The organism is Demequina rhizosphaerae (genome assembly GCF_000971255.1).
Lineage (GTDB): Bacteria > Actinomycetota > Actinomycetes > Actinomycetales > Demequinaceae > Demequina > Demequina rhizosphaerae.
In genome coordinates, this window is record NZ_BBMC01000002.1 from 444,598 (window position 1) to 775,576 (window position 330,979).

General features: G+C 71.6%; 298 protein-coding genes, 6 tRNA genes, 2 rRNA genes and 5 pseudogenes (1 of these 311 cut by a window edge). 99 read left to right on the forward strand and 212 right to left on the reverse strand.

All coding sequences use genetic code 11. The features are described from left to right. Positions 1 to 755, reverse strand: the beginning of a protein-coding gene (locus AOM07_RS02210) for a glycoside hydrolase family 65 protein (RefSeq protein ID WP_062310978.1). Its footprint begins 1,765 nt before the window's first position; 755 of the gene's 2,520 nt are visible here — the first part of the coding sequence; it begins with the start codon at positions 753 to 755; the stop codon falls past the left edge of the window. After that, positions 752 to 1,504, reverse strand: a complete 753-nt coding sequence (locus tag AOM07_RS02215; RefSeq protein ID WP_228374350.1) for an HAD family hydrolase — start codon at positions 1,502 to 1,504, stop codon at positions 752 to 754. The genes AOM07_RS02210 and AOM07_RS02215 overlap by 4 nt, the downstream gene beginning before the upstream one ends. Before the next feature lie 192 nt (positions 1,505 to 1,696). Between AOM07_RS02215 and AOM07_RS02220 the strand changes: the two genes are divergently transcribed. Next, positions 1,697 to 2,317, forward strand: coding sequence for a hypothetical protein (locus AOM07_RS02220; RefSeq protein WP_156165626.1), 621 nt, complete (start codon positions 1,697 to 1,699; stop codon positions 2,315 to 2,317). A 5-nt stretch (positions 2,318 to 2,322) separates the two neighbouring features. Here AOM07_RS02220 and pth read toward each other — a convergent pair whose 3' ends face one another. Together pth and AOM07_RS02230 are read right to left on the reverse strand one after the other, a co-directional pair. Next, complete coding sequence (gene pth, locus AOM07_RS02225; RefSeq protein ID WP_062310982.1) at positions 2,323 to 2,895, reverse strand: aminoacyl-tRNA hydrolase; 573 nt, start codon at positions 2,893 to 2,895, stop codon at positions 2,323 to 2,325. Between the two features lie 82 nt (positions 2,896 to 2,977). Next, entirely contained in the window at positions 2,978 to 3,583 is a 606-nt protein-coding gene (locus tag AOM07_RS02230) for a 50S ribosomal protein L25/general stress protein Ctc (protein WP_062310984.1), read from the reverse strand. 177 nt (positions 3,584 to 3,760) lie between these two features. Between AOM07_RS02230 and AOM07_RS02235 the strand changes: the two genes are divergently transcribed. Both AOM07_RS02235 and AOM07_RS02240 read left to right on the forward strand, forming a co-directional pair. Next, a complete protein-coding gene (locus tag AOM07_RS02235) occupies positions 3,761 to 4,555 on the forward strand; it encodes a DUF1206 domain-containing protein (RefSeq protein WP_062310986.1) in 795 nt (264 codons plus the stop codon). 1 nt (position 4,556) lies between these two features. Then, positions 4,557 to 5,303, forward strand: coding sequence for a phosphatase PAP2 family protein (locus AOM07_RS02240; protein WP_084830023.1), 747 nt, complete (start codon positions 4,557 to 4,559; stop codon positions 5,301 to 5,303). Positions 5,304 to 5,322: 19 nt separating this feature from the next. Here AOM07_RS02240 and AOM07_RS02245 read toward each other — a convergent pair whose 3' ends face one another. After that, positions 5,323 to 6,375: a glycosyltransferase family protein gene (locus tag AOM07_RS02245; RefSeq protein ID WP_062310988.1), complete on the reverse strand. Its 1,053-nt coding sequence runs from the start codon at positions 6,373 to 6,375 to the stop codon at positions 5,323 to 5,325. Next, on the reverse strand, positions 6,375 to 8,876 hold the full coding sequence (locus AOM07_RS02250; protein ID WP_084830024.1) for a sodium-translocating pyrophosphatase: 2,502 nt from the start codon (positions 8,874 to 8,876) through the stop codon (positions 6,375 to 6,377). The genes AOM07_RS02245 and AOM07_RS02250 overlap by 1 nt, the downstream gene beginning before the upstream one ends. Positions 8,877 to 9,136: 260 nt before the next feature. On the opposite strand from AOM07_RS02250, the gene AOM07_RS02255 reads away from it, so the two are divergent. Beyond that, on the forward strand, positions 9,137 to 9,676 hold the full coding sequence (locus tag AOM07_RS02255) for an RNA polymerase sigma factor (RefSeq protein WP_062310990.1): 540 nt from the start codon (positions 9,137 to 9,139) through the stop codon (positions 9,674 to 9,676). Next, positions 9,673 to 10,986 carry a hypothetical protein gene (locus tag AOM07_RS02260; RefSeq protein ID WP_062310992.1) on the forward strand — a complete coding sequence of 438 codons (1,314 nt, stop codon included), beginning with the start codon at positions 9,673 to 9,675 and terminating at the stop codon, positions 10,984 to 10,986. The genes AOM07_RS02255 and AOM07_RS02260 overlap by 4 nt, the downstream gene beginning before the upstream one ends. Positions 10,987 to 11,059: 73 nt before the next feature. Here the strand turns inward: AOM07_RS02260 and AOM07_RS02265 are convergent, their stop codons facing one another. From AOM07_RS02265 to AOM07_RS02275, 3 genes are all read right to left on the reverse strand, one after another. Next, positions 11,060 to 12,040 carry a ribose-phosphate diphosphokinase gene (locus AOM07_RS02265; RefSeq protein WP_062310994.1) on the reverse strand — a complete coding sequence of 327 codons (981 nt, stop codon included), beginning with the start codon at positions 12,038 to 12,040 and terminating at the stop codon, positions 11,060 to 11,062. After that, the gene (glmU, locus tag AOM07_RS02270) at positions 12,037 to 13,575 is read right to left on the reverse strand and encodes a bifunctional UDP-N-acetylglucosamine diphosphorylase/glucosamine-1-phosphate N-acetyltransferase GlmU (RefSeq protein WP_156171776.1); all 1,539 of its coding nucleotides are present in this window, start codon (positions 13,573 to 13,575) and stop codon (positions 12,037 to 12,039) included. Before glmU ends, AOM07_RS02265 begins: the two co-directional genes overlap by 4 nt. A gap of 254 nt (positions 13,576 to 13,829) precedes the next feature. After that, positions 13,830 to 13,901, reverse strand: a tRNA-Gln gene (locus AOM07_RS02275). Between the two features lie 108 nt (positions 13,902 to 14,009). Here AOM07_RS02275 and AOM07_RS02280 point away from each other — a divergent pair. Next, on the forward strand, positions 14,010 to 14,606 hold the full coding sequence (locus AOM07_RS02280) for a TetR/AcrR family transcriptional regulator (RefSeq protein WP_062310997.1): 597 nt from the start codon (positions 14,010 to 14,012) through the stop codon (positions 14,604 to 14,606). Positions 14,607 to 14,712: 106 nt separating this feature from the next. After that, a complete protein-coding gene (gene mscL / locus AOM07_RS02285) occupies positions 14,713 to 15,138 on the forward strand; it encodes a large conductance mechanosensitive channel protein MscL (RefSeq protein ID WP_062310999.1) in 426 nt (141 codons plus the stop codon). A gap of 5 nt (positions 15,139 to 15,143) precedes the next feature. On the opposite strand, the gene AOM07_RS02290 is transcribed toward mscL, so the two are convergent. The 7 genes from AOM07_RS02290 to rsmI form a co-directional block, all read right to left on the reverse strand. Beyond that, positions 15,144 to 16,076 carry a 4-(cytidine 5'-diphospho)-2-C-methyl-D-erythritol kinase gene (locus AOM07_RS02290; protein WP_062311002.1) on the reverse strand — a complete coding sequence of 311 codons (933 nt, stop codon included), beginning with the start codon at positions 16,074 to 16,076 and terminating at the stop codon, positions 15,144 to 15,146. Further along, positions 16,073 to 16,930 (reverse strand): 16S rRNA (adenine(1518)-N(6)/adenine(1519)-N(6))-dimethyltransferase RsmA, encoded by an 858-nt coding sequence (rsmA, locus tag AOM07_RS02295; RefSeq protein WP_369401193.1) that lies wholly within the window; start codon positions 16,928 to 16,930, stop codon positions 16,073 to 16,075. The genes AOM07_RS02290 and rsmA overlap by 4 nt, the downstream gene beginning before the upstream one ends. A 5-nt stretch (positions 16,931 to 16,935) precedes the next feature. Next, positions 16,936 to 17,760: an aggregation-promoting factor C-terminal-like domain-containing protein gene (locus AOM07_RS02300; protein ID WP_169748110.1), complete on the reverse strand. Its 825-nt coding sequence runs from the start codon at positions 17,758 to 17,760 to the stop codon at positions 16,936 to 16,938. A gap of 124 nt (positions 17,761 to 17,884) precedes the next feature. Further along, complete coding sequence (locus AOM07_RS02305; RefSeq protein ID WP_062311006.1) at positions 17,885 to 18,733, reverse strand: TatD family hydrolase; 849 nt, start codon at positions 18,731 to 18,733, stop codon at positions 17,885 to 17,887. 3 nt (positions 18,734 to 18,736) lie between these two features. Then, positions 18,737 to 20,524, reverse strand: coding sequence for a methionine--tRNA ligase (metG, locus tag AOM07_RS02310; protein WP_062311450.1), 1,788 nt, complete (start codon positions 20,522 to 20,524; stop codon positions 18,737 to 18,739). A gap of 165 nt (positions 20,525 to 20,689) precedes the next feature. Continuing rightward, on the reverse strand, positions 20,690 to 21,532 hold the full coding sequence (locus AOM07_RS02315; protein WP_062311008.1) for a M15 family metallopeptidase: 843 nt from the start codon (positions 21,530 to 21,532) through the stop codon (positions 20,690 to 20,692). Continuing rightward, entirely contained in the window at positions 21,529 to 22,368 is an 840-nt protein-coding gene (rsmI, locus tag AOM07_RS02320) for a 16S rRNA (cytidine(1402)-2'-O)-methyltransferase (RefSeq protein WP_062311010.1), read from the reverse strand. Before rsmI ends, AOM07_RS02315 begins: the two co-directional genes overlap by 4 nt. Before the next feature lie 64 nt (positions 22,369 to 22,432). On the opposite strand from rsmI, the gene AOM07_RS02325 reads away from it, so the two are divergent. Further along, positions 22,433 to 23,950 (forward strand): dolichyl-phosphate-mannose--protein mannosyltransferase, encoded by a 1,518-nt coding sequence (locus tag AOM07_RS02325; protein ID WP_062311012.1) that lies wholly within the window; start codon positions 22,433 to 22,435, stop codon positions 23,948 to 23,950. 9 nt (positions 23,951 to 23,959) lie between these two features. Here the strand turns inward: AOM07_RS02325 and AOM07_RS02330 are convergent, their stop codons facing one another. Next, complete coding sequence (locus AOM07_RS02330; RefSeq protein WP_062311013.1) at positions 23,960 to 24,403, reverse strand: Lrp/AsnC family transcriptional regulator; 444 nt, start codon at positions 24,401 to 24,403, stop codon at positions 23,960 to 23,962. Between the two features lie 199 nt (positions 24,404 to 24,602). Between AOM07_RS02330 and AOM07_RS02335 the strand changes: the two genes are divergently transcribed. Both AOM07_RS02335 and AOM07_RS02340 read left to right on the forward strand, forming a co-directional pair. Then, complete coding sequence (locus AOM07_RS02335) at positions 24,603 to 25,199, forward strand: HdeD family acid-resistance protein (protein ID WP_062311015.1); 597 nt, start codon at positions 24,603 to 24,605, stop codon at positions 25,197 to 25,199. Continuing rightward, positions 25,196 to 26,407 carry an AI-2E family transporter gene (locus AOM07_RS02340; RefSeq protein WP_062311017.1) on the forward strand — a complete coding sequence of 404 codons (1,212 nt, stop codon included), beginning with the start codon at positions 25,196 to 25,198 and terminating at the stop codon, positions 26,405 to 26,407. The genes AOM07_RS02335 and AOM07_RS02340 overlap by 4 nt, the downstream gene beginning before the upstream one ends. 62 nt (positions 26,408 to 26,469) lie before the next feature. Here AOM07_RS02340 and AOM07_RS02345 read toward each other — a convergent pair whose 3' ends face one another. Together AOM07_RS02345 and AOM07_RS02350 are read right to left on the reverse strand one after the other, a co-directional pair. Continuing rightward, positions 26,470 to 27,420 (reverse strand): FKBP-type peptidyl-prolyl cis-trans isomerase, encoded by a 951-nt coding sequence (locus AOM07_RS02345; RefSeq protein ID WP_062311019.1) that lies wholly within the window; start codon positions 27,418 to 27,420, stop codon positions 26,470 to 26,472. A gap of 188 nt (positions 27,421 to 27,608) precedes the next feature. Then, positions 27,609 to 28,343, reverse strand: coding sequence for an SDR family NAD(P)-dependent oxidoreductase (locus tag AOM07_RS02350; RefSeq protein ID WP_062311021.1), 735 nt, complete (start codon positions 28,341 to 28,343; stop codon positions 27,609 to 27,611). 217 nt (positions 28,344 to 28,560) lie between these two features. Between AOM07_RS02350 and AOM07_RS02355 the strand changes: the two genes are divergently transcribed. Continuing rightward, positions 28,561 to 29,295 (forward strand): TSUP family transporter, encoded by a 735-nt coding sequence (locus tag AOM07_RS02355; RefSeq protein ID WP_062311023.1) that lies wholly within the window; start codon positions 28,561 to 28,563, stop codon positions 29,293 to 29,295. 20 nt (positions 29,296 to 29,315) lie between these two features. Next, entirely contained in the window at positions 29,316 to 30,857 is a 1,542-nt protein-coding gene (gene pdxR / locus AOM07_RS02360) for a MocR-like pyridoxine biosynthesis transcription factor PdxR (RefSeq protein ID WP_062311025.1), read from the forward strand. Positions 30,858 to 31,026: 169 nt separating this feature from the next. Here pdxR and AOM07_RS02365 read toward each other — a convergent pair whose 3' ends face one another. The 9 genes from AOM07_RS02365 to AOM07_RS02405 form a co-directional block, all read right to left on the reverse strand. Beyond that, positions 31,027 to 32,394 (reverse strand): aspartate aminotransferase family protein, encoded by a 1,368-nt coding sequence (locus AOM07_RS02365; protein ID WP_062311027.1) that lies wholly within the window; start codon positions 32,392 to 32,394, stop codon positions 31,027 to 31,029. A gap of 25 nt (positions 32,395 to 32,419) precedes the next feature. Further along, on the reverse strand, positions 32,420 to 34,090 hold the full coding sequence (locus tag AOM07_RS02370; RefSeq protein ID WP_062311029.1) for an amidohydrolase: 1,671 nt from the start codon (positions 34,088 to 34,090) through the stop codon (positions 32,420 to 32,422). A gap of 15 nt (positions 34,091 to 34,105) precedes the next feature. Continuing rightward, on the reverse strand, positions 34,106 to 35,164 hold the full coding sequence (locus tag AOM07_RS02375) for an ABC transporter ATP-binding protein (protein ID WP_062311031.1): 1,059 nt from the start codon (positions 35,162 to 35,164) through the stop codon (positions 34,106 to 34,108). Beyond that, on the reverse strand, positions 35,161 to 36,168 hold the full coding sequence (locus AOM07_RS02380; RefSeq protein ID WP_062311033.1) for an ABC transporter ATP-binding protein: 1,008 nt from the start codon (positions 36,166 to 36,168) through the stop codon (positions 35,161 to 35,163). Before AOM07_RS02380 ends, AOM07_RS02375 begins: the two co-directional genes overlap by 4 nt. A 98-nt stretch (positions 36,169 to 36,266) precedes the next feature. After that, entirely contained in the window at positions 36,267 to 37,844 is a 1,578-nt protein-coding gene (locus AOM07_RS02385) for an ABC transporter substrate-binding protein (RefSeq protein WP_062311035.1), read from the reverse strand. Positions 37,845 to 37,894: 50 nt separating this feature from the next. Next, entirely contained in the window at positions 37,895 to 38,851 is a 957-nt protein-coding gene (locus AOM07_RS02390; RefSeq protein WP_062311037.1) for an ABC transporter permease, read from the reverse strand. Next, positions 38,848 to 39,792, reverse strand: a complete 945-nt coding sequence (locus tag AOM07_RS02395) for an ABC transporter permease (RefSeq protein ID WP_062311039.1) — start codon at positions 39,790 to 39,792, stop codon at positions 38,848 to 38,850. Before AOM07_RS02395 ends, AOM07_RS02390 begins: the two co-directional genes overlap by 4 nt. Positions 39,793 to 40,062: 270 nt before the next feature. Next, positions 40,063 to 41,574 carry an MFS transporter gene (locus AOM07_RS02400; RefSeq protein WP_062311041.1) on the reverse strand — a complete coding sequence of 504 codons (1,512 nt, stop codon included), beginning with the start codon at positions 41,572 to 41,574 and terminating at the stop codon, positions 40,063 to 40,065. Between the two features lie 229 nt (positions 41,575 to 41,803). Beyond that, positions 41,804 to 42,631: an IclR family transcriptional regulator gene (locus tag AOM07_RS02405; RefSeq protein ID WP_082101438.1), complete on the reverse strand. Its 828-nt coding sequence runs from the start codon at positions 42,629 to 42,631 to the stop codon at positions 41,804 to 41,806. Between the two features lie 72 nt (positions 42,632 to 42,703). On the opposite strand from AOM07_RS02405, the gene AOM07_RS02410 reads away from it, so the two are divergent. Genes AOM07_RS02410 through AOM07_RS02420 form a run of 3 tightly spaced genes read left to right on the forward strand, consistent with a single transcriptional unit; the run spans position 42,704 to position 45,193 of the window. Further along, entirely contained in the window at positions 42,704 to 43,399 is a 696-nt protein-coding gene (locus AOM07_RS02410) for a CoA transferase subunit A (protein ID WP_062311043.1), read from the forward strand. A gap of 1 nt (position 43,400) precedes the next feature. Beyond that, a complete protein-coding gene (locus AOM07_RS02415) occupies positions 43,401 to 44,042 on the forward strand; it encodes a CoA transferase subunit B (RefSeq protein ID WP_062311045.1) in 642 nt (213 codons plus the stop codon). Next, positions 44,039 to 45,193 (forward strand): acetyl-CoA C-acyltransferase, encoded by a 1,155-nt coding sequence (locus AOM07_RS02420; protein ID WP_062311047.1) that lies wholly within the window; start codon positions 44,039 to 44,041, stop codon positions 45,191 to 45,193. Before AOM07_RS02415 ends, AOM07_RS02420 begins: the two co-directional genes overlap by 4 nt. 8 nt (positions 45,194 to 45,201) lie before the next feature. On the opposite strand, the gene AOM07_RS02425 is transcribed toward AOM07_RS02420, so the two are convergent. Then, on the reverse strand, positions 45,202 to 45,993 hold the full coding sequence (locus AOM07_RS02425) for a transglutaminase-like domain-containing protein (protein ID WP_062311452.1): 792 nt from the start codon (positions 45,991 to 45,993) through the stop codon (positions 45,202 to 45,204). Between the two features lie 147 nt (positions 45,994 to 46,140). Here AOM07_RS02425 and AOM07_RS02430 point away from each other — a divergent pair, with 147 nt between their 5' ends. Further along, entirely contained in the window at positions 46,141 to 47,436 is a 1,296-nt protein-coding gene (locus AOM07_RS02430; RefSeq protein WP_062311049.1) for a cation:proton antiporter domain-containing protein, read from the forward strand. Between the two features lie 81 nt (positions 47,437 to 47,517). On the opposite strand, the gene AOM07_RS02435 is transcribed toward AOM07_RS02430, so the two are convergent. Further along, a tRNA-Ala gene (locus AOM07_RS02435) sits at positions 47,518 to 47,593 on the reverse strand. A gap of 240 nt (positions 47,594 to 47,833) precedes the next feature. On the opposite strand from AOM07_RS02435, the gene AOM07_RS02440 reads away from it, so the two are divergent. Together AOM07_RS02440 and AOM07_RS02445 are read left to right on the forward strand one after the other, a co-directional pair. Then, positions 47,834 to 50,044 carry a glycoside hydrolase domain-containing protein gene (locus AOM07_RS02440; protein ID WP_062311051.1) on the forward strand — a complete coding sequence of 737 codons (2,211 nt, stop codon included), beginning with the start codon at positions 47,834 to 47,836 and terminating at the stop codon, positions 50,042 to 50,044. 10 nt (positions 50,045 to 50,054) lie between these two features. Next, positions 50,055 to 51,380 (forward strand): glycosyltransferase, encoded by a 1,326-nt coding sequence (locus tag AOM07_RS02445; RefSeq protein ID WP_082101439.1) that lies wholly within the window; start codon positions 50,055 to 50,057, stop codon positions 51,378 to 51,380. A gap of 190 nt (positions 51,381 to 51,570) precedes the next feature. Here AOM07_RS02445 and AOM07_RS02450 read toward each other — a convergent pair whose 3' ends face one another. Genes AOM07_RS02450 through AOM07_RS02460 form a run of 3 tightly spaced genes read right to left on the reverse strand, consistent with a single transcriptional unit; the run spans position 51,571 to position 54,384 of the window. After that, a complete protein-coding gene (locus tag AOM07_RS02450; RefSeq protein ID WP_062311053.1) occupies positions 51,571 to 52,545 on the reverse strand; it encodes a hypothetical protein in 975 nt (324 codons plus the stop codon). Between the two features lie 52 nt (positions 52,546 to 52,597). Beyond that, the gene (locus AOM07_RS02455) at positions 52,598 to 53,176 is read right to left on the reverse strand and encodes a GNAT family N-acetyltransferase (protein WP_062311055.1); all 579 of its coding nucleotides are present in this window, start codon (positions 53,174 to 53,176) and stop codon (positions 52,598 to 52,600) included. Beyond that, positions 53,176 to 54,384 (reverse strand): molybdopterin molybdotransferase MoeA, encoded by a 1,209-nt coding sequence (locus tag AOM07_RS02460; RefSeq protein ID WP_062311057.1) that lies wholly within the window; start codon positions 54,382 to 54,384, stop codon positions 53,176 to 53,178. The genes AOM07_RS02455 and AOM07_RS02460 overlap by 1 nt, the downstream gene beginning before the upstream one ends. A gap of 90 nt (positions 54,385 to 54,474) precedes the next feature. Between AOM07_RS02460 and AOM07_RS02465 the strand changes: the two genes are divergently transcribed. Together AOM07_RS02465 and AOM07_RS02470 are read left to right on the forward strand one after the other, a co-directional pair. Continuing rightward, positions 54,475 to 55,104 carry a 5-formyltetrahydrofolate cyclo-ligase gene (locus tag AOM07_RS02465; protein ID WP_062311059.1) on the forward strand — a complete coding sequence of 210 codons (630 nt, stop codon included), beginning with the start codon at positions 54,475 to 54,477 and terminating at the stop codon, positions 55,102 to 55,104. Between the two features lie 9 nt (positions 55,105 to 55,113). Next, positions 55,114 to 55,320, forward strand: a complete 207-nt coding sequence (locus AOM07_RS02470) for an FmdB family zinc ribbon protein (protein WP_062311061.1) — start codon at positions 55,114 to 55,116, stop codon at positions 55,318 to 55,320. A 15-nt stretch (positions 55,321 to 55,335) separates the two neighbouring features. Here the strand turns inward: AOM07_RS02470 and AOM07_RS02475 are convergent, their stop codons facing one another. From AOM07_RS02475 to AOM07_RS02530, 12 genes are all read right to left on the reverse strand, one after another. Next, positions 55,336 to 59,577 (reverse strand): PDDEXK-like endonuclease domain-containing protein, encoded by a 4,242-nt coding sequence (locus tag AOM07_RS02475; RefSeq protein ID WP_062311063.1) that lies wholly within the window; start codon positions 59,575 to 59,577, stop codon positions 55,336 to 55,338. A 225-nt stretch (positions 59,578 to 59,802) separates the two neighbouring features. Continuing rightward, positions 59,803 to 61,128 carry an MFS transporter gene (locus tag AOM07_RS02480; protein WP_228374351.1) on the reverse strand — a complete coding sequence of 442 codons (1,326 nt, stop codon included), beginning with the start codon at positions 61,126 to 61,128 and terminating at the stop codon, positions 59,803 to 59,805. A gap of 185 nt (positions 61,129 to 61,313) precedes the next feature. Then, complete coding sequence (locus AOM07_RS02485) at positions 61,314 to 63,236, reverse strand: oxidoreductase (RefSeq protein WP_228374352.1); 1,923 nt, start codon at positions 63,234 to 63,236, stop codon at positions 61,314 to 61,316. Positions 63,237 to 63,437: 201 nt separating this feature from the next. Then, positions 63,438 to 64,460, reverse strand: coding sequence for an amidohydrolase family protein (locus AOM07_RS02490; protein ID WP_062311067.1), 1,023 nt, complete (start codon positions 64,458 to 64,460; stop codon positions 63,438 to 63,440). Then, positions 64,457 to 65,344 carry an NAD(P)-dependent oxidoreductase gene (locus tag AOM07_RS02495; protein WP_062311068.1) on the reverse strand — a complete coding sequence of 296 codons (888 nt, stop codon included), beginning with the start codon at positions 65,342 to 65,344 and terminating at the stop codon, positions 64,457 to 64,459. The genes AOM07_RS02490 and AOM07_RS02495 overlap by 4 nt, the downstream gene beginning before the upstream one ends. Next, positions 65,341 to 66,423 (reverse strand): PrpF domain-containing protein, encoded by a 1,083-nt coding sequence (locus tag AOM07_RS02500; protein ID WP_062311070.1) that lies wholly within the window; start codon positions 66,421 to 66,423, stop codon positions 65,341 to 65,343. Before AOM07_RS02500 ends, AOM07_RS02495 begins: the two co-directional genes overlap by 4 nt. Beyond that, the gene (locus AOM07_RS02505; protein WP_062311072.1) at positions 66,420 to 67,115 is read right to left on the reverse strand and encodes a 4-carboxy-4-hydroxy-2-oxoadipate aldolase/oxaloacetate decarboxylase; all 696 of its coding nucleotides are present in this window, start codon (positions 67,113 to 67,115) and stop codon (positions 66,420 to 66,422) included. The genes AOM07_RS02500 and AOM07_RS02505 overlap by 4 nt, the downstream gene beginning before the upstream one ends. A gap of 1 nt (position 67,116) precedes the next feature. Beyond that, positions 67,117 to 68,013 carry an ABC transporter ATP-binding protein gene (locus tag AOM07_RS02510; RefSeq protein WP_084830028.1) on the reverse strand — a complete coding sequence of 299 codons (897 nt, stop codon included), beginning with the start codon at positions 68,011 to 68,013 and terminating at the stop codon, positions 67,117 to 67,119. A gap of 2 nt (positions 68,014 to 68,015) precedes the next feature. Next, the gene (locus tag AOM07_RS02515) at positions 68,016 to 68,801 is read right to left on the reverse strand and encodes an ABC transporter permease (protein WP_062311074.1); all 786 of its coding nucleotides are present in this window, start codon (positions 68,799 to 68,801) and stop codon (positions 68,016 to 68,018) included. Further along, positions 68,798 to 69,634: an ABC transporter permease gene (locus AOM07_RS02520; RefSeq protein WP_082227312.1), complete on the reverse strand. Its 837-nt coding sequence runs from the start codon at positions 69,632 to 69,634 to the stop codon at positions 68,798 to 68,800. Before AOM07_RS02520 ends, AOM07_RS02515 begins: the two co-directional genes overlap by 4 nt. A gap of 82 nt (positions 69,635 to 69,716) precedes the next feature. Next, entirely contained in the window at positions 69,717 to 70,742 is a 1,026-nt protein-coding gene (locus AOM07_RS02525; protein WP_082101442.1) for an ABC transporter substrate-binding protein, read from the reverse strand. 171 nt (positions 70,743 to 70,913) lie between these two features. Then, the gene (locus AOM07_RS02530) at positions 70,914 to 71,540 is read right to left on the reverse strand and encodes a GntR family transcriptional regulator (RefSeq protein ID WP_062311076.1); all 627 of its coding nucleotides are present in this window, start codon (positions 71,538 to 71,540) and stop codon (positions 70,914 to 70,916) included. A 271-nt stretch (positions 71,541 to 71,811) separates the two neighbouring features. Here AOM07_RS02530 and AOM07_RS02535 point away from each other — a divergent pair, with 271 nt between their 5' ends. Next, a complete protein-coding gene (locus AOM07_RS02535) occupies positions 71,812 to 72,348 on the forward strand; it encodes a hypothetical protein (protein WP_062311078.1) in 537 nt (178 codons plus the stop codon). Between the two features lie 123 nt (positions 72,349 to 72,471). On the opposite strand, the gene AOM07_RS02540 is transcribed toward AOM07_RS02535, so the two are convergent. The 9 genes from AOM07_RS02540 to manA form a co-directional block, all read right to left on the reverse strand. Further along, positions 72,472 to 73,773 carry an ROK family protein gene (locus AOM07_RS02540; protein WP_082101443.1) on the reverse strand — a complete coding sequence of 434 codons (1,302 nt, stop codon included), beginning with the start codon at positions 73,771 to 73,773 and terminating at the stop codon, positions 72,472 to 72,474. 37 nt (positions 73,774 to 73,810) lie between these two features. Then, a complete protein-coding gene (locus tag AOM07_RS02545) occupies positions 73,811 to 74,977 on the reverse strand; it encodes a lycopene cyclase family protein (RefSeq protein WP_062311083.1) in 1,167 nt (388 codons plus the stop codon). Positions 74,978 to 74,980: 3 nt separating this feature from the next. Continuing rightward, on the reverse strand, positions 74,981 to 77,284 hold the full coding sequence (locus tag AOM07_RS02550; protein ID WP_062311085.1) for a heavy metal translocating P-type ATPase: 2,304 nt from the start codon (positions 77,282 to 77,284) through the stop codon (positions 74,981 to 74,983). 51 nt (positions 77,285 to 77,335) lie between these two features. Continuing rightward, positions 77,336 to 77,411: transfer RNA gene (locus AOM07_RS02555), tRNA-Arg, on the reverse strand. Between the two features lie 97 nt (positions 77,412 to 77,508). Then, the gene (locus tag AOM07_RS02560) at positions 77,509 to 78,495 is read right to left on the reverse strand and encodes an aldo/keto reductase (protein ID WP_062311087.1); all 987 of its coding nucleotides are present in this window, start codon (positions 78,493 to 78,495) and stop codon (positions 77,509 to 77,511) included. 223 nt (positions 78,496 to 78,718) lie between these two features. Then, positions 78,719 to 79,435, reverse strand: coding sequence for a C40 family peptidase (locus AOM07_RS15175; protein WP_062311089.1), 717 nt, complete (start codon positions 79,433 to 79,435; stop codon positions 78,719 to 78,721). 171 nt (positions 79,436 to 79,606) lie between these two features. Beyond that, complete coding sequence (locus AOM07_RS02570) at positions 79,607 to 80,287, reverse strand: metal-dependent transcriptional regulator (protein WP_062311091.1); 681 nt, start codon at positions 80,285 to 80,287, stop codon at positions 79,607 to 79,609. A 13-nt stretch (positions 80,288 to 80,300) separates the two neighbouring features. Continuing rightward, a complete protein-coding gene (locus AOM07_RS02575; protein ID WP_174441904.1) occupies positions 80,301 to 81,635 on the reverse strand; it encodes a UDP-glucose dehydrogenase family protein in 1,335 nt (444 codons plus the stop codon). Positions 81,636 to 81,657: 22 nt separating this feature from the next. Next, positions 81,658 to 82,863, reverse strand: coding sequence for a mannose-6-phosphate isomerase, class I (gene manA / locus AOM07_RS02580; RefSeq protein WP_156171747.1), 1,206 nt, complete (start codon positions 82,861 to 82,863; stop codon positions 81,658 to 81,660). A gap of 40 nt (positions 82,864 to 82,903) precedes the next feature. Between manA and serC the strand changes: the two genes are divergently transcribed. After that, positions 82,904 to 84,028 (forward strand): phosphoserine transaminase, encoded by a 1,125-nt coding sequence (serC, locus tag AOM07_RS02585; protein ID WP_062311098.1) that lies wholly within the window; start codon positions 82,904 to 82,906, stop codon positions 84,026 to 84,028. Next, complete coding sequence (locus AOM07_RS02590) at positions 84,025 to 84,840, forward strand: CAP domain-containing protein (protein WP_062311100.1); 816 nt, start codon at positions 84,025 to 84,027, stop codon at positions 84,838 to 84,840. The genes serC and AOM07_RS02590 overlap by 4 nt, the downstream gene beginning before the upstream one ends. Here AOM07_RS02590 and AOM07_RS02595 read toward each other — a convergent pair. Genes AOM07_RS02595 through AOM07_RS02605 form a run of 3 tightly spaced genes read right to left on the reverse strand, consistent with a single transcriptional unit; the run spans position 84,837 to position 87,524 of the window. Next, positions 84,837 to 86,045 carry an MFS transporter gene (locus AOM07_RS02595; protein ID WP_369401195.1) on the reverse strand — a complete coding sequence of 403 codons (1,209 nt, stop codon included), beginning with the start codon at positions 86,043 to 86,045 and terminating at the stop codon, positions 84,837 to 84,839. The genes AOM07_RS02590 and AOM07_RS02595 overlap by 4 nt on opposite strands. Continuing rightward, positions 86,038 to 87,144: a DUF3027 domain-containing protein gene (locus AOM07_RS02600; protein WP_084830029.1), complete on the reverse strand. Its 1,107-nt coding sequence runs from the start codon at positions 87,142 to 87,144 to the stop codon at positions 86,038 to 86,040. The genes AOM07_RS02595 and AOM07_RS02600 overlap by 8 nt, the downstream gene beginning before the upstream one ends. Then, entirely contained in the window at positions 87,144 to 87,524 is a 381-nt protein-coding gene (locus AOM07_RS02605) for a cold-shock protein (protein ID WP_062311105.1), read from the reverse strand. The genes AOM07_RS02600 and AOM07_RS02605 overlap by 1 nt, the downstream gene beginning before the upstream one ends. Before the next feature lie 248 nt (positions 87,525 to 87,772). Between AOM07_RS02605 and AOM07_RS02610 the strand changes: the two genes are divergently transcribed. The 4 genes from AOM07_RS02610 to AOM07_RS02625 all read left to right on the forward strand — a co-directional run bounded on the left by AOM07_RS02610 (position 87,773) and on the right by AOM07_RS02625 (position 90,295). After that, complete coding sequence (locus tag AOM07_RS02610; RefSeq protein WP_156171748.1) at positions 87,773 to 88,483, forward strand: HD domain-containing protein; 711 nt, start codon at positions 87,773 to 87,775, stop codon at positions 88,481 to 88,483. 94 nt (positions 88,484 to 88,577) lie between these two features. Continuing rightward, positions 88,578 to 88,865, forward strand: a complete 288-nt coding sequence (locus AOM07_RS02615; protein ID WP_062311109.1) for a WXG100 family type VII secretion target — start codon at positions 88,578 to 88,580, stop codon at positions 88,863 to 88,865. Positions 88,866 to 88,903: 38 nt separating this feature from the next. Next, positions 88,904 to 89,173, forward strand: a complete 270-nt coding sequence (locus AOM07_RS02620) for a DUF4031 domain-containing protein (RefSeq protein ID WP_062311111.1) — start codon at positions 88,904 to 88,906, stop codon at positions 89,171 to 89,173. A 174-nt stretch (positions 89,174 to 89,347) separates the two neighbouring features. Next, positions 89,348 to 90,295, forward strand: coding sequence for a zinc-binding dehydrogenase (locus tag AOM07_RS02625; RefSeq protein ID WP_062311113.1), 948 nt, complete (start codon positions 89,348 to 89,350; stop codon positions 90,293 to 90,295). A 102-nt stretch (positions 90,296 to 90,397) separates the two neighbouring features. On the opposite strand, the gene groL is transcribed toward AOM07_RS02625, so the two are convergent. From groL to AOM07_RS02640, 3 genes are all read right to left on the reverse strand, one after another. Then, on the reverse strand, positions 90,398 to 92,026 hold the full coding sequence (gene groL, locus AOM07_RS02630; protein ID WP_062311115.1) for a chaperonin GroEL: 1,629 nt from the start codon (positions 92,024 to 92,026) through the stop codon (positions 90,398 to 90,400). A gap of 253 nt (positions 92,027 to 92,279) precedes the next feature. Beyond that, positions 92,280 to 92,885, reverse strand: a complete 606-nt coding sequence (locus AOM07_RS02635) for a LytR C-terminal domain-containing protein (protein ID WP_062311118.1) — start codon at positions 92,883 to 92,885, stop codon at positions 92,280 to 92,282. A 23-nt stretch (positions 92,886 to 92,908) separates the two neighbouring features. Continuing rightward, complete coding sequence (locus AOM07_RS02640; RefSeq protein ID WP_062311120.1) at positions 92,909 to 93,187, reverse strand: DUF3263 domain-containing protein; 279 nt, start codon at positions 93,185 to 93,187, stop codon at positions 92,909 to 92,911. 111 nt (positions 93,188 to 93,298) lie between these two features. Between AOM07_RS02640 and AOM07_RS02645 the strand changes: the two genes are divergently transcribed. Next, a complete protein-coding gene (locus AOM07_RS02645; RefSeq protein WP_062311122.1) occupies positions 93,299 to 93,985 on the forward strand; it encodes a uracil-DNA glycosylase in 687 nt (228 codons plus the stop codon). Between the two features lie 53 nt (positions 93,986 to 94,038). Here AOM07_RS02645 and AOM07_RS02650 read toward each other — a convergent pair. The 4 genes from AOM07_RS02650 to AOM07_RS02665 form a co-directional block, all read right to left on the reverse strand. Continuing rightward, positions 94,039 to 94,114: transfer RNA gene (locus AOM07_RS02650), tRNA-Thr, on the reverse strand. Between the two features lie 91 nt (positions 94,115 to 94,205). After that, positions 94,206 to 95,009, reverse strand: a complete 804-nt coding sequence (locus AOM07_RS02655) for a DsbA family protein (RefSeq protein ID WP_062311124.1) — start codon at positions 95,007 to 95,009, stop codon at positions 94,206 to 94,208. A 54-nt stretch (positions 95,010 to 95,063) separates the two neighbouring features. Next, positions 95,064 to 95,573: a DoxX family protein gene (locus tag AOM07_RS02660; protein WP_084830030.1), complete on the reverse strand. Its 510-nt coding sequence runs from the start codon at positions 95,571 to 95,573 to the stop codon at positions 95,064 to 95,066. A 101-nt stretch (positions 95,574 to 95,674) separates the two neighbouring features. Next, positions 95,675 to 97,273 carry a serine/threonine-protein kinase gene (locus AOM07_RS02665; RefSeq protein ID WP_062311126.1) on the reverse strand — a complete coding sequence of 533 codons (1,599 nt, stop codon included), beginning with the start codon at positions 97,271 to 97,273 and terminating at the stop codon, positions 95,675 to 95,677. 210 nt (positions 97,274 to 97,483) lie between these two features. On the opposite strand from AOM07_RS02665, the gene AOM07_RS02670 reads away from it, so the two are divergent. Next, a complete protein-coding gene (locus AOM07_RS02670; protein WP_062311128.1) occupies positions 97,484 to 98,647 on the forward strand; it encodes an ABC transporter ATP-binding protein in 1,164 nt (387 codons plus the stop codon). A gap of 219 nt (positions 98,648 to 98,866) precedes the next feature. Beyond that, a pseudogene (locus AOM07_RS02675) lies at positions 98,867 to 100,087 on the forward strand (DUF4032 domain-containing protein); the annotation flags it as partial. Between the two features lie 415 nt (positions 100,088 to 100,502). On the opposite strand, the gene rlmB reads toward AOM07_RS02675, so the two are convergent. The 5 genes from rlmB to AOM07_RS02700 form a co-directional block, all read right to left on the reverse strand. Further along, positions 100,503 to 101,459, reverse strand: a complete 957-nt coding sequence (gene rlmB / locus AOM07_RS02680) for a 23S rRNA (guanosine(2251)-2'-O)-methyltransferase RlmB (protein ID WP_062311130.1) — start codon at positions 101,457 to 101,459, stop codon at positions 100,503 to 100,505. A gap of 160 nt (positions 101,460 to 101,619) precedes the next feature. Next, complete coding sequence (gene cysS / locus AOM07_RS02685) at positions 101,620 to 103,044, reverse strand: cysteine--tRNA ligase (protein WP_062311132.1); 1,425 nt, start codon at positions 103,042 to 103,044, stop codon at positions 101,620 to 101,622. 84 nt (positions 103,045 to 103,128) lie between these two features. Then, on the reverse strand, positions 103,129 to 103,602 hold the full coding sequence (gene ispF / locus AOM07_RS02690) for a 2-C-methyl-D-erythritol 2,4-cyclodiphosphate synthase (RefSeq protein WP_062311134.1): 474 nt from the start codon (positions 103,600 to 103,602) through the stop codon (positions 103,129 to 103,131). Beyond that, the gene (locus AOM07_RS02695; protein WP_062311136.1) at positions 103,599 to 104,282 is read right to left on the reverse strand and encodes an IspD/TarI family cytidylyltransferase; all 684 of its coding nucleotides are present in this window, start codon (positions 104,280 to 104,282) and stop codon (positions 103,599 to 103,601) included. Before AOM07_RS02695 ends, ispF begins: the two co-directional genes overlap by 4 nt. After that, the gene (locus AOM07_RS02700; protein ID WP_062296348.1) at positions 104,279 to 104,761 is read right to left on the reverse strand and encodes a CarD family transcriptional regulator; all 483 of its coding nucleotides are present in this window, start codon (positions 104,759 to 104,761) and stop codon (positions 104,279 to 104,281) included. The genes AOM07_RS02695 and AOM07_RS02700 overlap by 4 nt, the downstream gene beginning before the upstream one ends. 266 nt (positions 104,762 to 105,027) lie before the next feature. On the opposite strand from AOM07_RS02700, the gene AOM07_RS02705 reads away from it, so the two are divergent. Then, positions 105,028 to 105,489: a hypothetical protein gene (locus AOM07_RS02705; RefSeq protein ID WP_062311138.1), complete on the forward strand. Its 462-nt coding sequence runs from the start codon at positions 105,028 to 105,030 to the stop codon at positions 105,487 to 105,489. Positions 105,490 to 105,640: 151 nt separating this feature from the next. On the opposite strand, the gene pstB is transcribed toward AOM07_RS02705, so the two are convergent. The 6 genes from pstB to AOM07_RS02735 all read right to left on the reverse strand — a co-directional run bounded on the left by pstB (position 105,641) and on the right by AOM07_RS02735 (position 111,753). After that, positions 105,641 to 106,420, reverse strand: coding sequence for a phosphate ABC transporter ATP-binding protein PstB (gene pstB / locus AOM07_RS02710; protein ID WP_062311140.1), 780 nt, complete (start codon positions 106,418 to 106,420; stop codon positions 105,641 to 105,643). Between the two features lie 17 nt (positions 106,421 to 106,437). Then, positions 106,438 to 107,400, reverse strand: a complete 963-nt coding sequence (gene pstA / locus AOM07_RS02715; RefSeq protein WP_062311142.1) for a phosphate ABC transporter permease PstA — start codon at positions 107,398 to 107,400, stop codon at positions 106,438 to 106,440. Beyond that, positions 107,400 to 108,398: a phosphate ABC transporter permease subunit PstC gene (pstC, locus tag AOM07_RS02720; RefSeq protein WP_062311145.1), complete on the reverse strand. Its 999-nt coding sequence runs from the start codon at positions 108,396 to 108,398 to the stop codon at positions 107,400 to 107,402. Before pstC ends, pstA begins: the two co-directional genes overlap by 1 nt. Positions 108,399 to 108,494: 96 nt before the next feature. Beyond that, entirely contained in the window at positions 108,495 to 109,625 is a 1,131-nt protein-coding gene (locus tag AOM07_RS02725) for a phosphate ABC transporter substrate-binding protein PstS (RefSeq protein WP_062311147.1), read from the reverse strand. A 323-nt stretch (positions 109,626 to 109,948) separates the two neighbouring features. Then, positions 109,949 to 110,644, reverse strand: coding sequence for a response regulator (locus AOM07_RS02730; protein WP_062311149.1), 696 nt, complete (start codon positions 110,642 to 110,644; stop codon positions 109,949 to 109,951). After that, positions 110,641 to 111,753, reverse strand: a complete 1,113-nt coding sequence (locus AOM07_RS02735; protein WP_062311151.1) for a sensor histidine kinase — start codon at positions 111,751 to 111,753, stop codon at positions 110,641 to 110,643. Before AOM07_RS02735 ends, AOM07_RS02730 begins: the two co-directional genes overlap by 4 nt. Before the next feature lie 139 nt (positions 111,754 to 111,892). Here AOM07_RS02735 and phoU point away from each other — a divergent pair, with 139 nt between their 5' ends. After that, positions 111,893 to 112,552, forward strand: a complete 660-nt coding sequence (gene phoU / locus AOM07_RS02740) for a phosphate signaling complex protein PhoU (protein WP_062311153.1) — start codon at positions 111,893 to 111,895, stop codon at positions 112,550 to 112,552. Positions 112,553 to 113,089: 537 nt separating this feature from the next. Here the strand turns inward: phoU and AOM07_RS02745 are convergent. The 6 genes from AOM07_RS02745 to nadC all read right to left on the reverse strand — a co-directional run bounded on the left by AOM07_RS02745 (position 113,090) and on the right by nadC (position 118,389). Beyond that, entirely contained in the window at positions 113,090 to 113,836 is a 747-nt protein-coding gene (locus tag AOM07_RS02745; RefSeq protein ID WP_062311155.1) for a phosphoglyceromutase, read from the reverse strand. Between the two features lie 152 nt (positions 113,837 to 113,988). Then, positions 113,989 to 115,062: a lactonase family protein gene (locus tag AOM07_RS02750; RefSeq protein ID WP_062311157.1), complete on the reverse strand. Its 1,074-nt coding sequence runs from the start codon at positions 115,060 to 115,062 to the stop codon at positions 113,989 to 113,991. Beyond that, positions 115,059 to 115,385, reverse strand: coding sequence for a histone-like nucleoid-structuring protein Lsr2 (locus tag AOM07_RS02755; protein WP_062311159.1), 327 nt, complete (start codon positions 115,383 to 115,385; stop codon positions 115,059 to 115,061). Before AOM07_RS02755 ends, AOM07_RS02750 begins: the two co-directional genes overlap by 4 nt. A 148-nt stretch (positions 115,386 to 115,533) precedes the next feature. Then, positions 115,534 to 115,782: a hypothetical protein gene (locus tag AOM07_RS02760; protein WP_062311161.1), complete on the reverse strand. Its 249-nt coding sequence runs from the start codon at positions 115,780 to 115,782 to the stop codon at positions 115,534 to 115,536. Positions 115,783 to 115,792: 10 nt separating this feature from the next. After that, positions 115,793 to 117,256: a lysine--tRNA ligase gene (lysS, locus tag AOM07_RS02765; RefSeq protein WP_082101615.1), complete on the reverse strand. Its 1,464-nt coding sequence runs from the start codon at positions 117,254 to 117,256 to the stop codon at positions 115,793 to 115,795. 209 nt (positions 117,257 to 117,465) lie between these two features. Continuing rightward, a complete protein-coding gene (nadC, locus tag AOM07_RS02770; RefSeq protein ID WP_062311163.1) occupies positions 117,466 to 118,389 on the reverse strand; it encodes a carboxylating nicotinate-nucleotide diphosphorylase in 924 nt (307 codons plus the stop codon). 304 nt (positions 118,390 to 118,693) lie between these two features. On the opposite strand from nadC, the gene AOM07_RS02780 reads away from it, so the two are divergent. Further along, a complete protein-coding gene (locus AOM07_RS02780; RefSeq protein WP_439644881.1) occupies positions 118,694 to 118,963 on the forward strand; it encodes a metal-sensitive transcriptional regulator in 270 nt (89 codons plus the stop codon). Positions 118,964 to 119,126: 163 nt separating this feature from the next. Continuing rightward, on the forward strand, positions 119,127 to 120,806 hold the full coding sequence (locus AOM07_RS02785) for an FAD-dependent oxidoreductase (protein WP_062311165.1): 1,680 nt from the start codon (positions 119,127 to 119,129) through the stop codon (positions 120,804 to 120,806). A 318-nt stretch (positions 120,807 to 121,124) separates the two neighbouring features. On the opposite strand, the gene AOM07_RS02790 is transcribed toward AOM07_RS02785, so the two are convergent. The 16 genes from AOM07_RS02790 to dacB form a co-directional block, all read right to left on the reverse strand. Beyond that, on the reverse strand, positions 121,125 to 122,960 hold the full coding sequence (locus tag AOM07_RS02790; RefSeq protein ID WP_084830031.1) for an acyltransferase family protein: 1,836 nt from the start codon (positions 122,958 to 122,960) through the stop codon (positions 121,125 to 121,127). A 125-nt stretch (positions 122,961 to 123,085) separates the two neighbouring features. Continuing rightward, entirely contained in the window at positions 123,086 to 124,780 is a 1,695-nt protein-coding gene (locus AOM07_RS02795; protein WP_062311167.1) for an L-aspartate oxidase, read from the reverse strand. Between the two features lie 45 nt (positions 124,781 to 124,825). Then, positions 124,826 to 125,296, reverse strand: coding sequence for an aspartate 1-decarboxylase (panD, locus tag AOM07_RS02800; protein ID WP_062311169.1), 471 nt, complete (start codon positions 125,294 to 125,296; stop codon positions 124,826 to 124,828). 34 nt (positions 125,297 to 125,330) lie between these two features. Further along, complete coding sequence (gene panC / locus AOM07_RS02805; RefSeq protein WP_062311171.1) at positions 125,331 to 126,203, reverse strand: pantoate--beta-alanine ligase; 873 nt, start codon at positions 126,201 to 126,203, stop codon at positions 125,331 to 125,333. Then, positions 126,203 to 127,132, reverse strand: a complete 930-nt coding sequence (locus AOM07_RS02810) for a Rossmann-like and DUF2520 domain-containing protein (protein WP_062311173.1) — start codon at positions 127,130 to 127,132, stop codon at positions 126,203 to 126,205. Before AOM07_RS02810 ends, panC begins: the two co-directional genes overlap by 1 nt. Further along, on the reverse strand, positions 127,125 to 128,801 hold the full coding sequence (locus AOM07_RS02815) for a PH domain-containing protein (protein ID WP_062311175.1): 1,677 nt from the start codon (positions 128,799 to 128,801) through the stop codon (positions 127,125 to 127,127). The genes AOM07_RS02810 and AOM07_RS02815 overlap by 8 nt, the downstream gene beginning before the upstream one ends. Before the next feature lie 23 nt (positions 128,802 to 128,824). Beyond that, positions 128,825 to 129,307: a PH domain-containing protein gene (locus AOM07_RS02820; protein WP_062311177.1), complete on the reverse strand. Its 483-nt coding sequence runs from the start codon at positions 129,305 to 129,307 to the stop codon at positions 128,825 to 128,827. Between the two features lie 288 nt (positions 129,308 to 129,595). Further along, positions 129,596 to 130,063 carry a DUF3180 domain-containing protein gene (locus AOM07_RS02825; protein WP_062311179.1) on the reverse strand — a complete coding sequence of 156 codons (468 nt, stop codon included), beginning with the start codon at positions 130,061 to 130,063 and terminating at the stop codon, positions 129,596 to 129,598. A gap of 22 nt (positions 130,064 to 130,085) precedes the next feature. Further along, the gene (gene folK, locus AOM07_RS02830) at positions 130,086 to 131,117 is read right to left on the reverse strand and encodes a 2-amino-4-hydroxy-6-hydroxymethyldihydropteridine diphosphokinase (protein ID WP_062311181.1); all 1,032 of its coding nucleotides are present in this window, start codon (positions 131,115 to 131,117) and stop codon (positions 130,086 to 130,088) included. A 5-nt stretch (positions 131,118 to 131,122) separates the two neighbouring features. Further along, positions 131,123 to 131,941, reverse strand: a complete 819-nt coding sequence (folP, locus tag AOM07_RS02835) for a dihydropteroate synthase (protein WP_228374353.1) — start codon at positions 131,939 to 131,941, stop codon at positions 131,123 to 131,125. A 10-nt stretch (positions 131,942 to 131,951) separates the two neighbouring features. After that, entirely contained in the window at positions 131,952 to 132,518 is a 567-nt protein-coding gene (gene folE / locus AOM07_RS02840) for a GTP cyclohydrolase I FolE (RefSeq protein WP_062311183.1), read from the reverse strand. 2 nt (positions 132,519 to 132,520) lie between these two features. Next, positions 132,521 to 134,542, reverse strand: a complete 2,022-nt coding sequence (gene ftsH, locus AOM07_RS02845) for an ATP-dependent zinc metalloprotease FtsH (RefSeq protein ID WP_062311185.1) — start codon at positions 134,540 to 134,542, stop codon at positions 132,521 to 132,523. Between the two features lie 203 nt (positions 134,543 to 134,745). Then, on the reverse strand, positions 134,746 to 135,573 hold the full coding sequence (locus tag AOM07_RS02850) for an endonuclease domain-containing protein (RefSeq protein WP_084830032.1): 828 nt from the start codon (positions 135,571 to 135,573) through the stop codon (positions 134,746 to 134,748). Positions 135,574 to 135,803: 230 nt separating this feature from the next. Continuing rightward, positions 135,804 to 136,340: a hypoxanthine phosphoribosyltransferase gene (hpt, locus tag AOM07_RS02855; RefSeq protein WP_062311460.1), complete on the reverse strand. Its 537-nt coding sequence runs from the start codon at positions 136,338 to 136,340 to the stop codon at positions 135,804 to 135,806. A 14-nt stretch (positions 136,341 to 136,354) separates the two neighbouring features. Then, a complete protein-coding gene (gene tilS, locus AOM07_RS02860) occupies positions 136,355 to 137,326 on the reverse strand; it encodes a tRNA lysidine(34) synthetase TilS (RefSeq protein WP_228374354.1) in 972 nt (323 codons plus the stop codon). Positions 137,327 to 137,378: 52 nt separating this feature from the next. Next, positions 137,379 to 138,779 (reverse strand): D-alanyl-D-alanine carboxypeptidase/D-alanyl-D-alanine endopeptidase, encoded by a 1,401-nt coding sequence (gene dacB, locus AOM07_RS02865; protein WP_062311191.1) that lies wholly within the window; start codon positions 138,777 to 138,779, stop codon positions 137,379 to 137,381. Between the two features lie 93 nt (positions 138,780 to 138,872). On the opposite strand from dacB, the gene AOM07_RS02870 reads away from it, so the two are divergent. Continuing rightward, positions 138,873 to 139,397: an inorganic diphosphatase gene (locus tag AOM07_RS02870; protein WP_062311193.1), complete on the forward strand. Its 525-nt coding sequence runs from the start codon at positions 138,873 to 138,875 to the stop codon at positions 139,395 to 139,397. Between the two features lie 272 nt (positions 139,398 to 139,669). Here the strand turns inward: AOM07_RS02870 and AOM07_RS02875 are convergent, their stop codons facing one another. Continuing rightward, positions 139,670 to 141,085: a C40 family peptidase gene (locus AOM07_RS02875; protein WP_156171749.1), complete on the reverse strand. Its 1,416-nt coding sequence runs from the start codon at positions 141,083 to 141,085 to the stop codon at positions 139,670 to 139,672. A 235-nt stretch (positions 141,086 to 141,320) separates the two neighbouring features. On the opposite strand from AOM07_RS02875, the gene AOM07_RS02880 reads away from it, so the two are divergent. From AOM07_RS02880 to metX (AOM07_RS02900), 5 genes are all read left to right on the forward strand, one after another. Beyond that, the gene (locus AOM07_RS02880; RefSeq protein ID WP_062311197.1) at positions 141,321 to 142,070 is read left to right on the forward strand and encodes an SGNH/GDSL hydrolase family protein; all 750 of its coding nucleotides are present in this window, start codon (positions 141,321 to 141,323) and stop codon (positions 142,068 to 142,070) included. A 37-nt stretch (positions 142,071 to 142,107) separates the two neighbouring features. Beyond that, positions 142,108 to 143,304, forward strand: coding sequence for a homoserine O-acetyltransferase MetX (metX, locus tag AOM07_RS02885; RefSeq protein ID WP_084830034.1), 1,197 nt, complete (start codon positions 142,108 to 142,110; stop codon positions 143,302 to 143,304). Positions 143,305 to 143,423: 119 nt separating this feature from the next. Beyond that, the gene (locus AOM07_RS02890) at positions 143,424 to 144,440 is read left to right on the forward strand and encodes an acyltransferase family protein (protein ID WP_062311199.1); all 1,017 of its coding nucleotides are present in this window, start codon (positions 143,424 to 143,426) and stop codon (positions 144,438 to 144,440) included. A gap of 366 nt (positions 144,441 to 144,806) precedes the next feature. Next, positions 144,807 to 146,183, forward strand: a complete 1,377-nt coding sequence (locus AOM07_RS02895) for a bifunctional o-acetylhomoserine/o-acetylserine sulfhydrylase (RefSeq protein WP_062311201.1) — start codon at positions 144,807 to 144,809, stop codon at positions 146,181 to 146,183. Next, positions 146,180 to 147,403: a homoserine O-acetyltransferase MetX gene (gene metX, locus AOM07_RS02900; RefSeq protein ID WP_084830036.1), complete on the forward strand. Its 1,224-nt coding sequence runs from the start codon at positions 146,180 to 146,182 to the stop codon at positions 147,401 to 147,403. The genes AOM07_RS02895 and metX (AOM07_RS02900) overlap by 4 nt, the downstream gene beginning before the upstream one ends. Before the next feature lie 4 nt (positions 147,404 to 147,407). Here metX (AOM07_RS02900) and AOM07_RS02905 read toward each other — a convergent pair whose 3' ends face one another. The 12 genes from AOM07_RS02905 to AOM07_RS02955 all read right to left on the reverse strand — a co-directional run bounded on the left by AOM07_RS02905 (position 147,408) and on the right by AOM07_RS02955 (position 158,653). Continuing rightward, on the reverse strand, positions 147,408 to 147,683 hold the full coding sequence (locus AOM07_RS02905) for a PqqD family protein (protein ID WP_169748111.1): 276 nt from the start codon (positions 147,681 to 147,683) through the stop codon (positions 147,408 to 147,410). 28 nt (positions 147,684 to 147,711) lie between these two features. Then, entirely contained in the window at positions 147,712 to 147,849 is a 138-nt protein-coding gene (locus AOM07_RS14605) for a hypothetical protein (RefSeq protein ID WP_156171750.1), read from the reverse strand. A 92-nt stretch (positions 147,850 to 147,941) separates the two neighbouring features. Next, positions 147,942 to 149,210 carry an acyltransferase family protein gene (locus AOM07_RS02910; RefSeq protein ID WP_084830037.1) on the reverse strand — a complete coding sequence of 423 codons (1,269 nt, stop codon included), beginning with the start codon at positions 149,208 to 149,210 and terminating at the stop codon, positions 147,942 to 147,944. An 18-nt stretch (positions 149,211 to 149,228) separates the two neighbouring features. Then, positions 149,229 to 149,765, reverse strand: coding sequence for a hypothetical protein (locus AOM07_RS02915; protein ID WP_062311208.1), 537 nt, complete (start codon positions 149,763 to 149,765; stop codon positions 149,229 to 149,231). A 102-nt stretch (positions 149,766 to 149,867) separates the two neighbouring features. Next, a complete protein-coding gene (locus AOM07_RS02920) occupies positions 149,868 to 150,317 on the reverse strand; it encodes a hypothetical protein (protein ID WP_156171751.1) in 450 nt (149 codons plus the stop codon). 151 nt (positions 150,318 to 150,468) lie between these two features. Next, complete coding sequence (locus AOM07_RS02925) at positions 150,469 to 151,410, reverse strand: hypothetical protein (RefSeq protein ID WP_062311212.1); 942 nt, start codon at positions 151,408 to 151,410, stop codon at positions 150,469 to 150,471. After that, on the reverse strand, positions 151,407 to 151,700 hold the full coding sequence (locus AOM07_RS02930; protein ID WP_062311214.1) for a hypothetical protein: 294 nt from the start codon (positions 151,698 to 151,700) through the stop codon (positions 151,407 to 151,409). Before AOM07_RS02930 ends, AOM07_RS02925 begins: the two co-directional genes overlap by 4 nt. Further along, positions 151,697 to 153,142: an arsenate reductase/protein-tyrosine-phosphatase family protein gene (locus AOM07_RS02935; protein WP_062311216.1), complete on the reverse strand. Its 1,446-nt coding sequence runs from the start codon at positions 153,140 to 153,142 to the stop codon at positions 151,697 to 151,699. Before AOM07_RS02935 ends, AOM07_RS02930 begins: the two co-directional genes overlap by 4 nt. Next, positions 153,096 to 154,658: a tyrosine-protein kinase domain-containing protein gene (locus AOM07_RS02940; protein ID WP_062311218.1), complete on the reverse strand. Its 1,563-nt coding sequence runs from the start codon at positions 154,656 to 154,658 to the stop codon at positions 153,096 to 153,098. Before AOM07_RS02940 ends, AOM07_RS02935 begins: the two co-directional genes overlap by 47 nt. Before the next feature lie 467 nt (positions 154,659 to 155,125). Further along, entirely contained in the window at positions 155,126 to 156,067 is a 942-nt protein-coding gene (locus AOM07_RS02945) for a polysaccharide pyruvyl transferase family protein (protein WP_062311220.1), read from the reverse strand. Between the two features lie 193 nt (positions 156,068 to 156,260). Continuing rightward, on the reverse strand, positions 156,261 to 157,310 hold the full coding sequence (locus tag AOM07_RS14370) for a nitroreductase family protein (protein WP_084830039.1): 1,050 nt from the start codon (positions 157,308 to 157,310) through the stop codon (positions 156,261 to 156,263). Continuing rightward, entirely contained in the window at positions 157,307 to 158,653 is a 1,347-nt protein-coding gene (locus AOM07_RS02955; protein ID WP_169748112.1) for an oligosaccharide flippase family protein, read from the reverse strand. The genes AOM07_RS14370 and AOM07_RS02955 overlap by 4 nt, the downstream gene beginning before the upstream one ends. A gap of 919 nt (positions 158,654 to 159,572) precedes the next feature. On the opposite strand from AOM07_RS02955, the gene AOM07_RS14610 reads away from it, so the two are divergent. From AOM07_RS14610 to AOM07_RS02975, 7 genes and pseudogenes are all read left to right on the forward strand, one after another. Then, positions 159,573 to 160,736, forward strand: coding sequence for an O-antigen ligase family protein (locus tag AOM07_RS14610; RefSeq protein WP_169748113.1), 1,164 nt, complete (start codon positions 159,573 to 159,575; stop codon positions 160,734 to 160,736). A gap of 189 nt (positions 160,737 to 160,925) precedes the next feature. Further along, positions 160,926 to 161,201, forward strand: coding sequence for a hypothetical protein (locus AOM07_RS02960; protein ID WP_156171753.1), 276 nt, complete (start codon positions 160,926 to 160,928; stop codon positions 161,199 to 161,201). A gap of 18 nt (positions 161,202 to 161,219) precedes the next feature. Beyond that, positions 161,220 to 161,483 (forward strand): annotated as a pseudogene (locus AOM07_RS14375) (IS30 family transposase); the annotation flags it as partial. 7 nt (positions 161,484 to 161,490) lie between these two features. After that, a pseudogene (locus tag AOM07_RS15075) lies at positions 161,491 to 161,784 on the forward strand (integrase core domain-containing protein); the annotation flags it as partial. A gap of 243 nt (positions 161,785 to 162,027) precedes the next feature. Next, positions 162,028 to 162,258, forward strand: coding sequence for an integrase core domain-containing protein (locus AOM07_RS02965; RefSeq protein WP_062311226.1), 231 nt, complete (start codon positions 162,028 to 162,030; stop codon positions 162,256 to 162,258). 97 nt (positions 162,259 to 162,355) lie between these two features. After that, on the forward strand, positions 162,356 to 163,474 hold the full coding sequence (locus tag AOM07_RS02970) for an acyltransferase family protein (RefSeq protein ID WP_084830041.1): 1,119 nt from the start codon (positions 162,356 to 162,358) through the stop codon (positions 163,472 to 163,474). A gap of 219 nt (positions 163,475 to 163,693) precedes the next feature. Beyond that, a complete protein-coding gene (locus AOM07_RS02975; protein ID WP_228374355.1) occupies positions 163,694 to 164,764 on the forward strand; it encodes an acyltransferase family protein in 1,071 nt (356 codons plus the stop codon). A 13-nt stretch (positions 164,765 to 164,777) separates the two neighbouring features. Here AOM07_RS02975 and AOM07_RS02980 read toward each other — a convergent pair. The 6 genes and pseudogenes from AOM07_RS02980 to AOM07_RS15080 all read right to left on the reverse strand — a co-directional run bounded on the left by AOM07_RS02980 (position 164,778) and on the right by AOM07_RS15080 (position 171,710). Next, positions 164,778 to 165,958, reverse strand: a pseudogene (locus AOM07_RS02980) (IS3 family transposase). A 133-nt stretch (positions 165,959 to 166,091) separates the two neighbouring features. Then, on the reverse strand, positions 166,092 to 167,342 hold the full coding sequence (locus tag AOM07_RS14385; protein WP_369401194.1) for a glycosyltransferase: 1,251 nt from the start codon (positions 167,340 to 167,342) through the stop codon (positions 166,092 to 166,094). After that, positions 167,326 to 168,417 (reverse strand): glycosyltransferase, encoded by a 1,092-nt coding sequence (locus AOM07_RS14390; RefSeq protein WP_156171754.1) that lies wholly within the window; start codon positions 168,415 to 168,417, stop codon positions 167,326 to 167,328. Before AOM07_RS14390 ends, AOM07_RS14385 begins: the two co-directional genes overlap by 17 nt. Beyond that, positions 168,414 to 169,241: a glycosyltransferase family 2 protein gene (locus AOM07_RS14395; protein ID WP_156171755.1), complete on the reverse strand. Its 828-nt coding sequence runs from the start codon at positions 169,239 to 169,241 to the stop codon at positions 168,414 to 168,416. Before AOM07_RS14395 ends, AOM07_RS14390 begins: the two co-directional genes overlap by 4 nt. 514 nt (positions 169,242 to 169,755) lie before the next feature. Further along, positions 169,756 to 170,787, reverse strand: coding sequence for a glycosyltransferase family 4 protein (locus tag AOM07_RS14405; RefSeq protein WP_267127775.1), 1,032 nt, complete (start codon positions 170,785 to 170,787; stop codon positions 169,756 to 169,758). Between the two features lie 50 nt (positions 170,788 to 170,837). Then, complete coding sequence (locus tag AOM07_RS15080; RefSeq protein WP_156171756.1) at positions 170,838 to 171,710, reverse strand: WecB/TagA/CpsF family glycosyltransferase; 873 nt, start codon at positions 171,708 to 171,710, stop codon at positions 170,838 to 170,840. 610 nt (positions 171,711 to 172,320) lie between these two features. Here AOM07_RS15080 and AOM07_RS02995 point away from each other — a divergent pair. Beyond that, positions 172,321 to 173,284, forward strand: a pseudogene (locus AOM07_RS02995) (GDP-mannose 4,6-dehydratase). Further along, positions 173,281 to 174,213 (forward strand): GDP-L-fucose synthase family protein, encoded by a 933-nt coding sequence (locus AOM07_RS03000; RefSeq protein ID WP_228374356.1) that lies wholly within the window; start codon positions 173,281 to 173,283, stop codon positions 174,211 to 174,213. Before AOM07_RS02995 ends, AOM07_RS03000 begins: the two are co-directional and overlap by 4 nt. Here the strand turns inward: AOM07_RS03000 and AOM07_RS03005 are convergent. The 3 genes from AOM07_RS03005 to AOM07_RS03015 are packed head-to-tail and all read right to left on the reverse strand — an operon-like array spanning position 174,210 to position 178,061. Further along, positions 174,210 to 174,716: a hypothetical protein gene (locus tag AOM07_RS03005; RefSeq protein ID WP_062311238.1), complete on the reverse strand. Its 507-nt coding sequence runs from the start codon at positions 174,714 to 174,716 to the stop codon at positions 174,210 to 174,212. The genes AOM07_RS03000 and AOM07_RS03005 overlap by 4 nt on opposite strands. A 54-nt stretch (positions 174,717 to 174,770) precedes the next feature. Next, a complete protein-coding gene (locus AOM07_RS03010; protein ID WP_156171757.1) occupies positions 174,771 to 176,534 on the reverse strand; it encodes a DUF4012 domain-containing protein in 1,764 nt (587 codons plus the stop codon). A 42-nt stretch (positions 176,535 to 176,576) separates the two neighbouring features. Next, on the reverse strand, positions 176,577 to 178,061 hold the full coding sequence (locus tag AOM07_RS03015) for a sugar transferase (RefSeq protein ID WP_084830050.1): 1,485 nt from the start codon (positions 178,059 to 178,061) through the stop codon (positions 176,577 to 176,579). A gap of 127 nt (positions 178,062 to 178,188) precedes the next feature. On the opposite strand from AOM07_RS03015, the gene AOM07_RS03020 reads away from it, so the two are divergent. From AOM07_RS03020 to AOM07_RS03030, 3 genes are all read left to right on the forward strand, one after another. After that, positions 178,189 to 179,562, forward strand: coding sequence for a tyrosine-protein kinase domain-containing protein (locus AOM07_RS03020; RefSeq protein ID WP_062311245.1), 1,374 nt, complete (start codon positions 178,189 to 178,191; stop codon positions 179,560 to 179,562). Positions 179,563 to 179,707: 145 nt separating this feature from the next. After that, positions 179,708 to 180,757 carry a GDP-mannose 4,6-dehydratase gene (gmd, locus tag AOM07_RS03025; RefSeq protein WP_062311247.1) on the forward strand — a complete coding sequence of 350 codons (1,050 nt, stop codon included), beginning with the start codon at positions 179,708 to 179,710 and terminating at the stop codon, positions 180,755 to 180,757. Then, a complete protein-coding gene (locus tag AOM07_RS03030) occupies positions 180,754 to 181,734 on the forward strand; it encodes a GDP-L-fucose synthase family protein (RefSeq protein WP_062311249.1) in 981 nt (326 codons plus the stop codon). The genes gmd and AOM07_RS03030 overlap by 4 nt, the downstream gene beginning before the upstream one ends. On the opposite strand, the gene AOM07_RS03035 is transcribed toward AOM07_RS03030, so the two are convergent. Together AOM07_RS03035 and AOM07_RS03040 are read right to left on the reverse strand one after the other, a co-directional pair. Next, on the reverse strand, positions 181,735 to 183,495 hold the full coding sequence (locus AOM07_RS03035) for a DUF4012 domain-containing protein (RefSeq protein WP_062311251.1): 1,761 nt from the start codon (positions 183,493 to 183,495) through the stop codon (positions 181,735 to 181,737). Positions 183,496 to 183,548: 53 nt separating this feature from the next. Next, positions 183,549 to 185,261: a tyrosine-protein kinase domain-containing protein gene (locus AOM07_RS03040; RefSeq protein ID WP_228374357.1), complete on the reverse strand. Its 1,713-nt coding sequence runs from the start codon at positions 185,259 to 185,261 to the stop codon at positions 183,549 to 183,551. Between the two features lie 295 nt (positions 185,262 to 185,556). Between AOM07_RS03040 and AOM07_RS15085 the strand changes: the two genes are divergently transcribed. From AOM07_RS15085 to AOM07_RS03060, 4 genes are all read left to right on the forward strand, one after another. Further along, positions 185,557 to 186,969, forward strand: a complete 1,413-nt coding sequence (locus AOM07_RS15085) for an O-antigen ligase family protein (protein ID WP_062311256.1) — start codon at positions 185,557 to 185,559, stop codon at positions 186,967 to 186,969. Then, on the forward strand, positions 186,860 to 187,630 hold the full coding sequence (locus tag AOM07_RS03050; RefSeq protein ID WP_267127776.1) for a glycosyltransferase: 771 nt from the start codon (positions 186,860 to 186,862) through the stop codon (positions 187,628 to 187,630). The genes AOM07_RS15085 and AOM07_RS03050 overlap by 110 nt, the downstream gene beginning before the upstream one ends. 13 nt (positions 187,631 to 187,643) lie before the next feature. Further along, the gene (locus AOM07_RS03055; RefSeq protein ID WP_062311260.1) at positions 187,644 to 188,966 is read left to right on the forward strand and encodes a lipopolysaccharide biosynthesis protein; all 1,323 of its coding nucleotides are present in this window, start codon (positions 187,644 to 187,646) and stop codon (positions 188,964 to 188,966) included. Between the two features lie 61 nt (positions 188,967 to 189,027). Continuing rightward, entirely contained in the window at positions 189,028 to 189,576 is a 549-nt protein-coding gene (locus tag AOM07_RS03060; RefSeq protein ID WP_062311262.1) for an arsenate reductase/protein-tyrosine-phosphatase family protein, read from the forward strand. Positions 189,577 to 189,596: 20 nt separating this feature from the next. On the opposite strand, the gene AOM07_RS03065 is transcribed toward AOM07_RS03060, so the two are convergent. The 11 genes from AOM07_RS03065 to AOM07_RS03115 all read right to left on the reverse strand — a co-directional run bounded on the left by AOM07_RS03065 (position 189,597) and on the right by AOM07_RS03115 (position 200,971). Beyond that, the gene (locus tag AOM07_RS03065) at positions 189,597 to 190,712 is read right to left on the reverse strand and encodes a glycosyltransferase (protein WP_062311264.1); all 1,116 of its coding nucleotides are present in this window, start codon (positions 190,710 to 190,712) and stop codon (positions 189,597 to 189,599) included. Between the two features lie 140 nt (positions 190,713 to 190,852). Then, positions 190,853 to 191,227, reverse strand: a complete 375-nt coding sequence (locus tag AOM07_RS03070) for a hypothetical protein (RefSeq protein WP_156171758.1) — start codon at positions 191,225 to 191,227, stop codon at positions 190,853 to 190,855. Positions 191,228 to 191,365: 138 nt separating this feature from the next. Then, a complete protein-coding gene (locus tag AOM07_RS03075) occupies positions 191,366 to 192,652 on the reverse strand; it encodes a glycosyltransferase family 4 protein (protein WP_084830053.1) in 1,287 nt (428 codons plus the stop codon). Positions 192,653 to 192,683: 31 nt separating this feature from the next. Next, positions 192,684 to 194,153, reverse strand: coding sequence for a sugar transferase (locus tag AOM07_RS03080; protein WP_062311268.1), 1,470 nt, complete (start codon positions 194,151 to 194,153; stop codon positions 192,684 to 192,686). Positions 194,154 to 194,209: 56 nt separating this feature from the next. Next, positions 194,210 to 194,584, reverse strand: coding sequence for a hypothetical protein (locus tag AOM07_RS03085; protein WP_156171759.1), 375 nt, complete (start codon positions 194,582 to 194,584; stop codon positions 194,210 to 194,212). Positions 194,585 to 194,723: 139 nt separating this feature from the next. After that, on the reverse strand, positions 194,724 to 195,155 hold the full coding sequence (locus AOM07_RS03090) for a CAP domain-containing protein (RefSeq protein WP_169748119.1): 432 nt from the start codon (positions 195,153 to 195,155) through the stop codon (positions 194,724 to 194,726). A 41-nt stretch (positions 195,156 to 195,196) separates the two neighbouring features. Continuing rightward, a complete protein-coding gene (locus AOM07_RS03095) occupies positions 195,197 to 195,745 on the reverse strand; it encodes a YdcF family protein (protein ID WP_156171760.1) in 549 nt (182 codons plus the stop codon). Between the two features lie 43 nt (positions 195,746 to 195,788). Further along, a complete protein-coding gene (locus tag AOM07_RS03100; protein WP_156171761.1) occupies positions 195,789 to 196,346 on the reverse strand; it encodes a YdcF family protein in 558 nt (185 codons plus the stop codon). Between the two features lie 55 nt (positions 196,347 to 196,401). Beyond that, positions 196,402 to 196,935, reverse strand: coding sequence for an SGNH/GDSL hydrolase family protein (locus AOM07_RS03105; RefSeq protein ID WP_169748120.1), 534 nt, complete (start codon positions 196,933 to 196,935; stop codon positions 196,402 to 196,404). After that, complete coding sequence (locus tag AOM07_RS03110) at positions 196,932 to 198,104, reverse strand: Gfo/Idh/MocA family oxidoreductase (RefSeq protein ID WP_062311280.1); 1,173 nt, start codon at positions 198,102 to 198,104, stop codon at positions 196,932 to 196,934. Before AOM07_RS03110 ends, AOM07_RS03105 begins: the two co-directional genes overlap by 4 nt. Further along, the gene (locus AOM07_RS03115) at positions 198,101 to 200,971 is read right to left on the reverse strand and encodes an FAD-binding and (Fe-S)-binding domain-containing protein (protein WP_062311283.1); all 2,871 of its coding nucleotides are present in this window, start codon (positions 200,969 to 200,971) and stop codon (positions 198,101 to 198,103) included. The genes AOM07_RS03110 and AOM07_RS03115 overlap by 4 nt, the downstream gene beginning before the upstream one ends. A gap of 150 nt (positions 200,972 to 201,121) precedes the next feature. Here AOM07_RS03115 and AOM07_RS03120 point away from each other — a divergent pair, with 150 nt between their 5' ends. Beyond that, positions 201,122 to 201,781 carry a hypothetical protein gene (locus tag AOM07_RS03120; protein WP_062311285.1) on the forward strand — a complete coding sequence of 220 codons (660 nt, stop codon included), beginning with the start codon at positions 201,122 to 201,124 and terminating at the stop codon, positions 201,779 to 201,781. A gap of 203 nt (positions 201,782 to 201,984) precedes the next feature. Beyond that, positions 201,985 to 202,545, forward strand: a complete 561-nt coding sequence (locus AOM07_RS03125; protein ID WP_062311287.1) for a hypothetical protein — start codon at positions 201,985 to 201,987, stop codon at positions 202,543 to 202,545. 66 nt (positions 202,546 to 202,611) lie between these two features. Here AOM07_RS03125 and AOM07_RS03130 read toward each other — a convergent pair whose 3' ends face one another. Both AOM07_RS03130 and AOM07_RS03135 read right to left on the reverse strand, forming a co-directional pair. Then, positions 202,612 to 203,022 carry an arsenate reductase/protein-tyrosine-phosphatase family protein gene (locus tag AOM07_RS03130; protein WP_062311289.1) on the reverse strand — a complete coding sequence of 137 codons (411 nt, stop codon included), beginning with the start codon at positions 203,020 to 203,022 and terminating at the stop codon, positions 202,612 to 202,614. Positions 203,023 to 203,032: 10 nt separating this feature from the next. Continuing rightward, positions 203,033 to 203,710, reverse strand: coding sequence for an arsenate reductase/protein-tyrosine-phosphatase family protein (locus AOM07_RS03135; protein WP_228374358.1), 678 nt, complete (start codon positions 203,708 to 203,710; stop codon positions 203,033 to 203,035). A 335-nt stretch (positions 203,711 to 204,045) separates the two neighbouring features. Here AOM07_RS03135 and AOM07_RS03140 point away from each other — a divergent pair, with 335 nt between their 5' ends. Continuing rightward, on the forward strand, positions 204,046 to 206,055 hold the full coding sequence (locus tag AOM07_RS03140; RefSeq protein ID WP_062311293.1) for a hypothetical protein: 2,010 nt from the start codon (positions 204,046 to 204,048) through the stop codon (positions 206,053 to 206,055). Positions 206,056 to 206,313: 258 nt separating this feature from the next. Here AOM07_RS03140 and AOM07_RS03145 read toward each other — a convergent pair whose 3' ends face one another. The 4 genes from AOM07_RS03145 to AOM07_RS03160 form a co-directional block, all read right to left on the reverse strand. After that, entirely contained in the window at positions 206,314 to 207,105 is a 792-nt protein-coding gene (locus tag AOM07_RS03145) for a L,D-transpeptidase (protein WP_062311295.1), read from the reverse strand. Between the two features lie 107 nt (positions 207,106 to 207,212). Next, complete coding sequence (locus AOM07_RS03150; RefSeq protein ID WP_084830056.1) at positions 207,213 to 208,532, reverse strand: oligosaccharide MFS transporter; 1,320 nt, start codon at positions 208,530 to 208,532, stop codon at positions 207,213 to 207,215. A gap of 343 nt (positions 208,533 to 208,875) precedes the next feature. Continuing rightward, positions 208,876 to 210,195 carry an oligosaccharide MFS transporter gene (locus AOM07_RS03155; RefSeq protein WP_062311298.1) on the reverse strand — a complete coding sequence of 440 codons (1,320 nt, stop codon included), beginning with the start codon at positions 210,193 to 210,195 and terminating at the stop codon, positions 208,876 to 208,878. Beyond that, positions 210,192 to 211,208: a glycoside hydrolase family 43 protein gene (locus AOM07_RS03160; protein WP_062311300.1), complete on the reverse strand. Its 1,017-nt coding sequence runs from the start codon at positions 211,206 to 211,208 to the stop codon at positions 210,192 to 210,194. Before AOM07_RS03160 ends, AOM07_RS03155 begins: the two co-directional genes overlap by 4 nt. Before the next feature lie 178 nt (positions 211,209 to 211,386). Between AOM07_RS03160 and AOM07_RS03165 the strand changes: the two genes are divergently transcribed. After that, positions 211,387 to 212,037, forward strand: a complete 651-nt coding sequence (locus AOM07_RS03165; protein ID WP_062311302.1) for a GntR family transcriptional regulator — start codon at positions 211,387 to 211,389, stop codon at positions 212,035 to 212,037. Between the two features lie 96 nt (positions 212,038 to 212,133). Here AOM07_RS03165 and AOM07_RS03170 read toward each other — a convergent pair whose 3' ends face one another. Further along, on the reverse strand, positions 212,134 to 213,165 hold the full coding sequence (locus AOM07_RS03170) for a glycoside hydrolase family 43 protein (RefSeq protein WP_156171762.1): 1,032 nt from the start codon (positions 213,163 to 213,165) through the stop codon (positions 212,134 to 212,136). 194 nt (positions 213,166 to 213,359) lie between these two features. On the opposite strand from AOM07_RS03170, the gene AOM07_RS03175 reads away from it, so the two are divergent. Both AOM07_RS03175 and AOM07_RS03180 read left to right on the forward strand, forming a co-directional pair. Continuing rightward, positions 213,360 to 215,030, forward strand: coding sequence for a DUF389 domain-containing protein (locus AOM07_RS03175; RefSeq protein ID WP_062311304.1), 1,671 nt, complete (start codon positions 213,360 to 213,362; stop codon positions 215,028 to 215,030). 29 nt (positions 215,031 to 215,059) lie between these two features. Continuing rightward, positions 215,060 to 215,749 (forward strand): AMIN-like domain-containing (lipo)protein, encoded by a 690-nt coding sequence (locus tag AOM07_RS03180; RefSeq protein WP_062311306.1) that lies wholly within the window; start codon positions 215,060 to 215,062, stop codon positions 215,747 to 215,749. Positions 215,750 to 215,885: 136 nt separating this feature from the next. Here AOM07_RS03180 and AOM07_RS03185 read toward each other — a convergent pair whose 3' ends face one another. The 5 genes from AOM07_RS03185 to AOM07_RS03205 all read right to left on the reverse strand — a co-directional run bounded on the left by AOM07_RS03185 (position 215,886) and on the right by AOM07_RS03205 (position 223,380). Next, positions 215,886 to 217,844, reverse strand: a complete 1,959-nt coding sequence (locus AOM07_RS03185; protein ID WP_062311308.1) for a beta-galactosidase — start codon at positions 217,842 to 217,844, stop codon at positions 215,886 to 215,888. 83 nt (positions 217,845 to 217,927) lie between these two features. Then, on the reverse strand, positions 217,928 to 218,851 hold the full coding sequence (locus AOM07_RS03190) for a carbohydrate ABC transporter permease (RefSeq protein WP_062311310.1): 924 nt from the start codon (positions 218,849 to 218,851) through the stop codon (positions 217,928 to 217,930). Further along, a complete protein-coding gene (locus tag AOM07_RS03195; RefSeq protein ID WP_062311312.1) occupies positions 218,848 to 219,801 on the reverse strand; it encodes a carbohydrate ABC transporter permease in 954 nt (317 codons plus the stop codon). Before AOM07_RS03195 ends, AOM07_RS03190 begins: the two co-directional genes overlap by 4 nt. Positions 219,802 to 219,872: 71 nt before the next feature. After that, positions 219,873 to 221,228, reverse strand: a complete 1,356-nt coding sequence (locus AOM07_RS03200) for an extracellular solute-binding protein (protein WP_228374359.1) — start codon at positions 221,226 to 221,228, stop codon at positions 219,873 to 219,875. 16 nt (positions 221,229 to 221,244) lie between these two features. Continuing rightward, entirely contained in the window at positions 221,245 to 223,380 is a 2,136-nt protein-coding gene (locus AOM07_RS03205; RefSeq protein ID WP_062311316.1) for a beta-galactosidase, read from the reverse strand. Between the two features lie 180 nt (positions 223,381 to 223,560). Between AOM07_RS03205 and AOM07_RS03210 the strand changes: the two genes are divergently transcribed. After that, positions 223,561 to 224,622, forward strand: coding sequence for a LacI family DNA-binding transcriptional regulator (locus tag AOM07_RS03210; RefSeq protein WP_062311318.1), 1,062 nt, complete (start codon positions 223,561 to 223,563; stop codon positions 224,620 to 224,622). A gap of 125 nt (positions 224,623 to 224,747) precedes the next feature. On the opposite strand, the gene AOM07_RS03215 is transcribed toward AOM07_RS03210, so the two are convergent. Continuing rightward, entirely contained in the window at positions 224,748 to 226,427 is a 1,680-nt protein-coding gene (locus AOM07_RS03215; RefSeq protein WP_062311320.1) for an ABC1 kinase family protein, read from the reverse strand. A gap of 38 nt (positions 226,428 to 226,465) precedes the next feature. After that, positions 226,466 to 226,966 (reverse strand): PadR family transcriptional regulator, encoded by a 501-nt coding sequence (locus AOM07_RS03220; RefSeq protein WP_439644883.1) that lies wholly within the window; start codon positions 226,964 to 226,966, stop codon positions 226,466 to 226,468. A 419-nt stretch (positions 226,967 to 227,385) separates the two neighbouring features. Here AOM07_RS03220 and AOM07_RS03225 point away from each other — a divergent pair, with 419 nt between their 5' ends. Continuing rightward, positions 227,386 to 228,093, forward strand: a complete 708-nt coding sequence (locus AOM07_RS03225) for a hypothetical protein (RefSeq protein ID WP_062311326.1) — start codon at positions 227,386 to 227,388, stop codon at positions 228,091 to 228,093. Positions 228,094 to 228,108: 15 nt separating this feature from the next. Here AOM07_RS03225 and AOM07_RS03230 read toward each other — a convergent pair whose 3' ends face one another. From AOM07_RS03230 to AOM07_RS03250, 5 genes are all read right to left on the reverse strand, one after another. Then, positions 228,109 to 229,578, reverse strand: a complete 1,470-nt coding sequence (locus AOM07_RS03230; RefSeq protein ID WP_062311328.1) for a copper resistance CopC/CopD family protein — start codon at positions 229,576 to 229,578, stop codon at positions 228,109 to 228,111. A gap of 105 nt (positions 229,579 to 229,683) precedes the next feature. Continuing rightward, positions 229,684 to 231,735 (reverse strand): CHAT domain-containing protein, encoded by a 2,052-nt coding sequence (locus tag AOM07_RS03235; RefSeq protein ID WP_062311330.1) that lies wholly within the window; start codon positions 231,733 to 231,735, stop codon positions 229,684 to 229,686. Then, on the reverse strand, positions 231,735 to 232,064 hold the full coding sequence (locus tag AOM07_RS03240; protein WP_062311332.1) for a CU044_2847 family protein: 330 nt from the start codon (positions 232,062 to 232,064) through the stop codon (positions 231,735 to 231,737). The genes AOM07_RS03235 and AOM07_RS03240 overlap by 1 nt, the downstream gene beginning before the upstream one ends. A 263-nt stretch (positions 232,065 to 232,327) precedes the next feature. Further along, on the reverse strand, positions 232,328 to 233,104 hold the full coding sequence (locus tag AOM07_RS03245) for a DUF4386 domain-containing protein (RefSeq protein WP_062311334.1): 777 nt from the start codon (positions 233,102 to 233,104) through the stop codon (positions 232,328 to 232,330). Positions 233,105 to 233,140: 36 nt separating this feature from the next. After that, positions 233,141 to 234,124, reverse strand: a complete 984-nt coding sequence (locus AOM07_RS03250) for an NAD(P)-dependent alcohol dehydrogenase (protein ID WP_062311336.1) — start codon at positions 234,122 to 234,124, stop codon at positions 233,141 to 233,143. 131 nt (positions 234,125 to 234,255) lie between these two features. Here AOM07_RS03250 and AOM07_RS03255 point away from each other — a divergent pair, with 131 nt between their 5' ends. Then, positions 234,256 to 235,269, forward strand: coding sequence for an AraC family transcriptional regulator (locus AOM07_RS03255; RefSeq protein WP_169748122.1), 1,014 nt, complete (start codon positions 234,256 to 234,258; stop codon positions 235,267 to 235,269). Between the two features lie 24 nt (positions 235,270 to 235,293). Here the strand turns inward: AOM07_RS03255 and AOM07_RS03260 are convergent, their stop codons facing one another. Genes AOM07_RS03260 through AOM07_RS03275 form a run of 4 tightly spaced genes read right to left on the reverse strand, consistent with a single transcriptional unit; the run spans position 235,294 to position 239,537 of the window. Then, positions 235,294 to 236,268: an aldo/keto reductase gene (locus AOM07_RS03260; RefSeq protein WP_228374360.1), complete on the reverse strand. Its 975-nt coding sequence runs from the start codon at positions 236,266 to 236,268 to the stop codon at positions 235,294 to 235,296. After that, positions 236,265 to 237,221 (reverse strand): Gfo/Idh/MocA family oxidoreductase, encoded by a 957-nt coding sequence (locus tag AOM07_RS03265; RefSeq protein WP_062311340.1) that lies wholly within the window; start codon positions 237,219 to 237,221, stop codon positions 236,265 to 236,267. Before AOM07_RS03265 ends, AOM07_RS03260 begins: the two co-directional genes overlap by 4 nt. Beyond that, positions 237,218 to 238,561, reverse strand: coding sequence for a protocatechuate 4,5-dioxygenase subunit alpha/beta (locus AOM07_RS03270; RefSeq protein WP_084830057.1), 1,344 nt, complete (start codon positions 238,559 to 238,561; stop codon positions 237,218 to 237,220). The genes AOM07_RS03265 and AOM07_RS03270 overlap by 4 nt, the downstream gene beginning before the upstream one ends. Position 238,562: 1 nt before the next feature. Then, complete coding sequence (locus AOM07_RS03275) at positions 238,563 to 239,537, reverse strand: amidohydrolase family protein (protein ID WP_228374361.1); 975 nt, start codon at positions 239,535 to 239,537, stop codon at positions 238,563 to 238,565. 104 nt (positions 239,538 to 239,641) lie between these two features. On the opposite strand from AOM07_RS03275, the gene AOM07_RS03280 reads away from it, so the two are divergent. Continuing rightward, positions 239,642 to 240,559, forward strand: coding sequence for a LysR family transcriptional regulator (locus tag AOM07_RS03280; RefSeq protein WP_062311342.1), 918 nt, complete (start codon positions 239,642 to 239,644; stop codon positions 240,557 to 240,559). Here the strand turns inward: AOM07_RS03280 and AOM07_RS03285 are convergent. Next, a complete protein-coding gene (locus AOM07_RS03285; protein WP_062311344.1) occupies positions 240,550 to 241,200 on the reverse strand; it encodes a nucleotidyltransferase domain-containing protein in 651 nt (216 codons plus the stop codon). The two genes, AOM07_RS03280 and AOM07_RS03285, sit on opposite strands and share 10 nt — an antisense overlap. 40 nt (positions 241,201 to 241,240) lie before the next feature. On the opposite strand from AOM07_RS03285, the gene AOM07_RS03290 reads away from it, so the two are divergent. Next, positions 241,241 to 241,993 carry an IclR family transcriptional regulator gene (locus AOM07_RS03290; protein ID WP_062311467.1) on the forward strand — a complete coding sequence of 251 codons (753 nt, stop codon included), beginning with the start codon at positions 241,241 to 241,243 and terminating at the stop codon, positions 241,991 to 241,993. 90 nt (positions 241,994 to 242,083) lie between these two features. After that, positions 242,084 to 243,256 (forward strand): 4-hydroxybenzoate 3-monooxygenase, encoded by a 1,173-nt coding sequence (locus AOM07_RS03295; protein ID WP_062311346.1) that lies wholly within the window; start codon positions 242,084 to 242,086, stop codon positions 243,254 to 243,256. A 147-nt stretch (positions 243,257 to 243,403) separates the two neighbouring features. On the opposite strand, the gene AOM07_RS03300 is transcribed toward AOM07_RS03295, so the two are convergent. From AOM07_RS03300 to tmk, 4 genes are all read right to left on the reverse strand, one after another. Further along, positions 243,404 to 243,476 (reverse strand) — tRNA-Thr (locus AOM07_RS03300). Between the two features lie 60 nt (positions 243,477 to 243,536). After that, entirely contained in the window at positions 243,537 to 245,087 is a 1,551-nt protein-coding gene (locus AOM07_RS03305; RefSeq protein ID WP_062311348.1) for an alpha/beta hydrolase, read from the reverse strand. Positions 245,088 to 245,096: 9 nt separating this feature from the next. Then, entirely contained in the window at positions 245,097 to 246,245 is a 1,149-nt protein-coding gene (locus tag AOM07_RS03310) for a DNA polymerase III subunit delta' (protein ID WP_062311468.1), read from the reverse strand. Further along, complete coding sequence (gene tmk, locus AOM07_RS03315) at positions 246,242 to 246,925, reverse strand: dTMP kinase (RefSeq protein ID WP_062311350.1); 684 nt, start codon at positions 246,923 to 246,925, stop codon at positions 246,242 to 246,244. The genes AOM07_RS03310 and tmk overlap by 4 nt, the downstream gene beginning before the upstream one ends. Before the next feature lie 177 nt (positions 246,926 to 247,102). Between tmk and AOM07_RS03320 the strand changes: the two genes are divergently transcribed. Further along, positions 247,103 to 247,807 carry a hypothetical protein gene (locus AOM07_RS03320; RefSeq protein WP_062311351.1) on the forward strand — a complete coding sequence of 235 codons (705 nt, stop codon included), beginning with the start codon at positions 247,103 to 247,105 and terminating at the stop codon, positions 247,805 to 247,807. Between the two features lie 52 nt (positions 247,808 to 247,859). On the opposite strand, the gene AOM07_RS03325 is transcribed toward AOM07_RS03320, so the two are convergent. The 8 genes from AOM07_RS03325 to topA all read right to left on the reverse strand — a co-directional run bounded on the left by AOM07_RS03325 (position 247,860) and on the right by topA (position 255,422). After that, a complete protein-coding gene (locus tag AOM07_RS03325; RefSeq protein ID WP_062311352.1) occupies positions 247,860 to 248,855 on the reverse strand; it encodes a Gfo/Idh/MocA family protein in 996 nt (331 codons plus the stop codon). Between the two features lie 40 nt (positions 248,856 to 248,895). Then, positions 248,896 to 249,582, reverse strand: a complete 687-nt coding sequence (locus tag AOM07_RS14895) for an ankyrin repeat domain-containing protein (RefSeq protein ID WP_169748123.1) — start codon at positions 249,580 to 249,582, stop codon at positions 248,896 to 248,898. After that, positions 249,579 to 250,427, reverse strand: a complete 849-nt coding sequence (locus tag AOM07_RS14620) for a hypothetical protein (protein ID WP_062311354.1) — start codon at positions 250,425 to 250,427, stop codon at positions 249,579 to 249,581. Before AOM07_RS14620 ends, AOM07_RS14895 begins: the two co-directional genes overlap by 4 nt. Then, positions 250,420 to 250,974: an RNA polymerase sigma factor gene (locus AOM07_RS03340; RefSeq protein ID WP_062311355.1), complete on the reverse strand. Its 555-nt coding sequence runs from the start codon at positions 250,972 to 250,974 to the stop codon at positions 250,420 to 250,422. The genes AOM07_RS14620 and AOM07_RS03340 overlap by 8 nt, the downstream gene beginning before the upstream one ends. Positions 250,975 to 251,048: 74 nt before the next feature. Continuing rightward, entirely contained in the window at positions 251,049 to 251,861 is an 813-nt protein-coding gene (locus AOM07_RS03345) for an ankyrin repeat domain-containing protein (protein WP_062311356.1), read from the reverse strand. Between the two features lie 53 nt (positions 251,862 to 251,914). Then, the gene (locus AOM07_RS03350) at positions 251,915 to 252,400 is read right to left on the reverse strand and encodes a sigma factor-like helix-turn-helix DNA-binding protein (RefSeq protein ID WP_062311357.1); all 486 of its coding nucleotides are present in this window, start codon (positions 252,398 to 252,400) and stop codon (positions 251,915 to 251,917) included. 142 nt (positions 252,401 to 252,542) lie between these two features. Further along, positions 252,543 to 252,761: a hypothetical protein gene (locus tag AOM07_RS03355; RefSeq protein WP_062311358.1), complete on the reverse strand. Its 219-nt coding sequence runs from the start codon at positions 252,759 to 252,761 to the stop codon at positions 252,543 to 252,545. A gap of 12 nt (positions 252,762 to 252,773) precedes the next feature. Then, on the reverse strand, positions 252,774 to 255,422 hold the full coding sequence (gene topA, locus AOM07_RS03360; RefSeq protein WP_062311359.1) for a type I DNA topoisomerase: 2,649 nt from the start codon (positions 255,420 to 255,422) through the stop codon (positions 252,774 to 252,776). Positions 255,423 to 255,599: 177 nt separating this feature from the next. Between topA and AOM07_RS03365 the strand changes: the two genes are divergently transcribed. Continuing rightward, positions 255,600 to 256,454, forward strand: a complete 855-nt coding sequence (locus tag AOM07_RS03365; protein WP_062311360.1) for an inositol monophosphatase family protein — start codon at positions 255,600 to 255,602, stop codon at positions 256,452 to 256,454. Between the two features lie 18 nt (positions 256,455 to 256,472). Here AOM07_RS03365 and AOM07_RS03370 read toward each other — a convergent pair whose 3' ends face one another. From AOM07_RS03370 to AOM07_RS03410, 9 genes are all read right to left on the reverse strand, one after another. Then, on the reverse strand, positions 256,473 to 256,997 hold the full coding sequence (locus tag AOM07_RS03370) for a GNAT family N-acetyltransferase (protein ID WP_062311361.1): 525 nt from the start codon (positions 256,995 to 256,997) through the stop codon (positions 256,473 to 256,475). Positions 256,998 to 257,075: 78 nt separating this feature from the next. Further along, a complete protein-coding gene (locus AOM07_RS03375; RefSeq protein WP_062311362.1) occupies positions 257,076 to 257,777 on the reverse strand; it encodes a hypothetical protein in 702 nt (233 codons plus the stop codon). Positions 257,778 to 258,176: 399 nt separating this feature from the next. Continuing rightward, a complete protein-coding gene (locus tag AOM07_RS03380; RefSeq protein WP_062311363.1) occupies positions 258,177 to 258,902 on the reverse strand; it encodes an anaerobic ribonucleoside-triphosphate reductase activating protein in 726 nt (241 codons plus the stop codon). Between the two features lie 540 nt (positions 258,903 to 259,442). Further along, entirely contained in the window at positions 259,443 to 261,026 is a 1,584-nt protein-coding gene (locus AOM07_RS03385; protein WP_084830059.1) for a DUF7059 domain-containing protein, read from the reverse strand. A gap of 73 nt (positions 261,027 to 261,099) precedes the next feature. Then, on the reverse strand, positions 261,100 to 262,458 hold the full coding sequence (locus tag AOM07_RS03390) for a M20/M25/M40 family metallo-hydrolase (RefSeq protein WP_062311365.1): 1,359 nt from the start codon (positions 262,456 to 262,458) through the stop codon (positions 261,100 to 261,102). Next, entirely contained in the window at positions 262,455 to 263,972 is a 1,518-nt protein-coding gene (locus AOM07_RS03395) for an MFS transporter (RefSeq protein WP_084830060.1), read from the reverse strand. Before AOM07_RS03395 ends, AOM07_RS03390 begins: the two co-directional genes overlap by 4 nt. Positions 263,973 to 264,222: 250 nt before the next feature. After that, a complete protein-coding gene (locus AOM07_RS03400; RefSeq protein WP_062311366.1) occupies positions 264,223 to 264,888 on the reverse strand; it encodes a 2-hydroxyacid dehydrogenase in 666 nt (221 codons plus the stop codon). A gap of 90 nt (positions 264,889 to 264,978) precedes the next feature. Beyond that, positions 264,979 to 265,149, reverse strand: a complete 171-nt coding sequence (locus AOM07_RS03405) for a hypothetical protein (protein WP_156171765.1) — start codon at positions 265,147 to 265,149, stop codon at positions 264,979 to 264,981. Between the two features lie 147 nt (positions 265,150 to 265,296). After that, the gene (locus tag AOM07_RS03410) at positions 265,297 to 267,672 is read right to left on the reverse strand and encodes a sodium-translocating pyrophosphatase (RefSeq protein ID WP_062311368.1); all 2,376 of its coding nucleotides are present in this window, start codon (positions 267,670 to 267,672) and stop codon (positions 265,297 to 265,299) included. Positions 267,673 to 267,833: 161 nt separating this feature from the next. On the opposite strand from AOM07_RS03410, the gene AOM07_RS03415 reads away from it, so the two are divergent. Both AOM07_RS03415 and AOM07_RS03420 read left to right on the forward strand, forming a co-directional pair. Beyond that, complete coding sequence (locus tag AOM07_RS03415; RefSeq protein WP_062311369.1) at positions 267,834 to 268,391, forward strand: sigma-70 family RNA polymerase sigma factor; 558 nt, start codon at positions 267,834 to 267,836, stop codon at positions 268,389 to 268,391. A 1-nt stretch (position 268,392) separates the two neighbouring features. After that, entirely contained in the window at positions 268,393 to 270,288 is a 1,896-nt protein-coding gene (locus AOM07_RS03420; RefSeq protein WP_062311370.1) for a hypothetical protein, read from the forward strand. Between the two features lie 585 nt (positions 270,289 to 270,873). Here the strand turns inward: AOM07_RS03420 and AOM07_RS03430 are convergent. Together AOM07_RS03430 and AOM07_RS14425 are read right to left on the reverse strand one after the other, a co-directional pair. Continuing rightward, positions 270,874 to 271,200 (reverse strand): hypothetical protein, encoded by a 327-nt coding sequence (locus tag AOM07_RS03430; protein ID WP_062311372.1) that lies wholly within the window; start codon positions 271,198 to 271,200, stop codon positions 270,874 to 270,876. After that, a complete protein-coding gene (locus AOM07_RS14425) occupies positions 271,197 to 271,358 on the reverse strand; it encodes a DUF4244 domain-containing protein (protein WP_082101692.1) in 162 nt (53 codons plus the stop codon). The genes AOM07_RS03430 and AOM07_RS14425 overlap by 4 nt, the downstream gene beginning before the upstream one ends. 168 nt (positions 271,359 to 271,526) lie before the next feature. Between AOM07_RS14425 and AOM07_RS03435 the strand changes: the two genes are divergently transcribed. Further along, positions 271,527 to 272,807: an ion channel protein gene (locus AOM07_RS03435; protein ID WP_062311373.1), complete on the forward strand. Its 1,281-nt coding sequence runs from the start codon at positions 271,527 to 271,529 to the stop codon at positions 272,805 to 272,807. Positions 272,808 to 272,898: 91 nt separating this feature from the next. Here AOM07_RS03435 and AOM07_RS03440 read toward each other — a convergent pair whose 3' ends face one another. Continuing rightward, positions 272,899 to 273,858 (reverse strand): type II secretion system F family protein, encoded by a 960-nt coding sequence (locus tag AOM07_RS03440; RefSeq protein WP_156171766.1) that lies wholly within the window; start codon positions 273,856 to 273,858, stop codon positions 272,899 to 272,901. Beyond that, on the reverse strand, positions 273,855 to 274,853 hold the full coding sequence (locus AOM07_RS03445; protein ID WP_062311375.1) for a TadA family conjugal transfer-associated ATPase: 999 nt from the start codon (positions 274,851 to 274,853) through the stop codon (positions 273,855 to 273,857). Before AOM07_RS03445 ends, AOM07_RS03440 begins: the two co-directional genes overlap by 4 nt. 144 nt (positions 274,854 to 274,997) lie before the next feature. Here AOM07_RS03445 and AOM07_RS03450 point away from each other — a divergent pair, with 144 nt between their 5' ends. The 3 genes from AOM07_RS03450 (at position 274,998) to AOM07_RS03455 (ending at position 277,131) form a co-directional block, all read left to right on the forward strand. Continuing rightward, positions 274,998 to 275,798 carry an HAD family hydrolase gene (locus AOM07_RS03450; RefSeq protein ID WP_062311376.1) on the forward strand — a complete coding sequence of 267 codons (801 nt, stop codon included), beginning with the start codon at positions 274,998 to 275,000 and terminating at the stop codon, positions 275,796 to 275,798. A 77-nt stretch (positions 275,799 to 275,875) separates the two neighbouring features. Then, positions 275,876 to 276,031 (forward strand): hypothetical protein, encoded by a 156-nt coding sequence (locus AOM07_RS14625; protein WP_156165590.1) that lies wholly within the window; start codon positions 275,876 to 275,878, stop codon positions 276,029 to 276,031. Positions 276,032 to 276,171: 140 nt separating this feature from the next. Continuing rightward, entirely contained in the window at positions 276,172 to 277,131 is a 960-nt protein-coding gene (locus tag AOM07_RS03455; protein WP_062311377.1) for a hypothetical protein, read from the forward strand. A 51-nt stretch (positions 277,132 to 277,182) separates the two neighbouring features. Here the strand turns inward: AOM07_RS03455 and AOM07_RS03460 are convergent, their stop codons facing one another. Then, on the reverse strand, positions 277,183 to 277,461 hold the full coding sequence (locus AOM07_RS03460) for a hypothetical protein (protein ID WP_156171767.1): 279 nt from the start codon (positions 277,459 to 277,461) through the stop codon (positions 277,183 to 277,185). Positions 277,462 to 277,600: 139 nt separating this feature from the next. Here AOM07_RS03460 and acs point away from each other — a divergent pair, with 139 nt between their 5' ends. Together acs and AOM07_RS03470 are read left to right on the forward strand one after the other, a co-directional pair. Further along, positions 277,601 to 279,598, forward strand: a complete 1,998-nt coding sequence (acs, locus tag AOM07_RS03465; RefSeq protein ID WP_062311379.1) for an acetate--CoA ligase — start codon at positions 277,601 to 277,603, stop codon at positions 279,596 to 279,598. A gap of 122 nt (positions 279,599 to 279,720) precedes the next feature. Further along, positions 279,721 to 280,116 (forward strand): cupredoxin domain-containing protein, encoded by a 396-nt coding sequence (locus tag AOM07_RS03470; protein WP_084830063.1) that lies wholly within the window; start codon positions 279,721 to 279,723, stop codon positions 280,114 to 280,116. A gap of 448 nt (positions 280,117 to 280,564) precedes the next feature. Here AOM07_RS03470 and AOM07_RS03475 read toward each other — a convergent pair whose 3' ends face one another. From AOM07_RS03475 to AOM07_RS03510, 8 genes are all read right to left on the reverse strand, one after another. Continuing rightward, the gene (locus AOM07_RS03475; protein ID WP_062311381.1) at positions 280,565 to 282,244 is read right to left on the reverse strand and encodes a dipeptide ABC transporter ATP-binding protein; all 1,680 of its coding nucleotides are present in this window, start codon (positions 282,242 to 282,244) and stop codon (positions 280,565 to 280,567) included. Next, the gene (locus tag AOM07_RS03480) at positions 282,241 to 283,263 is read right to left on the reverse strand and encodes an ABC transporter permease (RefSeq protein ID WP_062311382.1); all 1,023 of its coding nucleotides are present in this window, start codon (positions 283,261 to 283,263) and stop codon (positions 282,241 to 282,243) included. The genes AOM07_RS03475 and AOM07_RS03480 overlap by 4 nt, the downstream gene beginning before the upstream one ends. Position 283,264: 1 nt before the next feature. After that, the gene (locus tag AOM07_RS03485) at positions 283,265 to 284,353 is read right to left on the reverse strand and encodes an ABC transporter permease (protein WP_062311383.1); all 1,089 of its coding nucleotides are present in this window, start codon (positions 284,351 to 284,353) and stop codon (positions 283,265 to 283,267) included. An 87-nt stretch (positions 284,354 to 284,440) separates the two neighbouring features. Then, positions 284,441 to 286,108, reverse strand: a complete 1,668-nt coding sequence (locus AOM07_RS03490) for an ABC transporter substrate-binding protein (RefSeq protein WP_062311384.1) — start codon at positions 286,106 to 286,108, stop codon at positions 284,441 to 284,443. A gap of 543 nt (positions 286,109 to 286,651) precedes the next feature. After that, a complete protein-coding gene (locus tag AOM07_RS03495; protein ID WP_169748124.1) occupies positions 286,652 to 287,482 on the reverse strand; it encodes a phosphatase PAP2 family protein in 831 nt (276 codons plus the stop codon). Between the two features lie 86 nt (positions 287,483 to 287,568). After that, a complete protein-coding gene (locus AOM07_RS03500) occupies positions 287,569 to 288,426 on the reverse strand; it encodes an ABC transporter ATP-binding protein (protein ID WP_062311386.1) in 858 nt (285 codons plus the stop codon). 1 nt (position 288,427) lies between these two features. Then, the gene (locus AOM07_RS03505) at positions 288,428 to 289,234 is read right to left on the reverse strand and encodes an ABC transporter ATP-binding protein (protein WP_062311387.1); all 807 of its coding nucleotides are present in this window, start codon (positions 289,232 to 289,234) and stop codon (positions 288,428 to 288,430) included. Next, on the reverse strand, positions 289,234 to 290,271 hold the full coding sequence (locus AOM07_RS03510) for an ABC transporter permease (RefSeq protein ID WP_062311388.1): 1,038 nt from the start codon (positions 290,269 to 290,271) through the stop codon (positions 289,234 to 289,236). Before AOM07_RS03510 ends, AOM07_RS03505 begins: the two co-directional genes overlap by 1 nt. Before the next feature lie 160 nt (positions 290,272 to 290,431). Here AOM07_RS03510 and AOM07_RS03515 point away from each other — a divergent pair, with 160 nt between their 5' ends. Further along, complete coding sequence (locus tag AOM07_RS03515) at positions 290,432 to 290,890, forward strand: GNAT family N-acetyltransferase (RefSeq protein ID WP_062311389.1); 459 nt, start codon at positions 290,432 to 290,434, stop codon at positions 290,888 to 290,890. A gap of 163 nt (positions 290,891 to 291,053) precedes the next feature. Here the strand turns inward: AOM07_RS03515 and AOM07_RS03520 are convergent, their stop codons facing one another. From AOM07_RS03520 to AOM07_RS03530, 3 genes are read right to left on the reverse strand one after another with little or no spacing between them, the layout of a single operon-like run. Next, a complete protein-coding gene (locus AOM07_RS03520; protein ID WP_228374374.1) occupies positions 291,054 to 292,709 on the reverse strand; it encodes a DUF2705 family protein in 1,656 nt (551 codons plus the stop codon). Next, the gene (locus AOM07_RS03525) at positions 292,709 to 293,668 is read right to left on the reverse strand and encodes an ABC transporter ATP-binding protein (RefSeq protein WP_062311391.1); all 960 of its coding nucleotides are present in this window, start codon (positions 293,666 to 293,668) and stop codon (positions 292,709 to 292,711) included. The genes AOM07_RS03520 and AOM07_RS03525 overlap by 1 nt, the downstream gene beginning before the upstream one ends. Continuing rightward, positions 293,665 to 294,129 carry a GbsR/MarR family transcriptional regulator gene (locus AOM07_RS03530; protein WP_062311392.1) on the reverse strand — a complete coding sequence of 155 codons (465 nt, stop codon included), beginning with the start codon at positions 294,127 to 294,129 and terminating at the stop codon, positions 293,665 to 293,667. Before AOM07_RS03530 ends, AOM07_RS03525 begins: the two co-directional genes overlap by 4 nt. Positions 294,130 to 294,222: 93 nt before the next feature. Between AOM07_RS03530 and AOM07_RS03535 the strand changes: the two genes are divergently transcribed. Together AOM07_RS03535 and AOM07_RS03540 are read left to right on the forward strand one after the other, a co-directional pair. Continuing rightward, entirely contained in the window at positions 294,223 to 296,472 is a 2,250-nt protein-coding gene (locus AOM07_RS03535) for an RNA degradosome polyphosphate kinase (protein WP_084830065.1), read from the forward strand. After that, a complete protein-coding gene (locus AOM07_RS03540; RefSeq protein ID WP_062311393.1) occupies positions 296,469 to 297,440 on the forward strand; it encodes an NUDIX hydrolase in 972 nt (323 codons plus the stop codon). The genes AOM07_RS03535 and AOM07_RS03540 overlap by 4 nt, the downstream gene beginning before the upstream one ends. A gap of 405 nt (positions 297,441 to 297,845) precedes the next feature. Here AOM07_RS03540 and AOM07_RS03545 read toward each other — a convergent pair whose 3' ends face one another. Continuing rightward, complete coding sequence (locus tag AOM07_RS03545) at positions 297,846 to 298,475, reverse strand: hypothetical protein (protein ID WP_228374362.1); 630 nt, start codon at positions 298,473 to 298,475, stop codon at positions 297,846 to 297,848. Beyond that, the gene (gene msrB, locus AOM07_RS03550) at positions 298,475 to 298,885 is read right to left on the reverse strand and encodes a peptide-methionine (R)-S-oxide reductase MsrB (RefSeq protein WP_062311394.1); all 411 of its coding nucleotides are present in this window, start codon (positions 298,883 to 298,885) and stop codon (positions 298,475 to 298,477) included. The genes AOM07_RS03545 and msrB overlap by 1 nt, the downstream gene beginning before the upstream one ends. 505 nt (positions 298,886 to 299,390) lie before the next feature. Between msrB and AOM07_RS03555 the strand changes: the two genes are divergently transcribed. The 3 genes from AOM07_RS03555 to AOM07_RS03565 all read left to right on the forward strand — a co-directional run bounded on the left by AOM07_RS03555 (position 299,391) and on the right by AOM07_RS03565 (position 300,871). Beyond that, a complete protein-coding gene (locus tag AOM07_RS03555) occupies positions 299,391 to 299,678 on the forward strand; it encodes a DUF1540 domain-containing protein (RefSeq protein WP_062311395.1) in 288 nt (95 codons plus the stop codon). 117 nt (positions 299,679 to 299,795) lie between these two features. Next, complete coding sequence (locus AOM07_RS03560) at positions 299,796 to 300,560, forward strand: AzlC family ABC transporter permease (protein WP_062311396.1); 765 nt, start codon at positions 299,796 to 299,798, stop codon at positions 300,558 to 300,560. Continuing rightward, complete coding sequence (locus AOM07_RS03565) at positions 300,557 to 300,871, forward strand: AzlD domain-containing protein (protein WP_062311397.1); 315 nt, start codon at positions 300,557 to 300,559, stop codon at positions 300,869 to 300,871. The genes AOM07_RS03560 and AOM07_RS03565 overlap by 4 nt, the downstream gene beginning before the upstream one ends. Before the next feature lie 6 nt (positions 300,872 to 300,877). Here AOM07_RS03565 and AOM07_RS14900 read toward each other — a convergent pair whose 3' ends face one another. Further along, positions 300,878 to 301,093: a hypothetical protein gene (locus AOM07_RS14900; RefSeq protein WP_062311398.1), complete on the reverse strand. Its 216-nt coding sequence runs from the start codon at positions 301,091 to 301,093 to the stop codon at positions 300,878 to 300,880. A 58-nt stretch (positions 301,094 to 301,151) separates the two neighbouring features. Here AOM07_RS14900 and AOM07_RS03575 point away from each other — a divergent pair, with 58 nt between their 5' ends. The 5 genes from AOM07_RS03575 to AOM07_RS14630 all read left to right on the forward strand — a co-directional run bounded on the left by AOM07_RS03575 (position 301,152) and on the right by AOM07_RS14630 (position 304,473). Then, on the forward strand, positions 301,152 to 301,763 hold the full coding sequence (locus AOM07_RS03575) for a Pr6Pr family membrane protein (RefSeq protein WP_062311399.1): 612 nt from the start codon (positions 301,152 to 301,154) through the stop codon (positions 301,761 to 301,763). 101 nt (positions 301,764 to 301,864) lie between these two features. Continuing rightward, positions 301,865 to 302,773, forward strand: coding sequence for a phosphotransferase (locus AOM07_RS03580; RefSeq protein ID WP_062311400.1), 909 nt, complete (start codon positions 301,865 to 301,867; stop codon positions 302,771 to 302,773). 92 nt (positions 302,774 to 302,865) lie between these two features. Further along, a complete protein-coding gene (locus AOM07_RS03585) occupies positions 302,866 to 303,447 on the forward strand; it encodes a VanZ family protein (RefSeq protein ID WP_062311401.1) in 582 nt (193 codons plus the stop codon). Between the two features lie 23 nt (positions 303,448 to 303,470). Further along, a tRNA-Lys gene (locus AOM07_RS03590) sits at positions 303,471 to 303,543 on the forward strand. 57 nt (positions 303,544 to 303,600) lie between these two features. Next, entirely contained in the window at positions 303,601 to 304,473 is an 873-nt protein-coding gene (locus AOM07_RS14630; protein ID WP_156171768.1) for a hypothetical protein, read from the forward strand. Positions 304,474 to 304,876: 403 nt separating this feature from the next. Here AOM07_RS14630 and AOM07_RS03595 read toward each other — a convergent pair whose 3' ends face one another. The 7 genes from AOM07_RS03595 to AOM07_RS03625 all read right to left on the reverse strand — a co-directional run bounded on the left by AOM07_RS03595 (position 304,877) and on the right by AOM07_RS03625 (position 312,724). Then, a complete protein-coding gene (locus tag AOM07_RS03595; RefSeq protein ID WP_062311402.1) occupies positions 304,877 to 305,749 on the reverse strand; it encodes an alpha/beta fold hydrolase in 873 nt (290 codons plus the stop codon). A 129-nt stretch (positions 305,750 to 305,878) separates the two neighbouring features. Next, a complete protein-coding gene (locus tag AOM07_RS03600; RefSeq protein WP_062311403.1) occupies positions 305,879 to 306,235 on the reverse strand; it encodes a nuclear transport factor 2 family protein in 357 nt (118 codons plus the stop codon). Between the two features lie 79 nt (positions 306,236 to 306,314). After that, positions 306,315 to 307,364: a LacI family DNA-binding transcriptional regulator gene (locus AOM07_RS03605; protein ID WP_228374363.1), complete on the reverse strand. Its 1,050-nt coding sequence runs from the start codon at positions 307,362 to 307,364 to the stop codon at positions 306,315 to 306,317. Between the two features lie 43 nt (positions 307,365 to 307,407). After that, positions 307,408 to 308,250 (reverse strand): carbohydrate ABC transporter permease, encoded by an 843-nt coding sequence (locus tag AOM07_RS03610; protein WP_062311405.1) that lies wholly within the window; start codon positions 308,248 to 308,250, stop codon positions 307,408 to 307,410. Next, the gene (locus AOM07_RS03615) at positions 308,247 to 309,179 is read right to left on the reverse strand and encodes a carbohydrate ABC transporter permease (protein WP_084830067.1); all 933 of its coding nucleotides are present in this window, start codon (positions 309,177 to 309,179) and stop codon (positions 308,247 to 308,249) included. Before AOM07_RS03615 ends, AOM07_RS03610 begins: the two co-directional genes overlap by 4 nt. Positions 309,180 to 309,230: 51 nt before the next feature. Then, positions 309,231 to 310,568 carry an ABC transporter substrate-binding protein gene (locus tag AOM07_RS03620; RefSeq protein ID WP_062311406.1) on the reverse strand — a complete coding sequence of 446 codons (1,338 nt, stop codon included), beginning with the start codon at positions 310,566 to 310,568 and terminating at the stop codon, positions 309,231 to 309,233. A gap of 23 nt (positions 310,569 to 310,591) precedes the next feature. Continuing rightward, positions 310,592 to 312,724, reverse strand: coding sequence for a glycoside hydrolase family 36 protein (locus AOM07_RS03625; protein WP_062311407.1), 2,133 nt, complete (start codon positions 312,722 to 312,724; stop codon positions 310,592 to 310,594). Between the two features lie 419 nt (positions 312,725 to 313,143). On the opposite strand from AOM07_RS03625, the gene AOM07_RS03630 reads away from it, so the two are divergent. The 3 genes from AOM07_RS03630 (at position 313,144) to AOM07_RS03640 (ending at position 316,807) form a co-directional block, all read left to right on the forward strand. After that, the gene (locus tag AOM07_RS03630) at positions 313,144 to 313,419 is read left to right on the forward strand and encodes a DUF4242 domain-containing protein (protein ID WP_228374364.1); all 276 of its coding nucleotides are present in this window, start codon (positions 313,144 to 313,146) and stop codon (positions 313,417 to 313,419) included. 15 nt (positions 313,420 to 313,434) lie between these two features. Then, positions 313,435 to 316,008 carry an ATP-binding protein gene (locus tag AOM07_RS03635; protein WP_062311408.1) on the forward strand — a complete coding sequence of 858 codons (2,574 nt, stop codon included), beginning with the start codon at positions 313,435 to 313,437 and terminating at the stop codon, positions 316,006 to 316,008. A 193-nt stretch (positions 316,009 to 316,201) separates the two neighbouring features. Beyond that, positions 316,202 to 316,807 (forward strand): hypothetical protein, encoded by a 606-nt coding sequence (locus AOM07_RS03640; RefSeq protein ID WP_062311409.1) that lies wholly within the window; start codon positions 316,202 to 316,204, stop codon positions 316,805 to 316,807. A 37-nt stretch (positions 316,808 to 316,844) separates the two neighbouring features. Here the strand turns inward: AOM07_RS03640 and AOM07_RS03645 are convergent, their stop codons facing one another. Continuing rightward, a complete protein-coding gene (locus AOM07_RS03645) occupies positions 316,845 to 317,402 on the reverse strand; it encodes a dihydrofolate reductase family protein (RefSeq protein WP_062311410.1) in 558 nt (185 codons plus the stop codon). Between the two features lie 66 nt (positions 317,403 to 317,468). On the opposite strand from AOM07_RS03645, the gene AOM07_RS03650 reads away from it, so the two are divergent. Next, positions 317,469 to 318,317 (forward strand): aldo/keto reductase, encoded by an 849-nt coding sequence (locus AOM07_RS03650; RefSeq protein WP_062311411.1) that lies wholly within the window; start codon positions 317,469 to 317,471, stop codon positions 318,315 to 318,317. A gap of 15 nt (positions 318,318 to 318,332) precedes the next feature. Here AOM07_RS03650 and AOM07_RS03655 read toward each other — a convergent pair whose 3' ends face one another. Next, entirely contained in the window at positions 318,333 to 318,698 is a 366-nt protein-coding gene (locus tag AOM07_RS03655) for a DoxX family protein (protein WP_062311412.1), read from the reverse strand. Positions 318,699 to 318,793: 95 nt separating this feature from the next. Beyond that, the gene (locus tag AOM07_RS03660; protein ID WP_062311413.1) at positions 318,794 to 319,588 is read right to left on the reverse strand and encodes a siderophore-interacting protein; all 795 of its coding nucleotides are present in this window, start codon (positions 319,586 to 319,588) and stop codon (positions 318,794 to 318,796) included. An 87-nt stretch (positions 319,589 to 319,675) separates the two neighbouring features. On the opposite strand from AOM07_RS03660, the gene AOM07_RS03665 reads away from it, so the two are divergent. The 4 genes from AOM07_RS03665 to AOM07_RS03680 all read left to right on the forward strand — a co-directional run bounded on the left by AOM07_RS03665 (position 319,676) and on the right by AOM07_RS03680 (position 326,220). Continuing rightward, on the forward strand, positions 319,676 to 321,211 hold the full coding sequence (locus AOM07_RS03665) for an HNH endonuclease (RefSeq protein WP_084830068.1): 1,536 nt from the start codon (positions 319,676 to 319,678) through the stop codon (positions 321,209 to 321,211). Between the two features lie 201 nt (positions 321,212 to 321,412). After that, positions 321,413 to 323,788 carry a glycoside hydrolase family 3 C-terminal domain-containing protein gene (locus AOM07_RS03670; protein ID WP_062311415.1) on the forward strand — a complete coding sequence of 792 codons (2,376 nt, stop codon included), beginning with the start codon at positions 321,413 to 321,415 and terminating at the stop codon, positions 323,786 to 323,788. 141 nt (positions 323,789 to 323,929) lie between these two features. Next, positions 323,930 to 325,837 (forward strand): BCCT family transporter, encoded by a 1,908-nt coding sequence (locus tag AOM07_RS03675; protein WP_062311416.1) that lies wholly within the window; start codon positions 323,930 to 323,932, stop codon positions 325,835 to 325,837. Positions 325,838 to 325,923: 86 nt separating this feature from the next. Next, positions 325,924 to 326,220 (forward strand): hypothetical protein, encoded by a 297-nt coding sequence (locus AOM07_RS03680; RefSeq protein WP_062311417.1) that lies wholly within the window; start codon positions 325,924 to 325,926, stop codon positions 326,218 to 326,220. 21 nt (positions 326,221 to 326,241) lie between these two features. On the opposite strand, the gene AOM07_RS03685 is transcribed toward AOM07_RS03680, so the two are convergent. The 4 genes from AOM07_RS03685 to AOM07_RS03700 form a co-directional block, all read right to left on the reverse strand. After that, the gene (locus AOM07_RS03685) at positions 326,242 to 326,739 is read right to left on the reverse strand and encodes a GyrI-like domain-containing protein (protein WP_062311418.1); all 498 of its coding nucleotides are present in this window, start codon (positions 326,737 to 326,739) and stop codon (positions 326,242 to 326,244) included. Continuing rightward, positions 326,736 to 327,458 carry a flavodoxin family protein gene (locus tag AOM07_RS03690; protein ID WP_062311419.1) on the reverse strand — a complete coding sequence of 241 codons (723 nt, stop codon included), beginning with the start codon at positions 327,456 to 327,458 and terminating at the stop codon, positions 326,736 to 326,738. The genes AOM07_RS03685 and AOM07_RS03690 overlap by 4 nt, the downstream gene beginning before the upstream one ends. Positions 327,459 to 327,531: 73 nt before the next feature. Continuing rightward, complete coding sequence (locus tag AOM07_RS03695) at positions 327,532 to 327,789, reverse strand: DUF1232 domain-containing protein (RefSeq protein ID WP_062311420.1); 258 nt, start codon at positions 327,787 to 327,789, stop codon at positions 327,532 to 327,534. Positions 327,790 to 327,823: 34 nt separating this feature from the next. Continuing rightward, positions 327,824 to 328,312, reverse strand: a complete 489-nt coding sequence (locus AOM07_RS03700) for a beta-class carbonic anhydrase (protein ID WP_062311421.1) — start codon at positions 328,310 to 328,312, stop codon at positions 327,824 to 327,826. A gap of 81 nt (positions 328,313 to 328,393) precedes the next feature. Between AOM07_RS03700 and AOM07_RS03705 the strand changes: the two genes are divergently transcribed. Together AOM07_RS03705 and AOM07_RS03710 are read left to right on the forward strand one after the other, a co-directional pair. Beyond that, positions 328,394 to 329,158 carry an SDR family NAD(P)-dependent oxidoreductase gene (locus AOM07_RS03705; RefSeq protein WP_062311422.1) on the forward strand — a complete coding sequence of 255 codons (765 nt, stop codon included), beginning with the start codon at positions 328,394 to 328,396 and terminating at the stop codon, positions 329,156 to 329,158. A gap of 18 nt (positions 329,159 to 329,176) precedes the next feature. Then, a complete protein-coding gene (locus tag AOM07_RS03710) occupies positions 329,177 to 330,202 on the forward strand; it encodes a LacI family DNA-binding transcriptional regulator (protein ID WP_062311423.1) in 1,026 nt (341 codons plus the stop codon). Between the two features lie 90 nt (positions 330,203 to 330,292). Here the strand turns inward: AOM07_RS03710 and rrf are convergent. Both rrf and AOM07_RS03720 read right to left on the reverse strand, forming a co-directional pair. Then, positions 330,293 to 330,409, reverse strand: a 5S ribosomal RNA gene (gene rrf / locus AOM07_RS03715). A gap of 81 nt (positions 330,410 to 330,490) precedes the next feature. Then, positions 330,491 to 330,979: ribosomal RNA gene (locus AOM07_RS03720) — 23S ribosomal RNA — on the reverse strand; the annotation flags it as partial.

Here is a 330,979-nt window from a genome sequence, read left to right on the forward strand (position 1 = left end):
GTGTGCTCCATCGCGACCGCGAGGGTCATCCCGGAGTTGACGCACTGGTAGCCGAGCATGAGGTGGTCGTCGTGCGCGCGGTGCAGCCGCGGCTCGAGGACGCGCTCGTTGAAGTTCTCCGACTTGCGGGGGTCGAAGCCCACGCCGCCGCCGGGCGAGGAGCGGTACTCGTCCGCGCCCGCCTGCCGGTTGAGCAGCTGCGACGACACCGCGATGGGCGCCTCCTTGTCGAGCAGCGTCACCTCGAACTGCATGATCGCGAGGTGGCGCTGCTGGAACGAGACCATGCGGCGCGAGCGCACGCGGACGCGGTTGCCGGCCGGAGTGCGCCACAGCAGGTCGCGCGTGAGCACTCCGGTGCGCATGTCGAGCGTGCGCGAGTACTCCGGCAGGTCCGCGACGGACAGCAGCAGCGGCTCGTCGTCGACGTACAGCCGGATGATCTTGGGGTCCGGCACGTTGACGATGGTCTGGCCGGTGCGCGCGAAGCCGTACGCCTCCTCGGCGTGCCGGATCCGCCACGTCTCGTGGAAGCCGTTGATGAAGGCGCCGTGCGCGTACGCGTCGTGGCCCTCCTCGATGTTGCCGCGGAGCCCCAGGTAGCCGTTGCCGAGGGAGAACAGCGTCTCCGTCGTGCCCATGTCCTCGGAGCCGAACTCGGTCTCGACCAGCCGCCACGGGTCCGCGGGGAACCTCAGCCGGTCGACATAGTCGGGCGCGGTCGTGTCGCCGAGCGCGCGCTGCGCCACCTTCATGCCTGCACCAGCTCCTTCAGGTCCTCGACGACGATGTCCGCGCCGCCCGCGAGCAGCTCGTCCGCGCCGGCGCCACGGTCGACGCCGACGACGAGGCCGAACGCGCCGGCCCTGCCCGCCTCGACGCCCGACATGGCGTCCTCGACGACGACGGCCTGCTCCTTGGGCACCCCGAGCAGCTCCGCCGCGTACAGGTACGTGTCGGGCGCGGGCTTGCCCGCGATGCCGTGGTCGGCGGCCACCTGGCCGCTCACGACGATCTCGAAGCGGTCGGCCAGCCCGGCCGCCTCGAGCACCGCGGGCGCGTTGCGCGAGCTCGACACGACCGCCATCGCGCAGCCGACGCTCTCGAGGTGCTCGATCAGCGCGACCGAGCCCGGGTACGGGGTCACGCCCTCGTCGCGCAGGATCGCGGCGAAGGCCTCGTTCTTGGTGTTGCCGACGCCGCAGATGGTCTCGGTGCCCGGCGCATCGTCCGGCGTGCCCTCGGGGAGGGTGACGCCGCGCGACGCGAGGCACGACCGCACGCCGTCGTAGCGCGGCTTGCCGTCGACGTACTGGAAGTAGTCGGCGTCCGTGTAGGCCGGGGTGATGCCGTGCGCCTCGAAGTAGTCCGTGAACATCCGCCGCCACGCGTCCATGTGCACGTCCGCGGTGGGCGTGAGCACGCCGTCCAGGTCGAAGAGTGCGGCGGCGAAGCTCGCGTCGGGCACCTGGGGCAGGTGCCAGGGGGCGGTGTCGGTCGTCACGGGGTCTCCCTCCAGCTCGGGGTTCGGTCGGATGCCTTGCACCCGGTCGAACGCGATCGCCCCGCTGGATGTTTCATGAGGGGCGACGGCCGCGTCCCCTCGATAGTAGCCACCCGCGATGTGCGGCTGTCGAGCGGGTGCCGTCGTGACCGGGGACGATGCGCGTCCGGGACTTTCCGTAGAGTGGAGAACGTGGACACGCAGGCCCTGGAGCCGATGCACGCCGAGGAGCTCGTCTCCGGCGCGGTGCTCGAGCAGCGCCACCTCGACGGCGGCATCCTCGGCGACCTCGAGGCGCACGCGGTCGAGCTGCTCGAGTGCATGTTCAGCGACTGCCAGGGCGGCGAGTGCCGGCTGCCCAACCTGCGCGTGACCGGCACCACGATGCTCGGCTCGTCGTTCGCGACCCTCGCCACGCCGGGGGCGAGCGTGTTCTCCGGCCGCGTCGAGGGCGTGCGCATCGGCGCGCTGCTCATGGACGGCGCCGACGTCTCCGTCCACAAGATCGTCGCGTCGCGGATCGACGTGCTGTCGCTGCGCGACGCGAAGGTGCGCCGGCTCGAGATCGTCGACTCGCAGATCGGGCTGCTCGACCTCACCGGCTCGCGCCTCAAGGAGGTGTCCGTCGTGGGCGGCTCGATCGAGGAGCTGGTGCCGTCGCGCGGCGACGTCGACGGCTTCGACGTGTCGCGCACGACGCTCGGCCGCGTGGTGGAGGCGGCCGGCCTGCGCGGCGTCACGCTCTCCGTGCAGCAGGCGATGGAGCTGGGGCCGGACCTCGCGCGCCACCTGGGCGCGCACCTCGTCGACTGACGGGCTCAGCCCTTCGTGTGGAACCTCATCTGCGCGGCCTCGACGCCGTGCTCGAGGATCGCCTCGACGGCGTCCGCCGCATCGTCCACGAGGAACGGCAGCTCCTTGCGCTCGGTCGCGGAGAACGGCTTGAGCACGAACGTGGCCGCCTCCATGCGACCCGGCGGGCGGCCGATGCCGACGCGCACCCGCACGTAGTCGGGCGTGCCGAGCGCCTTGGTGACGTCCTTGAGGCCGTTGTGGCCCGCGGAGCCGCCGCCGCGCTTGATCTTCACGGTGCCGAAGGGGATGTCGAGCTCGTCGTGGATGACGATCACGTCCGTCGGCGGGACGGAGTGGTACTTCGCGAGCGACGAGGTGGGACCGCCGGACACGTTCATGTACGACATCGGGCAGCCGATGACCACGGGCCCGCCCGCGAGCCGCACGGTCGCGTTGCGGGTGTGGGTCTTCTTGGAGACGGAGAGGGACGATGCGCCGCGGCGCGCCAGCTCGTCGATCACCATCTGACCGATGTTGTGGCGCGTCTCCGCGTACTCGGGACCCGGGTTCCCCAGGCCGATGACCAGGCTCGACACTCGCTCCTCCTCCGACTGCTCGTGAGACGACGACGCCCGGCCCGCCCACAGTCGGGCGAGCCGGGCGAGCATCGGTGTGAGACTACTCCGCGGCGGTCTCGGCGGCCTCGGCGGCGGGGGCCTCCTCGGCCTCCTCCTCGGCGCCGGCGCCACGCGGGACGGAGATGGTGACGACGGTGATGTCACCGTCGGTCACGAGCGAGGCGCCCTTGGGGAGCTCGACGTCCTTGGCGTGGATGACCGCGCCCTCCTCGAGGCCCTCGATCGAGACCTCGACGGACTCGGGGAGGTGGGTGGCCTCGGCCTCGAGCTGCAGCGTGGCGTGCTCGACGACGTGGATGGTGCCCGCGAAGGACTCGCCGGTGACGTGCACGGGGACGTCGACGGTGATCTTCTCGCCCTTCTTCACGAGGAGGAGGTCGACGTGCTCGATGATGCGGCGGACGGGCTCGATCTGGACGTCCTTGGCGATCGCGAGCTCCGACGAGCCGTCGAGCTCGATGGTGAGGAGGGCGTTCGAGTGCTTGAGCGCCATCATGGTCTCGTGGCCCGGGAGCAGCACGTGGACCGGGTCGGTGCCGTGGCCGTAGAGGACCGCGGGGATCTGGTGGGCGGCGCGGGCGCGGCGGGCGGCGCCCTTGCCGAACTCGGTGCGCGTGGTGGCGGCGAGCGTGAGCTGGTCGGACATGCGATTCTCCTCTTGCGTCAGATGGGGCCACGGCAAGGCAGGGCATCTCGCATCTGCCGCGTCGATCACGGAGAGCCCGAGGGCCTCCCTCGCCGAGGAACCGGACAACTATACCTGGCCGGGGGGACGATGCGCCAGCCGAGGAATGCGGCCGCGACGAGGATGGTTGTGCCCGGCATGACGTCGACATCGAGCAGTCCCCGCTCCGGCACGACAGGCGACATCTGGGAGAAGGCGGCCCGCACGGGCTACGCCGTCTCCGGAGTCCTCCACGTGGTCCTCGGCTTCCTGATCGTCAAGATCGGGCTGGGGGCGAACGCCGAGGCCGACCAGAGCCACGCGCTCGCGAGCCTCGGCCACAACCCGCTCGGCACGGTGCTGCTCGCCGCGGCGGCGATCGCGTTCCTCGCGCTCGCGCTGTGGCAGGCCGCCGATGCGCTGAGGTCCGACGAGGACGCGATGGACCGTCTCAAGGCGGCCGGCAAGGCAGTCCTTTACGCGGCGCTCGCCTTCACGTCCGCGTCGATCGCGATGGGGTCCTCCGCGGGCAACGGCGACCAGAAGGCGCAGGGCTTCGCCGGCACGCTCATGCAGGCGCCCGCCGGGCGCCTGCTCGTGGGGGCCGTCGGGCTCGGCATCATCGCCGGCGCCGGCTACCACGTGGTCAAGGGCGTGCGGAGGAAGTTCCTCGAGGACCTCCGCGCGCTGCCCGGGCACGAGCACCTGGGGAAGGGCGTGACCGGGCTCGGCATCGTGGGCTACACGGCCAAGGGCGTCGCCCTGCTCGTCGTGGGCATCCTCTTCGTCTCGGCGGCCCTCACCGCGAACCCGGACAAGGCCAAGGGCGTCGACGGCGCGGTCGAGTGGCTGCTCGGCGCGCCCGGCGGCCCGGTGGTCGTCGTGCTCGTCGGCCTCGGCTTCGCCGCGTACGGCCTGTACTCGTTCGCCCGCGCCCGCTACGCGAGGATGTGACGTGAGCCGCGGACCGGGCGCGACGCCGCCCGCACCTCGAGACCTGCCGCGTGCGCTCGCGCGCCGCGTGCTCCTGCCCACCGCGCTGCTGTGGGTCGCCGTCGTCGGCGTGGGGTTCGCGCTGGCGGAGGTCCCCGAGAACGGCCTCAACGAGCGGCTGGTCGAGCTGCGCGTCCCGGCGCTGGACTCCGTGACCGCCTTCGTGTCCGGCTCGGCCTCGACGATGGTGGTGATCTGCACCGCGATCGTGGTGTCCGCCCTCGTGTGGTGGACCTCCCGGCGATGGTGGCTCGCGATCGTGCCGCTCGTCGCGCTGGCGCTCGAGGCGGCCGTGTTCCTCACGAGCTCCCTCGTCGTCGGGCGCGAGCGCCCCGACGTCGACCAGCTCGACCACGCTCCCCCGACGTCGAGCTTCCCCAGCGGCCACACCGGCGCGGCCACGAGCGTGTACCTGTCGTTCGCGCTGCTCGCCACGCGCATCCGGAACGGCGTGCTGCGCGTCACGGTGATCGTCGCCTGCGCGGCCATGCCGGTCGCGGTCGCGCTCAGCCGCGTCTACCGCGGCATGCACCATCCCACCGACGTGCTCGCCGGCCTCGTGGTCGGCGGGACGTGCGCGCTGATCGCGTGGACGTGGATGCCCGAGCGGACGGGCGAGGCGGCGTCCGACGCGGCGTCCGACGCGCGCTCCGCGGAGGGGTCCGAGGCGACCTCCGCGCCGGCGGACGGCATCTCCGCCACCCGCTGACGCATCGTCCCCGCGCGCGTCACGGCTCAGGGAACCACCGCCGGACCGCGGTGGCGAAGCGGTCCTCGAACTGCGTGTCGTCGTGGCGTCCGCGCAGCCAGGCCACGAAGTCGCCGCCGGCCACCGCGTCGAGCTCGCGCCGGCAGCCCGCGGGGTCGGTGACCGCTCGGAGCAGCTGCTCCTCGGCCTGGGCCGCGTCCGCGTAGAGCAGCGGGTACCCGTCGGGCAGCAGCGCTCGCGCCCACGGGCGGTCGGGGAACACGCCCACCGCGCCCGCCACCATCGCCTCGACGTACTCGAGTCCGTAGGACTCGTCCCGCGCGGTCGCGAGGAAGGCCGTCGTGCGGGCGAGCCGGTAGTAGTAGTCCTCACGGGTCGCGGTGAGCGGACCCACCCAGGCCCAGTCCTTGCGCGACAGGCGGATCGCCTGCTCGGAGATGAGGTGCGACTCCTGCAGGCGCATCTCGACCCGGATGGGCGTCCGGCGCCGCACGCGCTCGACCACGTCGAGGAACAGCCGGGGCTGCTTGCGCTCCGACAGCCGGATCGCCGGGTAGAGCACCACGGGCACGGCCGGCTCCTCGCGCGGCTGCACGTGGTCGAGCCGGATCCCCAGGTTCGACCACTCGATCCTGGCCCGCTCCGCCAGCTGCGGCACGGTGAGCGCGAAGACGATCTCGCGGACCTCCGTCGCGGTGCGCTGCGAGTTCGCGAAGGTGGGGAACAGCGCGCACGACAGCGCGAGCGAGGCGCGCTCGACGGGACGCGTGAACTGCGAGGTGTTCCACCACACGAAGTTCATGATCCGCGGCTCCGCGCCGCTCGCGGCGAGCGTGCGCCACACCATCGGCGAGCTCACCACGTCCATGTTCACCACCACGGTCTCGCGGGGGTCGATCAGCTCGAGCGGGACCACGTCGAAGCCGTCCGCGCGCTGAGCGCGCGGGCCGACGAGCGCCGACCCGGGGAAGAGCCGCTGGAGGCGCCGCACCAGGGTCGCGCCCGCATCGTGCCCCGCGACGCGACCGTCCGCGACGGTGAGGCCGTCGTGGACGATCGCGACCGGGTGCATCAGCCGATCCGCTCCGCCGCGCGCGCGGGCGTCGGGGCCTCGGGCGCGGGCTCGAGGTCCGCCCCCTCGGGCTCGGCCTCGAGCGACGCCTTGATCCGCATGCCGTAGAAGGACCGATGGACGAAGAAGGCGGACACCACGAAGAAGCCGGCCGCGAGCGAGTAGACGAGCGCGTGGCTGCCCTGCTCGGCCATCCCGACGGCCAGCTCGACCGCGAGGAGCCCGAACAGCGTCGTGAACTTGATGACCGGGTTGAGCGCCACCGAGGACGTGTCCTTGTACGGGTCGCCGACCGTGTCGCCCACGATCGTCGCGTCGTGCAGCGCGGTGCCCTTCGCGTGGAGGTCGACCTCGACGATCTTCTTGGCGTTGTCCCACGCGCCGCCCGCGTTCGCCATGAAGATCGCCTGGTAGAGGCCGAACAGCGCGATCGAGATGAGGTAGCCGATGAAGAAGTACGGCTCGACGAAAGCGAAGGCCAGGGTCGCGAAGAACACCGCGAGGAAGATGTTGAGCATGCCCTGCTGCGCGTACTGCGTGCAGATCTCGACCACGCGGCGCGAGTCCTCGGTCGAGGCCTTGGTCTCCCCGTCGAGCCGGATGGTGTCCTTGATGTACTCGACCGCCCGGTAGGAGCCGGTGGTGACCGCCTGGATCGAGGCGCCGGTGAACCAGTAGATGGTCGCGCCGCCGGCGATGAGCCCCAGCAGGAACGGCGGGTGGATGAGCGAGAGGTTCTCGATGCCGGTGGTGAGGCCGTCGGTGAGCGCGATGATGATCGAGAAGATCATGGTCGTCGCCCCCACCACCGCCGTGCCGATGAGCACCGGCTTCGCCGTCGCCTTGAACGTGTTGCCCGCGCCGTCGTTCTCCTCCAGCATGCGCTTCGCGCTCTCCCAGCGCGGCGCGAAGCCGAAGTCCCGCTCCACCTCCTCGGAGATGCCCTCGAGCTCCTCGATGACGGACAGCTCGTAGACGCTCTGCGCGTTGTCGGTGACCGGGCCGTACGAGTCGACCGCGATGGTGACGGGGCCCATGCCCAGGAAGCCGAAGGCGACCAGGCCGAACGCGAAGACCGCGGGCGCGAGCATGACCTCGTCGAGCCCCATCCCGGAGATCAGGTACGCGGCACCCATGAGCGCGACGATCGCGATGCCCAGCCAGTAGCCGGAGAAGTTGCCCGCGACCAGGCCGGACAGGATGTTGAGCGACGGGCCGCCCTCGCGCGAGCTCTTCACCACCTCGCGCACGTGGCGGCTGCTGGTCGAGGTGAACACCTTGACCAGCTCCGGGATGAGCGCGCCCGCGAGCGTGCCGCAGCTGATGATGGTCGCGAGCTTCCACCACAGGCCGTCGCCGAGGTCGCCGATGAGCCACGCCGCGCTGAGGTACGTGGCGGCGATCGACACCGCCGAGGTGAGCCACACGAGCGAGGTGAGCGGGCTCTCGAAGTTCATGCGGTCGGCGTCGCGGTAGCGGCGCCGGGCCCACGCATCGTTCGCCACATAGGACAGCGCCGAGGCGATGAGCATGACCGCGCGGACCGCGAAGATCCACACCAGGAGCGTCGCCTGGAGGCCCGGGTCGTGGACCGCGAGCAGCAGGAACGTCACGAGCGCGACGCCGGTGACGCCGTACGTCTCGAAGCCGTCCGCGGAGGGGCCCACCGAGTCGCCGGCGTTGTCGCCGGTGCAGTCCGCGATGACGCCCGGGTTGCGCGCATCGTCCTCCTTGATCTTGAAGGCGATCTTCATGAGGTCCGAGCCGATGTCGGCGATCTTCGTGAAGATGCCGCCCGCGATGCGCAGCGCGGCGGCGCCGAGCGACTCGCCGATCGCGAAGCCGATGAAGCACGCGCCCGCGATGTCGCGCGGCAGGAACAGCAGGATCACCAGCATCATCAGCAGCTCGAGCGAGATGAGCACCATGCCGATGCTCATGCCCGCCTGGAGCGGGATGCGGTGGACCGGCAGCGGCCTGCCCTCGAGCGCCGCGAACGACGTCCGCGAGTTCGCGTACGTGTTGACGCGGATGCCGAACCAGGCCACCGAGTACGAGCCCGCCATGCCGATGAGGCTGAACGCGATCACCACCGCCACGCGTCCCCACGAGAACCCGACGAGGACGCCGTAGTAGAGGACGATGACCGCGGCGATGACCCCCCACAGCGCCAGCAGGAACTTGCCCTGCTGGATGAGGTACGCCTTCGAGGTCGCGTAGATGAGCTCGGACACCTCGCGCATCGAGCGGTGCACCGGGAGATCGCGGATCCGTCGCAGGACGGCGACGCCGAAGACGAGCCCGAGGACCGTCACCAGCAGGCCGACCATGAGGAGCGCGGTCCCCGAGAGGCCTCCGCCGACCGTGACGCCCGACAGGTCCGGCAGCTCGAGGCTCGCCTCCCCGCCATCGATGTGGCCGCCGCAGCCGGACAGCGCGAGCGCGCCGGCGCCGATGAGGCCAGCGCGCGCGACAGTGGACAGGTTCCGCCTTTGGAACATTCTTACCCCTGGAAGATGCCGGTCTGGGGACCTCCTGGCAGGCTAGGGCGACCCGGCCGTGACCGCGGGTGACCTTGGGCCTAGGCGGGGACGATGCGACGGGCGCCCGGGCTCGCGAGCGCCGGCCCGCCGCGGGGGCGTGTGAGTTCACGCACACCCGGGCGCGCGGAGGCGGGCGATGCGCGGGAGCGCTGGAAGACTCGCCCCCAACCGATCGGGGCGTGGCTCCGTTGTGGGGTCATGACTGGGGGTACAGGACGATGACGGTCACGTGGGAGCCGATGCTCCACGAGCTCGCGAGCCAGCGCATGGGCCGGCTGCTCGCGTTCGCCACCATGCTCGCCGGCCCCACGCTCGCGGACGACCTGGTGCAGGACGCCGTCGTCGCGGTGTTCTCCAAGAACCGCCGCTTCGACAACCTCGCGCAGGCCGAGCAGTACGTGCGCCGCGCGGTCGCGACCAAGTACATCGACTCGCTGCGCAAGGACAAGGCCGACCGCGAACGGATGCGCCGCTACGCCGCCGGAGAGATCCTGCCCGACCCCACCGACCGCATCGTCGCCTCCCACACCGTCGACGACGCCCTCGCGCAGCTCCCGCCCCGCGTCCGCGCGTGCGTCGTGCTGCGCCACCTCGAGGACCTGTCCGTGCGCGAGACCGCCCACACCCTGGGCCTGTCGGAAGGCGCCGTGAAGAGGTACGTCTCCGACGGCCTCAAAACCATGAACGCCTACCTCGGCACCGGCTACCGGGACGTCGAGACCGAGACCGCCACCATGACCGAGAGGAGCGCACGATGAACGAGCTGCGCGACATCCTCCACCAGCGTCACCACGACATGGCCGCGTCCCTGCGCCACGCCCCCGAGTTCGACGAGACCGCCGCCGTGCGCTCCGTCCGCTCTCACCGCCGCGGGCGCGCGATCGTGATGGGCTCCAGCTCCCTCGCCACGGTGACCGTGCTCGCCGCGGGCGCGTGGCTGCTGCTCGCGCCCGGCCAGCCCGACGTCGCGCCGGCGATCACGCCCTCACCGTCGGTGTCGGCGTCGCCGACGCCCGAGGCGTCCGCGTCGGCGACGCCATCGCCCGAGCCCGTCTCGTACGAGGGCCGCAACCCCGGCATGAGCGACGGCGAGGCCTACTACCGGGCCGAGCACCCGGCGACCGGCGAGGTCTGGCTGCCGGAGCCCGTCGAGGTCGAGGCGCCCGACGCGCTCTCCGAGTACGGCGCCGAGCGCTGGTGGCACGTCGGCGACCGCGACGATGCCGCGATCCTCGTGCCCACCGGCTTCTACCTGGAGCTCGCGATCGTCGAGGTCGCCTACGACGGCACCGTGACGGAGGTGGCCGCCCCGCTGCCGAGCGATCCCGCTCCGAGCGGCAGCACCCGGACGGGTCTCCCCGCATCGGAGGTCTACTACGACTCGATGGCGCTGCCGGCGACCTTCACCGGTCCCGACGGCCTCACCATGAACCCCAGGGAGAGCGGCCGGTTCGTCCTCACCTTCGACGGCGGGCTCGAGGGCCCCGGATACGAGCAGGTCGCCTCCGTCGGAGCCTCCGAGGTGGTCCGCAGCAGCTCGAGGTGGGACTGGTCCTACGAGTCGCACTTCGCCCAGTTCGACGACTACGACCCCGAGAGCCCCGACGTCGTCGCTGCGCGGGCGGTCGACTCGGTGGTGCTCGACCGCATCGAGAGCGTCAACTACTTCCTCGAGCACCCGTTCGGCTTCGGCGTCGAGATCTCGCTCGACCCGCTCGCCACCGACGGCCTGAGGAACGACGACCGCCACTACGTGGACCTCATGGATCTCGCATGCGGCGGCGTCTACGAGTACGGCGCCCTCGACACCCAGGCGGATCCGGCCGACTGGACCGAGGTCGGGGGCTCGAACGGCATCCCCTGGTACGCGCCCACGGTCGACAACGACCTCGCGCACGCGTTCTACGACTTCGCCGCCACCCACACGCTGGGATGGCTCGCGGATGCAGGGGTGCGCTCCTTCGAGGACTATCTCGAGCAGCGCATGATGCTCGGCACCCCGGCCGCGGACGGCTACGGATGGTGGGTGACGGTCCGCAGCGAAGGCTCGATCCGCCAGGGCTGCTGACACGCGAGAACGGGGCCCGCGCATCGTCCCGATGCGCGGGCCCCGTCCGCGTGAGGCGTGAAGCCGGGAGGGCTCAGACGCCGCCGTCGAACAGCGAGGTGACCGAGCCGTCGTCGAAGACCTCGCGGATGGCGCGCGCGATGAGCGGCGCGATCGACAGGATGGTGAGCTTGTCGAACTGCTTCTCCTCGGAGATGGGCAGCGTGTCCGTGATGATGACCTCGGAGACGCCCGACTTCGAGAGGCGGTCGACCGCGGGGCCCGAGAGCAGGCCGTGCGTCGACGCGACGATGACGTCCTTGGCGCCGTTCTCGAACAGCGCCTCGGCGGCCTGGACGATGGTGCCGCCGGTGTCGATCATGTCGTCGACGAGCACACAGGTGCGGCCCTGGACCTCACCGACGAGCTCGTGGACCTTGACCTGGTTGGGGACCGAGGGGTCGCGGCGCTTGTGGATGATCGCGAGCGGGCAGCCGAGGTGGTCGGACCACTGGTCGGCGAGGCGCACGCGGCCGGCGTCCGGCGACACGATGGTGAGGTTGCCCGGCGAGGTGCGGCTCTTGACGTAGTCCGCGAGCATCGGCATCGCCCACAGGTGGTCGACGGGGCCGTCGAAGAAGCCCTGGATCTGCGCGGTGTGGAGGTCGACCGACATGACGCGGTCCGCGCCGGCGGTCTTGAAGAGGTCCGCCATGAGGCGCGCCGAGATCGGCTCGCGGCCCTTGTGCTTCTTGTCCTGGCGCGCGTAGCCGTAGCTCGGGATCACGACGGTGATCCGCTTGGCCGAGGCGCGCTTCATCGCGTCGACCATGATGAGCTGCTCCATGATCGCCTCGTTGATGGGCGCCGCGTGCGACTGCAGGACGAACGCGTCCGCACCGCGCACGGACTCGCCGAAGCGCACGTACAGCTCGCCGTTGGCGAAGGTGTACGCGGTGGTCGGCAGGAGGTCGATCCCGAGGTTCTTCGCGACCGCCTCGGCGAGCTCCGGGTGCGCCCGGCCGCCCGCGAGGACGAGACGGCGCTCGCTCGGGTTCGAGATCACGGCATTCATGCTTCTCCCTTGTGGTCGGCGGCCGCGGCCGCTCGCTCCTCCTGTGCCCCCGACGATAGACCGCGGGAGTCGTCTGCGTCCTGTGCAGCACGTGCGGCGGCGGCCGACGGCGTGCCCGGGCGGCGCCGCTCGACCCACCCCTCGACCACCTGCTGCGAGACCGCGTTGAGCGCGAGGGCTCCCGCGGGCACGTCGTGACGGATGATCGCGCCGGCGCCCGTGTAGGCGCCGTCGCCGATCTCGACGGGCGCGATGAGCGTGTTGTCGGAGCCGATGCGCACGTGGTCGCCCACGCGCGAGCTCGACTTCGTCACGCCGTCGTAGTTGACGAAGATGGAACCCGCGCCCACGTTGGAGTGGTCGCCGACGGTGGCGTCCCCCACGTAGCTGAGGTGCGGCACCTTCGAGTGCGCCCCGATGGTGGCGTTCTTGGTCTCGACGAACGCGCCGATCTTGCCCTCGTCGCCCAGCACGGTGCCTGGGCGGAGGTAGGTGAACGGGCCGACGGTCGCGCCGGCGCCGATCGTCGCCAGCGAGCCGTGGACGCGGGTGACGGTCGCGCCCTCGCCCACCTCGACGTCGGTGAGCGTGGTGTCGGGGCCCACGGTCGCGCGGGCGGCGACGTGCGTCGCGCCGTGGAGCTGGGTGCCCGGCAGGAGCGTCGCGTCCGCCTCGAGCACGACGTCCGCGTCGATCCACGTGGTGGCCGGGTCGACGACGGTCACGCCCGCGCGCATCCAGCCGTCGACGATGCGGCGGTTGAGGGCCGCGCCCGCCGCGGCGAGCTGCACGCGGTCGTTGACGCCCTCGACGGCGGAGGCATCCGGCGCGACGAGCGCGCCCACGCGGCCGCCGGCCTCGCGGGCGAGGGCGAGCACGTCGGTGAGGTAGAGCTCGCCCTGCGCGTTGTCGGTGGTGAGGTGCGCGAGCGCGTCGCGCAGGCCGGCCGCGTCGAAGACGTAGATGCCGGCGTTGATCTCGCGGATCGCGCGGACCTCGGCGGGGGCGTCCTTGTGCTCGACGATGCGCAGCACGGCGCCGTCCGTGCCGCGGACGATGCGGCCGTAGCCGGTCGCGTCGGGCACCTCGGCGGTGAGCACGGTGACGGCGTTGCCCTGCTCCTCGTGCGCGGCCACGAGCGAGCCGAGCAGCGCGCCGTCGACGAGCGGCACGTCGCCGCTGGTGACGACGACCGAGCCCTGGACCTGGTTGTCGAGGACCGCCCGGTCCCCGATCGCGCCCGCGGCGACCGCGGCGGCCACCGTGGTGGCGTCGAGGGTCGACAGCCCGCAGCGCACCGCGCTGCCGGTGCCGGGGACCTCGTCCTGGTCGGCGATGAGCGCGTGCGGCGCGACGTCGCCGATGTGCGAGGCGACGGCCTCGCGCTCGTGGCGGACCACCACGACGGTGCGCCCGGGGTCGAGCTCGGCGGCGGCGGCGAGCGCGTGCGCGACGAGCGAGCGGCCCGCGATGCTGTGCAGCACCTTCGGGGTGGCGGACCTCATCCGGGTGCCCGCCCCTGCGGCCAGGATCATCACGGCTGCGGGTGGGGTCGGGGTCACCGGTTCTCCTCACACGTGGCTCACCCCCGTGACGGGGGCATGACGGCTGTACTCGCCAAGTCTAACGTTCGGTGAACGCCCTGATGTGCCCGCATCGTCCCGGGCCCCACGACGACTCGCAATGACACTTGTGACGCATGTGGACGCGCGTGACGGCCGGGACCGCCGCACGGGACGATGCGCGTCCCACCGGCCACATCCGTCATCGGGAATCGCCGGGGATGCGGCTCCGCCCAGAGGATTCGAACCTCTACCGCAGGGCTCCAAAGGCCCGCATGCTGCCGTTACACCAGGGCGGAACGGGGCGGCGGCCGCACGGCTCGCCGCACCCGGGCGTCAAGTCTGCCAGGATTCACGGCACACTTGAGCCTGTGACCATCGAACCCCGCCGCAGCCCGCGCTCCCGCATGACCGCGAGGGAGCGCCGCGAGCAGCTGCTCACGGTGGGCCGCGCGCTGTTCGCCGAGAAGGGCTTCGAGGGCACCTCCGTCGAGGAGATCGCGTCGCGCGCGGACGTCTCGAAGCCGGTCGTCTACGAGCACTTCGGCGGCAAGGAGGGCATGTACGCCGTCATCGTCGACCGCGAGGTCGAGGCGCTCCTGGGCGCCCTCACCGGCGCGCTCGCGCAGAAGGCGCACCCCCGGCAGCTGGTCGAGCGCGCGGCGCTCGCGCTGCTCGGCTACATCGAGGACTCCCCCGACGGCTTCCGCATCCTCGCCCGCGACTCGCCGGTCGCGCAGGCCTCCGGGACCTTCTCGTCGCTGCTCGGCGACGTCTCGGCTCAGGTCGAGGGCCTGCTCGGCGACCAGTTCCGCAAGCGCGGCCTCGATCCCGCGGTCGCGCCCGTGTACTCGCAGATGCTCGTCGGCATGGTCGCCCTCGCGGGCCAGCACTGGGCGGAGGTGCGCGAGCCGTCGAAGCAGGTGGTCGCGGCGCACCTCGTCAACCTCGCCTGGAACGGGCTGTCCTCGCTCGAGCGCCGCCCGGACCTGCCCTCCGCGTAGCCGCCCCGCGCATCGTCCCTGGGAATGCCCGGGCACCCGCGGGTGTCGTAGTGGGCGGACAGGACGCCCGCCGGGGCGTCCTGCGCGTCTCAGGGGAGGGATCGCCATGCTCAAGGGCTTCAAGGACTTCATCACGCGGGGCAACGTCATCGACCTCGCGGTCGGCATCATCATCGGCGCGGCCTTCACCGCGGTGGTCACCTCGCTGGTCGACAACGTCATCAACCCGCTCATCGCCGCGGTCTTCGGCAAGCCGGACCTGTCCGACGTGTGGGTGTGGACGCTCAGCAACGGCGGCACGCCGGCCGACACGGCGGACGATGCGGTGCTGAGCATCGGCGCGTTCCTCACCGCGATCATCAACTTCCTCATCATCGCGGCGGCGATCTACTTCGTCATCGTGATGCCGCTCAACAGGCTCGCCGAGCGCCGCAAGGCCGGCGAGCCCGCGCCCGACGAGCCCGTCTCCCCCACCGAGGTGCAGCTGCTCACCGAGATCCGCGACGCGCTCCGGGACAAGCCGACCGTCTGAGCGGCTCAGTCCTGCACGAGCAGCGTGCCGGACGCCGGCCCCGAGGCCGTGACGACGGCGTCGCAGGTCTTCGACGCCTTGAGGTGCGCCGCGATGGCGAGGGCGTGCTGGCGGGACCGCGCGAGCGCGGCGACCGTGGGGCCCGAGCCGGAGACGATGGCGCCGCAGGCCTCGGCCGCCTCGGCCGCGTCGAGCACGTCCTCGAGGCGCGGCATGAGCGCGAGCGCCGGCCCCTCGAGGTCGTTGAGCAGCGACTGCCCGAGCGCGACCGCGTCGCCCGCCATGAGGGCGCGCATGAGCGGGGGGTCGATGTCGAGGTCGGAGGGCGCCTGCTCGCGCGAGTCGATGCGGCGGTCGTACTCGGCGAAGACCTCGGGCGTGGACAGCCCCGACGCCTGGGTCGCGAGCACCCAGTGGAACTCGCCGTGCGACATCACGGGCGTGAGCTCGTCGCCCCGGCCCATGCCGACGGCGGTGTGGCCGTGGAGGCTGAACGGGACGTCGGCGCCCAGGCGGGCGGCGAGCTGCGCGAGCTCGCCGCGGGTCGCGCCGGTGTCCCACGCCTCGGCGCAGGCGACGAGCGCGGCCGCCGCGTCCGCGGAGCCGCCGGCCATCCCGCCGGCGACGGGGACGCCCTTGACGATGCGCAGGTCGACGCCGTCGGCGATGCCGAACGTGCGCGCGAGCAGCTCCGCGGCCTTCCACGCGAGGTTGGTGCGGTCGAGCGGGACGCCGGACGCGTCGATGGGCGAGCCGGCGGCGACGTCGACGGCGAGCGTGATCTCGCCGTCCGTGCGCGGCGTGGCCTCGACGATCTCCCACAGGTCGAGGGCCTGGAACACCGTGACGAGCGGGTGGTAGCCGTCAGCGCGGGGCGGGCCCACGGTGAGCTGAAGGTTCACCTTCGCGGGCGCCTTCGCGCGGACGGTGCGGGTCATGACCCCAGACTGCCAGAGGCGAGCGCCTCGGCGATGGCTGAGAAGTCCTCGATGGTGAGCTGCTCGCCGCGGGTCAGCGGCTCGATGCCCGCCTGGCGCAGCGCGGCCTCCGCGGCCGCCGCGGAGCCGGCGATGCCGGACAGCGCGCCGCGCAGGGCCTTGCGGCGCTGGGCGAACGCCGCGTCGACCACGGCGAACACCTCCTCGCGGGTCGCGGTGGTCGCGGGCGGCTCGCGCCGCTCCATGAGGACGAGGCGGCTGTCGACGCGCGGCACGGGCCAGAACACGGCGCGGCCGACGTCGCCGGCGCGGCGCACGGCGCAGTACCAGGCGGCCTTCGCGGACGGCACCCCGTAGGTGCGCGAGCCGGGCGGGGCCGCGAGCCGGTCCGCGACCTCGGCCTGGACCATGACGAGCACCCGCTCGAGGGTCGGGAAGATCTCGAGGAAGTGCAGGATCACCGGCACCGAGACGTTGTACGGCAGGTTCGCGACGAGCGCGCGGGGCGGCGACGGCAGGGAGTCGACCTTCAGCGCGTCCTGGTGGATGACGTCGAAGCGCGCGGCGTCGTCCGGCGCGCGCTCCGCGACGGTGCCGGGCAGCGCGGACGCGAGCACCGGGTCGATCTCGACCGCGGTGACGTCCGCGCCCGTCTCGAGCAGCGCGAGCGTGAGCGAGCCGAGGCCGGGCCCCACCTCGACGACGCGGTCGCCGGGTCCCACCCCCGAGAGGCGCGCGATACGGCGCACCGTCCCGGCGTCGACGACGAAGTTCTGGCCCCACTTCTTGTGGGGAGCGGTGTCGAGCGACTGCGCGAGGTGGCGGATGTCGGTGGGACCCAGGAGGTGCGCCACCGGCGTCAGTACCAGCCCACGGACTCGGAGTGGCCCCACGCGGAGCACGGGGTGCCGTAGCGGCCGCTGATGTAGCCGAGGCCCCACGTGATCTGGGTCGCGGGGTTGGTCGCCCAGTCGGCGCCTGCGGTCGCCATCTTCGAGCCGGGCAGGGCCTGCGGGATGCCGTGCGCGCCCGAGTACGGGTTGTGCGCGTTCGGGTTCCAGCCGGACTCGCGCTGCCAGAGCGCGTCGAGGCACGACCACTCGGAGCCGGTCCAGCCGTACATGCTCGCGGCCATCTGCTGGCCGAGGGCGCGGGCGGTACCGGGCGAGACGGACGAGGTCGCCGGGACGGACGTCGACGACGTCGCCTCCTCGACCTCCTCCTTGGTGCCGACCGAGATGACCTCGTCGGTGGGCTGCTCGACGGTGAGCTTGAGCGTCTCGACGCGCGAGACCTCCTCGCCGTCGACGTAGGTGACGTCGTACGTGATGACCTGCGAGCCGGGTTCGCCCTCGGTCACGACCTCCTCGGTGCCCTTCTCGAGGTCCGGGTCGTCCTGCTTGACGGAGCCGGGCTTGATCGCGACCTCCTTGGTCTCCGTCTTGACGACGGCACCGTCGGACTTGTGGGTCGCGATCTCGGGAAGGGCGGCCAGGTCGGCCTGGGTGGCGACGGGCGTGTCGTCGGTGAGGGCGGGCACGGCGGCGGCGGCGATCGAGCCGACGGCGAACGATGCGACGGCGACTCCGAGGCCGACCTGCGTCAGCACGCGGGTCCGCACGCCGCGCTCGACGCGGCGCTCACGGCGCCCGCCAGGCATCGGGTTGGAACGTCGATAGCTCACGTGGTCCTCTCGTCTCGCGACCGGTCGGCCGCGCTTCACTGACGCCTTTTGTCTCATATTGATAACGACGATGTCCAACTCGACTTGAGTCAAGGGGGTTGTGGGATTTACCACACGGCGCCGATTACCAGGGGCCATACAGCGTTTCGGAGGTCTGAGCGACGGTCTCGCACGCGACGGCCAGATCGACGTCGAGGACGCTCGCGACGGTCCGCATCGTCAACGGGACGAGGTACGGGGCGTTGGGCGCGCCGCGGTGCGGGTGCGGCGTGAGGAAGGGCGCGTCGGTCTCGACGAGCACCCGCGACAGCGGCGTCACCGCCAGCGCGGCGCGCAGGCCCTCGGCGTTCTTGAAGGTGACGGTGCCGGCGAACGACAGGTAGTAGCCGCGGTGCGCGCACAGGCGGGCCATCGCGGCGTCGCCCGAGTAGCAGTGGAAGACGGTCACCTCGGGTGCGCCGTCCCGCTCGAGCACGTCGAGCACGTCCGCGTGCGCGTCGCGGTCGTGGATCTGCAGCGGCAGGCCCAGCTCCTTGGCCAGCGCGATGTGGTCGCGGAAGGACCGGATCTGCGCGTCCCGCCCCTCCTCGGAGGTGCGGAAGTAGTCGAGCCCCGTCTCGCCGACGACCCGGATGCGGTCGCGGCGCGCGAGCGCGGCGATCTCCGCGAACGCGTCGTCGTACGACAGCCCGCTGTCGTGGGTGCCGGCCGCGTGCAGCGGCGCCTCGTTGGGATGGAGCGCGACGCCGCCGAGCATCGTCGGGTGGCGGTCCACCGCGTCCGCGGTCCAGCGGGCGGAGTCGACCTCGCACCCGATCTGGACCACGCGGTCGACGCCCACGGCGGCGGCGTCCGCGAGACGCCGCTCGACCGTCAGCTCGGGATCGCCCGCGGGGAACTCGAGGTGGCAGTGGTTGTCGACCACGGCGACCGGCAGCGCCTCCGGCGCGGGCGGCCAGGCTCCGGCGCGCATCGGCTACTCGTCCGCCATCCGCTCGAGCTCCGCCTCGACCATCTCGTCGTCGAGCTTCTGGAAGATCGGCGACGGGGCCGGGACGGCGGTGCCGGCGACCAGGTCCGTGCGCCCCCAGCCGGCCACGGACGCGTAGTCGCCCTGGATGACCGGGTAGTGGCGGTCCGCGAGGTCGAGGTCGGCGACCTCGTTCATCTGCGGCATGGGCGCGAGCACGCCGGTGCCGCCGAGGGCCTCGTGCACCTTCTGCGCGCTGTGCGGCAGGAACGGCGACATCATCGTGTTCGCGTCGGACACCAGCTGGGCCGCGACCGCGAGGACCGTGCGCATGCGCTCCGGGTTCTCGTTCTTGAGCTTCCACGGGGCGGTGTCCGCGAGGTACTTGTTCGCGTCGCCGATCACGCGCATCGTCTCGCTGATCGCGGCGCGCTGGCGCTGCGTGCGGATGTGGTCGCCCACGGTCGTGAACGCCGACTCGGAGGCCGCGAGCGCGGCGCGGTCGACGTCCGCCAGCTCGCCCAGCGCCGGGATCTCGCCCACGTTCTTGTGCAGCAGCGACGCCGTGCGGTTGACGAGGTTGCCCCAGCCGGCGACGAGCTCGTCGTTGTTGCGGCGCTTGAACTCGGCCCACGTGAAGTCCGCGTCCGAGGTCTCCGGGCCCGCGACGGCGATGAAGTAGCGCAGCGCGTCGGGCTGGTAGCGGGACAGCATGTCGCGCACGTAGATGACGTGGCCGCGCGACGAGGAGAACTTGGCGGACTCCATCGTGAGGAACTCGCTCGAGACCACCTCGGTGGGGAGCTGGAGGTCGCCGAACTCGCTGAGCGACCCGCCCCGCGCGCCGCGGCCGTTGGCGGCGATGAGCTCGCCGGGCCAGATCTGCGAGTGGAAGGTGATGTTGTCCTTGCCCATGAAGTAGTAGGACAGGGCCGCCGGGTCGTTCCACCACTGACGCCACGCGTCCGGGTCGCCCGAGCGGCGCGCCCACTCGATCGAGGCGCTCAGGTAGCCGATGACCGCGTCGAACCACACGTACAGGCGCTTGGCCGGGTTGTCCTCCCAGCCCTCGAGCGGCACCGGGATGCCCCAGTCGATGTCGCGCGTCATCGCGCGCGGGCGCACGTCGACGAGCAGGTTCTTGGAGAAGTTCATGACGTTGGGGCGCCAGCCCTGGCGCGAGCCGAGCCAGTCGGTGAGCGGCTGCACGAGCGCCGGCAGGTCGAGGAAGAAGTGCTCGGTCTCGACGAACTTGGGGGTCTCGCCGTTGATGCGGGACACCGGGTTCTTGAGGTCGATCGCGTCGAGCTGGTTGCCGCAGTTGTCGCACTGGTCGCCGCGCGCGCCGTCGTAGCCGCAGATGGGGCACGTGCCCTCGATGTAGCGGTCGGGCAGCGTGCGTCCGGTCGACGGGGAGATCGCGCCGCGGGTGGTCTCCGACAGCATGTAGCCGTTCGCGTGCACGGCCTTGAACATGGCCTGCGCGACGGCATAGTGGTTGCCGGTGGTGGTGCGGGTGAAGAGGTCGTAGGACAGGCCCAGCTGGGTGAGGTCCTCGACGATGACGCGGTTGTAGCGGTCCGCGAGCTCCTGCGGGCTCACGCCCTCGCCCTCGGCCTGGACGAGGATCGGCGTGCCGTGCTCGTCGGTGCCCGAGACCATCAGGACGTCGTTGCCGGCGAGGCGCATGTAGCGGCTGAAGACGTCCGAGGGGACGCCGAACCCGGCGACGTGACCGATGTGGCGGGGGCCGTTGGCGTACGGCCAGGCGACCGCGGACAGGATGCGTGACATGGCGTCCATCCTAGTGTTCGCGGAGGGGTCGTCCTCCTGGCGGGCGACGATGCGCGAACTGCGAGGATTCCGGGTGAGAACCGGGCGCTTCTCGCCTGCGGATCCCCAGGTAATCGATGCACGCGGGCAGGGCGCGGGCCGAGGTGCGGGGCGGGCCCTGCCCCCCTACCGATAGTCGGGCGCGGGATCGAGCGCGAAGTACTCCTCGAGGGTGGCGATGCCGCCCTCGTGCATCGCGGCGGCGACCTCGAGCCCCACGTAGCGCAGGTGCCACGGCTCGTAGATGTAGCCGGTCACCGCGTCCGAGCCCTCGGGATAGCGCACGATGAACCCGTGCTCCCACGCGTGCGCCGCCAGGTACTGGCCCGCCGCGGTGGTCGCGAAGCACGCCTGGAGCGTGCACACGCCGTTGCCCACGTCGGCGGCGAGACCGGTCTGGTGCTCGGAGTACCCGGGCCGCGCGGAGAAGCGGTCCGCGCCGGCCTGCCCCCGCGAGCGCGAGTAGCCCGTGTAGAGGGAGCTCTGGAGGTCGTACGCGCGGTAGCCGGTCGAGATGGAGAAGCCGGCGCCCTCCTCCACCGCCGCGTCGTGCAGCGCCGTCATGGCCGCCGCGGCCTCCGCGCGCATCGTCACCCCGCCGGGGATGCCCTCGACCGTGACGAGGTCCTCCGGCACGTAGTCCGCGGGGTCGAGCGGCCGCTGCTTGTTGACGACCACGGTGAGCGACGCGGGGTCGTCGACGTCGGGCGCCGTCACCTCGACCAGCGGCGTGCGCGCGGCCGCGGGCTCCGGGGAGGCGGTGATCGCCGCGAGGGACGATGCGGTGGGCGAGGGCGTCGGCGAGGAGGCGGCGACGGTCGCGGCGGCGGGCTCGGTGCCCGCCACGAGCGGCCACTCCTCGGGCGGCGGGACGAGCGCGCCCGCGCCGAGCCCGAGCCCGAAGCACGACGAGGCGACGACGGCGGCGGGGACGAGGCGGCGCCGGCGACGCGGCGACGCCGCGCTCACCCGGCGGCCCGCGCCGCCAGCACCGCGGCGTAGAGCTCGCGGCTGGGGACCCCCGCCGTCGCGGCGACGTCCGCCACCGCGGCCTTGGCCCGCTCCCCCGCGGCCACGCGGGCGAGCACCTCGTCGACCAGGGCGGGGACGCCGGGCGCCTCCGCCGCGCGACCCTCGACCGTCACGACGATCTCGCCGCGCGGCTCCTTCTCCCCGGCCCACGCGGCGAGCTCCGCGAGCGTGCCGCGACGGGTCTCCTCGTACGTCTTGGTGAGCTCGCGCGACACGGACGCGCGGCGGTCGCCGCCCCACGCCTCGGCCATGGCCGCGAGCGTCGCGGCGAGCCGGTGCGGCGCCTCGAAGAAGACGAGCGTGCGCTCCTCGGTGGCGAGCGACCCCAGGCGGGTCGCGCGCTCCCCCGGCTTGCGCGGCAGGAAGCCCTCGAACGCGAAGCGGTCGGTCGGCAGCCCCGACAGCGCGAGCGCCGCGAGCGCTGCCGACGGTCCCGGCAGCACGGTGACGTCGACGCCCGCGGCCGCGGCGGCCTCGACCACCCGGAAGCCGGGGTCGGACACCGCGGGCATGCCCGCGTCGGACACGACGACGACGGTGTCCCCGGCGCCGGCGCGCGCGACGAGCGCCGCCGCGGAGTCGCCCTCGTTGTGGTCGTGGTGCGCGACGGTCTCACCCTGGATCCGGATCCCGAGCCGACCCGCCAGGTCGCGCAGCCGGCGCGTGTCCTCGGCGGCGACCACGTCCGCGGTCGCGAGCGCCTCGCGCAGCCGATCGGACGCGTCGCCGACGTTCCCGATGGGCGTCGCGGCGAGCACGATCCGTCCAGTCATGTCCCCAGGGTCGCACACGCCGCGGCGCGGCCGGACCGGCACCGCGCGCGGCTAGGCTTCGCGTGTGAATCTCGCGACGCTGTGGCGCTGGCGCGCCGCCCTCATGGCCGTCGGCGTCGGCGTCCTGGCCGCGATCCTCCGCCTCGCGTCGCTGTCGGATCCCCACGCGCTCGTGTTCGACGAGGTCTTCTACGCGCGCGGCGGGTACTCGCTCACCGAGCTGGGCTACGAGGGCGACTGGACGGGCGACGACCAGGCCTTCGTGTCGGGCGACACGTCGGGGCTCACGACCGAGGGCGACTACGTCGTGCACCCCATGGTCGGGAAGCTGCTCATCGCGCTGGGCATCGAGATCTTCGGCAACGACCCGTTCGGCTGGCGCGTCGTCGGCGCGGTGCTCGGCGCGCTCACCGCGGTGCTCGTGGCGCTCGCCGCGCGACGCCTGTTCCGGTCGACGCTGTGGGGCGGCGTCGCGGGCGTGCTCGTCGCGGTCGACGGCGAGGCCATCGTGCTGTCGCGCACCGCGATCCTCGACGGCTACCTCGCGTTCTTCGTCGCGCTCGGCTTCTGGCTGCTGGTGGTCGACCGGGACCGGACGCGCGCGCGGCTCGAGGAACGGGTCGCGCACGCGCGGAGAGAGCTCGGCCTGGCGCCCGATGCGCCGCTGCCCGGGCTCGGCCCGCGCACCGGCATCCGCTGGTGGCGGCTCGCGGCGATCCTCGCCTTCGCGCTCGCCGGCTCGGTGAAGTGGTCCGGCTTCTACTTCGCGGCCGTGCTGCTCGTGCTGTCCGTGGTGTGGGACGTGCTCGCGCGCCGCGACGTGGGATGCGAGCGGTGGTTCGCCGGGGCCTTCGCGCGGGCGGTCCCCGCGGGGCTCGCGACGCTCGTCATCGTTCCGGTGGTCTACGTCGCGACGTGGGCGAACTGGTTCCTCACCGACGGCTCGTACGACCGGCATTGGGCGGAGGACCACCCCGGCGAGGGCCTCACGTGGCTGCCGGATGCGCTCAACTCGCTGGTCCACTACCACCTGCAGATGTGGGACTTCCACACGGGCCTCACCACCGAGCACAACTACATGTCCAACCCGTGGCTGTGGCTGGTGCAGTGGCGGCCCACGGCCTTCTACTTCGAGGACGTGCCGGACGTCGACTGTGGCGCCGAGCGGTGCGTGAGCGCGGTCCACGCGCTGGGCAACCCGCTGCTGTGGTGGCTCGCGACCGCCGCGCTCGTGTGGGCGCTGTGGCGGGTGATCCGCCGCGGCGACATCCTCGCGCTGTCGGTGTCCGCAGGCGTGCTCGCCGGCTGGGTGCCGTGGCTGCCGTACGCCTACCGCACGATCTTCACGTTCTACTCGGTCGCGTTCATGCCGTTCATGGTGCTCACGCTCGTGTGGGCGCTAAGGCGCATCGCGCAGCCGGACGAGCTCGAGGGCGGCTGGTCGCGCCGCGGCACCATCGCGGTCGGCTGCATCCTCGCCGCGATCCTGCTGGTCTCGGGGCTGTTCATGCCGCTGTGGGTGGGCACACCCATCCCGTTCCGCTACTGGCAGGCGCACATGTGGCTGCCCAGCTGGATCTGACGGGCCCGCTCAGCCGTCGCGGTGCTCGATGAGCCGCGACAGGATGATCGCGCTGCGGGTCTTGTCGACCTGCGGCGCGAGCCGCACGTGCTCGAGCGCCGCCTCGAGGTCCGTCATCGTCGAGGCGCGCAGCCGGACGATCGCGTCCGCCTGCCCCGTGACCGTGAAGGCCTCGACGACGTTGGGGATCGACTTGAGGATGCGCCGGAGCTCGTCGGGCGCGACCGTGCCCGTGCAGAACACCTCGACATAGGCCTCGGTGCCGGCTCCGTCGAGCTCGGGGTCGAGGCGCACATGGAATCCCTGGATGGCGCCGTCGGCCACCATCCGATCGACTCGACGCTTCACCGCCGACGGTGACAGGCCGATGCGCGCGCCCATCTCCGCATAGCTGGCGCGGCCGTCCACGCGCAGCTCCGCGATGATGCGTCGGTCCAGGTCGTCGAGCGACATGACTGCTCCCCCCTCGCAAGCAACCTGCATCCGAGCGACCATTCTCGCACGCAAGGGGCGCATTGTGCACAAAAGCCTCACCATTGCATCGTCAGCACGCGCGTATGGACGCCCCGCGGAGATTCCGTCACGCCGCGCCTCGGCGGCGGTAGCGTGAGATCAGCCGCCACGCGGAGGCGGGTCCGCGAGAGGAGCTCTCATGCAGGAGACCAGGAACATCGGCTTCGAGCTGGACGCGCGGGAGCTGACCGCGCGCGCGATCACGGCGGTGCGCGTGATGTTCGCCGTGCTGGGCATCGTCGCGCTCGGCGTCGGCATCGCGCTCATGGTGTGGCCCGGGCACACGCTCAGCGTGGGCGCGGTGCTGATCGGCATCTACTTCGCGGTCGCGGGCGTGGCCCGCATCGCGATGGGCATCCTCGGCTCGGCGCTGTCGGGCGGCCTGCGCGCCCTCGCGATCATCATGGGAGTGCTCATGCTCCTCGCGGGCGTCATCACGCTCCGGAATCTCGAGGCCTCCGCGGCGGTGCTGCTGCTCGTGGTCGCCATCACCATCGGCATCGGCTGGATCATCGACGGCATCATGGTGCTCGTCGAGTCCGGGAAGGCACGATCGCGCGGCTGGGCGATCACGTACGGCATCATCAGCATCATCGCCGGCGCGGTCGTGCTCGGCTCGCCCGCGATCACCGCCACCGTGCTCGTGTGGATCGCCGCGTTCGTCTTCGTCGTGCTCGGCATCGTCGGCCTCGTGCGCGCCTTCACGTTCGGCCGGCACACGGAGGCCGCGCTGTGAGCGCCGACGCCTCGTCGCCCGACACCGAGGAGCTCCCGGAGGACGTCGCGCGCGCGGCGGCCGTGCAGGCGGCGCAGCGCGCGGAGGAGCCCGCCCCGCTCTGGGTCGACGCGTTCGTCCGGCGCTCCCTCTGGCGCGCCGTGGGCGTGGTCCTCCTCGTCCTCGCGGCGATCTGGGTCGCGTTCCAGATGCGCCACCTCATCGGGATCCTGGTGTTCTCCCTGTTCATCGCCCTCGCGATGCTGCCGGGCGTCACGATGCTGCACCGCCGCTACGGGATGCGTCGCGGTGCGGCCGTGGGGCTGATGTACCTCGCCGCGGTGCTGCTCGGCGTGTTCATGGTCGCGGTGCTCATCCCCGCGATCGCGCGCTTCGCCGACGCCGTCCACGACAACCTCCCCGGCTGGACGTCCGCCCTGAGCGAGTGGAGCCAGGACGTGCTGGGGCTCCCGATCGACACCACCGGGACGGACGACGCCCTCACCAGCTTCTCCGACCTCATGGCGACGTGGTCGGACGAGGTGCTCGGGATCGTGACCTCCGGCATCGGGCTGATCTTCGACCTCTTCACCGTCGCGATGTTCGCGTTCTACATCGCCGCCCAGTGGCCGCAGATCATGCGCGCGTTCATGTCACGCATGCCCCCGGCCCGCCAGCGCACGTTCGCGTGGATCGCGGACACGTCGATCGAGCAGACGGGCGGCTACTTCTACTCGCGCGTGCTCCTCATGGGCGTATGCGGCGGCCTCGCCTTCGTCGTGATGCTGCTCATCGGGCTGCCGCTCGTCTACGCGATCCCGCTCGCGCTGTTCATGGGCTTCGTGTCCGAGTTCATCCCGTTCATCGGCACCTACATCGGGGCGGCGCTGCCGATCATCATCGTGCTCGCGGTGCAGGGCCTCGTGCCGGCGCTCATCCTGCTCGCGTGGGTGCTCGTCTACCAGCAGGCCGAGAACTACTGGCTGAGCCCCCGCTTCTCGTCCCAGACGATGGAGCTCAACGGCGCGGTCGCGTTCGGCGGCGCCCTCGCGGGCGGCGCGATCGCCGGACCTCTGGGCGCCTTCATGGCGCTGCCCGTCGCGGCGCTCATCACCGCGATCGTCAAGAACTCGGGGCGGACCTACGACGTCATCACGATCGACGACGCGAGCCCCGCCGCCGAGCCGGTCCGCGCATCGTCCCCCGCGAAGGACGCGCCGGAGGGCTGACCCGGCCCCGAACGCGACGAAGGCCCCGGCGGATGCCGGGGCCTTCGTGCGTGACGCGAGGGTCAGCTCGCGGCGAGGATGTCCACGACGAACACGAGCGTCGAGTCCGCCGGGATGGTGTCGGACTCCTGGTCGCCGTACGCGAGGTCCGGCGGGATGACGAGGAGCACCTGGCTGCCGACCGTCTGGCCGGCGAGGCCGTCGACCCAGCCGTCGATGAGCGAGCCGGACGCGAGCGTGAACGAGGTCGCGGCGCCGCGGTCCCACGACGAGTCGAACTGGTCGCCCTTCCAGATCCAGCCGGTGTAGTGCACCGTGATCTGGTCGCCCTCCTGGACCTTCTCGCCGTCGCCCTCGATGAGCGGCTGGACGACGAGCTCCTCGGGCTTCTTGCCCGCGTCGGAGAAGTCGATGGACGGCATGCCGTCGTCGTCGAGAGTGACGGTCGGGAGGTCCTTCGCGGGCTCGACGGCCGTGCCCTCGGCGCGCGCGAGCGGGGTCACCGCGCTCGAGGCGGTGACGGCCATGACGACCGCGGCCCCGTCCTCGGAGGAGGTGTCGGGGTACACGTAGAGGAGGTCGGTGCCGACCTGCTGACCGAGGAGCGCGTCGTAGAGGTCCTCGACGACCTGGCCGTCGGCCATGGTGACGACCTCGGGCGTGCCCGCCTCGAAGGTCGAGTAGATCTGCGAGGCGTCCGTGCCGGAGTAGACGACGTAGTCGAGGGTGACGTTCTGGCCCTCCTCGATGACCTCGCCCTCACCGTCCGCGATGTGACGCGTGGCGATGTCGGTGACGGTCAGCGGGGTGTCGAAGGTCAGCTCCGGGACGCCGTCCTTGTCGTTCCACTCGATGGTCTCGAGCGCGGCGGCATCGGCGGCGGGGTCGACGGCGGTCTCGGTCGAGGCCGAGGCGGACGGCGACGCGTCCGACTCCGAGGCGGGGCTGCACGCGGCCAGGCCGAGCACGGCGATGGAGCCGAGCACGACGGCGCTCAGTGCGTTCTTCTTCATGGATCTCCTCACGGGGGTCGTCCGCATCGATCGCGGCGGCGCGCGGGACGCAGGGTCGACCCGGTAACCGATGGGCCCGCGCCACGGTTCCCGGACCGACCGCGTCCTGATGCGGCCGTGACCTCCCGCGCGGGGCACCCGACCAGGGTACTCGCCCATCCTGGGAGCTTGCTGTGACCCTCCCCGGCTCAGATCTCGCGGTGGACCACCTGCGCGGAGGTCTGCGCGGTCGCGAGCATGAGGATCTGGTCGATGTTGACGTGCTTGGGGCGCGAGGCGACCCAGCGGACCGCGTCCGCGATGTCCTCGGCGCTCATCGGGGTGACGCCCTCGTAGACCTTCGCGGCCTTCTCGGCGTCGCCGCCGAAGCGCACGAGCGAGAACTCGGTCTCGACCATGCCCGGGTCGATCTCGGACACGCGGACCGGCTGGCCCAGCAGCTCGATGCGGAGCACGCGCGTCATCGCCGCGACGGCGTGCTTGGCGGCGTTGTAGCCGCCGCCGCCCTTGTAGGGCTCGCGCGCCGCGATCGAGCCGATGTTGATGACCTGGCCGTCGCCCGACGCCACGAGCTTGGGCAGCAGCGCCTTGGTGACCCGCAGCGTGCCGAGCACGTTGACGTCGTACATCCACTGCCACTCGTCGGTGTCGCCCTCGGCGATCGACGAGGTGCCGAGCGCGCCGCCCGCGTTGTTGAGCAGCAGGTCGCACGACTCGATCGCGTCACAGAACGCGTCGACGGACTCCTGGTCCGTGACGTCGAGGCGGAGCGCGGTGCCGCCGATCTCCTCCGCGAGCGCCTCGAGGCGGTCCACGCGGCGCGCGCCGAGGATCACGTGCCAGCCGTCCGCGGCGAGGGCCCGCGCGCTCGCCGCGCCGATCCCGCTGCTCGCTCCGGTGACGACCGCCGTCCGCTGTGCCATTGCTGCTCTCCGTTCTCGTGTGGATGCCGGCCGGATCCCCGGCGGCCTGCGACCACTATGACTGGCCGGTCCCCGGGGAGCCAGGGCCAGTCGATGCCCGGCACCGGGTGCCACAGTGTTTCCCGGGCGTAACGTCTGGCCGCCCGGAAGGGCCCGTCGTGGACCTGGCCCGCGTGCGCGGGGGCCAGCAGGATCGGACCATGATCGCGAGGCACGGATGACGGCGGCGGCGTGGATCGCCGCGGGCATGGTCGTGGCGCTCGCGACGGTGGTGCAGTCCGCGACCGGGATGGGCTTCGGCATCGTCGCGGTGCCGCTGCTCGTGCTCGTCGCGCCCGAGCTGGGCATCGGCGCGGTGCTCGCGATCACCGTGGTCGTCATGCTGGTCGCCACATGGACGGAGCGGCGCTGGCTGCACCGCGGCGACCTCGTGCGCGCGTCCGTCGCCGCCGTGCCCGGCATCCTCGTCGGCACGCTCGTCGCGCACGTCACCCCCACCGCGGCGACCCAGGTGGTCGTGGGCGCGGTGGTCGTCGCCGCATCGGCCCTGTCCCTGCTCGCATGGCGCGCGCGCATGACCCCCGCGAGCGTGGCGCTCGCCGGCGGGCTCGGCGGCGCGCTCACGCCGATCGCCGCGCTCCCCGGGCCGCCGATGGCGGTGGTCTACCGGCCCGACGAGGTGAGGACGATGCGCGCGACCCTGTCCGCGTACTTCGCCGTCACCTCGGTGCTCTCGCTGGTGTCGCTATCCTTGTCGGCGGGCAGGGCCGGAGCGGGCCCGCTCGGACTCGATGCGCTGGCAGGGCTCGCGCTCGCTCCCGCCGTGATCGTCGGCGCGCTCGTGGCCGCTCCCCTGGTGAGCAGGATCCCCGCGAGCGCGGTGCGGACCGCGGCCCTGGTGCTGTCGCTCGTGTCCGGAGCGGTCCTGGCCGCGCGCGGGCTCGCCGCGTGAGGCCGGCCCAGGAGGGACGCATGACCAGCGAACGCGACATCGAGACCGACGAGGCCTTCGGCGACCGCGCGCGCCAGTACCTCGATCCCGACAGCCGCGAGCCCCTGTTCCAGCAGGTGCGCCGCTTCCTCGAGCAGTCGCTGCTCGAGGGGCGCTTCAAGCCGCACCGCCCGCTGCCCTCGTCGCGTCACCTCGCGGGCGTCCTCGGGGTGTCCCGCAACACCGTCTCGGCCGCCTACCAGGAGCTCACCGCGCTCGGCCTCATCGAGTCGCGCCCGCGCTCGGGCCTCTACCCCGCCGCCGAGCGCCTCGCGACGGCCCAGCCCGGCGCATCGTCCACGCCCCAGCCGGCCCGCGCTCCGCACCACCGCTCGGTGCCGACCGGCCAGGTCGACTGGCAGGCGCGCCTGCCGCGCCCGCTCGGCGAGGACCTCCAGCACGCGGCCGCCCACCCGGACTGGAACCGCTACCCCTTTCCGTTCCTGCCCGGACAGCCCGAGCTGTCATCGTTCCCGGCGCGCGCCTGGCTGCGCGCGCTCAACGACGCGCTCGCCGGCCCGCACATGGCGGCGAGCCTGCGCGACTCCGTCGACGCGGACGACGAGCTGCTCGTCAAGGCGATCTGCCGCGAGATCCTGCCGCCGCGCGGCATGTCCGTGAGCCCGTCCGAGGTCATCATCACCAACGGCGCGCAGCAGGCGCTGTCGCTGCTCGCGGACCTGCTCATCGAGCCGGGCAACACGGTGAGCGTGGAGAACCCCGGCTACGTCGACGCGTGGCACATCTTCCGCAACGCGGGCGCGACGCTGCACCCCGTCGAGGTCGACGCGTCGGGCGCGCGGGTGTCGAAGGCCGATGCGGCGCGCTCGGAGTTCGTCTACCTCACCCCGAGCCACCACCACCCGACCTCGGTCACCACGTCCTACTCGCGCCGCGCGGCGATCCTGCGCGCGGCCCAGTCCGAGGACGCGCTCATCATCGAGGACGACTTCGACTCCGAGGTGCGCTTCAAAGGCCGGCCGACGCCGTCGCTCAAGTCGCTCGACCGCACCGGCCGCGTCATCTACGTGGGCACATTCTCGAAGTTCGTGGCGCCGGGCCTGCGGCTGGGCTTCGTCGTGGCCGATGCGGCGCTCATCGCCGCGCTCCGGGAGCGCCGGCGCTACCTCACCAAGCACCCGTCGGGCCACCTGCAGCGCGCGCTCGGGCTCTTCATCGAGTCCGGCGAGTACCACCGCGCGCTGCGCCAGCACCGCCGCCACCTCGTCCGCAAGTGGGAGGTGCTCACCGAGGAGCTCGAGCGCCACCTGCCGTTCCCGCTGGGCCCGGTGCCCGCGGGCGGGCTGAGCGTGTGGGTGACCGGCCCCGAGGGCTTCGACGGCACGCGCGCCGCGGCGCTGGCGCGCGGCAAGGGCGTGCTGGTCGACGCCGGCGAGCGCTTCTACCTCGAGGGCGCCCGCAGGAACCACATCCGCGTGGGCTTCAACACGATCCCGCTGCAGGCGATCCCGCGCGGCGTCGAGCTGCTGGGCGAGGCGATCCGCGAGCAGCTCGCCGAGTAGCGCGGAGACCCCTCCACGCGGGTGGGGCACTCCCCCACCAGAAGACCCGATGTGAACGGGCGACATGCCCGGATCGGGTGCCCCGCGCATCGTCGCGCGTGGAGAGGTCCCCGGGAGACGGAAGGGAGGGGACGGTGCTGGGCCCGTCCCCTCCCGGTCTCGCGTCGGGCTACACCAGCGCCGGCAAGCGCACCCCCTCGTAGGCCGCGTCCGCGACCTCGAGCGCCTCGTCGAGGATCTCGAGGCCCTCGCGGGCCTCCTCGTCGGTGATGGTGCACGGCGGCACGATGTGGATCCGGTGGAACTGGTTGAACAGCAGCAGGCCCGCCTTCCGCGCCGCGGCGAGCACGCCGGTGACCGCCGGGGCCGCGCCGCCGTAGGGCGCGAGCGGCTCCTTCGTCTCCCGGTCCTTGACCAGGTCGAGCGCCCAGAAGACGCCGAGGCCGCGGACCTCGCCGATCGCCGGGTGGCGGTCCTGCATCGCGCGCAGCTCGGGGCCGAAGACCTCGGCCCCCACGCGGGCGGCGTTCTCCACCACCTGCTCCTCGTGCATCGCCTCGATGGTCGCGACGGCGGCCGCCGCGGCCAGCGGGTGGCCCGAGTAGGTGAGCCCGCCCGGGTACGCGCGCTCGTCGAACGTCGCCGCGATCTCGTCACGGATGATGACGCCGCCCATGGGCACGTAGCCGGAGTTCACGCCCTTGGCGAAGGTGATGAGGTCCGGCGTGATGCCGTAGTGGTCGATCGCGAACCAGGCGCCGGTGCGGCCGAAGCCGGCCATGACCTCGTCGCAGATCATGACGATGCCGAAGCGGTCGCACAGCTCTCGGACGCCCGCGAGGTAGCCCGGCGGCGGCGGCATGATGCCCGACGTGCCGGGCACCGTCTCGAGGACGATCGCGGCGATGGTGCCGGGGCCCTCGAACGTGATCATCTGCTCGAGGTGCTCGAGGGCGCGGTCGCACTCCTCCTGCTCGGTGGTCGCGTTGAACGGCGAGCGGTAGAGGAACGGCCCGAAGAAGTGGACCGTGCCGGCGGGCACGAACTCGTTCGGGAAGCGGCGCGGGTCGCCGGTCACCTGGATGGCCGTCGCGGTGGAGCCGTGGTAGCTCCGGTACTGCGACATCACCTTGGTGCGCCCGGTGTGCAGGCGCGCCATGCGGATCGCGTTCTCGATGGACTCCGCGCCGCCGTTGGTGAAGAACACCTTGTTCATGCCCTCGGGCGCGAGGTCGGTGATGAGCTGCGCGGCCTTGGAGCGCTTGTCGTTGGCGTGCGCCGGCGCGATGGTCGCGAGCGTCGCGGCCTGCTCCTGGATCGCCGCCACGACCTTCGGGTGCTGGTGGCCCACGTTCGTGTAGACCAGCTGCGACGAGAAGTCGAGGTACTTGTTGCCGTCGGCGTCCCACAGGTAGGAACCCTCGCCGCCGGTGATCACCATCGGGTCGAGCGCCTTCTGCGCGGACCACGAGTGGAAGACGTGCGCGCGGTCGAGCTCGTAGGCCTCGCGGCCCGCGGGGTCGTTCGGGATGGGCATCTCAGTCTCCTTCGGTGGTGCCGGGTCAGACGGTCGCGTGGACCGGGGACGGGAAGTGGACGCCGCCGACGACGGTGCCGAGGACGTTGATGTCGCGCAGCTCCTTGGCCTCCGCGACCTCGAACGGGTCGCGGTCGAGCACCGCGAAGTCCGCGAACTTGCCCGGCACGATCGAGCCGACGAGGTGGTCGAGCTTGAGCAGGTAGGCCGGGCCGATGGTGATGGCCTCGAGGGCCTCCTTGACCGAGATGCGCTCGGCGTCGCCCCACGAGCGGCCCGTCGGGGTGCGACGCTCGGCCGCGTACGACGCGGTCGCCAGCGGGTCCAGCGGCGTCACCGGGGTGTCGCAGTGGAGGGCGATCGTGACGCCCGAGTCCAGCGCGGTGCGGGCGGCGTTCATGCGCTGCACGCGGTCCGGGCCCACGGTGAGGTCGATGTGCTGGTCGCCCCAGTACCAGATGTGGTTGGAGAAGATGTTGGCGCCCATGCCCAGCTCGGCCATGCGCTTGTACTGCGCGCGGGTGGTGAGCTGCGAGTGGGTGACGGTGTGGCGGTGGTTCCAGCGCGGGGACTCCGCGAGAACCTCCTCGACGGCGTCGCAGAAGACCTCGGTCGCCTCGTCGCCGTTGCAGTGCACGTGGATGTTGAGGCCGGCCTTGTGGAAGGCGCTCACCTGCGCGCGGAAGGTCTCCGCGTCGGTGTTCCAGATGCCGTCGTCGTGGCCGCACACGTAGCCCGGGTCCTGCAGCTTCGCGGTGTGCTGCTGGATCGAGCCGTCGAGCATGAGCTTGACGGTGCCCAGGTGCAGCTTGTCGTTGCCCTTGCCCTGCACCGACTTGACCAGCGCGGCCATGCCCTCGGCCTCCTCGGCGGACTTGGTCATGCCGCCGAAGGTCGCGGGCACGAGGCGCAGCGAGAAGTCCTCGCGGCCGGTGACCTCGGCGAGCAGCTCGAGGCCGCCGGGGCGGACCGCGTCGAAGCTCGCGAGGTCGGTGGCGGTGGTGCAGCCGTGGTTGCGGGCGTCCGCGGCGAAGTCGTACATGCCCTTCTCGGAGGTCATGCCCTTGGAGAAGTCCATGCCGAGCGCGGCCATCACGGGCATCATCGCGCCCATCTCCTGCAGCTCGCCGGTGGGGAGGCCGTCCTCGCCCTTGACGACGCCCTCGATGTCGGTGTCCGCGCCGTAGCCGGCCTTGTCGAGCAGCACCGAGTTGGCGGTGGCGACGTGGCCGCTCGCGTGGATCACGTAGATGCCGCGGGTGCTGCTGACGGAGTCGAGCGCGTGGCGGTCGAGGGTCTCGCCCGGGTGGAAGAGCATGTCGAGCCCGCGCGCGTTGAGGACCTCGCCCTCCGGCAGCGCCGCGTCCCACGCCTTGAGCGCGTCGAGGACACCCTGCCACGACTGCGCGCCGGCGAGCGGCGTGCCGTCCGGGGTCATGCGCGGGAAGTAGCCCAGGTAGAACGGGCTGTCCATGCCCGCACCCATGTGCGAGTGCGCCTCGACGAAGCCCGGCGCGAGCACCTGGTCCGCGTAGCGGTCGTCGACCTCGGCGCCGGGATAGGTCGCGAGCAGCACCTCGGGGGTGCCGACGGCGAGGATCGTGGAGCCGCGCACGGCGACGGCGGTGCCGGTCGGGACGGCGTCGTCCAGGGTCCGGACGAGCTTCGCGGTGAGGATGGTGACGGTCTCGGTCATGATGATGCTCCTTGTTCAGACGGTGGTGGACGATGCGGGACGGAGGCCGAGGCGCAGCGCCTCCTGGCCCTCGCCGGGACGGTGGCAGGCGACGAGGTGGCCGCCGTGGGCGTCGGCCGCGACGTCGCTGTGGACCAGCGGCGGGGCCTCGGTCCGGCACTTCTCGGTGGCGAGCCAGCAGCGGCTCGCGAAGGCGCAGCCCGCGGCCCGCTGGGTGGGGCTGGGCGGGTCGCCCTGGAGGATGATCCGCTCGCGCTTGCCGGCATCGGGGTCGGGGACCGCCGACAGCAGCGCCGCCGTGTAGGGGTGCAGCGGGTCCGCGAGCACCTGAGCCGCGGGACCGACCTCGACGATGCGGCCGAGGTACATGACCGCGACCCGGTGCGAGAGGTGGCGGATCACCGCGAGGTTGTGCGAGATGAACATGTAGGTGAGCTGCTTGCTCTCCTGCAACTCAAGCAGCAGGTTGAGGATCTGCGCCTGGATCGACACGTCGAGCGCGCTGGTCGGCTCGTCGAGCACCACGAGCTCGGGCTCGGTCGCGATGGCGCGGGCGATCGCGATGCGCTGGCGCTGGCCGCCCGAGAACTCGTGCGGGAACCGCCCGGCGGCGCCGTCCGGCGCGCCGACCGCCTCGAGGGCGGCCAGCGCCTTCTCCTTCGCCTCGCGCCGCGGCACACCCGCCGCGAGCAGGGGCTCCATCACCGAGCGCAGCACCTTGTAGCGCGGGTCGAGCGAGTCGTTGGGGTCCTGGAACACCATCTGCGCGCGCTGGCGGTGGGCCCGCAGGCGGCCGCCCCGCATGGCCAGCGCATCGTCCCCGTCGAAGCGGATCTCGCCGGCGGTGGGCTTGCGCAGCAGCAGCGCCGCGCGGGCCAGCGTCGACTTGCCGCAGCCGGACTCGCCGACGATGCCGAGCGTCTCGCCGCGCTGCACCTCGAGCGTGACGCCGTCGAGCGCGTGGACGATGCGGCCGCCCGAGGCGGGGAACTCCTGGCGGATGCCGTTGAGCGTCATGAGCGGCTCCGCCGCCTGCTCGGGGCGGGGGGCGAGGTCGAGCTCCGTGGCGGTCATGCCGTCACCTCCGTGCGGGTCGAGAGTTCCGGCTCGGTGCTGCGCCAGCAGCGGGCCGTGTGGGCGGGCGCCACCTGCACCAGGGGCTGGGGCGCGGCGCACGCGTCCGTCGCGAACGCGCATCGTGCCGAGAAGCGGCACCCGGCGGTCGCGCGATCCGAGTCGCGGACGCCGCCCGCGATCATCGGCAGGTCCTCGCGTGCCGCGGTGGTGGTGGTCGGGATCGAGGCGACCAGCGCCGCGGTGTACGGGTGCGAGGGGTTCGCGAGGACCTCCGCGGGGACGCCCTCCTCGACGATCTCGCCGGCGTACATCACCACCACACGGTCGCACGTCTGCGCGATGACGCCCAGGTCGTGGCTGATGAGCAGCACGCCCGCGCCGGTGGTGCGGCGCATCTGGTCGAGCAGGTCGAGGATCTGCGCCTGGACGGTGACGTCGAGGGCGGTGGTGGGCTCGTCCGCGACGAGCAGCTGGGGGTTGGCGGCGAGGGCCATCGCGATGACGATGCGCTGACGCATGCCGCCGGACATCTGGTGGGGGAACTGCGTGGCGCGCAGCTCGGGCTCGGGCACCTGGACGAGGCGGAGCAGCTCGAGCGCGCGGGCGCGGGCGGCCTTCTTGTCGGCGAGGCCGTGCACCAGCAGCACCTCGGCGATCTGGGCGCCGACCCGCATGCACGGGTTGAGCGCGGACATGGGCTCCTGGAACACCATCGAGGCGACGCGGCCGCGCACCTCGTTCCAGTCCTCCTCGTCGGCGTCGCCCATGGGGCGGGAGCCGACGTCGAGCCGCGCCGCGTCGACGCGGGCGGTGGTGGGCAGCAGACCCAGCACGGCGAAGCCGATGCTCGACTTGCCGCAGCCGGACTCCCCGATGACGCCCAGGATCTCGCCCGGGCCGACGCGGAGGTCGACCCCGGAGACGACGGGGGTGCCGCCGCCGTAGCTGATGCTGAGGTCCTCGACGGCGAGCGCGTCGGTGGTGGCGATCGTCGCGGTCATGGCGTCCTCCTCTGTGTGGTGCGTGGGTGGATCGGGTGGATCGGGTGGGTCCCGGCGGGCGGCGCGGGCGCGGGGCCGCGCGCCGCCCGCCGGAGGCCTCAGGAGGTCTTCGCCGTGGTGGCGAGGCCCTCGCGGTAGGTGTACGGGTCGACCTCGTAGCCGGTCACGGTGTCGCCCCAGACCTCGTAGCGCTGCGGGCCGGTGTAGGCGACGAGCACGTTGACGTTCTCGGCGACCGCGGTCTCGAGCTGCGCGAGCACCTCGGCGCGCTCGGCCTCGTCGAAGGTCGACCGGAGCTGCATGTACAGCGCGACCTCGGGCGAGGTCTCGTCGACCGTGGTGACCATGGGCAGGCCGGGCGTGAGGATCGTGGCGTAGTACGCGGACGGGTCCGGCATGTAGACGCCGGGCACGAGCACCAGGTCGGTCCAGGTGCCGCCGATGTACGACTGCAGCACCTCGGTCCACGGCTTGCCGACGAGCTCGAGGGTGATGCCCGCCTCGGCGAGCTGCTGCTTGAGCACCTCGACCATCGGCACGTCGAGCGCGAAGGCCGCGTCCGAGGCGTAGGTGAGGGTGATCGTCGGGCTGGTCTCGCCCGCCTCGGCGAGCAGCGCCTTGGCGCCCTCGACGTCGTGCGTGTAGTTCGGCGTGGACTCGTCGGGCGCGATGCCCCACGGGTCGCCGACCGGCACCACGAGGCTGGGCTCGGCCATGCCGCCCATCGCGAAGTCGATGAGCGCCTGGCGGTCCATCGCCTTCGACACGGCCTGGCGGACCTTGACGTCCGCGAGCGGGCCGTCGGAGGCGTTCACGTACATGGTGAGCGAGCGGGTCGCGGCGTTCTCGCCGACCGTGTAGCCCTCGGACTCGAGCGACTGGACCTGGATCGGGTCGCGGAACCAGGCCATGTCGGTGCCCGAGCCCTGGCGGAGCTGCGCGGCGCGCGCGTTCTCGTCGCCGATGAAGTCGAACTCGAGCGTGTCGACCTCGGGGCCCTCGCCCCAGTAGGACTCGTTGGCGGTGAAGGTCATGGAGACCTGGTCCTGCCACTCGTCGAGCACGAACGGGCCGGTGCCGAGCGCGGAGGTCTGGCGCTCCTCCTCGGAGGTGGCCTCGTACCAGGCCTGGTTGACGATCGCCATGGCGCGGTACGACAGGATGTTGGGGATCGTGGCGTCCGGCACGAGCGTCGTCAGCTGCACGGTCGCGTCGTCAAGCGCGGTGATCTGATCCACCGTCGGGAAGTAGCTGGCGCCGGCCTGCGAGGCGCGGATCTGCTCGAGCGAGTAGACCACGTCGTCGACGGTCAGCGGGGTGCCGTCCGAGAACGTCACGCCCTCGCGCAGCGTGAAGGTGTAGGTGAGGTCGTCGACCTGCTCCCACGCCTCGGCGAGCCACGGGATGATCGTGCCGTCGGCGTCCTTGGCGAGCAGGGGCTCGTAGATCTGGACGAGCGCGTTCGAGTTCGCGAAGGCCTGGGCGACGTACGGGTCGAGCCCGCCGGCCAGCGGCTGGACGTCGCTCGCGTAGACGAGCGCGCCGCCCTCGACGGCGGGCAGCGGCTCGGCCGACTCGCTCGATCCGGTCTCGGCGCCGCTCGCACAGGCGGCGAGCGAGAGGCCGAGCACGGCCACGGCGGCCGTGGCGGCGATCCCTCGGGTGATGGTCCTCATGATGCGGGTCTCCTCCTTGGATGGGGATGGGACGGGGCGCGGCGGGTGGGTCAGACCCGGGCCGGGGCCGCCTCGTCCTCCGGGGTGTCGGCGGGCACGGGTCGCTGGCCCGCCTCCACCGTCGTGCCGGTCGCGGCCCTGCCGGCCGCTCCGGACGTCTTCTTGCGGCGTCGGCCGCGGGTGGGCACGGCGAGGTTGCCGGCCTTGGGCGACAGCGCCATCTGCACGCCGTCGGCGAGCAGGTTCCACGCGATGGTGAGCAGCGTGATGAGCACCGCGGGCAGCACGATGAGCAGCGGGTCGAGCTGCATGTACCGCATCGACTCGGAGATCATGCGGCCGGCGCTCGGGTCGGGCGCCTGCACGCCCTGGCCCAGGAAGCTCAGGCTCGACTCGATGAGCACCGCGAGCGACGCGGTCGAGGCGAAGTTGACGAGCATCGGCGTGGTGGCGTTCGGCAGCAGGTGGCTGAGCGCGATCCACGGCTTGCGCACGCCGGCGATCTCCGCGGCGACCACGAAGTCGCGGTCGCGCAGCACCAGGATGGGCGAGCGCATGATGCGGGCGAAGCCGGGGGCGCCGATGATCGCCATCGCGATGATGAGCGGCAGGAAGCCGGGGCCGATGATCACGCGGATGACGAGCGCGAAGAGGATCGCGGGGATCGCCATGATGATCTCGGTGCCGCGCATGAGCAGGTTGTCGAGGCGACCGCCCGCGTAGCCGGCGACGAGGCCGATTCCCGTGCCGATGACCATCGAGATCACCGAGCTGACGAACGAGATGACGAGCGCGTAGCGCGTGGCGATCGCGAGGCGGACGAAGTTGTCGCGCCCGATGTTGTCGGTGCCCAGCCAGTGCGTGCCGGACGGGCCCTCGAACGGGCCGCCGGTGGTGAGGTTGGGGTCGTAGCCGCCGACGAGCGGGCCGAGGACGGCGAAGACCGTGAGCCCGGCGAGGATCGCGATGCCGGCGACGAGCGCGCCGTTCTTCTTGAGCTTGATCATGAGGCACGCACCCGAGGGTCGATGACGGGGTAGAGCAGGTCCACCACGAGGTTGATGAGCACGAAGCACGCGCCGAGCACGAGCACGCAGGCCTGGATGGTCGGGTAGTCCGAGCTGTTGATCGCCTCGATGAGCATCGATCCCATGCCCGGGATCTGGAAGATGCTCTCGATCACGACGGTGCCGCCGATGAGCGCGGCGAGCTGGATGCCCACGACGGTGGTGACGGGGATGAGCGCGTTGCGCAGCGCGTGGCCGCGGACGATGCGCCCGGTGGGGACGCCCTTCGAGCGCGCGGTCCGGATGTAGTCCTGCGACAGCGTGTCGAGCACCGTGCCGCGCGAGTAGCGGGAGATCACCGCGGACATCGCGAGCGACAGCACCAGCGCGGGCACCAGGAGCGACAGGATCGACGCGACCGGGTCCTTCTCCCACGGCGTGTACCCGATGAGCGGGAGCTTGAAGGTGAAGGCGTTCACCATGATGAGCACCGCGCCGATCGCGAAGGCCGGCACCGACAGCGCGATGAACGAGCCGCCGCGGATGAGGCCGTCGAGGGGCGTGCCCTGGCGCACCGCCGACACGACTCCGCTCGGGAGGCCGATGACGAGGCCGACGATGACGGCGATGATCGCGAGCTGGAGGGAGACCGGGAAGCGGTCGCCGAGCATCGTCCCGATTTCCGCGGACTTCGTGAGGGACGTGCCGAAGTCGCCGTGGAGCACCCCGCCGAGCCACTCGAGGTACTGCGTGGTCCACGGGCGGTCCAGGCCGAGCTCCGCGCGGATCTCCGCGAGCTGGTTGGGGTCCGGGTTGTCGATGTTCAGGTACTGCAGCGCGGGGTCTCCGGGCATCAGGCGCACCATCCCGAAGGACAGCAGGGACAGCGCGAACAGCACGAGCAGTGCCGATCCGAGCCGCTTGGCCAGGTACTTCGCCACGGTCACCTCCTCGGTTCTCGATCGACGTTGTTGACGTCTTCGATCCTTCAAGGAGACGGCCGATCCGATAAGCACCACGGGGTCGGGGAAGGTCCGGGCCACCGTTAACCGAGCGGACACGTGCGTGTCCCCCGTGTCACGGCGAGGGTGCCAGCGGAAACATGGATGACACACGGTGTCACCTATCCCGCGGGCGGGGCCGGCGGCCCGCCCCGCGCACGGCGAAGGGGCCGGACCTGCGCGCAGGTCCGGCCCCTCGTTCACGTCGCGTCAGGAGGCGACGGGCTCCTTCGGGGCGTCGTCGGCGAGCTCGGCGACGGGCGACTCCGCCGCCGACGCCGCGGACGCGGCGGGCTGCGAGGTGCTGACGTCCTGCGGCAGGCGCAGCACGAGGAACGCGCTGGCGAGCGACAGGACCGCGGCCACGCCCCACACCACCGCGTAGCCGGTGAAGGACGTCACCGGGGTGCCGCCCTCGACGTCGGTGCCCTCGATCACGAACGTGGCCAGCACGGTCGTGAAGACGGCGCCGGCGGCCGCGCCGGCCGCGGTGCGCGCGGTGTTGTAGAGGCCCGAGACCACCGCGACGGCGTCCGGCCGCGCGCGGTTGACGACGATCGCCGGCAGCACGCTGATCATCACGCCCATGCCGAAGCCGCCGATCGCGACCCACACGATGAACAGCGGCGCGGCGCCCGGCACCAGGATCATGAGCGCGTAGGAGGTCGTCGACAGCAGTGCGGCCAGGACCATCGCGCCGCGGGCGGTCATCGCGGTGGCGAGGCGGTTGCCGAGCATCGATCCGGCGAAGCCCGACACCGCCATGAGGCTGAGCGAGATGCCCGCCTGGGCGGCGCTCATGCCGAGCCCGAAGCCGTGCTCCGCGGGGTCGATGCGGACGTAGAGCGCGGCGAGGCTCTGCGCGCCGAGGGACTGCGCGGCGAAGACGACGCCGATGACGATGGGGAGGCCGATCCCGCCGCCGGTAAGGACGTCGAGGTCGACGAACGGGTCCTCGACGCGACGCTCGATCGCGACCCAGGCCGCCAGGACCGCGGCGCCGGCGCCGATGAGCGCCCACGCGCCCAGGCTGGTCCAGCCCGCGACGCCGGCGAGCGAGATGCCGCCGAGCACGCCCGCGGCGCCTAGGCCGAGGAGCAGCACGCCGGCCCAGTCCATGCGGCCGGAGGGGTCGGTCTCCGTCTCCGGGACGAAGATCGCGATGAGCACGAAGCACACCGCGAAGTAGACCGCCGGGACGACCAGCGTGAGCGCGAGGCTGCCGGTGCCGTCGAGCAGCACGCCCGCCCCGACCGCGCCGAGCACGGCGCCGATCGCGAGCGAGCCGATGAGCTGGCCGATGCTCTTGCCGACCTTCTCGGGCGAGCGCTGGCGCACGATCGCGAACTCGAGCGGGAGGAACGCGACGAGGGCGCCCTGGAGCACGCGGCCGAGCAGCAGCACCCCGAAGTTCGGGGCGACCGCGACCACGAGCGAGCCGACCGCCGTGATGGCGACCGCGGCGAGCAGCAGCTTCTTGTGGCCGTGCGCGTCGCCGAGCTTGGTCAGCAGCGGCACGAAGAGCACGGACGAGAGCAGGTAGGCCACGGCGATGAGGTTGAGCAGCGCGGCGCTCGCGCCGTACTGCTCGCCGATGGTGGTGAGGACCGGGCTGTACCAGCCCTGCAGCATGCCGCTGCCGAGCTCGGTGGCGACGAGGAGCCCGACGGCGCCTCCGGCCGCGGTGCGGCCCGGCCTCTGCGCGGGCGAGGGGAGTCTCATGGGGGACCTTTCGAAGGGGTGCGACACCGGTGGATGACATCGCATCCTTCCCGTGGAGCGCCCGCACGGTAAGCGCCACGGACGCGCGGAAGGCTCGGGCCACCGTTAACGGGACGGACACCTGTGTGTCGCCCGCGTCACGGCGGGCGCACCCGCGGAAATGCGGACGACACACGGTGTCGGATATCGCGCGGGCGCGGGCGTGGCCCCGTGCCGCGCGACCCGAGGTTCAGCGGGCGCGGACCCGCTGGGTCACCGCGTGGGCCTGCTCGAGCAGGACGCGACCGATCTCGCCCTGGCGGTCCGGCCCGAAGCGCGACTCGACGCCGGTCGCGGACAGCGCCCACGCGGGACGCCCGGCCGCGTCGAACACCGCGGCCGCCATGCCCCACGAGCCCTCGACGATGAGCCCGGGGTTGACCACGTAGCCGGCCGCGCGCCCGGCGGCGAGGCGCGCCCGCAGCGGAGCGGCGGCGTGCGCGGGCCCCCAGTCGGCGACGAGGTCGGCGCGCGCGAGGTAGGCCTCGCGCTCGGCCTCCGGAAGCATCGCGAGCATCGCCAGGCCCGCGGACGCGACGCCCAGCGGGAAGCGGATGCCCTCGTAGAGGACGTGCGAGCGGATCGGGAACGAGCCCTCCTCGCGCAGCAGGCACACGGACTCGTCGCCGCGGCGCGCGGAAAGGAAGGCGCTCTCCCCCGTCGCGTGCGCGACCGCCCGCACCGCGTCGCGCGCGAGCTCGGTGATGTCGTAGCGATCCGCGGCGACCGCGCCGAGGATGTACGCCTCCGGCCCCAGCACCCAGCCGCCCGAGGCGTCGCGGTCGACCAGCCCCTCGCCCGCGAGCGCGGACAGGAGACGATGCGCGGTGGGCCGGGTGAGGCCCGTCGCCTCCGCGACGCGCGAGGTCGCCACGGGCGTGCCGGCCGCCGCGCTCAGCACGCGCAGCACCGCGCCCACCCTTGCCACCACCTGGGCCCCCTGCTCCGCCACGGCCACCTCCGCATCGTCCACTTTATGGACACCATAGGGGCGGATGACCACATCCTGCGTGCCCATTGACCCGAATCACCCGTCAGGTCTACCGTCCCCGTATCCACGATGTGGTCAGACAACGGAGTCGGAGGCACCATGGGGAAGCTGTACCCCAGCGCCGCGGATGCGGTGCGGGACGTCGTCAGGGACGGGCAGATCATCGCGGTCGGGGGGTTCGGCCTCAGCGGCAACCCCACCGATCTCATCGAGGCGGTGCGCGACACGGGCGTGCGCGACCTCACCATCGTGAGCAACAACATGGGCGTCGACGGCAAGGGCCTCGGCATCCTGCTCGAGTCCGGTCAGGTGAGCAAGGTGGTCGCGTCCTACGTGGGCGAGAACAAGCGCTTCGCCGAGCAGTACCTCGCGGGCGACCTCGAGGTCGAGTTCGCCCCGCAGGGCACGCTCGCCGAGCGCATGCGCGCGGGCGGCGCCGGCATCGCGGGCTTCTACACGCGCACCGGCGTGGGCACCCCGGTCGCCGAGGGCAAGCCCACCGCGAGCTTCGACGGCGTCGACTACGTGCTCGAGCGCGGCATCGTCGCGGACGTCGCCCTCGTGAAGGCGCATCGTGCCGACACGGCCGGCAACCTGCGCTACCGCTTCACCGCGCGCAACTTCAACCCGCTCGCCGCGATGTCCGGCCGCATCACGCTCGTCGAGGCCGAGCACGTCGACCCGCACCCGCTCGACCCCGACACGGTCGAGACGCCCGGCATCTTCGTGCAGCGGCTCGTGCGCTCGACGCCGCGGGTGAAGGACATCGAGCAGCGCACCACGAGGGAGGCCTGACATGGGGTGGACGCGGGACGAGATGGCGGCGATCGCCGCCGAGGAGCTCGAGGACGGCCAGTACGTCAACCTCGGCATCGGCATCCCCACGCTGGTGGCGAACCACCTGCCGCCGGGCGTGACGGTGACGCTGCAGAGCGAGAACGGGATGCTCGGCATGGGCCCGTTCCCGATCGCGGGAGACGAGGACGCGGACCTCATCAACGCGGGCAAGCAGACCGTGACGGTGCTGCCGGGCGGCAGCTTCTTCGACTCGGCGACGAGCTTCGCGATGATCCGCGGCGGCCACGTCGACGCCGCGATCCTGGGGGCGCTGCAGGTCTCGCAGCACGGCGACCTCGCCAACTGGACCATCCCCGGCAAGCTCGTCAAGGGCATGGGCGGCGCGATGGACCTGGTCGCGGGCACCAAGCGGGTCGTGGTGATCACGGACCACGTCGCGAAGGACGGCGCGCCCAAGATCGTCGAGGACTGCACGCTGCCCCTCACGGGCGTGGGCGTGGTGAACCGCATCGTCACCGACCTGTGCGTGCTCGACGTCGACGAGCGTGGGCTGGTCCTCAGCCGCCTCGCTCCCGGGGTGACCTTCGAGCAGGTCGCGGAGGCCACCGGCGCGCCGGTGCGCGTGGAGGTGCCCGCGTGAGCGTCGTCATCGCGGGCTACGCGCGCACCCCCTTCGTGAAGTACTGCGGGCAGTTCGCCCGCATCCCCGCGACCGCCCTCGGGGCGCACGCCGCCGCGGCCGCTCTCGAGCGGGCCGGGATCGCGCCCGACCGCGTCGACCAGGTGGTCGGCGGCCAGGTCCTCCAGGCGGGCGCGGGCCAGAACCCCGCGCGTCAGGCGGCCGTCGCGGCCGGGGTCCCGCTCACCGTGCCCGCCGCCACGCTCAACGTCGTGTGCCTGTCCGGCACCGAGGCCGTGTCGCACGGCGCGCGCCTCATCGCCGCGGGCGAGGCCGACGTGGTGCTCGCGATCGGCCAGGAGTCGATGTCGCTCGCGCCGCACGCGTACGTGGGCTCGCGGCTCGGGGCGCGGTACGGCGCGATCGAGATGCTCGACACGCTCGCGCACGACGGCCTGTCGGACGCCTTCGAGAAGCGCTCGATGGGCGAGTCCACCGAGGAGCACTCCGAGCGGCACGCGCTCACCCGCGAGGAGCAGGACGCGTGGGCGGCGGAGTCGCACCGGCGCCTCGCGGAGTCGGCGGCTATCCAGGCCGAGGAGATCGCGCCGCTGGCTCCCCCGCGGCGGGACGATGCGGTGGTCGCCGACGACGGCCTGCGCGCCGACACCACGGTCGAGTCGCTCGCGCGGCTGCGCCCGGCCTTCGGCGGCCGCGGCACCATCACGGCGGGCAACGCCTCGCAGATCACGGACGGCGCGGCGGCGATCGTGCTCGCGCGCGAGGGCCTCGCGGAGCGCCCGCTCGCGCGGATCCTCGCGACGGCCTTCGTGGCCGGACCGGACGTGTCGCTGCATCACCAGCCGGCGGCGGCCGCCGAGGTCGCGCTGGCCAAGGCCGGACGAGCGGCGGCGGAGCTCGCGACCGCGGAGATCAACGAGGCCTTCGCGGCGGTGGCCGTCGCCTCCGCCTCGCGGCTGGGCCTGGACCCGCGCATCGTCAACCCCCACGGCGGCGCGATCGCGCTCGGCCACCCCATCGGGGCGTCCGGCACGCGCATCGTCGGGCACGCCGCGCGCACGCTCGCGGGCCTCGGCCCGGGCGCGCTCGGCGTCGCCGCGATCTGCGGCGGCGGCGGCCAGGGATCGGCGGTGCTGCTCGAGGCCCTGTAGGCGGGGCGTCAGCCCAGGCGGACCCGCTCCCGCACGTCGTCGCGCGGCAGATCGTCCACGACGGCGCCGACCTCCATCGAGACGAGCTCGACAGGATCGCCGATGGTGGTGAGGAACGCGGTGTCGGCCGCATCGCGACCGGTGGCGATCCGCGCCATCGTCTGTCGCGGCGCGAGGGCGGTCGCATCGACCACCCACCACTCGCCGTCGACGAGCGCCTCCGCGACGGCGTGGAAGTCCATGGGCGCGAGTCCCGGCGCGTACACGGACACCACGCGCGCGGGCACGTCCAGCGTGCGCAGCAGCGCGACGACCACGTGCGCGAAGTCGCGGCACACGCCCTGACGGGCGAGCACGGTCGCCACGGCGCCATCGGTCGGGCGCGACGATCCGGACACGTAGGCGAGCTGCGTCCCCACCCAGCTCGAGACGAACTCGAGCAGGTCATGGCCCGTGCGGTCCCCCGCCTCGGCGACGGCCATCGGGTGCAGGGTGTCGGACTCGCAGTAGCGGCTGGGCCGCAGGTAGCGGAGGTGATCGAGGTCCGTCACGGGCACCGGGTGATGGCGTCCCTCGAGTGTCGCGCGGTAGGAGACGTCGATGCGCCCTCCTTCGACCTCGATCTCGTGGAGGCGCGAGCCGTGGTCGTCCACGAGCTCGCGCACGGCGACGGGCTCGCCGTCGACCTCGACGGTCAGGGTCTCCCCCTCGGGCCGCGCGCCGGAGGCGGCGACCGAGAGCACCACACGGGCCGGGCCGGAGGCCTCGAGCACGAGAGAGGACTGGAGCGTGCGCAGCATGGTCACATGCTCTCATCGAAGCGAGCACCGCCGGCTCCGACGGGAGCCCTCTCGACCAGGCGCGCCGCGCGCTGCTCACGGACCGACCCCGTGGAGGCGAGGCGTTCCCTCTGGTAGGGATGCCCGCAGCGCCGTAGCGTCGGCCGTATGGACGCCACGTCGATCACCGCGCTGGCGCTGCTCATCGCCGCCTGGGCGTTCGTGTCGGGCGCGCTCTCCCGCCACAACCTCACCGGTCCCATGCTCTTCACGCTCGTCGGGTTCCTGCTCGGCAACCCGTGGTGGGGTCCGCTCGCCATCGACGTGGAGACGCGGTCGGCCCACGCGGTGGCGGAGCTCGCCCTCGCGATGCTGCTGTTCGCCGACGCCTCGCGCATCGACCTGCGCGCGCTGCGGCGCCAGGCGGCCGTGCCGCTGCGGCTGCTCGGCATCGGGCTGCCGCTGGCCATCGCGCTCGGCACCGTCGCGGCCTTCCTCCTCGGCCCGGACATGCCGTGGGCGCTGGCGCTGTTCATCGGTGCGGCCCTCGCGCCCACCGATGCCGCGCTCAGCGCGCCCGTGATCGAGGACCGGCGCATCCCGCTGCTCCTGCGCCGGTCGCTCAACGTCGAGAGCGGGCTCAACGACGGGATCGCGACGCCCGTGGTCACGGTGGGCGTGGTCCTGACCGCGAGCGCGGTGGGCCTCACCTCGGCGACCGAGTCCGTCGCGTTCGCGACCGTGGTCCGCGAGCTCGCGGTGGGCGCGGGCGCGGGCGTGGCCGTCGGGGCGCTGGGCGGCTGGGCCGCCACCGTCGCGACGCGGCGCGGCTGGACCACGCCGGGCGCGCGCCGGATCGCCGTGCTGTCGCTCGCGGTCGGCGCGTTCGGCCTGGCGCAGGCCGCGGGCGCCAACGCCTTCATCGCCGCCTTCACCGCCGGCCTCGCCTTCAGCGCGGTCGCCTCCAAGGACCTCGTGGACACCGAGGCGGACGTGGTGCTGCCGGAGCTCGGCGGCGAGCTCCTCGCGCTGGGGGTGTGGTTCCTGTTCGGCGCCGGCCTGATCCCCGTCATCCTCGCCTACGCGAACGGCTGGACCGTGCTCTACGCGGTGCTCGCGCTCACCGTCCTGCGGATGCTGCCCGTGGCCCTCGCGCTCGTCGGCGCGGGGCTGCCGCGCCGACACGTGCTCTTCCTGGGCTGGTTCGGCCCGCGCGGCCTCGCCTCGGTCGTGTTCGCGCTGATCGCCGTCGAGGAGCTCGCGGAGTCCCAGCACCCCCTGGTCGCGCAGGCCATCGCGGTGGTCGCGCTCACGGTGCTGCTCAGCGTCCTCCTCCACGGCGCGACCGCGGGGCCCGCGGCGGCGCGGTCCTCCGCCGCGCCGGAGCCCGGCGACGCGGATGCGCCGCAGGCGAGGCGCGGGCACCTGCCCGCGGCCGATCGCGGCGCCTCGACGCACCCGTAGGCCGGCTCCTGCCGCCGCACGGCGGCGAGGGCGCCCCAGACATGAAGAAAGGGGCCCGCCTGCCGGCGGGCCCCTTCTCACTGGTGGAGCTGAGGGGAATCGAACCCCTGACCTTCTCATTGCGAACGAGACGCGCTACCAACTGCGCCACAGCCCCAAGTGCTCGAATAGATTAGCACCTCTCGGGGGCCGGCAAGTACACCCGCGGGCCGCCCGGCGGCCGCCGACGCCCCGCCCGACCGTCGCATCGTCCCGGCAAAGTCCGGGCAAAAGTTAAAGAGTTCGTCACAATCGCGCAATAACGGTGACATCCCCGCCGCCTACCGTCACTCCAAGGCCTCACGACGACGTGCGGCCCCCGCTCGTCAGGAGCAGGCTTCGGGAAGGAGGTGCCGCCGTGTACGACGACGTCGATCCGTTCATCGGGACCGAGGCCACCTCGCTCCCTGCCCCGACGGGCATCGCCGCGACCTGGTGGTGGCCGAAGCCGCAGGTGGGCAACACCCACCCCGGCGCCTGCTACCCGCTCGGCATGGTGTCCGCGTGCGCCTACTCGGGCGCCTACCCGACCGGCTACGGCCTCTACGACCTCTCCACCGAGGGCGTGCCCACGCGACTGCACGACAAGAACGTCGCGTCGGGCTTCACGCACTTCCAGCAGTCCGGCACCGGCGCGATCCGCAAGTACTACAACTACTTCCGCGTCACCCCCATGCTCGAGAAGCTCGACGAGCTCGACCGCGCGTGGGAGATCGTCGACGAGGAGGCCCACCCGGGCTACTACCACGCGGTCATGGAGAACGGCATCGAGGCGGAGCTCGCCGCCGGCCCCAAGTCCGTGGTGCACCGCTACACGTTCCCCGAGCACCCGTCTGCCCGGCTGGTGGTCGACTTCTCGCTCGGCGGCCTCGAGATCCCCTACGGCGCGACGCTGCCGCTGCGCGCGCGGCTCGAGTCGGTCGAGCCCGGCGTGGTGCAGGGCGAGATCGTCGTCGAGGGCGTGCCGCTCGCCGTGTACATCGAGTGCGACGCCGAGGACTGGCGCCAGATGCTCTGGTACGACAACCGCCTCATGCAGGCCGGCACCCGCCTCGACCTCGACTCGATCCGCCCGTCCACGCTGCGTCCGTTCGGCCTCATGTGGATCGGCGCGGCCACCCCGGACCGCACCGTCGAGCTGCGCATCGGCTTCTCGCTGCGGGGGGTCGACCAGGCCCGCCGCAACCTGCGGGACGACCTCGGCGAGCTCGGCACGTTCTCCAGCCGCCTGGCCGGCACGCGCGAGACCTGGCGCGGCCTGCTCGACGCCGTCAGCGTCGAGACGGAGGACGACGCGCGGCGCGAGGTCTTCGCGACGGCCGTCTACCACTCGCTCATCAAGCCGTGCTTCGCGGCCGACGAGAGCCCGTTCTGGAACGCCAAGGGTCCGTTCGTCTTCGACGTGTCGACGATGTGGGACATCTACCGCACGCAGCTGCCGCTGCTCACCGCGCTCATGCCGGAGCGGGTGGTGGAGTTCGCGAACGCGATGCTCACGATCGCCGAGCAGGAGGGCAACCTCCCCATCGGCTACCGCATGGCGCGCGGCTCGGACCGCTTCAGCCGCCAGGGCAGCGCGCTCGTGCACACCCTGCTCGCGGACCTCGCCCACCTGGGCGTCCACGGCATCGACTGGGACTGGGCGCTCGTGCACATGCAGACGGACCTGCGCCGCGCGTACGGCGAGGAGTTCCTGCTCCAGGGCTTCGCCCAGCCGATGAGCCACACGCTCGATCTCGCGTACGGCTACTGGTGCGCGGGGGTCATCGCGGAGCTGCTGGGCGACCGCGCGCAGCTGGGCGAGGACGTCGAGATGGCGGGCCGCTGGCGCAACGCCTTCGACCCCCGCACGGGCCTGCTCAAGGAGTCCACGTACTACGAGGGCACCCGCTACAACTACTCGTTCCGCCTGCTGCACGACATGGCCGCGCGCATCGAGCTCGCGGGCGGCGACGACGCGTTCGTCGAGATGCTCGACCGCTTCTTCGGCTACGGAGCGGAGCCCGTGACGCAGCCCGGCGAGCGCCCTTCGGCGGAGGAGATGGTGGCCGGCTACGGGCTCGGCCGCTTCGAGGGGCTCAACAACGAGCCCGACATGGAGGCCCCCTGGGCCTACCACTACGCCGGCCGGCCGGACCGGACCGCCGAGGTGGTCCACGGCATCGTCCACCAGATGTTCGGGCCGGGCCGCGGAGGACTCCCTGGAAACGACGACTCCGGCGGGTTATCGTCGTGGTACGTCTGGGCCTCCCTGGGCCTCTTCCCCGTCGCGGGGCAGAGCCTCTTCCTGCTCCACCCGCCCGCCTTCGCCTCAGCGAGGATGCGCATGGCGCGCGGCGAACTCCACATCGTGACCGAGGGCTTCGCCGAGCCCCGGCCGGGCGGACCGGTCCAGTACGTCCGGTCCGTCACCCTCGACGGGTCCTCCGTCGAGTCGTCTTGGATCGCAGGCTCCGAGCTCCACCTGGGCGGAGAGCTGCGATTCGTGCTCGGGGACACCCCGAGCGACTGGGGACGCAAGCAGCGTCCGCCGTCCACCCCCCGCCCCACCGTGGGGCTGCTCCCGTGAAGGAGGTGTCATGAACACCGAGGTCAACCGCAGGCTCGTCATCATCGTCCGGGCCGACCCCGTCATCTGCGGCCACTCGGGCGAGGCCCGCAACCTCGCCGAGGTCGCGCTCACCCGAGGCTTCGACGATGTACGCATCGTCACCTGGCCGCTCGATCGCCTCGAGGAGACCGGGCTGCCGCTCAAGCCCCTCGACACCGTCCTTCCGTACTCCCCCGGCATCACCGTCGAGCGCCCGGGGCCGGTGGGCGGCTACAAGATCCCCGACGGCCGCTACCTGGCCGGGATGGTGGGGCGCCTCGTCGAGCTGTTCACGGACGGCGTGCCCACCGTCGCGATGTCGCTGTACCTCCACCCGCACACCACCGCGGTGGCGGACGCGCTGCGGATCGCGCGGTCGACCGGGCTGCCCGTCAACGTCACCACGATCGCCGAGGCGGTCGGCTCGGACATCACCGACGTGGTCCGCTCGGCGGTCGACACCGGCGAGTTCGGGGCGGCCGCGGCGGTGCTGTCGACGTACCTCAGCCAGGACGTGTGCGTCGCGGTCTCGCAGTACACCAAGGACGTCATCGTGGCCTCGGCGGCCGAGCTGGACGCGATGTACGGCACGGCCTTCGCCGCGCAGTGCGAGGAGCGGGTGCGGATCTCGTACCCGGCGATCGACACCTCCGCGTACCTCGCGCTGGACGATGCGGAGACGGACCGGGTGCTCGCGTCCCGCGGGCTGCGGCGCGGCGAGTACGTGCTCTACCTCTCGCGGCTGCAGAAGGCCAAGGGCGTCGACGACCTCATCCGCGGCTTCGCGGCCTCCGAGGCGTGCCAGAGCCAGACGCTGGTGATCGCGGGCCGCGGCCCCGACCTGCCGTACTTCCAGCGGGTGGCGTCGCGCACCAAGGCCAAGGACCGCATCGTCTTCCTCCAGGACGTGGGCGACGACGAGAAGCCGCACCTCATGGCCGCGTGCACCGCGTACGCGCTGCCGTCCAAGCCGGCGCCGGAGTTCACGGAGACCTTCGGCATCGCGCTCGTGGAGAAGATGCTCGCCGGCGGCGGACCCGTCATCACGTGCGACACGGGCGGCATCCTCGAGGCGGTCGGCGACACCGCGGTCGTGGTGCCGTCGGGCGACCCGTCGGCGCTCACCGTGGCGCTCAACGTCTGTGCCGCGGGCATGGACGAGGCGGACGCCGAGTGGTGGGAGGGCCGCGCGCGCGAGCACGCGATGCAGTTCGACCGCGTCAATGTGTTCGACCGGCTGTTCGCGATGGTGCCCGGGGCCGAGACCCCGGCGCCGCCCGCGCTCATCGCGAACGGGCGCCGCGTGCGCGTCTGAGCAGGGCGAGGGCCGGGACCCGCGAGGGTCCCGGCCCTCGCGCTGCGGCGACCGGCGGGCCGCGCGGGGGCTCAGGCCGAGACGCGCTCGGAGGTGCTCAGTGCTCGATCTTGCCTGTGCTGGGCACCGAGCACCTCGAAGGGTGCGGCGGACGGGGCTCAGGTCAGGGTGAGACGGCCCGGGCCCGGGCTCAGGCGGAGGCGCTGCGGCGGCGGGCGAGGATCGCGTCGAGCGACCCGGTCGCGGGAGCGGCCGGCGCCCCCTCGCCCTCCTCGGCGCGGTACGAGGCCGCGGCGATGTCGCCCGTGTCGAGCGGGCGCGCCTGCGCGGGCCGCACCTCGGCCTTGAGCGTGTAGCTCGGGGCCGGCATCTCGCGCGGGCTCCACGCCGCGGACTCCTCGACGGCCGGCGCGGCCGGCTCCACCGAGGGCTTGACCGGCGCGAACCGCATCGGCGCGGGGGCCGACAGCGGCGCGAGGTCCGCGGACGTGACGATCTGGATGGCCTGCGTCTCGACGTCGGACGGCTGCGACTCGCGGCCGGCCGCGCGATCCGCGGTGACCTTGCGCAGCGCCTGGGTCGCGGTCGCGGCGGCGCCGACCTCGCGCGCGACGAGCGCCAGGCGCGCGTCGACGCGGCGCTGCGCGGCGGCGGCGCGGGCGCCCTGGACCAGCACGCCCGCGAGCATCGCGGTCGCGACCGCGCCGACCACGGCGTGCACCAGGCCGAACGCGACGAGGATCCAGGCCGCGGCGGCGAGCGCGGTGACGCCGAGGGCGACGCGCGCGCGGCGGCGGGCCCGGGCGCGACGCTCGGCGAGCGCGGTGGCCCGGTCGCTGCGCATCGCCAGGAGCTGGCGCTGCGCGGCGGTCGCGGCCTTGTCGATCGGCCCGGCGGGACGCGACATCGCGTCGGCGCCCAGCGAGGCGATGGAGGCACGGGCGGCGCCGGTGGCGAGCAGCGGCACCTCGCCCGAGTCGGAGGAGGCGTGGGTGACTGGGCGCTCGACGCGCGACGCGGTGGTCTTCACCACGCGCATCTCCGCGGAGTACCGGTCCTCGGTCCGGACGAGCGCGTAGTCGGCGCGCTCGCGGATCCGCTGGGGGATGACGTAGGCGAGCACCATGCCGAGGGCGATGATCGCGAGCAGTCCAGCGGGAGGCATGGCACGACGTTACGGCCGCGTCGCCCGCGAGCGTCGCAACGCGCCCGGCGTGTCAGCCGCCGACACCCCAATATCGTCCGGTACGAGGGTCGTCTTGAGTGCGCGCGAAGATCGCGTGATCGCGCCAGCCGCCGTCGATGTAGAGGTACGAGCGGCGCCGGCCCTCCTCGGTGAAGCCGAGCTTCTCGGCGACCCGCAGGCTGGCCGCGTTCTCGGGCCGGATCGCGATCTCGACGCGGTGGAGCCCGACGCGGAAGGCGTGCTCGGTGAGCATGGCCGCGGCGCGCGGGACGATGTCGTGACCGGCGAGGCTTCGCGCCACCCAGTATCCGAGCGAGCCCGAGCGCTGCGCGCCCCACTGGATCCCCGCGATCACCACGCGCCCCGCGAGCGCGCCGTCGACCTCGATCGCGAGCGGCAGCGCCTCGAGACGACGTCGCTGACGGCGCTCCTCGCGCACGAATGCGCGGAACGTCATGTCGGGCGTCTCCCCCTCGGGCGGGACGGTCGCCTCCCACGGCCGCAGCCAGTCGCGGTTGTCGGCGCGCAGGGTCATCCACTCGTCCTCGTCCCGCGGCCTGAGCGGGCGCAGCAGCAGCCCGGGCGCGCCGAGGACGAGGTCGCGGGACATCAGTCGTCCCACACCGTGCAGCGCAGCACGTCGCCCGCACGCACCTCCGAGGCCGCCGCGTCGACCCACGCGATGCCGTCCGCGTCGCCGAGCGCCGCGAGCGTGACGTCCCCGGGCTCGCACGCGGGGGACGCCGTCACGGTCCCGGACGAGTCGAGCCCCAGCCTCACGGGCACCGCCTGCGTGATGCCCTTCGGGGACGGCCAGCCGCGGTCCAGGCGGGCCCGCACGCCCGGACGCACCACCTCGGTGAAGCCGCACATGCGCCGCAGCGCGGGCCGCACGTAGGCCTCGAAGGCGAGCGCCGCGGCGGCCGGGGCGCCCGGCAGGGCGATGGTCGGCACCCGGCGCGCGCCCTCGTCGCCCAGCATCGCGAAGGCGTGGTGCGGGCCGGGCTCCAGGGCGAGCCGCACATCGTCCACCGTGCCGAGGTCCTCGAGGACCTGGATGACGGTGTCGTCGCCGCCGTCGCTGAGGCCGCCGGTGACGATGAGGAGGTCGGCGCGCACGAGCTGGTCCTCGATCGCGGTGCGCAGCGTGGGGCGGTCGTCGGGGACGGGCCCGACCCGGTAGGCGTGGGCGCCGGCGTTGCGGGCCGCGACCGCCACGAGGTGGCCGGTGGCCTCGGGCACGCCGGGCCGGCCGGAGCCGGGGTCGACGAGCTCTCCGCCGGTCGCCAGCACCACCACGCGGGGCACGGGGCGCACGGTGAGGCGCGGGTGGCCGAGCGACGCCGCCAGCGCCAGCTCGCGGCCGCCCAGGCGCCGTCCCGCGGGCACGAGCATGCGCCCGGCCTCCGCGTCGGTGCCCGCGCGGCGCACGCCCGCGCCAGCCCTCACGGGCGCGTGGACCTCGACCCGCGCGACGCCGCGATCGGTGGCGACGAGCGGGACCACCGCATCGGCGCCGGTGGGGACGGGCATGCCCGAGGCGACGCGGGCCGCCGTGCCGGGCAGGTGGGTGCGCGGGCCGCGGTCGGCGAACGACACGTCGTGCGCGACGGGGAGCGCGCCGGCCGTGACGTCGCCCGCGCGCACCGCGTAGCCGTCCCACGCCGCGATGTCGTGCGCGGGCAGCGGCGCGGCCGCCACCAGCGGCTCGACGAGCGTCGCGCCCGCCGCGTCGCCCACGAGGACCGTGAGCGGCGGGATGGGGGCGAGCGCGTTCGTGACCGCGACGCGGTGCTCCTCGAGGGTGCGGCTCAGCACGGGCGATCTCCTGCTCGACACATGTGCAGAGCCTAGGGACATGCCCGGAGGTGGAACAAAGATTTACTCACCTTTGGCACAATGGTGCCCATGACGCCGATGTCCGACAGCTCTCTTCGCGCACTCGAACCGGACGAGGCGAAGGCGCACCTGAGGGCGACCATCCGACGCGAGAGGCTCCAGCGGAGCGAGAGGCGGCGCCACGAGGCGGCCGCCGCCCTTCGCGACCTCGTGCTCGCCCTGCCGAGCATCCAGGAGGCGCGCTGCGTCTCCGTCTACGCGTCCCGGGCGCACGAGCCCGGCACCGACCTCCTCATCGAGGCCCTCCACCGGCGCGGCGTCAAGGTGCTCATCCCGCTGCTCGGCGACGGCCTCCAGCGCGGCTGGGGCGTCTACCACGGCGTCGAGGACCTGGTCGAGCGCGCCCCCGGCCGCCCGCCGGAGCCGAGCGGCGACTTCCTCCCCTCGGCGGCGCTCGCCGAGGCCGACGTCATCGTCGTGCCCGCCCTCGCGGTCGACACCTCCGGCACCCGCCTGGGCCAGGGCGGCGGCTGGTACGACCGCGCGCTCATGGACGCCCGGCCCGCGGCACCCGTGGTGGCGCTCACGTTCGCGAACGAGGTCCACGACGTCCGCGAGACGCCGCTGCCGCGCGAGCGACACGACCTCGGCGTGGACATGGTCATCACACCCGAGGGGGCATACCCGCTCCCCGCGTAGAATGTGCGCATGCCTACGTACTCCTACGCGTGCACCGCGTGCGACCACGCGTTCGATGCGGTCCAGTCCATCCACGATGCGGCGCTGACCGAGTGCCCCGAGTGCACCGCGCCCGTGCGCAAGCGCTTCGGCTCGGTCGGCGTGACCTTCAAGGGCTCGGGCTTCTACCGCACGGACTCGCGCTCGGACGCGAAGACCGCCTCCAGCGCCTCCTGATCGGGGCCCCGCCGCTCACCAGTGCGGCGGGCGCTCCCGCTTGATCTCCTCGTCGCGGCTCGAGCCGCCGTGCGAGCCGCCCCAACCCTCGTCGAGGTCCTCGCTCGCCCGCGTGGGGATGAGCGGGCGGCCGGCGCCGCGCGAGGCGGGCCGGATGGGCGGCGGCGAGGGCAGGGACGATGCGGTGGTCGCCTCCGTGTCCTCGGCCGCGGACTCGTCGGTGGCCTCGGTCTCCGCCTCGACCTCGTCGGTCTCGTCGGGCGCCTCGGCCTCGTCGGCCGGGTCCTGCGTGGGCTCGTCCTCGGCGGCGGCGTGCTCGGCCGGCTCCTCGGCGGTCTGGTCGGCGGGCTCCTCGGTCATGCCCTCATCGTCCGCCTGGGCGGCCCGGCCCTCCAAGTCGAGCTCCGCCTGCACCTGGAGCGCGCGGGTCTCGACCTTGTCCGCGAGGATCTGCTCGGCGAGCATGACCGAGATGCCGAGCGTGACGTCCGGCGCCTCCGGCTCGGCCGGGGTCTCGACGGGGGCGGGCGGCTCCTCGGCCCGCAGCTCGGGGATCGCGCCGGTGACGGCGTCGACGGAGTCGAGGTCGAAGACCTCCTCCGCGGGCACGCGGATCTCGGACGTCTCGACGCCGAGGTCGAGCGTCGGCTGCTCCCACACGAGCGGCGCCTTGTCGCGCTCGACGGCGTCGATGATGGCCGCGACGGCCGCATCGGGATCCATGAAGACGTCGAGCGTCCACAGCGACACGACGGTCCAGCCGAGGGCCTCGAGGCTCGCGTACTGGTGGCGCATGCGGTCGCGCACGCTCGCCGAGGCGCTGCGCGAGGCCTCGTCGGTGACGACAGCGACGCGGTAGCCGCGGTCGTGACGGCCGCCGACGACCAGCGGGATCGCGTCGGCGCCCGTGCCGTAGCGGACGTGGACGGCGTAGCCCTCGGCGCGCACGCGGCCCGCGATGTCCGCGAGCAGCCAGTCGCCGGGGGCCGGCTCGGGACGCTCCGGCGGGACCGGCTCCGAGCCGACCGCGAGCACCAGCTCGCGGAGCCCGTCGATCGCGTCCGCCTCGCCGCCCTCGGCGATCGCGGCGAGGTCGTCGGCGCCGAGCGCCGTCACGACGGTGAGCTGCTCGTGGCTCGCGACCACGGCCTGAGCGAGCGCCTGCGCGCGCCACTCCTCCGACAGCGCGCCGAGCCGCGCGGGCAGCGTGCCCGACGCGTCGCGCGCGTAGCCGAGCGTGAGGATCGCCTCGTCGACGTCGAGGCCCGCCGCGTTGCCGAGCGTCACGACGGTGACGGCCTCGGCGAGGCGAGCGCCGCGCTCGTCGAGCGTGTCGCGGATGCGGGCGGCGTGGAGCTCGTTGCCCGCGACGATCGCGAGCGTGCGGCGCGGCATCGAGTGGACCACGCGGTCGGCGTGCTCGATGACGGCGGCGACCTCGGCGCGGGTGGACTCGACGGCGTGCTCGCCGGCGGCGGCCGAGCCGGTCGCGTCGAGCACGGTCACCTCGAGCGCGTGCGGCGTCCCCGCGGACGGCAGCGAGCTGAGCGAGCGGCCGTACGCGAGCGTGCCCAGGACGCCGGTGACGCGCGGGTCGCGTGGCTGAGGCAGAGCGTGGAGCGGCACGCGCGGCAGCATCTCCGCGAAGACCGCGACGGCGCTGCGGGTCGCGGACTCGGCATCGCCGACCACGACCACCTGGCGGGCGCGGGCGAGGGTCGGCACGGTCTCGGCGAGCGCGAGCGACTCGGCGCCGAACACGACCGCGACGTCGAGGCAGCGGGTGGGCGGCGCGAGCCGGGACACCTGCTCGGCGGTCGCGAGCGTGATGGGGCGCAGCGCGCTCACGAGCGGCTGGTGGTCGCGCCACAGCTCGCGATAGGGCGCGTCGGCGCCCTCGACGAGCGTGGCGAAGAGGTCGCGCGCGAAGTCGGGGTGGCGGGCGATCGCGATGCGGCGACGCTCGGCGACGGCGCGCATGAGCGGACCCACACGGGCCTCGGAGAACTCGCGGTCCCGCAGCAGGAACTGCTCGACCACGCGGCCGACGGCGCCCTCCTCGGTGAGCCGGGGGTCCGCGGACACGATCGCGTCGAAGGCGGAGGCCCACCACGCGAACTCGAGGTCGCGGCGCACCTGCTCGGGCGAGGCGTCGGCCTCGTCGCGCGCGGCGAGCTCCGCGAGCAGCGGGCCGAGGCCGGCGGACTCGAGGTCGCGCTCGACCGGGACCGCCTCGGCGGCCTCGAGCGTGCCGGGCACGCCCTCGGCGAGCCTGTCGAGCACCTCGCGCACGTGCTCCCACGGCTGGTCGAGCAGGTCCTGCTCGCCGGCGACCTGGGCGACCGGGCCGGCGAGTCGCGACCACAGCCGCAGCACGTTCTCGACGCGGTCGGCGTAGAGGTCGAAGTCGTCGGGCACGAGCGGCCAGCCGCCGGCCGAGCAGTGCGCGCGCCAGCGCAGCGCCTGCGCGTGGGCCGCGACGAGGTTCTCGTGGAGGTCGTCCTTGGTGCGGCCGGGGCGCAGCAGCTCGACCGCGCGGCGGCGCAGCGCGCGCCGGTCGCGGCGCGCGAGCGTGCCCGCCTGCGGGGTGCCGGGGGGCGCGGTCGCGGCGACCAGGTCGTGCAGCGAGCGGTGGAACACCGCCGGCGAGAAGATCTCGAGGGTCGCGCGCAGGTCCGTGAACAGGCCCACCTGGTCCGCCCACGCGGCGATCGTGGGCGCCTCGTCCATGCCGGTCTCGTGCGCGGCGATCTGCGCCTCGGCCCGCATCTTGGGCAGGTGGCGCACGACGAGCGTCGCGAGCGCCTCGTCGAGCCGGGCGCCCTCCTCCGCGTCCTCGGCCACCTCGGACCACCATGGCACGAGCACGGTCGTGGCCTGCGAGGCCGTCGGCGCGGGCTCCTCGGGGGCGGCGTCGGGGCGGAGGCGCTCGACCATCGCGTGCGCGACGGAGGCGAACCCGTGCTCCGCCACCAGGGCGGCGGCCTCCGCGCCCAGTCGCAGCTGCGTCCTGGGCGCCGGCGCGGTGGAGATGAGGCGGACGACGGCCTGGACGGCGTCGTACGCGCTCACGTCCCACGGACGATGCGGGCGGTGCAGCGCGTCGAGGCGCGTCTCGAGCTCGTGGCGGGCGGTGAGGAGGCTCTCCCCCGCCACCCGCAGCGTCTCGTCGTCGACGTCGTCGACGCCCATCGTCATCGAGGTGAGGAGGCGGCGGCGCGCGGTCTCGTTCCACGAGCCGACGGCGCCGGACACGTAGGCCTCGGACACGCCCACGCGGTCGAGCCGCTTCGCGACCGCGCGCACCGACTGCTCGGTGCCGCCGACGGCCATGACCGCGCGGCCGGACGCCGCGGCGTCGGCCACGATCGCGGCGACGGCGCCGACCGGGTCGGAGCCGGGCGGGGACTGGAGGAACACGGAGCGGCCGGTGGCGATGAGGTCGAGGGCAGCGAACTCGCCGTCGTCGAGGTCGCCCACGCCGCGCTCCGCGAACGGGTCGCGGTCGCCCACGGGGAAGGCCGGCAGCGGCTGCGCGAGGAGGGCCTGCGCGTCGCGGTCGCCCGCGGTGGCCGCGAGGATGTCGGACGCGCCGATGACGGGGTCCATGTCGTCGAGGTCGTCGAGCAGGCGCTGCTCGGGGTCGTCGAACGCGCCGACGAAGAGGCGGTCCGCGACCTCGATGCCGGGGAAGCTGTCGCCAAGGGTGCGCACGTGCTGCCACAGGGGCCGCGGGTCGAACTCGAGTCCCGGCCCGGCCTGCGGGAGGACGCCCTGGAGGCCGGCGTCGACGCCGCGGTCGCGCGCCTCCGTGAGGAAGACCGGGTTGACGGCGACCTGATCGAGCATCGTGAGGAGCACGTCGCCCTGGCGGGCGGGCTCGAAGTGCACGGGGCGCATGACGAGCGGCATCTCACGACGCCGTCCGTCCTCGTCCCACGCGACGGTGCCGATCACCATCGCGGCGGTCCACACGCCGGTGGCGGCCTTGACCCGCTCGGCGTTCTCGCGGATGAGGCGGATGCGGTGCAGCGCCTGCGCGTAGTGCTCGGGATCGCGGATGAGGACGCCGAGCGACGTGGCCCGGCCGGCGAAGAGCGGGGCCAGCCCGCCGGGGTGCGAGCCGCGCAGATCCACCGTGGTCGTCTCGCTCAGCGCGAGGTCCCGCAGCGGCGAGACGGTCGCCAGCTGCTGGAGCTGCTCCCTCCATTCGCGAAGGGCGTCCGCGACGAGCGCGCGCCCGATGTAGTCGACCACCGTCCTACGGTAACGGTCAGGTCACGGCCCTTCCGCGCACCACGCCGCCGCCCGCCGCGGCCGCGTGCCCGGCGCATCGTCCCTCCGTCCCGGACACCCCCGGGAAAAGAGACAGTGCGCGCCGACTTATGCAGCCGACACGCACTGTTGTGAGGATTGTGGGACCACGGACGGCCCCCCGTCAAACCCGCGATGTGAACGTCACCATCGTCCCTTATGGGGGGCCTATCGGCGCCGCCTCATCACCTCGCGCAGGGGCGGCACCACCACTCCCGCGGCCGCCATGTCGGCGCGCGCGAGGCGCCGGTTGCGGAGCACTCCGGCCATGCCCATGACCCACGGGACGAGCAGCGTCGCGAACGCGATGCGGTACTCGTCGAGCGTGTAGGTCGAGGCGCCGTCGGGCGACACGAGCTGCAGCGTCACGCCCACGAGCACGATCCCGAGGATGGTCGACACGAAGCCGCCGACGTTGACGAAGCCCGTCGCGGTGCCCATCGCCTCCTCGGGGCCGAAGGTGCGGGCGTAGTCGAGCGCGATAAGCGAGACGGGCCCGCCGGCGCCGATGACGGCCATGAGCACGCCGAGCTCCCACACCGACCGAGGGGTGTCCGGGACCAGGATGGCGACCCACGCGAGCGCGGTCGCGACGGCCGAGCCGAGCACGAGCCAGCTGCGCCGCAGCGGGTGGCGCGCGGTGAACGAGCCCGCGAGCGGGCCCGCGGCCATCTTCGTGAGGGTGATCACCATGAGCAGCGCGCTCGCCTGGCCCAGCGACAGCCCCTGGGTCGACACGAAGAACGGCACGCCCCACAGCAGCGCGACCGTGTTGGCCGAGCACAGCGAGAGGAAATGCGTCCAGAAGCCGAGGCGCGTGCCCGCCGGGCGGGCGGCGACGCGGATGGACTCGCGCAGGGACGATGCGCGGGCCGGGGAGGCGCCCGTCGCCGCGGCGGGGACGCGGATGCCGCGGACCGCGAGCGCGGCGACGGCCAGGGTCGCGACGGCGAGCACGGTGAAGGTCGCGGTCCAGCCGAGGTCGTGCAGCAGCCAGGCCACGGGGATCGAGGTCGCGAGCTGGCCCGCCTGGCCCACGAGGCCGGTCACCTGGACGAGCACGGGCACGCGACGCGGCGGGAACCACAGCGGGATGAGGCGGCACGCGGAGATGAAGATCGGGGCGTCGCCGGCCCCGATGAGCACGCGCGCGAGGATCGCGACCGGGAGGCTCGTGGTGACCGCGAGGAGCGCGGTGCCGACCGCCATGAGCAGCGCCCCGCCGATCATCAGCCGGCGCGGGCCCCAGCGGTCGAGCAGCGCGCCCGCGGGCAGCTGCAGGGCCGCGTAGGTCGCGACCTGCGCGATCGCGAGGATGGACAGCCACGCCGCCTCGATCCCGAAGCGGTCGAGCGCAGCGACGCCGGCGACGCCGAGCGCGGTGCGGTTGACGATGGCGACGAAGTACAGCGCCATGCCCGACACGAGCACGAGCCACGCGACGCGGGACGCGCGCACGGGGGCGCGCATCGCGGGCGCGGGCGGCTGGGTCACGGGTCCCTCCGAGGGTCGACTCACGGTACGGCGCGACGAGTCTGCGCGCGTCGGACCTCGGACCTACCCGTGGACCTCTCCACGCACGCGAGGCACTCCTCCACCGCAGACGCGCGATCCGGGGCCCGAACCGCTCGAGTTCGCGTTCACATCCCGGGCCTTGCGTGGAGAGATGCTCACGATCTCTACAGCGCGAAGGCCGCCTCGAAGCCGGCGTTGATCGCGTCGCCCACCTTGGCGGGCTTGACGCAGTCGCCGACCGCGACGGCGCCGCGCGCCTGGAGCGCCTCGACCAGCGCGGTCGCGGGGCGCACGCCGAAGGCGCTCACCACGGTGTCCGCCGCGATCTGCACGGGGCCGTCGGGGCCGTCGACCTTGACGCCGGCCGCGTTGACCTCGACGACCCGGTGGCCGGTGAGGAGCGTCACGCCGGCCTCGGCGAGGTCGCGCAGCAGCGTGATGCGGTTGATCATCAGCAGGTCGGGGGCGATGCCGTCGGCCATCTCGACGACGGTGACGTCGTGGCCCTTCTCCTGCATCTCGAGCGCGAAGTCGGCGCCCGACAGGCCGCCGCCGCACACGACCATGCGGTGGCCCAGGTCCGCCCCCAGGTGGGCGTCGATGACCTCGACGACGTTGTCGCCGTCGAGGCCCGGGATCGGGGGCGCCACGGGCTCGGTGCCCACCGCGACGATGATCGCGTCGGCGCCGTCGAGCTCGGGCGAGTCCGCGGCGATCTCGGTGCCGAGGTGCACGGTCACGGGCAGGTCCTGGAGCTGGCGCTCCCACCAGAAGATCATGGAGCGCAGCTCCTTCTTGAAGTCCGGGGTCGCGGCGGGCCACAGCACGCCGCCGAGCTGCTCGCCCTTCTCGTACACGTCGACCGTGTGGCCGCGCAGGGCCGCGACGCGCGCGGCCTCGAGCCCGGCCGGACCCGCACCCACGATCGCGACGCGCTTGGGCGTCGCGGCGGGCGCGAGGACGCGCTCGCGCTCGAAGCCGACGGTCGGGTTGACCGCGCAGCCGAGCGGCTGGCCGACGAACGCGTTGCCCACGCACAGCTGGTTGCAGCGGATGCAGGGGCGGATGTTCTCGCGGCGGCCCTCGGCGAGCTTCGCGGCCCACTCCGGGTCCGCGATGAGCGCGCGCCCGATGCCGGCGAAGTCCATCTCGCCGCTCGCGATGGCGGACTCGGCGCGCTCGGGGGTGAGGTTGCCGCAACCGAGCACGGGGATCGTGAGCGCGTCCTTGAACATCTTGACGGAGCCCATCATGCAGTTGTCGCCCAGGTAGTACGGCGGGAACACGTAGTCCATGGCCTCGTACGAGCCCTCGTCGATCATGAGCAGGTCGAGGCCGGCGGCCTCGAGCTGCCGCGCGATCTCGACCGACTCGGCGGGGGTGCGGCCGCCCTCGAAGTGGTGGTCGACGGACAGGCGGAAGCTCACCGGCAGGCCGGGCGCACCCTCCTTGACGGCCGCGATGATCTCGGCGGCGAAGCGGCAGCGGTTCTCGACGGAGCCGCCGTACTCGTCGGTGCGGCGGTTCCACACGGGCGACAGGAACTGGTCGATGACGTAGCCGGTGTGGCCGTGGATGTCGATCGCGTCGATGCCGGCCGTGGCGCAGCGCTGCGCGGCCTCCTTGAAGCGCTGGACGATGACCTTGATCTCGTGGGTCTCGAGCGGGCGGCACTTGACGCTCGGGTCCAGCCAGTGCGGGTTGTCGGAGGCCGAGATCGGCAGCCGCTCGGGGTCGATGTTGTTGATGTTGCGGCCCAGGCCCGCGGTGAGCTGGACGGACACGGCGCCGCCGCGCGCGTGGAACGCCTCGGCAAGCTTGGTGAGGCCGGGGATCGCGGCGTCGGTGTCGACGCGGCCGAGGCCCTCGTTGATGACCTCGTAGTCGTCGGTGACGGCGTTGATGCCGGTGCAGACGAGGCCCGCACCCTTGGCGCGCTCGGCGTAGTAAGCGACCTCGCGGTCGGTGAGGTGGCCGTCGTGGTCGCCCATCTCGGTCCCCATCGGGACCATGATGACGCGGTTGCGCAGCTGGAGGTCGCCCAGCTGGGCGGGCTCGAGGACGTGGCTGAAGGCGGTGGCGGGCACGGGTGACTCCTGGGGGATGGGCGGTCGTCGGTGACGCTATTGAACGTATGTCCAATAGGAGCCGCCGGCGAGGGACCAAGGTCACCGCCGCATCGTCCCCGCGCCTCCCCGCCTCCCCGCCGCCCCGACAGGGCGCACGGATCTCGGCGCGACGCGCCGGTCACCGCACGCCGATGCGCCCCCGTCCCCGGGGTGTCGCGCTCAGCTCCGTGCGGACTGTCGGGAGAGGGCCGCGGCGAGCCGGGGGTAGACCCGCATGGCGTTGCCCGACAGGATCGCCTCGCGGTCCTCGGCGGACAGCGCGGCGGCCTCGACGTATCGCAGCGTGTCGTCGAAGTAGTGGCCCGTGGTGGGGTCGATGCCGCGCACCGCGCCCACCATCTCCGAGCCGAAGAGGATGTTCTCCGCGGGGATCACGTCGGTCAGGAGGTCGATCCCGGGCTGGTGGTAGACGCACGTGTCGAAGAAGACGTTGCCCATGACGTGCGAGTCGAGCGCGGGCTTCTTCAGCATGTCCGCGAGGCCCCGGTAGCGGCCCCAGTGGTACGGCACCGCTCCCCCGCCGTGCGGGATGATCAGGCGCAGCGTCGGGAAGTCCGCGAACAGGTCGCCCTGGAGCAGCTGCATGAAGGCCGTCGTGTCGGCGTTCATGTAGTGCGCGCCGGTCGCGTGGAAGGCGGGGTTGGCCGAGGCCGAGACGTGGATCATGGCGGGCACGTCGTGCTCGACCATGCGCTCGTAGATCGGGTACCAGTAGCGGTCGGTGAGGGGCGGCGAGGTCCAGTGGCCGCCGCTGGGGTCGGGGTTGAGGTTGACGCCGACGAATCCCTCAGCGACCCGTCGGTCGAGCTCGCGGATAGCCGCGTCGAGGCCCTCGCCCGCGGCCTGGGGCAGCTGGGCGACACCGATGAACGTGCCCGGGAACAGGTCCACCACGCGCGCGATGAGGTCGTTGCATGCCGCGGTCCACGCCTCGGACGTGCCGAGGTCGCCCAGGTGGTGCCCCATCGCGGAGGCGCGCGGCGAGAAGATGGTGACGTCCGCGCCCCGCTCGCGGATGAGCCGCAGCTGGTTCGCCTCGATGGACTCGCGGATCTCGTCGTCGGAGATGACGGGGTACGGCGGCGGCGCCTCCCCCGCCTCCCACGCGGCGAGCTGCGCCTCGCGCCAGTCGCTGTGCGCGGCGGGGGCGGTCGTGTAGTGGCCGTGGCAGTCGATGATCATCCGTCGCCCTCCTCGAAGAGCCCCGCTGCGACCCTGATGGCGTCGACGAGCGCGGGGGTGGTGTCCTGCGGCAGGACGTCGCCGAACTGCGCCGCCCAGCGTTGCCGTTCGACGGTCGCCGACGCCATCCACGGCGTCACGCCCGCCTCCGCGACCGTCGCGGCGGCCTCCTCCATCTCCTCCGCGCGGCGACCGCCGTGCTGGAGCGAGCGCGACATGAAGTAGCCCGCGATGGCGCCCCAGTCGGCCTCGGGGAGGATGTTCGACAGCGACATGACGACGTCCTTGTCGACCCCGTAATGGCGCGCCGCGAGCAGCGACTCGGAGAGCAGCGCCTCGAGCCCCTTCACCACGACCGACCGGCACAGCTTGGTCGCGGCGGCGACCCCGACCTCGCCGGCGCCCACGCGCACCTCGGCCAGGCCCATGCCGGGCGCGAGGGCGCCGAAGTCGACCGCGTGCGGGCCGCCGAGAATGAACGGGGACGCGAGGCGGCGCGGGCCGATGGGCGACATGAGGGCCGCCTCGACGTAGCGGCCGCCCGCGCCGTCGACCAGCCGCGAGGCCTCCTGCTTGTGCCCCGGCGAGCTCGAGTTGAGGTCGAAGAACCAGGCGCCGGGCGCGATCCCGTCGAGGACGGACGATGCGGCGCCCACGCAGTTCATCGCGGTCACCGCGGACACGACGAGGTCCGCGCCGGCGACCGCCTCGGCGGCGCTCGAGGTAGGGGCGAGGCCGAGCTCGCGGGCGTTGCGGGACGCCTTGCTGTCGGCGTCCGCGAAGGCCGTGTCCCAGGCCGCGAGGTCGGTGACCCCCTGGGCCCGCAGGTCCTCGGCGAAGACCCGTCCCACCTCTCCGAGCCCGATCAGGGCGACGCGCGTCATCCGTGCTCCTTCGTGGTCGGGACGGCCGAGCTCCGCGGGTGGACGCGCCCGTCCATGATCATGCGGGCGGTGCGGATCACGCGGGTCTCCCCTACCGCGCCCGGGTCGCCGGGGACCGGATCCACGTGCAGGTCGAGGAAGCCGGTGGGGTGCTCGATCCGGAGCGGCGCCCCGTCCGGCGGGAGCACCGCGAGGCCGTCGGCGACCGTCCCTGCCACGCGGAGGCCCGCGGCGATGGAGGCCGCGCCGAGCACGCCGATCGCCTCGTGGACGCGGAACGGGATGAAGCTGCGCGTGCGGATCGCGCCGCCCGCCGCGGGGGCGGAGAGCAGCACGATCTTCGGCGTGGTGGTGGACTCGGGGGTGCCGTCGATGCCCATGAGCGGGAAGGCCGCCGCCCGGATCTCGGCCACGCGGCGCACCACGTCGGCGTCGCCCTCGAGCGCCGCGGGGTCCTCGTCCCCGACGACCCCCAGGTCCGCCGCGCGCACCAGCACCGACTTCATGCCGTTGTCGATGAGCGTCGCCTCGACCCCCGCGATCGTGTCGACCGGGTTGCCGGTGGGCAGCAGGGCGCCGGCCGCGGGCTCGACCGCGACCTCGACCGGCGCGGCCGTCCCCGGCACCCCGGAGATCTCCGCGTCGCCGTCGTAGGTGACCTCGCCGCCGGGGGTGCGCACCGTGAGCGCGGCGACCGTGCCGGTGTTGACCATCCGCACCCGCACCACCGTGGCGTCGCCCTGCGCGGGCACGAGGCCGCGCTCGATCGCGAACGGCGCGACCGCGGCGAGGATGTTGCCGCACGTCTGCGAGGTCGACACGACCGGCTTGTCCACCGCGACCTGGAGGAACAGGTAGTCGATGTCCGCCGCATCGTCCCCCGCGAGGCTCACCACGCCGACCTTGCTGGTGAGCGGGTGCGCGCCGCCGAGACCGTCGATCTGACGGTCGTCGGGGCTGCCCATGATCCGCAGCAGCAGGTCGTCGCGCGCGGCGGGCTCCGCGGGCAGATCCTCCGCGAGGAAGATCCCTCCCTTGGAGGTGCCGCCGCGCATGAGCGCGCAGGGGATGCCGGTCATGCGGGATCGGCCTCCGGGTGGCGCCGGTACGTCACGCCCAGATCCACGAGCACCGGCCGCATCCCGTAGCGGTCGAGGCCCAGCTCGCCGCCCACGAACGCCTCGCGCGTGGCCTCCTCCTTGGCGAGCCGCGCGCGCGACTTCACCAGCGCATCGTCCGCCTCGCGGCGGGGCACCACGACGAGGCCGTCGTCGTCGGCGACCACGATGTCGCCCGCGTCGATGACCTGCCCGCCGACCACGATCGGCACGTTGATCGCGCCCGGCGTGGACTTCACCGTGCCCATGACGTTGACGTGCCGCGACCACACGGGGAAGCCCATGTCGCGCAGCTCCTGGGTGTCGCGCACGCCCGCGTCGATGATCGCTCCGACCACGCCGCGCTGCTGCAAGCCTGTGGCGAACAGCTCCCCGAACATGCCGTGCGACGACGGCTCGCGGGTGGTGACGACGAGGATGTCGCCGGGCCCGCACTGCTCGATCGCGGCGTGGATCATGAGGTTGTCGCCCGGCCAGCTCATCACCGTGACCGCGGTGCCCGCGACCCGCACGCCCTGCTGGATGGGCCGCAGCGCGGAGATCGACCGCGTGCGCCCCATGGCCTCGTGGACGGTGGCGACGCCGATGGTCGAGAACGCCTCGACGGTCTCGGCGGCCGCCCGTGGGGGGTCGGTGAGGATCACGGTCTCCATGTCAGGCCTCCTGGGGGGACGATGCGGCGGCCGGCGGGGCGTCCGGGCGGTCGCCGCGCTTGGCGCGCTGGATGAGCTCGTAGACGTGGCCGCGGAGCTCGCCGAAGTGCGCGTCCGAGCGGGTGGTGAGCTGGTCGCGCTCGGACGGCAGGTCGACGCGCACGTCCTCCATCAGCACCGTGGGCCGGTTCGACAGCACGATGACGCGCTCGCCCAGGTAGACGGCCTCGTCGATGTCGTGGGTGACGAACAGGACGGTGACGCCGAGGTCCTTCCACAGCTTCCGCACGAGGTCCTCGAGCTCGGCGCGGGTCTGCGCGTCGACGGCCGCGAACGGCTCGTCCATGAGGAGCACGGAGGGCTCGAACGCGATCGCGCGGGCGATCGCGACGCGCTGCTGCATGCCGCCCGAGAGCTGCCACGGGTGCTGCTCGGCGGCCTCGGTGAGGCCGACCTCCTCGAGGGCCCGGTCGATCTTGGCGTGCCGCTCGGCCTTGGCGATGCCCTTCTCCTTGAGGGGCAGCTCGATGTTCTGGCGGACCGTCATCCACGGGAACAGGCTGCGGCCGTACTCCTGGAAGACGACCGCCATGCCCTGGGGCGGTCCCGCGACGACCTCGCCGTCGAGCACGACCTCGCCGGCGGTGAGGTCGAGCAGGCCCGCGATCGAGCGCAGGAGCGTGGTCTTGCCGGCGCCGGACGGGCCGACGACGCACACGAGCTCGCCGCGGCGGATGCTGAAGTCGAGGTGACGGATCGCCTCGACCTGCGGGCGCCCGGGGGTGTCGTAGGTCTTCTGGACGGAGCGCAGGTCGAGGGCGACGTCGTCGCCGACCCTGCCTGCGGCGGTGGCGTCGGCGGCGGCGGACCTCAGGCGGACGGACTGGATGATCGACATGTCTACTCTCCTCGCTCGATCTGGCGCTGCCCGACGTACCAGGCGAGCATCCGGCTCTCGACGACCTTGAAGATCGCCGCGAGCATGACTCCGATGAGGCCGAGCAGGATGATGCCGGTCCACATCTGGGGGATGGCGAAGCTCCTCTGGAACTGCACGATGGCCGCGCCAAGGCCGCGGTTCGCGCCGAACAGCTCCGAGATGACCATGAGGATCACGCCGATGGACAGCGCCTGGCGGGCGCCGGTGAAGATGCGCGGGCTGGCGCCCGGCAGGACGACGAACACGAGGCGGCGCCACCGGCTGAGGTGGTAGCTGCGGGCCGTGTCGGTGAGGACCGGCTCGAGGCCGCGCACGCCCTCGACGGTGTTGAGCAGGATGGGCCAGAGGCAGCCGAGCGCGATCGTGACGATCTTGCCGAGCCAGCCGGTATAGCCGGCGAACAGCGCGATGATCGGCACAAGGACGGGCGGCGGGACCGCGCGGAAGAACTCGAGCACGGGCTCGGACAGCGCCCGCAGGCGCGGCATCAGGCCGATCGCGGTGCCGGCGACGATGCCGACGATCACCGCGAGCGCGTAGCCGATCCCGAGGCGCGCGAGGCTGGGGAACACGTCGGAGACGATGCGGTCCCACGTCCACGTCTTGGGGAAGGTCTCGAGGATGGTCTGGAGCGGGGGCCAGAACGGGCTGGTGCTGCCCGCGGAGGCCACCCACCAGGCGGCGAGCAGGATCAGCGGCAGGCCCAGCAGCATGAAGGCCCTGCGGGCGAGACGGGCGGCGTTCATGCGACCTCGCTCCTCACGGACGGGTGCCACCAGAGCGCCTTGCGCTCCACGAAGCGGGCGAACAGGTTGACCGCGACGCCGATGAGGCCGACGACGATGACGAGCGCGTAGGTCTCGGGCACGTTGCCGGAGCTCTGCGCGATGCCGATGTCGCGTCCCAGCCCCGGGACGCCGATGACGAGCTCGGCGGTGATCTCGAGGATGAGGGCGACCGCGGCCGCGAGGCGGAAGGCGGTCATGATGTACGGCAGCGCGGTCGGGTAGATCACCGACCGGGCGACGCGCAGCGGCCCGAAGCGGTACGAGCGCGCGGTGTCGCGCGCGACCGGGTCGACGTCGGCGACGCCGTAGAGCACCTGGACGAGCACCTGCCAGAACGCGGCGTAGAGGACGAGCAGGAAGGCCGACGCGGGCTTGGTGCCGAACATCAGCACGACGAGCGGGATGAGCGCGACCGACGGGATGGGGCGCAGGAACTCGACCGTCGAGTTGGTGAACTCGCGCAGGAAGCGCGAGGAGCCGATCACGAAGCCGACGAGGACGCCGAGCGCCATCGCGGCGGCGAGGCCCACGGCCCAGCCGCGGACGGTGAGCCACAGCGACTCCCAGAACGAGCCCTCGCCGAGGAGCTGGAACAGCGAGGCGTACATCTCGGTGACGGGCGGGAGGAAGTCGGGGTTGACGATCCCGGTGCGGGACAGCAGCTCGGCGCCCGCGAGGACGATGAGCACGCCGAGGACGCCGAGCCAGGCGTCGTTGCGCCTGCCGCTCCTCCGGGTGCGGGGGCGGGCCGCGCGCGGTGCCGGCGGGGCCGCCGTGGGGGTGGTGGTCACGGTCTCTCCAAGGTCGAGGGGGTGGGCCGTCCGGGCCGAGGCGGGGGTGGGCCGCCTCGGCCCGGACGCTCGGACTGGACCGCTACGGGAGCAGCGGGGAGAGGTCCGGGACCTCGGTCAGGAAGCCGTCCTCGACCGCGAGGTCGGCGAGCAGCTGGACCGTGTTGGCGTCGATCTCGCTCGGCCAGGACAGCAGCGTGACCGCCTGCTGGGTGGCCTCGTCCATGCTCGTGTAGTCGGCGAGCACGGCGCGCACGGCGTCGGGGTTCTCGCTCGCGTACTCGAAGGACTGGGTGAGCGCGGTCGTGAAGGCCTCGACGACGTCGGGGTTCTCCTCGGCGTAGGTCGCCGAGGTGAAGTACTCCGCGATCATGAGGTTCGGGTCCGTGGCCGCGTAGTTCGAGCCCAGGTTGACCATGTCCTGACCCTTGGCGATCGTCGTGAACGGCTCGACGACCTGGCCGGCGTCGACGTCGCCCGAGGCCACGGCCGGGACGATGTCCGGGAACGCGAGCTCGACGTAGGTGATGGTCGACGGGTCGCCGCCGTCGTCGCGCACCATCTTGTTGATGGTCGACGTGTTGATGTTGTTGAGCGTGTTGACCGCGACCTTCTTGCCCTCGAGGTCCTTGGGGCTCGAGATCCCGGAGTCGGCCAGCGTCATCACCGCGGCCCAGTCGTTCATGAGGTCGCCGGTGGTCGAGCCGCCGGGGCCGACCGCCACGACGCCGAGGTCGTTCGACTCGGCGAGGATGAGCGAGGTGACGTTGCTGAAGCCGAACTGGAACTGGCCGCTCACCACGCCGGGCACGATGGCCGCGCCGCCCTGGGCGAGCTCGGTGGTGATGTTGAGGCCCGCGTCCTCGAAGAAGCCCTCCGAGATACCCAGGTACAGGGGGGCGACGTCGAGGATGGGGATGACGCCGACGGTCACGTCGACCGTCTCCATCATCGCGCCGCCGGTGTCGGACTCCATGGGCTCGGCGGAGGCGCTGCTGCCTCCGTCGTCGCCGCCGTCCGAGCTGCAGGCGGTGAGCGCGAGGACGCTGATCGCGGCCATCGCGCCGAGGGCGGTCCGCAGGCGGACCGACAGTGACTGAACGTGCATGGGGCTCCTCCTTGAGACCCGCGCCCTCGTCTTTGGGGGCGTGGCACCACCCACGCTAACAGGATTGTCGACAATCTTGTAGCCGATATTGGCAACGTTTGTGTCACGGTCGTCGCGGGGGTGCCGCCGGGCCGTGCCGGGGAAGCGGCTTCGGGCCGTGCCGCGCGCGGCCTACGGGATCGCGCGGAGGGCCTCGATCACGGAGGCGATGTGCGCCCGCATCGCAGTCTCGGCGGCGTCGCCGTCGCGCGCGACCACGGCGTCGATGATCGCCTGGTGCTGCCACACGGACACCTTCGAGCGGCCGGGCACGCGCGACAGCGCGAACTGGTGGCGGACCATCTGGCCGTGAAGGTGCGCGATGATGCCGTTCGCCTTCTCGTGGCGCGCGATGTCGCGCAGCGAGGCGTGCAGGCGCGCGTTGAGCTCGCTGTACTCCCCCACCTCGCCGGCCGCCACCGCATCGTGCATCCGCCGGCCGATCGCGGCGAGCTCCTCGGCCTCGGCGTCCGTCGCTCGCTCGGCCGCGCGGCGCGCGATGAGCCCCTCGACCACCTGGCGCACCTCGCTGATCTCGACGGCCTCCTCGAGGCTGATCTCGCGGATGCGCGCGCCGATGTTGCGCTGGCGCTCCACGAGCCCGTCCGCCTCGAGCGCCTGGAGGGCGGCGCGCACGGAGAAGCGGCTCGCGTCGAAGCGCTCGCACAGCTCTGCCTCGACGAGGCGCTGCCGCGGCGCGAACTCGCCGCGCAGGATGGCGGCCTTGAGATCCTCGAGCACGCGCACGTCCGCAGCCATGGGACCCTCCTCCCGTAGGCGCAGTGCCGGCGTCGCTGCCGGTCCGCGCGATCGACAATATTGTCGACAATACCGCGCGCGCCCGCATCCGCGTGACGGCGCGCCCCACGCGCCGCCCCGGGCGACCGGGCCGCCGGAAACCCCTCGTATCGGGTGTACTTGTGTGAATCCGGGAACAACCCTGGCGTCGATCGTGTCCTAATTGTGACAATTATCGGGATCCGCCGACGGTGCTGAGGCGTCGCACCCGCCCCGACGGAAGGCCCTGTCCATGCCCCGAACCCGACTCGCGCTGCTTGCCGCCCTCACCCTCACCGCCGCCGCCGGCATCGCCCCGGCGGCGGTCGCCGACTCCTGGGGCGGCCTCCACGGCGCGATCCCGACCTCGACGAGCGGCGTCGGCCCCATCACCGCCGAGCACGATGCGAGCTTCGACGTCGACACCCCCGACGTCGAGGTCACCACGGCGCCGGAGCCCGAGCCCGAGCCGGGCTCGTCGTACTCCTTCGACGTGCGCCTCACCGGCCACCAGGAGGCCCTCGACCTCTGCGCCGGCTGGGTGTTCGAGGACTTCATGGCTGGCGACGTCGTGTCCTCGCACAACCACTGCGGCGGCGACGTCGTGCTGGGGCTCGGCGTGGGCGACACCGTGCAGCTCACCGGCTACGCCGCGGGCGACTACACCGTGACCCAGCTCATCACCGTGCCCAAGCACTCGCCGGCGTCCGTGCTCGCGGGCGGGCTGTGGATGCAGACGTGCCTGTGGGACGGCGTCAACATGCGCCTCGCGCGGCTCACCCCCGCCTGATCCCACCGTTGACCTCTCCACGCAGGTGAGGCAGCCCTCCACGCGAACCACCCCGTGTGAACGGGAACGCGCCCGAAACGGGCTCGGATGGCCCCTCGTCGCGTGGAGAGGTCCCCGGGCCGCTCAGGCCCCCTCGGCCACCGCATCGTCCCGGCGCGCGGCGGGCACGACGGTCGGGTCGTCGAACATCGGGGTGAGGCCGTGGCGCGCGGCGCCGACGAGGCCCGCGCGGCGGCCCAGCCGGCCCGACTCGATCGTGAGCGGCGCGAGGCGCTCGGTGCGCGGCGCGAGCTGCATCTGGATGCCGGGCTCGAGCCAGCGCCGCATGCCCGCGAGGTAGCCGCCGAGGACCAGCTCGGTGGGGTTGACGACGTCGTAGACCGAGCGGACCGCGGCGCCGAGGATGTCCCCCGCGCGCAGCGCCACGTCGACCGCGCGCTTCTCGCCGCGGTCGAGTCGCGCGCGGAGCTCGTCCATCGCGGCCTGCCTGCCGGCCATCTGGGCCAGGTCCATGAGCCGGGCCGAGGTGAGCAGCGCCTCGGGCCCGAGGTACGCGGACAGGCATCCGTTCGCCCCGCACACGCACGTGCGGCCGCGCCAGTCGACCGTGACGTGGCCGAGCTCGCCGCCGTAGCCGCGTCCGCCCGTGAGGATGCGCCCGTCGGAGATGACCCCGCCGCCGACGCCGAAGGCGACCGAGCCCTCGAGGTAGAGCATGACGTCGGGCCGCGGCATCGGCAGCGCGGCGTGCTCGGCGAGCGCGGCCGCGTTGGCGTCGTTGACCACCTCGACGCGCACGTCGGCGGACACCCCGGCGGCGTGGATGAGGTCGACGAGGCCCAGGTGGCCCCAGCCGAACTCCGCGGTGTCCGCGATGCGGTTGTCGGAGCCCACCGGCCCGGGCATCGTGACGACGCACGCGAGCAGCACCGCGGCGTGCTCGGCCGCGCGCTCCTGGGCGCGCTCGACGAGCTCCGCGATCGCGTGCGCGACGTCGCCGGGCTGGCCCCACGCGAGCGTGACGCCGCGCGAGGACGAGTCGATCAGCAGCCCCGCGCTCGAGTGCAGTTCGGCCGTCACCCGGGTGCGCTCGATGCGGACCGCGAGCGCGAGGCAGCGGTCCGGGACCGCCTCGACCATGACGCGCGGGCGGCCGCGGCGGCGCGCCTCGGTGCCGCCGCCGCGCACGTCGCGCACCAGGCCGCGGTCGTGCAGGTCCGCGACGAGGTTGGTGACGGACGCGGCGACCATGCCGGTCGCGTGCTCGATGTCCTTGCGGGAGAGGGTGCCGTGGTCGCGCAGCATCCGCATGACAATGCCGAGGTTGTGCGAGCGCAGCGACGACGGGTCCGCCGCGGCCTCGCCGGGCAGGCGCGCGACCGAGCGCGCCGCGACATCGCGGCCGGCAGCGGGCACCGTTCCCATGGTGAGCAGGGTACGCGCGTGCCCGGCCCGGACGCGCCTACCGGGAGCGTCGGGACGAACCGGACGCGCACGCACGCCCGAAGCGCGGCAGCGGCAGCGTCGCGTACAGCCGCAGGTGCTCGCGCGGCGGCAGATCCTCGTCGAGGAACGCGAGGATCCGGGGCCCCGGGTTGCGCGTGAGCATGGCCTCGAGGAACGCGCGCGCGGCGTCCGGGTCGCTCCGCATCACCCGCAGGAGGGCCGCGTCCTGGGTGCGCGCCCACCGACGATGCGGCGCCGCCCGGCCCGGGTAGCGGCCGGCCGCGAGCGCGGCGGCGATCGCGGCGCTGTGGCGCTGGATCCGGCCGAAGGCGTAGCCCGTGCCGGCCTTGATCATGCCGGCGCGGGCGCCGATGGGGATCACCGGGCCGGCCGGGTGCGCGGGCGGGCTCGATCGCAGCGGGATGGAGCCCTCCTCGCGGGAGACGATGCGGCGGTCGCCGGCGCCGACCACGTCGCGCAGGTAGTCCTCGAGGTGTCCGTCGTGGGACGGCGGCGGCGCGTCGGGCGCCGCGTAGACCGTGCGCTCGACGAGCGCGGTGCGGGCCGAGGCGGCGACCGCGTAGACGAACGCGACGCCGTCGTCCTGCGCGGTGCGGAAGTCCATGAGGGTGACGACGCCGGGCTCGAAGACGTCGACGCTCGCCTCGACGTGCAGGCCGAGGAAGTCGAGCCGCGCCTCCGGGTCCGGCACCGGGGTCGGCGCGCCCGGCCCGACGGAGTCGAAGACCCAGCGGGCCCGCACCGCCCGCGCCCTGCCGTCGGGGTCCTCGTACGCCACCTGGACCCCCGCATCGTCCACCGCGAGGCTGCGCGCCGTCCCGGGCAGCCGCCGGTAGCCGGGTCGCGGCGCGACAAGGCGTGCCACGGCCGCCGCGAGCTCGGGGCCGGTGACGACGCGGTACGCGTACGGCGCGAGCGGGAGGCGGCGCGACCACCCGTCGCCGGCGACGTCCGCCGCGCCGATCACCGTGGACGCGGCATGGTCGAGCAGCCCGCCGCCCGTGCTCCACCACGCCCACGTGCGGTCCTCGAGCGGCTGGGCGCCGTCGTCGAGGAGCAGCACGTCGTCGCCCCAGCCGGCGGCGGCGAGGTGGGCCGCGAGGGACAGGCCGGCCGCCCCGGCCCCGACGATGACGGCGTCGACCGTCGCGGCGCCCGGCACGCGTCAGCCGCCGTGCGCGGGGATGAGGCTGAAGGCGTCCTCGTCCTCCTGCGCGTTGTGGAGGCGCAGCACGGCGTAAAGCCCGTAGAGCAGCCGCCGCAGCTCCACGACGTCCTCGGGGCCGGCCGCGTCCGCGCCCTCGCCCACCGAGTCGAGCAGCCGGCGCAGCCGCACCACCTGATGCTCGATCTCGGCGTGCGAGCGGCTGAGCGCGGCGACCGCGTCGTGGCTGCCGAGCGCGCGGGCCACGAGCGGGACCAGGCGCTCCTCGTCGGCGCGCTCGTGGGGGACCAGCTCGGTCTCGAGCGCGTCGAGCAGAGCGCGCGCGGGCGCGAGGTCCGGCGCGGCGCTCGACAGGCCGTCCGCGACGGCAGCCACCCGCTCGACCAGGGGCGCGAGCCCGTCGTGCTGGTCGCGCAGGGCGGCGAGGGTCGCGCGGTCGTCGTCGGACAGCGCGGGCGCGCGGTCGCGGCCCGGGAGCACGGCGCGTAGGGCGATGAGGATCGCCAGCAGGTCGATGACCTCCTGCAGCGCCGCGCCGACCGTGGGGGCGAGGTAGCCGAGCGCCGCCGCGACCATCGCGACGAGCGACAGCCCCATGCCGACGGCCACGGCCTGCAGCGCGATCGTGCGCGACCGGCGGGCGACCCGCATGGCGTCCGCGAGCGCCTCGACCCGGTCGACGGTGAGAACCACGTCGGCGGCCTCGGACGATGCGGTGGCGCCGCGCGCGGCGAGGGCCACCCCCACGTCCGCGGCGGCGAGCGCGGGGGCGTCGTTGATGCCGTCGCCGACCATGACCGTCGTGCCGTGCTCGCGCTCGAGGGCGAGCGCGGCGAGCTTGTCCTCGGGCGTGCACTCGGCGAGCACCTCGTCGACGCCGACCACGCGTCCGACCATCTGCGCGACGTCGGCCCGGTCCCCCGTCGCGAGGACGATGCGGCGGACTCCGGCCGTGCGCAGCGCCCGCACCATGCGGGGCGCGTCGGGACGCACGGGGTCGTGCAGCAGCAGGGCGGCGGCGGGCTCGCCGTCCACCTCGACCAGGACGCTCATCGAGCCGTCGAGGTCCGCGCGGCGGCGAACCTGGCGCGCCCACCGGTCGGGCTCGGGTCCGGCGATCCAGCTGGGGCGCCCCACCCGGACCCGGCGGCCGTCGACCGTGCCGGCGACGCCCTGACCGTGGACCTCCTCGGCGCCCTCGGGCATCGTCAGGACGAGCCCGCGCGCGAGGGCGGCCTCGACGATCGGCCCCGCGAGCACGTGCGCGGAGAGCTGGTCGACGGAGGCGGCGAGACGGAGCGCGTCGTCCGCGTCGTGGCCGTCCGCGGCGACGAGGTCGCTCACCGCGGGGCGGCCGCGCGTGAGGGTGCCGGTCTTGTCGACCACCATGGCGCGGCCGACCGCGAGCCGCTCGAGCGCTCCCCCGCCCTTGATGACGACGCCGAGCCGCGCGGCGCGGGACAGCCCGGAGACGATCGCGATGGGCGCCGCGAGCAGCAGCGGGCAGGGCGTCGCGACCACGAGGACCGCGACGGCGCGCACCGGGTCGCCCGACACCCACCACGCCGCGCCCGCGAGGAGGAGGGTGAGCGGCACGAAGGCGATCGCCCACCGGTCGGCCGCGCGGACGAACGGCGCGGAGGTCGCCTGCGCCTCCTCGACGAGCCGGACGAGCGCGGCGTAGGTGGAGGTCTCCGCCGTGGTGGTGGTGACGATCTCGACCGGGGAGCCGGCGTTGACGACGCCCGAGCGGACGTCCTCGCCCGCGGCGCGCTCGACGAGCACGGACTCGCCGGTGAGCGCCGACTCGTCGAAGATCGCGGCGGCGGTGAGGCGCCCGTCCACCGGGACCACCTCGCCGGGGCGCACGAGCAGGTGGTCCCCGATCGCCGCATCGTCCACCGGCACCTCCTCGAGGCCGGACGGCGTGAGGCGGCGCGCGGTGCGGGGCGCCCGCTCGGTGAGGAGGCTGAGCTCGCGGCGGGCGCGCGCGTCGGCACGGGCCTCGAGCACCTGGCCCGTGGCGAGCATGAGGGTGATGATCGCGCCGGCGAGGGGCTCGTCGACCCAGAGGGCGCCCGCGAGCGCGAGCACCGCGATGACGTCGACCGTGGGGCGGCGATGGACCGCGGCCGCGATGGTCGCGGGAAGGATGTAGAGGAGGCCGAGGACGGTGCCGGCGACCCACAGGACGGTCGCAGCGTCGGGGGCGGAGGTCCACCAGGCGACGGCGCCCCCGGCCAGCAGGAGGCCCGAGATGACCAGGACGATCATCTCGAGATGGCGCCGGACCGTCCCGACCATGTCACCACGTTATGCCCGGTGCGCCGCGCGCGGGCGGGACCATGGTCGGGTTGGTGCGCCTGGCCAGATTCGAACTGGCGACACCCGCTTTAGGAGAGCGGTGCTCTATCCACTGAGCTACAGGCGCGTGCGTGGGATACGCGGACAAGGGTACCGGCTGCGCGCGCGGCGACCCGCGCATCGTCCCGCCGGGCCGTCACCGGACCGTCGCCGCACCGTTGCGCTCAGAAGACGTCGTGCACGTGCTCCCGGCAGTACTCGTCGTAGATCGCCGCGAGCCGGTCCATCGTAGCCGCGGGCAGCTCGGGGAAGTCCGCCGCCGCGGCGTTGGACTGCGCCTGCGAGACCTTGGACGCGCCGGGGATCATCGTCGCGACGCCCACCTGCGCGAGCCAGCCGAGCGCCATCTGCGCCGTGGTCCAGCCCTCGGGGGTCAGCGCCGCGACCTCGCGGGCCGCCTGCACACCCACCTCGAACGGGATGCCGGAGAAGGTCTCGCCGATGTTCATCTTGGCGCCGTCGCGGTTCCACGTGCGGTGGTCCTCGGGCGCGAAGGTGGTGTGCTCGTCGTACTTGCCGGACAGCAGCCCGGACGCGAGCGGCAGGCGCGCGATGATCCCCACGCCCTTCTCGGCCGCGAGGGGCAGCACCCGCTCGAGCGGCTTGCGGCGGAAGATGTTGACGATGATCTGGATGGTCGCGAGGTCGGGCTGCTCGAGCGCCGCGAGCGCCTCGTCGACGAGCTCGACGGAGACGCCCCAGCGGGCGATCGCGCCCTCCTGCTGCAGCGTGCGGAGGTCGTCGTAGACGCGCTGCTGCTCGTAGACCGAGGTCGGCGGGCAGTGGAGCTGCACGAGGTCGAGGGTGTCGACCCCGAGGTTCTCGCGCGAGCGATCGGTCCACCGGCGGAAGTTGTCGAGGCTGTACGCGCTCTCCTCGTGCGGCGTCGCACGGCGTCCCATCTTGGTGAAGACCACGAAGTCGTCGCGGTCCTCGCGGCCGGCCAGGAAGCGGCCGATCGCCTTCTCCGAGCGGCCGTCGCCGTAGACGTCCGCCGTGTCGAACAGGCGCGTGCCCGCGTCCGCGGCGGCGTTGAGCACCTCCTGCGCGGCCTCGTCGCCCACGGCGGCCCAATCGCCACCCAGCTGCCAGGTCCCCAGACCCACCAGCGAGATCTCACGTCCCAGGTTCGGCACCATCGTCGTCCTCATGGTTCCACCGTAGCGGCGCCCGGAGGTGCGGAGGGACGATGCGCGGGCCGGGTCGGCGCGCACGTTCCCGCGCGCCGCGAGGTGCTGAGTGCCCGAAATCGATCGGATCGGGCAGCGAGCACCTCGCTGGGCGCCGAGGCGCGGGCGACGCGCGACGCGCACCGCCCGCAGACGCAGCGAGGGCCGCCACCTTGCGGTGACGGCCCTCGCGACGCGGATGCGATCAGGTGACGCGGACGTAGGTCGGGTTCGACTGCCAGATCGCGCGGAACTGGATGGTCGTGCCCGGGGTCGCGGCGTCGATCTGCAGGTTCGGGCCCGCGTAGATCGCGACGTGGCCCGGCGTGACGATGATGTCGCCCGGCTGCGGCGAGGACACGCGCGTGCCCACCGACCAGTACGAGCTCGAGGAACGCGGCAGCGAGATGCCGAGCTGGCCGTACACGTAGGACACGAAGCCCGAGCAGTCGAAGCCGGAGGGCGTCGAGCCGCCGGAGACGTAGGGCACGCCCACGTACTTCGAGGCCTCGGCGATCACGGCGGAGCCGGAGATCGCGGCCTGGACGTCGGCCGAGGGGGTCGTGGACTGGACGCTCGACACGGTGGAGGCGCCGGTGGAGGTGGTGTCCGAAGAGGTGGTCGACTCGTAGGTCGTGGTCTCCTCGACGACGGGCTCCGGCTCGGGCTCCGGCGGCGGCGGCACCTTGACCTTCACGGTCGGGGTGTCGATCGTGTACGCGTCCTTCTTCTTCGAGGCCGTGGTGACCTCGGGGATGTCCGCGATGTCGTTGCTGTAGGTCGTGTACGCGGAGGCGTCGAGGCGGGCACCGGAGTCGGCGGACTCATCGGTGACCAAGGCTGCAGCGGCGGCCCCGGTGAGGGGGACCACCACGAGCGCTGCGCCCGTGGCGGCGGCCACCGCGCGCGTCTTGGCGCGCATGTATCCGTACTTCAATGTGTTTTCGTTCCTTCCGCGCCCCGTGCGCGTCGTTGTTTCTGCACCCTCAGCGCTCGCGTCATCTTCGAGCGTTTCGTCTTGGTCGGGGCGCCGTGGAGGAGGTCTCCATGCCGTCATGGCCGTTCGTTGTTATCGAAAATTTATCAAAGTTCGCTAGGAAGGCAAGCCGAAGATGTGGCGCGCCTGGTCACGGCCCAGGATGCCGCGCCTTCCCTCGAGGGTGATCTCGATGGTCTCCGGGGTCCCCGAGAGGCCCACCGTCGCGCCTGGCAGGACCCCGTTCTCGACCATCTCGCCGAGCAGCTGGAGGTCCGCCTGCGGGTGCTCCCCGATGCGGGTGAGTGTGACGTGCGCCACACCGTCGTCCGCGAGGTCCGTCAGGCGGCGCTCGCCGGACGATGCGCCGACGTCCTCGACGCCCAGCTCCGCGAGCCCCGGGATGGGGTTGCCGTAGGGCGACACGGTGGGCGTGTCGAGCACCTCGAGCAGGCGTCGCTCGACGCGCTCGCTCATCACGTGCTCCCACCGGCAGGCCTCGTCGTGGACGTGAGCGAGGTCGAGCCCGATGACGTCCGTGAGGAGGCGCTCGGCGAGGCGATGCTTGCGCATCACCCGCATCGCGAGCGCCTCGCCCTCGGCCGTCAGCTCGAGGTGGCGGTCCTGCGTCACGACGACGAGGCCGTCGCGCTCCATCCGGGCGATCGTCTGGGACACCGTGGGTCCGGCGTGGCCCAGGTGCTCCGCGAGGCGCGCGCGCATGGGCGTCACGCCGTCCTCTCGCAGCTCGTAGATGGTGCGGAGGTACATCTCCGTCGTGTCGATGAGGTCGCTCATGACAAGCCCCCGTTCAGGATGCGTGGCGTCCTAGTCCGATGTAGCGCCAGCCGGCGTCGATCCACTGCTCCGCAGGCAGGCAGTTGCGGCCATCGATGACGACCTTGCTGGCGACGAGGTCCGCCACCGCGTGCGGGTCGAGCGAGCGGAACTCCTTCCACTCGGTCGCGACGACCACGACCTCGGCATCCTTGACCGCCTCGATCGCGCTCTCCGCGAACGTGAGCGTCGGCCACATCCGTGCCGCGTTCTCCATGGCCTCGGGGTCGAACACGCGCACGTCGGCGCCCTCGAGGTGCAGGCGGCCGGCCACGTCGAGGGCCGGCGAGTCCCGGATGTCATCCGACTCGGGCTTGAAGGCGGCGCCGAGCACCGCGACCTTCCCGCCCCGGAGCCGGCCGTTGAGCTCGCCCTCGACGAGCCCGATGACGTGCTGGCGTCGACGCATGTTGACGTCGTCGACCTCGCGCAGGAACGTGAGCGCCTGGTCGACGCCCAGCTCGCCCGCGCGCGCCATGAACGCGCGGATGTCCTTGGGCAGGCAGCCGCCGCCGAAGCCCATGCCCGCGCCCAGGAACTTGCGGCCGATGCGGGCGTCGTGGCCGATCGCGTCCGCGAGCTCGACGACGTCGGCGCCGGTGGCCTCGCAGACCTCGGCGATGGCGTTGATGAAGGAGATCTTGGTCGCGAGGAACGCGTTGGCGCTCACCTTGACCAGCTCCGCGGTTGCGAGGTCGGTCACGAGGAACGGCGTCGCGCGCGAGATCGCGTCGGCGTAGACCTCGCGCGCGACCTCCTCGATCCGGCCCGGGCGGTCCTTGTCGACGCCGATGACGAGGCGGTCGGGCCGCAACGTGTCCTCGACCGCGAAGCCCTCGCGCAGGAACTCGGGATTCCAGCCCAGCTGCGCGTCCTCACCCACCGGCGACAGCTCGCGGACGCGCTCCGCGAGCCGCGCCGCGGTGCCCACCGGCACCGTCGACTTGCCGAGGATGACCGCCGGGCGAGTGATCAGCGGCGCGAGCGTCTCGATGACCGAGTCGACGAACGTCATGTCCGCCGCGTACGACCCCTTCTTCTGCGGCGTGCCGACGCCGATGAAGTGGACGTCGGCGAACTCGGCCGCCTCGGCCGCGTCCGTGGTGAACCGCAGGCGGCCCGACTCGACGTGCTTCCTCAGGAGCTCGGGCAGCCCGGGCTCGTAGAAGGGGACCTCGCCTCGCTGAAGGCGCTCGATCTTGGCCGGGTCGATATCGACACCGACCACCTCGTGACCGAGCTCCGCCATACCGGCCGCGTGCGTGGCCCCCAGATAACCGGTACCGAAAACGGAGATGCGCAATGACATGCGGCCAGGCTAGCGGCCCGGACTAGGCCTCCGTGACCGGCACCTCCACCACGAATGTCGACCCGACGGCGTCGACGACGAGACGTCCGTCGCCGTACGGGACGAACACGGCCTCGCCGCGCGAGAGCGACACGCTGCCGCGCTCGCCGTGGACCGATGCGGTGCCATCGACCGCGAGCACGATGCGCGGGCCGGGGGCGAAGGCCGCAGACCCGCGCTCGACCATGGAGAGGGCGAACTCGTCGACGGGCGTGGGGAAGCGCGTGACCGCGCCCTCGCGCTCGACGAGCACCCGCGGCGGTGGGGTCGGCGTGCCGTCGGTGAGCTCGACGAGCAGGTCGATGTCGACCGGCTTGGGCGTGAGGCCCGCGCGCACCACGTTGTCGGAGTTCGCCATGATCTCGACGCCCACGCCCGACTGGTACGAGTGGATGACGCCGGCCGTGGTGAAGCAGGCCTGACCGGGCGCGAGGCGCACGACGTTGAGGGCGATCGCGACGAGCGCACCGGGGTCGCCGGGGAACTCGAGGGCGGCCGCGGAGGCGACCGCGAGCGACTCGGGCACGCCGGAGCGGCCGCCGACCTCGACGAGCGCCTCGAGCGCCGCGGGGGCCTCGGGGTCGCGCAGCACCTTCTGGATGTACTCGCCCAGCGCGACGGTCGGCTCGGTGGCGTTCGCGAGCTCCTCCGCCCAGCGGCGCGTGCACGGCTGGCCCAGCCACACGAGGTCCTGCGCCACCGCGTTGGCGGGGCGGAAGCCGGCGAGCAGCGTCATCGGCGTAAGCGCGACGATCATCTCGGGCTTGTGCGAACGGTCCTTGAACGTGCGGGTCGGCGCATCGGCCGGGATGCCGCGGGAGTCCTCGTCCTTGAAGCCCGCCTCGGCCTGGTCGAGCGTCGGGTGCACCTGCAGCGACAGCGGCTTCGCGATCGCGAGCACCTTGAGCAGGTACGGCAGCCGCTCCCAGCGGCCCGCGAGCTCCGAGCCGAGCATCGCCTCGGGGATGCGCGAGATCAGCTCGTCGAGCGGGAGCGAGTCGCCCGCGTGGAGCCCCGCCTCGTCGGCGCCGTCGTGGTGCGCGGCGGTCGCGAGCGCGGGCGCCGAGGAGTGGGCCCCCCACCACGCCTCCGCGACGGGCGCGCCGGAGCGCGGGAGTCCGACCAGGTCCTCGAGGACCTCGGTCATCCCCCACGCGTAGTTCTGAAGGGCAGGCTGAAGGCGGTACACGCCCGTAATGATGCCAGCAGGCCGCCATTACAGTGATGCCATGACGGACATCATCGCCATCCCCGATGCCCTGCTGCCCCGCGACGGGCGCTTCGGATCGGGTCCCTCGAAGGTGAGCGACGCGCAGCTGAAGGCCCTGGTGGACAGCCAGCCGGGCGTCCTCGGCACCTCCCATCGGCAGGCGCCGGTCAAGGGCCTCGTGCGCGACGTCCGGGCCATGCTCGGCGAGCTCTACGCCCTCCCCGAGGGCTACGAGGTGATCCTCGGCAACGGCGGCTCGACGATGTTCTGGGACGCCGCGGCGTTCTCGCTCGTGCGCGAGCGGGCGCAGCACTGCGCGTTCGGCGAGTTCGGCTCGAAGTTCGCGAAGGCGACGGACCTCGCCCCCCACCTCGGCGCATCGTCCATCCGCACCGCCCCCGGCGGCGCGGCCGTGCTGCCCGAGGCCGAGGACGGCATCGACGTCTACGCGTGGCCGCACAACGAGACGTCGACCGGCGTGGCCGTGCCCGTGCTGCGGCCGGCCGGGATCCGCGACGCGCTCACCGTGGTCGACGCGACCTCCGCGGCGGGCGGCATCGAGGTCGACATCGCGCAGGCGGACGTCTACTACTTCGCGCCGCAGAAGAGCTTCGCGTCGGACGGCGGGCTGTGGCTCGCGATCGTGTCGCCCGCCGCGATCGCGCGGATCGAGGAGATCGCCGCGAGCGGGCGGTGGATCCCCGAGTCGCTGTCGCTCAAGGTCGCGCTCGACAACTCGCGCGCCGACCAGACCCTCAACACCCCGGCCGTCGCGACGCTGGTGATGATGCGCGCGCAGCTCGAGTGGATGCTCGCGGGCGGCGGCCTCGGCTTCGCCGCGGGACGCTCCGCGCGGTCGTCGGGGACCCTCTACGACTGGGCCGCGCGCACCGAGTGGGCTGAGGCCTTCGTCACAGACCCTGGCCTGCGCTCCCCCGTGGTTGCGACCATCGATCTGCACCCGCGCGTCGACAGCGCCGAGCTCCGCCGGCACCTCCGCGCTCAAGGGGTTGTCGATATTGATCCGTACAGGAAGCTCGGCCGCAACCAGGTCCGCGTCGGCGTCTACCCCGCCGTGGATCCCGAGGACGTCGAGTCGCTGGTGCAGTGCATGGACTACCTCGTGGAGAGATTGCTGACATGACCGAGATGCAGGATGTGCTGGAGCGCACCCGCCGACGTCGTCGACGCGCTCCGGCCCTCCTGCTCGGTGGGCTGCCGGTGCTCGTGGCGTCCACCGCCCTGGCCGGGGCGTACTCCTTCGTCCCCGCCACCGCGTCCTACGCCCAGGACGTCTCGCCCGTCGTCGAGCCCGTCCGGGCCGAGCCGGTCGCGTCCATCCGCGCGTCCGACTCCGCGGACGACGCCTCCGACCTGCGCCGCGTCAAGGTGACCGTCCCGGAGCCCGAGCCGGAGCCCGTGGTGACCCCCGCATCGTCCCCGGCGACGACGACCGCGCCCGCGGGCGCCTCGTCGGGCACGTCCGCCTCCTCCGGCGCGACCTCGAGCGCCTCGACCACCGCGCCCACGGTGAGCTACACCTCCTACTGCGCGAACCCGAAGGCCCCGTCGTCGGCGTCGAGCGTGAGCGGTCTGCTCGCGGCGACCAACGCGGAGCGGGCCAAGCTCGGCATCGCACCGCTCACCTGGTCCTCGGATCTCGCCTCGGCCGCGACGGGCTGGTCGCAGCAGATGGCCGCGCAGGACTCCGGCACGGCCGCGCTCGCCGACGCGCTCGCCCACAACCCGAACCGTCCCGGCGCCGAGAACGTGGGCGTCGTGTACCGGTCGACGGGCCTCGGGGAGTCGAGCGCGATGGGCAAGCTGCACGCCAACTGGGTCTACTCGCCCGGGCACTGCGCCAACCTCATGAACCCCGCCTACACGCAGATGGGCGCGGGCGCCGCCGTGACCGAGGACGGCACCACCTGGTACGCGACGGAGAACTTCCGCTAGTCGATCTCGTGGTGGTGGGCGGGCCGCGTGCGCGGCACCCACGCGAGGAAGCCTCCCGTGGTGGCGAGCCCGATGCCGCCGACCGCGAAGAAGCCCACCGGCAGCGCGATCACCGCGCCGAGCGACACGAGCGCCGGGCCGGCGAGCCCGCCGATGTCCTGGAGGATCATCCAGATGCCGGTGAAGACCGAGCGGCCGTGCTCGGGAGCGACGTCCGCGCCGAGCGTCATGATGAGGCCCGATCCCCAGCCGTTCCCGATGCCGAGGATGAGCGCGGCCGCGGTGACCTGCGCGACGCCGTCGGTGAACGGCAGCGCGATGAAGCCCGCGGCGAGCAGCAGCGACGACGGGATGGCGGTCCACAGCCGCCCGCGCCGGTCCATCGTGAGGCCCGCCGGGTAGAAGAGGAGCATGTCGATCCCCGCGGAGATCGAGAACACCAGCGTCGCGACCTCCGGGCTGAGCCCCACGTGCGACGCCCACAGCGGGATGACCGCGATGCGGGCCTGGCGCAGCGCGCCCGTCGCGACGACCGTGAGGCCGAGGGTGGTGAGGGTGTGGCGCTGCTCGCGTGCGACCTCCAGGAGGGAGACGCGGTGGTCGGGGCGGACGATGCGGCGGTCGCCTCGCATGCCGACGGCCGCCAGCACCGCCATCGCCATCAGGATGCAGACGAAGCCGAGCCAGTAGATGGCGTCGACGCCCCAGATCGCGATGAGTCCCGCGCCGAGGAGCGGGCCCACGAAGTTGGAGATGCGCCACACGCCCGCGAGCGAGGTGAGCGAGCGCGCGATGAAGGTCGAGGAGATGACGCCCAGGATCTGGTCCTGGCGGGCCACGTGGTACGACGCGTGGCCGAGCCCGACGAGCACCGCGCCGACCATGAACACGGCGAGGCCGGGGGCGAGGGCCGCGATGACCGAGCCGAGGGCGATCACGCCGAGCGTCACCAGCGCCGCGTGCGCGGAGCCGATGCGGTGGGCGAGCCCGCCGCCGAGCGCCGAGCCGGGCATGCGACCCAGCTGGTAGGCGACCACCGCGAGCGAGCCGAACGCGGCGGTGTGGCCCATGTCGATCACGCTGAGCGCGAGCACGGGCAGCATCGCGCCGATGCCGATCTCCGCGATGAAGGTGGGGACGTAGACGCGCGCCGCCAGGGTGCGCGCGACCCGTCTCCGTGACGCCGGGGCGCCGGCCTCAGTCAGCCTGGCGCTCCTCGGCGTCGGTCTCGACGGGAGCCTCGTCCGTCACGGTCTCCTCGACGGTGGCCTCGGCCTCCGGCTCGGCGACGTCCGCGGACTCCACCTCCGCGGCCGGGGTCTCCTCGGCGGGAGCCTCAGCCTCCGCCTCGGCGACGTCCGCGGACTCCGCCTCCGCGGCCGGGGTCTCCTCGATGGGAGCCTCCTGGGTCTCCGGCTCGGCGACGTCCCCCGCGGGAGCCTCCGCCGCATCGTCCTGAGCCTCATCCTGCGGCTCGGCGTCGGCGGGTGCCTCGTCGGCGGCCTCCACCTCAGCCTCAGCCTCGGCCTCTGCTTCCGGCTCCGGCTCCGGCTCCGGCTCGACCGTCATGTCGAGCTCGACGGCCACCTCGTTCTCGAAGACCGGGTCGGTCTCGGGCCACTGGGTGGCGCCGCGCTCGACGTCGGTCTCGGAGTGGGCGCCGCAGCCGTGGTCGACGCTCACGACGCGGCCGTCGTCCGGCGACCACTCGTTCGAGCACGCGCCGAAGCGCATGCGCATCGAGCCCGCGAGCGGGATGAAGAAGGCGCAGGTCGAGCACGGCGAGGCCGAGGCGATCGCCGAGGCCGCGGTGGGGCCGTGCGAGCCGCGGTACCAGCGGTCGGCGACGTCGGCGCGGCCTTCGGGGCCGAGCACGCGCGGGCGGCCCAGGCCGAGCTCCCAGTTGGCGAGACGGTCCTCGTCCTCGTCGCCGGCGGACTCGAAGCCCTGCACGAGGCGCGCGTCGTCGGGGATGTACGGCAGCACCATCGAGGGCTCGAGGTCGCCGGGGCGCACGCGGTCCGCCCACGGCACCCAGACCGGGGCGAGCAGCGCATCGTCCGCGGGCACGAGGTGCGCCTCGCACACGGTGGCCGCCTTCTGGCGCGGCGCGCGCGCGACGGTGACGGACCAGACCCAGCCGCGGTAGCCGGGCATCGTGCACGCGAAGAGGTGCGTGACGAGGCGGTCCTCCTCGACGACGGCGCGGAGGTGGTCGCCGACGAGACCCGCGTCGCCCGCCGTCTCCACGGCGGCGTCGCGGGCGGTCTCGACGGCCTCGACGAGCACGGCGTCCTTGGCCATCAGACGTCCAGCTGGTCCGCGACGGCACGCAGCACGGCGGCCACCTGCTTGCCCTTGGCGGGCTCGGGGTAGCGGCCCTTGCGGAGCGTGTTCGAGACGCCGTCGAGCATCTTGATGAGGTCCTCGACGATCACGGTCATCTGGTCCGCGGGCATGCGCTGGTTCGCCGCGACGGACGGCGCCGGCTCGAGCACGGTGACGTTGAGGGCGGAGGGACCGCGGCGGCCGTCGGCCACCGAGTAGTCGACCTTCGCGCCCGGCTTCACGGTGGTGCCGGCGGGCAGGGCCGAGGCGTGGAGGAAGACCTCCGAGCCGTCCTCGCTCGCGATGAATCCGAACCCCTTGTCGGAGTCGAACCACTTCACCTTTCCAGTGGGCACATCTACCTCGTTCGTCATGCGGGCACCGCGGCTCGGTGCCCCGAACGATTCTAGCCGGACCGTGCGACGGCGGGCCCCGGCGCACGCCCGGAGGGGCGCATCGTGCCGCGGGACGATGCGCCGTTTGAGGCACGTTCACACGGAGACGATGCGCGGCCTCGGGGACTCGCGAGAGCGCTCTTTGCGCGGGGAGGGGTGATGTGGGCAGACTGGAGGGGTTGGGAGTCCCCGAAACAGTCGAGGTGAAGATGTCCACGGCCACGACGCCGGCATGGTTGCTGCCCGCCTTCGTGAGGGAGGCGGTCGCGGTGGGGGCTGCCGTGCCCGAGGACGACATTGCGGAGGCGGGCGCGCGCCTGCTGCGCCGCTGGGAGAACCCGGCCCGCCGCTTCCACGACGTCCGCCACCTCGTCGAGCTGCTCACGCGCGTGGACGAGCTCCAGCAGGAGACGCGCCTGCCCCATTGCGTGAGGCTCGCCGCCTGGTACCACGGTGCGGTGTTCTCGTCCGACTCCGAGGCGGCGTACGCGCAGCGCGGCGGCGAGGACGAGGACGCGAGCGCGGAGTTCGCGCGGCTCGAGCTGCGGGACCTGGGCGTGCCGGACGCGAAGATCGACGCCGTCGCGGAGATGGTGAAGGGGCTGTCGCGCCACTCGGCGACGCCGGACACCCCCGACGCGCAGGTGCTGTCGGACGCGGACCTGGCGATCCTGGCCGCGGACCCGCAGCGCTACAAGACGTACCTCGCGGACGTGCGCGAGGAGTACGCGGAGGTGCCGGACGACCGGTTCCTGCGCAGCCGCCGCGCGATCGTGGGCAAGCTGCTCGCGCGCAACAGGCTCTACACGACGCCGCTGGGCGCCACGTGGGAGTCGCAGGCCCGCCAGAACCTCGCCGCCGAGGCCGCGCGCCTCGACAAGAAGATCGCGGCGATGTCCCCGACCGCGGACGCCAGCTGACCTCTCCCCTCCTCGCGGACGGGTGCCCCTCCGACACGGTTGCGGCTGCCTAGCCTCGGTGCACCGGCAGGACCACCGGCACCGAGGAGGAACGATGCAGTACCACGTCGACGCGGCCGAGGTCTCGGCCGCCTCCGCCCGCGCGGCCCGCTCGGCGGACGCGATCCGCGCCGAGGTCGCGGCGCTCATGGCCCAGCTCGTGGGCCTCGACTCCACCTGGCAGGGCTCCGCCGCCGCGGCCTTCGCGGACGTGCGCGAGCAGTGGCGCGGGGCCCAGACCCACGTCGAGACCGCGCTCGACGCCATCACCACCGCGCTCGCCCACGCGGCGCGGTCCTACGAGGAGGCGGAGGCGACGGCGTCGCGGCTGTTCGCGCGGTGACCGCCCGAGCGGAGGTGGGCGACGCCTAGTCTCGAGGGATGATCCTCCTCGACCCGCCGCTGTGGCCCAACCACGGGCGCGTCTGGGGTCACCTCGTCTCGGACGACTCTTTGGAGGAGCTGCACGCCTTCGCCGCCCGGGCCGGGATCCCGCCGCGGGCGTTCGACCGCGACCACTACGACTACCCCGAGGAGCGGCGCGAGGCGCTGGTGGCGCTCGGCGCGGTCGAGGTGTCGACGCGGGAGCTGATCCGCCGGCTGCGCGCGTCGGGGCTGCGGGTCACGGCGGCGCAGCGGCGCGCGGGCTGACGCACACGCGCCCTCGCGCTCGACCCAGCACCCTCCCCACCCTCACCCGCAGGCCCAGCCCCACTCCCACCCCTAGCGCTAATTGACATGTGTCAATAGTCTGGAGGTTCACGTGACGCGACGAGGCGCACGACGGCCGTGCTCCGCCTCGCGCACCCGAGGAGAGGAGACGCCATGCAGGCATGGCAGTTCACCGGCACGCACCAGCCGCTCGCGCTCAACGAGGTCCCCGACCCCGAGCCCGGACCCGGCGAGGTCGTGCTCGAGGTCAAGGCGGCCGGTCTGTGCCACTCGGACGTGGGCGTCCTCGAGGACGAGGGCTGGCTCGCCCTGCTTCCGGTCCTGCCCGTGACGATGGGGCACGAGATCGCCGGCGTCGTCACCGCCGTCGGGCAGGGCGTCGAGGGCTACGCGGTCGGCGACCGCGTGGGCGTCTGCCCCACCGGCGGCTCCGGCGTGGCGCCGGGCTACGGCCGCGACGGCGGCTTCGCCCCGCTCCACCGCGTCCCCGCCGTCGACCTGGTCCGCATGCCGGAAGGCCTTCCCTTCGAGCTCGCCGCGGCGGGCACCGACGCCGGCATGACCTCCTATCACGCGATCGCCGCGATCGGCGGGGTGAAGGCCGGCGACAAGGTCGCCGTGATCGGGCTCGGCGGGCTCGGTCAGATCGGCGCCCGCATCGCCGTCGTCAAGGGCGCCGACGTCACCGCCGTCGAGATCAACGAGGACGTGTGGCCGCTGGCGGAGGCGATCGGCGCCTCCCGGGTCGTCAAGGACATCGCGGAGCTCGCGGGCGGCGACTTCGACCTCGTGGTCGACTACGCGGGCTTCGGCACCACCACCGCCGGCGCGGTGGACGCGATCCGGCGCGACGGCACCATCGTCGTCGTGGGCATGGGCCGCCTCGAGGCCACGATCAACACGCGCGACGTCATCCTCAAGCAGGCGCGCATCCTGGGCTCGAACGGCGGCACGCTCGAGGACGTGGCCGAGGTCTACGCGTTGTTCGGCTCCGGCGCGGTCCAGCCGCAGGTGACGACCATCGGCTTCGACGAGATCCCCGAGGGCATCGAGCGCCTCAAGCGCGGCGAGGTGCGCGGGCGCCTGGTCGCCCTGCTCTAGGCAACCGCCGCATCGTCCCCGCGCACGACGAAGGCCCCCGCCCCCGGCGAACCGGGGACGGGGGCCTTCGCTCTGGCTTCGTGCGAGAAGCGCGAGACGGGCTTAGAAGCCCATGCCGCCCATGTCGGGCGCGCCACCGGCCGGCATGGCCGGCTCGGGCTCGGGCTTGTCGGCGACGACGGCCTCGGTCGTGAGGAAGAGGCCGGCGATCGACGCGGCGTTCTGCAGCGCCGAGCGGGTCACCTTGACCGGGTCGTTGACGCCCTCGGCGAGGAGGTCGACGTACTCGCCGGTCGCCGCGTTGAGGCCGAAGTGGACCGGGAGGCCCTTGACCTTCTCCACGACGACGCCGCCCTCGAGGCCCGCGTTGACCGCGATCTGGCGCAGCGGGGCGGTGATGGCGACCTCGACGATGCGAGCGCCGGTGGCCTCGTCACCCTCGAGCTCGAGCGAGCCGAAGGCGTTGGTGCCGGCCTGGATGAGGGCCACGCCACCACCGGCGACGATGCCCTCCTCGACGGCGGCCTTCGCGTTGCGGACGGCGTCCTCGATGCGGTGCTTGCGCTCCTTGAGCTCGACCTCGGTGGCCGCGCCCGCCTTGATGACGGCGACGCCGCCGGCGAGCTTGGCGAGGCGCTCCTGGAGCTTCTCGCGGTCGTAGTCCGAGTCCGAGTTGTCGATCTCGGCGCGGATCTGACGGACGCGGCCCTCGAGCTGCTCCGGCGAGCCGACGCCCTCGACGATGGTGGTCTCGTCCTTGGTCACGACGACCTTGCGGGCCTGGCCGAGGAGCTCGAGGCCGGCGTTGTCGAGCGACAGGCCGACCGACTCCGAGATGACCGTACCGCCGGTGAGGATCGCCATGTCCTGCAGCATCGCCTTGCGGCGGTCGCCGAAGCCGGGCGCCTTGACGGCGACGGCCTTGAAGGTGCCGCGAATCTTGTTCACGACGAGGGTCGCGAGGGCCTCGGACTCGACGTCCTCGGCGATGATCATGAGCGGCTTCCCGGTCTGCATGACCTTCTCGAGCACGGGCACGAGGTCCTTGACCGAGTTGATCTTCGACTCGACGAGCAGGATGTACGCGTCCTCGAGGACGGCCTCCTGGCGCTCCGGGTCGGTGACGAAGTAGGCCGAGAGGAAGCCCTTGTCGAAGCGCATGCCCTCGGTCAGCTCGAGCTCGAGGCCCAGAGCCGAGGACTCCTCGACGGTGATGACACCCTCCTTGCCGACCTTGTCCATCGCCTCGGCGATGAGCTCGCCGATCGCGGGGTCGCCGGCCGAGATGCCCGCGGTCGCGGCGATCTCGTCCTTGGTCTCGACCTCCTTGGCCGCCTTGAGCAGCTCGGCGGTCACGGCCTCGACGGCCTTCTCGATGCCCTTCTTGAGGGCGATCGGGTTGGCGCCGGCGGCGACGTTGCGCAGACCCTGGGTGACCAGCGCCTGGGCGAGGACGGTCGCGGTGGTGGTGCCGTCACCCGCGACGTCGTCGGTCTTCTTGGCGACCTCCTTGACGAGCTCGGCGCCGATCTTCTCGAAGGGCTCCTCGAGCTCGATCTCCTTGGCGATGGAGACGCCGTCGTTCGTGATGGTGGGGGCGCCCCACTTCTTCTCGAGCACGACGTTGCGACCCTTGGGTCCAAGAGTGACCTTGACGGCGTCGGCGAGGGCGTTCATGCCCCGCTCCATGCCGCGGCGGGCCTCCTCATCGAAGGCAATGATCTTTGCCATGGGGGTAGTACCTCTTCCGATGGATGACGGTCCCCCACCGCCCGCGACGGACGATGCGGAGCCCGGCGTTCCTGTCACGCCGTGCCCCGCACCTCGGCGGAGAACCCTAGGTCTCTTAGCACTCACACCGGGCGAGTGCTAACGCCGATTCTGGCACTCTCCCCCGTCGAGTGCAAACGCCGTGGAGTCTGTTCGCCGACGGCGTGGCGCCCATCGTCCGCACCGGGCACGATGCGGCGGCCGGGCGATCCCGCTACTGCGAGACGATCTGGACCTCGATGTCGGCGAGGGTCTCGGTGTCGCCGAACTCGACCGTGTCGATGCCGAGCAGGTCCGCGACCTCCTGGGCGGTGTCGGCGCGCTCCTCGCTGTCGTAGATCACGACGTTGGCGGAGGGCGAGCCGGTGAGGTTCGCGGCGGACACGTCGGTGAAGCCGGCGTCGGTGAGGATGCTCGCCTGCTCGCCCGCGAGGCCGGAGACGCCGGTGCCGTTGAGGACCGCGATCGGCGCGTCGTACGAGATGACGGGCTCGGGCTCGGCGGTCTCGCTGGGCTCGGGCTCGGCGGTCTCGCTGGGCTCGGTGGTCGCGGAGGCGGAGGCGCTCGGCTCGGCCGTCGCGGAGGCGGACTCGGTCGGCTCGGCCGTGGCCGTCGCGGACGGCGTGGCGGTCGACTCCGAGCCGCTGCCGGTGTCCCACAGGAACCGCGCGACGCCGAAGGCGAGCAGCCCGGCGACGACGAACACGACGACGGGGACCACGATGATCCACCACCACGGGCGCGGCGAGCGGTGCACGCCCACAGGCCCGCCGCTCTCGGCGATCTCGTCGAACTCGTCTCGCGGATACTCGTCGGTCACGGGCACACCCTATCGGTCGGAGGTCACGCGTCCGGGGTGCGGGTCGCACGGCCGCGGCCCCGCGGCGCACGCATGCGGCGCAGCCGCTGCACGAGCACCGGGTCGTGGGCGAGCGCCGCGGGATCGTCGACGAGCGAGTTGAGCACCTGGTAGTACTGCGTCGCGGTGAGACCGAAGCGGTCGCGGATGGCGTCCTCCTTGGCACCCGCGAAGCGCCACCAGCCCCGCTCGAAGGACAGGATGTCGGCGTCGCGCTCGCTCAGCGCGGCCTGCTCGACCGCCGCTGCGGCACCGGCGTCCATCCGTCCCCCTCTCGTCGTGGGCTCCACCCTAACCGCGCGCACGCGGCCGTCCGCACAGGCACGCGGCGCCCCGGCCGGGCCCGCGCATCGTCCCCTCGCTAGGGTGGCGGCGTGGACGATGCGTGGCGCACCCGGGTGGCCCCCGATTGGGTCGGGATCCTCTCTCCCGCGGAGCCGACGCTGGCCGGCCTCGGCGACTTCCTGCGCGACGAGGTCGAGGCGGGGCACGGCTACCTGCCCGCCCCCGACGCGGTCCTGCGGGCCTTCACGCTGCCGCTCGCGGACGTGCGCGTGCTGCTGGTCGGGCAGGACCCGTACCCGACGCCCGGCGACCCGGTGGGGCTGAGCTTCTCGGTGCCGCCCGGGCACCCGATGCCGCGCTCGCTGGTCAACGTCGCGCGCGAGCTGCGCGACGACACCGGCGAGGAGCTGACGTCCGGCGACCTCACGCACTGGCACGACCAGGGCGTCATGCTGCTCAACCGCGTGCTCACCGTGCGGCCGGGCGAGACGGGCTCGCATCGCCGGCGCGGGTGGGAGGAGATCACGCGGCTCGCGATCGAGGCGCTGGCCGAGCGCGGCGGGCCGCTCGTGGCGATCCTGTGGGGGCGGGACGCGCAGGCGCTGGGGCCGCTGCTCGGGGACGTGCCGCGCGTCGAGTCGGCCCATCCGAGCCCGCTGAGCGCGTCGCGCGGCTTCTTCGGCTCGCGGCCGTTCTCACGGGTCAACCGGATGCTCGAGGAGCAGGGCGCCGAGCCGATCCGCTGGGGCACGCCCGCGGGCGACGCGCTGTTCTGACCCGCCCCGCCTTTGTCCGGCCGGGACGGCGGGTGGGGCTGCCCCGGAGGGAGTGGAGCTGGCAGCGGGACTCGAACCCGCAACCTTCGCTTTACAAGAGCGCTGCGCTACCGATTGCGCCATGCCAGCCTGCGGCGGCCAGGATACCGGGCGGCCACCACGCCCCGGACGCGCGAGCGCCGCACCACCCGGGGGCGATGCGGCGCTCGTGCGGCTCGGGCTAGGAGCCGAGGCTCTGGAGGTACTCCTTGAGGACGCCCTCCTCGAAGTAGTTGACGTCCTCGAGGATCGCGCCGTCCGCGAAGTCGCCGGTCTCGGACACGCGCACCGTCGGGGTGCCCTGCATGCCGTCGACCGAGGCCTGCTGCGTCGCCGCGGTGGCCCACTTCTTGAAGTCGGTGTTGTCGAGGTTCGCGACCACGTCGTCCGGGATGCCCACGAGGCTGGCGAGGTCGGCGATCTCGTCGTCGGACAGGCCGGTCGTGTTCTCCTCGGGCTGGTTGGCGAACATCGTCGCCATGAAGTCGTTGAAGTACTCCGGCGCCTGGTCGGCGACCACGCCCGCGGCGCCCGCGGAGCGGGTCGAGAACTCGGTGCCCGAGCTGAAGCGGTCGAGGATCGAGATCGGGTGGTAGTACAGCGCGATCTCGCCGGACTCGCGCAGCTCGTCGAGGTCCTCGGAGTTGATGGCCTCGAAGGTGCCGCAGATCGGGCACATGAAGTCGAGGTAGACGTCGACGCGGGTGACGTCGGTCGGGACGTCCTCGCCCACGACCCCGCCGGTGCCCACCGGGATGCCGCCGGTCGCGTCAGCCGCCGCGGGGGCGGTCGCACCCTCGGCGCCGAGCTCGGGCACCTTGCTCTGGTTGACGATGAAGAAGATGAGGCCCGCGAAGAGCGCGAGGCCCACCACGGAGCCCGCGATGATCATCATGGTCGTGCGGCGCTCCTGGGCGCGCACCTGCGCCTGCGCCTTGGCCTTGGCGGCCGCGCGCGCGTCGCCCTTGGTGTTCTTGGCGGACATGGATCTCTCCAGGGGTTCGTAAGTCGGGGTCAGCAGAAATCTAGACGATGCGCGTCACGCCGCCCGCATCCACGCGTCGGCCGAGAAGCGCGAACGCGGCCAGATGAGCAGGTACGTGCCCAGCGCGATGAAGCCGGCGCGTTCGAGCATGTGCATCGGATAGTTGGTGGTGCCCTCGGCCACGTCGCCGCCGCCGCCGAAGCAGCCGCAGTCGATGCTCAACCCGTGCGCCCACGCCCAGATCACGCCGGTGACGAAGCCGGCCATCATGACGAGCCACACGATCGCGGACAGCCGCGTGAAGAGGCCTGCCAGAAGGAAGACGGCGAGCAGGAGCTCGACGAACGGGAGCATCGTGCCCACGAGCGGCACGACGGCCTCGGGCAGGATCCGGTAGGCGCGCACGGCGATGATCGACTGCGGGATGTCGAGCATCTTGGGCAGGGCGGCCGCGATGAGGATGACGGCCATCGCGACGCGCACGACGAGGCTCAACCACTGCTGGACCGTCGTCCATCGCCCGGCGGGCGCCTCGCTCTCGGCCTGGATCGCCTCGGTGCTCATCGTCGCTCTCCTCGTCTCGCGCACGCCCACGGTACCCCCGGCACCGCGTGCCGCCTGCCCGCCCAACGTCCCGACACGGCGGACGGTTCCGGCCCGCGCGCTCAGCCGACCGCGAGATCCGGCAGCGGCCACCACCACGGCGCGAGCTGCACGTAGACGCCGATCGCGGCGACCAGGATCGCCGTGAGCGCCACGAGGGTCCACGCGGCCCGCAGCCCGCCCGTCGGCGACACCGCGGCCGCCATCCGGTGGGCGCCCTCGCGCGTGCCCGTCATGAAGGGCCCGTACGCCATCGCGACCACCGCGACGAGCGCGCCAAGTGCGAGCGCCCCGGCGTGGCCGTAGTACTGGGCGTCGGACGATGCGCCGACCACGTTCCCGGACGACACGAGCCACCACGCGCCCGCCCCGGCGCCGATGCCGAGCGCGGCGGAGGTGAGGATCGCGGGCACCGCCTCCGCGGCGGCGCGCAGCGTGTGCCACGGCAGCCCGATGGTCTGCACCACCGTGTCGGAGGTGCGTCGGCGCCCACGCTTGGCCTCGGCGGCGCGGATCGCGACCGAGCGGCGCCACACGCCGCGCGCGAGGATGGCGACCGCGGCCATGACGAGGAAGGACAGGGTGGGTGCGAGCGGCGCGGCGGCCACGACCACGAGCGCCGCGAGCGCGAGCAGCAGCCGGCGGCGCGGGACGACGGGGCAGACCTCGGGCTCGTGCTCGCCCTCGTCGAGGTGCTCGTCGCCCTCCTCCTCCCACGGGAGCTCCTCGACCCAGTGGTGCTCGACGTCGTCCGCGGGCGCCGCCGGGACGCGCTGCTCTCCGCTGGGCAGCACCGCGGTCGCGTCGGGGTCCTGCCAGCCCTCGGCCATGACCGCGGTGGGCGCGACGGCGGTGGGCGGGAGCGCGGGCATCGCGACGGTGGCGCCCCGCAGGGCCGCGACGATGTCGCGCATGCCGGGCCGCGCGGACACGTCGCGCCCGAGCGCGGCACGCAGGGCGGGCGCCCCGGGCACGTCGGGCAGGGTCACGTCGTCTTCGAGCGTGCGGCCGATCGCGCCGGAGCCGGACCCGAACGGCCCGTGCCCGGTCATCGCGAAGGCGACGGTCGCGGCCCAGGACCAGCGGTCGGCCTGCGCGCCGGGCTCGGCGCCGTCGATCACCTCGGGCGCGACGTAGCCGGGGGTGCCGCTCACCAGCCCCTCGCGCGTGAGGCGCGCGTCGTCGGACCGGTGCGCGAGGCCGAAGTCGATGAGGACGGGGCCCTCGGGGCCCATCATCACGTTCGACGGCGTGACATCGCGGTGGACGACGCCGGCCGCGTGGACCGCCTCGAGCGCCGAGGCGGTGCGGTCCGCGAAGGCGGCGAGCGCGTCGCCCGCGAGGGGCCCGTGCCGCTGCACGTGGTCGAAGAGCGTCTCGCCAGCGACGAGCTCGAAGACCACGAACGTCTCGTCCTCGTCGAGCTCCGCGTCGAGGATGTGCGGGACCGCCGGATGGCGCAGCGACTGGAGGGCGCGCACCTCGCGCGCGAGCCGCGCGGCGGCCACCTCGTCCTGGCGCGCGTCGACGAGCTTGAGCGCCGCCTGGTGCCCCGCCCCGTCGGCCACCTTGTACACCGAGCCGGAGCCTCCCGAGCCGAGCCTCCCGAGCACGCGGTAGCCGCCGACGATGTCACCCACCTCGCGCTGAAGCCCGGCCATGTCCTCAACCTACCGGGCGCATCGTCCCCCCAGGGGCCCCGCGGGACGATGCGGCAGGGCCGCCGCGGGAGGGGGTCCCAGGTCCCGGTCGGGGTGTGAGAGTATGGGCGGGCCGGGAGGAACCCGGCAAGTGTCAAAGTGGACACCACAGCGGCACTCTTCACAACGGATCGTCCGGCACGTACCTGCCGGTGAAGGGAAATACTGGCCATGGCCACCGTTACTTATGACAAGGCGTCGAGGATCTACCCCGGCACCGAGCGCCCCGCAGTCGACCAGCTCGACCTGCAGATCGCCGACGGCGAGTTCCTCGTTCTCGTCGGCCCCTCCGGTTGCGGAAAGTCCACCTCGCTCCGCATGCTCGCGGGCCTCGAGGACGTCGACAAGGGTGCGATCTTCGTGGGCGACCGCGACGTCACGCACGTCCAGCCCAAGGACCGCGACATCGCGATGGTGTTCCAGTCCTACGCGCTGTACCCGCACATGACCGTCGCGGACAACATGGGCTTCGCGCTCAAGATCGCCAAGGTCGACAAGGCCACGATCCGCGAGCGCGTCGAGGCCGCCGCCAAGATCCTCGACCTCACCGAGTACCTCGACCGCAAGCCGAAGGCCCTCTCGGGTGGTCAGCGTCAGCGTGTCGCCATGGGTCGTGCGATCGTCCGCCAGCCGCAGGTGTTCCTCATGGACGAGCCGCTGTCGAACCTCGACGCCAAGCTCCGCGTCCAGACGCGTACGCAGATCGCCGCGCTGCAGCGTCGCCTGGGCACCACCACCGTCTACGTGACCCACGACCAGGTCGAGGCCCTCACCATGGGTGACCGCATCGCGGTCCTCAAGGACGGCCTCCTCCAGCAGGTCGGCACGCCGCGCGAGATGTACGACACCCCGCAGAACGTGTTCGTCGCGGGCTTCATCGGCTCGCCGGCCATGAACCTGTCGACCTTCCGCGTCGAGGACGGCTACGCGCTCGTCGGCGACTCGAAGGTGCAGCTCGAGCGCGACACCGTCGCCAACATGACCGCCGACGACAAGGGCGACGTCATCCTGGGCTTCCGCCCGGAGTCGCTCGACCGCGTCGCCCCGAACACGCCCGGCGCGTTCCCGGTCGAGGTCAACGTCGTCGAGGAGCTCGGCTCGGACGCGTTCGTCTACGGCACCCTCCCGACCCCGCTGGCCACGGCCTCCGAGGTCACGGTGGGCGGCTCCGGCGAGGGCATCGTCCGTGTCGACCCGCGTGACGTCCCCTCGAAGGGCGACACCATCTGGGTCTCCATCCGCCCGGGCGAGCAGCACGTCTTCTCGGCCGCCACGCAGCAGCGCATCTCGACGCACGCGGTCCAGACCGACGCGTCGCGCACGCTCGCGAAGTAAGCCTCACCGCTTCCCGAAGGGGGCGGTCCCGGTTCGCGCCGGGGCCGCCCCCTTCGGCGTTCCTCCCCTCCCCCGCCCGGACAGTCCGCACGGAGCCGGTCCCGGTCCGCCGGCGTGTCGCCCGCGATCCCCACGGACACGCCGCATCGTCCCTGCGAACTCCGTGCGCGCTGTCGCGCGGTTCGCGGGGTCCCGGCCGCGCGTCGTTACGCTGGTCCCATGCCGCACATCACCGGAGCCGCCGACCCGGCGCTGATGGAGCTCCCGTGGGACATCCCGCTCTCCGCCTGGCCCGAGGACCGCATCGCCGCCCTGCCGCGCGGCCTGTCCCGCCACGTCGTGAGGTTCGTCCGTCACGGAGGCAACGTCCTCGCCGTCAAGGAGACCAACCGCGAGATCGCGTACCGCGAGTTCCAGATGCTGCGCGAGCTCGAGCGCATGGAGACGCCGTGCGTGCACGCGGTCGCGGTGGTGACGCGCCGCTTCACGCCCACCGGCGAGGAGCTGTCGGCGGCGCTCGTCACCGAGCACCTCGCGTTCTCGCTGCCGTACCGCGCGCTGTTCTCGACGGCGCTGCGCAAGGGCACGCTCAACCGGCTCATCGACGCGCTGTCCGTGCTGCTGGTCCGACTGCACCTCAACGGCTTCTACTGGGGCGACGTGTCGCTGTCGAACGCGCTGTTCCGCCGCGACGCGTCCGAGTTCTCGGCCTACCTCGTGGACGCGGAGACCGGCGACCTCCACGAGACCCTCACCGACGGGCAGCGGTCGTACGACCTCGAGATCGCGACCACCAACATCATCGGCGAGATCCTCGACCTCCAGGCGAACGAGGACCTCGATGAGGGCATCGACCCGTTCGCGATCGGCGAGCGGCTCGAGTCGAAGTACGGGAAGCTGTGGGCCGCGCTCACGGAGACCGAGACCTTCGCCGCCAACGTGCCGTTCAAGGTCGCGGAGCGCGTGCGCGAGCTCAACGAGCTCGGCTTCGACGTGGGCGAGCTCGACATGCTGTCGACGCCCGACGGCCAGGGCCTGCGCATCCGGCCGAAGGTCGTGGACGCGGGCTTCCACTCGCGGCGCCTCATGCGCCTCACCGGCCTCGACGTGCAGGAGAACCAGGCGCGCCGCCTGCTCAACGACCTCGACGAGTTCCGCGCCGTCCGCTCGGGCGGCCACGACGACGAGGCCTTCGCGGCCCACGAGTGGCTCACCTCGATCTTCGAGCCGACGGTCCGGGCCGTCCCGCGCGACCTGCGCGGCAAGCTCGAGCCGGCGCAGGTGTTCCACGAGGTCCTCGACCACCGCTGGTACCTCGCAGAGTCCGCGGGCAAGGACGTCCCCATGCCGGTCGCCACGGCGTCGTACGTCAAGCACGTGCTGCCGCTGCGCCCCGACGAGCGCGCGGTGCTGGGCCGCTCGCTCGCGGAGATGACCGCGGAGCTGCCGGCCCTCACCGACGAGGTGGGCACCGAGTTCGAGACCCGCGACCCGTTCGAGAACGACAACACGTACGCGTGGGGCGAGGTGCCGGCGCCCGAGCCGGGCACCGAGCCGCCGCCGACCGTGCGCCGCGCCACCACCCGCGTCCCTGCGCCCGAGCGCTCGCCGCTGTCGGGCGAGATCGATGAGCGCCACCAGCGCGCGGCCGATGCGGCCGAGGCCGAGGAGGACGAGGCCGCCGCGTCGGAGGAGGCCGGCTTCTAGGACCGGGCGCCGCCGGGGACCTCTCCACGCAGGTGAGGCACTCCTCCACACAGGACGCCCGATGTGAACGGGCACATGCCCGGACCGGGCGCCCGGCGCATCGTCCGGTGTGGAGAGGGCCCCGGGCCTCGTGTCGAGGCGCCCGGGTTCAGACCGCCTTGCTGGCCTCGTAGAGCGCGATCGAGGCCGCGACGGACGCGTTGAGGCTCTCGGTGCTCGCGGCGATCGGGATCGACACCACCTGGTCGCACGTCTCGCGCACGAGGCGCGACAGGCCTTGGCCCTCGGCGCCGACCACGATGACGAGCGGCCCGTCGAGCAGGCTCGACTCGTGCAGGTCGACCTCACCGTCGCCCGCGAGGCCGAGCACGAAGCAGCCGGCCTTCTTGTAGTCCTCGAGCGTGCGGACCATGTTGGTCGCGCGCGCGACGGGCAGGCGCGACGCGGCGCCCGCGGACACCTTCCACGCGGCAACCGTCATGCCCGCGGCACGGCGCTCGGGGATGAGCGCGCCGGACGCGCCGAAGGCGGCCGCCGAGCGCACGATCGCGCCGAGGTTACGCGGGTCCTGGATGCCGTCGAGGGCGACGATGCGCAACGGCGACGGGGCCTCGAGCAGGTCCTGCGGGTGCGCGTACTCGTACGGCGGCACCTCGAGCGCGACGCCCTGGTGGGGCGAGCCGTCGGAGATCGTGTCGAGCGTCGCCTTGGTGACCTCGCGGACCGTGAGGCCCTGCTCGACGGCGAGCGAGACGATCTCGGTGACGCGGTCGTCGGCGTCGATGCGGTTGAAGACGCTCAGCTGCGTGGCCTTCATGCCCTCGCGGAGGGCCTCGAGCACGCTGTTGCGGCCGACCACGAGGTCCGACGCGGCAGACGTGCGGTCGCGCGGGGTCGCCTTGACGGCCTTCTGCGGGCGCTTGGCGGCGTCCTTCTCGGCGCGCACCTTCGCCTTGTAGGCCTTGTGGTTGGGCCGGTCCTCCGCCTTGGGGGTCGGGCCCTTGCCCTCGAGCGCCTTGCGACCGTGGCCGCCCGTGCCGACGGACGCGCCCTTCTTGGATCCCGCGTTGCGGGTCGCGCCACGGCGCTTCGAGTTACCAGCCATGCCTACAAGGGTAAACGGCGCGCGGGGCGCGAGCCTCCCCTGAACCCGTCCTGACAGTGCCAACGGATTTCGAGGGGACGATGCGGCGTGTCGGCCCCGTTCGCCGGTTCGGCTCGGCATGTCGCCGCCGAATCCGTGGGGACTGTCAGGTGGAGGCGGGTCAGGCCTCGCTGGCGAGCGACCAGCGCGCGCCGTCGGCCGCATCCGCGATGACGATCCCCGCGCCGGCGAGGCGGTCGCGGATCGCATCGGCGGTCGCCCAGTCCTTGTCGGCACGCGCGGTGGCACGGGCCTCGATGTCCGCCTTGACGAGGAAGTCGAGCGCGGCCATCGCCGCGGTCGAGGCGCCCGCCTTCTCGGTCGCCCACTCGGGCGCGGCCGGGTCGAGGCCGAGCACGTCGAGCATCGCCCGGGCGGCGAGCAGCGTGGCCGCGGCCGCCTGGTCGTCGCCCGCGGTGAGCGCCGCGTTGCCGGCGCGCACCGTCTCGTGGATGACCGCGAGCGCGCGCGGCACCCCGAGGTCGTCGTCCATCGCCTCGACGAACGCGGCGGGCAGCTCGGCGGCCGAGACCTCCGCCGCGGACGGCGCGCCCACCTTCTCCGACGCGCGCGTGACGAAGCCCTGGAAGCGGCCCCACTGGGCAGTCGCCTCGTCGAGGGTGGAGGTCGAGTACTCGAGCATCGAGCGGTAGTGCACCGCGGCCAGCGCGAGGCGCAGCGCGGCGGGCTCGTGCTGCGCGAGCACCTCGGACACGAGCAGCCCGTTGCCCAGCGACTTCGACATCTTCGCGCCCGACTGGGTCACCCACGCCGAGTGCATCCACAGCTTCGCGAAGCCGTAGCCCGCGGCGTGCGACTGGGCCTGCTCGTTCTCGTGGTGCGGGAAGCGCAGGTCGAGCCCGCCGCCGTGGATGTCGAACGAGTCGCCCAGGTAGCGCTGCGCCATCGCCGAGCACTCGATGTGCCAGCCCGGGCGGCCGCGCCCCCACGGCGAGTCCCACGAGGCCGTCTCCGGCTCGTCGGCCTTGGTCGCCTTCCACAGCGCGAAGTCGTGGACGTCGCGCTTGCTCTCGATCGGGGAGTCCTGCGCGGGAGAGAGGTCGTCGAGCGCCTGGCGCGTGAGCGAGCCGTAGCCGGGGAACGAGCGCACGTCGAAGTAGACGGAGCCGCCCTGCTCGTACGCGTGGCCGTTGTCGATGAGCCGCTCGATCATCGCGAGGATCTCGGGGATGTGGCCGGTCGCGCGGGGCTCGGCGGCGGGCGGCCTGACGCCCACCGCGGCGTACGCGGCCTGGAACTCGCGCTCGTAGCGCAGCGCCCACGCCCACCACTCCCAGCCGGCCTCGGCGGCCTTGACCAGGGTCTTGTCGTCGATGTCGGTGACGTTGCGCACGAGGGTCACCTGGTAGCCGGACCGCTCGAGCCAGCGCTGCAGCACGTCGAACGCGACGGCGCTGCGCAGGTGGCCCACGTGCGGCGCGCTCTGCACCGTGGGTCCGCACAGGTAGATGCTCGCCTTGCCCGGGGTCAGGGGCTGGAACTCGCGCTCGGTGCGCGTGGCGGTGTCGTACAGGCGGAGGGTCACGCGCCCAGGCTACCGGTCCCGCATGCGCAGGCACGATGCGGTGGCCCCGGCGGCCGGCGGGCGGGCCGGTGGCTGGGCGGCGGGTCAGGCCCGGACGATGAGCGCGGTGGCGATCGCCGCCACGCCCTCTCCCCTGCCGGTGAGGCCCAGGCCGTCCGTGGTGGTGCCCGCGACGGTGACGGGGGCGCCGCACGCCTCGGACAGCGCGGCCTCGGCCTCGGCGCGGCGCGGCGCGAGCTTGGGACGGTTGCCGATCACCTGCACCGCCACGTTCCCGATCTCGAACCCTGCGGACCGGACCAGCCGCGCGCTCTCCGCGAGCAGCGCGACGCCCGCGGCGCCGGCCCACTCGGGTCGCGAGGTGCCGAAGTTCGAGCCCAGGTCGCCCAGCCCCGCCGCCGACAGCAGCGCGTCGCAGGCCGCATGCGCGGCCACGTCGGCGTCCGAGTGGCCCTCGAGCCCGGGCTCCCCCGGCCACTCGAGGCCCGCGACCATCAACGGGCGCGAGCCGCCGAACGCGTGGACGTCGACGCCGATCCCGGTGCGGGGCAGGTTCACACCTTCTCCTCTTCCGCGGACAGCGCCGCGATGTGCTCGGCGAGCGCGAGGTCGCCCGCATGCGTGATCTTGACGCCCCGCTCGTGGCCCTCGGTCGCGACCACGCGGTAGCCGAGCGCGCGGGCCAGCGTGGCGTCGTCCGTCGCGGACGAGCCGCCGCGCGCGTGCGCATCCAGCAGCACCGCGGCGCGGAAGGCCTGCGGCGTCTGGACCGCCCGGAACAGCGTGCGGTCGACCGGGTCGCCGAGCGCGCCGTCGGGCGCGGGCGCGGTCACGAGCGTGTCGACCACCGGCACCACCGGGATCGCGCCGTCCGCGCCCTCCTCGATGGCGGCGACCACCGCGCGCATGGCGGCGACGGGCTGGAAGGCGCGGGCCGCGTCGTGCACGAGCACGACGTCCGCCGGCGCGAGGTCGAGCGCGGCGAGGCCCGCGTTGACCGACTCCTGCCGGGTGCCGGCGCCGGGGACGATGCGCGCGTCCAGGCCGTCGAGGGCGCGCGCGAACGCGTCCAGATGGGTGGGGGGCGCGGTCACCACCACCTGGGTGGCGACGCGCGCGATGCGGCGCACGGCGTGCGTGACGAGCGGTTCGCCCGCCACGGCGACGAGCGCCTTGGGAAGGTCGGACCCGAGCCGGGTCCCGTAGCCGGCGGCCGTGACGACGGCCGCGACGGTCACGAGGCGAGGACCTCGTCGAGACGGGCCTCGGCGGCCTCCTCGTCGCACTTCTCGGCGAGCGCGAGCTCCGAGACGAGGATCTGGCGCGCCTTGTGCAGCATGCGCTTCTCGCCGGCCGAGAGGCCCTTGTCGGTGTCGCGGCGCGACAGGTCGCGGACGACCTCGGCCACGCGGATGACGTCGCCCGAGGCGAGCTTCTCGACGTTGGCCTTGTAGCGGCGCGACCAGTTGGTGGGCTCCTCGATGTAGGGCTCGCGCAGGACGCCGAACACCTTCTCGAGACCCGCCTGGTCGACGACGTCGCGGACTCCCACCAGGTCGACGTTCTCGGCCGGCACCTCGATGGTCAGGTCACCCTGCGCTACCTTGAGCTTGAGGTAGGTCTTCTCCTCACCCCGGATGATGCGCTTCTTGATGTCCTGGATCTGGGCCGCCCCATGGTGGGGGTAGACGACGGTCTCGCCAACGACGAAGTTCATGGTGGAGTAATCCCCTTCTCGACGGAGTTCCATTCTACCATTTGGCATTTCCCCAATAACAGGCGCATCCTCCCTGGCAGCGGGCCGTTGGTCCTCTTCTGGGCGTTTTGCCGGCACCAAGTGACACAAAAGGCGGCGAGGGGCCACGGCGCGAGGCGCAGGAGGAGCCGCAGGACGAGCCGCCACGGGACGCTCCGCGCACGGTGGCCGGTCGTCACGGCGAGCCACTATCCTTCCAGTGACGTCACCCCGGAAAGGTCCCCGCCGTGAAGCACCCCGTTCGCCTGCTCCCGCTCGCCGCGCTCGCCCTCGTGGCCGCCGGCTGCTCCGCCGTCAACCCCATCACCACGCAGGACGCGTACGACGCCTCCGACGGCATGAGCATCGAGTTCGGCGACGTGACGGGCCTCAACCTCATCGTCATCACCGAGGCGGTCGACTCCCCCGCGGTGCTCATCGGCTCGTTCTACAACTCGGGCGACGAGGACGTGCAGGTCGCCGCGTCGATCGACGGCGCCGGGATCGTCACGGTCGACGTCCCCGCCGGCACGGTCGTCAAGCTGGGCGGCGAGGAGGGCGAGGCGCACATCACCGGCACCTCGACCGCCGCGCCCGGCTCGCTCCAGGAGATCACCATCCAGACGGACGAGGCCGGCCAGGTCGCCGAGTTCGTCCCGGTGCTCGACGGCACGCTCCCCGAGTACGCGGTCGAGCTCGAGTCGCTCTAGCCAGCCCGCCGCGGTGCGCCCCTCCACGCGAGCGGTGCACCTCTCCACACAACTGAATCGCCGCATCGTCCGCCACCGGGACTGATGCACAGAAGCGGGGCCGATGCACACGCATCGGCCCCGCTTCTGTGTCGGGAGGTACCCCGGAGGATCAACCGAAGCGGCCCGAGATGTAGTCCTCGGTGGCCTTCTCCGACGGCGTCGAGAACATCGTCGGGGTGTCGTTCATCTCGATGAGCTTGCCCGGCTTGCCGGTGCCCGCGATGTTGAAGAACGCGGTGCGGTCGGACACGCGCGCGGCCTGCTGCATGTTGTGGGTCACGATGACGATCGTGTAGTCGTTCTTGAGCTCCTGGATGAGGTCCTCGATCGCGAGCGTCGAGATCGGGTCGAGCGCCGAGCAGGGCTCGTCCATGAGGAGCACGTCGGGCTTGATCGCGATCGCGCGGGCGATGCACAGACGCTGCTGCTGGCCGCCGGAGAGCGAGGAGCCCGGCTTGTCGAGGCGGTCCTTGACCTCCTCCCACAGGTTGGCGCCGCGGAGCGAGGCCTCGACGAGGTCGTCGGCGTCGGCGCGCGAGATGCGCTTGTTGTTGAGCTTCACGCCCGCGAGGACGTTCTCCGCGATGGACATCGTGGGGAACGGGTTGGGGCGCTGGAAGACCATGCCGACGTGGCGGCGGACCGTCACGGGATCGACGCTGTCGGCGTAGAGGTTGACGCCGTCCATGAGGACCTCGCCCTCGACGCGGGCGCCGGGGATGACCTCGTGCATGCGGTTGAGCGTGCGGAGGAAGGTGGACTTGCCGCAGCCCGACGGGCCGATGAACGCCGTGACGGACTTGGGCTCGATCGACAGCGAGACGTCCTCGACCGCGAGGAAGTTGGAGTAGTAGACGTTCAGGTTGTTGACGTCGATGCGCTTGGACACAGGTGCTCCGGTTCTGGCTAGCGGCCGGTCTTGGGGGAGAAGTAGCGAGCGATGAGGCGCGCGATGAGGTTCAGCGCCATGACGATGAGGATGAGGACCAGCGCGGCGCCCCAGGCGCGGTACTGGGTGATCTCGCCGATGCAGGTCTCGGTCGCGCAGGGCAGGGCGCCCTTCTCGTACTCCGAGATGATGAACACCGGCAGCGACATCATGCGGCCGTCGAAGAGGTTGAAGTTCATCGAGTCCGTGACGCCGACCGCGACGAGCAGCGGCGCCGTCTCACCGATGACGCGGGCGATCGCGAGGGTCACGCCCGTGGTGATGCCGGCGATCGCCGTGCGGACGACCACCTTGATGACGGTCAGCCACTTCGGCACGCCGAGCGCGTACGAGGCCTCGCGCAGCTCGTTGGGCACGAGGCGCAGCATCTCCTCGGAGGAGCGCACCACGACGGGGATCATGAGCACGGACAGCGCGACCGCGCCGACGATGCCGAGCTTGGTGCCCGGCCCCATGATGATCGCGAACAGCGAGTAGGCGAACAGACCCGCGACGATCGACGGGATGCCCGTCATGACGTCGACGAAGAAGGTGATCGCGCGCTTGAGCATGCCGGTGCCGTACTCGACCAGGTAGATCGAGGTGAGCAGGCCGATGGGGACCGAGATGATCGTGGCGGCGAGCGTCATGAGGACGGTGCCCCAGATCGCGTGCAGGATGCCGCCGTACGGCGCCTCGGAGCCGAACACGCCGCGCATGCTCTGCTGGAGGAACTCGAGGTTGAAGCCGGCGTCCAGGCCGTCCGCGTTCGAGATGAAGAAGATGTCGATGCCGTTGACGATCACCGTGACGGCGAGCCAGATCAGCGGGACGACGGCGAGCGCGAACGCGACGTAGATGATGCCGGTCATGCCGGCGTTCTTGATCCGGCGCGACCGCGAGATCCCCCCGAGGGGCGAGAGCGTGGTGGAGGTCGACATCAGTTCGCTCCCGAGAATTCGCTGCGGCGGGACACGACCCAGCGCGCGAGCATGTTGACGAGCAGGGTGATCACGAACAGCGCGAGGCCCATCGCGATGAGCGAGTTCACGCCGAGGGCGTTGGCCTCGGGGAACTGCAGCGCGATGTATGCGGCGATGGTGTTGTGCTGGTTCGGCTGCAGGATGTACGGCGAGAACGTGAGTCCGGGGCTGATGATCATCAGCACGGCCATCGTCTCGCCGAGCGCGCGGCCCAGGCCGAGCATCGTCGCGCCGATCATGCCGGAGCGGCCGAACGGGAAGACCGCCATGCGGATCATCTCCCAGCGCGTCGCGCCCATCGCGAGCGCGGCCTCCTCGTGCAGCTTGGGCGTCTGGAGGAAGACCTCGCGCGAGACGGCGGAGATGATCGGGATCACCATGATCGCGAGCACGATGCCCGCGGAGAGCGCCACGCGGCCGGTGAAGACCTCACCCGACTGCGGCGGCGCGAAGATCGGGATCCATCCGAAGTAGTCGGCGAGCCATTGGTAGAAGGGCTGCAGGAAGGGCACGAGGACCGCGACGCCCCAGAGGCCGTAGACGACCGACGGGACCGCGGCGAGCAGGTCGATGAGGTAGCCCAGGCCCTGCGCGAGGCGGCGCGGGGCGAAGTGCGAGATGAAGAGCGCGATGCCGATGGAGACCGGCGTGGCCAGCAGCAGGGCGATCACCGAGATCAGCACCGTGCCGTAGACCAGGAAGCCGACGATCTCGAGGAGGCTCTGGCCGTCCTCCGGCTTGATGAAGGAGACCTTGTCGCCCAGCTCGGCGGCCGAGAGCGAGATCGCGGGCCACGCCTCCTCGAGGAGGAAGGTCGCGACCGCGGCGAGGGTGATGAGGATGAGCAGGCCGGCGCCGGTCGACAGCCACTTGAAGAAGCGGTTCGCGGCGGCGCCCGGATGGGTGCCGTAATCGCTCGCGGGTTCAGTCTCTGGCGACTGCTGGGTGGTGGTCACTCGCGGGTCTCCCTTGGTTGTCGCCCATCGTAATGGGCAAGGTGGTGGGCCCACCCGTCGAGGGCGGGCCCACCACCTCTAGGCACTGCTGCGCGGTCAGCCCGCGGCGATCTCGTCGAGGATCGACTCGACCTGAGCGGAGAGCTCCGAGGTCAGCGGCGCCGAACCGGCGGCCGAGGCGGCAGCGGCCTGGCCCTCGTCCGAGGCGACGTACTTCTCGAAGGCGGTGACGAGCGCACGCTCGGTCTCGTCGTCGTACTGCGAGCAGACGATGTGGTACGAGACGAGGGTGAGCGGGTAGGCCGACGAGTCGGTCGTGGTGCGGTCGATCGCGTACGCGAGGTCGTTCTCACCGTTGGCGGAGTCGGACAGCGGCGACGCGGCGATGATGTTCGCGGCGGCCTCGGCCGAGTAGGGCACGTACTCCTCGCCCACCTTGAGCGCGACGGTGCCGAGCGAGCCCGCACGCGAGGCGTCGGCGTAGCCGATCGCGCCGTTGGTCGAGGTGACGGTGTCGACAACGGCCGAGGTGCCGTCCGCACCGACCGACTGGTCGGCGGCGGTCGAGAACTCCTTGGTGGCCTCGTACGGCCACGCGCCGTTCGACGCCTGCTCGAGGTAGTCGGTGAAGTTGTCCGAGGTGCCGGACGAGTCCGAGCGGTACACGACGGTGATGTTGGTCGACGGGAGCTCGACGCCCTCGTTCTGCGACGCGATGGCGTCGTCGTCCCACGTCGTGATGTTGCCGTCGAAGATGTTCGCGATGGTCTCGGCGTCGAGGTTGATCGAGTCGACACCCTCGAGGTTGAAGATCACGGCGACCGGCGAGATGTACATCGGGAGGTGGTACGCGCCACCGTCGCCGTCGCAGCGCTCGACCGCGGTCGCGTACTCCGACTCGTCGAGCAGACCGTCGGAGCCGGCGAACGGCACGGCGCCCGCGAGGAACTGCTCGATACCGCCGCCCGAGCCGACCGGGTCGTAGCCGACGGTGACGTCGGCGTTGGCAGCCTGGAAGCCGGCGCGCCACGCGTCCATGGCGGACTCCTGCGACGAGGCGCCGGCGCCCTGGAGGTTGCCCGAGAGCTCCATCATCGCGTCGGCGGTGGACTCGGACGCCGACGAGGTGTCACCGGCGGGCTCCTCGTTGGAGGCCGAGCAGGCGGCGAGCGACAGCGAGAGAGCGGCGGCGGTCAGGACGACTCCGCTACGGGTGAAAGCCTTCACTTCGAATTCCTCACGTTTGATCACGGGGCCCGGCTTCTTGCCGGATGACCATCACGGTAGGCAGACGAGGTAACGGACCGCACGAGGGATTCTGAACTGAGGGTGAACATCCGGTGAACCGGGGCCCCTCGTTATCGAAACGTGACGATGCGCGGCGGCGTCTCGGCCGCATCGTCCCGTTTGCGAGGTCCCCGCCCGCCCACCCCGTGGACCTCTCCACGCACGCTCCCCCGCATCGTCCCGCCGCATGGCATGTGGACGTTCACAGACCGGCGCTCGTGTGGAGGGGTGCCCCAGCCGCGTGGAGGGGTGCCCGGGTGGGGTCAGACCTCGAACGAGTAGCCGACCCCGCGCACCGTCTGGATGAGCGACGGCTCGGAGGGGTCCGTCTCGACGCGGCTGCGGATGCGCTTGATGTGGACGTCGAGGGTCTTGGTGTCGCCGAAGTAGTCGGAGCCCCACACCCGGTCGATGATGACCTGGCGCGGCAGCACGCGGCCGGCGTTCTGCGCGAGCAGGTGGAGGAGCGCGAACTCCTTGGGCGGCAGCGACTGGGTCTCGCCGCCCCGCGTCATCTGCAGGCGCTCGGGGTCGAGCGTGAGCCCCGCGATCGTGAGCCGCTCGGGCTCGTCGACGATGTCCCGCTGGCCGCCCGCGTAGCGGCGCAGCACGCTGCGGATGCGGGCGACGAGCTCGCGGCCCGAGTACGGCTTGGTGACGTAGTCGTCCGCGCCGAGCTCGAGGCCGATGATCTTGTCCACCTGGTCGTCCTTGGCGGTCACCATGATGATCGGCACGTCCGAGCGCTCGCGCACCGCCTTGAAGACCTCGGGTCCGGACATGCCGGGCAGCATGAGGTCGAGCAGGATGAGGTCCGCTCCGTCGCGCGTGAACGCGTCGAGCCCCGCGGTGCCCGAGGCGGCGAGCTCGACGACGAAGCCCTCCCTCTCGAGCAGGAACTGCAGGGAGTCGCGATACGACTCCTCGTCCTCGACGACGAGGATCCGCGCCTCGGTCATGATGCCTCCTGGTGAACGGCGAGCTTGAAGGTGAAGGTGGAGCCGACGCCCGGCTCGGACCACACGCCGACGGAGCCGGAGTGCTGCAGGGCGATGTGCTTGACGATGCTGAGGCCGAGGCCGGTGCCGCCGGTGTCCCGGGCGCGCGCGGGGTCCGCGCGGTAGAAGCGCTCGAAGATGCGCTCCTGGTCCTTGTCGCCGATGCCGATGCCGCGGTCGATGACGGAGACGGCCGCGACGCCGTCGCGCGCGTCCAGCGAGATCGTGACGGCGGTGTCCGGATCCGAGTACTGGACCGCGTTGTCGACGAGGTTGCGCAGGGCCATGACGAGCAGGTCGCGGTCGCCGTACACGTAGGGGCGCGCGCGCATGTCCGTGATGAGGCGGATCTGCTTGGCGTCCGCCGTGACCTTGGCGGCCTCGACCGCCTCGTGCACCACGCCGTCGAGATGGAGCAGCTCCTGGTCGACCACCGGGCCGCCGGACTGGAGGCGCGTGATCTCGATGATCTCCTGGATGAGCTTGGTGAGGCGCCGCGCCTCCTTGCGCATCTTCTTCGCGAACTTCCTCACGACCTCGGGGTCGTCGTGCGCCTCCTCGATGGTCTCCGCGAGGAGGCTGAGGGCGCCGATGGGCGTCTTGAGCTCGTGCGAGACGTTGACGGCGAACTCGCGGCGCGACTGCTCGGCGGCGCGCGACTCGGTGTTGTCGTTGACGAGGGCGAGGCACAGCTCCTCGTCGATCGGCGTGACGCGCGCGTGGACGAAGCGGGGGGTCTTGAGCACGCCGCGCTGGACCGCGATCTCGGACTCGATCGGCTCGCCGCGGCGCCATGCCTGCTCCGCGAGGTCCGCGAGCTCGGTGTTGAGCGCGCCGTCCGGACGCGCGACGCCGAGCGCGGCGGCGGCCTGGTTGCTGAACGCGCTGCGCCGGTCGCGGCGGATCACGACGGCGCCCGCCTGGAGAGCGGCCATGAGCTGGCGCGTCCGATGCGGGACCAGGGTGGTCTCCTGCATCACCTCGCGGCGCCGGAAGTACGACACGGCGGCGACGATGGCGGCTCCGATCGCCATCCCCAGCGCAAGCGCGACCCACACCTCCGGACTCATGGCGCCACAGTATCCATGGGCCTCGGCGTTCACCCAATGTTCACGGGCGCCACCTGTTGTTCACCCTGATGGGTGGGGTGATCGCGCGTCTCACCCAGGGACGATGCCACACTAGGAGCGCTAGCAATCAAGGAGAGTCATGCGCACCCTGTTCAACGCCGAGATGGCGGACCTCGCCGAGGACCTCGTCGCGATGGCGCGCCACGTCGAGACCGCGATCACCAAGGCGTCGGAGGCCATCCTCACCGGGAACCTCGAGGCCGCCCAGTCCGTGATCGCCGAGGACGAGCAGCTCGACGACCTCGAGACGCAGGTCGACGAGCGCTGCGTGCTGCTCATCGCGCAGCAGCAGCCGGTCGGCCTCGACCTGCGCACGATCATCTCCGCGCTGCGCATCTCCGCGGCGCTCGAGCGCATGGGCGACCTCGCCTCGCACATCGCCAAGGACGTGCGCCGCTCGTACCCCGAGTCGCCCATCCCCGACTCGCACCGCGAGATCATCGAGAGCATGTGCGCCGCCGCGACCGAGGCCGCCGGCGAGATCATCCGCCTGCTCGAGACGCGCGACCTCAACGTCGCCGCCGCGATCGTCGAGGACGACGACACGCTCGACGCGCTTCACGAGCGGGCCTACAAGAGCCTCACCGACGGCTCCTACACGGGATCGCCGCAGAACACCCTCGACATCGCGCTCCTCGCGCGCTACTTCGAGCGCTTCGGCGACCACGCCGTGGGCATCTCGCGCCGCATCGTCTACCTGGTCACCGGCGACCACTCGGGCGACGACGCCAAGATCTGACGTCCGTCCGGACGCGCGAAGGGCCCCGACCTGCTGGTCGGGGCCCTTCTGCTGTCTCCGGCGACCGGGCGACGCGGCGACCCGGCGACCCGGCGACCCGGTGATCGGCTCGCCCGGCGACCGGGCGACCCGGCGACCGGCTCGCCAGAAGGATCGAACGCGCATCGATCCGTCATGCGTGCCGGATCCGGCACGTACGGCGGACCGTTGGCGCATCGGTCCGTCATGCGTGCCGGGGCGGGACCAGGACGAGCGCCAGGGCCTTCTGCTGTGACGGGCGCCCTCGCGACCCGGCGACCCGGCGACCGGCTCGCCAGGCGGATCGAACGCGGATCGATCCGTCATGCGTGCGGGATCCGACACGTACGGCGGACCGTTGGCGCATCGGTCCGTCATCCGTGCCGGGGCGCGGGCCGCGGGCCGGAGCCGGAGCCGGAGCCGGAGCCGCCGCATCGTCCCGCCGTCGGACCCCGCCCCCCGGACGCACGAGGGGCCCCGACCTCGCGGTCGGGGCCCCTCGGCGTCGCGCGGAACGCGCTACTTCTTCTTGCCCTGGTTGGCGACGGCCTGGATGGCGGCCGCGGCGGCCTCGGGGTCGAGGTAGGTGCCGCGCGGGTTGGTCGGCTTCAGGGTCTCCTCGTCGAGGTGGTAGACGAGCGGGATGCCGGTGGGGATGTTGACGCCCACGATCTCGTCGTCCGCGATGTCGTCGAGGTGCTTGACGATCGCGCGCAGCGAGTTGCCGTGCGCCGCGACCAGCGTGGTCTTGCCGGCCTTGAGGTCGGGGACCACCTGCTCCTCCCAGTAGGGAAGGGCGCGCTCGAGGACGTCCTTGAGGCACTCGGTCTTGGGGATCGGCTCGCCGGCGTAGCGCGGGTCGCCCTCCTGCGTGTACGGGTTGTCGTCCGAGATGGCCGGCGGCGGCACGTCGTACGAGCGGCGCCAGATCATGAACTTCTCCTCGCCGAACTGCTCGAGGGTCTCGGCCTTGTTCTTGCCCTGGAGGTCGCCGTAGTGGCGCTCGTTGAGGCGCCAGTGACGCTTCACGGGGATCCAGTGGCGGTCCGCGGAGTCGAGCGCGAGGTTCGCGGTCATGATCGCCCGGCGCAGCAGCGAGGTGTGGACGACGTCGGGGAGGATGCCCTCCTCCTTGAGGAGCTCGCCGCCGCGCACGGCCTCGCCCCAGCCCTTGTCGTTCAGCGGGACGTCGACCCAGCCCGTGAACAGGTTCTTCTCGTTCCAGTCGCTCTCGCCGTGGCGGAGCAGGATCAGTGTGTAGGTCATGCGGTCAGCCTAATGGGGACCGCGTCCCCGGCGCGTGGCCAACGTCCCACCCCTCCCTGACAGTGCGAACGGATCTCGAGGCGACACGCCGGTGATCCGCTCCTCGTCACTCGCGACGCGCCGCGCAACCGGGACCGACTCCGTTCGGAGTGTCAGGGATGGGAAGCGACCACGCAGGCCGGGCTCGTCACCTCGCCCGCCGCGTACGGAAGCTCCGCGATGTCGCCGATCCCGCCCTCCGGCGGCATCCCGATGACGTCCGCGAGCGCGAAGGACCGCACCCGATGACCGCGCTCCTCCCCCACGAGCAGCCGGTCGCCGATCGCCGCGAAGTACCGCGGCCAGTGCCCCGCATCGAACGCGCCCCGGTAGGTGAGCTCGCCCTCGGGGGCGACGTCGAAGACGGAGATCACGTCCGCGCCGCGGACGCTCGCGAGCAGCACGTCGCCCGTGTGTCCCGGGACGAGCGCGACATGCGCGTCCTGGCTCTCGGCGCTGCGCGGCAGCGCCAGCGTCGAGGGCGTCTCGGCGATGACGGTCGCGGTGGACGATGCGTCGTCCCAGCGGAGCGTGCGGAGCCGGTGGTCGAGCTCGCACGTGACATAGAGGAGGTGTCCGCGGACCGCGACGTGGCGCGGGCCCGCGCCGGGCGGAAGCGTCGCGGCGATCCCGTCGGGCTCGAGCAGGCCGCCGTCGAGGAGGCGGTAGCGGCGGAGCTCGTCGGTGCCGAGGTCGGCGACGAGCACGTGCCGGCCGCCGGGAGCGAGCAGCGCCGAGTGCGCGTGCGGCCCCTCCTGGCGGTCCTCGTTCGGGCCCGAGCCCGCGTGCCCCAGCAGCTGCGCCGGCGCATCGTCCACCGGCAGGCCGTCCTCGCCGAGCGGGACGACCGCGAGGTCGCCGCTCGAGTAGTGGCTGACGTAGAGCGTGCGGGCGTCGGCGCCGAGGAGCAGGTGGCACGCGTCGGCGCCGCCGGTCGCGAGGCGCGCGACGATGCGCGGCGCGGCCGGGCGGAGCACGTCGAGCACGACGACCTCGCTCGCGGGCAGCTCGCAGGCCGCGTAGACGAGCGGGAGGCGCGGGTGCGCGAGGAGGAAGGACGGCGCGGGCAGGTCCAGGACCTGCTCCGCCGCAGGGTCATCGGGTCGGGAGGACCGCCAGATCCCCTCGCCCAGCCCCGCCGGGGTGCCGAGCCCCGCCGCCGGGTAGGTGCCCCAGAGGAGCGTCACTGTGCGGCGTCGTAGGCCTCACGGACCTTGGCCGGGATGCGGCCGCGCTCCGGGACCTCGACGCCGTTGGCCTTCGCCCAGGCGCGGATCGCTGCGGCGTCGCCGCCGCCGGACGAGCGGGCCGACTTGCGGGCGCTCGCCTTGCGCGAGGCCGTGCGGCGGCCCGCGGAGATCCACGGCGCGAGCGCGTCGCGCAGCGCGGAGGCGTTCTTCTCGTTGAGGTCGACCTCGTACGACGAGCCGTCGAGGGAGAACGAGACGGTCTCCGAGGCGGTGGAACCGTCGATGTCGTCGACCAGGACGACCTGAACCTTCTGCGCCACGATATTTCCTTTCACGGGAGGTACCGCGATATTCGCATTCCGGAGAAGCGCGCGTCAATTCCTTCCGTGGCGTTTATGGAAAACGGCCCGGCGAAAAAGCTGGGGAAATCGGCGGCCGACTTTGGTCCAGCGCCGATAACGCCGCGCGCTACGCCTCCTGGCGACGCTCTTCCGGCTCGACCGCCGCATCGTCCCCGGCATCACCGCTGGTAGCGGTGGGCTCGGAATTCCCGGCTGCCTTTGCGGACTCGCGGGTCGCCTCCTCGGCGTCGGCCTTGGCGAGCGCGGCACGCTCATTTCGGTCGGCGCGGATGACGGCGCGCATCGCGAACCAGAAGATGAGGCCCACCCCGATCGAGGGGATGATGCCGATGGCGACGGCCTGCCAGGTCTCCATGCTGGGCCCCTCAGTCCTCGGTGGGCTTGACGAGCGGGAACAGGATGGTCTCGCGGATGCCGAGGCCGGTGAGCGCCATGAGCAGGCGGTCGATGCCCATGCCCATGCCGCCGCTCGGGGGCATCGCGTACTCCATCGCGGTGAGGAAGTCCTCGTCGAGCTGCATCGCCTCGTCGTCGCCCTGCGCGGCCATGCGGGCCTGCTGCTCGAAGCGCTCGCGCTGGATGACGGGGTCGACCAGCTCGGAGTACGCGGTCGCGAGCTCGAAGCCGCGGATGTAGAGGTCCCACTTCTCGACGACGCCGGCCTGGGTGCGGTGGTCGCGCGTGAGCGGGCTGGTCTCGACCGGGAAGTCGCGCACGAAGGTGGGCATGTAGAGCGAGTCGCCGACGTGGTGCTCCCACAGCTCCTCGACGAGCTTGCCGTGGTTGACGCGCTTGGGGTCGACCGAGATCTCGAAGCGGTCGCACAGGGCCTCGAGGTGCGCGAGCGGCGTCTCGGGGGTGATCTCCTCGCCGAGCGCGTCGGAGAGCGAGCCGTACATGGTGATCTCGGTCCAGTCGCCCGACAGGTCGTAGTCCGAGCCGTCCGCGAGGGTGACGACCTGGGTGCCGAAGATGTCGTCGGCGGCGCCCTGGACCAGGCCCTTGGTGAGCTCGGCCATGGTGTCGTAGGTGCCGTACGCCTCGTAGGCCTCGAGCATGGAGAACTCGGGGCTGTGCGACGAGTCGGCGCCCTCGTTGCGGAAGTTGCGGTTGATCTCGAAGACCTTCTCGATGCCGCCGACGGCCGCGCGCTTGAGGAACAGCTCGGGCGCGATGCGCATGTAGAGGTCGATGTCGTACGCGTTCATGTGCGTGACGAACGGGCGCGCGGCGGCGCCGCCGGGCTGCGTCTGGAGCATCGGGGTCTCGACCTCGATGTAGCCGCGGCTGTCGAGGCTCTCGCGGAGGCTGCGGTTGAGCTTGGCGCGGTTGCGGACGGTCTCGCGCGCGAGCGGGCGGGCGATGAGGTCGACGTAGCGCTGGCGCACGCGGGTGTCCTCGGCGAGGTCCTTGTGGAGGACCGGCAGCGGGCGGAGCGCCTTGGCGGCGATCGCCCACTCGGACGCGAACACGGAGACCTCGCCGCGGCGCGACTTGATGGCGCGGCCCTTGGCGAACAGGTGGTCGCCCAGGTCGACGGTGGCCTTGAAGGCAGCGAGGGACTCCTCGCCGACCTCGGCGAGCGACAGCATGATCTGCAGGCGCTCGCCGGCGCCGTCCTGGATCGCGGCGAAGCAGAGCTTGCCGGTGTTGCGGATGAACACGACGCGGCCGGCGACGCCGACGACGTCCTGCGTCTCCTCGCCGTCCTCGAGACCGTCGTACTTGGCCTTGACGTCCGCGATCTCGTGGGTGCGGTCGACCGAGACCGGGTACGCCTCGCCGCCGTCCGCGATGAGGCGGTCGCGCTTCTCGCGGCGCACGCGCATCTGCTCGGGGACGTCGTCCGTGGTCTCGGGGGCGGGCGCAGTCTGCTCAGTCACGGGGAAGATTCTACGTGGAGTGCCGCGGGACCCGCCCCGCGCGACCTCTGCACGACAGCAGGCACGGATCTCGCCGCGACACGCCGGGCAGGAGGGACGATGCGCGGGTTCCGCGCGGGGTGCCGGTTCCGGATCCGTGCTGGCTGTCTGGGGGGCTAGCTCAGGTCGAGGCCCAGGTCGACGATCGGGCTCGAGTGCGTGAGCGCGCCGACCGACATGAAGTCGACGCCCGTCTCCGCCACGTCGCGCACGTTCGCGAGCGTGAGGCCGCCGGTCGCCTCGAGCCACACCTTGCCGGTGCCGGTCGCCCCCTGCTCACCCGCCCGCACCTCGTCGACCAGCGCGCGCATCGTCGCCGGCGGCATGTTGTCGAGCATGAGGAAGCGGGCGCCCGCAGCGATGGCCTCGCGGGCCTGGGCGGCGTCCTCGACCTCGACCTGCACGGGGACGTCGGGGAAGCGCTCGCCGATGCGGGCGATCGCCGCCGCGACCGAGCCCGCCGCCACGATGTGGTTGTCCTTCACCATCGCGCAGTCGAAGAGGCCCATGCGCTTGTTGACGCCGCCGCCCATGCGGACCGCGTACTTCTCGAGCTCGCGCAGGCCCGGGGTGGTCTTGCGGGTGTCGAGGACCTTGGCGGGGGTGCCCGCGAGCGCGTCGGCCCAGCGGCGCGTGTGCGTGGCGACGCCCGACGCGCGCGACATGAGGTTGAGCAGCGTGCGCTCGGCGATGAGGACCACGTGGCCGGGGCCCTCGAGCCGCGCGATCACGGCGCCGGCCCGGAGGAGGTCGCCGTCCGCGGACTCCAGGGTGACCGTCGGGGTCGGGAGGCCGATGCGCTCGGCGACCTGGCGCATCGTCTCCCCGATCGCGTCGACGCCGGCGAGGACGCACTCCTCGCGGGTGGCGACGACGCCCCGCACCCGGGCGTCGGCCGGGATGGTCGACTGCGTGGTGACGTCGCGGCCGGTAGCGGCGCCAAGGTCCTCGTCGAGCGCGGTGCGGACGATGCGCGCGAGGGCGTCGGCGTCGAGCGGCGCGTCCTGCGGCAGCTCCTCGGGATGCGGCGTGGAGGTCATGGGGCAATCGTGGCACGGGCGGGTCGCCGCGGATCTACCGCGGCAGCGTCCGGCCTGGCAGACTCCCTCCATGCTCGCCCTCGTCGTGACCGCCATCGGGTTCTACGTCCTCTACTGGGTGGTGCGCGCCGCCGTGCGGGACGGGCTGCGCGACGCCGACCGGCTCGCGGACGGCGAGAGGCAGTAGGGCGTCTCTCGGCTCGGCGCTGCAGCCACGGACCGCTCCGGGACGGGAGCCCTGGCCGACATATACCCCCACGGGGTATCCTTGAGCACGACAGCCGCCCACCCGGAGGAGGACGCGATGGCCGAGATTCACCTGAGCCCTGAGGACATGGACCCCGTGGTCAAGCGCCTGCGCCGCGCCCACGGCCAGCTCGCGGGCGTGCTGAAGATGATCGAGGACGGCCGCGAGTGCGCCGACGTGGTCACGCAGCTCGCCGCGGTCTCGAAGGCGATCGACCGTGCCGGCTTCTCGATGATCGCGACCGGTCTCGAGCAGTGCGTCAACTCCGACGAGGACGCGACGGACGCCAAGGAGCGCCTCCAGAAGATGTTCATGTCGCTGGCCTGAGCCAGCGTCGCCGTAGCGCGCCTCGCTCCCGTCCGGGAGAGGGGCGCGCTTCGTCGTTTTCGGCACCTACCAGGGGTCTCGCAAGCAAGGGACCTTGGTCGGAATATACCCCCCGGGGGTATCTGTTACGGTGGATGCACTCTCCCAGATGGAAGGACCACACATGCGAATCCTGGTGATCGGCGGTGTCGCCGGCGGCATGAGCGCCGCAGCCCGCGCCCGCAGGCTCGACGAGCACGCGGAGATCATCGTGTTCGAGAAGGGCAAGTACGTCTCCTTCGCGAACTGCGGGCTCCCGTACCACGTCGGTGGCGAGATCGACAACGACCGCTACCTGCTCCTCCACTCCCCCGAGTCCCTCAAGGCCGAGCTCGACCTCGACGTGCGCACCGAGCACGAGGTCATCGGCATCGACCGTGACGCCCAGACGGTGCTCGTCGCGACGCCCGAGGGCACCGAGACCTTCGAGTACGACGCGCTCGTGCTCTCCCCCGGCGCCGACGCGATCGTGCCGCCGATCCCCGGCGTCGACCTCCCCGAGGTCACCCACCTCCGCACCGTCGACGAGGCGCGCGAGCTCGCCGGCCGCACCGCGACCGCGAAGCGCGCGGTCGTCATGGGCGCCGGCTTCATCGGTCTGGAGACCGCCGAGGCGTTCCGCCACCGCGGCCTCGAGGTCACGCTCGTCGAGCTCGCCCCGCAGGTGCTCCCGCCGCTCGCGCCCGAGATGAGCGCGCTCGTCGAGAAGGAGCTCACCTCGCACGGCGTCGACGTCCGCACCGGCGTCGCCGCGACCGCGGTCACCGCCACCCCGGACGCCGAGTCCGCCGTGTCGGTCACGCTCGGCGACGGCTCCGAGGTGCCCGCCGACATCGTCGTGATGTCCGTCGGCGTGCGCCCCAACACCGCGCTCGCCAACGAGGCCGGCCTCGAGCTCACCGACCGCGGCGCGATCGTGGTCGACGAGTTCCAGCAGACCTCCGACGCCCACATCTGGGCCGCCGGCGACGCGATCGCCGTCCGCCACGGCGTGACCGGCCAGGTGGGCCCCGTCCCGCTCGCCGGCCCCGCGAACCGCCAGGGCCGCCGCGCCGCCGACTCGATCATGGGCCGCTCCGACAAGGCGCAGCCGGTGCTCGGCACGGCGATCGTCCGCACGTTCGGCCTCACCGCCGCGACCACGGGCGCCTCGCCCCGCATGCTCGACCAGGCGGGCATCGAGTACTTCGTGGTCCACACGCACCCCGCGAACCACGCCGGCTACTACCCCGGCTCCCAGGTGCTGCACCTCATGGGCGTCTTCTCGCCCGAGGGCAAGCTCCTCGGCGCCCAGGCCGTGGGCCCGGACGGCGCCGACAAGCGCATCGACGTGCTCGCGACCGCGCTGAGGGCGGGCTTCTCCGCCGACGACATCGCGGAGCTCGAGCTCGCCTACGCACCCCCGTTCGGCTCGGCCAAGGACCCCGTCAACATGCTGGGCTTCCTCGCGCAGAACGTCGTCAACGGCACCACCAAGGTGTGGACGGTGGGCGACCTGGACTGGGCGCGGGACAACGCCCTGATCCTGGACGTGCGCTCGGAGCGCGAGTACGCGATGGGCCACCTGCCCGAGGCGATCAACCTCCCGCACACGCACATCCGCGAGTACATCGAGGGCGTCAAGCAGATCGCGGCCGGCCGTCCGGTCCGCGTGCTGTGCGCCTCCGGCGTGCGTTCGTACTACGCGCACCGCGTGCTCGCGCAGCACGGCCTCGACTCGGCCACGCTCGACGGCGGCATGTTCACGCTCGTCGACGCGGTCCCGGGCCTCGAGCTCGCGACGGGCGCCTTCCAGCCCGCCTGATCCCCGATCCTCGAAGCCCCTCACCTCCAGCAGGAGGTGGGGGGTTTCGTGGTCCTCCCGCTATTTATGCACGAGGGGACGGTGGCGGCGGGGCCGCAGAGAGCACCGGGCACCGGGCACCGGGCACCGGGCACCGGGCACCATGAACCTCGAGGCGCCGGCCCGGCCGTCGCAACATGCATAAATAGCGGGAGCATCGCGCACCCACACCCGCCCGCGGACGTCGCGCAGGCACGGTGACGTCGGTCAGACCCCGCTGCCGGGGTGAGGCGAAGCGACGCGCGGTGAGGAGGAGGCGCGAACTGCCCCGAAACGCCGCTAGGTCCCCAATGAGGCCAGCGGCGACCGCGTCTCCACCAGGCGCTCGGCCACGAACTCAGCGCCGTACCGCGTGAGGTGGCTACGGTCGGGCGACAGCGGATTGCCGTCCGAGTCGAAGACCGGCACCGTCACGCCGTCTCCCCCGATGAGCCTGATGACGTCGACGTAGTCGAGACTCGAGTCCTCGAACGCGTCGTTCAACTCGACGTACTGCTCGCTGACGACCGCGCGCGCGTCGCTCCGCGAGTCCATCGGAAGCCGGCCATACGGATTGAGATTCCATCCGAAGTCCTTGGTCCCGAAGATGTACACCGCTGCCGGATCGAGGCCCACAACGGCCTGGACGAGCGCCTCCACCTCGTCCACCCCCTGCAGCTGGTCCGCGATCACGACGGTGGTGTCCTCAGAGATCGCGGGCTCGAGCCGCGGGATGTCCTCCAGGGTGAGCGCCTCCAGATGCGAGCCCGCGAAGTAGGCGAGCCGGCCCTCGAGGTCGGGGTTCATCTCGAGCAGGACGTTGGCCGCGTCGCGCGCGTAGCTGTTGCCGACGACGACGACATCCGGATCGGCGGGCGCACCCTCGGTCCCGACCGTATAGGCACGGATCCGCTCGTTGTAGCCGATGTATACGTCGCCACCCGCGTCAATGTTCGGATAGGTGCGCTTAGGGAAGCCTTGACCCACATGGAGCACGAGCCCCAGCACGATCATCACCGCAACCGGCGGCACAAGGTACGCGAAGACCTTTCGACTCGGCACACGCGTCGGGTTGCGGAACGGCACCTCGATGAACCGCCAGCTCAGCCAGCTCAGGCCCAGGATCGGCAGAATGAGGGAGCCCAGGAACCACGGGCTGGGCTCGCTGAGCGACCCCACACGGATGAACGCGAACACCGGCTGGTGGATCAGGTACGCGGAGTAGCTGATGAGGCCGACGGTGACCATCGGCCGCGCAGACAAGGCGCCTCGCGCAAGCGACTCGTGACCACCGTAGACGAGCGCCAGCGCGGTGCCGATCGTCGGGATCAGCATCCACGCGGATGGCGCCGGCGTCGCCTCCGGACTGAAGAGCACGATGGACGCGACGATCGCCACGAGCCCGACCACCGGCAGGTGCCTTTCGATGGCCCTGCCGGTCGGCCGTACAAAGGCAGCGATCCCACCGACAAGCAGCTCCCACGCCCGGAACTGCGGCAGGTAGAAGGCGGAGTCCGGATCCGAGCCGACCGCGAAGGTCGCGAGGACGAGGCTCAGCGCAGCGATTCCCGCCAACGCGACGACCACTCCGCGCCTCTTCCGGAAGGCCCAGAAGAGGGCGATCAGGATTAACGGATACAGCAGGTAGAACTGCTCCTCGACGCCCAGGCTCCACGTGTGGAGGAGAGGCTTGAAGCCGCTCTCGAGCTCCCAGTAGCCGCTGGTGCGAGCCAGCAGCAGGTTGTTCGCGGCGAGCAGCGTGGCGACGGCGCTCTGCCCGAAGTTCTGCCGGAAGTCCGGGAGCATGAGCCACCAGGCGAACGGGAAGCACAGCAGGACCACGGCGGTGAGAGCGGGCACGATGCGCCTCACGCGGCGCATGTAGAAGCGGCGGAAGGAGAAGGTCCCGGCAGCGTGCTCGCGCACGACGATCCCGGTGATGAGGAAGCCGGAGATGACGAAGAAGACGTCGACGCCGACCCACCCGCCCCTGAACGCGGTGAAGCCGGCGTGGTCGAGCAGCACCGCCAGGACGGCGATCGCTCGCAGCCCGTCGATGTCGGCGCGGTGGTGCCGACCTCCCGGCGCGGACAGGCGAGGAGGGACACTCGTCGCAACATCGGTAGCGGATCTCAAGGCGCCGACCCCCCAGCAGTGCTCGGCCCGACAGCAATCGCCCTATCGCTCGCAATCGTAGCGAACCGGCACAAAGCACACTAGACCCCGCGCCTCCGGAGTCCACGGCGCAGCATTCCTGCGCGCTACTCCCCGATGTCGAGCGGCGCCTTCATGAAGTCGAGCTCGCCGTCCGGGTCGAGCCGCGCCGCGAGGCGCACCGCCCACTCGGGGTCGGTGTCGGGGAAGTCCGCGCGCTGGTGGCCGCCGCGCGACTCCTCGCGCAGCAGCGCCGCCTGGCACAGCACCGACGCCGCGGCGACGATATTGGTGGTCTCCCACTCGGCGGTCTGCGGCACCACCTCGGCCGCGGGGTCCGTGTGGAACCGGGCGCGGATGCGGTCCAGCCGAGCCACCGCATCGTCCAGGCTGTCGCCGTCGCGGACCGGGCCGGCGCCCTCGTGCGCGATCGCCTGGACGCGCGGGCGCATCGTCGCCGGGACGAGGGCGGACTCGCCGGACCGCTCGACGGGCTCGAGCTGCCCGAGCACGCCGTCGGCGACCATGGCCGCGGCGTCGCGCGCGGCGCGGCGCGCGAAGACCAGGCCCTCGAGCAGCGAGTTCGAGGCGAGGCGGTTGGCGCCGTGGACGCCGGTGCATGCGGCCTCGCCGATCGCGTAGAGGCCGCGCTGGGTCGAGCGGCCGTGCAGGTCGGTGAGGATGCCGCCCGAGTGGAAGTGCTGGGCGGGCGCGACGGGGATGAGGTCGTGCGCCATGTCGAGGCCGTGCTCCTTGAGCGACGCCCAGATCGACGGGAAGCGGCGCTTGAGGAAGTCGCGCTCGAGGTGGCGGCAGTCGAGGAAGACGGAGTCGGACTCCTCCTCGCGCATCTCCTCGACGATGGTGCGGCTGACGACGTCGCGGGGCGCGAGCTCGGCCATCGGATGCGTCCCGACCATGAAGCGCTCGCCCGCACCGTTGAGGAGGTACGCGCCCTCGCCGCGGACCGCCTCGGAGATCAGCGGCAGCTGGCCGCGCGCGTTGGCGCCCTGCCACAGGACGGTCGGGTGGAACTGGACGTACTCGACGTCCGCGACCGCGGCGCCCGCGCGCAGGCCGACGGCGAGGCCGTCCCCGGTGGACGATGCGGGGTTCGTCGACGAGCGGAAGACCTGGCCGATGCCGCCGGTCGCCATGACGACGGCCTTCGCGAGCGCCGCGCCGACGCCGTCGCGCGAGCCCTCGCCGATGATGTGGATGGTCGCTCCGCAGACCGGGCCGGGGCGGCCGTCCGCGTCGGGCGCGGCGGTGAGCAGGTCGACCACCATGGCGTGCTCGGTGACCTCGATGCCCGGGTCGTTGCGGACCGCCTCGAGCTGCTCGATGAGGGCTCGGGAGATCTCGGCGCCGGTGGCGTCGCCGCCCGCGTGGACGATGCGGTCGCGGTGGTGGCCGCCCTCGCGGGTCAGTGTGAGGCCGCCGTCGGGGCCGGTGTCGAACTGCGCGCCGCGGCGCAGGAGCTTGCGCACGGAGTGCGGCCCCTCGGTGACGAGGACGCGCACGGCCTCCTCGGAGCACAGGCCCACGCCCGCGACGAGCGTGTCCTCGAGGTGCTCCTCGGGGGTGTCCTCGGGGTCGAGCGCCGCGGCGATGCCGCCCTGCGCCCACACGGTCGAGCCGGAGCTCAGCTCGCCCTTGGTCACCACGAGAACGCGGTCGACGCGCTCGCGCAGGTCCAGCGCGGTGGTGAGACCCGCGATGCCCGAGCCGACCACGATGACGTCGGTCTCGATGGTCCAGCCGGGCGGGGGCGCGGCGAGGCTGCGCACGAAGGCGGTCATGAACGTCAGGTTACCGGCGTGGATGCGGGACCCCTGCCGGGCGGCTCAGTGCGCGTGGTGGTAGGCGTCCCAGCCCTGCGAGTGGAACTCGTGGACGGGCAGCCCCGAGGGCTCGAGGCCCTCGGCCGAGGCCGGGACCAGGCCCGGCTCGTCGGACAGCTCGACCACGCGGTTGGACCCGTCCACGAACACCACGTGCGGCTCGAAGGTCCGGGCCTCGGCGTCGGCGAGCATGCCGTAGCCGATGATGATGACGATGTCGCCCTCGTGCACGAGGTGCGCGGCCGCGCCGTTGATGCACAGCACGCCCGACCCGCTCTCGCCGGGGATCGCGTACGTGGTGAGTCGCGCGCCGTTGGTGACGTCGACGATGTCGACCTGCTGGCCCGGCAGCAGGTCCGCCGCCTCCATGAGGTCGACGTCGATGGTGACGGAGCCGACGTAGTGCAGGTCCGCCTGCGTGACGGTCGCGCGATGGATCTTGGAGATCATCATCGGGCGCTGAAGAGTGGTCATGAGGGTCCTCCTCGCGGGGCGGGACCCGGCCCGCCTATCCCAGCGGGCGCCCGATCCTCGTCACCACGTTGTCGATGAGCCGGGTGTCGCCCACGCGGGCGGCCACGGCGATCACTGCCTCTCCACGGTAGTCCCCCTCGAGGCCCTCGGCGGACACCGGGTCGAGCGCCGCGAGGTACTCGACGTCCACCCACGGCTCGCGCGAGAGCGCGGCGTTGCCGGCCGCGAGCGCCTCGTCGAGGTCGGCGCCGGTCCGGGCCGCCGCATCGGCCGCCATGACCGCCTCGGACAGGATGAGGGCCCGCGCGCGCTCCTCGGCGGACAGGAACACGTTCCGGGAGGACAGTGCGAGGCCGTCGGGGTCGCGCACGGTCGGCACGGCGACGATCTCGACGCCCATCGCGAGGTCGCGCACCATGGTCCGCACGGCGATGAGCTGCTGCGCGTCCTTCTGCCCGAAGAACGCGAGGTCCGGCTGCGTGAGGTTGAGCAGCTTGCACACGACGGTGAGCACGCCGTCGAGGTGGCCGGGACGATGCGCGCCCTCGAAGACCTCGCCCACACGCCCCGCGGACACCGTCACCACGGGCGCGCCGTCCGGGTAGACCTCCTCGACTGAAGGCGCGAAGACCACGTCGACGCCGAGCGGCTCGAGCAGCGCGCAGTCCTCGTCGAGTGTGCGGGGGTAGGTGTCGAGGTCGTCGGGGTCCTCGAACTGGAGGGGGTTGACGAAGATGGTAACGACGACCTCGTCGGCGGCCTCGCGCGCGGCGCGCACGAGCGCGAGGTGCCCCTCGTGGAGCGCGCCCATCGTCATGACGACGGCGCGGCTGGGGCGGTCGCCCGAGCGCCGGGCGGGTCGGGTGGCGGTCCCCCGCAGCTCGCTCGCGGTGTGGACGATGCGCATCAGTCCCCCATCCCTTCCGTTCCGAGCGTCGCGATGAGGTCGGCGTACTGGGCGGGGCCGATGCGGCCACCGCTGAGGGCCAGGTCGGCCGTCGCGCGCGCCATGGCACGATACGCGAACAGCGCCTCCGGCTGCCCCTCGAGGGCGCGGATGTGGGCCGCGACGGTGCCGGCGTCGCCGCGCACCACCGGGCCGGTGAGCGTCGACACGGCGCCCGGCGCGTCGCGCAGCGCGCCGTCGACGGACGCGTGGATGAGCGGGCCGAGCACCTTCGCGGGCTCCTCGATGCCGATGCGCGACAGCACCTGGCTGGCCTGCGCGACCGCGGTGACCACGTGGTTCGCGCCGTGCACGAGGGCCGCGTGGTAGAGCGGCCGGTCCCACTCCTCGATGACGACCGGCTCGCCGCCCATCTCGACCACGAGGGCCTGGGCGATCGGCAGCATGCCGGGCGGGGCGGTGACGGCGAACACCGCATCGTGCAGCCGCGCGCGGTCGAGGGAGGTGCCGGTGAACGTCATCGCGGGGTGGATCGCGAGCGGCACGATGCCGGGGGTCGCGGACTCCGACAGCACGTCGATGCCGTGCCGCCCGGACGTGTGCACGACGAGCTGCCCCGGGCGCCACGCCTCGACCTTGGCGAGGCCGGCCGCGACGGGGCCGATCGCGTCGTCCGGCACGGTGAGGAGGACGAGCTCGGCGGCGCGGACCACCTCGTCGGGGTCGGCGACGGGGACGCCGGGCAGGAGCGCTTCGATGCGGCTGACGGTGGCGTCGGAGACACCGGAGGCGGCGACGATGTCGTGGCCCGCCTCGCGCAGCGCGGCCGCGAGGACCGCGCCGACCTTGCCCGCGCCGACGACGCCGATGCGCAGGCGGCCCGGCCGGCGCGTGTTGCCGTTGACCGCGTGCCCGCGGACGTCATTCATGTCCGGCTCCCGTCTCGAGGCCGACTGCGCTCATCCACTGCTCGGGGGTCTGCCGGCGGCGGCCCTCGCGCGCCCGGGCGGCCTGCGCGTCCAGCAGGGCCATCGCATCGTCCACCGCGAGGTGCGCCGCGACCGGGGTGACGGGGCCCTGGGTGGAGTGCACGACGACGTCGGCGAGGCCGAGCGCGCGGCGGATCGGGCCCTGGGTGAGGCCGAGGGACTGGGTGCGCTCGTGGGGCACGACGAAGAGCTCGCGCTCCCAGCGGCCGCGGCGGATGAGCAGCGCGCGGTCGGTCGCGCGGACGCCGCGGAAGCGCCACTGGAACGGGTCGACGCGGCGCGCGGACTCGGGGCTGGTGGTGAAGCCGCCCTCCGCGCCGCTGCCGTGGAGCGCGTGGCCGAGCGTGCCGTACGGGTCGGGGTCGCCGAGGTCGGGCAGCACGAGCCACACCGCGCGGATGGCCTCCTCGCGGGTCGCGACCGGGTGGAGCACGGAGACGGACTCCTGGTCCTCGCCGTAGCCCGCGACGTTGATGGTGATGCGCCACCAGTCCTGACCGCGCCAGAGGAACGGCTGGTAGAGGCGGATCGCCTGGACGCGGCCGGGCGGGACGGTCTGGCGGCGGGTCTCGGTGAGGCCGTGGCGGAGACGCAGGCCGTCGGCGGAGATGCCGGCCGTGAAACCGAAGCCGCCGTTGAGGCGCGTCCAGAAGAAGCCGAGCAGACCGGCGGCGGCGGTGACGATCGCGACGAGGCTGGTGCCGATGAACGCGGTCACGGCGGCGACCACGTCGACGCGGAACACGACGAACGCGATGAGGCCCACGAACGGGAGCGTGAGCAGGGTGATCGCGGCGCCGGAGAGCAGGATCGACAGCAGCAGGCGCTTGAGCGGGACCGTGTAAACCTCGCGCTCCTCGGCGGCGGCGACGGCCGTGCGGAACTGCTCCGTGCCGGACAGGACGGCCTCGGGGTTGGACAGCGCCCCGGCCCGCTGCGCGAGGTGGCCGCGGATGCTGGCGGACGATGCGGGGGTGCCGTCCGCGTCGGTCGCGGGGGTGGTGGGGTTGGCGATGGTGGTGGCGTCCGTGCCGCGGGCGGCGACGCCGGGGGCGCCGGTGGCGTCGGGGGTGGGCGCCGCATCGTGCCCGGCGGCCTTCTCCTGCTTGACGCCGGCCGCGAGCGCGAGGATCTCGTTACGGAGGGCCTCGGCGTCGCCGAGGCGGAGGAACTTGAGCTCGACGCCCGACTTCTGGCCGCCGGCGACCTGGACGTTGATCGCGGCGAAGCCGAAGATGCGCGCGAGCAGGGGCTGGACCACGTCGACCGCCTGGAGGCGGTCGAGGCGGGCCTGGCGCTGCTGGCGGGTGATGATGCCCTGGCGGAGGTAGACGGCGTCGTCGCCGATCCGGTACTCGGTGCGGCTCCACTGCCAGATCGAGATGCCGATCGTGGCCGCGAACGCGAGCAGGGCCGCGAGCACGAGCCAGAGGAACGGGAAGCGGTCGAAGAAGGCGAAGGTGTCGTCGCCGCCGTCGACCCACGCGGGGACCTGGTTGTGGACCCAGTACGCGAGGAGCAGGCCGATGAAGACCCAGCCGCCGAGCAGCGGCGAGACCGGGTGGAGGCGGGTCCACTCGCGTGGCGCCTGGTAGACGTAGTCGTTCATGATGGTGCGCTCGTCCCGGGCCCTCAGAGCCCGGCGAGGCGGGCCTCGCCGCGGGTGGTGAGGCGGTCGCGGAGGCGGTCGGCCTCGGCGGCGGGGACGCCCGAGATCGAGGCGTCGGTGCCGGGCGAGGCGGTGTGGAGCTGGACCTTGGCGATGCCGAGCGCGCGCTCGATCGGGCCGGCCTTGACGTCGACGAACTGCATGCGGCCGTAGGGCACCACGGTCACCGAGCGGAACATGCGGCCGCGGCGGACCAGCAGGTCCTCCTCGTCCTCGGCCCACGCGTGCGCGGTGACCTGGCGGACGATGAGCCAGCTGCCCCAGCCGCCGAGCAGCAGCGCGGCCGCCGGGACCAGGAGAAGGAGCGCGGCACCGGTGATCAGCGCGGCGACCAGGCCGCCGATGATGAGCAGGCCGAGCCAGATCCACATCGTCACCATCCGCGCGGTGATGAGCTTGCGGGAGACGAAGTTCCAAGGAGCGGCCGCGTTGTCGTACCAGGACATGGCTCCAGTCTGCCAGGGTCCGGCTCGCGCGTGGACGGCCGCTCCGGGGTTTCGCCCTCCCACCCGACCCCCTCCCGCAATGGGTGCATGGTTGTCGGTCTGCGGAGGTCTCTGCCTCGTATGGGTAGACGGTTGTCGCTTCAGGGGCAGGAGGATCGCGGAGCGGGAGGCGAGGGGCTGCCGCGGGCGCCGACCACCGACCGACACTGGTCTACCCATGGCGCGCAGGAACCTCGGGAAAGCGACCGCCATCTACCCAATGCGTGAGAGCGGCGGCGGGGCGGACGCTCAGGCCGGGGCCTTGCCGCCCTCGTTGTCGTCGGAGGAGTCGTCCTTGCACCAGTGCTCGGCCAGCAGCGCGGCCACCACGAGCACGAGCCCGCCCGCCGCGGCGATGAACGCCGAGATCGCGACCTCGCGGCGCGGGCTGTGCGACCACTCGACCGCGATCGCGAGGCCGTAGCCGCCGAACGCGCCCGTCATGATCGCGCCCGTGTACGCCGCCGCCTGCGAGAACACCGCGGTGCGGGCGGCGCGCAGGCCGCTGAGCCCGGGGTTCTTGCCGCGCCGGTACTGACGCACGGTCCAGCCGAGCCACGCCGCGACCCCCGCGAGCGCCACCGCGATCGCGACGACGGTCCACGGCACGGACATCGGCGAGGCGCCGGAGTTCACCGCAGTGCGGGACACGCCCCACGAGACCACGCCCATGATCGCCGCGAGCACGACGAGGCGGATGCGGCTCAGCGGCTCCACGGGACGCTCCGACGGACGCGGGTCACGGCTGCGCGGCCGCGGCGTCCTGCTGCGGCCACCGCTCCTGGACCATCGTGACCCCCTCGTCGCCGATCGCGTCGGCGAGGTCGCCCACGCGGCCCGCGCCGGGGATCTCGTAGTTCGGCGCGACGGTCGCCCACGGCTTGAGCACGAACGCGCGCTCGGTGGCGCGCGGGTGCGGCACCACGAGGTCGTCGGCGTCGATGGTGCGGTCGCCGTACGCGATGATGTCGAGGTCGAGCGTGCGCGGGCCGTTCTCCTCGTGCCGCTCGCGGCCGTGGAGCACCTCGACGCCCTGGCACGCGGCCAGCAGCTCGCGCGGCGCGAGCGCGGTCATGACCTCGACGACGGCGTTGAGGAAGTCGTCCTGCTCGGGACCGCCGACGGGGGTGGTCTTGAACAGGGACGACGCGCGCTGGACCATGATCCCGGGGATCTTGTGCAGCTCCCACAGCGCCTCGCGGAAGGTCGAGTCGACGTCGCCGATGTTGCCGCCGAGCGCGAGGTACGCGACCACGGGCTGGAGCGGCGGATTGTCGGCGGGGTTGTCGGAGTGCACGCGCGGCGCGAACGGGTCGCCCGGCATGCCCGCCGACGAGCCGATGCGCTTGTCCGCCCACAGCGTCCCCGACTTGAGGTCGCGGCGGATCTTCACCATGACGTCGCGGAACTCGACGTGCAGCGGCGCCTGCGGCTTGTGCACGACCACGTCGACGCAGTGGACGCCCTCCATCTCGAGGATCGCGCGCGCGATGTGCTCGGCGACCGTCTCAAGGAGGTCCGACGGGTCGCCGCCGAGCACCTCGGCGGCGCGGTCGGCGATGTCGGAGTAGTTGACGGTGCGCCCGAGGTCGTCCTTGGTCGCGGCGCCCTGCGTCGAGACGTGCGCGACCACGTCCGCGAGGAAGAGCTGCCCGGATTCCTTCTCGGGCGTGTACACGCCATGGAAGCCGGTGACCCGGATCCCCTGGACGATGATCTGGTCGAGCTCGACCCCGTCCTTGACGTACGGGCTGATCGAAGGCGTCGTCATGCCTGTCATCCTTCCCTTCGTGCGGCGTTCTCCCAAGCCGACACGACGCGCAGCGCGTCGACGGCGGCACGTGCGTCGTGCACCCTGACACCCCAGGCACCTGCCGTGGCGGCGAGCGTGGTGACCGCGGTGGTCGCGGCCTCGCGGGCGGTCGGGTCCGCGGCGTCGACCCCCGGGCGCGCGATGGCGGCGCCGAGGAACCGCTTGCGGCTGGCGCCCACGAGCACGCGGCGCCCCCCGGCCCACCGCGCCATGTTGGCGAGCAGCGGCCAGTTGGACTCCGTCACCTTGGAGAAGCCCAGGCCGGGATCGAGGACGATGCGGTCCTCGGCGACGCCGGCGGCGACGAGGGCGTCGACCCGCGCCGCGAGCTCGGCGCCGACCTCGCGGACGACGTCGCCGTACTCGTCGCGGTGGTCCATCTCGGCCGAGTGGGCGCGCCAGTGCATGGCGACCAGGTCGACGGCGAGGTCGGCGACGGTCGCGGCCATCGCATCGTCCGCCAGTCCGCCGGAGACGTCGTTGACCATGCTCGCGCCGGCCTCGACGGCGGCGCGCGCGGTCGCGGCGTTCATGGTGTCGATGCTGGTGGCGACGCCGGCCTGCGTGAGCGCCCGGATGACGGGCACGACGCGGCGCTGCTCCTCCTCGATGGACACGCGCGCGGCGCCGGGGCGGGTGGACTCGCCGCCGACGTCGACGAGGTCCGCGCCGTCGTGGGCGAGCTGGACGCCCCGGGCGATCGCATCGTCCACCTCGGCGAAGAGCCCGCCGTCGGAGAACGAGTCGGGCGTGACGTTGAGGATGCCCATGACGAGCGTCACGTCGCCTCCCCTACTTGCCGACGATGAGGCTCATGGCCTCCGCGCGCGTCGCGGCGTCGCGCATGATGCCGCGGACGGCCGAGGTGACGGTGCGGGAGCCGGGCTTGCGGACGCCTCGCATGGACATGCAGAGGTGCTCGGCCTCGACGACGACGATGACGCCGCGCGCGCCGAGCTCGTCGACGAGCGCGTCCGCGACCTGCGTCGTGAGGCGCTCCTGGACCTGCGGGCGCTTGGCGAACACGTCGACGAGGCGCGCGAGCTTGGACAGCCCGGTGATGCGGCCGTCCGCGCCCGGGATGTACGCGACGTGCGCGACGCCGTGGAACGGGACCAGGTGGTGCTCGCACATCGAGTACAGCTCGATGTCCTTGACGAGGATCATCTCCTCGTGGCCGAGCTCGAAGACCGCGCTGAGCACGTCCGCGGGGTCCTCGGCGAGGCCCTTGAAGAACTCCTCGTAGGCGCGCGCGACGCGGCTGGGGGTGTCGCGCAGCCCGTCGCGGTCGGGGTCCTCGCCGACGGCGGCGAGGATCTCCCTCACCGCCGCCTCGATGCGGGGCTTGTCGACGGTCACGGCTAGTTGTCCTTGGGCTCGACCAGGTCGGGCGCGGGGACCGCGTCCTCGTCGGCCTCGGCGACCGCCGCATCGTGCGCCGTCACACGCGCCTTGATGGCGTCGCCCTTGGCGGACTCGGGGGCGGCCGCGATCCAGTGGCCGGAGATCCACTCGTCGCGGTTGGCGATCTTGTCGACGGAGGCGAAGATCTCCGCGAGCTCGATCTCGCCGAGGGTCTCCTTCTCGAGGAGCTCCTCCGCGAGGCGGTCGAGGATGCCGCGGTTCTGGGTGAGCGCGAGCGTCGCCTCGGCCATCGCGTTGTCCATGAGGGTGCGGACCTCCTGGTCCACGGTGGACGCGACGGACTCGGAGAACTCGCGGCCGTGGCCCATGTCGCGGCCGAGGAAGACCTCGCCGGAGCCGGACGTGAGGCGCACGGAGCCGATCTTGGTCGACATGCCGTACTCGGTGACCATCTGCTTGGCGATCTCGGTCGCCTGCTGGATGTCGTTGCTCGCGCCGGTGGACGGGTCGCCGAAGATGAGCTCCTCCGCGATGCGGCCGCCCATCGCGTACGCGAGGTTGTCGAGCAGCTGGTTGCGGGTCTTGGAGTAGCGGTCCTCCTGCGGCATCACCATCGTGTAGCCGAGGGCGCGTCCGCGCGGCAGGATCGTCACCTTGGTGACCGGGTCCGTGTGGCGCATCGCGGCGGCCACCAGGGCGTGGCCGCCCTCGTGGTACGCGGTGACGCGCTTGTCGTGGTCGTTCATCACGCGGGTGCGCTTCTGCGGGCCGGCGATGACGCGGTCGATCGCCTCGTCCATCTCGGAGGAGCCGATGAGCTGCTTCTCGCGGCGGGCCGTGAGGAGCGCGGCCTCGTTGAGCACGTTCGCGAGGTCCGCGCCGGTGAAGCCCGGGGTGCGGCGCGCGAGGGCCTCGAGGTCGACCTCCGGGGAGATCGGCTTGCCCTTGGAGTGGACCTCGAGCACCTTGACTCGGCCCTTGAGGTCGGGCGCGTCGACGCCGACCTGACGGTCGAATCGGCCCGGGCGCAGCAGCGCGGGGTCGAGGATGTCGGGGCGGTTGGTCGCCGCGATCATGATGATGTTCGTGTGGATGTCGAAGCCGTCCATCTCGACGAGCATCTGGTTGAGCGTCTGCTCGCGCTCGTCGTGACCGCCGCCGAGGCCGGCGCCGCGGTGGCGGCCGACCGCGTCGATCTCGTCGACGAAGATGATCGCCGGGCTGTTCTTCTTGGCCTGCTCGAAGAGGTCGCGGACGCGGCTCGCGCCCACGCCGACGAACATCTCGACGAAGTCCGAGCCGGAGATCGAGAAGAACGGGACGCCCGCCTCGCCGGCGACGGCGCGCGCGAGCAGCGTCTTTCCGGTGCCGGGCGGGCCGTAGAGCAGGACGCCCTTGGGGATCTTCGCGCCGACGGCCTGGAACTTGGCCGGGTTCTCGAGGAACTCCTCGATCTCCTTGAGCTCTTCGACGGCCTCGTCGACGCCGGCGACGTCGTCGAACTTCACGGTCGGGGTGTCGGGCGTGACCATCGACGCCTTCGACTTGCCGAAGCTCATGAGGCGGCCGCCTCCGCCGCCCTGCATGTTCGACATGAGGAACCAGAAGAGGCCCACGAGCAGGAGGATCGGCAGGAACGTGAACGCGAGGGTGGCCCACACGCTGGTCTGCGGGACCTCGGAGTTGTAGCCCTGGGCGGGGTCGGCGGCCTTGACGGCGTTGACGACCTCCTCGCCCTGCGGGGCGACGTAGAAGAACTCGACGCGGCCGTTGTAGTCGGACCACTCGTCGGGCGCGCTGTCCGGGAAGTCCGCGGGGTCGACGAGCGTGAGCTCGACGCGCTGGTCGCCGTCGACGATCTTCACCTGCTCGGCGACCTTCTGGTCGAGCATCTCGAGGCCGACGGACGTGTCCACCTTCTCGACGCGCGGCGACAGGAGGCCGGAGACCATCCAGCCGACCAGGAGGGCCGCAGCGACGTAGAAGAGGATGAGGCGGAGGTTGAGGACGTTCTTCATCGTGTGGTCGACTCTACGCGCTGGGTCAGACGGAAGGTAAAGGTTTCGCTCAGGGCGTTTCCCTCCTGATACAGGGTGCCTCTCCGGGCGGTTACCTCTCCACGCAGATGAGGCACTCCCCCACCAGCAGTCGGGCGTGTCGTCGGCGAGTCGCGCTCAAACGGTCCGGATCCGGGCTCCACGGGCGCGTCCGCGTGGAGAGGTCAATAGGCGAGCGCGGCCCGGACGTCGCGGACGACCCGCGGCATCGCGCCCATCACGTCGTCGTAGGTGAACCGCAGCACCCGGTACCCCGCGGCGACGCAGGACCGATCCCTGCGGCGGTCCTCGATGAACGCGACCGGCTTGTCGTGGTGCTCGCGACCGTCGGTCTGGACCACGACCTTGCCCTCGACGAGGAGGTCGACTCGGCCCGCGTCGGCGATGGGCACCTGGGAACGGACTCGCCAGCCCTCGTCCACCAGGCCCACGCGGGTGATGGTCTCCAAGAGCGACTCGGCCGCGGCGTCGGCGTGGTCGCGGAGCCACTGCAGGCGCGCCTCGTCGGTGATCTCGAACCCCGCAAGGTCCCCGAGGGTGATGAGCCGCCGGTTGAGCGCCGAGTCGATCGCCACGAGCTGCTGCATCCGGTCCGCGCACACCCCGAGCATGTCGAGCGCGACCGCGACGCGCGCGTCCTTCGAGACGAGCTCCTCGCCGTGGCGGTGCAGCACCACGCCCTCGCGCGGGCGCCGGTCGTCGACCCGCCGCCCACGGTCGCGCGGGACCACCAGGTGGATCGCGCCGTCACGCTCGATCACCGGCAGCTTGAGCGCTTCGCACAGGCTGGTGCAGCACAGCTCGGCCCTGTAGGCGGCGCGCAGGATGTCGGCGCGCGTGGCGTTGGGCAGCGCGTAGCACCCGTACAGCGGGCGGACGATGCGCTGCGCGGCCACCGCTCGTCCGAGCGCCCGGCTCGCGACGCCTGCTTCCTTCAGCTCTCCCAGCCGCGCGGCGCGGCCGAGCTCCTTCAATGCGAGGACCGGATCCATGATCCGACGATCCCGCCGCGATGCCACACGCAGCAGTGCGATCAGGGCACCCGGGGATGGGCACGGGCCCGCCTCGGGTTCGGGGACATCACCCGGCCGGCGTGACCCCGAGGACCTCTCCACACCAACTGAGCGCCACACCCGCGCTGAGGTGCCTGCAGACCGCGACACGCCGCGGACACGCCCGAGTCCAGGTGGGAGAGTGACTCACCTGCGTGGAGAGGTCACCGCTACTTCTCGTAGACCTCGGGCTTCAGCACTGCCACGAACGGCAGGGTGCGGTAGTTCTCCGCGAAGTCGAGGCCGTAGCCGACCACGAAGTCCGGCGGGATGTCGAAGCCGACGTACTTGCACGGCACCTCGACCACCGCGGCGGCCGGCTTGCGCAGCAGCGCCGCCACCTCGACGGAGGCCGCGCCGCGCGTGCGCAGGTTGCCCAGCAGCCACGACAGCGTCACGCCGGTGTCGATGATGTCCTCGACGATGAGGACGTGACGCCCGGTGAGGTCCGCGTCGAGGTCCTTGAGGATCCTCACCACGCCCGACGACTTGGTCCCCGACCCGTAGGACGAGACAGCCATCCAGTCCATCTGGACGTGCGGCGGCATGCGCCGCGCGAGGTCGGCCATCACCATGACCGCGCCCTTGAGCACGCCCACGAGCAGCAGGTCCTCGCCCTCGTAGTCGCGGCGGATGGCCTCCGCCATCTCGTCGAGCTTGCGCCCGATCGAGTTCTCGGAGACGAGCACCTCGGAGAAGTCGCTCATGTCGTACTGGAAGCTCACGCTGGCCTCTCCTCAGTGTTCGGGGCATCCGGGTGGCTGATGACCAGCCTGCCATATTCGCGCCGGGCCTCGTAGCCGCCCGGGAGCGAGATCGCACCCTGCCCCTTCCACGCCGTGACGAGCGAGTCGAGGGCCGCCACGTGGGTCGCCGTGAGCGGTCCGGCACCGCGGTTCTCGGCGAGCATCTTGAGCATGCGGGTGCGGATCGCGTCGGGCAGCGCGGCGAGCATGTCGCAGCGCCACTCGTCGGTCCGCACGGTCGACGCGGAGCCGCCCATCGCGGAGCGGGCCTGCCGGTCGAGCTCGTCGGCATCGGCCTGCAGCAACGCCGCCGACCGCGCCAGCCCCGACACCACGCCCGGCCCCAGCACCTCGACCAGCGACGGCATCACCTTGGTCCGCAGCGCCGACCGGCGCGGACCGTCCTCCGTGTAGTTGGTCGGGTCGTGCCAGGGGTCCAGCTCGAGCGCCTGGCACGCGGCCAGGGTGTCCTTGCGCCGCACGTTGAGGAACGGCCGGACGATGCGCCCACGCCGGGCAGGGATGCCCGACAGCGCCCGCGCGCCGCTCCCCCGCGCGAGCGCGAGCAGGACGGTCTCGGCCTGGTCGTCCATCGTGTGGCCGGTCAGAAGCAGCGGCGACAGCCCGCCCTCGGCGTCGATGCGCGCCTCGAGGGCGGCGTAACGCGCGTCGCGCGCCGCGGCCTCCATGCCGCCCGCGCGCCCGACGACGACCCGCTCCACATGAACGGTGTGGATGCCGGCCTTGCGCACCTCGTGCGCGGCGCGCTCCGCCACGACCGCGGAGTCGGGCTGCAGCCCGTGGTCGACGATGATCGCGCCGGCGAAGAGGCCCTGCTTGCGGGCGACGAAGGCGACGGCGGCGGCGAGGGCAAGCGAGTCCGGACCTCCGGAGACGGCCACCCACACGCGGGTGCCGAGCTCGAGATCCCCGAGGGCATCGCGCACGGCCACCCGGCACGCGGCTACGGCGGGATGAGGTCCCGTCAACGGATTGCCCTCATCCCTCACAGCCGCATTCTGCCAGCGCGCCGAGGAAGTCGTCGAACGCCGCGATGGGGTTGGCCTGCCCGTACGGCATGCCGTCGGCGAGCAGCGCGACGGCCAGCGGGCGGCCGTCCGCCGTCACCAGCACGCCCGCGATCGCGGTGACACCCGTGAGCGAGCCGGTCTTCGCGCGCCAGTAGCCGGCGGGCGGCAGCCCGTCGTACCGGGTCTCGACCGTGCCCTCGAGCCCCGCGAGCGGCAGCCAGTCGAGCAGCCCCTCGAGGGACGGCTCGTCCCGCGCGGCCAGCAGCGCGCTCGTCATGGTCGCCGGGGAGATCTGGTTGCGATCGGAGAAGCCGGCACCGTCGTACAGCTCGAGCCCGGCGGTGGTCACCCCGAGCGCGTCGAGAGCCGCCGCGAGAGCCTTCGCCTCCCCCGCCGGCGTCGCCCGGTAGCCCGACTCCAGCGCGAGCACGCGCGCGACCTGCTCGGCGACCGTGTTGTCCGAGACGGACAGCAGGTGCCGCGCGACCTCGGACAGCGGCGCCGAGTCCACCGACGCCACCTCGACGGCCTTCGCGGCGGACGATGCGTGGCTCACGTCTCCCTGGACGCGCAGGCCGCGCTTCTCGAGGGCCTCGACGAAGAGCTCGCCGGCGTGGAGGGACGGATCGGAGGCGCGGGCGACGTAGTTGCCGTCGGTGAGGCGGCCGCCGTTGACCGCGAGCCCGGTGACGGGGGCGGCGTAGCCCATGGTGAAGGCGTAGTCGGGCCATTGCTTGGGCCAGGCGGGGCCGGGGAAGTCGGAGTCGTCGACACGGACCTTGACCGCGCGGCCGTCCTCGCCGAGCTCCTCGAGCACCTGGTCGGCGAGGTCGCCCAGCCCGGCCCAGCCGTTCGCGGCGTCCTCGGCGTCCTCGACGTCGCCGTGGTGGCCCTCGTCGGCGGCGAGCATGGAGTCGCCGCCCGCGACGAGCGTGAGGGTACGCGTGGACCGGTCCCACGTGACGGTGGTCTGCGTGGTGAAGTCGGCGCCGAGCTCGGAGACCGCCGCGATCGCGGTGATGAGCTTGGTGGTGGAGGCGGGCACCTGCGGGTCGGAGGCGGAGAGGTCCGCGTAGACGGTGCCGTCGAGGTAGTCGACGACAGAGACGTTGGTGGAGGTCCCCGTGCGGTCGTCGGCCCGCAGCGCCTCGGCGAGCTCCTGGACCTCGGAGGCCGACGGCCGGGGGGCGTCGGACGACAAGGTGGCCGCCGCATCGTCCCCCTGCACGGTGGCCGCCGCGACGGGCGCCTGGGTGATGAAGGGGGCCTGCGGGACGTCGGCCGGCTCGGCGGTGAGGAAGCCCGGGACCACGTCCTGCGCGTCCAGATAGAGGTAGCCGCCGGCGAGCGCCAGGACGCCTACGCCCACGCCTGCGATGATTCTGCGCACCCACGACCTCCGAACATGGGCCACACTAGTACCGAACTCACCAGGCTCATCAGACCCCAAAGGACGCCAGGAATGGAATTCGACGTCACCATCGAGATCCCCAAGGGCTCGCGCAACAAGTACGAGGTGGATCACCACACCGGTCGCATCGTGCTCGACCGCATGCTCTTCACCTCGACGCGCTACCCGGACGACTACGGCTTCATCGACGGCACCCTGGGTGAGGACGGCGACCCGCTGGACGCGCTCGTGCTGCTCGAGGAGCCGACGTTCCCCGGCTGCCAGATCCGCTGCCGCGCGCTCGGCATGTTCCGCATGCGCGACGAGGCCGGCGGCGACGACAAGGTGCTGTGCGTGCCCGTGGGCGACCAGCGTCAGACCTGGCGCCAGGAGCTGACCGACGTGTCGGACTTCCACCGCCTCGAGGTCCAGCACTTCTTCGAGGTCTACAAGGACCTGGAGCCCGGCAAGTCGGTCGAGGGCGCGCACTGGGTGTCGCGCGAGGAGGCCGAGGACGAGATCCGCACGTCGTTCGAGCGCGCCAAGGGCACGCCGTTCGCGAACATGAACCCGCTGCTCCCGCCGAGCAGCCACTGAGTCTTCCTAGGAGGGGCCGGAGCCGAGAGGCTCCGGCCCTTTCTGCATGTCCGGCGTGCCGCCGCGGCGGGACGATGCGCGGGTTCCGGGCCGCGCGACACGATCGTCGCGTTCCCGTATTTCAGGATTTCCTCAAACAGCCGGGCGAGCGCACGCCGCGCAGCCCACTTCCCCAGGGACGATGCGCGGAGCGCTGGTGCTGTTTCAGCTCCCGCTGATACACGCGAGAGAGAACACGACGCGCGCCGGCGGGCGACCCGGGTGCCGCCGCCTCAGGGGCGGCCGATGAACGGCATCATGTTCGACGTCATCCACGCGTACAGCCCGCGGACGCCGGCGGGCTTGGAGTAGTTGACCGCCTCCATGACCTGGCCGTTCCCGATGTAGATCGCCACGTGGTAGATCGTCGACGGGTCCGAGGTGTCGGTCGCGTAGAAGACGAGGTCGCCCTCACGGATCTGCGAGTAGGACAGGTGCGTGCTCGCCTGGTACTGCGTGCGCGACGAGCGCGTGATCCATTGCCCCGCCTCGAGCCACGACACCGAGGTGACGCCCGAGCAGTCGTACTTGGGGCCCGAGCCGCCCAGCAGGTACTCGGCACCGATGAGCGTCTGCGAGTACTCGGCCGCCTTCTTGCCCTGCGCCGCGGTCGAGTTCCAGCTGGTGCCGGGCTGCTCGGGCTTGGGGGTCGAGGTGGTGGTCGGCTTCGGGGTCGACGTGGTGGTCGTGGGCTCGGGCTCGGAGGTCTTCGTCTCCTCCGGCTCGGAGGTCTTGGTGGCCGAGGGCTTGGGCGTCGACGTCTTGCTCGCGCTCGGCTTCGGCGTCGAGGTCTCGGTCGGCGTCGAGGTGGGCCGCGGGCGCGACGCCTCCTCCTCGGCCTTCGCGGCCTCCTCGGCGGCCTTCTGGCGGGCCTCGGCCTCCGCCTGCGCGGCGGCCTGGCGCTCGGCCTCGAGTCCGGCCTGGCGCTCCTCCTCGAGGGCGATGGTGACGCCGCGGAGCTCGGCGAGGCGGGTGACGGCGTCCGCGCGGGTCTCGTTCGCGATCGCGACGGCCTCCTCGGCGTGCGCCTGCGCGTCCTGCGCCTCCGCGTACTTGGCCTGCGCCTCGGCGGCGGCCTCCGCGGCCTCGGTCGCCGCATCGTCCGCGTACGAGCGCATGGTGGAGGCGACGAGCTCGGCGGCCTTGACGCGCTGGACCCACATGTCGGCCTCGTCGGAGCCGCGGGCGAAGGCCTCGGAGCGGGCGATGACCTCGTCGACGGTGTCGGCGCCCACGACCGCGCCGATCTGGCTCATCGAGCCGGAGTCGCGGTAGGCGGCCTGCGCGACGGAGGCGAGGTTCTCGCGCGCCTCGGCGAGCTCCTTCTCGGCCTGGCGTGCGCGCTTGTTGGCTGCCTCGAGCGTGTCCTGCGCGGCGTCGGAGGCCTCCTGCGCCTGGATGTAGTCCTCGCCGGCGAGCAGCGCGTTGGCGGTGGCCTTGTCGCGCGCCTCGCCGAGGGCGACGATCGCGTTGTCGAGCTCGTCGATGCCGGCGGCGAGGTCGTTGGCGGCCTTGCGGGCCTCGTCGATCTCGGCCTGGCCGGGGTAGTCCTCGGCGAGGGCACGATGCGTGGGCCCGGCCACGACGACGACGCTCGCCAGCGCGAACATCGCCGCGAGCGCGAGCACCCGCTTGAACCCAGCCGTCACCTTCACCACCCTTGTCACATCTGTCACACGAGTCACGTCCGCACCGATACTAGGCGGGCGCCGTTCATACGTGAAGCCCCCTGTGCCGTATCTCTCACGCGCGCGAGCGCGAGCCGAGCGGCGACGCAGGGGACCCGTACGGGATATCGGCGGGCGGGGCGGCCCGCTTGAGAACTGCGCGTCCCTCTCTATCCGGGCGAACCGTCGCATCGTTACCCTGACTCGAGGGGGCGTGATGGCGTATCGGGAGCAGGGGCGGGTCCGCGCGTGGCTGACGCGCGAGTACGGAGGCCTGAGCATGTGGGGCCTGCTGGTCGTGCTGCTGGTCCTCGGCGGCGTCGCCGGCCTGTGGGCGTACACGAAGTCGCAGGCCGCGGCCGAGCCGGACGGCGACGCCTTCGGAGCCCTCGTGATCCGGGAGGCGGCCTTCGTCGGAGACTCGTACTCCGCCGGCGCCGGCGCATCCGATACCGACGTCCGCTGGACCACCGTGGTGGCGAACGACCTCGGCTGGAGCGAGGACAACGTCGCGCTCGGCGGGACGGGCTACGTCACCAGTGCCGGCAAGGAGGCGTGCGGGCTCGACTACTGCGGCACCTACGCGGAGACGATCGGCGATGTGGGCGGCGACCCGGATCTTGTCGTCATCAGCGGCGGCCGCAACGACGGCCGGTCCCCGGCGGGCCTCGAGAACGCGGCCGTCAACACCTTCGAGAAGGCGCATACGCGCTTCCCGAACGCGCTCATCGTGGCGACGAGTCCGCTCTGGGACGACGACGAGGCACCCGCATGGCTCGAGGACAACGCCGAGGTGGTGAAGCGGGCGGCCGAGGAGACCGGGACCGTCTACCTCGACATCGGCCAGCCGCTTGCCGGCCATCCCGCGTACATCGCCGAGGACGGGCTCCACCCGAACGACGCAGGGCACGTCGCGATCGCCATCGCCTTCGAAGCGGCGTGGGAGGACTTCGCCGCCTCGCAGTGACCCGTTCGGGTTCCGTGCGTCCAATACGCTGAGCGCCATGGATGACGACGGCATCGAGACCGACGCGCTCGCCGCGGACCAGGGCCCCGGCCCCGGCGCGCCGATCCCCGCGAGCGCCGCGTGGCGCGAGGGCGACCACCCGGGCCGCCGCCTCTTCTTCGCGCTCGGCGACCTGCCGCTCGAGGCCGACCCGATGGGAACCCTCCCCGACGTCGTCCTCTCCTACGAGACCTGGGGCGAGCTCAACGCGGCCAAGGACAACGCCGTCTACGTCGCGCACGCGCTCACGGGCGACAGCCACGTCTTCGGCCCCGCGGAGCCCGGCCACCACACCGGCGGCTGGTGGAACGCGATGGTCGGCCACGGCAAGCCGATCGACCCGGACAAGCACTTCATCGTCTGCGCGAACGTCGTCGGCGGCTGTCAGGGCTCGACCGGCCCGGCGAGCCCCCACCCCGAGGACGGGAGGCCGTGGGGCTCGCGCTTCCCGTACGTGACGATGCGCGACATGGCCCGCGCGGAGATCGCGCTCATGGACCACCTCGAGATCGACCGCTGGCGCCTCATGACCGGGCCGAGCATGGGCGGCATGCGCGCCCTCGAGTGGACCGTCATGGCACCCGAGCGGGTGGGTGCCATCGCCCCCGTCGGCTCGACGGGCGCGACCACCGCGGACCAGATCGCGTGGTCGACCGCGCAGGTGGCCGCCATCCAGTCCGACCCCAGGTACCGCGGCGGCGACTACTACGACGCCGCCGACGGCGACGGCCCGCACGTGGGCATGGGCATCGCGCGCATGATCGCGCACACCACGTACCGCAGCGCCGGCGAGCTCAACGAGAGGTTCGACCGCAACTACCAGGGCGAATCCGACCCGCTGGGCCGCGGCGGCCTCTTCGCCGTGCAGAGCTACCTCGAGCACCACGCCCGCAAGCTCGCCCGCCGCTTCGACGCCAACACCTATGTCCGTCTCGCGCAGGCGATCCAGTCGCACGACGTGGGCCGCGGCCGCGGCGGCGTCGAGACCGCCCTCGCGCGGTACACGGACCCGGCGCTCGTCATCGCGATCGACTCGGACCGCCTCTACCCCATGCAGAACTCGCAGCGCCTCGACGCGGCGCTGTCGGGCTCGAACGGCATCAAGGTGGTCCACTCCCCCGTCGGCCACGACGGCTTCCTCGTCGAGGCGGCGCAGATGATCGCCTTCATGGACGAGTTCGAGCGCTCGCTGTAGGCGCGACGCCCGAATCCTCAGCGCGCGCATCGTCCCAATTGCGCACTTTTGCGTGACATGTCGCCATGCGCGGGTCTACCGTGCCAGTGAGGCCGGGACACGACTTGAGGGGGCGTGCCATGGGGGGACGGGACAAGGTCGTCGACTCGCTGCGCGGGATCGCGTGCATCCTGCTGGTGACGCTGCACGTGGCGCAGAACCGCTTCGGCGAGGCCGACTGGCTCGAGTGGTACGGCGACACCTTCATCTACATCCGCATGCCGCTGTTCGCCTTCCTGTCGGGGGTCGTCTACGCGTGGCGGCCGCTCACGGCCACGGCCGGCTACGGGGACTACATGGGCAAGAAGGTCCGCCGCCTGCTGGTGCCGTACGTGATCTTCGTGCCGCTCATCGGCATCGCGCAGGTGGCGCTCGACTTCGGCACGCCGCCGCCGGCCGGTCCCTGGAACTGGTTCATCTACTCGCTGCCGCCGTACTGGTTCCTGCTCGCGACCTTCTGGGTGTACGCCGTGGTCGCGCTGCTCGACGCGTACAAGCTGCTCGACACCAAGCTCAAGGTGGGTGCGCTGTTCGGGGTGCTGCTCGCCGCCAACGTGCTGCTCAACCTCCAGTTCGCGGACGGCTTCCTGCAGTTCGGCAGCGCCGTGTACCTGGGCCTCTTCTTCACGGCGGGCCTCGCCGCGACCAGGTTCGGATGGAAGGGCATCGGGCTCACGGGCGCCTGGATCATGACCGGCGCGACCGTCCTGCTCTTCGCCTACACGCAGCTCGCGGTGCTCGGCGTGTGGTCGATGGCGGACGACCAGCGCCACGACCCGCTCGGCATCGCCCTCGGTGTCACGTTCCCGCTCGCGTTCATCGCGTTCGGCCTCAAGAACGACTTCCTCGCGTGGATCGGCGGGTACTCGTACGGGATCTTCCTCCTGCACCCGTTCGCGATCGTCGCCGTGGCGGGCGCGCTGCAGGTGGTCGGCTTCGAGCCGCTCATCCCCGCGCTCATCCTCATGACCGCGGCGGGACTCTTCGGCTCGATCCTCGGCGTGATCGTGCTCCGCAAGGCCGCCGTCGGCCGGGTCATGCTCGGGGAGAAGGCCAAGAAGCGGACGCCGGTAGCCGTGGGGGCCCCGCCGGCCTGAGGGGGGCCGAGGCGCCGGCGGGGTCCCCCGCCCATCCCGCGCGCTGCATCGCGGGACGATGCGGCGGCGGGCTTGCGCATCGCGCGCACCTGCCCCTACAGTCGCTCCCATGTTCCGTCGAATGTGCCGCTGACCAGCGCACGTTCGGCGTGCGCCCGTGAGGGCGCCGGCCGCGAACTCCCCCGCTGAGACGGGGCAGTGACCGCAGGCCGCACACCCTCCACGGGCCCACTCCCACGTGTCGCACCGCATCCCTGTGGGTTGCGGGTCTCGGCGCGCTTGCACGCCCGACGGCCGGTGACACCTGACCCGGGGATGCGGATCAGCCCCCCCCACTGATCACGCAGACACCCCACAGGAGCCACCATGACCACGAACGACTGGGCCTTCGAGACCCTCCAGATCCACGCCGGCCAGACCCCGGATGCCGAGACCGGCGCCCGTGCCCTCCCCATCTACCAGACCACGTCCTTCGTCTTCGAGGACACCCACCAGGCGGCCGCCCGCTTCGCGCTCGGCGAGCTCGGCCCCATCTACACGCGCCTGGGCAACCCCACCACCGAGGCCGTCGAGAACCGCATCGCGGCGCTCGAGGGCGGCGTGGGCGCGCTGCTCGTCGCCTCCGGCTCCGCCGCCAACACGCTCGCGATCCAGAACATCGCCGAGGCCGGCGACCACATCGTCGCGTCGCCCTCGCTCTACGGCGGCACCTCCAACCTGTTCCAGCACACGCTGCCCAAGTACGGCATCACCGTCACGTTCGTGACGGACCCCGACGACCCGGACGCCTGGCGCGACGCCGTCCGCCCCAACACGAAGGCGTTCTTCGGCGAGTCGATCTCCAACCCCAAGCAGGACCTCCTCGATATCGAGGCCGTCGCCGCGGTCGCGCACGAGGCCGGCGTCCCGCTCATCGTCGACAACACCGTCGCCTCGCCGTACCTCGTCAACCCGCTGAGGTGGGGCGCGGACGTCGTCACCCACTCCGCCACCAAGTACCTGGGCGGCCATGGCACCGCGATCGGCGGCGTCATCGTGGACGGCGGCAGCTTCGACTACGCGCAGCACCCCGACCGCTTCCCGAACTACAACTCTCCCGACCCCAGCTACAACGGGCTCGTCTACGCCCGCGACCTCGGCGTCGGGAGCCCGTTCGGCGCGAACCTGTCCTTCATCCTCAAGGCCCGCGTGCAGCTGCTGCGCGACACCGGCGCCGCCATCTCCCCGTTCAACGCGTTCCTCATCGCGCAGGGCATCGAGACGCTTTCGCTCCGCGTCGAGCGTCACGTCGAGAACGCCAAGAAGGTCGCCGACTTCCTCGAGGGCCACCCGCAGGTCGAGTCCGTCGCCTACAGCGGCCTCAGCACCAGCCCGTGGAGCCACCTGCAGCGCAAGTACGCGCCCCGCGGCGGCGGCGCGGTCCTCGCCTTCGAGATCGCGGGCGGCCGGGAGGCCGGCCAGGCCTTCGTCGACGCGCTCGAGCTCCACAGCCTCGTGGCGAACATCGGCGACGTCCGCTCGCTCGCCATCCACCCCGCCACCACCACGCACTCGCAGCTCACCCCCGAGCAGCAGCGCGACGCCGGCGTCACGCCCGGCCTCGTCCGCCTCGCGGTGGGCATCGAGCACATCGACGACATCCTCGGCGACCTCGGCACCGGCTTCGAGGCCGCGGCGGCCGTGGTCGCGCGGGACGATGCGGCGCTCACCCCGGCGGTGGACGATGCGGCGGTGCCCGCGTGAGCGACCACGTCGAGACCGCGTGGGTGCCGGCCGTCGACCGGCCCCGCGCGAAGGAGAGACGGGAGCGGGGCCCCATCCCCGCATCGTCCGCCTGGCGCCCGGGCGACCACCCGGGGAACCGGCGGTTCGTGGACCTGGGCTGGCTGCCGCTCGAGGCCGACCCGCGCGGCGGCATCGACGTGACGCTCGCCTACGAGACGTGGGGCGAGCTCGACGCCGACGCGTCCAACGCAATCTATGTCGCGCACGCGTTCACGGGCGACAGCCACGTGGTCGGCGACGCCGGCGAGGGCCACCTCACGGGCGGCTGGTGGAACGGCCTCGTCGGGCCGGGCAAGCCGATCGACACGGACCGGTACTTCGTGGTGAGCGCGAACGTGCTCGGCGGATGCCAGGGCACCACCGGGCCCGCGCACCCGCACCCCGAGGACGGGCACCCGTGGGGCTCGCAGTTCCCGTACGTGACCCTGCACGACATGGTCGTGGCCGAGGCGCGCCTCGCCGACCACCTCGGCATCGACGCGTGGGCGCTCGTCATCGGGCCGTCGATGGGCGGGATGCGCGCGGTCGAGTGGGCCGCGTCGTTCCCCGAGCGGGTGCGGGCGATCGGCGCGATCGGGTCGACCGCCGCCACCACCGCGGACCAGATCGCGTGGCACGCGACCCAGGGCGCGGCGATCAGGCTCGACCCGCACTTCCGCGACGGCGACTACTACGACGCCGCGCCGGGCGAGGGCCCGCACACCGGGCTGGGGATCGCGCGCGCAATCGCGCACACGACCTACAGAAGCGGCCCGGAGCTCAACGCGCGTTTCGACCGCGACGCCCAGGACGGCGACGTGCTGCGCCCGGAGGGGATTTTCGCGGTCGAGTCGTACCTCGACCACCACGCGGACAAGCTCGCGCGGCGCTTCGACGCGAACACGTACCTGCGGATGCTGCACGCCATCAACACGCACGACGTGGGCCGCGGCCGCGGCGGCGTCGAGGCGGCGCTGTCGCGCTACGACGGCGAGGCGCTCGTGGTCGCGATCGACTCCGACCGGCTCTACCCGCTCGGCGACTCGGAGCGGCTCGCTGCCGCGCTCCCCCGTTGCGACGGAGTCACGTTGCTGCACTCCGAGGTAGGGCACGACGGCTTCCTCGTCGAGGGCTCCGGGCTGGACGAGGCGGTGCGCGGAGTGCTCGCGCGGGTCGAGGAGCGGGCGGGGGTGCGCTAGACGGTCAGGCCTGGACGAGGCCGAGCTCGGCGAGCTGCGCGACGAAGGCGCGCACCTCGGGCGCGATCACCGCGGGCTCGGTCTCGTATGCCTCGGCGAGCTCGGCGACGATCTGCTCCTCGGTGGTCATGCCGTCGATCCGAGCCCAGATGTCGAAGGCGGTGCCCTCGAACACGTAGGGCACCTGCTGCTCCTCGATGCGGGGCAGGTTGAGCACGGTGGCGTGGTCGTCGGCGGTCACCTCGGCGAGGCCCGGAGTACGGATGAGCAGGTGAGTCACGAGGTCCATCATGCCGCGTGCTGGCGGGCTACATGACGGCGTACGTGAGGACCCCGACGATCGCGACGCTGGTCGCGATGATCGCCCATCCTGGAGCGCCGCCGTGCTCTCGCAGCAACCAGTGACGCTGCATCGTGTGCGTGTGCGCGCGTCGCCGCTTCCGCATGAGAATCCCCCCGGTGCCTCATCGATATGTCCGCAGGCTAACCGCTAGCAGGGAGGAGGGGAAGAGCCTGGAGACGCCGACAGGGAACGCCGCTAGCCGGACGCGAGCGCACCGGCCCGCGCATCGGTGCGCCGCTTGAGACGCAGTGCGGGACGTTCGACCAGCAGGTAGGTGGCCGCCGCCAGCGCAAGCGAGACCGTCAGCACCACGACGAGGTCGCGCGCGAATCCCGCCCAGGTGGGCGGACCGGCCCAGCCGTGCATTCCGACGAACCAGATCACGGGCAGATGCCAGAGGTAGAAGCTGTACGACACGAGGCCCGCCGAGCGCAGTGGCCAAGCCTCGAGCGCTCGCGCGAGGATGCCGGGCCCGCGCGTAGAGGCGGGGGTCGCGACCACGAGGATGAGCCCACCGCTGGCCGCCGCGACAGCGGTGTCCCGCAGCATCGTCGGCAGGATGAATGCGGCGAGCAGCGCGAAAAGCGCGATACCCGTGGCCGTGCCCCTGAACACCCGCAACAACCGCGGCTTCACCAGCCCGGACTCGAAGGCGGCAACGAGCACGGCCGCTGCCATCCCGAACGCGAACAGGTCGGCATGCACCGGGAAGCTCCGCGCCAGGACCGCATACCAGTTCGCTCCCCAGTGGTGGTAGAAATCAGAGTCCTCCGGAAGACCGGCGAACAGCAGGTACTTCACCACCTTGGCTGCCACGCCGATCGCGAGCAGGGTGACGACCGGAACGAACGCGCGGATCCACGCGTGGCGTCCGCGCGCGATACCGGGACGCCACCGCAGCGCCGCGAGCGCCATCAGCGGCATCACGGCGTAGAAGACCAACTCGACGGTGAGGCTCCACGAAACCTCGAGACCCGTGCGCATCGAGAACGGGAACAACGTGTGAAGCAACGTCGCATCGGTGACAAGCACCAGCGGGTCGGTCGTGCGGCCGATCAGCGGTCCCCGGTCAGCACCGTCGATCGAGAATGGGATGCGATTCGCGACTCCCAGCACGACCGACACCAGGAGGAGGACCACCAGGTAGGCGGGATAGATCCGAAGCACGCGGTTGACGGCGTAGGCACCGATGCGCGGCGGCGCGGCCGCGTCGAGGAGCGCCGTGGCAAAGGGGCGGTACAGCAGGAAGCCCGAGAGCGCGAAGAACAGCATCAGGCCGTTGAGAGCCACCCCCGCCGCAGCGCCGACCGGGCCCCAAGCGAGGCCTCCGGTGAGGAAATCATGCGTATGCACGGTCGCAACCGCCAGCGCGGCAAGCGCCCGCAGGCCCTCCATGCCGGCGAGCCGGCTCCCCCACGAGGGCGTGAACGCCACGGCCGTCGACGCCGTGGTGGTCACTGCCATCGTGCGCGAACGCGGGTACTACGAGGCCGGCTTGGTGACCGTCCCGCTCTGGGCGGTCCCCGCGGAGAAGCCGGCAGTCGAGATTGCGCTCACCTCAGCGGTAATGAAAGCGGTGTTCTTCTCGTTGTTCTTGAAACCGGCGGAGGGGAACTGAACCTGCAATTCCGTCGATGTGACCGTCCCGGTGCCGGTGAGCGTGTAGGTAAACGTCGCGACGGTCTTGCCATACGTCGCACGGGCCCAGTTGGAGCTCGTGCCACTCACGATCGCGGGCGGGGCACCGTTCTTGTCACGACCGTCGTAGTCATTGTCGCTCCACGACAAGCTCACTGTCACGGTGACGCTCTCCCCCGCCTGGATCGGGCCCTGAAGCGACACCTTGAGAACGTTGCCAGTGACGGAACCGCTGACAACGTTGATGGCGCGGGTGGACGTTGCGAACGCCGGAGCGGCCGTCGCGATCAACACGGCAGGGGTCGCCCACGCGGCGCCCTGGACCAGGCGGCGGCGCGAAACGCCGTGGCTGCTCCGTGCATTGGTCGACTCGATCGTCATGCGGTATCCCTCAACTCTTCGTCGCTCGCCCCTCAGCAAGCGAGTGCGGTCGTCAGGATAGCGGCACGATCGGCCGCTGACTAGAACTTTCGCTAGAACGCGCTACTGGAGTGAGCCGTCGAACACGATGGCCGCCGACGTTCCGTCGCTCACGGTCACGCGTGCGGTCTTGCCCTTCTGAAACGTCAGCAGCACGTTGGAGCTCACGGTTCCGGCCGCGGTGAAGGTGACGTCGGTCGACGCCTGGAGGCCTGCCGGGGTCCAGCCCGTGCCGCCCCCGGAGATCGTCACGGAGGCGCCGGTCTCGGCTGCGTGGGTCCACTGCACGCGCACCGTCATGTTCGTGACGCTCATGCCACTGAGGCTGAGGCCGATGTTGACGTAGTCGGTGTTGCCCTGCCCCTCGGTGTGACCGCCGACGATGTCGTCGATGTCGCCGCCGATCACCGAGGCCGCGGCGGGCGGCGACGCGGTCGCGATGAGGACCACCGGGGTGGTCCACGCGGCACCCTTGAGGACGCGTCGTCTCGAGATTCCGACCCTGTCTGCCATGAGCCCTCGCCCCCTCCGGGACATTCCCGGCGATCGTGCGTCTACCTGGCGTGACACTACGGTCGCACCCGGGGAGACGATGCGCAAGGCAAAACCCTGATATGCCGCAAGTCGCGCTCGCACGCGACCGCACGGGTCTCGGGCAGTCGCCCTACCTCAGCAATGAGCCGTCGGTGACGCCCCGTCGGGCCATCACCCTGCCCCAGACGACCCTGGGCGCCGCTCGCAGACCGCGGCCGATGCGCGCCCAGCGGCCCCGCACGGAGGCTGCCAGGCTGGGCTCTGTCTCGGGATGCATGGTCCGGAACTGCGCATCGGACGGCCAGATCATTCGCATGGCGAGACCAAGTCTGTCGCGCCATGCTGCACGGCCGAGCACGGGCATCCACTGTGCGAGCGTTTCACCGCGTCCGCCCACGCGCGACCGCCAGGCGTCGAGCGCCGGGATCTCGCCATGACGGGCCGGGGGCGGCAGCATGGCGTCGAGCCGTTCGAGCAACGGCCGCGCGGTGTCGACCGCTCCGGTCGCTCGGGCGAGAGCCACAAGGTCGTCCTGCTCGGCGCGGCTAAGCTCCGGGAGAACTCCCTCCGCAAGGAGCCGGATTTCATCAGCGTGACGAGACGTCTGTGCCGGCGTCCGCAGCGCGTGCAGCGCCGCGATGAGGATGGCGCTCGCCCGATCGACCATGTCGGCCTCGACGCCGGCGAGGACGAGCGCCTCACGTCGTCGCCAAAGGGATTCGAACGTCACCGCCGAGGACTCAAGGAATCCCGGGAACCGCGTGTGAACGTCGATGTCGCACGGCCACCCGGCGTGAATGAGGGTGAACGAGTGGTCGGCAGTCGGACCGTGCGCGGCGGTGCTGGGGCGCTCCTTCCAGCCGCACCGCTCGAGCGCGGCCAGATACGCGACCGCCTCGTCGGGAGCGATCAGGACGTCGGCATCGGCGCTCACACGCGCGGCGCGCAGGCCGTGCGCGTGAGCGGTCGGCCCCTTGATCAGGAGCGCACGTACGCCCGTGCGGCGTGCCACCGCGATCGCAAGCGCGTGGGCAGACGGCACCGCATCGCGGGGCGACAGCGAGGCGTTCATTCGGCCGGTTCCACACTCATGACACCGCGCCCGACAAGCGTGTCGACGAGCGCGCGCACCGCCGATTCGGTGTCGCCCTCGTCCGGCGCACCGAACTCAGCAAGCAGGTGGCGCTCGAGGTCCCCGACGGTGATCCCGCCGCGGGCGGCGAGTGCGGCCTCGGCCGCGATGGGCGAGAGAAGCGTGACGTCGTTGCCGGCGAGCACGAGCATCTCGCCCCCGCGCTCGAGCGCATCGTCCCAATGCGACCGGACCACCGAATCGTCCGCAAGACGATAGTCGTGGCTCATCGCTCACCCGCCAGCAGGTCCGGCATGAGCGGCAGCAGGTCGCGCGCCTCGCGGTAGCGGATGCGCACCAGGCCGCCGACGGACTCCACGAGGTCGGCGAGCGTGTGGAGCTGCCGGGGGAGCTTGGACAGGTAGGACACCTGCTCGGCCAGGTGTGCGAGGCCGTGGAGGAGCGGCAGTTCCTCGACTCGGGGCACGTCACCCAGCGTCGGGTCACGCTCGACCAGTGCAAGGCGCGTGAGCCGCAGCCTGCCGCGAGGCACGGGCAGGAGGTCGAGCGACTCGGGCCCCCACTGCTCCTTCGTCAGGGTGGCCGCGCCGAGCACCGAGAGCGGCTTGGGGTACGGCAGAACCGTCCGACCGGCGTCGATCGCGAGCGTCTCATCGGTGACGTAGCCGTAGTGCGCGCCGAGCGTGCGCGCCAGCGTGGTCTTGCCCGTACCCGAAGGCGCGACGAAGCCCACCACATCGCCCTCGGGCGAGGCGAGGCCAGCCGCGTGGAGCATGACGAGCGATCCGACGCGCTGCTCGATCGCGCGCACCGTCACCGCGCTTGAGAGGTAGTGGAGCGCATGATCGACATCGGGGTACGCGAGCATGCCGCGGGCGCGCGCCTCGGCGAGAACGTCGAGGTCAGGATCGACCATGAGGTCGACGCGCGTCTCCGGAGCTGCGTCCTCGACAAGGCAACGGCTCCACGCACGCCGGCCCGCGGCGGCGAGCTCGTCGCGCACGGCGCCACCACAGTGCAGCGCGACGGGGACACCGAACGCGTCGACGACGCATGCCGATGCGTCGCTCGCCGGCGCAGCATCGTTCAGCGCGGCAACCGCGGCGAGCGGCGCCCAGATGTCCGCGATCCCGAGTGCAGCCTCGGCGATCCGATCTCCCGCTGCTCTCGCTCGCTCGTCCAGCTGCTCCCACGGCGGAAGCGTCCAGTCGTCGGGGACGCCGCGCTCGAGGCGCCGACGCTCAAGGATGGGGGCGTGCTCGTGCAGGGGCGCCACGAGGTCGATGTCGCCATAGAGGCGGGCGAGCTCGGCCAGTGTGAACGACCGCGCGCGGGCGCGAGGGTGGCGACGCGCCAATTCGTCGCGTTCGGCTCCTGTTCCGACGATGAAGAGATCCGACGCGTCCACCATCGCCGCGCTCAGCGACCGCGCCGCGAACCCCTGGGCGCTCCCACCGTGCGCCTCGATGACGTCGCGGGCGATGCCCTGCATCGAAGCGCCGTCCTCAGCGTTGAGCCCTGCCGATGTTATTCGGATGCGGTCACGCCCCACGCCGCGCGCCCACAAGTGCTTGCGCAGGAGCCTCTCGCCCGCGACAGAACGGCCGGTGTTCGTCGCGTCGACGAGGAGCACCCGGAACGCGGTCGCGGAGACCTCGCCCATGTCAGGCGTGCGGGCGCTCGGCAGGCTCGGCGGGCTCTGCCGCTTCATCCGTACCGACGATCTCGTCCCAGCTCAGCAGCCCGGGCTGGCGAAGCTCGTCGTCCTCGTGTCGTCCGCGCTTGCGCGTGGCGTGCTGAGGGGCATGCGCCGAGACGTGCCAGGACGATGACGAGGCATCGCCGCTCTTCTTCTCGCGGCCGCCGTCGGTCGAGTAGTCATAGGCGTATGCGTAAGCGTCCTTGTAGGCACCCTTGCGCGGCATCGCGTCGACGATGATCCCGAGCGCGCGCCCGTTGACGCGGTCGAGGTTCTGCAACGCACGATCAAGCACGTCGATGGTGGTGCGACCGGAGGCCGCGACCACCAGAGCGCCATCCGTGCGAGCGGTGAGGACCGCCGCGTCCGTGACCGGGACGAGCGGCGGTGTGTCGATCAGCACCAATGCGCTCTTGGGGAAGCTGTAGAGCAGCTTGTGCATGGCGTCTGAGGCGAGGAGCTCCGAGGGGTTGGGCGGGATCGAGCCTGACGCAAGCACGTAGAAGTGGTCCGTGCTTCCGTAGGCCTGAAGCACGTCCTGGGCACGGGCCCGCCCGACAAGTACGTCGGTGAGGCCGGCGCCCTCGACGAGGCCGAGATTCCTGGCGACGGTGGGCCGGCGGAGGTCAGCGTCGATGAGGACGACATCGCGGCCCGACTCGGCGACGGCCTCGGCGAGTTTGATGATCGTGGTCGACTTGCCGTCGCCCGGCAGCGACGAAGTGACGACGATGACTCGCGGCGGGTTGTCTACATCCATGAACTGCAGGTTGGTGCGCACCTGACGGATCGCCTCTGTCATGGCGAAGTCGGTCTTCGCCGCAGCTACGCCGTCCTTCGCGATCGCGGGATCGTATGGGAGACCGCCGAGAACCGGGAGGTCGAATTCGCGCTCGATGTCTTCGGGCCTTCGTAGGCGGCGGTCGAGAGATGCCCTGATGAGGGCGTACCCGACGCCGAGCGTGAGACCGACAAGCAGTCCCAGCGCAACGTCGAGCTTGACATTAGGGCTCGACGGAGCCCCGGGGAGGACAGCGCTGTCGAGAGTCTGAAGGCCGACCACAGACTGCGCGGCACCATCTTCCGAGCCCGAGTTCTCGATGTCCTCGACGGCCTTCGTCATGCCGGCGATCCAGGCCTCGACGAGGTCGCGAGACTCCTCCGGGGACGATCCGTTGGCGGCGACTCGGAGCACCGCGGTGTCGGGCGGGTTGGAGACGGCTACGCGGGCCACAAGGGCGTCGGGACCGGAGGCAAGGCCGAGGTCCTCGATCGCGTACTCGGCAACCTTGCGCGACTTCGCGATGTCCAGGTAGCTCTTCACGCGCGACTTCGCGTAGTTGTCTCCGACGAGCGCACTGCCGAGATCCTCGCTTGCGCCCGTGGTGATGATCGCAGAGCCGGTAGCTGTGTAGACCTTCGGCTGGGTGAGTGTCCAGCCAAAGGCTGCGGCGCCGCCGAGCACCGTGATGAGCACGATAGCGACCCAATGCGTGCGAAAGAGCCTTGCGTAGTCCTGGAGTTCCATCCCCGAGCCTCACCTCTTCCCGCCTGCGCGACAGTGTACGGACAACCCTGCAAATTACCGTCGCTCAGGGACCCTTCACCTCGAACGACGAACGCGCTGCAGCCGTGGCACCCTGGATCGAGCAACACAACTCCCGACGCCGCCGCCACGCTTCGGGAGGACCGAAACCCAATCCCACCGATAGGCCGACGGCGACCGACCGCATGACCTGGTGAAGCAGGATCCCCGCGGCCGCGGCAGCAGTCAAAGACGCACTTGCCCCCATACAAATTGCCTCTTGCAGCGTTGGCTCCTCGCTCTGCCGGCTGAGACAAACACCTCCGCGCACGAGATTTCGGGCAAGACGACTCGAGCTCCGAGTGGTCCGGGCCCTTGAAGCACGCGACCTATCGGCCTGCGACACTCCTTCCCGGGCACCGAGCCAGAGCTCGTTGACGCAGATGCGCGGTTCGATCGCAGTGCCAAACTCAGCCGAGGACGCCTCGCCCCACCAGCAACTCCTCGACGCTAGTCCACATCGCGTCAACGTCGCGAGCGAGGAGAAGCTGGCGTTCAGCGACGCGAGCCCCGAGCGTTGAGTCGGCCATTTGTGACGTGAGCGCGCCTACCGATTGCTCTGCGTCAAATGGCGATGCCATCGAGCTGGACATCCCGAACTCTGCGAGCAACTCTTCGTACTTGTGCGACCAGGAGTGCGCGATGACCGGGACGCCCTGCGACAGCGCACTCACGACTGCGTGATAACGTGCCGCGATCAGTCCGGCGCACTGGCCAATGAACACCTTTGCGTCCACTCCGTTCGACGGAATGACGATGTCCACGTTCTCGCCCAGGGAACGCACTCGATTCGCGATGTCCAGGTCGCCAGGCTTCGAATGCACCAGCAGTACCGGATCGAGACCGTCCCTCCGCAGAAGGCGCACCATCCCACCAAGCGCATCAACATAGCGCTCAGTGGCGTCAGGAACCGCGGCACGGCTGCTGATGTTCACGTTGGGAACTACGGCAACGCGCGCGCTCACGGCGTCCTGCCGGGGCACGCCCAACGCAATCGTAATGTCAGGGGCTTTGCCGACGCGCGGGTCGTGACCGAGCAGACTCTCCAGGTGGTCCAGCGATTGCGAGTCTCTCGCCCATATCTGGTCAGCGAACTCGAAGAGCCTTTTCGAAGCATCTGCAACACCTGCGTCCGTAAACGGGCCGAACGCCTGAGGCAGCATCACAACTGGGCGCCCGCCCGAAGACAGACGACGGAAGCTCTCCGCGCCCAGAGCGATCGACGACGCGGGCCATTGGTCTCCCACTGCGAACCCCGAAGCATCGAGCGTTGCCGCAACGTGGCGGGACGACGCGATCCCGACGCGCGTAGCCGCGCCGCGCGGCACGGCATTCCAGCCGAGAGACGACATCGGTCCTAGTCGGGGCACTTCGATGAAGGGTTTCAGATCCCAGTTGTGACGGAGCTCGCGGTCAACTCGCCTGAAATCCACGACCGCGGAGCCGCCCAGGTGGGCAACCCGCCCCGCAGACGCTCGCAGGAGCAGTTCCGCTCCACCATTGTGCGAGCCCACGCCACGCACTAGGACGAGATCGCGCGACCGATCAGTCACGGTCGAATGCCCGGTAGTGCCGTACGGAAGAGAGTGCCCTCTTGGGCGACTGGGGGGCGAGACTGCCCTCCTGCGCATACCCGAAAGCGACCAGCATCACGACCCTTTCGTATCGCTCAAGACCTATCAATGCCCGCATCTTATGCTCACTTTCGGCATAGTCTGGCCAGTTGATACAACAGCTGCCAACTCCTTGCGTTTCGAGCCCGAAGATGAAGGACATAGCGGCCAGACTTCCGTCGATGTAGATCAGGTGCCTGTCACGCTCCGCCTGGAACGCCGATAGGTCTCCCACAACCACGGCGACATGTTGGAGATTGTGCAGATAGCCCGCCGTGCCACCAGCCAACGCGGCTACTCGGCGCGCGTCCTCAGGATCGTCGAACACCTCGAAGCGATAGGGAACCCTATTGCACGCGCTGGGGGCTTCTACGGCAACGTGCAGTGCGCGATCGATAACGTCACGTTCAACACGCCGAGGTTCATACCATCTGACCGAACGGCGCGAGTGCGCGAGTGACTCAAATGACTCGTACGTAGCTTGGGGTGAAATCATGCCGATCGCGAGCGGCCCAGAATAGCCATGATCCGATTCAAGTTTGAATTCGGAATAGCGCGCTCGTGCTGCAATAATCGAAGCACTGTCAGTCAACGACGTCGCTTCAAAATAGCCATCTAGTACGTCGCGCGCCCAGGCTACAGTCTGTAGATCCAGAAAGTTCTCAGCCGTCGCATGGGCGACGCGATCAACCAGTTCACCAATATAGTCCGTGGCGTATGTAGTTCGTCGCGGGGTCATCGTAAACCCCTTCTCCAGCATGTGGATCCGACGCCTGACCTCGAAGACCTCGTGACTCGCACGGGTTCTGCGGTGGTGCTCCTTGATTCCTTCAAAGACCGCCGAGTTCTCGCGATCGAAAGCGGCGCTCCCGAATCGATAGATGAATGGGCCTTGACCGAAGCGGTAGCGCTCGACTCGCATCCAGTAGCCGACCCGTCTGGCCGCGAAGCGTGCCTGGCGCAGCAGCGCAGGGGCATTCATTCGACACCTCTTCTCGTTCGTGTGCGGACCCACGCAGCAGCCTCCGTTGCCGGAGCAGTAGTCATGGTGAGGGCGACGCGCCTCGTCCTAGACGATGCAAAGGCAAACAGGTACGAAGCCGTCACATACGACACGACTGTCGCCCAAGCGGCGCCCTCTGGCCCGTACCGCGGTACAAGCATCAAGTTGAGCGCGACTGCAGCGACGGCACCAAGCGCGTGCCGCAAGAAGGATACCCACAGAACGCCCTCCGCAACGATCCACTTGCTCAGCACCGCCGCCATGAAGACGAAGGGCGTCGTCAGGGAGTAGATCCTGAGAATCGCCGCGGATTCGGCGTACCTGTCGCCATACAGCACACCCACGATCACATCGGCGGAAGCCACCACCACCGCCACGACGCCGATGCCTAGGTAGAACGCGCTCGCGAAGCCGCGACGGAGTGCACGATCATAATCCGCTTCCTCGCCCCGCGCGCGCAGATCCAGAAGCGCCGGAAATGTAGCTGCCATGTACGCTGTGGGCACGAAATAAAGCAGTTCACTGACCTTCGCGGCTGCAGAGTACACGGCAACCGCAGATGAGCCCGCAATGGCCTGAAGGATCAGGACATCGGCGCGCAAGTTGACCTGGTTCGCGATACTTGAGAGCGAAAGTGGCATCGCTGATCGAAACAACGACCAAGTGTATTTTGACTCAAATGTCCGGCGCCGTGATTGCCTATCGATAAATCGATACGCAAAATAGATTGCGGCGGCTGCGACTGCCTGTTCAGCGACGAACAGCGCCACGAAGGTTAGTACATCTGGCGCAACGAGCAGTATGACCACGCGCGCGACAAAGAAAACAAGGCCAACGACCACGCGGATGGCCGCCGGGATGCGAGTCCGCAGGTCGGCCTGGAATACAAGTTCAGGTGCGTCAAGCACGCGCGCAAACACAGCAAGCGCCGCTATCGCGGTAGGCAGCAGGACACCGCTTCCCCCGAAAATCGCTGTGTATGAAACGAACGTGACATAGACGACGAGCGCGAAGATCTCCCGAATGGCGAAGAGTGCACTGAGGACGACCTGCCTATGAGCGCTAGGTGTACGAAATTCACGCACCCCAAGCGCCTGGATTCCCCCGAACATTATTGCAACGCCGAGTCCTGCGATGGCAGTCGCGTAGCTGTAGACGCCAAAATCGGCGATCGGCAATGCCCTGGCGAGCAATATGCTCATCAACCCGGCGAAGCCAACGTTCACTATCTGCTGGGCGACTGCCCAGGCCCCGTTCCGCCGAGCACTCTCCCCTTGCCCTAGCCACCCGCGTGTTCTTCCCGTGTTGGCCACGGCTGCCATCTCCCTCCTGCATTCCATCGCCGCTCGCCCCTGTCTTCGGCTGCACAGAAGGGGACCCGCCCCTGCCTTCCGGCCGTCACCATACCCTCCCCCACCTCCAAGCTCGGTATGTCGCGCCACGGGCCGCCGGCGCTCGAGGCCTCACCGTCTCTCGCACGCTCCATAGGGCGAGAGAGCCCACCTGGGGCAAGCCCGAACGAGTCGCCCCGGGTGTCTCCTTCAGACCGCATCACTGGCTCGTCCGTCAACGGCTGATTCAACGCTTGGGTCGTCATCTCGACCCGGGAAGAGCGCTTCGACACATGCGTGCGACAGCGCCAACCTCCGCCAATCGCTCTGCATGGCAGATCGCTCAGCATTGGACTCCAAGGTTGCCACCATGCCCGGGTCTGGTGGCACACCACGGTTCGCCCCCTGCCGGATCGCTGCGTTCATGTCCCGCGCTCCGAGAGCCGGGATATTCCGCCGCGCAGTCGGCACCCGCCAGCATTGACGATGCCCGCTATCCGTGTCCAGCACAAACACGCCCCTGGGAGGCGACCCGCATGGTTGAGAATTGTCGCACGCAGCCTTGTGTCCGGGGGCAACGACAGCTCCCAGTGGTCACGTTGCGCGCTCGCACGCACCAGCGGCCGCGCGGAGATGCTGTCATCGTGTTGAATCCGGTAACATCCGAGCAATGTTGGCTCGGGCACGACTCAGGGAGCCCTGGCGCATCGTTCAGGTCGCAGGGACCGCAGTTGTCTCGCTGGTGCTCGCGTTTTCACGTTGGGGCACGTATATCGGCATAGGACCCCTGTTCATCTCTGATGTGTTGATCGCTATGACAGTGGTTCACACTCTTGTGACGCGCGCAGTGAAGGGCAGCCCAACGCGGGACCCATCGGTTCGTGGAGTCACTCCGCTCTTTGCGGCCCTCATGATTTACGTGTCCTTGAGGGTGCTAGTTTCACTTGGCCAAGCCGAACCACTGGTCTGGCTGCGCGACAGTGTTCCGTTCCTGTATGGAGCTTTGGCCCTTCTATCCGCCTATTCTTTGGCCCGAGCGGATGCGCAGGCGAGAGCGCGCTCGGTGAGATTCTTCCGCTGGGCGCTGACAGTCCATATGCTTTGGGTGGCGAGCGTTAGCGTTGCCGGACTTGAGGCCGGATTCGCACTGCCCGGTCCATTTGCTTCCGCACCGGTCCTAGAGGTGCGACCAGACATTGACGTGGCGCTGGTCGCGATCGCATGCGGACTGAATCTTCGGCAGGCCGTGTTTGGGCAGCGCCGGTTCTGGAACATCGCGGGCCTATTGGTCGGCGTAGCCACAGTCTTCGTCTATACCGGCACGCGTGCCGGGCAGCTGTCACTCCTGGGAACTTTGGCTCTTTCGTTCGCCTTCAGCTACGCGGCATCGCATCAGGCCGCTGGCCGCAGGCTGATGATGGTGTTCACGGTTCCAATCGTTTGCGCCGCAGCGCTTTGGCTGCTGCCGGCGACGACTGCGGGGGAACGCCTGCTGGCAACAGTCCTGCCGGCACAAAGCGAAGGCACAGCACAACAGGTAAGCGCCGCCGGCACGCAGCGGGCACGAGAACTGGTCTGGTCGGGCGTAGTCGGCTGGACAAATGAAGAAAACGGCCGAGCGCTGCTTGGGTCCGGGTTTGGAAACAATTTCCTTGAGCAGTCAGGAACCCTCCACTACCTTGAGGGCACCACGTACTCGAATGTCCGCAGCCCTCACAACTGGTTTGTGGGAGTGTACGCACGCCTGGGGATCATTGGCATAACCCTTATCGGCGCATGGGTCGTGCAGTTGCTGCTGATCCTGTGGAGGAGACGCAAGGCCGTCGGACTTGACGACCTACTGTCATTCTCGGCGCTCGCCGTCTTCGCAGTTCTTCCCGTAGCGACCTTCGGAGTCGTCTTGGAAGCACCTTTCGGGGCGGTTCCTTTCTTCTGGGCGTCCGGCATCATTATGGCGGAGCGAGGCATATCTCCTTTTCCGGGCGCAAGCCGAGCACTAGGCCGCGCTCAGTCGGTGCGCAGACCTCCCCGCTCATCAGTCAGAGCTCGACCGGAGCCTGAACCACTTCCGTAGGCACCTGATCTGAGGCGATGATCGTCTTGGAATGGAGTTCCACGTATGCCCGCACCGAAGTGGACGGGGTGAACGCATAGGTGACATCTGATCCGTGGTGCCGGATGGTGCTGCTGGAAGGAGGTAGCCTGTGCCCAAGCCCTATCCCCGAGAGTTCCGTGATGACGTGGTAGCCGTCGTGACGACGGAGTGACGATCGAGCAGATCACGACCGACTTCGGCATCTCCGAGACGTGTCTGCAGAACTGGCTTCGCCAGGGCGACGTCGAAGCCGGACGCAAGAGCGGCACGACGTCTGCTGACGCTGCTGAGACACGCGAACTGAAGAAGCGGATCCGTCTGCTCGAGCAGGAGAACGAAGTACTGCGTCGGGCAGCGGCCTACCTGCCCCAGGCGCAGCTGCCGGGAACAGGCTCGACCCGCTCGTGCAAGAGCTCGCCGCCGACGGGATCCCCGTCGCGGTGACGTGCCGGGTCCTGAAGCTCGCTCGCCACCGGCATCCCGGTATTCTTCGCCGACCCGCAATCGCCCTGGCAGCGGCGCACGAACGAGAACACCAGCGGGCTGCTACGTCAGTACTTCCCCAAGGGCACCGACCTGTCCTGCTGGTCAGCCGCGGAGCTCGCGGCCGTCGCGCACGCGCTCAATACGCGCCCACGCAAGACCCTCGGCTGGAAGACCCCGGCAGGGGCCTTCGACGAGCAGCTAGTGTTGCTCGCACAAGCCGGTGTTGCGTCGACCGGTTGAACCTGGTCAATTCCGGTCCAGGCGCTTCGTGGTGGCGCTCAACGTCCACGGCATCCGCGGCGCGATGGGCCGCGTCGGCGCTGCCGGCGACAACGCCGCGACGGAGTCGTTCTTCCTACTGCTGGAGAGGAACGTCCTCAACCCCAAGCGGTGAGAGTCCCGCGAAGAGCTCCGTCTAGCGATCATCGCCTGGATCGAGAAGACCTACCACCGACGCCGCCGACAGGCACGCCTCGGACGGATGACGCCCATCGAGGTCGAGACCGTTTGCGCTACCCAACACCTGGCCCTCGCGGCCTGACCACCCCGGTCAACCGATCTTGGGGCAGACCCTTGCGCTGCCGCCATCGACGCCTACTCCCGACGCGTGGTCGGCTGGTCGCTCTCGGAGAGGATCACCACTGAGATCGTCGTCAACGCCCTCGAGATGGCCCGCTGGTAACGCGGCCCCGCACCGGGCACCATCGTCCACGCGGACCGCGAGGCCAAACACATGAGCTGGGTCTTCGGACACCAGTTGCATCAGGCGTGACTCCTGGAATCGATGGGCCGAGTCGCCTCGAGCGTGGGCAACGCCCTCATCGAGGGGTTCTGGTCGACCATGCAACGCGAGCTGCTCGACCACCACGCCTGGGAAACCCGAACCGAGCTCGCATCGGCGATGTTCGAACGGATCGAAGGGTTCTACAACCCCAGCCGCCACCACACCGGACTCGGCGACATCAGTCCCGTCGCGTACGAAGCACTTCACACTCGTGCCGCCATCGCGGCATGATCAACACACCACCCGTGTCCACGAGACCGGGTCCGGATCTATCGGCCCTCCGCGTGCATTGGGAGCATGGGTCCAGCCTCCCCTGTACCCTCTGCGTATGACTGGGGGGGAATACTCGCACGCGCGCAAGCGCGATCTCAGACCTTTGACTGGCCTACGAATTGTTGCGGCGTTGTGGGTCGTGGCCCATCACATGCGCGGCGACGTCGTAGAACGCATGCCAATCTTGACGATATTTGACCCACTCGTGGAGCGGGGAGGGCTCGGCGTCGACCTGTTCTTCATTCTGTCCGGGTTCATCATCAGCTACAACTACCTCGACCGTCTGGGACAGCGCTGGCGCGGTCGGGACGCGCTCCGTTTCGTTCAGTTGCGTTTGGCGCGTGTCTACCCGGTCCACCTCCTGACCTTGGCGACCTCGCTTGTCCTCGCTCTTGGCGCGGCTTGGCTTGGTTTCGAGCACGAAGCGAATGCTGCGAATACGCCACTGGCGTTTCTCTCAAACCTACTGCTTGTACAGACATGGTTTGGGCAGCCGTACTCGTGGAACGGCGTCGCCTGGTCGGTCAGTGCCGAGTGGTTCGCCTACCTGCTTTTCCCTGTCGCCGCTCTGGCACTGTCACGTGTACGCAGTTCGCGAACTGCGATCACTGTTGCTGTTGCCGCGTGGCTGACGGCAGTTGCCGCTGCGACCCTGCTGTCTGAAGGCTCGCAGGCAGACCGCCCGGACAACCCGATTCTTCGGATCACTTTGGCGTTCGCTATTGGCTGCATGGCGCACGAGGTATTCCGTCGCAGCCGGCCCGGCAAGCGCTGGGCGCTGGCTGTTGGCTCAGCGCTGCTGCTGATTGTCGCTCTAGCGTGGACGCCGGGAATGCCGAGTCAGGTGTTCCTTGGGCCGATCGCGATCCTGATCCTCGGTCTCGCCCATGGACACGGCGTCGTCGCCGGCGCGCTGTCCTCGCGGATTGCGGTTTGGGGCGGAGCGGTGTCCTACTCGGTATACATGGTTCACGCGCAGGTGCTCCAAGTCTGGGGCGCTCTGGTACTCGAGAACGCACCCCGTGGAACCGTCGAGACTCTCGCCGCTGTCACGCTCGGCCTGGTGTTGATTATCGGCGCGGGCGCCGCCGTGCACAGGTTCGTCGAAGAGCCATCTCGGCGCGTAATCCGTTCATGGCGCTGGTCTCGGCGAAGCGAAGCACCTGTGAGCTAGTTGCGCTTCGTTCGCGGGGATTTGGCAAGCGGTCTACCTTGCAGAGTCATCTGTCGATCGGTCTTTGGGCTTGTTGGCCGCCGGGCAGACAAAGGTGCCGCTGAGCCGTGGAGCCAGCTCGTTAGGCAAGGGCCTAGGCTCTGGCGCGCGCCACTAGGAGCTTGAAGGCAATTGGGGTTCGGCTCCGCAAAAGAACGAACTGCACAGAGAGGGCAAACCGTGCGCAACGCAGGGCTTGATGGACTTAGGGGACTGGCCATGATGCTGGTCGTTATTGGCCACGCAATTCAGTTCGTGCCGGGATATGCGAGCTCCCATTTTGAGAACAATGCATTCGTGGCGATCTACGCCTTTCACATGCCATTGTTCGCAGTGGTCATGGGCGCCGTACTCCGTGTCACTGGTCGGCGCCTTCCGCTGGGCGCAACAGTCGCTAGACGCGTACGTGCATTGCTCGTTCCGTTTCTGACTTGGTCGGCTCTACTCGTAGCCATGCGACAGGCTGCAGGGGGAAACATCGGCTTCGTAGCATTCTGGCGGCGATACTCCAGCGCTATGCTCTATCCTGATACCACCGTCTGGTACTTGTGGTTTGCGTTCATCGTGTCCCTCGTTTTTGCATTCGCTGGTGCGATGCCGAGTAAGTCCCGAATTTACGTGCTGGCCGGTGCGGCTCTCCTATTCTTCGTTGTTCCCCTTGAGACTCAGTTCGCATTTGAGCACTTGCGTTGGCTCTTTCCGTTCTCGGTGCTCGGATACTATCTCTACGGAGACAATCGAGTACGGCAGCACTTGCGCACCAAGCGAGCCGCTGGCTTAAGCCTCATCGCCTTCGTTGCCTGCTTTACCGCGTGGATGCCCGACTACTCCGTCTACGTTGACCCTGCAGTCATCGTTGGCGCAAACGTTGGTGACGCCCTATGGATATGGGCGTTGCGGTACATCTTCGCTGGCTCCGGCGTCCTTATCGCAGTCTGGTTCACCCGCGCGCTTATGCGCACTCGGCTGTCTGTGCCGTTGGTCGCGGTCGGCAAGGAGACGCTGGGAATATACGGTATCCAGACGATCGTATTCCTGGTCGTGTTTCGCTTCGCCCCTTACACACAATCTGAGGCGCTCCAATGGCTTCTAGTCCCGCTGGTTGCGCTGATCACGCTCGTGGTCTCATTCGCGTCGAGTCGGCTCATTGGGCTGTACCCGGCGTCTCGAGTCCTCTTGCTCGGCGGACGAGGAGCACACGAGCCCAAGCGGGTGCTGAGGGAGCTTGACCCGCTTCCGTGGACACCTTGATCCTGCCCCGGTTTCACGGACTCACTTCTGAGGAGTCGAGTGCTCGTGGTGGGTGGGTGTTCTCGAACTGTAGCGGGCTGAGCCAGCCCAATGCCGAGTGCCTGCGGGTGCGGTTGTGGAAGCCCTCGATGTACTCGAAGATCGCGGACGCGAGCTCGACGCGCGTGCTCCAACGCCGCCGGTTGAGCAGCTCGGTCTGCATCCGCCCCCAGAAGGCTTCGACGACGGCGTTGTCGTAGGGATCACCGACGCTGCCGAGCGATGGCAGCAGACCTGCACGGCGAGCGCGCTCGGTGAACGTCCACGCGGTGAACTGGACGCCGTGGTCCCCGTGGATGATGGTTCCAGGCAGCTGACCCGACTGGGAACGCGCTTCGATCGCCATGCCTAGGGCCGCGGTGGCGAGGTCTGCTCGTTGACGCGTGTCGATGGACCACCCCACGACGCGGCGCGACCAGGTATCGGTCACGACGCAGCAGAAGACCTTGCCTTCCGTCGTAGGGTGCTCCGTGATGTCGGTGACCCATAGTTGATTAGGCCCATCGCGATGGAAGTCGCGGTGGACGAGGTCAGAAGTGGTGATCGCATTCGATCCGCGTTTGCGTGCCCGCCGCACGGGCAGGCCGGCGATGCCGGCCCGGCGCATCAGCAGCGCGACAGTGTTGCGCCCGACCGTGACGCCGTGGTGGTGAACGAGCTCGGCATGGACCCGGGGCGCACCGTAGGTTTCGCGCGAGGCCTGATGGACCGTGCCGATCAGATCAGTCAGCCAGGCGTGTCAAATAGCGCGCTGCGAGGGAGCGCGTGAGCGCGCCTCGTAGAACCCGGAACGGGACACTCCGAGCGCGTGGCAGGCGCGTTTGACCTCGACTCCTTCGTCAACGAGCTCGCCCACCGGGCGCAGACGCTCTTTGGGGGCACCACCGCCTCGACGGCCGCGGCGGCTTTGCGCAGGATCTTGACCTCGGTCTCAAGCTCGCGGATCCGCGCTCGAGCCTCGCTCAGCGCTGCAGACTCCATCGCCGCGGCCGTGGGCGAGCGCACGCCCCGCGCGATCGCCTCCTTGGACCGCCACCGGTACAGACACGACTCCGCGATCCCGAGCGAGCGCGCGACGTCACGGACGGTACGCCCCGACTCGACAAGATCGAGTGCACGGCGACGGAACTCCGACGGATACGGTTCGAGCGTGATGCATCGTCTCCCTCGATGACATCAAGCACTCATCTCCTCACCCGCGAGTCCGGAGAACCGGGGCACGATCACTGGAGTTCCGAGCTCATTTGGTGCGGTACCACGTTACCCGACCAACTCTAGGCGTTGCCGACTAGCTCGGGGGAACCATGGTCCGTTCAAGCTGCAGGCGTTCGATCAAGGTGCACCAGTTGTCGGTGGCCCGATCGATCGTCCGCTGCTCAAGGAAGAAACGGCGGCCATTGTCCCCGAAGGTGGCTCGTGCGCGGTCAACTGCCATCGCGCGCAGGAAGGCACAAGCACCCGACAGATCATTCGGGTCAAGGACAACGCCCGCATTCGCCCGGAGGACATCGATGGCACCTTGGCTCGCGCGGTCGCCAAGGAACAGGACTGGACGGCCCGCGGTCATGCCTGCGTACACTTTTGATGGGACACATGTTCCCGTGGCGAACGGTGCCAAAGCAACCAAGTGCACGTCGCCGGTGTTCAGAATCGACTCTTGTGTGCGGCCCTTCCTTCCCTCCACGGTCAGGTTCGAGAGGCGGAGTTTCGTCGCGGCCTCGTGCGCCTGACTTGCCTGAGGGCCGGTCCCGACCACCAAGAACTGCACTTCAGGCATCGCCTGAGCCATCTGCACGAGCCACGGTGCGATTGGGTGACGGTGAGTCGCATGGCCCGCATACAGTACTCGTAGCGGTTCGTCGGCGCCCGTACGTTGAGTGGCAGTTCGAGGACCGCTGTCCGAAGCCTCCGGCTCGACCAAGTCCGGCTGCCAGATTGGAATCGTAACGATTCGGGTTGCCGATACCCAGCCTCTGAGCGTTTGAGCCATGCACTCACCAAGCACGACAACACTGTCGCCAGCTCGAAGTGAGAGCCGCTCGATCCCGGCCTTGAACGCAGAGGTGGCTCTTGCGAAGACATGGCCTCGCCGCGACCTCGCGTCTTGCGTGTGGAACAGGTCCATAGACCAGTTGACCTGTACTGACTTCGGCGCCGCAACGAGGCGCACTGCGCGAACGATCCAGGCAACCCCCAGAGGATCGTCAACCGCGATCACCGTGGCGTTCACGCGCGATTCCGAGAGGTACCGGAACAGTCCGGTCGCAATGTTCCACCTCCTCGCCCGACCCGACTCGACCTCCGTTCCGCGTGGTGCTGCCCATTCCCGACTGAGATCTACCGGATAAGTTCCGCTCGCGGCAACCACAGTCACTCGCAGCCCACGACGCTGCATCGACTCGGCGAGCTCCCGCATTGCCCGTGCAACTGCGTCCCGCTCGGGAGACCACGCTCCGCGCACGAGTACAACCTCACGCAACGAAGGACCCTCACCCGACCCCCAAGCTTCGCGCCCGGGCCCGCTAACCATCGCGACCATCCGGCAACTCGGAACTCGACAGTCGACGGGCGTGCTCCACAAAGTCACGTGCAGCCTTGCCCCACGCGAAGTCACGCATTGCGACCTTCCGCCCCAAGCTCCCGAGCGCCGAGTTGCCGGTGGCGAACTGAATGCCACGAGCGACCTCATCGGGATCGCCCATGTCAACCACCTTGGCGGCACCGCTCGAGGACAACTGCGTCGCGACATGGACAGAACTGCTCACTACCGCTGGAGCTCCGATGGAAAGGCCCTCAAGCAATGCGATGCTATGGCTCTCCCAGCGTGACGGGTACACGAGCGCATCTGCTTCAACGAGGAAGTCCCACTTCTCGCATCCCGATAGCGGGGCGCCTACGGAGACACAGTCTTCCAGAGCGAGTTCCTTGACCAGTCGCTGGACCTGTGCTTTTCCTCCCTGGTAATCGGGGCCGTGCAAGCGCAGAGGGAGCCGATTGTCACGGTCCATCTGAGCGTAGGCCCGAAGAAGCAGGTCGATGCCCTTGTGATGCATGCTATATCGGCCGAACCACCCGACGTAGCCTCCGCCCCCTACCCATCGCCGGTCGGACGGGTCGTAGCCTGTCGGCGCCACTAGGAATGACTTCGGACGGCCGACTGCCTCGACGAGCGCCTGTTCTGAACGATAGAAGACGTGTGCCGCGGCAGCTCCTCTCAGACTCTGGCGTTCGAGTGCGAACCGGATCCCACGAGGGAACTTCAAGTCCACCAGAATGCTGGGATCGTAAACACCGTGCGGAACGACGACATATGGGATTCCTTTGGCGCGGCATGCTCGAGCTGCGACGAGATTCGATGAGACCCAGCCTTCATGAAGCACCAACACATCACCCGGCTTAAGGGCCGGCCCGAGTTGCGGAACCTGAGTCTGACGGCCGAAGCCGAAATGCGGAATCGCCTCCGTCGTTCCGGGCCAGGATTCTGGCTCCCCGGGACCTGCATGAAGGACTATCGTCTCGACCCCCATTTGCGCGACAGCCTGTTGCCACTCACCGATCGCGTGCGTTACACCCGACGGCCTATGAATGTCGCGATAGTAGTGCACCACTCTCACCGGCTGCTCCTCGAAGTCAGCGATCGCATTTGAAGGCGCTCACGCGCGTTGCGACGAATCCAGCCGACTAGAGACCGCGCGTCTGTCGGAATGGCTGCAATCCCATGCACGGGAGCGGTCGGCTGGGCACCACGTGCGTGTGCGCGCTGGCGGGCAAGCTTTCCGTACCTGCCGCTCACAATTGCGTAGCGCAATGGAACCGGTCGAGCGGTACGGTAGTACACAACGACGTCATCAACCGCGCCGAACCGGTGCTCCTTCAGGCGCAGGAAGAGCGCGTAGTCCTGCGCACGGAGGCATGCCTCGTCATAGCCGCCAACCTCTTCCACCGCGCTCTTTCGCATTGCTGCCGCGCAATGAGCGATTGCCATCCGCCCGTCAGAGATGCGATGGTCGATCGCCTTGTCATCAGTGGGCCAGCTGCCCCTGACAGGTCCGCCCCAAAGGCCGAACTCCGCTACCTGACCGCCGACGACACTTAGGCCCGGGTCTCCCTCCAACTTCCCGAGCTGGACGGCCAAACGGTATGGAAGGGCAATGTCATCCGCGTCCTGTACAAAAAGAACAGGGGCTCGAGCGATGCGTATGGCTTGATTCCTGGCCGCACCGGAGCCGCCGGGTGTGGGAATTGAGATCAAACGGATCCTCGCGTCCGCAGTGTAGCTTTCTGCTATCTCTGCCGTACGATCCTGAGAGCCGTCATCGACGATCACTAGTTCCCAGTCTGACATGGTCTGCGCGAGAATCGACTCAATTGCCTCCGATATCGTCTCTTCCGCGTTGTGCGCCGCCATTATTACTGTTGCCCGCGGGAGTCTGCTCACCGATCGCCTCCAGAATCGCGCCCCAAGATCCGAGCAGGATTGCCTACCGCGATACTCCCGGTCGGTACGTCCGCTACTACCACGGCGCCTGCGCCAATTACTGCGCTCCGTCCCACTGTGATCTCGCCAATCACAGATGCACCTGCACCAACTTCAACGCCGTCCTCCAATCGCGGCGATCCGCCGCCCGGTCTTGCATGCCCAATAGTGACGCCGTTCCTTAGGACCACGTTGCTCCCGATGACAGCATGGTCGTTTACCACGAGCCCAAAGCCATGGTGGATTCGCAAACCCGGCCCAACGCTCGTTCGGGGTCGTAGCTCCATCTGAAGAACGAACTCAGAGAGAAACCGGTGGCAAGCCATAGCCGGCCAAGACCACCATCGGGGAGCGTCGAGATTCTGCATCTGCATCTGAGTGAGCCGAAAGCTCGTGAGCAATAGAAGAGTACGATACTCGCGCCGATTCGCGCGCCAATCAGCGGCAAGCGCGCCGCTCACGGGACGTCGTGCCGTCACGTTGCCACCAATCCGAGTATCCGTTGCCACGCCTCACCGTATGCGTGGATTGAATGCTCCGAGTCAAACCTCGCAACGGCGCCGCGGCTCAGCCGTGCCTGAAGCGCCCCGTCCGAGGCGACGGAGACCACAGCCTCGCGGAGGGCCTCCGTATCGCCCGGCCGGACGAGGAAGCCGTTGGTTCCCTCAACCACGAGGTCACGCAGACCCCCATTGTCGTAGGCGATGATCGGCAGGCCCATCGCCATCGCCTCAATAACCGCGAGCGGCTGCGCTTCCAGCGCATAGGTGCTTGGGAATACGAGCATCGATGAGTCGCGCAGCAGGCGATCACGATCGGCAGGGACAATTGGGCCAAGCACATCAACCGAGCGGACACCACGGTCCGCGAGCCAAGCCCTAATCTCATCGAGCTGGCCCGGCCAAGCGGGGGCACCCGCCATCGCAAAGCGCGCGTGTGGACTGATTGCCGCAACGGACTCGGCAACCTCGAGAAAGTCCTGGTAGCCCTTGTCCGGCAGGAGATTGCCGATGAAGACGCAGAGGTACCGTCGCTCATTGGACGAGAGTTGACGAGCTGCCGATGGCACGGCGTTCGGAACCACTACAACGTTTCGCGCACCTCCTCGCTCAGCATCCGAGCGAAGCGACTCTCCCAGAACGACAGTCGTGCTCGCCGTTCGCAGTACGTACGCAACAAGCGCACGATGCACCGGCGACGACTGCGACAGGGCCTCCCACCCGTTTGTGTGCAGGTAGGTGATCACCGGCACGCCTCGACGCCTCAGGATCCACGAAAGTGCCACGTCAACAAGGAAGGAGAACGTACGATTGGTGGCAAAGAAGACAGCAACATTGGGCCGGATTCTTCCAGTGCGCTGCCAGAGCCGACGAGCCAAGTTGAGCGCAGCACCAATCTTCCTGAACTCGAAATGACCCACTTGACGCACATCGGAGGAGAAGCGTCTGTCCACGAGATCGACGTCATTGCCGGCCTCTTCGAGCACCCCGATAAGGCGCTCTGTCATCACGGTAGATCCGTGCACCGGCGGAGGGACTTGCGAGATTACAGTGACTCTCATGCTGAAGAATCGCGATGTCGGACTACGGCCACGGCGAATTGCACGTTCCCAACCGCATATCGCTTCCAGAGCCGCCTAGGTTCGCGTGACAGCCGGAATACCCACTCGACGCCCCACCTGCTCATCCATCCGGGAGCTTCTTCAAGCGTTTCAGCAACGTAGTCAAACGCCGCACCGACGGCACAGGTCGGGATGTTCAGTGACTGCACCAGGCGTGCAGCTTCGAAATCCTGCTTTGGCGTACCGAGACCCACCCAGATGATGTCGGGATCGGCTTGTTTGATCGCCAGGTCTACATCCTCGATTTCCGCGACGCTGAGCGCGCGAAATGGCGGACTAAATGCGCCGACCACTCGCGCGGCGGGAAATTTGCCCTCAACTTGCTCCTGGAGCCTCGCCAGCGTTCCAGGCGAACCGCCAAGGAAATAGTGCCGAATGCCAACAGCCTGTCCCGCGTCCAAGACCTGGCGGAAGAAGTCAGGCCCTCGCACCTGACGAACTGGTGATTTCGAGCCGCGCGCAGTCGCTCGGTGCGCGACTTCCACAGACTTCCCGTCAGCGAAGACTATCGCGTCTCGGGCGTTGAAGACTCCTGCAAGCTCGGCGTCTTGGCTAGCAAGCGCAACCGAGTACGCATTTGCAAGATGAACATGCGGGGCTCGAGACAATCCCGAAACCTCCGTGGCCTGCAATAGGATTGAGACTGCCTCTCTTGGCGTGACTGCACAAAAAGAGACACCGCCTACATCTTGGCGCTGAATCCCATGAATTCTCAATTTAACCATCCGGATCTTTTGTTTTGCAGCTGGACGGGACAAGCTAGCGGCGCGATTGCGAATCTCGCGGAGTTCATAAGACGCCCAGTTCACTGCTGCGAGTGGCTGCCCGCCACGCGGCGAGAGCGCGTCGCGCGCCCTGCACGCATTGGGCGGAGCAAGCAGGCCGACCCATGCGAAGAACCTGGGTGTAGGAGGCGAAACTCGGCCTCCGGCGATCGTTCATACCACGCCGACCTCGGCAGCAATTCGACATTGGCAGAATCAGCGACTACCCAACACATGCCGCATTCAGCGATCTACCCGACCAACGCAAGCCCCCGCGATACCAAGACAATTCCAACCGGTTCACTCCCCCAGAACTCGCTGCGCCGGATTATGTCGTGCCACAGTATACCTGCTCCCCGAGTCGTTCACGCGAGGAATCAAAAGCAGACGGGCCAATCTCATTCGAGCCCGGCCTACCTGCGCGGATGGTGTAGAAGCCGGATCGGCCGTGGACTTCGTGATTGAAGTCTCGAGGGTCGGAGGCCGCGGCGCGCGGAGGCGCAGCATCCGGCAACGCTTACGTGCACCGTTCTTGGATCCAACGAAGTGCACAAGACTTCACCGACCGAGGACGGGTGAAGATGCGCGCAGCTAGGTGCGCCAGGCCGTGCTTCCCGGTGAGCCAGTTCCGCGACTACCTCTGGGGGACGCGCTGATGGCGAAGAAGGCCCTCATCACGGGCGCCACGGCTATCACCGGTATCACGAGCCCGGATCACTCGTACCTGAACCACCTGCTGGGGGTCAAGAGCGACGAGAAGCATGGCCTCATCCGCCGTGCTGCGACCATCAACACGCAGCGGATCTTCCACCTCTACGTGGACCCCCACAACCCCGAGGCGAGATACTTGCTCCACTACGGCGACCTGTCCGGCGGCACTCGCCTTGCCACGCTGCGCGCGGAGCCAACCCGACGGGGTCTACAACCTCGCCGCACAGTCGCACTTGCGCTTGAAGTACGACGAGCCGTAGCACACTGGCGACACTACCGGCGTGGGCTCGATGCGCATGCTCAAGGCCGTCCGCCGCGCAGGGCTCGACACCAACTTCCACCAGGCCTCGTCCTCGTCGATGTTCAGTGCAACCCGGCCGCCGCAGAATGAGGATGCGCTGTTCTACCCGCACTCCGCCTACGGCGCAGCGAAGCTCCACGCCTACTGGATCACTAGGAACTACCGCAAGGCGTACGACCTGTTCGCCGTCAACGGCATCCTGTTCAACCACCAGCCCCCGCGCCACGGCGATACCTTCTTCACCCGAAAGATCGCCCGTGTCGCGACCCGCTTCATCGGCGGCCTGCGGGACGACCTCTGACTGGATATTCGTACCTCCAGCCATTACTCGGGGTACGCCGCCGACCACGTCGAGGGCATCTGGCGCATGCTCCAGGCCGACGAGCCCGACGCCTTCGCCTTCGCGTACCGCTCCAGCTCCAGCATCACCGTGCGCGACTTACTCGACGAGACCTTCACCCACCTGGGCCTCGACTGGGAAGACCACGTCGCGTTAGACGAGCGCTACGTGCGCCCCGCCGTATTTGACGCCGACGTCGAAGCCATCACGCACGAGGGCCCGCCGTGGATCGACTCGGTCTCGCTCCCCTCGTGGGGCAAGAAGTGACCTCGCAGGTCGCTGCAGACGGCGTCGAGTTCACCCCGGCGCCGCTGGACCGTGACGCGACGTTCTACGTCGCGGGCCACCGCGGCCTTGTCGGCAGCGCCATCGTGCGCCGCCTCGAGAGCGCCGGCTTCACCAACATCGTGGGCCGCGCCTCGTCCGAGCTCGACCTCAAGGACCGCGACGCGACCTTCGCGTTCTTCGCCGAGACCAAGCCCCGCTACGTGGTGCTCGCCGCGGCCAAGGTCGGCGGCATCCTCGCGAACAACACCTATCCGGTCGACTTCCTGTCCGACAACATCCGCATCCAGACCAACGTCATCGACGCCGCCATCGCGCACGACGTCGAGCGGCTGCTGTTCCTGGGCTCGTCGTGCATCTACCCCAAGTTCGCGCCGCAGCCCATCCCCGAGGACAGCCTTCTCACCGGCCACCTCGAGCCCACCAACGACGCGTACGCGATCGCGAAGATCGCCGGCATCCTCCACATCCAGGCAGCCCGCCGCCAGTACGGCAAGGCCTGGATCTCCGCGATGCCGACGAACCTGTACGGCCCGAACGACAACTTCTCCCCCAAGGGAAGCCACGTCCTGCCGGCGCTGATCCGCCGCTACGACGAGGCCGCCAAGTCGGGTGCGGAGTCCGTCACCAACTGGGGCACGGGCTCGCCGCGCCGCGAGTTCCTGCACTCCGACGACATGGCCGACGCGTGCCTGCACCTGCTCGAGCACTACGACGGACCCACCCAGGTCAATGTCGGCACGGGCACCGACGTCACCATCAAGGAGATCGCCGAGACCATCGCCGGACCCACGCCTGGTACCGCGGCAACGCCGCACACCTGCGTGGACAGTTGCGGCAGCCGCCGAGACCGACGCGAAGAGACGAGCGGAGAACCGGTTCGGTGCAGCCGCTCCCCTCTGGAGGACTAGTTGGCCGCGGCGCGGCGTCGCGCAGCCACGAACACGGTGACGGCACCCGCGACGAGCAGCACGCCGGCACCCGCCGCGAGACCGGCGTTCTCGAAGCCCGTACCCGAGAGCTCGCCCGAGTCCGAAGCCACGTCGGCCGCGACGACGTCGACCGCAGCTGTGTCAACCGCGGTGCCGTCGATGATTCCGGTGATGCCGATAGTGCCGGTCACCGCAGGGGCAGTCACCGTGAAGCTGGCCTCGTTGGCCGTGATGGTCTTCTCGGCCGACGTCACGGTGCCCGCGATCTCCGCGTCGCCACCGGAGAACGTGGTCTGGAGCTGAGCCATCGAGTCGTTCGGGCCCTCGATCGTACACGTGAACGTCGAGTTCACCGGAGTCTGCGTTGTAGAGCACGTGAGCGAGTCGGCGGCGTCGGGGTAGGTGTCGGCGGCGAAGGCCGCGGACGGCGCGAGGACCGCCGCGCCAGCCAGCGCAACAGTCGCGATCGTGCGTGCAATCATTGATGCCTCCCAGCACAAGGCGCCCTCAGCAGCGCCCGAAGATTCCTCAGAATGTTAACAGCCGTCGAGTAGATCGTCAGACCTCGTGCTGTAAACATTAGGTTTCGGTCCAGGGGTGATGTCGACGTCGAGTCCCCGCAATCCGGACACATTGGCCACAACTTCGAAGACGAGGCTCGTGCTCTCGCCCGGCAGAAGCGACACTCGAGCCGACGCGACCGATCTCCCCGCGAGCGTCTCCGGATTGACTCCCGATGGCTCGCCATCCCGCTCGAGGGCGATCACGCCGGTGCCTGCTGCAGGGAAGAGTCTGACGTTGGCGTGGAACTCGCCGTCCGGGTAGTTCGCTGCACCCGTCGCCACGTACTCCGGCAGCTTGTCGACGTCGCCCTCGAAGGTGTGAGCGAGCGTCACCGTCACTGTCTGACCACCGACGCTGCCGTTGGTGCACAGGTGATCGACCACATCGGTGTGAACGTCGACGTAGTACCCGATCTTGGCGCCCGAACCGTCGTTGACGAACACCCCCAAGGCCGATTCGTCCTCGAGGAACGCCCCACCGACCACCGTGCTGGACAGAAGCTGCTGTTCCTCGGCATCGGCGGACCAGGCCATGAATCGCGCCTCGTCGATCGCACGCTCGATTCCGCTCACCGCACTTGCGTCCCCACCTACAAGGCGGCCGAATAGCTCGGCCGACGCGCGAACGAAGAAGGCGTCCTGGTCGCGAGGGTCGGGGTGCTCCAGGTACGAGTCGCGGAGCATGACCTCGGCGAGATTGTCACCGGTGATGGAGAACGGGCCCACCTCGGTCGCGGGGGCGCCCGCAAGCATGTAGCCGAGCGCCACCGGGTCGATCGAGAGCACGCCGTCCGGAGTCTCGCCGAACTCCGCCGCCCAGAACTCGCTCATCAGCTGTGCGGATCGGGGGTACTCCGGCGTGAAGTTGACGTTCTGCGGATAGACCTCCATGCGTCGCCCGAAGATGCGGAGCTCGTCCTCGGTGAGCGTGACGGGACCCGTGCGGTCGATCATGGAGTTCGCGGTCGCGTACCGCTCCAGCGAGATCACGCCGCCGTCCACGCTCACCTCGAGCACAGCGCCCGGGATCCCTCCGGTGGTCCTGGGCTCCGCGTTGTTCTGCACCATCACGAGGTAGGTCCTTGCCTCCTCGCCGCCGAGCATTGTCGGGAGCACCTCGGCCGCGGCGTGCGCGCCGTTCACCACCTCGCGTACCTCGGCGAGCTGATCGGTCAGCTCGAGGAACGGATCGCGCACCGTGGAGATAGTGCCGTCGAGGTCCGTCCCGTCGAGGCTGTCGACCTCAGTGGCGAGCACCGCGGCGGCCTCGGCAAGGGTGGGTCGATAGGGCTCGAGGAGGTACGGATCTATGCGACCGTCGACGAACTCGGGGGCCGCCAACGCGGAGAGGTCGCCCATGGAGGCGAGCGGGCTCAGCGCTCCCTCCGCGACCGCGTCGACGGCCGCGCCGGCCTGCTGAAGCGGAACCGCCTGGTCCGCCACCCACGGCAGATGCGTGGCCAGCCACCACTGCGGCCCGTCCGTCGCCGCCGCGAAGGCTCGCGCGGCGGTCTCGAGCGCCGCGGCCTCGGCGACGAGCGTGTCCGCGTCGCGCTCGCCGATCGCCGATTGCACGGCCGCCGCGTGCGCGGCGAGGTCGTCCTTGGACCGCAGCAGCTGATAGCCGTCCCACGTGAGGGCGACAGCCGCGACGGCGAGCGCCACCACCGGTACGGCGACAAGCCAGCCCCAGAGGCGGCGGGGCTGGCGCGATGACGAGTGTCGTTGGGGTGCCACCGCGCTAGTGTGCCATCGAGCGCGCCACACTCGACTGCACTGTCAGTAGGCGCCGCGCCCGAACAGGATTGCGCCGACCGTGCGGAGCACGATGATGGCGTCACCGGCGAGGCTCCAGTTCTCGGTGTAATAGAGGTCGAGGCGGACGCTCTCGTCCCAGGACAGGTCGCTGCGGCCGCTCACCTGCCACAGCCCGGTGATGCCCGGCTTCACCAACTGGCGACGCGCGACGCGCGCGTCGTCCCACTGGTCGACCTCGGACCGGAGCGGCGGGCGCGGGCCGACGATGGACATGTCGCCCTTGAGCACGTTGATGAGCTGCGGCACCTCATCGATGCTGAAGCGCCGCATTAACCGGCCGATCGACGTGACGCGCGGGTCGTCCTTCATCTTGAACAGCACCTCGTTGCCCTCGGCGCGCTGGCGCTCGCGTAGCCCCTCGAGCCGCTGTTCCGCATCGACGTACATGGAGCGGAACTTCAGCATCGCGAACGGCTCGTGGTCGCGACCGATGCGTTCCTGGCGGAAGAACACCGGGCCCGGGCTGGTGATCTTGATGAGCGCGGCCACCACCAGCATGGGAAGCGCGCCAAGCGCGAGTAGCGTGAGAGCGGCCAGGCGGTCACCGATCTCCTTGAGGTAATATTTGCCACCCTCGAAGCGGGGGATGTCCACGTGAAGAAGCGGTAGACCCTCGACCGGACTCATCGACACCCTCGGGCCTGCGACGTCGACCATCGCGGGTGCGACGATGAGACCGATGTCGGTGCCCTCCAGCTCCCACCCGAGCTGACGCGACTCCCTCAGCGACATCGCATCGGTGCCCGAGAGCAGCACGTACTCAACGTCGTCCCGTTTGGCGACCTCCGCGGCCTCATCGAGGGTGCCCAGGAGCGGGATGTCCTGCATGTCCTCGTCGACGAAGCGGTGACCGACCGGAAGACAGGCTCCGATGACGCTGTAGCCAGCTCGGGGCGAGCGCTGGATGCGGCGGATCAGCTGCTGCGAGGTGAGCATCGGTCCCACGACGATGACCTGCGCCAGCAGCTCGCCGCGGTCGCGCTGCGTGTGCATCCAGGCGCGCCACGCGGCCCGGTAGACCGCCAGCGCGACGGTGCCGAGAGGGATGGCGAAGAGGAGGTATCCGCGGCTGACATGCCACTGGGTGAGGAATCCGACGATCGCGACGATGGTGAAGGTGTGCCACGAGGCGAGCAGCACCCGCTGGAACTCCTGAGGACCGTGTCCGAGCACGACGGCCTCACGCGATCGGGTCCAGCCGAGCTGCAGCACCCAGAGCGCGGCGACGATGACGGTGACCTGCCAGTAGGCCGGAGAAGCGTTCCCGGTCACTCCGACGAACGGATCCCACCCGAACCGGACCGCGTGAGCGCCGACCATGACCAGCGCGACCACGACCACGTCCGTGAGGAACAGCCGCGCCTCGTATTTGCGCGCCCAGCCGCGCGTGCCGAACATTCTCTGCTTCGAGGCGCGCCGAAGCGCCTCGCCCCCCATGGCCTTCATGGCGGCCAGGGTACCCCGTGCCTGTGCGCGCAACTGCAGACGTCCGATGCGCGGGGATGACCGTGGCAAGATTGACCCGTCGTGAGGGGCGCGCCCTCGCGTGCTTGAGACGACATCAGGGAGACACGTGGAGCTACAGGACTACCTCCGGATTCTTCGCAAGAACTGGATCCTGATCCTCCTGCTGACGGTCCTCGGTGCGAGCGCAGGCTTCGCCTACTCGATGGTGTCCACTCCGAGCTACTCCGCTTCGTCGAAGGTGTTCGTCTCCACCTCGGGTGGCTCGACCGTCTCGGAACTAGCCGTAGGAAGCAATTTCACACAGCAGCGCGTCAAGACCTACGCCGACCTCATCTCCACCTCGGCGGTCCTCCAGCCCACGATCGAGTCGCTGCACCTCGACATGAGCGTCGCGCAGCTCCGCGGGAAGATCTCCGCGTCGACGCCCGCGAGCACCTCTGTCATCGATATCTCAGTCTCGGATTCAGATCCCGTGTTCGCGGCGTCACTCGCCACGGAGGCCGCGAACCAACTCATCGGCGTGGTCGAGGACATCGAGACCACCGACGCCTCCGAGGGCTCACCCGTGAGCCTCGCGGTCGTGCAGGAGGCCGAGGTCCCGCAGTACCCGGTCAGCCCCAACACGACCCTCAACACCGCACTCGGCCTGCTGCTCGGACTCGCGCTCGGGGTCGGTGTCGCGCTGCTCCGCGCGACGCTCGACACCCGCATCCGCGGCGAGCGCGACCTCGAGCGCCTCACCGATGCACCCGTGCTCGGAGGCATCGTGTTCGACCCCAAGGCGAGGCAGCGCCCGCTCATCGTCCACGAGGACGCCCGCAGCCCCCGCGCCGAGTCCTTCCGCACGCTCCGCACCAATCTGCAATTCCTCGACACGGAGCGAGAGACCCGCAGCTTCGTCATCACCTCGTCGGTCCCGTCGGAAGGCAAGTCCACGACGGCCGCCAATCTGGCCATCACGCTCGCCGACGCGGGAGCGCGCGTGCTCCTCGTGGGCGCGGACCTCCGCCGCCCCAAGATGGCCAAGTACATGGGGATCGAGGCCTCCGTCGGGCTTACCGATGTGCTCATCGGACGTCTCGACCTCGAGCAGGCGATCCAGCGCTGGGGCCGTAGCGAGCTCCACCTCCTGCCGTCCGGCTCGATCCCGCCGAACCCGTCCGAGCTGCTCGGCTCCTCCCGCATGGACGAGCTCATCAAGCAGCTCGACGCCCGCTTCGACGTCGTCCTCTACGACGCGCCGCCGCTTCTTCCTGTCACGGACGCCGCGGTCCTGGCAAAGCTGGTGGGCGGGGCGGTCGTCATCGTCGCCGCTGGCAAGACCCACGCGCCCCAGCTCGACAGCGCGCTCCAGTCGCTCGAGACCGTCGGCGCGCACGTCTCCGGCCTCGTGCTGTCGATGCTCCCGTCGCGCGGACCTGACGCCTACGGCTACGGTCGGTACGGCTACGTCTACGGAGACGAGTCGGCCGCCTCGTAGGCGTCGTGGCCGCGGCTTCAGTCGCCTGCAGGGTGTGCACTACTCTTTCCGTACCGGGGACGCGTGACGAAGCGCCTGGCCGTGCTGGCCGCTTCCGCGGATCCCCGAGATTCTGTACTCGCTACTACCTCTGGGGGAAACGCTGATGGCGAAGAAGGCCTTCATCACGGGAATCACGGGCCAGGACGGCTCGTACCTCGCTGAACTGCTGCTGAGCAAGGGGTACGAGGTGCACGGGCTGATCCGCCGCGCCTCGACCTTCAACACCCATCGCATCGACCACCTCTATGTGGACCCGCACAACCCGGATGCCAAGCTCTTCCTGCACTACGGCGACCTCTCGGACGGCGCCCGCATGGTGACGCTGCTCGCGGAGATCAACCCCGACGAGGTCTACAACCTCGCCGCGCAGTCGCACGTGCGCGTGAGCTTCGACGAGCCGGAGCACACCGCCGACACCACGGGCACCGGCACCATTCGCCTTCTCGAGGCCGTCCGTCTGTCCGGCATCGAGACGCGCTTCTACCAGGCCTCCACCTCGGAGCTCTATGGCGCGACTCCCCCGCCGCAGAGCGAGACGACGCCGTTCTACCCGCGCTCGCCCTATGCCGCCGCGAAGCTCTACAGCTACTGGATCACCAAGAACTACCGCGAGGCCTACGACCTGTTCGCCGTCAACGGCATCCTGTTCAACCACGAGTCCCCGCGCCGGGGCGAGACGTTCGTCACCCGCAAGATCACGCGCGCCGTCGCGCGGATCAAGGCCGGCGTCCAGAAGGACATCTACCTGGGCAACCTCGACTCGATCCGCGACTGGGGCTACGCCGCCGAGTACGTCGAGGGCATGTGGCGCATGCTCCAGGTCGACGAGCCCGAGGACTTCGTGCTCGCCACCGGCGTCGGCTACACCATCAAGGACTTCCTCGAGACGTCCTTCGGTCATGTCGGTCTCGACTGGCAGGAGTTCGTCAAGTTCGACGAGCGCTACCTGCGCCCCACCGAGGTCGACGCCCTCATCGGCGACCCGTCCAAGGCCGCCGACAAGCTCGGATGGACCCCGACCATCGACGGCAAGGAACTCGCCAAACTCATGGTCGACGCCGACGTCGAGGCCCTCGAGAAGGGCGGCGACTGGATCGACACCGTCAACCTGGCCTCGTGGACCACGAACGACTCCCTGCAGGGGATCAAGTGACCGCGGTCGACGGCGTCGAGTTCACCCCGGCGCCGCTGGACCGTGACGCGACGTTCTACGTCGCGGGGCACCGCGGCCTTGTCGGCAGCGCCATCGTGCGCCGCCTGGAAAGCGCGGGCTTCACGAACATCGTGGGCCGCGCCTCGTCCGAGCTCGACCTCAAGGACCGCGACGCGACCTTCGCGTTCTTCGCCGAGACCAAGCCCCGCTACGTCGTGCTCGCCGCGGCGAAGGTCGGCGGCATCCTCGCGAACAACACGTACCCGGTCGACTTCCTGTCCGACAACATCCGGATCCAGACGAACGTCATCGACGCGGCGATCGCGCACGACGTCGAGCGGCTGCTGTTCCTGGGCTCGTCGTGCATCTACCCGAAGTTCGCGCCGCAGCCCATCCCCGAGGACAGCCTCCTCACCGGCCACCTCGAGCCGACCAACGACGCGTACGCGATCGCGAAGATCGCCGGCATCCTCCACATCCAGGCCGCCCGCCGCCAGTACGGCAAGGCGTGGATCTCGGCGATGCCGACGAACCTCTACGGCCCGAACGACAACTTCTCCCCCAAGGGGAGCCACGTCCTGCCGGCGCTGATCCGCCGCTACGACGAGGCCGCCAAGTCCGGCGCGCAGTCGGTGACCAACTGGGGCACCGGGTCGCCTCGCCGCGAGTTCCTCCACTCCGACGACATGGCCGACGCGTGCCTGCACCTGCTCGAAAACTACGACGGACCCACCCAGGTCAACGTCGGCACCGGCACCGACGTCACCATCCGTGAGATCGCCGAGACCATCGCGCAGGTGACCGGCTTCGAGGGCGTCACCGAGTGGGACACCACCAAGCCCGACGGCACCCCGCAGAAGCTCCTCGACGTCTCCCACCTCGCCGAGCTCGGCTGGACCGCCCAGATCTCCCTCGAGGAGGGCCTGCGCCGCACCCACGCCTGGTACCTGGAGAACGCCGCACACCTGCGCGGTTGATCAGCACCCCGCCGCCTGCTCCGTGAGCACGGTCGGCGGCATGTCCCGCGGCCCGGGCGTCACCACGACGCCCGGGTCGCCGAGGCCGGTCTTCTTCGCCGCGAACTCGTACGTCAGCCTGACGCTCTCCCCCGGATCGAGCGTCACCCGCTTCTGCGACATCGCGCGACCGTCGTGCGTGTCGGCCACGATCTCCGTCGGCTCGCCGTCCAGCCGCGTCGAGACGACCTCGGTCCCGACCACCGGGTACACCACCACGTTGGCCTGGAACTGCCCCTCGGGCACGAACACCCCACCGCCACTGACGTAGTACGGCAGGTCCGCGACGTCGCCGCCGAACGTGTGGGCGAGGTCCAGCTGAAGCACCTGGGAGGCGAGCGACCCGTCCGCGCACATCATGTTGACGACGGTGACGTTCGTCTCGACGTAGTAGCCGATCTTCGACCCCGACCCGTCGTTGAGGAACACGCCCAGCGCATCGTCCTCCTCGAGGAACGTGCCCGAGACGGGCGTGCCGGCGAGGACCTCCTCCTCGTCGCCGTGCGCCGACCACAGCAGGAACCGGTGCGCGTCGATCGCCCTCTGCACGCCTGCGACCGGAGACGCCTTCCCGGAGACGATGCGTCCGAAAAGGTCCCGCGCGGTGCGGACGAAGAACTGGTCCTGGTCGAGCGGGTCGTCGTAGAGGAAGTACGCCTGGTTGAGGAGCACGTCGGCGAGATTGGCGCCGGTGATGGTGAGCCCCTCGGTCTCGAGCGCGGGCGCACCCTCGAGCATCCAGCCGAGCGCCACCGGGTCGACCGAGACGACGCCGTCGACGACGGTGCCGTGCTCGTGCTCCCAGAACGCGCTGAGCAGCTCCGCGGTGCGGGGGAACTCGGGAGTGAAGTTCGCGTCGTGCGGGTAGACGGCCATGAGCTCGGAGAAGATCCGCTCCTCGTCGGCGGTGAGCTCCGCCACGCCGTCGTCGACCACGAGCGAGCGCGCCGCATCGTAGGCACCGAGCGACATGTCGCCGTCGTCGACGGTGAGCTCGAGGAACGCTCCGGGGAGCCCGCCCGTGGTGCGTGGCTCGGCGTTGTTCTGCACGACCACCAGGTACGTGCGCGGGCCGTCGCCCCCCAGCATCGTCGGGAGGAGCTCCGCGGTCACGCGTGCGCCGTCGACCATGGCCGCGAGGCTCTCGAGCTGCTCCTCGAGGTCCTCGAACGGCTCGCGGACCTGGTCGACGGTGCGGGCGAGGTCGATCGCCGCGAGCGCCTCGACCTGGCCGTCGAGCGCCCCCGACGCCTGCTCGAGCGCCGGGCGGTACGGCTCGAGCATCTCCGGGTCGATGCGTCCCCCCTCGAACGCGGGCCCGGCGAGGGCGTCGAGGTCCTCGAGCCCGGCGAGCGGCTCGAGGGCGTCGTGCGCGACGGCGCCCACGGCATCGCCCGCCGCGATCAGCGGCCGCGCCTGCTCCTTGACCCACGGCACGTGCGACGCCAGCCACCAGTGGGGTCCGTGAGTCGCGGCGCCGAACACGTTCGCGGCGTCCTCGAGCGACGCCACCTCGGCCTGGAGCGCCTCGACGTCCCGTGCCTCGAGGGCCTGGCGCGCCGCCGCGGCGTGCGCCGTCAGCCCGTCGGCCGCGCTCTGCAGCCGCATGCCGTCGTACGCGAACAAGGCGGCGACCACGCCGACCGCGACCAGCACGGCGCCCGCGACCACCCAGGGCCAGCGGCGCCTGCGCGGCGGCTCGACGACGGCATCGTCGCCCATCAGCACTCACCCCCAGCGAGTCGGCGGCGCCGGCTCCAGTCCCTCGCTACGTCTCACGCATCCTTCGCGGCACGAGCCGAGCGCGCCCGCACCGGCATCTTGTCCTCGTCGTCGATGTCCTCCAGAGACGCGGCGATCTGCTCGAGCGCGGGTCCCAGCTTCTCCCGCTCGGGCCCGTCGTCCGCGTCCTGCGACAGCTCCTCCAGCGCAGGGAGGTCGTCGCCGTCGGGGTCGTCGTCCGGCGCGAGCGTCGGTACCGTCGCGCCGTCCTCCGTCGCCTCCGGCGCCTCGTCGGCATCCTCCGCCGCCTCGTGGGCATCCTCGGCCGGTTCGTCGGCGTCCGTCGCCCGCTCCTCGGCCACCTCCGCCTCGTCGCCGGTCGCCTTGCCGTCGGTCGGCCCCGCCGGGACCTCGTCGTCATCGTCGTCCGCGGACGCCGAGTCCGACACCGCAGGCGGACCGAACTCGTCGGCGACCTTCGCGGTGTAGCCGTAGCCGTACGCGTAGACGTCGCGGTGGGGACCGTGCTGCGGCACCGCATCGAGGACGATGCCGAGCACCCGGCCGTTGACGCGCTCGAGCGCTCGGAGCGCACGGTCGAGCATGTCGGTGGTGGTGCGACCGGCGCGGGCCACCATCACGGCGCCGTCGGTGTGCACGGTCAGGATCGCCGCGTCCGTCACGGGCAGCAGCGGCGGCGTGTCCACCAGCACGGTGGTGTGCTGGGGGAACGAGTAGAGCAGGGTGCGCAGCGCGTTGGAGCCGATGAGCTCCGACGGGTTCGGCGGGATCGGACCCGCGGACATCACCTGCAGGTTGCCGGTGTCGCCGTACGGCTGCAGCACGTCCTCCACGTTGGCGCGTCCCACCAGCACGTCCGTCAGTCCCGCGTCGTTGGACAGCCCGAGGTTCGCGGCGAGCTTCGGCCTGCGCAGGTCGGCGTCGATGAGCACGACCTTCCGGTCGGACTGCGCGAGCGCCTCGGCGAGCTTGCAGGACACGGTCGACTTGCCGTCGCCGGGAAGCGCGGAGGTGATGACGATGACGCGAGGCGGGTCGTCGACGCTCATGTACTGGAGGTTGGTGCGGAGCTCGCGCACCGCCTCGTTCATGAGCGGATCCGGCACCGAACGCGACGGCCCGGACTTCGCCAACGCCCCGACGTACGGGAGGGCGCCGATCACCGGGAGCGAGAAGGCCCGCTCGACGTCGTCGGCGGAGCGCATGTGACGGTCCATCGAGGCACGGATGATCGAGTAGGCCACGCCGGCGGCGAGGCCGAGGACGAGGCCGATCGCGACCATGAGCTTGGTGTTCGGCGATGACGGCGAGGACGGTAGGTTGCCGGAGTCGAGGGTCTGCAGGGCGACGATCGACTCGCCGGTGCCGTCCGCGCCCGACTCGAGCTCCGCCACCTTCGCGGTGAGGCCCGTGATCCAGCCCTGGGTGAGCTCGCGCGCCGCCTCGGGCGACGGCCCGGTGGCCGAGATCCGCAGCACCGCCGTGTCGAGCGGGTTCGCCACGGTGATCCGCGTGAGCACGGTGTCCGGCGACTCGTCGAGCTCCATCTCGTCGACGACGTCCTCGGCCAGGCCGCGCGACTTCGCCACATCGAGATACGAGGTCACGCGCGCGGCCGCGTAGTTCTCGGCCACGAGAGCCTCCGCGAGCGTCTCGGCCGCACCCGTGGACACGATCACGGATCCCGTGGACGTGTAGACAGTCGGCTGGAGCAACGTCCAGCCGAACGCGAGGCCTGCACCCATCAGCGCAGCCGAGAAGATCACCAACCAGTGAGCGCGAACGATGCGCGCCAGTACGCCGATGGTCACGAAGCCCCCCCTTGCCTGACCATAGGGGCAGTGTATGGCGGGACCGTCAACCACGGAACCCCTGGTCTCCGACAGTTGTCGGGCCCGTCTCCCGACGTCCCCGAAATCGCCCTGGCGCAGGCCCGATGCCGCGATTAACCTGAAGGCGGGCCGGCCCGGACCGCGTCCCCTTCCTGAGGGACGCGGCATCGCGTTCCGGCGGCTGCCGTGATGACGGTGTGGGGGGACAGTGAGGCAAGAGGCACGATCGTTCTCGGAGACGCGGATCGCCGCGCCCCGCGAGCGGCTGCGGCTCCATCTCGACCCGAACCTCCGGTGGAAGGCCACCTGGACGGCCCTGATCATCGGCGCGATGAGCGCGTCCTATGTCCGGGTGGGCGCGCAGCTGTACGTGGCCGAGGTGCTGCTGACCCTGCTGGCCGTGATCGCGCTCGCGTCGCCCGAACGCCTGCCGCTGCCCCGCTGGATCCCGTGGACCCTGGGCGCATGGGCGACGGTGTCGCTCGTCAGCGACCTCGCCGCGGGGTCGGGGATGATCGACTCGCTCAAGGGCATCCTGCGGGTGTTCATGGTGACCACCTGCACGATCGCGCTCGTCCACATGTTCGCCAAGGACCGCGCGACGGTGCGGTGGCTGTGGGGCGGGACCGCAATCGCGGGCGTCATCGCGTACGTCCTTCAGCCCGACGTCTACGCGGCTGTGCAGCCGTGGAAGTTCGGCCTCGGCATGCCCGTGACGATGGCGGTCATCGTGGCGGTCTCCGCGCGCCGGCGCTTCGACGCATTGGGCGCGGCCATGATCATGGCGCTCGCGGTCGCGCACTTCGCGCTCGGCTTCCGCACCATGGCGATCGTGTGCGCCATCACGGTGATGCTCCTCATCGTCGCGCGTACCCATCAGGACGGGCTGCCCCGCCGCGCATGGTTCCGGCTCGCGACGGTGGGCGCGATCGCGGTGATGGCGACGGTCGCGGTCGTGGGCCTGTGGGACCAGCTCGCGCGCAGCGGCTCGCTCGGCACCGACGCGACCGCCAAGGCGAGCACGCTGGACGGCCAGTACGGCACCATCCTCGGCAGCCGCTCCGAGGTGCTCATCGCCGCGCTCAGCATCACCCACGACCCGGTGCTCGGCGTCGGGACCGGCGGCACGCCGGCCGCGGTCGTCGACAACTTCGCCGCACAGCTCTACGAAACCCTCGGGTACTCCTACGTCTCCGACAGGATCACCGAGGGCAGGGCGCTCTTCCACTCCATGGCTCTGGGGACGGTCGCCGAGAACGGACTCATCACGCTCGCCTTCTGGGCCGGGTTCGTCGTCCTGGTGATCCGCGCCCTGGCGATGGTCCTCGCCGGCTCGGCACGCTTCCCCGTGCTCGCCACCTTCCTCTCGGTGCTCGCGCTGTGGGACACCTTCTTCAGCCCGTTCGGCGCGGAGCGCCGCTTCTGGGTCGCGGCCACGATCGCCACGCTCCTCGTAGCGACACGACAGATAGGAGACGACCATGACCACGATGTCGGTCGTGACAGTGTCGATGAACCAGCGCGAGTACCTCCCGCGCTGCGTCGAGAGCGTGCGGAGCCAGCTTCGCGATGGCGACGAGCACATCGTGATGGACCCGGGTTCGAGCGATGGCTCCCGTGAGTGGCTTGCGGACAACCCGCACGACCGGCTGATCACGGTCCTCGAGCCCGACAGCGGGCCGGCCGACGGCCTCAACAAGGGCCTGGCGCGTGCCCAGGGCGAGATCTTCGTCTACCTCAACTCTGACGACGAGCTCGCGCCGGGAGGCCTCGACCTCATCCGCTCCCACTTCGACGACAACCCCGAGGCCGATGTCGTGGTCGGCAACGGCTGGATCATCGACGAGGCGGGCACGCCGATCAAGTACATCCTCAGCGACCGCTTCACCCCGATCCGCTTCGCGCTGGGGATCGGGATCGTGCTCCAGCAGGCGACCGGCTACCGCATGAGCTCGCTCGAGCGCCTCGGCATCAGCTTCAACGAGCAGAACCGCCTCGCGTGGGACGCGGAGCTGCTCTTCGACCTGCAGAAGGCGGGAGCGCGCTTCCACTACACCGACGACGTGCTCGGGTACTTCCGCGTCTACGACGGCACCATCACGACGACGCCGGAGAACGCGGAGGCGCACCTGCGCGAGCGCCACCGGCTCGTGGTCGCCACAGGCACGTCGCGCTACCCGCGGCTGCTCGACACGGTCGGCTTCCCGCTCCGCGCGCTCAAGTACGCGCGCAACCTCCCCAAGCGCGCCGCCGCGTTCGAGACCTTCCCCGGCCTGGCCTAGCGGGTTCCACACGATGGCTGTCGCCGACGAGGAGACCTCACGGTACCGACGCGGGCTGTCCGCGCGTTTCCTGGCGCTCGCAAGCACGTTCGGCCTGCAGGTCCTCCAGGTGCCGATCCTGCTCGGCGTGTTCGGCGCCGAGGCCTACGGCAACTACCTCGCCCTCATCGCCATCCCGGTGATGTTCACGCTCTTCGACGGAGGCCTGCTCGGCGCCTCGTCGACGCGACTCCTCCAGCTCGTCGCCCAGGGCGACCTCAATGAGGCCTCACGCGTGTCACGCGCGGTCGTGACGGTCATCATGGCGGTCTCCGGCCTCCTCGCGCTCGCCGTGCTCGTCGTGTCCTTCGTGGTCTTGACGCCGCTCACGAACTACGACACCGGCGACCCGGCGAACATCATCTTCTTCATCTACTCCCTCTACGCGACGCTCAACCTCATCACCGGGGTGATCGAGGGTGCCCTCCGCGCGGCCGGCCACTACCCCTTCGGGTGGCTGTACCTCGCGCTCATGCGGACGGGCGAGTTCGCGCTCGCCGCGGCCTCGCTGCTGGTGAGCCCGTCGCTCGTCACCTTCGTCTCGGTCCTGCTGGTCTCGCGCCTCGTCGGGCTCGTGTTCATGTACCGGGCCGCGCGCCGGCGCGCGCCGTGGTTCGACCTCCACGTGACCCGCCGCATCGGCACCGCCTTCCACGGCATCCGCACGAGCATGGTCGGCACCTTCGCCCAGCAGCTCTCCATCGCGGCGCTGCTCCAGGGCACGGTCATCATCGTCTCGGCCTCGCTCGGACCCACGGCCGTCGTGGCGCTCACCGCGACGCGCACCATGGTCAACGCGCTGCGCATGGTGGCCGACACCATCATGAACGCGCGCATGCCGAGCCTCACCCACTACAGCGCGCGCGGCGACGGGTCCGCCGCCAAGGCGGCCTTCCAGCGGGCGGTCCGCCACGTCGCGATCCTCATGACGGCGGGCGCGATCGGCCTGCTGTTCCTCGGCCAGCCCATCCTGCGCATCTGGACGCACGACACGGTCGGCGACGACCGGGCGCTGCTCGTCTGGTACATCGTGGCCGTGCTCGTCGAGGTCGGCTGGCTCTGCGCGATCTCCTGGCCGATGGCCCACAACCGCCACTTCGTGTCGACGTCCATCTACACGGGCGCGACGGCCTCTGCCCTGCTCGCGATCTGGATCGTGATGCCGCAGCCGGTCGCGACGGTCCCGATGGTGCAGGCGGGCGTGATGACGCTCGGCCTCCTCGTGTGCCTCGCCCACCTGAGGCGCGCCAAGATCGGCGTCCCGACCACCTCACCTGTGACCGACGCCGTGCCGTGACCTCGCGGCCGCCGCGCCGTTATCCTCGACCCGACACCGCGGGCGAGACACGAGGAGCACGATGGCCAGGATCCTGACCGTATGCACGGGGAACATCTGCCGCTCCCCTGCCGCGGAGCTGCTGCTCGACCGCGCGCTCGGTGACGTGGCCTCCGTGTCGAGCGCGGGCACGCACGCGCTCGTCGGCCACGGCATCCCCGGGCCGATGCTCGCCGAGCTCGCCGCTGACAGCCTCGACGGAACGCTGCACGAGGGCCGCCTGCTCACCGAAGGGCTGATGCGCGACGCCGACCTCGTCGTCACCATGACGGCCGAGCATCGCCAGCTCGCCGTCCGCACCGGGCCGTTCGCCCTCAAGCGCACATTCACGCTCGCGGAGCTCGCCGCCTCTGCTGGCACGGGCGCGACCCTCGAGGGATCGACACCGGCGGACAGGCTCGCCGACATCCCGCGAGCGATCGCCGCGCATCGTCACGTGCTTGCGGGATACGACCTCGACGACGTGCCCGACCCGTTCCGGCGCGACCGCGACGCCTACCACGACTCGTACTCGCTCATCCGCGGGGCCGTCGCCGAGCTCGCCGCCTGGGTGCTCGGCACCGACGGCTGACGCCGCACGCCACGGCTCGACTAGCGGGAGGCGGCGCTGGGCTCGGCGACCATCTCCTCGATCTGCTGCGCCGCGCGCTCCCACGTCCAGTTCTCCCGGGCGTAGGCGCAGAGCCGCTCCGCGGATGATGCCGCATCGTCGCGCGCCGCGTCGACGAGCGCGGACGCGAGCACGTCCGGGTCCTGCGGATAGGTGTGCGTGGCGCCGTCGCTCTCGGCCTCGAGCATCGCGACCACGTGGTCGCTGGTCACCACGGCCATGCCGGCGGCGGCTGCCTCGGCCACCGCGATACCGAAGCTCTCGTCGTCGCTCGGCAGGATGAACACTCGCATGCGGGCGAGAAGCGCGCGCCGCTCGCCCTCCTCGACGGCTCCGAGGAACTCGACGTGATCGCCGATGCCGAGGCGTTCGCACATCTCGCGTGGGTCGTAGGGCAGCCCGGGCTCGATGGGGCCCGCCACCACCAGGGGGTGGCCCTGCTCCGCGAGGCCGGACCGCGCGTACGCCTCGATCGCGAGGTCGACGCGCTTCTTGCGTGCGACGCGGCTGAGGAAGAGGACGCCGCGCCGGTCCTTCCAAGGGGTGTCGATGCGGTGCAGCGCCGGATCGACGCCGAGTGCCATCTCGGTCACACCCGTCAGGCCGCGCTCTCGCAGGTAGCCGGCGTCGTGACCCGAGTCCGCAACGATTCGGTGCGCGTGACGCATCGCCGGCGCAAGGATGAACCGATCCCAGGCGCTGTTGAGCACGGGATTGTTGGGCGCGTGGCCGCGCGTCCAGACCCCGTGGGGAGCGACGAGGAACGGCACCCCCGCGCGCCGCGACTCGCGCATCGCGTCGATCAGGATGAGCCCGTAGACGCCGTGCACGTGCACCACGTCGGCGTCGGCGACGGCCTCGCGCAGCACACGCCGCATGCCGCGTCCGTAGCCGAGCCGTCCGGGGCCGACGAGCGGCACGATGCGCGCCTCGGCGCCCTCGACCTCGCGATCGGCGGGGGTCTCCGCGCCGACGTCGGTCGCGACGACGGTGACCTCGTGCCCGCGATCCCGCTGCACGGGCAGGAGCCCCCGCAGCAGGGTCGTGGGCCCTCCGAGCTTCCTGCTGATCCCCGGGGCGACGTGCAGGATCTTCATGCTCCAACTCCCTCAGCGAGCGGGCACGCGACCGAGAGGACCCCGGCCGCACCCTGTGGATACGGAGGGCCCTCGTCGGCCCGCTGTCGCGGTGCGGCGGCTGCGGTTCCTGCCCCAGCACTCACACCGCGTCGGTCCTTCTAGGATCGATCGTCCACCGACGTACGTCGAGCGGCGATGACGACGGTGGCGGCGCCGGCGAGCAGCAGCGCGCCCGCGCCGATCGCCATCTCGGTGCCACCGAAGCCGGTGGTCGAGAGCGTCTCCGTGGCGGTGCCGGTCGTCGTCGTGCCGGCGTTCAGCACCGACGTCGTCGTGGCCGTCTCGGTCGTCGTCTTCTTCGTCTCGACCGCGGTGGTCTTCTGCGTCGTCGGCGTCTGCGTATCGGTCGGCGTCGACGTCTCCTCGGGCACCGTGCCCCCCTGCGGGTTCGGTGCGACATAGGCGAACGCGGCCGCGGGAATCAAGCTCAAACCCCCAGCCAGAACTGCAACTGCGATGGTGCGACGGATCATGTCGTCACTTCCCCCTCGTGCCCCTCATGCGAGCACGGCCCCCCGACCGGCTCCTTCTCGACAGTAGCACCGCGCATCCGTTTTGTCGCTGTTATCCCAGTTTGCCAAGGCGTTGGCGCAGGATGCGCCCGCGTCAGCCTAGGAGCGTGGGCTCGCGGTGCCGTTCGAAGCCGGCGCGCGCGAGCGCGCAGCCCCGGCCGAGGAGTCGAGGATCGCCTCGAACCGGTCGACCGCCGCCTCCTTCGACAGCTGTTCGCGACGGTACCGCTGCCCCCCCGCGCCGAGCCGCGCCGCCCGCTCTGTGTCGAGCCCGACCTCCTCGACCGCGGCCAGCAGGGCGGCACCGTCCCCCGAGGGCACCACCACGCCGGCACCCGCGCGGCGGACCTCCTCGGCGCTGGCGCCGCCGGGGTCCACCGAGGCCACGACGGGCCGTCCGGACGTGAAGTAGGACGTGAGCTTGCTCGGCACCGACATCTCCGCGACGCCCGGGCGCTCATTGACGACGAGGACGTCGGCGGCGGCAAGGGCGTCCCGGAAGGTGTCGTCGTCCAGGGTGCCGACGAAGTCGATCGCGGCGACCCCCTCGGCGGCCTCCATGAGGCGCTCGCGGTCCGACCCGTTGCCGACCATGACGAAGCGCACCCGCGAACCCTGCTCGTCCGCGAGCGCGGCGGCCTGCACGACGGTGTCGAGCCCCTGCTTGACGCCCATGTTGCCCGCGTGGACCGCCACGATCGCGTCGCCCTCCCAGCCGAGCCGTGCGCGCGCCCTCGCTCTGTCGGGTGGCGGCTGGTCGGCGAGGTGCGTCCAGTTGCGGACGATGTCGATCCGACCCGGGTCGATCGCATAGTCGCGCTCGATCGCGGCGGCGAAGCGCTCATGGATCGCGACCACGCGCGTCGCACGCGCCAGCACCCATCGTTCGACGGCGCGCACGACCCGCGTCGCGGCACCGCCGCCGCCGGTCTCCGACAACCCGACTCCGTAGAGGTCCTGCACCCAGACGATCACCGGGGTGCCGCGGTCGAGCAGCACCGATCGAGCCATCGCCACGGCGGTCGCGAACAGCGCCGGTGAGACGAGGATCCTGACCCGCGCCGGCGCCCACCGCGACAGCGCGGCACGGAACCCGAAGCTCGTCTCCGACAGCAGCCTCATCACGGAGCTCGGCCGGCTCGGCACGAAGTGGCGCAGGCGCGTCAGCCGGACGCCCGCATCGTCCTCGCGGACCGTCCAGCCGCCGTAGCCCTCGTAGATGCGCCAGCCCGGGTAGAAGGGGTGTGCGGCGGTGACGCGTACCGTGCGGCCGCGGCGGACGAGCTCACGCGCGAGCGACGTCGAGTACGGCGCGTTCCCGGTGGGCTCCGGCGCATAGTGGACGCTGATGATCTGGACGTCGGCGAACCCGTCGGCCTCGCGCATGCGACCCACCTCCCTCAGCGATGCAGCCAGGTCAGTATGCGCCAGACTTCCCGACCACGGCCCAGAACGTCCTCAGGAGGATGACCACGTCGCCGCCGAGCGACCAGTTCTCTGCGTAGTACGCGTCGAGCTCCATCGAGGCCTCGGGCGACAGCGAGGAGCGGCCGCTCACCTGCCAGAGCCCGGTCATGCCCGGCTTCACGAGCAGCCGGCGCTGCTCGAGGTCGCCGTACTGCTCGACCTCGGCGGCGATCTGCGGGCGGGGCCCCACCAGGGACATGTCGCCCTTCAGCACGTTGAGGATCTGCGGGAGCTCGTCGAGCGAGTAGCGCCGCATGAAGGCGCCGAAGCGCGTGACCCGGGGGTCGTTCTTGGGCTTGTAGAACATCCCCACCTCGTCGCCGCAGACCTCCTGGAGACGCGCCTCGGCGCCGACGACCATCGAGCGGAACTTGAGCATCGCGAAGGGCTTGCCGTCCTTGCCGATGCGCTCCTGCCGGAAGAACACGGGGCCGCGGCTGGTGAGCTTCACGAGCGCGGCGATGACGAGCATGGGGATCGCGGCGATGGCCAGCAGCACGGCGGCGCCGACACGGTCGACCGCGTCCTTGAGGGAGTAGCGTGCGCCGGAGAACGCCGCGGAGTCGACGAAGAGCAGCGGGACGCCCTCGTGTCGCGACATCAGCACGCGCGGGCCCGCGACGTCGGAGATGCCGGGGGCGACGATCAGCGTCACGCCGGTTCCCTCGAGCGCCCAGCCGAGACGGCGGGCCTCACCCATGGAGACGGCGTCGTTGGCGGTGAGGATGATCGCACCGGCGTCGTGGCGCTGCACCAGATCGGCCGCATCCTCGATCGGGCCGAGCACGGGCACGTCCTCGAGGTCCGCCTCGAGGCCCGCGCTGGAGGGGTCCGCCAGGCACACGCCGACGACCTGGTACGCGGATTCGTGGTTGCGGCGGAGACGCCGCACCAGCTGCTCCGAGGTGCGACGCGGCCCGGCAACGATCACGGGCGTGCGGCACCGACCGACATCCCGCTGCTTGTTGAGCCACGCACGCCACACGCGCCGGTAGCCCAGCAGGACGAGCGTGCCGAGCGGAAGCGCGAACAGCAGGTAGCCGCGGCTGAAGCCCCACTGCGTGAAGAAGCCGATGATGGCGACGATGGCGACCGTACGCATGCCGGCGCTGACCACCCGCTGGTACTCCTGCGGGCCCTCCCCGAGGATGCGCGAGTCGCGCGACCGCAGCCACCCGAGCTCGAAGATCCACAGCGCGGAGATCGCCACCGTGATCCACCAGTGGTGGATCCCGACCGTGCCGAGGTGGGACGCGAGCGGCACCCACCCGAACTGCACGCCGTGCGCGATCACCATCGTCATCGCGACGACGAAGACATCGGTGAGCGCGATGCGCCGCTCGAGCGGCTTCGCCCACGCGCGCGAACCCTTACGGACCGCCGCCCCGGCCTTCGTGGATGCGGATACTGCTAGCGCCATGGAAGTCCCCCCGCTGTCCCGTGCGCCCGCGGGGTCTCAGCGACCCCGCCTGCCCGTCACGCGTCCTTCGTGGTGCGCCGCGCGGCGATCATGACGGTCGCGGCACCGGCGACGAGCAGCGCGCCCGCCCCGATCGCCATCTCGGTGCCGCCGAAGCCGGTGGTCGAGAGCGTCTCGGTCGCGGCAGTGCCCGTGCTCGTCGTCGTGCCGGCGTTGAGGACCGACGTCGTCGTGGTCGTGCCCGTGGTCGTCTTCTTGGTCTCGACGGCCGTGGTCTTCTGCGTCGTCGGCGTCTGAGTGTCGGTCGGCGTCGACGTCTCCTCGGGCACCGGCCCGCCCTGCGGGCTGGGTGCGACATAGGCGAATGCGGTGGCAGGGATGAGCGCGATCCCCCCAGCGAGAACTGCAACTGCGATGGTGCGACGGATCATGTCGTCACTTCCCCCTCATGCCCCTCATGCGAGCACGGCCCCCCGACCGGCTCGTTTTCGACAGTAGCACCGGGCGTCCGTTTTGTCGCTGCTTTTCCCTTCGACCCTTTTGTGGCGCAGGAATCGTGCGAAGCAGGGGCTATGCGGGCGCGGGACCTTCGAACAGCTGCGAGCATGCGCGCACGCCGCTGTCCGCGCCATCGGGGTTCGGGGAGGCCGCGACACACGCGACCGCGCCGATGCTGAAGTCAGGGTCGAGGATGTTGGCACGATGCCCGGCGGACCCCATCCAGAGGTCCACGACCTCGGCCGCGGAGAGGTCCGTTCGCGACAGGTTCTCACCCGCCTTCGCGCCCTCGTGGCACGTCGAGACGAGCACCTCGTGCTCGAGGTCCGGCTCGTCGACGAACGGCGCTGCGCGGTCGGCTGCCTTCTCCGCGAGGCAGTCGTTCCAGACCAGCGCGTCGAGCCCCTCCGCGACGCGCTGCTCGTTGGAGAGGTCGAACAGCTCGCGCGCAAGCTCGGCCGGCGGAGTCGGAGGCGTCGAGCAGGACGCGAGGGAGGATGCCACGGCAAACGACGCGACGAGGGTCGCCGCAGCGCGGCGGGCGCTCAGCATCCGTCCTCGAGCCACACCTTGACGAACGCCGCGCTCTGGTAGGCGTAGTGATAGGCCCAGTACCACGGGTCGAGATGCTCGCCCGAGGACACGTACGCGATGTCGCCGTCCCAGCACCGCTCCATGATGACGCGCGTGCGCGTGAGGTGGGGCGTGGTGGTGATCACCGCCACCGATTCCCACCCGTGCTCGACCACCAGGTCCGTCATCCAGCGGGCCTCCCCGCGCGTGGTGAACGGATCGGGCATGGCGCAGTGCACCTCGTAGTCCTGCGGCTGCTCGCAGGCGTCGACCGCCTCCGGCCACTTCTCGCGGTCGTCCGGCTCCTCGGTGAGCGACACCACCATCGTGTCCGTGAGCCCGTCCGCGATCATGGCCTCCGCGAGCTCCATGCGCGGCGCGGTGGGAGGACCGATGACGTAGACGGCGTCGACCTCGCGCGGCTCGTCGCTGGCCGGCAGCACGTAGAGCGGCACCCCGATCAGCGCCACCAGCACCGCGCCCGCGGCTCCGACAGCAACGAGACCCTTCCCCCAGTTCACGAGAGGAAGGCTACTGTGCGCGCGTGTCGGTCAGATGTCCGGGTCAGCATCCGCTCTCGAGCAGCACCTTCACGAACCCTCCGGTCTGGTACGCGTACTGGTAGATCCATTCGCCCAGCGGCGGCTCCTCGCCGGAGTCGAGGTAGACGAAGTCTCCGTCCCAGCACCGCTTCATGATGGCCCGGGTGCGGGAGATGTGCGGCCGGTACGTGATCACGGCCACGGACTCCCACTCGTGCTCGTCGATGAGGTCGCGGATCCACCGTGCCTCGCCGCGCGTGGTGAAGGGATCCGGCTGCGCGCAGTAGACGTCGTAGTCCCGGTCCTCCTCGCACGCCGCCGTTGCGGGCGCGAACCATTCGCGCAGCGCCTCGTTCTCGGCGAGGGAGACCACGAGCGCGTCGGCAAGGCCGTCCTCGACCATCGACTCGGCCATGGCGATGCGGGTGTCCGTGGGCGGCCCGATGACGTACACCGCGTCCACGGCGCGCGGCTCGTCGTGGGCGGGGAACACGTAGAGCGGCAGGCCGGCGGCGGCGATCGCGATCAGCATCCCCGCGGCGATCATCCCGACGATCACCCACCGTCTCCCCAGCCCCATGGGGCGAACACTATCCCGGGCGCATGACGGGCATATGTCGCGTTTCGGTCAGCCCTCAGGCGCGAAGCGCCTCGCCCACCTTCTCCCCCACCAGCCGCGCCGCGCGCGCCGTGTAGTGGACGCCGTCGTTGGACATCCCCGGCGCCCAGCCGTCGCCGTCACGCACGGGCGCTGGCGCGTCCACGAACTCCCAGCCCTCGGCCTCCGCGAGCGCGCGGAGCCAGCCGTTGTAGACGGGCGTCGTGGGGCCGAGCTCGGGCTCGAGCGGCGGGATCGCGAGCAGGAGCACGCGCGGCGGCGGGCCCACGATCCCGGCGATGTCCCGCAGTGCGCCCGCGGTCTCGTCGAAGGGCAGTCCCCAGGCGAGGTCGTTCGTGCCGAGCGCGAGGATGAGCACGTCCGCCTCGACCGCCACGGCCCGCGAGCGCTGGTGCAGCGACGTCGCGCCCGGGACGGCCGTGCCGCCCGCGAGCACCGCATCGTCCCCCAGGGCGGTGTAGAGGTACGACGACCGGTCGAGCCCCTCGGCGGTGAACGACGGCGAGAAGCCCACCGACAGCGAGTCCCCGACGACCGCGACCCGCGTCACGCCCACGGCTCGTCCGCGACCACCACGTCCGCCCCGCTGTGCGCGGATTCCACGATCGCGAGCGACAGCGCGTGGTCCCACAGCCCCTCCGCGAGCGGGTAGGGCGCGGGCCCCTCGCCGCGCGCCCACCTCCCGGTGTCGAGCAGGATCTGCGCGACCGCGAGATCGTCCTCGGACATGCGGCTCGCGTGCCAGGCGTTGCGGTAGACCACGTCGCCGTCGAAGCTCATGTGCCACAGCGCGTTGCCCTCGAGGTTGAGGTCGACGCCGGTGCGGCGGTGCTCGAGCCGGCCCGCGACCGGGCCGTCGGGGGTCATGCGCAGGACGGAGTCGTCGGCGATCTCGCCGTGCGAGCCGCGGATGACGATGCGGCGGTGCAGGTACGGGTTCCACCACTGGTTGTCGACGAAGTCGTACAGCCCGAAGCGGCCGTCGCCGAGGTCGAGCGTTGCGATCGTGGTGGTGCGGGGCTCGGCCGGCGGCACCGCGGTGGCCCCGCCCGGGACCGCGGCGGCCTCCTCGCCGGCCCCACGACCGACCCACCCGTCGGGCGTGAGCGGATCGACCATCGGCGCGGTGAACGTCCGCGCGTTCACCCGCACCCCGGCGCCGGTCACGGGAGCGCCCGCGCCGAGCATCGTCCGAACGAGCGAGACCGCGTGATAGAGGTGCGTCGACGACACCTCGACCGTGTGCGGCGCCCCGATCACGCCCCTCTCGAGCAGCGCGATCCGCGCCGCATGGCCGGGCATGCGCGTGTACTGCTCGGCGACCTGGACCAGCCCGGACGACCCGACGTCGGCCCACAGCGACCGCAGCCCGTCGAGGTCCGGCGCGGGCGGCGTCTCCGCGAGCACCGGCACACCGGCGCCCACCACCTCGCGGATCACGCCCGGGCTCGCCTCCCACGGCACCGCCGCCACCACGAAGTCGGGCCGCAGGCTCAACGCCTGCTCGAGCCCGTCGACCGGCAGGTGGTCGTGCAGGTGCGCCGAGAACGGCGCGGCGGCCGCGCGGGCCTCGCGCAGCGCATCGTGCGCCCGGCCGGGGTTGCGCCCGACGATCGCGACCGGCTCCAGCACCTCCGGCGCCATCGCCGCGAGGCGCAGCATGAACCGCGTCCGCCAGCCCGTGCCGACGATCGCGAAGCGCACGGGCCCGCCCGTCACCGCGACTCCATCCGCTCGACCAGCAGCTGCGCCAGATGCCTGCCCTGGACGCCGGCGAGGTCGTCGGCCTGCGTCCGGCACGAGACCCCGTCCGCGAGGTAGATCGAGCCCTCGGGGGCGGACCGCAGCGCGGGCAGCAGCGAGTTCTCGGCGACCTTCACGGAGGTCTCGTAGTGACCCTTCTCCGTGCCCCAGTTCCCCGCGAGGCCGCAGCATCCCGCGGTCTCGGTCACGGAGGCGCCGGCGCGCGCGAGCAGCTCGCGGTCCGCCGCGTACCCCATCACCGAGTACTGGTGGCAGTGCGGCTGCACCACGGCCTCGACGTCGTCCAGCGACGGGATCCGCCAGCCGTCGCGCGGCTTGACCGGCGCCCGGCCGGTGAGCACCTCGGCCAGCGTGTAGGTGGACGATGCGACGGCGCCGGCGCGCGGGTCGTCCGGCAGGAGCTCGGTGAGGTCGCTGCGGAGGACCCCCATGCACGAGGGCTCGACGCCGACGATCGGCACCCCGTTGACGGCCCACGGCCCGAGCACGCCGAGCAGGTGGGACAGGTGCTTCTTGGCGCCGTCGAGCTGGCCCGTCGAGATCCACGTGACGCCGCAGCACGCGTCGCCCGCGACCACCACGACGTCGATCCCGGCACCCTCGAGCACCGAGACGATCGCGGTGGGGATCTCGGGGTCGAGGCCGTCCGTGAACGAGTCGGCCCACAGGACCACGAGGTTGTCGAGGCGGGTCGCCCTGTCCGGGTTCGCGCGGCGGGCGCGCGCGACGGCCGACCGCCGGAACGGCACCTTGAACTCCGGCAGGCGGCGGCGCTTGTCCATGCCCGCGACCGGGACGACCAGGCGTTGGATCCAGTCCGGCTTCAGGACGGTCGAGATCAGCCGCGGCGCGAGGCCCACGAGCTTGAGCCAGCGCGGCAGCCACCCGATCGAGTAGTGGGTCATGGGCCTGACCCGCCCCTTGTAGGTGCGGTGCAGCACCTCGGACTTGTACGCCGCCATGTCGACGCCGCTGGGGCAGTCCGAGGAGCACGCCTTGCACGACAGGCACAGGTCGAGGCTCTCGAGGACCTCGGGCGAGGTCAGCCCGCCGATGAGCGTGCCGTTGAGCGCGTCCTGCAGCACGCGGGCGCGGCCGCGGGTGACGTCCTTCTCGTCGCCGGTCGCCTGGTAGCTGGGGCACATGAAGCCGGATCCGGCGCCGATCGAGTCCGCGCGGCACTTGCCCACGCCCGTGCAACGGTGGACGGCCTCGGCGAGGTCGCCGTGGTCGTGCTCGAGCGCGAGGCCGAGGGCCGGCGTGCGGGGCGCGGCGGGGCGGCGCAGGTGGGCGTCGAGCGGGTCGGGATCGACGATGACGCCCGGGTTGAGCAGGTTCTCGGGGTCGAAGAGGTGCTTGACGCCCCGGAACAGCGCGACGGCCTCGTCGGAGTACATGGTCGACAGCAGCTCGGAGCGGGCGCGGCCGTCGCCGTGCTCGCCGGAAAGCGATCCGCCGTGCGAGGCGACGAGCGCGGCGGCGTCCTCCATGAAGGCGCGCAGCGGGCGTCCGTCCTCCTGGAGCGGGATGCCGAGGCGCACGTGGATGCAGCCGTCGCCGAAGTGGCCGAACGGCTGGCCGACCACGCCGTGGCGGTCCATGAGCGCGTCGAAGTCGCGCAGGTACGCGCCGAGCCGCTCGGGCGGGACGGCGGCGTCCTCCCAGCCCGGCCACGCCTCCTGGTTGTCGGGGGTGCGGCCGGACAGGCCGGCACCGTCGGCGCGGATCGCCCACAGCCGGGCGGCCTCCCTGGGGTCCGCGACCTCGCGCCAGACGTCGGTGCCGGAGTCCGCCGCGAGCGCGGCCAGCGTGGCGCGCGCCTCGTCCTCGGTCTCGCCGCCGACCTCGACGAACAGCCAGCCGGCGCCGTGCGGGAGGTCGGGCACGGGCCCGGTCGCGCCCGCGACGCGCGCGACGAGGCGGGCGTCGAGGCCCTCCACGGCCTGGGGACGGTGCGCGAGCATGGGGACCACCGCATCGGCCGCCGCGGGCATGTCGGGGTAGCCGAAGGCGGCGGTGAGCCGCACGGGCGGCACGTCGACGAGCCGCACGGTCGCCTCGAGGACCGTGGCAAGCGTGCCCTCGCTTCCCACCAGGAACTTCGCGAGGTCGCCGCCCAGCTCGGGCAGCAGGTGCTCGAGCGAGTAGCCGCTCACCTGGCGCGAGAAGCGGCCGAACTCGGTGCGGATGAGCGCGAGGTTGGCCTGGACCAGCTCGTCGAGCCCCTGCACGGAGTCGACGCCGCGCGAGCCGGCGGCGAAGACCCGCCCGAGCCCGTCGACCGCGTCGAGCGCGAGGACGTTGTCGGCGGTGCGCCCGAAGGCGACGGCGTGCGGGCCGCACGCGTTGTTGCCGATCATCCCGCCGAGCGTGGCGCGAGTGGAGGTCGACGGGTCGGGGCCGAAGCGCAGCCCGGCGCCCGCGACGGCCGCCTGGAGGTCGGACAGCACCACGCCGGGCTGGACGCGCGCGGTCTTGGCCTCGAGGTCGACGTCGAGGATGCGGGTCATGTGGCGGCTCGTGTCGAGCACGAGGCCCGGGCCGATCGCGTTGCCCGCGACCGAGGTGCCGCCGCCGCGCATCGTCACCGGGACGCGGATGTCGTGGGCGACGCTCAGCGCGGCCAGGAGGTCGGAGGCGTCGCGCGGGTAGGCCACGACGGCGGGCGGGATGCGGTAGTTGGAGGCGTCCGTGGAGTACTCGGCGCGGCGGCGCGGCGACACGTCCACCTCGCCGTCCATGGCGCGCGCGAGGGCGGCCGCGAGATCCGCGGCGTGGGCCGGGGCGGGAGTCTGGGGCGCCGTCGTCGTCACGCGCGCCATTCTTCCACCCCCGCCCCCGTGTGCTGCCAGGGACGTCGGGCCCGGGCGAGCCGCGCATCGTCCACGCGCACGATCCTGTCGGAGACGTGTCAAACAGTTGCAGACGTGACAAATGGGACGCACGATGAGTCATAGCCCGAGGGAGGCCTCATGCAGCCGTTGCGCGCACTCGCCTTCGCGACCGTGCTCGCCACCGCCACCGCCGGAGGCGCAGCGGTCGCGGCGTCGGTCGTGACCGCGATCGAGGTCGCGGCGACCACGCCGAACGTCAACGTCAACGTGTCGTGCGGCTCGCAGATGAACCTCGACATCACCTACAACGAGGCCCCGGAGATCGAGGGCGTCAACTGGGTGTTCACGGTGACGACGTCGGAGGGCGACGTGTTCGTGCTCGAGGACATGGACTCCGACCTCATGGGCTTCCACCCCGTCATCCCGGCCGAGGACCTGCCCGACGTCAACTACACGTTCACGGTCGACGCGCAGTACGGCGACGAGGTGTTCCTCGGGGTGTTCTCGGGTTCGGTCGTGTGCACGACCGAGCCGCCGGTGACGACGCCGACCCCGACGCCGACCGAGACCGAGACGACGGAGCCGACCACCGAGCCGACGTCCACCACGGACCCGACCTCGACCACGGAACCCACGTCGACGACCGAGCCGACCTCCACGACCACCTCGGAGCCCACGGAGACCGCGACCTCCGAGCCCACCGAGACCGCCACCGACGGCACGGACACCGGCACGGACGTGCTCGACGACAGCTCGGGCGCCTCGCCGGTCCCGGGCGACGCCGACTACACCGGCTAGCAGGGGCGTCACGCCCAGACGGCGGCGAGAAGAGCGCAGTCCCACGCGCCCCATCCGTCACACCCGTATCGCCGCCCCGCATCAGCCACGGAGATTTCGCGACGCACGCGCCGCGCCGAGAGCCCGGCGAGACGATCGAAACAGCTGGGGGTAGCGGTGCCATTGCTGAGGGCCCCCACGTCCCCCCGGCGTTGGAGGGCGTCATGCGCACCCGCACACTCCTCGCCTCGACCGGACTGCTCGCGCTGGGCATCGTCGCCGGCGCGTCCGCGGCGATCGCGGGCGAGAACAACCCGAGGAACGACCCGCACGTCGAGACCGAGAAGGTCATGATCTGCCACGCCACGGCGTCGGAGAAGAACCCCTTCACCGTGAACGAGATCTCGTTCAACGCCGTCGACAACGGCTACAACATCGACTGGAACGGCCACGGCGACCACGAGGGCGACATCATCCCGGCGTTCGCCGACTTCCCGGGCCTCAACTGGACCGAGCTGGGCCAGGCGATCTGGAACAACGGCTGCGAGGTGCCCACCACGGAGCCCGAGCCCCAGGAGACCACCGTCCCCGAGGAGACCGAGACCCCGGAGCCCGAGGAGACGACCACCCCGGAGGAGACCCCGGAGCCGGAGGAGACCACGGAGACCGAGACCGAGGTCGAGGTCGAGTCCGCGACCACCACCACCGAGGACACGGAGGAGGAGGCCGCCCCGGAGGCCGAGTCCGCGACGGCGGTGCTGTCCGACGCCGGCTTCACCGGCTGACGACCGCCCGAGGGGGGCAGGGCCGGGCGGGCGCGATGCCCACCCGGCCCTCGCATCGTCCCCGCGCTACGCCGGGACGACGGACGGGCCGGGCTCGAGCCCGATGCTCTCCATGAGCGCGCGCACGCGGCCGTCGATCTCGTCGCGCTGCGCCTCGGACGGGCCGGGCTCGATCGCCCAGTCCTCGTAGCGCTTGCCGGGGATGTACGGGCAGGCGTCGCCACAGCCCATGGTGACGATGACGTCGGCCTCCTGGAGCTGCGAGTCGGTCCAGCGCTTGGGGTGCTCGTGCGTGATGTCGATGCCGACCTCGGCCATCGCGGCGACGGCGCCCGCGCTGAGCGCCTCGCCCGGCTGCGAGCCGCCGGACCACGAGGTAGCGCGGTCGCCGGCGTAGTGGGCGAAGAGGCCGAGGGCCATCTGGGACTTGCCCCCGTTCTTCACGCAGAGGAACAGGACGGCGGGCTTGTCGGACATTTCTCTCCTTCTATCGGGACGATGCGGTGGTCGTGGTGCGGAGCGTCGCCGCGAGGCGGCGGACCCGAGGTTCGAGGGCGTCGAAGGCCGCGGCGAAGGCGCGCGTGGTGCCCTCGGCGGCGGGATCGGGGACGGACCAGTGGAGGTCGCCGCCGCAGTCCTCGTACGCGAGGTCGCACACGGCGACGACGAGGTCGCCCGCATCGCGGACCTCGTCGAGGGCGGCGGGGGCGAGGGCGACCGGCGCGAGGCCGCGGCGGTCGAGCTCGTCGAGCGCGAGCGGGTGGATGCGCGGCGCGGGATCCGTGCCGGCTGACGCCACGGGCACGATGCGCGCGGCCGCCAGCATCGCGGCGGCCATCTGCGAGCGGGCGGAGTTCGCGGTGCACGTGAAGACCACGCGGTCCGGCCGCGCGGCCGCCTCGCCGGCCGGGCGGGACACGGCCGCCTCGACCAGCGGCGACCACGCGAGCGCGAGGTAGGAGCGGCGGCGGTCGGCGTCCGAGCGACGGCGGCGGACCACACCCGCGTCCTCGAGCGCCCGCAGGTGGTGCGCGAGCAGGCTCGAGGCCATCCCGGTGCGCGCGCCGAGCTCGCCCGGGGCGAGGTCGCCGTCCGCGAGCGCGTCGACGAGCGCGAGACGATGCGCGTCGGCGAGGGCCGCGAGGACGGCGAGGCGGTCGGTCACGCGGCGAGGATATCTCAATCTTGATTGAGAGAATCGCGCAAGGTCGCCGCGGCGGGGCGACCGCCGCATCGTCCCTGCTCACCGGCCCGGAACGTGCGGCGACACGCGGCGTGGCGGTGCGCGCGCATCGTCACGTCGGACACCAGACTTGAGCCGATAACACCCTCACTTCTGTCACATCCTTCACGCACGTATATCCCCGGCACATGCGTCTATGTGCGGTTCGCCACACCTTTGACGGCCCCCTGCGCCCGCCAGACGATGGGGCCAGCCGGGAGGGCGGGGCGCTGCTGAGGGCGCCGGATCACCCCCTCCCGCAGCGGAGGGAACTGAACATGCTGAGGAAGACCCTCGTGGTCGCGGCCGTCGCCGCGCTCACGATGATGATGAGCTCGCCCGCAGGGGCGACGAGCGGCGACACGCAGCCCGGGAACGACGGCGTCCACAAGGTGTGGGTGTGCAAGTACTCGGGCACGCCCTACGTCGACGAGGTGCTGAAGCCGGGCAAGAACCCGATCGCCGTCGACGGCAGCGCGACGGTCGGCACGTACTTCAAGGACGGCCAGGGCCAGTCCTTCGTGCTCGACGACGTGACCGACGAGAACACCGCGCAGGGCGAGCGCTACACCGGCACGCTCACGTGCCCCGAGGGCCGCTCGTTCGACCATGACTGGGAGTACGCGGCGCCCTCATGCGACGCGCTTACGGTCGACTACCCCGAGGCTCTGCCGGCAGGCCAGGCCAACGACGTCAACGTGCGGATCAAGAACCTCGCCACCGGCCAGGAGAAGACGCTCAACTTCCACAACGGCGGCGGCACCTGGTCCGGCACGCAGGTCTTCGACTTCGCGTCGCACCACGCATGGCCCGCCTGGGGCTACTACGCCGTGACGTGGGTCCAGGTGGCGGGCTCCAACTACCACTGGTCCGGCGAGGTGACCTGCGGCCAGCCCGAGAAGCCCGAGAAGCCCGAGACGAAGGTGGAGACCACCCGGTGGACGGTCTCGGACTACGTGTGCGAGTCCGAGTCGGTCGCGCTGGCGCGCAGCGTGACGACGACCACCTACACGTGGGATGAGGGCTCGTGGAGCTGGAAGGCCTCCTCCTCGACCGAGACCGAGACCGACTCGCGCGCCATGACGGAGCAGGAGAAGGCGGCACAGTGCGAGGAGCCCCCGGTCGACGTCTGCCTCAACATCGACGGCATCCAGACCGAGGTGCCGGACGGCTACAAGGCGGACGGTCAGGGCAACTGCTGCAAGTGCACGCCCCCGCCGGTGGTCGACAAGTGCCTCAATATCGACGGCGACCAGGCGACCGTGCCCGAGGGCATGACGCGCGACGAGAACGGCGACTGCTGGACGCCGAAGCCGCCGACCAAGGTCGAGTTCACCGAGTGGGCCGTCTCCGACTTCATGTGCGAGAGCGAGAAGGTCACCGAGACCAGGACGAAGTCGATGACCACGTACGCGTGGGACACCGCGACGGGCACCTGGGTCGGCACCACCACGGAGACCGTCCAGTCGCACACCCGGGCCATGACGGCGGACGAGTCCGCCGAGCTGTGCCCGCCGCCGATCGACGTCTGCGAGAACCTGCCGGGCATCCAGACCGAGCTGCCCGAGGGCCTCGTGATGGACGAGGGCGACTGCCTCATGCCGCCCGAGGTCACCGTGAGCGAGTGGACCGGTGAGCCGGTGTGCGACATGACCTCGTACACCGAGTGGGCGACCGAGACCACGAGCGGCTACCTGCCCGTCGAGACCGAGGGCGGCTACAGCTGGGCGCCGTACGTCACGTACAAGACGCTTTACCGGACGGTCGAGGTCGACGAGGTCATCCCCTGCGACGTCGAGGAGCCGACCGAGCCGACGATCGACGGCACGATCGTGGGCGAGATCTGCACCGCCGACGCGCCGTACCTCGGCTACGACATCGTCCTGGACGACCCGGACGGCGTCTCGACCGACGACGGCACCGCGACGATCACCTTCGTCCACCCGACCAACGCGGCGAAGAACTGGTCGACCACGGTCGCGATCGGCACGGGCAAGATCCTGTGGCCGGGCGCGAGCGTCGACGAGGACGGCGTCGCGAACAACTGGCCCGGGTACAAGTACTCCGAGTCCAAGGACGAGTGGGTGTCCGTGGGCGCGAAGAACTACGGCTGGACCAGGGCCGACGACACCGAGGTGATCATCTCGGTCAACCCGAGCAAGACCTTCACGGTCTCCTACCCGCCGGCCACCCCGGTCTGCAACTCGGAGCCTCCCGTGGAGATCGTGAGCGTCCTCGACGCTCCGGCGGCCACCCCGGTCACGGGCGTGGCGACGTACACCGGCTGATCCCCGGTGTACGGCCCGGCGGGGCGCGGCCTTCCTCAGCGGGCCGCACCTCGCCGGGCCACTCCCCGAGGGGAGTGAAGCGAGGGGGAAGCTGAGGGGGCGCTGAGGGGGCGCTCAGGCGGGACCCCACTGAGGGGCGGGGCCCCGCGACGTCGATCCCGACGTTCCGTGCCAGGCACGGAGCGTCGGGATCGATGCATGTGGGGGCTTGGCAGGGCGGGCGGATCCTCCGCCGCCGGACCGGGAGGCCCGACCCGCCTACGCCTCGTCGATGTGGACCGGCGTCCCGAGCGGGATCCCGATCTCCTCGACCATCTCCGTGATGACGTCGTTGGGGACGCGGATGCAGCCGTGCGAGATCGACTTGCCGAACGAGTCCGGGTCGTTGGTGCCGTGCAGCCCGATGACCGCGTCGCCGCCCGCGAACTCGTCGAGCACCGGCGAGTAGCCCGACAGCCCGTACGCGTACGGCCCGTAGAGCCCGTCCGGGTCCGGCGGCTGCAGCAGCTCGCGCACGTAGTAGACGCCGCCCGGCGTGGGCAGCTCGTCCGTGCCGAGCCCGATCTCCGTGGTGAGCACCTCGTCCTCGCCGTCCCACACGATGAGCTCGTAGGCCTCCATGTCGATCTCGATGCTCATGTGCGTCGCGGCGAGCGAGACGTCGTCGGCGGCCACCCAGCCGGTGGAGCCGTTCGGCCGGATCGGCAGGTACACCTCGAGCCACGAGCCCTGGATCTGCTTGACCAGGAAGGTCAGCGGGGTCTGGTCGGGCACGGTGAGGACATCCGCGGCCTTCACGACGGTCTTCTTCGCGCCGTCGGGCTTCTTCAGCACCGTCACCTTGGTGCCGCGCGCGGTCGCGATGTAGGACAGCGTCGAGTCCTCCGACGCGGTCGCGGAGGGCTCGGGCTCCGGGGTCGTCGTCTCGGTCGGCGCGACGGCAGCGACGGTGGACGATGCGCTGGTGGCCGGCGACGGCTCGGCCGCCGGCGTGCACGCGGACAGCGCGAGCGCGCCCACGACGGTGAACAGCGCGACGATGCGACGCATCGGACCTCCCTCAGACCCCTCAGCGCCCCCACACTACGACGCAGCCGCCCGGCCTGGGTAGGTCCCCGGGCCGGGCGGCCGTCGCATCGTGCCTCCGAGAGGCGGGGTTATGCGTTGACGAGCTCGCGCTCCACGGGCTCGCCCGGCTCGCCCTCGATGGCGTCCGCGCGGTCCTTGTCGGAGCGCATGAGGAAGCTCGCGATCACCGTGACCGCGACGATGACGACCGACATCACGAGGTACGCGTTGGCGAAGCCGATGGACTCGTACGCCTGGCCGAACGGCAGCGAGAACGCCGCGACGCCCAGCGACTTCGCCACGCCGAATCCGAGCATGTACGCGGTCGCGGAGATCCTCACGTCGAACATCCGGGTGATGTACTTCATCACCGAGACCAGCATGAGCGGCATCTCGATGGCCGCGAGCAGGCGCCACGCGATGAGCGCCTCGGTGGTGGTGACCAGCGCCGAGCCGAGCACGCGGACCACGAGGATCGCGGCGAACAGCTGCAGGCCGCGCTTCGCGCCGATCTTGTTGACGAACCAGGGCGCGACCAGCATGACCGCCGCCTCGGCGAAGATCTGGATGGTCACCACCTGCGAGAACAGCGCCACCGGGTCGCCGTGGTTGACGTGCTGCGCGAAGTAGATAGAGAACTGCTGGTCGAAGACGTCGTAGAGCGCGGCCGTGCCGAACATCAGGACGACGAAGCCGATGAAGCTGCGGTCCGTGAACAGGCGCTTGATGGTGTCCTTGCTCACCTTGGTGGCGGAGGTCTCGCCGGCGGCGGCGCTCTCCTGCTCCTGCGCCGGCACCTTCGCGACGAAGAGCAGCGCGCCCAGCACGATGGCGCAGAACGAGGCCGCCCACCAGATGCTATCGGGGTTGACGTGCGACCACATCCAGCCGGCGACCAGGGTGATCGTGCCGCCCGCGATCGAGCCGAACAGGCGAGCGTGGCCGTACTCGAACTTGTTGGCGCGGGACGCGCGCTCGTTGAAGGCCTCGACGACGGACACGCCGGCGAGCAGCACGAGCGCCATGAACATGCCGCCGACCACGGCCGCACCCACCATGCTCCACGCCATCAGCGGCGGGAACACGAACGCGAAGAACGGGCCGACCATCGCGCCGCAGAGCACCACGAACGCGAACAGGTGCTTCTTGAGGCCCAGGCGGTCCTGCAGGTAGCCGTACAGCGGCTGGAGGCACAGCGCGGTGATCGCCATCACCGTGTTGATAAGGCCGATGTTGCCCTCGCCCATGCCCTTCTCCGACAGCCACAGGCCGTGGAACGAGAAGAAGATCTGCCAGACGGCGAAGTAGAAGAAGTACAGGCCGCCGTAGTTCCAGAACACCCCGCGCTTGAGGGAGGCCAGGATGGACCCGCCGCCGGTGGCGGGCGTCGTTGCAGTAGGTGCGCTCATCGCACATCCCTTCGGGGATTCTCGTGGAGGTGGCCGCCATGGCCAGGGTGGTGAGCGGCGCGCGGGCGGAATCCGCGGGCGCATGCACGCTGCAACCGGTAACAGAAGGCGACTCTACGTCACCTGGTGCTGAAAAACAGCGTAATTGGTGGCAGCACCCAACAATGGGACGTATCGCCTATGCCAGCGCTTACATGCTGGGAGTTCGCTGAGAGTCTTCGCCCAGGCCCGTTCACCCCTCCACGCCACGGCCTCCGGAGCGGGTGCTTCCGATGCGCCGCCCACCGGTCAACGGGGGTGTCGCGTGGAGGGCTGCCTCACCCGCGTGGAGGGGAGCGCGGGGTCAGGCGGCCGGCTCCTCCTCGTCGACGCCGTCCGCGAGCTCGCCGGTCGGTGCCTCGCGGCCCTTGTCGTTGCCCATGAGCAGGCTCGCGAGCACGGTCACGACCGCGATCACGACCGACATGATGAGGTAGGACTGCTCGAAGCCCACCCTGTCGTAGGACCGCCCGAAGGCCGCCGAGAACAGCGCCACCCCGAGGGACTTCGCGACGCCGAAGCCGAGCATGTACGCGGTCGCGGAGATCTTCACGTCGAACATGCGCGTGAGGTACTTCATCACCGAGACGAGCATGAACGGGATCTCGATCGCCGCGAGCAGGCGCCACATGATGAGCGCCTCGGTGGTGGTGACGAGCGCCGAGCCGAGCACGCGCACCACGAGGATCGCGGCGAAGATCTGCAGTCCGCGCTTCGCGCCGATGCGGTTGACGATCGCCGGGGTGAAGATCATCACCACGGCCTCGAGGAGGATCTGGATCGACACGACCGTGCCGAACAGCCCCTCGGGGTCGCCGTGCTGCACGCGGTCGGTGAAGTAGATCGAGAACTGCTGGTCGAACACGTCGTAGAGCGCGGCCGTGCCCATCATCAGCACCACGAAGCCGAGGAAGTTGCGGTCCGTGACGAGCCCGACGATCGCCTCGCGGCTGATCTTGTGGGCGTGCGCCTCGCCCTCGGCGTGATGCGCGGCGGGCGCCTGGTGCGGGACCCGCGCGACGAAGAGCAGGACCCCGAGCACGAGCGCGGAGAAGGTCGCCGCCCACCAGATGTTGTCGGGGTTCGCCGCCCAGATGACGCCGCCGATCGCCGAGGCGAACGAGCCGCCGAGCGACCCGAACAGCCGCGCGTGGCCGTACTCGAAGCCGTTGGCGCGGCTCGCGCGCTCGTTGAACGCCTCCACCACGGACACGCCGGCGTACGTGACGAGGCTGAGGAAGAAGCCGCCGACCACCGCCGCGAGCCGCTGGTCGACCCCGATGAGCGGCTTGAACACGAACTGGAAGAACGGCCCCACCATCGCGGCGGACACCACGACGAACGCGAACAGCGGCTTGCGGAACCCCAGCCGGTCCTGCACCAGGCCGTAGACGGGCTGGAGGCACATCGCGACGAGCGCCATCACGGTGCTCACGAGCCCGATGCTGCCGCCGCTCATGCCCTCGTCGTCGAGCCACAGGCCCATGTACGTGAAGATGAACTGCCAGACGACGAAGTAGAAGAAGTAGATCCCGCCGTAGTTCCACAGCACGATGCGCTTGACCGAGTCGAGGATGCTCGGCCCGGCCGAGGCGGTGGGGGCTTTGTCGCCTGAGGCGGTCACCGCATCGTCCCGTCGGGCGGCAGGACCTCGACGCCCGACGGGACCGGGCGGGTGAGCGGCAGCGGCACGCCCCAGACGGGGTTGCCGTCGTCGTCGAACGGCAGCACCTGGGCGCAGGCCTGACGGTTGGGCTCCCACAGGGGGTTGCCGATCAGCTCGGTGTACGTGCGCGCGTGGTAGACGAGCACGGTCTCGCCGTCCTCGTCCTCGGTGAAGCTGTTGTGGCCCGGGCCGTAGATGCCGTTCTCGGGGGCGCTCGTGAACACGGGGGTCGGGGACTTGGTCCAGCTCGACGGGGCGAGGAGGTCGCTGTCCGCGTCCGCGGTGAGCAGGCCCATCGCGTACTCGATGCCCGTCGCGGAGGCGCTGTAGGTGAGGTAGAGCCTGCCGTTCCTCTGCAGCACGCTCGGGCCCTCCGCGACCCAGAAGCCGACGATCTCCCAGTCGTACTCCGGCTGGCACAGCATCACCGGCGGCGTCGCGAGCGTCCACGGGTTCTCCATGCGCGCGATGTAGAGGTTGGAGTGCCCCTTGACGTCGAAGTCCTGCTGCGCCCACACGAGGTACTGGTCGCCGTCCTTCACGAAGCTGGTCGCGTCCAGCGCGAAGGTCTCCCAGCCGGTGTCGACCTGGCCCTTCTCGGTCCAGGTGCCGGTAAGCGGGTCGTCGTCGAGGCACTCGAGGCAGAAGATGCGGTGGTTGAAGGTGTCGTCGGCGTCGGGCACGTCGAAGGTGACGTCAGCGCTGGGCGCGGCCGCGTAGTAGATGTACCAGGCGCCGTTCACCCGGTGGATCTCGGGGGCCCAGATGAGGTGCGACTGCGGGCCGGTCTCGTGCTTGGTCCAGATGGTCACCTCGGGCGCCGCCTGGAGGTCCTCGAGACGCTCGGCCCTCCTGAGGACGATGCGGTCGTACAGCGGGTACGAGCCGGTGAAGTAGTACTGGCCGTCGTGACGCAGGACGCACGGGTCGGCACGCTGGAGGACGATCGGGTTGGGGATGGTCTCGGCCACGGACGCTCCTCGGTTTCGCGCGATCAGACGCCTTCTCGCACCCTAGGCGAGCGGGGTGGGCGCCGCGACTGGAGACCGCCCGTGCCGACGGGAACCGCGACGGAAGGCCCAGGCGGATCCCACACGACCCGGGATACGATCCGTGTCACCGGCTGTCCCCGCATGCAAGGAGGCATCGATGACCCCGGAGAGCAAGGCCGACCACGCGTACCGCATCCTCACCGATCGCCTGGCCGAGGGCGTCTACCTGCCCGGACACCGCCTCGTCATCGACCGTTTGGTCCGCGAGCACGGCATCAGCTCCATCCCGTGGCGCGAGGCGCTGCGCCGGCTCGAGGCCGAGGGCTGGGTCGACATCATCCCCAACGCCGGCGCCGTGGTGCGCGCGTTCACCACCGACGACCAGCTCAGCACGATGCGCGTCCTCGGCCGGCTCGAGCCGCTCGCGATCGCGCTGTCGGCGCCGCACCTGGACGCCGGCGAGATCGCCGCGGCACGCGAGCTCGAGGACCAGGCGCAGGCAGCGCTCGTCGACTTCGACGCGGCCGGCTTCGCGATGCTCGACCGCGCCTTCCACTCCCTGCTGCGCGCGCACTGCCCCGACGCCCGGCTCACGGCCATGGTCGACGCGGAGAGCCTGCGCCTCGCGATGATGGACCGCGTGCTGCCCGCGCACGCGCCCGGACGTGTCGCCGCGACCCCGAAGGAGCACGCCGACCTGCTCGCGCTCATCGAGTCCGGCGCGTGCGCGGACGAGGTCGAGGAGGCCGCGCGGGCCCACCGCCTCCGCACCGTCGCCGCGATCGAGGCGGCCGTCACCGCGGGCTGAGCCCGCGCATCGTCCACCCGGACACGACGAAGCCCGGGCCGCATCGTCCACGCGGAACGATGCGGACCCGGGCGGTCGCGTCTCGAGGAGGGAGACTCAGGCCGGCGCCACCTGCGGCATGCCCTCGGGGGGCAGCACGTCGAGCGCGGTCGGCACGGGTCGGGTCATCGGCAGCGGGATGCCCCACACCGGGTCGCCCGCGGCGTCGAAGGGCAGCACTTGCGCGCAGGCCTGACGGTTGGGCTCGTACAGCGGGTCGCCCTCGATCTTCGTGTAGGTGCGGGCGTGGTAGACCAGCACCGTCTCACCCTCGGGCGACTCGGTGAACGAGTTGTGGCCGGGACCGTAGATGCCGTTCTCGGGCGCCGACGTGAAGACGGGCTCGGGGCTCTTGGTCCAGGAGGCGGGGTCGAGGAGGTCGGCGTCCGCGTCCGCGATCAGCACGCCCATCGCGTACTCGGGGCCGGTGCCGGACGCCGAGTAGGACAGGTAGAGCTTGTCGTTCTTCTGCAGCACCGAGGGGCCCTCGTTGACCCAGAAGCGCTCGATCTCCCAGTCCAGCTCGGGCTTGGTCAGCATGACCGCGGGCGTCGCGAGCGTCCACGGGTTCTCCATGCGCGCGATGTAGAGGTTCGAGTTGCCGCGGATCTCGTAGTCCTGCTGCGCCCACACGAGGTACTGGGCGCCGTCCTTGACGAACGACGTCGCGTCGAGGGCGAAGGACTCCCAGCCGGTGTCGACCTGGCCGCGCTCGACCCACTCGCCCGTCATGGGATCCTCGTCGGTGCACTCGAGCACGAAGACGCGGTGGCAGAAGGTCTCGGCGGTGTCCGGCACGTCCGCGTGCGGGTGGCCGATCGCGGCGGCGGCGTAGTAGATGTACCAGGCGCCGTTCACGCGGTGGATCTCGGGGGCCCAGATGAGATTGGACTGCGGGCCCTCGTGGTGCTTGGTCCAGATGGTCACCTCGGGCGCGGCCTGCAGGTCCTCGAGACGCTCGGCGCGACGCAGGACGATGCGGTCGTACAGCGGGTACGAGCCGGTGAAGTAGTACTGCCCCTCGTGGCGCAGGACGCACGGGTCCGCGCGCTGGAGCACGATGGGGTTGGGGATGAGGTCCGTGGGCACGGGATGGCCTCCTCGTCGTTGAGTCGTGGACTGATTTGCAACGTTGTAAAGAAGTGTACGGCACGCTGCGCCACGCGCGGGAACGCGTGGTCCCGGCCGGGGCTGGACCCGGGGTCGCCGCGCGTCCCGGTCGGGGCGCAATCCGACGCCCGACCCCTGGCCAGCCCTACGATGAGGCGGAAAGGGGGGTGCCCATGGAAGGCGCGTCTCACGAGGCGATCCCGACGGTCCGCGAGCAGCTCGCGGGCATGGCCCGGGCGATGGCGAACGGCGCCTCGCTGCGGGGCGTCGCGCTCGTCGTCGCGGGCAGCGTGCTGCTCATGCTCCCGGCCGCGACGACCTGGATCGCGCAGGTGGTGGCGATCGGCGCCCTCGGCGTGACCGGCCTCATGGACCTCTTCTACTCGGTCACCGGGCGGCGCTGGCTGGGCCGCCGGATCAACCGCGTGGTCGCGTTCCTGCGCGGCCTCATGACCACGGCGATCGCGGCGCTCCTCACCTGGATCGCGTACCTCGACCCGACGGGTGGCTCCCTGAGCCTCGCGGGCGTGGTCGCCGCGGTCGGCGTGTACGTGGCCTTCCGCGGCCTCATCGGCGTCATCGACGTGCTGGTGCGGAGGAACCGTCGCGAGCGGCTCGTCCGGCTCGCGGTCTCGGCGCTCGCGCTCACGGGTGGCGTGCTCGCGGCCCAGGTCCCGGAGGCGATCGCCCGCACGGTGCTGGTCTCCTCCGCGGCGGCCGCGATCATCGTCGGCTTCATCCTCATCGCCTGGGGCATGCGCCGCGCGGAGCAGGGCAGCGGGCTCGACCCCGCGCGCGCCTCGATCGGGGAGGTGCTGTGGGACTGGATCCGCGGCTCCGACATCGGCGACGAGGCCCGATCCGAGCAGGTCGACTCCCTCTACTTCGAGAACCCGGGACGCCTCAACAAGCTCGGCACGTGGTGGGTGATGCTCGCGCTGTCCGTCGCGATCGCGACGTTCGCGGTGCTCGCGGACTCCACCGCGGTCGTCATCGGGGCGATGCTCGTGGCCCCGCTGATGACGCCGATCGTCGGCCTCGCGGGCGCGCTCGTCAACGGCTGGGCGAGGCGGGCGTTCCACTCGGCCGGCCTCGTCGCCGCCGGCGTGGCCGTGTCGATCACGCTCGCCTACGGCATCGCGTCGTGGTCCCCCGTGGCGATCACCTTCAGCACCAACTCGCAGATCGTCTCCCGCGTCAACCCCAGCACGGTCGACATGCTGATCGCGCTGGCCGCCGGCGCCGCGGGCGCCTACGCGACCGTGAACAAGCGCGTGGCCTCCGGCATCGCGGGCGTCGCGATCGCGGTCGCCCTCGTGCCGCCGCTCGCCGTCGTGGGAGTCAGCCTCAGCGGGGAGCGGTGGGCCGACGCCGCCGGGGCGCTGCTGCTGTTCCTCACCAACTTCGTCGCGATCGTGCTCGCCGCGTGCGTCGTCTTCGTCGCGACTGGCTTCGCGCAGCCGGGCGTCCTCCGCCGCAACCCGCGCCGGCTGCTCCTCACCCTGTCGCCCTTCGTGATCCTCGCGGCGATCGTCCTGCTGCCGCTCATGCTGACCGCCGAGGGCCAGCTCAACACCACCTCGCTCAACCGCAGCGCCGAGAAGGCCGTGGAGGAGTGGCTCGGCGAGGACACCCCGTTCGTGATCGGCAGCGTCATCGTCGACGGCGACATCGTCGAGGTGACGCTCGAGGGCCCCGGCGACCCTCCCCCGGTCGAGGCCCTGCAGCAGGACCTGCTCGACAGCTGGGAGGGCTACAACTCGGCGGTCGGGGTCAAGCTCACCGTCGTCCCGGTGACCGTCACCGAGCTGCCGGTCGCCACGCCGTCGCCGTCGTTCGGGTAGGCCGCGCGCGCCCGGCGTAGCGTGACGGGATGGGGACGATGCGGCGATGGCCGGTCGCGGTGGCCGTGACCGCGGCGCTGGTCGCGGGCTGCTCGTCGAGCCCCGAGCCCGACGTGTCGCCGAGCGTGTCCTCCACCCCGACGGCGTCCGCGAGCGCCGTGCCGTCCCCCACCGAGACGGCCTCCGCGACGCCCTCGCCGTCGACCTCGGCCTCGCCGTCCGTCGCGGCCACCGCGGCGCGCGACGGCTGCCCGGCCTTCGACGCCACGGGAGCGAGCGCATCGTCCGACGACTGGACCGACGACCTCAGCGACCGCCTGTGGGGCGTGACGATGCGGGTGGGCACCCACGAGTGCTACGACCGCTGGGTCCTCGAGTTCAAGGGCCGGGGCGGCATGCCGGGGTGGTCGGTGACGCCGCACGAGGCGAGCACGTTCGCGGTCGACGGCTCGGGCGAGGACCTCTCCCCCGCGCTCGCCGGCTCCGCGTCCCTCGAGGTTCGCTTCGGCGCCTGGTACGACGGCACCGCTCTCGACCGCGCGGCGTACGACGGGCCGATGCGCGTGATCACCGGCGGGTTCGTCGCGATCCAGGATGCGCGGATCGTGGGCGCGTTAGAGGGCGTCTCGCAGGTCGGGATCGGGCTCGACGAGCTGCGACCCTACCGGGTGCGGTGGCTCGAGGACCCGCCGCGGCTCGTGGTGGACGTGGCGAAGTAGCGCCCGCGCGGGGACCTCTCCACGCAGGCCCTCGATCCCGACCCCGATTCGCCGGTTTCCCACCGCGACACGCCGCCGACACGCCCGGTCCCCGGTGGGAGAGTGCCTCGGCCGCGTGGAGGGGCACTCGGGGGGTTCAGACCACCCGGACCTCGCCGGCGTCCAGGGTCGCCGCGCCGCCGTCCCACTCGACCTCGGCCGCCGTGGCCCCGTGGTTGATGAGGAACAGCCGGTCGCCGCGGCGCACCGCCTCGACCTCGTCCGACGCCGAGGTCGCGACCGGGGCCACGCCCGAGTCCGCGAGCAGCCGCGCGACGACCGCGTCCGCGAGCGCCTCCGACGGCTGGGTCGCGACGTACCAGGCGGCGCCGGCACCCTCGGCGCCCGCGCGGCGGGTGATCGCGGGGCCGCCCGCGGCGAGGCCCTCGGTGAAGGTCGCGAGCACCTCGGCGGCGTCCGCGTGGACCACCTCGGACCAGCCCTCGATGCCGCCGGCGAGCTCGCCGTCGAGGCTGGACACGGGGACGGTGGCGGGGGCGTCGAAGAACTGGTCGGGCTGCGCGTAGGGCGCGAACTCCTCGACCCGCACGCCGAGCAGCTCCTGCCACGCACCCAGGTAGCCGCCGGGCAGCACGCCCAGGCCCTCGTCGAGGATCGCCGACTGGTACGTCACCAGTACGGTCGCGCCCCGCCCGCTCGCCGCCGCGACCCGGGCCTGCACCTCGGGGGTGACGACCTGCATGGTCGGGACGATGACGAGGTCGTAGCCGTCGAGCGACGAGTCCTTGGACGCGAAGTCGACGGTCACGCCGGCCCGGTAGAGCGCCGCGTGCCACGCGAGCACCGCGCGGATGTACGAGACCCGGGCAGGGGTGTCGGTCTGCTCGACCGCCCACCACGAGTCCCAGTCGAACATCACGGCCACACGGGACGGCACCCGCGAGCCGATCACGGAGGTGAGCCCGGCGAGCTCCTCCCCCAGCGCGCACACGTCGCGGTAGATCCGGGTGTCCTCGCCGGCGTGGGGCACCATCGCGGAGTGGAACTTCTCGGAGCCGCGCACCGACTGGCGCCACTGGAACTGCATGATGCCGTCCGCGCCGCGCGCGATCGACTGGAGCGACAGGCGGCGGAACATGCCCGCCGGCTTGGGGGCGTTGCGGGGCCGCCAGTTCACGGCCGAGGTCGCCTGCTCCATGAGGATCCACGGCTTGTCGCCGGCGAGCGAGCGCATGAGGTCGCGCACGGCCGCGGCGAACGGGATCGCGCGCGGGTCGGCGGGGTCGGGGTAGGCGTCGTCGGTGACGAAGTCGACGTGCTCGGCCCAGCGCCAGTAGTCGGCCGGCTTGAAGAAGCCCATGAAGTTCGTGGTGATGGGCTTGTCCGAGCGCGCCCGGATGATGTCGCACTCCATGCGGTGCAGCGCGAGCAGCGCGTCGGAGCCGAAGCGGTCGAAGTCGAGCTGCTGCGTCGGGTTGATGCTCGCGGGCGCGGCGCGCGGCGGCATCACCTCGTCGAACGACGCGTAGTGCTGCGACCAGAAGGCGGTGCCCCACGCATCGTTCAGCGTCTCGATGTCGCCGTAGCGCTCGGCGAGCCAGGCGCGGAAGGCGACGGCGGACTCGTCCGACCAGCAGCGCGGCACATGGCACCCGTACTCGTTGTTGACGTGCCACGCGATGACCGCGGGGTGGTCCGCGTAGCGCTCGACGATGCGCGTGGCGAGCCGCGCGGCGTACTCGCGGTAGGTCGCGGAGCTCGGGCTGTAGTGCTGGCGCGAGCCGATGCCGAGGACGGTGCCGTCGGCCATGACCGGCAGGGTGTCGGGGTGCTCGCGCGCGAGCCACGGCGGCGGCGCCGCGGTCGCCGTGGCGAGGTCGACGCCGATGCCGCCGGCGTGGAGCCGGTCGATGACGTCGTCGAGCCACCCGAAGTCGAACTCGCCGTCGGCGGGCTCCAGCTTGGCCCACGAGAACACGCCGACCGTCGCGACGGTGACGCCGGCGCGGCGCATGAGGCGCACGTCGTCGTCCCACACGTCGGGGGTCCACTGCTCGGGGTTGTAGTCGCCGCCGTACCAGAGGCTGCTGAACATCCGTGGTGCTCCTTGAGAGGTGTGAGGAGGTCCGAGGACCCGGTCGCCGGGGCGGGAGGCGGTGCCTCGGCGACCGGTCTCCCTCAGCCCTTGACGCTTCCGGCCGAGAGTCCACTCTGCCAGTAGCGCTGGAGGAACAGGAACGCGACGATCAGCGGGACGATGCTGATGAAGGAGCCCGTGATGACGGTCGAGAACAGCACCTCGCCGCCGCCGCCGGAGGTTCCGGCGGACTGCATCTGCGCGAGGCCGACGGTGAGCGGGTAGAGGTCCGAGCTGTTGAGCATGATGAGCGGCAGGAAGTAGTTGTTCCACGTCGCCACCAGCGCGAACAGCAGCACCGTGATGAAGCCCGGGACCATGAGCCGGAAGGCCACCTGGAAGAACGTCCGCAGCTCCCCCGCGCCGTCGACGCGTGCGGCCTCGAGCAGCGAGTCCGGCACCGAGTCCGCGGCGTAGACCCGCATGAGGAACACGCCGAACGGGCTGACCAGCGACGGCACGATGATCGCCCACACGGTGTTGGTGAGCCCCGCGGAGCTGAACAGCAGGTACGTCGGCAGCGCGAGCGCCGTGAGCGGGATCATGATCGCGCCGAGCACGATGCTGAACATCGCGTTCGAGCCGAAGAAGCGGTACTTCGCGAAGCCGTAGCCGGCCATGGTCGCGAGGAACGATGCGCCGACCGCGCTGACACCCGCGTACAGGAGGGTGTTGAGCGCCCAGCGGCCGAAGATGCCGTCCTTGTAGCCGAACACCGACTGGATGTTGTCCCACAGCGCGAAGCTGTCGCCGAACCAGAACCCGAACGTCGAGAACAGGTCGCCCGTGTTCTTGGTGCTGGCGATCGCGAGCCACACGAGCGGCAGCAGGAAGTACAGCGCGAGGGCCCACACGATGATCGACAGTGGGGCGCTGCGGTCGCGGCCGCGGCGGTGGCGCGAGGGCCGAGGCTTGTGGAGACCGGCGGCGGAGGCGGTGCCGCCGGCTGACATCGTGGCGGTCATCGCCGCACCTTCCTCTCGGCGCGCTGCGAGCTGAGCTGCACCACGTACGACATGATCGCGATGACGAGGCCGAGCAGGAACGCGATGGCCGCGGCGTAGTTGACGTCCTGGTTCACGAACGCGACGTTGTAGGCGTAGAAGTTCGGCGTGAAGCCGTTGGTGATGACCACCGGCGCGATCGCGTCGAGCAGCGCGGGCTCGTTGAAGAGCTGGAACGTGCCGATCACCGAGAAGATGACCGTGAGCATGATCGCGGGCTTGATCGCCGGGATCTTGATGCTGAGAGCGATGCGGATGCGGCTCGCGCCGTCGATCGCGGCGGCCTCGTACAGCTCGGTGGGGATCGCGCGGAGCGCGGCGTACATGATGATCATGTTGTAGCCGACGTACTCCCACGTGACGATGTTCATCATCGACCCGAGGATGCTCGACTCGCCCAGGAGGTCGGGCGGCTGCAGCCCCAGCGCCTCGAAGGCCTGGGTGATCGGCCCGAAGTCGGGGCCGTAGAGGTAGCCCCACATGAGCGTCGCGACGACGCCGGGGACCGCGTACGGCATGAAGGCGAGCAGGCGCGCGCTGCGAGCGGCGCGGGTGCGGCCGCTGTCGATCGCGAGCGCGAGGAACAGCGCGATGCCGAGCATGATCGGCACCTGGATCACGAGGAAGAGCGCCATGCGCCCGACGCCGCCGAGGAAGGCCGGGTCGGTGAGGGCCTCGGCAAAGTTCTTCAGCCCCACGAACGAGGTGCCGCCGATGAGCTTGCTCTCGAACAGGCTGAGGTACGCGGCGTATCCGAGCGGCACCAGGATCATCGCGATGAACAGCACCATGAACGGCACGACGAAGAGGAAGCCGGCGAGCGGGTGCCCGCGATGGCCGCGGCGAGCCGCGCGCCCGGGCGACCTGCGCGTCGCCGGCGGATCGGCGGAGCTGACGGTGGTGACGGCCATGGGAGGCCTCCTTCACTGCGTTGTGAGGGTGGTGGCGGGGGCGCCGATGCGCGGCGCCCCCGCCCTTGCTGCTACTCGATCGTGAAGCCCTGCTCGGTCGCGTAGTCGACGATCTCCTGCTGCCAGTCGTCGAGCGCGGCGACCGCGTCGCCCTTCTTCTCCCACGCGACGCCGACGGTCTCGTTGTACGCGGAGAGGACGAACTCGTTGAACGGGAGCCACTCGAAGGTCGGGTCGACCGTGGCGGAGATCTCCGCGAACTCGGCGTTCACCTCCTGGCCGCCGAAGAACTCGACGGGCTGGTCGGCGTACTCCGGGTCCTCGAGGAGCGACGTGAGCGCCGGGTAGAGGAACTGCTCGGTCGCGAACATCGTCGTCGGCTCGGGCTCGTGGTTGATCCAGCGCGCGAGCTCGTAGGCCGCGATGGGGTTCTCCGTGGTGGAGAGCACCGCGTTGGACGAGCCGCCCCAGTTGCCGGACACCGGGTTCGCGGCGTCCCACTGCGGCAGCGGCGCCGCGCGCCACTTGCCGGTGGTGCCCTCGGCGGTGCCCTGGAGGAAGATCGGGCCCCATGCGGGGACGAGCCAGCCGGCGTAGTTCCCGTTGGCGATGTTCTGGAACCAGTTGTCGGTCCAGCCCGCGTCGGTCGACACGAGGTCCGCCTGGACGAGGTCCTGCCAGTACTGCACGACCTCCTTGACCTCGGGCGAGTTCACGTTGATCGACACGGTCTCCGCGCCGTCGTAGCCGAACGGGTCGAGGCCCGCCTGCCACAGCAGCGCGATGAGCTGGACGGGCTCGTTCGCCGCGAGGTTCGAGATGTGCGAGCCGGTCTTGTCCTTCACCTGCTTCGCGGCCTCGGCGTACTCCTCGTACGTCTCGGGCGCGCCGTCGAGGCCGGCCTCCGTGAGGATGTCCTCGCGGTAGAGGTTGCCCATGGGGCCGGTGTCCTGCGGGATCGCCCACACGCCCGCATCGTTCGCCACCTGGTTCCAGACCCACTCGACGTAGTCTCCGCCGAGGTCGCGCGCGCCGTACTCCGACAGGTCGAGCAGCGAGCCGGTGAGGTTGAACGTCGGGATGTACATGTACTCGATCTGCGCGACGTCGGGGGCGCCCTCGCCGGACTCGAGCGCCGAGCGCAGCTTCTGGTAGTGCTCGAGGCCCTGGCCCACGTTCTCGACGGTGACGTCGATCTCCGGGTACTCCTCCTCGAAGAGCGCGATCTCGTTCTCGATGTCCGGCACCCACGTCCAGAAGGTGAGCGAGGTGGGAGTGCTCATGGCCTCCTCGAAGGCGTCCGAGGCGATGGGCTCGGCGCTCTCGCCGCCGTCCCCGCCGTCGCCCGAGCTGCAGCCGGTGGCGATGAGGGAGAAGGCGGCGGCAGTGCCTGCCAGCGCCATTGCTGTCTTCCGTGCCTTGTTCATTCCTGTTCCTTCTCTCTTACAGTCCCGGGTTCGGGGACTCGGGGTGCTCCGACTCGCCGACGAGGACCACCGTGGTCCAGGCGGCAAGATCCAGGTGATCGCCGGCGGCGTGCGCCGCGCCGTCGATCGGGTCCGTGACCGGCCGGGTGAGGGCGACGGTCGTGGGCGTCCAGCTCCAGTTGAAGACGAACCACACGCGGCGGCCGTCGGGCAGGGTGCCGGACGATTCGGTGACGGCCTGCGGCGGGTCGACCAGCAGGCGGTCGGCGGCCTCGGCGCCGAGCGCGTGGCCGACGACCGCGGCGGCGAGCTCGCGGGTCGGGACGCAGCCGACCGTGGTGACCCGCCCTGCGCCCGCCGGGGCGCTCGTGACGGCCGCGAAATCGCCGAAGCGCGGGTGGTCGTAGCTCGCGAGCACGTCGGCGCCCGCCGGGAGGAGCCCGTCGATCCACAGCTCGGCGCCGGCGCCCTCGGGCAGCGCGAGGGCCGGCGTCCCGGTGGCGGGGACCGCGGCGTCGAGGTTGGAGAACTCCTCGTACCGCACGCCGGCCGCATCGACGAGCCCCGGGGGCGCGACCTGGTGGCGGGCCCGCGCCTCGGTGTCCGCGTACGCCGTGCGCGGGCCGAGGACGAGGTGTCCCCCCGCCGCCGCGTAGTCGTCGAGCAGCGTGATGTCCGCGTCGGAGGCGATGTAGAGGCCGGCGGCGACCAGCACGGGGAAGCGGCGCGCGAGCTCGGCGGCGCCGAGGTCGTGCGCCTGACCCACGTGCAGCACGCGGACCTGGGCGCGCGCGTCGAACGCGCCGTTGTAGAAGGCGTCGACGATGCGCTCGTACGGATCGCCGGCGTCGCCGGCCGGCATCCGGAACGGCGGCTGGAACTGCAGCGCGTGCTTGCTCGGGAGGGACCACAGCAAGGCGACGTCCGCGTCGGGCTCGTAGCCGTCGAGCAGGCCGCCGAGGCCCTCGAGACGCGCGCCGATGCCCGCGATCTCGCGGTACACGCGGCCGGGCTCGAGGCTGTGCGGGAGCACGCCGCCCCAGTACGTCTCGGCGCCGTAGGGCAGGGTGTTCCACTGCCAGTACTCGATCAGCGCGGCGCCCCGCGAGATCAGGGAGAACGCGGCCTGCGCGAGCTGGCCGGGGTACGGCGGGTAGTTGGTGGCCGAGTCGCCGATCGCCTGCGCGTTGGTCTCGGTCACGAGGAAGCGCGCCTGCTTCGACGAGTACATGCGGTCGCCCTGGCGGAACAGCGTCGCGACGCCGCTCGTGGTCCAGTAGTCGGTGGTGGGGCGGCGGTCGTCGATCGCGAGGCGGTCCTGCATCCCGTAGTAGGGGTTGCCCGCCGTCACGGTGAGCGCCTCGGCCGTCTTCTGGTCGTCGAGCGCGGCGCGGGGGTACTGGAAGCACGTCGTGACGAACTGACCGGCGTCGCGATAGTCCTCGACGAGGCCGGCCTGCCACGCGATGAACTCGGCGGTGAGGTCGGCCTGGAAGGTCCGCCACGCGAGGTCGTACTGCGGGAACGAGTTGCCGTCGGGACGCCACAGCTCGGACCAATCCTGGAGGCGGTGCGACCAGTAGGTGAGGCCCCACTCGCGGTTGAGCGTGTCGACGTCGCCGTACGTGGCGGCGAGCCGCTCGACGAAGCGCGCGAACACGTGGTCGTTGTGGAAGATCTCGATGCCCGGCTCGTTGTCGACCTGGAAGCCGACCACCGACGGGTGGGACGCGTAGCGCTCGAGGATCGCGCGGACCAGGCGCTCCGCGCGGCCGAGGAACTCGGGGTGCGTGAAGTCCATCTCCTGACGGGCGCCCCACGGGATCGGCTCGCCCGTCGCGCGGTCCGCGGCGATCTCCGGGTGCGCCACCTGCAGCCACGGCGGCACCGCGTAGGTCGGGGTGCCGAGGATGACCCGGATGCCGCGGGCGTGCGCGGCGTCGAGCGTCGGGGCGAGCCACTCGAGGTCGTACTCCCCCTCGCGCGGCTCCCACGTCGACCACACGGACTCCCCCACGCGGATGGTGGTGATGCCCGCCTCGACCATGAGGTCGAGGTCGGTCTCCAGGCGGTCGTGACGCTGGTACTCGGGGTAGTACGCGACTCCGAGGTCGACGCGCCCCGTCGCGGCCGCGGTGCTGCTGTGCTCCATAGATCCACTCCGTTGTTGATCCGGCTTCGCACCCCGACTCGGTCTTGTTACCGGCCACATTGGTGCAATACGGCGATGTTACCGGTAATATCCGGATGTGCAAGCCCCGTGTTCATCACGGTTTCGTGATGTGCGAGCGGTACGGTGCGGGGACGAGCGTGCGACGAAGGGCGGACAGGCATGACTGACCAGGCGGTTCCCGCCGCGGAGCACCCCGCCGAGCGCAGGCCCCGGCAGGGGGCGGCCGCGGGCAAGCCGGCGACGATCTACGACGTCGCGCACGCGGCGGGCGTGTCCCACCAGACGGTCAGCCGGTACCTCAAGGGCTTCGAGGGCATCCGCCCGGAGACGCGCGCCAAGGTCGAGCGCGCGCTCGCCGAGCTCGACTACCGGCCCAACCTCACCGCCCGTTCGCTCACCACGGGCCGGTCCCGCCGCATCGGCGCCCTCACCCACGACATCGACAAGTACGGCCCCAGCAAGATCCTGGGCTCGGCCTCGGCGGCCGCGCGCGACGCCGGCTACGTGCTCGACGTCGTCACCCTCGACACGACCGACACCGCCTCGATCCGGGAGGCGCTGGCCATCATCGCGGAGCACGACGTCGAGGGCATCCTCGCGCTGTCCTCCACCGACGAGATGACGCACGCGTTCGAGGGGATCGACTTCCGCGTCCCGGCGCTCATCGCGGCCGAGCCCGACGAGCCGTCGCGGGTGCAGTCCCAGCTCGCGACGGTCGGCATGCCCGCGCTGGTCGCGCACCTCGCGGAGCTGGGCCATCGCCGGCTGATCTTCCTCGCCGGCCCTCACCACTGGTCCGCGGCCCGCAACCGTACGCGCGCGCTCGAGGTCGCCGCCGAGTCCCAGGGCATCGAGGTCGCCGCGGTGCTCGAGGGCGACTGGTCGGCGCGCTCGGGCCACGAGCTGATCCGCGACCTGCCGGAGATCGACGCGACCGCCATCGTGTCGGCCAACGACCAGATGGCGCTCGGCGCGATCCTGGCGCTCTCCGAGCGCGGGCTCGAGGTGCCCGGCGACGTCAGCGTGACCGGCATCGACGACCTGCCCGACGCCGCCTTCTACACGCCGCCGCTCACGACCCTCCGGATGGACCTCTCCGGACGCGGACGCGCGGCGTTCGCCGAGCTGCTCAGCAGGATCGACGGGTCCGAGGCGCACGAGCCCGCGCCGGTGCAGTCGGAGCTGATCGTGCGGAGCTCGACGGGCCCCGCGCCGCGTTGACCTCTCCACGCACACCCGGGAGCTCGACCCCGATCCGCGACTCTCCGAGCGCGACACGCCGCCGACACCCCCGGCCTCCGGTGACAGAGTGCCTCGGCTGCGTGGACAGGTAATCGCGAGAGAGGTCAGCGCGGGTTGCGGCGCCCGAAGATCACGTGGCCGAGCGGGATGAGCGAGCCGATCATCAGCACCCACCCCTGACCCGGGTCGTCCGCGTGCAGCCGTGCTCCCCCGACCAGCAGCGCGCAGAAGATCAGCGCGGACACCAGGCGCCTCGCCGTGAGCTCGAGCTTGGAGAACGTCTCCTCGAGACGCGGCGTCGTGACCGCGAGGTTGCCGGTCTCGACCTTGTGGAGGACAGCGTCGAGACGCTTGGGCATGTGGCGGATCACGCCGACGGCCTCGACCGCCTCGCGCCCGACCTCGCGCGCCATGCTCGTGGTCTCGTCGCGCAGCAGGCGCTGCGCGTAGGGCTCGACCGAATCCCAGATGTTGTACGCCGGGTCGAGCGAGCTGCACAGACCCGACGTGAGCGACACCGCGCGGATGATGAGCAGGAAGTTCTCCGGCAGCTGGAACGGCATCGTCACCATGACGTCGGAGAACTCGAGCGCGAAGTCGCGGAACTCGCGCGGGTCCACGCGCCGCAGGTCCGCGAAGCCCATGCCGCCGAAGCGCGAGAAGACCTGCGTCATCACCCGCTCGAGCTCGACGGTGTCCGCCGAGGGCAGCAGGACCCCCGCGTCGTGCATCGCGCGGACCATGCCCTTGCCGTCGCGGGAGGCCGCGGCGATCACGACCGCGCGCAGGGCGTGGCGCAGCCGGTCGGGCACCTCGCCCATCATCCCGAAGTCGACGAAGGTGAGCGTCCACTCGGGGCCCTCCGCGCCGGGCGCGCGCGGCGTGACGAAGAGGTTGCCGGGGTGCGGATCGGCGTGGAAGAAGCTGTGGCGGAAGAGCTGGTCGAGCATGACGTCGGCGAAGACGTTCGCGACCTCGGCCGGCGAGATGCCGGCGGCGCGGATGCCCTCCACGTCCGTGATCTTGATCGCCGTGACGTCCTCGAGCGTGAGGACGCGGCGGGTGGTGCGCTCCCACACCACGGCGGGCACGCGGACCCGCGCATCGTCCGCGAAGCTCTCGGCGAAGCGCTCGGCGTTGGCGGCCTCGTGGAGGTAGTCGATCTCCTCGAGGCTGGTCGCGGCGAACTCCTCGACCAGCGCGGGCAGGTCGACGCGCTGGTGGATGATCCGGATGCGCATGAGCCACATCGCGATGCGGCGCAGCGCGGAGAGGTCGACCTCGACGATGTGGCCGATGCCGGGGCGCTGGATCTTCACGACGACGTCCGTGAAGCCGACGGCGTCCTTGTCCGTCGCCGCGAGCCTGGCCCGGTGGGCCTGGCCGATCGAGGCGGAGGCGACCGGCTCCTCGTCGAAGCTCGCGTAGACGTGGCGCAGCGGCACGCCGAGCTCGTCCTCGGCGAGCGCGTGGATCTCGTCGAACGGCACCGCCGGGACCTCGTCCTGGAGGTCCTCGAGCTCCTTGGTGATCTCCGGCGGCAGCACGTCGAGTCGGGTCGACAGGAACTGGCCGAGCTTGATCATCAGCCCGCCGAGATCGACCGCGAGCGCGCGGAACCGGCGCGCGAGCCGCTGCATGCGGGCCTCGCGGGTGCGCTCGGCGATGCCGGACATGCCGAAGCGCGGAAGGAAGAGCTCGTACCACCACGTGACGATGAGGTGGCGCGCGGCGAAGCGCAGGATGCGGCGATAGCGGGCGCGTCCGCGGGTGGCGTCGGGCATCGATTCTCCTCGATCCCCGACGGCCCGACGGCGTGTCGTCAGCCCTGCGCGAGGATCGAGTAAATCCTACGTCGTGCCTCGTCCAGGACCTCGACGACCTTGTCCTGCTCCTCCTTGGTGCCCGTGCGGGCAGCCTGCGCGGCGGCCTGCGCGAGCTCGAAGCCGGACTTCGACAACGGGCCCAGCTTGGAGCTGTCCCACAGCGGCTGCGTCTCCCACGGCGCATCCTTCGCGGCCGCGGCGGCCTCGTCGCGGCCGGCCTCCGTGAGCGTGTAGATCTTGCGGTCCTGCTGCATCTCCGCCGCGACCAGGCCCTCGTCCGCGAGGAGCTGGAGCGTCGGGTACACGGAGCCCGCGCTGGGCTTCCACCGTCCGCCCGTGCGCTCCTCGATCTCGCGGATGATCTGGTAGCCGTGCATGTCACCCTCGTGCAGCAGCGCGAGGATGGCCGCGCGCACGTCGCCGCGGCCCATGCGGGTCCCCACGCGCTTGTCGAAGCTGCTCTTGATCTGGTCCATCGCGTCCCACATCGCGTCCATCGCGTCCGAGGGGCTGGGCGGGGTGAAGCTCCCGCGGTTCCCGGGGCGTGCCGTGCCGGTCATGGTGGCCTCCTTGCCGTCCGGCGGGATCGCCGAACGATAGCGAGCGATACATCGTTCAGTGTCGCTCGCGGGGGGACGATGCGCAAGGGGTTCGGGGCAGAAGGGCGCCCGAGCAGCCCGCACGTGGCGGTCGTAGGCTGGAACCTAAAGTCCCGCGCGAGGCGCGTCCGTCCCGTCCGGGCCCGCGCGACGGCGTGGAAGCCGCCGCCCCGTCCGGCGCCGCGACCGGTTCCCCGGCCACCCCGCATCGTCCCGGCTCGCGACGATGCGCGACATCGACAGCCCCCGAGCGCGTCCGCCGCGCCTGTGCGCCGCGGCCCGGGCGGCTGCCTCACCTCTCGGTGAAGGAGAGCGACATGGCCCTCAGCAAGCAGCGCACCTCGGACTTCGCGTGGGTGCAGTTCCTCAAGTGGGCGGAGGCGAACCACTACACGCTGCTCGAGTGCAAGCCGTACAACAGCGTGCACTCGGTGCATGCGCCGAGATCCGCGCACTACGACGTCTGCCACCACGACGGCACGACGTACTCGATGGGGGTCGACGTCAACTGGCCCGCCGGCGGCTCCGAGGAGCGGAAGATGCTCACCCGAGCGGTCCCCGTGGCGCAGAGCCTCGGCGTCGCGGTGACCTTCGCGCTCAAGGGAACCGCCGGCACCGCGGCGAACCACCAGACCCACCTCCATGCGGACCCCTTCTCGTACTCCAACCTGGGCGAGGGCAACTTCGAGCAGCCGACCGGCGACCCGACGGCCTGCCGCATGCAGGCCGCCCTGAAGTTCGAGCCGCGGCAGCGCGACAACCTCTTCGGGCCGCTGTCGCGCAAGCGCGGCTCGGCGGTGCGGATGGCGTCCCGCATGCACGGCGGCAAGCATCCCCACGGCATCGCGTTCACCCAGCGGGTCATCGGGGCGAAGCCGACGGGCGAGTGGGACGCGCAGTCGATGACCAAGCACGACCGGGCCGTCGCACGGATCCAACGGGTGCTGGGCCTCAGGCAGACGGGCGTCTGGGACGAGGCGACCGAGGACCGATGGCAGGCGTTCCTCAGGAAGCACGGGAGGTAGTCGGCGGCGCGCCGGTCAGGCGTGGACGGAGGACGCGACCAGCACCGCGGTCGCGATCACGACCGCGACGAAGAGCACCGACTCCCACCGGACGGCGGATCGGAGGTGCTCGTCCTCGGGCTCATCGCTCTCCGCGGCGTCCGTCCGGGCGGCGAGCCGCGGCACGATGCGGAAGTGGGTGTAGGCGCCGATCGCGGCCACCACGGCAACGAGCCCGACCTTGACCAGCAGCACGATGCCCCACGTCGAGGTCCACAGGTCGGAGAGCTCCTCGAGGATCTCCCAGGCGAGCACGACGCCCGCGATTCCGACCACGACGAACGAGGCGGCGGCGACCACGCCGAAGCGCGACGCCATCGGTCCCGCGGCGAGCGCGCGGCCCTCGCGGGCGCGCCGGCGCAGCACCGCGACGAGGGCGACCACGCCGCCCACCCACATGGCGGCCGCGACGAGGTGCGCGATGTCGGCGGTCAGCACGAGCCAGCGCGGCTCGGCGGTGTTGCTGTGGCCGCCGAGCACGTGGCCCGCTCCGGCGACGAGCACGCCGGCGACCGCGAGCCACGAGCCCGCGACGGTGCGGCGCGCACCGACGAGCAGGAGCAGCGCGCCGGCGGCCTGGAGTCCGAGCACCCACGCGAAGGTGCCCGTCAGCGCGTCCTGGAGCGCCTCGGCCTGCAGCCCGTCGGCGAACGACCCGCCCGCGATGAGGGCGGACCGCCCGACCACGCGCAGCGCGAGGCCGCCGAGCAGCAGGGCCCCGCACCACCGCACGCCCGCGAGCAGGCGGGGCACGTCGTCGGCGTCCCGGCCGCGCATCGCGAAGCCGGCGAAGGCGAGCACGCCACCGGCCACGAGCAGCGACCACAGCGCGATCGCTGCGCCGCCCCGGGCGACGATGCGCGCGGCGAGGTCGCTCTCGTCGCCGCCGGCGGCCTCCGGATCCATGTCCATCGTCGCCGCGGGTGACGGCGTCGCGGACGGCTGCGCGGTGGTCGACGCGGACGGGCTGGGCTCGCTGCTCGGGGATGCCGAGGCGGTGGCGGTCGCGGTCGGCGCGGGCGTCGCGCCCTCGACGTCGAAGCCGAACTCGCCGTCGAGCGGGTGCCCGTCCTCCGCGGCGACCGTCCACGCGACCGTGTAGCTGCCGTCGCCCAGCGGCTCGGCGGGCGTCGCCACGATCACGATGCCGTCGTCGGTCTGCTCGACCGCCGCGTCGACCGGCCCGTCCGGCCCGGTGATCTCCACGGCCTCGCCCAGGGGCGTGACCGGGAGCGTGAAGGTGAGCACGACCTCCTCGACGGCCTGCTCGACGGTCGTGCCGTCGGCGGGATCGGAGTGGTCGAGATCCGTGTGCGCCCACGCCGCTCGGCCGTCGACGAGGGCGAACGCGAGCGCGAGGGCGGCGACGAGCGCCCATCGGACGGCGACGGCAGCCGTGGTCGCGGTCGATCGGCTCGGGGCGGGGACTCTCCGACGGTCGGACATTGCCGCCCACCATAGGCATGCCCCTCGCGATCACGCGAGGGTGGGGACCGCCCACCACGCCGGCCGCCGGTGGCGGCCGAGGGCCTCCCGACTCGGGCTCGGCGGCTACGGGGCTCCCGCGAAATCCCCCGATCCTGCGTCCATCTCCCGCCGCAGGAGGCGCGCGGCGACGATGCACGCGGCAGCCCACGTCGCGGGTGCGCAGATCCAGATCCAGTTGAGCAGCTCGTAGGTGTACCCCGACGCGACCGCCCCGAGGGCCACGATGACCTCGATCGCGCCGGCCACCATGAGCAGGTAGGCGGGGACCACGATGCTTCCCGGGCGCGCTGCCTCCTCGCCGCGCGGCAGCCAGCGGAGGGCGGTGCCCGCGGCGATGTCGAGCAGGCCGAGGACGGCGATCAGCCACGAAAGGATCAAGGTGTCGAACACGCCGTACGGGTCCGTGCCGGAGATCCCCAGGAGGGTCAGGCCGAGCAGGCCCCGCGCCAGCAGCATCACGACGAGCACGCCGAGCGCGACCCGCCGCTTCTGCGAGCGAGCGACGAGATGCGCGGCCAGGGCGGCTATTCCCGCGGCCCCGAGAACCTCGTGGATCCCCAGCCATCCGATCCCCGCCTCGACGTCCGCGATGCGCGTGTCGAGGAGCCGCACCGCGGAGAGCAGCGCGACCGTCGCCGCCGCCCAGAGTCCCGCCGCGATCCAGGCGTAGGTCACCGGCTGTCGCAGACCTCCGAGCCTGCCTCCCGGATGGGTCGGGCGAGCGGACGCGGGCGCTGCTCGGTCGCCGCCCGATGTCGGGTGAAGCAGGGCACGGTAGGGATCGGCCTGGTCGGCGGGCGCGGCGGCGGGTTCAGCGATCGCGGCCGGCTCGGCTCGGAGCGACGGCTCCGGTTCCGGTGCGGGAACAGGCTCGGGCTCCGGTTCGGGTTCGGGTTCGGGCGTGGCCTCAGGTTCCGGTTCGAGTTCAGGTTCGGCAGCGGGGACGGGCGCAGGCTCGGCTTCCTGCACCGGCACCTCGCTCGTCTCCGGCTCGCGCGGCGCAGGTGCCCCGACCACGTCGAAGAGCCGCGCGTCACCTGATCGCAGGAACAGGACCGGGGTCGCGAACTCGACCTCCTTCATCGCGCCGACGATCGCGCGTCGCGCGGGGGCGATCGCCGCGTCGATCGGCAGGCCGCGCGCGAGGCCGTCGTAGAGGCTGTCGCTGAACGCGATCGCCGCCTCGTCCGTGATCTCGAACTGCATCGCCACAACCGCGGGGATGTCGAACTGGACGAGGCTCGTGGCGACGCCCGAGAACGGGTCGATCCTCGAGGTGCGCGCGCCTTCGCACGCGTTGAGCACCACGAGCCTCAGGCTCATCTCATCCTGGAGCATCGCGCCGAACTGCCGCCCCGACACGTCCTGCGCGCGGCCCTGCGGGGTCTCGAGGACGAGCACCCCGGACTCGGTCGCCTCGTCGTACGCGCCGTGACCGACGTAGTGGACGATGTGGATGTCGTCGTCCTCGGAGATGCGGCGGCCGATCTCCGCGAGCGTGGCACGCTCGAGCCAGACGAGCTCGACGAGCCCCTCCCCGATAAGGCCGCCGAGCGCCTTCTCGAGGTTCAGCCGCTCCGTCTCCACGTCGAGCTCGGGGTAGCCGACCGGGCTGCTGACGATGCCGAGGACCCGGAGCGGCGGCTTCACGACGTGCGGCCGGGTCGCCGTGTCGAGGTCGAGGGCGCGCACCACGGGGGTCTGCACCGACTGCGCGATGAAGCGCGGCTGCTTGTACAGGAACTCCCACGGGAGGCGCATCAGCTCGGGCGCGCCCGACAGCCGCAGCGTGATCCGGAGCCCGCGCGACTCCGCCGATGCGTGTGCGCGCGCCGCGTAGTAGGCGGTGCCGACGTCGTCTCGGATCAGCGCGTCGAACAGCGACGCCCCGAACCGTTCGACGGTGGCGAGCCGGTCATCGGCGCCTGAGCGTCGGCGCCGCGAGAGCCCCACGCGTTGGACGAGCCTGTCGAGGTCGTCGTCCGCCACCGGCGACACGAAGGTGCCGCGCGCGATCTGCCCCGCCGATGCCCGTGCCACCACGCGATACGAGTCCGCCGAGTCGCGATCGATCCGCAGCTCGAAGTCGTCGTAGCGCTGGTCCGCCACCGCCATCACTCCACCTTCGGGCCGCCCCACCTCAGCTGGACCCTGAAGTTCGCCTCGCCGCTCGCGCGCGCGATCACAAGATTGGAGTCCGCGGCGATCGTGACGGCGAACTCGACCTCGATCTGCTCGGGGCGCCCGGCCGACTCGCGGATGCCGGCGACGATCCCCTTGACGACGGGACCGATCCTCGCGACGACATCCTCGAGGCTCTCGGTCGCCTCGACGACCGCAGCGCCCGGCCTGCCGCTACGCATGACGGGGCCGGTCGAGGCGTCGGTCGCCTCGACGAGGACCGCGGAACCGTCCTCGGACGTGAACGCGAGCAGGGTCGACATGCCGCTCCCCCTTGGCACCTCTCACCATCATGCGACCAAGTCACGCGGGACGCCAGAGCCGCGGGCGACACCGCTCCGCTCCAGAGTCCGCGACAACCGGCAGGCATGACCGCCTCGCGCCATTCGACGAGGCGCCGCACGAACTCGCGGACACGAGCAGCGGCGCGTGGGCCCGTCGGCGGCGGCGGTCGAGCGACACGCGCCGATCCGGCGGAGGGCACCCCCCGAGGGGCACCCTCCGCCGGATCGAGGTATCGGCGCGCTCAGACCTGCGCGCGATCGGCGCGGGCCGCGGCGGCCCGCCACGCGTCCTGGTCGACCCCCTTGATCAGGAGCCAGAGCGCGAAGACCAGCTCGCCCGGGATCGCGAGCACGATCACCACGAGCTCCCACGCGTCGGCCAGGCCAGGAGCGAGGAAGGTCCCGAAGCTCTGCAGCAGGTAGCCCGCTCCCGCGAGCGCCAGCAGGATGCCGGCGACGCGGGGCAGGAAGCCGGAGCGGGCCACCAGCCAGCCGGTGAGCAGCAGCGACAGCGCGAAGAAGAAGCCCCAGATCAGCACGATCCCGTCGTTCGCCTCCTGGAAGTACAGCGCGAGAGCGTCGCGCTCGCCGGCGTCGAAGGCGTCCAGCGCGCCGCCGTCGCCGAGCGCGACGAGCGTGAGGACGCTCGTGACGAGGCATCCGGCGGCCATCACCACCGCCTCGGCGACGCGGGCGAGCGCCCCGGCCAGCGACACCGACCGGCTCACCGGGCGCAGCAGCGTGTACAGGACGGCCGCGAGCGCGATCTCGATGAGCACGATCGTCGCCTCACCTGCCAGGCCCCACCGGAACAGCGTCTCCTGGGCGCGGACGTTGGCGGCCGTGAGGGCGGCGTCGCCGGGCACCACCAGGGTCGAGCGCACGGACGTCGCGAGCGGGTAGATCACGAAGATCGCGAGGTAGAGGACGCCGGCGACCCGGGTGAGACGGCGCAGCCGGCGGTGAGGCGTGGAGGCCGGGGCGACCTCGGCGGACGGGGTGGTGGTGGCGGTTGACATGGCTGCTCCTCCGGGGGTGAGCGGGTGGGTGGGGTGTCAGGGGACGAGGACGACCTTGCCGCGGGCCTTCCCGCGGTGGACGAAGTCGACGGCGTCGGCGGCGTCGCGCAGGGCGTACGCGGCCTCGACGGACGGGTGCACGCGGCCGTCGACCGCGTGAGACAGCACGGTCGCGAGGTCCTCGCGCCGGGGCGTGGCGAACAGCGGGCGCAGCCGCTGCGGGCCGAACGGCGACAGGAGCCCGGCCGCGACGAAGCGACGCATGCCGGTGAGCGTGCGCGCCTTGCCTCCGCCGACGACGACGTAGGCGCCGCCGCGCCTCGCCAGGCGGCGGGCGCGGGTGAGCGGGAGCTGACCGGCGAGGTCGACGACGAGGTCGTAGCCGCGGAGCGCGGCGACGTCCTCGACGGTGTAGTCGACGACGCGGTCGGCGCCGAGCGACCGGACCAGGTCCACGTTGCGGGTCGAGCAGACGCCGGTGACCTCGGCGCCGCACGCGGCGGCGAGCTGCACCGCGAACGACCCGACGCCGCCGGAGGCGCCCAGGACGAGCACGCGGTGCGCCGTCCCGATGCCGCCCCTCTCCAGCGCCTGGAGCGCGGTGACCGCGGCGGTGGGAAGCGCGGCGGCCTCCTCGAAGGTGAGGCCCTCGGGCTTGGCGAGCAGGGACGATGCGGAGGCGAGCGCATGGTCGGCGAAGGCGCCGACGGCCCAGCCCACCACATCGTCCCCGGGCCTCCACGCGGTCACGGAGGCGCCGACGGCGACGACGGTGCCCGCCACGTCGGTGCCCGGGACGGGGCGCTTGGGGCGGGTGACGCCGTAGGACAGGCGGGCCGCGTAGGGCAGGCCCGCGATGGCGAGGCCGTCGCCGCGGTTGATGCCGGCGGCGCGGACGCGGACGACGACCTGGTCGTCGGCCGGCGCGGGGATGTCGACCGTGAGGTGCCGGAGCTCGGTGGGCGAGCCGTAGCGGTCGAGCTGGACGGTGCGGGTGGTGGTGGGTGCTGTGGTGTTCATGCTGCTCACGCTAGGAAGCGGCATGAGGCCTGGTCTTGGCATCCACGGCCGTTCCGTTGACCGTTGCGGCCACCCCCGCACTACGGTGGATCAACCCGCACCCCACGATCCCGGACGGGAGGATGCGCATCGTGACGAGCGTCCGGAGCTCCGTCGTGAGGATCGTCGCGCGGGTCGCGAGCGCCCCGGTCCCGCCGGAGGAGCTGCTGGCGACCATCGGGCTGGCGCCGGACGCGGACCCGGTGCGCGCGGCCCAGGAGCGCGTGGACGCGGAGGACTACTACGACGTCCTCGAGCGGGCGACGCTGCCGCACGACGACGGGCTGCCCTACCGCTACGGCGCGCTGCTGCGCCCCGACGACTTCAGCGCCCTGGGGCTCGGGCTCAAGACGGCCGATACCGTGGGCGACGCGCTGCGCAGGCTGGTGCGCTACATCGTGCTGCTGAGCGACTCCCTCGAGTACGCGCTGCTCGACGAGCCCGGCGGCGGCGCCACGCTCACGCTGTCACGGCCGGCGCCGCGGCGCGGCGCGAGGCTCGCCAACGAGTGCGCGTTCGCGGCGGTGACGACGATGCTGTCCGAGGCCGCCGGGCGCCGCGTGGTGCCGCGCGCGGTGACGTTCAGCCATCCACGCCCGGCGTCGATCACGGATGCGCACTCGTACTTCGGGTGCCCTGTGACATTCGACGCGCCGCGGAACGCGCTCGAGCTCGACGCCGCGACGCTCGCGATCCGCGGCCGGCTGGCGGACCAGGGCCTGTCCTCGTTCCTGATCGCCCACCTCGAGGACCTCCGCTCGCGGGAGGGCGAGCGGTCGCTCGTCGACGCGGTGCACGCGACCATCACCGACCTGCTGCCCGACGGACCCCCCACGAGGGCGGTGATCGCGCGTCGCCTCGGCATGAGCGAGCGCACGCTGCACCGTCGCCTCGCGGAGCAGGGCGAGACATACCAGTCGCTCACCGCACGGGCACGCCGCGAGGGCGCGGAGGCGCTGCTGGCGGACTCGCGGCACTCGCTCGCGGAGGTCGCGTTCCTCACCGGGTTCTCGGACCAGAGCGCGTTCCAGCGGGCGTTCAAGGGCTGGACCGGGCGGACGCCGGCGTCCTTCAGGAACGATGCGGCGGGTACCGCGACGCGGTAGCCGCGCCTCCCGGCCGAGACGCTGCTACGCAGCGTCCTCGAAGGCCTCCGCGTCCACCTCGTCGGACTGCGCGGCGTTGTAGCGCGGCCCCGACACGGTCGCCGTGTCGATCAGGTCGCCGGCCCTCGCCAGGATCTCGGGGGCGACCGCCAGCGACTCGGCCGCCCGGTTCTCGCGGAGGTGGTCGAGGCTCGTCGTGCCGGGGATCGCCACGACGTGCGACCCCCGCGACAGCACCCACGCGAGCGCGAGCTGCGCCGGGGTGCACCCCGCCTCGACCGCGAGCGCGTGCCACGCGGGCAGCAGCGCGGCGTTGGCCGGCCAGTGGTCCGGCTGGAAGCGCGGCATGTTCCGGCGGATGTCCTTCGGGGCGAGTTCCTCCGGGTCCGCGACGCCGCCCGCGAGGAAGCCGCGCGCGACGGGCGAGAACGCGACGAGCGCGACGCCGGCCTCGCGGGTCGCGTCGAGCATGCCGAGCTCGGGGTTGCGGCTCCACAGCGAGTACTCGTTCTGGACGGCCGCGATCGGGGCGACCTCGAGCGCCTCGTGCAGGCGCGCGACCGACACCTCCGACAGCCCGATCGCGCCGATCTTGCCCGCCTCGACCGCCTCCGCGAGCGCCCCGACGCTCTCGGCGATCGGCACGGTCTTGTCCCAGCGGTGCAGGTAGTAGAGGTCGATGTGGTCGACGCCGAGCCGGCCGAGCGAGGCATCCACCTGGGCCCTCAGGGTCGCGGGCCGGCCGTCGATCGTCTTGACGCCGTCGACCATCGCCATGCCGCCCTTGCTGGCGAGCACCGCATCGTCCCTCCGGCCCTTCAGCGCGCGCCCGACCAGCTCCTCGTTGCGGCCGCCGCCGTAGAGCGTCGCGGTGTCGAGCAGCCGCACGCCGTCGTCGAGAGCGGCGCGGAGCATCCGCTCGCCGTCCTCGGGCGACGGCGCGACGCCGTACGCATGGCTGAGCTCCATGCAGCCGAGGCCCATCCGGGGGAGGCTCACGCGAGCTGCTCCTCCAGCTGGCCCAGCACGCGGTAGCAGTCGATCACCTGGCGCAGCGAGGAGTTCGGCTCGCGGTCCTCGCGGATGGCCGCGACGAACTCGCGGTCCTGGAGCTCGATGCCGTTCATGCTCACCGCGACCTGCGACACGTCGATGGGCTCCTCCCGCCCGTCGACGAGGTCGTCGTAGCGGGCGATGTAGGTGCCGGTGTCGCCGATGTAGCGGAAGAACGTGCCGAACGGGCCGTCGTTGTTGAACGACAGCGACAGCGTGCAGATCGCGCCGGACTCGGACTTGAGCTGGATGGACATGTCCATCGCGATGCCGAGCTCGGGGTGGATGGGCCCCTGGATCGCGTTCGCCTGGACGATGCGTCCCGCCTGGTAGGCGAACAGGTCCACGGTGTGCGCGGCGTGGTGCCACAGCAGGTGGTCGGTCCACGAGCGCGGCTCGCCCTTGGCGTTGGTGTTGGTCCGGCGGAAGAAGTACGTCTGCACGTCCATCTGCTGGATGCCGAGCTCGCCGGAGGCGATCCGCTGGTGGACCCACTGGTGCGACGGGTTGAAGCGGCGCGTGTGGCCCACCATCGCGACCCGGTCCGACGCCTCGGCCGCGGCGAGCGTGGCCTCGGCGTCCGCGAGCGAGTCCGCGAGCGGGATCTCGACCTGGACGTGCTTGCCGGCCGCGAGCGCCGCCTGCGTCTGGGTGGCGTGGAGCCCGGTCGGGGTCGCGAGGATGACCGCGTCGACGTCGTCGCGCTCGAGCACCTCCTCGTAGCTGAGCAGGGCCGTGGGCACGCCGTACTTCTCCGCGACGGCCTGCGTCGGCTCGGGCCGGGTGCCGCTGACGACGGTCACCTCGGCGTCCTCGATGTGGGCGAGGCCGTCGAGGTGCTTCATCCCGAAGGCTCCGGCGGCGCCGACGACGGCGATGCGGACCTTGTCGCTGCTCATGCATGGACCTCCTGGGGAAGCTCGTCGGCGGCGGGCGTGGCCTGCGCCACGGGGTTGCTCAGCACCAGGTGGCCGACCGCGGTGTTCGAGGCGGGCACGTGGTAGAAGCGGTGGTCGACGCTGGGGGCGCCTCCCTCGAACTGATCATCCATCGCGCCGCGGGCGATGAGCCAGTCGACGAGCTCGATGCCCTCGGATCCGGCCTCGTCGACGTACTCCATGTGCGGCCACTCGGTGAGGCCCAGCGGGTCCGCGATGAGGTGGTCGAGGAACGCGTTGTCCCACTCCTCGTTGATGAGGCCGGCGCGGGGTCCCTGGAGCTGGTGGCTCATGCCGCCGGTGCCCCAGATCTGCACGTTCAGCGGCTCGCCGTCCCACTTGTCGAGCGCGCGGCGGATCGCCTTGCCGAGCTCGTAGCAGCGGCGCCCGGACGGCACCGGGTACTGCACCACGTTGACCGGCAGCGGGATGATCTTGCACGGCCACTCGTCGACGTCGCCGAAGACGAGCGACAGCGGCACCGTGAGGCCGTGGTCCACGACCATCTCGTTGACGAGCGTGAGGTCGAAGTCGTCCTGGATCACCGACTGCGCGATGTGGGCGGCCAGCTCGGGGTGGCCGTAGACGTCCGGCACCGGGCGGGGCCCGTAGCCCTCGTCCGCGACCGGGTAGTGCGCGCCCGTGCCGAGCACGAACGTCGGGATGATGGTGGAGTCGAAGGCCGTGGCGTGGTCGTTGTAGATGAGGATGATGACGTCGGGGGTGTTCTCCTTCACCCACTTGCGGGTCCACTCGTAGCCGGCGAACAGCTTCTTCCAGTACGGCTCCTCGGTCTTGCCGAGGTCCATCGCGGCGCCGATCGCGGGCACGTGCGAGGTGAACAGCGCCGACGTGTACTTCGCCGGGGCGTCCGGGCGCATCGTGGTGGCCTTCTCCTTCGACGGCGGCGTCCAGCCGTCGAGGTCCTTGAGCCTCACGCCCTCGGGACGGCGCCCGCCGCCGATCATCATGTCGCGGTACGCGGCCTCGCTCATGCCGGTCATCGAGCCCGCCATCTGCTGGAAGCTCATGCCGTGGGTCGCGCCGATCTTGCTGAGGAAGTAGATGTTGCCGCCCTCGGCCATCATCGCGTTGAGGTCGAGGTCGAGCACGGCCTGGCGCTGCGCGGGCGACAGCGGCCACTCGTCGAGGTACGCCTCGCGGTCGGCGAGGTAGCGCTCGCGGTTCTCCGGCTTCATCAGCGACATCGAGAACTGGTTGAGGTGGAAGCCCTTCCGGGCCTGCTCGGCGTCGAAGATGATCGTGCCGGGGATGTCCTTGTACGGCTTGTCGAGGGACATGTCATGCTCCTTCCGGCCAGTAGAGGCGCTGGGGGTTGTCGACCAGCAGCTTGTGCTGCAGCTCGGGCGTCGTCGCGATCTGCGGGATGTAGTCGACCAGCAGCCCGTCGTCGGGCATGTGGTCCTTGAGGTTGGGGTGGGGCCAGTCGGTGCCCCACAGCACGCGGTCGGGGAACTCCTCGACCACGCGTCGGGCGAACGGCACCACGTCGGTGTAGGCGTGCTGCTCGCCGTCGAGCGCGCGGGGACCGGTGACGCTGAGCCGCTCGGGGCACGACACCTTGGTCCACACGTTGGGGTTCTCGCGCATGAAGCGCAGGAACAGGTCGAACTCCGGCCCGTCGGGATCCTTCGTCACGTCGGGGCGACCCATGTGGTCGACGACGACGTCGGTGGGGATGCCGGAGAAGAAGTCGTAGAGGTCGGGCAGGTCCTCGGCCTCGAAGTAGATGACGACGTGCCACCCGAGCGGCGCGATCCTGGCGACGATCTCGTCGAGCGAGTCGGTGGGCACGCGGTCGACAAGCCGCTTGACGAAGTTGAAGCGCACGCCGCGGACGCCGGCGGCGTGCAGCTCGGCGAGCTCCTCCTCGGCGACGTCGCGGCGCACGGTGGCGACGCCGCGTGCGCGGCCGCCGCTGCGGTGCAGCGCGTCGACTAGCGCGCGGTTGTCCGCACCGTGGCACGTGGCCTGGACGATGACGTTGCGGTCGAAGCCGAGCCGGTCGCGCAGCGCGAACAGCTGCGCGGCGGAGGCGTCGCACGGCGTGTACTTGCGCTCCGGGGCGAACGGGAACTCCTCGCCGGGACCGAAGACGTGGCAGTGCGCGTCGACCGCGCCGGCGGGGAGGCGGAAGGTGGGCGTCGCGGGCCCGTCGTACCAGTCGAGCCAGCCCGGCGACTTCTCGAAGCCGCCGGTCGTCTCGCCGTGGCGCGCCGGGGCGTGCGCCGGATGGCCGGGGATGTCCTTGATCACGTGTGGCGTCCTTGTCACTCGCGGGTCTCGATTCCCACCCTAGGCTCGCGCCACACTGTGGTCCAATAGATTCTGTAGCAACGCCGCATAGAGAGATTCGATGCATGGCACTGGCCGACCTCAACCAGCTCCGCACCTTCGTCGTGCTCTACGAGATGCGCAGCCTCACCGGCGCGGCGGATCGGCTCCACGTGACGCAGCCGACCGTCAGCTACACGCTCGCTCGCCTGCGCAAGCGCTTCGGCGACGACCTGTTCCGCCGCGAGGGCCACGTCATGGTGCCCACCCCGCGCGCGACGCAGCTGTTCGGCCCGCTGCACGAGGCGCTCGCCCAGATCGACGCGACCGTGACCGACAGCGCCGACTTCGACCCCGAGGGCTTCGACGGCGAGCTCACCCTGGGCCTCACCTCGATCGGCGAGCAGACCTTCCTGCCGCCGATCATGGCGGCCCTGGGGAGGCAGCGGGCCGCCCCGCACCTCGTGGCGAAGCGCCTCGATGCCGACGTGGCCGAGGAGGAGCTCGTCCGCGGCGCGATCGACGTCGCCCTCACCGTCTCGGTCATGGACACCGCGCGCCTGTGGCGCACCCCGGTGCGCGGCGTCGAGTACGTCGCGCTGACCTCGAGGAGCCACCCGCTGCCGCCCACCGGGCCGCGGATGTTCGAGGGGCGTCGCTTCATCCGCGTGTCGACACGCGGCGGCCACGTGTTCCCGAAGCAGGCGCTGGTCGAGCACGGCCTCGTCCCGCAGGTCGCGCTCACGGTGGAGGAGCACTCCACCGTGCCCGCGGTGCTGGCCTCGACGGACCTGGTCGCGCTCCTGCCGCGCCACGTCGCGGACGTGTTCTGCGGCTGGTTCCCCGACCTCGAGACCGCCGACCTGCCGTGGCCGGGCACGAGCTCGCCCGTCGCGCTCTACACGCGCCGCGAGATGAACCTCTCACCCGCCCAGCGGTGGTTCCGACGCCTCGTGCTCCACGCGGTCAGCAGCGGCGAGTTCACCGACGACGCTCAGCGCTGAGGGCGGTTCCAGCTCGCGCGCGCCGGGTTCATCGGGGTCCGCACGGGGATGGACCACGACGAGTGCGGGTGGATGCTGAGGATCGCCCGCTCCCACCATCGACGCGCCTCCTCGGACAGGTGCGGGAGCACGGCGTCCTTGTCCGCATCGTCCTCGGGCCGGGGGCTGAAGGCCTTCCACAGAAGCTGCACCTCGGGCGCGCCCGTGGGGATGCCGTCGAGGTCGAGCACGACGCGATCCCACGGCAGCTGCAGCCGCGGATCCCTGCGGTAGACCCAGGCCCGCGGAGCGCCGTCCTCGACGTTGACGCGCAGCACCCAGGCCCCCGCATCGTCGTCGTGGACGAGCACGGGCTGCAGATCGGCGTCCTCCGCGGCGTCGGCGATCGGCATCACCCCGTCGCCGTCCGGCACCCAGGCGGTGTACCGCGCGGGCAGCACGTCGAGGAGGGCCGGCAGGTCGGCGGGGACGGTGCTGATGTCGATGTTCTCGCGCTCACGTATCGGTGAGCCGACCCAGCGGTCGAGCGCGGCGCCGCCGGACAGCCACCAGCGGGCGGGGCTGGACCCGAGGAGCTGGGCCACCGCCTCGGCGGTGAGGGCGGACCAGGGTCCGGAGGGAGACGGAGTCGCCGGCGACATGGTCCGAGGCTACCCCCGCGCGCTGTGGCATCCTGCCGCCGTGGCGAACTCTCCCTCAGGCGACTCGGCGACCGACCGGCTCGTCCGGGTCCTCGAGACGTTCACGCCGACGAGGACCGTGCAGACCGCGGCCGACATCGGCCGCCGCGCGGGGCTGCCGTCGTCGACCGCGCACCGCCTCGTGGGCGAGCTCGTGGAGGCCGGGCTGCTCGATCGCGACGGCGAGGGACGGATCCGCGTGGGCGTGCGCCTGTGGGAGCTCGCCACTCGCTCGTCGCTCCCGCTGCGGGTGCGGCAGGCGGCGCTGCCCGCGATGGAGCGGGTCCAGGCGCGGGTGCGCGAGCACACGCAGCTCGCGATCCTCGAGCAGGACGAGGCCCTGTTCCTCGAGAGGCTCAGCAGCCCGGACGCCGGCGCGAACATCACCCGGATCGCCGGGCGCCTGCCGCTCCACGCATCGTCCTCCGGGCTCGTGCTGCTGGCGTTCGCAGACCCGGAGGTGCAGGAGCGCGTGCTTTCCCGCCCGCTTCGGCGCCTCACCGCCCACACCCCGACCGACCCGGCGGCGGTGCGCCGCAAGCTCGCCGAGGTGCGCCGGCTGGGGCATGCGATCGCGCCGGGCTTCATCGAGGAGATCTCCACCGGCGTCGCGGTGCCGGTGCGCGACCGCGGCGGTCGCGCGATGGCGGCGCTCTCGGCGGTGCTCCCCCGCGACGCCGCACCGGGCCTCGCGCTCGAGGAGCTGCATCGCGCCGCGCTCGAGGTCGAGCGCGCGCTCGCCGAGCCCCGCTGAGGTAGATAGATTCCCAATCAATGGGAACCGCCCGCCTTCGGGCGTTCCCCCGCCGCACAATGGGCGTCGCATCGTGTCAAAGGAGACATCATGACCTCAGCCGTTCGCACCCAGGTCGCCATCGTCGGCGCGGGACCCGCGGGCCTCGTCCTGTCGCACCTGCTCGCCGAGGCGGGCATCGACTCGATCATCCTCGACCAGCGCTCGCGCGAGGACATCGAGTCCACCATCCGCGCCGGCATCCTCGAGCAGGGCACGGTGGATCTCCTCGCGACCATCGAGGGCTCGCGCGTGCACACCGTCGGGCAGCGCCACGACGGCATCGAGCTGCGCTTCGAGGGCGCCGGGCACCGGATCGACTTCCCCGGCCTCGCGGGCCGGTCCGTGTGGCTCTACCCGCAGCACGAGGCGCTCAAGGACCTCCTCGCGGCGCGGCTGGCCGCCGGACAGGACCTCCGCTTCGGCGTGATAGCGACCGCGGTCGAGGGCGTCGACACCACCAGCCCGCGCATCGTCGCCATGGACGATGCGGGGGTGCCGTTCGAGGTCGAGGCGGACTTCGTGGTGGGCGCGGACGGGTCGCACTCGGTCGTGCGCAAGGCGATGTCCGGATCCCATGCCGGCTACTTCCGCGAGTACCCGTTCGCCTGGTTCGGCATCCTTTGCGAGGCGGCGCCCAGCGCCGACGAGCTCATCTACTCCAACTCCCCCGACGGCTTCGCGCTCATCAGCCAGAGGTCGCCCACGGTGCAGCGCATGTACTTCCAGTGCGACCCGACCGCCGACGCGGGGGCGATGAGCGAGGCCGAGATCTGGGACACGCTGCAGCAACGGGTGCCCGGCACCACGCTCGTCGAGGGGCCGATCTTCCAGCGCGACGTGCTGCGCTTCCGGTCCTTCGTGGCCCGCGACCTGCGTCACGGGCGGGTCGCGATCGTCGGCGACGCCGCCCACACCGTGCCGCCGACCGGCGCGAAGGGCATGAACCTCGCCGTCGCGGACGTGATCCTGCTCGCGCGGGCGCTCGAGGCGCTGCTGCTCCGGTCGGACGAGGCGCCCATCGACGGGTGGGCCGATGCGGCGCGCGACCGCATCTGGAAGGCGCAGCACTTCTCGTGGTGGATGACGAGCATGCTGCACGTCGCGCCCGACGCCTCCGACTTCGACCGGCTGCGCCAGCTGGGCGAGCTGCGGTCGGTGGTCGAGTCCGAGGCGGGGCGCACCTACCTCGCCGAGGGCTACACGGGCTGGCCGATGGGCTGAGGCCGCGTTCGACCGCAGTGCAGCGCGCTGGGAGGTGCTGACTGCCCAGAATCAGCGATTCCGGGCGCTGAGCACCTCGCAGCGCGCAGAAGCGGGGGAACGCGAAACGGCCCGGCTCCCCTGAGGGAGCCGGGCCGTTTCCGAACGAGCCGCCTGTGGGAATCGAACCCACGACCTATTCATTACGAGTGAATCGCTCTGCCGACTGAGCTAAGGCGGCGGTGCGGTCCCGAGGGATCGCGTCCATGCCCCTGAGGGCACGGAAAGACATGATAGCGCCTCAGCAGCGCAATCCTGAAACCGGCATCTCGCCGTCCACGAGGTAGCCGTCGACCGCGTCGACGATGCACTGGTTCGAGCGTCCGTACGCGGTGTGGCCCTCGCCCTCGTACGTGAGCAGGGTCGAGCTCGCGAGCTGCTCGCTGAGCGACTCGGCCCACGAGTACGGCGTCGCCGGGTCGTTCGTCGTGCCGATCACCAGGATGGGCGCCGCGTCGTCCGCGGCCTCGAGCGCCGTCACCGGCTCCTTCGCGATCCACGGCCAGCCGTCGCAGCCCAGCGACGAGGCGAACCACCAGCCGAACGTGGGCGAGACCTCCTCCATCTGGTCGCGGAAGTCCGCGAGCGAGTCCACGGTGAACTGCTCCGCCTCGCCGCCGTCGAGGCAGCCGATCGACGTGAACGCCCACTGGGAGTTCGACATGTAGTCGCCGCTGGTCGGGTCCTTGTCCAGGTAGAAGCCGGCCAGCTGGTAGAAGATGTCCGCGGTGCCGCGGCTCATCACCTCGTCGAGGCCGGCCTCGAGGTAGATCCACGAGCCCTCGTCGTACATCGTGATGACCATGCCGTAGATCATGAGGTTGCCGTTGACGGGGTCGCCGTCGAGCGACTCGTAGCCCTCGTCGCGCGCCTGGATCGCGATGTCGTAGACCTGCTGGCGCGCCTGCTCGCGGGAGCCCGACAGCGGGCAGGTGTCCTGGTCGAGGCACCAGTCGATGAAGTTCATCAGCGCGCCCTCGAAGCCGCGCGCCTGGCCGGCGGCCTGCTCCTCGACCGGCAGCGTGAAGTCGACGGCGCCGTCGAGGACCATCCGTCCCACGCGGTCCGGGTAGAGCTCGGCGTAGACGGCCCCGAGCTGGGTGCCGTACGAGTAGCCGAGGTAGTGGAGCTCCTGGTCCCCCACCAGCGCACGGATGACATCCATGTCGCGCGCGGCGGACGACGTGTCGACGTTCTCGATGAGCGGCCCGCTGAGCTCGCGGCAGCCCTCCGCGAAGTCCGTGGTCGCCTGACGCGCGTCGGCGATCGCGGCCTCGGTGTCGAGCGTGAGGTCCGTGAGGTAGTAGTCGTCGATGACGTCCGCGTCGCCGCACGCGAGGGGGCTGGACTCCCCCACCCCGCGCGGGTCGAAGCCGATGATGTCGTACGACGCCAGCACATCGTCCCCCGCCATCGCCACGAAGGACTCGGTGAGGTCGAGGCCGCTGCCGCCGGGGCCGCCCGGGTTGATGAGGAGGCTGCCGATCCGCGCGTTCGCGTCGGTGGCCTGCGAGCGGTTGATCGCGAGGTCGACGGTCTGGCCGGCGGGGTCGGTCCAGTCGAGCGGGACCTGGATGGTCGCGCACTCGAGCGCGCCGCACTTCTCCCAGGACACGGTCTGGTCGTAGACGGGCGAGTCGTCGGGGGCGACCGGGTCGCCGCTGGGCGCCTGGGACAGCAGGCCGGTGACCGAGGGGTCGGAGGGCTCGATCTGCGTCCGGTCCGCGGTGCAGGCGCCGAGGAGGGACGATGCGGCCACCAGCGCGGCGACCGCGGCGAGGCGGCGTTTCATCCCGCCACCCTAACGACGGCTCGGGGTGCGCGGCCGCAGGTCGAGCGCCATCGCCTCGAGGGCGAGCAGCGGCGCCACGTTGCCGGCGAGCCGCTCGCGGGCGGTGCCGAGCGCGTCGAGGCAGCGCATCGTGTCCGCGAGCGTGGTCCGCTCGGCGAGGTCCCGGACGTGGCCCTCGTGCGCGAGGTTGACCATCGGCACGGTCGCGCCGGTCTGCGCGACGGCGACGTCGCGGTAGAGCGACATGAGATCGGTGATCGCGCGGTCGAGCACGTCGCGCTTGTGGCGAGTGGCGCGGCGCTTCTGGTCCTCCTCGAGCTGGCGCAGCTGCGCGCGCAGCGCGGGCGGGATGCGGCCGCCGTCCTCGACGCCGAGGGTGGTCATGAGCTGCGCCTTCTCCTCGGCGTCGCGCTCCTCGGTAGCGGCCTTCGCGTCGGCGTCGGCGACCTCGACGAGGTCCGCCGCGGCGAAGATCGCGTCGCCCACGCCGCGGATGTCGGTCGCGAGCGCGAGCACCTGGTCGCGGCGGGCGCGTGCGTCGGGGTTGCGGGCGAGGCGGCGCGCGATGCCGATGTGGCTCTGCGCCGCGAGCGCGCACTCGAGCGCGAGCGCGGGCTCGATGCCGTCCCGCTCGGTCAGCAGGCGGGCGACGTCCTGGGGGTCGGGGGTGCGCAGGCCGACGATGCGGCAGCGGCTGCGGATGGTGACCGCGACGTCCTGCGGGCTGGGCGCGCACAGCACCCAGACGGTGCGCGCGGGCGGCTCCTCGATGGACTTGAGCAGCACGTTCGAGGTGCGCTCGGTCATGCGGTCGGCGTCCTCGACGACGATGACCCGCCAGCGCCCCTGGCTCGGCGAGGTGGCCGCGAGCCCGATGAGGTCGCGCACCTCGTCGATGGAGATGGTGACCTTCTCCGTGGCGACGAGGGTGACGTCGGCGTGCGAGCCGGACAGCGCGGTGGTGCACGCGCGGCACTCGCCGCAGCCGCCGCGCTCGCACTGGAGGGCGGCGGCGAAGGCGCGCGCGGCGTACGAGCGCCCGGATCCGGGCGGGCCGGTGATGAGCCACGCGTGGGTCATCGAGCCCGGGTCGTCGATCGCGGCGCGCAGCGGCCCGACCTGACGCTCCTGGCCGACGACCTCGTCCCAGACCGTCACGGCGTCCCCCACGGCTCGACGCCCAGGTCCGACCCGGCCGCCGCATCGGCCTCCCTCGCGGCCTTGGCCGCGATCGCCTCGAGCACCGCGACGACCACCGACCCCTGGACCGTCGCCACCGGGCGGGCCGCGTCGACCACGGCGTAGCGGCCGGGGTCGAGCGCCGCGCGCGCGAGGAAGGCGGCACGCATCTCGGCGGCCTTGGCGATGGTCTCCCGCTCGACGCGGTCGAGGTCGCGGCTCATGCGCGAGGCGTCGGGCTCCATGTCGAGCACGATGGTGAGGTCGGGCAGCAGACCCTCGGTCGCCCACAGCGAGATGCGCTCGACCTCGTCGCCGAGGCCGCGGGCTCCTCCCTGGTAGACCACCGACGAGTCGAGGTAGCGGTCCTGCAGCACCACGGCGCCGTCCTCGAGCGCGGGGCGCACCTTGGTGGCGATGTGGTGGGCGCGGTCGGCGGCGTAGAGCAGCGCCTCGGCGCGGGGAGCGACGTGGTCGCCGTGCATGATCGCCTGGCGCAGCTCGACGCCCAGCGGGGTCCCGCCGGGCTCGCGCGTGGTGACCACCTCGCGGCCGCCTCCCGCGTCGGATCGCAGGTACTCCGCGAGCAGGTCGACCTGCGTGGTCTTGCCCACGCCGTCGGCCCCTTCGAACACCACCCAGAAGCCCGCGTATGCCATGGGATGAATCTACCGGGCGGGTCCGACGCTCTTCACCCGGGACGATGCGCGACACCCCGAAGAACCCGACGCGAGCACGTGCTCCCCCGAGGGTCCCGCAGGCTGTACATTCTGCTTGCCCGGCACCGCATCATCGCAGGTGACACCGGGCTTTTCTTGACTCTGAGGGGAACCCACGTGCATCACCGCACCCTTGCGACGGCCGCCGGCGCGGCCGTCGCCACCGCCGCCCTGCTCGGCACCTCGACCGCCGCCTCGGCGACCGACGACCCCGAGATCCACGTCGGCATCATGGCCCTGCTCGTGGCCCCGAGCGAGGACCTCCTCATGAAGATGCTGCTCGTCGACGACGTGATCGTCGGGGACGGCCCCGAGCTCACCGCGGCGGATGTGCTGCCCGAGTCCGACGACGTGTGCGGCGACCTCGAGGTCGACATCGACCTCGTGGCGAGCACCGCCACCATCACCGGCACGGGCGAGGAGTGCGAGGTGATGATCGCGGCGATGTCGGTGTTCTTCTACAACGGCCCGGTGCTCGAGGACGTGTCGCTCGTGAGCGACGACCTCTTCGGGGGCACCGACCTCTTCGCGGGGGTCGAGTCCTACGAGTTCGGCTTCGACGCCGCCTGGATGAACCCGGCACTGCTCGAGGCCGAGACTTTCGAGGAGCTGCCCCCGGGCGGGATCCTCGGCGGGAGTTCGGTGTTCGCGCTGACCTTCGGCGAGGGCCTCATCGAGGACCTCTTCGAGGAGATCCCGGACGTCGACGAGGACCCGAGCGTGCGCGAGTGGCTCGAGGACGCGGCCGTCGAGGAGACGGTCGTCGAGGCGGAGGCCGAGGCCGCGGCCCCCGTCGCGGCGACGCCGACCTTCACGGGCTGAGCACACGACGGACGATGCGGCGCCCACCCGGCCGCCGCATCGTCCATCCGCGCTACACCTCGTTCGGGTAGCGCAGGCCGATCTGCATGCGGACCTCGTCCATGATCTCCATGATCTCGATGGACTGGTCGAGCGTGAGCAGCGGGCTCTCGGTGTCGCCCGCGTGGATGCGGCGCGCGACCTCGGCGGCCTCGAACTGGAAGCCGTTGGGCAGCGTGCCGTCGTACGTCCATGACGTGCCGTCGAGCCGGGTGACGGTGAAGGACGTGGGCGTGTAGAAGGTGTCGTGCACCTCGACGCGGCCCTCGGTGCCGCCGATGAGCGCCATGCACGGGGTGCGCGCCTCCATCGTCGTGGTGAGGATCGCCTGCGCGTGCTCGTAGTCGAAGATCATCGACGCCTGGCCGTCGACGCCGGTCTCGCGGAGGCGGCCGGTCGCGGTGATCTTGTCGGGCACGCCGAGGAGGTCGTGCGCGAAGGCGATCGGGTAGACGCCGAGGTCGAGCAGCGCACCGCCCGCGAGCGCCGGGTTCCACATGCGCTCGACGTGCGTGAGCATCTGGCCGTGGTCCGCCTGGACCGAGACGAGGTCGCCGATCTCGCCGCGCGCGATGAGCTCGCGGAGCGCGTGGACGTGCGGCAGGTGCCGGGTCCACATCGCCTCCATGACGAACACGCCCTTGGCGCGGGCCGCGGCGACCACCTCGCGCGCCTGCGCGGCGTTCTGGGTGAAGGCCTTCTCGCACAGGACGTGCTTGTCGGCCTCGATCGCGAGCAGCGTGTGCTCATGGTGGTGGCTGTGCGGGGTGGCGACGTAGACGACGTCGATGTCCGGGTCCGCGACCAGCTGCTCGTACGAGCCGTAGGCGGTCGGGATGCCGGCGGCGTCGGCGAAGGCCTGGGCCCTCGCCTCGTCGCGCGAGCCGACCGCGACCACGGACGAGTCCGTGTAGTGCGTGACGGCGTCGGCGAGCTTGCGGGCGATGCCGCCGGCGCCGAGGATGCCCCAGCGGACGGCGGGCGCGGACATGGGCAGCGGTGCACTCATACGGCCAGCATAGGGGGACGATGCGGCGCCCGGGCGGGCGTCAGCCGAGGCCGTCGAGGTACGCCGCCACCTCGTCGAAGCCGGCGTCCCACGCGCAGTCCTCCGCGTCGTCCCCGACGGCCGCGCCGTGCTCGACGAGCCACCTCACCGCGTCGAGGCGGCCGTGGCAGGCCGCGAAGTCGAGCGGCGTGCCGAGCCCCGCGTGGCTGACGTCGACCGGCACGCCCGCGTCGACGAGGAGCGCCATCGCGTCGACCTGCCCCGCCGCGGCCGCGTAGTGGAGCGGGTCCGCACCGTCGACCGCGCCCCGCAGCGGCGTGAGGTTCGCCCCGGCCTCGATGAGAAGCTCCATCGTTTCGAGCTGCCCGGCGCGGGCGGCGAGGTGGAGCGGCATGTCGCCCCACTCGGCGCGCCCGTTCACGGGTGCCCCTCCGGCGATGAGCAGGGCGGTGACGTCCGCGTGCCCCAGGCTCGCGGCGGCGTGCAGCGGGCCCGCCCCCACGCCGGAACCCCGGTCCACATCCGCGCCGGCGGCGATCGCCGCGCGCGCGTCCTCGACGTCGCCGCGGACGGCGGCCACCTTGAGCGCCTGGTCGGGCGTGAGCCCGCCCTCGACCGCGACCGGGGACGATGCGAGGGAGGCGCTCCCCGCATCGTCCCCTCCCCCGGTGCACGCGGCGAGCAGCAGCGCTGCCGTCACGGTTGCGGTCCACCGGGAAGCCTTCATGACGCCGCCTCCGCCGCGTCCGAGATGAGCCCGACCAGGTCGCGGGCCTCGCCCTGCTGCGCGAGCCAGGTCGCGAGCGGGACGCCCTCGATCTCGATCGTCGGGTCCGCACCGAGGTCGAGGAGCAGGCGGATGAGGTCGGGGCCGCGCAGCGCCGCCGCGTCCGCGAGGCTGCTCCACACCCCCGGCTCCTCGAGCGGGTAGCCGAGCACCGCGAGCGAGGCGACCGTGTCGTCGGGGGCCTGAGCGATCGCGAGCGCCATGATCTCGCGCGGGCTCCAGTCGTACGGGCTCAGGTGGACGACCCTCTCCACGACGTCGACCGGGCACACCCACATGGCCCCGGCGATCACCGGGTCGAACACCGTGCTCGACGTGCCCGGCTGCGGCTCGGCCGCCATCGAGGCGATCCACGGCGCGCCTGCCCGCACGAGCATCTCGATGCCCCCGGGGTCGCACGCGGAGGCGGCCGCCTGGACGAAGGTCTGACGCTCCGGGAGCGGCTCGTCGAGGTAGATCCCGAGCTCGAGCAGGCCGCGCATGCGGTCGTGGTCGCTGCGCTCGATCGCCTCGAGCAGCTGCCGCTCGAGCGGCGCGTCGGTGAGGTCGAGATCGTCGCCGGGACCCGCGGGCTCGAGCGCGTGCAGCGGGCCCAGGCCCAGCGCCCATGCGCCGAGGAGCGCTGCGGGCACGATCGCCGCGGCGACGGTCGCGCCGACTGTCGTGGCGCGCCGGAACCGTCCCACGCGGATGCGGTCGGCGAGCCTCGCCGTGCCGTCCTCCTCGAGACGGCGGCGTGCGGCCTCGCCGCGCTCTGCCGCGATGCGGAGCAGCTCCTCAGGCATGCCGTACCCCCTTGCTCGCGGGCTCGACGGCGACCGTCGCGACCTCGTCGCGCCCGCGCCGCTCGTCCGCCAGCCACGGCCCGAGCGCCTGACGCGCGCGGTGCAGCAGGGTCTTCACGGTGCCGCCGGCGATCCCCATCTCGCGCGCGATCTCCTCGACGGTGAGATCGTCGTGGAACCGCAGCACCGCGGCGACGCGCACGCGCGGCGGCAGCGTCCGCAGGGCGTGATCGACGTCATCGGTGGCGACGATCTCGTCCGCCGGATCCGGCTCGGCCTGGTCGATCGCCTGGCCCGGCATGAGCCGACGCCAGCGGGCGCCCCGGCGCACGGCGTCGAGGTGGACGGTGCGCATCGCGGCGCGCACGTACGCTTCCGCGGCGCGCACGTCGGTGAGCCGCCGCCGCTTCGAGAACACCTTGACGATCGACTCCTGCACCAGGTCCTCCGCGTCGAGCTGCGAGCCCGTGAGGAGGTACCCGTAGGTGCACAGGCGACCGAGCGCGGAGCGGTACAGCTCGCTCAGCACGCGCTCCAGGTCGTCCATGTCCCCTCCCGACATATGAACGCTCGCCTCCGCCGGCGGGTTGACACCGGACGATGCGCGGGACCGGCGGGCGGTCACGGCCGGCCCCCGTGGAGGATCGACGCGCACTCGTCACGCCACGCCGCCGTCGTGCTCGCGGCCATGGCGGCGCAGTCCGCCGGGGACGGCAGCCGGGCGAGCAGCACGGCCAGCTGCTCCCCGTCGGCCGTGCGGAGGCGCGTGTCGGCGCCGAGCGCGACGAGCGCATGCGCGGTGTCGGCACGCCCGGCGCGAATCGCGGCCTCGAGCGGGCTCGGGCCGGCGGCGCCGTCCGCGCCGTCGACGGGGAAGCCCAGGCCCGCGAGGGTGCGCACCGCGGCGGGCGAGCCCTCGGCCGCGACGAAGGCCATGAGGTGGATCGGGGGCGCGTTCGACGGGGAGCCCTCCCACACCGCCTCGATCACGCCGCGGGGACAGGAGCGGATCGCCGCGCTGAGGGCGGCGTCCTCCCGGATCCGGCCGTCCGCGAAGCGCCGCGCGCCCGCGTCGGCGAGGCGCCCGAGCATCGCGAGGTCGCACGTGGCGGCCGCGAGCCGCATCGCCTCCGCCGGGCGCGCGCGGTCGAGCTCCTCGAGCGCGCCGTCCGCGATGAGCCCGCCCACCGCGTCGCCGTCCCCGGCGGCGATCGCGTCGGCGAGTCGATCGCCGAGCGGCACCGGAGGGTCGACCAGGCGGAGCACGCCGGCACCGACCAGCGCCGCGATCCCCATCGCCAGCACGACGCGCCGCACCCGGCGCCGCCGGCGGGTCTCGACCGCCAGCGCGTCCAGGCCGGCGAGCGCACGCCAGGCGCGCCCACGCATCGTCCCCGCCGCGTCGGCCGCCGCGACGGCGAGGGCCTCCGCCACGCTGGTCGGCGTGGGGCGAGGAGGGGGACGCTCGACCATCGCGGGCCGCGACGCTAGGGCGCTCCCCGGGACCGATCGCGGCGGGAGGACACCTCGACCTCCTCGACCACGTCGTCGGGCACTCCCGACGCGGCCACGCCGAGCGCGCCGGCGAGCGAGAGATGGCCGGCGCGCAGCGCGTCCCCGGCGGCGGGCTCCGGGAGCCCGAGCGACGTCGCGACCTCCGTGGTCGACAGCCCGTCGACGAGACGGAGGATCGTCGCGGCCCGCTGACGCGGCGTCAGCGAGCGCAGCGCCTCGAGCGTCCCGCTGGCCGGCGGCGACTCCGCCGGACGGCGGCGCCCGCGATGCAGGTGGAGCTCGGCCATGGCGCCGCGGATGCCGGCCTCGAGCGGGCCGCGGCGGCGCGCGGTCAGGACGCGGAGCGCCGCGGAGCGGAGCAGGCGCTCGGCGGCGGCGGGCTCGCCCTCGAGGAGGTAGGCGTCCGCGGCGAGGCGCGTTCGAGCGCCCTCAGACAGCCCCGCGAGCGTGGCGTCCATCGTGCCCCCTCCGGGAACCACGGTCCCTCCCGCCGGGTCGCGCCGCAAGGGCGCGCGAGCCGTGCGCCGCACATCGTCGCGACGGCGGCCGATGCGGGCCGAACCGTGCGCGCGCGACAGCCGTCGCGCAGGAAACGAGAGGCTAGAGGTCGCCCTGCTTGGGACCGAAGCGGCCGCCCAGGATGCCGCCGAGGAAGGCGAGCGCTGCGATGATCGGCACGCTCACGTCGAACGAGAAGCCCATGACCGAGACCGAGCCGGAGTCCACGGTGAGCACGACGGCCCCGAACCCGAGGACGAGGCCCAGGTAGCCCAGCCACCGGAGGTTGACGGAGCGGTCGGTGCCCTTGTCCTCAGCCATGCTGTCCTCCGGTCACTTCTTGCGCGTGGTGGTCTTCTTCGCGGCGGTGCGGCGGGCCGGCTTCTTGGCCGGGCCCTTCGCGCGCTTCTCCGCGAGGAGCTCGATCGCGCGCTCGGGGGTCACCGACTCGACGCTCTCGGTCTTGGGGATCGTCACGTTGGTGACGCCGTCGGTGATGTAGTCGCCGAAGCGGCCCGACTTGGCGACGATCGGCTTGCCCGAGGTCGGGTCCTCGCCGAACTCCTTGAGCGGCGGGGTGGCCGCGCGACCGCGGCCGCGCTTGGGCTGCGCGTAGATCGCCAGCGCCTCCTCGAGCGTGATGTCGAGCAGCTGCTGCTCGGACTCGATGGTGCGCGAGTCCGTGCCCTTCTTGAGGTACGGGCCGAAGCGGCCGTTCTGCGCGGTGATCTCCTCGTTGGTCGCGGGGTCGACGCCCACGACGCGCGGCAGGCTCATGAGCTTGAGCGCGTCCTCGAGGGTCACGGTCTCGAGGTCCATCGACTTGAACAGGCTCGCGGTCTTGGGCCGGCCCTTCGCGTCCTCGGGCAGCACCTCGGTGACGTACGGGCCGAAGCGCCCGGCCTTCGCAACGATGTCGAGCCCGCTCGCCGGGTGCTGGCCGAGCACGCGCTCGTCGCCGCCCTGGCTCGCGAGCAGCTCCTCCGCCTTGGCGACGGTGAGCTCGTCGGGAGCGAGGTCGTCCGGGACCGAGGCGGTCTGCTTCTCGCCGTCCGCCTCGCGCTCGAGGTACGGGCCGTACTTGCCGACGCGCAGCGCGATGCCGTCGCCGATGTCGAACGTCGAGTTCGCGCGCGCGTCGATGTCGCCGAGGTCGTCGACGAGGCGCTTGAGGCCCTGGCCGCGTCCGTCCTCGTCCTCGCCGGAGCCGAAGTAGAACTCGCTCAGCCAGTCGACGCGCGACACGTCGCCGGCGGCGATCTTGTCGAGCCCCTCCTCCATGTCCGCGGTGAAGTCGTAGTCGATGAGCCACGCGAAGTGCTGCTCGAGCAGGCGGATCATCGCAAACGCCAGCCACGTGGGCACGAGCGCCTGCTTGACCACGTTGACGTAGCCCTTGTCGATGATGACGTCGACCATCGCGGCGTACGTCGACGGGCGCCCGAGCTTGCGGTCCTCGAGCTCCTTGATCATCGAGCCCTGCGTGTAGCGCGGGGGCGGGGTCGTGGCGTGGGTGAGCGGCTCGATGCCCTCGCCGGTGACCTTCTCGCCCTCGGCGAGCACCGGCAGGCGCGACTCCTTCTCGACCTTCTGCTCGTCCTCCTCGTAGCGCGCCTTGTCGCGCGACTCCTCGTAGAGCGCCATGAAGCCGGGGCTCGTGAGGATGGTGCCGGAGGCGGAGAACTCGACCGCGTGGTGCGCCGCCGTGGTCGCGCCGATGCGCACCGTCGACGTGGTGCCCACCGCATCGGCCATCTGCGAGGCCAGGGTGCGCTTCCAGATCATCTCGTACATGCGGAACTCGTCGCCGGTGAGCTCGGTGCGCACCGAGTCGGGCGTGCGGAACGAGTCGCCGGCGGGGCGGATGGCCTCGTGGGCCTCCTGCGCGTTCGAGTCCTGGGTCGCGTAGATGCGGGGGCTCGCGGCCACGGCGTCGGCGCCGTACATCGCGGTCGCCTGCTTGCGGGCGGCGCGCACCGCCTCGCCCGACAGCACGGGCGAGTCCGAACGCATATAGGTGATGTAGCCCTTCTGGTACAGCGCCTGCGCCACGCCCATCGCCTGGCGCGCGCCCAGGCGGAGCTTGCGGCTCGACTCCTGGATCAGCGTCGACGTGATGAACGGGGCGGCCGGGCGGCGCTTGTAGGGGCGCGAGTCGACGCCGTTGACGGCGAACGATGCGTCGGCGAGGCCCGCGGCGAGCGCGCCGGCGAGCGCGGCGTGGACGTGGACGACCTTGTCGTTCTTGAGACGGCCGCGGTCGTCGAAGTCCTTGCCCGTCGCGACGCGCTTGCCGTCGACGGTGGTGAGGCGCGCGTCGAAGCTGCGTCCGGCGTCCTTGCCCTCGGTCGCGGTGAACGTGCCCTTGAGGTCCCAGTACTCGGCGGACTGGAACGCCATCCGCTCCCGCTCACGGTCGACGACCAGGCGGAGCGTGACGGACTGCACGCGGCCGGCGGACAGGCCCGACTGGATCTTGCGCCACAGCACGGGCGACACCTCGTAGCCGTAGAGGCGGTCGAGGAGGCGGCGGGCCTCCTGCGCCTCGACGAGCTCCATGTCGACCTCGCGGGGGTTCTCGAGCGCACGGCTGATGCCCTCGCGGGTGATCTCGTGGAACGCCAGGCGCTTGACCGGCACCTTCGGCTTGAGGACGTCGAGCAGGTGCCAGGCGATCGCCTCCCCCTCGCGGTCCTCATCAGTCGCGAGGTAGAGCTCGTCGGCCTCCTTGAGGCGCTTCCTGATGTCGGCGACGATCTTCTTCTTGTCCGAGCTCACCACGTAGTAGGGCTGGAAGCCGCCGTCGATGTCGATCGCGAACTTGCCGATGTCGGACTTCTTGAGCTCGGCGGGCAGGTCGGAGCGCTCCGCCAGGTCCCGGATGTGGCCCACGGACGACACCACGTCATAGTCGGCGCCCAGGTAGCCGCCGATGGTGCGCGACTTGGTGGGCGACTCGACGATCACGAGCTTGCGGGTCATGGAACCTTCTCTCTGGGATCTGCGTCCCGGCGGCGTCACCTGCCAAGGACGCACTCAATATACATATGGGGTGCGACCGCACGAGCGGGACCCTGGGGACGGCGGGACGCATGAACGTCCGGTGTCGACGCATCGTCCCTGCGCCGGGGCGTGGGAGGCCCGTGGTTCGATGGGCGCATGGAGCCCATCCTCGATGCCGCCTCGCGCGCGGCCGTCGGCGAGGCCATGCGCCGCGTCGCGGACGCCGAGATCCGCCCCCGCTTCCGCGCCCTCGCCGAGCACCACGTCCACCTCAAGGGACCCGGCGACTACGTCACGGAGGCGGACCTCGAGGCCGAGCGCGCGCTCACCCCTCTGCTCCGGGAGATCCTCGACGTGCCGGTGGTGGGCGAGGAGGCGACGGCCGCGGACCCGTCCATCGCCGCGGTGCTCGCGACCGAAGGCACGGCGTGGACGGTGGACCCGGTGGACGGCACCGCGAACTTCGTCGAGGGCTCGGACACCTACGCGGTCATGGTGGGGCTGGTCGAGGACGGCGTGCCGGTGGGCGGATGGATCCTGCAGCCCGAGTTCGGGCACATGTTCGAGGCGCTCCAGGGCGTGGGCGCGTTCGTCGACGGCAGGTCGCTGTCCGCGGCCGTCGAGGCGACCCGCGGCGCGGAGGCGCGGGCGTCGCTGCGCGGCGAGGAGCCCCGCGGCGCGGTCTCCGTGAGGTTCGCGGTCGAGGACGTCAAGGCGGGGCTGCTCGCCGCGGAGCCCGAGCTCGGCGGCTACGACGAGCTGCGCATGTGCGCGGGCTTCGACTACGCGGACCTCGTGACGCAGCAGGTCGGCTTCCTCGTCTACACGCGCGCCAAGCCGTGGGATCACGTGCCGGGCGCCGCGATCGCGGCCGAGGCGGGCTTCACCGTGGGCCGCGTCGACGGATCGGGCTACCGGCCCGCCGTCGAGGTCGGGGCGCCGCTGCTCGCGGCCCGCACCGACCGGTGGGAGTCGATCCGCGAGGTCCTCGCGAGGAACCTCGGGCTGTAGCGGCCGGCGAGCGCGGGGCTACCGGCCGGCGTCGCCGACCGGCGGCACGCGGTACTTGAAGCCGACGTGCGAGTCGGCGAAGCCGAGCCGCTCGTAGAAGCGGTGGGCGTCGGCGCGCCTGGCGTCCGAGGTGAGCTGGACGAGGGCCGCCCCCAGCTCGGGCGCGGCCACGTGCGTCACCCAGCGCATGAGCGCGGTGCCCACGCCGCCGGAGCGCCTGCTGCCGTCCACGCGCACCGCCTCGACGAGCAGCCGGGTGCTCCCTCCCCGCGCCATGCCGGGGATCAGCGTGAGCTGCAGCGTGCCGACGACGGCGCCGTCGCCGTCGGTCGCGACCACGAGGTCGTTGCCCGGATCGGCGAGGATCGCCTCGAGCCCCCGCGCGTAGGCCCCCTCGTCCGCCTCGTCGCCGCGGGACGCGCTCACCGCATCGTCCGTCAGCAGTCTGACGATCGCGGCGAGGTCGGTCCGCTCGGCGCGCCGGACGGTCAGGGTCGCGGGCGTGGTCGGGAGGGCGGCGGGAAGCGTGAGGGAGGCGAGCACGCGTTCATGCTCGCACGCCCCCGGACACGACGAACGGGAGGGCCCCGAAGGACCCTCCCGTCGTGCGAGGAGGTGCGATCAGACGGTGACGAGCTCGGGCTCGTCGACCTTGACCGCGGCGCGGGCCGCGTCGCGCTTCGCGACGTCGCTGGCGATCCAGAAGGACGCGGCGCCGAGGGCGAGGAACAGGAGGCCCAGGCCCGCGATCAGGGCCGAGATGCCGAGGCCCAGCTTGAGGGTGGACGCGGTGACCGAGCCGACGCCCAGCTCGCCGAAGAGGCCGTGGGCCACGCCGGTCCACGCCTGGCCGCGGACCTGCATCGCGATGTCGTTGCCGTACTCGAAGTCGGCCCAGTACTGGTCGGCGACCGGGACCTCGTACTCGCCGGGCTCGTAGGTCTCACCGAGGTACTCGGTGGTCTCCGTAACGGTCACGGTCTGGGTGCCGGTGAGGATGTGGGTGCCGACGGTGGCCATCTGGTACATGTACTCGGTGCCGGTGTTGACGAGCGGGTCGTTGGGGTCGAGCTCGGACTCGACGACCTTGTAGCCCCACTCGTTCTCGAGGCGGTCCAGGATCGCCTCGGCGCCCTCGACGGAACCGTGGTCGGTGAGCTGCCCGTCCTCGTTGTACGAGAGGGTGACGCCCTGCGCCTCGGAGAACTTCTGCAGCGAGTTCTGGCCGGCGGCGACCTCGGAGTACGCGAAGCCGGCTGCGCCGATGAAGCCGAGTCCGGCGAGTGCGAGGCCTGCGCCGACGATACGAAGCTTGGTGACCATGATGGTTCCTTTCTGGGGAGTTGTTGAGCTGTCACACATACCCTCGCGGTCGTCTCAGCCTAATCGACGGGACGTTGGCCCTGAATCGTGTAGGAAACCGCGGATTGTAGATAACGGTTACGTAAAATCGCGCTGATTAGCAGGGGCGTTACTGCCCGTCGCGCGCTCGGAGACGGGACCCTGGTCCCGGTTGCGGACCCCGTCGGACCACCGGCACGGCCCGCCGGCCCGGGTCGCCGAGGGCCCGGGGCGCGCATCGTCCCTGATCACCCCGGCGGGGCAGCACCCGGCCGAGCCGCGCCGCTGCGGACCGCGCGCCTCCGCACACGGCGCGCGGGCCCGTCCGGGCATGCGAAAGCCCCCGCCGCGCAGGCGACGGGGGCTTCCGGAACGCTGGGGTCAGCGGCGCGCGAGGTCCGGCAGGTCCTCGTGCGAGATGACGTCGTAGAGGCCGCGGTTGCGGAGCGCGCGACGGTAGCCCGCCGAGGCCCAGGCACGACGCGGCTGCTGGAGCACCGGGGCGTGGAAGCCTCGGTGGATGAGCGCGCGGACCGTCGCGAGGATGTCCTCGCGGGTGTGCACGGTCGGGTCGACGGTGATCTGGACCTCGTAGTCGACGCCGGACTCGTGGACCGACTCGAGCGAGGCCCACGCCTGCGTGCCGGCGGTGTCGGAGCCGGTGATGTGCGCGTACATGTCGGGCGTGCCCTTGAGGTCGAAGCCGACCCAGTCGACCTCGGGAAGGACAGACGCGAGGCGGCCGGGGTGGGCGCCCATGGTGTGCAGGCCCACGGCATAGCCCATCGCGCGGACCTCGCGGATCGCGGGGATGAGGCCGTCCTGGGCGGTCGGCTCGCCGCCGCCGAAGACGACCGCGTCGACCATGCCGCGGTGCGACTCGAGCTGCTCGAGGACGCGCTGCCACGTCACGCGGCCCTCGCCGGTCGGGTCGTGGCTGTCGGGCGTGCCGCAGTAGGCGCACAGCCACGGGCAGCCCTGCAGCGTGACGGTCGCGGCGATGCGGCCGGGCCACGCGTGGGTGCACGAGGACAGGAAGTCCGCGATGACGAGACCGTGCGCGGACTGGATCGCGATGGCGGAGGTGTCGAGCTCGGTGGTGGACATGGGGATTGCCTCCTGCGTCGGCGGTGCCGCGGGTTCTCCGCGACTTCCTTCTCTGACGACCGGTTCGGACGTCTTCAGGGTGCGCCGACGCGGCGTCGTCAGACGCGCCGACACACCGTCGTGTGGGATTTCGTTGGCGAGGGGGCGACGGGGGTCCATCTGCGCCTCCTCGGCAGCACCATTCTCACCCCGTGAGGAGCCTGTCGGGACCAGTCGAGACCCCTCAGCCTCTGCTCCCGGCGCGAACGTCGATGCCACCCCTCAAGGGTAGTTTTGCCACTTGGTGACCGCTTCGGACCAGGGTCCCGTATCTGGTGTGGTCGGGCCCAGGACGGGGCCAAGGTCGGGCAAAGGCGTCGGGTGGGAACTCCAAAATGGCGCGCCTCGGACTTGAACCTGAACTCCCTGGAGATTCCCAGCAAGATCGGCCACGCGGCCGGCGTGTCGCGGACGATGCGACGCTCGCCTACCCGCGGGCCGCGCGGGTCCCCCGAGAGCGACCACCGGCCACCCATCCGGGGTAGGGGGAAGGGACGACCGCTACTCGAGGAAGCCGTCCGCCACCAGCTCGCGCACCGCCGGCACCAGCCCGGCGACCATGCGGCCCGCGTCGACGTCGAGCAGGGCCGCCAGCGCATGCGCGATCTGGCCCGCGGTGAGCTCGCCGTCGCATGCGCCCACGAAGCCCGCGAGCGCCGTGTCCATCGACACCGACCGGCCCAGCCCGGCCCCCTGCCGCAGCAGGATGTACGAGGGGTCGGCCTGCAGCACCGGCCCGTAGGACTCCCGCGTCACATCCGCGGCGGCCGTCCACGCGGTGTCGAGCAGCGCATCGTCGGTGAGCGCCGTCGCGCGGTCGTGCGCCGCCAGCGCCTGGGCCAGGTACCCGCCGAACGGCTCCTGCAGCGCACCCTCGTGCTGCTCGAGACGGTGCAGCGTCGGGCTCCCCGACACGGGGCGGCGCAGCAGCACCATCCCGAAGCCCACCGCGCGCACCGCGCGCGCGTCGAAGTCGGACAGGTACGCCTCGTACGCCGCCTCGAACTCGGCGCGCCCGCGCTCGGGCGTCACGCCGGCGTCGCGCAGCCACGTCTCCGCGTACTCGGCCGCGTCCAGCTCGTCGCGCTCGATGACCCACGCGTCGAGCGGGTGCCCGGCCGACGCCGAGGCGTCGAGCCACGCCTCGATCCCCTCGGACCACGACTCCCCGTGGATCTCCCAGTTGCCCAGCATCTGCGCGACGCCGCCGGGCGCGAGCACCGAGCCCACCGACGAGACCAGCGACGAGACGATCCCGTCGCCCGGCATCCCCGACGCCCGGTACTCGAAGCTCGGCGCTCCGTCGGGCGTGATGACGAACGGCGGGTTCGACACCACGAGGTCGAACTGCTCCCCCGCGACCGGCTCGAGCATCGACCCCTCGCGCAGGTCCCAGCCGCCCGCCGCGTTGAGCGTCCGGTTGAACTCGGCGAAGCCGAGCGCGCGCCGCGAGACGTCCGTCGCGACCACCGACCCCGCGTGCCGGGCAGCGTGGAGCGCCTGGACCCCGCAGCCCGTGCCCAGGTCGAGCACCCGCCCCACCGGCGCGCGCATCGTCATGCCCGCGAGCGTGAGCGACGCGCCCCCGATGCCGAGCACGTGGTCGTCGCGCAGCCGCTCCCCCGTGACCGCCTCGCCACGGTCCGAGGCCACCCACCAGCGGGCCTCGCCGTCGGAGTCGACCGCCGCGTACGGGCGCAGGTCCACGCGCGAGCGCGCCTCGCCGCCGGACAGCTCGACGAGCCCGCACCGTGCCGCACCCTCCGCGCCGGTCGCCGGCAGCGCGGCGTCGAGCGCCGCCGTCGGCACGGTGTCCCCCAGGAGGAACAGCCGCGCGAGCGTCGCCTCGGCGGTGGACGATGCGCGGGCCGCCCGCCGCGCGGGCAACACCTGCTCGCGGGACAGCGCACGCATCGCGCGCTCCCCGACCACGGACTCGACAGCGTCGACCGTCCACGTCGCGAGGTCGGCGCGGAGGGCCTCCGCGGAGGCGTCGTCGGGCAGCACGGGGACGTCGAGGCTCACGCCTCCGAGGCTAGTGCGGGGGCGCGGCGACGGCTCGCGCAATGGACGAGGCACTCCCATCGCGCTGTTTTAGGAATTCCTCACACACTCCGGAGCGACCACCCTTCCCCGCGCGACGCGCGGGGACGCCCCGCTACCGCAGCCGGTCCGAGGTGAGCAGCGCCCGGTAGAACGCCACGCCGCGGCCGAGCGACTCGACCTCGACCTTCTCGTTCGGTCCGTGCACCGCCTCGCGCTGCGGCTTGGTCATCCGCAGCGGCGCGAAGCGGTAGGTCGCGCCCGCCATGGGCGCGAGGTGCCGCGAGTCGGAGGCCGCGAGCATGACGTACGGGATCGTCAACGCGTCCGGATAGGACGCCCCGACGGCCTCGTGCATCGCCGCCCACCGCGCATCGTCCCCCCGCGGGGAGACGGGCGACGGCTCGGACGGGTTCTCCACCGCGATCGCGACGCGCGGGTCGCGCACGACCCGGCGGACGTGGTCGACCGCCTCGTCGACGCTCGACCCGACCGCGATGCGGATGTTGAGGACCGCGGTCGCGCGGGTCGCGAGGACGTTGTGCGCGGGGCTGCCCTCGAGCTGCGTGATGGCGACCGTGGTGCGCACCATCGCGGCGAGCTCGGGGCTGAGGCGCGGCATCACCCGCGCGAGCACGCCGCGCAGGGACGAGGCGCGGCGCAGCAGCGCGCCGAGCGGTCCGCGCAGGCGGCCGGCGACGAGCTCGAGCATCTCGACGGAGACGTCGTTGACCGCGGCGGGGTGCGGGTTGTCCTCGATGCGGGCGAGCGCCCGCGCGAGGATGCCGGGTGCGGACTCGCGCGGCGGCGTCGACGCGTGCCCGCCGAGGCCGTCGACCGTGAGGCGCAGGTCCACGATCCCCTTCTCGGAGACGCCGATGACCGCGGCCTCGCCGTCGAGGCCGGGGAACGCGCCGACCGCGACCGCGCCGCCCTCGTCGAGCACCATCCACGGCGTGATGCCGCGCTCGGTCAGGAGCGCGGCGGCCGCGGTCGCGCAGTCGCCGTACGACTCCTCGTCGGCGCCCATGAGGAGGTAGAGGTCCTGCGCGGGGGTCCACTCCTCGCCGAGCAGCGACTCGACGGCCTCGAGCATGACGGTGAGCGCGCCCTTGTCGTCGAGCGCGCCGCGGCCGAACACCCAGCCGTCGACGATGGCGCCCTCGAAGGGCTCGTGCTCCCAGCCCTCGGCCTCCCATTCGCGCGGCACCGGCACGACGTCCTGGTGGGCCATCAGCACCACGGGCCGGTCGGCGGCGGCGCCAGGGATGCGGACGAGCAGTCCGGCGCGGCCCACGGCCTCCACCTCGTGACCGAAGACGCGCGGATAGAAGCCGCGCATCGTCTCCTCGAGCGCGGCGAACGATGCGGCGGTGGCCTCGTCGTGCGGGCCCGCGTCCGCGGGGGTGACGGTGGGGATGCGGATGAGGGCGGCGAGGCGCTCGGCGACCGACTCGGCGGACGGCACGGTCACGCGCGGCCCTCCTCGACGTCGAACGCGTCGACGCGCGACGCGACCACGTCGGGTCCGACGGCCTCGAGCGGCGCGGCGCCCTCCTCGACCTCGACGTTCGAGGTGAAGGCCACCTTGGGGACCGCGAACAGCGCCATCGCCGCGACGATGGCGGTGCCGCCGCAGATCGCCCACACGGTGATGTAGCCGGACAGCGTGCCGGCGGTCGACTCGCCCGCGCCGCCGCCCGCCGCGACGCCCGAGACGAGCGCGATCGCGAAGGCGGTCGACGCGAAGGCGCCGCCGACGGTCTTGGTCGTGTTGGTGAGGCCGGTCGCCATCGCGGTCTGGTGCGGCGGCGCCGCGGACGCGGCCGCGGCCGGCAGGGCGGCGACGAGCGCGCCCGAGCCCAGCCCGGCGACGACCATGCACGACACCACGACGGCCGTGCTGCCGTGCAGCGGGATGAGCGCGAGGTACCCGCCGGCGACCAGGAACGAGGCGGCGATGAGGACCGCGCGCGGGCTGTAGCGGGCGCTGAGGCGGGCGAAGAGCAGCGCGCCGACGAGCAGCGACATCACGTAGGCGCCGATGAGGTACGACGTCGTCGCGGAGGTGAGGCCGAGCCCGTAGCCGACCTCGTCCGGGTTCGTGCGGGCGAAGGTCGACAGCGGGCCCTGCGCACCGAGGACGCTCACGCCGAACAGCGTGGCGGTGAGGATGACGGGCCACACGGTCGGGCGCTTGAGCAGCGCGATGTCGACGAGCGGCTCGTCGGTGCCCTGCTCGACGCGCACGAACAGCCACATGAGCGCGAGGCCGATCGCGACCATCAGCACGACCCACGGCGAGAAGCCGTCGATGCGCACGAGCGAGAGGCCGCCCATGAGCGTGAGCAGCCCTAGCGTGAGGACCACCGTGCCGCGGGTGTCGATCGTGCCGCCGGCGCGGACGCCGGTGTCGGGGACCTTGAACAGGACGACGAAGAGCGCGATGGTGACCATCGCGGCCGGGACGCTGAGCGTGGCCCACAGCGGCAGCATCCCGCCGAGCTGGCCTCCCGCGAGCGCGCCGAGGATCGCGCCGGCCTGGAGCGCGGCGACGATGATGCCGGCGCCGCGTCTCGTGAGGGCGGCGCCGTTCTCCTTGTCGCGGGCGCGCGAGTGGATGATCGCGACGTTGAGAGGCAGCCAGACGACGTAGAAACCCTGGATGGCCCACGCGAGCACGAAGAGCGGGAAGCTCGGGGCGAAGGCGAGCGCCCAGCTCGACAGCGCGGTCACGATGAGCGACGCGATGAGCACCTTGCGGTGGCCGATCATGTCGCCCAGGCGTGCGAGCACCGGGACCACGATCGCGCTCAGCAGGAGCTGCGCCGCCTCGAACCAGTTGACGTCGGCGTCGTGGATCCCCAGGTGGCGGGCGATGTCGGTGAGCAGGGGCGTGTAGTACCCCTGCAGGACGCCCGACGTCCCCTCGACCACGACCAGGGCGCCCACGACGCCGCCCGCGAGCTTGACGTTCATCGATGCCATGGCGGCATGGTTCCAGACCGATGTGTCGGCGACGTTGCGCGGCGCCGTCCGGGTCCGCGCATCGTGATCCGATCGAGACGCGCGCGAGGTGCGCGCGAGCGGCGCGCGAGGTGATGGTCTCTCTCCCGTGTGTCAGGAATAACTGAAACAGCCCGCGTCTCGCGTGGGCGCCATCGCCTCTACCAGGGGATTCGCCAGTCGTCGCGGTGCTGTTTCACCTCACGCTGGAATACGGCGGAGAGACATCCGCTCAGGAGGGCGGCGAGGCCCCCGCGCGAAGCGCCTCGAGAAGCCCGCCCACGAGCTCGAGGTCGCACTCGAGCGTGGATCCGCCCAGATGCGGGGTGATGACCACGTGCTCGAACGCGAGCAGCGGATGGTCGGCGGCGAGCGGCTCGTCGCCGTGGACGTCGAGGCCGGCGCCCGCGAGGCGACCCGCCCGCAGCGCGTCGAGCATGGCCGCCTCGTCGACCACCGGCCCGCGCGCGGTGTTGACGAGGATCGCGCCGGGCTTCATGCGCGCGAGCTCGGCCGCGCCGATGATGCCGCGGGTCGAGTCGTCGAGCGGCAGCAGCACCACGAGCACGTCGGACCCGGCCAGGAGCGCATCGAGCCCGACCCGCCGAGCGCCGGTCGCCTCCTCGAGGGCGGGGAGGGCACGCGCGTCCGTGAACAGCGGACGCGCCTCGAGAGCCGCGAGCATGCGCAGGAGCGGCGCGCCGATGCGACCCGCGCCCAGCACCCCCACCGCGGAGCCCGCGAGGTCGCGCCCCGCGTACGGCACCTTGAGGCCCTCGCGGGGCCACCGGCCCGCGCGGATCGCGGCGTCCGCCGCCGGGACGCGGCGCAGGGTCGCGAGGATGAGGGCGAGCGTGTGCTCGGCCACGGTGCGCCACAGGCGGCTCGACTCGAGCACGGCGATCCCGCGGGCGTCCGCGAAGTAGTGGACCGGCGCGGGCGCGAGATGGACCGCGAGGGCGCGCAGCCGGGGCGCGGCTCCGAGCTCCTAGACGGCGGGCGGGCCGTACGCGATCAGCCCGTCCGCGGCGGCGAGCGCCTCGGCCCGCGCCGCGGGGTCGCGGGGCAGCGGCGCGACGTCGGCGGCGGCCTCGAGGGCCACCAGCGCTCCGGGGTGCAGCGACATGTCGATGAGGACGCGAGGGCGCGAAGGGGTCACCGCGTCAGCATGGCACGGCGCCGCGTCCACGAGCCCGTTCGTGGACCGGGGCGTGGGCCGGGCCATGGACCCGTGCGTGAGCCGGGCGCGGCGCCCGCCCGCTGGGAGGCTGGGACAGGCGCCGCGCCGCTCGGGGGCGCGCCGACCCTAGCGCTGCTCCCCGCCCGCGGGCGTGCCCGCGGTGGTCGATGCGGCCTCCGCCGCTGAGCCGTCGGCCTCCGAGGCGGTCGGGCCGTGGCCCTCCTCGACGGCCGCCGCATCGGCCTCGCTCGCGATGCCGCCCGCGTGGGCGCGGCGCGACGCCAGGCCCACCGCGGTCACGGCGACGACGCCCGCGACGCCGGCGATGAGCCCGCGCATCCACGGGTTGGCGGAGTCGCCGTACGTGAGCAGCACGACGGCCGGCGCGATCAGCAGCGCGACCAGGTTCATCACCTTGATGAGCGGGTTGATCGCCGGCCCGGCGGTGTCCTTGAACGGGTCGCCGATGGTGTCGCCGATGACCGTGGCCTCGTGCGCGGGCGAGTACTTGCCGCCCCAGTAGCCGTCCTCGACGATCTTCTTCGCGTTGTCCCACGAGCCGCCCGCGTTCGCGAGGAACACGGCCATGAGGACGCCCGTGCCGATCGCGCCCGCGAGGAAGCCCGCGAGCGCGCCGACGCCGAGCGCGAAGCCGACGAAGATGGGCGCCATCGCTGCCAGCAGACCCGGCGTCGCGAGCTCGCGCAGCGAGTCGCGCGTGCAGATGTCGACCACGCGGCCGTACTCGGGCCGCTGGGTGCGGTCCATGATCCCGGGCATCTCGCGGAACTGGCGGCGCACCTCGAACACGATCGCGCCCGCCGCGCGCGTGACCGCGTCGATCGCGAGCCCGGAGAAGAGGAACACGGTCGCGCCGCCGATGATGACGCCGACCAGCGTGAGCGGGTGGATGATCTCGTAGCTGAAGGCGGCGGCGGTCTCCGCGGCGTCGGCGAGCGCGTTGGTGACCGCGTCCGAGTAGCTGCCGAACAGTGCCGTCGCGGCGAGCACGGCCGTCGCGATCGCGATGCCCTTGGTGATGGCCTTGGTGGTGTTGCCGACGGCGTCGAGGTCGGTGAGGGTCTTCGCGGCCTCCTCGTCGACCTCGCCGGACATCTCGGCGATGCCCTGCGCGTTGTCGGAGACCGGCCCGAAGGTGTCCATCGCGACGATCACGCCGACCGTCGTGAGCAGGCCGCAGCCCGCGAGCGCGACGAGGAACAGGGCGAGGGTGACGGACCCTCCCGCGACGGCGAACAGGACGACGATCGCGCCGGCGATGACCGTGGCCGTGTAGACGGCGGACTCGAGGCCCACGCCGATGCCCGCGAGCACCACCGTCGCCGCCCCGGTGAGGGAGGTGCGCGCGACGCGGCGGGTGGGCCGCTGCGCGGTGTCCGTGAAGTAGCCGGTGATCCACAGGATGAGGCCCGCGAGGCCGATGCCGACGAAGACCGCGACCATGGAGACGATGCGCGGGTCGCCGGTCTCCCCCTCGACGGAGGCGCCGTTGAGATCGGCGAACGATGACGGCAGGTAGACGAACGCGGCGATCGCGGCGAGCACCGCGCCGACCGCGGCGGCGGTGTAGAAGCCGCGGTTGATCGCCTTGAGGCCGGGCTCGTTGCCGCGGATCTTGGTGATGGCGACGCCGAGCGCGGCCACGAGCGCGCCGATCGCGGTGACGATGAGCGGGAAGACGAGGCCCTGCTCGCCGAAGGCCGCCTTGCCCAGGATGAGCGCCGCGACCAGCGTGACGGCGTACGACTCGAAGAGGTCCGCGGCCATGCCGGCGCAGTCGCCCACGTTGTCGCCTACGTTGTCGGCGATGGTGGCGGCGTTGCGCGGATCGTCCTCGGGGATGTGCTTCTCGACCTTGCCCACGAGGTCCGCGCCCACGTCCGCGGCCTTGGTGAAGATGCCGCCGCCGACGCGCATGAACATCGCGAGCAGCGCGGCCCCGAAGCCGAAGCCCTCGAGCACGGCCGCCGCATCGTCCCGATAGAGGAAGACCACCGCGGCCGCGCCGCCCAGGCCCATGCCGACCACGGACATGCCGACCGCGCCGCCGGTGCGGAAGGCGATGCGCGCGCCCTCGGCGCGCCCGCCCTGGCGGGTCGAGGCGGAGGCGACGCGCACGTTGGCACGGACCGCGAGCCACATGCCCATGTAGCCGATGGTCGCGGAGCAGCCCGCGCCCAGGAGGAAGAACAGCGACCGGCCCACGCGGACGCCCGCGTCGCCGGGCAGCAGGAACAGCAGCGCGAACACCAGCGCCGCGAACAGCGCGAGGGTGCGCAGCTGGCGGCTCAGATACGCGGACGCGCCCTCCTGCACCGCGGTCGCGATGTCGTTCATCGACTCGGTCCCGCCCGGCGCCTGCAGCACGTTACGTCGCAGGAACCAGGCTGCTATCAGCGAGATCGCGGCGATGATCCCGATCACGACCACGATGGTCGCGCTGCCCGAGCTCACCTCCACCGCGGTTGCCGTGGCGTGCATACGTCCTCCTTGACGTTCTCCCCGACACGACTCCGTTGTCGCGCCCGCAAGGGGTACCAGGCCACTCTAGGGGACAAGGTCGGCGAGTCGTCGAGTCCCGACCCAACGTTTCTGCCACGGTGCCCGTCAACCATGCAGGGCACGACGAGGTGGGGGATCGCATGAGCGACTGGCGGGAGACGATGGCGCAGCTGGTGCGCGATCGCGAGCGCGCGCTGCTCGGATACGCATATCTGGTGTGCGGCGACGGGACGCTGGCGCAGGACCTGGTGCAGGACGCGCTGGTGCGGACGTTCTCGCGTCCACGCCCCGGACTGACCTCGGTGAAGGCGGAGGCGTACGTGCGCCGCGCGATCACCACGGCCTACATCGACGGGTACCGCCGGGACCAGCGGTGGAAGCGGGTCCAGCACCTCTTCCGCCCGGCCGCACCCCTCGCGGACCCGCTCGCGGGCGTCGAGGCCGGGGCGGACGTGCTCGAGGCGCTCGCCACGCTGGCGCCGCGCGAGCGGGCCTGCGTGGTGCTGCGGTTCTTCGACGACCTCACCGTGCCCGACATCGCGCAGCACCTGGGCCTCGCGCCCGGATCGGTGAAGCGGTACCTGCATGACGGCCTGGCACGGCTCGAGCTGCTGCTCGGGCCCCTCGAGGACGATTCCCGCGACCAGGCGGACGACGAAGTCGACGTGGCGACGCGTCGACGGACGGAAGGCGGCTGACATGAAGCTCTCGGATGCCCTGCGGGGCGCCGCGGACCGGGCCCCGCTCGACGGGCTCGCGGTCGACACCCGTCGTGCGCAGCGTCGCGTGACCACCCAGCGCGGCCTGCGCACCGGCTCCGGCGGGGTGCTCGCCGGCGGCATGGTGGTCGTGCTCGGCTTCGGCATCTCCGGCGCGGTCGGCGGCTCGGCCGCCACGAGCGGGGACGATGCGGGACGGGACGAGGCCGCGGCGGTCACCGAGGAGTCGGCCGGCGGCGCCGCCGGCGAGATGGACGGCGCGATGGCCGACTCGTCCGCGCTCGCGTGGGGGCTGTGCGGCCAGGAGCTGCCGTCCCTCGAGAGCACCGACGCCCCCGTCGAGCTCGACGCGACGATTGTGGGCGAGCCCGCCGTGGGCGAGGAGCTGCCGGTGACCGTGACGAGCAGCGTCGTCGCGGACGGCACGTTCGCGACGTTCGGGATCGACGGCGTGGTGCTGTGGGACGGCGTCGTCGTCGGCACCCTCGGCTCGGACGGCGTCGCCGCGGCCGAGGTCGCCGACCTCGCGGCCGGGGACTCGTCCGTCGCGGACCTCGCGGTGCCGCTGGTGAACTGCTGGGACGGCGAGCCGCTGCCCGCGACGAAGTACGAGCTGGTCCTCACCCAGGAGTTCTACGCGACCGCGGCCACCGACGAGCCGCCGGTGGTCGAGCCGGTCCAGCCCACCGATCCCGTCTCCCCCGAGGCGGTCGAGTCCGAGGAGCCCGGCGGCCCCGCGGAGTCCGCCGGGTCAGGCGAGGCGACCGACGGCGATACCGGCGCGGCCGGCGACACGGGAGGGACCGTCGACGACGACGCCACCGTGACCAACGACGACGCGTCCGCGATGATCGCGGCTGGCGGCCCCGCGCTGCGGGCGATTGCTCCCGCGGTCGGGTTCGCGATCGCGGGCGACCCGGTCGACGACCCGTTCGCGGAGTACCTGCGGGTGGACGAGCCGGAGCCCATGCCGACCGTGCCCGACGACGAGCCGACCGTGAACGAGGACGCCCTCGATGCGGACACGGCGCGCGGGCTCTACCGCGACGGCCTCGCGGGTGCGTGGGACATGGCCGCGGGCACGCAGCGGTGGATCGTGTCGGGCGACTCGACCGGGGCGCTGGCCGCGTCGTGGTTCGGCTGCGCGTGGGAGGGCGACGGCGCGTTCCCGGCGCGCTCCGCCGAGATGGACCTGCTCGACGTCACGGTCGCCGCGCCGGCGGCCATCGACGTGAGCTACGGCTGGATCGTGGACGGCAACCCCGCCGTGACGAGCCGCGTCGCCAACGCCTCGGCCTGGGACCTCGACGGGTTCTGGGACGCGGGCAGCGTCCAGCTCGCGCTCGTGCGGGACGGCCGCGTGGTCGCCGAGGCCTACCCGGTGAACCCGTACCAGTACCGGGACGTCGCGATCGCGGAGTCCCTGGACGGCGCCGAGGACGCGTCGATCGCGATCGAGCCCTACGGCTACTCCGACGGCGGGCTGGGCCGCGGCGAGTCGGTCGAGACGCGGCTGCTGTGGCGCGACGTCAACGGCTGCTGGGGCGAGAGCGGCCAGGCGACCGTCGAGCCCGGCACGTACACGCTGCTCGCGATGCACTACCTCAGCGTGGGCGGCGGCTACGCGGTCGCGTGGGACAGCGCCGACGAGGACCTGCTCCTGGAGGAGGAGGCCCGCGCGGGCGACCTCGGCGGCACCCTGGGCGACAACGACGGCCCGCTGCTGCTCGAGCCGGACTCCACCGACGCCGGCGAGGCAGTCACGGGCGGCGGCTCGACGGGCAGCGCGATCGCTCCCGCCCCGGACGGCGCCACAGTGTACGACGCCGTCGACTTCCAGGTCTGGACGTCGCTCGGCACCCTGACGGTGCGCTGACACGCCTGTTACCTCGGGTTACCGATGTGGGCTTTGTCACAACCCACGCACAAGGGCCGCAACACGCGCCACGCTGTTATGGAAATGCAACCGATTCGCCGTATTGAATCGGAGTACGCGAACGCCGATGGCGTGAGCGCATGGATTTCCTGACAGCGGCACGATCCCTCAGCCGTCCGCTGGCAGGAATACCGTCGGCGGCGGTCCGACCCCCCTCAGCTCGGGCCGCCGCCGACACCTTCCTCCCCGCCCGAGCGGACGCCTCCCTCCCCCGGATCTCGACGGTCACGGTGACGGCGCCACGGGCATCGACCGCGCATCGCGCGATCACGGCGCCGGACCGCGTCGCGGCCGCCTGCGCCGTCGCGCACGGAGCCCCGGGGTCGGGCGAGGCCCGCGCGGCCGCCGCACGCGCCTCCCTCGCGCCGGCAAGCGCCGCCGCGTCCGCCGCGGCCTGCGCCCGGGCCTGAGCCCCGAGCAGCCCGACCGCCGTCGCCAGCGCGAGCACCGCGACGAGCGCCGCGAGCGCGACGCCCAGTGCCGCGACCGACCCGGCGCCCGCATCGTCCCGCACGCGCCCCACCGTCAGCCCTCGAGCGGTAGCGCCGCGCGCGCCCCGCGGGCGCCCCACGGCCATCCCAGGTCGACGGCCACCGTCACCTCGATCCATCCGCCGGCACGACCCACCTCGACGGTGGCCGCACCCCCGGCCGTCCGGCGCGCGACGGCGACCGCCGCATCGTCCCCCGCGATCGCACCCGCACGGGCCCCGGCGAGCGCGGCCGCCGACACCGCCGCACCCGCCGCGGCCGCCTGCACGGCGGACAGGGCGACGGCGAGGATGACGACCGCGGCCGGCAGGGCGAGCGCGAGCTCGACCGTCGCGGATCCGCGATCGCCGGCCCCGCTCATGCGCCGAGCGCGCCGCGCAGGATGCCCATGAGCAGCCCGCGCACCTCGTCGGACTTGAGGATCACCACGAGCAGGCCCGCGAAGCCCGCCGCCGCGACCGTGACGAGCGCGTACTCGACCGTGGCCATCCCGTCGTCGCCGCGCGTCTCCTCGTTCATCACCGCTCCCTTCCTCGGTCATCACCAGGCTGGTTAGTGAGACGTGGGGCCGCGCGGGGCCGAGGGAGATCGGTGGGCACGGGCCCTCCGGACCAGCCCGGGGACATCGCCGCCGCCTAGAGTGTCCGTGGGCCCGACCCGCCCACCGCGACCCGTACGAGGGGGACCATGACCGACGCCGCGTCCAGCCCGAGCCCCGCCGTCCTCGCGAAGGCGGCCGTGCCCGCCACGATCGTCGGGATCGGCGCGGCGGTGCTGCTCTTCGGGGTCGACGCGATCGCGCATGTCCTCCACGGCGTCTGGTGGGAGGACCTGCCGCATGCGCTGGGGATCGACGGCGACGCGCGCTGGTGGGCGGCGATCATCCTCACGGTGACCGGCGCCCTCGTCGGGCTCACGCTGTGGAAGGCGCCCGGCCACGGCGGCCACGACACCGCCACCGTCGACCTGGTGTCGCCCCCGCTGCCCCTGCGCACGCTGCCCGGGGTCGCGGTCGCGCTCATCCTCGGCCTCGCGGGCGGCGTCAGCCTGGGCCCCGAGGGTCCGATCATCATGATCGCGACGGGGATCACCGTCCTCGCCTACCGCCGCTTCCTGCCCGAGGTCCCGGTGCCGGCCGTGCTGATGATCTCGACCTCGGCGATGCTGGGCGCGATGCTCGGCACGCCCGTGGCCGCGGCGCTCGTGCTCACCGGCGTGCTCGGCGGCGGTGCGGCGGGCCAGCTGTGGGACCGCCTCTTCACTCCGCTCGTCGCGGCCGGGGCGGCGTCCGTGTTCTACCACCTGCTCGGCGGCGCGTCGTGGGACATGGGCCTGCCGGACTACAGCGCGCGCTGGATCGACCTGCTGTCGGCCTCCGTGATCGCCACCGTCGGCGCCGCGGTCGGTGTGGCCGCCGCCGCGGCGTTCACGCCCGCGCACCGCGCGTTCCGCCGCCTGCGCCACCCGATGCTCTACGTCACCGTCGGCGGCGTCCTGCTCGGCGGCCTCGCGCTCATCGGCGGCCAGATCACGATGTTCAAAGGCGCGGAGGAGACCGCCGAGCTGCTCGAGAACGTCGACTCGTACGCCGTCGGCACCCTCGCGCTCATCGTCGTGGTCAAGCTGGCCGCGATCGTGATCTCGGGTGCGGCGGGCTTCCGCGGCGGCCGCATCTTCCCCGCGATGTTCACCGGTGTGGCGCTCGGCGCGCTCGCGCACGCGATCGTGCCCGACATCCCCCTCACGCTCGCGGTCGCCTCGGGCGTGCTCGGCGTGGTCTTCGCGGTCGGCCGCGAGGGATGGCTCGCGCTGTTCGGCGGGGTGCTCATCTGCGGCGCGATCGGGGTGCTGCCGGTGCTCTGCGTCGCGGCGCTGCCGGTCTGGCTCGTGCTCACGCGCGCGCCGCACATGCTCGTGCACGTCGACGCCGAGCCGGCCCCCGAGCCTCCCGCCGTCCCCGCGCGGTAGGCGCCGGTCCCGGCGCAGCGGACGCCCGTCTCGCCGGTCCCCCGGACACCCATCCCGCCGCGGCGGACGCCCGTCCGGGCCCGGCTGCACCCTAGGGCGACGCCCACCCGTCCACGCCGACGGTGCCGCCCACCACCGCGACCAGCAGCGGCAGCAGGCCGACCGCGACGAACGCCGGCAGCAGGCACAGCGCGAGCGGCAGCGTGACGCGCACGCCCAGCTCCCCGGCCGCGACCGCCGCATCCGTGCGGGCACGGCGTGCCGCCGACCGCGCCGCCGCCTCGAGGGACGCCGCCGGGCTCGCGCCCGCCTGCATCGCGGGCAGCACCGCGTGCGCGACGGGCTCCCAGCGCGGTTCCGCAGACAGCCCCGGCGCGGCACGATGCGGCGGCGGCCTGCCCGGCGCCGCGCCGCCGAGGTCGCCCCCGAGCACAGCGCCGCCAAGGTCGTCCGCGAGCGCGGCGAGGCCCGGCTCGTCCAGCGCCTCGCCGACGGCCCTCACCGCTCCGGGCACCGATGCCCCGGCCTCGAGCGCCGCGGCGACCAGCGCGGCCGCGACCACCACCGCATCGGAATCGCCGCCCGCGTCCCCGGCCCGCACGACCAGCCGCCCCGTCCACGCGCGCCCCGCCCAGGTGAGGCCCGCGCCCGCCGCCAGCAGCCCCCAGCCGAGCGGGGTCAGCGCGAGCACCCTCACCGTGCGCGGATCCACCAGCGCGCCCAGCGCGAGACCCGCGAGCGGCAGCCACAGGAGGATGCGGGCGCTCAGCCGGGGCCCCGCGAGCGCGGCCCGGCGCAGCGCATCGGCCTCGCGCGCGTCCGCCGCGGCGCCGGCGATCGCCAGCAGCATCGCCGCGAGGGGCGCCCCCGTGCGCGCCGCGAGCCGGTCGGCGCCCGCGACGGCGCGGTCGAGCGTGCCGGCGGGCCTCTCGGGTACGCGGACGCCGGCCCGCGCCCAGGCGTCGCGTGCGGGCAGGCCGGCGCGGAGCAGCCCGACCACCCGGGGCAGGGACTCGTCCCACCCGCTCACGGCGGGGTCCGGCGCGCTCACGCCGCGACCCCGCGCGCGAGCGCCCCGAGGGCGGGCCAGGCGGGTCCGTAGCGCGCGCCCGTCTCGTCGCGCTCGTACGCGGTGACCACCGCGAGGCCGCCGGGGTCGGACCGCAGGCGCGCCACCTCGCTCAGCCGCCGCCCGCCCGGTCCGCGCTCGACGTGCACGACCACCGCGAAGGCCGCCGCCGCCTGCGTCGCGAGCTGCGCCGGGCTGAGGCCCGCGAGCAGCGCGAGCGCCTCGAGCCGCGCGGGCACGTCCCGCGCCGAGTTCGCGTGGAGGGTGGTGAGCGCGCCCCGGTGACCCGTGTTCGCGGCGGCGAGGACCTCGCGCAGCTCCGCCCCGCGGCACTCGCCCAGCACGATGCGGTCGGGCCGCATCCGCAGCGCCTCCCGCACGAGCCGCGCCAGCGGGACTCCGCCGGCACCCTCGACGTTGGGGCGCCGCTCGACCAGACGCACCACGTGAGGGTGGCCGAGCGCGAGCTCGCCCGCCTCCTCGACGAGCACGATGCGCTCCCCCGGGTCCGCGAGCGCGAGCAGGGTCGCGAGCAGCGTGGTCTTGCCCGCGCCCGTGCCGCCCGACACCAGCACCGGGACCCGCGCCCTCACCAGCGCGGCGAGGAGGTCCGCGAGCTCGCGCGTGAGCATCCCGCCCGCGACCAGGTCGTCGACGGCGAACGGCACCGCGCGGATCCTCCGCAGCGAGATGGCGGTGCAGCCGTCCGCGAGGGGCGGCAGCACCGCGTGCAGCCGGGTGCCGTCGGCGAGGCGCGCGTCGACGGTGGGCTCCGCATCGTCCAGCCGCCTGCCGGCGGACGCCGCGAGCGCCACCGCGAGCGCCCGCACGCCCTCCGCCCCGCCGCAGTCGAGCGGGCGCCGCTCGAGCCCGCGGCCGCGGTCGACCCACGCGGAGTCGGGCGCGTGCACGAGCACGTCGGTGACGCCCGGGAGCGCCAGCAGCGGCGCGAGCGGTCCCGCGGGGATGTCCGACACGGCACCAGGTTCGGCGCCCCGCACGGCCCGTCGCCACCCGCGCATCGTCCGCCGGGGAGGGCCGCCGCACGGGCGTGCACGGGGACATCGGACCGGGACCGTCGCCTCCGCGGGACTGTCCGGGGCGGCGGTTAGGCTGACGCCATGGCGGAATCCGGACCGCGGCGCAGCGCGGCCTTCTTCGACCTGGACAAGACCATCATCGCGAGGTCCTCGTCCATGGCCTTCTCGCGCTCGTTCTACGAGGGCGGCCTCATCACGCGCACCAAGGCGCTGCGCACCGCGTTCGCGCAGTTCCTCTTCGAGATCGGCGGGGCCGACGAGCGCCAGACGACGCGCCTGCGCGACGCGCTGAGCGAGCTCATCACCGGCTGGGACGTCGCGCACGTCGACGGCATCGTCGCGGAGACGCTCCACGAGCACATCGACCCGATCGTTTACCAGGAGGCTCTCCACCTCATCCACCGTCACCAGGCCAACGGCCGCGACGTCGTCATCGTGAGCGCGTCGGCGTTCCAGGTGGTCGAGCCGATCGCCCGGCTGCTCGGCGCGGACGGGGTGGTCGCGTCCCGCATGGAGGTCGAGGACGGCCGCTTCACCGGCGAGATCTCCTTCTACGCGTACGGCCCGGCGAAGGCGGAGGCGATCCGCGAGCTCGCCGAGGAGCGCGGCTACGACCTCGGGTCGTGCTACGCCTACTCGGACTCCATCACCGACGCCCCGATGCTCGACGAGGTGGGCCACGGTTTCGCGGTCAACCCCGACCGGACGATGCGCCGCGCGGCACGCCGCCACGGTTGGGGCGTGCTGACGTTCCGCCGTCCGGTCGGCCTGCGATCGCGCTCGGCGGTGCGCCCGGCCGTCGTCGCGACCGTGGCCCTCGCCGCCGTCGCGGTGCTGTGGATCGTCGCCGTCGCCGGCCGCCACGAGCCCGAGGAAGCCTGAGCGGGATCGCCGTCGGCGGCGTGCGCTAGGGTGACGGAGCCGTCGCGCACGGCACGCGGAGTCTGAGGGGATCACGCATGAACAAGGCACTTCTTGCTGCACTCGTGGGGGTGCTGGGGATCGGGCTCGGCATCGGCGCCGGCTGGATGTGGGACACCGTCCGCGGAAGCGGCTCGACCACACCCGCGGAGACCCCCGGAGCATCGGCCTCGGCCACCCCCGCATCGTCCTGACGGCGCCGTCCGCAGAACGGACGTTTCGGGCCGCGTCGATCGGGCGAGCCGGGTAGGGAACGACCCCCGGATGACGTATCCTCGCCACAGCCCCCTCGCGTCGCCGGTGGGCTGAGCCCACCCCTTCTCGAGGACGTCACTTGCGCAAGATCCTTCTCGCCCTCGCCGCGATCGTCATCGCGCTCGCCTCCGCAGCCGCCGGCTGGTTCGGGGTGAAGGCCTGGAAGGCGTCGCAGCCCACCGAGGTGCCCGTGCCGACACCCGGCGCGAGCCAGGCGACGAGCGGCGAGACGATCGCGCTCACGTTCCGCCTGTCCGAGGTCGAGGCCTCCGGCGAGGACCTCTTCACGCCGCCCGCGTGCGGCGAGACCTGGACGCCGCCGTCCGACGAGGCCAACGGCGTGCTGCCCAAGGTCGACGCGTCGCTGCGCCAGGTCGAGGGCGTCGACACCGTCACCGTGGTGCCCGGGTACGCGACCTCGACGGCGGGGCTCGGCTTCCTCGCATCCGAGGGCAGCATCATCGTGACCAGGGACGATGTGGTGGTCACCCCGGATTGGGGCGGCGAGTTCGTGCCCGAGTACTTCGTCGCGTTGCCGGACGAGACCACGCTCACGCAGAACAACGTCGAACTCACCGGCGCGCTGCTGTGCGACGTGTCGGACGGGCTCAACGCGATCTGGCAGGGCTTCGACTGGTCGACCGCGAGCGACGAGGAGATCGCGGCCAAGCAGGACGAGGCCGCCGCCTTCTACGCCGCCCACGAGAGCCTGCCCGCCGGCACCTACCGCGTGTACCAGTGGTCGCCGATCATCCTGGGCGAGCCCGCCGCGATCGCGCGCGTGCTGTCCGAGGAGGGGATCACCGGGCTCGCGGGCCTGCAGTACAACGCCGGCTTCACCGCGCTGTACGACGACCCCGCGATCCAGGAGCACTGCACCGACCAGCTCGATGCGGACGGCAACCTGCTCAACCGCAGCTGCGACGTCCCGGAGGACGTGCTCGCGGACGCGCTCGAGCGCGAGGTGCCCGTCGAGTACATCGCCGACGTGCCGCCCGCGGTCGCCTTCTCGGTCGCGGCCGAGTTCACCGTCGACTGAGCGCGCCATCCGGCGCGGACCTCGCCCGGACGCGCCGGGTCAGTTGCCGCGTCAGCTGCCGGCCCTGCGGCGGAACTCCCCGTGCGGGTGCGCCTGTCCGTTGCCGTGCAGGTGCGTCGCGGGGCCCTGCGCGGACCCGCGCACTCCCCCGCCCTGGCCGTCGTTGCCGACCGCTGCCGCCATGACCTCCTGCGCGTCGCCGTCCTTGACGGACGCGAGGAATTCCTGGGCAGGCTCGTCCTTGAGCATCCGCGCGAGCTTCCCGTGATGGAAGATGTGGACCTCGCCGTTGGTGCGGGTCCGGTAGTCGAAACCCTCTGATCCAGTCATCACCCCAGGCTCGCACGGGCGGGCCGGATGCGCGCGCGGAACCGGCGCATCGTCCCGCCCGACACGGCCAACCGGTCGAATACCAGGCCGTCTAACAAAGCCTTCACAGGCTCGGGACCTTGGTCCTACTGTGACATCCATGGTCAATGTCGCCCATACCCTCGAGAACCTGCACACCGAGACGCGGTCGTTCCGGCCGCACGCCGCGTTCGCCGCGCACGCCAACGCGACCGCATACGAGTACAAGAAGGCCGGCGTCGACCGGCTGCAGTACTGGCGCGAGGCCGCGCTGCGCCTCGCCTGGAGGACCCCGTTCACCGAGATCCTCGACTGGTCCGACGCTCCCGTCGCGCGCTGGTTCCACGACGGCACGCTCAACGCGTGCGACAACGCCGTCGACCGGCACGTCCGCGAGGGCCGCGGCGACCGGGTCGCGTTCCACTTCGTGGGCGAGCCCGGCGACACCGAGACCCTCACCTACGCCGACATCCACGAGCGCGTGCAGCGCGCCGCGAACGGGCTCGCGAGCCTGGGCGTCGGCAAGGGCGACCGCGTCGCGATCTACCTGCCGCAGATCCCCGAGGCCGTGGTCGCGATGCTCGCGTGCGCCCGCGTCGGCGCGATCCACTCGGTGGTGTTCGGCGGGTTCTCCGCGGAGAGCCTGCGCCAGCGCATCGACGACGCCGAGGCCAAGCTCGTCATCACCGCGGACGGCGGCAACCGCCGCGGCGCCCACCTCGCGCTCAAGCCGCTCGTGGACGAGGCGCTCGCCAGCCACGGCGAGGGCACCGCGCACCCCGAGCCCTGCGCCTCGGTCGAGCACGTCCTCGTGGTGCGCCGCACCGGGCAGGACACCGCCTGGACCGAAGGTCGCGACGTCTGGTGGCACGATGCGGTGGACCCGCAGCCCGCCGAGCACGAGCCCGTGTGGGTCGAGGCCGAGCACCCGCTGTTCATCCTCTACACGTCGGGCACCACCGGCACCCCCAAGGGCCTGTTCCACACCACGGGCGGCTACCTCACGGGCGCCGCGCACACGCACCGCATCGTCTTCGACCTCAAGGACGACGACGTGTACTGGTGCACCGCGGACGTCGGCTGGATCACCGGCCACTCGTACATCGTCTACGGTCCGATGATCAACGGCGCGACCCAGGTGCTCTACGAGGGCACCCCCAACACCCCGCACGAGGGCCGCTGGTGGGAGATCGTCGAGCAGTTCAAGGTGACGATCCTCTACACCGCCCCGACCGCGATCCGCACGTTCATGAAGTGGGGCGAGGCGATCCCGCAGCAGTACGACCTCAGCTCGCTCAGGCTGCTCGGCTCGGTGGGCGAGCCCATCAACCCCGAGGCATGGATGTGGTACCGCCGGGTCATCGGCGGGGACCGCTGCCCGATCGTCGACACGTGGTGGCAGACCGAGACCGGCGCGATCATGATCTCGCCGTTGCCCGGCGTCACCGCCACCAAGCCGGGGTCCGCGATGACGCCGATGCCCGGGGTGTCGATCGACGTGGTGGACGATGCGGGACGGCCCGTCGCGAACGGCGAGGGCGGGTACCTGGTCATCACCGAGCCCTGGCCTTCGATGCTGCGGGGGATCTGGGGCAACCGGCACCGCTACGTGTCGACGTACTGGAACCACTTCGATGGCATGTACTTCGCGGGCGACGGTGCCAAGAAGGACGTCGACGGCGACCTGTGGCTGCTGGGCCGCGTCGACGACGTCATGAACGTGTCGGGCCATCGGCTCACCACGACCGAGATCGAGCACTCGCTGGTCTCGCATCCGTGGGTCGCGGAGGCGGCGGTGGTGGGCGCGTCCGACGAGGTCACCGGCCAGGCCGTCGTGGCCTTCGTGATCGTGCGCGGGGACGCGCACGGGGTGCCGGAGGAGGGCGGGGAGGTCGCGGCCGCGCTGCGCGAGCACGTGCGCCGGCAGATCGGCTCGCTCGCGAAGCCGAGGACGATCCTCGTGGTGTCCGAAGTGCCCAAGACGCGCTCCGGCAAGATCATGCGGCGCCTGCTGCGCGACGTGGCGGAGGACCGGCCCACCGGCGACGTCACCACCCTGGCCGACCCGAGCGTCATGGACGCGATCCGCGACGGGCTGGAGGCCGGGCGCGCGGACTGAGGCGGGCCGGCTGAGGCGGGCCGGGCGCGAGGCGCGGGCGGCCCGCCCGCCCAACCGCGATCCCGCCGGAGGGTGCCGCTCCGCGCGGCGCGGGCGTACCGTGGCGCGAGGGGAGGTTCCTCATGCGCGATACGAGATCCCGGGTGCGCGCGGGCGCGGTGGCGGCCGCGGTCGCGCTCGCCCTCACCGGCTGCGGCGGGTCCTCGGAGGACTCCGGGACCGGCGCATCGTCCCCGCCCGCCGACGCGACCGTCATCGAGGTGAGCGCCGTGGAGTACGCCTACACGGCCACCCCCGCCGAGGTGTCCGCGGGCACGATCACGTTCGAGCTCACCAACGATGGCGCGATGTCCCACGACCTTGTGCTCGAGGAGGATCCGGGCGGCTCGACCGCGGTGATCGGCCCGGGCGAGACCGACTCGTTCACGGTCGACCTCGAGCCCGGCAGCTACACGCTGTACTGCTCGGTGGGCAACCATCGGGCGCTGGGCATGGAGATGGTGCTGGTCGTCGGGTGAGTTCGGGGCCGGCGCGGGGCGAGGTACCCCGTTCCGGCTGTTTTAGGAATTCCTGAAACAGCCAGGAGGAGGTGCGGCGGCCCTCGCGGGCGAGGGCCGCGCGGCTGTGCGCAACCGCATCGCGCCTCCGCGGAACCGCATGCCTCCTCGCACTGTTTTAGGAATCTCTAAAACAGCCGGATCAGAGTGCGGCGCCCTGCGCGGGCGGGGGCCGCGCCGGCCGCGCTGCGCGGGTGTGGTCCGCGCCGACCGCGCCGCTCCGCTTGAGCCGCGGACCCGCACACAGCCGCTCTGCTCAACCCGAGGACCCGCGCCAAGCGGGCCCGCTCAACCCGCGGATCGGGGCGCGAGGAGTACCCACCGTCCCGCAGCGCGGCCGGGACGCCCAGCAGGAGTACTGGGTGTCCCGGCCGACGAGGTGAGGCTGGGGAGGCAGGGCGGCCGGGGGCTAGGAGGCCTCCGCCTGCCACTGGGCCCGCCGCGCCGCCTGCTCGACCGGGTCCGGCACGGGAAGCGACGCGAGCAGCCTGCGGGTGTACGGGTCCTGCGGGTTGCCGAGCACCTGCTCGCCCGTCCCCTCCTCCACGAGCTTGCCGCGGTGGAGCACCGCGATGCGGTCGGCGAGCATGTCGACCACCGCGAGGTCGTGGCTGATGAACAGCGCCGCGAAGCCGAGCTCGCGGTGGAGCTCGTCGAACAGGTCGAGCACGCGCGCCTGCACGGACACGTCCAGGGCGGAGGTCGGCTCGTCGGCGATGAGCAGCTCCGGGTCGAGCGCGAGCGCACGCGCGAGCGACGCGCGCTGACGCTGGCCGCCCGAGAGCTCGTGCGGGAAGCGGTCGCCGTACGAGCGCGGCAGCTGCACCGCCTCGAGCAGCTCGTCGACGCGGGCGCGGGCGTCGTCGGAGGACTCGGCCCGGCCGTGGACCACGAGCGGCTCGGCCACGCACTGGGCAATGGTGAGCAGCGGGTTGAAGCTGGTCGCCGGGTCCTGGAACACGAAGCCGACGCGGCTGCGGATGGGACGGATGCGGCGCTCGCGCGCTCCGTTCATCTCCACCCCGAGCACCGACAGCGAGCCGCCGCTCACGCGGGTGAGCCCCGCCATCGCGCGGCCGATCGTCGTCTTGCCGGATCCCGACTCGCCCACCAGGCCCAGCACCTCGCCCGGCTTGATGGCGAAGGACACCCCGTCGACCGCCACGAAGTCGGGCTGGCGGAAGCGACCCGGGTAGACGATGCGGAGGTCGGTCGCGGACACGAGCGGCTCCTGCTCGTCCCAGTCCTCTGGACGGCGGGCGGCGCGCACCTCGGCGCGCGCGAGGCCCTCGCCGATGCGCGGCACCGCCGCGAGCAGCTGCTGCGTGTACGCCTCCTGGGGCGACTCGAACAGCTCCCGGACCGGCGCCTGCTCGACCAGCTCGCCCTGGTACATCACCGCGACGCGGTCCGCGAGGTCCGCGACCACGCCCATGTTGTGGGTGATGAGCACCACGGCGGCGCCGAACTCGTCGCGGCAGCGGCGCAGCAGGTCGAGGATCTCGGCCTGCACGGTGACGTCGAGGGCGGTGGTCGGCTCGTCGGCGACGATGATGCCGGGGTCGAGCGCGAGCGCCTGCGCGATGACGATGCGCTGCTTCTGCCCGCCGGAGAACTGGTGCGGGTAGTGGTCGACGCGGGTCTCCGGGTCGGGGATGCCGACGCGGCGGAGGATGTCGATCGCCTGGGCGCGGGCCTCCTTCTTGGAGAGCCGGCCGTGGGCCCGCAGGCCCTCGGCGATCTGCCAGCCCACGGTGTAAACGGGGTTGAGCGCGGTCGACGGCTCCTGGAAGACCATCGCGGCGTCGCGGCCGCGGACCTGGCGCAGGCGTGCGCCGGACAGCTGCGCGACGTCCGCCTCGCCGCCGTCCTTGTTGCGCAGCACCACGGCGCCACGCACGGTCGCGGTCTCGGGCAGCAGCCCGAGGATCGACTTCGCGGTGACGGTCTTGCCCGAGCCGGACTCGCCGACGATGGCGAGCACCTCGCCCGGGTGGACGGCGAGGCTCACGCCGTCGACGGCGCGGACCGGGCCCGCGTCGGTGGCGAACGTGACCGCGAGGTCGCGGATCTCGACGAGGTCGGTCATCGGGCGGCCTCCTTCGTGGTCTCGGGGGTGGCGGCGGCGCCGGGAACGGCGGGGTCGACGCCGAGGTCCTCGACGGGCTCGGCGCCCGCCGCGCGCTTGCGCAGGCGCGGGTCCGCGAGGTCGTTGAGGCTCTCGCCGACGAGCGTGAGGCCCAGCACGACGAGCACGATCGCGGTGCCGGGGAACACCGAGGTCCACCAGATGCCGGAGGTGACGTCGGACACGGCCTTGTTGAGGTCGTAGCCCCACTCGGCGGCGGCGGTCGGCTCGATGCCGAAGCCCAGGAAGCCCAGGCCCGCGAGCGTGAGGATCGCCTCGGACGCGTTGAGCGTGAGGATGAGCGGCAGCGTGCGGGTCGAGTTGCGCAGCACGTGGCGCGTCATGATCCGCGCGTGGCCGGCGCCGATGACGCGCGCCGACTCGACGAACGCCTCCGACTTGATGCGGATGACCTCGGCGCGCGTGACGCGCAGGTACTGCGGGATGAAGATCACCGTGATCGACAGCGCCGCGGCGAGGATGCCGCCCCACATGCTCGACTGGCCGCCGCTGATGACGATCGCGAGCACGATCGCGAGCAGCAGCGACGGGAACGCGTAGATCGCGTCCGCGATGACGACGAGCGTGCGGTCGAGCCAGCCGCCGAAGTAGCCGGAGATCAGGCCCAGCGTCACGCCGACAAGGATCGACGCGACGACCGCGACGATGATGACGAGCAGCGCGGTGCGCGAGCCCCAGATGAGGCGGGACAGCACGTCGTAGCCGCCCTGGGTGGTGCCGAGCCAGTGCTCGGCCGACGGCGGCTGCTGCGCGCCGAAGGCCCCGTCCGGGCCGCGCAGCTGCGAGAAGCCGTACGGCGCGAGCACCGGCGCGAGGATCGCGGTGAGCACGAAGATCGCGGTGAGCACGAGGCCCGTGACGAGCATGCCGCGCTGCAGGCCGACGCTCTGGCGCAGCTGCGCGATGACGGGCAGCCGCGTCCAGCGGGACGCGCGGGGGGACGATGCGGTGGCGGCCACGTCAGTACCTCACCCTCGGGTCGATGAGCGCGGCGATGATGTCCACGATGAAGTTGGTGAGGGCGACGATGACCGCGAGCACCGCGACGATGCCCTGGACGGCCACGAAGTCGCGCGCCTGGAGGTACTGCGCGAGCTGGAAGCCCAGCCCCTTCCACTCGAACGTGCTCTCCGTGAGGACCGCGCCTGCGAGCAGCAGGGCGATCTGCAGGCCCACCACCGTGACGATGGGGATGAGCGCGGGACGGTAGGCGTGCTTGCGCAGCAGGCGACGCTCCGGGACGCCGCGCGAGCGGGCCGCGTCGACGTAGCCGGCGCCGAAGGTCGAGATGACGTTGGTGCGCACCACGCGGAGGAAGACGCCCGCGGTGAGCATGCCGAGCGCGAGGGCCGGGAGCACGGCGTGCGCGAGCACGTCGCCGATGATGGCCGGGTCGCCGGTCTTCAACGCGTCGATGAGGTAGATGCCGGTGGCGCCGTCCTGGCGCGACAACGTGAGCTCGGTCCGTGTGGAGGCGCGCCCCGCGACGGGCAGCACGTCGAGCCACACCGAGAAGACGAGCTTGAGCAGCAGGCCGGCGAAGAAGACGGGGGTCGCGTACGCGAGGATCGCGCCGACGCGGAACACGGCGTCGGGCCAGCGGTCGCGGTGGAAGGCGGCGAGGCGGCCCAGCGGGATGCCGACGAGGAACGCGACGATGAGCGCGTAGAACGCGAGCTCGAGGGTGGCGGCGCCGAAGGTGACGATGACCTCGGTCACGGGGCGACGGTCGGACAGCGTCGTGCCGAAGTCGCCGGTGAGGATGCCGCCGAGGTAGTCGAGGTACTGCACGAGGATCGGGCGGTCGTAGCCGGCCTCGTGGATCCGCTCGGCGAGCTGGTCCGCCGGGAGGCGACCGCCCTGCGCGGCGGTGATGGGATCGCCCGTGGCCCGCATCAGCACGAACACCGTGGTCACGAGGATGAACACGGTGGGGATGATGAGCAGGGCGCGCACCGCGATGTAGCGCCCGAGGGAGCCCCCGGGCTTCTTGGCCCAGGCGCGCGGCGCGCCCGCCCGGGTCGTCGGGGCTTCCGACGTGGTGGTCATGCGAGGTCCTGACTGGCCGCTGGCGGCCGTGGTGAAGCAAGACGCAGACGGGCGCGGGGGGCCCGCAGGCCCCCCGCGCCGTCTGGATCAGCCCTTCGAGAGGGCGGCGTAGCGGAACTTGAACGAGGCGTCGAGGGTGTCCTCAGCGCCGGACACGTCGGTCCCGGTCACGGCGACCTGGGCGCCCTGCAGCAGCGGCAGGGTCGACAGGTCGGCGGCCACGGTGTCCTGGATCTCCTCGATGAGGCCGGCGCGGGCGTCCGCGTCGGTCTCGGTCGCCTGAGCGAGGATCAGCTCGTCGACCTTCTCGTTCGAGTAGTGGTTGCCCAGGAAGTTCTCCGTGAGGAAGAACGGCGTGAGGTAGTTGTCCGCGTCCGAGTAGTCCGGGAACCAGCCGAGCTGGTAGGCCGGGTACACGTCCGAGGTGCGGTCCTTCGCGTACTGGACCCACTCCGTCGACTGGAGGTCGACGGTGAACAGGCCGCTCGCCTCGAGCTGGTCCTTGACGAGCGCGTACTCGTCGGCCGAGCCGGAGCCGTAGTGGTCGGGGTTGTACTGGAGGCTGAGCTCGACCGGGGTCGCGACGCCGGCGTCCTCGAGCGTGGCGGCCGCCTTGTCGACGTCCGGAGCGCCCGCGCCGTCGCCGTAGAGCTCCTTGAGGGACTCGGTGGCGCCCGTCAGGCCCGCCGGGACGTAGGAGTACAGCGGGGTGAAGGTGCCGCGGTAGACCTGCTCCGAGATCTCGGCGCGGTCGACGATGTCCGCGACGGCCTGGCGCACGGCCAGGGACTTCGCGGCGTCGGCCTCGTCGGTGGCGGCGCCGTAGGGCATCGTGTCGAAGTTGAACACGATGTAGCGGATCTCGCCGCCGGGGCCGTCGATGACGTTGACGTTCTCGTCCTCGCGCAGGTCCGCGATGTCGGTGGCCGACAGCGAGCGGAACGCGACGTCGATGTTGCCCTGCTGGACGTCGAGCTTGAGGTTCGACTCCTCGGCGTAGTACTTGACGTCGACGTACTCCGTCTTGGCGGCGCCGAGCAGACCCATGTAGTCGGCGTTCGCCTCGTACGAGATGAGGTTGTTCTGGTCGTAGTCGGTGATGACGTACTGACCCGCGAAGGCGTTGCCCGCGACGATGTCGGCGTCCGGCGTGAGCGCGTCGGCGGCGAAGACGTCCTCGTCGACGATCGGGCCCGCGGGGCTCGACAGGATCTGCGGGAAGACCTGGTCGTTCTCCGACTTGAGGTGGAAGACGACGGTGACGTCGTCCACGGCCTCGACGCTGTCGAGGTTGTAGAGCAGCGAGCCCGGGCCGTTGCCGTCGTCGGCGCCCGACTCGAAGATCGCCATCATGCGGTCGAACGTGAACTTCACGTCGGAGGACGTGAGGTCGTTGCCGTTGGCGAAGGTGAGGCCCGGCTTGAGGACCACGGTGTACTCGGTCGGCGCGGTGAACTCGGCGGACTCCGCGATGTCGGGCTCGACGTCGGGGCTGCCGTACGGCGTGTTGACGAGGAACGGGAAGACCTGGTTCATCACCGCGAACGAGCCGTTGTCGTACGAGCCGGCGGGGTCGATCGTCGTGATCTTGTCGGTGGTGCCGACGATGATCGACTCGCTCATCGACGAGCCGCCGTCGGCGCTCGCGCTGGAGTCCGACTCGGAGTCGCCGCCGGAGCACGCGGCGAGCGTGAGCGCGGAGGCCGCGATGCCGGCCACGAGGGCCGTGCGACGGAGGTTGGACGGGTACGGCATAGGTACTTCCTTCCTGGGATCCTGCGGCGCCACGAGACGTCAGGGCGGCCGTGGGAAGCATTCCTAGCACCAAGTGCCACGCCCGAACGGGGCGAACCGGGAATGTTTACAGCGCTGCAACATTTGGCCTCGGCCATCCCGTGTGGCGTGACCGAATCGTTACGGTCGCCACGACGCTCGATCCACATCGTGAGACGCCTTCGGACGCATCGGCGCAGGAACCCTCGCAAGCCCGGACAAGCCGCCCGCCGGGCGGCCCTCGAGCGTCCGCGACATGAGACGCGCACGCCGGCTCTCGGCGTCGGATTGGGAGCGCTCCCAAACGACGTACGCCCTGCGAAGCGAGGGTGTCGCTCCCAATTGGCGGAAAAGTCGCGGAGAAGGCCGAAATCGGGGCGAAACGTCGTTGCCGCGCCCCGTCCGTCCCCCTACACTGTTGTTCGGCGACGGGCCGGATCACCGCCCCACTCGCCGAAGACGTCCCCGGGAGCGGACGGCCGCGGTGCCCCCCAGCGCAGCCGTCCCCCCGGGGCACCTTCGTCTTCAGGGCCTTCCGCTGCCCGCTGCTCCCCCGTCGCCGCCCTCCTCGGGCGCGTCGAGCTCCACGCCGGCCGTCGCATCGTCCACCGCGTCGCGCGCCCACGCGAGGTCCTCGTCCCCGGCCTCGCCCAACGGCGTCGGGCGCTCGGGCGGGTCGCGCCGCTCGAGCGAGAGGTCCCGCCACCGTTCGAGCCCGACCACCACGCCGAGCACGCCGACCGCGACGCATGCGCCCGCGACCACGTCGGTGAGGAAGTGGTAGCCGAGGTAGAGGCGGCTGACTCCGACGAGCACGATGACCCCGATCGACGCGAGCGTCCAGCCCGCGAGCGCCCAGGACGCCTCCGCGTCCTCGTGCCACAGCAGGTAGCCGACGACGAGCACGAGCGTGGTCGCACCGATGGTGTGCCCCGAGGGGAACGAGCCCGAGGTCTCGCCCCCGGGGATGCTCATGAGGTCCGCCGCGGGGCGCGTGCGGCCGACCATGAGCTTGAGCGTGACCGACAGCGTCGTCGACAGCAGCATCGCGCCGACGAGCAGCGCCGGCTCCCACCACGAGCGCGTGATCCGCCACCACAGCAGCGCGATCACCGCGACGACGATGGGCAGGAAGACCGGGCCGAAGAGGTTCGTCACGCCGGTGAGGAAGGTCGTGAGGCCGTCGGTGCGGTTCTCCGCGAGCCATTCGAGCAGCGGCTCGTCCAGCCGCCAGAGGTCCTCGCGCTCGATCACCCAGTCGAGCACGACGGAGAAGCCGACGACGCCCAGCCCGATGAGGACGACGGCCGGCCACAGGGCCAGCACCACGTCACGTGCGCGCATCCGGTGAGTCATGCGGACCACCCTAGGCATCGCCGCCGCGGCGGACGATGCGGCGCGCGCCGCCCCCGCGGAAGGGGCCGCGAGCCTCGGACGATGCGTCAGCCGGCGGAGCGCTCGCGCGCCACCATCGCCTCCTCGAGGGTCGGGGTGACGGGCTCGAGGCGCGCCGCGAGGCCGCCGAGGGCGTCCCGCACGCGGTCCTCGCCCGCGTCGACCGCGCGCACGTGGGTGCCCGCGAGCATGACGAGCACGCCCGCATCGTCGAGCGCCGCGAACGCGTCCTGCCAGCGGTCGGTGCGCACCGCGAGCGCGGTGGTGCCGCCGACGATGTCCGCGAGCTGGCCCGACGCGACCGCGACGCCCTGCGACATCAGCACGAGCCGGTCGCACTGCTCGGCCTCCTGCATGTAATGGGTGGTGACGAGCACGCCCACGCCGGCGTCGGCGCTGTCGTGCACCGTGTCCCACAGCCGGGCGCGCGACAGCGGGTCGACGCCCGAAGTCGGCTCGTCGAGCACGAGCAGCTCGGGTCCGTGGCCGAGCGCGGCCGCGAACGCGAGCTGGCGCTGCCGGCCCAGCCCGATGCCGCCCACGACGCGGTCGCGCGATCCCGCGAGCGCATCGGGCACCGCGGTGGCGCGGGACCCGAAGGCCTCGTCCACGAACGCGAGGTTCTCCGCGACCGTGAGGTCGTCCCACAGCCCGAGGCCCTGGGGCACGTAGCCGAGGCGGGCGCGCCCCTCGCGCGACGGCGGGGCGTCGAACAGCGCGAGCTCGCCCTCGGTCGGCGGGAGCAGGCCCAGGATCATGCGGATGAGCGTGGTCTTGCCGGCGCCGTTGGCGCCGAGCAGGCCGACGATCTCGCCCGGGCCGACGGTGAGCGACACGTCGTCGACCGCGGTGAAGTCGCCGAAGCGGCGGGTCACGCCGGAGGCGCGGATGAGCGGTTCGGTCACGTCAGGCTCCCTTCGCGATGGCCGCGGCGACCACGGCGTCCTCGATGTCCGCAACCCGCGCGGTGCCGGCGGGCGGCTCCTCGGGCGACCACACCCGGTACCGGCGCCCGCGCCGCCACGTGCGCTCGGGATCGCCGGGCGCGTCGGCCGCGACCACGTGGCCGGGGACGCCGTCGAGCACGTCCGCGGGGGTGCCGTCGAGCAGCACGGACCCGCCGTTGAGCACGAGCACGCGGTGCGCGCGCTCGGCCTCGTCGAGGTAGGTGGTCGCCATCACGACGGCCGCGCCCTGCGAGGCCGCGAGCGACACCATCCGCCAGAGGTCCACGCGGCTCACCGGGTCGACGCCGGTGGACGGCTCGTCGAGGATGAGCAGGTCCGGCCGGTGGAGCATCGCGAGCGAGAAGGCGAGCTTCTGCCGCATGCCGCCCGAGAGGTTGCGGGCGAGCCGCGAGGTCGCGGACTCGAGGCCGGCGCCCTTGAGCAGCGCGGCGCGGCGCTCCTCCAGGACGTTGCCCGACAGCCCGTGGGCCGCGGCGACGAAGGCGATGTTCTCGTCGACCGACAGGTCGCGCCACACGCCCGCGGCCGTGGGCATGAAGCCGATGCGCTCGAGCGCGGGCGCGCTCACCTCGCCCGCCGCGGGCCGGATCGCGCCGGCGAGGGTCCGCAGCAGCGTGGTCTTGCCCGCGCCGTCCCCGCCGACCACCGCCACGATCTCCCCCGGCTCGACCGCCATCGAGACGCCGGCGAGCGACATGTGGCCGCCCCGCTCGACCGTGAGGTCGCTGACACCCCAGGCGGTCATCACGCCGCCTTCGCCTTCGCCCGGTGGTGGGCGCTGGGCGCGAGGTCGCGGCGGAAGCGCAGCACGGCCGCGGAGAAGACGAGCAGCGCCATGCCGGTGAGCACGGCGTACGGCAGCCACAGCGCCTCGAGCCCCGCGCCGCGCAGGAAGATGCCCTGCGCGATCTCGACGAAGTAGGTGAGCGGCAGGCAGCGGCCGATCGCCGCGATCGCGGTGGGCATCGCGTCCAGCGGGAAGATGAAGCCCGACAGCAGGATCTGCGGGAGCAGCATCATGATCGCGAGCTGGATCGCCTGCGCCTGGGTCTGGGACGCGGTGGAGATCAGCACGCCGAGCCCGAGCACGACGAAGAGGAAGATGCCCGCTCCCAGCGCGAAGAGCCACGGGTTGCCGTTGAACGGGACGTCGAAGATCCATACGCCCAGCAGCGTCACCACGAGCATGTCGAACGAGGCGAGCAGGAAGTACGGGGCGATCTTGCCGACGATGACGTCGGCGGGCCTGAGGGGCATCACCGCGAGCTGCTCGAGCGTGCCGGTCTGGCGCTCCTTGACCAGCCCGATCGACGTGATGATCGTGCCGATGAAGGTGAGGATGAGACCGATGAGCGCCGGCACCATCACCCAGGACGTGTCGAGGTCCGGGTTGTAGAGGATGTCGACCTGCACCTGGTCGCCCATGCGACCGAAGGCGGCGGAGGCGCTCTGCGCCGTGAAGAGGCTCGCGCCGTCGACGTACGCGGTGGGCGGCTGCGTCGTCGTGTCGATCACGACCTCGGTGTCGTTGTCCTGCATCCAGGTCAGCGCATCGTCCGTCGTCGCGTCCGCGTCGACCTCGCCGATGTCGAAGAGGTCGGGGGCGTTGGCCGCGACCTGCTCGGCGCCGGGCCCGATCACCCGCGTGGGGATCGAGTCGACGGTGAAGTTCGCGGCGTAGCCGAAGATCGTGAGCAGCACGATCGGCAGGATGATCAGCATCGCCATCGTGCGCCGGTCGCGGCGGAGCTCACGGAACTCCTTGAGGATCATCGCCTTCATCAGGGTCGCCCTTCTCGATGGATGCTCGTCGTTATTCTCCACCTAGGGAAAAACTAGCGCATCCGGCGAGCGCAAACGTCACCCCAGGTCCCACTCCCGTCAGCATGGCCCTGGCGGCAGGCGGTGTCGATGGCAGCGCGCCGGATGGGACGATGCGCGCATGCGAATCACCGTGGCCGACCCGGCCGTCCCCGACGTGGTCGCGCTGCTGGCCGAGCACCTCGCCGACATGCACGCCACCTCCCCCGCCGAATCCGTCCACGCGCTCGACGTCGAGCGGCTGCGCGCGCCGCACGTGACCTTCCTCGCCGCGCGCGACGATGCGGGCGGCCTCATGGGCGTCGGCGCGCTGGCCGAGCTCGGCGACGGGCACGCGGAGGTGAAGTCGATGCGGACCGCTCACGCGCACCGCGGCGCGGGCGTCGCGGCGGCGGTGCTGGACTCGCTCGTGGACGCGGCGCGGGCGCGGGGCTGCACCCGGGTGAGCCTCGAGACGGGGACGGAGGCGTACTTCGCGGCCGCGCATCGTCTCTACGAGCGGGCGGGGTTCGTCGAGTGCGGGCCCTTCGCCGGCTACGGCGAGGACCCGCACTCGAGGTTCTACACGCGAGAGCTCTAGCGGCGTCGACTCCCCCGTCGACTCCCCCGTCGACTCCCAATGACGCTTGTGACGGGAACGATGCGGCGTGAAGGATGGGGCGGCCCCATCCGTCACGCCGCGCTCATCGCGTCGCATCTGTCATTGGGAGTCGACCGGGAGTCGACGGCGGCGGTCGACGTTCTCAGCCCTTGAGGTCGCGCGCTCGATAGCCCGCGACGCCGAGCGCGAGGAGCACCGCGGTCGCGCCGAACAGCACGACCGGCTGGTACCAGTACATGCCGTTGTCGAGCGGGAACTCCCACGTCACGTAGTAGTAGGGCGACACGTGGGCGATCGGCTCGAGCGCATCGTTCACCGCGGCGAAGGCCGTGAGCGCCCACCCGATGATCGCGACGCCCGTGCCCATGCCGATCGCGATGCGCGGCACGCCCGTGAACGCGCCCGCCGCGAACGACGCGGCGCCGAGCACGGTGCCGAGCCCCGCGAGCAGGAGGCCGGTCGCGGCGATGTTCGCGTAGGACATGCCGAGCGAGCCGACCCAGTTGCCCAGCGCGATGCCGGCGGCGATCATCGCGGCCACCGCGAACGAGACCAGCACCATCGCCGTCGCGCGGCGCCAGGCCACCGTCGCGCGCGAGACCTGCGAGGTGAGCAGCACGGAGATGGTGCGACGCTGCTCCTCGCGGGCGAGCGCGGCGCCCGCGGCGATCGCGGGCACGGCGATCGCGACCGGCGCCAGGATCGACAGCCCCTCGCCGTGGTACCAGCCCTCGGGACGCGAGTAGTCGGCGAAGCCGACCATCGCCATGATCGAGTCGGGGAAGGCCTCCGCGAACTGGCCCACGAAGTCCGAGACCGCGTTGAACAGCGGACCCATGACGGCCATCATGAAGAACATCCCGCCGCCCGCGATCATCACGAGCGCGCGCGAGTCGCTGAGCGCCATGCCGACCATGCCGCGCGTGCTGGAGCCGCCCTGGAGCATCGCGAGGACCGGCGCGAGGCGCTCGTCCTCCTGCAGCCGCGCGACCAGCGGCAGGCGCCCCTCGCCCGAGCGGAGGTCGCGGCGCACCAGCGCCGCCCAGCCGACGAGCACGAGCCCCGCGGTGATCGCGAGGAGCACGCCCATCTGACCCCAGTCGACGCCGTTGGTGAGCGGCGCGGACGCGTTGATGTAGTGCCAGGGGAAGATCTTCGCCCAGTCCTCCCAGCCCTCGAACATGGGCAAGAGACCGGACGCGAGGAACGACACGACGAGGTAGGCCGTCGCGATGCCGGAGGCGAGCTGCTGCTGGCCGGTGGCGGCGCCGATCGCGAGCGCGACCGCGCCGTAGAGCATCGACACGACGAGCACGTGGAGCGTCGCGGCGCCGATGTTCACGCCCGCGGTCGGCTCGCCGAACATCACCGTGATGCCGAAGTAGCCGGCCCACGCCAGCACGTTGACCGCGAGGGCGATGGTGAGGATCGCGAGCGACTTCGAGGCGAACAGCCGCGAGCGCGAGCGGGGCGCCGTGGTGAGCACGTTCATCGTGCCGTCCCGCTCCTCGCCCGCGATGGCGGCGGCGCCCATGGAGATCGCGATGCCCGCGACCACGAAGGGGCCGAGGAAGTTGAACATCATCGACATCATGAGCCCGGTGACGCCCGCGTCCCCGCTGATGCCGATGAGGGTCGAGTAGAACTCGGGCATCTCGTCGAAGAAGGCCACCGCATCGTCCCCGATGCCGGCGTACGCCCACATGCCGAAGACCGCGACGAGCCACAGCGAGCCGACGCCGATGAGGGCGCCGAGCCAGCGGTCGCGGACCGTCTTGAGGTAGAGGGTCTGGAGCATCACGCACGCTCCGCGGCGGACGATGCGGCGGCGGGCTCGGGCGCCTCGTCGCCCTCGGCCTCGGTCACCTCGTCGCGGTAGAACTCGAGGAAGATCTCGTCGAGGTCGACGCTCGCGGAGGACAGCGACAGCACCTCGTGGGCGGTCGCGACCTTGAGCAGCGGGGCCATCGAGCCCTCGTACTGCGCGGTCACGGTGTCACCCTCGGCGGACACGGTGTGGACGCCCTCGACGCCCTCGAAGGCGGAGGCGGGCACGGGCCGGCCGAACTCCAGGGTGACGCGGCGCAGGGCCTTGTCCTTGAGCTCGTCCATGCGCTCGACCGCGATGAGGTGGCCGCGGCGGATGAAGCCGACGCGGTCCGCGACGCGCTCGACCTCGGACAGCGTGTGGCTCGACAGGAAGACCGTGTTGCCCTCCTCGACGTGCTCGCGCATGAGGGTGTGGAACTCGAGCTGGACGAGCGGGTCGAGGCCGGTGATCGGCTCGTCGAGGATGACCACCTCGGGACGGTTCATGAAGGCCTGGATGAGCCCCACCTTCTGGCGGTTGCCCGAGGACAGCTCGCCGACCTTCTTGGCGAGATCCGCGTCGAAACGGTCCGCGAGCGCGTCGACCCACGCCCAGTCGACGCCGCCGCGGAGGTTGGCGAGGAACTGCAGCGTCTCGCGCCCCGTGAGGTTGGGGTAGAGCGCGAGGTCCGAGGGCAGGAAGCCCAGGTGGCGGCGGATCTCGACGGCGTCCTTGCGCGAGTCGAGGCCCGCGATGCGGCACTCGCCGTCCGTGGGCCGGATGAGGTCGAGCAGGCAGCGGATGGTCGTCGACTTGCCGGCGCCGTTGGGGCCGAGGAAGCCGAAGATCTCGCCCGGGCCGATCTGCAGGGAGACGTCCTGCACCGCGGCGACGTCGCCGAAGTGCTTGGTCAAGCCGACCGTCTCGATGGCGGGGGTGGTGGTCATGCTGTTCCCTTCTCAAGCTCTGCCGTCATGCGCTCCATGAGCGGAGGCCATTCACGCGCGAAGAAGTCGGCGAGGTCGCCGAGCTCCGTGACCCGTTCGGGTCGGTCCCGGGGAAGTACAAGGTCGCCCGCACGTGCCAGCTCGCCGAGGGCGCGGATGCGCTCGAGCTCGGAGGCCATGACGGCGTACCAGGCGCCGGGGCGGAGGCGGTATCGCTGCGTGCGGTCGCCGCGCACGCGCACCTGCTCGACCATGCCGAGCTGGACGTGGGAGCGCAGCTGCGTCGACACGGTGCCGGCGCTGAGCCCGAGGTCGTCGGCGATCTCCGCCTGCGTCTGCTCGGCCGGCTCGCAGATCATCAGCCAGCCGAGGATCTCCGCCCACGCGCGGGCGGAGCCGAACATCGTGAAGAAGGTCGCGACCTTGTCCACGTACTCGTGCTGCGCATCGTCCATCGGCATGTTTTCAGTATTGCCTGAATCCATTGAAAGACACAAGCCGCCGCGCCCGCACCGGGGGTGGCGGGGGTAGGCGGCGCGTGGAAGCATGGCCCCATGCCTGAGAGCCTCGACATCAACGACGCGACCCCCGCGTCCGCGCCCGCCGAGGGCGCGACCCCGACCGTGGAGTCCGACGAGACCTACCCGGTGCCGACCGTCGAGTTCGAGGAGGACGAGACGCCCTCGCCGCTGCCCGACGACCGCTACCTCGACCGCGAGCTGTCGTGGCTCGCGTTCAACGAGCGCGTGCTCGAGATGGCCGAGGACCCTCAGACACCGCTGCTCGAGCGCGCCCGCTTCCTCGCGATCTTCGCGTCCAACCTCGACGAGTTCTTCATGGTCCGCGTCGCGGGCCTCAAGCGCCGCATCGCGGCGGGCTTCGCGGTGCCGTCCGCGACCGGCATGAGCGCGACCCGCCAGATCGAGGCGATCACGGAGCGCGCGCACGAGCTCATGGACCGCCACGCCGAGACCTTCGAGGACCAGGTGCGGCCCGCGCTCGCCAACGAGGGCATCCAGCTGGTGCGCTACGACGCGCTCGAGGCCGGCGAGCAGGAGCGCCTGCGCAAGCTGTTCCGCTCGGACATCTTCCCCGTGCTGACACCGCTCGCCGTCGACCCGGCGCACCCGTTCCCCTACATCTCCGGCCTGTCGCTCAACCTGGCCGTCGAGGTCCGCGACCCCGACACGGGCAAGGACTACTTCGCCAGGGTCAAGGTGCCGGAGACGCTCCCCCGCTTCCTGTCCGTCGACGCGGCGGGCCACGTCGGCCAGGTGACCGACGCCTCGTCCCTCTCGGACGAGCCGCGCAGCTTCGTCCCCCTCGAGGACGTCATCGGCGCCCACCTCGACTACCTCTTCCCCGGCATGGAGGTGGTCGCCCACTTCACGTTCCGCGTCACCCGCAACGAGGACGTCGAGGTCGAGGAGGACGACGCCGAGAACCTCCTCAAGGCGATGGAGAAGGAGCTGCTGCGCCGCCGCTTCGGCCCGGCCGTGCGGCTCGAGGTCGCGGACGACCTGCCTCTCAAGATCCGCGAGCTGCTCGTGCGCGAGCTCGGCATCACCGACAACGACGTGTTCCACCTGCCGGCGCCGCTGGACCTCACGGGCCTCAACGTCATCGCGGACCTCGACCGCCCCGCGATCCAGTTCGCCCCGTTCCGTCCCACGACGCACCACAAGCTCGCGCCCGTCGAGACCGCGGACGAGCAGAACGTGTTCGACGCGATCACGCGCGGCGACGTGCTGCTCCACCACCCGTACGACTCGTTCTCCACCTCGGTCCAGGCCTTCCTCGCGCAGGCCGCCGCGGACCCCAAGGTGCTCGCGATCAAGCAGACGCTGTACCGCACGTCGGGCGACTCGCCCATCGTCGACGCCCTCATCGAGGCGGCCCACGCGGGCAAGCAGGTGCTCGCGCTCGTGGAGATCAAGGCCCGCTTCGACGAGAAGCGCAACATCTCCTGGGCGCGCAAGCTCGAGCAGGCCGGCGTGCACGTCGTCTACGGCCTCGTGGGGCTCAAGACGCACTGCAAGCTGTCGCTCGTGGTGCGCCAGGAGGAGGACGGGCTCCAGCGTTACAGCCACATCGGCACGGGCAACTACCACCCGAAGACCGCACGCCTGTACGAGGACTACGGCCTCCTCACCAAGGACTCCGACGTCGGCGCGGACCTCACCAAGCTCTTCAACCAGCTGTCGGGCTACGCGCCCAAGGCGAAGTTCCGCCGCCTGCTCGTCGCGCCGAACAGCGTGCGCTCGGGCCTGATCGAGCGCATCCAGAACGAGGCCCGCAACGCCGCCGCCGGCAAGGAGGCGTGGGTCAAGATCAAGGTCAACTCGATCGTCGACGAGAAGGTGATCGACGCGCTGTACGAGGCGTCGCGCGCGGGGGTGAAGGTCGACGTCAACGTGCGCGGCATCTGCGCGCTGCGCCCGGGGGTGCCCGGCTTCTCCGAGAACATCCGGGTGCGGTCGATCCTGGGCCGGTTCCTCGAGCACTCGCGCATCTACGGCTTCGCGAACGACGGCACGCCCGAGGTGTACATCGGCTCGGCGGACCTCATGCACCGCAACCTCGACCGCCGTATCGAGGCGCTCATCACGGTGCCGGACCCGCAGCAGGCCGCGAACCTCATCGAGAACATCGACATGGCGATGAGCGACCGCGTGGCCGGCTGGGAGCTGCACGAGGACGGGAGCTGGAGCCACGGCGTCACCGATGGCGAGGGCGCCCGACTCAAGGACCTCCAGGAGACGTACATCCGCCGCCAGCCCAAGCGGAGGGCCAAGGGCAAGTGAGCCACCACCCCGCGGGCACCGTCGTGGCCGCCGGTGCCCTGGTGTGGCGCGTCCGTGAGGGCGAGCTCCAGGTGCTGGCGGTCCATCGTCCGCGCTACAACGACTGGTCGTGGCCCAAGGGCAAGCTCGACCCGGGCGAGTCGCTCGCCGAGTGCGCCGTGCGCGAGGTGGCCGAGGAGACCGGCAAGCAGGTGGTGCTCGGCCAGCCCCTGCCGACCCTGCGCTACCCGATCGGGGAGAAGCAGAAGGTCGTGAAGTACTGGGCGGCCGAGGTGATGTCGCCCAAGGCGCGCGCGCTGCGCGGCCGGCCCGCCTTCAAGAGCGCGTCGAAGAACGAGATCGACCGGCTCCGCTGGCTGTCCGTCCCCGAGGCGCACAAGCTCATCACGTTCCCGGACGACCTGCGCCCGCTCGACGCGCTCGTCGACGCGTACGCGGCGGACCGCCTCGACACCCGGCCGTTCGTCATCGTGCGGCACGCGCGGGCGCGGCGCCGGGCGGCGTGGCACCGGTCCGACCTGCTGCGCCCGCTTACGAAGAACGGGCAGCGGCGCGCCGCCGAGCTGGTGCCGCTGCTCGCGGCCTTCGGGGTCGGGAAGGTCGAGTCCTCCCCCGCGCGGCGGTGCACCGACACCGTCGGGCCCTACGCCGCCGCTCTCGAGGTCGACGTGCGCACCCACGACAGCCTCACCGAGCCGGGGCACGCGGAGAGGCCGCTCGACACCGCGAAGACGTTCAGCTCGCTGCTGCGCAAGAAGTCCGCGCGCGCGGTGTGCGTGCACCGCCCGACCCTGCCGACCATCGTCGAGATGCTGCGCGCGACGGTGCGCCCCTACACGCGCGGAGCGCTGCCGCGGAAGAACCCGTACCTGCCGGCGGGCGGCGTGCTGGTCGCGCACGTGGCCGACTGGGAGTCCGGGCCCGTGGTCGTGGCGGTGGAGACCCACCTCCTGCGCGTCCACGTCTGACCGCCGCGACAGTCCGCACGGAGCTGGTCCCGGATCGCCGGCGTGTCGCGGCCTGCCAGGGGGCTCGGACCGGCGTGTCGCGGCGAGATCCGTTCGGACTGTCCGGCGGGCGGGGGAGGTGAAGACGTCGGACCGGGAGCGCCAGTCGGCGCGAAGGCCGCTCGAGGCGGCTGATGTTGGAGCCCGGGGCTACCGCGGTCCGACGTCATGACCACCATACGCCCGTCCACGGGGTGCGGACTGCGCCCTTCGCCCCTTCACGCGCTCCGCGAACACGCCCTCCCGCCGGGGATTCCTCCACACCGGACGATGCGGTTCTGGCGCGATCCGACCGTGTGTCCGTTCACATCGGCGGTCACCGGTGGAGGGGTGCCCCAGCTGCGTGGAGAGGTCCTCGGGTGAGCGTCAGTCCAGCCGGCCCTCGCGCCACATCGCGGCGCAGCGCTCGAGGTCCTCGCCGGTGCGGAGCAGCTGGGACGCACGCATCGTGGTGCGGTGCGCGCGACGGTCGGCGTGGCCCTCGTCGGTCTGCGCCTCGAAGGCGGACCCGGTGGCCACCACGCGGCAGAACGCGCCCGCGCGGTCGAGCGCGACCGCGAGGTCGCCCGAGAACACGCCGGACAGCACGGCGTCCGCGAGCGTGCGGACCTCGTCGGGACCGGGCGGGTCCTCGACGCCCGCGATCGCGTGACGCACGTGGGCCACGTGGACGCCCTGGTGGTACGAGCGCGCCACCGACGCCGCATCGTGCTTCACCCACTCGCGGATCATGTAGATCCGCCACAGCGCGCCGGGCAGCGTGTGCGCGCCGGCCTTCGACCACATCATGGCGACGGTGTCGATGCCCTCCTCGTCGACCAGCCGGATCAGCCGCTCGACGAGCTCGGGGTCCTGCGCCTCGCGCGCCTGCGACACGATCGCGAGCGCAGTCTCGTGCGCGATGAGGCCGCGGTCGGCGGGGTCGATGTCCCCCTCGATCTGGTCGGCCATCTCCATGTCGAGCATGGCGGGACGGCGGAAGCGCGGCTCGACCACTACGCCTGCTCGCTGACCTCAACGAAGACCAGCGACACGGAGTTGATGCAGTACCGGTCGCCGGTCGGCGTCTGAGGCGCGTCGGGGAACACGTGGCCGAGGTGGGACTCGCACGAGGCGCAGCGCACCTCGGTGCGCACCATGCCGTGCGAGACGTCCTCGTGCATGGTGACGGCGCCCTCGTCCGCGTCGTAGAAGCTCGGCCACCCGCAGTGCGAGTCGAACTTCGTGCCGGACGCGAACAGCTGCGCGTCGCACGCGCGGCACCGGAACACGCCTTCGCGCTTCTCGTCGATGTGCTCGCCGGTCCACGGCCGCTCGGTGGCCGCGTTGCGCAGCACCTCGAACTCGAACTCGGTCAGCTGGGCGCGCCACTCGGCGTCGGTCTTGACGATCTTGTTGGGGCTCATGGTTCGGCTCCTTCCCAGGCAAGCGTACGCGCGCGGCGCGCTCCCGAATCGCGCACCGTGCTCGTCGCCGCCGGCCAGGCCCGAAGGGAGACGCGAGGCGCCCGACCTCCGAGGGGGGGAGGAGGTCGGACGCCACGCGTTCTCACCTGGGCGTCCCTTGCGGCGACTCCGCCGTGATGGGTACATGGATAGAGACGACGGGCCAGCCGGTTTTGTTCCCGCGTCACCGAAGTTTCTATACGGGTGTCAGCACGATGCGCGGCACCCCCTCGGCGCCGGCGCCGTCGCCGTCCGGCCCCGCCCGCGCCGCGGCCGCGGCGGGATTCCGTGCGTGCGGACGCGCGGAATTCGATTATCGAAACGCGCGAGGAAGTTAATTGCCCGTCAATTCGATAATGCTTCCCGCGCATAAATCGAATTCGTTTGAAAGCGGCGAAGTCGCGCGTATATTGGCGATTGTCACGTCCCCGTGCCGCCACCGCGGCCATGCTCCCAGGAGGCCCTCATGCCCGTCTCGATCGGACTCCCCATCGTCTCGTCCTGCTCCGTCGCCTCGTGCGGCTACAACCACGACGGCTGCCACGCCGGCGCGATCTCGGTCGGCGCGCACGCCGCCTGCACCACGTTCGTCGACACCGACCACAAGGGCGGCGCGGACGCCACCGCCGCGGTGGGCGCCTGCTCGCTCGAGGACTGCCAGCACAACGAGGACCTCATGTGCACCGCGGACTCGATCGCCGTGGGCGGCAGCACCGACGTCGCCGACTGCCTCACCTACGCCGCGCGCGTCTGACCCGTCACCCCGGCCCCGGCCGCCCTGAAGCACAGGCGCCGCCGGGGCCGTGGCGCGCCCGGGCGGCCGCATCGTCCCGTCACACGCGCGTCACACCCGGGTGAGAGACTCGCCCCCGTGACCCTCTCCCGCCCCACCCTCGGCATCGCCCCGCGCCAGTGGGCGGACGCGTGGGCCGGGCTCAAGGCGATCGCCCCGCTCATGCCGGGCTCGGCGCTCTTCGGACTCGCGTTCGGCGCGCTCGTCAACGTCGCGGGCATCAACCCGTGGGTTGGCAACTTCGCCTCGATCTCGGTGGTCGCGGGCGCCAGCCAGATCGCGATCGTCGAGGCCATCCGCACGGGTGCGCCCGCCGCGATCGCGGTCATCACCGCGCTCGTCATCAACGCGCGCTTCGCGCTGTACTCGGCCGCCCTCGCGCCGGTCTTCGCGGCCTTCCCCCTGCGCTGGAAGCTCGGCCTCGCTCACCTCATGACCGACCAGGCGGCCGTGGTCGCGCTCCAGCACCGCGACGACTGGCCCGACCCGGTCCGACGGCGCTGGTTCGTCGTGGGCGGGGCGCTGCCGTTCGTGGCGGTGTGGTGCGTCGGCGGCGCGGCCGGCATCGCGCTCGGCCCGGTGATCCCCGAGGCGTGGCAGATCGGCTTCATCGTGCCGCTGATGTTCCTCGCGGTCATGGTGCCCGGGCTGCACGGGGCGCCGGCGCTCACCGCTGTCGGCGTCGCGACCGTCGTCGTCCTGGCGGCGCACGGGCTCCCCTACGGGCTCAACGTGCTCGCGGGCGCGCTGGCGGGCATCGCGGTCGGCTCGTTCGTGCCGGACCGGACCCGCCATCCCGACACCGACGACGGCCTCGCGCACGATGCGGGGGCCGGCGAATGAGGACCTTCCTGATCTTCCTCGCGGCCGCGATCGGCACGTACGCGATCCGCGTGTCCGGGATCGTGCTGTTCGGCGGCGAGCGCCGGCTGCCCGAGCGCGTCGAGCGGTCGCTGCGACTCGTCGGGCCGGCCGCGCTGGCGGCGATCGTCGCGAACTCGCTGCTGCTCGACGAGGGCGAGTGGCGCCCGTTCGGCGCGTGGCACCTCGCGGCGCTCGTCGCCGTCGGGGTCGCGCTGTGGAAGCGCTCCTCCGGTTGGACGATGGCCGCCGGCGCGGTCGCCTTCGCCGCGCTGCTGCTCGCAGGGATGTAGCGCGGCTCAGGCCGCCGCGTCCGAGCGGCCTCCCGCCGCCATCGCCTCGCCCTCCGCGGCGGCACGCGCCACGGGGTCGACGAGGTCCGCGATGCCGCGGCCGATGAGCCGCGCCACCACGTCCTGCGCGATGGCCTCGGCGACCACCGCATCGTCCATCACGCCAAGCGCCGCGCGGTGGGCCGCGGCGCGCATCCTCTCGAGCAGCTCGACGTCGATCATGAGGAGAGACGTTAGCGCCGGGGTCCGACAACGCCCGTCCGCTGCTAGCGTCGCCAGCATGACCCGCACCGTCGCCGGCCTTCGCGTCGCGGTGGCCCTGCTCATGCTCTCCGCCGTGACGCGCAACGTGGTCGACCACCTCCAGGACGGCGACTTCGTCGCGTGGGACTTCTTCGGTTACTTCACCATCCAGAGCAACCTCATCGGCGCGACGGCGCTCATGGTGTCGGCGGCGTACACGCTGCGGGAGCGGCCCGCATGGGTCGAGTACCTGCGCGCGTGCGCCGCGGTCTACCTCCTCATCGTGGTGTCCGTGTACTGGCCCCTCCTCTCACCCATCGACGAGGACATCGCGCGGTGGACCAACATCGTCGTGCACGGCGTCTCGTGCGTGGCGGTGGTGGGCGACTGGCTGCTCGCGGGACCGCGGCGGCCGCTTCCCCTGGCGCGGCTGTGGGTGGTGATGGTCTATCCCCTCGTCTGGGCGACGGTCACGCTGATCCGTGGCGCGACGGACGGCTGGGTGCCGTACCCGTTCCTCGACCCGGTCAACGGCTACGCGGCCGTGGCCGTGGTGATCGCGGGCATCGTGGTCGCGGGCCTGGCGGTGGGCGCGGTGCTGTTCCGCGCGACCCGGTGGCGCGTGCTCACGCCCGAGGCGGCCGGGTAGGCCGCCCCGCCCGCGCATCGTCCCTCCCGCGGCCCCTCACGCACCCCCGCGCACGCTGGTAGCGTCGCGCGCATGACCTGCATCGACGCGGGCCTGGTGCCGTGATCCGCGACTCCGGTCCGCCGCCCGCGCATCCCGCGATCTCGCGGGCGCTCGCGCGCGCGCTCGTCGACCGGCAGCTGCCGGGGCTGGCGCACCTCGAGATCGGCGAGCGCTTCGACGGCTGGGACATGGTGGTCTACCGGCTGGGCGACGAGCTGAGCCTCCGGCTCCCCCGCGTGGAGGACGCGGTGGGGCCCCTCGCGCGGGAGTCGCGCCTGCTCGGCTGGCTGGGCGCCACCTGGACGTTCCCGCACCCGCGCGTCGTCGCCAGCGGAGTCGCGCAGGACGGCTACCCGTGGCCGTGGGCCGTGGTGTCGTGGCTGCCCGGGGAGACCGCGGACACCGCGCCGCTGGCCGCGAGCGCCGGGGCCGATGTGGGCCGCGCCTTCGCGCAGGTCCACTCCCCCGCGCACGAGGACGCGTGGTTCAACCCGGAGCAGTCGATCACCCTCGTCGAGCGGGAGGACAACCTCGACTGGGCGCTGGGCCTGCTCGTCGACGCCGAGGGGCCGCGGGGCGAGCGGCTCGACCGCGGCGCGCTGCGCGAGCTGTGGGTCGAGGCGCTCGAGGCGGCCCCGCCCACCGAGGTGGTGTGGTCGCACGCCGACCCGCACGGCTCCAACCTGCTCGCCAGGGACGGCGCGTTCGCCGGGATCATCGACTGGGGGAAGATGGCCGGCTGCGAGCGCGCCGTCGACCTCTCCTTCCTCTACACGGCGATGCCGGCCGACGGGGTGGACGATGCGGTGGCCGCCTACCGCGAGGAGACCGGCTGCGCCGACCGCGGCCTGGAGGCGCGGATGCGCGGCATCGCGGTGGCGAAGTGCGCGTCGTGGGCGGTGCTCGACCGGCCGCTCAACGTCGCGATGGCGTGGCGCGGATTCGGCGAGCTGGGCGTGCTGCGGTGACCGCGCATCGTCCCGGGTGCAGTCCCGTGCGCCCGGACCGGGCACGGGCACGTACGCTCGGGCGTTGACCCCGCGTCCCCCCAGGAGGATCCATGCCCGTGCACGATGCGCTGGACACGTTCGACGTGTTCGGCACCCACGGCGCGCTGCCGATCGCGCTCGCCGGCGCGGTGCTCGTGGTGATCGCGTGGGGGCTCGGGTCGCTGTTCGGGCACGGGCGGCGCACCGCGCTGTGGGTCGCGATGCTCACCTGCCTCGCGGTGATCGGGTGGCTGACGATCGGGCTGACCGTGGTCACCCACACGGGAGGGACCGGCGGGGTCAACCTCACGCCCGGTCAGGAGATCCAGCGCGCGCTCGAGACGGGCGCGCGCGAGCCGTGGATGAACCTCGTGGGCAACATCGTGCTGTTCATCCCGTTCGGGACCGTGGCGGCGCTGCTGACGAAGAGCGGCTTCATGCTGCGGGTGCTTACCGGCACCGCGCTCGGGGCGGCGCTGTCGACGCTCATCGAGGCGACGCAGTACCTGCTCGGGCGGGTCGCCGACGTCGACGACATCATCCTCAACACCTCGGGCGCCTTCCTGGGCGCGCTGGCCGCGGCGCTCGTGCTGGCGCTCGGCGAGGGCGACGAGGCGTCCGGGCGAGGGCGCGGGGCGCGTTCGCGGGCGTAGGACCCGCCGCTAGCATTGGGGGCGGGCCTCTAGCTCAGTCGGTAGAGCAGCGGACTTTTAATCCGTAGGTCGTGGGTTCGAGCCCCACGGGGCCCACCGTCCGCGTGAGGCGACAGTGCCTCACTTCCGATTCGGCGGGGGGCGCGCAGATCGATGTCAGACTCGTTCATGGGGCTGGGCGCGACTGCTTGGGCCGCGCTCGCCGCGATCGGTTCCATGCTTGCTGCGATCGTCTCCGCTGGTACCGCGCTCTACTTGCACCGGGCAAGCGGCGCACGGATCAAGGCATTCACCCAGACTGGACTGCTCCGGCGGGAGGGCCTGTACCCGGACTCCGAAAGACAGGTCGGCAGAATGTTCCACTCAAGAACAGGTCAGCCCGTCGATGGCCTCGAGGTCCTGGTCGTCACCGTAGTAAACGTGGGTCGCACGGCAGCCACGGTAGGACAACCCGGCTTCGCGGCGTTCGAAGCATGGTGGAGCCGACGCAGACTCCTCAGCCTCGTCGTGTCAACGAGCAAACCGGGGGTAGCCCTCTTGACGCAGCCGCTACAGCTGGAGGGAGTTTCTACCGATGAGCGCGTCCGCATTGAGCCAAACGACCAAGTCGACTTCATCTACGACAGGTGGGGGCTCTTCCCAGCTTTCGCGGACGATGGCGAGCGGCCGCCCAAATGGCACCACGTCGCTGGCATGGTCCCATTCGCCAGTGAAGGCCACGTTCGTTTTCAATCGGCTGCGACGACGCGCGGGACTACTTTCCGCGAGTTTGCCTACTGGTATGTGGTCGCGGACGCCCTCACACCATCCGCGCGAGACGCGAAGTCAACAAACGCCTTGACGCTCGACGAGGCGTTCGACGTCGCAGACTCGCTTGTGACTTCCGAGGACGGCACAGCAAACATCACGCGCGCAAAGCTGGCATCGGCATACGAGCGTTGCGGCCGGGAAGCCGCGAAAGGTCGAGCGGATCGCGCGTACGAAGCCTTCCAGGCTGCAGGTTTCGCGCGATCCAACCGTGCCTAGCTGTCGGCAGAACCGAAACCGCGAGAGAGCACTACGCCCCGATCAACGAGTGCATCCGGGGAATAGCCGCCCGCCAGCGTGGGCGTTCACGGTGAAGTGCGAAGGATTGGCGCGCCTGGCGACCCTAGCCTGCGGCGTCTTCGCCGTTTCTTGCTGGTCGCTCCGCGAATCGGCTTGCCGACGCTATGGCCTCTTCGCGCGAGGAGTCGCGTTCACGACGCCCGCGTGTGCGTAGGCACTCTCGAGCCACGCCGAGCGACTTCGACGATCGCATGGCCTGCAGCCCCACCGCGAGGCCCGATGCATGCGCAAGTGGCACTCCGCGCGCTTCCCACCACGCCCTCGCATGTCCGTTTTCTCGAGCGATGAGGGGCGATCGCATCCCGCTCTCGGTCCGCGAAGATCAGCCGGCCAGGAAGCCGATGAGGATCGGGTTCACCCGGTCGGGCGCCTCGTAGTGCGCGAGGTGGCCGGCACCGTCGATCTCACGGTACTCGAGGTCCGGCAGGAGCTCCCGCAGCCCGCGCATCTGGGCCTCCGGGAGCTTCTGGTCCGCGGTGCCGTACGTGAGGAGCACGGGGATGCCCTGCTCCTTGACGCGCTGGTAGCAGGCGGTCGCCGGCCTCAGCGCGTCGCCCCGGAGGTTCGCGAGCACCGCGCGGCGCTTGCCCTCGAACTCGAACTGCCGGAGCACCTCGGGCTGGAGCGCCTCCCGGGCGGCGGGGTCGACCATCGCATCGGAGAGGTCCGCGAGACGCCCGTCGGGAACGATGCGCTGCGTCAGCTCCCCGAGGCCGCGAGCCGTGACGACGCGGAACAGCAGCCCGTTCGAGCCGGGCAGGTCGTCGAAGAACGGCGCGAGCAGCGCGAGCCGGGCGACCCTGCCGGGGTTCTCGGCGGCGAAGCACGCCGCGATGCTCCCTCCCTGCGACGAGCCCACCGCGCGGACCGGACCCGTGATGCCGAGCGCGCTCAGCAACTCTCCGAGTTGCGCGTTGTAGAGGCTCTTGTCGTACGTCCGCAGGTCGGGCCGGTCGGAGAGACCGTGGCCGAGCACGTCGTAGCGGAGCACCCTGAACCCCGCGTCGGCGAGGGCGCCGACGTTCCGGTCCCAGGTGACGTACGGGGCGGCGTTGCCGTGGACGAGGACCACCGGCGGCCCGTCGTCGTCGCCGACCAGCTCGTAGTGCGTGACCCCCGTCGAGAGTTCGACGAAGCTGCCGGGCAGGCCGCTCCGGGTCTCGGCCGTGAGGCTGGGCTTCCCCTTCTCGGACATCTCGCCACCGTCCTCCGCTTGGCGCGGACCGGTCCGGGGCCCCGATCACAGATCCGGCGCCTCGCGCGCGGATCCTCCTCCAATTCTAGGAGCGCGACGGTCCGAGCGCCCCGTGGGGACGATGCGCGCTCAGCCCTCCGCCGTACGCGGCGTCATGTACCACTCGACGAACCTGACCGCGCGGCCGTCCGGGGCGAACCAGACCTCCCACAGGTTCGTGTACCTCTCGTCGCCCGGGTAGTCGACGGTGCCCTTGACGATGCCGAGCTCGTCGTTCTCGATCAGCACCGCGAGGTCGTGAACGGGCACGCCCGGCTCGGGCTCCTTCCACGACTCGAGGATCGCGTCGATCCCCCGCACCGGCTCCTCGTCGTTCGGCCGGAACCAGTACTCGGCGTCGTCGGTGAAGATCGCGCGGACGTCGTCGTCCGCCTTCGTCTCCCATGCCTTGATGTAGCCGTCCAGCCAGTCGCTCGCTCGGGTCATGGTTCGTGTCTACCGTCGCGGCGGCCGCGGCGCCATCGGGGGCGGCGCAACCCGCGCATCGTCCCTCAGCGGCGATGCGTCAGGCATGGACGCGGTCGGCGCCCTCCGTCGCCGCTTCCGCGGCGATCCCCCTGTCGGCTGACGGCGGCCCGGAGCTCTCGCGCACGATGACGGGAGCCGCCTCGTGCACGGCCTTCTCCGGAGGCTCGCCGGCGATGACGCGCGCGAGGATCCCGACGCCGCGACGGCCGAGGGACGAGAAGTCCTGGCGCGCGGTGGTGAGCGCGGGCATCCACACGTCCGCGAGCGGGTGGTCGTCGAAGCCGACCACCGAGACGTCGTCGGGGACCTTGAGGCCCTCGTCCGCGAGGCCGCGGATCACACCCATGGCGAGCTCGTCGTTTCCGCAGAAGACGGCCGTGACCTCGGGCATCCCGGCGATGCGCCGGCCCACGGTGCGCCCGGTCTGCGGCTCCCACGTCACGTCGATGACCGGCGGCACGGTCGCGCCCGCCTTCTTGAGCGCGCGACGCCAGCCGGTGGTGCGGCCGTCCTCCTTGCGCGACGGCGGCACCCGCACGTGGTGGACGGTGCGGTGACCGAGGTCGAGGAGGTGACGCGTCAGCTCCTCGCCCGCCTTGGCCTCGTCGATCAACGCCTGCGGGAGGCCCTTCTCGCGCACGCCGGACAGCGCGACCATGGGGACGCCCGCGGGGAGCCGGTGCATGGCGGCGACGCCCGGCGGGTCGAACTTGAGCAGCACGATGCCCGCGAGCTGCTGGGACATCGCCGTCGCGATGGCGGCGTCGACGGCCGCATCCTCCGCGCTCTCGATCACGACGATCATGACGCTGTAGCCGAGCGCGCGGGCCGCCTCCTCGACGCCACGGATCGTGGTCGCGTAGCCGTAGATCGTGGTGTCGCCGGCGAGCACCGCGATGACGTTGCTCTGGCCCGAGGCGAGGGCGCGAGCGGCCGCGCTGGGCCGGTACCCGAGCCGGTCGATCGCCTGCTGGATGCGCTCCTGCCGCTTGGGGCTGACCGGCGAGCCGCCGGAGAGCATGCGGGACACGGTGGACAGCGACACCCCCGCGAGCCGGGCGACGTCCGCCATCGTCGCGGGCCTCATCGCGGCACCACCGCCGCCCGCACGCTCCTCGACCGACATCGCGCTACTTCACCGCACCGCTCGTGATGCCGGAGATGATCTTCCGCTGCAGGAACACGAAGACCGTGAGCAGGGGCAGGCTCATGAGGATGATGTACGAGAAGATCATGTGCCACCTCTGCAGATACAGGCCCGCGCTGGCCACGTCGAAGAGATTCAGCGGCAGGGTGTCGATGCGGCCTCCGATGACGAAGAGCGCATAGAACACGTCGTTCCAAATATAGAGGCAGATCAGGATGCTGGCCGTCGCCAGGGTAGGCGTCAGGAGGGGCACGATCACCTTCCAGAACACGCGGAACGGGCCCGCGCCGTCCATCCGCGCGGCCTCCTCGAGCTCCATCGGGATCGTGCGGATGAAGCCGGTGACGAAGAAGATCACCGTCGACAGGTACATGCCGGTGTAGACGGAGATCATGCCGATCGCCGTCCCCGCCAGCCCGAGCTGCCGCAGCAGCAGGACGATGGTGACCACGGCGGGCGGCAGCACGATGCCGCTGATCGCCAGCGCGTAGAGGACGGCCATCGACCGGCTCGAGCGGCGCGCGAGGATCCACGAGGCGAGCGACCCGAGCACGAGCACGAGCAGCACCGACGGCACCATCACGAGCAGCGAGCCGAAGAGCGCCTGCACCATGTTGCCCTCGTCGAGCACGGTCGCGAGGTTCGACCACAGCTGCCACGTCGCGGGCGGCGAGAGGTCCGGGTTGAGCGCGGCTCCCTGGTCCTTGCCCGCCGTGAAGATGATGATCATGAACGGCACTCCCAGGAGCAGCACCGTGAGAAGGATCGCGGCCGTCGGCTGGACGAGCCGGCGGGCACGCTTGAGGGTCGGGCTGGCGGTGGTCACAGCACACGCTCCCTTCGGCGGAGGTAGATGATGACGGGGAACGCCAGCAGCGCGACGACGAGGAAGAGCACGAGGCTCATCGCGGTCGCCTGGGCGAAGAGGCCCTGGCCGAACGTCCGGAAGATGAAGATGTTGAGCAGCTCGGTGGAGCCGCCGGGGCCGCCGGCGGTGGTCGCCTGCACGATGTCGAAGCCGTTCATCGAGCCGAGCAGCGCGGTGGCGAAGTTGAACGTGACCGCGGGCGCGAGGAGCGGCCAGCGCACCGCCTTGAAGATGCGCCAGTAGCCGGCACCGTCGAGCTGGGCCGCCTCGATGACCTCCTCGTTGATGGTCTTGAGGCCCGCGAGGTAGATGAGCATCGACAGGCCCATCCACTTCCACGCGTGGATGATCGCCACGACGACGATGGTCCAGGTGGTGCTGCCGAGCCACGGGATCGACACCTCGCCGCCCGTGAGCGTCGTGAGGAAGTTGTTGAGCACGCCGTCGGGCTTGAGGATCGCCTGGAAGACGTAGCCGACCGCGAGCGCGGACATGATCACCGGCACGAAGAAGGCGGCGCGCGCGAAGCGGTTGATGCGGGTGTCACGCTCGAGGACCAGTGCGAGCCCGAGACCGAAGAGGTTCTGGAAGATCGCCACCAGGATCGCGTACACGAGGGTCACGCGGAGGTCCGACAGCAGGCTGCCGTTCTGGAGCAGCTTGACGAAGTTGTCGAAGCCCACGAAGCCGATCTCGGACTTGAAGCTCGACCAGTCCGTGAACGCGTAGACGAAGTTGTAGATCGTCGGCGTGAAGAAGAAGATCACGAGCATCGCGAGCGCCGGCCACAGGAACCAGGACGGATGGTCCTGACGGCTCCGGCGGTCGGCAAGGCGCGCGTCTCGCGGCTGGTCCTTGCGCCTCGCGGGGAGGAGGGTGGTGGTCATCGTCTCTCCTGGAGGGTGGGGGGCCGGCGAGCCGGCCCCCCACCGTTGCTATCAGAATCCGGCAGCGCCCTGCGCGGCGGCGAACTCCGCGAACTGCTGCTGGGTGGCCTCGGCGACCTCCTGGGGCGTCTTGGTGCCCTGGATCATGTCCGCGAGGTAGATGTACAGGTCTGGGTTCGCGATCGCGAGCGCCTGCATCGAGCCGACCGAGTTGTCGAGCGAGGCCGCGACCTCCTGGAGCGCCATCGGCACGCCCGCGGGCGACTCGACGCCGTCCTGCAGCGACACGGTCTCGACGGTGTCGACGAACGACTGGTAGCCGTCGCCGAGCCAGTAGCTCAGGAACTGACGCGCCGTCGCCTCACGCTCGTCGTCGCCCGTCGCGAACGCGACGACCGCGTTGCTCTGGTCCGGGATGAACGTGCCGACGTTGCCGCTCGGCGAGATCGGGAAGAAGCCGACCTTCTCGTCGAGGGTGGCGCTGTCAGTGAGCGACTGCAGCTGACCGAAGTACGAGTTCACCTGCATCACCATCGCCGCCTCGTCGTCGAGCAGGGCGTTGCCCTGGTCGATGAAGGTCGCGGTCTTGATGTCGTCGTTGAAGTACCCGTCGTCGATGAGCGACTTGTAGTTCTCGATCGCCCCGAGGATCGTCGGGTCGGTGAACGTCTCCTCGTTCGCGTTGACGCGGTCCCACAGGCCGTCGGCCGCGGCGTCGGCGAGCTGTACCTGGACCCACCACTGGGTGGCCCAGCGGTCGGCCGCCATCTCGTAGAACGGGGTGATGCCGGCCGCCTTGAGCGTGTCGGCGTCCTCGATCATCTCGTCCCAGTTGGACGGGGTCTCGGTGATGCCGGCCTGCTCGAACAGGTCCTTGTTGTAGTAGACGCCCTCGACCGCGGGGGTCGTGACGAGCGCCGCGTAGCGGGTGCCGTCCAGCAGGCCGGTCATGTCGGCGAGGCTGCCGGTGTAGCTGTCGACCCACGGTGCGCCGTCGAGCGGCTGCAGGTTGGTCTTGGCGTTGAGGGCCGTCAGCATCGAGGCGGTGGGCTGCCAGAAGGCGAGGTCGGGCATGTCGCCCGTCGCGACCTTGGTCTGGATGCTCTGCTCGTACGGGTCCGGGATGGTCTCGATGTTGACCGTGGCGCCCGTGAGCTCCTCGAACTCGGTGGCGACGGACTCCGCGGTCTGGGTGGAGTTCTGTGCCGCCCAGATCGTGAGGGTGACGCCATCACGGCTCGTGTCCTGCGCGGGCCACTGCTCGGCGGCCATCTCGCCGCCGGCGGACGACGACGAGTCCGGTGCTTCGGCGGTGGTCGGGTCGCTGCAGCCTGCTGCCACAACGGCGAACGCGGCGGCTGCCGCGAATCCGGCGATTGATTTCCTCATTGAAATGCTCTCCTTGGTCGTGGTCAGCGTCGCACGCCGACGTCAGTGCTGAGTTGAGTGACGCCTGACGTCGGGGACGAAGCGTCGTAGTGGAGCACACGCGCGCTCACGCTCCCGGTGGGATTGCGCAGCACGATGGACTCCCTCCCCGCATCAGGCTCGACGCCCCACGCGTCGAGGCTCTGCGGGAAGATCTGCTCGATCGGCCCGGCAGCGCCGGGGATCGAAATCTCGGGGACGGCCGGGTCGCGGTTCCACGCGACGAGCACGGCCGATGCCTCGGTCCGGAGGCCGAGGACCACCCACGGGTCGTCCCAGCCGGGCAGGCCGATCGGCCAGAAGGGCGTCGAGCCGACGAGGTGCGGGCGCAGCGTAAGCGCCGCGGCGACGGCCTCGTCCACCAGCGCGGTGTGCTCCTCGTCCATCTCGTTGAGGTAGCCCGACAGGTAGAACCGGCCGGCCAGACCGGTGACGAGGCAGAACGCCGCCTCCTCTAGCGTCATGTGCGCCTGCGGGTACGCCCAGCTCGCGGCCTGCTCCGGCAGCATCGCCAGTGGCGCGGCTGCCGCGATCGGCGGGTACAGGAGGAAGTCCTGCTGATCCGAGGTCGACTGCAGCTGCGTCCGCGACAGCATCGCGTGGTCGGCGCGCATCGCGCCTGACGAGCAGCTTTCGAGCACGAGCTCGGGGTGCCGGTCGAGCACACCGTCGAGCCACTCGAGGTGGGCGCGGTTGTGGTCGAGCAGCGCGGCGGCCGCGCTAACGGCATCGCGGTCGCTTCCGGTACCCGGGTTGATGTTGTAGTCGAACTTGAAGAACCCGACCCCGAAGTCGTTCACGAGGCGGTCGACAGTCGCGTCGAGATGGTCACGCGCGGCGGGGTGGCGGAGGTCGAGGTGGTAGCGGTCGTGCTCGACGATTCGCTCGCCCGCGCGCTGCAGGAAGGCCTCCGCCGGGAGCGCATCCGCGATCGGGCTGCGCACGCCGACCACCTCGGGCTCGAGCCAGAGTCCCGCCACCATGCCGTGGCCCTTGATCCGCTCGATCACGCGACCGAGACCGCCCGGGAAGCGGGTGGTCGACGGCATCCACTCGCCGACGCTGTCCCACCAGTCGCCGCCGTCGTCGTACCAGCCGGCGTCGATGCAGAAGGTCTCGGCACCTGCCGCGGCCGCGGCGTCGATGAGCGGCTCGAGCTTCTCGGTGGTCGGGTCGCCGTTGAGCGTGTTCATGTAGTCGTTGAAGACGATCGAGGGTCGCGCGTTGTCGACGTGCGCGCGGCGGGTTGCGCGCCGGAACGCTGTCAGCTGGGCGACCGCGGCGTCCACGTCGCGCCCGAGCACGAAGGCCGCCGGCACGGTGGTGAACGACTCCCCCGGCTCGAGGACGGCGAGCCAGCCGTGGTCCGCGTCCGTCGGTCCGCTCGTCGCGAGGTACGGACCCGCCGTGTCCCGGTTGACCTCCCAGCGCCACTCGCCCTGGTGCTCGATCTGCCACGCCCAGGTGGCGCCGGTGGCCTCGGACACGAGCAGGCCCATCGGGAGCGCGCGACCGGTGGACCACGTGCCGCTCGACGCGACGGCCTCGTCCGCGCGCGGGTTGTGCCCCGTGAGCTCCTCGGCGATGCCCGGGAAGCGGTCGCCGGGCACCGGGTCCGAGGTCCAGCGGCCCTCGGCGAGCCACTCGCTGCGCGCGTGGTGGAGCCGCCACGGCTCCTCGGACGCGTCGACGTCGCCGGTCGCTCCCGCATAGAGCGAGAACGTGGGAAGCGACCGCAGCCGATGCACGCGCTCGCCGCGGTTCGTCACCGTCGTCGTCACGCGCACGGCCGCGGCGTCCCACGCCTCGAAGGTCGTGACGAGCTCGAGCCCCGCCTCCTCGTGCCGCGAGACGATGCGGAGCTCGCGGCGGCCGTCCTGCTCCGACTCCGAGGCGGAGACGACGCGGGCATCGCGACCGAGCTGCCCGTGGACCAGGCGGCCGCTTGCGGGAACGTGGCCGGCACCGACGGTGATCGGGTCGACCAGCGGCAGACCTGCGGGCATCGTCACCACGACGCCATCCGCGGCGACCTCGGCGATCCGGGGCGCGGAGGACTCGTCCCACTCGAGGGTGAGGGTGAGGTCATCGCTGCCCCATCGCAGTCGTTCAGTCATCGTCACAGGTCTCCTTCGTCGTGTGCGACGTTCGAAATAGTAGCGCTTTCATTTTGATGCGCAAGCCCTTCGCGAGATCCGTTTCAGGGCGACATCGCGAGGCCCCGCCGCGACCCGCGAACGCGACCGGATCCGTATCTATGCAGGTAAAACTACACGTCTATCGCGCCACGCCCCCGCAAGAGAACGTTTTCATTGACAGCTGCATAGGCCCCCGCTGCCTGCGTCGAGGTCACGGATTCGTTACAAATGAAAGCGCACGTCAAAATGAGCGCGGGACGGGGACCGCACGATGCGCGGGCACGCTCGCGCCGTCCCGGGCCCGCGCATCGTCCCCTCGCGAGCCCGAAAGATAGGTGACCTCACGGATTCACCTAGGCGCCGGAAGCGATGGGATCGAGGTGCACGATCACCCGGACGTGCACGACTCGAAAGGCACCACGATGGCGCTCTACATGGATGTCCACTCGCTCGACGGCCCCGTCACCCTGGGCGACGTCGCCGCGGCCCACGCCGCCGACCTCGCGATCCAGGACGACCACGGCGTCCACTACCTCCGGTACTGGGTCAACGAGGAGGCCGGCAAGATCTTCTGCCTCGTCGACGCGCCCGATGCGGAGGCCGCGAACACGGTGCACCGCGAGGCGCACGGCCTGGTCGCCGACGAGGTGCACCTGGTCGCGGAGGGCCTCTAGCGCTTGAATAGCAGCATGCTTGTCGAGCGCGACGACCTGCTGGGGGGCCTCTCCGCCTCGATGGATGCTGCGCTCGCCGGCGATGGCGAGCTGGTGTTCATCGGCGGAGAGGCCGGGATCGGCAAGACGTCGCTCGTGCGGGCGCTCGCTGGGGGCGCGGCCGCACGATGCCGGATCCGCGCCGGCAGCGTCGACAACGTCACCACGGCGGACGCGCTGGCGGCCTTCCACGATGCGGTCCCCGAGATCCGCGACCTGCTCGCGGGGGACGGGGACCGCATCGCGCTGTTCCGGGCCCTGCGCGCCGCGCTCGCCGCCGGACCGACGCTCGTGATCCTCGAGGACCTGCACTGGGCCGACGAGGCGACGCTCGACGCGCTGCGCTTCCTCGCGCGGCGGCTCGACGGCGTGCCCGCGCTCATCGTCGCCACCTACCGGCACGACGAGGTCACGGCCAGGCATCCGCTCACCGGGCTGCTCGGCGACCTCGCGACCGCGCCGCGCACCAGCCGGATCGTCGTGCCGCCGCTCACCGTCGACGGCGTCGGGGTCCTGGTCGACGCCGCCGGCGCGGACGTCGAGCCCGCGACGCTGCACGCCCGCACCGGCGGCAACGCCTTCTTCGTCAGCGAGCTGCTCGCCGCGGGCGGCGCCTCGCTCCCGTCGAGCGTGAGCGACGCGGTGCTCGCCCGCTTCTCCCGGCTCCCACCCGCCGCCCAGGACGCGGCAGCAGCGGCCGCGACCCTGGGCACGTCCGCCGACGCGGCGCTCATCGCGGCAGTCGCGGGCCGCAACCTCGACGCGGTCGACCTGTGCCTCGACGACGGCGTCCTCGTCGAGGCGCCCGACGGGATCGGGTTCCGCCACGTCCTCGCCCGGCAGGCGGTCGAGCAGGGCCTGTCGGCGCTGCGGTCGCGACAGCTCCACCGCCGGGCGCTGCGCGAGGTGCTCGCCCGCACCCCCGAGGACCACCGCCGGATCGCGCACCATGCCGCCGGCTGCGGGGACTCCGCGACCGCCGCCGCGCACGCGGCCCTGGCGGCGCGCCAGGCGGCCCGGCTCGGCGCGCATCGTGAGGCCGCCACCCAGTTCCGCGCGGCGCTGCGCCACGGCGTCGCCGGGCCCGAGCGGGCCGGGATCTTCGTCGCGCTGTCGTACGAGTGCTACCTCACCGATCAGCTGCCCGAGGCGATCACCGCGCGCCAGCACGCGCTCGAGCTGCACGAGCTCCATGGCGAGCGCGCGGCGGTCGGCGAGGACGAGCGGTGGCTGTCGCGGCTGTCATGGTTCCTCGGGCGCGGCGCCGACGCCGAGCGGTACGCGACGCGCGCGATCGCGACGCTCGAGCCGCTCGGACCCAGCGACGCCCTCGCGATGGCGTTCAGCAACCTCGCGCAGCTGCGCATGCTCGCGAAGGACAACGCGGGCACCGAGGAGTGGGGCACGCGTGCCCTCGAGCTGGCCACGCGGCTCGGCGAGGTGGAGATCCAGGCGCATGCGCTCAACAACCTGGGCGTCGCGGCGATGCTCGAGGGACGGCTGCCGGAGGGCACCGCACGTCTCCAGCGGAGCCTCGACCTCGCGCTCGCCGGCGGCCTCGAGGAGCACGTCGCCCGGGCGTACACGAACCTCGGCTCGGTCGCGGTCGACCAGCGCCGCTACCCCGCGGGCCTGCGCGACCTCGAGGCCGGCATCGCGTACTGCGAGGAGCACGACCTCGACTCGTGGACCCGCTACATGCAGGCCTGGCTGTGCATCGTGCTCGGGGAGGTCGGGCGCTTCGACGAGTCCCTCGCCCTCGCCACCACGCTGCTCGACTCCCCCGGGATCTCGCCGGTGTCGGCCATCCCCGCAGCCGCGGCGGCCGCGCGCGCCGCCGGCCGTCAGGGGGACGATGCGACGGGTTTCGTCGCGCTGGCGACCTCCCTGGCCTCGGGCACGGGCGAGCTGCAGCGCATCGCCCCCGCCGCGTGCGCGGCGTCGGAGGACGCGTGGCTGCACGACCGCTCCGACGAGATCCCTTCGCACACCGAGGCGGCCTGGACGCAGGCGCTCGAGCACGGCGACCCGTGGGCCGTCGGCGAGCTCGCGTGGTGGCGCAGCCTCGCCGGCATCGTCCCGCCTCCCGGCCTCGACGCGGCGGCGCCGTTCGCCCTCATGCTCGCCGGCGACGGGGAGGCCGCGGTCGCGGCCTGGGAGGAGATCGGGAGCCCGGTGTGGGCGGCCTACGCCGCCATGCTCGACCCCGACGCGTCGCGGGCCGACGGGGCGATGCGTGCGCTCGACGCGCTGGGCGCCCAGGCCGCCGCCGGCGCGCTGCTGCGGACGCGGCGCGAGCACGGTCTGCCCGCGCCCCGGCGGCCGCGCGCCTCCGCGCGGACGCGCCCCGGCCAGCTCACGGCGCGCGAGCTGGACGTGCTGACGCTGCTCGCGCGCGGGCTGTCGAACCCGGAGATCGCCGAGACCCTCGTGGTCTCGCCCCGCACCGTGGAGCACCACGTCTCCGCGGTGCTGAGGAAGCTGGACGAGCCGACCCGCGGGCGTGCGGTCGCGACGGCGCTGCGGGACGGCGTGCTCGACGAGGTGTGAGGGTGCCCGCGGTCCGATGCCGGGGCGCCACCCGACACGCAGGAGCGAGTATCGAGACTCCGCACCGCTCGGGTGCTAGCGTCGACGACGCAAGAGGAAATGCGACAAATGCTCTCAAATCCCTCGACGGCAACGGTGCGCGAGTCTCCGTGCGCGGCGCAGGGAGCTGCGATCTGTTGCACCCGGGGGGGTCATGAGACTTGCACTGTTCATCACCGTCGGCTGCGCGCTCACGTTGGGCGCGTGCTCGAGCGACACGATCGTCGATCGGGTGGCGAGCGAGCATCCGGATCAGTCGTGGAGACCCGCGGACTCACCGGCACTGTCGATGACCGATGCGGAACGCTCGGAGTACATCGCGACCACGGCATCGGCCGCCCTCGCCGACCCCTACCCGGACGTCGACCTGTCGACCGACGAGTGGATCGAGTACGACAACCCTAATTTGCGGAGAGACATGTCCAGCGCGATGCCGCGCGCAGGACGCGAGGCGATGATCGTCTCGATGCTCACGACCTTCGACCCGGACCTCTCTGAGGAGGAGATCCTGATCGCGCTCCGGGCGGGCTGGAGGGTCTGCAACGAGGCGCGATCCGGCACCGACTTTCGGGACGCGTGGGGAGCCGTCTACATGAAGGGCTTCGATGCCGAGATGGACGCCTACGACATCCCCGACGAGGACGCCGCAGCGAAGGAGATGGACCGGATCTACCTCCAGCGAGCCGGGCTCATCAACGCCCACCTGCTCTGTCCCGAGTTCGAGGAGGATGCGCTCAAGAACCTGGAAGAGGCGGGCTAGTCGCCACCACGGAAGCGTGCATCGTCCCCGCCTCCGCTCACGTCACGCGATACGTCACCAGCACCGCCCCCGCCGGGAACCGCCGCTCCGCCACGAGATCGAGATCCAGCCGCAGCCCGTCGGGGAAGACCGGCGTCCCGCCGCCCACGACCACCGGCGCGTACGCGAGCTGGATCTCGTCCACCAGGCCGGCGCGCAGCGCAGCCCCCGCGAGGGTGGGCCCGGCGACCGACAGGTCCAGCTCGGACGACTCCTTGAGCGCCCGCACCTCGTCGGGATCGAAGCGCCGCACGATGCGCGCCCGCGGGATCCCGGGGTCCTCGAGCCCGCTCGAGTACACGATCTTGTCGACGGCGCACCACGCATCGGCGTAGTCGCGCATGTACGGCTCGAGGTCGGGCTCCTTGCGGAAGTCCTCCCACACGCGCATGACCTCGTGGATCCTGCGCCCGTAGAGGAAGGTGCCGGTGCGGCGCGTGAGCTCGGTGAAGTAGTCGTGCAGCTCGACGTCCGGTTCCGACCAGTCGAACTCGCCGCTGGCGTCGTTGACGTACCCGTCGAGCGAGCAGTTCATGGCGTAGATGAGCCGACCCATGGTTCACGGTACGTCGGCGGGACGCGGCACGCGCGGGCGGTCCGCGCATCGTCCTAGGGTGGGGCTATGACCCTCCCCACCCTGACGCTCAACGACGGCCACACGATCCCCGCGCTCGGCTTCGGCACGTATCCCCTCGTGGGCGACGAGGGCGGGCGCGCGGTGCTGTCGGCGCTCGAGCACGGCTACCGCCTGCTCGACTCCGCGACCAACTACGAGAACGAGGGCGTCGTCGGGCGCGCGCTCCGCGACTTCCTGCGCGAGTCCGCCGTGCCGCGTCACGAGATCACGGTGCAGTCGAAGCTGCCGGGTCGCCACCACGCGTACGAGCGCGCGATCGCGTCCGGCGAGGAGTCGCGGGCGAGGCTCGGCGTCGACCGCCTCGACGTGCTCCTCATCCACTGGCCCAACCCGATCACCGGCCTCTACAAGGAGGCGTGGCGCGCGCTGGTCGAGCTGCGCGAGCGCGGCGTGGTGCGGACCATCGGCGTCTCGAACTTCAACGAGCGCCTGCTCGACGAGATCATCGCCGACACCCACGTCGTCCCCGCCATCAACCAGGTGGAGCTGCACCCGTACTTCCCGCAGGTCGACCTGCTCGCGAGGCACAAGGAGCTGGGCATCGTCACCCAGGCGTGGAGCCCGCTCGGCAAGCGTCAGGCGCCGTACGGCGAGCCGGTCGTGGTCGCGGCGGCGGAGCGGCTCGGCGTCACCCCGGCGCAGGTGATCCTGCGTTGGCACCTCGAGCGCGGCACGCTGCCGCTGCCGAAGTCCGCGACGCCGTCGCGCCAGGTCGAGAATCTCGAGGTGTCCTCGTTCGCACTCACCGCCGACGAGGTCGACGCGATCACCGCGCTCGGCCGCGCCGACGGGCGCCTCTTCGACGGCGACCCCGAGACGCACGAGGAGATGTAGCAGGGACGATGCGCGTCACAGGACGTGCATGAAGCCCATCACCGCGGAGGCGGAGGCCGCGAGCGCGAGCGCGAGCGTCGGCAGCATGCTCTCGTTGCGCTGCGAGTGGACCACCGTGGCGGCGCCCATGTCGATCGCGAGGCACGCCGCGGCGATCGCGGTGAGGACGGGCGCGACGCCGGTGGCCAGCGGGAGGATGAGGCCGATCGCGCCGAGGACCTCGGCCACCCCGATCGCCTTGATGCTGCTCGGGCGGAAGTCGTCGGTCCACCCCTGACCCGACGCCCGCAGCTGCTCCTTGGTGCGCAGGAGCTTCATGCCGCCGGCGATGAGGAAGAACACGGCGAGGATCCCGTTGAGGATCCAGAGCGCGGTGATCATGACGTCCCCCTTCCGTCACCTCCAGGCAACCACGCCCGGGCGCGGGGCGCCACCCACCCGGCCGCCGCATCGTCCCTGGCTACGGGACGATGCGCTCAGGCGGCGTCCTGCTCCGCCTCCATGCGCGCGTTGAAGTCGCGCTTGCTCGACTGCCAGCCGCCCTCGTCGAGGCCGGTGCGCCAGTAGCCCGAGATCGAGACCCGCTCGCGCGGAATGCCGAGCGTGTGGAAGAGGTGACGGCGGAGCGGCTTGACCATGTCGGCGTTGCCATGGACGAACGCCTCGACAGCGCCGTCCGGGGCCGGCGCCGCGAGCACGGCGCGCGTGAGGGCCTCTCCGTGGCCGTCACCCGGCCCGCGGTGGACCCAGTGGACCGTGGTGCCGGCGGTGCACGGGAGGGGCTGCTCCTCCGCCGCGGAGGCGACCTCGAGGTAGACCTCGACCCGCGCATCGCCCCTGGTCCGCTTGAGGTGCTCGAGGGCGGCGGCGACGGCGGGGAGAGCGGCCTCGTCTCCCACGAGGAGGTGGAGGTCCGCCGTGGCGCTCGGCGCCCAGGCGCCGCCGGGGCCGACGAAGCTGAGCCTGTCGCCCGGGCGCGCGGACGCGGCCCACGGGCCCGCGAGGCCCGCGTCGCCGTGGATGACGAAGTCGATCGCGAGCTCGCGGGCCGCGCGGTCGAGCGAACGGACCGTGTAGGTGCGGGTGACGTCGCCGAAGCGCAGCTTGACGTAGTGGTCGGTGAAGGTGAGGTCCGGGAGCTCGTCGAGGTCGTCTCCGGTGAGGACCACGCGGACCATGCTCGGGGCGAGGCGCTCGGTGCGGCGGACCTCGAGGGTGCGGACGGGACGGCTGGGGCGGCCTTCCGGCTGGCCGGGGCGGGGACTTGCCATGCGCCCATCCTCGCGCGCCCGCCGACGTTCTCCACACCCCGCATCCGATTTGTCGGGATTGTCAGACCCCGGTGATGAGATGGATCCATGGATGCCTCGTACCTGTTCGATGCCGGCCCCGGTGGCGCTGCTGCCGGGATCGACGCGTTCGGGCGTGCGTGCAGGGAGGCGCGGGCGGCGGTGGGGACGATGCGTGGGCTGGCCGCGTTGGGTGACGCCGGGGCTGCGGTCGCGAGGCTGGGGGACGCGGCGCAGCTGGCCCGTGAGGTCGACATGGTGCTGGCGCGTACGGCACGGGATATCGAGACCGGATCGGATGTGCCCGGCGGTGGGGTCGCGAAGCAGCACGGTCATCGATCCGCGGCGGATCTGGTCGCCGCGACGATGGGCACCACCCGCGCCGAGGCGTTCCGGCTCATCGAGGTCGGGCGGGCGCTCGAGGAGATCGAGGGCGGCGGGCCCGGGCCCGACGACCCCGAGGACGATCCGGACGACGCAGGCGACCCGGACAACAACCCGGACGACGATCCGGACGACGATCCGCCGCCGGCGCCCCAGCCGAAGCCCAAGCCTCAGCCGCGCTACCGTGCGGTCGCCGCGGCCCTGGACACCGGTGAGATCTCCGCCGACTGCGGCGCCCAGATCATCACCATGCTCGACTCCCTCAGCCCGGACGTGCCTGCTGAGTTCAAGCAGGACGCCGCCGCCCAGCTGGTCGAGCGTGCCACGGGGTTGGACGCGACCCGTTTCGCCCGTGTCGTGGGGCGGTTCAAGGCGGCCCTCGACGTCGAGCAGCACGAACGCAACCTCACGCGCATGCGCACGCGACGCCACCTGCGGATCTACGAGAACCGTGCCGGGATGCTGGTGCTGAACGGCGAGCTCGACCTCGAGACCGCCGCCCCCGTGCGCGCCGCGTTGGACAAGCTCGTCGGCGATGCGATGCGCGCCAGCCGCGACATCCCCGGCCTGGACGGGCGCACCACCGACCAGATGCGCGCCGACGCGCTGGCCGACCTCGCCCGCCACGCCCTGGGCTGTGAGACCACGACCGCGTTGTTCGGCACCACCACCGTCGTCGTGCGCGCCACCGCCACCGACCTGCAGCACGGCACCGGATTGGGTGAGGTCGACGGCTGCACGCAGCCCATCGGCATGACCACCGTGCACCGCATGATCACCTCCGGCATCCTCGTCCCCGCGCTGGTGGGCGACAACGGCGAGGTCCTCAACCTCGGACGACGCCAGTACCCCTTCTCACGCGCGCAACGCGTCGCCCTCGGCGAACGCGACGGCGGGTGCGCGTTCTGTGGAGCCCCTCCGGCGTGGTGCGAGGCCCACCACATCGTCTACTGGTCCCGCGGCGGCCGGACCGACCTCGCCAACGGCGTCCTCTTGTGCTCCCACTGCCACCACGTCATCCACGACCAGGGCTGGCAGATCCGCGCCACCGACACCGAGATCTGGTTCATCCCACCCGCATCCGTCGACGCCTCGAGAACACCCCGCCAAGGCGGACGCGCCAGATTCGGCACGCCCCGTCCCTGGAACACCACCCGCACCGGCGACAACAGACCCGCGGCCGGATCCGAAGCGCCCGCGCACAGACGCGACGCCGCCTGACCCGGGACGTCGCGGCCCCCGACGCGATCAGGCACGCCCCGCGGCACCCTCGCGGACCCGTCGCTTCCCCGGCCTCCGCACCGACCTCGACGCACCTCCGGACCAGGGCCGACACCGCGCCAAGGGTCCCGGGCGGTGACACCCTGCGTCGATAGGATGGAAGCACCGACGAAGCCGTCCCCCTCCCCACGAAGGAACCCCATGCGCGACACGTACGCGAGGGCCGAGAAGATCGTCTCGACCCTCTCCACCGACGACAAGATCCGCCTGGTCTCGGGCCGGGACGCCTGGACCACCGAGCCCGTCGACGAGCACGGGGTCCCGTCGATCATGGTGACCGACGGCCCCCACGGCGTGCGCAAGGAGAAGTCCACCGGCGAGCACATCGACATCGCCCACGCCGTGCCCGCCACCTGCTTCCCCACCGCCGTCACGCTCGGCTCCACGTGGGACCCCGACCTCATCGAGGAGGTCGGCGCCGCCCTGGGCCGCGAGAGCCGCGCGAACGACGTCAGCGTCCTGCTCGGCCCCGGCCTCAACATCAAGCGCCACCCCGCCGGCGGCCGCAACTTCGAGTACTTCTCCGAGGACCCCTTCCTCTCGGGCAAGATGGCGGCCGCGATGGTCCGCGGCATCCAGTCCCAGGGCGTCGGCGCGTGCCTCAAGCACTACGCGGCCAACAACCAGGAGTTCTTCCGGATGTCGGTCGACACCGTCGTCGACGACCGGACCCTCCGCGAGGTCTACCTGTCCGGCTTCGAGATCGCGGTCAAGGAGTCGCAGCCCTGGACCGTGATGTGCTCGTACAACAAGGTCAACGGCGAGCACGCGGACATCAACCGCGGCCTCCTCACCGACATCCTCCGCGACGAGTGGGGCTTCGACGGCCTCGTGATGTCGGACTGGTACGCCGTCTCGGACCGTGCACTCGGCATCTGCGCCGGCCTCGACCTCGAGATGCCGGGCAGCAGCGGCGCCTGGGACCCGCAGGTCAAGGACGCCCACGCGTCGGGCCTGCTCACCACGGCCGAGCTCGACCTCGCCGCGACCCGCGTCATCGACCTCGCCCTGCGCGCCCAGAACGACACCGGCTCCTCGCAGGTGGACCCTGCCGCCCACCACGAGCTCGCCCGCCGCGCCGCGGCCGCCGGCACCGTGCTCCTCACCAACGACGGCATCCTCCCGCTCGAGCGCACCGGCAGCATCGCGGTGGTCGGCTCCTTCGCGAAGAAGCCCCGCTACCAGGGCGCCGGCTCCTCGCTCGTGACGCCGACGCAGGTCGACACCTTCATCGAGGCCCTGCGCGCCTCGGTGGGCGACGCCGCCACCGTCCACTACGCCCAGGGCTACGACGCCACCACGGGCGAGACCGAGGAGGCGCTCCTCGCCGAGGTGCGCGACGCGGCCCGCAAGGCCGACGCCGTCATCGTGCTCGCGGGCCTGCCCGACTCGTACGAGTCCGAGGGCTTCGACCGCGAGCACCTCCGCCTCCCCGACGGCCACATCGCGACCATCGCGACGGCCGCCGAGGCGAACGACCGCACCGTGGTCGCGCTGCTCAACGGCGCCCCGGTCGAGATGCCGTGGTCGGACGGCCCCGCCGCGATCGTCGAGGCCTACCTCGGCGGCCAGGCCGGCGGCGCCGCGCTCGCCGACGTCATCCTCGGCGACGTCGCCCCGGGCGGCCGCCTCGCGGAGTCGTTCCCGGTCTCCGCGTCCGACGTGCCCGCGGACCGCGACTTCGCCCGCCACCCCAAGCAGGTCCAGTACCGCGAGGGCCTCTACGTCGGCTACCGGTTCCACGACTCCGCCGGCGTGCCCGCCCGCTTCCCGTTCGGCCACGGCCTCACCTACACGGCCTTCGACCAGACCGGCCTCACCGTCCGCAAGACGAAGGACGGCTACTCGGTCACCGTCACCGTGACGAACGTCGGCCCGCGCGCCGGCTCCGAGGTGGTGCAGGTCTACGTGCGCGACCCCGAGTCGATCGCGTACCGCCCCGAGAAGGAGCTCAAGGGCTTCGCCAAGGTCCACCTCGAGCCCGGCACCTCGCAGAAGGTGACGATCCGCCTCGACCGCCGCGCCTTCGCGGTGTGGGACATCCGTGCCCAGGAGTGGCGCGTCGAGCCCGGCGCCTTCGAGATCCTGGTCGGCGCATCGTCCACCGACATCCGCGGCCGCCGCACGGTCACGGTCGCCGAGGGCGAGGCCGTGTTCCCGTCGCACGGCCCGTCCGCGTTCGTCGCCACCGACGACGAGTTCCGCACGATGCTCGGCAACGAGATCCCCGAGGTGCCCGGCGTGCTGCCGTTCCACCGCGACTCGACCACCGCCGACCTCCACGAGACCGCCACCGGCCGCGCCGTCGCCCCGATGATGACCCAGCAGGCGGGCAAGCCGTTCGACTGGGAAGGCGCCGACCCGACCACCAAGCGCATGTTCGAGGCCTTCGTGAAGAGCGCGCCGCTGCGCCAGGTCGCGATGTCGAGCGAGGGCAAGATGTCGTTTGCGAGCCTCGACCGCCTCATCCGGCTCCTCAACCTCACCTCCGCCAAGGCCTGGCGCGAGCGCGGCTAGCCCGACCTGAGCGCCTCCGTCCGGCTCCCCCTTGGAGCCGGGCGGGGGCGAGCCGCCCGCGCATCCCCGGCCCCAAGGGGGCAGGATGGGTCACGTGGCGCCCCCGGCGACGGCGGGCGGCGCGCTACCAGGGGAGGCGTCATGACCACCACGAGCACCACGTCCCGCGAGCCGATGACTCGGGGGGACCTGGCCCGGTGGGTGTTCTGGCCGTCGGCCATCCTCATCCTCGGCTTCGCCGCCTTCGCGATCATCGCGCCCGGCGTGGCGGAGAGCCTCTTCGACACCATCCAGAGCGACATCATCAACGCCTTCGGGTGGTACTACGTCCTCATCGCGGCCTTCTTCGTCGTGGTGACGCTGTACATCGGCTTCAGCCGCTACGGCGACATCACGCTCGGCAAGGACGGCGAGGAGCCGGCCTTCAGCAAGTTCTCCTGGTACGCGCTCCTGTTCGCCGCCGGCATGGGCATCGGCCTCGTGTTCTACGGCGTCTCCGAGCCGCTCGCGCACTACGCGGACCCCCGCCCCGGCGTCACCGGCAGCGAGACCCAGCTCGCGCAGTCCGCGATGTCGCAGACCTTCCTCCACTGGGGCCTGCACGCCTGGTCGATCTACATCGTGGTGGGCCTCGCGATCGCGTACGCGGTCCACCGGCGCGGCCGCCCCGTCTCGATCCGCTGGTCGCTCGAGCCGCTGCTCGGCAAGCACGTCGAGGGCCGGTGGGGCAACGTCATCGACATCACGGCGGTGCTCGGCACGCTGTTCGGCATCGCGACCTCGCTCGGCCTCGGCGTCCTGCAGATCTCCGCGGGCCTGTCCTCCGCGGGCATCGCGGAGCCCACGACCACCACCCAGGTGGTGCTGATCGTCATCATCACGATCATCACGCTCTTCTCGCTGCTCACCGGCCTCGCGCGCGGCATGAAGTGGCTGTCGAACATCAACCTCACGCTCGCCGCGGTCCTGCTGATCTACGTGCTCTTCTCCGGGCCCACGCTCTTCCTGCTGCGGGAGTTCGTGCAGTCGATCGGCAACTACATCCAGAACTTCGTGGGCCTGAGCTTCAACGTCTCGGCCTACGCGGGCGACGCGGGCGCCGCCTGGCAGGCCAGCTGGACCACCTTCTACTGGGGCTGGTGGATCTCGTGGGCGCCCTTCGTGGGCATCTTCATCGCCCGCGTGTCCAAGGGCCGCACCGTCCGCGAGTTCGTGTGGGGCGTGCTCCTCGTCCCGGCCATGATCACGTTCCTGTGGTTCGCCGTCATGGGTGGAACCGCGCTCTACCAGGAGCTGTTCGGCGGCGGCGGGCTGATCGCCGCCGACGGCTCCATCAACTACGAGGGCGCCCTGTTCGACATGCTCGCGAACCTTCCAGGGGGCTCCATCGCGAGCCTCGGCGCGATCCTGCTCGTCGGCATCTTCTTCGTCACCTCGTCGGACTCCGGCAGCTTCGTGCTGTCGATGCTCACGTCCGGCGGCAAGGAGACGCCGGCACGCTGGGTGCGCGTCTTCTGGGCGTGCACCACCGCCGCCGTCGCGATCGCGCTGCTCCTCTCGGGCGGCCTCACCGCCCTCCAGACCGCGGCGATCATCACCGCCCTGCCCTTCAGCTTCGTGATGATCGGCATGGTCATCTCGCTGTTCCGCGCCTTCGACCGCGAGCATCGTGCCTACCTGCGCACCACACGGCAGCAGTTCGTCGAGCACATCGCCGACACGTACGGCCTCGAGCCGTCCACCACCGAGATCTCCCAGCCCCGCCTCCGCATGGGGTGGAGAAGGCGCCGGAGGGACGATGCGACGGCCCAGCAGCAGTCGGCGGCCGGCTCCGCCGCGGGGATGGCGGCGGGCGCGGCGACCGGAGCCTCCCCGGGGGCCGGCCCCGCCGAGCCCGCGGCGGCCCCCGCCGAGTCGCCACCGGAGTCCGCCCCCCACTACGAGTCGCTCGACACCGACAGCATCGCGATCGCCCATCGGGACACCGAGGAGGCCGCGAGCGCGGAGGCCCCGCCGGAGCCCGGGCCCGACGAGGACAAGGGCGCCTGAGCTCGGCGTCCCCGGGGCGAGCCCCGCGGCTCCTCCGCGCGCGCAGCGGTCAACGGTCCCTGCCGCCCGGGGTTAGAGTCGCAGGCATGAACGCCCGCACGCCCTTCCTCGTCCATGGCACGCGACCACTGCTCCGCACGGTCATGTCGGTCCGTGGCGGGTGGGCGCTGATGTCGGACGGCGACTCGATGGTCGCGTGGCGCGTGGGCGCGGACGCGGCGGCGCTGCTCGTGGTCGGCGCGCAGGTCGCCGACCACGGCGACGGACGATGCACGACGCCCGGCGGCACGGTCTCCTACCGGGAGGCCGACGAGGAGGGCGACATGGCGGCCCGGGCCTCCGCGCGCGGCGTGACCCGCGCATCGTTCGCCCTCGCGGCCTGAGCGCCTCGCCCTGATCCCGGTCTACGCGGGCTCGGACGCGGTCAGCACGCAGATCTCGACCGCGCCCTCGGGACCGTCCGGGCCCTCGCGCGGCATGTCGAGGTAGAGCTCGTACCAGCAGGCGTAGTCCTCGCCGGTGGTGGTGTGCGCGGACGCCGCCGCGACCCCCTCCTGCGCCCACGAGTCCATGAGCGCGCGGGTGACGGCGCCGATCTCCGCGTACGGGCCGTCGTGCCGCGCCACCGAGTACTCGCCCGCGGGCAGGATGTCCGGCTCGATGGGCGACCCCTCGAGGTCGGCGGCGTCGACGAGGTGCCCGACCTCGATCGAGAAGGTCGCGTCCGGGCGGGCCGAGACGTAGCGGATGACGCCGCCGCGCGGGGCGATCCCCCGGGAGGCCAGCAGCGCCGCCACCCGGTCGAACTCCTCGCCGACCACGCGGGGCATCTGCTCGACCGTCACCTCCATCGGCATCGCGACGTAGGCGCGGGCGGGCAGGTGCTCGAGGCTGCTCATCATCGGTACTCCGGGTTGGGGTGGTCGAAGCGTGCGCCGGCATCCCACTCGCGGCGCGAGTTGCCGCCGGCGGGGAAGCCGCCGCCGTCCTTGAGCCAGCGCGCGGCGTGCATGAGGTTCCACGCCATGAACGTCGTGTTGCGCTGCGTGAAGTCGTTCTCGGGGCCGCCCGAGTCCTCGTCGAGGTACGACGGCCCGGGCCCCGCCTCGCCGACCCAGGCCGCGTCCGCGTTGGGCGGGATCGTGTAGCCGAGGTGCTGGAGCGAGTAGAGGACGTTCATGGCGACGTGCTTGGCGCCGTCCTCGTTGCCGGTTACCACCACGCCCGCGGCGCGGCCGTAGTAGAGGTACTGGCCGCGGTCGTTGAGGTCGCCCGACAGCCCGTACAGCCGCTCGATGACGCGCGTCGCGACCGACGACTTGTCGCCTAGCCAGATCGGGGTCCCCAGCAGGAGGATGTCCGCGTCGAGGATGCGCGACGCGAGCGCCGGCCAGTCGTCGCGATCCTGTCCGCCGCCCGGGACGTCCTCCCGCATGTCGGGGTAGACGCCCGGCGCGATGACGTGGTCGACCGCACGGATGATGTCGACGGCGACGCCCTGCGCGCGCATCACGGCGATCGCCACCTCGAGGAGGCCCTGCGTGTGCGAGAGGGTGGGCGACGGCTTGAGGGTGCAGTTCACGACCACGGCCGTGAGGTCCGTGAAGCCCGGGGTGCTCATGACTCCGACGCTACGTCAGGCGCGCGGTCCTGTCAGGACGTGCGCAAGGTGCGCGACGCGTGAGCGGGACCGGTCAGCGCACCGTGCCCTCGACGTCGATCGCGTCCGCGCGCAGGGTCGCCTCGTAGCGCTGCTTCTCGCGCGTCACCAGCACGAGCAGGATGCCCCACAGGCCCGCATCGTCCAGGAGCCCGAGAGGGCCGAGGACCAGCTCGGGGATGAGGTCGAGCGGCCACAGCGTGTAGAGGACCGCGCCCGCGCCGGCGACCCACGTCATCGGGGCAAGCCGGTGCTCGCCGTTCTTGACCGCCTTGAGGAATGACCACCACATGACGCCAGTATGCGCCCTCGGTGACCGGGACGGGTCAGGCGACCTCGCGCAGCAGTCCCGTGTGGACGTCGAAGACGAAGCCGCGCACCTGCGACGAGTCGACCAGGAACGGGCTGCGACGCAGGCGCTCCATCGACTGGCGGAGGTCCGCGTCGAGGTCCTTGAAGGACTCGGGGCTCCACGTGGGCTTGAGGCCGGTCTCGTCGAGGAGCTGGTTGCGCAGCTCGTCGTCGGTGAAGGTGAGGGCGCCGCAGTCCGTGTGGTGGACGAGGATGATCTCGCGCGTGCCGAGCTTGCGCTGCGAGATGACGAGGGAGCGGATCATGTCGTCGGTGATGACGCCGCCGGCGTTCCGCATGACGTGCGCGTCGCCGACCTCGAGGCCCAGCATCGCGAACACGTCGAGGCGGGAGTCCATGCACGCGACGACCGCGAGCTGGCGGCGCGGCGGCAGCGGCCGGTCCGGGGTGTACGTGGTCGCGTACACGTCGTTGTTCGCGATGAGCTCGTCGGCGATTCCCATGGGTGCTCCTTCGGGGACGGGGTGCGGGCCCAGCCTAATCTGCCTGTTGCGGTGTCCCGTCGCGGTTGCCACGATGAACCCATGCCCCGCGCCCTCGTCACCGGAGCCGCCCAGGGCCTGGGCTCGGAGATCGCGCGGCGGCTCGTCGGCCTCGGCTACGAGGTCGTCGTGCACGGCCGCGACGCCGCGCGCACCGAGGTCGCGCTCGCTGCGGCGCCCGGGGCCGCCGGCTCCGTCACGGGGCGGCTCGACTCCCTCGCCTCCACGCGGCTGCTGGCGGACGATGCGCGGGGCCGGGGGCCGTACGACGTCATCATCCACAACGCCGCCCTGGGTCCCGACGAGTCGCGTCAGGTGTTCACCGAGGACGGCCTCGACCGCGTCCTCCAGGTCAACGTGGTGGCGCCGTACCTCCTCAGCGCGCTGCTCAACCTGCCCCGCCGCATCGTCTTCGTCGGGTCCGACGCCGCCCGAGCCGGGCGGCCGCTCGTGGACCTCGAGGTGCCGCAGCCGTGGGACGGGCACCAGGTGTACGCGGACTCGAAGCTGCTGCTCACGATGCTCGCCTTCGAGCTCGCGGCGCGGCACACGGACCGCCCGATCAACATCGTGCATCCCGGCTGGGTGCGCACCCGGATGGGAGGACCGCGCGCGACCCTGCCGCTGTCCGACGGAGCCGACACCCCCGTGTGGATGGCGACCTCCGACGAGGCGGTCGCCCGCCGCGGCGGGCAGTACGTGCACAAGCGCCGGGCCGAGGCCGCTCCCCCGGGGGCGCACGATGCGGCGCTGCGGGCCGCTCTCGTCGACCGGTTGGCGGACCTCACCGGCGAGCACCTGCGCTGACGCCCCTAGGATGCCGTCATGACACCGCCCCGCGCCTCGATGTCGGACGTGGCGAGGCTCGCAGGGGTGTCGGGTCAGACCGTGTCGCGCGTCGCCAACGGGTCCCTCAACGTCAGCCCCGAGACCCGCCAGCGGGTGCTCGAGGCCATGGACTCCGTCGGCTACACCCCGAACACCGCCGCCCGGGCCCTGCGCTCGGGAAGCTTCGACACGATCGGCGTGATCGCGCACCGGCTCGCCCGCACGGGCGAGTCGAGCATCGTCGAGGCGGTGGTGCAGGCCGCGCGGGGCGCGGGGCACACCGTCACGCTGCTGGACATCGACTCGACGGAGCACGAGGACGTCGCGGAGGCGGCCTCGCGGCTCTCCCACCAGGCCATCGACGGGCTCATCATCATCCGGGCGGAGATCGAGGACGCCGGCCGGCTCGCGCTGCCCGCGGGCCTGCCGGTCGTCGCGACGGACGCGACCTTCGGCGGGCGGCTGCCCATGGTGGGCGCCGACCACGCGGGCGGGGCGCGCGCCGCCGTCGAGCACCTGCTCGAGCTCGGGCACCCCACCGTCCACCACGTCGCGGGCCCGGAGGACTCGATCCCCGCACGCGCCCGGCTCCTGGCCTGGCGTCAGCTCCTCGAGCAGCGCGGCATCGCGGTGCCCGAGCCGCTGCGCGGCGACTGGAGCGCCGCCTCGGGGCGCGCGGCCGGTGAGGAGCTCCTCACCAGGGACGATGCGACCGCCGTCTTCTGCGCGAACGACGAGATGGCGGCCGGGCTCATGCGCGCGTGGTCCGAGGCAGGCCGGGAGATCCCGAGGGATCTGTCCGTCGTCGGCTTCGACGACATCCCGCTCGCTGGCTACCTCACCCCGCCCCTCACGACTGTGCGTCAGCCGTTCGCGGCCGTGGGCCGGCGGCTCGTCGAGGAGCTGCTCGCCAGGATCGCGGGCACCGTCCCGGCGGCCGCGCTCGAAGGCTCGGGGGAGCCCGCGGAGCTCGTGCCGTGCGAGCTGGTGGTGCGCGGCTCCACGGCCGCACCGCGGGCCTGAGCGGGGGCGTCACTGCTGCTCGCACCGAGCGAAAGTGCAGGTAGATGACGAAAGCCCCCCGACGGTGTCGGGGGGCTTTCGTGAATGATGTGGCCGCGGCGTCCTACTCTCCCACACCCTCGCGAGTGCAGTACCATCGGCGCTGGGAGGCTTAGCTTCCGGGTTCGGAATGGGACCGGGCGTTTCCCTCCCGCTATGGCTGCGGCAACTTTATGGAACTATGTTGGGCGGTGCCCGTAGTTCGGGAACCGCACAGTGGACGCGAGCTTCAGCAGGATATCTTTGTGTGAAGTCAAGTTGTCGGCCTATTAGTACCGGTCAGCTTCAAGAGTCGTTAGTCCTCTCTTCCACATCCGGCCTATCAACCCCATGGTCTATAGGGGGCCTTCCGGACCGTAGTCCGTGGAAACCTCATCTTGAAACGGGCTTCCCGCTTAGATGCTTTCAGCGGTTATCCCTTCCCAACGTAGCCAACCAGCCGTGCTCCTGGCGGAACAACTGGCACACCAGAGGTTGGTCCACCCCGGTCCTCTCGTACTAGGGGCAGCCTTTCTCAAGTTTCCTGCGCGCGCAGCGGATAGGGACCGAACTGTCTCACGACGTTCTAAACCCAGCTCGCGTACCGCTTTAATGGGCGAACAGCCCAACCCTTGGGACCAACTCCAGCCCCAGGATGCGACGAGCCGACATCGAGGTGCCAAACCATGCCGTCGATATGGACTCTTGGGCAGGATCAGCCTGTTATCCCCGGGGTACCTTTTATCCGTTGAGCGCCGG

Excerpts from the sequence above, each read along its gene's own strand:
- AOM07_RS02230 (WP_062310984.1), bottom strand. The coding sequence starts at position 3,583 with ATGTCCGACCAGCTCACGCTCGCCGCCACCACGCGCACCGAGTTCGGC.
- AOM07_RS02235 (WP_062310986.1), top strand. The coding sequence starts at position 3,761 with ATGACGTCGACATCGAGCAGTCCCCGCTCCGGCACGACAGGCGACATC.
- AOM07_RS02245 (WP_062310988.1), bottom strand. The coding sequence starts at position 6,375 with ATGCACCCGGTCGCGATCGTCCACGACGGCCTCACCGTCGCGGACGGT.
- AOM07_RS02250 (WP_084830024.1), bottom strand. The coding sequence starts at position 8,876 with ATGTTCCAAAGGCGGAACCTGTCCACTGTCGCGCGCGCTGGCCTCATC.
- AOM07_RS02255 (WP_062310990.1), top strand. The coding sequence starts at position 9,137 with ATGACGGTCACGTGGGAGCCGATGCTCCACGAGCTCGCGAGCCAGCGC.
- AOM07_RS02260 (WP_062310992.1), top strand. The coding sequence starts at position 9,673 with ATGAACGAGCTGCGCGACATCCTCCACCAGCGTCACCACGACATGGCC.
- AOM07_RS02265 (WP_062310994.1), bottom strand. The coding sequence starts at position 12,040 with ATGAATGCCGTGATCTCGAACCCGAGCGAGCGCCGTCTCGTCCTCGCG.
- glmU (WP_156171776.1), bottom strand. The coding sequence starts at position 13,575 with ATGATCCTGGCCGCAGGGGCGGGCACCCGGATGAGGTCCGCCACCCCG.
- AOM07_RS02280 (WP_062310997.1), top strand. The coding sequence starts at position 14,010 with ATGACCGCGAGGGAGCGCCGCGAGCAGCTGCTCACGGTGGGCCGCGCG.
- mscL (WP_062310999.1), top strand. The coding sequence starts at position 14,713 with ATGCTCAAGGGCTTCAAGGACTTCATCACGCGGGGCAACGTCATCGAC.
- AOM07_RS02290 (WP_062311002.1), bottom strand. The coding sequence starts at position 16,076 with ATGACCCGCACCGTCCGCGCGAAGGCGCCCGCGAAGGTGAACCTTCAG.
- AOM07_RS02305 (WP_062311006.1), bottom strand. The coding sequence starts at position 18,733 with ATGCGCGCCGGAGCCTGGCCGCCCGCGCCGGAGGCGCTGCCGGTCGCC.
- metG (WP_062311450.1), bottom strand. The coding sequence starts at position 20,524 with ATGTCACGCATCCTGTCCGCGGTCGCCTGGCCGTACGCCAACGGCCCC.
- rsmI (WP_062311010.1), bottom strand. The coding sequence starts at position 22,368 with ATGACTGGACGGATCGTGCTCGCCGCGACGCCCATCGGGAACGTCGGC.
- AOM07_RS02330 (WP_062311013.1), bottom strand. The coding sequence starts at position 24,403 with ATGTCGCTCGACGACCTGGACCGACGCATCATCGCGGAGCTGCGCGTG.
- AOM07_RS02335 (WP_062311015.1), top strand. The coding sequence starts at position 24,603 with ATGCAGGAGACCAGGAACATCGGCTTCGAGCTGGACGCGCGGGAGCTG.
- AOM07_RS02345 (WP_062311019.1), bottom strand. The coding sequence starts at position 27,420 with ATGAAGAAGAACGCACTGAGCGCCGTCGTGCTCGGCTCCATCGCCGTG.
- AOM07_RS02350 (WP_062311021.1), bottom strand. The coding sequence starts at position 28,343 with ATGGCACAGCGGACGGCGGTCGTCACCGGAGCGAGCAGCGGGATCGGC.
- AOM07_RS02355 (WP_062311023.1), top strand. The coding sequence starts at position 28,561 with ATGACGGCGGCGGCGTGGATCGCCGCGGGCATGGTCGTGGCGCTCGCG.
- pdxR (WP_062311025.1), top strand. The coding sequence starts at position 29,316 with ATGACCAGCGAACGCGACATCGAGACCGACGAGGCCTTCGGCGACCGC.
- AOM07_RS02365 (WP_062311027.1), bottom strand. The coding sequence starts at position 32,394 with ATGCCCATCCCGAACGACCCCGCGGGCCGCGAGGCCTACGAGCTCGAC.
- AOM07_RS02370 (WP_062311029.1), bottom strand. The coding sequence starts at position 34,090 with ATGACCGAGACCGTCACCATCCTCACCGCGAAGCTCGTCCGGACCCTG.
- AOM07_RS02375 (WP_062311031.1), bottom strand. The coding sequence starts at position 35,164 with ATGACCGCCACGGAGCTCGACCTCGCCCCCCGCCCCGAGCAGGCGGCG.
- AOM07_RS02380 (WP_062311033.1), bottom strand. The coding sequence starts at position 36,168 with ATGACCGCGACGATCGCCACCACCGACGCGCTCGCCGTCGAGGACCTC.
- AOM07_RS02385 (WP_062311035.1), bottom strand. The coding sequence starts at position 37,844 with ATGAGGACCATCACCCGAGGGATCGCCGCCACGGCCGCCGTGGCCGTG.
- AOM07_RS02390 (WP_062311037.1), bottom strand. The coding sequence starts at position 38,851 with ATGATCAAGCTCAAGAAGAACGGCGCGCTCGTCGCCGGCATCGCGATC.
- AOM07_RS02400 (WP_062311041.1), bottom strand. The coding sequence starts at position 41,574 with ATGAGACTCCCCTCGCCCGCGCAGAGGCCGGGCCGCACCGCGGCCGGA.
- AOM07_RS02405 (WP_082101438.1), bottom strand. The coding sequence starts at position 42,631 with ATGGGCACGCAGGATGTGGTCATCCGCCCCTATGGTGTCCATAAAGTG.
- AOM07_RS02410 (WP_062311043.1), top strand. The coding sequence starts at position 42,704 with ATGGGGAAGCTGTACCCCAGCGCCGCGGATGCGGTGCGGGACGTCGTC.
- AOM07_RS02415 (WP_062311045.1), top strand. The coding sequence starts at position 43,401 with ATGGGGTGGACGCGGGACGAGATGGCGGCGATCGCCGCCGAGGAGCTC.
- AOM07_RS02425 (WP_062311452.1), bottom strand. The coding sequence starts at position 45,993 with ATGCTGCGCACGCTCCAGTCCTCTCTCGTGCTCGAGGCCTCCGGCCCG.
- AOM07_RS02430 (WP_062311049.1), top strand. The coding sequence starts at position 46,141 with ATGGACGCCACGTCGATCACCGCGCTGGCGCTGCTCATCGCCGCCTGG.
- AOM07_RS02445 (WP_082101439.1), top strand. The coding sequence starts at position 50,055 with ATGAACACCGAGGTCAACCGCAGGCTCGTCATCATCGTCCGGGCCGAC.
- AOM07_RS02450 (WP_062311053.1), bottom strand. The coding sequence starts at position 52,545 with ATGCCTCCCGCTGGACTGCTCGCGATCATCGCCCTCGGCATGGTGCTC.
- AOM07_RS02455 (WP_062311055.1), bottom strand. The coding sequence starts at position 53,176 with ATGTCCCGCGACCTCGTCCTCGGCGCGCCCGGGCTGCTGCTGCGCCCG.
- AOM07_RS02465 (WP_062311059.1), top strand. The coding sequence starts at position 54,475 with ATGACGCCGATGTCCGACAGCTCTCTTCGCGCACTCGAACCGGACGAG.
- AOM07_RS02470 (WP_062311061.1), top strand. The coding sequence starts at position 55,114 with ATGCCTACGTACTCCTACGCGTGCACCGCGTGCGACCACGCGTTCGAT.
- AOM07_RS02490 (WP_062311067.1), bottom strand. The coding sequence starts at position 64,460 with ATGATCATCGACTGCCACGGCCACTACACGACCGCCCCCGCCGCGCAC.
- AOM07_RS02495 (WP_062311068.1), bottom strand. The coding sequence starts at position 65,344 with ATGACGCGCGTCGCCCTGATCGGGCTCGGAGAGGTGGGACGGGTCTTC.
- AOM07_RS02500 (WP_062311070.1), bottom strand. The coding sequence starts at position 66,423 with ATGACCGGCATCCCCTGCGCGCTCATGCGCGGCGGCACCTCCAAGGGA.
- AOM07_RS02505 (WP_062311072.1), bottom strand. The coding sequence starts at position 67,115 with ATGGAGACCGTGATCCTCACCGACCCCCCACGGGCGGCCGCCGAGACC.
- AOM07_RS02510 (WP_084830028.1), bottom strand. The coding sequence starts at position 68,013 with ATGTCGATCATCCAGTCCGTCCGCCTGAGGTCCGCCGCCGCCGACGCC.
- AOM07_RS02515 (WP_062311074.1), bottom strand. The coding sequence starts at position 68,801 with ATGAACGCCGCCCGTCTCGCCCGCAGGGCCTTCATGCTGCTGGGCCTG.
- AOM07_RS02525 (WP_082101442.1), bottom strand. The coding sequence starts at position 70,742 with ATGCACGTTCAGTCACTGTCGGTCCGCCTGCGGACCGCCCTCGGCGCG.
- AOM07_RS02530 (WP_062311076.1), bottom strand. The coding sequence starts at position 71,540 with ATGGCTGCGGACGTGCGCGTGCTCGAGGATCTCAAGGCCGCCATCCTG.
- AOM07_RS02535 (WP_062311078.1), top strand. The coding sequence starts at position 71,812 with ATGCCCCGAACCCGACTCGCGCTGCTTGCCGCCCTCACCCTCACCGCC.
- AOM07_RS02540 (WP_082101443.1), bottom strand. The coding sequence starts at position 73,773 with ATGGGAACGGTGCCCGCTGCCGGCCGCGATGTCGCGGCGCGCTCGGTC.
- AOM07_RS02550 (WP_062311085.1), bottom strand. The coding sequence starts at position 77,284 with ATGGTCGGGACGGTCCGGCGCCATCTCGAGATGATCGTCCTGGTCATC.
- AOM07_RS02560 (WP_062311087.1), bottom strand. The coding sequence starts at position 78,495 with ATGAGGACGACGATGGTGCCGAACCTGGGACGTGAGATCTCGCTGGTG.
- AOM07_RS15175 (WP_062311089.1), bottom strand. The coding sequence starts at position 79,435 with ATGCGCGCCAAGACGCGCGCGGTGGCCGCCGCCACGGGCGCAGCGCTC.
- AOM07_RS02570 (WP_062311091.1), bottom strand. The coding sequence starts at position 80,287 with ATGAGCGACCTCATCGACACGACGGAGATGTACCTCCGCACCATCTAC.
- AOM07_RS02575 (WP_174441904.1), bottom strand. The coding sequence starts at position 81,635 with ATGTCATTGCGCATCTCCGTTTTCGGTACCGGTTATCTGGGGGCCACG.
- serC (WP_062311098.1), top strand. The coding sequence starts at position 82,904 with ATGACGGACATCATCGCCATCCCCGATGCCCTGCTGCCCCGCGACGGG.
- AOM07_RS02590 (WP_062311100.1), top strand. The coding sequence starts at position 84,025 with ATGACCGAGATGCAGGATGTGCTGGAGCGCACCCGCCGACGTCGTCGA.
- AOM07_RS02600 (WP_084830029.1), bottom strand. The coding sequence starts at position 87,144 with ATGGCCAAGGACGCCGTGCTCGTCGAGGCCGTCGAGACCGCCCGCGAC.
- AOM07_RS02610 (WP_156171748.1), top strand. The coding sequence starts at position 87,773 with ATGTCCACGGCCACGACGCCGGCATGGTTGCTGCCCGCCTTCGTGAGG.
- AOM07_RS02615 (WP_062311109.1), top strand. The coding sequence starts at position 88,578 with ATGCAGTACCACGTCGACGCGGCCGAGGTCTCGGCCGCCTCCGCCCGC.
- AOM07_RS02620 (WP_062311111.1), top strand. The coding sequence starts at position 88,904 with ATGATCCTCCTCGACCCGCCGCTGTGGCCCAACCACGGGCGCGTCTGG.
- AOM07_RS02625 (WP_062311113.1), top strand. The coding sequence starts at position 89,348 with ATGCAGGCATGGCAGTTCACCGGCACGCACCAGCCGCTCGCGCTCAAC.
- groL (WP_062311115.1), bottom strand. The coding sequence starts at position 92,026 with ATGGCAAAGATCATTGCCTTCGATGAGGAGGCCCGCCGCGGCATGGAG.
- AOM07_RS02640 (WP_062311120.1), bottom strand. The coding sequence starts at position 93,187 with ATGGACGCCGGTGCCGCAGCGGCGGTCGAGCAGGCCGCGCTGAGCGAG.
- AOM07_RS02655 (WP_062311124.1), bottom strand. The coding sequence starts at position 95,009 with ATGTCCGCCAAGAACACCAAGGGCGACGCGCGCGCGGCCGCCAAGGCC.
- AOM07_RS02660 (WP_084830030.1), bottom strand. The coding sequence starts at position 95,573 with ATGAGCACCGAGGCGATCCAGGCCGAGAGCGAGGCGCCCGCCGGGCGA.
- AOM07_RS02665 (WP_062311126.1), bottom strand. The coding sequence starts at position 97,273 with ATGGCCGGGCTTCAGCGCGAGGTGGGTGACATCGTCGGCGGCTACCGC.
- AOM07_RS02670 (WP_062311128.1), top strand. The coding sequence starts at position 97,484 with ATGGCCACCGTTACTTATGACAAGGCGTCGAGGATCTACCCCGGCACC.
- rlmB (WP_062311130.1), bottom strand. The coding sequence starts at position 101,459 with ATGGCTGGTAACTCGAAGCGCCGTGGCGCGACCCGCAACGCGGGATCC.
- AOM07_RS02700 (WP_062296348.1), bottom strand. The coding sequence starts at position 104,761 with ATGAACTTCGTCGTTGGCGAGACCGTCGTCTACCCCCACCATGGGGCG.
- pstA (WP_062311142.1), bottom strand. The coding sequence starts at position 107,400 with ATGTCGACCTCCACCACGCTCTCGCCCCTCGGGGGGATCTCGCGGTCG.
- AOM07_RS02730 (WP_062311149.1), bottom strand. The coding sequence starts at position 110,644 with ATGACCGAGGCGCGGATCCTCGTCGTCGAGGACGAGGAGTCGTATCGC.
- AOM07_RS02735 (WP_062311151.1), bottom strand. The coding sequence starts at position 111,753 with ATGAGTCCGGAGGTGTGGGTCGCGCTTGCGCTGGGGATGGCGATCGGA.
- phoU (WP_062311153.1), top strand. The coding sequence starts at position 111,893 with ATGCGCACCCTGTTCAACGCCGAGATGGCGGACCTCGCCGAGGACCTC.
- AOM07_RS02745 (WP_062311155.1), bottom strand. The coding sequence starts at position 113,836 with ATGACCTACACACTGATCCTGCTCCGCCACGGCGAGAGCGACTGGAAC.
- AOM07_RS02760 (WP_062311161.1), bottom strand. The coding sequence starts at position 115,782 with ATGGAGACCTGGCAGGCCGTCGCCATCGGCATCATCCCCTCGATCGGG.
- lysS (WP_082101615.1), bottom strand. The coding sequence starts at position 117,256 with ATGCGCGTGCGCCGCGAGAAGCGCGACCGCCTCATCGCGGACGGCGGC.
- nadC (WP_062311163.1), bottom strand. The coding sequence starts at position 118,389 with ATGACCTCCACGCCGCATCCCGAGGAGCTGCCGCAGGACGCGCCGCTC.
- AOM07_RS02780 (WP_439644881.1), top strand. The coding sequence starts at position 118,694 with ATGGCCGAGATTCACCTGAGCCCTGAGGACATGGACCCCGTGGTCAAG.
- AOM07_RS02785 (WP_062311165.1), top strand. The coding sequence starts at position 119,127 with ATGCGAATCCTGGTGATCGGCGGTGTCGCCGGCGGCATGAGCGCCGCA.
- AOM07_RS02795 (WP_062311167.1), bottom strand. The coding sequence starts at position 124,780 with ATGACCGCCTTCGTGCGCAGCCTCGCCGCGCCCCCGCCCGGCTGGACC.
- panD (WP_062311169.1), bottom strand. The coding sequence starts at position 125,296 with ATGACCACTCTTCAGCGCCCGATGATGATCTCCAAGATCCATCGCGCG.
- panC (WP_062311171.1), bottom strand. The coding sequence starts at position 126,203 with ATGCGCATCGTCCACACCGCGAGCGAGCTGCGGGGGACCGCCACCCGA.
- AOM07_RS02810 (WP_062311173.1), bottom strand. The coding sequence starts at position 127,132 with ATGAATGACGTCCGCGGGCACGCGGTCAACGGCAACACGCGCCGGCCG.
- AOM07_RS02815 (WP_062311175.1), bottom strand. The coding sequence starts at position 128,801 with ATGAACGACTACGTCTACCAGGCGCCACGCGAGTGGACCCGCCTCCAC.
- AOM07_RS02820 (WP_062311177.1), bottom strand. The coding sequence starts at position 129,307 with ATGTCCTGGTACGACAACGCGGCCGCTCCTTGGAACTTCGTCTCCCGC.
- folK (WP_062311181.1), bottom strand. The coding sequence starts at position 131,117 with ATGACGACGCCTTCGATCAGCCCGTACGTCAAGGACGGGGTCGAGCTC.
- ftsH (WP_062311185.1), bottom strand. The coding sequence starts at position 134,542 with ATGAAGAACGTCCTCAACCTCCGCCTCATCCTCTTCTACGTCGCTGCG.
- AOM07_RS02850 (WP_084830032.1), bottom strand. The coding sequence starts at position 135,573 with ATGGATCCGGTCCTCGCATTGAAGGAGCTCGGCCGCGCCGCGCGGCTG.
- hpt (WP_062311460.1), bottom strand. The coding sequence starts at position 136,340 with ATGAGCGACTTCTCCGAGGTGCTCGTCTCCGAGAACTCGATCGGGCGC.
- AOM07_RS02870 (WP_062311193.1), top strand. The coding sequence starts at position 138,873 with ATGGAATTCGACGTCACCATCGAGATCCCCAAGGGCTCGCGCAACAAG.
- AOM07_RS02880 (WP_062311197.1), top strand. The coding sequence starts at position 141,321 with ATGGCGTATCGGGAGCAGGGGCGGGTCCGCGCGTGGCTGACGCGCGAG.
- metX (WP_084830034.1), top strand. The coding sequence starts at position 142,108 with ATGGATGACGACGGCATCGAGACCGACGCGCTCGCCGCGGACCAGGGC.
- AOM07_RS02890 (WP_062311199.1), top strand. The coding sequence starts at position 143,424 with ATGGGGGGACGGGACAAGGTCGTCGACTCGCTGCGCGGGATCGCGTGC.
- AOM07_RS02895 (WP_062311201.1), top strand. The coding sequence starts at position 144,807 with ATGACCACGAACGACTGGGCCTTCGAGACCCTCCAGATCCACGCCGGC.
- AOM07_RS14605 (WP_156171750.1), bottom strand. The coding sequence starts at position 147,849 with ATGCGGAAGCGGCGACGCGCGCACACGCACACGATGCAGCGTCACTGG.
- AOM07_RS02910 (WP_084830037.1), bottom strand. The coding sequence starts at position 149,210 with ATGGCAGTGACCACCACGGCGTCGACGGCCGTGGCGTTCACGCCCTCG.
- AOM07_RS02915 (WP_062311208.1), bottom strand. The coding sequence starts at position 149,765 with ATGACGATCGAGTCGACCAATGCACGGAGCAGCCACGGCGTTTCGCGC.
- AOM07_RS02920 (WP_156171751.1), bottom strand. The coding sequence starts at position 150,317 with ATGGCAGACAGGGTCGGAATCTCGAGACGACGCGTCCTCAAGGGTGCC.
- AOM07_RS02925 (WP_062311212.1), bottom strand. The coding sequence starts at position 151,410 with ATGAACGCCTCGCTGTCGCCCCGCGATGCGGTGCCGTCTGCCCACGCG.
- AOM07_RS02930 (WP_062311214.1), bottom strand. The coding sequence starts at position 151,700 with ATGAGCCACGACTATCGTCTTGCGGACGATTCGGTGGTCCGGTCGCAT.
- AOM07_RS02935 (WP_062311216.1), bottom strand. The coding sequence starts at position 153,142 with ATGAAGCGGCAGAGCCCGCCGAGCCTGCCGAGCGCCCGCACGCCTGAC.
- AOM07_RS02940 (WP_062311218.1), bottom strand. The coding sequence starts at position 154,658 with ATGGAACTCCAGGACTACGCAAGGCTCTTTCGCACGCATTGGGTCGCT.
- AOM07_RS02945 (WP_062311220.1), bottom strand. The coding sequence starts at position 156,067 with ATGTCGTCTCTCGGCTGGAATGCCGTGCCGCGCGGCGCGGCTACGCGC.
- AOM07_RS14370 (WP_084830039.1), bottom strand. The coding sequence starts at position 157,310 with ATGAATGCCCCTGCGCTGCTGCGCCAGGCACGCTTCGCGGCCAGACGG.
- AOM07_RS02955 (WP_169748112.1), bottom strand. The coding sequence starts at position 158,653 with ATGGCAGCCGTGGCCAACACGGGAAGAACACGCGGGTGGCTAGGGCAA.
- AOM07_RS14610 (WP_169748113.1), top strand. The coding sequence starts at position 159,573 with ATGATTTACGTGTCCTTGAGGGTGCTAGTTTCACTTGGCCAAGCCGAA.
- AOM07_RS02965 (WP_062311226.1), top strand. The coding sequence starts at position 162,028 with ATGGGCCGAGTCGCCTCGAGCGTGGGCAACGCCCTCATCGAGGGGTTC.
- AOM07_RS02970 (WP_084830041.1), top strand. The coding sequence starts at position 162,356 with ATGACTGGGGGGGAATACTCGCACGCGCGCAAGCGCGATCTCAGACCT.
- AOM07_RS14385 (WP_369401194.1), bottom strand. The coding sequence starts at position 167,342 with ATGGTCGCGATGGTTAGCGGGCCCGGGCGCGAAGCTTGGGGGTCGGGT.
- AOM07_RS14405 (WP_267127775.1), bottom strand. The coding sequence starts at position 170,787 with ATGACAGAGCGCCTTATCGGGGTGCTCGAAGAGGCCGGCAATGACGTC.
- AOM07_RS03005 (WP_062311238.1), bottom strand. The coding sequence starts at position 174,716 with ATGATTGCACGCACGATCGCGACTGTTGCGCTGGCTGGCGCGGCGGTC.
- AOM07_RS03015 (WP_084830050.1), bottom strand. The coding sequence starts at position 178,061 with ATGAAGGCCATGGGGGGCGAGGCGCTTCGGCGCGCCTCGAAGCAGAGA.
- gmd (WP_062311247.1), top strand. The coding sequence starts at position 179,708 with ATGGCGAAGAAGGCCTTCATCACGGGAATCACGGGCCAGGACGGCTCG.
- AOM07_RS03035 (WP_062311251.1), bottom strand. The coding sequence starts at position 183,495 with ATGGGCGACGATGCCGTCGTCGAGCCGCCGCGCAGGCGCCGCTGGCCC.
- AOM07_RS03040 (WP_228374357.1), bottom strand. The coding sequence starts at position 185,261 with ATGGGTGCAGGCCTCGCGTTCGGCTGGACGTTGCTCCAGCCGACTGTC.
- AOM07_RS03050 (WP_267127776.1), top strand. The coding sequence starts at position 186,860 with ATGAACCAGCGCGAGTACCTCCCGCGCTGCGTCGAGAGCGTGCGGAGC.
- AOM07_RS03055 (WP_062311260.1), top strand. The coding sequence starts at position 187,644 with ATGGCTGTCGCCGACGAGGAGACCTCACGGTACCGACGCGGGCTGTCC.
- AOM07_RS03060 (WP_062311262.1), top strand. The coding sequence starts at position 189,028 with ATGGCCAGGATCCTGACCGTATGCACGGGGAACATCTGCCGCTCCCCT.
- AOM07_RS03065 (WP_062311264.1), bottom strand. The coding sequence starts at position 190,712 with ATGAAGATCCTGCACGTCGCCCCGGGGATCAGCAGGAAGCTCGGAGGG.
- AOM07_RS03070 (WP_156171758.1), bottom strand. The coding sequence starts at position 191,227 with ATGATCCGTCGCACCATCGCAGTTGCAGTTCTGGCTGGGGGTTTGAGC.
- AOM07_RS03075 (WP_084830053.1), bottom strand. The coding sequence starts at position 192,652 with ATGCGCGAGGCCGACGGGTTCGCCGACGTCCAGATCATCAGCGTCCAC.
- AOM07_RS03080 (WP_062311268.1), bottom strand. The coding sequence starts at position 194,153 with ATGGCGCTAGCAGTATCCGCATCCACGAAGGCCGGGGCGGCGGTCCGT.
- AOM07_RS03085 (WP_156171759.1), bottom strand. The coding sequence starts at position 194,584 with ATGATCCGTCGCACCATCGCAGTTGCAGTTCTCGCTGGGGGGATCGCG.
- AOM07_RS03100 (WP_156171761.1), bottom strand. The coding sequence starts at position 196,346 with ATGGGGCTGGGGAGACGGTGGGTGATCGTCGGGATGATCGCCGCGGGG.
- AOM07_RS03115 (WP_062311283.1), bottom strand. The coding sequence starts at position 200,971 with ATGGCGCGCGTGACGACGACGGCGCCCCAGACTCCCGCCCCGGCCCAC.
- AOM07_RS03120 (WP_062311285.1), top strand. The coding sequence starts at position 201,122 with ATGCAGCCGTTGCGCGCACTCGCCTTCGCGACCGTGCTCGCCACCGCC.
- AOM07_RS03125 (WP_062311287.1), top strand. The coding sequence starts at position 201,985 with ATGCGCACCCGCACACTCCTCGCCTCGACCGGACTGCTCGCGCTGGGC.
- AOM07_RS03130 (WP_062311289.1), bottom strand. The coding sequence starts at position 203,022 with ATGTCCGACAAGCCCGCCGTCCTGTTCCTCTGCGTGAAGAACGGGGGC.
- AOM07_RS03140 (WP_062311293.1), top strand. The coding sequence starts at position 204,046 with ATGCTGAGGAAGACCCTCGTGGTCGCGGCCGTCGCCGCGCTCACGATG.
- AOM07_RS03145 (WP_062311295.1), bottom strand. The coding sequence starts at position 207,105 with ATGCGTCGCATCGTCGCGCTGTTCACCGTCGTGGGCGCGCTCGCGCTG.
- AOM07_RS03150 (WP_084830056.1), bottom strand. The coding sequence starts at position 208,532 with ATGAGCGCACCTACTGCAACGACGCCCGCCACCGGCGGCGGGTCCATC.
- AOM07_RS03165 (WP_062311302.1), top strand. The coding sequence starts at position 211,387 with ATGACCCCGGAGAGCAAGGCCGACCACGCGTACCGCATCCTCACCGAT.
- AOM07_RS03175 (WP_062311304.1), top strand. The coding sequence starts at position 213,360 with ATGGAAGGCGCGTCTCACGAGGCGATCCCGACGGTCCGCGAGCAGCTC.
- AOM07_RS03180 (WP_062311306.1), top strand. The coding sequence starts at position 215,060 with ATGGGGACGATGCGGCGATGGCCGGTCGCGGTGGCCGTGACCGCGGCG.
- AOM07_RS03185 (WP_062311308.1), bottom strand. The coding sequence starts at position 217,844 with ATGTTCAGCAGCCTCTGGTACGGCGGCGACTACAACCCCGAGCAGTGG.
- AOM07_RS03190 (WP_062311310.1), bottom strand. The coding sequence starts at position 218,851 with ATGACCGCCACGATGTCAGCCGGCGGCACCGCCTCCGCCGCCGGTCTC.
- AOM07_RS03195 (WP_062311312.1), bottom strand. The coding sequence starts at position 219,801 with ATGGCCGTCACCACCGTCAGCTCCGCCGATCCGCCGGCGACGCGCAGG.
- AOM07_RS03200 (WP_228374359.1), bottom strand. The coding sequence starts at position 221,228 with ATGAACAAGGCACGGAAGACAGCAATGGCGCTGGCAGGCACTGCCGCC.
- AOM07_RS03205 (WP_062311316.1), bottom strand. The coding sequence starts at position 223,380 with ATGGAGCACAGCAGCACCGCGGCCGCGACGGGGCGCGTCGACCTCGGA.
- AOM07_RS03210 (WP_062311318.1), top strand. The coding sequence starts at position 223,561 with ATGACTGACCAGGCGGTTCCCGCCGCGGAGCACCCCGCCGAGCGCAGG.
- AOM07_RS03215 (WP_062311320.1), bottom strand. The coding sequence starts at position 226,427 with ATGCCCGACGCCACCCGCGGACGCGCCCGCTATCGCCGCATCCTGCGC.
- AOM07_RS03220 (WP_439644883.1), bottom strand. The coding sequence starts at position 226,966 with ATGGACGCGATGTGGGACGCGATGGACCAGATCAAGAGCAGCTTCGAC.
- AOM07_RS03225 (WP_062311326.1), top strand. The coding sequence starts at position 227,386 with ATGGCCCTCAGCAAGCAGCGCACCTCGGACTTCGCGTGGGTGCAGTTC.
- AOM07_RS03230 (WP_062311328.1), bottom strand. The coding sequence starts at position 229,578 with ATGTCCGACCGTCGGAGAGTCCCCGCCCCGAGCCGATCGACCGCGACC.
- AOM07_RS03235 (WP_062311330.1), bottom strand. The coding sequence starts at position 231,735 with ATGGCGGTGGCGGACCAGCGCTACGACGACTTCGAGCTGCGGATCGAT.
- AOM07_RS03240 (WP_062311332.1), bottom strand. The coding sequence starts at position 232,064 with ATGTCGACCCTGCTCGCGTTCACGTCCGAGGACGGTTCCGCGGTCCTC.
- AOM07_RS03245 (WP_062311334.1), bottom strand. The coding sequence starts at position 233,104 with ATGTCAACCGCCACCACCACCCCGTCCGCCGAGGTCGCCCCGGCCTCC.
- AOM07_RS03250 (WP_062311336.1), bottom strand. The coding sequence starts at position 234,124 with ATGAACACCACAGCACCCACCACCACCCGCACCGTCCAGCTCGACCGC.
- AOM07_RS03265 (WP_062311340.1), bottom strand. The coding sequence starts at position 237,221 with ATGAGCAGCGACAAGGTCCGCATCGCCGTCGTCGGCGCCGCCGGAGCC.
- AOM07_RS03270 (WP_084830057.1), bottom strand. The coding sequence starts at position 238,561 with ATGTCCCTCGACAAGCCGTACAAGGACATCCCCGGCACGATCATCTTC.
- AOM07_RS03280 (WP_062311342.1), top strand. The coding sequence starts at position 239,642 with ATGGCACTGGCCGACCTCAACCAGCTCCGCACCTTCGTCGTGCTCTAC.
- AOM07_RS03285 (WP_062311344.1), bottom strand. The coding sequence starts at position 241,200 with ATGTCGCCGGCGACTCCGTCTCCCTCCGGACCCTGGTCCGCCCTCACC.
- AOM07_RS03295 (WP_062311346.1), top strand. The coding sequence starts at position 242,084 with ATGACCTCAGCCGTTCGCACCCAGGTCGCCATCGTCGGCGCGGGACCC.
- AOM07_RS03305 (WP_062311348.1), bottom strand. The coding sequence starts at position 245,087 with ATGAAACGCCGCCTCGCCGCGGTCGCCGCGCTGGTGGCCGCATCGTCC.
- tmk (WP_062311350.1), bottom strand. The coding sequence starts at position 246,925 with ATGGCATACGCGGGCTTCTGGGTGGTGTTCGAAGGGGCCGACGGCGTG.
- AOM07_RS03325 (WP_062311352.1), bottom strand. The coding sequence starts at position 248,855 with ATGAGTGCACCGCTGCCCATGTCCGCGCCCGCCGTCCGCTGGGGCATC.
- AOM07_RS14895 (WP_169748123.1), bottom strand. The coding sequence starts at position 249,582 with ATGAAGGCTTCCCGGTGGACCGCAACCGTGACGGCAGCGCTGCTGCTC.
- AOM07_RS14620 (WP_062311354.1), bottom strand. The coding sequence starts at position 250,427 with ATGCCTGAGGAGCTGCTCCGCATCGCGGCAGAGCGCGGCGAGGCCGCA.
- AOM07_RS03340 (WP_062311355.1), bottom strand. The coding sequence starts at position 250,974 with ATGGACGACCTGGAGCGCGTGCTGAGCGAGCTGTACCGCTCCGCGCTC.
- AOM07_RS03350 (WP_062311357.1), bottom strand. The coding sequence starts at position 252,400 with ATGGACGCCACGCTCGCGGGGCTGTCTGAGGGCGCTCGAACGCGCCTC.
- AOM07_RS03355 (WP_062311358.1), bottom strand. The coding sequence starts at position 252,761 with ATGGCTGAGGACAAGGGCACCGACCGCTCCGTCAACCTCCGGTGGCTG.
- topA (WP_062311359.1), bottom strand. The coding sequence starts at position 255,422 with ATGACCCGCAAGCTCGTGATCGTCGAGTCGCCCACCAAGTCGCGCACC.
- AOM07_RS03365 (WP_062311360.1), top strand. The coding sequence starts at position 255,600 with ATGGAGCCCATCCTCGATGCCGCCTCGCGCGCGGCCGTCGGCGAGGCC.
- AOM07_RS03375 (WP_062311362.1), bottom strand. The coding sequence starts at position 257,777 with ATGGTCACCAAGCTTCGTATCGTCGGCGCAGGCCTCGCACTCGCCGGA.
- AOM07_RS03380 (WP_062311363.1), bottom strand. The coding sequence starts at position 258,902 with ATGTCCACCACCGAGCTCGACACCTCCGCCATCGCGATCCAGTCCGCG.
- AOM07_RS03385 (WP_084830059.1), bottom strand. The coding sequence starts at position 261,026 with ATGGGAGTGCCTCGTCCATTGCGCGAGCCGTCGCCGCGCCCCCGCACT.
- AOM07_RS03395 (WP_084830060.1), bottom strand. The coding sequence starts at position 263,972 with ATGGCATCGATGAACGTCAAGCTCGCGGGCGGCGTCGTGGGCGCCCTG.
- AOM07_RS03410 (WP_062311368.1), bottom strand. The coding sequence starts at position 267,672 with ATGCACGCCACGGCAACCGCGGTGGAGGTGAGCTCGGGCAGCGCGACC.
- AOM07_RS03415 (WP_062311369.1), top strand. The coding sequence starts at position 267,834 with ATGAGCGACTGGCGGGAGACGATGGCGCAGCTGGTGCGCGATCGCGAG.
- AOM07_RS03420 (WP_062311370.1), top strand. The coding sequence starts at position 268,393 with ATGAAGCTCTCGGATGCCCTGCGGGGCGCCGCGGACCGGGCCCCGCTC.
- AOM07_RS03430 (WP_062311372.1), bottom strand. The coding sequence starts at position 271,200 with ATGAGCGGGGCCGGCGATCGCGGATCCGCGACGGTCGAGCTCGCGCTC.
- AOM07_RS14425 (WP_082101692.1), bottom strand. The coding sequence starts at position 271,358 with ATGAACGAGGAGACGCGCGGCGACGACGGGATGGCCACGGTCGAGTAC.
- AOM07_RS03435 (WP_062311373.1), top strand. The coding sequence starts at position 271,527 with ATGACCGACGCCGCGTCCAGCCCGAGCCCCGCCGTCCTCGCGAAGGCG.
- AOM07_RS03450 (WP_062311376.1), top strand. The coding sequence starts at position 274,998 with ATGGCGGAATCCGGACCGCGGCGCAGCGCGGCCTTCTTCGACCTGGAC.
- AOM07_RS14625 (WP_156165590.1), top strand. The coding sequence starts at position 275,876 with ATGAACAAGGCACTTCTTGCTGCACTCGTGGGGGTGCTGGGGATCGGG.
- AOM07_RS03460 (WP_156171767.1), bottom strand. The coding sequence starts at position 277,461 with ATGACTGGATCAGAGGGTTTCGACTACCGGACCCGCACCAACGGCGAG.
- acs (WP_062311379.1), top strand. The coding sequence starts at position 277,601 with ATGGTCAATGTCGCCCATACCCTCGAGAACCTGCACACCGAGACGCGG.
- AOM07_RS03470 (WP_084830063.1), top strand. The coding sequence starts at position 279,721 with ATGCGCGATACGAGATCCCGGGTGCGCGCGGGCGCGGTGGCGGCCGCG.
- AOM07_RS03475 (WP_062311381.1), bottom strand. The coding sequence starts at position 282,244 with ATGACCGACCTCGTCGAGATCCGCGACCTCGCGGTCACGTTCGCCACC.
- AOM07_RS03485 (WP_062311383.1), bottom strand. The coding sequence starts at position 284,353 with ATGACCACCACGTCGGAAGCCCCGACGACCCGGGCGGGCGCGCCGCGC.
- AOM07_RS03490 (WP_062311384.1), bottom strand. The coding sequence starts at position 286,108 with ATGCCGTACCCGTCCAACCTCCGTCGCACGGCCCTCGTGGCCGGCATC.
- AOM07_RS03495 (WP_169748124.1), bottom strand. The coding sequence starts at position 287,482 with ATGACTCACCGGATGCGCGCACGTGACGTGGTGCTGGCCCTGTGGCCG.
- AOM07_RS03505 (WP_062311387.1), bottom strand. The coding sequence starts at position 289,234 with ATGACCGCCTGGGGTGTCAGCGACCTCACGGTCGAGCGGGGCGGCCAC.
- AOM07_RS03510 (WP_062311388.1), bottom strand. The coding sequence starts at position 290,271 with ATGAAGGCGATGATCCTCAAGGAGTTCCGTGAGCTCCGCCGCGACCGG.
- AOM07_RS03515 (WP_062311389.1), top strand. The coding sequence starts at position 290,432 with ATGCGAATCACCGTGGCCGACCCGGCCGTCCCCGACGTGGTCGCGCTG.
- AOM07_RS03520 (WP_228374374.1), bottom strand. The coding sequence starts at position 292,709 with ATGCTCCAGACCCTCTACCTCAAGACGGTCCGCGACCGCTGGCTCGGC.
- AOM07_RS03525 (WP_062311391.1), bottom strand. The coding sequence starts at position 293,668 with ATGACCACCACCCCCGCCATCGAGACGGTCGGCTTGACCAAGCACTTC.
- AOM07_RS03530 (WP_062311392.1), bottom strand. The coding sequence starts at position 294,129 with ATGCCGATGGACGATGCGCAGCACGAGTACGTGGACAAGGTCGCGACC.
- AOM07_RS03535 (WP_084830065.1), top strand. The coding sequence starts at position 294,223 with ATGCCTGAGAGCCTCGACATCAACGACGCGACCCCCGCGTCCGCGCCC.
- msrB (WP_062311394.1), bottom strand. The coding sequence starts at position 298,885 with ATGAGCCCCAACAAGATCGTCAAGACCGACGCCGAGTGGCGCGCCCAG.
- AOM07_RS03555 (WP_062311395.1), top strand. The coding sequence starts at position 299,391 with ATGCCCGTCTCGATCGGACTCCCCATCGTCTCGTCCTGCTCCGTCGCC.
- AOM07_RS03565 (WP_062311397.1), top strand. The coding sequence starts at position 300,557 with ATGAGGACCTTCCTGATCTTCCTCGCGGCCGCGATCGGCACGTACGCG.
- AOM07_RS14900 (WP_062311398.1), bottom strand. The coding sequence starts at position 301,093 with ATGATCGACGTCGAGCTGCTCGAGAGGATGCGCGCCGCGGCCCACCGC.
- AOM07_RS03575 (WP_062311399.1), top strand. The coding sequence starts at position 301,152 with ATGACCCGCACCGTCGCCGGCCTTCGCGTCGCGGTGGCCCTGCTCATG.
- AOM07_RS03585 (WP_062311401.1), top strand. The coding sequence starts at position 302,866 with ATGCCCGTGCACGATGCGCTGGACACGTTCGACGTGTTCGGCACCCAC.
- AOM07_RS14630 (WP_156171768.1), top strand. The coding sequence starts at position 303,601 with ATGTCAGACTCGTTCATGGGGCTGGGCGCGACTGCTTGGGCCGCGCTC.
- AOM07_RS03595 (WP_062311402.1), bottom strand. The coding sequence starts at position 305,749 with ATGTCCGAGAAGGGGAAGCCCAGCCTCACGGCCGAGACCCGGAGCGGC.
- AOM07_RS03600 (WP_062311403.1), bottom strand. The coding sequence starts at position 306,235 with ATGACCCGAGCGAGCGACTGGCTGGACGGCTACATCAAGGCATGGGAG.
- AOM07_RS03605 (WP_228374363.1), bottom strand. The coding sequence starts at position 307,364 with ATGAGGCCCGCGACGATGGCGGACGTCGCCCGGCTCGCGGGGGTGTCG.
- AOM07_RS03615 (WP_084830067.1), bottom strand. The coding sequence starts at position 309,179 with ATGACCACCACCCTCCTCCCCGCGAGGCGCAAGGACCAGCCGCGAGAC.
- AOM07_RS03620 (WP_062311406.1), bottom strand. The coding sequence starts at position 310,568 with ATGAGGAAATCAATCGCCGGATTCGCGGCAGCCGCCGCGTTCGCCGTT.
- AOM07_RS03625 (WP_062311407.1), bottom strand. The coding sequence starts at position 312,724 with ATGACTGAACGACTGCGATGGGGCAGCGATGACCTCACCCTCACCCTC.
- AOM07_RS03635 (WP_062311408.1), top strand. The coding sequence starts at position 313,435 with ATGCTTGTCGAGCGCGACGACCTGCTGGGGGGCCTCTCCGCCTCGATG.
- AOM07_RS03640 (WP_062311409.1), top strand. The coding sequence starts at position 316,202 with ATGAGACTTGCACTGTTCATCACCGTCGGCTGCGCGCTCACGTTGGGC.
- AOM07_RS03645 (WP_062311410.1), bottom strand. The coding sequence starts at position 317,402 with ATGGGTCGGCTCATCTACGCCATGAACTGCTCGCTCGACGGGTACGTC.
- AOM07_RS03650 (WP_062311411.1), top strand. The coding sequence starts at position 317,469 with ATGACCCTCCCCACCCTGACGCTCAACGACGGCCACACGATCCCCGCG.
- AOM07_RS03655 (WP_062311412.1), bottom strand. The coding sequence starts at position 318,698 with ATGATCACCGCGCTCTGGATCCTCAACGGGATCCTCGCCGTGTTCTTC.
- AOM07_RS03660 (WP_062311413.1), bottom strand. The coding sequence starts at position 319,588 with ATGGCAAGTCCCCGCCCCGGCCAGCCGGAAGGCCGCCCCAGCCGTCCC.
- AOM07_RS03665 (WP_084830068.1), top strand. The coding sequence starts at position 319,676 with ATGGATGCCTCGTACCTGTTCGATGCCGGCCCCGGTGGCGCTGCTGCC.
- AOM07_RS03670 (WP_062311415.1), top strand. The coding sequence starts at position 321,413 with ATGCGCGACACGTACGCGAGGGCCGAGAAGATCGTCTCGACCCTCTCC.
- AOM07_RS03675 (WP_062311416.1), top strand. The coding sequence starts at position 323,930 with ATGACCACCACGAGCACCACGTCCCGCGAGCCGATGACTCGGGGGGAC.
- AOM07_RS03680 (WP_062311417.1), top strand. The coding sequence starts at position 325,924 with ATGAACGCCCGCACGCCCTTCCTCGTCCATGGCACGCGACCACTGCTC.
- AOM07_RS03685 (WP_062311418.1), bottom strand. The coding sequence starts at position 326,739 with ATGATGAGCAGCCTCGAGCACCTGCCCGCCCGCGCCTACGTCGCGATG.
- AOM07_RS03690 (WP_062311419.1), bottom strand. The coding sequence starts at position 327,458 with ATGAGCACCCCGGGCTTCACGGACCTCACGGCCGTGGTCGTGAACTGC.
- AOM07_RS03695 (WP_062311420.1), bottom strand. The coding sequence starts at position 327,789 with ATGTGGTGGTCATTCCTCAAGGCGGTCAAGAACGGCGAGCACCGGCTT.
- AOM07_RS03700 (WP_062311421.1), bottom strand. The coding sequence starts at position 328,312 with ATGGGAATCGCCGACGAGCTCATCGCGAACAACGACGTGTACGCGACC.
- AOM07_RS03705 (WP_062311422.1), top strand. The coding sequence starts at position 328,394 with ATGCCCCGCGCCCTCGTCACCGGAGCCGCCCAGGGCCTGGGCTCGGAG.
- AOM07_RS03710 (WP_062311423.1), top strand. The coding sequence starts at position 329,177 with ATGACACCGCCCCGCGCCTCGATGTCGGACGTGGCGAGGCTCGCAGGG.